Source organism: Bradyrhizobium sp. 6(2017) (assembly GCF_011058295.2).
Lineage (GTDB): Bacteria > Pseudomonadota > Alphaproteobacteria > Rhizobiales > Xanthobacteraceae > Bradyrhizobium > Bradyrhizobium septentrionale.
Map to the genome: position 1 here is coordinate 4,957,600 of NZ_CP049289.2, position 451,894 is coordinate 5,409,493.

444 protein-coding genes, 9 tRNA genes and 8 pseudogenes (2 of these 461 running past the window's edge) are annotated in these 451,894 nt (G+C 63.3%); 214 read left to right on the forward strand and 247 right to left on the reverse strand.

Translation table 11 applies throughout. The features are described from left to right. The 5 genes in view from yajC to G6P99_RS23075 are tightly spaced (at most 40 nt apart) and all read left to right on the forward strand, a layout consistent with a single transcriptional unit that may run on beyond the window. Positions 1-134 carry the 3' portion of a preprotein translocase subunit YajC gene (gene yajC, locus G6P99_RS23055; RefSeq protein ID WP_029082682.1) on the forward strand. It extends 223 nt beyond the left edge of the window, so 134 of the gene's 357 nt are visible here — the last part of the coding sequence; its start codon lies beyond the left edge, outside the window; it ends in the stop codon at positions 132-134. Between the two features lie 40 nt (positions 135-174). Then, on the forward strand, positions 175-1,770 hold the full coding sequence (gene secD, locus G6P99_RS23060; protein WP_029082681.1) for a protein translocase subunit SecD: 1,596 nt from the start codon (positions 175-177) through the stop codon (positions 1,768-1,770). Between the two features lie 10 nt (positions 1,771-1,780). Next, entirely contained in the window at positions 1,781-2,809 is a 1,029-nt protein-coding gene (gene secF, locus G6P99_RS23065) for a protein translocase subunit SecF (protein WP_029082680.1), read from the forward strand. Positions 2,810-2,815: 6 nt separating this feature from the next. Beyond that, complete coding sequence (locus G6P99_RS23070) at positions 2,816-3,199, forward strand: Mth938-like domain-containing protein (protein WP_029082679.1); 384 nt, start codon at positions 2,816-2,818, stop codon at positions 3,197-3,199. Further along, on the forward strand, positions 3,196-4,059 hold the full coding sequence (locus tag G6P99_RS23075) for a phytoene/squalene synthase family protein (RefSeq protein WP_029082678.1): 864 nt from the start codon (positions 3,196-3,198) through the stop codon (positions 4,057-4,059). The genes G6P99_RS23070 and G6P99_RS23075 overlap by 4 nt, the downstream gene beginning before the upstream one ends. A 44-nt stretch (positions 4,060-4,103) precedes the next feature. Here G6P99_RS23075 and G6P99_RS23080 read toward each other — a convergent pair whose 3' ends face one another. From G6P99_RS23080 to G6P99_RS23095, 4 genes are all read right to left on the reverse strand, one after another. Next, positions 4,104-4,322 (reverse strand): DUF1488 family protein, encoded by a 219-nt coding sequence (locus G6P99_RS23080; RefSeq protein ID WP_245284771.1) that lies wholly within the window; start codon positions 4,320-4,322, stop codon positions 4,104-4,106. Between the two features lie 240 nt (positions 4,323-4,562). Beyond that, positions 4,563-5,666, reverse strand: a complete 1,104-nt coding sequence (locus G6P99_RS23085) for a serine/threonine protein kinase (RefSeq protein WP_165123519.1) — start codon at positions 5,664-5,666, stop codon at positions 4,563-4,565. Between the two features lie 5 nt (positions 5,667-5,671). Then, on the reverse strand, positions 5,672-7,105 hold the full coding sequence (trmFO, locus tag G6P99_RS23090; protein WP_029082675.1) for a methylenetetrahydrofolate--tRNA-(uracil(54)-C(5))-methyltransferase (FADH(2)-oxidizing) TrmFO: 1,434 nt from the start codon (positions 7,103-7,105) through the stop codon (positions 5,672-5,674). A 110-nt stretch (positions 7,106-7,215) separates the two neighbouring features. Beyond that, positions 7,216-7,368, reverse strand: a complete 153-nt coding sequence (locus G6P99_RS23095; protein ID WP_016846063.1) for a DUF1127 domain-containing protein — start codon at positions 7,366-7,368, stop codon at positions 7,216-7,218. Between the two features lie 732 nt (positions 7,369-8,100). Here G6P99_RS23095 and G6P99_RS23100 point away from each other — a divergent pair. After that, a complete protein-coding gene (locus G6P99_RS23100; RefSeq protein WP_029082674.1) occupies positions 8,101-8,385 on the forward strand; it encodes a hypothetical protein in 285 nt (94 codons plus the stop codon). A 164-nt stretch (positions 8,386-8,549) separates the two neighbouring features. Here the strand turns inward: G6P99_RS23100 and G6P99_RS23105 are convergent, their stop codons facing one another. Together G6P99_RS23105 and G6P99_RS23110 are read right to left on the reverse strand one after the other, a co-directional pair. Beyond that, positions 8,550-9,365 carry a lytic murein transglycosylase gene (locus G6P99_RS23105; RefSeq protein WP_029082673.1) on the reverse strand — a complete coding sequence of 272 codons (816 nt, stop codon included), beginning with the start codon at positions 9,363-9,365 and terminating at the stop codon, positions 8,550-8,552. A gap of 229 nt (positions 9,366-9,594) precedes the next feature. Beyond that, on the reverse strand, positions 9,595-10,500 hold the full coding sequence (locus G6P99_RS23110; protein ID WP_029082672.1) for a DUF2189 domain-containing protein: 906 nt from the start codon (positions 10,498-10,500) through the stop codon (positions 9,595-9,597). Positions 10,501-10,789: 289 nt separating this feature from the next. On the opposite strand from G6P99_RS23110, the gene G6P99_RS23115 reads away from it, so the two are divergent. Further along, on the forward strand, positions 10,790-11,197 hold the full coding sequence (locus tag G6P99_RS23115) for a DUF3597 domain-containing protein (RefSeq protein WP_029082671.1): 408 nt from the start codon (positions 10,790-10,792) through the stop codon (positions 11,195-11,197). A gap of 102 nt (positions 11,198-11,299) precedes the next feature. Next, a complete protein-coding gene (locus G6P99_RS23120) occupies positions 11,300-12,091 on the forward strand; it encodes a fumarylacetoacetate hydrolase family protein (protein WP_029082670.1) in 792 nt (263 codons plus the stop codon). Positions 12,092-12,102: 11 nt separating this feature from the next. On the opposite strand, the gene G6P99_RS23125 is transcribed toward G6P99_RS23120, so the two are convergent. Next, positions 12,103-12,375 (reverse strand): GNAT family N-acetyltransferase, encoded by a 273-nt coding sequence (locus tag G6P99_RS23125; RefSeq protein WP_029082669.1) that lies wholly within the window; start codon positions 12,373-12,375, stop codon positions 12,103-12,105. A gap of 100 nt (positions 12,376-12,475) precedes the next feature. On the opposite strand from G6P99_RS23125, the gene G6P99_RS23130 reads away from it, so the two are divergent. From G6P99_RS23130 to G6P99_RS23145, 4 genes are all read left to right on the forward strand, one after another. Further along, entirely contained in the window at positions 12,476-13,420 is a 945-nt protein-coding gene (locus G6P99_RS23130) for a tetratricopeptide repeat protein (protein ID WP_029082668.1), read from the forward strand. 174 nt (positions 13,421-13,594) lie between these two features. Further along, complete coding sequence (locus G6P99_RS23135) at positions 13,595-13,996, forward strand: SPW repeat protein (RefSeq protein ID WP_029082667.1); 402 nt, start codon at positions 13,595-13,597, stop codon at positions 13,994-13,996. Between the two features lie 205 nt (positions 13,997-14,201). Next, complete coding sequence (locus G6P99_RS23140; protein ID WP_051346494.1) at positions 14,202-15,842, forward strand: acyl-CoA synthetase; 1,641 nt, start codon at positions 14,202-14,204, stop codon at positions 15,840-15,842. A 4-nt stretch (positions 15,843-15,846) separates the two neighbouring features. Then, positions 15,847-16,722 carry a PCC domain-containing protein gene (locus G6P99_RS23145; RefSeq protein WP_029082665.1) on the forward strand — a complete coding sequence of 292 codons (876 nt, stop codon included), beginning with the start codon at positions 15,847-15,849 and terminating at the stop codon, positions 16,720-16,722. 684 nt (positions 16,723-17,406) lie between these two features. Here G6P99_RS23145 and G6P99_RS23150 read toward each other — a convergent pair. Then, positions 17,407-17,658 carry a hypothetical protein gene (locus G6P99_RS23150; protein WP_029082664.1) on the reverse strand — a complete coding sequence of 84 codons (252 nt, stop codon included), beginning with the start codon at positions 17,656-17,658 and terminating at the stop codon, positions 17,407-17,409. Between the two features lie 522 nt (positions 17,659-18,180). Between G6P99_RS23150 and G6P99_RS47715 the strand changes: the two are divergent. The 5 genes and pseudogenes from G6P99_RS47715 to G6P99_RS23170 form a co-directional block, all read left to right on the forward strand. Then, a pseudogene (locus tag G6P99_RS47715) lies at positions 18,181-18,276 on the forward strand (AAA family ATPase); the annotation flags it as partial. 78 nt (positions 18,277-18,354) lie between these two features. After that, entirely contained in the window at positions 18,355-18,825 is a 471-nt protein-coding gene (locus tag G6P99_RS47720) for an AAA family ATPase (protein WP_414645600.1), read from the forward strand. 145 nt (positions 18,826-18,970) lie between these two features. Next, the gene (locus tag G6P99_RS23160) at positions 18,971-19,510 is read left to right on the forward strand and encodes an SRPBCC family protein (protein WP_029082662.1); all 540 of its coding nucleotides are present in this window, start codon (positions 18,971-18,973) and stop codon (positions 19,508-19,510) included. 2 nt (positions 19,511-19,512) lie between these two features. Next, on the forward strand, positions 19,513-20,448 hold the full coding sequence (locus tag G6P99_RS23165; protein ID WP_029082661.1) for a cytochrome D1 domain-containing protein: 936 nt from the start codon (positions 19,513-19,515) through the stop codon (positions 20,446-20,448). Between the two features lie 345 nt (positions 20,449-20,793). Continuing rightward, the gene (locus G6P99_RS23170) at positions 20,794-21,117 is read left to right on the forward strand and encodes a PRC-barrel domain-containing protein (protein WP_029082660.1); all 324 of its coding nucleotides are present in this window, start codon (positions 20,794-20,796) and stop codon (positions 21,115-21,117) included. Positions 21,118-21,237: 120 nt separating this feature from the next. Here the strand turns inward: G6P99_RS23170 and G6P99_RS23175 are convergent, their stop codons facing one another. The 4 genes from G6P99_RS23175 to G6P99_RS23190 all read right to left on the reverse strand — a co-directional run bounded on the left by G6P99_RS23175 (position 21,238) and on the right by G6P99_RS23190 (position 26,872). Then, positions 21,238-21,873, reverse strand: a complete 636-nt coding sequence (locus G6P99_RS23175; RefSeq protein ID WP_165123523.1) for a tetratricopeptide repeat protein — start codon at positions 21,871-21,873, stop codon at positions 21,238-21,240. Positions 21,874-21,923: 50 nt separating this feature from the next. Beyond that, positions 21,924-24,908: an excinuclease ABC subunit UvrA gene (gene uvrA / locus G6P99_RS23180; protein WP_165123525.1), complete on the reverse strand. Its 2,985-nt coding sequence runs from the start codon at positions 24,906-24,908 to the stop codon at positions 21,924-21,926. 255 nt (positions 24,909-25,163) lie between these two features. Next, positions 25,164-25,823 carry an outer membrane protein gene (locus tag G6P99_RS23185; protein WP_029082657.1) on the reverse strand — a complete coding sequence of 220 codons (660 nt, stop codon included), beginning with the start codon at positions 25,821-25,823 and terminating at the stop codon, positions 25,164-25,166. A gap of 305 nt (positions 25,824-26,128) precedes the next feature. Continuing rightward, the gene (locus G6P99_RS23190) at positions 26,129-26,872 is read right to left on the reverse strand and encodes an outer membrane protein (protein WP_029082656.1); all 744 of its coding nucleotides are present in this window, start codon (positions 26,870-26,872) and stop codon (positions 26,129-26,131) included. 454 nt (positions 26,873-27,326) lie between these two features. Here G6P99_RS23190 and G6P99_RS23195 point away from each other — a divergent pair, with 454 nt between their 5' ends. The 3 genes from G6P99_RS23195 (at position 27,327) to gyrA (ending at position 31,406) form a co-directional block, all read left to right on the forward strand. Further along, positions 27,327-27,812, forward strand: a complete 486-nt coding sequence (locus G6P99_RS23195; protein WP_029082655.1) for a single-stranded DNA-binding protein — start codon at positions 27,327-27,329, stop codon at positions 27,810-27,812. Positions 27,813-28,064: 252 nt separating this feature from the next. Beyond that, complete coding sequence (locus G6P99_RS23200) at positions 28,065-28,463, forward strand: DUF2306 domain-containing protein (protein WP_029082654.1); 399 nt, start codon at positions 28,065-28,067, stop codon at positions 28,461-28,463. Between the two features lie 213 nt (positions 28,464-28,676). Then, on the forward strand, positions 28,677-31,406 hold the full coding sequence (gyrA, locus tag G6P99_RS23205; RefSeq protein ID WP_029082653.1) for a DNA gyrase subunit A: 2,730 nt from the start codon (positions 28,677-28,679) through the stop codon (positions 31,404-31,406). A 407-nt stretch (positions 31,407-31,813) separates the two neighbouring features. On the opposite strand, the gene G6P99_RS23210 is transcribed toward gyrA, so the two are convergent. Next, positions 31,814-31,999, reverse strand: a complete 186-nt coding sequence (locus G6P99_RS23210) for a hypothetical protein (RefSeq protein WP_029082652.1) — start codon at positions 31,997-31,999, stop codon at positions 31,814-31,816. Positions 32,000-32,261: 262 nt separating this feature from the next. Here G6P99_RS23210 and G6P99_RS23215 point away from each other — a divergent pair, with 262 nt between their 5' ends. After that, positions 32,262-33,071, forward strand: coding sequence for a transglutaminase-like domain-containing protein (locus tag G6P99_RS23215; protein WP_029082651.1), 810 nt, complete (start codon positions 32,262-32,264; stop codon positions 33,069-33,071). Continuing rightward, positions 33,068-33,259, forward strand: a complete 192-nt coding sequence (locus G6P99_RS23220) for a hypothetical protein (protein ID WP_029082650.1) — start codon at positions 33,068-33,070, stop codon at positions 33,257-33,259. The genes G6P99_RS23215 and G6P99_RS23220 overlap by 4 nt, the downstream gene beginning before the upstream one ends. A gap of 30 nt (positions 33,260-33,289) precedes the next feature. On the opposite strand, the gene G6P99_RS23225 is transcribed toward G6P99_RS23220, so the two are convergent. The 3 genes from G6P99_RS23225 to G6P99_RS23235 form a co-directional block, all read right to left on the reverse strand. After that, on the reverse strand, positions 33,290-34,267 hold the full coding sequence (locus G6P99_RS23225) for a phosphotransferase family protein (protein WP_029082649.1): 978 nt from the start codon (positions 34,265-34,267) through the stop codon (positions 33,290-33,292). Positions 34,268-34,382: 115 nt separating this feature from the next. Beyond that, positions 34,383-36,281 carry a potassium transporter Kup gene (locus G6P99_RS23230; protein WP_051346498.1) on the reverse strand — a complete coding sequence of 633 codons (1,899 nt, stop codon included), beginning with the start codon at positions 36,279-36,281 and terminating at the stop codon, positions 34,383-34,385. A gap of 153 nt (positions 36,282-36,434) precedes the next feature. Next, positions 36,435-36,692 carry a hypothetical protein gene (locus G6P99_RS23235; RefSeq protein WP_029082647.1) on the reverse strand — a complete coding sequence of 86 codons (258 nt, stop codon included), beginning with the start codon at positions 36,690-36,692 and terminating at the stop codon, positions 36,435-36,437. Between the two features lie 268 nt (positions 36,693-36,960). On the opposite strand from G6P99_RS23235, the gene coaD reads away from it, so the two are divergent. The 5 genes from coaD (at position 36,961) to queA (ending at position 40,160) form a co-directional block, all read left to right on the forward strand. After that, complete coding sequence (gene coaD, locus G6P99_RS23240) at positions 36,961-37,458, forward strand: pantetheine-phosphate adenylyltransferase (protein WP_029082646.1); 498 nt, start codon at positions 36,961-36,963, stop codon at positions 37,456-37,458. Positions 37,459-37,505: 47 nt separating this feature from the next. After that, entirely contained in the window at positions 37,506-38,048 is a 543-nt protein-coding gene (locus G6P99_RS23245) for a peptidylprolyl isomerase (protein ID WP_029082645.1), read from the forward strand. Between the two features lie 6 nt (positions 38,049-38,054). Then, positions 38,055-38,495, forward strand: a complete 441-nt coding sequence (locus G6P99_RS23250; RefSeq protein ID WP_029082644.1) for a hypothetical protein — start codon at positions 38,055-38,057, stop codon at positions 38,493-38,495. After that, entirely contained in the window at positions 38,471-38,935 is a 465-nt protein-coding gene (locus tag G6P99_RS23255) for a peptidylprolyl isomerase (protein ID WP_029082643.1), read from the forward strand. Before G6P99_RS23250 ends, G6P99_RS23255 begins: the two co-directional genes overlap by 25 nt. A gap of 142 nt (positions 38,936-39,077) precedes the next feature. Further along, positions 39,078-40,160 (forward strand): tRNA preQ1(34) S-adenosylmethionine ribosyltransferase-isomerase QueA, encoded by a 1,083-nt coding sequence (queA, locus tag G6P99_RS23260; protein ID WP_165123527.1) that lies wholly within the window; start codon positions 39,078-39,080, stop codon positions 40,158-40,160. Between the two features lie 62 nt (positions 40,161-40,222). Here the strand turns inward: queA and G6P99_RS23265 are convergent, their stop codons facing one another. The 3 genes from G6P99_RS23265 to G6P99_RS23275 all read right to left on the reverse strand — a co-directional run bounded on the left by G6P99_RS23265 (position 40,223) and on the right by G6P99_RS23275 (position 44,100). Further along, entirely contained in the window at positions 40,223-41,554 is a 1,332-nt protein-coding gene (locus tag G6P99_RS23265) for a calcium-binding protein (RefSeq protein ID WP_165123529.1), read from the reverse strand. 447 nt (positions 41,555-42,001) lie between these two features. Next, positions 42,002-42,760, reverse strand: a complete 759-nt coding sequence (locus tag G6P99_RS23270) for an SDR family NAD(P)-dependent oxidoreductase (protein ID WP_029082641.1) — start codon at positions 42,758-42,760, stop codon at positions 42,002-42,004. A 77-nt stretch (positions 42,761-42,837) separates the two neighbouring features. Beyond that, positions 42,838-44,100, reverse strand: a complete 1,263-nt coding sequence (locus G6P99_RS23275; RefSeq protein WP_029082640.1) for an ROK family protein — start codon at positions 44,098-44,100, stop codon at positions 42,838-42,840. A 273-nt stretch (positions 44,101-44,373) separates the two neighbouring features. Between G6P99_RS23275 and G6P99_RS23280 the strand changes: the two genes are divergently transcribed. The 4 genes from G6P99_RS23280 (at position 44,374) to G6P99_RS23295 (ending at position 49,621) form a co-directional block, all read left to right on the forward strand. Continuing rightward, complete coding sequence (locus G6P99_RS23280; RefSeq protein ID WP_029082639.1) at positions 44,374-45,327, forward strand: sugar-binding protein; 954 nt, start codon at positions 44,374-44,376, stop codon at positions 45,325-45,327. A 64-nt stretch (positions 45,328-45,391) separates the two neighbouring features. Beyond that, entirely contained in the window at positions 45,392-46,918 is a 1,527-nt protein-coding gene (locus G6P99_RS23285; protein WP_029082638.1) for a sugar ABC transporter ATP-binding protein, read from the forward strand. Then, positions 46,915-47,976, forward strand: a complete 1,062-nt coding sequence (locus G6P99_RS23290; RefSeq protein WP_029082637.1) for an ABC transporter permease — start codon at positions 46,915-46,917, stop codon at positions 47,974-47,976. The genes G6P99_RS23285 and G6P99_RS23290 overlap by 4 nt, the downstream gene beginning before the upstream one ends. A 292-nt stretch (positions 47,977-48,268) precedes the next feature. After that, positions 48,269-49,621 (forward strand): carbohydrate porin, encoded by a 1,353-nt coding sequence (locus G6P99_RS23295; protein WP_029082636.1) that lies wholly within the window; start codon positions 48,269-48,271, stop codon positions 49,619-49,621. A 73-nt stretch (positions 49,622-49,694) separates the two neighbouring features. Here the strand turns inward: G6P99_RS23295 and G6P99_RS23300 are convergent, their stop codons facing one another. The 6 genes from G6P99_RS23300 to G6P99_RS23325 form a co-directional block, all read right to left on the reverse strand. After that, positions 49,695-50,207 carry a GNAT family N-acetyltransferase gene (locus G6P99_RS23300; protein WP_029082635.1) on the reverse strand — a complete coding sequence of 171 codons (513 nt, stop codon included), beginning with the start codon at positions 50,205-50,207 and terminating at the stop codon, positions 49,695-49,697. Positions 50,208-50,290: 83 nt separating this feature from the next. After that, a complete protein-coding gene (locus G6P99_RS23305) occupies positions 50,291-50,677 on the reverse strand; it encodes a tautomerase family protein (RefSeq protein ID WP_029082634.1) in 387 nt (128 codons plus the stop codon). A 73-nt stretch (positions 50,678-50,750) separates the two neighbouring features. Next, positions 50,751-51,788, reverse strand: coding sequence for an aspartate-semialdehyde dehydrogenase (locus G6P99_RS23310; RefSeq protein WP_165123531.1), 1,038 nt, complete (start codon positions 51,786-51,788; stop codon positions 50,751-50,753). A 333-nt stretch (positions 51,789-52,121) separates the two neighbouring features. Then, a complete protein-coding gene (locus G6P99_RS23315; RefSeq protein WP_245284770.1) occupies positions 52,122-52,724 on the reverse strand; it encodes a PepSY domain-containing protein in 603 nt (200 codons plus the stop codon). A 320-nt stretch (positions 52,725-53,044) separates the two neighbouring features. Beyond that, positions 53,045-53,809 carry a TetR/AcrR family transcriptional regulator gene (locus G6P99_RS23320; RefSeq protein WP_029082631.1) on the reverse strand — a complete coding sequence of 255 codons (765 nt, stop codon included), beginning with the start codon at positions 53,807-53,809 and terminating at the stop codon, positions 53,045-53,047. A 95-nt stretch (positions 53,810-53,904) separates the two neighbouring features. Then, positions 53,905-55,083, reverse strand: coding sequence for a patatin-like phospholipase family protein (locus G6P99_RS23325; protein ID WP_245284769.1), 1,179 nt, complete (start codon positions 55,081-55,083; stop codon positions 53,905-53,907). Positions 55,084-55,291: 208 nt separating this feature from the next. Here G6P99_RS23325 and tgt point away from each other — a divergent pair, with 208 nt between their 5' ends. Continuing rightward, positions 55,292-56,425, forward strand: a complete 1,134-nt coding sequence (gene tgt / locus G6P99_RS23330) for a tRNA guanosine(34) transglycosylase Tgt (RefSeq protein WP_029082629.1) — start codon at positions 55,292-55,294, stop codon at positions 56,423-56,425. Between the two features lie 9 nt (positions 56,426-56,434). Here the strand turns inward: tgt and G6P99_RS23335 are convergent, their stop codons facing one another. Next, the gene (locus tag G6P99_RS23335; RefSeq protein WP_029082628.1) at positions 56,435-56,650 is read right to left on the reverse strand and encodes a hypothetical protein; all 216 of its coding nucleotides are present in this window, start codon (positions 56,648-56,650) and stop codon (positions 56,435-56,437) included. A gap of 227 nt (positions 56,651-56,877) precedes the next feature. Here G6P99_RS23335 and cysK point away from each other — a divergent pair, with 227 nt between their 5' ends. Both cysK and G6P99_RS23345 read left to right on the forward strand, forming a co-directional pair. Then, a complete protein-coding gene (gene cysK, locus G6P99_RS23340) occupies positions 56,878-57,852 on the forward strand; it encodes a cysteine synthase A (RefSeq protein ID WP_029082627.1) in 975 nt (324 codons plus the stop codon). An 18-nt stretch (positions 57,853-57,870) separates the two neighbouring features. After that, positions 57,871-58,110 carry a BrnA antitoxin family protein gene (locus tag G6P99_RS23345; RefSeq protein ID WP_029082626.1) on the forward strand — a complete coding sequence of 80 codons (240 nt, stop codon included), beginning with the start codon at positions 57,871-57,873 and terminating at the stop codon, positions 58,108-58,110. A gap of 79 nt (positions 58,111-58,189) precedes the next feature. Here G6P99_RS23345 and G6P99_RS23350 read toward each other — a convergent pair whose 3' ends face one another. Then, positions 58,190-59,065: a DMT family transporter gene (locus tag G6P99_RS23350; protein WP_029082625.1), complete on the reverse strand. Its 876-nt coding sequence runs from the start codon at positions 59,063-59,065 to the stop codon at positions 58,190-58,192. 141 nt (positions 59,066-59,206) lie between these two features. Here G6P99_RS23350 and G6P99_RS23355 point away from each other — a divergent pair, with 141 nt between their 5' ends. Continuing rightward, positions 59,207-59,605 (forward strand): RidA family protein, encoded by a 399-nt coding sequence (locus G6P99_RS23355; RefSeq protein WP_029082624.1) that lies wholly within the window; start codon positions 59,207-59,209, stop codon positions 59,603-59,605. 93 nt (positions 59,606-59,698) lie between these two features. On the opposite strand, the gene G6P99_RS23360 is transcribed toward G6P99_RS23355, so the two are convergent. From G6P99_RS23360 to G6P99_RS23385, 6 genes are all read right to left on the reverse strand, one after another. Next, positions 59,699-60,076 carry a hypothetical protein gene (locus G6P99_RS23360; RefSeq protein WP_156928737.1) on the reverse strand — a complete coding sequence of 126 codons (378 nt, stop codon included), beginning with the start codon at positions 60,074-60,076 and terminating at the stop codon, positions 59,699-59,701. A gap of 121 nt (positions 60,077-60,197) precedes the next feature. Then, complete coding sequence (locus G6P99_RS23365) at positions 60,198-60,557, reverse strand: hypothetical protein (protein ID WP_084518554.1); 360 nt, start codon at positions 60,555-60,557, stop codon at positions 60,198-60,200. 194 nt (positions 60,558-60,751) lie between these two features. Then, positions 60,752-61,351, reverse strand: coding sequence for a formyltransferase family protein (locus G6P99_RS23370; protein WP_029082622.1), 600 nt, complete (start codon positions 61,349-61,351; stop codon positions 60,752-60,754). Between the two features lie 119 nt (positions 61,352-61,470). After that, complete coding sequence (locus G6P99_RS23375; protein ID WP_029082621.1) at positions 61,471-62,760, reverse strand: hemolysin family protein; 1,290 nt, start codon at positions 62,758-62,760, stop codon at positions 61,471-61,473. 210 nt (positions 62,761-62,970) lie between these two features. Next, on the reverse strand, positions 62,971-63,240 hold the full coding sequence (locus G6P99_RS23380; RefSeq protein ID WP_029082620.1) for a hypothetical protein: 270 nt from the start codon (positions 63,238-63,240) through the stop codon (positions 62,971-62,973). Between the two features lie 127 nt (positions 63,241-63,367). Next, the gene (locus tag G6P99_RS23385) at positions 63,368-63,571 is read right to left on the reverse strand and encodes a hypothetical protein (RefSeq protein WP_029082619.1); all 204 of its coding nucleotides are present in this window, start codon (positions 63,569-63,571) and stop codon (positions 63,368-63,370) included. 1,330 nt (positions 63,572-64,901) lie between these two features. Between G6P99_RS23385 and G6P99_RS23390 the strand changes: the two genes are divergently transcribed. After that, on the forward strand, positions 64,902-65,753 hold the full coding sequence (locus tag G6P99_RS23390) for a 3-hydroxybutyryl-CoA dehydrogenase (RefSeq protein ID WP_029082617.1): 852 nt from the start codon (positions 64,902-64,904) through the stop codon (positions 65,751-65,753). 235 nt (positions 65,754-65,988) lie between these two features. Here G6P99_RS23390 and G6P99_RS23395 read toward each other — a convergent pair whose 3' ends face one another. Next, a complete protein-coding gene (locus tag G6P99_RS23395; protein WP_029082616.1) occupies positions 65,989-66,192 on the reverse strand; it encodes a hypothetical protein in 204 nt (67 codons plus the stop codon). A gap of 149 nt (positions 66,193-66,341) precedes the next feature. Here G6P99_RS23395 and G6P99_RS23400 point away from each other — a divergent pair, with 149 nt between their 5' ends. From G6P99_RS23400 to G6P99_RS23410, 3 genes are all read left to right on the forward strand, one after another. Beyond that, positions 66,342-66,602 (forward strand): DUF3551 domain-containing protein, encoded by a 261-nt coding sequence (locus G6P99_RS23400; protein ID WP_035977372.1) that lies wholly within the window; start codon positions 66,342-66,344, stop codon positions 66,600-66,602. A gap of 94 nt (positions 66,603-66,696) precedes the next feature. Beyond that, entirely contained in the window at positions 66,697-66,861 is a 165-nt protein-coding gene (locus G6P99_RS23405; RefSeq protein ID WP_156928730.1) for a hypothetical protein, read from the forward strand. Between the two features lie 51 nt (positions 66,862-66,912). Then, positions 66,913-67,371, forward strand: coding sequence for a hypothetical protein (locus G6P99_RS23410; RefSeq protein ID WP_165123533.1), 459 nt, complete (start codon positions 66,913-66,915; stop codon positions 67,369-67,371). 37 nt (positions 67,372-67,408) lie between these two features. Here the strand turns inward: G6P99_RS23410 and G6P99_RS23415 are convergent, their stop codons facing one another. Then, positions 67,409-67,636, reverse strand: coding sequence for a hypothetical protein (locus G6P99_RS23415; RefSeq protein ID WP_165123535.1), 228 nt, complete (start codon positions 67,634-67,636; stop codon positions 67,409-67,411). A 270-nt stretch (positions 67,637-67,906) separates the two neighbouring features. On the opposite strand from G6P99_RS23415, the gene G6P99_RS23420 reads away from it, so the two are divergent. Then, positions 67,907-68,101, forward strand: a complete 195-nt coding sequence (locus G6P99_RS23420) for a hypothetical protein (protein ID WP_029082614.1) — start codon at positions 67,907-67,909, stop codon at positions 68,099-68,101. 72 nt (positions 68,102-68,173) lie between these two features. Here G6P99_RS23420 and G6P99_RS23425 read toward each other — a convergent pair whose 3' ends face one another. Both G6P99_RS23425 and G6P99_RS23430 read right to left on the reverse strand, forming a co-directional pair. After that, entirely contained in the window at positions 68,174-68,317 is a 144-nt protein-coding gene (locus tag G6P99_RS23425) for a hypothetical protein (protein ID WP_156928728.1), read from the reverse strand. After that, entirely contained in the window at positions 68,311-68,886 is a 576-nt protein-coding gene (locus G6P99_RS23430) for a class I SAM-dependent methyltransferase (protein WP_084518553.1), read from the reverse strand. The genes G6P99_RS23425 and G6P99_RS23430 overlap by 7 nt, the downstream gene beginning before the upstream one ends. Before the next feature lie 144 nt (positions 68,887-69,030). Here G6P99_RS23430 and G6P99_RS23435 point away from each other — a divergent pair. The 5 genes from G6P99_RS23435 (at position 69,031) to G6P99_RS23455 (ending at position 74,649) form a co-directional block, all read left to right on the forward strand. Then, a tRNA-Gln gene (locus G6P99_RS23435) sits at positions 69,031-69,108 on the forward strand. A gap of 4 nt (positions 69,109-69,112) precedes the next feature. Then, positions 69,113-69,189: transfer RNA gene (locus G6P99_RS23440), tRNA-Met, on the forward strand. A 5-nt stretch (positions 69,190-69,194) separates the two neighbouring features. Beyond that, positions 69,195-69,270: transfer RNA gene (locus G6P99_RS23445), tRNA-His, on the forward strand. A 169-nt stretch (positions 69,271-69,439) separates the two neighbouring features. Beyond that, a complete protein-coding gene (locus tag G6P99_RS23450; protein WP_029082613.1) occupies positions 69,440-69,682 on the forward strand; it encodes a hypothetical protein in 243 nt (80 codons plus the stop codon). Positions 69,683-70,719: 1,037 nt separating this feature from the next. Next, complete coding sequence (locus G6P99_RS23455) at positions 70,720-74,649, forward strand: beta strand repeat-containing protein (RefSeq protein WP_165123537.1); 3,930 nt, start codon at positions 70,720-70,722, stop codon at positions 74,647-74,649. A gap of 253 nt (positions 74,650-74,902) precedes the next feature. On the opposite strand, the gene G6P99_RS23460 is transcribed toward G6P99_RS23455, so the two are convergent. Further along, positions 74,903-75,412, reverse strand: a complete 510-nt coding sequence (locus G6P99_RS23460) for a nuclear transport factor 2 family protein (RefSeq protein ID WP_051346412.1) — start codon at positions 75,410-75,412, stop codon at positions 74,903-74,905. 479 nt (positions 75,413-75,891) lie between these two features. Here G6P99_RS23460 and G6P99_RS23465 point away from each other — a divergent pair, with 479 nt between their 5' ends. Further along, the gene (locus G6P99_RS23465) at positions 75,892-76,125 is read left to right on the forward strand and encodes a hypothetical protein (RefSeq protein ID WP_029081912.1); all 234 of its coding nucleotides are present in this window, start codon (positions 75,892-75,894) and stop codon (positions 76,123-76,125) included. Positions 76,126-76,157: 32 nt separating this feature from the next. Here the strand turns inward: G6P99_RS23465 and G6P99_RS23470 are convergent, their stop codons facing one another. Next, positions 76,158-76,430, reverse strand: coding sequence for a hypothetical protein (locus G6P99_RS23470; protein WP_029081911.1), 273 nt, complete (start codon positions 76,428-76,430; stop codon positions 76,158-76,160). A 255-nt stretch (positions 76,431-76,685) separates the two neighbouring features. Between G6P99_RS23470 and G6P99_RS23475 the strand changes: the two genes are divergently transcribed. Further along, entirely contained in the window at positions 76,686-77,093 is a 408-nt protein-coding gene (locus G6P99_RS23475; protein ID WP_245284716.1) for a hypothetical protein, read from the forward strand. Between the two features lie 519 nt (positions 77,094-77,612). Here G6P99_RS23475 and G6P99_RS23480 read toward each other — a convergent pair. Then, positions 77,613-77,700, reverse strand: a tRNA-OTHER gene (locus tag G6P99_RS23480). A gap of 533 nt (positions 77,701-78,233) precedes the next feature. Between G6P99_RS23480 and G6P99_RS23485 the strand changes: the two genes are divergently transcribed. After that, entirely contained in the window at positions 78,234-78,659 is a 426-nt protein-coding gene (locus G6P99_RS23485; protein ID WP_156928671.1) for a hypothetical protein, read from the forward strand. A 22-nt stretch (positions 78,660-78,681) separates the two neighbouring features. Here the strand turns inward: G6P99_RS23485 and G6P99_RS23490 are convergent, their stop codons facing one another. Next, complete coding sequence (locus G6P99_RS23490; protein ID WP_156928670.1) at positions 78,682-78,933, reverse strand: hypothetical protein; 252 nt, start codon at positions 78,931-78,933, stop codon at positions 78,682-78,684. An 18-nt stretch (positions 78,934-78,951) separates the two neighbouring features. Between G6P99_RS23490 and G6P99_RS23495 the strand changes: the two genes are divergently transcribed. Together G6P99_RS23495 and G6P99_RS23500 are read left to right on the forward strand one after the other, a co-directional pair. Continuing rightward, positions 78,952-79,125: a hypothetical protein gene (locus G6P99_RS23495; RefSeq protein ID WP_156928669.1), complete on the forward strand. Its 174-nt coding sequence runs from the start codon at positions 78,952-78,954 to the stop codon at positions 79,123-79,125. Positions 79,126-79,328: 203 nt separating this feature from the next. Further along, the gene (locus G6P99_RS23500) at positions 79,329-79,637 is read left to right on the forward strand and encodes a hypothetical protein (RefSeq protein ID WP_035977075.1); all 309 of its coding nucleotides are present in this window, start codon (positions 79,329-79,331) and stop codon (positions 79,635-79,637) included. 1,077 nt (positions 79,638-80,714) lie between these two features. On the opposite strand, the gene G6P99_RS23505 is transcribed toward G6P99_RS23500, so the two are convergent. Beyond that, positions 80,715-81,050 (reverse strand): hypothetical protein, encoded by a 336-nt coding sequence (locus G6P99_RS23505; RefSeq protein ID WP_156928668.1) that lies wholly within the window; start codon positions 81,048-81,050, stop codon positions 80,715-80,717. A gap of 360 nt (positions 81,051-81,410) precedes the next feature. Here G6P99_RS23505 and G6P99_RS23510 point away from each other — a divergent pair, with 360 nt between their 5' ends. Next, the gene (locus G6P99_RS23510) at positions 81,411-81,560 is read left to right on the forward strand and encodes a hypothetical protein (RefSeq protein WP_156928667.1); all 150 of its coding nucleotides are present in this window, start codon (positions 81,411-81,413) and stop codon (positions 81,558-81,560) included. A gap of 471 nt (positions 81,561-82,031) precedes the next feature. Here the strand turns inward: G6P99_RS23510 and G6P99_RS23515 are convergent, their stop codons facing one another. Further along, on the reverse strand, positions 82,032-82,250 hold the full coding sequence (locus G6P99_RS23515) for a hypothetical protein (RefSeq protein ID WP_029081906.1): 219 nt from the start codon (positions 82,248-82,250) through the stop codon (positions 82,032-82,034). Positions 82,251-82,339: 89 nt separating this feature from the next. After that, a complete protein-coding gene (locus G6P99_RS23520) occupies positions 82,340-82,522 on the reverse strand; it encodes a hypothetical protein (RefSeq protein WP_165123539.1) in 183 nt (60 codons plus the stop codon). A 758-nt stretch (positions 82,523-83,280) separates the two neighbouring features. Here G6P99_RS23520 and G6P99_RS23525 point away from each other — a divergent pair. From G6P99_RS23525 to G6P99_RS23590, 14 genes are all read left to right on the forward strand, one after another. Then, entirely contained in the window at positions 83,281-83,514 is a 234-nt protein-coding gene (locus G6P99_RS23525) for a hypothetical protein (RefSeq protein ID WP_029081904.1), read from the forward strand. A gap of 97 nt (positions 83,515-83,611) precedes the next feature. Then, positions 83,612-83,854, forward strand: a complete 243-nt coding sequence (locus tag G6P99_RS23530; RefSeq protein WP_029081903.1) for a hypothetical protein — start codon at positions 83,612-83,614, stop codon at positions 83,852-83,854. Positions 83,855-84,977: 1,123 nt separating this feature from the next. Then, positions 84,978-85,178: a hypothetical protein gene (locus tag G6P99_RS23535; protein ID WP_165123541.1), complete on the forward strand. Its 201-nt coding sequence runs from the start codon at positions 84,978-84,980 to the stop codon at positions 85,176-85,178. Then, positions 85,175-85,657, forward strand: a complete 483-nt coding sequence (locus G6P99_RS23540) for a hypothetical protein (protein ID WP_165123543.1) — start codon at positions 85,175-85,177, stop codon at positions 85,655-85,657. Before G6P99_RS23535 ends, G6P99_RS23540 begins: the two co-directional genes overlap by 4 nt. Beyond that, positions 85,657-86,835 carry a hypothetical protein gene (locus tag G6P99_RS23545; RefSeq protein ID WP_165123545.1) on the forward strand — a complete coding sequence of 393 codons (1,179 nt, stop codon included), beginning with the start codon at positions 85,657-85,659 and terminating at the stop codon, positions 86,833-86,835. Before G6P99_RS23540 ends, G6P99_RS23545 begins: the two co-directional genes overlap by 1 nt. A gap of 589 nt (positions 86,836-87,424) precedes the next feature. After that, complete coding sequence (locus G6P99_RS23550) at positions 87,425-88,012, forward strand: recombinase family protein (RefSeq protein WP_165123547.1); 588 nt, start codon at positions 87,425-87,427, stop codon at positions 88,010-88,012. A gap of 221 nt (positions 88,013-88,233) precedes the next feature. After that, positions 88,234-88,512: a type II toxin-antitoxin system Phd/YefM family antitoxin gene (locus tag G6P99_RS23555; protein ID WP_165123549.1), complete on the forward strand. Its 279-nt coding sequence runs from the start codon at positions 88,234-88,236 to the stop codon at positions 88,510-88,512. Continuing rightward, positions 88,509-88,775: a Txe/YoeB family addiction module toxin gene (locus G6P99_RS23560; protein WP_165123551.1), complete on the forward strand. Its 267-nt coding sequence runs from the start codon at positions 88,509-88,511 to the stop codon at positions 88,773-88,775. Before G6P99_RS23555 ends, G6P99_RS23560 begins: the two co-directional genes overlap by 4 nt. 136 nt (positions 88,776-88,911) lie before the next feature. Next, entirely contained in the window at positions 88,912-89,352 is a 441-nt protein-coding gene (locus G6P99_RS23565) for a hypothetical protein (RefSeq protein ID WP_165123553.1), read from the forward strand. Continuing rightward, positions 89,349-90,917, forward strand: coding sequence for a hypothetical protein (locus G6P99_RS23570; RefSeq protein ID WP_205751509.1), 1,569 nt, complete (start codon positions 89,349-89,351; stop codon positions 90,915-90,917). The genes G6P99_RS23565 and G6P99_RS23570 overlap by 4 nt, the downstream gene beginning before the upstream one ends. A 2-nt stretch (positions 90,918-90,919) precedes the next feature. After that, positions 90,920-91,276: a phage upper tail fiber protein gene (locus tag G6P99_RS23575; RefSeq protein WP_165123555.1), complete on the forward strand. Its 357-nt coding sequence runs from the start codon at positions 90,920-90,922 to the stop codon at positions 91,274-91,276. 6 nt (positions 91,277-91,282) lie between these two features. After that, positions 91,283-92,086 (forward strand): hypothetical protein, encoded by an 804-nt coding sequence (locus tag G6P99_RS23580; RefSeq protein ID WP_165123557.1) that lies wholly within the window; start codon positions 91,283-91,285, stop codon positions 92,084-92,086. Between the two features lie 15 nt (positions 92,087-92,101). Next, positions 92,102-95,083 carry a hypothetical protein gene (locus G6P99_RS23585; RefSeq protein ID WP_165123559.1) on the forward strand — a complete coding sequence of 994 codons (2,982 nt, stop codon included), beginning with the start codon at positions 92,102-92,104 and terminating at the stop codon, positions 95,081-95,083. Beyond that, positions 95,083-95,382, forward strand: coding sequence for a hypothetical protein (locus G6P99_RS23590; protein ID WP_334261595.1), 300 nt, complete (start codon positions 95,083-95,085; stop codon positions 95,380-95,382). The genes G6P99_RS23585 and G6P99_RS23590 overlap by 1 nt, the downstream gene beginning before the upstream one ends. Positions 95,383-95,391: 9 nt before the next feature. Here G6P99_RS23590 and G6P99_RS23595 read toward each other — a convergent pair whose 3' ends face one another. Both G6P99_RS23595 and G6P99_RS23600 read right to left on the reverse strand, forming a co-directional pair. Then, on the reverse strand, positions 95,392-95,700 hold the full coding sequence (locus G6P99_RS23595; protein ID WP_165123563.1) for a hypothetical protein: 309 nt from the start codon (positions 95,698-95,700) through the stop codon (positions 95,392-95,394). A gap of 23 nt (positions 95,701-95,723) precedes the next feature. Further along, positions 95,724-95,858 carry a hypothetical protein gene (locus tag G6P99_RS23600; RefSeq protein WP_256434666.1) on the reverse strand — a complete coding sequence of 45 codons (135 nt, stop codon included), beginning with the start codon at positions 95,856-95,858 and terminating at the stop codon, positions 95,724-95,726. Between the two features lie 198 nt (positions 95,859-96,056). Between G6P99_RS23600 and G6P99_RS23605 the strand changes: the two genes are divergently transcribed. Continuing rightward, positions 96,057-96,944 (forward strand): hypothetical protein, encoded by an 888-nt coding sequence (locus tag G6P99_RS23605; RefSeq protein ID WP_165123565.1) that lies wholly within the window; start codon positions 96,057-96,059, stop codon positions 96,942-96,944. A 266-nt stretch (positions 96,945-97,210) separates the two neighbouring features. Here the strand turns inward: G6P99_RS23605 and G6P99_RS23610 are convergent, their stop codons facing one another. Then, the gene (locus tag G6P99_RS23610) at positions 97,211-97,708 is read right to left on the reverse strand and encodes a hypothetical protein (protein WP_165123567.1); all 498 of its coding nucleotides are present in this window, start codon (positions 97,706-97,708) and stop codon (positions 97,211-97,213) included. 167 nt (positions 97,709-97,875) lie between these two features. Here G6P99_RS23610 and G6P99_RS23615 point away from each other — a divergent pair, with 167 nt between their 5' ends. From G6P99_RS23615 to G6P99_RS23630, 4 genes are all read left to right on the forward strand, one after another. Next, complete coding sequence (locus G6P99_RS23615; protein WP_165123569.1) at positions 97,876-98,301, forward strand: hypothetical protein; 426 nt, start codon at positions 97,876-97,878, stop codon at positions 98,299-98,301. A gap of 452 nt (positions 98,302-98,753) precedes the next feature. Beyond that, positions 98,754-98,915, forward strand: coding sequence for an Arc family DNA-binding protein (locus G6P99_RS23620; RefSeq protein WP_246709602.1), 162 nt, complete (start codon positions 98,754-98,756; stop codon positions 98,913-98,915). Position 98,916: 1 nt separating this feature from the next. Beyond that, positions 98,917-99,174, forward strand: a complete 258-nt coding sequence (locus G6P99_RS23625; protein ID WP_165123571.1) for a hypothetical protein — start codon at positions 98,917-98,919, stop codon at positions 99,172-99,174. A gap of 35 nt (positions 99,175-99,209) precedes the next feature. Beyond that, positions 99,210-100,385: a hypothetical protein gene (locus tag G6P99_RS23630; protein ID WP_165123573.1), complete on the forward strand. Its 1,176-nt coding sequence runs from the start codon at positions 99,210-99,212 to the stop codon at positions 100,383-100,385. A 56-nt stretch (positions 100,386-100,441) separates the two neighbouring features. Here the strand turns inward: G6P99_RS23630 and G6P99_RS23635 are convergent. The 3 genes from G6P99_RS23635 to G6P99_RS23645 form a co-directional block, all read right to left on the reverse strand. Next, a tRNA-Lys gene (locus G6P99_RS23635) sits at positions 100,442-100,517 on the reverse strand. 194 nt (positions 100,518-100,711) lie between these two features. Next, positions 100,712-103,588, reverse strand: a complete 2,877-nt coding sequence (locus G6P99_RS23640) for a glycosyltransferase (RefSeq protein ID WP_165123575.1) — start codon at positions 103,586-103,588, stop codon at positions 100,712-100,714. Between the two features lie 193 nt (positions 103,589-103,781). Then, a complete protein-coding gene (locus G6P99_RS23645; protein WP_029081901.1) occupies positions 103,782-104,393 on the reverse strand; it encodes a hypothetical protein in 612 nt (203 codons plus the stop codon). Between the two features lie 244 nt (positions 104,394-104,637). Between G6P99_RS23645 and G6P99_RS23650 the strand changes: the two genes are divergently transcribed. Further along, on the forward strand, positions 104,638-106,266 hold the full coding sequence (locus tag G6P99_RS23650) for a beta-1,6-glucan synthase (protein ID WP_029081900.1): 1,629 nt from the start codon (positions 104,638-104,640) through the stop codon (positions 106,264-106,266). On the opposite strand, the gene G6P99_RS23655 is transcribed toward G6P99_RS23650, so the two are convergent. Next, on the reverse strand, positions 106,226-106,606 hold the full coding sequence (locus G6P99_RS23655) for a hypothetical protein (RefSeq protein ID WP_029081899.1): 381 nt from the start codon (positions 106,604-106,606) through the stop codon (positions 106,226-106,228). The two genes, G6P99_RS23650 and G6P99_RS23655, sit on opposite strands and share 41 nt — an antisense overlap. Before the next feature lie 95 nt (positions 106,607-106,701). Next, on the reverse strand, positions 106,702-108,102 hold the full coding sequence (locus tag G6P99_RS23660) for a hypothetical protein (RefSeq protein WP_205751510.1): 1,401 nt from the start codon (positions 108,100-108,102) through the stop codon (positions 106,702-106,704). Positions 108,103-108,285: 183 nt separating this feature from the next. Here G6P99_RS23660 and glmU point away from each other — a divergent pair, with 183 nt between their 5' ends. Further along, entirely contained in the window at positions 108,286-109,644 is a 1,359-nt protein-coding gene (glmU, locus tag G6P99_RS23665) for a bifunctional UDP-N-acetylglucosamine diphosphorylase/glucosamine-1-phosphate N-acetyltransferase GlmU (RefSeq protein WP_029081897.1), read from the forward strand. A gap of 346 nt (positions 109,645-109,990) precedes the next feature. Here glmU and G6P99_RS23670 read toward each other — a convergent pair whose 3' ends face one another. After that, positions 109,991-111,979 (reverse strand): BTAD domain-containing putative transcriptional regulator, encoded by a 1,989-nt coding sequence (locus tag G6P99_RS23670; RefSeq protein WP_084518510.1) that lies wholly within the window; start codon positions 111,977-111,979, stop codon positions 109,991-109,993. A gap of 176 nt (positions 111,980-112,155) precedes the next feature. Between G6P99_RS23670 and G6P99_RS23675 the strand changes: the two genes are divergently transcribed. Continuing rightward, positions 112,156-113,043, forward strand: coding sequence for a haloalkane dehalogenase (locus G6P99_RS23675; protein WP_029081896.1), 888 nt, complete (start codon positions 112,156-112,158; stop codon positions 113,041-113,043). 54 nt (positions 113,044-113,097) lie between these two features. After that, entirely contained in the window at positions 113,098-114,507 is a 1,410-nt protein-coding gene (locus G6P99_RS23680) for an FAD-dependent oxidoreductase (RefSeq protein ID WP_029081895.1), read from the forward strand. An 80-nt stretch (positions 114,508-114,587) separates the two neighbouring features. On the opposite strand, the gene G6P99_RS23685 is transcribed toward G6P99_RS23680, so the two are convergent. From G6P99_RS23685 to G6P99_RS23695, 3 genes are all read right to left on the reverse strand, one after another. Beyond that, positions 114,588-116,171, reverse strand: coding sequence for a solute symporter family protein (locus tag G6P99_RS23685; RefSeq protein ID WP_029081894.1), 1,584 nt, complete (start codon positions 116,169-116,171; stop codon positions 114,588-114,590). A 13-nt stretch (positions 116,172-116,184) separates the two neighbouring features. After that, positions 116,185-116,475, reverse strand: coding sequence for a DUF485 domain-containing protein (locus G6P99_RS23690; protein WP_051346409.1), 291 nt, complete (start codon positions 116,473-116,475; stop codon positions 116,185-116,187). A 108-nt stretch (positions 116,476-116,583) separates the two neighbouring features. Continuing rightward, positions 116,584-117,504 (reverse strand): LysR family transcriptional regulator, encoded by a 921-nt coding sequence (locus G6P99_RS23695; protein WP_165123577.1) that lies wholly within the window; start codon positions 117,502-117,504, stop codon positions 116,584-116,586. A 160-nt stretch (positions 117,505-117,664) separates the two neighbouring features. Here G6P99_RS23695 and G6P99_RS23700 point away from each other — a divergent pair, with 160 nt between their 5' ends. Further along, entirely contained in the window at positions 117,665-118,747 is a 1,083-nt protein-coding gene (locus tag G6P99_RS23700; protein WP_029081891.1) for a carbon-nitrogen hydrolase family protein, read from the forward strand. A gap of 134 nt (positions 118,748-118,881) precedes the next feature. Continuing rightward, a complete protein-coding gene (locus G6P99_RS23705; RefSeq protein ID WP_029081890.1) occupies positions 118,882-119,676 on the forward strand; it encodes an adenylate/guanylate cyclase domain-containing protein in 795 nt (264 codons plus the stop codon). A 42-nt stretch (positions 119,677-119,718) separates the two neighbouring features. On the opposite strand, the gene G6P99_RS23710 is transcribed toward G6P99_RS23705, so the two are convergent. Beyond that, positions 119,719-120,834, reverse strand: coding sequence for an acyltransferase family protein (locus G6P99_RS23710; protein ID WP_084518508.1), 1,116 nt, complete (start codon positions 120,832-120,834; stop codon positions 119,719-119,721). Positions 120,835-121,163: 329 nt separating this feature from the next. Between G6P99_RS23710 and glmS the strand changes: the two genes are divergently transcribed. Together glmS and G6P99_RS23720 are read left to right on the forward strand one after the other, a co-directional pair. Then, positions 121,164-122,990 (forward strand): glutamine--fructose-6-phosphate transaminase (isomerizing), encoded by a 1,827-nt coding sequence (gene glmS / locus G6P99_RS23715; RefSeq protein WP_029081888.1) that lies wholly within the window; start codon positions 121,164-121,166, stop codon positions 122,988-122,990. A gap of 95 nt (positions 122,991-123,085) precedes the next feature. Then, positions 123,086-123,871: a DUF502 domain-containing protein gene (locus tag G6P99_RS23720; RefSeq protein ID WP_029081887.1), complete on the forward strand. Its 786-nt coding sequence runs from the start codon at positions 123,086-123,088 to the stop codon at positions 123,869-123,871. A gap of 36 nt (positions 123,872-123,907) precedes the next feature. On the opposite strand, the gene recG is transcribed toward G6P99_RS23720, so the two are convergent. Continuing rightward, positions 123,908-126,016 carry an ATP-dependent DNA helicase RecG gene (recG, locus tag G6P99_RS23725; protein ID WP_029081886.1) on the reverse strand — a complete coding sequence of 703 codons (2,109 nt, stop codon included), beginning with the start codon at positions 126,014-126,016 and terminating at the stop codon, positions 123,908-123,910. A gap of 216 nt (positions 126,017-126,232) precedes the next feature. On the opposite strand from recG, the gene G6P99_RS23730 reads away from it, so the two are divergent. From G6P99_RS23730 to G6P99_RS23745, 4 genes and pseudogenes are all read left to right on the forward strand, one after another. Next, positions 126,233-126,523: a succinate dehydrogenase assembly factor 2 gene (locus G6P99_RS23730; RefSeq protein WP_029081885.1), complete on the forward strand. Its 291-nt coding sequence runs from the start codon at positions 126,233-126,235 to the stop codon at positions 126,521-126,523. Continuing rightward, complete coding sequence (gene mfd, locus G6P99_RS23735) at positions 126,520-130,038, forward strand: transcription-repair coupling factor (protein WP_029081884.1); 3,519 nt, start codon at positions 126,520-126,522, stop codon at positions 130,036-130,038. Before G6P99_RS23730 ends, mfd begins: the two co-directional genes overlap by 4 nt. Positions 130,039-130,542: 504 nt before the next feature. Beyond that, positions 130,543-132,021: a sulfatase family protein gene (locus tag G6P99_RS23740; protein WP_029081883.1), complete on the forward strand. Its 1,479-nt coding sequence runs from the start codon at positions 130,543-130,545 to the stop codon at positions 132,019-132,021. A gap of 290 nt (positions 132,022-132,311) precedes the next feature. Then, positions 132,312-132,510: pseudogene (locus tag G6P99_RS23745) on the forward strand (hypothetical protein); the annotation flags it as partial. Here G6P99_RS23745 and G6P99_RS23750 read toward each other — a convergent pair. The 3 genes from G6P99_RS23750 to G6P99_RS23760 all read right to left on the reverse strand — a co-directional run bounded on the left by G6P99_RS23750 (position 132,463) and on the right by G6P99_RS23760 (position 137,121). Beyond that, a complete protein-coding gene (locus G6P99_RS23750) occupies positions 132,463-133,689 on the reverse strand; it encodes a GGDEF domain-containing protein (protein WP_165123579.1) in 1,227 nt (408 codons plus the stop codon). The pseudogene G6P99_RS23745 and the gene G6P99_RS23750 overlap by 48 nt on opposite strands. Before the next feature lie 105 nt (positions 133,690-133,794). Further along, positions 133,795-135,348, reverse strand: a complete 1,554-nt coding sequence (locus G6P99_RS23755; RefSeq protein ID WP_156928665.1) for an AMP-binding protein — start codon at positions 135,346-135,348, stop codon at positions 133,795-133,797. 36 nt (positions 135,349-135,384) lie between these two features. Beyond that, on the reverse strand, positions 135,385-137,121 hold the full coding sequence (locus G6P99_RS23760; protein WP_165128963.1) for an extracellular solute-binding protein: 1,737 nt from the start codon (positions 137,119-137,121) through the stop codon (positions 135,385-135,387). Positions 137,122-137,506: 385 nt separating this feature from the next. Between G6P99_RS23760 and G6P99_RS23765 the strand changes: the two genes are divergently transcribed. Then, positions 137,507-138,340: an invasion associated locus B family protein gene (locus G6P99_RS23765; protein WP_029081879.1), complete on the forward strand. Its 834-nt coding sequence runs from the start codon at positions 137,507-137,509 to the stop codon at positions 138,338-138,340. 371 nt (positions 138,341-138,711) lie between these two features. Next, entirely contained in the window at positions 138,712-139,986 is a 1,275-nt protein-coding gene (locus tag G6P99_RS23770; RefSeq protein ID WP_029081878.1) for an MFS transporter, read from the forward strand. 56 nt (positions 139,987-140,042) lie between these two features. Here G6P99_RS23770 and hspQ read toward each other — a convergent pair whose 3' ends face one another. Next, positions 140,043-140,375, reverse strand: a complete 333-nt coding sequence (gene hspQ / locus G6P99_RS23775) for a heat shock protein HspQ (RefSeq protein ID WP_024584048.1) — start codon at positions 140,373-140,375, stop codon at positions 140,043-140,045. A gap of 121 nt (positions 140,376-140,496) precedes the next feature. Here hspQ and G6P99_RS23780 point away from each other — a divergent pair, with 121 nt between their 5' ends. Beyond that, positions 140,497-141,450 carry an AEC family transporter gene (locus tag G6P99_RS23780; RefSeq protein ID WP_029081877.1) on the forward strand — a complete coding sequence of 318 codons (954 nt, stop codon included), beginning with the start codon at positions 140,497-140,499 and terminating at the stop codon, positions 141,448-141,450. 63 nt (positions 141,451-141,513) lie between these two features. Here the strand turns inward: G6P99_RS23780 and G6P99_RS23785 are convergent, their stop codons facing one another. Then, on the reverse strand, positions 141,514-142,698 hold the full coding sequence (locus G6P99_RS23785; protein WP_029081876.1) for a UbiH/UbiF family hydroxylase: 1,185 nt from the start codon (positions 142,696-142,698) through the stop codon (positions 141,514-141,516). A gap of 133 nt (positions 142,699-142,831) precedes the next feature. Here G6P99_RS23785 and pcsA point away from each other — a divergent pair, with 133 nt between their 5' ends. From pcsA to G6P99_RS23800, 3 genes are read left to right on the forward strand one after another with little or no spacing between them, the layout of a single operon-like run. Next, entirely contained in the window at positions 142,832-143,560 is a 729-nt protein-coding gene (pcsA, locus tag G6P99_RS23790; protein ID WP_029081875.1) for a phosphatidylcholine synthase, read from the forward strand. Continuing rightward, a complete protein-coding gene (locus G6P99_RS23795; protein WP_029081874.1) occupies positions 143,557-144,303 on the forward strand; it encodes a TerC family protein in 747 nt (248 codons plus the stop codon). Before pcsA ends, G6P99_RS23795 begins: the two co-directional genes overlap by 4 nt. Before the next feature lie 59 nt (positions 144,304-144,362). After that, a complete protein-coding gene (locus tag G6P99_RS23800; RefSeq protein ID WP_029081873.1) occupies positions 144,363-145,337 on the forward strand; it encodes a quinone oxidoreductase family protein in 975 nt (324 codons plus the stop codon). A gap of 101 nt (positions 145,338-145,438) precedes the next feature. Here G6P99_RS23800 and G6P99_RS23805 read toward each other — a convergent pair whose 3' ends face one another. The 3 genes from G6P99_RS23805 to rimO all read right to left on the reverse strand — a co-directional run bounded on the left by G6P99_RS23805 (position 145,439) and on the right by rimO (position 149,601). Beyond that, positions 145,439-146,635 (reverse strand): acetylornithine transaminase, encoded by a 1,197-nt coding sequence (locus tag G6P99_RS23805; protein ID WP_029081872.1) that lies wholly within the window; start codon positions 146,633-146,635, stop codon positions 145,439-145,441. A gap of 248 nt (positions 146,636-146,883) precedes the next feature. Then, positions 146,884-148,134, reverse strand: a complete 1,251-nt coding sequence (locus G6P99_RS23810; protein ID WP_029081871.1) for a tetratricopeptide repeat protein — start codon at positions 148,132-148,134, stop codon at positions 146,884-146,886. A gap of 141 nt (positions 148,135-148,275) precedes the next feature. Then, positions 148,276-149,601 carry a 30S ribosomal protein S12 methylthiotransferase RimO gene (gene rimO / locus G6P99_RS23815; RefSeq protein ID WP_029081870.1) on the reverse strand — a complete coding sequence of 442 codons (1,326 nt, stop codon included), beginning with the start codon at positions 149,599-149,601 and terminating at the stop codon, positions 148,276-148,278. A gap of 120 nt (positions 149,602-149,721) precedes the next feature. Between rimO and G6P99_RS23820 the strand changes: the two genes are divergently transcribed. The 3 genes from G6P99_RS23820 (at position 149,722) to G6P99_RS23830 (ending at position 151,949) form a co-directional block, all read left to right on the forward strand. Beyond that, entirely contained in the window at positions 149,722-150,312 is a 591-nt protein-coding gene (locus tag G6P99_RS23820) for an ANTAR domain-containing response regulator (protein ID WP_029081869.1), read from the forward strand. Continuing rightward, positions 150,309-151,466, forward strand: a complete 1,158-nt coding sequence (locus G6P99_RS23825) for a CmpA/NrtA family ABC transporter substrate-binding protein (protein ID WP_029081868.1) — start codon at positions 150,309-150,311, stop codon at positions 151,464-151,466. The genes G6P99_RS23820 and G6P99_RS23825 overlap by 4 nt, the downstream gene beginning before the upstream one ends. Before the next feature lie 330 nt (positions 151,467-151,796). Next, positions 151,797-151,949 (forward strand): hypothetical protein, encoded by a 153-nt coding sequence (locus G6P99_RS23830; protein WP_165123581.1) that lies wholly within the window; start codon positions 151,797-151,799, stop codon positions 151,947-151,949. Between the two features lie 74 nt (positions 151,950-152,023). Here the strand turns inward: G6P99_RS23830 and G6P99_RS23835 are convergent, their stop codons facing one another. The 4 genes from G6P99_RS23835 to pxpB form a co-directional block, all read right to left on the reverse strand. Beyond that, on the reverse strand, positions 152,024-152,452 hold the full coding sequence (locus G6P99_RS23835) for a hypothetical protein (RefSeq protein ID WP_029081867.1): 429 nt from the start codon (positions 152,450-152,452) through the stop codon (positions 152,024-152,026). A 151-nt stretch (positions 152,453-152,603) separates the two neighbouring features. Then, a complete protein-coding gene (locus G6P99_RS23840; protein WP_029081866.1) occupies positions 152,604-153,377 on the reverse strand; it encodes a LamB/YcsF family protein in 774 nt (257 codons plus the stop codon). 30 nt (positions 153,378-153,407) lie between these two features. Then, positions 153,408-154,442, reverse strand: a complete 1,035-nt coding sequence (locus G6P99_RS23845; protein WP_029081865.1) for a biotin-dependent carboxyltransferase family protein — start codon at positions 154,440-154,442, stop codon at positions 153,408-153,410. Beyond that, positions 154,439-155,170, reverse strand: a complete 732-nt coding sequence (gene pxpB, locus G6P99_RS23850; protein WP_029081864.1) for a 5-oxoprolinase subunit PxpB — start codon at positions 155,168-155,170, stop codon at positions 154,439-154,441. Before pxpB ends, G6P99_RS23845 begins: the two co-directional genes overlap by 4 nt. 212 nt (positions 155,171-155,382) lie before the next feature. On the opposite strand from pxpB, the gene G6P99_RS23855 reads away from it, so the two are divergent. After that, positions 155,383-156,081, forward strand: coding sequence for a ribonuclease activity regulator RraA (locus tag G6P99_RS23855; protein ID WP_029081863.1), 699 nt, complete (start codon positions 155,383-155,385; stop codon positions 156,079-156,081). A gap of 40 nt (positions 156,082-156,121) precedes the next feature. Beyond that, positions 156,122-156,526, forward strand: a complete 405-nt coding sequence (locus G6P99_RS23860; protein WP_029081862.1) for a (R)-mandelonitrile lyase — start codon at positions 156,122-156,124, stop codon at positions 156,524-156,526. A 69-nt stretch (positions 156,527-156,595) separates the two neighbouring features. Here the strand turns inward: G6P99_RS23860 and G6P99_RS23865 are convergent, their stop codons facing one another. Both G6P99_RS23865 and G6P99_RS23870 read right to left on the reverse strand, forming a co-directional pair. Continuing rightward, a complete protein-coding gene (locus G6P99_RS23865; RefSeq protein WP_029081861.1) occupies positions 156,596-157,441 on the reverse strand; it encodes a DUF2147 domain-containing protein in 846 nt (281 codons plus the stop codon). A gap of 187 nt (positions 157,442-157,628) precedes the next feature. Beyond that, a complete protein-coding gene (locus G6P99_RS23870) occupies positions 157,629-158,402 on the reverse strand; it encodes a transporter substrate-binding domain-containing protein (protein WP_029081860.1) in 774 nt (257 codons plus the stop codon). Positions 158,403-158,488: 86 nt separating this feature from the next. On the opposite strand from G6P99_RS23870, the gene G6P99_RS23875 reads away from it, so the two are divergent. Next, the gene (locus G6P99_RS23875; RefSeq protein ID WP_029081859.1) at positions 158,489-159,013 is read left to right on the forward strand and encodes a DUF1993 domain-containing protein; all 525 of its coding nucleotides are present in this window, start codon (positions 158,489-158,491) and stop codon (positions 159,011-159,013) included. Here G6P99_RS23875 and G6P99_RS23880 read toward each other — a convergent pair. The 7 genes from G6P99_RS23880 to G6P99_RS23910 form a co-directional block, all read right to left on the reverse strand. Continuing rightward, positions 159,010-159,660 (reverse strand): hypothetical protein, encoded by a 651-nt coding sequence (locus G6P99_RS23880; protein ID WP_051346407.1) that lies wholly within the window; start codon positions 159,658-159,660, stop codon positions 159,010-159,012. The two genes, G6P99_RS23875 and G6P99_RS23880, sit on opposite strands and share 4 nt — an antisense overlap. A 183-nt stretch (positions 159,661-159,843) precedes the next feature. Further along, positions 159,844-161,268, reverse strand: coding sequence for an amidase (locus tag G6P99_RS23885; RefSeq protein ID WP_029081858.1), 1,425 nt, complete (start codon positions 161,266-161,268; stop codon positions 159,844-159,846). 67 nt (positions 161,269-161,335) lie between these two features. Continuing rightward, positions 161,336-162,325 (reverse strand): hydroxyacid dehydrogenase, encoded by a 990-nt coding sequence (locus G6P99_RS23890; protein WP_029081857.1) that lies wholly within the window; start codon positions 162,323-162,325, stop codon positions 161,336-161,338. A gap of 29 nt (positions 162,326-162,354) precedes the next feature. Continuing rightward, the gene (locus G6P99_RS23895) at positions 162,355-163,455 is read right to left on the reverse strand and encodes an ABC transporter ATP-binding protein (RefSeq protein WP_165123583.1); all 1,101 of its coding nucleotides are present in this window, start codon (positions 163,453-163,455) and stop codon (positions 162,355-162,357) included. A gap of 20 nt (positions 163,456-163,475) precedes the next feature. Continuing rightward, positions 163,476-164,387 carry a carbohydrate ABC transporter permease gene (locus G6P99_RS23900; RefSeq protein ID WP_029081855.1) on the reverse strand — a complete coding sequence of 304 codons (912 nt, stop codon included), beginning with the start codon at positions 164,385-164,387 and terminating at the stop codon, positions 163,476-163,478. Beyond that, entirely contained in the window at positions 164,387-165,325 is a 939-nt protein-coding gene (locus G6P99_RS23905; RefSeq protein WP_029081854.1) for a carbohydrate ABC transporter permease, read from the reverse strand. The genes G6P99_RS23900 and G6P99_RS23905 overlap by 1 nt, the downstream gene beginning before the upstream one ends. A 116-nt stretch (positions 165,326-165,441) precedes the next feature. Next, positions 165,442-166,782, reverse strand: coding sequence for an ABC transporter substrate-binding protein (locus G6P99_RS23910; protein WP_029081853.1), 1,341 nt, complete (start codon positions 166,780-166,782; stop codon positions 165,442-165,444). Between the two features lie 453 nt (positions 166,783-167,235). Between G6P99_RS23910 and G6P99_RS23915 the strand changes: the two genes are divergently transcribed. Then, a complete protein-coding gene (locus tag G6P99_RS23915) occupies positions 167,236-167,994 on the forward strand; it encodes a Spy/CpxP family protein refolding chaperone (protein ID WP_029081852.1) in 759 nt (252 codons plus the stop codon). A gap of 258 nt (positions 167,995-168,252) precedes the next feature. On the opposite strand, the gene G6P99_RS23920 is transcribed toward G6P99_RS23915, so the two are convergent. From G6P99_RS23920 to G6P99_RS23930, 3 genes are read right to left on the reverse strand one after another with little or no spacing between them, the layout of a single operon-like run. Then, complete coding sequence (locus G6P99_RS23920; RefSeq protein ID WP_029081851.1) at positions 168,253-168,654, reverse strand: VOC family protein; 402 nt, start codon at positions 168,652-168,654, stop codon at positions 168,253-168,255. 24 nt (positions 168,655-168,678) lie between these two features. Beyond that, entirely contained in the window at positions 168,679-169,866 is a 1,188-nt protein-coding gene (locus G6P99_RS23925) for an acyl-CoA dehydrogenase family protein (RefSeq protein WP_051346404.1), read from the reverse strand. An 11-nt stretch (positions 169,867-169,877) separates the two neighbouring features. After that, the gene (locus tag G6P99_RS23930) at positions 169,878-171,284 is read right to left on the reverse strand and encodes an MFS transporter (protein WP_165123585.1); all 1,407 of its coding nucleotides are present in this window, start codon (positions 171,282-171,284) and stop codon (positions 169,878-169,880) included. Positions 171,285-171,550: 266 nt separating this feature from the next. On the opposite strand from G6P99_RS23930, the gene G6P99_RS23935 reads away from it, so the two are divergent. Together G6P99_RS23935 and G6P99_RS23940 are read left to right on the forward strand one after the other, a co-directional pair. Beyond that, positions 171,551-171,802 carry a PilZ domain-containing protein gene (locus tag G6P99_RS23935; RefSeq protein ID WP_029081849.1) on the forward strand — a complete coding sequence of 84 codons (252 nt, stop codon included), beginning with the start codon at positions 171,551-171,553 and terminating at the stop codon, positions 171,800-171,802. 78 nt (positions 171,803-171,880) lie between these two features. Continuing rightward, the gene (locus tag G6P99_RS23940) at positions 171,881-172,612 is read left to right on the forward strand and encodes an adenylate/guanylate cyclase domain-containing protein (RefSeq protein WP_035977103.1); all 732 of its coding nucleotides are present in this window, start codon (positions 171,881-171,883) and stop codon (positions 172,610-172,612) included. A 149-nt stretch (positions 172,613-172,761) separates the two neighbouring features. Here the strand turns inward: G6P99_RS23940 and G6P99_RS23945 are convergent, their stop codons facing one another. Further along, positions 172,762-174,831 carry an ATP-dependent helicase gene (locus tag G6P99_RS23945; protein ID WP_165123587.1) on the reverse strand — a complete coding sequence of 690 codons (2,070 nt, stop codon included), beginning with the start codon at positions 174,829-174,831 and terminating at the stop codon, positions 172,762-172,764. A 112-nt stretch (positions 174,832-174,943) separates the two neighbouring features. On the opposite strand from G6P99_RS23945, the gene G6P99_RS23950 reads away from it, so the two are divergent. Beyond that, positions 174,944-175,201 (forward strand): hypothetical protein, encoded by a 258-nt coding sequence (locus G6P99_RS23950; RefSeq protein ID WP_029081847.1) that lies wholly within the window; start codon positions 174,944-174,946, stop codon positions 175,199-175,201. A 173-nt stretch (positions 175,202-175,374) separates the two neighbouring features. On the opposite strand, the gene G6P99_RS23955 is transcribed toward G6P99_RS23950, so the two are convergent. Both G6P99_RS23955 and G6P99_RS23960 read right to left on the reverse strand, forming a co-directional pair. After that, positions 175,375-175,629, reverse strand: coding sequence for a hypothetical protein (locus G6P99_RS23955; RefSeq protein WP_029081846.1), 255 nt, complete (start codon positions 175,627-175,629; stop codon positions 175,375-175,377). A gap of 118 nt (positions 175,630-175,747) precedes the next feature. Continuing rightward, positions 175,748-175,948, reverse strand: coding sequence for a DUF3072 domain-containing protein (locus G6P99_RS23960; protein ID WP_035977071.1), 201 nt, complete (start codon positions 175,946-175,948; stop codon positions 175,748-175,750). Positions 175,949-176,009: 61 nt separating this feature from the next. Between G6P99_RS23960 and G6P99_RS23965 the strand changes: the two genes are divergently transcribed. Continuing rightward, complete coding sequence (locus G6P99_RS23965) at positions 176,010-176,138, forward strand: hypothetical protein (protein ID WP_256434667.1); 129 nt, start codon at positions 176,010-176,012, stop codon at positions 176,136-176,138. Positions 176,139-176,460: 322 nt separating this feature from the next. Further along, positions 176,461-176,679, forward strand: coding sequence for a hypothetical protein (locus G6P99_RS23970; RefSeq protein WP_029081845.1), 219 nt, complete (start codon positions 176,461-176,463; stop codon positions 176,677-176,679). A gap of 32 nt (positions 176,680-176,711) precedes the next feature. On the opposite strand, the gene G6P99_RS23975 is transcribed toward G6P99_RS23970, so the two are convergent. Further along, complete coding sequence (locus tag G6P99_RS23975) at positions 176,712-178,700, reverse strand: hybrid sensor histidine kinase/response regulator (protein ID WP_165123589.1); 1,989 nt, start codon at positions 178,698-178,700, stop codon at positions 176,712-176,714. Positions 178,701-178,984: 284 nt separating this feature from the next. On the opposite strand from G6P99_RS23975, the gene G6P99_RS23980 reads away from it, so the two are divergent. The 3 genes from G6P99_RS23980 (at position 178,985) to G6P99_RS23990 (ending at position 188,267) form a co-directional block, all read left to right on the forward strand. After that, on the forward strand, positions 178,985-185,275 hold the full coding sequence (locus G6P99_RS23980) for a HAMP domain-containing protein (protein WP_035977066.1): 6,291 nt from the start codon (positions 178,985-178,987) through the stop codon (positions 185,273-185,275). Positions 185,276-185,291: 16 nt separating this feature from the next. Then, the gene (locus G6P99_RS23985; RefSeq protein WP_035977064.1) at positions 185,292-186,785 is read left to right on the forward strand and encodes a sensor histidine kinase; all 1,494 of its coding nucleotides are present in this window, start codon (positions 185,292-185,294) and stop codon (positions 186,783-186,785) included. A 138-nt stretch (positions 186,786-186,923) separates the two neighbouring features. Beyond that, on the forward strand, positions 186,924-188,267 hold the full coding sequence (locus G6P99_RS23990; protein ID WP_029081842.1) for a PQQ-dependent sugar dehydrogenase: 1,344 nt from the start codon (positions 186,924-186,926) through the stop codon (positions 188,265-188,267). Between the two features lie 37 nt (positions 188,268-188,304). On the opposite strand, the gene G6P99_RS23995 is transcribed toward G6P99_RS23990, so the two are convergent. Further along, positions 188,305-188,562: a hypothetical protein gene (locus G6P99_RS23995; RefSeq protein WP_029081841.1), complete on the reverse strand. Its 258-nt coding sequence runs from the start codon at positions 188,560-188,562 to the stop codon at positions 188,305-188,307. A 99-nt stretch (positions 188,563-188,661) separates the two neighbouring features. Between G6P99_RS23995 and G6P99_RS24000 the strand changes: the two genes are divergently transcribed. After that, the gene (locus G6P99_RS24000; protein ID WP_371261183.1) at positions 188,662-188,856 is read left to right on the forward strand and encodes an aminoglycoside phosphotransferase family protein; all 195 of its coding nucleotides are present in this window, start codon (positions 188,662-188,664) and stop codon (positions 188,854-188,856) included. Positions 188,857-188,869: 13 nt separating this feature from the next. Here G6P99_RS24000 and G6P99_RS24005 read toward each other — a convergent pair whose 3' ends face one another. From G6P99_RS24005 to G6P99_RS24015, 3 genes are all read right to left on the reverse strand, one after another. Then, positions 188,870-189,034 (reverse strand): hypothetical protein, encoded by a 165-nt coding sequence (locus G6P99_RS24005; RefSeq protein ID WP_165123591.1) that lies wholly within the window; start codon positions 189,032-189,034, stop codon positions 188,870-188,872. 711 nt (positions 189,035-189,745) lie between these two features. Next, complete coding sequence (locus tag G6P99_RS24010; RefSeq protein WP_051346402.1) at positions 189,746-190,213, reverse strand: peptidoglycan-binding domain-containing protein; 468 nt, start codon at positions 190,211-190,213, stop codon at positions 189,746-189,748. Positions 190,214-190,563: 350 nt separating this feature from the next. After that, entirely contained in the window at positions 190,564-191,037 is a 474-nt protein-coding gene (locus G6P99_RS24015; protein ID WP_156928663.1) for a hypothetical protein, read from the reverse strand. 273 nt (positions 191,038-191,310) lie between these two features. Between G6P99_RS24015 and G6P99_RS24020 the strand changes: the two genes are divergently transcribed. The 4 genes from G6P99_RS24020 (at position 191,311) to G6P99_RS24035 (ending at position 195,066) form a co-directional block, all read left to right on the forward strand. Continuing rightward, positions 191,311-191,472 (forward strand): hypothetical protein, encoded by a 162-nt coding sequence (locus G6P99_RS24020; protein WP_334261630.1) that lies wholly within the window; start codon positions 191,311-191,313, stop codon positions 191,470-191,472. A gap of 145 nt (positions 191,473-191,617) precedes the next feature. After that, positions 191,618-191,914 carry a calcium-binding protein gene (locus G6P99_RS24025; RefSeq protein WP_029081837.1) on the forward strand — a complete coding sequence of 99 codons (297 nt, stop codon included), beginning with the start codon at positions 191,618-191,620 and terminating at the stop codon, positions 191,912-191,914. Between the two features lie 218 nt (positions 191,915-192,132). Further along, the gene (locus G6P99_RS24030; protein WP_165128965.1) at positions 192,133-192,765 is read left to right on the forward strand and encodes a calcium-binding protein; all 633 of its coding nucleotides are present in this window, start codon (positions 192,133-192,135) and stop codon (positions 192,763-192,765) included. A gap of 261 nt (positions 192,766-193,026) precedes the next feature. Then, positions 193,027-195,066 carry a hypothetical protein gene (locus tag G6P99_RS24035; protein WP_051346398.1) on the forward strand — a complete coding sequence of 680 codons (2,040 nt, stop codon included), beginning with the start codon at positions 193,027-193,029 and terminating at the stop codon, positions 195,064-195,066. 158 nt (positions 195,067-195,224) lie between these two features. Here the strand turns inward: G6P99_RS24035 and G6P99_RS24040 are convergent, their stop codons facing one another. The 5 genes from G6P99_RS24040 to G6P99_RS24060 form a co-directional block, all read right to left on the reverse strand. Continuing rightward, on the reverse strand, positions 195,225-195,674 hold the full coding sequence (locus G6P99_RS24040) for a BLUF domain-containing protein (RefSeq protein ID WP_165123595.1): 450 nt from the start codon (positions 195,672-195,674) through the stop codon (positions 195,225-195,227). Between the two features lie 360 nt (positions 195,675-196,034). Beyond that, a complete protein-coding gene (locus G6P99_RS24045) occupies positions 196,035-196,157 on the reverse strand; it encodes a hypothetical protein (protein ID WP_256375174.1) in 123 nt (40 codons plus the stop codon). 102 nt (positions 196,158-196,259) lie between these two features. Continuing rightward, on the reverse strand, positions 196,260-196,970 hold the full coding sequence (locus G6P99_RS24050) for a response regulator (RefSeq protein WP_029081835.1): 711 nt from the start codon (positions 196,968-196,970) through the stop codon (positions 196,260-196,262). Further along, positions 196,963-198,483 (reverse strand): DUF4118 domain-containing protein, encoded by a 1,521-nt coding sequence (locus tag G6P99_RS24055; protein ID WP_029081834.1) that lies wholly within the window; start codon positions 198,481-198,483, stop codon positions 196,963-196,965. The genes G6P99_RS24050 and G6P99_RS24055 overlap by 8 nt, the downstream gene beginning before the upstream one ends. 460 nt (positions 198,484-198,943) lie before the next feature. Next, positions 198,944-199,549: a hypothetical protein gene (locus tag G6P99_RS24060; RefSeq protein WP_165123597.1), complete on the reverse strand. Its 606-nt coding sequence runs from the start codon at positions 199,547-199,549 to the stop codon at positions 198,944-198,946. A 417-nt stretch (positions 199,550-199,966) separates the two neighbouring features. On the opposite strand from G6P99_RS24060, the gene G6P99_RS24065 reads away from it, so the two are divergent. From G6P99_RS24065 to G6P99_RS24105, 9 genes are all read left to right on the forward strand, one after another. Then, entirely contained in the window at positions 199,967-201,601 is a 1,635-nt protein-coding gene (locus tag G6P99_RS24065; RefSeq protein WP_084518506.1) for an outer membrane beta-barrel protein, read from the forward strand. A 64-nt stretch (positions 201,602-201,665) separates the two neighbouring features. Next, a complete protein-coding gene (locus G6P99_RS24070) occupies positions 201,666-202,409 on the forward strand; it encodes an outer membrane protein (protein WP_029081831.1) in 744 nt (247 codons plus the stop codon). 52 nt (positions 202,410-202,461) lie between these two features. Next, complete coding sequence (locus G6P99_RS24075; RefSeq protein ID WP_156928662.1) at positions 202,462-202,632, forward strand: hypothetical protein; 171 nt, start codon at positions 202,462-202,464, stop codon at positions 202,630-202,632. Positions 202,633-203,008: 376 nt separating this feature from the next. Next, positions 203,009-204,199, forward strand: coding sequence for an efflux RND transporter periplasmic adaptor subunit (locus G6P99_RS24080; protein WP_245284714.1), 1,191 nt, complete (start codon positions 203,009-203,011; stop codon positions 204,197-204,199). Positions 204,200-204,238: 39 nt separating this feature from the next. After that, on the forward strand, positions 204,239-207,397 hold the full coding sequence (locus G6P99_RS24085) for an efflux RND transporter permease subunit (protein WP_051346387.1): 3,159 nt from the start codon (positions 204,239-204,241) through the stop codon (positions 207,395-207,397). 12 nt (positions 207,398-207,409) lie between these two features. Next, positions 207,410-208,828, forward strand: a complete 1,419-nt coding sequence (locus tag G6P99_RS24090; RefSeq protein ID WP_035977061.1) for a TolC family outer membrane protein — start codon at positions 207,410-207,412, stop codon at positions 208,826-208,828. Positions 208,829-208,850: 22 nt separating this feature from the next. Continuing rightward, complete coding sequence (locus G6P99_RS24095; protein ID WP_029081826.1) at positions 208,851-209,105, forward strand: hypothetical protein; 255 nt, start codon at positions 208,851-208,853, stop codon at positions 209,103-209,105. A gap of 32 nt (positions 209,106-209,137) precedes the next feature. Further along, positions 209,138-209,899: an enoyl-CoA hydratase-related protein gene (locus G6P99_RS24100; protein WP_029081825.1), complete on the forward strand. Its 762-nt coding sequence runs from the start codon at positions 209,138-209,140 to the stop codon at positions 209,897-209,899. Positions 209,900-210,161: 262 nt separating this feature from the next. Beyond that, a complete protein-coding gene (locus G6P99_RS24105; protein WP_165123599.1) occupies positions 210,162-210,377 on the forward strand; it encodes a hypothetical protein in 216 nt (71 codons plus the stop codon). 277 nt (positions 210,378-210,654) lie between these two features. On the opposite strand, the gene G6P99_RS24110 is transcribed toward G6P99_RS24105, so the two are convergent. Beyond that, complete coding sequence (locus tag G6P99_RS24110) at positions 210,655-210,948, reverse strand: hypothetical protein (RefSeq protein ID WP_156928660.1); 294 nt, start codon at positions 210,946-210,948, stop codon at positions 210,655-210,657. A gap of 1,268 nt (positions 210,949-212,216) precedes the next feature. Here G6P99_RS24110 and G6P99_RS24115 point away from each other — a divergent pair. From G6P99_RS24115 to G6P99_RS24125, 3 genes are all read left to right on the forward strand, one after another. After that, the gene (locus tag G6P99_RS24115; protein WP_165123601.1) at positions 212,217-212,579 is read left to right on the forward strand and encodes a hypothetical protein; all 363 of its coding nucleotides are present in this window, start codon (positions 212,217-212,219) and stop codon (positions 212,577-212,579) included. A gap of 52 nt (positions 212,580-212,631) precedes the next feature. After that, entirely contained in the window at positions 212,632-213,003 is a 372-nt protein-coding gene (locus tag G6P99_RS24120; protein WP_156928659.1) for a hypothetical protein, read from the forward strand. A gap of 113 nt (positions 213,004-213,116) precedes the next feature. Next, complete coding sequence (locus G6P99_RS24125) at positions 213,117-213,296, forward strand: hypothetical protein (protein WP_035977060.1); 180 nt, start codon at positions 213,117-213,119, stop codon at positions 213,294-213,296. A 673-nt stretch (positions 213,297-213,969) separates the two neighbouring features. Here G6P99_RS24125 and G6P99_RS24130 read toward each other — a convergent pair. Next, complete coding sequence (locus G6P99_RS24130; protein ID WP_165123605.1) at positions 213,970-214,161, reverse strand: hypothetical protein; 192 nt, start codon at positions 214,159-214,161, stop codon at positions 213,970-213,972. 283 nt (positions 214,162-214,444) lie between these two features. After that, a complete protein-coding gene (locus tag G6P99_RS24135; RefSeq protein WP_165123607.1) occupies positions 214,445-214,663 on the reverse strand; it encodes a hypothetical protein in 219 nt (72 codons plus the stop codon). A gap of 691 nt (positions 214,664-215,354) precedes the next feature. Here G6P99_RS24135 and G6P99_RS24140 point away from each other — a divergent pair. Next, positions 215,355-216,038 carry a MarC family protein gene (locus G6P99_RS24140; protein ID WP_165123609.1) on the forward strand — a complete coding sequence of 228 codons (684 nt, stop codon included), beginning with the start codon at positions 215,355-215,357 and terminating at the stop codon, positions 216,036-216,038. Positions 216,039-216,189: 151 nt separating this feature from the next. Beyond that, entirely contained in the window at positions 216,190-216,861 is a 672-nt protein-coding gene (locus G6P99_RS24145; RefSeq protein WP_165123611.1) for a hypothetical protein, read from the forward strand. A 646-nt stretch (positions 216,862-217,507) separates the two neighbouring features. Here G6P99_RS24145 and G6P99_RS24150 read toward each other — a convergent pair. The 8 genes and pseudogenes from G6P99_RS24150 to G6P99_RS24185 all read right to left on the reverse strand — a co-directional run bounded on the left by G6P99_RS24150 (position 217,508) and on the right by G6P99_RS24185 (position 226,979). Beyond that, positions 217,508-220,834, reverse strand: a complete 3,327-nt coding sequence (locus tag G6P99_RS24150; protein WP_246709604.1) for an adenylate/guanylate cyclase domain-containing protein — start codon at positions 220,832-220,834, stop codon at positions 217,508-217,510. 596 nt (positions 220,835-221,430) lie between these two features. Then, a pseudogene (locus G6P99_RS24155) lies at positions 221,431-221,975 on the reverse strand (transposase); the annotation flags it as partial. Between the two features lie 55 nt (positions 221,976-222,030). Next, a complete protein-coding gene (locus tag G6P99_RS24160; RefSeq protein ID WP_165123617.1) occupies positions 222,031-222,195 on the reverse strand; it encodes a hypothetical protein in 165 nt (54 codons plus the stop codon). Between the two features lie 194 nt (positions 222,196-222,389). Further along, complete coding sequence (locus tag G6P99_RS24165) at positions 222,390-222,590, reverse strand: hypothetical protein (RefSeq protein ID WP_165123619.1); 201 nt, start codon at positions 222,588-222,590, stop codon at positions 222,390-222,392. A gap of 726 nt (positions 222,591-223,316) precedes the next feature. Then, positions 223,317-223,571 carry a hypothetical protein gene (locus tag G6P99_RS24170; RefSeq protein WP_165123621.1) on the reverse strand — a complete coding sequence of 85 codons (255 nt, stop codon included), beginning with the start codon at positions 223,569-223,571 and terminating at the stop codon, positions 223,317-223,319. Between the two features lie 269 nt (positions 223,572-223,840). Next, on the reverse strand, positions 223,841-224,098 hold the full coding sequence (locus G6P99_RS24175; RefSeq protein ID WP_165123623.1) for a hypothetical protein: 258 nt from the start codon (positions 224,096-224,098) through the stop codon (positions 223,841-223,843). Positions 224,099-225,363: 1,265 nt separating this feature from the next. Then, the gene (locus G6P99_RS24180) at positions 225,364-225,495 is read right to left on the reverse strand and encodes a hypothetical protein (RefSeq protein WP_256434668.1); all 132 of its coding nucleotides are present in this window, start codon (positions 225,493-225,495) and stop codon (positions 225,364-225,366) included. A 344-nt stretch (positions 225,496-225,839) separates the two neighbouring features. Then, positions 225,840-226,979: a calcium-binding protein gene (locus tag G6P99_RS24185; protein WP_165123625.1), complete on the reverse strand. Its 1,140-nt coding sequence runs from the start codon at positions 226,977-226,979 to the stop codon at positions 225,840-225,842. Between the two features lie 659 nt (positions 226,980-227,638). Here G6P99_RS24185 and G6P99_RS24190 point away from each other — a divergent pair. Both G6P99_RS24190 and G6P99_RS24195 read left to right on the forward strand, forming a co-directional pair. Continuing rightward, positions 227,639-227,818: a hypothetical protein gene (locus G6P99_RS24190; protein WP_165123627.1), complete on the forward strand. Its 180-nt coding sequence runs from the start codon at positions 227,639-227,641 to the stop codon at positions 227,816-227,818. Beyond that, positions 227,815-228,270 (forward strand): hypothetical protein, encoded by a 456-nt coding sequence (locus tag G6P99_RS24195; protein WP_165122988.1) that lies wholly within the window; start codon positions 227,815-227,817, stop codon positions 228,268-228,270. Before G6P99_RS24190 ends, G6P99_RS24195 begins: the two co-directional genes overlap by 4 nt. Positions 228,271-228,390: 120 nt before the next feature. On the opposite strand, the gene G6P99_RS24200 is transcribed toward G6P99_RS24195, so the two are convergent. Continuing rightward, positions 228,391-228,576 (reverse strand): hypothetical protein, encoded by a 186-nt coding sequence (locus G6P99_RS24200; RefSeq protein ID WP_165123629.1) that lies wholly within the window; start codon positions 228,574-228,576, stop codon positions 228,391-228,393. A gap of 527 nt (positions 228,577-229,103) precedes the next feature. Here G6P99_RS24200 and G6P99_RS24205 point away from each other — a divergent pair. After that, positions 229,104-229,307: a cold-shock protein gene (locus G6P99_RS24205; RefSeq protein WP_165123631.1), complete on the forward strand. Its 204-nt coding sequence runs from the start codon at positions 229,104-229,106 to the stop codon at positions 229,305-229,307. A 2,026-nt stretch (positions 229,308-231,333) separates the two neighbouring features. Here G6P99_RS24205 and G6P99_RS24210 read toward each other — a convergent pair. From G6P99_RS24210 to G6P99_RS24240, 7 genes are all read right to left on the reverse strand, one after another. Continuing rightward, on the reverse strand, positions 231,334-232,590 hold the full coding sequence (locus G6P99_RS24210) for an AAA family ATPase (protein WP_165123633.1): 1,257 nt from the start codon (positions 232,588-232,590) through the stop codon (positions 231,334-231,336). Then, positions 232,587-233,156, reverse strand: coding sequence for a hypothetical protein (locus tag G6P99_RS24215; RefSeq protein WP_165123635.1), 570 nt, complete (start codon positions 233,154-233,156; stop codon positions 232,587-232,589). The genes G6P99_RS24210 and G6P99_RS24215 overlap by 4 nt, the downstream gene beginning before the upstream one ends. A gap of 146 nt (positions 233,157-233,302) precedes the next feature. Continuing rightward, on the reverse strand, positions 233,303-233,488 hold the full coding sequence (locus tag G6P99_RS24220; protein WP_165123637.1) for a helix-turn-helix transcriptional regulator: 186 nt from the start codon (positions 233,486-233,488) through the stop codon (positions 233,303-233,305). 242 nt (positions 233,489-233,730) lie between these two features. Continuing rightward, the gene (locus tag G6P99_RS24225; protein ID WP_165123639.1) at positions 233,731-234,876 is read right to left on the reverse strand and encodes a tyrosine-type recombinase/integrase; all 1,146 of its coding nucleotides are present in this window, start codon (positions 234,874-234,876) and stop codon (positions 233,731-233,733) included. Positions 234,877-235,047: 171 nt separating this feature from the next. Beyond that, positions 235,048-235,137, reverse strand: a tRNA-Ser gene (locus G6P99_RS24230). Between the two features lie 149 nt (positions 235,138-235,286). Further along, complete coding sequence (locus tag G6P99_RS24235; RefSeq protein WP_156928655.1) at positions 235,287-235,457, reverse strand: hypothetical protein; 171 nt, start codon at positions 235,455-235,457, stop codon at positions 235,287-235,289. Positions 235,458-235,516: 59 nt separating this feature from the next. Then, entirely contained in the window at positions 235,517-235,780 is a 264-nt protein-coding gene (locus tag G6P99_RS24240; protein WP_156928654.1) for a hypothetical protein, read from the reverse strand. Positions 235,781-236,247: 467 nt separating this feature from the next. On the opposite strand from G6P99_RS24240, the gene G6P99_RS24245 reads away from it, so the two are divergent. Continuing rightward, on the forward strand, positions 236,248-236,424 hold the full coding sequence (locus tag G6P99_RS24245) for a hypothetical protein (RefSeq protein ID WP_165123641.1): 177 nt from the start codon (positions 236,248-236,250) through the stop codon (positions 236,422-236,424). Positions 236,425-236,601: 177 nt separating this feature from the next. Here G6P99_RS24245 and G6P99_RS24250 read toward each other — a convergent pair whose 3' ends face one another. Continuing rightward, positions 236,602-236,820, reverse strand: a complete 219-nt coding sequence (locus G6P99_RS24250; protein WP_245284713.1) for a hypothetical protein — start codon at positions 236,818-236,820, stop codon at positions 236,602-236,604. Between the two features lie 806 nt (positions 236,821-237,626). On the opposite strand from G6P99_RS24250, the gene G6P99_RS24255 reads away from it, so the two are divergent. Continuing rightward, entirely contained in the window at positions 237,627-238,058 is a 432-nt protein-coding gene (locus G6P99_RS24255) for a low molecular weight phosphatase family protein (RefSeq protein ID WP_165123643.1), read from the forward strand. Here the strand turns inward: G6P99_RS24255 and G6P99_RS24260 are convergent. Continuing rightward, on the reverse strand, positions 238,051-238,176 hold the full coding sequence (locus G6P99_RS24260) for a hypothetical protein (RefSeq protein ID WP_256375173.1): 126 nt from the start codon (positions 238,174-238,176) through the stop codon (positions 238,051-238,053). The two genes, G6P99_RS24255 and G6P99_RS24260, sit on opposite strands and share 8 nt — an antisense overlap. Next, complete coding sequence (locus G6P99_RS24265) at positions 238,173-238,409, reverse strand: NUDIX domain-containing protein (protein ID WP_156928652.1); 237 nt, start codon at positions 238,407-238,409, stop codon at positions 238,173-238,175. The genes G6P99_RS24260 and G6P99_RS24265 overlap by 4 nt, the downstream gene beginning before the upstream one ends. Before the next feature lie 717 nt (positions 238,410-239,126). On the opposite strand from G6P99_RS24265, the gene G6P99_RS24270 reads away from it, so the two are divergent. After that, positions 239,127-240,059 carry a septal ring lytic transglycosylase RlpA family protein gene (locus G6P99_RS24270; protein ID WP_084518501.1) on the forward strand — a complete coding sequence of 311 codons (933 nt, stop codon included), beginning with the start codon at positions 239,127-239,129 and terminating at the stop codon, positions 240,057-240,059. 33 nt (positions 240,060-240,092) lie between these two features. On the opposite strand, the gene G6P99_RS24275 is transcribed toward G6P99_RS24270, so the two are convergent. Continuing rightward, on the reverse strand, positions 240,093-241,028 hold the full coding sequence (locus tag G6P99_RS24275; RefSeq protein ID WP_165123645.1) for an alpha/beta fold hydrolase: 936 nt from the start codon (positions 241,026-241,028) through the stop codon (positions 240,093-240,095). Positions 241,029-241,189: 161 nt separating this feature from the next. Between G6P99_RS24275 and G6P99_RS24280 the strand changes: the two genes are divergently transcribed. From G6P99_RS24280 to G6P99_RS24315, 8 genes are all read left to right on the forward strand, one after another. After that, entirely contained in the window at positions 241,190-242,449 is a 1,260-nt protein-coding gene (locus G6P99_RS24280) for a D-alanyl-D-alanine carboxypeptidase family protein (protein ID WP_205751512.1), read from the forward strand. 1 nt (position 242,450) lies between these two features. Beyond that, a complete protein-coding gene (tmk, locus tag G6P99_RS24285; RefSeq protein WP_029081814.1) occupies positions 242,451-243,137 on the forward strand; it encodes a dTMP kinase in 687 nt (228 codons plus the stop codon). Further along, positions 243,134-244,174, forward strand: coding sequence for a DNA polymerase III subunit delta' (locus tag G6P99_RS24290; protein ID WP_029081813.1), 1,041 nt, complete (start codon positions 243,134-243,136; stop codon positions 244,172-244,174). Before tmk ends, G6P99_RS24290 begins: the two co-directional genes overlap by 4 nt. 72 nt (positions 244,175-244,246) lie before the next feature. Beyond that, on the forward strand, positions 244,247-246,214 hold the full coding sequence (gene metG, locus G6P99_RS24295) for a methionine--tRNA ligase (protein ID WP_084518513.1): 1,968 nt from the start codon (positions 244,247-244,249) through the stop codon (positions 246,212-246,214). A 14-nt stretch (positions 246,215-246,228) separates the two neighbouring features. Then, a complete protein-coding gene (locus G6P99_RS24300; RefSeq protein ID WP_165128969.1) occupies positions 246,229-247,023 on the forward strand; it encodes a TatD family hydrolase in 795 nt (264 codons plus the stop codon). Continuing rightward, the gene (locus tag G6P99_RS24305) at positions 247,020-247,826 is read left to right on the forward strand and encodes an MBL fold metallo-hydrolase (RefSeq protein WP_029081810.1); all 807 of its coding nucleotides are present in this window, start codon (positions 247,020-247,022) and stop codon (positions 247,824-247,826) included. The genes G6P99_RS24300 and G6P99_RS24305 overlap by 4 nt, the downstream gene beginning before the upstream one ends. Positions 247,827-248,078: 252 nt before the next feature. Next, positions 248,079-248,837: a nitroreductase family protein gene (locus G6P99_RS24310; protein ID WP_029081809.1), complete on the forward strand. Its 759-nt coding sequence runs from the start codon at positions 248,079-248,081 to the stop codon at positions 248,835-248,837. Next, a complete protein-coding gene (locus G6P99_RS24315; RefSeq protein WP_051346380.1) occupies positions 248,818-249,285 on the forward strand; it encodes a MarR family winged helix-turn-helix transcriptional regulator in 468 nt (155 codons plus the stop codon). Before G6P99_RS24310 ends, G6P99_RS24315 begins: the two co-directional genes overlap by 20 nt. A 10-nt stretch (positions 249,286-249,295) precedes the next feature. Here the strand turns inward: G6P99_RS24315 and G6P99_RS24320 are convergent, their stop codons facing one another. The 9 genes from G6P99_RS24320 to G6P99_RS24360 form a co-directional block, all read right to left on the reverse strand. Continuing rightward, positions 249,296-250,945 (reverse strand): acyl-CoA synthetase, encoded by a 1,650-nt coding sequence (locus G6P99_RS24320; RefSeq protein ID WP_165123647.1) that lies wholly within the window; start codon positions 250,943-250,945, stop codon positions 249,296-249,298. Between the two features lie 24 nt (positions 250,946-250,969). After that, positions 250,970-252,856, reverse strand: a complete 1,887-nt coding sequence (locus G6P99_RS24325; RefSeq protein WP_029081807.1) for a TRAP transporter large permease subunit — start codon at positions 252,854-252,856, stop codon at positions 250,970-250,972. A 22-nt stretch (positions 252,857-252,878) separates the two neighbouring features. Further along, entirely contained in the window at positions 252,879-253,898 is a 1,020-nt protein-coding gene (locus G6P99_RS24330) for a TRAP transporter substrate-binding protein (RefSeq protein ID WP_029081806.1), read from the reverse strand. Positions 253,899-254,326: 428 nt separating this feature from the next. Continuing rightward, on the reverse strand, positions 254,327-255,496 hold the full coding sequence (locus G6P99_RS24335; protein WP_051346378.1) for an acyl-CoA dehydrogenase family protein: 1,170 nt from the start codon (positions 255,494-255,496) through the stop codon (positions 254,327-254,329). A gap of 24 nt (positions 255,497-255,520) precedes the next feature. Next, entirely contained in the window at positions 255,521-257,488 is a 1,968-nt protein-coding gene (locus G6P99_RS24340) for a non-ribosomal peptide synthetase (protein WP_165123649.1), read from the reverse strand. A gap of 50 nt (positions 257,489-257,538) precedes the next feature. Further along, positions 257,539-258,525 (reverse strand): thioesterase domain-containing protein, encoded by a 987-nt coding sequence (locus G6P99_RS24345; RefSeq protein ID WP_029081803.1) that lies wholly within the window; start codon positions 258,523-258,525, stop codon positions 257,539-257,541. A gap of 57 nt (positions 258,526-258,582) precedes the next feature. Continuing rightward, positions 258,583-259,257 (reverse strand): 4'-phosphopantetheinyl transferase family protein, encoded by a 675-nt coding sequence (locus G6P99_RS24350; protein ID WP_246709608.1) that lies wholly within the window; start codon positions 259,255-259,257, stop codon positions 258,583-258,585. Between the two features lie 239 nt (positions 259,258-259,496). Beyond that, positions 259,497-260,597 carry a S1/P1 nuclease gene (locus tag G6P99_RS24355; protein ID WP_051346376.1) on the reverse strand — a complete coding sequence of 367 codons (1,101 nt, stop codon included), beginning with the start codon at positions 260,595-260,597 and terminating at the stop codon, positions 259,497-259,499. Positions 260,598-260,671: 74 nt separating this feature from the next. Next, positions 260,672-261,478, reverse strand: coding sequence for an enoyl-CoA hydratase/isomerase family protein (locus G6P99_RS24360; RefSeq protein ID WP_165123653.1), 807 nt, complete (start codon positions 261,476-261,478; stop codon positions 260,672-260,674). Between the two features lie 74 nt (positions 261,479-261,552). On the opposite strand from G6P99_RS24360, the gene nthA reads away from it, so the two are divergent. The 4 genes from nthA to G6P99_RS24380 all read left to right on the forward strand — a co-directional run bounded on the left by nthA (position 261,553) and on the right by G6P99_RS24380 (position 264,573). Next, entirely contained in the window at positions 261,553-262,185 is a 633-nt protein-coding gene (gene nthA / locus G6P99_RS24365; protein ID WP_029081800.1) for a nitrile hydratase subunit alpha, read from the forward strand. Next, entirely contained in the window at positions 262,182-262,841 is a 660-nt protein-coding gene (gene nthB, locus G6P99_RS24370; protein WP_029081799.1) for a nitrile hydratase subunit beta, read from the forward strand. Before nthA ends, nthB begins: the two co-directional genes overlap by 4 nt. Further along, the gene (locus G6P99_RS24375; protein ID WP_029081798.1) at positions 262,841-263,218 is read left to right on the forward strand and encodes a nitrile hydratase accessory protein; all 378 of its coding nucleotides are present in this window, start codon (positions 262,841-262,843) and stop codon (positions 263,216-263,218) included. The genes nthB and G6P99_RS24375 overlap by 1 nt, the downstream gene beginning before the upstream one ends. A 956-nt stretch (positions 263,219-264,174) precedes the next feature. Continuing rightward, positions 264,175-264,573, forward strand: a complete 399-nt coding sequence (locus G6P99_RS24380) for a RidA family protein (RefSeq protein ID WP_029084136.1) — start codon at positions 264,175-264,177, stop codon at positions 264,571-264,573. A 27-nt stretch (positions 264,574-264,600) separates the two neighbouring features. Here the strand turns inward: G6P99_RS24380 and queC are convergent, their stop codons facing one another. Next, on the reverse strand, positions 264,601-265,329 hold the full coding sequence (queC, locus tag G6P99_RS24385) for a 7-cyano-7-deazaguanine synthase QueC (RefSeq protein WP_029084137.1): 729 nt from the start codon (positions 265,327-265,329) through the stop codon (positions 264,601-264,603). A 128-nt stretch (positions 265,330-265,457) separates the two neighbouring features. Here queC and mazG point away from each other — a divergent pair, with 128 nt between their 5' ends. After that, the gene (gene mazG, locus G6P99_RS24390) at positions 265,458-266,273 is read left to right on the forward strand and encodes a nucleoside triphosphate pyrophosphohydrolase (RefSeq protein WP_029084138.1); all 816 of its coding nucleotides are present in this window, start codon (positions 265,458-265,460) and stop codon (positions 266,271-266,273) included. 32 nt (positions 266,274-266,305) lie between these two features. On the opposite strand, the gene G6P99_RS24395 is transcribed toward mazG, so the two are convergent. From G6P99_RS24395 to dusB, 9 genes are all read right to left on the reverse strand, one after another. After that, positions 266,306-267,343: an MBL fold metallo-hydrolase gene (locus G6P99_RS24395; protein ID WP_029084139.1), complete on the reverse strand. Its 1,038-nt coding sequence runs from the start codon at positions 267,341-267,343 to the stop codon at positions 266,306-266,308. 339 nt (positions 267,344-267,682) lie between these two features. After that, on the reverse strand, positions 267,683-269,053 hold the full coding sequence (gene mgtE / locus G6P99_RS24400) for a magnesium transporter (protein WP_165123655.1): 1,371 nt from the start codon (positions 269,051-269,053) through the stop codon (positions 267,683-267,685). 154 nt (positions 269,054-269,207) lie between these two features. Beyond that, positions 269,208-270,590 carry a GTPase HflX gene (gene hflX / locus G6P99_RS24405; RefSeq protein ID WP_029084141.1) on the reverse strand — a complete coding sequence of 461 codons (1,383 nt, stop codon included), beginning with the start codon at positions 270,588-270,590 and terminating at the stop codon, positions 269,208-269,210. Positions 270,591-270,601: 11 nt separating this feature from the next. Further along, entirely contained in the window at positions 270,602-270,850 is a 249-nt protein-coding gene (gene hfq / locus G6P99_RS24410; RefSeq protein WP_006020546.1) for an RNA chaperone Hfq, read from the reverse strand. 373 nt (positions 270,851-271,223) lie between these two features. Next, entirely contained in the window at positions 271,224-272,594 is a 1,371-nt protein-coding gene (locus tag G6P99_RS24415; protein WP_029084142.1) for a sigma-54-dependent transcriptional regulator, read from the reverse strand. A 17-nt stretch (positions 272,595-272,611) separates the two neighbouring features. Further along, a complete protein-coding gene (locus G6P99_RS24420; RefSeq protein ID WP_165123657.1) occupies positions 272,612-275,047 on the reverse strand; it encodes a sensor histidine kinase NtrY-like in 2,436 nt (811 codons plus the stop codon). A gap of 178 nt (positions 275,048-275,225) precedes the next feature. Next, a complete protein-coding gene (gene ntrC, locus G6P99_RS24425) occupies positions 275,226-276,668 on the reverse strand; it encodes a nitrogen regulation protein NR(I) (protein ID WP_029084144.1) in 1,443 nt (480 codons plus the stop codon). Positions 276,669-276,677: 9 nt separating this feature from the next. Further along, a complete protein-coding gene (locus G6P99_RS24430; RefSeq protein ID WP_029084145.1) occupies positions 276,678-277,853 on the reverse strand; it encodes a two-component system sensor histidine kinase NtrB in 1,176 nt (391 codons plus the stop codon). Further along, positions 277,850-278,851: a tRNA dihydrouridine synthase DusB gene (gene dusB / locus G6P99_RS24435; protein WP_165128971.1), complete on the reverse strand. Its 1,002-nt coding sequence runs from the start codon at positions 278,849-278,851 to the stop codon at positions 277,850-277,852. Before dusB ends, G6P99_RS24430 begins: the two co-directional genes overlap by 4 nt. Before the next feature lie 286 nt (positions 278,852-279,137). Between dusB and G6P99_RS24440 the strand changes: the two genes are divergently transcribed. From G6P99_RS24440 to G6P99_RS24450, 3 genes are all read left to right on the forward strand, one after another. After that, positions 279,138-280,334 (forward strand): bifunctional 2-C-methyl-D-erythritol 4-phosphate cytidylyltransferase/2-C-methyl-D-erythritol 2,4-cyclodiphosphate synthase, encoded by a 1,197-nt coding sequence (locus G6P99_RS24440; RefSeq protein ID WP_029084147.1) that lies wholly within the window; start codon positions 279,138-279,140, stop codon positions 280,332-280,334. Position 280,335: 1 nt separating this feature from the next. Further along, on the forward strand, positions 280,336-280,935 hold the full coding sequence (locus G6P99_RS24445) for a CinA family protein (protein WP_029084148.1): 600 nt from the start codon (positions 280,336-280,338) through the stop codon (positions 280,933-280,935). Positions 280,936-281,106: 171 nt separating this feature from the next. Next, positions 281,107-281,499, forward strand: coding sequence for a BA14K family protein (locus G6P99_RS24450; RefSeq protein WP_165123659.1), 393 nt, complete (start codon positions 281,107-281,109; stop codon positions 281,497-281,499). Between the two features lie 101 nt (positions 281,500-281,600). Here the strand turns inward: G6P99_RS24450 and G6P99_RS24455 are convergent, their stop codons facing one another. The 3 genes from G6P99_RS24455 to lipA form a co-directional block, all read right to left on the reverse strand. Continuing rightward, on the reverse strand, positions 281,601-282,068 hold the full coding sequence (locus G6P99_RS24455; RefSeq protein WP_029084150.1) for a type II toxin-antitoxin system RatA family toxin: 468 nt from the start codon (positions 282,066-282,068) through the stop codon (positions 281,601-281,603). Next, a complete protein-coding gene (locus tag G6P99_RS24460; protein ID WP_029084151.1) occupies positions 282,068-282,604 on the reverse strand; it encodes an AAA family ATPase in 537 nt (178 codons plus the stop codon). The genes G6P99_RS24455 and G6P99_RS24460 overlap by 1 nt, the downstream gene beginning before the upstream one ends. Positions 282,605-282,681: 77 nt before the next feature. Then, positions 282,682-283,641 carry a lipoyl synthase gene (lipA, locus tag G6P99_RS24465; RefSeq protein WP_165123661.1) on the reverse strand — a complete coding sequence of 320 codons (960 nt, stop codon included), beginning with the start codon at positions 283,639-283,641 and terminating at the stop codon, positions 282,682-282,684. 189 nt (positions 283,642-283,830) lie between these two features. Here lipA and G6P99_RS24470 point away from each other — a divergent pair, with 189 nt between their 5' ends. Then, positions 283,831-284,451 carry a DNA-3-methyladenine glycosylase gene (locus G6P99_RS24470; protein ID WP_029084153.1) on the forward strand — a complete coding sequence of 207 codons (621 nt, stop codon included), beginning with the start codon at positions 283,831-283,833 and terminating at the stop codon, positions 284,449-284,451. 3 nt (positions 284,452-284,454) lie between these two features. Here G6P99_RS24470 and G6P99_RS24475 read toward each other — a convergent pair whose 3' ends face one another. The 9 genes from G6P99_RS24475 to G6P99_RS24515 all read right to left on the reverse strand — a co-directional run bounded on the left by G6P99_RS24475 (position 284,455) and on the right by G6P99_RS24515 (position 293,038). Next, positions 284,455-284,841, reverse strand: a complete 387-nt coding sequence (locus G6P99_RS24475) for a VOC family protein (RefSeq protein WP_029084154.1) — start codon at positions 284,839-284,841, stop codon at positions 284,455-284,457. Between the two features lie 15 nt (positions 284,842-284,856). Continuing rightward, positions 284,857-287,724: a valine--tRNA ligase gene (locus tag G6P99_RS24480; protein WP_165123663.1), complete on the reverse strand. Its 2,868-nt coding sequence runs from the start codon at positions 287,722-287,724 to the stop codon at positions 284,857-284,859. A gap of 233 nt (positions 287,725-287,957) precedes the next feature. Beyond that, complete coding sequence (locus tag G6P99_RS24485) at positions 287,958-288,692, reverse strand: PopZ family protein (RefSeq protein WP_029084156.1); 735 nt, start codon at positions 288,690-288,692, stop codon at positions 287,958-287,960. Between the two features lie 334 nt (positions 288,693-289,026). Beyond that, complete coding sequence (locus G6P99_RS24490; protein WP_029084157.1) at positions 289,027-290,409, reverse strand: TolC family outer membrane protein; 1,383 nt, start codon at positions 290,407-290,409, stop codon at positions 289,027-289,029. Between the two features lie 213 nt (positions 290,410-290,622). Continuing rightward, complete coding sequence (locus tag G6P99_RS24495) at positions 290,623-291,288, reverse strand: protein-L-isoaspartate O-methyltransferase family protein (protein ID WP_165123665.1); 666 nt, start codon at positions 291,286-291,288, stop codon at positions 290,623-290,625. A gap of 122 nt (positions 291,289-291,410) precedes the next feature. Next, positions 291,411-291,590, reverse strand: a complete 180-nt coding sequence (locus G6P99_RS24500) for a hypothetical protein (RefSeq protein WP_029084159.1) — start codon at positions 291,588-291,590, stop codon at positions 291,411-291,413. A 133-nt stretch (positions 291,591-291,723) separates the two neighbouring features. After that, positions 291,724-291,798: transfer RNA gene (locus G6P99_RS24505), tRNA-Asn, on the reverse strand. 282 nt (positions 291,799-292,080) lie between these two features. After that, positions 292,081-292,449 carry a hypothetical protein gene (locus tag G6P99_RS24510; RefSeq protein ID WP_029084160.1) on the reverse strand — a complete coding sequence of 123 codons (369 nt, stop codon included), beginning with the start codon at positions 292,447-292,449 and terminating at the stop codon, positions 292,081-292,083. 103 nt (positions 292,450-292,552) lie between these two features. Beyond that, entirely contained in the window at positions 292,553-293,038 is a 486-nt protein-coding gene (locus tag G6P99_RS24515) for a DUF1772 domain-containing protein (protein WP_029084161.1), read from the reverse strand. Between the two features lie 83 nt (positions 293,039-293,121). Here G6P99_RS24515 and G6P99_RS24520 point away from each other — a divergent pair, with 83 nt between their 5' ends. From G6P99_RS24520 to G6P99_RS24530, 3 genes are all read left to right on the forward strand, one after another. Beyond that, positions 293,122-293,793 (forward strand): TetR/AcrR family transcriptional regulator, encoded by a 672-nt coding sequence (locus G6P99_RS24520; RefSeq protein ID WP_029084162.1) that lies wholly within the window; start codon positions 293,122-293,124, stop codon positions 293,791-293,793. A gap of 427 nt (positions 293,794-294,220) precedes the next feature. Continuing rightward, a complete protein-coding gene (locus tag G6P99_RS24525; protein WP_029084163.1) occupies positions 294,221-294,403 on the forward strand; it encodes a hypothetical protein in 183 nt (60 codons plus the stop codon). Between the two features lie 672 nt (positions 294,404-295,075). Then, positions 295,076-295,315 carry a type II toxin-antitoxin system HicB family antitoxin gene (locus G6P99_RS24530; RefSeq protein WP_165123667.1) on the forward strand — a complete coding sequence of 80 codons (240 nt, stop codon included), beginning with the start codon at positions 295,076-295,078 and terminating at the stop codon, positions 295,313-295,315. Positions 295,316-295,461: 146 nt separating this feature from the next. Here G6P99_RS24530 and G6P99_RS24535 read toward each other — a convergent pair whose 3' ends face one another. The 3 genes and pseudogenes from G6P99_RS24535 to G6P99_RS24545 form a co-directional block, all read right to left on the reverse strand. Continuing rightward, positions 295,462-296,310 carry a hypothetical protein gene (locus G6P99_RS24535; protein ID WP_165123669.1) on the reverse strand — a complete coding sequence of 283 codons (849 nt, stop codon included), beginning with the start codon at positions 296,308-296,310 and terminating at the stop codon, positions 295,462-295,464. 887 nt (positions 296,311-297,197) lie between these two features. Next, on the reverse strand, positions 297,198-297,956 hold the full coding sequence (locus tag G6P99_RS24540) for a DUF4760 domain-containing protein (RefSeq protein WP_165123671.1): 759 nt from the start codon (positions 297,954-297,956) through the stop codon (positions 297,198-297,200). Between the two features lie 767 nt (positions 297,957-298,723). Next, positions 298,724-299,020: pseudogene (locus tag G6P99_RS24545) on the reverse strand (helix-turn-helix domain-containing protein); the annotation flags it as partial. Positions 299,021-299,301: 281 nt separating this feature from the next. On the opposite strand from G6P99_RS24545, the gene G6P99_RS24550 reads away from it, so the two are divergent. The 4 genes from G6P99_RS24550 (at position 299,302) to G6P99_RS24565 (ending at position 302,052) form a co-directional block, all read left to right on the forward strand. Next, positions 299,302-299,553: a hypothetical protein gene (locus G6P99_RS24550; RefSeq protein WP_165123675.1), complete on the forward strand. Its 252-nt coding sequence runs from the start codon at positions 299,302-299,304 to the stop codon at positions 299,551-299,553. Further along, positions 299,540-300,079, forward strand: a complete 540-nt coding sequence (locus G6P99_RS24555) for a hypothetical protein (RefSeq protein ID WP_165123677.1) — start codon at positions 299,540-299,542, stop codon at positions 300,077-300,079. The genes G6P99_RS24550 and G6P99_RS24555 overlap by 14 nt, the downstream gene beginning before the upstream one ends. A 673-nt stretch (positions 300,080-300,752) precedes the next feature. Continuing rightward, the gene (locus G6P99_RS24560; RefSeq protein ID WP_165123679.1) at positions 300,753-301,475 is read left to right on the forward strand and encodes a DUF3800 domain-containing protein; all 723 of its coding nucleotides are present in this window, start codon (positions 300,753-300,755) and stop codon (positions 301,473-301,475) included. A 19-nt stretch (positions 301,476-301,494) separates the two neighbouring features. After that, entirely contained in the window at positions 301,495-302,052 is a 558-nt protein-coding gene (locus G6P99_RS24565) for a hypothetical protein (protein ID WP_165123681.1), read from the forward strand. Here the strand turns inward: G6P99_RS24565 and G6P99_RS24570 are convergent. The 11 genes from G6P99_RS24570 to G6P99_RS24620 all read right to left on the reverse strand — a co-directional run bounded on the left by G6P99_RS24570 (position 302,027) and on the right by G6P99_RS24620 (position 309,559). Then, on the reverse strand, positions 302,027-302,191 hold the full coding sequence (locus G6P99_RS24570) for a hypothetical protein (protein WP_165123683.1): 165 nt from the start codon (positions 302,189-302,191) through the stop codon (positions 302,027-302,029). The two genes, G6P99_RS24565 and G6P99_RS24570, sit on opposite strands and share 26 nt — an antisense overlap. 291 nt (positions 302,192-302,482) lie before the next feature. Further along, positions 302,483-304,234, reverse strand: a complete 1,752-nt coding sequence (locus tag G6P99_RS24575) for a terminase large subunit (protein ID WP_246709610.1) — start codon at positions 304,232-304,234, stop codon at positions 302,483-302,485. A 19-nt stretch (positions 304,235-304,253) separates the two neighbouring features. Next, complete coding sequence (locus G6P99_RS24580; protein ID WP_246709612.1) at positions 304,254-304,571, reverse strand: phage terminase small subunit P27 family; 318 nt, start codon at positions 304,569-304,571, stop codon at positions 304,254-304,256. A 708-nt stretch (positions 304,572-305,279) separates the two neighbouring features. Further along, complete coding sequence (locus tag G6P99_RS24585) at positions 305,280-305,525, reverse strand: cold-shock protein (protein ID WP_246709614.1); 246 nt, start codon at positions 305,523-305,525, stop codon at positions 305,280-305,282. Then, positions 305,497-305,727, reverse strand: a complete 231-nt coding sequence (locus G6P99_RS24590; protein ID WP_165123684.1) for a hypothetical protein — start codon at positions 305,725-305,727, stop codon at positions 305,497-305,499. The genes G6P99_RS24585 and G6P99_RS24590 overlap by 29 nt, the downstream gene beginning before the upstream one ends. Then, a complete protein-coding gene (locus G6P99_RS24595) occupies positions 305,727-305,978 on the reverse strand; it encodes a hypothetical protein (protein WP_165123686.1) in 252 nt (83 codons plus the stop codon). Before G6P99_RS24595 ends, G6P99_RS24590 begins: the two co-directional genes overlap by 1 nt. Continuing rightward, entirely contained in the window at positions 305,975-306,466 is a 492-nt protein-coding gene (locus G6P99_RS24600; RefSeq protein ID WP_165123688.1) for a hypothetical protein, read from the reverse strand. Before G6P99_RS24600 ends, G6P99_RS24595 begins: the two co-directional genes overlap by 4 nt. Positions 306,467-306,652: 186 nt before the next feature. After that, on the reverse strand, positions 306,653-307,174 hold the full coding sequence (locus G6P99_RS24605; protein ID WP_165123690.1) for a hypothetical protein: 522 nt from the start codon (positions 307,172-307,174) through the stop codon (positions 306,653-306,655). 5 nt (positions 307,175-307,179) lie between these two features. After that, positions 307,180-307,671, reverse strand: coding sequence for a hypothetical protein (locus tag G6P99_RS24610; protein WP_165123692.1), 492 nt, complete (start codon positions 307,669-307,671; stop codon positions 307,180-307,182). After that, positions 307,668-308,885, reverse strand: coding sequence for a virulence-associated E family protein (locus G6P99_RS24615; RefSeq protein ID WP_165123694.1), 1,218 nt, complete (start codon positions 308,883-308,885; stop codon positions 307,668-307,670). The genes G6P99_RS24610 and G6P99_RS24615 overlap by 4 nt, the downstream gene beginning before the upstream one ends. A gap of 443 nt (positions 308,886-309,328) precedes the next feature. Then, positions 309,329-309,559, reverse strand: coding sequence for a helix-turn-helix domain-containing protein (locus tag G6P99_RS24620; protein WP_165123696.1), 231 nt, complete (start codon positions 309,557-309,559; stop codon positions 309,329-309,331). A 200-nt stretch (positions 309,560-309,759) separates the two neighbouring features. Between G6P99_RS24620 and G6P99_RS24625 the strand changes: the two genes are divergently transcribed. Continuing rightward, complete coding sequence (locus G6P99_RS24625; RefSeq protein ID WP_334261646.1) at positions 309,760-310,251, forward strand: hypothetical protein; 492 nt, start codon at positions 309,760-309,762, stop codon at positions 310,249-310,251. A gap of 75 nt (positions 310,252-310,326) precedes the next feature. Further along, positions 310,327-311,481 (forward strand): tyrosine-type recombinase/integrase, encoded by a 1,155-nt coding sequence (locus G6P99_RS24630; protein ID WP_165123699.1) that lies wholly within the window; start codon positions 310,327-310,329, stop codon positions 311,479-311,481. Between the two features lie 76 nt (positions 311,482-311,557). Here G6P99_RS24630 and G6P99_RS24635 read toward each other — a convergent pair. From G6P99_RS24635 to G6P99_RS24660, 6 genes are all read right to left on the reverse strand, one after another. Next, positions 311,558-311,631: transfer RNA gene (locus G6P99_RS24635), tRNA-Cys, on the reverse strand. A gap of 52 nt (positions 311,632-311,683) precedes the next feature. Continuing rightward, positions 311,684-312,409, reverse strand: a complete 726-nt coding sequence (locus G6P99_RS24640; RefSeq protein ID WP_029083908.1) for a tRNA-uridine aminocarboxypropyltransferase — start codon at positions 312,407-312,409, stop codon at positions 311,684-311,686. Between the two features lie 37 nt (positions 312,410-312,446). Continuing rightward, positions 312,447-315,551, reverse strand: a complete 3,105-nt coding sequence (locus G6P99_RS24645; RefSeq protein WP_029083907.1) for an efflux RND transporter permease subunit — start codon at positions 315,549-315,551, stop codon at positions 312,447-312,449. Beyond that, positions 315,548-318,676, reverse strand: coding sequence for an efflux RND transporter permease subunit (locus G6P99_RS24650; RefSeq protein ID WP_029083906.1), 3,129 nt, complete (start codon positions 318,674-318,676; stop codon positions 315,548-315,550). Before G6P99_RS24650 ends, G6P99_RS24645 begins: the two co-directional genes overlap by 4 nt. Before the next feature lie 48 nt (positions 318,677-318,724). Further along, complete coding sequence (locus G6P99_RS24655; RefSeq protein WP_029083905.1) at positions 318,725-320,221, reverse strand: efflux RND transporter periplasmic adaptor subunit; 1,497 nt, start codon at positions 320,219-320,221, stop codon at positions 318,725-318,727. Next, a complete protein-coding gene (locus G6P99_RS24660; RefSeq protein WP_156928878.1) occupies positions 320,211-321,689 on the reverse strand; it encodes an efflux transporter outer membrane subunit in 1,479 nt (492 codons plus the stop codon). Before G6P99_RS24660 ends, G6P99_RS24655 begins: the two co-directional genes overlap by 11 nt. A gap of 203 nt (positions 321,690-321,892) precedes the next feature. Between G6P99_RS24660 and G6P99_RS24665 the strand changes: the two genes are divergently transcribed. After that, positions 321,893-322,090: a hypothetical protein gene (locus G6P99_RS24665; protein WP_156928870.1), complete on the forward strand. Its 198-nt coding sequence runs from the start codon at positions 321,893-321,895 to the stop codon at positions 322,088-322,090. Positions 322,091-322,295: 205 nt separating this feature from the next. Further along, positions 322,296-323,330 (forward strand): cysteine synthase A, encoded by a 1,035-nt coding sequence (locus tag G6P99_RS24670; protein ID WP_029083903.1) that lies wholly within the window; start codon positions 322,296-322,298, stop codon positions 323,328-323,330. Between the two features lie 98 nt (positions 323,331-323,428). Here the strand turns inward: G6P99_RS24670 and G6P99_RS24675 are convergent, their stop codons facing one another. Genes G6P99_RS24675 through G6P99_RS24690 form a run of 4 tightly spaced genes read right to left on the reverse strand, consistent with a single transcriptional unit; the run spans position 323,429 to position 327,945 of the window. Then, a complete protein-coding gene (locus G6P99_RS24675; protein ID WP_029083902.1) occupies positions 323,429-324,169 on the reverse strand; it encodes an amino acid ABC transporter ATP-binding protein in 741 nt (246 codons plus the stop codon). Between the two features lie 12 nt (positions 324,170-324,181). After that, positions 324,182-325,702: an amino acid ABC transporter permease gene (locus tag G6P99_RS24680; RefSeq protein ID WP_029083901.1), complete on the reverse strand. Its 1,521-nt coding sequence runs from the start codon at positions 325,700-325,702 to the stop codon at positions 324,182-324,184. Beyond that, the gene (locus tag G6P99_RS24685) at positions 325,699-326,904 is read right to left on the reverse strand and encodes an amino acid ABC transporter permease (RefSeq protein ID WP_029083900.1); all 1,206 of its coding nucleotides are present in this window, start codon (positions 326,902-326,904) and stop codon (positions 325,699-325,701) included. Before G6P99_RS24685 ends, G6P99_RS24680 begins: the two co-directional genes overlap by 4 nt. A 24-nt stretch (positions 326,905-326,928) precedes the next feature. Then, the gene (locus G6P99_RS24690) at positions 326,929-327,945 is read right to left on the reverse strand and encodes an amino acid ABC transporter substrate-binding protein (RefSeq protein WP_029083899.1); all 1,017 of its coding nucleotides are present in this window, start codon (positions 327,943-327,945) and stop codon (positions 326,929-326,931) included. Positions 327,946-328,269: 324 nt separating this feature from the next. Between G6P99_RS24690 and metC the strand changes: the two genes are divergently transcribed. The 5 genes from metC to G6P99_RS24715 all read left to right on the forward strand — a co-directional run bounded on the left by metC (position 328,270) and on the right by G6P99_RS24715 (position 334,081). Then, on the forward strand, positions 328,270-329,466 hold the full coding sequence (metC, locus tag G6P99_RS24695) for a cystathionine beta-lyase (RefSeq protein ID WP_029083898.1): 1,197 nt from the start codon (positions 328,270-328,272) through the stop codon (positions 329,464-329,466). A gap of 286 nt (positions 329,467-329,752) precedes the next feature. Then, entirely contained in the window at positions 329,753-330,556 is an 804-nt protein-coding gene (gene cpaB, locus G6P99_RS24700) for a Flp pilus assembly protein CpaB (protein ID WP_029083897.1), read from the forward strand. A 13-nt stretch (positions 330,557-330,569) separates the two neighbouring features. Next, complete coding sequence (locus G6P99_RS24705) at positions 330,570-332,039, forward strand: type II and III secretion system protein family protein (protein WP_029083896.1); 1,470 nt, start codon at positions 330,570-330,572, stop codon at positions 332,037-332,039. Between the two features lie 30 nt (positions 332,040-332,069). Then, a complete protein-coding gene (locus tag G6P99_RS24710) occupies positions 332,070-332,813 on the forward strand; it encodes a CpaD family pilus assembly protein (RefSeq protein WP_156928869.1) in 744 nt (247 codons plus the stop codon). Then, positions 332,810-334,081, forward strand: a complete 1,272-nt coding sequence (locus tag G6P99_RS24715; protein WP_165123701.1) for an AAA family ATPase — start codon at positions 332,810-332,812, stop codon at positions 334,079-334,081. The genes G6P99_RS24710 and G6P99_RS24715 overlap by 4 nt, the downstream gene beginning before the upstream one ends. A 42-nt stretch (positions 334,082-334,123) precedes the next feature. Here G6P99_RS24715 and G6P99_RS24720 read toward each other — a convergent pair whose 3' ends face one another. Both G6P99_RS24720 and G6P99_RS24725 read right to left on the reverse strand, forming a co-directional pair. Beyond that, positions 334,124-334,957: a tetratricopeptide repeat protein gene (locus G6P99_RS24720; protein ID WP_051346634.1), complete on the reverse strand. Its 834-nt coding sequence runs from the start codon at positions 334,955-334,957 to the stop codon at positions 334,124-334,126. Between the two features lie 141 nt (positions 334,958-335,098). Further along, positions 335,099-335,344 carry a PilZ domain-containing protein gene (locus G6P99_RS24725; RefSeq protein ID WP_029083893.1) on the reverse strand — a complete coding sequence of 82 codons (246 nt, stop codon included), beginning with the start codon at positions 335,342-335,344 and terminating at the stop codon, positions 335,099-335,101. 264 nt (positions 335,345-335,608) lie between these two features. Here G6P99_RS24725 and G6P99_RS24730 point away from each other — a divergent pair, with 264 nt between their 5' ends. Further along, positions 335,609-335,872: a hypothetical protein gene (locus G6P99_RS24730; RefSeq protein WP_029083892.1), complete on the forward strand. Its 264-nt coding sequence runs from the start codon at positions 335,609-335,611 to the stop codon at positions 335,870-335,872. A gap of 167 nt (positions 335,873-336,039) precedes the next feature. Then, a complete protein-coding gene (locus G6P99_RS24735) occupies positions 336,040-337,722 on the forward strand; it encodes a Na/Pi cotransporter family protein (RefSeq protein ID WP_029083891.1) in 1,683 nt (560 codons plus the stop codon). 45 nt (positions 337,723-337,767) lie between these two features. Here the strand turns inward: G6P99_RS24735 and G6P99_RS24740 are convergent, their stop codons facing one another. The 7 genes from G6P99_RS24740 to G6P99_RS24770 form a co-directional block, all read right to left on the reverse strand. After that, positions 337,768-339,579, reverse strand: a complete 1,812-nt coding sequence (locus G6P99_RS24740) for a M23 family metallopeptidase (RefSeq protein WP_029083890.1) — start codon at positions 339,577-339,579, stop codon at positions 337,768-337,770. 200 nt (positions 339,580-339,779) lie between these two features. Next, a complete protein-coding gene (locus G6P99_RS24745) occupies positions 339,780-340,118 on the reverse strand; it encodes a lipid-A-disaccharide synthase N-terminal domain-containing protein (RefSeq protein ID WP_029083889.1) in 339 nt (112 codons plus the stop codon). Beyond that, on the reverse strand, positions 340,118-340,897 hold the full coding sequence (locus tag G6P99_RS24750; RefSeq protein WP_035977822.1) for a glycosyltransferase family 2 protein: 780 nt from the start codon (positions 340,895-340,897) through the stop codon (positions 340,118-340,120). The genes G6P99_RS24745 and G6P99_RS24750 overlap by 1 nt, the downstream gene beginning before the upstream one ends. An 84-nt stretch (positions 340,898-340,981) precedes the next feature. Continuing rightward, entirely contained in the window at positions 340,982-341,827 is an 846-nt protein-coding gene (locus G6P99_RS24755; RefSeq protein ID WP_165123703.1) for a phosphatase PAP2 family protein, read from the reverse strand. 1 nt (position 341,828) lies between these two features. Then, entirely contained in the window at positions 341,829-343,574 is a 1,746-nt protein-coding gene (locus G6P99_RS24760; protein ID WP_029083886.1) for an ArnT family glycosyltransferase, read from the reverse strand. 82 nt (positions 343,575-343,656) lie between these two features. After that, on the reverse strand, positions 343,657-345,768 hold the full coding sequence (gene pbpC / locus G6P99_RS24765) for a penicillin-binding protein 1C (RefSeq protein WP_029083885.1): 2,112 nt from the start codon (positions 345,766-345,768) through the stop codon (positions 343,657-343,659). Positions 345,769-345,863: 95 nt separating this feature from the next. Further along, on the reverse strand, positions 345,864-351,083 hold the full coding sequence (locus G6P99_RS24770) for an alpha-2-macroglobulin family protein (protein ID WP_165123705.1): 5,220 nt from the start codon (positions 351,081-351,083) through the stop codon (positions 345,864-345,866). Positions 351,084-351,370: 287 nt separating this feature from the next. Here G6P99_RS24770 and G6P99_RS24775 point away from each other — a divergent pair. The 3 genes from G6P99_RS24775 (at position 351,371) to G6P99_RS24785 (ending at position 353,088) form a co-directional block, all read left to right on the forward strand. Next, positions 351,371-351,447: transfer RNA gene (locus tag G6P99_RS24775), tRNA-Arg, on the forward strand. 374 nt (positions 351,448-351,821) lie between these two features. Beyond that, positions 351,822-352,136 carry a helix-turn-helix transcriptional regulator gene (locus tag G6P99_RS24780; RefSeq protein ID WP_165123707.1) on the forward strand — a complete coding sequence of 105 codons (315 nt, stop codon included), beginning with the start codon at positions 351,822-351,824 and terminating at the stop codon, positions 352,134-352,136. A gap of 46 nt (positions 352,137-352,182) precedes the next feature. Next, the gene (locus G6P99_RS24785; RefSeq protein WP_165123709.1) at positions 352,183-353,088 is read left to right on the forward strand and encodes a hypothetical protein; all 906 of its coding nucleotides are present in this window, start codon (positions 352,183-352,185) and stop codon (positions 353,086-353,088) included. 180 nt (positions 353,089-353,268) lie between these two features. Here G6P99_RS24785 and G6P99_RS24790 read toward each other — a convergent pair whose 3' ends face one another. Beyond that, positions 353,269-353,802, reverse strand: a complete 534-nt coding sequence (locus G6P99_RS24790; protein ID WP_246709616.1) for a TetR/AcrR family transcriptional regulator — start codon at positions 353,800-353,802, stop codon at positions 353,269-353,271. Positions 353,803-354,029: 227 nt separating this feature from the next. Here G6P99_RS24790 and G6P99_RS24795 point away from each other — a divergent pair. Then, positions 354,030-354,222: pseudogene (locus G6P99_RS24795) on the forward strand (transposase); the annotation flags it as partial. A gap of 218 nt (positions 354,223-354,440) precedes the next feature. On the opposite strand, the gene G6P99_RS24800 reads toward G6P99_RS24795, so the two are convergent. Continuing rightward, entirely contained in the window at positions 354,441-356,027 is a 1,587-nt protein-coding gene (locus G6P99_RS24800; protein ID WP_165123713.1) for an alpha/beta hydrolase domain-containing protein, read from the reverse strand. Between the two features lie 137 nt (positions 356,028-356,164). Beyond that, positions 356,165-356,683, reverse strand: a complete 519-nt coding sequence (locus G6P99_RS24805) for a hypothetical protein (protein ID WP_165123715.1) — start codon at positions 356,681-356,683, stop codon at positions 356,165-356,167. A gap of 956 nt (positions 356,684-357,639) precedes the next feature. On the opposite strand from G6P99_RS24805, the gene G6P99_RS24810 reads away from it, so the two are divergent. The 5 genes from G6P99_RS24810 (at position 357,640) to G6P99_RS24830 (ending at position 361,350) form a co-directional block, all read left to right on the forward strand. Next, positions 357,640-358,473 carry a hypothetical protein gene (locus G6P99_RS24810; protein WP_029084878.1) on the forward strand — a complete coding sequence of 278 codons (834 nt, stop codon included), beginning with the start codon at positions 357,640-357,642 and terminating at the stop codon, positions 358,471-358,473. Positions 358,474-358,834: 361 nt separating this feature from the next. After that, positions 358,835-358,969 carry a hypothetical protein gene (locus G6P99_RS24815; protein ID WP_256375167.1) on the forward strand — a complete coding sequence of 45 codons (135 nt, stop codon included), beginning with the start codon at positions 358,835-358,837 and terminating at the stop codon, positions 358,967-358,969. Positions 358,970-359,046: 77 nt separating this feature from the next. Beyond that, positions 359,047-359,304 (forward strand): hypothetical protein, encoded by a 258-nt coding sequence (locus G6P99_RS24820; RefSeq protein WP_165123717.1) that lies wholly within the window; start codon positions 359,047-359,049, stop codon positions 359,302-359,304. A 158-nt stretch (positions 359,305-359,462) separates the two neighbouring features. Next, positions 359,463-359,918, forward strand: coding sequence for a DUF992 domain-containing protein (locus G6P99_RS24825; RefSeq protein WP_029080891.1), 456 nt, complete (start codon positions 359,463-359,465; stop codon positions 359,916-359,918). A gap of 1,135 nt (positions 359,919-361,053) precedes the next feature. Continuing rightward, entirely contained in the window at positions 361,054-361,350 is a 297-nt protein-coding gene (locus G6P99_RS24830) for a hypothetical protein (RefSeq protein ID WP_029080890.1), read from the forward strand. A gap of 25 nt (positions 361,351-361,375) precedes the next feature. Here G6P99_RS24830 and G6P99_RS24835 read toward each other — a convergent pair whose 3' ends face one another. The 3 genes and pseudogenes from G6P99_RS24835 to G6P99_RS24845 form a co-directional block, all read right to left on the reverse strand. Beyond that, positions 361,376-361,588, reverse strand: coding sequence for a hypothetical protein (locus G6P99_RS24835; RefSeq protein WP_029080889.1), 213 nt, complete (start codon positions 361,586-361,588; stop codon positions 361,376-361,378). A gap of 44 nt (positions 361,589-361,632) precedes the next feature. After that, complete coding sequence (locus G6P99_RS24840; protein WP_165123719.1) at positions 361,633-362,013, reverse strand: cupin domain-containing protein; 381 nt, start codon at positions 362,011-362,013, stop codon at positions 361,633-361,635. Positions 362,014-362,033: 20 nt separating this feature from the next. Beyond that, a pseudogene (locus tag G6P99_RS24845) lies at positions 362,034-362,449 on the reverse strand (SRPBCC family protein). Positions 362,450-362,712: 263 nt separating this feature from the next. Between G6P99_RS24845 and G6P99_RS24855 the strand changes: the two are divergent. Next, complete coding sequence (locus G6P99_RS24855) at positions 362,713-363,018, forward strand: hypothetical protein (RefSeq protein WP_021079283.1); 306 nt, start codon at positions 362,713-362,715, stop codon at positions 363,016-363,018. Between the two features lie 7 nt (positions 363,019-363,025). On the opposite strand, the gene G6P99_RS24860 is transcribed toward G6P99_RS24855, so the two are convergent. The 3 genes from G6P99_RS24860 to G6P99_RS24870 form a co-directional block, all read right to left on the reverse strand. Beyond that, a complete protein-coding gene (locus G6P99_RS24860; RefSeq protein ID WP_029080888.1) occupies positions 363,026-363,661 on the reverse strand; it encodes a 2-dehydro-3-deoxy-6-phosphogalactonate aldolase in 636 nt (211 codons plus the stop codon). Between the two features lie 12 nt (positions 363,662-363,673). Further along, on the reverse strand, positions 363,674-364,600 hold the full coding sequence (locus tag G6P99_RS24865) for a 2-dehydro-3-deoxygalactonokinase (protein ID WP_029080887.1): 927 nt from the start codon (positions 364,598-364,600) through the stop codon (positions 363,674-363,676). Between the two features lie 205 nt (positions 364,601-364,805). After that, positions 364,806-365,021: a hypothetical protein gene (locus tag G6P99_RS24870; protein WP_084518454.1), complete on the reverse strand. Its 216-nt coding sequence runs from the start codon at positions 365,019-365,021 to the stop codon at positions 364,806-364,808. Between the two features lie 198 nt (positions 365,022-365,219). On the opposite strand from G6P99_RS24870, the gene G6P99_RS24875 reads away from it, so the two are divergent. Further along, on the forward strand, positions 365,220-365,396 hold the full coding sequence (locus G6P99_RS24875) for a hypothetical protein (RefSeq protein WP_165123721.1): 177 nt from the start codon (positions 365,220-365,222) through the stop codon (positions 365,394-365,396). Between the two features lie 32 nt (positions 365,397-365,428). Here G6P99_RS24875 and G6P99_RS24880 read toward each other — a convergent pair whose 3' ends face one another. Both G6P99_RS24880 and G6P99_RS24885 read right to left on the reverse strand, forming a co-directional pair. After that, a complete protein-coding gene (locus G6P99_RS24880) occupies positions 365,429-365,695 on the reverse strand; it encodes a hypothetical protein (protein WP_198031158.1) in 267 nt (88 codons plus the stop codon). A 143-nt stretch (positions 365,696-365,838) separates the two neighbouring features. After that, positions 365,839-366,015 (reverse strand): hypothetical protein, encoded by a 177-nt coding sequence (locus tag G6P99_RS24885; protein WP_165123723.1) that lies wholly within the window; start codon positions 366,013-366,015, stop codon positions 365,839-365,841. Positions 366,016-366,203: 188 nt separating this feature from the next. Here G6P99_RS24885 and G6P99_RS24890 point away from each other — a divergent pair, with 188 nt between their 5' ends. Both G6P99_RS24890 and G6P99_RS24895 read left to right on the forward strand, forming a co-directional pair. Further along, entirely contained in the window at positions 366,204-366,425 is a 222-nt protein-coding gene (locus G6P99_RS24890; RefSeq protein WP_029080886.1) for a hypothetical protein, read from the forward strand. 205 nt (positions 366,426-366,630) lie between these two features. After that, on the forward strand, positions 366,631-366,987 hold the full coding sequence (locus G6P99_RS24895; RefSeq protein ID WP_029080885.1) for a DUF6481 family protein: 357 nt from the start codon (positions 366,631-366,633) through the stop codon (positions 366,985-366,987). A 56-nt stretch (positions 366,988-367,043) separates the two neighbouring features. Here the strand turns inward: G6P99_RS24895 and G6P99_RS24900 are convergent, their stop codons facing one another. Next, complete coding sequence (locus G6P99_RS24900; RefSeq protein WP_016842498.1) at positions 367,044-367,277, reverse strand: pentapeptide MXKDX repeat protein; 234 nt, start codon at positions 367,275-367,277, stop codon at positions 367,044-367,046. Positions 367,278-367,630: 353 nt separating this feature from the next. Between G6P99_RS24900 and dctP the strand changes: the two genes are divergently transcribed. From dctP to G6P99_RS24915, 3 genes are read left to right on the forward strand one after another with little or no spacing between them, the layout of a single operon-like run. Further along, positions 367,631-368,653: a TRAP transporter substrate-binding protein DctP gene (gene dctP / locus G6P99_RS24905; RefSeq protein WP_165123725.1), complete on the forward strand. Its 1,023-nt coding sequence runs from the start codon at positions 367,631-367,633 to the stop codon at positions 368,651-368,653. Continuing rightward, on the forward strand, positions 368,650-369,204 hold the full coding sequence (locus G6P99_RS24910) for a TRAP transporter small permease (protein ID WP_029080883.1): 555 nt from the start codon (positions 368,650-368,652) through the stop codon (positions 369,202-369,204). The genes dctP and G6P99_RS24910 overlap by 4 nt, the downstream gene beginning before the upstream one ends. Then, positions 369,201-370,559: a TRAP transporter large permease gene (locus G6P99_RS24915; RefSeq protein WP_029080882.1), complete on the forward strand. Its 1,359-nt coding sequence runs from the start codon at positions 369,201-369,203 to the stop codon at positions 370,557-370,559. The genes G6P99_RS24910 and G6P99_RS24915 overlap by 4 nt, the downstream gene beginning before the upstream one ends. 54 nt (positions 370,560-370,613) lie before the next feature. Here G6P99_RS24915 and G6P99_RS24920 read toward each other — a convergent pair whose 3' ends face one another. Together G6P99_RS24920 and G6P99_RS24925 are read right to left on the reverse strand one after the other, a co-directional pair. Next, the gene (locus G6P99_RS24920; RefSeq protein WP_156928572.1) at positions 370,614-370,763 is read right to left on the reverse strand and encodes a hypothetical protein; all 150 of its coding nucleotides are present in this window, start codon (positions 370,761-370,763) and stop codon (positions 370,614-370,616) included. Positions 370,764-370,851: 88 nt separating this feature from the next. Beyond that, a complete protein-coding gene (locus G6P99_RS24925; protein ID WP_029080881.1) occupies positions 370,852-371,700 on the reverse strand; it encodes an SMP-30/gluconolactonase/LRE family protein in 849 nt (282 codons plus the stop codon). 298 nt (positions 371,701-371,998) lie between these two features. Here G6P99_RS24925 and G6P99_RS24930 point away from each other — a divergent pair, with 298 nt between their 5' ends. Next, positions 371,999-374,200 carry a lytic transglycosylase domain-containing protein gene (locus tag G6P99_RS24930; RefSeq protein WP_029080880.1) on the forward strand — a complete coding sequence of 734 codons (2,202 nt, stop codon included), beginning with the start codon at positions 371,999-372,001 and terminating at the stop codon, positions 374,198-374,200. Between the two features lie 52 nt (positions 374,201-374,252). Here the strand turns inward: G6P99_RS24930 and G6P99_RS24935 are convergent, their stop codons facing one another. The 12 genes from G6P99_RS24935 to G6P99_RS24990 form a co-directional block, all read right to left on the reverse strand. Then, positions 374,253-374,801, reverse strand: a complete 549-nt coding sequence (locus G6P99_RS24935) for a GrpB family protein (protein ID WP_029080879.1) — start codon at positions 374,799-374,801, stop codon at positions 374,253-374,255. A 42-nt stretch (positions 374,802-374,843) separates the two neighbouring features. Then, positions 374,844-375,812: a tripartite tricarboxylate transporter substrate binding protein BugD gene (locus G6P99_RS24940; RefSeq protein WP_029080878.1), complete on the reverse strand. Its 969-nt coding sequence runs from the start codon at positions 375,810-375,812 to the stop codon at positions 374,844-374,846. A 78-nt stretch (positions 375,813-375,890) separates the two neighbouring features. Beyond that, entirely contained in the window at positions 375,891-377,132 is a 1,242-nt protein-coding gene (locus G6P99_RS24945; protein WP_029080877.1) for a threonine synthase, read from the reverse strand. A 185-nt stretch (positions 377,133-377,317) separates the two neighbouring features. Beyond that, positions 377,318-378,739: a dihydrolipoyl dehydrogenase gene (gene lpdA, locus G6P99_RS24950; protein WP_029080876.1), complete on the reverse strand. Its 1,422-nt coding sequence runs from the start codon at positions 378,737-378,739 to the stop codon at positions 377,318-377,320. Between the two features lie 17 nt (positions 378,740-378,756). Continuing rightward, positions 378,757-378,999 carry a hypothetical protein gene (locus tag G6P99_RS24955; RefSeq protein ID WP_029080875.1) on the reverse strand — a complete coding sequence of 81 codons (243 nt, stop codon included), beginning with the start codon at positions 378,997-378,999 and terminating at the stop codon, positions 378,757-378,759. Then, entirely contained in the window at positions 379,000-379,176 is a 177-nt protein-coding gene (locus G6P99_RS24960; RefSeq protein WP_165123727.1) for a hypothetical protein, read from the reverse strand. 12 nt (positions 379,177-379,188) lie between these two features. Continuing rightward, complete coding sequence (locus G6P99_RS24965) at positions 379,189-380,562, reverse strand: pyruvate dehydrogenase complex dihydrolipoamide acetyltransferase (RefSeq protein ID WP_029080874.1); 1,374 nt, start codon at positions 380,560-380,562, stop codon at positions 379,189-379,191. A 2-nt stretch (positions 380,563-380,564) separates the two neighbouring features. Further along, positions 380,565-380,870 (reverse strand): DUF5076 domain-containing protein, encoded by a 306-nt coding sequence (locus G6P99_RS24970; protein ID WP_029080873.1) that lies wholly within the window; start codon positions 380,868-380,870, stop codon positions 380,565-380,567. Positions 380,871-380,875: 5 nt separating this feature from the next. Further along, positions 380,876-382,273 carry a pyruvate dehydrogenase complex E1 component subunit beta gene (locus G6P99_RS24975; protein ID WP_029080872.1) on the reverse strand — a complete coding sequence of 466 codons (1,398 nt, stop codon included), beginning with the start codon at positions 382,271-382,273 and terminating at the stop codon, positions 380,876-380,878. A gap of 46 nt (positions 382,274-382,319) precedes the next feature. Then, on the reverse strand, positions 382,320-383,339 hold the full coding sequence (gene pdhA, locus G6P99_RS24980) for a pyruvate dehydrogenase (acetyl-transferring) E1 component subunit alpha (RefSeq protein ID WP_029080871.1): 1,020 nt from the start codon (positions 383,337-383,339) through the stop codon (positions 382,320-382,322). Between the two features lie 159 nt (positions 383,340-383,498). Beyond that, positions 383,499-383,816 (reverse strand): FtsB family cell division protein, encoded by a 318-nt coding sequence (locus G6P99_RS24985; protein ID WP_029080870.1) that lies wholly within the window; start codon positions 383,814-383,816, stop codon positions 383,499-383,501. Positions 383,817-383,862: 46 nt separating this feature from the next. Then, positions 383,863-384,414: an NADPH-dependent FMN reductase gene (locus tag G6P99_RS24990; protein ID WP_165123729.1), complete on the reverse strand. Its 552-nt coding sequence runs from the start codon at positions 384,412-384,414 to the stop codon at positions 383,863-383,865. Between the two features lie 256 nt (positions 384,415-384,670). On the opposite strand from G6P99_RS24990, the gene G6P99_RS24995 reads away from it, so the two are divergent. After that, positions 384,671-385,786, forward strand: coding sequence for a D-alanine--D-alanine ligase family protein (locus G6P99_RS24995; protein ID WP_029080868.1), 1,116 nt, complete (start codon positions 384,671-384,673; stop codon positions 385,784-385,786). An 11-nt stretch (positions 385,787-385,797) separates the two neighbouring features. Here the strand turns inward: G6P99_RS24995 and G6P99_RS25000 are convergent, their stop codons facing one another. Both G6P99_RS25000 and eno read right to left on the reverse strand, forming a co-directional pair. Beyond that, the gene (locus G6P99_RS25000; protein WP_029080867.1) at positions 385,798-386,937 is read right to left on the reverse strand and encodes a zinc-binding dehydrogenase; all 1,140 of its coding nucleotides are present in this window, start codon (positions 386,935-386,937) and stop codon (positions 385,798-385,800) included. A 48-nt stretch (positions 386,938-386,985) separates the two neighbouring features. Beyond that, entirely contained in the window at positions 386,986-388,269 is a 1,284-nt protein-coding gene (gene eno, locus G6P99_RS25005) for a phosphopyruvate hydratase (RefSeq protein WP_029080866.1), read from the reverse strand. A 121-nt stretch (positions 388,270-388,390) separates the two neighbouring features. Between eno and queF the strand changes: the two genes are divergently transcribed. After that, positions 388,391-388,867 carry a preQ(1) synthase gene (queF, locus tag G6P99_RS25010; protein WP_029080865.1) on the forward strand — a complete coding sequence of 159 codons (477 nt, stop codon included), beginning with the start codon at positions 388,391-388,393 and terminating at the stop codon, positions 388,865-388,867. Between the two features lie 113 nt (positions 388,868-388,980). Here queF and G6P99_RS25015 read toward each other — a convergent pair whose 3' ends face one another. From G6P99_RS25015 to kdsA, 5 genes are all read right to left on the reverse strand, one after another. Then, a complete protein-coding gene (locus tag G6P99_RS25015; protein WP_156928571.1) occupies positions 388,981-389,232 on the reverse strand; it encodes a hypothetical protein in 252 nt (83 codons plus the stop codon). Positions 389,233-389,549: 317 nt separating this feature from the next. After that, positions 389,550-390,743: an aspartate kinase gene (locus G6P99_RS25020; protein WP_029080864.1), complete on the reverse strand. Its 1,194-nt coding sequence runs from the start codon at positions 390,741-390,743 to the stop codon at positions 389,550-389,552. Between the two features lie 39 nt (positions 390,744-390,782). Then, a complete protein-coding gene (locus G6P99_RS25025; protein WP_035976789.1) occupies positions 390,783-392,027 on the reverse strand; it encodes a hypothetical protein in 1,245 nt (414 codons plus the stop codon). A 272-nt stretch (positions 392,028-392,299) separates the two neighbouring features. Continuing rightward, positions 392,300-393,508, reverse strand: a complete 1,209-nt coding sequence (locus G6P99_RS25030; RefSeq protein ID WP_029080863.1) for an MFS transporter — start codon at positions 393,506-393,508, stop codon at positions 392,300-392,302. A 15-nt stretch (positions 393,509-393,523) separates the two neighbouring features. Then, positions 393,524-394,381 (reverse strand): 3-deoxy-8-phosphooctulonate synthase, encoded by an 858-nt coding sequence (gene kdsA / locus G6P99_RS25035; RefSeq protein ID WP_029080862.1) that lies wholly within the window; start codon positions 394,379-394,381, stop codon positions 393,524-393,526. A 280-nt stretch (positions 394,382-394,661) separates the two neighbouring features. Here kdsA and G6P99_RS25040 point away from each other — a divergent pair, with 280 nt between their 5' ends. Next, positions 394,662-394,997: a PAAR domain-containing protein gene (locus tag G6P99_RS25040; RefSeq protein WP_029080861.1), complete on the forward strand. Its 336-nt coding sequence runs from the start codon at positions 394,662-394,664 to the stop codon at positions 394,995-394,997. Between the two features lie 60 nt (positions 394,998-395,057). Here G6P99_RS25040 and G6P99_RS25045 read toward each other — a convergent pair whose 3' ends face one another. Then, entirely contained in the window at positions 395,058-395,384 is a 327-nt protein-coding gene (locus G6P99_RS25045) for an NIPSNAP family protein (RefSeq protein ID WP_029080860.1), read from the reverse strand. 256 nt (positions 395,385-395,640) lie between these two features. On the opposite strand from G6P99_RS25045, the gene G6P99_RS25050 reads away from it, so the two are divergent. From G6P99_RS25050 to G6P99_RS25070, 5 genes are all read left to right on the forward strand, one after another. After that, positions 395,641-398,178 (forward strand): arylsulfatase, encoded by a 2,538-nt coding sequence (locus tag G6P99_RS25050; RefSeq protein WP_165123731.1) that lies wholly within the window; start codon positions 395,641-395,643, stop codon positions 398,176-398,178. Continuing rightward, a complete protein-coding gene (locus G6P99_RS25055) occupies positions 398,175-398,528 on the forward strand; it encodes a hypothetical protein (protein WP_029080858.1) in 354 nt (117 codons plus the stop codon). Before G6P99_RS25050 ends, G6P99_RS25055 begins: the two co-directional genes overlap by 4 nt. Before the next feature lie 445 nt (positions 398,529-398,973). Further along, the gene (locus G6P99_RS25060) at positions 398,974-399,648 is read left to right on the forward strand and encodes a response regulator transcription factor (protein ID WP_029080857.1); all 675 of its coding nucleotides are present in this window, start codon (positions 398,974-398,976) and stop codon (positions 399,646-399,648) included. Next, positions 399,645-401,024 carry a sensor histidine kinase gene (locus G6P99_RS25065; RefSeq protein ID WP_165123733.1) on the forward strand — a complete coding sequence of 460 codons (1,380 nt, stop codon included), beginning with the start codon at positions 399,645-399,647 and terminating at the stop codon, positions 401,022-401,024. The genes G6P99_RS25060 and G6P99_RS25065 overlap by 4 nt, the downstream gene beginning before the upstream one ends. 202 nt (positions 401,025-401,226) lie before the next feature. Next, complete coding sequence (locus G6P99_RS25070; protein ID WP_029080855.1) at positions 401,227-401,889, forward strand: class I SAM-dependent methyltransferase; 663 nt, start codon at positions 401,227-401,229, stop codon at positions 401,887-401,889. A gap of 26 nt (positions 401,890-401,915) precedes the next feature. Here the strand turns inward: G6P99_RS25070 and G6P99_RS25075 are convergent, their stop codons facing one another. Next, positions 401,916-403,547, reverse strand: a complete 1,632-nt coding sequence (locus tag G6P99_RS25075; protein WP_029080854.1) for a CTP synthase — start codon at positions 403,545-403,547, stop codon at positions 401,916-401,918. 167 nt (positions 403,548-403,714) lie between these two features. Beyond that, positions 403,715-404,104, reverse strand: a complete 390-nt coding sequence (gene secG / locus G6P99_RS25080; RefSeq protein ID WP_029080853.1) for a preprotein translocase subunit SecG — start codon at positions 404,102-404,104, stop codon at positions 403,715-403,717. A 204-nt stretch (positions 404,105-404,308) separates the two neighbouring features. Between secG and G6P99_RS25085 the strand changes: the two genes are divergently transcribed. Together G6P99_RS25085 and G6P99_RS25090 are read left to right on the forward strand one after the other, a co-directional pair. Beyond that, positions 404,309-404,875 (forward strand): helix-turn-helix domain-containing protein, encoded by a 567-nt coding sequence (locus G6P99_RS25085; RefSeq protein ID WP_029080852.1) that lies wholly within the window; start codon positions 404,309-404,311, stop codon positions 404,873-404,875. A 3-nt stretch (positions 404,876-404,878) separates the two neighbouring features. Next, positions 404,879-405,418 carry a GNAT family N-acetyltransferase gene (locus G6P99_RS25090; protein WP_029080851.1) on the forward strand — a complete coding sequence of 180 codons (540 nt, stop codon included), beginning with the start codon at positions 404,879-404,881 and terminating at the stop codon, positions 405,416-405,418. Positions 405,419-405,603: 185 nt separating this feature from the next. Here the strand turns inward: G6P99_RS25090 and tpiA are convergent, their stop codons facing one another. Further along, positions 405,604-406,356: a triose-phosphate isomerase gene (gene tpiA, locus G6P99_RS25095; protein WP_029080850.1), complete on the reverse strand. Its 753-nt coding sequence runs from the start codon at positions 406,354-406,356 to the stop codon at positions 405,604-405,606. A 316-nt stretch (positions 406,357-406,672) separates the two neighbouring features. On the opposite strand from tpiA, the gene G6P99_RS25100 reads away from it, so the two are divergent. From G6P99_RS25100 to moaC, 4 genes are all read left to right on the forward strand, one after another. Then, complete coding sequence (locus G6P99_RS25100; protein ID WP_165123735.1) at positions 406,673-408,574, forward strand: peptidylprolyl isomerase; 1,902 nt, start codon at positions 406,673-406,675, stop codon at positions 408,572-408,574. 112 nt (positions 408,575-408,686) lie between these two features. Then, positions 408,687-409,700, forward strand: coding sequence for an anthranilate phosphoribosyltransferase (gene trpD / locus G6P99_RS25105; RefSeq protein WP_029080848.1), 1,014 nt, complete (start codon positions 408,687-408,689; stop codon positions 409,698-409,700). 65 nt (positions 409,701-409,765) lie between these two features. Continuing rightward, on the forward strand, positions 409,766-410,587 hold the full coding sequence (gene trpC, locus G6P99_RS25110; RefSeq protein ID WP_029080847.1) for an indole-3-glycerol phosphate synthase TrpC: 822 nt from the start codon (positions 409,766-409,768) through the stop codon (positions 410,585-410,587). 4 nt (positions 410,588-410,591) lie between these two features. Continuing rightward, entirely contained in the window at positions 410,592-411,116 is a 525-nt protein-coding gene (gene moaC / locus G6P99_RS25115; RefSeq protein WP_029080846.1) for a cyclic pyranopterin monophosphate synthase MoaC, read from the forward strand. A gap of 17 nt (positions 411,117-411,133) precedes the next feature. On the opposite strand, the gene G6P99_RS25120 is transcribed toward moaC, so the two are convergent. Continuing rightward, complete coding sequence (locus G6P99_RS25120; RefSeq protein WP_029080845.1) at positions 411,134-411,298, reverse strand: Flp family type IVb pilin; 165 nt, start codon at positions 411,296-411,298, stop codon at positions 411,134-411,136. Between the two features lie 44 nt (positions 411,299-411,342). Next, positions 411,343-411,468, reverse strand: a complete 126-nt coding sequence (locus G6P99_RS25125) for a hypothetical protein (protein WP_256375166.1) — start codon at positions 411,466-411,468, stop codon at positions 411,343-411,345. Between the two features lie 141 nt (positions 411,469-411,609). On the opposite strand from G6P99_RS25125, the gene G6P99_RS25130 reads away from it, so the two are divergent. After that, complete coding sequence (locus G6P99_RS25130; RefSeq protein ID WP_165123737.1) at positions 411,610-414,342, forward strand: bifunctional diguanylate cyclase/phosphodiesterase; 2,733 nt, start codon at positions 411,610-411,612, stop codon at positions 414,340-414,342. 123 nt (positions 414,343-414,465) lie between these two features. On the opposite strand, the gene G6P99_RS25135 is transcribed toward G6P99_RS25130, so the two are convergent. Together G6P99_RS25135 and G6P99_RS25140 are read right to left on the reverse strand one after the other, a co-directional pair. Then, complete coding sequence (locus G6P99_RS25135) at positions 414,466-415,824, reverse strand: S41 family peptidase (RefSeq protein WP_035976772.1); 1,359 nt, start codon at positions 415,822-415,824, stop codon at positions 414,466-414,468. Positions 415,825-416,009: 185 nt separating this feature from the next. Next, on the reverse strand, positions 416,010-417,197 hold the full coding sequence (locus tag G6P99_RS25140) for an NADH:flavin oxidoreductase/NADH oxidase (protein ID WP_051346215.1): 1,188 nt from the start codon (positions 417,195-417,197) through the stop codon (positions 416,010-416,012). A 186-nt stretch (positions 417,198-417,383) separates the two neighbouring features. On the opposite strand from G6P99_RS25140, the gene G6P99_RS25145 reads away from it, so the two are divergent. Then, the gene (locus G6P99_RS25145; protein ID WP_165123739.1) at positions 417,384-418,466 is read left to right on the forward strand and encodes a rhomboid family intramembrane serine protease; all 1,083 of its coding nucleotides are present in this window, start codon (positions 417,384-417,386) and stop codon (positions 418,464-418,466) included. Positions 418,467-418,552: 86 nt separating this feature from the next. Here G6P99_RS25145 and G6P99_RS25150 read toward each other — a convergent pair whose 3' ends face one another. Both G6P99_RS25150 and G6P99_RS25155 read right to left on the reverse strand, forming a co-directional pair. Then, positions 418,553-418,702 carry a hypothetical protein gene (locus G6P99_RS25150; RefSeq protein ID WP_156928568.1) on the reverse strand — a complete coding sequence of 50 codons (150 nt, stop codon included), beginning with the start codon at positions 418,700-418,702 and terminating at the stop codon, positions 418,553-418,555. Between the two features lie 369 nt (positions 418,703-419,071). Next, positions 419,072-420,088: an ABC transporter substrate-binding protein gene (locus tag G6P99_RS25155; protein WP_029080843.1), complete on the reverse strand. Its 1,017-nt coding sequence runs from the start codon at positions 420,086-420,088 to the stop codon at positions 419,072-419,074. 286 nt (positions 420,089-420,374) lie between these two features. Here G6P99_RS25155 and G6P99_RS25160 point away from each other — a divergent pair, with 286 nt between their 5' ends. Continuing rightward, positions 420,375-421,598, forward strand: a complete 1,224-nt coding sequence (locus tag G6P99_RS25160; protein WP_029080842.1) for an ABC transporter substrate-binding protein — start codon at positions 420,375-420,377, stop codon at positions 421,596-421,598. A 45-nt stretch (positions 421,599-421,643) separates the two neighbouring features. Here the strand turns inward: G6P99_RS25160 and G6P99_RS25165 are convergent, their stop codons facing one another. After that, a complete protein-coding gene (locus tag G6P99_RS25165) occupies positions 421,644-422,555 on the reverse strand; it encodes an amino acid ABC transporter substrate-binding protein (RefSeq protein WP_029080841.1) in 912 nt (303 codons plus the stop codon). Between the two features lie 106 nt (positions 422,556-422,661). After that, a complete protein-coding gene (locus G6P99_RS25170; protein WP_029080840.1) occupies positions 422,662-423,588 on the reverse strand; it encodes a DUF3280 domain-containing protein in 927 nt (308 codons plus the stop codon). Positions 423,589-423,824: 236 nt separating this feature from the next. On the opposite strand from G6P99_RS25170, the gene G6P99_RS25175 reads away from it, so the two are divergent. Further along, positions 423,825-425,267 carry a sensor histidine kinase gene (locus G6P99_RS25175; protein WP_029080839.1) on the forward strand — a complete coding sequence of 481 codons (1,443 nt, stop codon included), beginning with the start codon at positions 423,825-423,827 and terminating at the stop codon, positions 425,265-425,267. Next, positions 425,264-425,926 carry a response regulator transcription factor gene (locus G6P99_RS25180; protein WP_029080838.1) on the forward strand — a complete coding sequence of 221 codons (663 nt, stop codon included), beginning with the start codon at positions 425,264-425,266 and terminating at the stop codon, positions 425,924-425,926. Before G6P99_RS25175 ends, G6P99_RS25180 begins: the two co-directional genes overlap by 4 nt. 14 nt (positions 425,927-425,940) lie before the next feature. Here the strand turns inward: G6P99_RS25180 and G6P99_RS25185 are convergent, their stop codons facing one another. The 3 genes from G6P99_RS25185 to G6P99_RS25195 are packed head-to-tail and all read right to left on the reverse strand — an operon-like array spanning position 425,941 to position 428,845. Beyond that, on the reverse strand, positions 425,941-427,113 hold the full coding sequence (locus G6P99_RS25185) for an MFS transporter (RefSeq protein ID WP_029080837.1): 1,173 nt from the start codon (positions 427,111-427,113) through the stop codon (positions 425,941-425,943). After that, entirely contained in the window at positions 427,113-428,480 is a 1,368-nt protein-coding gene (locus G6P99_RS25190; RefSeq protein ID WP_029080836.1) for an NAD(P)-binding domain-containing protein, read from the reverse strand. The genes G6P99_RS25185 and G6P99_RS25190 overlap by 1 nt, the downstream gene beginning before the upstream one ends. Before the next feature lie 47 nt (positions 428,481-428,527). Continuing rightward, positions 428,528-428,845 (reverse strand): ArsR/SmtB family transcription factor, encoded by a 318-nt coding sequence (locus G6P99_RS25195; RefSeq protein ID WP_029080835.1) that lies wholly within the window; start codon positions 428,843-428,845, stop codon positions 428,528-428,530. A 127-nt stretch (positions 428,846-428,972) separates the two neighbouring features. On the opposite strand from G6P99_RS25195, the gene G6P99_RS25200 reads away from it, so the two are divergent. From G6P99_RS25200 to G6P99_RS25215, 4 genes are read left to right on the forward strand one after another with little or no spacing between them, the layout of a single operon-like run. Next, positions 428,973-429,335 carry an ArsR/SmtB family transcription factor gene (locus tag G6P99_RS25200; protein ID WP_029080834.1) on the forward strand — a complete coding sequence of 121 codons (363 nt, stop codon included), beginning with the start codon at positions 428,973-428,975 and terminating at the stop codon, positions 429,333-429,335. A 57-nt stretch (positions 429,336-429,392) separates the two neighbouring features. Next, positions 429,393-430,094 carry an aquaporin gene (locus G6P99_RS25205; RefSeq protein ID WP_029080833.1) on the forward strand — a complete coding sequence of 234 codons (702 nt, stop codon included), beginning with the start codon at positions 429,393-429,395 and terminating at the stop codon, positions 430,092-430,094. Next, positions 430,091-430,492 carry an arsenate reductase (glutaredoxin) gene (gene arsC, locus G6P99_RS25210; protein ID WP_029080832.1) on the forward strand — a complete coding sequence of 134 codons (402 nt, stop codon included), beginning with the start codon at positions 430,091-430,093 and terminating at the stop codon, positions 430,490-430,492. The genes G6P99_RS25205 and arsC overlap by 4 nt, the downstream gene beginning before the upstream one ends. A gap of 28 nt (positions 430,493-430,520) precedes the next feature. Then, entirely contained in the window at positions 430,521-430,829 is a 309-nt protein-coding gene (locus G6P99_RS25215; protein WP_029080831.1) for a hypothetical protein, read from the forward strand. A 127-nt stretch (positions 430,830-430,956) separates the two neighbouring features. Here the strand turns inward: G6P99_RS25215 and G6P99_RS25220 are convergent, their stop codons facing one another. Genes G6P99_RS25220 through G6P99_RS25230 form a run of 3 tightly spaced genes read right to left on the reverse strand, consistent with a single transcriptional unit; the run spans position 430,957 to position 431,871 of the window. Then, positions 430,957-431,181, reverse strand: coding sequence for a GDCCVxC domain-containing (seleno)protein (locus tag G6P99_RS25220; RefSeq protein ID WP_029080830.1), 225 nt, complete (start codon positions 431,179-431,181; stop codon positions 430,957-430,959). 4 nt (positions 431,182-431,185) lie between these two features. Next, positions 431,186-431,470, reverse strand: a complete 285-nt coding sequence (locus G6P99_RS25225) for a cation transporter (protein ID WP_029080829.1) — start codon at positions 431,468-431,470, stop codon at positions 431,186-431,188. Between the two features lie 14 nt (positions 431,471-431,484). After that, a complete protein-coding gene (locus G6P99_RS25230; protein WP_165123741.1) occupies positions 431,485-431,871 on the reverse strand; it encodes a mercuric transporter MerT family protein in 387 nt (128 codons plus the stop codon). 48 nt (positions 431,872-431,919) lie between these two features. Here G6P99_RS25230 and G6P99_RS25235 point away from each other — a divergent pair, with 48 nt between their 5' ends. The 6 genes from G6P99_RS25235 to G6P99_RS25260 all read left to right on the forward strand — a co-directional run bounded on the left by G6P99_RS25235 (position 431,920) and on the right by G6P99_RS25260 (position 437,407). Continuing rightward, positions 431,920-432,369, forward strand: a complete 450-nt coding sequence (locus tag G6P99_RS25235; RefSeq protein ID WP_029080827.1) for a MerR family transcriptional regulator — start codon at positions 431,920-431,922, stop codon at positions 432,367-432,369. A gap of 1,075 nt (positions 432,370-433,444) precedes the next feature. Continuing rightward, the gene (locus tag G6P99_RS25240) at positions 433,445-434,071 is read left to right on the forward strand and encodes an HAD family hydrolase (RefSeq protein WP_029080826.1); all 627 of its coding nucleotides are present in this window, start codon (positions 433,445-433,447) and stop codon (positions 434,069-434,071) included. Positions 434,072-434,096: 25 nt separating this feature from the next. Further along, on the forward strand, positions 434,097-435,308 hold the full coding sequence (gene glp, locus G6P99_RS25245) for a gephyrin-like molybdotransferase Glp (RefSeq protein WP_165123743.1): 1,212 nt from the start codon (positions 434,097-434,099) through the stop codon (positions 435,306-435,308). Positions 435,309-435,540: 232 nt separating this feature from the next. Further along, the gene (gene lexA / locus G6P99_RS25250; RefSeq protein ID WP_029080824.1) at positions 435,541-436,245 is read left to right on the forward strand and encodes a transcriptional repressor LexA; all 705 of its coding nucleotides are present in this window, start codon (positions 435,541-435,543) and stop codon (positions 436,243-436,245) included. Positions 436,246-436,588: 343 nt separating this feature from the next. Further along, positions 436,589-437,017, forward strand: coding sequence for a hypothetical protein (locus G6P99_RS25255; RefSeq protein ID WP_029080823.1), 429 nt, complete (start codon positions 436,589-436,591; stop codon positions 437,015-437,017). Positions 437,018-437,179: 162 nt separating this feature from the next. After that, entirely contained in the window at positions 437,180-437,407 is a 228-nt protein-coding gene (locus G6P99_RS25260; RefSeq protein ID WP_029080822.1) for a hypothetical protein, read from the forward strand. On the opposite strand, the pseudogene G6P99_RS25265 reads toward G6P99_RS25260, so the two are convergent. The 5 genes and pseudogenes from G6P99_RS25265 to G6P99_RS25285 form a co-directional block, all read right to left on the reverse strand. Beyond that, positions 437,404-439,102: pseudogene (locus G6P99_RS25265) on the reverse strand (ComEC/Rec2 family competence protein); the annotation flags it as partial. The gene G6P99_RS25260 and the pseudogene G6P99_RS25265 overlap by 4 nt on opposite strands. Positions 439,103-441,277: 2,175 nt before the next feature. Continuing rightward, positions 441,278-441,479 (reverse strand): annotated as a pseudogene (locus tag G6P99_RS25270) (cold-shock protein). Between the two features lie 113 nt (positions 441,480-441,592). After that, positions 441,593-441,793 carry a hypothetical protein gene (locus tag G6P99_RS25275; RefSeq protein WP_165122990.1) on the reverse strand — a complete coding sequence of 67 codons (201 nt, stop codon included), beginning with the start codon at positions 441,791-441,793 and terminating at the stop codon, positions 441,593-441,595. Between the two features lie 131 nt (positions 441,794-441,924). Next, entirely contained in the window at positions 441,925-442,200 is a 276-nt protein-coding gene (locus tag G6P99_RS25280) for a hypothetical protein (RefSeq protein WP_165123745.1), read from the reverse strand. Next, on the reverse strand, positions 442,197-442,757 hold the full coding sequence (locus tag G6P99_RS25285; RefSeq protein ID WP_165123747.1) for a hypothetical protein: 561 nt from the start codon (positions 442,755-442,757) through the stop codon (positions 442,197-442,199). The genes G6P99_RS25280 and G6P99_RS25285 overlap by 4 nt, the downstream gene beginning before the upstream one ends. A 95-nt stretch (positions 442,758-442,852) precedes the next feature. Between G6P99_RS25285 and G6P99_RS25290 the strand changes: the two genes are divergently transcribed. The 4 genes from G6P99_RS25290 to G6P99_RS25305 all read left to right on the forward strand — a co-directional run bounded on the left by G6P99_RS25290 (position 442,853) and on the right by G6P99_RS25305 (position 445,096). After that, the gene (locus G6P99_RS25290) at positions 442,853-443,053 is read left to right on the forward strand and encodes a hypothetical protein (protein ID WP_165123749.1); all 201 of its coding nucleotides are present in this window, start codon (positions 442,853-442,855) and stop codon (positions 443,051-443,053) included. A gap of 7 nt (positions 443,054-443,060) precedes the next feature. Beyond that, entirely contained in the window at positions 443,061-443,390 is a 330-nt protein-coding gene (locus G6P99_RS25295; RefSeq protein ID WP_165123750.1) for a hypothetical protein, read from the forward strand. Positions 443,391-443,646: 256 nt separating this feature from the next. Then, complete coding sequence (locus tag G6P99_RS25300) at positions 443,647-444,708, forward strand: DUF6161 domain-containing protein (RefSeq protein WP_165123752.1); 1,062 nt, start codon at positions 443,647-443,649, stop codon at positions 444,706-444,708. Positions 444,709-444,739: 31 nt separating this feature from the next. After that, positions 444,740-445,096 (forward strand): hypothetical protein, encoded by a 357-nt coding sequence (locus tag G6P99_RS25305; protein ID WP_334261654.1) that lies wholly within the window; start codon positions 444,740-444,742, stop codon positions 445,094-445,096. Positions 445,097-445,241: 145 nt separating this feature from the next. Here the strand turns inward: G6P99_RS25305 and G6P99_RS25310 are convergent, their stop codons facing one another. Next, the gene (locus tag G6P99_RS25310; protein ID WP_165123754.1) at positions 445,242-445,403 is read right to left on the reverse strand and encodes a DUF2934 domain-containing protein; all 162 of its coding nucleotides are present in this window, start codon (positions 445,401-445,403) and stop codon (positions 445,242-445,244) included. 277 nt (positions 445,404-445,680) lie between these two features. Here G6P99_RS25310 and G6P99_RS25315 point away from each other — a divergent pair, with 277 nt between their 5' ends. Further along, positions 445,681-446,373: a hypothetical protein gene (locus tag G6P99_RS25315; protein ID WP_165123756.1), complete on the forward strand. Its 693-nt coding sequence runs from the start codon at positions 445,681-445,683 to the stop codon at positions 446,371-446,373. 224 nt (positions 446,374-446,597) lie between these two features. Here the strand turns inward: G6P99_RS25315 and G6P99_RS25320 are convergent, their stop codons facing one another. From G6P99_RS25320 to G6P99_RS25355, 8 genes are all read right to left on the reverse strand, one after another. Beyond that, positions 446,598-446,993, reverse strand: coding sequence for a response regulator (locus G6P99_RS25320; RefSeq protein ID WP_246709622.1), 396 nt, complete (start codon positions 446,991-446,993; stop codon positions 446,598-446,600). A 518-nt stretch (positions 446,994-447,511) separates the two neighbouring features. Then, on the reverse strand, positions 447,512-448,657 hold the full coding sequence (locus G6P99_RS25325; RefSeq protein ID WP_165123759.1) for a hypothetical protein: 1,146 nt from the start codon (positions 448,655-448,657) through the stop codon (positions 447,512-447,514). A gap of 294 nt (positions 448,658-448,951) precedes the next feature. After that, the gene (locus G6P99_RS25330; protein WP_165123764.1) at positions 448,952-449,218 is read right to left on the reverse strand and encodes a hypothetical protein; all 267 of its coding nucleotides are present in this window, start codon (positions 449,216-449,218) and stop codon (positions 448,952-448,954) included. Then, entirely contained in the window at positions 449,218-449,562 is a 345-nt protein-coding gene (locus G6P99_RS25335; protein WP_165123769.1) for a P27 family phage terminase small subunit, read from the reverse strand. The genes G6P99_RS25330 and G6P99_RS25335 overlap by 1 nt, the downstream gene beginning before the upstream one ends. Before the next feature lie 127 nt (positions 449,563-449,689). Further along, entirely contained in the window at positions 449,690-449,959 is a 270-nt protein-coding gene (locus tag G6P99_RS25340) for a hypothetical protein (RefSeq protein ID WP_165123774.1), read from the reverse strand. A 2-nt stretch (positions 449,960-449,961) separates the two neighbouring features. Next, entirely contained in the window at positions 449,962-451,041 is a 1,080-nt protein-coding gene (locus G6P99_RS25345) for a phage major capsid protein (RefSeq protein ID WP_165123779.1), read from the reverse strand. Continuing rightward, a complete protein-coding gene (locus G6P99_RS25350; RefSeq protein WP_334261655.1) occupies positions 451,041-451,640 on the reverse strand; it encodes a hypothetical protein in 600 nt (199 codons plus the stop codon). Before G6P99_RS25350 ends, G6P99_RS25345 begins: the two co-directional genes overlap by 1 nt. An 82-nt stretch (positions 451,641-451,722) precedes the next feature. Further along, positions 451,723-451,894: the final stretch of a hypothetical protein gene (locus G6P99_RS25355; protein WP_165123790.1), read on the reverse strand. Its footprint extends 254 nt past the window's final position; 172 of the gene's 426 nt are visible here — the last part of the coding sequence; the start codon falls outside the window, past its right edge; its stop codon occupies positions 451,723-451,725.

The following is a 451,894-nucleotide window of genomic DNA, read 5'->3' on the forward strand; positions in this document are numbered from 1 at the left end:
TCGACGACGACCAGATCGAGTTCGAGATTTCGGACGGCGTTCGCGTGCGGCAGATGCGCCAGATGATCTCGGGCGTGCGGACCAAGGGTGAGCCGGCGAAGGGCGACGCCAAGGACGAGGCGTCCGCGAGCTGATTGCCGCGGAGCCTTTTGCCGAATCTGACAGGTCAATTCGATGTTGTATTTCACGCGGTGGCGAGCGCTGGCGATCATCCTGACAGCGCTGGTGGTCTGCCTGTGCGCCGTGCCCAATTTCTTTCCCGAGGCGCAGGTCAAGACCTGGCCGGCCTGGGCGCAGCGGCGCCTCGTGCTTGGCCTCGACCTGCAGGGCGGCTCGTATCTCTTGCTCGAGGTCGACTCCAACTACGTGAAGAAGGAGAAGCTCGAACAGGTTCGTGACGATGTCCGGAAGGCGCTGCGTGACGCCAAGATCCTCTTCAGCGGGGGCGTGCAGGTCCGCAACGACGCTGTCGAAGTCCGGATCTCGAAGGAATCCGATGTTCCGGCGGCGTTGGCCAAACTTCGGGAAGTCGCGCAGCCGATCGGCGGCCTGCTCGGCTCCAGTGGCCAGCGCGATGTCGACGTGACCGATGCGGGGGGCGGCCTGATCCGCCTGACCCTGTCGCAGCCAGCGATGATCGAGCGGATGCGCAAGACCATCGAACAGTCGATTCAGATCGTTGAACGTCGCGTCAACGAGCTCGGGACCGTCGAACCCCTGATCCAGCGTCAGGGCACCGATCGTATCCTGGTGCAGGTGCCGGGCCTGCAGGATCCGACCCATCTGAAGGAGCTGCTCGGCAAGACCGCGAAGATGGAATTCCGCATGGTCGACACCACGGTGTCGGCCGATCAGGGCGTGGTGCCGCCGGATTCAGAGCGGCTCATGAGCGCATCGCCGCCGCCCGTTCCGTACATTGTGAAAAAGCAGGTGCTGGTTTCCGGAAGCGAGCTGTCCGATGCCCAACCCGGCTTTGACCAGCGTACGGGCGAGGCGATCGTCAGCTTCAAATTCAATACGTCGGGCGCCCGCAAATTCGCTCAGGCGACCGCCGAGAACGTCGGCCAGCCGTTTGCGATCGTGCTCGATGGCAAGGTGATCTCGGCGCCCGTGATTCGCGAGCCGATCACCGGCGGACAGGGCCAGATCTCCGGTAGCTTCACCGTGCAGTCGGCCAACGATCTGGCGATCCTGATGCGCGCCGGCGCGCTGCCGGCGCCGCTGACCGTGGTCGAGGAGCGCACCGTCGGTCCCGGCCTCGGGCAGGACTCGATCGAAAAGGGCGAGCTCGCGGCCTATGTCGGCTCGATCCTGGTCATCGTGTTCATGCTGCTGACCTATCGGCTGTTCGGGGTGTTCGCCAACATTGCCGTGGCCATCAACGTCGCCATGATCTTCGGGCTGCTGTCGCTGCTCAACGCCACGCTGACCTTGCCCGGCATCGCCGGCATCGTGCTGACCGTCGGCATCGCGGTCGACTCCAACGTGCTGATCTATGAGCGTATCCGCGAGGAATTGCGCGGCGGCCGCAACGCGATTTCGGCAATCGACGCCGGCTTCAAGCGGGCGCTGGCGACCATCCTCGACTCAAATATCACCACCTTCATCGCTGCCGCCGTGCTGTTCTACATCGGCACCGGACCGGTGCGCGGCTTTGCCGTGACGCTCGGTATCGGCATCATCACCACGGTGTTCACCGCCTTTACCCTGACGCGCCTGATCGTCGCCGGGTGGGTGCGGTGGAAGCGGCCGCAAACCGTGCCGATCTGAGAGGCCTGTTGTGACTCATATCGTTCTCATTGGCCTTGGCATCCTGATCGCCGTGCTGACCGTGGTCGCGGTGCTCGGCCTGCTGCCGTCGCTGCGTATCGTGCCCGACGATACGCATTTCGATTTCACGCGCTTCCGTCGCATCAGCTTCCCGATCTCGGCGCTGCTCTCGATCGTCGCGATCACGCTGTTCTTCACCCACGGCCTGAACTTCGGCATCGACTTCAAGGGCGGCACACTGCTGGAAGTGCGGGCCAAGTCCGGCACCGCCGACATCGCCGGGATGCGCACGACCTTGAACGGTCTTGGTCTCGGCGAGGTGCAGTTGCAGCAGTTCGGAGGTCCGGCCGAAGTCCTGATCCGCGTCGCCGAGCAGCCCGGCGGCGATAAGGCGCAACAGGATGCGGTGACGAAGGTGCGGGGCGCGCTCGGCGAATCCGTCGAATACCGGCGAGTCGAAGTGGTAGGACCGCGGGTCTCGGGCGAATTGCTGGCGTTCGGCATGCTCGGCCTGATGCTCGCGATCGTCGGCATCCTGATCTATCTCTGGTTCCGGTTCGAGTGGCAGTTCGCGCTCGGCGCCATGATCGCCAACGTCCACGATATCGTGCTGACGATCGGTTTCATGTCGATCACTCAGGTCGATTTCGATCTCACCAGTATCGCGGCGCTGCTGACAATTCTCGGTTATTCGCTCAACGATACCGTCGTCATCTACGATCGTATCCGCGAGATGCTGCGGCGTTACAAGAAGATGCCGATGCCGCAGCTTCTCAACGAATCGATCAACTCGACGCTGTCGCGCTCGATCATCACCCACGTCACCGTGACCCTGGCGCTGCTCGCGCTGCTGCTGTTCGGCGGCCAGGCGATTCACAGCTTCACCGCCGTGATGATGTTCGGCGTCGTGCTGGTCGGCACCTACACCTCGATCTTCATCGCGGCGCCGATCCTGATCTATCTCGGCGTTCACACCACGCGGGGCGAGGCGCAGGATGCGCCGGCCAAGAAGCCGGACGCGGCGGCAGCCAAGAAGTAGCCGGTCATGAGCAACTCCTCGGACGCTCCCCATCTTCCGAGGTCGGCGCCGATCGAGGCTTACGGCAAGGGCGGCTTCGCGTTCGCCGATATGTCGCACCGCGGCTCGCTGCTGTGCCTGCCTGACGCGATCTGGGCCTGGCCGGTGACCAGGCCGCAGGAGATCGACGAATATTCGCTGCAGAAGGTGTTCGCATCAGCCAATGCGATCGACACGCTGATCGTCGGCACCGGCACCGAGGTCTGGGTGCCGCCAAAGGGCCTGCGCGAGGCCCTGCGCGCGGTGCGGGTGGTGCTCGACCCGATGCAGACCGGCCCCGCGATCCGCACCTACAACATCATGCTGGGCGAGCGGCGCCGCGTCGCGGCGGCGCTGATCGCGGTGCCATGAGCGCCGCGGAGGCGCCAAAGGACGGCGCGGCCTTCTGCGCCGATCTGGTGCGCACCCATGACTTCGTGCGCTACGCGTCGACCCTGTTCATGCCGGGACCGGAACGCCGGGCGTTGCTTGCGCTCTACGCCTTCAACATCGAGGTCTCGCGCGTGCACGAGCAGGTCAGCCAGCCGCTGCCCGGCGAGATGCGGCTGCAATGGTGGACCGACATGCTGGCCGGGGCAGGGCATGGCGGTGTCGAAGGCAATCCTGTCGCAGCCGAACTGCTGCAGGCGATCCGCACTCACCGCCTGCCGGTCTCGCCGTTGTCGCAGCTGGTCGAGGAGCACCAGTTCGATCTCTACAACGACCCGATGCCGTCGCTGGCCGCGCTCGAGGGCTATCTTGACGCCACGGCGTCTGGGCTGTTCTCGGAGGCCACGCGCATCGTGGCGCGGCCATCGGAGGCGATCGATCACCTGGCCCGTCATGCCGGCCTTGCCCAGGGCATGGCGCAGGTCATCGCGGGTCTGGGCCGCGACGCCGCGCGGCAACAGCTGTTTCTGCCGCTACCGCTGCTTCAGCAGCACGGCAGCAGCAAGGAGGAGGTGTTTGCCGGCAAGCCGACGCCGAACATCCGTGCGGCGATCGATCAGCTCGCGGACGAGGCACAGGGCCATCTCAGGACCGCATTCGGGCTGCTCGCGGATGTGCCATCCGGCGTGCGGCCGATCTTTCTGCCGCTCGCTTATGTCAGGCGCGAACTGAACCGGGCGAGGAGGGCTGACAACGATCCGTTCCTGCCGCAACCGGTCTCACGCCTGCGCACGCTCTGGACGTTGTGGCGGGCTGCGCGCACCGAGGAATTCGGTCGCTAAGGCATCATCCCGAAAAGCGCGAAACGTTTGCGTGGAGATGATGCTCAACTCCGCTCTTTCGAGATGTGCTTGGTGAATATCCGGATCGTCGCGCCCTTGACCACCGGACCGCTGTCAAAGATGTCGGATGCGATCATCTCGATGGCGTCGCGCAGCGCAACGAATTGCGCCTGCCGGGCCAGGCTCGGTGTTCCGCGCGTGCCCGCCAGCTCGTCCATTGCGGCATCGCTGATCTGGCATTCAATTTCCTGATCGCCGTGCATCATGGTGAATCCGAACGCCAGGCGTTCGGAATTGTATCCCCCGATACGGCCACGGGTGAGTGGCATTAAGCTTGTCCCTTGAGCGCGCTAGCCTTCGCAAGATTGGCGTTTCGCGCTGCGTTTGTCGAGAGTGCGCGCGCTAAAGCGCGATGAGATCGGGTTGGATCGTCGTCGCGCTTTAGCTTGTTGTTTGAGCATGATCTTTTCGGAAAACCGCTTCGCACTTTTCCGGATCATGCTTTAACGCGCCGGCCGATCCATCTCGGCCACTTCAAAATTGAAGCGATCGCGCAGATTCTTGCGTTGCTCGAGGATGTCCTTGAGGAACTCGCGATCGGCGTCGCTGCGCATCATCGGCTCGATCAGGTCGATCTGGTTCATGGCGACGAGCTGCAGGATTTCGGTGCGCGGCTTGCCGGCCGCATCGCGCGGCAGCGCATGCACGATCTGGATGTGCTCGGGCGGCTTGACGCCCTTGGCTGCAGCAAGCTCGCTGCGCAGCGTCCTCTCCAGCGCGGACTGGTCGGCCTCGACGAACGCATAGAGTCCGACGCCGACGCGCCGGTCGGCAAAGGCAACGATCGCGGTGTCGCGCACATCCGGATTCCTGCGGATCAGATCGACCAGCACCGGGGCGTCGTTGACCAGCCGCCGGCCGCCGCCCTCGCGGTCGGTGAAATTGAAGATGCCGCGGGTCACAGCCTGATAGACCTTCTTGCCGGTCCTGAGCCAGATGCTGGCGACCGCCGACTTCTTGGCGAGCACCTTGCGCTCCTTCGGCGTCAACGCCTCCGGCGCGTAGCTGCGCTTGTGCTTCAAGAGATGCCGCAGATCCTCATAGGCCGCGATGCGGAACAGCCGGCTTCGGCTCTTGAAGCAGGCGGCGAGCTGGAAGTCGGTGAGGTAGGCGCGGCCGTCGCGGCCGACCAGCCAGTTCTGCTCCTTGGCGAGGTCGTTGTGGCAGATGCCGGCGCGATGCAGCTTGCGCAACGCCGCCTTGGCCGAGCGGAAATAGGCGACGTCGCCGTGCGGCTTCGCCAGATGCAGCGCCGCGCCGTCGATGAAGCCGCGCACCAGCGCGCGCTTGCCGGCCCACAGCAATTTGGGGCCGACATCGAGGTCGCGCGCCAGCGTCAGCGCGCGGCGCTCGCGCGAAAACAGATGCAGCGCGACAGCGAACGACCAGAACGGCACCTGGTCGAGCCGGCGCAGCACGCCGTCGACCTCGCCGTCGTCGGCGCGGAAGCGGCCGCGCTCGACGGTCGAGAACACATCGCGCTTGAGCAGGACACCCTGGCGCCATCGCGCCGACAGGGTCGCGTCGTCGTCTTTCGGCAAGCTCATGATGGTCAGGCCGCCGCTGCAATACGCAGGTGCTCTGCGATCCAATGGTCGAGGTCGACGAGCGCCCGCGCGCTGATCGCTTGCTTCTTGGCGACCGTCTTCTCGTTGCCGCGCAGTCGCGAGCCGTCCGGTTTCTTGGTCGGAGGACTGGCCAGCGGCGGGAACAGACCGAAATTGATGTTCATCGGCTGGAACGAGCGCGGGCCGGATTCGATGGTTTCGATATGGCCGCCGGTGATGTGGCCGAGCAACGCGCCGAGTGCGGTCGTGGCCGGCGGCGGCGTCAGCGCGGCGCCGCGCGTGTCGGCGGCGGCGCAGAGCCCGGCAATCAGGCCGACGCTGGCCGACTCGACATAGCCCTCGCAGCCCGTCATCTGCCCGGCGAAGCGCAGCCGCGGCTGCGCGCGCAGCCGCAATTGCCCGTCGAGCAGCTTTGGCGAATTGAGGAAGGTGTTGCGATGCAGGCCGCCGAGGCGGGCGAATTCCGCCTGCTCGAGGCCCGGGATGGTGCGGAACACACGCTGCTGCGCGCCGTGCTTCAGCTTGGTCTGGAAGCCGACGATGTTGTAGAGCGTGCCGAGCTTGTTGTCCTGCCGCAGCTGGACGATCGCATAGGGCTTGACCGTCGGATTGTGCGGATTGGTCAATCCAACCGGTTTCATCGGCCCGTGGCGCAGCGTTTCGTGACCGCGTTCGGCCATCACCTCGACCGGCAGGCAGCCGTCGAAATAGGGCGTGTTGGTCTCCCAATCCTTGAAGTCGACCTTCTCGCCATCGAGCAGCGCCGCGACGAAGGCGTCATACTGCTCCTTGGTCATCGGGCAGTTGATGTAGTCGGCGCCGGTGCCGCCGGGGCCGACCTTGTCGTAGCGCGACTGAAACCAGGCCACCGACATGTCGATGGAATCCCTGTGCACGATCGGCGCGATCGCATCGAAGAACGCGAGCGCGCTCTCGTCGGTCAGCTGCCTGATGGCGTCGGCGAGCGGCGCCGAGGTGAGGGGACCGGTGGCGACGATGACGTTGCTCCAGTCGGCCGGCGGCAGGCCGGCGACTTCCTCGCGGCTGATCTCGATCAGCGGATGTTCGTTCAGCGCCTTGGTGACGGCGGCGGAAAAGCCGTCGCGGTCGACCGCCAGCGCGCCGCCGGCGGGCACCTGGTTGGTATCGGCCGAGCGCATGATCAGCGAGCCCAGCCGCCGCATCTCGGCGTGCAGCAGCCCGACTGCGTTGTTGGCGGCATCGTCGGAGCGGAAGGAGTTCGAACAGACCAGTTCGGCGCAGCCTTCGGTCCGGTGCGCCTCGGTCATCCGGTGCGGGCGCATTTCATGCAGGACGGCGCGGATGCCGGCATTGGCGACCTGCCAGGCGGCTTCCGAGCCGGCGAGCCCCGCGCCCACGATGTGCACGGGTTGGGAAGAGGATTGATGCGGTGTCATCGCGCAGCGTTAGCGCGTTTTGATTCCATATGCATCTGAAACCGCGCCAAAAACGATAACGCCCGCTGCAGGAGCGGGCGTTATCCGTTCATCAGATGGCTTGCGGCCGATTAGCCGTTGTAGGTACCGGCGGCAACGCGCGGAATGTCCGAGCGGTCGAGGCCGATATCGGCCAGTTCGCGATCGCTGAGCTGGGACAGTTCGCTGACATTGCGCTGATAATCCCGGAAAGCCTGGATCATGCGGATGAGCGAGAGCAACATGGTAGTCTCCTAGTAGTTCCGATTCAGCTTTTCAACGCCTCACCGTTGAAGTGAATATAGATGATATGGTGCAGCGCGGTAGCTCCAATGGTGCGATGCAGCTAGGCTCAAAACGCATGGCGGAGGTAAGCTTCGATTAACCGTTCCGGGTATCGCGGGCCGCTCTCCGGACGGACGTTCCAAGGAATCTGCATCTCCCGGAGAAATATTCCTGAGATCAGTAGGTTAATAGAATTTCAGCGTGTCTAAAGACTTTGCTTACGTGGTAATTAAGGACCGTTCAATCAACTTCTGGCGCACCCATTAGAGACGGATCACTTCGATGTGTTCCATGCGTGATTCGCATGCAGAATCGTGACATAAGAATGATCATTAGTTCATTGTATCATCTCGATGGTGCTGAATGATTGCAGCGTCAATCGGTCGCATTGACCCGAGAGGTAGTTCGATCCTGTGTCTACCTCATATTTGGCTTTCGATCGGCATGTCGCGCAGATCGATTTGCTGATTATCGGAAGCGCACTTCGGTTGAAGTGAACAGCTGCGGCAAAGCTAATGCGGCGGCGCTTCCTTACGGACATGTAATCAAAACACTATGCAACGCATGCGCGATCCGCGCGCAACGCTCATCACATTTGGATCGCACGAAGTTCATTCTGAACGCTGCTGGGAACAGCGATAAATCGTTCTGCAGATTCCGCAATCACGCTGGTTTCTGTTCAAGAACAAAAGATGGAACATCTCATGATCAAGACATTGATCGCAGCAGCCACCGTAGCTGCCGTTGCTTACGCCGTCGCTCCCGCTCAGGCCGCACATCATCATCATGCGGGCCTCGGCTGCAGCGGTGACAACCTCGGCAAGACCGAAGCCGCTGTCGAAGCTATGGCCGACAACGAGGTCAAATTCGCGGCGGAGAAGGAAGTCTCGCTCGCCCAGGACGCGATGCTGAACAACAAGTGGGGCGCTTGCGGCGCGCACCTCAGCAAGGCTGCAGAAGCCAGCATGGCGAAGTAAGCTTTTGATCATGGCGATAAGGGCCGATTGCCTGGGGCGATCGGCCCTTTTTGATTCATCCGTGCAGCATCAGCGCTGATCGAACCAGCGCCGAAGTTCGGGCTTCTCGTCTTGGCTGTCGTTCCTGGCTCGCCGCTACGCAAGCCGGTACGAACTCCAAAGCGCTATGGCGCCTTGGCGAGTTGGGTCGCGAAGTAGCCGATCGTCCGAGCGTAAATCTCGCTCTTGTTCCACTGCTGGATCACCGCAAAATTCTCGCTGCCGGGCTCCCAGCCCTTGCCCTGCTTCCAGCCATGGCTCTTCAGGAAGTTCGCCGTCGACGCCAGCACGTCGGGCACGTTGCGCAGGAGATCGCGCTTGCCGTTGCCGTCGAAGTCGACCGCGAACTTGATGTAGGACGACGGCATGAATTGGGTCTGGCCGAGCTCGCCGGCCCAGGCGCCGCGCATCTCCTGCGGCGCAAGGTCGCCGCGCTCGACGATGCGCAACGCATCCATCAGCTCGGCCTTGAACATGTCGGAGCGGCGGCAATCATAGGCGAGCGTCGCCAGCGAACGCATGGTCGCAAACTTGCCGGTGTTGACGCCGAAATCGGTCTCCAGCCCCCAGATCGCGACCAGGATTTCACCCGGCACGCCATAGGCCTCCTCGATTCGCGACAACACCGAGCCGTAGCGCTTCATCATGTCGGAGCCGCGGTTGAGGCGCGGCGGCACCATGCGGCCGGAGAACTGCTCGAACGTCTGGCTGAACACCTGCTGCGAATGGTCGCGCGCCAGGATCGCCTTGTCCTGCGTGACGCCATTCAGCCCGGCCTGGATCGCGTTCTGCGAAATGCCCTTCGCCGCAGCCTCCTTCTTGAAATCGTCGAGCCAGGACTCGAACGTGCCCGTGCCACACGGGGCGGCGAGCGCGGACGCCGTCGAGGTCACGAGCCACGCCCCGATGGCGAGCGTGCGAAGGGAAAGGTGAGAGGTCATCAGGCAATTCACTCCGGAGTCTGCGATGTTATCGATTGGTCGCGGAATCCGGCGGTATGTTCGCGGCAACAGCGGCCAAAACAAGGCTCTTGATCGATCGATCTATCTCAGATGGCACTGCAATTGCCACGCCAATCTCACCCCATTTGACGGTCAGGACAACAAAACCGCCGGCCAAGCATCGGCCGACGGTTGCTTTGACGTTCACGAGTTCACGTTCGGCCAGCACTTACCCGCGATCGCTGCGCCGCCACGGGAACAGGTTGGCGGGGAAGTCCGCGGCCGGCTTGCGCTCGCGGGGCTCGGGAATCACCGGCCGCGCATTCGGATCCTTGACGATGACCTCGCGATAGAGATGCCAGGTGGCGTGACCAAGCAGCGGGATCACGACGGCAAGCCCGAGGAAGAACGGGATCGAGCCGAGCAGCAGCAGCACCGCGACGATCAGGCCCCAGGCGGCCATCGGCACCGGGTTCTGTGCCACGGCGCGCATCGACGTCACCATCGCTTCGCCGGCGGTTGCCTGGCGGTCCAGCATCATGGGGAAGGCGACCACGCTGATGCACAGCGCCACGAGCGCGAACAGGAAGCCGACACTGCAGCCGACCACGATCAGCCACCAGCCTTGCGGGGTGGTCAGCACGCGCGCGGCAAAATCGGGAATGTTGGCGGCGGTCTCATAGCCGAACACCGCCGTGTAGATCGCCTGGGCGGTCGCGATCCAGGTCACGAACAGCGCGAACAGCAGCGTTCCGACCCCGAGCATCGCGCCGAATGACGGCGACCGGAATACCTCCAGGGCATCCCATGCGGATGCTTCCCCGCCATCCTCGCGGCGGCGGCTCATCTCGTAAAGACCGATCGCGGCAAACGGGCCGAGCAGGGCAAAGCCCGCGGCCAGCGGAAACAGCAGGGGCAACACGGAATAACCGTGCACGGCGCGCGCCAGCACGAGGCCGAGCACCGGATAGATCAGACAAAGGATGATGGCGTGGCTTGGCACCGCCTTGAAGTCTTCCCAGCCGAGACGCAGCGCATGATGCAAATCGGACAGGCCGATGGTGCGGATGACAGGCGCAGATGCGGCGCCGCTCTGCGTCATCGATGTGACATTGCCTTGGTATTGACTGGCCATGGTCGTTGTCTCCCTCTGGACGGTCGCATTTTGCGCCCGGCGCGCGAGCACAAACGTACCGGCTCTCGAAACGATCACGATCAAGCCAGACGCGAAAGACAAAGCAGGGAACTGGCCGTGTCGCGAACTGTGCATTGAGGCTACTCCCAAACCGCGCCAAAAGCACTCACGCTTAAGTGAAATGTCGCATTGGCAGGCTATGGTGGGGGCGATACACTTTGTCGGCGACCTCGGTCAGGCGTCCCAGCGCCGTCTGGCCTTCACATCTCAACTCTCTTGGGAGCGAACGATGAGCATTTTCGGAAAAATCATGGGCGCGATCTTCGGCAGCAGCGCGAGTGCTGCGCCCGCCGGCGGCACCACCACAGCTCCCGCCGGTGGATCCGGCAGCACGTCGCCGTCTCCCGCCGCAGTGCCCGCCGGTGCGGCGCCCGCCCAGTCCGTTGACGTCGCCCCGATCCTCGACAAGGCGGTCGCCGCGAAGGGCGAGAAGCTCGAGTGGCGGACCTCGATCGTCGACCTGATGAAGGCGCTCGACATCGATTCCAGCCTGTCGGCCCGCAAGGAGCTCGCCAAGGAGCTCGGCTATTCCGGCGACACCAGCGATTCCGCCAGCATGAACATCTGGCTGCACAAGCAGGTGATGGGCAAGCTCGCCGCCAATGGCGGCAAGCTGCCTCCGGACATCAAGCACTGACGGGATCATCATCCCGCGCACGGCCAGGGCCAGCGCCAGCGCGGGCCCTTTTTTATGCGGCGGCGAACATCTATAGATCGGCCAACAACAAGGAGAACGCTCATGACTGATCTCGACCGCCGGACCATGCTTGCGACCGGCGCCTTCGCACTGGCAGGCGCCGCCGCGCAATCCGCGCCGGCCCATGCGCAGGCCGGACCGAAGGCGATATTTCCGGTCCCGGCGGTGACGATCCCGATCGTCGGCGAGGCCGAGGTGTTCCAGGTCCGCCGCATCTACTGCATCGGCCGCAACTATGCGGCGCACGCGATCGAGCGCGGCTCCGACCCGACCCGCGAGCCGCCGTTCTTCTTCCAGAAGCCGACCGACGCGATCCAGAATGTCGCCGTTGGTACCGTCGCCGATCATCCCTATCCCTCGCTGACCAAGAACTACCACCACGAGGTCGAGCTGGTCGCGGCGCTGAAATCCGGCGGCACTAACATCCAAGCCGACAGGGCGCTCGATCACGTCTATGGCTACGCGCTCGGGCTCGACATGACGCGGCGCGATCTGCAGAACGGCATGGCCGCGGAGAAGAAGCCGTGGGAGATCGGCAAGAGCTTTGACCACGCGGCGGTGCTCGGGCCGATCCATCCGGCTGATAAGACCGGCCACTTCACGCAAGGCGCGATCTCGCTCGCGATCAACGGTACGGTGCGGCAGAGCTCCGATCTGAAGAACATGATCTGGAGCGTAGCCGAGCAGATCGCAAAGCTGTCCGAGGCGTTCGAGCTGAAGGCCGGCGACATCATCTATTCCGGCACGCCGGAGAATGTCGGCCCGGTCGTCAAGGGCGACGTGCTGCTTTGCAAGCTCGAGGGCTTGCCGGACATGTCGATCAAGATCGTCTGACGGACAAGGCGCTAGCCCGCGAGATCCGCATATTCCGGATGCTTGCTGAGATAGTCCACCACGAAGCTGCAGCCGGCGATCACCTTGTGGCCGTCGGCGCGGATCAGCTCCAGCGCTCCCTTGACCAGCTCCGATGCGATGCCGCGGCCGCGCAGGGCGCGGGGCGTCTCGGTGTGGGTGATGATCACGGCCGAGGGCGTCTGCCGGTAGTTCGCAAAGGCGAGACCACCCTCGGTGTCGAGTTCGAAGCGCCTCTCGGCCTTGTTGTCGCGGACGGCAGCCATCGCAAAATCCCGGTTGATTCACAGGCCCTGATCTAAGCGCGTGAACCCACCGGTGCAAAGCCGCGACCAACCCGCAAATTGGCATTTGTGGATTGACGATATGCGCATTTTGGCCTGCCTGACCGCGGCATTGCTCGGCGCCGCCCTGACACTGCCAAATCCTCCGCAAGCCGCCGCCGGCGACGATCCGAACTGGCAGGCCTGCGTCGGCCTGACGACGGCACCTAGCGACCGTGTGACGGCCTGCAACGCCGTAATCGACGGCAAGACCGAGACCGGCAAGCGGCTGGCCGGGGCCTATTGCAACCGCGGCCACGGCCTGACCGAGAAGCGCGAGCTCGACGCCGCGCTCGCCGACCTCAACGAGGCGATCAAGCTCGATCCTGCCTACGCCTGCGCCTATTCCAATCGCGGCCGCGTCTACGCCTTCAAGCGCGATCTCGATCATGCGCTGGCCGACTACGACGAGGCGATCCGTATCGATCCGACCTTCGCGCTGGCCTACAATAATCGCGGCGACGCCTGGGCTACCAAGGGCGATCTCGACCGTGCGCTGGCCGATTTCAGCCTCACCATCAAATACAATCCGCAGCTCGCGACCGCCTATGGCAATCGGGGCTTTGCCTATTTCCGCAAGCGCGATGCGGCGCATGCGATCGCCGACTACACCGCCGAGATCAAGCTCGAGCCCAACGTGCTCGCCTATATCAACCGTGGCAACGTCTATCGCGACATCAATCAGCTCGACCGCGCCGCGGCCGACTATGGCGAGGCCGCGCGGATCGCGCCGACGGACGCGCGCGGCTGGCGCAACCGCGGCCTGATCCGCCTCTATCAGGACGACATCAAGGGCGGAATCGCCGATTACGACAAGGCGCTGCAATACGATCCGAATGACGCCTATTCCTGGAGCAACCGCGGGCTGGGCAAGATGCAGCTTGGCGACAAGAAGGGGGCCGCGGCCGATTTCCGCAAGGCGCTCGAACTGCGCCCGGATCTCAAGACCGCCCAGGAGGCGCTGGAGCGCCTCGGCGCGGCGCGGTGAGGTTCGACGCGGTCGGCCGGCGCTTCTGCGGCGTCGCACACAGCCCGCCAGGGCCTTGCGGGCCGATACGGTTCGATTAGGTTTGATATCAGACATACGCCCCTGAAGCGGCCGGATGGTCGACTGATATGGAGTGGCCGCTGACGTATGCCCCTTGTCGCAAGGAGGTTGGTCATGTCGAACAATCGTTTCTTCAACACACATCGCCCCTGGGAGGATTGGGTCGGCATGCTGCTCGGCGTGCTGATCATGGTCTCGCCCTGGTTTCCGATGCAGGTGAGCGGCGCCGTCGATATCGAGCGCAGCCATCTCGTCCTCAACAGCTTCATGGTCGGCATGCTGGTACTGGGCGTCTCCCAGCTCGAATATGTCGCACTGCATCGCTGGGAGGAGGTGGCGAGCATCCTGCTCGGCCTCTGGCTGATGATATCGCCGTTGGTCTTTGGCTACTCCGAAGACCAGGCGCTGCAGTTCTGGCACATCCTGCTCGGCGCGCTGGTCGCCGTGATCGGCGCGTTGCAGCTCTGGCAGGACTGGAACCTGAGCGAGCAGGAACTGGCCAGGCATCCGCAGTAGCGGTCCGGCCCAAGACCAACGGATTGACCGCCGCCGCGGTATCATGGCGCTGCGGCGGTCGGGCCTTGCCGAAGGCTGCGGCTTGGCGATAAACCGGACAGCACCATCCCCTTGCGGCGCTTGAAGACGCCCGGTTCTGACCGAGGAAATACCCGATGACCGTCCTGATCCTGCCCAGTCTGTTGTGCGTGTCGGCGGGGCAGCAATGAGCGGGGAGGCTTCGACCGCGCCGCGCGGCGGGATCGCGCGGGTGTCGCGCCGGGTGATGAACCTGGCCTACATCCTGACCCAGAACGCCCGCCGCCACGGCGATCGGCCCGGCTTCATCTGGAACGAGAAGGCCTGGTCGTGGCGCCATATCGACCAGAACGTCTCGGCGCTGGCGGCGGCGCTCGCCGCGCGCGGCATCGTCAAGGGCGACCGTATCCTGGTGCATTCCAGGAACTGCGACGAGATGTTCTGGTCGATGTTCGCGGCCTTCCGGCTCGGCGCGGTCTGGGTGCCGACCAATTTCCGCCTGATGCCGGACGAGGTCGCCTATCTGGCAGCAGCCTCGGGCGCCCAGGCGTTTCTGTGCCACAGCGATTTCCCCGAGCACGCCAAGGCGGCCACCAATCCCGCGCTCGAATTCGTCTGGCGGATCGGTGAGGAGGGCACGTTCGGCGAGGCGACGCTCGGCGACGTCATCGCCAAACACGCCGGCGCTGCGGTTGAGAACGTCGCGGTCGAGTACGACGACCCCTGCTGGTTCTTCTTCACCTCCGGCACCACCGGCCGCTCCAAGGCCGCGGTCTTGACCCATGGCCAGATGGCCTTCGTGATCACCAACCATCTCGCCGACCTGATGCCCGGCACCACCGAAGACGACGCCTCGCTGGTGGTGGCACCGCTGTCGCATGGCGCTGGCGTGCATCAGCTGGTGCAGACCGCGCGCGGCGTGCCGACCATCCTGCTGCCGTCGGAGAAGTTCGACATCGCGGAGGCGTTCCGCCTGATCGCCAAGCACCGTGTCAGCAACATGTTCACGGTGCCGACCATCCTGAAAATGATGGTCGAGCATCCCGCTGCCGACCAGCATGATCATTCCTCGCTGCGCTACATCATCTATGCCGGCGCGCCGATGTATCGCGAGGACCAGAAGGCGGCGCTGAGCAAGTTCGGCGGCGTGCTGGTGCAGTATTTCGGGCTCGGCGAGGTCACCGGCAATATCACCGTGCTGCCGCCGGGCCTGCATGATCCCGAGGACGGGCCGCATGCGCGGATCGGCACCTGCGGCTTCGAGCGCACCGGCATGCAGGTATCGATCCAGGGCGACGACGGAAGCGAGCTAAAGCCGCACGAGACCGGCGAGATCTGCGTGATCGGCCCCGGCGTGTTCGCCGGCTATTACGACAACCCCGAGGCCAACGCGAAGGCGTTTCGCGACGGCTGGTTCCGCACCGGCGATCTCGGCCACATCGACGAGGAGGGCTTTGTCTACATCACCGGCCGCGCCTCGGACATGTACATCTCCGGCGGCTCCAACATCTATCCGCGCGAGATCGAGGAGAAGCTGCTGACGCATCCCGCGGTCGGCGAGGTCGCGGTGCTCGGCGTGCCCGATCCGTTCTGGGGCGAGGTCGGCGTCGCCGTCTGTGTCGCGCGCGAGGGGACCGAGGCGGTCGCGGAGGCCGAGCTTGCCGCCTATCTCGCGCCAAAAGTGCCGCGCTACAAGATGCCGAAGCGCTTCTTCTTCTGGGAGGCGCTGCCGAAGTCCGGTTATGGCAAGGTGCCGAAGCGACTGATCCGCGACGAGCTCGAGGCGCGCGGGTTGCTCGAGGTGATTGCCAAATCGACGGGCGCTTGAGGCGATGCGCAGCATCGCCCAGCCCGGCGCTCCCATCCCCGAGCGCATCCAGTGGGTCGCCGCGCGCGGCCGCGCCTTTTCATTCGTGCTGGAAGCCGGCATTCCCTTGCTCGAGGCCGTGCGCCGCGGCTTTGCGGCGGAAGGATTTGCCGGCGGCGTGCTGAGCGCGAAGGCCGGCGCGCTCGGCCCGTTCGCCTATGTGATGCCGGCGCTGTCGAAGGACGGCGTCAACGCTGCGTTCTACAGCGACACGTTCCGTCCCGACGGCGTGACGCGGCTCAAGCTCGCGGCGCTGACCTTTGGCGAACGTGACGGCGCGCCGTTCTTTCACTGCCACGGATTGTGGACCGAGGCCGACGGCCGTTGCAACGGTGGCCACATGCTGCCGGAGGAGACCATCGTCGCCGAGCCGTTCGAGGTGAATGCGTTCGGGATCGACGGCGCGACGTTTCTGGCGGAGCCCGACAGCGAGACCAATTTCAAGCTGTTCGGTCCGGTCGCAACCGAGCCGCGCGGGGCGAAGGCGACGCGCCATGCCTACGCGTTGCGGCTGCGGCCGAACCAGGATTTTGCCTGCGCGCTGGAGGGCTTTTGCCGCCAGCACGGCATTTTGCGCGCGCGGGTGCATGGCGGTGTCGGCTCGACCATCGGCGCCATCTTCACCGACGGCCACAGCGTGGTGCCGTTCGCGACCGAGCTTGCGCTGACCGCAGGCGAGATCGCGCCTGATGCGGATGGCCGGCTGCACGCCGAGCTTGACATCGCGCTGGTCGACTATCTAGGCGGCATCGCCGAGGGACACCTGGTGCGCGGCGACAATCCGGTGCTGATGACGATGGAGCTGGCGCTCGAGGTGCTGGAAGAGACGGAGCGGCCGTAGGGGTGGGGTGAGCTTTCTCCCCACGGTCGTCCCGGCGAAGGCCGGGACCCATACTCCGCAGCAGTTGTTGGAGAGGGACTCGTCCTTCCAGCGTCGCGCAACAATAGTCATTCGGTTATGGGTCCCGGCTCCCGTGCGCAATTGCGCACTAGGCCGGGACGACATCGAATTTGTTGCGCGGTCTGCGAGTAGAACGTTGCTTCGGAAGCGAGGTCTATTGGAATGGCGTGGGGATATGGTTTCGCTTCCGAACCGCGGGGAGTTCGAAGCGCTGGCTGATTTCAATCCGGCTATCTGCAACGAAAGTCGCAAACGGCGTAACCCACTTGCGCGCCGTAGCGCGCTTGAAACGTAAGCCCGCGGCCGACTAGAATTGCGAGAAAGGGGGGCGTCCTGCGGTAGGAGGCTCGTCGATGACGCCACGTTTTGCTTTGATCGTTTTTTCAATTGTATTTGGCTTGGCCGTTACATTCGCCGCGATCACGACGTCCAGGCATATTACGGCTTCTCAGGCTGCCACCACCGCGCGCGCAACTTGATCGGAGAGGCCACGGGGCAAGCGCCGCCGCCTGGTCAACTCAGGCGACGACGCCCGTCTGAGGGCCTCAGGGCGAAGCCCGCGCTCAGCGTAGGCAGCTGTTATGAACGGTTCGTATACCGGCGGGCAATGCGACCGTGGTTCCCTTAGAACGAAGCGTATGCGTTTCGAAACGCAATCGCGCCGGCAATTGAGCGCGGCCGCGTGCGCACGGCATGGCCGTCGTTGCCGCTCTGTATGATCCACTGACCGTTCTGCTGGCCCACGATCTTGCCGACGTGGTGACGCCAAACCACGATCGTGCCGACCGAAGGGCCACCCGCATTGCTGCCGTATCGCGCCCAGGATCGTGCCAGATTGAACTGTGGACCCGGATCGCTACCGACCTGGGTGCGCATGAACCATCCGCACCACGCGGCTGGGCGGCCGGAATGTGCATGATGCCGATGACGGTGATGGCCGCGGGCTTCGGCGGCAGAAGAAGCAAGGGCCGAAAGCACGGCAACCGCAGTCAGAAGTTTACGCATTACAAAGTCCTTCTTGTTGTTGGTAGAGGATCCTTGGTGTGGGGAGGGGCGCAGCGATAATCTGCGATTGGTAGCGAAGGGACCGCATCGGTCCGGCGACGCTCGCGAGGCGGGAACATGGCCCGCTCAGGCCTTTAAGAAATGGGCTATGGCCAAAATATGGCCGGGGTTCCGCGCCCGGCGCGTGTCTGCCACCATATCGTTCCCGTTACGTTCTTGACGGTGCCTTGGCCATCTGAGACCTTGGTTGGCGCGGCCGCTGAGCGCTGGGAGGCAGGACGAATGGCCAGAGGACGAAACCGCCCGATCAACATGCCCGCGCCATACCTGCGGCGGGTCTGGCTCGACCCCGCGCGTATTCCCAACCGCAAGGCCTACCCGTTCGTGCTGCCGCTGCTGCGCGACGATTTCGAGCTGAGCTTCGACAAGGCTATTACCATCATCGTCGGCGAGAACGGCACCGGCAAGTCGACGCTGCTCGAGGGGATCGCCGTGCTGGCCGGCTATGACGACGCCGGCGGCGGCAAGGGCTACATGCCGGTCGATCACGGCAACGCGGTCGAGAAGATGGGCGGCTCGCTTGCGACCGCGCTCCGCGCGAGCTGGCTGCCGAAAATCACCAAAGGCTGGTTCTTCCGCGCCGAGAGCTTCTTCTCGGTCGCCAGATATCTCGACTCCGTCGCCAGTCCCTATGCCGACTTTCTATCGCATTCGCATGGCGAGGGCTTTCTGCGCTTCTTCGAGGAGCGTTGCCAGCGGCAAGGCATCTTCATCTTCGACGAGCCGGAATCCGCGCTGTCGCCGTCGCGCCAGATCGAATTCCTCAAGCTGCTGCACCGGATGAACGGCACCGGCCACTGCCAGGTGATCATGGCCACGCATTCGCCGGTCCTGATGGCCTATCCGAACGCCACGCTGTTGCGGCTCACCAAGTACGGGCTCGAGCCGGTGAACCTGAAGGACACGGATCACTACAAGGTCATGCGCGAATTCTGCGACGACCCGAAGGGGTTCGTCGACGCGGCGATCGCCGAGTGAGGGTGACAGGCAGGCTTGCCTCCCGGGGAAGAAGGAGCCCGCGACTTCGCTCTGGTGCTAGCAGGCGGTCCCCGATCCGGTCTAAACCTCGACCCATAAGCTTCGGCACGCGCTTGGCGGCAGACCGACAGATCAGGGAGACGACATGAGGAGAGCGATCGCGAAGGTTGGCGTCGTGGTGGCGGCGTTGGCCGTGCTAGGGGCCGCCTGGGCCCACGGGCCGACCCGGCAGAAGGTGCGGGAATCCATCGAGATCGACGCGCCGCAGGCCAAGGTGTGGGCGGTGATCGGCAATTTCCAGGACATGAGCTGGCTTCCCGGCGTCAGCAAAACCGAGGGCGAGAAGGGCAACGAGATCGGCGCCACGCGGCGGCTGACGCTTTCGCCCGGCGCCACCGTCGACGAGGAGCTCTACAAATACGAGCCCGAGATGATGAGCTATTCGTACCGGATCACGGCGGTCGACGTGAAGGTGCTGCCGGTCACCAATTATTCCTCGACGCTGTCGCTGTCGCCGGCGCCCGGCGGCAAGACGAAGCTGGAATGGACCGGCGCGTTTTACCGCGGCTTTCCGAACAACGACCCGCCGCCGGAACTGAGCGACGAAGCCGCGGTGAAGGCGGTGAGCGGGCTCTACCGCACCGGCCTTGAGGCGTTGAAGAAGAAGATCGAGAGCGGCAGCTGAGCATGCGGGCGATCGTTGTCGCGGCGCTGCTTGGCCTCGGCGCCGCCCATGCCGAGGAGGCGTTCGTCACCAACCAGCTCAGCGACGATCTCACGGTGGTCGATCTCGCGACGTCGAAACCGGTCGCGACCATCGCGATCGGCGGCAAGCCGGCCGGCGTCGCCGTCAGCAATGACGGCCGCTTCGCCTATGTGACGTGCCCCGACGCCAAGGCGCTGACCGTGGTCGACGCGTCAGCGCGCAAGGTGGTCGGCCGGGTCGATGTCGGCGGCGGGCCGCTCGGCATCGCGGTCGCGCCCGACGGGGCAACGGTCTATGTCGCCAACTGGTACGCCGCCGCGGTACGGGTGATCGATGCCAGGGAACAGCGGGTCGTCGCCAGCATCGCGGTCGGCGCATCGCCGTCTGGGCTCGCGGTGACGCCGGACAGGCGCTTGCTGCTCTCGGCGGACCGCGACGACGACAGCGTGTCTGTTATCGATACCTCGACGCGGGAGCGGAGAGGGATCGTGAAGGTCGGCACCCGTCCGTTCGGCGTCACCATCGATGCCGAGGGCAAGCGTGCCTATACCGCCAATGTCGGCTCCAACGACGTCTCCGTGATCGACATCGCCACCGCGCGTGAAATCGGCCGCGTCCATGTCGGCCTGCGCCCCTATGCCGTGGCGCTGGCGCAGGGCCGCGGTTTCGTCACCGACCAGTATGACGGCAAGGTCAGCGTGTTCGACCTCGCGACCTTGCAGCCGTTGAAGCGGATCAATGTCGGCGATTACCCCGAAGGCATCGAGGCGACGGCGGACGGCAAGCGGATCGTGGTCGCGAACTGGGAGAGCAACACGCTCAGCGTGATCGATGCCGCCGAGCTGAAGGTCGTGGGCGAGATCAAGGTCGGCGACGGGCCAAGGGCGTTTGGGGCGTTTCTCAGAAGGACGGAGTAGGGCGGTGCTGGCGGAGTAATGTACCGATAGCGCTGCGAATTCGGTGCCAGCCGTTTGGCCAATTCACCCAACACGCGTCATGCCCGGGCTTGTCCCGGGCATCCACGTCTTGGCTTCTGCAGCAAGTAAGACGTGGATGGCCGGGACGTAGGCGAGCGGAAGCGACGCCGTCCTTCGGACGGCTATGCCCGGCCATGACGGATGTGGGAACACCGGCGCAACGCTCCTTGATGCCACACGCGATACAGGGCGGGTTTGCCGCACCGCGGTAGACACGATCTCTGCACGCCCGGTGAGCGCCAATGCTATAATCTCGGCCGAACAAGGGAAGACAGGGAGGATGCCATGCATCATACCTTGGTGCCCAGCGACCGCGTCGAGCATGTCTGCGTGTTCGGACGCGACGGCACGAAGCTCGGATCGATCGAGCGGCTGATGCTCGACAAGGTGAGCGGAACAGTGGCCTACGCCGTGATCAAGACCGGCGGCGTGCTGAGTACCCACCACCACTTTCCCGTCAGATGGACCGCGCTGCGATTTGATCCCGAGCGGCAGGCCTTCGAGGCCGAGGTGACGCTGGAGGACCTGCGCACAGGGCCGTCCGAGTTGGACGGCGACGCGTTCGACTGGGGCGACCGCTACACGCACCCGAATTACTGGGCGGTGTAGCGAGAAGCTGAGGTTGTCCGAACGTCGTAGCCCGCATGAGCGAAGCGACATGCGGGATCAGCTGTCATCGTTGACAGCAGGTCCCCGGATATCGCTTCGCTCATCCGGGCTACTTGCTTGCTATACGATCGCGGCAAGTCGTTCCCTGATGTCGCGGTAACTTGACCCTATGACGCCGAGCTTCGGATGATACCGCAGTCCGGATACCTCTTTGTCCGCGGCAGCAAGAGCCGTGCGTGCGGCGTTCCTGGCCGAGTCGGTCAGTCCGCAAGCGCTCTGAATGAGGGCGCGGCTGCCGTAGAAGCGGAACGCAGTAACTGGAAACAATGGTGGTTGACTTCCGAACTCATCAAGTATCGCGAGGGCCGTCTCGTAGTAGTTCGAGAGTTCGTTTGTCGCGACGATCCACACAAAATCAAGCCATGCCCATGTCTGATTATTTGGCTTGATGCGCATCGTCTGGATCGCGCGTTCATAGTACGCGAGGGCGCCCTCAATGTCCCCCGACGCGGCAAGACAGTCGGCTTTTGCGGAGAGCGCTTGTACGAATCTGATCGAATCTGAGTAACGATCGATCACGTAGTCGAAAAGCTTTATCGCGCTGGCGTAGTATTGAGGACCTGTCTCCAATAGCGTGAAGCCTTGGATAAAGACATACTGCGGCCGATTTTGTTCTCGCGCTTTGCGCAAGCGGTGCCAAAATTCGGTCTGATCTTCTTGCGACCAAGATTGCCTTCGGAACCAGTCAACACCCATAAGACCAAGCCAGAAGTGTTTTGACGCCTTGGGACATCAGGGATCCCAATCTACTCCGCCGCCTCGCTCGCGCTGCTCTTCCTCGGCTTGCTGTTGGCCTTCTTCAGCACCGGCGCCAGGAATTTGCCGGTGTAGCTGCGCGGCGCCTTGACGATGTCCTCGGGCGGGCCCCAGGCGACGATCTCGCCGCCGCCGTCGCCGCCTTCGGGGCCGAGGTCGATCACCCAGTCGGCGGTCTTGATGACCTCGAGATTGTGCTCGATCACCACCACCGTGTTGCCTTGGGCGACCAGCTCGTGCAGCACCTCGAGCAGTTTTGCCACGTCGTGGAAGTGCAGGCCCGTCGTCGGCTCGTCCAGGATGTAGAGCGTGCGGCCGGTGGCGCGCTTTGACAGCTCCTTCGCCAGTTTGACGCGCTGGGCTTCGCCGCCTGAGAGCGTGGTGGCCTGCTGGCCGACATGGATGTAGTCGAGGCCGACGCGGTGCAGGGTCTGGAAGGTCTCGCGCACCCGCGGCACCGCCTTGAAGAATTCGGCGGCTTCCTCGACCGTCATGTCGAGCACGTCGGCGATGCTCTTGCCCTTGAACAGCACCTCCAGCGTCTCGCGGTTGTAGCGCTTGCCCTTGCAGGTGTCGCAGGTGACGTAGACGTCGGGCAGGAAGTGCATCTCGATCTTGATGACGCCGTCGCCCTGGCAGGCTTCGCAGCGGCCGCCCTTGACGTTGAAGGAGAAGCGCCCGGGCTCGTAGCCGCGCGCCTTCGCCTCCGGCAGGCCGGCGAACCATTCGCGGATCGGCGTGAAGGCGCCGGTATAGGTCGCGGGGTTCGAACGCGGCGTGCGGCCGATCGGCGACTGGTCGATGTCGATGATCTTGTCGATGTGCTCGAGGCCCTCGATGCGGTCGTGCGGTGCGGCGCCTTCGCTGGCGTTGTTCAGCTTGCGGGCGATCGCGCGGTACAGCGTATCGATCAGCAATGTCGACTTGCCGCCGCCGGAGACGCCGGTGACGCAGGTGAACAGGCCGAGCGGGATTTCGGCCGAGACGTTCTTCAGATTGTTGCCGCGGGCGTTGATCACCTTGATGGTGCGGCGGTGGTTCGGCGGCCGCCGGTCCGGGATCGCAACCGACAGCTCGCCGGTCAGATATTTGCCCGTCAGCGATTTCGGGTTGCGCATGATCTGGTCGGGCGTGCCTTCGGCCACGATGTGGCCGCCATGCATGCCGGCGCCGGGGCCGATGTCGAGCACGTAGTCGGCAAGCCGAATGGCGTCCTCGTCATGCTCGACCACGATCACGGTGTTGCCGAGGTCGCGGAGCCGCTTCAACGTGTCGAGCAGCCGGGCATTGTCGCGCTGGTGCAGGCCGATCGAGGGTTCGTCCAGTACATAGAGCACGCCTGTCAGCCCCGAACCGATCTGCGACGCCAGGCGGATGCGCTGGCTCTCGCCGCCCGACAGCGTGCCGGAGGAGCGCGACAGCGTCAGGTAATTCAGGCCGACGTCGAGCAGGAAGGTCAGGCGCTCGCGGATCTCCTTGAGAATACGCGCGGCGATTTCGTTCTGCTGCGCGTTCAGTGCCGCCGGCACCGTCTCGAACCATTCGCCGGCGCGCCTGACCGAGAGCTCCGAGATCTCGCCGATATGCTTGCCGCCGATCTTGACGCACAGCGCCTCGGGCTTCAGCCGATAGCCGTTGCAGCCGGCGCAGGGCACGTCGGAGAAATATTTGCCAAGCTCCTCGCGCGCCCACTCGCTCTCGGTCTCGCGGTAGCGGCGGTTGATGTTGGTGATGACGCCCTCGAACGGCTTCTTGGTGTCGTAGGAGCGGACGCCGTCCTCATAGGAGAACTTGATCTCGTCGTCGCCGGAGCCATGCAGCAGCGCGGCCTGCACCTTCTTGGGCAGGTCCTTCCACTTGGTGTCGAGCGTGAACTTGTAGTGCTTGCCGAGCGCGGTCAGGGTCTGGATGTAATAGGACGAGGAGGATTTCGCCCAGGGCGCGATCGCGCCCTTGCGCAAGGTCAGCTCCTTGTCGGGGATGACGAGGTCCTCGTCGATATGCTGCTCGACGCCAAGGCCGCCGCAGGCAGGACACGCGCCATAGGGGTTGTTGAAGGAAAAGAGTCTGGGTTCGATCTCGGGGATCGTGAAGCCCGAAACCGGACAGGCGAATTTTTCCGAGAACAGGATGCGTTCGGGGCCGCTCTTGTCGTGGATCTTTGCGGTCTTCTTCCTGTCCTCTTTCTTCTCGTCCTGCGCGGCCGCCGGCGCGTCGGCATATTCGATCACGGCGAGGCCCTCGGCGAGCTTCAGTGCTGTCTCGAAGCTCTCCGCGAGGCGCTGCGAAAGGTCGGGGCGCACCACGATGCGGTCGACCACGACGTCGATATCGTGCGGGAATTTCTTGTCGAGCGCCGGCGCCTCCGACAGCTCGTAGAAGGTGCCGTCGATCTTGACGCGCTGAAAACCCTTCTTGAGGTACTCGGCGAGCTCCTTCCTGTACTCGCCCTTGCGGCCGCGCACGACCGGCGCCAGCAGATAGAGGCGGGTGCCTTCCGGCAGCGCCAGCACGCGGTCGACCATCTGCGAGACGATCTGGCTTTCGATCGGCAGCCCCGTGGCTGGCGAATAGGGCACGCCGACGCGCGCCCACAACAGGCGCATGTAGTCGTAGATCTCGGTGACGGTGCCGACCGTGGAGCGCGGGTTCTTCGACGTGGTCTTCTGCTCGATCGAGATCGCAGGAGACAGGCCGTCGATCTGGTCGACGTCGGGCTTCTGCATCATCTCAAGGAATTGCCGCGCATAGGCCGACAGCGACTCGACGTAGCGTCGCTGGCCTTCGGCATAGATGGTGTCGAATGCGAGCGACGACTTGCCGGAGCCGGACAGGCCGGTGAACACCACCAGTCTGTCGCGCGGAATCTCGACGTCGATGTTCTTCAGATTGTGTTCGCGCGCGCCGCGGATCGTGATGGCGCGCGATGAGGAGCCGGCGTTCTGTTGGCGCTTCGCCTTGAGCACTTCATCCATTGCGACAATTCCGGGCGCATGATCGGGCGCCTTTTGGGCGCGCATCGCCGGTGCTGCCGGGACCTTGCGCCGATGGGTGAGAAGACTGGAACGTAGGAAGAACGGCGGCAGATTTCCAGTGCTGAGTCGTCTCCATCAACGGATAGTTTGCCCGATGGCAGCAGCCGTCAGCAGGGCTGGTTCCGGCAACGAAAAAGGCCGGCGTTAGGCGCCGGCCTTCCGTGTGAGGTCGTAGCGAAACGACCAGTCCCTGGCTCAGTACTTGGCGACGATCGGGCCGCCGAAGTGATAGTTCACGCCGAACTGGACGCTGTGCAGGTTGAGGTCGCCGGAGGGCACGCCGAAGTAGTTTTCGCTGCTCAGGCTGCGATACAGGTACTCGCCCTTGATCGACCACTGCGGCGCGATGAAGGCTTCGATGCCAGCGCCGACGGTCCAGCCGGAGTGGAAGTTGCTCTGCGAGGTAGTCAGGCCGAAGCCGCTAAGGATAATCTTGTTGTCGATCCAGGCATAGCCACCGGTGCCGTAGAACAGCACCTTGTCGACCGCGAAGCCGAGGCGGCCGCGCACGGTGCCGAGCGCGTCGATCTTGCTCGTCGCGGTGATGCCAAAGCCGGTGGCGGAGGCATTGACGTCAGCCCAGGCGCCGTCGGCCTCAAGGCCGTACACGATGTTGCTGGCCTGCCAGTTGTAGCCGATGGTGCCGCCACCGAAGCCGCCTTCCATCTTCGGATTGCCGGAATCCTCGCTGGCATAGCCACCGAAGCCGCCGATGTAGAAGCCGGTCCAGTTGTAGATCGCGGCCGGCGGCGGAGCCTTCACGTAGGGGGCGCGTGCAGCCATGTCGGCGGCCATCGCAGGTGCAAAAGTGCTCAGTGCGAGCATGCCGGCCGATGCCAGCAAAACATTCCTGATTTTCAAAGTCCGAGTCCCGTTTTCTTGCCCATTTTCTTGTCCCTCCAAACATTGGAGGGAGCGTCACGGGAATGTTGCGTGACGAGCAAAAGTTTCTACACAGAAATCGCGGAGGTTGTGTAACCGGGAAACCACAATGCACGGAAAACGAGCGCGCGAGGTGCGCACGTACCAATAGGAGAGCCGGCGCGAGGCTGGCTCCGGTCTCCGATGCTATGGACCGGGGCGTTCGGCCGTTCGATCGCGCAAACAAAAAGGCCGGCGCAACGCCGGCCTTTCGTCTGGATCAGATCCGCTGCGTGCGATCAGTAGCGCGGAACGACCGGGCCACCCCACTTGTAGTTCACGCGGACGGTGACGAAGTCGACGTCCTGGCGGTCGCGGATGGTGCTGAACAGCGCGCCATTCGGGGTGGTGAGGTTGTAGGTCTTGTCCTGCATGAACAGGTGGTCGTATTCGATACCAGCGGTCCAGTTCGGCGCGAAGCCGACTTCGATGCCGGCGCCGATGGTGCCACCCCAGCGGGTGTCGGTGGCGCGGCCGCCGAGCGCGCCGGTCGGCGTGAAGTAGGTGCTGAAGCGGTTGTCGGTCAGCGCTGCACCGCCCTTGGCGTAGAGCAGCACGTTGTTGACGGCGTAACCGATCTGGCCGGTGAACAGGCCGAACGCGTCGATCTTGCTCTGGTTGGTGAACAGGCCCGGGAAGATCGCGCTGCCGTTGCTGCCCTTCAGGTCAGCCCAGTCGCCCTGCGCTTCGAGGCCGAACACCCAGGTGCCCGCCTGCCAGCGATAGCCGATCTGACCACCGGCGACGCCGCCCGTCGCATCGTGGCAACCATCCGATCCGATGAAAGTGCCGCCCGGGAGCTGATCCCAGCAATTGTGGCTCGAACCCCAACCGCCGTTGGCGCCGATATAGAAGCCGCTCCAGTCATAGACGGCGGCGATCATCGGCGGCGCCTTGGTATAGGGGCGGGCAGCCAGATCGGCCGCCGCCGCCGGCGCGGCGAACGCAATCAGAGCAACGGTCGCGAGCAAAAACTTCTTCATCATCAATCCCCAGCTTCCCAAATCGGCTTCCAACTGGTCCCGAAGCACGATCTCAGACGCGAGCGCCCGCGCCATGGTTGGAATCTATACGCTGATTCAACCGGAAACGCCGTCTCCCAAATGCAACACTCGCGGAAGAAGTGCCGACCACGCAAGGTGCTGATTTTGTTGCAAGTTTTCTGAGTGATCACTGCGGGGCAACCGCTGATCCCGTGACCGGCGGCCACGCCAACGCCGTCGCCGGCTGCTACGGCAGGTTGTGGCGAACAAAACTGGAACGGTGACGGCGGCGATGCTATATCTCGATCTCAATAATCGTGGATAACCGCGCGACGGCAAAGGCGTCGGGCCGGCGCCGGCGTATAGGGTCATCCACGACGCCTGCAATGTAAGTGGCGAAGGTTGAGAGTGGCGGCCGATGTCCGGCGCCCGGTTTTTGAGTGGAGATGATGCGATGGCGGGAAGCGTGAACAAGGTGATCCTGGTTGGAAACCTCGGCAAGGATCCGGAAATCCGGCGGACGCAGGATGGCCGTCCGATCGCAAATCTGTCGATCGCCACCTCGGAAACCTGGCGCGACAAGGGCACCGGCGAGCGCAAGGAAAAGACCGAGTGGCACCGCGTCGTGATCTTCAACGAAGGTCTCTGCAAGGTCGCCGAGCAGTATCTGAAGAAGGGCGCCAAGGTGTACATCGAGGGTCAGTTGCAGACCCGCAAATGGACCGACCAGAGCGGCGTCGAGAAGTACTCGACCGAGGTCGTGCTGCAGGGCTTCAACTCCAACCTGACGATGCTCGACGGGCGCAGCGGCGGAGGCGGCAGCTTCTCCGATGATGGCGGCAGCGATTTCGGCTCGGCCGGACCGGTCAGCTCGGCGCCGCGCCGTGCAGTCGCCGCAGGCGGCCGCAACAGCGATATGGACGACGACATCCCGTTCTGACGAGATCGCGCCTCCCACATTCTGTCAGGCGTCGCCCTCGTGAAGATCATTTCCCGGGGCGGCGGTACGACGTGCGAGGGAAGTCCTTTGTGTGGACTATGAGGATAATCTCGTATCAATCTGATATTACGTGATTATCGGAAGATGCCTTTGCGGGTTCCCCGTGCTTTGACACAGGCTTATGTGAATGATATTTACATCGGCCTGCGGCGAGCGATGCCTGGCCGCGCGCATCACCCGAGGGCCGCCATCATGAGCCTCGCGCCATTGCTCGACGCTGCGCCTGCGATCCCGTTCCATGCCTTCGCGGCGATGGCCGCCTTCGTGCTCGGCTCGATTCAGCTCGCCGCACCGAAGGGCACGCTGCCGCACCGGACGCTCGGCTGGATCTGGGTGATCCTGATGCTGATCGTCGCAGGGAGCTCGTTCTGGATCCACCAGATCCGGCTGCTGGGCCCATGGAGCCCGATCCACCTGCTGTCGATCTTCTCGCTGGCGATGCTGGTGCTCGGCGTGACGGCCGCGCGAAGCCACAATGTCCGCCGCCACAAGTTCACGATGATCGGCATTTTCTTCGGCGCGCTGGTCATTGCCGGGCTGTTCACCTTCATGCCCGGGCGGATCATGCATGCCGTGATCTTCGGCCAGTAACTGAGCGAAAAAGGGCATTGCGAAGCCGGTTCCGCCTGGTCTTCGCGAGCTCGCATTTTGCTACGCAGAGCAGGCCCGCCAGGAACCTGCAATGTCGCCGGTAAGTGCATGAAAAAACGAAGGGAAAAACGGCTTGCCGGAGCCGCGTAAGGGTGGTTATCAGGCCCTCGATACGCTATATGATTCCCCAACAGAACTGACCGGATTTCCCCTTTGTCCGAACCCGAAGACGACAAGCCCGGCGAGCCGCCGGTGCCCTCAGATATTCGTCCCGTTTCCATTCTCGACGAGATGAAGAAGTCCTACCTCGATTACGCGATGAGCGTGATCGTGTCGCGTGCGCTGCCCGATGCGCGCGACGGGCTGAAGCCGGTGCACCGGCGCATTCTCTACTCGATGCATGAGCAGGGACACACACCGGACAAGAAGTACGTGAAATCGGCGCGCGTCGTCGGCGACGTGATCGGTAAGTATCATCCGCACGGCGACCAGTCGATTTACGATGCGATGGTCCGGATGGCGCAGGACTTCTCGCTGCGCGTGCCGCTGATCGACGGGCAGGGCAATTTCGGCTCGGTCGACGGCGATCCGCCTGCGGCCTATCGATATACCGAGGCCCGGCTGACGAAGGCGGCGCTCGCCGTTCTCGCCGACATCGACATGGACACCGTCGATTTCCAGCCGAACTACGACAATTCCGAGCGGGAGCCGTCAGTTCTGCCGGCCCGGTTCCCGAACCTTCTGGTCAACGGCGCCGGCGGCATCGCAGTCGGCATGGCGACCAACATCCCGCCGCACAATCTCGGCGAGGTCGTCGACGCCTGTGTGGCGCTGATCGACAACCCGGCGCTTTCGATCGACGAGCTCATCAACATCATTCCCGGACCGGATTTCCCAACCGGTGGCGTCATCCTGGGACGCCAGGGCATCCGCTCGGCCTATCACCTCGGCCGCGGCTCGATCGTGATGCGCGGCAAGGTGGCGATCGACACCATCCGCAAGGATCGTGAAGCGATCATCATCACCGAAATTCCCTATCAGGTGAACAAGGCGACGATGGTCGAGCGGATCGCCGACCTGGTGAAAGAGAAGAAGATCGAGGGCATTGGCGATCTGCGCGACGAGTCCGACCGCGACGGCTATCGCGTCGTCATCGAGCTGAAGCGCGAAGCGGTGCCCGATGTGGTGCTCAACCAGCTCTATCGGTTCACGCCGCTGCAGTCGAATTTCCCCGCCAACATGCTGGCGCTGGATTCCGGTCGTCCGCAGACGATGAATCTGAAGGACCTGCTCACCATCTTCGTCGCGTTCCGCGAGCAGGTAGTGACCCGGCGGACCAAATTCCTGCTCGGCAAGGCGCGCGACCGCGCCCACATCCTGGTCGGCCTTGCGATCGCGGTCGCCAATATCGATGAAATGATCCGCGTCATCAGAACCTCGCCCGATCCGAACACCGCGCGCGAGGCCCTGATGTCGCGCGACTGGCCGGCGCGCGATGTCGAAGCGATGATCACGCTGATCGACGATCCCCGGCATCGCATCAACGACGACGGCACGCTCCGGTTGTCGATGGAGCAGGCGAGGGCGATCCTCGACCTGCGGCTGCAGCGACTGACCGCGCTGGGGCGGGACGAGATCTCCGAAGAGCTCGACAAGCTCGCAGCCGAGATCGCCGACTATCTCGACATCCTGCGGTCGCGCGCCCGCGTTCAGGCGATCATCAAGACCGAACTGGCCGAGGTGAAGCAGCAGTTCGCAACCCCGCGCAAGACCGTGATCGTCGAGCAGGAAGACGAGGTCGAGGACGAGGACCTGATCCAGCGCGAGGACATGGTCGTGACGGTGTCGCACGCGGGCTACGTCAAGCGCGTGCCGCTGTCGACCTACCGGGCGCAGCGCCGCGGCGGCAAGGGCCGCGCCGGCATGCAGACCCGCGACGAGGATTTCGTCTCGCGCCTGTTCGTGGCGTCCACCCACACGCCGGTGCTGTTCTTCTCCTCGCGTGGCCAGGTCTACAAGGAGAAGGTCTGGCGGCTGCCGATGGCAGCGCCGAATGCGCGCGGCAAGGCGCTGATCAACATCCTGCCGCTGGAGCAGGGCGAGCGTATCACCACGATCATGCCGCTGCCGGAGGATGAATCCTCCTGGGGCAATCTGGACGTGATGTTCGCGACCACCAGCGGCACCGTTCGCCGCAACAAGCTGTCCGACTTCGTCGACGTCCGCCGCTCCGGCATCATCGCCATGAAGCTCGGGGAGGGCGAGGCAATCGTCGACGTGCAGATCTGCACCGAGCGTGACGACGTGCTGCTGACCGCCGCCGGCGGGCAGTGCATCCGTTTCCCGGTCACCGATGTGCGCGTCTTCACCGGCCGCACCTCGATGGGCGTGCGCGGCATTGCGCTGGCCGAGGCCGACAAGCTGATCTCGCTCGCGATCCTGCGCCATGTCGAAACCACTTCCGACGAGCGCTCGGCGTATCTGAAGATGCGCCGTGCGGTGGCCGGCGAGACCGCGGCCGAGGAGCCGGTCGAGGCGGAAGGTGAGGAGACGGCGAACGACGCGATCCAGCTGTCGCAGGAGCGCTATGCCGAGCTGTCGGCGGCCGAGCAGGTGGTGCTCACGGTCTCCGTCAACGGCTTCGGCAAGCGGACCTCGTCCTACGAGTACCGTACCACCGGCCGCGGCGGCAAAGGCATCGTCGCGATGAGCGTCAACAACCGCAACGGCAATTTGGTGGCGTCGTTTCCGGTCGAGGACGCCGACCAGATCATGCTGGTCACCGACAAGGGCCAGCTGATCCGCTGCCCGGTGGCCGACATCCGCGTCGCCGGCCGCTCGACCCAGGGTGTGATCGTGTTCGACACCGCGGAGGACGAGCACGTCGTCTCGGTCGAGCATATTCCGGAGGAGGAAAACGGCGCGAACGGGAACGGCGAGTAAGGCCGTTCCCGAACGTGGTTCGTTGCATGCGGCTCCAGGTCAGGCCCCGCCGCGGGTTGATTCATCCCTGATTGCCTGGGCGGGCCGGGCTGCGCCTGTGCGTCGCTTCGCCGAGCTTCGGCACTCGCTTCTCCGTTCGACGAAAGCGACCCGCTCAGGGCGTCTGGGAGGCAGATAGCATTGTAAACAGTACGCTATCGCCGTCTCTTTGCGCTGTTTCGCGGGACGTCGCGTAGCCGTGCACGAGCTCCAGGCCGCCTTCGGAAATATGCCATTTCCAGCGCGTTGGCTCGTTCTGCGCAATCACGGTAACCTCAAGGAGGCGAACGCGGCTTTGTTTGGCCATCTTGCCGATATGCGTCCTGGGCGGCCCGTTTGCCAGTGCGGCCAATTTGGTCGCGCAGGGGTTATCTCTTCTTCTTCGGCGGCGGCGGTGGCGGATCGATCTCGGCGATTTTGCGCAGGCAATCGGCTTCGGTGTCATGCGGGCCCGTCACGAATGTTCCGCTGACTTTTGTGGAATACCAGCCCGAAATCACGCCGAGGCGGACGGACTCTTCAGTCTTGACGTGACGAGGCGAGAGATTTTGCATCAAGGTCTTTCGGTGAGCGCGTTCCGAAACTGTGTCGAACGCGCGGAGGAGGCTTTCAACCATCCGACTCGAACATTCGTCGGGTTCGACTCGCGCCGGCAAGCCGCGCCAGTTCGGCAAGCGCCTCCGTTCCTGCGCGCTATCGCAGCAAATAGCCATCATTTTCTCGCGCGATGCGGGTATTTGTCCGATGAGGCAGATCGTGCCTTGTATTCGACCTCTTCGTAGCCATGTCGGTGGTACAAAGAGGGATGCATTTCGAATGAAGCTTCGCGTCGGATTCGAAATGCACTACGAGTTCCCGCAGCCGACGCCCATCATCATGGTGCTGGGCACGCATTTTACGCGCGCCTCCGACATCATCGTCCCCGACCACCTGACCACCACCCCCTCGGTGCCGATCACGCCGTATCGCGACGGATTCGGCAATTGGTGCAGCCGTATCGTTGCGCCGGCCGGTCCGATGCGGCTGGCGGCCGATGGCGTCGTGCGCGACAGCGGCGCGCCTGATCCGGTGTTTGCTTCGGCCGGCCAACACGCGGTCGAGGACCTGCCGTCGGACACGCTGGTCTATCTGCTTGGCAGCCGCTATTGCGAGACCGACCGGCTTTCGGAAATCGCATGGAAGTTGTTCGAGGGCACGCCGCCGGGCTGGCCGCGGGTCCAGGCCATTTGCGATTTCGTCCATCGCCACATCACTTTCGGCTACGAGCACGCCCGCGCCACCAAGACGGCGTGGGAGGCCTTCAACGAATGCAGGGGCGTGTGCCGCGACTACGCGCATCTCGCTATTGCCTTCTGCCGCTGCATGAACATTCCAGCGCGCTATTGCACCGGCTATCTCAGCGACATCGGCACCCCGCTGCCTTGGGCTGCAGGTGATTTCGCCGGCTGGTTCGAGGCCTATATCGGGGGGCGTTGGCATATGTTCGATCCGCGCAACAACGTGCCGAGGATCGGCCGGGTTCTGATCGCACAGGGACGGGATGCCTCCGACGTTCCGATCACGCAGACATTTGGGCCAAACACACTGGTTTCGTTCAAGGTCTGGACCGATGAGGCCGCGTCATGACGGATGATCCCCAAACCCTCAGTGCGGACGAGTTCGCCTCCCTGGTCGAGGTCGGCAAGGGCGAAGCGCAACGGGAGATTCCCCAGTTGCACTGGGAGCGCCTTGTTGGTCTCGGCTACGCAGTCAGACGGCTCGGTGAACTCGGCCTGACTGCATCCGGCATTCGTCGTCTCGCGGCGGGCGAATAGACGTTCAGGCCCTTCGGCGTCCGATTTGGGTCAATGAGCCAAGCCCTGACCGGTCGAATTCTCGAGTTCTCTGGTGAGGCCGGCCAGCGCGTCCGCCCGGCCGATCTGGGCGAACCAGCACCACAGCTCCAGCGTGCAGGCGAGCCGGTAGAGCGCGATCGTGGCCTCCCAGTCGGGGCGGTCGCGGGTGCCGTGCCCCGCGAGCAATCCGTCGCGCTTCGGCGCATCCTTCGGCATGAAGTAGTAGAGCGCCTTGGCGATATCCATCAGCGGATCACCGGCGGTGGCATTCTCGAAATCGACGATGCCTGAGAGTTGCGGTGCGCCTTCCGGCGTTACCAGCACGTTTCCGGCATGGAGATCGTAGTGGCACAGGCGGGGCCGGTCGGCGGCGTCGAGCAGGTCGCTGCGTGCAGCAATGCTGTCCCGGAGCCGCTCCGCGAGCGCCGGGTCGCCGCCGCGCGTGCAAAACTCCGTCAGCTTTCGCTCGAACTGGGCGGACATGTAGGCGCGGTTGGTCGGGTGCGGCGTCCAGACCCCATGCGGGCCGATATAGCCGAAGCTGTCGAGGGTGATGTCGTTGATGCGGCGGAGCGCTTCGCCCATGGCGGCGTAGATCGCAAACAGCTCCTGATCGGTCAGGGCCGGCTCGCGGCCGCCGAGCACGACGCCGTCGAGCTTCGTCATCAGCACGAAGCTGAGGTCGATCACCGAACGCGTGTCATCGGCGACGAGAATACGGGGAACGGGGATGTCGACCTTGTGCAACAGCCCGAGGACGTGGACCTCCTTCGCCATCTTCCATTGCAGCTGCGCGGGATAGACCTTGAGGATGCAGCTTGGTGCGTCCGCCAGCGCGATCTCGAGGATCGTGCTGATCTCGCCGCCGCGCAGTTCGATCACGTCGCGCACCGCTGCGCCCGGCGCGACGCGGCTGATAATGGCCTGCGCCTGGTCGATCGCAATCGCCAGCCGCGGCTTCAGCTGAAGGGGCGGATCGTCGGACATTCCCGGAGATCACTCGTAGCCCGGATGCAGCGAAGCGAAATCCGGGGGCTTGCGATACGGCCGTCACTTGTCCTGGATTGCGCTTCGCTGCATCCGGGCTACGCAGACGGCGAGATCAGATCTCGATCTCGGTGCCGAACTCCACGACCTGACCGGTCGGTACGCCGAAGAAAGCCGCCGTCCGCTCTGCATTGCGCTGCAGGAAGGCGAACAGCGATTCCCGCCACACCCACATGCCTGGAACGTCCTCACGCGGGATGATGGTCTCGCGGCCGATATAGTAGGTCACGTCGGAGAGATCGATACCGGGCAGCTTGCTCTGCTGGCAGGCGAGCTTGAGCCCCTCATAGATCGTCGGATACTGCATGAAGCCGTAATGCAGGATGATCCGCGTGATGCCCGGGACGATCTCGACCACCTCGGCGCGCTCCTCGTCGGAAATCCTCGGCCGCTCCTCGATCAGCACCGTGACCAGCAGCACGCGCTGGTGCAGCACGTGATTGTGCTTGACGAATTGGGTCAGCGCCAGCGGCACCCCGTTGGGGGCTGACGCCAGGAACACGGCGGTGCCGGGCAGGCGGGCGCTGCATTTGTTGACGGCGGTCTCGATCAGATCCTCTTCCGGCTGCCGCAGCTTGCCGCGTGCCTTCTCGACCAGCTTCACGCCGCTGCGCCAGGTCAGCATCAGGAACGCCACCGCGGCCGCGAGCAGAAGCGGGAACCAGCCGCCTTCGAACAGCTTGGTCGAGTTTGCCGCAAAGAAGATCGCGTCGATGATGAAGAAAAAGCCGTTCACCGCGATCACGATGATCGGCGAATAGCCCCACTGGATCGCGACCAAAGCGGCGAGCAGGGTGGTGATCGCCATCAGCAGCGACACCGCGATGCCGTAGGCGCCGGCCAGCGCGTCCGAGGTGCCGAAGGCCAGCACCGCGCCGAGCGTCCCGGCCGCGAGCAGCCAGTTCACCAGCGGCACGTAGATCTGGCCGATCGCATCGCTCGTGGTGTGCTCGATATGCATGCGCGGCAGGAAGCCGAGCTGGATCGACTGCTGGGTCAGCGAGAACACGCCGGAGATGATGGCCTGCGAGGCGATCACGGTGGCGATGGTCGCAAGCAGGACGAGCGGGTAATGCGCCCAGTCGGGCGAGAGCTGGAAGAACGGGTTGTCGATCGCGGTCGGGTCGGTGATCAACAGCCCGGCCTGGCCGAAATAATTCAGCACCAGCGCGGGTAGGCAGATGGCGAACCAGGCGAGCCGGATCGGAAAGCGGCCGAAATGCCCCATGTCGGCGTACATCGCCTCACCGCCGGTGACCGCGAGGAAGGCGGCGCCCAGGATGGCAAAGCTGACGTGAAAATCCTGATGGATCAGGAAATCGAATGCGTAGAACGGGCTCAGCGCAACCAGCACGCCGGGCGCCTTGACGATGCCGTGAATGCCCAGCACTGCGAGCACTCCGAACCAGAACAGCATCACCGGGCCGAAGATCTTGCCGATGAAACCCGTGCCCTGCTTCTGCATCATGAACAGGCCGATCAGGATGACGACGGTGACCGGCACCACGGCCGGCGCCAGCGACGGCGCGTCGACCTTCAGGCCCTCGATCGCCGACAGCACCGAGATGGCCGGCGTGATCGCGCCGTCGCCGTAGAGCAGGGCGGCGCCGATCAGGCCTACGACCAGAAGATGGGCGCGCCAGGTGCCGGGCGCCGCGTTGCGCGCCGACAGCAGCGCCAGTAGGGCGACGATGCCGCCTTCGCCGCGGTTGTCCGCGCGCAGGATCAGCATCGCATATTTAAGCGAGATGATGAGGATCAGCGCCCACAGGATCAGCGAGACCACGCCGAGCACCGCGCTCTCGGTGAGCGGTCCGCCATGGGTGGCGGCCTTGGCGGCTTCCTTGAGGGCGTATAGGGGGCTGGTTCCGATGTCGCCATAGACGACGCCCAAGGCACCGAGGGTGACGGCAATCGGGATCGGACTGCTCGGAGGGTGGCCAGAAGAAACGATCGCGGGCGTACTCGTCACGGCAATCCCCTGGTGGCTTGTGCCCGCCGGATCATCCGGACGGGCGCCTTAGACGATAGTCTGCGACGGGACGCCGCAAATTACCATTGGGATTTGTGTGACGGTCGGAAGTGACGCCCTTACGGTCAGAAGTGACTACGGCGTACGATCGGCGGTGACGAGGCGGGCTTCGCGAACCACAGTCTTGGTGCCGGCGGAGCGCAGGCAGGAGGCCTCGAAATTCGGCCAGGCCTGTTGCGAACAGTCCTTGCCGACCAGATGGATATCGAGACGATCGGCCTTGGCGAGCGGCTGCGGGGTGGAGGCTTCGACCTGCGGAGCAAAGCCCGGAAGAACGGTGAGCGCGGCGGCAGTGAACGCGGCAACGGCGATGGCGGAAAATGCCTTGATCATGACGGTCCCCATGTGAACGAGCCCCCCGGGCCCGTCGTTTCGTTGTGCAATCTCTACCGGCCGGACGTTTCCTGGTGTCTTCGCCACCGCGGGAAATGGTGTCGTCGAGGGCCGGTTTTGTTTCGTCCGCCAGCGGCCGACGAAACATTCACCCCTGTAGACGCTGGCATCCCAGAACTCGTTCACTGGACGAGCGGCAAAATGTTTTGTGGGTATCGATGGAACCAAGGCCGCTTGCCGGGGCGAGCGGGGCGGGTTAGGAGGGGCTATGCCCCGTATCGCGATCTATCCTGGTTCCTTCGATCCCGTGACCAACGGCCATCTGGATGTGGTGAAACAGGCCGTCTTCCTCTGCGATCGTCTGATCGTCGCCATCGGCGTCCATCCCGGCAAGAAGCCGCTGTTTTCGACCGAGGAGCGGCTGGCCATGGTCCATGAGGTGTTCGACCCGATCGCCCAAAAAGCCGGATGCGCCTTTGAGGCCTCCACCTACGACAACCTCACGGTCGCGGCGGCGCGGACGGCCGGGGCCGCGCTGATGATTCGCGGCCTGCGCGACGGCACCGATCTCGACTATGAGATGCAGCTGGCCGGCATGAACGAGGCGATGGCACCCGAGGTGCATACCGTGTTCGTTCCGGCGTCGGTCGCGGTCCGCCCGATCACCGCCACACTGGTGCGCCAAATCGCCCAGATGGGCGGCGACTTCTCTTCATTCGTGCCGTCATCAGTCGCCGCTAGCCTGAAGGCCAAGTTCGTCGGCTGACCCCGGCTGCCTGCCACATCCCGAACGTCCAGAGATCCGGAGTTTCCATGATCCGCATTCTTGCATTCGTCGCCGCGCTGCTTTGCGTCGTGCCCGCGGTCGCGCAACCGCTGCCCGCCGGTCTCGACAAGGCCAATGCGATCGTGATCGACACCACCAAGGGCCGCATCGTCATCAAGCTGAGGGCCGATCTCGCGCCGAAACACGCCGAACGGATCAAGCAGTTGGCGCGCGAGGGCTATTACAACAACGTGCCGTTCCACCGCGTGATCGACGGCTTTATGGCGCAGACCGGCGACGGCAAGAATTTCAACGGAACCGGCGGTTCAAAATATCCGAATCTTCCTGCTGAATTCTCTGACGTTCCCTACAAGCGCGGTATCGTCGGCATGGCGCGTACCAGCGATCCCAACTCGGCGAATTCGCAGTTCTTCATTATGTTTGCCGACGGCTCGAGCCTGAATGGGAAGTACACCGTGATCGGCGAGGTGGTCTCCGGCATGGACGTGGTCGACAAGCTCAAGCGCGGTGAACCGGTCCCTGATCCCGACAAGATGGTGAAGGTGCAGGTCGCATCCGACATCAAGTGATCCGCGATGGCGGCGCGCAGCAAACCACTTGCCTGGTTCGCCGCGCCGCTCGCGGTGTGGCTCGCGCTGACCGGGTCGGTGGCGGCCGAGCCGGAGCAACTCAATACGATCAAGGATGTGGTGCTGGCCATCCACCGCTGCTGGCGGCCGCCGCCGGCGGACAAGGCCGGCCCGCTCGACATCACCGTGATCGTCAGCTTCAACCGCGAGGGCGCGATCCTCGGACATCCGAGGATCAGCTATGAATCGCAGGAAGCGACCGACAATGACCGGATCGCGTACCGGGTCGCGGTGATGGAGGCGTTGCAACGCTGCACGCCGTTGCCATTTACCGAGAGTCTGGGCGGCGCGGTGGCTGGCCGTCCGTTCGCGATCCCGTTCAGGAACAAGAAATATCCACCCCGAAGCCAGGAGAAGCGAGCATGGCTGCTACCGAAAATACTCTGATCCTCGAAACCACCCAGGGCCCGGTCACCATCGAGATGCGCCCGGATCTCGCGCCGGGCCACGTTGCGCGGATCAAGGAGCTGGTGCGCGAGGGCTTTTACGACGGCATCGTGTTCCACCGCGTGATCGACGGCTTCATGGCGCAGACCGGCTGCCCGCAGGGCACCGGCACGGGCGGCTCGGGCAAGAAGCTGAAGGCCGAGTTCAACAAGGAGCCGCATGTCCGCGGCACCACCTCGATGGCGCGCGCCGCCAGCCCGGATTCCGGCGACAGCCAGTTCTTCATCTGCTTCGACGACGCCTCCTTCCTCAACGGCCAGTACACGGTCTGGGGCAAGGTCACCGAGGGCATGGAGAACGTCGACAAGATCAAGCGCGGCGAGCCGGTGAAGGATCCGGACAAGATCGTCAAGGCGCGCATGGCCGCCGACGCGGCTTGAGATGCAGGTGGTCATGCCCGGGCTTGACCCGGGCATCCATCGATCCTTGGAAGTTTGTTCGTAGACGATGGATTGCCGGGCATAGGCGAGCGGAAGCGACGCCGTCCTTCGAACGACTATGCCCGGCAATGACAGCTTGACCATGCGCACCGATCTCTTCGACTTCGAGCTCCCGCCCGACAGCATCGCGCTCCGCCCCGCGAGCCCGCGTGATGCCGCGCGGATGCTGGTGGTGCATCCCGACGGCGTGCTGCGCGACGCCACCATCGCCGACCTGCCGCATTGGCTGGAGCCGGGCGATCAGATCGTCGTCAACGACACCAGGGTGATCGCGGCCCAGCTCAAGGGCCGCCGCATCGGGCGCGAGACCGAGCCGAAGATCGAGGCGACGCTGATCAAGCGGCTTGACGGCTCGCGCTGGCAGGCGCTGGTGAAGCCGGCGAAGAAGCTCAGCTCCGGTGACACCATCCGCTTCGGCAATGAGGGCAAGGTCTGCCTGCTCGGCCATCTCGACGCGACGGTCGAGGCCAAGGGGCAGGAGGGCGAGGTGACGCTGTCATTCTCGTTCCATGGCCCCGCGCTCGACCAGGCCATTGCAGATGTCGGCGTCACGCCGCTGCCGCCCTACATCGCCTCCAGGCGCACGCCCGACGACCGGGACGTCAGCGACTACCAGACCATGTTCGCGGCCAATGAAGGCGCGGTCGCAGCGCCGACGGCGGGGCTGCACTTCACGCCGGCGCTGCAGGCCGCGTTACGCAATCGCGGCGTCGAGCTGCATCGGCTGACATTGCATGTCGGGGCAGGGACGTTCCTGCCGGTCAAGGTGGACGAAACCTCCGAGCACAAGATGCATGCCGAATGGGGCTGCATCACCGCCGAGACCGCCGCCGCGCTGAACGCCGCGCGCGCAAAAGGCGGCCGGATCGTCGCGATCGGCACCACGTCGCTGCGGCTTCTGGAAAGCGCCACCAATGCCGACGGCAGCATCCAGCCGTTTGCGGCGGAAACCTCGATCTTCATCACGCCGGGCTACCGCTTCCGCGCGGTTGATATCCTGCTGACAAATTTTCATTTGCCGCGCTCGACGCTGTTCATGCTGGTCTCGGCCTTCTCCGGCCTCGAGACGATGCAGCGCGCCTACGCGCAGGCGATCAGTGATGGCTACCGGTTCTATTCCTACGGCGATGCCTGCTTGTTGTTTCGCGACAAGCTGGGCCGGTGAATTGCCGGGATGAGCGAGGTCCGCCCATCCCAGCTTTGGCGTCCCGGAGAAGCCCTCCAGCGTCAGGTGAACTTGAACATACTGGCATCGAGTTGCGCGGGGCCGACGCCGATCAGCCAGGCCGCGTTGCCGGCGGCATCCGTGATGATGGTCGTGTTGATCCCCGGCGAGTAGAACGAGGCGGCCTGGACGTCGGCGAATGAGTGCAGCGAGGTCCCGGCAAAATTCAGCACATCATTGACGCCACCCACATTGAAGTCTTCGATCACCATGACCTCGGGAGCGGCATCTGATATCACGAAAGTATCCGAGCCGCCGCCGCCCCAAGCATAGTCAACGCCGCCGCCACCGTTGATGACATCGGCGCCGGCGCCCATCAGGAACACGTCGACGCCGCTGCCGCCGGTGACCGTATCTCCGCCGTTGGAGCCGTAGACATAGTTCTGGCCTGAACCGCCGTAGATGACGTTGCCGTCGGTCTCGCCCGAGGAGATGAAGATATTCAGGCCCGATCCGCCATACATAGTATCGACGCCGGCGCCGCCGTAGAAGTAATTCGTGCCGGCTCCGCCATAGAGATAATCCGCACCATCGCCGCCGTACATGACGTTGACGTCGCTGGCACCAGAGCCTCCCGCGCCGACCAGAACGTCGTTGCCCGATCCGCCGAACAGATAGTTGAATCCGCCGCCGCCGTAGATGGAATCATTGCCATCTTCCCCGAGCAGGACGTCGAGTCCGCTTCCGCCGACCAGCAAATCATCGCCGCTGCCGGCGTAGATGTAATTGTTGCCGTTCCCGCTATAGCCGGTGTCATTGCCGTTTCCGAGGACGAGCACGTCGTTGCCGGATCCTCCACTGACCAGGTCGTTGCCGTCGCCACCGTAAAGAAGATTGTTTCCGCTGCCGCCGTCGATGCTGTCGTTGCCGCTGCCGCCGAGAATGACGTCGTTGCCGGCTGCGCCCAAGAGAAAGTCACTCAGAGTAGAACCACTGACGCTGTCATTACCTGCAAAGAAAGCAGCGATCAGCGCGTCGACAGGAATATGAAGCGACGCTCCAGTCGGTATTCCTCCCGAGGTGTTGATCGTGTACCAGGCGGTGAAGTCGACCGCGACTGACGTATTCGTCACGGTGAAAACGGGCACTCCGTTGTGAAGCACTGAAATCCCGGTAACTGTCCCTGACGCAGGGATATTGATGATTACATAATTTGTATAGGTGAACCCGCTTCCACTCACGGTCACGGTGTAGCCAGTATCTGCCGTGTAAGTGAATCCGGACGGGCTTTGGTTCGAAAAGGCATTTAGCAGGTCAACCGGATTGGTCTGGTTGAACACGGCAAACAGGGTCGCGAAGCTGACGGATTCGGTATTGGCCGCAAATGTCGCCATTTGAAAACCTCTGATGCAATGCCTTGTCTGCCAACGCGGCTTCGTAAAACATCTGGTCCAAGGTCAACGACGGTTCAGTTCGGTGATTGGTGACAGAGCTGATTTAACGTCGAGCAGGACGAGGCCGCAGGTAGGCAAATAATTTCCGCAATCAGTTTGCAGCAAATCCAAAGCCGCGGGTGTGAACCAATTAACACGCGGAGGCGTGAACCCAGCAACCCCGTCTGAGGGAGTCAATTGGTGCTGGTGTGACGGTCGGCCAAATGCTTCGGAGGTTCGTGCGTTGTGAGGGCGGGCGCGATGCAACGGACAGAATCGAACCCGGGCAAACCCGAATTGGGTAAGGAGAGGTGTCGTTTTGTGCGCGCTCCCAGGCCGCGGTTTGTAGCGGTGCCAGGCGGAAGTGGATCGGTTGTGCGCGGTTGAATTGAGCGGCAGCGGCCGTGGTCAGACCCAGCCGCCGTCGACGATGTAGTTCTGGTTGGTGCAGGCGCCGCTGTCGTCGGCGGCGAAGAACAGCACGACGCGGGCGATGTCGTCAGGCACCAGCTTGCGCTTGAGGCATTGACGCTCCATCAGCTCGGTCACGCCTTCAGGGGTCAACCACATCTCCTGCTGACGCTGCGTCATGATCCATCCGGGCAGGATCGAATTGACCCGCACATTGTGCGGTCCGAGATCGCGAGCGAGCGCGCGGGTCAGGCCCTGAATCGCCGATTTGGCAGTGGTGTAGCAGGGCATGTTGCCCTGGCCGATCACCCAGCTCACCGAGCCGATGTTGACGATCGCACCGCCGCCTGCCTGTTTCATGTCAGGCGCGATCGCCTGGGCGCTGAAGAACTGATGCTTCAGGTTGACGGCGATCCGCTCGTCCCAGAATTCCGGCGTGACGTCCTCGATCGCGTGACGGTCGTCGCGCGCCGCGTTGTTGACCAGGATGGTGATCGGCCCGAGCACCTCGCGGATAGCGGCGACCGCGCGGCGCAGGGCGCCGATGTCGCGCAGATCGGCGTGGGCGAAGTGCACGCGGGCCTGCGCCGGCAGGCTGGACAGCAGCTGGTTCGAGGCCGCCTCATCGATGTCGATGAAGCCGACCCGCGCGCCCTGGGCGACGAATTGGCGGACGATGGCCTCGCCGATGCCGGAACCGCCGCCGGTCACCAATACGGTCCGGTCCTTGAGGCTTGGATAGATCGCGCCCTGCATTGGCATTCTCTCGATTTTGCGCCTGAACGGCGTCTGTTGCGTTGCTACGGTTCAAAAAGCACCGCAGCTTCCGATATTCACTCGGCGGCTTCCATCCGATTCCGGTCGACGACCCGCAGCGTCCGCCGCACCATGCCGTCGACAATGGCCGCGGATTCGCTCGGGCGCACATAGATCGCGGTGGACTTGAGCAGCCACGGCAGCACCGCCTGCTCGAGCCGCTCCTCATAGGCGTGGCGCATCATCTCGAAGGCCTGCAGGCCGGGGCCCGCCAGAATGACGTGATGCGGGCGCAGCACCGAGATCGTTGCGGCGACCGCCTCGGCGAGCGAACGGCCCGCCGCCTGGTATAGATGCTCGAGGCGGGGATCGCCGCCCTGTGCACGCTCGCGCAGCAGCGCCATCTGCGGCTCGGACGGTTGCTGCGACGCCGCCGGCGGCAGGTCGAGAAAGGTGCGCGCGTCGCGGTAGAGCGCGTAGTCCGCGAGATAGGCCTCGATGCAGCCGCGCTGGCCGCAGCGGCATTGCGGACCGTCCGGCGCCAGCTTGACATGGCCGATCTCGCTGCCGGCGTCGGCGCCAAAGCGGGCTTCACCGTCGACGACGACGCCCATGCCGACGCCGTGACCGACCACGATGGTGGCCGAAAGACCCTGCGCCAGTGCCGGCTCCGCGGCGGTCAGCGCCAGCGCAACGGCGACCGCATCGTTCGCCATCACCGGCTCGATACCGAACGCCTCGCGGATCGGCTTTGCCAGATCGATGTCGGTGACCGACAGCGCCGGGCTCCACAGATGCCGGCCGGTATCGGCGTTCACGATGCCCTGCAACCCGATCCCGATTCCGAGCAGCCGATGGCGCGGCGTGACGGTTGCATCGAGCATGGCATCGATCTGCGACACGACGAGCTGGCGCAACGCGCTGACATCGAGCGCGCGCGTCGGGAGCTCGAGCCGGGATTGCGCCACGGGGGAGCCTGAGAAATCCGCGATCAGCGTCTCGATCATGTTCATCCGCAGCGAGACCGCGACGACGCGCCCGAACTCCGGGTTCAGGGTCAGCAGCACCGCCGGCCGGCCGCGGCGCCGGCCGCTCAGCCCGTCCGCATCGTCTTCGTCGCTGTCGTCGGGCCAGGACACCGTCTCGGCCTCGCGCAGTACCTCTTCGGCGATCAGTTTCGAGGTGATGGCCGAAATGGCCGGGAAGCTCAGCCCCGTACTGCGTGCGAGTTCGACGCGCGGCAATGGCCCCAGGCGTCGCAGAACCTCGACGAGACGGCCGCGATTCGATCCGCGGGCAACGGCTGAAACGCGCTTCGAGGGCTCGGTCTGCTCAATCATATCGCCTCTTTAATTTGTATAGTGAAATTAATCAATGCGTGAGGTGCCGGTGTAATCGAAAAAGCACAGTCAGATGGCCACTTATCGGGCGATATTTGCTATTATCGTACCTTTTGCACTATTCAAGCTAGAGAAGAAGGGTGAAAACATCCTTGACTGCGTGTTTTTCCCTTTCTAGTTTATTCGTTACGTAAATAAAATAAGCGCAACAAGCGCGATGCGTGACGCCCCTCACACCGGGGGGATCAAGGGGAGGTACATATGAAAAGCCCAATGAAGAAATTGCTCCTGCCGCTGCTGGCGAGTGCCGCCGCGCTCGCGATGGCCGCAGGCGTGGCGCAGGCCGAGTCGAAAAAGACCATCGCACTGGTGACCAATGTGGCGGCCGACTTCTGGACCATTGCCGGCCGCGGGCTCGAGAAGGCGCAGAAGGAGCACCCGGACTACAACATCGAGCTGATCGTCACCAACGAAGGCACCGCGGCAGGCCAGCGGCGCGAGCTGGACGACCTCCTGGTGCGCGGCGTCGCCGGCATCTCGATCTCGGTCGATGATGCGCCGCACGCAACCGAACAACTCAACAAGGTTGCGGCCAAGACCGTGCTGATCACGACGGATAGCGACGCGCCGCAGAGCAATCGTGTCGCCTATATCGGCACCGACAACGTCGCGGCCGGGCGGCAGGCGGGCGAGGAGATCAAGAAGGCGCTGCCGAACGGCGGCAAGATCGCGCTGTTCGTCGGCACGATGGACGCCGACAACGCCCGCGAGCGCGTGCAGGGCATCAAGGAATCGATCGCCGGCACCAAGGTCGAGCTGGTCGACGTGTTCACCGACCAGGTGGATTTCGCCAAGGCCAAGGCGAACATGGAAAACGTGCTCGTCAAATATCCCGACATCGCGCTGCTGTCCGGCCTGTGGAGCTACGAGACGCCGCTGATCTACGACGCGGTCAAGGCCGCAGGCAAGGCCGGCAAGGTCAAGATCGTCGGCTTCGACGAGGACCAGCGCACCTTGCGGGGAGTTTCCGACGGCACGATCGAATCCACGGTCGTGCAGCAGCCCTACGAGTTCGGCTACCTCTCCGCGACCAACATCATCAAGACGCTGAACGGCGACAAATCCTGGATTCCGAAGGACAGCAAGCTGATCGTGCCGACCAAGGTGATCAGCAAGTCCAACGTCGCGGAATTCACCGCATCCCTGAAAGAACTGCTGAAGAAGTGACTTCAGTGTGTCTCACCGCCCGGCCGCCACTGGCTGCCGGGCGTCGTGCGGAAGGAAACGACGAATGGCGGAGACGCTGCTTGAACTCGCCGGCATCAGCAAGACCTATCCCGGTGTCAGGGCCCTCGACGATGTCAGCCTGCGCGTCTACCGCGGCGAGGTGCTGGGCCTGATCGGCGAGAACGGCGCCGGCAAATCGACGCTGATGCGCGTGCTGGGCGGCGTGATCGCGCCGAGCGAGGGCGTGATCCGGATCGGCGGCAACGACCATGCCCGGATGACGGTGAGCGAGGCGACGCGATGCGGCATCGCCTTCGTGCATCAGGAACTGAACCTGTTCGAGAATCTCGACGTCGCGGCCAACGTCTTCATCGGGCGCGAGAAGCTGACCGGCGGACCGCTCAAGCTGGTGGACAATTCGGAGATGCACGCCCGCGTGGCGCCGCTGCTCAAGCGGCTGGGCGCCGATTTCGCGCCGGACACGCTGGTCGACAGCCTGTCGATCGCAGAGCGGCAGATGGTGGAGATCGCCAAGGCGCTCTCGATGGACGCACGCGTGATCATCATGGACGAGCCGACCTCGAGCCTGACGATCTCGGAGACCGAACGGCTGCTGGGGGTGATTGCCGATCTGAAGGCGCACGGCATCTCGGTGATCTATATCTCGCACCGGCTGGGCGAGATCATGACCTGCGCCGACCGCGTCGCGGTGCTGCGCGACGGGCGCACGGTGGGTGAGCTGGCGCGTCATGAGCTCAGCCATGCCGCGATGATCCGGCTGATGATCGGCCGCGACCTGAACACGCTCTACACCCCGCCCAAGCAGCCGCCACAGCCGGGCGGCTGCGATATCAGCGGCGTTGTGACCAGCGCCTATCCCGACCAGGAGATCAATCTGTCGGTGCGGCGCGGCGAGATCCTCGGCCTGGCAGGGCTCGTGGGCGCCGGCCGCACCTCGCTCGCCCGAGCGGCGTTCGGCATCGACCCGCTGCTCGGCGGCGAGATCAGCATCGACAACACGCCGGTCGGTGTCAGGTCGCCGAAGGATGCGATCAGGCAGGGGATCTATCTGGTGCCGGAGGACCGCAAGAAATCCGGGCTGGTGCTGGAATTGCCGATCCGGGAGAACGTGACGCTCGCGAACCTGCGCAAATATGCGCGGATGTGGCTGGTCAGCAGCGCGGCCGAGCGCGAGGTCGCGCAACAGCAGGCGAGGAGCCTGTCGATCAAGGCGCCGAGCGTCGATATCGAGGCGGTGACGCTCTCCGGCGGCAACCAGCAGAAAGTCGTGCTGGGCAAGTGGCTGTCCATGCAGCCGCGCGTGATGTTCTTCGACGAGCCGACTCGGGGCATCGACGTCGGTGCCAAGAGCGAGATCTACGCGCTGATGCGCGACCTTGCCGACCAAGGCGTCGCGATCGTGATGATCTCCTCGGACATGGAGGAGGTGATCGGCGTCTCCGACCGGGTGGCGGTGATGCATGAAGGCGCCGTCAGCGGCGTGCTCGAGCGCGAGCAGTTCAGCGAATACAACGTGCTGCGGCTGGCGATCGGTCAAGCACTCGAAACCACGGAAGCCGCTGCGCCATGATGAAGAAAGAACTCGGACTGCTCATATTGCTGGCGGTGATCTCCGCGATCACGGGCGCGATCAATCCGGCCTTCCTCTCATGGGTGAACCTCTTGAACATGGCCAATCTGATCGGCCTGTTCGGCGTGTTCGCGCTGGGCGAGGGGCTCGTGATCATCACCGGCGGCATCGATCTTTCGCTCGGCTCGATGTTCGCGCTGCTTGGCGTCGTGTTCGTCGACCTGCTGACGACCTATCAGCTCGACTGGCCGCTGGCGCTGCTTCTGGTGCTACTGGGCGGGCTCGGGCTCGGCGGCATCCAGGGGTTCCTGATCACGCGGCTGAAGATGCAGCCCTTCATCGTGACGCTGTGCGGGCTGTTGATCTATCGCGGCGTCGCGCGCTACTACACCAGCGATTCGACGCGCGGCTTCGGCTACGGCGATGAAGCCAAGACACTAAGCGACATCGCCTCCGGCAACGTCGCTGGCATCCCGAACACCTTCATCCTCCTGATCATCCTCGCGCTGATCCTCGGCGTGCTGCTGCACCGCTCGGTCTACGGGCGCTGGCTGTACGCCGTGGGCAAGAACGAGGAAGCGGCGCGCTTCTCCGGCATCAGCACCAATATCGTGATTGCGACGGCATACATCATCAGCGGCGGGCTCGCCGGGATCTCCACTGTGCTGTTCGTGTTCTACACCAACTCGGTCTCGCCGAGCTCGTTCGGCAATTTCTACGAGCTCTATGCGATCGCGGCTGCCGTCCTCGGCGGGTGCAGCCTGCGCGGCGGCGAGGGATCGATCCTCGGCATCGTGCTGGGGACGGCGCTGCTGCAGGTGCTGCAGAACCTGGTGAACATCCTTGGCATCCCCAATTCGCTGAACTTCGCGGTGATGGGGACGGTCATTCTGCTCGGCGTGCTGGCGGATCAGCAATTGCAGGCGCGACGCCGGCGCAAGGTGGCGCTGGCCGGCCTCACCCGCAGCGCGCCGCGATCGAAGGAAAGCACAATTCTGCAAAGCGCGTCATCGCACGGCGCGGCTGTGTTGCCGACGAGTACGGGCGACCAGGCATGACAACTCGATAAGAAAAAACGCGACCGGACTCAGGAATATGGTCGCGGTTCCCTGAGTAGAGGAACAAGGGGAGGAGTTCGATGCGCAAGATTGATGAATCGCACGACGCTCGCGCGCAGCTACGCCGGCTCGCGGACAGACCCTAACGCAGTGTTGAGGCGTTTTAGTGCGCGCGTAATTGCTATCTAAAATTGAAAAATAGTAACGCTACAACAAGCGCGTTCCGGGCTGAAGGGCTTTGGGCGGGGACGCGACAGGAATCAGACAAGGCCCGGGACGGTGGGAGGAAAGAATGTTTCGTGGGCCTGTAAGCGTCGCACGCGCGTGCGGCGTCGGGATTGTTTTGTCATCGTTGTTGAGTGGCGGCGCACACGCGGCCGATCTCCTGACGAAAGCTCCGCCGCTGCCTTACGTTGATCCCGCCGATGATTTCTGGACACGGCCGTATTTGTTCGGGGATCTCGGCAGGACGAAGCTGAAGGAGCAGGGCATCTCGTTGGCCCTGACGCTGGGCGACGAGGCCGTGACCAACATATCGGGCGGCAACAAGAACACGGGGGCCAACGCCGGGCAGCTGTTCTTTCAGGCCAAGTTCGACATGGCGAAACTGGCCGGCATCCAGGGCGGCCTGGTCGGCCTCACGCTGGTCGACCGCTTCGGCCGCAATCTGAATGACGAGGCCGGCATTCCGGCCTTGCAGCTGACCAACGAAGTGTTCGGCCGCGGCAACATCCTGCGCCTGACCGAACTGTACTACTCGCAGAAGCTCTTCGATGATCGCCTCGAACTCAAGGGCGGCCGTCTTCCGGTCGGTTTCGATTTCTTCTTCGGCCTGTGCGAGTTCATCAACCTGACCTTCTGCGGCGGCCAGCCCGGCAACATCCAGGGCGGCTACATCTATAACTGGCCGGTGAGCCAATGGGCCGGTGTGGTCCACTACAACTTCGCCAAGGAATTCCAGCTCTCGGTCGGCGTTTACGACGCCAACCCGAACTATCTGACGACGTCGGATTCCGCGACCTACTTCCTGCCCGGTGTCCCCGGCTCGAGCCCGGCCTCCGGCGTGCTGGTGCCGGTCGAGTTGGTCTGGGCGCCGAGCGGTCCGTTGAGCGGGACCTGGCGGTTTGGCGGCTGGTATGACAGCGCATCGACGATCGATGGCGGCCTCCCGGGCATCATCGCGATCGTCCCGGGCACCAGCGGTGTCCCCGACCAGAATCTCGGCGATCAGCGCGGCCGCTACGGCGTCTATGAATCGATCCTGCAGCGGCTGACCGTTGAGGGTCCGAAGGCGCAGGGCTGGTACACGTTCCTCAATACGACCGTCGCCGATCACAGGACGTCGTATCAGGACTACCAGATCGCCTGGGGCTTCAGGCACACCGGAACGTTCGCCTCGCGTCCCGAGGACGAAGTCGGCTTCGCGGTGGGCACGACCCATGTGAACTCGGCGGCGCTCACCCTGAATGCCGGCGGCAACGAAGTGCCGATCGAAGCCTGGTACGGCTGGCAGGCGACCGGCTGGATGAACCTCAAATTCGACGCCCAGTATGTCATCCATCCCGGCGGACGCGGATACAACGCCGCCGGCGTGAAGACCGACAACGCCTGGGTTCTTGGTCTGCGCACCCTGGTCCACTTCTGATCCGGTGGCGGTCTGCCGGCATACCCGAGCGAGGCGAGCGATGCATAGCGCCTTCGTGCGCGCGATTGAGGGCTTACGTGCGAGGCTCGAGCCTCGCACAGAGATAGCGGACCGTTTTTGCGCCGCCGTCGATGGTGGTCCGGCCGACTTCCTCGAAGCCAAGCGAATGATGGAGTGCGTCTGATATCGGATTCGGCGGCTGGAGGTTGACCTCGCACACGACACGACGATGACCGCGATGCGCGGCCTGCCGGAAGACCTCGCGGTAGAGCTTGCGCGCCAGTCCGTGCCGCCGCCACGCCGCCCCAACGACGATTCGATCGACGTAGAGGAATTGGTCCATCCGGCCGCGGAACCAGCCGAAGTGAGTGCCGTCATAGTTGTCGCCGTGCTCGAACGCCAACAGCATCGCGGCGGCCGGCGGAACGAACAGCGCGATCGTTGCTGCATCGATCAATTGTTCGAACCTCGCGGCCGTGAGCAGGGACGTTTCACTGGCACTGGCGTTGTTCAGTCGCAACAACTCCTCGCGCCCGGAATGAGCATGCAGGTCTCTGATCTCGAACTGTTCGGATTGGGAATGCATGTCGGAAGGAGTCCGTCGGCAATGCATCGGAGTGGGTTACGGCTTCGCTCGACCCGCGCTGCGATGCAACTGGAGCATGGCTGTCAGACGTCGATCTTGAAGCCGAGGTCAATTTCGGACGCAGGCAAACCTCCGCGCAAGCCCCAATTGTCGGGTGGAATCTCGATCAGAATGGTCTTGATCTCATTCGCGGGCACTCCGAGGGCGGAGAGGTTCGCCACCACGGCGCTGTAGAGGGCTTTCTTGGCCTGCAGCGATCGTCCGGAAAACAGGAAAATCTCGATGCGTGTGTAGCGCTCCGATCGGCCCGCTGGAACGATCCGGGCGGCGTCATCGTAGAGGTCGAGCACGACATCGCGGTCGTAGTCAGGGATTTTCAGCGCCGCGAGCAGAGCGTCCTGGACGGCTCCAATCACCTGGGCCTCGATGCCGCGGGCCCAAATGCCGGTCGTGATCCGAGTGCTCGGCATGATACGTCCTGCTCTTGCTTGTCGGGTTGAGGGTGGGCGCGGCGCTGGCGCCTTGCCCACCCTCCATTATCGCTCACGCCATCGCGCGTTCGGGCAGCAGCTCGGCGATCTGCACCGCGTTCAGCGCGGTGCCCTTGAGCAGCTGATCGGCCGCGACGAACATCGAGATCGAGTGGCCGCTGGGGTCGCTGAGATCCTTGCGGATGCGGCCGACCAGCACGTCGTCCTGACCGGAGGCGTCGATCGGCATCGGGAAGTAGTTCTTGGCGCGATCGTCGACGATCTTGACGCCAGGCGCCTGCGCCATGATTGCGCGGACCTGGTCCTCGGTGATCGGCTTCTCGCATTCGAAGGTGATCGCCTCGCAATGCGCGCGCAGCACCGGCACCCGCACGCAGGTCACGCCGATCGCGATCTTGTCGTCCTCGAAGATCTTGCGGGTCTCCTTGATGACCTTGGTCTCTTCGTCGTTGTAGCCGGTCTCGGGGTCAACAGCCGTGTTGTGGTTGAACAGGTTGAAGGCGTAGGGGTGCGGCATCACCTTCGGCGTAAAGACCTGTCCGTTGAGACTGGCGCGGGTCGATTCGACGAGCTCCTCCATCGCAGCAGCACCGGCGCCGCTCGCGGCCTGATAGGTCGAGATGATCACGCGCTTGATGCGGTTCTTCTGGTGGATCGGCCACAGCGGCACCAGCGCTGTGATGGCGGCGCAGTTCGGGTTGGCGATAATGCCCTTGTGGTCGCGGATGCGGTTGGCGTTGATCTCGGGGATCACAAGCGGCACGTTCGTATCCATCCGGAACGCGGAGGAATTGTCGACCACGACCGCACCGGACTTCACCGCAAGCGGCGCGAACTTCTTCGAGATGCCGCTGCCGGCCGAGAACAGTGCGATGTCGACACCCTCGAAGGCGCGCTCGGTCAGCTCCTCGATCACGACCGGCTTGCCGCGGAAGGCGACGGTCTTGCCTGCCGAGCGGGCGCTCGCCAGCGCCTTCAGCTTGCCGACGCGGAAGCCGCGCTTGTCCATGGTGGAGATGAATTCGGCGCCGACTGCGCCGGTGACGCCGACAATCGCGACGACGGGATCGTTACTCACTTTGTCCTCCATTTGAGATGTGCTGCAGACAACAAAAAAGCCCCGGACCTTCATCAGGCGGGGCTTCGGGTAGAGATGATGCGGTTCGACCGACTACGCGCGCACGCCTCCCGAGGCCCCGGAGGGCTTGGTGGTTTTGGTGGTGCGTTTGGTCGCGGTGATCATGGTTCGGACTTATGCGGGAGAGATCGGCGCCCGTCAACGGCTTTTGGGCGAAAATCTGGCAAGGCCCGCCTAGAGCATTTTCGGTTCTGATTGAATCAGAACCGAAGCTCTAGCTTCTTGTTTTGACGGGTTTTCTTCACGCGAACCGGTGTCCACTTCGCTCGAAAACGCTCTGGGCCCTTACCGCCGGCGCGCGCCGGGCGGCTCGAGGATCACCTCTTTCAGATCGCTGCCAGCGAGCACCACGATCACGAAATTCAGCTTGCCGCGCTCGCGCATCAAGCCGCCGCTGATCGCCTTTCCCGAGGTCGAGCGTTCGGCGACGCGTACCGCATCCGACAGACGGTGCCGGAGCGCCCTGAGCACGACGAGGTTGCCGCGGTCCTCGGCGCCCAGCGACGTCAGCGGCGAGGCGGCCTCGCCACCCACCACTTCACCGGTCGCAGCGTCGATGGCGTGGTGCCAGATGCGGTCCTGCTGCATGGTCTTGACCCGGTAGACCGCGGGAAGCGATGCGCCGTCAAAGCTGATGTCGGCGGTGATCGCACCGGAGTGCAGCGCTTCCGCAATCGCCATCGCCTTGCGCAGCGAGATCTGTGCGGCCTGGAAGCTGTCGAGTTCGCGGCGAACCGCATGCACGTCGAGCGCGTTGTCATTGTCACGCGGGGTGAGGGCCGCGGCAGCCGAACTCGTGATCGCATGGGCCGGCGCCGCGAAGGGCAGGGCCAGCAGCGCGGTTGCAAGCAGCCGCGTTCCCAATGCCAAATACCTCAGTGCGCGCAATCGTCCTGTCCTCATCGTCGAACCTGTATCGAACTTTGCGCGTTGCCCGCGCTTGCAGCGGCCGCGCGGGCCGAGAAAGGTGCGGCCGACCCCGGTTAGTCAGGGGTCGGCCGCCGAACGTTCAGGACGGAGCGATGGCGGCTGCCCCGTCGTCACGGTCGAAATTACAAGTCGGCGTCAAAACCCTTGGGGGCTGATCTGGATTCTGCGCCTCGTTGCAACTAAACAATACGGTTTCGTTCTGTTTCGTTCAAGGCTACTCGCAATCAAGATTGCTCACGATAACGTGCGAGACGATAGAACGATCCTGCTGACTCCGCTTAGCGGGCCGGCCGGCGGCGGCCGCCCTTATCCGCCTCCTTGGCGGCCTCGCGCAGCCGATCCTGCGGCCCGACGGCGCCGGCAAGGAACAGCCGGATCGAGACCTCCATCCGCGTCTCGGCGGTCTTCATGTCGATCGGGATCCCGAAGGTTGCCATCCGATGGGTGTGGCCGACCACCATGTTGAGGAAGGTCTCGGCCGCGATCGTGGTGTCCTCGAGGTCGAGGGCGCCCTTGTCGACCAGGTGGTCGAAGAAATCCGCCGTCGTGGACACGGCTTTCGACCAGCCTTCGTCGACGGCAAGCTTGGCGACCTCGGGGAAGTTGATCGCCTGCGCGGTCAGGATCCGGCTGAAGGCGATGGAGTCCGCGCTGCAATTCAGCACCAATAACTGGCGCCCGAGCTCGGTCAGCCGCTCCTCGACCAAACCCTCGCAATTGCCGTCGCCCTGCGCTTCGGCTGCCGCGGCGGCGAGCGGGGCAAGCCAGCGGGCAATTTCGCGCCGGAGCACCGCGGCGAAAAGGCCGCGCTTGTCGCCATACTGTCCATAGACGGTGGGCTTGCTGACGCGGGCGGCCTCGGCCACCGCGTCGATCGACGTCGCATCGAAGCCGCGCTCGAGGAACAGGCGGGTGGCGACCTCGATCAGCCGCTGGTCGCGCTCGATCGCGGCATCGCGGGTCGGCCGGCCGCCGCGTGACTTGATCACGCCGCGTTTGGCCGGCTGTTTGGCGCCCTTGGCCTTGGTTGCCGTCAATCCCATTGCCCATTCATCTCGTTGTGCGTCGGACGGGTCTGTCCGGTCTATAACCCGCGCGGTACGGATTCGTCCATTCGGTGGTACCGGGGGCGGGCCGCTCATGGCGGCGTCGCGGTCCAGGCGTGCCCCGCGGCGGCCTTCTCGTATCCGTACTGATAGAGCGCGCGCATATAGGCCGTATCGAAGCCTTGCGTCTCCGGCGCCGGATAATCGCGCTCGATATAGGACAAATGGAAGCCGAGGCGGTTGCGCCGGGCGAAATCATAGGTCGAGAGGATCACGGAGCGGGTTTGCGCCTGTGTGATCGCCGAAATGCTGCGGGAGGCGACGTCGATCGTCGAGTTCGACACCAGCTCGAAGTTTCCCTCGAGCTTCTTGTTGACCAGCATGTAAATGTTCATCCGGCCATTGGCCGGCCAGCTGCGCTCCCGGAACAGGAGTGCGTCCGGCAGCGTCAGCACAGGTGCGGTGACGCCGCCATCGACATGCATCTCCTGGAAGCGTTTTCCCTGGCCCTCGGCATCGATCATGATCGGCGGAAACACCAGCGGGATGCTGGCGGAGGCGGCCATCACGTCGCGAAACAGCTGCAACGCCTCGGGCGTGCCGACGGCGGCGATCCGCCCCATGTCCCAGATCACCGTGCGCTGGGTGTCGAGATCGGTGGTGACGATCAGGAGCTTTCGGCCCTTGGCGTTTTCGCGCGCCACCTCACTCAGGATGTCCTGGCCGACGTAGCGCGCTACCAGCTCGCGCAGCCGCTTGTTGCCGAACAGGCCGGAGCCGAACAGCACCCGCATCAGGCTCGGGTCCTGTAGCAGGCTCTCCGCGATGCCTGAGGTGTAGACCTCCTTCAGCGTGTCATCGTAGCGGGGGCCGAGGAACGCAAAGGGCGCAATGAGTCCGCCGGTGCTGACGCCGGAGACGACCGAGAAGGCCGGGCGATTGCCTGCCGCGGTCCAGCCGTTGAGGACACCCACGCCGTAGGCGCCGTCGGCACCGCCGCCGGAGAGGGCGAGATAGGTCTTGATCGGGGCGACGTCGCTCTTGTCGAGCCGGAATCTGGACGCCGGCTCGTCGGCGTAGCGGCGCAGCCCGTCGAGATCGAGCACCCGCGAATTGACGGCGTCGGCCGCCGTGTAGGGCGTCCGCGGCAGCGAGCTGCAGGCCGCCAGCGCGAAAGCCAGGCCACACAGCAGAGCGGCATGCCGGATCGCGCCGGCAGCCGTCGTGCGAGGGCTGATGCCCCGAGGCCGGGCGCTAGGGATTGAGACCATCTCTGCCAATCACGTCTCTGCGTGGATTGCGGCGCGGCGGGGAAGTCCGCTGCCCCATTATCGACATAAAACGATACGGTTTCGTTTTGTTTAATGTGGCGGCCGGCCCGAAGCAAGTATCGATCCGGCTGCCGGCGTTCACGAAGTCGGGCGAGAGGCGTTATCCGACGGGTTGATCGGGCGTCAGTGACACGCAATAAGCAGCCGCATGAATCTTCCCAATCAATTCGAGCTCTTGGCAACCGACGGCGCTGCCCGCACCGGGCGCCTGACCACGCCGCATGGCCTGGTGCGGACGCCCGCATTCATGCCGGTCGGCACCGCCGGCGCGATGAAGGGCATGCATTGGCGCGAGGTGCGCGATGCCGGCGCCGATATCGTGCTCGGCAACACCTATCATCTGATGCTGCGGCCGGGCGCTGAGCGGATCGCCGGGCTTGGCGGTCTGCAGCGCTTCACTGGCTGGGGCGGTCCGATGCTGACGGATTCCGGCGGCTTCCAGGTCATGTCGCTCTCGGAGCTGCGCAAGGTGACCGAGAAGGCCGTGACCTTCCGCTCGCATATCGACGGCGCCAAGGTCGAGCTGTCGCCGGAGCGCTCGATCGAGGTGCAACTTCTGCTCGGCTCCGATATCGCGATGCAGATGGACGAATGCGTGCGGCTGCCCGCCGAGCGCGCCGACATCGAGCGGGCGATGCAGCTGTCGCTGCGCTGGGCCGAACGCTCCAAGCGCGCGTTCGAGGCGGCGCCGGACGGCTACATGCTGTTCGGCATCGTGCAGGGTGGCGATGTCCCTGATCTCAGGCACGTCAGCGCGCGCGGGCTCACCGATACCGGCTTTCACGGCTACGCGATCGGCGGGCTGGCGGTCGGCGAGCCGCAATCGGTGATGTTGTCGATGATCGAGGAGACCGCGCCGGCGCTGCCGGCCGATCGGCCGCGCTATCTGATGGGCGTCGGCACGCCGGAGGACATTCTCGAGGCGGTGGCGCGCGGCATCGACATGTTCGACTGTGTGATGCCGACACGGAACGGACGCCACGGCATGGCGTTCACCCGCTTCGGCCAGATCAACCTGCGCAACGCCCGGCACGTCGACGATCCGCGCCCGCTGGATGAAGAGAGCCCGTGGCCGGCGGCACGTAGCACTTCGCGCGCCTATCTGCACCATCTGGTGCGTGCGGGCGAAACACTTGGGGCAATGCTGCTGTCCGAAATCAACGTCGCCTATTACCAGGAGCTGATGCAGGGCATCCGTGACGCGATCGCAAACGGCACGTTCGAGGCCTTCAGAACGAAAACGCGCGCCGGTTGGGCGCGCGGGGACATCGCTCCGAGGTGAGCTGCGTGATCAGTTGCACACGATCGGTTTGACGGTGTGCTTGGTGACGAACCCGTAACCGCAAGTGTCGCAGGTCCAGAGATAGCTGATCAAATTGTCTTGGAGGTACGCGGACGCTTCTGCCGCGATCATGGAGTCCGCACACACCGGACAGGTCGGCAAATCGCTGCCGCGCGGATCGGGCCTGGACGCTGCGGTCGACAGAACTTCAGCGAGAGCTGGCATGTGACCTCCTTTGCGTTCGGAGCTGTACCTGACGAAAGTATATAGACGCACTTGTTTGACCTTGTCGCAACACAAATGCGTAGGTTTTACGTTATTTGCGCAGGTTCTCATTTTTGCGATGCAACGAATTTGTGCCTCGGCGGTTTCTCACTTGCGCGTCATGATGCGCTGCTTCTAATGAGAGAAGACCGCATATTCCCAGCATATCCCGCAACAGGAGCCGCTTGATGGACGCGCCGTCGACAACGAGTGCAGTGCAACCCGGACGCGGCCGCGTCTTCGATTCCATCGTCGATGCGATCGGCTCGACCCCGATCGTACGCCTGCGCAGATTGCCGCAGGCGGGTGGCGTCCACGCGACGATCCTCGCCAAGCTGGAATACTTCAATCCGGCGGCCAGCGTGAAGGACCGCATCGGCGCGGCGATGATCGTGGCGATGGAGAAGGCGGGCATCATCAACGCCGACACCGTGCTGATCGAGCCGACCTCGGGCAATACCGGCATTGCGCTCGCCTATGTCGCCGCATCGCGCGGCTATCGGCTGAAGCTCGTGATGCCGGAATCGATGTCGATCGAGCGGCGCCGGATGCTGGCCTTCCTCGGCGCCGAGATCGTGCTCACGCCGGCCGCGCAGGGCATGAAGGGCTCGATCGCTGCCGCGGAAGAACTGGTGCGCACGACGCCCAACGCGGTGATGCCGCAACAGTTCAAGAATCTCGCCAATCCTGAAATCCATCGCCGCACCACCGCCGAGGAGATCTGGAATGATACCGGCGGCAACATCGACTATTTCGTCGCCGGCGTCGGCACCGGCGGCACCATCACCGGGGTCGGGCAGGTGCTGAAGCCGCGCAAGCCGTCATTGCGGATCGTCGCGGTTGAGCCGGAAGAGAGCCCGGTGCTGTCGGGCGGTCAGCACACCCCGCACAAGATCCAGGGCATCGGCGCGGGCTTCATCCCTGACATCCTCGACCGCTCGGTGATCGACGAGATCGTCAAGGTCAACAGCGCGACCGCGATCGAGACCTCGCGCGCGCTGGCGCGCAACGAAGGAATCCCCGGCGGCATTTCCTCGGGGGCCGCGATCGCGGCCGCCTTGCAGATCGGCAAGCGGCCGGAGGCTGCGGGCAAGACCATCCTGGCGATTGTGCCGTCGTTCTCGGAGCGCTATCTCTCGACGGCGTTGTTTGAAGGAATTTGAGACACAGGAATCCAGGATATGGCCGATCAGCCGAGGCGACCGCGAACCCTGAACGATGCCCGCAGCGAGGCCGAGGCGGCGTTCAAGCGCGCCACCACCAAGGTCGCGGACGCGGTGCCAAAGACTGTCGCCGTCCCCGGCGTCCGCGAGCAGGTCACGCTGCGGATCGATCAGGACGTGCTGCAATATTTCCAGGAGGGCGGCCCCGGCTGGCAGGACCGCATCAACGCGGCGCTGCGCAAGGCCGCCGGGAAGTAGCGCACTTCCAAAACAAGCAAGCCCGGGATGATCCCCGGGCTTGTTGCTATGCGGCGACCTGCGCGGCGGGCCGCGAGTGTCACCGTGCGCGCGCCAGCGCCGCTGCGCCCGGCTTCAGGTTCAGGAGGTTGCCGGCCAGGATCATGGCCGCGCCGAGCACCGTGTAGGCATCGAGCTGCTCGGCGTAGATCAGCCAGCCGACGATCGCGGTCAGCGGCACGCGAATGAAATCCATCGGGATCACCACGGTTGCGTCGGCGTGGAGCAGGGCGCGCGCCATGCAGTAATGCGAGAACGTGCCGCAGAACGCGATCGCGACGAGCCAGCCCCAGGTCGAGAGCGGCGGCCAGATCCACACATAGAGCGCGGGCCCGATGCTCGCGAGCGATTGCACCACCAGCATCCAGAACAGGATCGCCAGCGTTTGTTCGGTCCGCGTCAACGACTTGACCACCACGACCGAGATCCCGAAGCCGACGGCCGCGGCGAGCGCGATCAGCTGGCCCGGATTGATCGCGCCGGTCGCCGGCCGCACGATGACGAACACGCCGACCAGGCCAAGCACGATCGCGACGATCTTCCAGGATGTCATCCGTTCGCCGAGAAAGCTCGCCGCGAGGATCGCGGTCCAGATCGGCATCGTGAACTCGATCGCGACCACCTGGCCGATCGGGATCAATGTCAGCGCATAGAACCAGCCGAGCTGCGCGCAGAAATGAACCAGGTTGCGCGCGATGTGGATGTGCACGCGTGCCGTCTTCACGATCGCGAATCCGCCGTTCATGTGGATCAGCGGATAGAGCATCACGAAGCCGAGCACGCCGCGAACCGCCATCAGCTGGAACACGTTGACCTCGCGCGTCGCCTCGCGGCCGGCCACCGCCACAATCAGCATGAGCGCGAGCCAACCGGACATCCACAGCGCTGCGCCGGTTTTTGAGGGTGTGCGATCCATGACGGGAAACGAGGTGAGGGGTACCCGGTATCGGCGAGCCGATACGAATTTGCAACGTGCAATTCTGCCGGCGTGGTGATGTGTCGACCATGTGATCTCTGCTAAGCAGGTCGGGAATAATCACATCAGGAGGATCTGCTCATGCGTGTCTTGCAACCGGCCGAATGGTCGAAACCCCGCGGCTTCTCGCACGGTGTCGCGTTCGACGCTCCGGGCAAATGGATCGTGCTGGCGGGGCAGACCGGCGGCGACGAAAAGGGCGACTACGTACCCGAGATGGCAGCCCAGGTCGGCACGGCGCTGAAGCGCATCGTCAAGCTGTTGAACGAAGCCGGCGCCGGTCCCGAGCACATCGTCCGCCTGACCTGGTACCTGACCAGCCGCATCGAATACGAGGCCGCGGGCACCGGCATCGGCGCGGCGTGGAAGGAGACGCTCGGGCGCAATTTCCCGCCCTCCACGCTGCTCTACATCGACGGGCTGGTCGATCTGCGCGCCAAGGTCGAGATCGAGGTCACGGCGTTCGTGCCGGCCGCCTAGCAACGCCGAGACGCGTGCGACGTCATTGTTGCGCGGCCAGCAAAAAGCCCTCGGGGGTGACCCGAGGGCTTTTCTCGTCGGCGGAGCGATCGATTACTTCGACAGCGTGATGCTGGCGCCGCGGAACTGGCTGTCGGGCCTGATGGTGACGGACTGCTTGTTGCCGGAGGTGCGCATCGAGATGTCGGCGTTGAAGCCGGGAGCGCTGGCAACGACCTGGAAGTTGCCGCCACCGCCGCGACCTCGCAGGTCGCCGCTGACATTGCGGCTGGTCTCGCTCCACGAGCCGCTGACGGCGCTGCCTTGCGCCTGCACGTCGGCAGCCAGGTTGAACTTGTAGGCGTCGCTGGCGCAGGTGAGGCTCATGGTCATGTTCGGGCCGCCGACACGGTAGGTCGCGCGGCAGCGAATCCGCTCGCTGGAGCCGTCGTCCAGCGTGACCGAGCCGCCGCCCGACCAGGTGCCCGCCATGCCGGCGAACGGGCTGGACTGGGCATGGCCCGCGGTGCTGGCCAATGCGGTCACGAAAAACGCGGCGGCTGCAAATGCTGGCCGCCGCGCGATGGCGAAGAACCTTGATACGCTGGTGATCTTACTGACGGGACGCTTCCCATCGGCCGCTGCACGGTACGCCAGCTGATGCCCCATTCCACTTCCCCGATCCGGAGTTGCCACTGAGTTGACCGTTCGCATATGCACCATTGATCGAGACTCGCACAAGTCCCCCACTGCCCACGGTGCCGGAGATCGCCGCACCCTGCGCCGAGATCTTTCCTTCGACGACATTCACCGTCGAACTGGACGACGGCTCGCAGCTGCCGGTCTTGGTGACGACTGTGACGCTCCAGAGGCCGTCATAGGGCTGCTGCGCGGACACGGGAGCAGCGGTGAGGGCGGCAGCCGAGGCGACCGAAGTGACCAAAATCAGGTCGCGAATGCGGATCGAACGCATGAATCAAATCCCTGTAATTTCGTGTGATGACGCGGCTTATCCTGTCACAATGTGTTCAAAATTTGCTGCGTCGCGAGAGGCCCCAAATGTTCCTGTGAACTCAAACACATCATGGTGAATCTGGTTCCGGATCAGGAACGAGAAATTTGCCTCCGCGCCTCACGGAATCAGGTATTTAAGTACCTTATTTCGGCTTAGTGTTTGGTACCGCTGAGGTTTGGCGCCTTGGTTGCAAACTGCTCATCCTGCGGCTTGGCCGGCAGCGAGCCGTTGACCTTGCCGTAGTCGATGACCTCGGCGAGCAGACGCAGACCGAGCGGCGCCAGCGCGCGCTCCCAAAGCTCGCGGGCGGTCTCGCCCTTTTTGACGAACACCCAGTCCTGCGCCGCGATTGCGCCCGCGTCCATGCGGTCGGCGAGGTGATAGATGCTGCCGCCGGCGATCGGATCGCCTTCCTTGATGGTCCACTCCACCGCAGCGATGCCGCGGTGTCGGGGCAGCAGCGATGGGTGGTACCCGACGCCGCCAAGCTTGGCCACGGCAAGCGCCTCCTTGCTGACGCGGGCGTGGCTGTGGGCGGTCACGATCAGGTCGGTGCCCGGGGCGATCTCGGCGGCCGTCACCAGCTTGGGGTCGGCCTGAACGACGACCTCGATGCCGGCCGCCCGAGCCGCTGCCGCAAGCCGGTCCTCGCCGTCATGGACGACCACCCTGACGAGCGTGACGTGATGCTCGCGCAGCATGTTCAGGGTCGTCACGCCGAAATGGCGGGAACCGACAAGGGTAATGCGCATGGGATGAATTCCGTGGGGGTTATTCTGGGTCTATTCGGGCTGCCGCTATGCCGATAGCACACCGCGGCGGCCTGTTTTGCTGTCCTGCCCGTTATCAACAAGCCGGCCGGGTGGCAATCTCAGGCCGCCGGCTGCTTGCTCACCAGAACCTTGTCGATGCGCCGGCCGTCGAGGTCGACGATCTCGAATTCCCAGCCCTGCGCCGTGGTTTTGGCTCCGACATCGGGGATCGCGCCGAATTCATGCAGCAGGAAGCCGGCCGCGGTCTGGTAGGGGCGCGGAGAGGGCAGCGCGATGCCGAGCAGTTCGCTGAATTCGAGCGCGGGCATCCAGCCCGAGATCAGATAGGAGCCGTCGTCGCGCCTGACATAAGCGGGCTCGGCCGGACCTTCCTCGGTATGGAAGGCGCCGACGATTGCCTCAAGGATATCGGCGCTGGTGACGACGCCCTGGAAGGTGCCGTACTCGTCGTGCACGAGGCCGATATGCACCGCGGAGTCGCGCAGGATCGCGACCACGTCGCGGGCGTCCACCGTTTCCGGGATGATCGGCGCGTCGCGCGTCAGCGCGCGGATGTCGGGCGCCTGGCCCGCGAGGTAGACGTCGAGCACGTCCTTGGCCTGCACGATGCCGAGCGCATGATCGCGGTTGCCGTCGAACACCACGCAGCGCGAGTGGCTGCTCTTCTGCAGCGTCGCGAGGATCTCCGCTGCGGGAGCGGCGAGGTCGATGAGGCTGACTTCGTGGCGCGGCGTCATCACGGCGCCGACCGGCAGATCGCCGAGCCGCATCACGCCGGCGATCATCTCCTTTTCGCCGGGCTCGAGCACGCCGGCGTTCTCGGCTTCCACCACCAGTGTCTTGATCTCGTCCTCGCTGACGCGGTCCTGCGCATCCTCGCGATGGCCGAGCAGCCAGAGCAACGCCTTGCCGGAGCGGTCGAGGAGCCACACCACCGGCAGCGACAGTTTTGCCATCACCGTCATGGCCGGCGCAGCCTTGACCGCGATCGACTCCGGATCGCGCAGCGCGATCTGCTTCGGCACCAGCTCGCCTATGATCAGCGAGGCATAGGTGATCGCGCCGACGACGATGCCGACACCGGCGGCGTCGGCGACGTTTGCCGGCAGTCCGAGCTCGAACAGCCATTGCGAGAGGCGCTGGCCGAGCGTTGCGCCCGAGAAGGCGCCCGACAGCACGCCGATCAGCGTGATGCCGATCTGCACGGTGGAGAGGAATCTTCCGGGATTGGAGGCCAGCGCAAGCGCACGGCGCGAACCGCTGACGCCGCGTTCAACCAGCGCCGCGAGGCGCGCCGGACGGGAGGAGACGATGGCGAGTTCCGACATTGCCAACAGACCGTTGACGACGATCAAGACCGCCACGATCGCAAGTTCCAGATATAACACGGGAGTCCCTGAGCTTGGGCGGCGTCGGCCGCTGCACGACGCCCTATATAGACATACCGGCGCGGCTTTGCTGTGCCCTGTCGGACGTCCCTGCACAAGCAGAGCGTGCGTATGGCGCGCATGCAGCAGGAGATCGCGGCATTTTGGCGCGCGGGCTGTTGTGGCGATCGGAGGCGCGGTTCGTGGATGCCCTCATCACGGCGTCAAACTCTAGGCGAGTATCCGCAGCTCCGGCTTGGCGAACTTTCTGGCAGGCGATGCAGGCTGTCTCGGCGCTCGTTCGGCAGCCTGTAACTGCGTGCGCAAATCGGCACTGCACTGCTTCATCTGGTTGCGCAATTCGCGGCGCGAGAAGGCGGTGAGCGAGGGGTCCGCAAGCTGCTGCCAGGCCTTGCGCAGCCATTCCTGCAGCTCGCGAATATTCCGATCCAGAATCTTCTGATCCAAAATCTTCTGATCCAAGACGTCGGGCTGGGTCATGCCGCCAAATCCCACGAAGTGATCAGTTGCAAAGTAACGCTGATTCGCGCCGTTTCACCTAACGGTATGTTGCGCGGGTGAGCTTGAGGCGGCGAGATCTGCACGGGCAGGCGTGCTGATATCCGCGTCAGCTGGCGTTGCCGGATCCTGTGCGCAGGAAATCCACCACGATAGGCAGCGCGAGGACGAGCGCTGCCAGCACCGAGAGATGACGCGTCTGCGCGGTGGAGAGGCCGAGATCGTATTGAGCAAGATAGGCAAGCATGATCGCTGCGTAGGCAGCAACGCAGACGGCCACAACGATACTCACGAAATCGGTCTTGCTCTGCATGGCGACACCGCGTTGTTGCCGACGCGGTGTAGCGCGGCTCAGCCTTGGCCAACTATGAGCCGGTTCACGGGCGCGGCGCACGCCGTGCCAACGAGCTCCGCGGATCGCTGCGGTCAACCGCCGGCAACGTTGCTCACGCGTACCGCAACAGGGAATCCGCGCCGTCGCGCGGGCGATGGAGAATTCTGGCGCGCTGTGGCGACCTGACCTGCCGCCAGCAGGCTTAGCGAGGAGCGTTACCTTGAACGTTGCCTTGGCTTCCACGCGGAAGCTTGACCGGGATGTGGGGCGACGTGCTCACCACACGCGGGCTTCCGTCGGAATGGGTCTGGCCGTTAAGCAACGTCTCGAGCAACAGAATGAATTTCTCGGCAAGCATGGGCGTAGCCCTCGTCGTCCAATTCCTGTAAGTCGCGGCGTCCTCTCGAAAATTCGATCAACAAAATGCGAGCCGCAGCCGTCTTGGCAATGCTGCGCCGCGAGCCCGTCCATGTGCAATCCGGGAGACTACCGGCGTCCGCCGGCTCAGGTCGCGCGCTGTTGCTGCGAGAAGGCGGGTCTGGATCCCTCGCAGCCAGCAACCGCGGGGCCATGAGCCAAACCCTCGAAGCGCCAAAGCGTCGTCAGCGATACCGTGCCACAGCGCTCGCAGCGAAGCGGTGTGTCGCCATGCAAATATCGTCCGCGCCTGAACAGTTGAGGCGACGCGATTTCCTTGCAACTCGGGCAAGCCAACGCCAGCTTGCTCGTCTTCCAGCGTCGAAATAATCGAAACACCGTACCCTCAGCGTTTCCGAGACGTCCGATGGCTGCAATTTAGCAATCGACACCCCTGCGTGGAAAGGTGCTGAACGTCACAGCTGCGGGTTTTGTAGCATCCGGCCCACGGGGCCTTTGCCGAGAATCGGGACGGAATGGTTGCCAAATCCCTACCGGCGGGCCACCCAGCGCGTGATCTCATCACACCGTTCCTTCAAGGATGTACGCTAGCGATAGCGACCATGGATCGGCAGCAAGATATTGATGAGGGTATCGTACCGGCGCTGCGCCGCAGCTACGGGCGGGTGGCCTGGTGGATTGTGCGACTCAATCGCGTGTTCGAGCCGTCGCGCGCCGCCGAGCCGTCACGGACCGAGGTGCCGTCGCGCGCGTCCGTCCCGCCACGGTGGCCGGTCCCGCCGCGCCCGGAATAGTCACCACCAGAATACCGGCGCCCCCTGTATCGGCCGCTCGGTCGGGCTGCTATGCATGCGCCATCCGCGGACTTACGGTCCGCCGTTTTTGACGATGCAGCCGCGCGGCGGCGCAAGCGACGGGAAGGACTGACACAATGATCGAGACGGTTGGCATCATCGGCGCCGGAACCATGGGCAACGGCATCGCGCAGATCTGCGCGGCGGCGGGGCTTGCTGTCACCATGGTGGATATCTCCGACGCGGCGGTGCAGCGCGGCCTGAAGACGGTCGGGACCAGCCTCGATCGCCTGGTCGCCAAGGAGAAGATGACAGCGGCCGATCGCGACGCGACGCTTGGGCGCATCAACGCGACCACCGACAAGTCGAAGCTTGCCGCCTGCGATCTCGTGATCGAAGCGGCGACCGAGAACGAGGAGCTGAAGATCAAGATCCTGAAGGATCTCTGCGCCGGGCTGAAGCCGAGCGCGCTGGTTGCGACCAACACCTCGTCGATCTCGATCACCCGCCTGGCGGCCTCCACCGATCGTCCTGATCGCTTCATCGGGATGCACTTCTTCAATCCGGTCCCGGTGATGGCGCTGCTCGAATTGATCCGGGGCTTGCAGACCTCCGATGACACCGTCGCCAAGGCCGAAGCCTTCGCCAAGCGCATCGGCAAGGTCGCGATCACGGCGAAGAACAGCCCGGGCTTTGCGGTCAACCGCATCCTGTGCCCGATGATCAACGAGGCGATCTTCGCGCTGCAGGAAGGCATTGCGACGGCCGAGGAGATCGATGCCGGCATGAAGCTCGGCTGCAACCATCCGATCGGCCCGCTCGCGCTTGCCGACCTGATCGGGCTCGACACCATGCTGTCGGTGATGGAGGTGTTTTACACCGGCTTCAACGACCCCAAATACCGGCCGGCGCCGCTGCTGAAGGAGATGGTCGATGCCGGCCATCTCGGCCGCAAGACCGGGCAGGGGTTCTACAGCTACAGCAAGTAAGGCTGCGCCGCGCGGCGAACACCGTAGTCATCCGGGATGGATCGCGCCTGTGACCTGACGTACACGCAGACCTCTGATCCGCCACGTGAGGCGGGGGACATCAGACACGAGGCCCGGGCTCCTAGGCACACCGGGCCTCGTGTTTTTTGTGGGGTCCTGAACTCAGTTCGCGGAGGCGACCGGCGTGATGCTGGTTTCTTCGGGATCGGCGCCGAACAGGCCGACGAGTTACTTTTTAATAGTCCGGCATCCTTTCCTTGAGCGTGGCGCGCGTGTAGGGCTCGTGCCCGGAATCCTTGCCGGCCAGGAAGATGCTAGCGGTCACCGCGAAGAACTCCAGCTGGTTCTTCAACGCGTAGGCCTCCTTGGCGAACAGCTCCTTTGACTTGGCCTGGCCGAGGAAGCTCTTGATGCCCTTGTTCTCATGGCCATTCGGCATCAGCCGGCCCTGTTCACGCTGAAAAGGGCCTTGAACCTTCCTTACAACTCTTGCTCACAGCTTCTTGAGGCGGCGACCGGAAACCTCGCACATCTCGCCGGCGTACCTACATCAGTAGCTGGGTGCCGATTGAGGAAGGAAGCAGGATCATGCGCAGGACGAATTGGGCAATTCTGGCGTTTGCGGCGCTCGGAACGAGCTGGATTGTCGGCTCCGCATCGCCGGCGGTCGCCGATCCCTATGATTATCCGTGGTGCATCCAGGGCAGGCAGGAGGGGTATCCCGGCTATTGCGGGTACCAGACCTACCAGCAATGCCAGGCGGCGGCGTCTGGCCGCAATGCCTATTGCGGCGTCAACCCGCGCGTTGCGTTCAGCCAGCAGCGGATGGCGCCGCGGGCGATCCGCTGAGCGGCCGTCGGCCGTGCGACCATCAGGCACGATGATTGCATTGCCAATAGTCAGACAGTTACCCCCTTGGAGGGCAGACCCTCTTGGAGAGCAAATGGGCGAGATCATCAGGTTTATCTCGAAGTCTGAACGGGAGCGCGCGCGTCTGATCCGCGAGGCCCGGGCGAACTACGAGCGCATCTTTCCATCGGCCGGTTCGACCGACGTGGAAGGCGCGGCGGACGAGGGCGACGCAGGCGGGGCCTCGTCGAAGTCGTAGCGTGCCGGTCTTGCACCCGAGGCTTGCACCCGAGAGACGGCTGACGCCGCAATGTGGAAACGAATCTGGCAGACTTGGACGATCGACAGGCCGGCCGCGTTTGGCGATTGGCTCTGGCAGGTTCTGGTCGTGGAGCTCGCTGCCTTGCTCGACCGGCTGACGCTGCGCAAGCTGATTGCGCTGATCCCGGTCGTCATCTTGATCGGCGCCTATTGGCATCGGATTCCGCTTCCTCCCGAGTTGATGCTGGTTGGCGATGTGCTGGCCTATATCGACATTTTCTCGATGATCTTCCTGATCGGCTTCTTCACGCGCGCGGCGACCGTGCTGGCCGTCGTCCGCCAGGCGATCGATTCTATCAACTGGATGCTGCGGCGTGTGCCGACGGCGCTGCGCAGGCTCGATATCCGTCACCGTCGCGCAAGCGACACCATCCGCCGCAAGCGGTCCACGCGCGCGAGCAACGACGAGGAGGACGCCGCTGTCATACCCGGTCTTGCCTGGGCCTAATCCGGGGCGACGTGCGGTGAAGACCGCGAGTGCTCCGCTATCGCGGCTGCCCGGCCTGCTCATCGCCGTCGTCAGCCAGCAGCCGGGCCGGGCTGCGCGCGGAGGCGCCGTCCTGGTTACGCCGGTGCGAACTGGAGAGATCGGTCGCGCCCTGCTGGGATCGATGAAATGCGAGACCCATCTGGAAGCTCCAGACACCGAACAGCACGGCACCTGCCACACAGGCGGCCACGAAGGCCCAATCGCGCTTCTTCATCTGCTTCAACAACGCCAAATCGATGCCGCGCCGGCCGCGGCCCGCTCCAGCGAAATCTCTCGCAACGATGCCTGCAAAGCAAGACTCCGGCAGTCTGAAACGATCAAACGCGCTTGCCGATGCTCACTCCAGCGCCGGTCACGGAGCGGTGATTATCAAATCATGCATCCAGAAACACTCGGACCAGCTAGTCCGGCCCCCGCAACAATCTTGCCAAACTTTCACTAGGTCGCGGGCGCAGTGAGTTCGACAATGCGGAACCTAATCGGACGAATCGCAATGACCGAACTTGAGGAGCTTCGATACTTCGAGCATCAGTGCCTGGAGATGGCGAAGCAATCCACGCTGCCGGACGCGCGTCGTGCGCTCCAGATCCTGGCGCGCAACTACGCCACCGCGGCCGAGGTCCTCGAACGGCGCGCACAATCTGCCAACACCGCGCTCGCGCAATTGTTTCGATGCCTGAGACTGTGACGAGGGGAGGCACCGGCATGGCCGGAGGTCGTGCGGATGATCCTGGTATCGGAGGTGACAGTCGCTGCGGTCCTACCTCCGCGCGGTCGCATAGAGATCAGTTCCGAACAGCCGGCCTTCGGTCTGAATTCGCCAGTCGCGCGGAATGAGGCCGACAATCGGATGATCCGGCACATTGGTGCGACGGATCGTGTGCTCCTTGAATGCGTTCAGCATGCGCGAGAATGCGGCCTTTGAGGCAAGCACGACTTCCGGCGCGATCCGTCCGTCAGGGGCGGCATCGAAGTCGGCCGGCCGTGCTTGTCGAGGGCGAGCGGCTCGTCACTCCCGGCGGCAACCGACCTGACATAGTGCAAGGTCTCGGCGGGGTGTTTCAGCCGGCGCAGATGGCTGGTCGCGCTGTAGACCATGATGATTGCCGTTCCGCCGGGGCGAAGGACCCGGTGCACCTCTGAAATCGCTTTTTTCAGGTCTCCGGTATGATGAAGACAGCCGATCGTCACGACGTGGTCGAAGTTGCCTTCAGGGAACGGAATATCGAGGGCTGAGCCCTGGATCGCTTGCCCCGGCAAGCCCGCCAGCGCAAGTCGATGGCGCAACCAGTTGACGGGACCGGCCGCAATGTCGAGGCCGGTCAATTGCGCGCCCGCGGCCGCAACGGCCTGCGACACCGAACCGTAACCAAGGCCGATCTCGAGAACGGACTTTCCCGCCAGTTGATCGAACGGGATGAAGCGCCGCAGATAGGGATAATACTGGAAAAACCATCGGTCGAAGTTGCCGATCGAAACCGCGTCGGAACCTTCATAACCATAGAGTTTCGCCGCCTTCGTCCCGCAGACGTGCTGCGACGCGCTCGGTCATCGATATTCGAACGAGCGTGAAGGCTTCTGGCATCGGTTCGAGTCCGGTAGGGAGCGCCATTTCACCGGCGCGTAGCCGAGTTCGCCAAGGCATCGGATTTTGACTCCGACATTCCGCAGGTTCGAGTCCTGCCGCACCGGCCATCTTCCCGATATAGCTCAGCGGTAGAACGGCGGCCTCATAAGTCGTGCCGGTCGGCGGTTCGATTCCGCCTGTCGGGACCAAGTTCTCCGCCTTCGTCTAGTGGTCAAGGCACTGGGTTGTGGACCCGGGGACGCTCGGTTCGATTCCGACAGGCGGGACCAATTCGCAACGCGCCGCAAGGAGAGACGTCGCCGTTGCACCGGCAAGCTTTCATTAACCCGACTCACACAAGGTTCGTTCCAGGCCGTCTGGATGGGCCGCTTGCAGAAGGCCGCCACGCGTAGCAGCGTGGCGGCTTTTTGCGTCTAACAGCGTTACAGGAGACGACCGATGGACTACGGCGCCTTCACCGACGCCAGCTTGAAGATGATGTATGAGGCCGTCCGCGGCGCGCTCGCGGCCGACGATGAGTTCGAGGCCTACGGCGAAGAGCCAAAATTCCGGGTCCGCTCGACGCCCGAGTGGAAACGGCATGCCGGCAGTCTTGAGGCCGAGATGCTAAAGCGCGGGCTGCTGGTCGATATCATCGACTGGACGGGCGGTCAGGGCGAGCTTCCGCTGACCGACGCCTGAAGTCAGGCCGCAGAAGGTGTGTCGCGCCCGCAACGCCCCAAGAGTTCCGTTGGGCGTTGGGGCTTTTCGGACTTCACTGTGTGGCAATTTCCCGATCTAATAATGGCGGACCTGAGGCGAATATTTTTACTACCAAGGCGTTCATTTTAGGTCAGGTTCAGGAGGCCGCTGTCCAGCGCCAGCGGCCTCTTCGTATTGCTTGAGTGATTGTGCTTCATTGATTGCAAAGAGATTGTCCGATGCCCCTGCAGGTGTGGACCGTTGTCGCATCGATCGGCTGGACCGCCGTCGTGGGCGCGATGCTGCTCTATATGATTTTGGGACCGAGCTGACGGGATCGAGACGTTCAAGTTTTGAGACGTTCAAGTCTTGGCGGCAGCCGATATGGCTGTCCGATTCAATTTGCAGAACAGCTGACGGGGCAGAGGCGGCCTCAATTCAGCTTCGTCCGATCGAGCAGCTCAGACTCAAGACAGACGGGAACAGGGACGATGATGGCGTAGCGCCGGCTGCCATCGATTGCCAGCCTGATCCGGCCGACGCTTGAGCGCCAGACGGGATCAACCGTGCCAACGAGCCGCGCGCAGCAGCGCGAGCGAATTCTCGTGATGCGGAGTTCTCACGTTCCAGGTTCCCGAGACGCGAACCCTGCGCCACTGACAAATTGCCGCACTCGGCGAGTTCCGCAGCATCGTCTCGTACTTAATGTCAAGCCTGTGGCCGGGGACTACCTCTAAATCTCCCGCCTAAATTGTCTTTTTCATTGTTCAATCAATCCCTGCATATTGAGTTGGGAGATTTTTCGTTGCCGCTCCAATCCGCCTTAACGGCCTCGATTGGATTTCCGTCACCTGATCAGTTCGACCCGCAACCTGAGCACAGCAGCTTTTCGCTGCTGTACGGCGTTCGCATTCGTGAGCGCTCGAGCGGTTCGTTCTGGTTCGGTGATTGGCACACCGGTTCTTCCGGTGACCTCAGAATTCTGCCGACTGCTCGCATTGCGCAGCCACTATTGATGACGGAAGGGGAATTTTACCATGGCAACATTTACAGGCACGTCAGGTCCAGACACCCTGACCGGAACACCCAACGGTTCGAACACAGATGACACGCTGCTGGGGCTCGACGGCAATGACACGCTGATCGGCGGCGATGGCGCCGACTCCCTTGATGGAGGCAACGGATTTGACTTTGCATCCTACAGCGACTCCGGCACCGGAGTTGTGGCAAGCCTGCTGCACCCGGGCAACAACACGGGCTTTGCGGCGGGGGACACCTACACTTCGATCGAAGGGCTGATCGGCAGCAACTTCAACGACACTCTTGAAGGCGACGGAACCGGCTCGTTCCTGCGGGGCGGACTGGGAGCTGACTCGATCCGCGGCGATTTAGGCCGCGACTACGCCGACTACGCGAATTCGGCCGCCGGAGTTACAGTCAATCTTGCAGACCCGACACAGAACACCGGAGAAGCGGCCGGCGACACATATTTCGACATCAGCAACCTCAGTGGGTCGGCGTTCGACGACACGCTGATCGGCGATGCCAACAGCAATTTCCTGCGTGGCGGCCTTGGCGCCGACTCCCTCGATGGCGGAGCAGGTTTCGACTACGCCGATTACGCCAATTCGTCGGCCGGCCTCGTCGTCGATCTCGCAGACCCGACACAGAACACCGGTGAAGCCGCCGGAGACACATTCACCTCGATTGAAGCCATCCAGGGAAGTGCCTTTAACGATACCCTGATCGGCGACGCAAACAGCAATAACTTGCGTGGCGGTGCCGGTGCCGACTCGCTTGATGGCGGCGGAGGCACTGACTACGCAGACTACGGCAACGCTGCAACGGCAGTCGTTGCAAATCTCGGAAATCCGGGCAGCAACACCGGCGATGCTGCTGGTGACAGCTATACCTCGATCGAAGGCATCATCGGCTCGGACTTCGGTGACACGCTGACGGGCGATGCAGGAAATAACAATCTGCGCGGCGGTCTCGGCGCCGACGCGTTGGACGGCGGAGCCGGTAACGACGTTGCGGAATATATCACATCCAGCACTGGCCTGCTTGTGAGCCTCGCAAATCCGGCCTTGAACACGGGCGAGGCGGCCGGAGACACGTACATCTCGATTGAGGGGCTGAGAGGGTCAGACTTCAACGATACCTTGATCGGTGATGCCGGGGACAACCTGCTGGACGGCGCAGGCGGGGCAGATTCGCTCGTCGGCGGCTTGGGCAATGACATCTATATTCTCAATGACCCCGGCGATGTCATTACCGAGAACCTGGGAGAGGGCACCGACACTGCGGTTGTCACAGGCAACTTCAACTACACGCTCGCTGCCAACGTCGAGAACCTTACGATAGAGACTTCTGCGAATGTTTCGGGCACCGGCAACGCGCTCGCAAATGTCATCACGGGCGGCACGGGCGACAATGTGTTGGACGGCGGGCTTGGTGCCGACACGATGGCCGGCGGCCTCGGCAACGACACCTATTTCGTCGACAATGCCGGCGACGTCGTGACCGAGAACCCCGGCGAGGGCACCGACACCGTTCACAGCACGATCGACTATACCCTGACCGCGAACGTCGAGAATCTGATCCTGGACGGCACCGGCAATCTCGCCGGCACCGGCAACGGGCTCGCGAATGTCATCACGGGCAATTCCGGCAACAACACGCTGGACGGCGGAATTGGCGCCGACACGATGGCCGGTGGGCTCGGCAACGACACCTACTTCGTCGACAATGCCGGCGATGTGGTGACCGAGAACAGCGGCGAAGGCACCGACACCGTTCACAGCACGATCGACTATACCCTGGGCGCCAACGTCGAGAACCTGATCCTGGACGGCTCGGGCAATCTCGCCGGCACCGGCAACGGGCTCGCGAATGTCATCACGGGCAACACGGGCAACAACACGCTGGACGGCGGGATCGGCGCCGACACGATGGCCGGCGGGCTCGGCAACGACACCTACTTCGTCGACAATGCCGGCGATGTGGTGACCGAAAACAGCGGCGAGGGCACCGACACCGTTCACAGCACGATCGACTATACCCTGGGCGCTAACGTCGAGAACCTGATTCTAGACGGTATCGGCAACCTCGCCGGCACCGGCAACGGGCTCGCAAACGTCATCACCGGCAATTCCGGCAACAACACGCTGGACGGCGGGATCGGCGCCGACACCATGGCCGGCGGGCTCGGCAACGACACCTATTTCGTCGACAATGCCGGCGATGTGGTGACCGAAAACCCCGGCGAGGGCACCGACACCGTTCACAGCACGATCGACTACGCCCTGACCGCCAACGTCGAGAACCTGATCCTGGACGGCACCGGCAATCTCGCCGGCACCGGCAACGGGCTCGCAAACGTCATCACCGGCAACACAGGCAACAACACGCTGGACGGCGGGATCGGCGCCGACACGATGGCCGGCGGGCTCGGCAACGACACCTACTTCGTCGACAATGCCGGCGATGTGGTGACCGAAAACAGCGGCGAGGGCACCGACACCGTTCACAGCACGATCGACTATACCCTGGGCGCTAACGTCGAGAACCTGATTCTAGACGGTATCGGCAATCTCGCCGGCACCGGCAACGCGCTCGCGAATGTCATCACGGGTAACGCGGGCAACAACACGCTGGACGGCGGGCTTGGCGCCGACACGATGGCCGGTGGGCTCGGCAACGACACCTACTTCGTCGACAATGCCGGCGATGTGGTGACCGAAAACCCCGGCGAGGGCATCGACACCGTTCACAGCACGATCGGCTATACCCTGGGCGCCAACGTCGAGAACCTGATCTTGGACGGCACCGGCAATCTCGCCGGCACCGGCAACGCTCTTGCAAACGTCATCACCGGCAACACAGGCAACAACACGCTGGACGGCGGGATCGGCGCCGACACGATGGCCGGCGGGCTCGGCAACGACACCTACTTCGTCGACAATGCCGGCGATGTGGTGACCGAAAACAGCGGCGAGGGCACCGACACCGTTCACACCACCATCACCTATGCCCTGACCGCCAACGTCGAGAATCTGATCCTGGACGGATCCGGTAATCTCACCGGCAGCGGCAACGCATTGAACAATGTTTTGACGGGCAATGCCGGCAACAATTCCCTCTACGGCAACGACGGCAATGATACCGCCTACGGAGGTGCCGGAGCTGACATCCTCGTTCTCGGCAACGGCAACGACTATGGCGATGCCGGCGACGGCAACGACTACATCTATGCGGGAGCTGGCAATGACGTTCTGATCGGCGGCGCCGGTCTCGACGTTCTGCTGGGAGAGGACGGCAATGACGTGGAGTATGGCGGTTCCGGCTTCAACTATCTGTTTGGCGGCGCCGGCACCGACACCTTGATCGGCTCGGGAGGGACTGCCGCGAGCGATGTCAACGTGATGTACGGCGAAGCCGGTGCCGACTACCTCTATGGCGGGCAAGGCACCAACTACTTCTACGGCGGCACCGGCGTCGATACGATGTTCGGCGGTTCGGGCTTGAACATCTTCATCTCGTCGGGCGAGACCGACGGCAACGTCATCTACGGCGGTTCTGGCCAGAACTATGTTTACGGCTCCAACGGCGGCGACACGGTGACCGGCGGCAGCGGCGTCGACGTGTTCCTGATGGGCACCGGAGCCGACAACATCACTGGCGGCGGCGGCGTTGACTATGCCTGGGGTGGCGGTGGGGCCGACACCTTCAATATCAGCGACACCAGCCAGGAGATCATGGTCATCCAGGACTTCAATACAGGCGGAGTGAATGACTTCGTCAACTTCGCGGGCACATCGCTGCATTCATTCGCCGATGTCCAGGCCCACGAGACCTACGTTGCCGGGATCAACACCACGATCATCACCGACGCCGCGGGCAGCGCGGTTTGGCTGATCGGCATCGCGCCGGGACAGCTGGACGCGAGCATGTTCAAGTTCAGCTGACCGACGCCGTGATCGCTTGAACTTGTCAGACCTACGAGAGAAGGCCGCCTGTCGAGGCGGCCTTCCTGTTTTCAAACGTCCAGCGCTGGGCCATGAATTCCCAGTCCAGATAGCGCGGCAAGGACCACGCCCATCAACTGTTGCTTCATTCACGCAAATTAAGAAGAGCCGGTGAGGTTCCTTTTAGCGCGAACTGCAACGCAGCGCGGCCGCCAATGTCGGGAATGCGGTAACGCAGAAACGAACTGACGCACTACCTTTGCGGCCAAACGATCTCGCCCAGATGCAAGATTGCGTATTCGCCAGGTGGTGAGTTCTTCACGTTGGAGAGCGCTTCATTCAGCGAGCCAAACGGGCTAAGCAAGTCTCGATAAATTCCGTCGATCCGTTCCAGGACAAAAAATGGAAACTCCTCGTCGATCGGTGTATCCAACCGCTTTTCTGATGGCATGGGCGGACGGCCCCACCGCATGAAGGCTATCTTGCCATCGGGGGCGAGCTTCAAGGTGGCCATCACCAGCTCGTCGCGAGCGATATAGGAAATTGAAGCCCCATCGCTTTCGGGCACCAAGTCGTGCACCTCGATCGAAGCGCCACAGTCTTTGAACCGTTCAGGCCAAAACGCCCTCAACGGCTCTTTCCCGACGACCGTCTCGGAAACACAACAGGTGCATTCAAGGATCGCTTCGTCCCCAAACAATGACATGAGAGTATCGAGGTCGCGCGAGCGGTAAGCATCCAGCCAATCAATAGCGGCGGCCATCGGGTCACAGGACATATTCCCCACCTAAATGCCGTTCTCTCCAGGTGATATTTAGAGCATTTCCAGGCCGGAGCCTATACGGAATAGCCATATTCTTTGGGAGGCAGCTCGTCGGCGGTCCTTGAGGAAAAGAGCGCAACCGGTTTTACTTGCTTCGAACGCAGGAGCAATCGCCCCATGTGCGCGCGATGCGCAGAGTTGGATAAGAAAATCGGGCACCTCACGGAGCTTGCCGGGCGCATCTCCGATCCGCTTACGTTGGACGACATCAGGGACTTGCTAGCCGAACTCCAGAGCGCGAAACGCGACATACATTCGGAGCCACCAAGAGAGTGAGGCTATCGTTCTGCAAGCCACCAGATGATTACCCCGGAGGGGGTGGCTGCGGGCCCGGGCAATTACGGGTGATGCTACAAAGCGCTTGCAGGAGTGCTGCGCAAAAAGCAAAAGGAAGGAATTTTAGAGATCGGCTTTTTTCAATGTCATTACAAAAGCAAAAGATCACCAAAGACCAGCTTCACGAATTGATCCTGGAACGGTTTGGATTGACCGCCTTCTTTCAAATCAGCGAGGACAAGCGGCTCGGGTTTCGGACAACTGTGGTCGCCGCGCCGCAGGATCTCTATGAATTACATGATCGGCTCGAGCGCATCTGCAGAGAGCTGCGCTCGAAATTTGAGTTGGTTGCCGAGTTGGAGCGAGACCGAACGTAGTTGTCTGAACAGCGGTTGTTGCAATGTGCATCTCATGATCGCTCTTTTATGAGACGTCGCTTGAGCGCGTCGAGACTGACCATGGTGATGGCCTCATCCAGGAGCTCGAGGCGCGCTTTGAAGATTGCAATGAGGCTGAGGTTGTCCTCTCGGCTGGAAACAAGAGGTCTGCGTGTAGCCGCGGTGTAGATAGACCGGAGGCCTTGAAGCGCCGCTAGGTTACCTTGGGTAATGTAGCCATCCACCAAGATGACGAAGGCAGGACTGTACTCGGTCGCCGCTTCGCCATTTCTGTCGTCGATCATTCCTCAAGGTCCCAATGATGCGCGCGCCCGCCCCGGTGCAATCGCATTCTCTCGACGTGCTTTCTTTAGATCAAGCGTTTTGGTCGTTTCATCGTGGCTCACCCGCAATGCGTCGCGTAGACGAGGGAAAGTGGAAAATACGAGCACTTGCCTACTATGCACTTTGTGCCAGGGGGCATGTCCCAAATTGACCTACCATCAGCGTTAGGTCGGGCCGCCGATTAGCGCTAGCGACCTACAATTGAGGACGGGGCCTTGTCAGTAAGCACCTCGGCCGCTTTAATGGAACGATTGTATTACGTTAATCATTTTAGTTTGGGTTTTCCGATGAACGCCATAGAGCAAATCATCGCTGGCTACGTGTCTTTGAAGAATCGCCGAGCGCTGGAAGAGATCAGAGACCATCGCAAGCGGCTGTTTGACGACCTTCAAACCAAGAGCGTTCCCGGTTTCCAGCCATCGGTCTTGAGCGGCATTCTTCGCGAGGAGATCGACCTCATCGAAGCGGCATTGGCTCGCTTCGATGATGATCGGGCAGTTTCCGCGAGCGACAGCCTAGAGCAGATCGAAACCAAGGCTACGGTTGGCGACGATGAACGCAGCCAACCTAACGATCCGGGACCGGTGGATGATCAGACCTTCGTCTCATCAGAGCATCAATGATAGCTACGCCGATCCTAGCGTCTCCTTGCTCCTCGCGGATATTCAGCGGATGGCACGCCGCGTGACGCTGGGCCTTCGATGCAACTTGTAAAAGTACGCCGCCGGGCGCGAAATGGTTTGTCCCGGCGGCGCCCTGTTATTTCCAGCGCTGGGGCCCTGAATTCCCAGTATCAATAGCCTAGCAGGACTTGCGCCAAACGACTGTTGCTTGGCTCACACAAACGTTTGGAAGAAGAGCCGGCGCCAGGGCCGCGCGCCAGCTCCTCCCGAAACGTGACCGTACTCTACGATCCCCATCGGTCCCGTCCCTCCGGAAAGCCTGCGCCGACCTGCTTGCTGATTTGCTAATGGCCTCGCTTGGCCAGCCAATTCAGACGGAGAATGGATATCGTTTTTCGGCGAGCCGGGCGGGGGTAATCTACCCATCACGATACCCAGCCAATTGCGGACCTGGTCCGGACACGAACACGAGCGACCATGTGTTGTGCAGCAAGTAGTTGACTTAGCTCATGATTTGGTAAGCGCGAGAGGGGCTCGAACCCTCGACCCCGTGACTAAAAGTCAAATCAGGCCGTTTCGGTGATGCGCGCGAGAACCCATTCGCGCTCAGCCAGGCGCTGCCGTGATCGCCTGGCTCAGCCGCCGCAGCTTCATGTTACGGCCGAGGGGATACAGGTCCTCATTCGGCGGGTCCCGGTGAGAGGACCCCGGCGGTAGCAGCTCCGCAAAGCGGATTTCCGACCGTCAGCGCCACGATTTCCAGTGTACCATCCTCACCGCATTAACTTGAATAGCTCTTCACTTCGCTCAGCCGCAGCTTGGTGCCGGCAGGCATGTGCTCGAGTAGCACGTGCCTGGTGTCGACAGCGATCCGGTCGCGTCGGGCTGTCCTGCTCGGCGTGATAGGCCTGCATATCCGCAGCGAATTGACGGGCGACCGCCGGCGGGATTTCAAGCGGTTTGCGCGTGATCGGCATTGGTTGAATTCTATATCTGGGCTCCGGTTGTGTGCGTAAGTTCACAGAAGCATCGCAGGCCGGGTGCTATGTATTTTCGTGAGGATTGTTGCAGTCGTTCATATTGCCGATTGGTGAGGCCGAACCGCGCCCCTTTAACTATTCAACCAGTGAGGAGGCGGTCATGTCCGCCGACACGAAAGCTGATGATTGGTTTATTGCCGCACACCATTTGAAGGTAAATTCGTCGACGGGCACCGCGTCGATATCGTTCAAGATTGGCAGCAGAAAAGCTAACATCGCTGCGCTTCTAGGTTGCGCCGGGCCAGTTTCTGGAGGCGGCGTTTCAGACACGGACTTCGCACTTGATACGCAATTTATGCGGAGCATTGGCGGCCCCTGGTCATTGAAAAACATTAAAGGGCATCGCGGTGATGTCTCGCAAAACGTGTCGTTTCTGCCCGATGAGTTGTCGGGCGTGGCATTCAATCCGAGCGGGAGTGTCATGTTCAACTTCGGAATACCAAACACGATTCCGATGACCTTTACGATCAGGGGCCAGTGGATGGTCAAAATGATCCTTAATCTTGGTACGACCTTCGTACTCTAACGGGACCGGTCCTGAGCTGGCTCTAGCCAAACACGCCCTTCGCGAAGTCGATCACTTCGCTCCAGTCCAGGCCTGTATCGACCCATCCGACCTTGCCGCAAGCGGTGCAGTTGAGGTGCGCCGAGATGTCGTACCAATCCCAATCCGGAAGATCGGCGAGCTTCAGCCGCGCATTGTGGTGACTGCAACCGACGCAGAACACCAGCACGGTTGCCGGTGAACAGCGCCAGGGACCGAAGGCACGCCGAGGCGTATCGCGAGATGGAGGGGCCATCTCTGTGACTGTTTGCGGATGGCTCAGATCACGGCAGGCCTGATGTCCGATACCGATGACGGGACCGGTCCCAAGCTGGTCTTTGCCGTCTTTCATCTAGTGGAGATGATCGAGGGCCTTCAGGAGCGATATATGGCGGACTTCGATGCGAACGCTTCGAAGGTGGAAGAGCCTTCGGCGGGGCGCACATAGAACGCCGTCGACGGTCGCGCCGGAAGGGCAACCGGCGAGGGCTCTAATCACGATCCGCCGGTGGTGACGCCGGCGGGTTTCGTTCAGCAACTCCGGCGAACACATGGTTCCGGGAACCGCGGCCGTAACGTGCGATTAACCGCGTCACGCGGGGACAGCCGGCGGACATAATTGGCCCGCAATGATTGAGGAAATGGCCAATCATGTTTGTTGTGTATTTTCGTCAGCGGCGAGTTGTCTTCGCCGCCGGGATGTTGCTGTTGGGCCTGTCGCTTTGCGGTTGTGCGACCTCCACCGGTTCATCGCTGATGGATGCCCGGGCCGAAATGCCCGCGGGCCCCAAATCAGGCACATATCTCCCGGTCGAAGATTTGCCGCCGCCGCGCAAAAATCCCGCCATGACGGCTGACGAACGATCGAAGCTTCAGGGTGAACTGATGGCCGCGCGCGAGCGCCAGGCGGCGACTGCCAAAGCCCAAGGCGGACCGATCACCGATCCCGTGAAGCCGTAGCCAGCGGCGATCCACGACCATCGGAGCGCTTGACGTCCGTTCGTTTGAGGCGGCCTGATGCGGTACGATGAAGAAGGCTCGCCAAGTTACCGCGTGCTCAGTCACACTTGCTCTCGTGGGGCTCTTTGTGACTAGTTGCGCCAGATCAGAGCGCGCCACTGCGCCTCTCACCGGCGAGCCGTGGGCGCGAAACCTCGGTGAGTTGCCTCCGCAGCGAACGTCCGCCGATGATGAAGTCTCGCGCGCGAAGGCGGACCTGACTGCGGCGCGAGAGAGAGCGCAGCGATAGGGCCGCAGGAAACGAGTGAGCTACGTCCCCGTGCATTCCTTTGAGGCGGACTTACTGTCGGCCCCTGCGCTCAGCGCGAGCATCGAAATAGATGATCACCGCTAGTGTGGCTCCTACAGCCAAGACGCCAACGCACCCGGTAATCAAGAATATCGCCACCATCGCGAGTTCAGTATTTCTACGGGCATCGGTGCGAGCAATTCACGAATAATTAGCGCCTGGAATACTGCCACGATGCGTCGGATTGCTTGGACGATGTGGCGACGACGGCACAGTTTTACCCGAACAATGGTGTTAATCCGCCAACCTATGAACTACGGCAGGAGCGCATCATGTCGGGATCCGATACTTGGAACGGAGTCGAGAGAGCGTCACCTCGTGTGCGCGATGAGCAGCGGGTTGACGGCTATCACCAGTTCGACGGGGGCTTCTCGCGGCCGACGCAGAGTTCAAAAACAGTGATTTTGGATCGAGACAATCCGCCCGTTCGTCATAGCCGTTCTGATCGCTGAAAATCGGGATCGGTCCACAGCTATACACAATCGGGAGCCGTTGCCGCGTCGTCGACGATAGTGCAAGCTCCAAGGGTGGATATTGGCGAAAGCCAGAACCCACCCCCGTCCGGAGAGCCATCTCGGTGGGGCATGGAGGGCCGGCGACGCAACCGCCGGCCTTCTGCTTTTCACCCCATTGTAGGCGACGGGCGCCCGCTTCATTTCCGCGCCGCGCGCGCTCGATTGCGGGCCGGTTTCAAACCAGGCAGGCGCGGCGGCCGTTCAAGACCACGCTCATCGCATCAACTCGAATAGTTCTTTCACCTCGCTCAGCCGCAGCTTGGTGCCGGCCGGCATGTGCTCGAGCAGCATGTGCCGTGTGCCGACCGCGATCCGGTCGCGTCGAATGTCGTCCTGCTCGGCGTGATAGGCCTGCATATCCGCAGCGAACTGGCGGCGACCTTTGGTGGGATCTCGATCGGCTTTCGGGTGATGGGCATACCGGGAAGATAGGTATCGGGGGGCCCGTTTGCCGAACCCAACGAAGCGGCCCCAACCTGGGGGCCGCCAACCCGAGCGATACGGGTTTTCCTCCAGCAGTCGGGGGGCGCCCTTGGCTGGAAGCTTCATATAGACGTTCGGTCGGTCCGATCGTTCCTTATCTACCCGGTTCATCCGGGAGAAAGTGGCAATTCTTGATGGCTGCGGGGAACGCTCCGGTTTCGCTGGGGCCTTTTTCTATGGGCTAAAACAGCGCAACGCCGCCAAGCTTAAAATGCACGCTGGCGGCGTTGATCTAGCCCCGGGAAGGATGCGCAAAATCCCCGACATGTGAGGAGTCTGCACAATGCGTGCCATGGTTCATGTCTCAGACGGATTACCCCCGCGGGGGTATGTCTGGGCGTCTTTATGCGAACAGGCCCGCGACTAAATTGAATTGCAGCACTATTGAAAGCGGCCAGCCAACTGAGGCGGCCGGAGGGGCTTCAAATGCAGACGAAGATCAAAGAGCATATCTGCCCGGCCTGCAATGGAACGGGCTTCCCGCCGGTTGAGCAGCCTGCTCGGGCGGGCCACAAAATCTATCCGGTTAAATGCAAGGCCTGCGACGGCAAGGGCAAAATCACAGAAGACGACTGAGACGGCCTTAGCCGTCCCAGGTTCGATTACCGGGGAGGCGGCTTGTGGGCACTTCATCCGAGAAGGAGCCAAGCCACGCTTGCGATCAGAGCCACAAAAGACAGCGCCGCTGTGCAGACAAAGGCGGCCTCGATGCCGTCAATAGGGTGGTGGTTCGTGTTCATCGGCGCGCTCCTAGATTGGAGCCCGTGGACCGGGGGACATGAGCCACTGGGTCAAATGAGCAGTGGTCTCGTTGTGCCGCGCCCTTCTCAGCAATACTTCCCGCTCTCGGCATGGGGGAAGCTTTCTAGCTCGCTGGCGTAGCTCGTTGGCTTCTTGGCCAAGACGGTCTTCAAGGGGGATAATTTGCGTAGCCCGCCGGCGTCGTCTTCGCTTCATGGCTCCTCTCTCCAAAGCTGACGTTGCCTGCCCAAAACGGAATCAATAAGCGCGAAAAAGCGAAAAGTTCCGCAGGGCGCCGGCCCAGCATCATCCAGATACCCCCTTGGCGAAGTCGATCACCTCGCCCCAGTCCAGGCGAGTGTCGACCCAGCCGACCTTGCCGCAGGCAGTGCACTTGAGGTGCGCCGAGATGTCGTGCCAATCCCAGCCGACGCAGAAGATCAGCACCGTTTTGAAGTCGCCGTTGCGATCGACCGGACCAGTCCAGTAGCGGAGGAATTGAGCGGGCTTGCGGCGCCAGGGCATGAACCGATGATCGCGCCGATCGCGTTCGGAGAGAAGCCGCTAGGAATCGGTCGCCTATGGGTGGCGATCACCAATGGTGGGTCAATCGTCTAGCGCGGTTGGTCCGGATTTTCTTGCCACGTCGTCGAGTGCTCAGAAATCCACTTGGCCGCGTCGTGCTCCGTAACAAAACCCTTGATGACTTCTGTTTCGCCATCGGGCCATAGAATATCGATCCTCCAGCCGGTGCCGGGATTCTTGCAAGCCATGAAAGCTGGTCGCTGCTCGATCATCGGGGGACTATGCGCCGACGGTGGCCGGCTACAAGCCAGTGATCCTGCCGCACTTCGCTTTCTGGCCCCGCAATCCTATTGGCGCTGAAATCCCGATCGACGCCGATCCTTTCAGTGATCGGGAGCTCCGGTAGTCATCCCTCGATAATGAGGCGACCCAGGAACGCATTGCAGGCCCGCTCGGCTTCAGCGAACGTGCTGAAGGGCGATCCGGACACTTGAGCCGCGGGCATATTCAGAAAGTCTGGGCGATATGACGCAACAAAACCGGGCTCTCCATGTAGGCCAGGTCCACTTCGGCTCTCGCTGCTGATAACGAATGAATAGTCGTCGCTGCTTGCGATCCAAATTTCCAGATCCTCAGCAGTATCCACGCGGCGAAAGTGCAGGGCCATTTCACCCTCCACCAGGCAGAGGTCCAGGCTTGGTCCTCCGCGGTCATCCAGATGACGCTTAACCTGCTTTTGTGCGGTTGGCCGCTTCAGCCTCCCGCGCCAGCCGCTCCGCCTTTAGGCGCTCTCGATTGTCGTGGAGTGCTTTTTGCGCTTTTGGTGCCCGTCGGCTTCGGTCGTTAGTCATTGTTGACCTCCCATTTGGGCTTAACCGGTCAACGCATAGATATGGCTTTCGATCCTGTCGGCTAGCGGGTGCGCGAACTTCTCGTCCGCTGCCGGCTGTTTTGCGGCATCGACGGGTGCTCCCTGGGGCTTGGCAGGGGACGCGGTTGAGGGCAGGCTGCGGGGGCAGGGAGAGCGGCCATGCCAGATTTCAGGATCATCGAGGGCAGCGGGCCCGACAAGGAAGAGCGCGAGAAGCAAGAGCGGGACGCTGAGGCGCAGCGCGCGCTAGAACGCGTGAAAAACGACGTTGAGCGGACTATCCGCGATGTCGCAGCAAACATGCTTCGCATCATCCGCGGCGCCGGCAAGCCATATGAGATTTTGATGCAGATGAAGTCGGTGATCGACGCCGCCCGGTTGCTGATTTGCTAACGGGCAGATCAAGTGCGCGTGAGATGTAAGGCCGTTCACATTTGAAAATCGCGAGTCGATCTAACGAACGGGCCAAACCCGGTGTCGGAGAATCGCGATGCCATTATTCAGCAGCGAAAACTGGTCGAGAACGGCCGCAGCTTCGGTGGCTGGAGTTCTCATCGTAGCAGTGCTTGCCTTTGCGGTCGTTGGCTATGTGGAGTGGTCGTCGGACGCCAATCTGGACCAGTTCATGGGCAGGACGACCGAGGCGGCTGCTGTTACGTTGCCGCTCAAGGGACGAACAGGTTGCGAGCAAAAGTCGCCTTCGGCGCTTTCTCTTCCGCTCGACGACGAGTGAACGCCGTCAGTTGTTTGTCGGCATTCACCCAATCGGGTGATGAGCATACGCTGGCAAGCTCCTAATGATGCGCTGTGCAAAGGTCGGAGGCTTCCAGGCATGAGGAGCGAGAAGATCGCGACAAAGGCCGTATTGGCTGCATCGGCTATCGCCGTTGCCGTTTGGGCAACCATGGGACCGCCGCAGCCAAGCTCAAATTCGCCCGTGCACGTCGCCAGTAGGCAATGACGGGATCGCGGTGGTGGCGGCCGCGATTTGGGACACAATCCTCGATGGATAGCGGCGGGCCGCATGTGCCCTGCGGGGTACCCCGTGAGACCTCGGCAGGAACGCTGCGACGTCGAGTACAATTCGGGCCGCCGGGATGTACCGGCGTTCTGCCGAAGCGAGGCGGCCTGCTCACTGGCGCCCGCGCCCCCAGCAGAGACGGAATGACGGCCCCGGCAATCCCCATGCTGGGGCCGTTTCGTGCCTGCACTTCGGAATGAACGAGCTGACCGCGTGCCCGGATCATCCAGATTAGCGGGACTGCTAGCGTTCAATTGCAGGGCGTCATGACCCACGCTCGGTCGTATCTCCGGAATCCGCATTGGGAGGTCTGAGGGGGCAACGCGACGGCCGGCTGCGCTCGTTCTTCCAGTACTTGCCGGCGAGCTTCAGCAAGACGATCTCGGATCGTTTGCTTGAGGTTTAATTTGAAGCCAACGATGACCGCGCAGAGGTCACGCCTGCTGCCCCCGCTGTGCCCCTGAACAAAATCTCGGTAGCTAATATTTCGAGTTAAGTATTTGATTTTATTGGTGAGCGCGGAGGGACTCGAACCCTCGACCCCATGATTAAAAGGCCGGCGACATAGCCGCCGTATCAATCTCCATTCCGACATGACCCCCCTTCGGCCCGGCATTGGACTGAAAGGAGAATTTGGCTTTGTCGGAATGCAATTGGTCTAGGATCAAGCACGTTGTCGAGCGAGACGACGGCTTATTCGATATCGTCCACGGCGACGTCGTCATCGGCCCGTTCCGGAGCCGTCTCGAGGCCGAGGCAATCGCTAGGGGCGGGGAGCCGGAGCGTAAGCCGGCATCTAAGCACAGGCGCTGGAAAATCATCCGGGAGGTGCGCCTTGAAGCATCCGCCTGACGCGCAAATGCGAAGGGCCGGCTCTGGCAAGCCGACCCCCAAGCGCAAATCCATCATCGATAGCACCGGCAACATACACGACGACGTCGCCACTCTGCAAGCCAGCCGTGTTGCCAGCCTGTACGTCGTCAGCTTTGAAGTGGCCGCGACAATTGCGCAGCTAGCTTGGGGGCTGGCGCGATGAGCGATTTCGATTGGGACAGCGCTGACGTTGTCATCCCGGAGCAGCCGCGAACGGCGATCTTTACGAACGACGACGGCCAGGTCGTGGTTCGGCAGCATTGCTGGCCCGACGACGACGTCGTGGTCGTTATCAGCCCGCCCCACGCGATCACGGTTGCCCTGGCAATCCTGCGAGCTGCCGGGCACGACGACATCGAGTTCATCCGCAACTGCGGTGCCGGTTTCGAGGACGTCGAGCTGCCGGAACTGCCGTCTCCTCGAAAGCGCCCTAACGTCGAAGAGATGAAAGCGGCCCGTCCCGACATCGACTGGGATAGGGCAACTGCCGATTTTGACGAGTTTGCCGCGAAGACGGCGCCCAAAGATCCTACCGCGGCCGAGCGGCAAAGGCGAAGGCGCGACAAGCTCCGTGACAGTCACGCCAAGAGCGTGACATCCGAGCGTGACACCGCACCCGTCGTTTACGGCGAGGTGGCGTGATGACTTCGCAGGTTAATGCTCGACACGCTGAGATCAGGCGGCGCTACGCCTGGCACGCTCAGCAGCGTCGGGAGAAGCCCGATCAGGCCCGCCTGATTACGCTGATCCGTCTGCGCGAGCTCGAGCGCATCTTCCAAAGCCGATATGGCCGCTTCCTGCCTGACGACGATGCCGGCATGGATGACCTGACTGTCGCAGCTCACCACGTGGCTTTCCTCCGCGGGGATGTCGCCACCCATATCGTGGCCTGGGCGCGGTCCTGGGCGCCGTGGTTGCCCCAGGACAAGGCAAAGCAACTGGCTGAGCGGGTAGCCGCCGAGCCCCGCAAGTTCACCGCTGACGCCCTTGCCTGGCGCCTGCGGCTGTCGATGGCCGAGCGGACCGCACTCAAGATCACCACGATCGGCGCCTTCGACGTGTCAAAGGCCGAACGGGAGGAAGAGCGGAAGCGGAAACGTCGGGAAGCCGAACGCGCCCGCCGAGCCAAAGCTCGATCCGGAGCGGCCCGAGGACGGCCCCGAAAAATGCGTGGCCAGCAGGTAGAAGATATATTGCTGGCCACGGATTTTCCGCCGGCCAGTGACACGGCGCGGGAAGTGTCCGAAGGCACCGCCGTTGTCGAGCATCCAATCAGAGAAAACAAATCAAACTCTCTCCCCGCGGCGCGAGCTTCATTAGTTGATTTGGAAGAAGCCCAACCGGCAATGCCACCCTCCGTCGCCACCCGCGCCGCGTCACCGGACATTGTTCCGCCGCCTTTTGATGCGATAAATCAAGCAGTTGAGCTGGTCAGAAAGCATCCGTCCATGCGGCTGCCGAAGGATCGGCAGGCCGTTCAACGCATGTTCGAACGATTCTGGCGCCGCTATGCGCCGGCCATAGTAGAGATTGCCGCTCGCATCTATGGCCACTTCGATCCAGGGCGCGACACTAGGTGGTGGACGACTGTATTCGGGGTGTTCCTGGATCGCGAGGCCGAGGCAATCGAGCGCTACCGAGAACGGCGTCGGGGGTGGGAGCGGAAGCGTGAGGACAGGGTCACCGTCGAAAGGTTCGTGTCCCCGGTTCGCGAGCTGACCAGGGACGAGATCTGGGCGCGGGAAGACCGACGGGAAGCACAGAGACGACGGCGGGCTGAACTGCTGAGCCGGTGCACCGGTCTGAGGGCTGCGTCATGAGTGACACGGCACCCAGCATCGTCCCGGACGACCCTGAAACGGCAACGGCATCTCGACGAAGGCAGCCACCACTACCAGCAGACAGTTGCCCGGTGTTGTTCAATTGGCACCAGGTCGGGCTCTACATGGGCTGTTCGGCTGACTCGGCACGTAGCCGGTATAACCGCAAGCAGCTAGGTAGCCTGAAGGTGAGCAAGCCAACCGGCTGGAATTGCATCATGGTTGTGAAGGCAGAGCTCGATGCTGCGCTACTCGATATAGCCGGCCGCTCACGAACACGCGCCCGTGATTAAAAAGATGCAATTGCATCTACTTTAGATTTGGACGAGGCGGCGCCTCAGTGCTTATTCCGCCAATTGGCGGATTTTCTCCCGGCGGCCGCGGTTGGCCGCGGGTCCGCAATGGACCCACGGGACGAGCGCCCAACTCTAGCAGGTGAAGGCCATACGGAAATCCCGGCCTAAATTGGCGAGCATCGGAGTCCCAAATCATTGGGCTTTTTGAATCGTCATCACACATACGTTATACACTTGTTTTCCGTATAGGCTCATGTATGATTCCACCTGTCACTGAGGCAGGGAAAACACCAATGAAGCGCGTCGGCATCTATCTTCGTGTTTCGACTGACAGCCAGACCACCTTGAACCAGCGCCTCGAGCTGGAGGCGGTTGCTGCGCGGTCCGGCTGGGAGATCGTCGGGGTCTACGAGGACGCTGGCATCAGTGGCGCCAAGGGCCGCGACAAGCGTCCTGGCTTCGATCGGCTGCTGAAGGATGCCACCGCCCGCAAGGTGGACATGATCGCCGCCTGGTCGGTGGACCGGCTCGGCCGCAGCCTGCAGGATCTGGTCGGCTTCCTCACTGAGCTGCAGGCGCTGCGCTGCGACCTGTACCTGCATCAGCAGGCACTCGACACCAGCACGCCGTCTGGCCGGGCCATGTTCCAGATGTTGGGCGTGTTCGCCGAGTTCGAGCGCGGCATGATCCGTGAGCGCGTCAACGCCGGCCTGGCAAGGGCGAGAGCTAAGGGCGTGAAGCTGGGCCGCCGTCCGGCCAAGCCTGCCATAGAAGCCCGCATACGCGCCCTGAAGGCCGAGGGAATGGGCATTCTGAAGATTGGCAAGACGCTCGGCATCGGCACCAGCGTGGTGCAGAGGGTTGTCGCCAGTCCTGCCTAACTTCTGATCAAAATGATCAGAAGTGTGCGGGTCCTGAACCGGGCCTGGGGGCCTCTGGGGAGCCGTGTACGCGGGGCTCATCACATGTTCGGGAGTATTATTTTACCCTGGAACGTCAACTTCGTGTTGACTGTTATCCCCCCAATGTACAAGTATCTGTACAACAGACCCCCCGGCGTGCAGGCACCTGCACGGACAATATAGGGGTTGGGAGATCCAACATGGCAATCGTTTCATACACGGAGCTGCGCAACAACCTGGCTTCCTTCATGGACGGCGTGTGCGACGGTCGTGCGCCGCTGTTCGTCACTCGCCAGAACGCTCGTACGGTAGTCCTCATCGCCGAGGATGAGTACGAGGGCCTTATGGAGACCGTCCACCTCCTGAAGAGCCCGGCCAACGCGGCTCGCCTTCTTCGTTCCATCAAGGAGGCGGACGAGGGGAAGCTCACTGAGCGCGAGCTGATCGAGCCGACAAAGGCGGCCTCCACAGCAGCATGAAAACTGCGTGGACTGAGGACGCTTGGCAGGATTACGTGCAGTGGCAAAAGGAAGATGAGAAAGTACTCGAGGCCATCAACGACCTGATCAAAGACATCAAGCGCGATCCATTTAGGGGGCTCGGGAAACCGGAGCCCCTTAAACATGCCCTGGCCGGATGGTGGTCGCGACGCATCACCGGAGAACATAGGCTGGTTTACCGTGTGTCCGGCTCTGGCGACGCCAAGCAGCTCGACATCGCTCAGTGTCGATACCACTACTGACCTACTCCCCCTCTAAATAATTCTGAACGTCATTTGCCCGTCGCTACACGCTAGCAACCGCCCAACACGATTTAGCCCCACTTGCTGACGTCGCCGCGCCGTTGCGCGCGCGCTGAGACGTCGGCATTTGTAGTGAATGCACGACAGTCACAACGCATTCACCAGCACGTCACAGCCAGCACCGCACAAGCGGGCGCCGGGCTCGGTCACCAATCGGTCAGTGGTGACAAACAAGCCTTGGGCGCTCCCTGGCATTGATAATCGGCTGCCTCAGGCCAGACGATTCCGCGACCTGTGCAAGCAGTTCGCCGAGGAGGCGGGCGGCACCAATAAGCTCAGCGAAGCCGAGAGGGCCCATGTTCGCCAAGCGGCCACGCTCATCCTTCGCGCGGAAGCCCTGCAAAACGCTCAGGTGCTCGGCGAACTGGTCGACGGTGACGAGGCAATCAGGCTCTCGAGCGAAATTCGGCGCCTGCTTGAGAAGCTCAAGTCCAAGGGCCGCAAGGTAGATGCGGAGCGCAGCGCTCCCGATCTGCGAAGTTATCTTGCGGCTAGGTCAGCGGGGCAGCCTGCTTGAACATAATTGAGGCGATCGACGACGAAGCGCTGTTCGCGCCCTGGTTTCCCGGCAAGACATGGAATCCCTGGCGGGTCATCCTGAAGGGCGCGTTCGGCTTGCCGATGTCGGCCGAAGAGGCCGCATTCTTTCGCAGCGTCGCCGATCGAGATCCCCCAACCGAGCAAGTCAGCGAGCTATGGATTATTGCCGGCCGCCGCGCTGGCAAGGATTCCGTTGCCTCCGTGATCGCTTCTCACGCCGCGGCGCTGTTTGAAGATCAGGGCCAGCTAAGACCAGGTGAACGAGCCCTGGTCATGTGTCTCGCGAACGATCGAGATCAAGCGAAGATCGTTTTGAACTATTGCCGCTCTTTCTTCACCGACATCCCCTTGTTGGGCGGGATGGTGGAACGCGAGACCGCGTACGGGTTCGAGCTCAACAACAAGATCGACATCGCGGTGTCGACCAATAACTTTCGGGCTGTTCGTGGCCGGCCCGTGCTGTGCGCGATCTTGGACGAAATCGCGTTCTGGCGTGACGACACCAGCGCAACGCCCGACACCGAGACGTATAACGCCATTCGGCCCGGAACCGCGACCATGCCGGGTGCAATGATCATTGGGATCAGCAGCCCGTATCGAAAAAGCGGTCTGCTTTATCGAAAATATCGTGACCATTACGGCAAGCCCGGCAAGGTGCTCGTCGTCAGGGCGCCTACCGAGTTGCTCAACCCGACCATCGACCCGCAGATCATCGCCGATGCCTTGGCTGAAGATCCGGCCGCGGCGCGCGCAGAATGGCTGGCTGAGTTTCGTGATGACATCGCGGCCTTTGTCACCCAGGAGGCAATTGACGCGTGCGTGTCACCGGGCGTGGTTGAACGCTCGCGCGTTCATGGCGTGACCTATCGCGCCTTCTGTGATCCGTCCGGTGGTGCGAGCGACAGCATGACGCTCGCCATAGGACACAGCCAGCTCGCTCCCGATCGCAAGACATACGTCGCAATCCTAGACTGTCTCCGGGAAATTCACGCCCCGTTCTCGCCCGATGCGGCGGTGCTGGAGTTCGCCACCGTGCTCAAGAGCTATGGCATCCGCTCGGTGCGGGGTGACCGATATGCGGCCGAGTGGGTCCGCGACGCCTTCAGGAAAGTTGGGATCGATTATCGGCCCGCCGATCTGGCGAAGAGTGAAATCTACCGCGACTTCCTGCCTCGCCTCAACAGCGGTGAGGTCGATCTGCTCGATAGTCGCCGGCTCACAAGCCAACTGTTGAGCCTCGAACGACGAACCGCCCGCGGTGGACGAGATAGCATCGACCATCCACCGGGCGGCAAGGACGACCTGGCAAACGCCGCTGCTGGTTGCCTGGTCTATCTGACTTCTGCTCGGCATCAGCCGGCGACTGCATATACCGGCACTTTCACAATGGTCTCTGAGCAGCCGCGAGGCTATGCGGCTTTCCCGCCTGAAGTGCTCGCAGCACAGGGCATTTTCCATCCTCAGGATCGCCAGAAGTGGATCGATGCCGGCGTCTACAAGCCGCCGGAAACTCAATCGCAATCCCCATCGAAGGAAGCATAAAGATGACAACGCTCGCCGCGGTGAATAGCACAACCGTTAGCTTGCCCGCGCTGCAAGCATTGACGGTTACGACTACCGGCGCGGGCGTCATTACCAGACTGAGCGATCAGCCCGGCGGCGCCGAGACTTATCCACCGGCTGCGTTGACGTCATCAGCCGCTAGGGTAATCGGCCCGTTTGCAACCACGACCCGGCATCGGATTGGGTGCATCGCGGGTCAAGTGTCTTGGGACGTGGCACCGTGCGACTTTCCGAGCGTCTCGCCCGGCGACATTGAGCGCATCGTGAAGCTCTCACAGGCCGACTACGACGCGCTGTCAACGCCCGATGAATCAACTCTCTATTTGATCGTAGGTTAAACCCTCATGTCTTATGCCAAACGTAACGCCAACATCCTGAGCCGCCTCGATCGCCACGCCGACCATGCATCAGCGGCCTCACTTCGCAAGGCGGCTGAGAAGTGCCTTGAAATCTCCGAGCGCTTCGCGAAGGAGCGGGCCGATATTGAGAAGAACAACCACCTGACGCCCGATGGTAGGAAAGCCCAGCTGCTTGAAAGCCTGAAGACCAGGCATGCGCGGGATCTGCGCGACGCGCGCAAACCGCTGGACGATGCCGCAAAGACCATCGAGTCACTGCGCGCAAAGATCAAGCCGGCGGCAATCGACCGCGGCGATATCGTCGGCGCCCTGGAGCGGATGGAGATTCGCACCTTCGTATTCAACTCGACGAATGCCGAGAAGATGAAATTGTTGCTCGAGGACGCGGACCCGATGATTCTCGATGCGGTCCTAAGCGCGCCGCGGGCGCTGAGCGGTGTCCCCGCTGAGTACTACGACCGCGCCAAGGCGGCTCGCGAGGAACAACTACATGGTCCGGTTATGCGCGAGATTGCGTCGGCTCAGGAGGTTCTGTCGGAGGCGCGCAATGCTGCCGCCATCGCCCGTTCAGATCTGATGGGCACCATCGAAATGGACCAGCGGCAGTTCGATAAGATCATGCACCCCATTGAGAACCGCACCGCGGCCCCCTGGTTGCTGAAACAGGGCGACCGTGTGGTGGTCGTTGCACCGGGCGAGTCAACCTACAAGGAAGCGACTGAAGACCAGCTTCGTGATGGGAAGTTCTACGGCTCGATGCAGGAATACCAACAGGACCGCGCGGCCTAACGAAAGCAAAATACGATGAGCGACGAAACTGTGGCATCGCTTGGCTTCGCGGTCAATTCAGATCCCGCGAAGCAGGCTGCTGATGTCCTAAACAACCAACTTGTCCCGGCGGCACAGAACGCCGGCAAGGCGGCTGATGGACTAAACCAGAGCCTCGATAAGACTGCGCCTGTCGTCGGTAAACTGGATGCCGTCGCCAAGCAGCTCGGCGTCACGGTCGACCAACTGAAGGCCGGCATTGCCGGAGCTAAAGATGGTGTTGTCAATTTAAAAACGGGCCTTGATGGCCTCGGTACCAGCACCCAAAAGACCGGCGATATGTTCGCCGATATGGCGAAAAGTATTGCGAATGCAAATCAGCAGTTCGTAAAAACCGGGTCTGAAACCCAAGCCATGGGCTCGGCGATCAACGCCGCTATCGGCAAGAGCGTCGTTTCATTCTCTGATATGACCAAGGGCGTTGCGACGGCCAATGGCGCCATCGCGGCGATGCCTGCAGTGCTTGACAAGGCTGCCGCGGCTCATGGCGGCCTTTCCGGGCAATCACAGGCCTTGGCGCACTCAGTTCGATCTCTGGGCGAGCAGTTCGCTTCCGGCCAGATATCGATGATGTCCTTTACGCAGCAGCTTGGCCATTTGAGCTACGCCATGTCTGGCGAGGGCGGCATTACGGGTGCAATCGGCGGCCTGGCGCGGATGATTGGCCCCGGCGGCCTTATCGTCGGCGGCGTGGTCGCAACAACGGCAGCCATCCTTGGCCTTCAGCACGCCATGGCATCGGCAGCGCTGGAAGTTCAAGCGACAAAAGACAGATTCGAAGCCCTTGGCGGCGTCAAACTTGGTGATGATTATTCCGCGAGCCTCGAGAAGCTGAGAAAGACGCTCGGCGTCACGCGGGAGGATCTCCAGCCAACGTATGAAGCCATGCTCAAGCTGGTGGACCTTCACGCCAATGATGGCGTTAGCGCGAGCATCGCCCCGTGGTCCAAATATTTGGACGCGGCCAAGTTCAGCGCGGATAAGCTCACGGATTCGATTGCTGCTGTATTCCAGGGGCTGAGGTTGGGCGGTCTTAGGACGTCGGATGCGGTCGCCGGGGTTGGAAAGTTCTTCGACGACCTCATCAAGAAGCAGGAACTGACCGGCGCCTCATTGCGCCAATTGCAGGATATCTCTCCGCAGTTCGCCAAGGCGCTCGCAAAAGCACTCACAGACGGCAGGCAGTCGGCCAGCGAGCTGGCTGCGGCGCTGGATACCGTTCCGATCCCGATTCAGCAGGTCATCGGTGTTCTGCCCGGCCTGAAGCAAAGTTCGGATGCGGCATTCAAGAGCCTGCAGGACAACCCGCGGACCGCTGGCGAGGCGATCGACAGGCTTGGTATAAGCCTTGCCAATCTCGCTCGCGGCAACGAAGCCGCGGCACAGGGCCAGGCGCAGGCCAGCATCTTTACGGTAATGCTCACTCAGATCGACCACGCCGTGGTTGGGCTGACGCAACTCAACGCGACGGGGACAGAGCAGCTAAGGCAATTCAACGAATCTGCAATTCAGTATCTTGGCCTCAGAGAAGCCACATCGGCACTCGGCAGCAGTTTGGCACAGGCCGACGCTGATATCGCCCGCTTTGCGCAGAACGCAAATGCTTCATTTGCCAGCATCGTCCAGAGCTATGGCGCCGCGCTGACAGCGATCGGCCAGGTGGCGGCGGCGGTGGCGAACGGCTCTGCACTCAGTGGTGGCGGCGGGAATGCATCGGGCCTGTCAGGCGGCGGCAATCCCTATAACACCGACCCGCTCGGGAATGTAAACGGCGGCAATGGTGGACTGCCTCACTTCGCATCCGGTACCGACAATGCCCCCGGCGGCCCCGCGCTCATCAACGAGAAGGGCGGCGAGATCGTCAACCTGCCGAGCGGTTCGCAGGTCATCCCGCACGATCTCTCGATGCAGATGGTCAACAACCTGTCGCCGGGAGCTCCGCCAACCAGCGGCATTCCAGCGGCATCCTTGCTGGGCGGCGGTGTATCCGGCGCTCCGATCCTCGGGGATAGCGCGCATCAGACCGACATCCTTACCTCGCGCCTGAATGCATCACTGAAAGACCAGACATCGGCGCTAAAGGATAGTACCGCTGCCGGTGCGACGCGCATTGTCGATGCCATCAACTCCTGCTGCGGCCAGCTCGTCACCGCGATAAACACGGTCGACGGCGATATCAAGAATATCCAGTTGTCGGCGGCCAACAGCAATGTCTCGTCCGGGGGATCGAGCTTTTCTTCTGGGACAGCGGCGTCCGGCGGCTTGGGGACATACGGCAATTCTAACGCGCCTTATTGGCAGCAGCCCAATTACACTTCGATGCTTCCCGGAGTCGTCAGGGGCGGCGGCCTCGGAAATCAGTCGGATGGGCTATTCGGATCTCCGTATAAGACGAACGATTTCAACTCGCCGCTCAGTGCGCCAGGTCCGTACATTTCCGCTGGTAACGGGTACGCCGGCTCGCTTTCTGGATCGAGCAGCGCTGGATATACATCGGCTGGATCGGGTAGCAGCGGCAGTACAGCCGGTGGGCCAGGATACGACAGTGATTACAATTTGCGGCCAGCAACACAGCAAGAGCGTAATGTTATCGAGGCGCAGACAAATGCTTGGCGCGATAGCCAGAAATACTCGGGCGGAATTATTAGCCCGAGCAGCATCAGCGACTATGGAGCCTTTGCCACTGGCGGCAAGTTCATAGTTGGCGGCGACGGCGGGACCGATACGACAAACGCGCTGCTGCATTTGACGCGTGGCGAAACGGTCGAGATCAAGCCGGCTGGCGTTGTTGCCGACAGCGTCAGCGTGCCATCGGTCGCGTCTAGTGCTGCGCCGAGTGCTGCCCCTGCCCAAGCCGCTGCGCCGGTCACAAACAAATACGTCACGATCTACGTGCAACAGGGCGTCCAGGCCGACACCTTCATCAAGTCACGCGCTCAGATCGCTCGGGCCGCATGATGTCAGAGACCGACGCCGAATATTTCGAAGCTCGGCTGATCGCGCTTGAGCTTCTGTTCCGCGGGTTTCTGTCAGGCTCCGTGGAAAACTCCAGAGATCCGATCGGCGAAATTGATCGGATGGAGGAAGAATTCCGGTCCAGCATTGCCTGGACCAGGTTCGGGGATGAAGATGAGCGGGCGGAACGCATCCGGGCAAATGTCGTCGCGATGATCCAAACGAACTTCGATGCAGTACGCGCTCGCGCGCTGCGTCGGATTGAAATCGAGTGCGCGGAGGCCGGCGGAGCGAGGAATTAGTTCCGCGCGTTATTGTTCGCGGGCTGGGCTCTCGAGTTTCCGCGTCAGTTCGCGGAGATCGTCCTCGTCCATTCCCGCCTCAGCCATAGCGTCCCTGATGGATTCCCTAATCATGTCGGGGAAAAAGGCGGCCATGACGGAAACGTACCTAATTGGGTCTCGATCGGAGAGTTCTTTGATTGCCTCCGAGATAGCTTTCTGTCCACCCGTTTGAGCGAGGTGCTTCAGCTTGTTGATCTCGGCCCAATCTGCGTCGGTGAGATGTGAGCTATCGACCACCTCGAGCCCTTCCTCATCGTCGCTTGGCTCCGTAGCCATGGTCAGGCGCCTCCCGTTGCGCCTTAATTGGTGCCCATCGAGCGCATGGCATTGTCGGTCATCTGCTGCCGATAGGCCGCGCGCTCTTTGAAGCGGGCTTTCGCGAACATCGCTATCGCGAGAAGTACGAGAAAAGCCACAGTGCCGATGGTTGCCATCGTCGTCTAGCTCCCGGTGATCCTCTTCTGGGATTCTGAATCAACCGGAGCGTGTCCACAAGAGGAAAATTCGACCCCGGGCAGTGATTTTACGGTGGAGAACACCGATTGAGCGTCACCCTTGCTGCCCAAATATTCTGAGCGACTCAGCCCTTTTGCACGTCAGGCGCAATTCCGTGCTTGTGACGGAGCGAAACTATGTGGCGTTCGCCGAAGGGAGTTGTTCAGAAGAAGGGACTGACCGACGAAAAGGCTGCACGCATGCTTGAAGGCTTTCGCGCGGGCGGCAGCTCATTGCGGCCTCACCATGTAAGCTCGACAAAATTTAAGGCCTATTGCGACGCTCACCCAACCTACGCAGCTGAAGTCATTCCGCTGCTCGCGGCGAACAGAAAGGCTGCTGACAAGCGTAAAGGCGCGGGCCGAAGCGAGCGGCAGACTTGCAAGCGTGGCCACTCGCTAGTTGACGCATACATTCACGTCAGCCCCGAGGGATGGGTGATGAGAAATTGCCGAACATGTCACCAATTAAGGATCAACAATATTAAGCCGCTGGACCCTGCGAAACTGTTGCAGGTCAAAACCATGCTTCTGGCAAAGAAGTCAGTTGCCGAGATAATAGGGCAGCATCTCCGCGGCAAGAAGCGGCCGGTGATCGTCAATTCCACGCTGTTCTACAACGCTCGCAAGGCTGATCCTTCATTCGATCGGTTTGTTAAGCAGCAGATCGCGGAAAGCAACAGCCGTGCTCAGAAACTGCGCTGGTCGATTCTGCGAGCGCGCGAGGCAACGCAGCAGCAGCGTGACGAGGCGAACGACTATCACGCAATACGAGCGATGATCCCCCGGGCGATTCCTGACCCCGATGAGATTGTGAGCCGCATCTTCGAAGAGATATTATCTGGAAATCTGGCTCGCGCGGATGTGGCAAAGCGAGTGCAGTTTTACGTCAAAGAGCGGGAGCGCCTGTTCCCTACGAAATACCGCAAGTTCGGTGACAGTCTGTTGCTCTCACTGGATGAGCAGCTATTCGACGATGGAGCGGCAACCAGGCTCGACACCGTAAGCAGGGGTCTGTGGGACTAGGTCCGACTCGGGCTCACGCGAAAGCCGCCCCAGAGGGGCTTGGCAAATCGCGAGATCAGTGGTGTTGTGTCCGTGGGCCTGAGAACCCGGACCAGAGCTATAGCCGCACATCCTTGGTCAGGATGCTCCCGATTGGCGTCGGGGGTGACGGGCTGAATGAACCTTTTCCGATCTGGAATAAGGTTCGACGGACGCGCTTGGCGGCGCGGCGCCGATCATGGCCATATTGGCCGGGGTTGGGCGTGCTGTCCAGAGGGGGAAACCCCTTAAAAGCGTCCTAGCTCGTCGCTCTGGCGAGTTCTCAGACCCCGGCTGCTGCGGCTGACCCGCGGCGACGGCCCTGAGAAGCCGAAACCACAGAGCAAACCACCATGCAAACCACCGTAGAAAGGCCAGCGGACTCCGCTGGTGAGCTTTACTTTAAGACCGACGTTTCCCCCGAACAGATCTTCCAGGCCATAGGGCGCCTCCGCAAAGAGGCCCGGGACGAGATAGACCGGCTCATCCGGTTTTTGGACGATAGCGACGATCATATGGAGCGGGAGCCGGACGACGATGAGCCGTCTCTCGGCACCCAGGAAGCATTCCCAGGCCAAGGCCGTGGCGGTGGTGGCGACGATCGCGAGCCCGACCTCGGCACGTTCGATCGAATGATCAACCAAGAGGAGGCCAGCCGCCAGCGCCTCGGCGAGGAACAGGTCGAAATCGACGCTGAGCTGGACCAGGCCGACCACGAGCCTAGCCTTGGCAGCGTCGAGCGTCATGGGTCCGGTCTCGGATGGGGGCCGGGCTCAAATCCGACCGGTGACCAGACGCGCTGGGCGTCAGGCGGCACCGGCGACCTTGAGGACGAATGCGTTACCGGGATCGCCGATCATGACGGCCTGCTCGAGCAGGTTGGGTCTGAGGACTGGCGGCGCGGAGGTATGGCATGAAGTCCGTAACCCGAAGGGGAGGCCTGTGCCTGATGGTTGGTGCCGCAGCCGCCTCAACGCTGTTGGCCTCGGACGCTGCTGAAGATCCGGCTCTGGCAGCCATTGCCAAGCATCGCAAGGCTTCAGCAGACCATCTGGCGTCAATCTACGCGGTCGACGACACCGACCCCGGCACCGGCGCGCGTTACGACGCTGAAGGTCTCAACGAGGCCTGCTGTCACGCTGCGTGGGATGCTGCCTGGGACTTGGCGTCAACGATACCCACGACGCTCGCCGGCATCGTCGCTATCCTCCAATACGCGAACGAGCTCGAGGATGCTGGCGAGGAATGGCCCGACACTGACCGCATCGGCCGCGACGGCTGGCACTATCGCCTGCGACAAACAATGGCCGCTGCAGCCGTCAACATAGCGGCGGTATGAACTCGATCCCCAGCCGCCGTTGACGAGAGTTGACCAGCCCGCCGGTTCACGCCCGGCGGGCTTAGTTGTTTTGCTTCGAGACCGGCGCGCTCGAAGCCTGTTCGGCCTCTGTCATGTCACGAGTGGTCATCGATTGACGGAGCTCCATTATCGGTTTGTCAACGGAGGATGCCATCCCGACTGGCGGTCGTTTCAAAGCCAATACAATGGCTTAGAAAAGCCGTATCTCGATAAACGTGGATAACCGCGCGACGGCAAGGGCAGCACAGACGAGAACTGATACTGATTAAACAGGAAATTGGTTTCAGCATATTCGCCCCTCAACCGCTCATTGTGGTGAACAAAAATGGAACCGATACCTTTGTAGTGGTAAATTGATTTGGCTTTGCGGCGCGAGTGTTCGGCCTCTCTGGCGACACTGCGGAGGTTCAAAAATTCAACAGGAGTTCGTCATGCCTATGGTGAAAGCTGCCGACCGCGCCGAGATGGTAGTCCGCATTCCGCGCGAGACGAAGGCTTGGCTCGAGCGTAAGGCCTCGGAAAACCTGCGCTCTCAAAACAGTGAAATCATCATCGCTCTGCGTCGGCAGATGGAAGCGGAGGCTGCTGACTAACATGGCGCGCGACGTTGCAATCCCGCTTGGATCTTGGCCGCTCGAGATGACGGCCGAGTATGCAGCGGGTTATTGCGGCGAGCCCAGTGTTCAGGCCTTCCTCAAGAAAGTGCCAGGCATTTACTCCGAGCCCGTGCGCTCTAAGGGCTGTCTGCCGAAGTGGCATCGCCTGAAACTCGACCGCGACATCGCGCGCAGGCATGGCATTCAGGCCGATGCCCCGCGGCTAGTCGAAGATGCGGCGGGATTGATCGCATGATGCCGAGACGGAAGCCGGTTGGCTGGCCAGAACTGATGACTGCAAAACGCCTCGTTAGCGGGGCTATTGCATATTACTGGTCACCACCCACACGTGCGCGAAAAGCTGGCTGTCCGGTCGTTCCCGAGGCTCTCGGGACAGACTATGGCGCAGCCAAGCAGCGCTGTGATGACATTCTTAATCCGCACTACCATTCATGGTTGACGAAGGGCGAGGGTCAGTCGGGGGATGCCGAAAGTGCGCTCCGCGGCACGTTTGACTGGATGGTCGCCGTCTACAAATCTTCGCCGAAGTACAAGAAACTGTCGGACGAATCCCGCTCGAGCTATGACCGCATGTTGCAGATGGTATCGGGTTTGCCGCTGAAAGATGGTCGCCGTGTTGGCTCATTGATGTTGGCGTCGATCACACCAGGGGCCGCTGACAAGCTCCACGAGCGAATGAAGGTGCATCCGAAGGGCGGCCAGCGAAACAGAACGGCCTTGCTTGCCATGAGGGTTTGCCAAAGGGCCTGGAACGTGGCGCTGCGGTCTGAACCGAAGGAAGTGCCCTCGCAAAACCCGTTCCAGAAAATGGATCTGGAGTACAAGGCGACGCCGACGCGATTGTTTGGCCACTCCGATCTGCAAAAGTTCGTTGCGGCCGCAGACATCGTGGGCGAGCGCTCGATCGGTACTGCTGCCATGATCGCCTTCTTCTGGCTGCAACGGGAAATCGACATCCTTGGCCGGCTATCTTGGTCCCACTACCGCCCAGCGGATAATCCTCAGATAGCCCGGATCGTCCATCACAAGACGGGTGAGGTGGTCGACCTGCCGCTTTACGACACGGACGGTTCGTCGCTCTGGCCGGAGCTCGTGGCTCGTCTGGACGGCGCTGAGCGTCACGGAACACTAATCGTAACTCGAGACGCCGAAGACCGTTGGCGCAAGACGCGACTTCCTTGGAAGAAGCGCCACTTTCTCCGGCGCGTCGCCGAGATCAGAGCTGCGGCCGGGATCGACCCCGCCATCAAATTTATGGGCCTCCGTCATGGCGGAAATACCGAGGGCGCCGACGCCTGCCTGACGGATGCGCAGATGCGTGCCCTAAGCGGCCACAGGACCACGGCAGCGCTACTTCGGTACGCTCAAACCTCGATTGAACAGCGGCGCGTAGGTGCGCGGCTTAGACGAAACGCCAGAACGAAAGGTGGGCAAACGTCGGAATGAGCGGGTGACGCGATGTCGGAATGACATCGTGTGAGCCGGCTAAGTGATTGATTTTATGGTGAGCGCGGAGGGACTCGAACCCTCGACCCCATGATTAAAAGTCACGTGCTCTACCGCCTGAGCTACGCGCTCACTCACCTGAACATCGGATCCGGACGTCAGCAGGGTAACCCGCAGGTTAGCCCGCACTTGGGATCTTGCTCCAGCCCGCGCTGTGTAGGGGGCAGGGCCCATCGGGTCAATAGCCGAGGGGCGGTCAATTGTGCATCGATCCGCTGGATTTGCTGTTCCCCCACCTGTGGTTAGGGCCGTTTCTTGAAGTCGGCTCAGCCGTCGTGGCGGATTTCCGATCCGACCGGCTGCGACGGGGCGGCGACCGAAGGCAGGCTGACCGGGCGCAACCCGATCAGTTCCGCCGTCCGGATCGCGCTGTTGCACCAGAACGAGAACTCGTTGATCCGCGAATTCTCCAGGATCGCGATGGAAACCGCGGCAAGGAACGGCAGGCTTTGCAGCACCAGCACGCCGGCGAAGATATAGATCTCGCGCACCTGCTTGTAGCCGTTGGTGACGACAAGCACGATGGCGCCGACCAAGAGCAGCACGCCGATCACGGCTTCCCAGAACGCCTGGAACTCGATCGACATCCGCGACAGGCCGCCCTTGGAGGTGCGGGCGAAGGCGAGATGCTCGGTGATCAGGCCCTGCGCCACCGCGCGCGACACCGTCCACTGCACGCTCATCGCCGCGATCATGGCGCCCAGCATCTGGGCGGCCTTGATGTTCACCCGCAGCCGGTAGAGCGCCACGAAGTGCACCAGCGAGACGATGAAGGAGGCGATGATCGGCAAGGTCAGGATCTTGTCGGGGATCGCGATGTCGGCGAAAGCGACGATCGGCACCCAGATCAGATTGAGGATCGCGACCACCACGCCGAGGCTCTCGGCGCCGAGCCAGTTGAGCCAGCCGAGCGAGAATTCGCGGCGCTGGTCGGGCGTCAGCCGGCTGGCGCCGGGCAGGAAGCGCCGCCAGTGCTTCTTGACGATCTGGAAGCCGCCATAGGCCCAGCGGTGGCGCTGCTTCTTGAAGGCCTCGTAGGTGTCGGGCAGCAGGCCTTCGCCGTAGCGCACATTGGTGTAGTGCGTGAGCCAGCCCTGCTGCTGGATCGAGAGGCCGAGATCGGTGTCCTCGCAGATCGTGTCGCTGGACCAGCCGCCGGCCTTGTCCATCGCGGCGCGGCGGATCAGGCACATCGTGCCGTGCACGATGATGGCGTTGAACTCGTTGCGCTGGACCATGCCGATGTCGAAGAAGCCGGCATATTCGCCGTTCATGATGTAGTGCATCAGCGAGCGGTCGCCGTCGCGATGCTCCTGCGGCGCCTGCACCAGGCCGACGCGCGGATCGGCGAAGGCCGGCACGAGATCCTTCAGCCAGTCCGGATGCACGACGTAGTCGGCATCAATGATGCCGATGATCTCGGCATCAACGGCAGTCCGCTCCATCGCGATGCGCAGCGCGCCGGCCTTGAAGCCCTGCACCTTCTCGGCATTGATGAACTTGAAGCGCTCGCCGAGCAGCCGGCAGTGATCCTGGATCGGCCGCCAGAAGTCGGGATCGGGCGTGTTGTTGATGATGCAGACGCACTCGAAATTCGGATAGTCGAGCCGCGACACCGCATCGAGCGTCTGCTTCAGCATCTCGACCGGTTCGAAATAGGCCGGGATGTGGATCGAGACTTTCGGGAACGTCACGCTCTCGCCGACCGTGGCGGGCGCAAGCGGTTCGCTCTTGCCGATCAACCGGCGCGGGCCGCGACCGAATGCCACCGCAGCGATCTCCTCGATTCGCGCCATCGCGATCAAGACCAGCGGAACCAGCAGCACCAGGCCAAGGCTGAGCGCAAAGGCCGAGCCCCAGACGAAGTAGTGCGTGGTCCAGTAAGAGAACACGGTCGCAACCCACGCGCCGACGCCGTTGGCAGCGGCCGACAGCAGCAGCGCCTGCATCACGGTCGGCTGGTCCAGCCGCAGGATCGGCAGCGACATGAACAGCCCGACAAGGACGGCGACCAGCGCGATCTTCCAGTAGTTCAGATCGGTGACCGGGCCGGTCCAGGAAAACTTCGCCTCGCGGTCGGCGTTGAGGATGCCCCAGTACGGACCGACGCCGCCTTCGTTGAATTTCCAGGGCTGATCGATGGCTTCGACGATGTTGTAGTCCATGCCGATGGCTTCGGCCCGCGCGACGAAGTTGCGCAGTACGGTGGCCTGCTGGAATGGACCGGGCTCGGCGCTGCGCAGATTGTAGCCCTGGCTCGGCCAGCCGAATTCGGCGATCAGGATGCGCTTGCCGGGAAACGAGTCGCGCAGCAAATTGTAGCGGTCGACCGCCTGGTCCACCGCCTGCTTGTCGGTGAAGTTTTCCCAGTAGGGCAGCACGTGCGCGGCGATGAAGTCAGCCGAATTGGCGAGCTGCGGATGATCGCGCCAGATGTTCCAGATTTCGCCGGTCGTGACGGGAACGTTGACCGATTTCTTGACCGCCTGGATCACCCTGATCAGCCGGTGCACGTTGTTCTCGGCAATTGCCCATTGCTTCGCCTCGGCGCGCTTGTCCTCGGGCTGGGCTTCCACATCGTGGAGGCGTGCGTCCTCCTCGCGCTGAATGCGCGGGGCGTCGTCGCGAAGGAAGCGAGCAAAATCCTCGCGATAGCGCTCGGCCTCGTCAGGGCTCGGGTCGTCCGCCTTGGGCAATGGTCCGAGGTTCTCGATCGGGACCTGCTCGCCGCGGAACACAGTTTCGTTGCCGACGACGATGCCGATGACATTGCTGTTGCGCTTGGCGAGATTGATCGCACTGAACAGCTCGCGGCTGTTGCGGTTGGCGTCCTTGTCGATCCACGCGCCGACCGTGACCTTCATGCCGAACTCGGCGGCGACCGGCGGCACCAACTCATTGCCTTCAGTCGACGAATAGAGACGGACCGCCTTTGTGAGCGTGGAGAGCTTTCTTAGGTCGGTGCGCACCTTCTCGGTGTCGGCGGCGACATCCGCGACGGTGTGGCCTGGCTCGAACGGGGCGTAGGACAGGCTCGGCAGCGTGCCACGGAAATCGGGCGCCGACTGCTTCTCCTGGAAGAGACCCCACAGGGCGGCGTGGGCGGCGGTGACAAGCAACAGGACGGCGACGACGGCGCGCATCGCGGTTAAACCATACGGGGCCTGAGAGTGAGGACGAAGCGAACCCGTCCCCTGGGTTCGACCAACACGGCGGCGGAGGCAAAGATATCTCCGCCATCCGATTTAACAACTGGTGTGCCGCGATGGCGTTTTAAGGGCGCAAGCCGTTCCAGCCGCGAAAAAAATCGCGGCCGGACCCGATCGCGGAATCCGGCTATTTCGATGCCGGCGCCGGTGACGCCGACGGGGTCGGCGCGGGCGAGGGCGAGGCGGCCGGCGCAGGCGCAGCGTTGCCAGCGGTCGCTGGTGCCGGGGTGGGCGCGGCGGCCGCAGCCGCGGCCTGCGGCTGGGCGCCCGGATTGATCCAGCAGGCGTGGATCCGGCCGTCGAGGCTGCCGCGCACCTTGTCGTCGATCTGGGCGCCGAACCGGGTCAGGCAGCGGAACGCAGCCTGGACGTGGCCGCCGGGGCAGCCGAACCGGTCATAGAGGTCGAGATGGCGGAAGGCGGTGTCGAGGTCGTCGTTCCACATCAGACGGACCACGCGGCGGCCGAGCCAGACGCATTCCGGGTTGCCGGCCGGACCGTTGATGGCCTGCTGGGCCTCGACGAATTCCTCGACCTTGCGCTGGTTGGCTTCCTTCGCTGCATTGGCAGCGGCGTCCGGATTTCCGGACTGCTGTTTGGCCTGATCCGGCGGATTTGGCGTGCCTGACTGGGCGAAAGCGCCGCCGGCTCCGGTCAGGAGCGCAAGGCTTGCCACAAGGCCCGTTACGGCAAGGTGGCGCAAAGCAGTGTTCTTCAACTCAAGCAGCCGTCGACGCATGCATTCCCCGATACGTTCCTGCCCCCGCGGGATCATCCTAACGGCTCGCGTGATGCCGTCCAAATAGGGCTCCAGCGCGGCAGAGACTCTGGCGGAATCCCATGACTGGAATTTGGTATTTTGTCCAGCAAACTCACAACTTTATCGCACCAGCGCAAAACTGTCGCAGGACAACCATGGTATTGACCTAATCCTACTCTTGGCAGATGGGCTGTGACCGGCTAATTCGACGGTCCCCCGGAGGATGGAACCGATTTCGCTTCGTACGCCGCTGGCGCTTCTCCTGATCTCGCTCGCCGTGATTGCAGCCGTGTGGTGGTGGCTCGCCACGCCGATCACGCTCGCGCGCGCGCCGATCGATCCTGCCGCGAAGCTGCAATGCGTGTCCTACACGCCGTTCCGCGGCGCCCAGACGCCGCTGGATCCGACCACGCAAATTCCGGTCGAGCAGATCGAGCAGGACCTCGCCGATCTCGCCAAGGTCACCGATTGCGTGCGCACCTATTCGATCGAGAACGGCCTAGACCAGGTCCCCGGCGTTGCGGCCAAGGTCGGGCTGAAGGTGATGCAGGGCATCTGGCTCGGCAGCAATCGCTTCAAGAACCTGCAGCAGATCGCGATCGCGGTGCGGCTGTCCAAGGAATATCCGGGCGTCGTCAGCGCGCTGATCGTCGGCAACGAAGTGCTGCTGCGCGGCGAGATGACGGCCGCCGATCTCGCCGGCAACATCCGCGCGGTGAAGGCCGCGGCCGGCAATGTCCCTGTCACCTATGCCGACGTCTGGGAATACTGGCTGAAGAATCGCGAGATCTATGAGGCGGTCGATTTCGTCACGATTCACATCCTGCCGTATTGGGAGGACATCCCGATCAAGGCCAAATACGCCGCAGCCCATGTCGACGACATCCGCAAGCGGATGGCGGTGACGTTCCCGGGCAAGGAGATCCTGATCGGCGAGACCGGCTGGCCGAGCACGGGGCGGATGCGGGAGGGCGCCTTGCCGTCGCGCACCAACCAGGCGCGGGTAGTGTCCGAGATCCTCGATCTCGCCAAGCGCGAGGGGTTTCGGGTCAATTTGATCGAGGCCTACGACCAGCCCTGGAAGCGCAGGCTCGAGGGCACCGTCGGCGGCTATTGGGGCTTGTTCGATTCGATCAAGCGGCAGGTGAAGTATCCGCCGGGCGTTGCGATCAGCAACTATCCCGCCTGGAAGCTGCAGATGGCGGGCGGCATGGCGCTGTCCGTCGCGACCTTCCTGGTGGCCTGGCTGACGCTGCGCCGTAGGCCCTGGACGCCACGGCCATCGGCCTGGTTCGCGGTCGCGATTTCGGCGACGACGGCGGGGACGCTGCTCGGGATCGCCGGCGACAAGATGTATTATGAGAGCTACGGCGCCGGCGGCTGGCTGCATTGGGGCGTGCTGCTCGCGGCCGCGATCGCCTCGCCCTTGCTGACGGCGCATGCGCTGATCGCCGGGCGCTCGCTGCCGACCTTCCTGGAACTGGTCGGGCCGCGCGACTATCGCGGCAAGGGCTTGATCGGCGCGTTGCTGGCGATCGTGCTGGCGGTGACCACCGTGATCGCGGCCGAGACCGCGCTCGGCTTCACCTTCGATCCGCGCTATCGCGATTTCCCATATGCTTCGCTGACCATGGCCGTGGTGCCGTTCGCGCTGCTGACCATGCTCAATCGCCCGAAGGAGGGCGTCCGGCCGATCGCAGAATCGGTGTTCGCCGGCCTGCTGGCGATCGCAGCCGCCTACATGATCTTCAACGAGGGCACCATCAACTGGCAGTCGGACTGGACCTGCGTGATGTACCTGCTGCTGGCGGCTACGCTGTGGCGGGCGCGGGCCGCGCAAAACCCAGGATAAACAGTCCGATCGCGAGCCCCGACAGCACGACATTGTAGAGCACGATGCCGAGCCCGGCGGCGATCAGCCCGACGGTCAGCAGCACGATCGACGGCCGCGTCAGGTTCAGCACCGCAATCACCAGCGCGGTGATGCCGAACACCGAATTCTTGAACAGCACGGTCGACAGCGCGCGCGCCTTGCAGAGCATGTTCTGCGTGCCGGCGTCGCAGGCCAGCGCAACGGGTGAGAATTCGATCGCCAGATAGCGCACATACAGCGCGTAACCGACGGTGAGGAAGCCGATGACCAGCAGGAACTGGACCTGATAGGGCGAGAGGCGGAACGGAGGTTTTGTCATCGCGGCACTATGGTCGGGAACGGGGTCGGGGACAAGGCTCGGTCAAAGCAGCGAAATCGGTTGAGAATTTGGCCGTAATCCCTTGCCGGACATAATTATTGGCTGTTTCGCCGGAACATGGAGGAGATCGTCGTCGGCTCCGGCTTCTTGTCCTCGGCGACGGGCTGCGGAGGTGGCGCGGCAGTGCGCCTCGGCGCCATCCGCCGATGCGTCGGCACGGGCTTGCTGCCGGCGGGCGGCTCGTTCAGGGCGAGCCGCTGGCCGTCATAGATCGCCGTCTCGCAGGTCCGCTGGATCAGGCTGAGGCCTGCGCAAATCTTGGCGGCGGTGCCGGCGTCGTTCAGCGGTCCGGCCACCAGGCGCAGCTGCATGCCGAGCCCGTTGCTGCCTTCCTTGATCACGATGATCGGCCGCAGCGCGGCCAGCGGCGCGTTGGCCTTGGACTTCAAGAGACCACGCCACAGCGCGCGTAGCCCGTTGACCGAATTCGCGGTGCCGAGATCGACGCCGAATTCGGTGCGCTGGATCTGCGCCTTCGGCGCGCCGGCATCGTCTTCGTCGGAGTCCGGATCGGGCGTGATGACCAGCGGCGGCATCGGTGCTGCGGTCACGTCGTTGGCGGTCGGAGGCTTGACGGCCTCGGTGGCCTTTTTCGCCGCAGGCTCAAGCGATGCCACGAGCGGCTTGTCCGCGACCGGCGTGGCCGGGGGCACAGACGCAACCGCTTTTGCATCCTCGGCGCTGGCAGCCGCGGCCGCCGTCATCGGGCTCGCAATCGATGCTGCAAAGCCGGAGCCCGGTTGCGAAGAGGCCGGCTGCGAATTCTCCGCGGCCGGCGGCTTCTCGGACACGGCCTGCGGCTTGGTCGCGGGAGCAGGTTTCTTGTCGGCCACCGCGGGCTTCTCGGCCGCAGCAACTGGCTTCTCGACCGGTCCAACCGGCTTGCTGTCGGTTGAAGCAGCCGTCTTGCCTGATATCGCCGACTTGTCCGGCGCGGCTGGCGGCGTGGTTGCGACCGCGGCGACGGCCGGCACGGGCGCCGGAACGGCGGGCGCTGAATTGGCGGGAGCGGGTTGCGTGGGGGCCGCCGCTGCAGAACTCGACGATGCCGGTGTCGTGGCTTGCTTGGCGATCGTGCCGGTCACGGAGTCGAGGCCTTGTTCCAGGCTGGTGATGCGTGAATAGAGCCGGTCGCGGTCGCCGTTGAGCGTATCGATCGCGGACGCCAGCCGGCGCGTCTCGCTGTGGCTCTCTTTCGCCAGCGTCTGCAATTGCTGGGCCTGGCGTGTGATGTCCGACGCCGCGACCTGATCGCGCTTCAGCGTCAGCGCCGACTGGTTGGCCATCACGGCGACGACCACGGCGCCGACCGCGGCGACGCCCCACGAGCCGAGTCGCCACAGCATGCGGCGATCGAAAGCTTCCTCCTCGGCCAAAAAGCCGGTGGTGCTCTCGGTGTCGAAATCCGCCGCCAGATTGTCGCGATCTTTGGCCAAAGCCCGCTTGGCCCTCCTCAAGGCCCGCCGAATCACGAGGTAAAGATTAACAGGAAATGGACCGGGAACTTGATTCTGAGCAGCGGCGGGGGCGAGACGGTTTCTTCTGCCGGGGAAAACAATTAAAGACGGCCTCCAAGTAAGCTTTGCGCAGCGAACTGCGCGGGAGATCGAGGATTGCGAATGACTGCGCGAACCAGCCTGACTGTGGTGCTTGCGGCCGGTGAGGGCACGCGAATGCGATCGTCGCTGCCGAAGGTGCTGCACCCGGTGGCCGGCCAGGCGCTGCTGTCGCATGTGCTCAATGCCGCCGCCGGCGGCGAGGGATCGCAGCTTGCGGTCGTGATCGGCCCGGACCACGAGGCAGTCGCCGCCGAGGTGCGCCGGGTGCGTCCCGACGCGCAGACCTTCGTGCAGCGCGAACGGCTCGGCACGGCGCATGCGGTGCTGGCCGCGCGCGAGGCGATCGCCCGCGGCGCCGACGATCTGCTGGTCGCGTTCGGCGACACGCCGCTGATCTCGGCCGAGACCTTTGCGCAGATGCGCGCGCCGCTGCGCGACGGCGCCGCGCTCGCGGTGCTCGGCTTCCGCGCCGCCGACCCGACCGGCTATGGCCGGCTGGTGGTCGAGGACGGCAGACTGGCCGCGATCCGCGAGCAGGCCGACGCCAGCCCCGAGGAGCGCAAGATCACACTGTGCAACGCCGGCGTGATGGCGTTCGGCGGCAAGACCGCGCTCGCGATCATCGAGAAGATCGGCAACGCCAATGCCAAGGGCGAATATTATCTGACCGATGCCGTCGGCATTGTCAGGGAACTGGGACTGGAGGCCGTCGTGATCGAAACCAGCGAAGACGAAGTGCGCGGCATCAACACCAAGGCGCAGCTCGCGGAGGCCGAGGCCGTGATGCAGGCGCGGCTGCGCAAGCAGGCGCTCGAGGCCGGCGTGACCCTGATCGCGCCGGAGACGGTCTATCTCGCGGCCGACACCAAATTCGGCAAGGACGTCACGATCGAGCCGTTCGTGGTGATCGGCCCCGGCGTTTCGATCGACGACGGCGCAGTGATCCATTCCTTCTCGCACATCGTCGAGGCCAGCATCGGCAAGAAGGTGTCGGTCGGTCCCTATGCGCGGCTGCGGCCCGGCACCTCGCTCGGCGACGGCGCGCGGATCGGCAATTTCGTCGAGACCAAGGCCGCCACGCTGGAGGCCGGCGTCAAGGTCAACCATCTCTCCTATGTCGGCGACGCCCATGTCGGCGCCAATTCCAACCTCGGCGCCGGCACCATCACCTGCAACTATGACGGCTTCCTCAAGCACAAGACGCTGATCGGCGAGGGCGCCTTCGTCGGCACCAATACGTCGCTGGTCGCGCCTGTGACGATCGGCAAGGGCGCCTATATCGGCTCGGGCTCGGTCATCACGAAAGACGTCCCCGACGACGCGATGTCGATTGAGCGTAGTGAACAATCCATCCGCGAAGGCGGCGCCGCGCGCTATCGCGCGGCCAAGATGAAGGCGAAGGCTGCGAAGGGGAAGTGAGGCAGTCGCGTCGCTGGCATACGCCTGCCTGACGATGTCGTTGCGACGCATCCCAATCCGAGGCGTCATCACCCGCGCATGCGGGTGATCCAGTATTCCAGAGACGGCCCGTTGTTGAGCCGAGAGGCCGCGGCGTACTGGATCGCCCGGTCAAGCCGGGGCGACGACAGATGTGGATGAGAATGCAGCTTCGCGTTCATTGCGCGACTTTGTCCGCATACTCCACCGTCGTCCCGGCCAATGCCGGGACCCATAACCACAGGGTTGTGTTGTTGGAAACAGGCTGTTGCCCCAGCGTCACCCAACAAAGCATTTCGATCCGATGCTAAAAGTCGACATCAATATCCTAGCATTCCGGGATTTGCAGTAACTTCGCGGCTTTCTGGTAGATACCTGTCAGATCGTCCAGCATATGAAGTGCCTCTTTGAATAGCTTAAAATTATAATCCGGGCGCAATGCGCTGATGCGTCGACGTGCGGCTTGGGCTTCCTCGACTCGTCCAGCGGCGGCGAGCGTCAGCGCCGACACGGCATGCGCGTGAACATGATCGCCGGCATGCTCGCCAACAAGCTTGGCAAAATCGGCAGCTTCCTCGATTTTACCCAGTCGGAGCAACGCGAACGTCCGCACCCGATGGGTACCGAACATCATCGGATCAAGCGGGCTGAGATGAGATGCGATATCGGCTGCGTCTATTGCGCGCGCAGGGTCCCCGGTCTGAGCTTGTACGAATGCAAGCGTGTAGTGAGCAAAGGCATAATTGGGACTCAAGCGAACGGATTGATTGAGCTCGCCGAGAGCGCCGTCATGCGCGTGCTGAAGCCATAGAGCACGACCGATGGCGCAATGGGCTGCCGGGTCGTTGGGGTCCGACATCAATGCCTGTTCGGCTGTCTCAAAGGCCAACGAAATTTCACGCTCGGGTTGGCTCACATGCAGATGGAACGCATTCTGGAAATGCGTGAAGGACAGCCCGGCATAGCTTCGAGAGAAAGTTGGATCGAGACTGATCGCCCTCTTGAAGAAATGCTGTGCCTCACGATTGCTGTCGGTCGTAAAGCGGTACATGCATGCGAGGCCACGATGATACGCCTGCCAGGCATCAAGGGAGGCTGGCGGCATGAGCAGCGCACGGTTCCGCTCAATGACATGAATTTCGGCATCAAGGCCCGTTATGATGCGCGCGGCCAGCAACGGAGGTACGGAAAAGGAATCAACGGCGTTGCAACTGAATTCGTCGACCCAGAAGATGCGATCGCTCCTGGGGTCGATCAGTTCCACTGTGACGAGATATTTCTTGCCGTCACGTCGTAAGTGGCCTGACGCGACATATTGCGCATTAACCAGGGTAGCAGCTGCCGTGGGCGTTTGATTCCGCAACGAAAGGGCGGTGCCGCGAGCAATCACGCTGATACTTCGCAATTTGGCAATGCCGAAAATGATGTCGCTGGTGACGCTGTCAGCATCCGCAACGTCTCCCGGCGCGGCCGTAAAGGGTAGCAACAGGAGTGTTGGCCCGCCTGTATCATGCCTCGGTCGGGCAGGCGGAATGCCGGAATGCGCGACGCCCACCAAACTCACGCTGATGGGCTTCGAAATTGACTGTTGTGCCGTGGCAAAGGCGGCTTTCAGCGACGACGGGTCGATGCCTTCGGTCTGAAAGCGAGTAACCGACGCATCGATCTGATGCTCGGCTTCCGCGTAAAGCCCTCGACCAAGCAGAGCGCGAACGAGTTCGATATGAACCGCTTCGTCGAACGGCGCAATGTCGAGGCACTCGCGCAGGACTTCGATACGGTCTTCGCTCTCCGGCGGCAGGAGCGAGCTTAGTCGTTCGAGTAGTTGCTGCCGCAATTGACCAAAACGGTGCCGTTGGCCCGCCAGCCAGTTTTCGAACGAGGGGGCCCTTTCGACGGAAAGACCCTCGAGAAAGTCACCCCGGAACAGATTCAGGAGCGCCCGAAGGTCGCTCGGCGACCCGCAGGTCAAAGTCTTCTGGGTGCGGCGCGCGACCAGGAGTGCGTCGATCTCGAGTGCGCTGGTTTCGATGCAGACCTGCTTGCGGTCGGCAACAAGTCGCATCGTTGTTGGCCCGTCGACCAATGGTCGCAGCTTGGACAGGCACCAGCGCAGTTCGCCTCGTGGGTCGTCGGCGACGTCCCAAAGGAACTCGCACAGTTTTTCGCGGGAAACCGGCCGTGCCGCCATCGCGAGATAGGCAAGCAGAGCGCGGACCTTGCGCGATGGCGGCTGCGCCACCGGGCTTCCATTCTGGATGACCTGCAACGGTCCCAGAAAAAGCAGGCGGTCCGCGGACAGGCTCGCCATTTCCATGATCGCTCCAACGCTCGCACCAACGATAGCCGCTTACAGCAGGAGATCTTGGACACCGTGTGATCACTCGGACGTTAGCACACGCCGAGTTCCATGCGGAAGAAAAACATCCAGCGCAACCAGCAACTTAACGAGAAGGCTCTGTCGTCGCCGATTCTGCGTCAGGAGAAACAATCATGATATCTGCAGCATTTCCCTACAAAAAACAGCGGCGCCAGATCCTTGGCCTTGAGATGGCGTATGTGGAGGTTGGAAACGGCGACCCCATCGTGCTGCTGCACGGCAATCCAACCTCGTCGTACTTGTGGCGCAACGTGCTGCCGCACCTGGAGCCGTTAGGCCGCTGCATCGTCCCCGATCTGATCGGCATGGGCGACTCCGACAAGCTGCCTGACAGTGGGCCTGGCTCCTATCGGTTCGTCGAGCACCGCCGCTACCTCGACGCTCTGCTCGAGGCGCTGAATGTGCGCGAGCGCGTGACCTTGGTCATCCACGACTGGGGATCGGCCCTCGGCTTCGACTGGGCCAACCGCCACCGCGATGCCGTGAGGGGTATCGCATACATGGAAGCGATCGTGGGGCGGCAGTATTGGGACCACTGGGACAAATTCGGAATGCGGCCCGTCTTGCAGGGACTGCGTTCCGAGGCCGGCGAACAGATGGTCCTGCAAGATAATTTCTTCATCGAGAAGGTCTTGCCCGGAGCCATCCTGCGCAAGCTCTCGGACGAGGAGATGGCGGAGTACCGCCGGCCGTTCGCCGAGCCCGGCGAGGATCGGCGGCCGACGCTGACGTGGCCTCGGCAAATCCCGATCGAAGGCGATCCCGCCGACGTCACTGCGATTGTGGACGCCTATGCGAACTGGCTGAAGACCAGCCGCGTGCCGAAGCTGTTCCTGAAGGCCGAGCCCGGCGGAATCCTGGCTGACGGCAAGGTTCTTGAACTCGCCCAAAGCTTCCCGGCGCAGACCGAGGTGACGGTCAAGGGAGTCCATTTCGTCCAGGAAGATTCGCCAAACGAAATCGGGCAGGCCGTCGCTGGCTGGTTAAAGACACTGGTCTGATGGGTCGTCCAGACCGCAATACGGGGCGCGTGCGAGTGCATCAGGAAAGAAGATATGATTCAAGCAGAGCAATTTGAGGTTCTCGTCCTGGGCAGCGGGGCCGGTGGCAAGCTTATCGCATGGCACATGGCGCAATCGGGACGGCGAACCGCCGTTGTGGAGCGACGCTGGATCGGCGGCTCCTGTCCCAACATCGCCTGTATGCCGACCAAAAACCAAATCTCCAGCGCAACTACAGCGCACGTCGCGCGGCATGGCGCGCGACACGGTACAATAAGTGGGGCGGTCGCTGTCGATATGGCGCTGGTTCGTCGACGCAAGCGCGAGATGGTGGAACGCCAGGTTGCGAAACACCTTCGAATCTACCAGGAAAGCGGTGCCGAACTGATCATGGGAAGCGGCCGTTTTGTAGCGCCGATGACCCTTGAGGTGAAACTCAACGACGGCGGAACGCGAGTGCTAGCGGCCGACAAAATATTCCTCAATGTTGGAACGCATGCAGCGGTTCCGAATGTGCCTGGCCTGGAGGCGGCTCGTCCACTCACGCATATCGAGGCGCTGGAACTGGATTATGTCCCGAAGCACCTGATCGTGATCGGCGGCGGCTATTCCGGCCTTGAATTGGCACAGGCTTTTCGCCGCTTTGGCAGCGCCGTGACCGTCGTCGAGTCCGGTCCTCGCCTGATGGCGCGTGAGGATGTCGACGTCTCGGATGAGATACGGCGCGTTCTCGGCGACGAAGGTATCCAGGTTCTCGCCGGAGCCCAGTTGCTGCAAGTCGGCGGACGATCGGGAGACAAGGTTACGCTTTCCCTGCGCACCCCGTCAGGTGAGCAACAAATTGATGGCAGCGATATTCTGGTCGCGGCTGGGCGCATTCCGAACACCGCCGGAATTGGTCTGAAGGAGGCCGGCGTTGAACTGGACGGGCGTGGTTACGTCAGCGTCAACGGCAGACTGGAGACAAGTGCGCCGGATGTATGGGCAGTCGGAGAATGCGCCGGCAGTCCGCAGTTCACGCACATATCCGAAGACGATTTTCGTATCATCCGTGACAATCTCGCGGGAGGACATCGCACTACGGGCGACCGGCTGGTTCCGTATTGCATGTTCACCGATCCCCCGCTCGCCCGGGTAGGGCTCAGCGAAGGTGAAGCCAAACGCCAAGGCGTGCTCGCTCGCGTCGCAACGCTGCCGATGGATTCCGTACTTGGGGCGCAAGCTACCGATCAAAGGCAGGGCTTTATGAAAGTTGTTGTCGGCAACAACGACGATCGGATCCTCGGATTCACGATGATTGGGACCTCGGCCGGTGAAGTCATGGCTGCGGTCCAAACGGCAATGTTGGCGGGCCTTGCCTATTCAAGTCTTGCCGACGCAGATTTTGCCCACCCGACGATGGCCGAAGGGCTAAGCTCATTGTTTTCGAGCGTGCCGCCTCGTAGCGTGCCGGAGACCAAATGATGGCCGGCCGGCATCGCCGCTCCCTGTCGCGAACTCGACTCCAGTCTTGCACGCGCTGCGTTTCGGGCTAGCGACGCGGTTCAGGCGGCGCTCTTCGCCTGGCGCGGCGCGTCGGTGTTCGGCTGGACCGGTCCGAACAGGATGCGCCGCTGCATCTCGTCGAAAGCGAGATTTGCGTTCTTCTCCCGCGTGACCAGCGAGAGCAGGATCGCGACCGCAAACGACAGCGGCATGCTGATAATCGCAGGATTGCGCAGCGATACGAACCACCATTCATGCTGGATCTCGGTCAATGGCTTGCCGAGAATGTCGACCTGGATGGTCGGCGACAGATAGATCAGCACCAGGGAGCTCAGCGTGCCGACGAGGATGCTCGCAACGGCTGCAGGCGTCGTGAAGCGGCGCCAGGTGATGGCGAGTACGAGCGAGGGGAAATTCGCGGCGCAGGCGATCGAGAACGCAAGCCCCGCCATGAAGGCGACGTTCTGGCCTTCGAACGCAACGCCAAGAATGATGGCGAGGATGGAAATCAAAACGGTTGCGACGCGCGCGACCTTGAGCTGCTCGGCCTCTGAAGCGGTACCGTCCCGGATCACATTGGTCCAGACGTCGTGGCAGAGCGTTGCGACGCCCGACAGCGTCAACCCCGCGACGACGGCGAGCATCGTCGCGAAGGCGACCGCGCAGATGAAGCCGAAGAACGCATTGCCGCCGACGGTGAGCGCGAGCAGGGGCGCTGCCATGTTGCCGCCGCCTCCGGCCTTTGCCACCGCCTCGGGGCCGACCAGCACCATGGCGCCGAAGCCGATGATGAAGACCATGAGATGAAATACGCCGATCAGGCCGGTTGCATAGAGGATCGACAACCGCGCGGCCTTGGAATCCTTCACCGTATAGGCCCGCATCAGCACATGCGGCATCGCGGCGGTCCCGAACATCAGGCCGAGCCCGAGCGAGATGGCATCCCATTGGCCGGAGATCACCTTCGATCCCGGCTGCAGAACCTTGGTGCCGTATTTCTCGGACGCCGCGGCGAACAGCTTCAGCGGGTTCATGTCGAAATGGGTCAAGACGAGGAAGGCGAGCAGGATGCCGCCGCCCATCAGCAACGCAGCCTTGACCACCTGCACCCAGGTGGTCGCCAACATCCCGCCGAACAGCACATAGACCAGCATCACGCTGCCGACGATGACGACCGACCAGGTGTAGGGCAGGCCGAACAGCAGTTTGATCAGCGATCCTGTAGCGACCATTTGGGCGATCAGGTAGAACAGGATGACGGCAAGTGTACCGACGGCGCCGGCGAGGCGCACCGGGCGCTGGCGCAGGCGATAGGCCACGACGTCGGCGAAGGTGAACCGGCCGACGTTGCGCAACGGTTCGACGATCAGGAACAGAATGATCGGCCAGCCGACCAGCCAGCCGATCGAATAGATCATGCCGTCGAAGCCGTTTGAGGTGACGATGCCGGCAATTCCGAGCAAGGCGGCAGCGCTCAGGAAGTCACCCGCGAGTGCCCAGCCATTCTGCCACGGCGTGACCTGACCACCGGCGGCAAAGAAGTGCTCGGTGGTGCGCGTGCGTCGTGCGGCCCAATAGGTGATCGCCAACGTCAATGCCATGAAGGCGAAGAAGAACCCGATCGAAAGCGCGCTGCTGCCCATTTTCTCTGCTCCTTTAGCGAAGGTTGCGGATGCCGGCGTCGAACACCCGGTTCGCCCACAGCACGTAGACCAGGCAGAGCGCGAAGGACGAGATGATGACGAGCGGGCCCAGCACAATGCAGAGCGACAGGCCGGGCATCAGGATGGTGCCGAGCAGCGGTTTGTCGAACGCGAAAAGCCCCATGAAGCCGAAATAGATCACCATCATCGCGACGCTGAGAACGAGCGCGACCGTCAGCCGCTTCTTGGCCAAGGCGCCGACGCTCAACGCCGGATCGACATTGCCTGATGTAACCACCTTCATATTTGGCCCCTCAAAACTTCAGCGCGCCCTGGCTGGCGCCAATCGGAGGAGCTTCAGTCGGGCTCCGACGGAAGGGAATTATGGATTTTTGCAATCCGCCGTGCGCTGCTACGGCACGGCATCGGCCAGCGAGACCTGCATGTCGGGGTCCTGCTTCAGGGTATTTTTCAGAAACGCGCGGACGGCGCGGATGCGCGGGGCAAATTGCAGGTCGCTGTGGACATTGAGCCAGACCTCCCGAACGGTGCCGGCGAGGGCGGGCAGCACGGGTATGAGGTCGGGCCGGTCGTTTGTGGCAAAGCTCGGGAGCATCACGATGCCGAGGCCGCCCGCCGCAGCGTTCATCTGCGCGATCATGCTGTTGGAGTGGAAGGCGATTTTCGGCTCTTCGATGACGTCGGCGAGCCAGCGCACTGAATCGACCTGGACCAGGTCCTCGATGTAGGAGACGAACCAATGATCCCCGAGGTTGCGAAGGCTTGCAGGCGTGCCGTGATTGTCGAGATAGTCCTGGCTCGCGAATAGCCCGAGCCGAAACTTGCCGATGCGCTCCGAGATCAGGCCCGGACCGGGTGGCCGGAAGAAGGACACGAACAGATCGGCTTCGCGCTTATGGACGTAGACCGTCTGGGCTGATGTGACGAGTTCGACGGTGAGGTGCGGCGTGGTGCGACGCAGCTTGGCAAAGCGTTGCGCAAGGTAGAGCGAGGCGATCCCCTCCATGGTGGCGAGCCGCACGTTCCCGACGAGCTCCTGGGTGTCGCCGGCGCTGGCCTCCTCGCGAATGGCGATCACCGCGCTCTCGACCCGCTCGGCGTGACGCAGCAACCGCTCGCCGATTTCGTTGAGCTTGAGACCGGTGCGGTGGCGTTCGAACACCGCAACCCCGAGGGAAGCTTCCATCTGGGCGATGCGCCGGCTGACGGTGGAATGGTCCAGCCGCAGCCGCTTTGCTGTCTGGCTCAAATTTCCGGCGCGGGCGGCGCAGAGAAAGACCCGCAAATCGTCCCAGTTGATCGTATCGAACATGACCTGCCTCCCGATTGCGGACCTTGTCAGCAAAGCAATTCCCGTTCCAACGCCCGGCGGCTCCGATCCTTCGCAACCGACCTTGCGACAATTCCGATGCACGCCGGGAAGGCAGGGATGATACCGCTTCGCTCTCCGATCCTAGCCGGGATTTTTCGACATGCTCCCTCGTTTCAAGGCTGCCGCCGTCCACGCTGCGCCCATCTTCCTCGACAGCCGGGCGACCACCGAAAAGGCGATCGCCATCATTCGCGAGGCGGCCAGGGCCGGCGCCGAGCTGATTGCGTTTCCAGAAACCTATATTCCCGCCTTTCCGGTCTGGGCCGCGCTGTGGCCTCCGATCGACAATCACGATCTGTTCGTGCGCATGGCGGAGCAATCCGTGCTGGCGGACGGACCGGAAGTGGCGCAGCTTTGCGCCGAGGCGCGCGCCCTCGGCGTCACCGTCTCGATCGGCATCAGCGAGCGCTCGGCCGTCAGCGTCGGGGGGCTGTGGAACTCGAATCTGTTGATCGGGGAGACCGGTGAAATTCTGGTCCACCACCGCAAGCTGGTTCCGACCTTCTATGAGAAGCTGGTGTGGTCGTCGGGGGATGGTGCGGGCCTTAAGGTCGCGGAGACGCGGCAGGGCCGGATCGGCGGGTTGATCTGTGGCGAGAACACCAATCCATTGGCCCGCTTCGCGCTGATGGCGCAGGGCGAACAGGTGCACATCTCGAGCTGGCCGCCGATGTGGCCCACCAGGCGCCCGGCAAGCGGCGGCAATTTCGACAACGTCGCCGCCAACCGCATCCGGGCCAGCGCCCACTGCTTCGAAGCCAAAGTCTTCGGGATCGTGACCGCAGGCTACATGGACGACGCAATGCGTGCCTTCCTCGTTGAACGCGATCGAAGCATCGCCGACGTGATCGACCGGACGCCGCGTGCGGCGAGCTTCTTCGTCGATCCGACGGGTAACGTGTTTGGCGATCAATTGCAGGACCAGGAGGGGATCGCCTACGCAGAGATCGATCTCAATCGTTGCGTCGAGCCGAAACAGTTTCACGACGTGGTCGGTTACTACAACCGCTTCGACATCTTCGACGTGACGATCGACCGCAGCCGGCTCACCCCGGCGCGATTTCGCGACGAAGAACAGCCGATAGCGGAAGCGCAAGACGAGGCAATTCCATCCGTCGATGCCGATGCCGTGTCGAATGGGCAGCGGCGCGAGCTCAATCGCAGTCGCGCGTTTGGTTCCTGACGGCGGTTCGAGCGAATGGGCGATCGTAGGCGGCTTGGGTAGCCGCAAGCGCGTCCTGTTGCCAATACGGGGATGTATGATTACGCTTTACCCCAGGTTGGCACCCCAGCGCTCATTCGATCGGCCGGACGCTCATGCCCAAATTCCTCCGCATCGGAGTCCATCAGTCGAACGTGTCCGGATACACGTCAAAGGCATGGTGCATTCGACGGGTTGGTTCGACGGTCTTCCTGAAGTGGGGCGCCGTGGAGGTTCAGGGCGCTGGAGTCGGGCGCAAGGTCTACTGGACGTTTCCACCGCAGGAAAAAACTATTCGCTGCCGCACCGTGCAGCGTGCCCAGGACTACACGAAGGCCGCAGTCGCACGGCGGCGCAGCCATCGCTATGAGCCACTGACCGGAAACATTGCGAACCGGCGTCGAACCGCCGATCGAAGCCCGGAGCTCAAACAGGCGCTCGCCACCATCCTCTTTGTCGATATCGTCCGATCCACCGAAAAGGCCGCGCGGCTCGGCGATTCGCGCTGGGCGCAGGTGATGAATCACTATTACGCCGCCGTCCGCAGGGAGTTGAAAGCCTTGCGCGGCAAGGAAGTCGTGACGACCGGGGACGGCGTGCTGGCGACGTTCGTCGCGCCGGCCGCCGGGATCCGTTGCGCGACGGCGATCGTTGAGGCCGTGCGCACGCTGGGGCTTGAGATCAGGGTCGGACTGCACGCGGGCGAATACAAGGTGAGCGGGGCGGAGGTGATCGGTCTCGCATTCCACATCGGCGCGCGCGTCGCCGCCAAAGCCCGCGCCGGCGAAGTGCTGGTCTCGAGCGCGGTCAAGGACCTGATGCCGGAGTCAGCAATCCGCTTCAAGGATCGCGGCGCGCACCAGCTCAAGGGCGTGCCGGAGCGATGGCGGCTCTATCAGGTCGAACATTAGGCTTCAGTGTTTCGCGCTCGATTCCCGGGCGCCAACGACGAATTATCTGACGGGGTGCGCCAGACTTTCCAATTCGTCCGCGCGCTTGCCGTCGTCCGACGTCGAAGCTTCGCGGGCCGACCGGATTTTGAAACGCATGGCCGGCTGCTCGATGGCGAGCCAGGTCGCGGCTGCCGCGACGGCCGTCGTCACGATCAAGACGGCTGCGGCCGGGAAGCCTTGCCATCCGAAGGCGTGCAAGATCATCACGACGGGCACATGATGCAAATAGATGCCGTACGATACGTCATTGCCCGCGAGGAGTTTCGACAGATCGGTCCAGGTAAAGGCTGCGGAAATGACGCAGCAGGCAAGAAGGATTGTCAACGTGGTCGATTGGAGCGTCGGCGGGTGATAGAACACGATGCCGTTCTGATCGCCGACAAGGATAACCATCTCGGCATAGAGCAGGGCCCACAGGACGAACTTGCCACGGAACAGCCGATCAATTCGGGTCCAGAGCAGCGAAAATATCGCGCCTATGCCGAAAAACCAGAAATAGAACAGAGGGTTTGCAACTCGCGTGCTGTCATCCGTCGCCGTGACGGTGGCCAAATGGTGCGAATAGACGGTCACGGCGAGAACGACGGCCAGCGAAGCCCAGCGGCGGCGCATGATCGGGGGCGGAAAGATCGCGAGGACGATCAGGTAGAACCCGAGTTCGAGCTCGATGGTCCACAGCGCCGCCGTCGGCAGGAATGGCAGCGCGTCGTTCCAGGCGAAGGGGTACGGCGCCACAAGCCAACTGGCGAGGGAGTCAGAGCCCGTGGCGAGGATGACCGTCCAGTATCGAAGAAAATCCTGGCTGAGAATCGAACCGATCGGCAATGCGCCGAACGCAACGAGCAGAGCGAGAATGATTGCGAGATTGAGCCATTGCGCCGGATAGATGCGCAGGCAACGATTGCGGAGGTATGCGAGGACGTCTCCATCATTGCGAAAGAAGGTGCCGGTGATGAGGAAACCGCTGGCGATGAAGAAGATTGGCACGCCGGAGGTGTAGGCGACCAGCAGGGGCAGCGGCTTGGGCCAGGGAACCCTGAGATAGGCCGCATGCTGAAGCAATACGTTGAAGGCTGCTAACAGCCTCAGAACGTCGAAATTGCTCCTGTAGTTCACTTCGCCCTCGACCGGAGGAGAGGCACGCTTGGCGTGCGGCGCGAAGTGTGATTGATTGCGTTTGGTTGTTTCGCGCTGTGGCTACGGTTGCCGTCGAAGACTATCGCACCCTTAACGTGTGCCCCTCAAAGTCCACGCACCCGGCTCACGCGATGTGACTTTGCGCCGGCATGGTTAGCCCCGATTAACCAGCCTTTTGCATCAACCTTGCCGTTTAAGACTGTCGCAATCGGCAATAATTATTGAGTATCTTGCGGCCGGCGATTCCCGTTAAGGGACCGTGTCGCCGCTTTGGCAAATTTTCGGCGATTTTGGGGATAGTGAACCGCATGTGCGGCATCGTCGGCATTCTTGGACGCGCTCCGGTCGCGGAGCAATTGGTGGATTCGCTCAAGCGCTTGGAGTATCGCGGCTATGATTCCGCCGGTGTCGCCACGCTGGAGAATGGCAGCCTGGCGCGGCGCCGCGCCGAGGGCAAGCTGAAGAATCTGGAGACCCGGCTGGAGGCCAAGCCGCTCGGCGGCCACACCGGCATCGGCCACACCCGTTGGGCCACCCACGGCAGGCCGACCGAGAATAACGCGCATCCGCACGCCACCGAGCGCGTCGCCGTGGTGCATAACGGCATCATCGAGAATTTCCGCGAGCTGCGCGAAGGCCTCGAGGCCAAGGGCGCGGCGTTCTCGACCGAGACCGACACCGAGGTCGTGGTGCATCTGGTCGACAATCTGCTCAAGGGCGGCGTCAAGCCGATCGAGGCGGTGAGGGCGGTGCTGTCGCAGCTGCGCGGTGCGTTCGCACTCGGCTTCATCTTCGCCGGCGAGGACGATCTGATGATCGGCGCCCGCAACGGGCCGCCGCTCGCGATCGGCCATGGCGACGGCGAGATGTATCTCGGGTCGGACGCGATCGCGCTCGGGCCGTTCACCGACACGATCAGCTATCTCGAGGACGGCGACTGGGTGGTGCTGAACCGCAAGGGCGCCACGATCTACGACAAGGACAACGCCATCGTCCACCGCGAGGCGATCAAGCACCAGACCGCGACCGCCTTGGTCGACAAGGCGAACTATCGCCACTTCATGGCGAAGGAGATCCACGAGCAGCCCGAAGTGGTCGGGCACACGCTCGCCCGTTACGTCGACATGGCGACCGAACGCGTCACCATGCCGGTCAAGCTGCCGTTCGATTTCAAGGATATCCAGCGCATCTCGATCACGGCCTGCGGCACCGCGAGCTATGCCGGCTTTGTCGCAAAATACTGGCTGGAAAAGCTCGCGCGGCTACCGGTCGAGCTCGATGTCGCGTCCGAATTCCGTTACCGCGAGGCGCCGCTGCGCAAGGGCGATCTTGCGATCTTCATCTCGCAGTCCGGCGAGACCGCCGACACGCTGGCGGCGCTGCGCTATGCCAAGTCGCAGGGCGCGCACACGCTGTCGGTCGTCAACGTGCCGACCTCGACGATCGCGCGCGAGAGCGAGACTGTGCTGCAGACGCTGGCCGGTCCCGAGATCGGCGTCGCCTCGACCAAGGCCTTCACCTGCCAGCTGATGGTGCTGGCCTCGCTCGCGGTCGCCGCCGGCAAGGCGCGCGGCGAGCTGTCCGATGCCGACGAGGCCAAGCTGGTGCATGGCCTGGTCGAGATCCCGCGCCTGATGTCGGAAGCGCTCACCACCGAAGTGCAGATCGAGAAGCTGGCGCGCGAGATCTCGAAGTCGCGCGACGTGCTCTATCTCGGCCGCGGCACCAGCTATCCGCTGGCGCTGGAAGGCGCGCTGAAGCTGAAGGAAATCTCCTACATCCATGCCGAAGGCTACGCCGCCGGCGAGCTCAAGCACGGGCCGATCGCGCTGATCGACGAGCACATGCCGGTGGTGGTGATCGCGCCCTACGACAAGGTGTTCGAGAAGACCGTCTCCAACATGCAGGAGGTCGCCGCCCGCGGCGGCAAGATCATCCTGATGACCGACGCCAAGGGCGCGGCGGAGGCCACCATCCAGTCGCTGGTGACGATCGTGATGCCGGACATGGGGGCGACCTTCGCGCCGATCGTCTATGCCGTTCCGGTGCAGCTATTGGCCTATCATACCGCCGTGGTGATGGGCACCGACGTCGATCAGCCCCGGAATCTGGCCAAATCGGTCACGGTCGAATAGCCGCAAGCCGCGGCTTCACGTGGCCCTTCAAAAATGCGTCAGAATGGCTTAGCTGGGTGTTGGACTACGGCCGCTTCGACGACCTAGGAACCGCAATGACTTCCAACAAAGTGCCTCCCCCCGCGCCAGGTGACCTGCCCCCCGACGCTCCCCGAGGGCTGATGGCGCGGTTTCGCAACTATTTCCTGACCGGCCTGGTGGTGGCCGGGCCGATCGCGATCACCTTCTATCTGACCTGGTGGTTCGTGAACTGGGTCGACAATCTGGTCCGGCCGTTCGTGCCGACGGCCTACCGGCCGGAAACCTACCTGCCGTTCGGGCTGCCCGGTTCCGGCCTGATCGTCGCCGTCATCGCGCTGACGCTGCTGGGCTTCCTCACCGCCAATCTGATCGGGCGAACCCTGGTCGATCTGGGCGAGCGGCTGCTCGGGCGGATTCCGGCGGTGCGGGCGATCTATCGCGGCCTGAAGCAAGTGTTCGAGACGCTGTTCTCCGGCAACGGCTCGAGCTTCCGCCGCGTCGGCCTGGTCGAGTTTCCGTCGCCCGGGATGTGGTCGATCGTGCTGATCTCGCAGGCGCCGAACGCCGAGCTCGCGACCAGCCTGCCCGGCGAGGAGGAGCATATTTCGGTGTTTTTGCCGTGCGCGCCGAACCCGACCACCGGGTTCTTCTTCTACGTGCCGAAGAGCAAGATCATCGAAATCGAGATGAGCACCGAGGACGCCGCGACGCTGATCATGTCGTGCGGCGTGGTGCAGCCCGGCGGCGCCAACGATCAGAAGCGCGCCGCGGCGCTCGCCGGCATGGCCAATGCCGCGCGCATCGCCAACCAGGCCTCGCTGCAGCCCGCCACACAGCCCGCGCCGGCGAAGGTGGAGTAGGACCCCTCCGCTCTTTCGACGTCATTGCGAGGAGCTTCATCCCGCGCCGATCAGCGGCACGGTCTCGTCGCGTTCGTAGAGATAGAGCAGGGCGCGCAGCGCCTCGCCGCGCTCGCCCTTCAGCTTCGGATTGTCCTTCATGATCCGCAGCGCCTCGTCGCGGGCCTGGGTGATCAGCTGGCCGTGCACCTCGGAGCGCGCAATGCGGTAGCCGGGCAGGCCGCTCTGGCGGATCCCGAGCACGTCGCCTTCGCCGCGCAGCTTCAGATCCTCCTCGGCGATCCGGAATCCGTCGGTGGTCTCGCGGATCACTTTCAGCCGCGCCTTCGACATCTCGCCGAGCGGCTCCTTGTAGAGCAACAGGCAGGTCGAGGCCTCCGAGCCGCGGCCGATGCGGCCGCGCAGCTGATGCAGTTGCGCCAGACCAAAACGCTCGGCGTTCTCGATCACCATGATGGTCGCGGCCGGCACGTCGACGCCGACCTCGACGACGGTCGTTGCGACCAGGAGGCCGATCTCGTGCGCGGCGAATTGCGCCATCACGCGATCCTTCTCGGTGCCCTTCATCTGGCCGTGCACGAGGCCGACGCGATCGCCGAACCGCTTTTGCAAGCTCTCGAACCGCTCGGTCGCGTTGGTGAGGTGCTCGGTACCTTCGGCCTCCGATTCATCGACCAGCGGGCAGATCCAGTAGACCAGCTTGCCCGCATCGAGCGCGCGGCCGACGCCGTCCATCACATCCTCGATCCGGCTCATCGGCACCGCGCGGGTGTCGATCGGCTGGCGTCCGGCCGGCTTTTCGCGCAGCTCCGAGACGTCCATGTCGCCAAAATATGTCAGCACCAGCGTGCGCGGGATCGGGGTCGCGCTCAGCACCAGCACGTCGACGGCCTCGCCCTTGGAGGTCAGCGCAAGCCGCTCGCGCACGCCAAAACGATGCTGCTCGTCGACCACGGCGAGCGCCAGCGCCTTGTAGATCACATCGTCCTGGATCAGCGCATGCGTGCCGACCAGGAGATCGATCTCGCCGGCCTCCAGCCGCTCTAGGAGCTCGCGGCGCTCCTTGCCTTTCTCGCGGCCGGTGAGGATCGCAACCCGCATGCCGGCGCGTTCGGCGAGCGGCGCGATGGTCTTGATGTGCTGGCGCGCCAGAATTTCGGTCGGCGCCATCAGCGCGGCCTGCTTGCCGGCTTCCGCGACCGCTGCGGCGGCAAGCAGCGCCACCACGGTCTTGCCGGAACCGACATCGCCCTGCACGAGCCGCAACATCCGCACCGGCTGTTGCAGGTCTGCGATGATCGCGGCCACCGCCTCCTGCTGCGATTTGGTCAGCGCATAGGGCAGGGCATCGATGATCTTCTTGCGCAGATGGCCGTCGCCGGCATTGCGGACGCCGGCGGGACGGCGCAACGTCGCGCGGATCAGCGCCAGCGCGAGCTGACCGGCGAGCAGTTCGTCGAAGGCGAGCCGCGACCAGAACGGGCCGTCGGGCAGGATGTCGGTCAGCTCGACCGGAACATGGACGCGGGTCAGCGCCTCCCGGATCGGCGGGAAGTTGCAGCGGCGCAGCACTTCGGGGCTGATCCATTCCGGCAGATCCGGCAGCTTGGTCAGCGCCTGCGCGATGGCGCGGCGGAGCGAGCCGATCGCAAGCCCCTCGGTCAGCGGATAGACGGGGTCGATACCAGACAGTTTTGCAAAGCCGGCTTCATCGACCACGCGATCGGGATGCACGATCTGCGGGATGCCGTCATACATCGCCAGCGTGCCGGAGACGTAGCGCTTCTCGCCGACCGGCAGCAGCTTCTCGACATAGCCGGGCTGGGCGCGGAAGAAGGTCAGGACGACGTCGCCGGTGTCGTCGCTGGCATAGACGAGGTAGGGCGCGCGCGAATTGCGCGGCGGCGGCGGGCGATGGCGGTCGACGGTGACCTCCAGCGTCACCATGGTTCCGACCGCGGCGTCGCGGATCTTCGGCCGGGCGCGGCGATCGATCACGCTCGCCGGCAGATGCAGCAGGAGATCGACCAGCCGCGGCGTCTCGCTGCGGTCGAGCAGATAACGCAGCAGCTTGTCCTGCTTCGGGCCGACCCCTTGCAGGGTCGTGACCTGGGCAAACAGCGGATTGAGCAGGCTGGGGCGCATCGGTGTCCTTTACACACGACTCACGTCATGCGCGGGCTTGACCCGCGCATCCATCTTCACAAGAGGATGGATTGCCGGGTCAAGCCCGGGCAATGACGGCATGCGCCATAAGCACCCCAAAGAGCCGCTAAAGAGGGCTGACATCGGCCATCGCCGTCGCTATATCAGGGCCCGCCCGGCACGTCCGGGCTTTTGGCGTTCGATGGATTTTGGGACATGACGGGATCGACACGATCAAGCAACGGGCTCGATGATCGCCGCAAGCGGCTTTTGTTTCGCTGCTGGCATCGCGGCACCCGGGAGATGGACCTGATCCTCGGCCGCTTTGCCGACGCGACCATTGCCGATCTGTCCGATCAGGAGCTCGGCGAGCTCGAGCACCTGATCGAGGTGCCGGATCCCGACCTCTATGCGGCGCTGACCGGCGACAAGGTGCTGCCGGTCGAATACGCGACCGCGCTGTTTGCCCGCATCAAGGCGTTCCGGGTGGCGGATCACGGCGCATGAAACAGCCGATGAAATCTCCGGCCGCGATGCTCGCGCCTGGCCGGGTGCTGACCATCGCCAATGTCGCCGAGGGCGCCGAGGGGCTCGTCATCTCGGATCTGGCGCGCGCCATCGCCGCGCAACCGAAGCGGCCGGCGGTCAGCCTCGCCGTGGTGTGCCGCGACGGCGCGCGGATGCAACAGCTCGCCCGCGCGCTGGAATTCTTCGCGCCCGACATCGCCGTGATGCAGGTTCCGGCCTGGGACTGCCAGCCCTATGACCGCGTCTCGCCGCATTCCGGCATTCTGGCGCAACGTCTGACTGCGCTGGCAAAACTGTCGCGGCTGGTGGGCAGCGACAAGCCGCTGATCGTGCTGACCACCGTGAACGCGGCTGTGCAGCGGGTGCCGGCGCGCGGGCTGGTCGCAGCCCAAGCGCTGTCGGTCGCGCCCGGCAATGTGGTGCCGATGGATTCGGTCGTGGCCTGGCTCGAGCACAATGGCTACACCCGCTCGTCCACGGTGCGCGAACCCGGCGAATACGCCGTGCGCGGCGGCATCCTCGATTTGTTTCCGGCCGGCCTCGACCAGCCTGTTCGATTCGACTTCTTCGGCGACAGCCTGGAATCGATCCGCACCTTCGATGCCGAGACCCAGCGCACGCTGCTCGACATGCGCGGGCTCGACCTCGTGCCGGTCTCGGAATTCCAGCTCACCACCGAAACCATCCGCCGCTTCCGCATGGGCTATGTCGCGGCGTTCGGGGCGCCGGAGCGCGACGATCAGCTCTATGAAGCGGTCTCGGAAGGACGCCGCCATCCCGGCATGGAGCACTGGCTGCCCCTGTTCCAGGAGCGGATGGACACGCTGTTCGACTATCTCGACGGCGCCGCAATCGCGATCGAGCCGCAGGCCGAGGACGCCGCGCGCGAGCGCTTCACGCAAATCGCCGACTATTACGAGGCGCGGCGCGAGGCGCTGGAGCATCCGGGCAGCGGCGCGATCTACAAGCCGCTGCCGCCGGACCAGCTCTATCTGACCGAGGCCGAATGGACAAAACTGCTCGGTGACGCGCCGCTGGCGCGGCTGACGCCGTTCGCGGTGCCCGAAGGCTCGCCCGACATGTTCGACGCCGGCGCGCGGCAGGGCCGCAATTTCGCGCCGGAGCGCACCGACGGCAACGTCAACGTGTTCGAAGCCGTGGTCGGTCACATCGGCGCGTTGCAGTCGCAGCGCAAGAAGGTCATCGTCGCGCTGTGGAGCGAAGGCTCGCGCGACCGCATGGGCGCGATGCTGCGCGACCACAAGCTGCTCAACACCACCAGCGTCAACACCTGGCGGGTCGTGCAGGCGACGCCGCGCAACGAGACCATGCTGGCCGTGGTCGGCATGGAGTCCGGCTTCGAGACCGATGAATTCGCCGTCATCAGCGAGCAGGACATTCTCGGCGACCGTCTGGTGCGGCCGCGCAAGGCGAGCCGCAAGCTCGACAATTTCATCTCGGAGGTGACGAGCCTGGCGACCGGCGATCTCGTCGTGCATGTCGAGCACGGCATCGGCCGCTTCGTCGGGCTGCAGACGCTGGAGGTCTCCGGCGCGCCGCATGACTGTCTCGAGCTGCACTATGCGGCGGAGACAAAGCTGTTCCTGCCGGTCGAGAACATCGAGCTGCTGTCGCGCTACGGCTCCGACAGCGCCAATGTCGAGCTTGATCGCCTCGGCGGCGGCGGCTGGCAGGCGCGCAAGGCGAAGCTGAAGAACCGCATCCGCGAGATCGCGGGCGAATTGATCAAGATCGCCGCTGAGCGCCAGCTGCACGAGGCGCCGAAATTCCCGCTGCAGCCGCATGTTTATGACGAGTTCTGCGCGCGCTTCCCATACGAAGAGACCGAGGATCAGTTAGGGGCCATCACCTCGACCCTGAAGGACCTCGAGATCGGCCGTCCGATGGACCGGCTGATCTGCGGCGACGTCGGTTTCGGCAAGACCGAGGTGGCATTGCGCGCGGCATTCGCCGTGGCGCTGGAGGGCAAGCAGGTTGCGGTCGTGGTGCCGACCACGCTGTTGGCGCGCCAGCACTCGCGCACCTTCACCGAGCGTTTCCGCGGCTTCCCGGTCAACATCGCGCAGGCGTCGCGGCTGGTGTCGACCAAGGAGTTGAACCAGGTCAAGAAGGGGCTCACCGACGGCCAGGTCGACATCGTGGTCGGCACCCACGCGCTGCTCGGCAAGGCCATCAAGTTCAAGGATCTGGGTCTTCTGATCGTCGACGAGGAGCAGCATTTCGGCGTCAGCCACAAGGAGCGGCTGAAGCAGCTGCGCGCCCAGGTGCACGTGCTGACGCTGTCGGCGACCCCGATCCCGCGCACCCTTCAATTGGCTTTGACGGGCGTGCGCGAGCTCTCGATCATTGCCTCGCCGCCGGTCGATCGCCTGGCGGTGCGAACCTTCGTCGCGCCGCACGATCCGTTGATGATTCGCGAGGCGCTGCTGCGCGAGCGTTATCGCGGCGGCCAGGCGTTCTATGTCGTGCCGCGGATCGAGGACCTCGCCGGCGTCAAGGATTTCCTCGACAAGAACGTGCCGGAGATGAAGGTCGCGGTCGCCCACGGCCAGATGCCGCCGACCGTGATTGAGGACATCATGTCGGCGTTCTACGACGGCAAATACGACGTCCTGCTCTCGACCACGATCGTCGAGTCCGGTCTCGATATTCCGAACGCCAACACGCTGATCGTGCACCGCGCCGACATGTTCGGCCTGGCCCAGCTCTACCAGCTGCGCGGCCGCGTCGGCCGCTCCAAGCTGCGCGCCTATGCGCTGTTCACCTTGCCGGCGCAGCAGAAGATCACGGCGCAGGCCGAGCGTCGGCTCAAGGTGCTGCAGTCGCTTGAGACGTTGGGCGCCGGCTTCCAGCTCGCCTCGCACGACCTCGACATCCGCGGCGCCGGCAATTTGCTGGGCGAGGAGCAATCCGGCCACATCAAGGAAGTCGGCTTCGAGCTGTACCAGTCGATGCTGGAGGAAGCGATCGTCAACCTCAAGGCCGGCGTCGCCGAGCCCGCCGCCGACCGCTGGTCGCCGCAGATCACGATCGGCATGCCGGTCCTGATCCCCGAGGACTATGTCAACGATCTCAGCGTGCGGCTCTCGCTCTATCGCCGGCTCGCCGATCTCGAGACCGACGAGGAGATCGACAATTTCGCCGCCGAGATGCGCGATCGCTTCGGCGTGCTGCCCGACGAGGTCCGCTATCTCTTCAAGGTCGCGGCGATCAAGGCCTATTGCCGCAGGGCCAATGTCGGGAAGGTCGACGCCGGCCCGAAGGGCGCGGTGATCGCGTTCCGCGACAACAGCTTTGCGCATCCGGAGCGGCTGGTGTCGTTCATCCGTCAGCACGGCCAGGCCGCCAAGGTGCGGCCCGACATGAAGGTGGTGTTCTTCCAGGAATGGGATACGCCGGAAGAGCGGCTCGCCGGCACCACCGAGATCCTGCGCCAACTCGCCAATCTCGCGGAGAGCAAGAAGGCGGCGTAGGCCACGACCAATCCGCGTCACTGCCGAGCGAAGCGCGCCAAGACCGGACGCAGAAGTGAACTGAACAGCAGACGCAGGCAACATGGTGGACGACGCGAAGGTTCGAGCTCGCTAGTGCCATTGCGGTGCGGGACTTTCGCTGTCAGCCGATGACCGCTGGGCAAGGCTCTCGCCTAGAAGCAAACCGTTTGCAGCTAGGCCGTGAATCCAGGGCCTGCCAAGGCGGACGGCTTGCCAAGGTCCGCTGTGCACCCTTAGCGACCAAATTCTGCAGGGCAGCTAAATGACGCAATGGGCCAAACTCGGAGATGAGCCGAGCCCGGCACTCGCGTCGAATGATTTAGTCGACCGACCGGGCTTTGAGTTCATCTTCTCCGAGGCGGCTAATCGTCGCTCTGCGACTGCCGATTGTGCATGCTTGCCCCACACAATTGCGCGTAGTGTGCGGACGTTCCGGAAGCGATGCCCTTGCGCATATTTTGACGGTCAGAGGAGATCTCACCCATGGTGCAGAGCGGGATTTCCCGTCGTCGATTTGTTCAAACAACTGCCGCTAGTTCGTTGGCGCTCGCTGGAATAGGCCGCGGTCGTCCCGCGAGCGCTCAATCGACAAAGCCGAACATCGTCTTCATCCTGGCGGATGACCTCGGCTACGCGGATTTGAGCTGCTACGGTCAGCGAGATTATACGACACCGAACATAGATCGGCTTGCAACCGAGGGATTGAAATTCACGCAAGCGTACTCCAATTCGCCTGACTGCTCTTCGACGCGCACGGCGTTGATCACGGGGCGCTATCAAGCTCGCTTGCCGCTTGGGCTCGAAGAGCCCCTTACTCCTTTAACTCCCAAAGAAATCGGCCTGGCGCCAAACCATCCCACCTTGCCGTCACTACTGAAGAAGGCGGGATATGGCACGACGCTAGTCGGAAAATGGCACCTTGGCGATCTGCCGGATTTCAGTCCGCTGAAGAGCGGCTATGACCAGTTCTTCGGGATACTCGGCTGCTGCGCCGATTATTTCAATCATGGAGCGGAGGCTTCCCGAGCCTACGTGTTACCGATCCCCGGACTTGCGCATCAACTCTACGAGCAGGAAGTGCCGGTTGAGCGTCACGGTTACATGACGAATCTACTCGGCGATCGAGCCGTGCAAACTGTTGAAGGCTACGCCAAGTCAAAAGAGCCGTTTCTGCTGAGTCTGCATTTCACCGCGCCGCATTGGCCATGGGAAGGGCCGGATGACGAGGCAGAGTCGAAGCGGATCAGGAACATTCTTGACCGCGACGGCGGCTCGCAGAAGACCTACGCCGCGATGGTGCAAAGTCTGGACACCAATATAGGCCGTGTGCTGCAGGCGCTCGAAGCGAGCGGTCTATCTAGCAACACCATTGTCATCCTCACCAGCGACAACGGCGGTGAACGTTTCTCTAACGTTTGGCCATTCTCCGGCATGAAACATGAACTCCTCGAAGGTGGCATTCGCGTTCCGGCCATTGTGCGCTGGCCCGGCCGGATCCTGCCCGGAGTGGTGTGCGAACAGGTCATGATAACGATGGACTGGATGCCGACCTTGCTTGCTGCCGTCGGCACGTCGCCGGACGCGGCTTATCCATCCGACGGTGAGGACCTCGGACAAGTTTTGATTGGCAGCGCGGGGCCGCATCCCCGGAAGTTGTGTTGGCGCTATAAGGCGGGATCGCAGCGCGCCATCCGCGACGGCGACCGGAAATATCTGCGGATAGCGGGAAACGAGTTTCTCTTCGATGTGGTGAGAGACCCGCGTGAGCGGGCCAATCTCAAGGACCGGGAGAAAGACGTCTTCGAACGGCTGAAAGGTGACTGGGAGGGGTGGAACGCAACGATGCTACCAGAACGGTCGCGGCCGGCGTCTTTTACCCACACTGGCAACTTCGTTGCTGACCACTATGGCGTCACTAACCCGGTGCCAACGCCTCCTCCGACAAGTGCCCCCACGAAGTAATCAATGATTTGGAAGATCTGCGCGGCCGTCGCGCCGACCGCACGATGGTCGATCTCCGCCTGGAAATGCGATGTCCGTTTCGGGTCATTCGCGACCGAGTCGAGGCAGTAGCGAATCCGGTCATGTCCGCCGTTCTGCGAAAGCGGAAGTAAATTCAAAGCATTAGTCTAGCGACACGCCATGGGCGTTACGGGCGCGCCGCGAGACGTGATTCAATCCCTGAAGCTGGAGCCTCGAATCATATGCTACAAACTCAGCGATTGCGGATGGACCACCATTAAACCGATGCTCGCCGAACAAGTCGCATCGAACGGTTCTTCAACCAGATTAAGCAATGTCGGCATGTTGCGGACCCGACACGACAAGCGCGCCGCCAACTATCTGGCGTACATCAAGCTCGCATCAATCCGCGTTTGGCTGCGCGCTAATGAAGTCCTCGCTCTACGACGCCGCCCGCTCCGGCGTCCCGAACAGACGCCCGAGCAGTGACATCGCGGAATCGGTCGGCAACAGCGTTGCGACGCTGACATCCGGCTCGGATCTGACGTCGCGGCGGCCGTTCTGGGTGTGACGCATCACGCTCGCCAGCCGCCGCGTGATCGCCTGCGCGTTGCGCAGATCGGTGCCGGCGAACGCCACCACGATCGAGCGGTCGTCATGCACCGCGCCGAAATCGGTCTGACGCATCAGCCGGCTGATGATCCGCGCGCCGTCGAGTTGCGCGCGGGGCTGCGCGTTGTCGAAGGTGAACCGCGCCACCGAAAGCGCTCCGCCGCGGTCGGCGGTCTGGTAGACGGCGGTCGCAAAATCGCGCTCGAACGCGGCCTTGGTGAGCAGGCCGGTGCGGGCGTCGATCAGGCCCTTGGCGTCGATCGCGCGCAGCATGCGGCCGAGCCGCGCCTCGAAGGCGTGCTGCCGGATCATCGGCAACACCATGTCGGCGACGCGCGTCGGCCCGGCCGTGACGATCTCGAGATTAGGCAGTTCGTAGCGCGGCGTAAGCTCGGCCGAGGCGACGATCACAGGCAGCGGACGAAAGCGGACGTCCTCGGTCAAGACAGTCAGGAAGGCATCCATCACGCGCGGTGTAAAGCCTTCGGCCAGCACGATGCCATCGATATCGCGGTTGCTGAGATGCTTGGCGGCGGCCTCAATGCTGAGCGCCCCGACCACGCCGGCGCGTTCGCCGAGCGCAACCGACAGCGTCGGATATGCGCCGCCGCGGCCGATCAACAGCGCAGTGGCTTCCCCGACCGGATCGATATCCGTGAGTGCGACCGGGGTCGGCGGAACCAGGCGGCGCATCACCGTCGCATGCAGCGCGCGTACGCGCAGGCTGGCGTTGAGCCGGGCGGTCAGGCGATCCGGCAGGCCCGGCTTCTGGAAGAATGCGATCGCGGTGTCGGGCAGGGTGGTCGCGGGATCGACCGCGATCAGCGGCAGATAAGGCGCGCGGGCGGCGGCGCGCCTGGCGAGGCCGGACAGGGTGACGAAATCGACGCCCTCGGCGGCCGCGATGATCGCTGCCGGCTTGACCTGCTCGATGGCCCGTTCGGCGTCGCTCCAGTCGGTGACCACGACCGGGAACAGCTTGGTCTCATCGAGGACCGCGGCAAACGGCGGCCTGGCTGCCGCCGATACGATCAGGACCGGACCTTGTTGGGACATTCGAACGCTCGAAACCAATGCAGAGTTCAGCAACGGCTTCGATGCTAGTTCGCATGGCTTAATGCGGCGTCAACACAATGATAAGACTAACGCAATGATAAGATTTTAACCCAGTCCAGCGCCGCCGCGGTCGCGAAATGCCTCGACCATCAAGGGGTTAAGGCCAAGTTCTGCGAGCGCGTCGCGGGCTCGTGCATTGTCCTGCGCACGTCCTGCGAGCCGGTGGCCGCTGAGGCGGTCGGGCAGCGCCGTCAGCAGCGCGCCCTGGCCGAGGCGGCGCGACCATTCCTGCAGCTCCTGCGCAAGGAAGCGGTAGCCGCCGACCGTCATCACCCCCGACGGCGGGGCAGTGATGTTGATGGCGCCGGTCACGCGATCGACCCGCGCGGCATATTCCGTATCGACATAATCGCGCGGCGGCGGCGCGATCAGGGTGTCGCCCGGCGGAGGCGGCGGCGCATAGGCCGCGACCGGCACCATCGGGCCGCGCAGGCCGAGCGTGCCCTTCGGCGTCAGCAGGATCTCGCCGGCGATCGATGCGCCGGGAGCTTCACGCGGCGCGCTGTGCGGACCGGGCTTGATCTGGGCCGGCGAGCCGTCCTCGGCGGTGCGGCGGGCGCCGAACAGCCCGGCCTCGCCGAACAGGTAGACGTCGGTCATGGTCACGCGCCGCGAGGTCCAGTGCGCGCTGGAGGCAACCTGTTCCGGCGTGCGCCAGAGCCCGATCACGTTGCGCAGGGTGGGCAGGCGCTCCGACAAGCCGCGCTCGTCGAGCCGCAGCGCGAGTTGCGCAGGCGCGATCAGCGTGTCGCAGCCGTGGTCGTTGAACTGGGTCTCGAACGCCTCATCGTCGAACGGGTGATGCAGCACGAGCGTGCCGCCCGACACGAGCCAGGCCACCAGCGACGAGCAGACGCCGGCAAACGACATCGGCGCAAACGCCGACATGATGGTGGCGCCCTGCGCCAGGTCGCTCTCCAGCGACATCGCGAGCCCGCCGGCGATCAGGCCGAAATGGGCGCGCGGCACCGGACGAGGGCCTTCGCTGGTGACGTCGAAGGAGATCAGCGCCGGCTTGCGGCCATCCTGGAGCATCGGCCGCGAGGTCCGGGAGTCCTGCAGGATCGCCTGATCGAGCGACGCCATGCCTTCGGGCAGATCGGTGCCGAAGCCGCAGACATGGCGGATCGAGAAGGCCTCCGCCGCGGCGTTCATCGCGATGTCGGCATAGGAGACGCCGTCGATCCTGCCGCAGGTGACGATTGCCCGCGCCGCGGTGCGGTTGAGAGCGGATATCAGCTCGGCCTGCCGCCACAACAGCGGCAGCGGCACCACCACGAGGCCGACCCGATAGGCGGCCAGCACCGTCAGGGCGAACTCGACCGTGGAAGGCATCTGGACTGCGATCACGGTGTTGGCCGGCAATCCGTTCTCGACGAAGTGGGCTGCGATCGCCGAGATCGCGCGGTCGGCCTGGGCATAGGTCAGGCGCTTGCGGGTCTGTCCGGTGATGCGCTGCTTGTTGAGCGGGTCGACCAGCGCCAACGCGTCGGGCTGCCGCGCCAAGGTGCGCTTGAACAGGGTATCGAGCGTTGGCGAGGTGATCGACTGGTTCACGGGTTCAACGTCGGTTGCATCGCTTCGATCGGACCAGGTCATGCCGCGTCGGGTGGTATCGCATCACGTCACGTGACATCACTTGGGTTGCGCGCTGGGCCTCTCCCACCAGGTCTCCGGCAGGTAGCCGGTCAACGCCGTGGTCGAAGGCCGTTCTATCCGATTCCAGCGCGCGATCCATTGCTCTCCCGAGTTAAATAGGGGGATAGCGTAGAAGCCCGACATCAAGGCCCGGTCCAGCGCACGCACCGCCGAGACGAAGGCCGGCTGCTCCCGCGCCGCCAGCAGCGCCTCGATCATGGCGTCGATCGCCGGATCCTTGACGCCCATGTAGTTTCTCGTGCCCGGCACGTCGGCGGCCTGGCTGCCCCAGTAGAACCACTGCTCGTTGCCCGGCGACAGCGACTGGTCCCAGCGGATGGGGATCATGTCGAAATCGTAGGCGACCCTGCGCTGCTCGAACTGCACGGCGTCGACCACCCGCACCGCGGCGTCGATGCCGGCGCGCTTGAGGTCGCGCTGGTAGGCGAGGGCGATCCGCTCGTGCTCGCGGGTCGTGACCAGGATCTCGATCTGGAGCGGCGTCCCGGTCGAGCGCTGCTTCAACACCGTGCCGTCGAGCGCGTAGCCCGCGTCGGATAGCAGCGCGAGCGCATTGCGGAGAACATTGCGGTCGCGTCCTGAACCGTCCGTGACCGGCAGGCGGTAGCGGCCATCGAGGATGTCAGGCTGGATATGCGACGCATACGGCTTCAGGAGCTCGCGCTCGCGCGCGTCGGCGGGGCGCTCATAGGCTGACAATTCCGATCCGGCAAAGTAGCCGCCCGCGCGCGAATAGAGCTCGAAATAATAGTTGCGATTGACCCATTCGAAGTCGAACAGCAGCGCCAGGGCCTGACGCACTCTGGCGTCGGCAAATTTCGGCCGCCGGCTGTTGAACACCAGATATTCGGATGGCCGCGGCGTACCGATCTTGATGGTATCGCGGAGCACTTCGCCCTTCTTCACCGCCGGGAAGTCGTAGCCGTCGTGCCAGCGCAGCGGTTCGGGCTCGGTGCGGAAGTCATAGAGGCCGCGCTTGAACGCCTCGAACTGGCTGTTGGCGTCGCGGTAGTAATCGAGCCGGATCTCGTCGAAATTCCACATGCCGCGGTTGACCGGCAGCTCGCGCCCCCAATAGTCGGGATTGCGGGTGAAGGTCACGCCGGCGCCGGGCCTGACCGCCGTCACGCGGTAGGGGCCGGAGCCGATCGGCGGCGCGAATGTCGTCTCCTCAAATTTGGCGACGTCGGTGGCATGGCGCGGCAGGATCGGCATCAGGCCGAGGATCAGCGGCAATTCGCGATCCGAGACGCCGCCGAAATCGAATCGCACCGTGAGCGGGTCGAGCACTTCCGCCTTTGCGACTTTCGAGTAATACTGGTGATGCAGCGGACGGCCGTGATCGCGGAGCAGCGTCAGCGAGAACACCACATCGTCGGCGGTGACCGGTTGCCCGTCCGAGAAGCGCGCGCGCGAATCGATATGGAAGGTGACGTAGCTCCTGTTGTCGTCGGTCTCGACGCTGCGGGCGAGCAGGCCGTACAGGGTGAACGGCTCGTCATTGTTCCGCACCATCAGGCTTTCGTAGACGTAGCCGCGCTCATAGGCGTAGCCCCGGAGCTGCTGCACAGCGAGACCCCTGACGATCAGCGGGTTGAGGCTGTCGAAGGTGCCGTCCCGGGGGCTCAGCACCAGCCGGCCGCCCTTGGGGGCGTCGGGATTGGCATAGGGCAGATGGGTGAAGTCCGGCGGCAGCGCCGGGGCGCCATGCATCGCGATCGCGTGGCTCTCGGCGGCTGGCGCAGGGGCAAGCCCGGTCGTCAGGAATGCCAGGACGAAAGCCGAGGCGAGCCAGAGTGCGGCCGACGGGGCGTGCCCCACACGCCCGGGAACGCGTCTGTGAGGCGCCGGTTTTGATTCGCGAAACGTCACGCCCCAAGGTTTATCACAGGCTGCTGAAACCCGCCGTGACAAGCGCGCAAATGCGGTTGTCGGCATTGATCTTTCCGTGCGCCGCTGTATTGAAGGCGTGCAATTGGATGGGCGGGAACGCCAGTCACGTATCCGCCTCAATTGACTAGGAGACAGCCGCCCAAACGGCTATGTGTCGGCGCCTGCAGCGGTTTCGGGCGCTGCCGTTCAGAAAGGGTTTTCCGCAATGAATTTCCGTATCTTGGCCGCCCCGGTCCGGCCGCATGGGCGAATTGTCGCCCTGATGGCGGCGACGGCTCTGTCTGCAGCGCTCCTGGTTCCTGCCGCTCAGGCCCAGCAGCCCGCAGCGCCGGCGCCCGCGCCTACGGCACCGAAGGCAGCGCCCAAGGCGGCACCAAAGGCAGCTCCGAAGGCTCCGGCAGCCCAGGCGCCGGCCCAGGCACCGGCCGCTGGCCAGCCGCCCGCTGTGGCCGCCCAGCAGCCGCCCCAGGACCAGCAGATCCAGCTGATCTACGCGCCCTGGACCAAGTTCTGCCTGAAGGGCCAGGAAGCCAACGCCAAGCAGGTGTGCTTCACCGGCAAGGACGGCCGCATCGAGTCCGGCCAGCCCGTGATCGCCGCCGTGATCATCGAGCCGGAAGGCGAGCCGAAGAAGATCCTGCGCGTCACGCTGCCGCTCGGCATGCAGCTCGTTCACGGGACCCGCATCATCGTCGACGGCAACCCGCCGCAGCAGGCGCCCTATGTGATCTGCTTCCAGAACGGCTGCATGTCCGACTATGAAGCAACGCCCGAGCTGATCGCCAACATGAAAAAGGGCCAGAACCTCGTGGTCCAGGCGATCAATTCGAACGGCGCGCCGCTGACGCTGCCGCTGCCGCTCAACACCGAATTCGCCAAGGCCTATGACGGCCCGCCGACCGATCCGAAGGTGTTCGAGGAAAACTCGAAGAAGCTGCAGGAAGAGTTGCAGAAGCGTGCCGAAGAGCAGCGCAAGAAGCTGGAAGGTGCGGGCGGTGGCGGCGCGACGCCGGCTCCGGCCAACCCGGCTTCCAAGTAAAAATACTGTCAAGCGTTCAAAACAACGCGAGACCAGCAAAAGGCGCCCGGAAGGGCGCCTTTTTTGTCATGCGATACCGACTGGCTGATGGCAGCCTGCGGCGCTGGTTGTCGTGCACATCGTGTGCGATGTTCGTTGCAGGCACTTCGATTGCGCCGAGCTGCGAGCGCGCATCGTTGGTGTCTTGTCCGGACAATTCCGGCGTCGAAGCACAATCATAAATCCGATACGGGAGGCCAGACGAAAGCGCGGACAGCGCGCCTTCGACGCGCGAGCACGCGCGTGAGGTTCCGCGAACCCTGGCTGCCTGCGGACAAGTGATGACGCGAGACGATCGGACATCCGTCGTTCGCAGTCATGGAAGTCGCTCAATGTCCCACCAAGTCAACACGCAGCGGCGCGAGCCGGTCTCCCGGCCTTCGCAGCAGCCAACCGGCCGTGCTGCGGCGGATGCTGGTGTCCGCGTCAACCAGGACAATGTCCCGAGCGCATTTCATCCCGGCATCGTCCATCTCGCGCTGGCGATGGGCGGGTTCGCGATCGGCATCGCCGAATTCGCGACCATGAGCCTGCTGCCGTTCTTCGCACATGATCTGCACATCAGCGAACCCCAAGCCGGTCACGCGATCAGCGCCTATGCGCTCGGCGTCGTCGTGGGTGCGCCCGTCATCGCGGTGCTGTCGGCGCGCATGAGCCGGCGGACGCTGCTGATAGCGCTGATGGGCTTCTTCGCGCTGATGAACGGCCTCTCGGGGCTCGCGCCCGACTACCACACGATGCTGGCGCTGCGCTTCCTCGCCGGGCTGCCGCATGGCGCCTATTTCGGGATCGCCATGCTGGTCGCGGCATCGCTGGTCCCGACGGACAAGCGCACGGCGGCCGTCGGCCGCGTGCTGCTCGGCCTCACCATTGCGACGACGATCGGCGTTCCGCTCGCCAACGGGGTCGGGCAGGCGATCGGCTGGCGCTGGGCATTCGCGATCGTTGCCGGTCTCGCGCTGCTCACCGCGATCCTGGTCCTGATCTTCGCCCCACGCGACGCCGCCAACGGCAACGCAAGCCCGCTGCGCGAACTCTCGGCGCTGGGGCGCAAGCATGTCTGGCTGACGCTTGGGATCGGCGCGATTGGTTTCGGGGGGCTGTTCTCGGTCTACACCTATCTGGCATCGACCATGCTGGCGGTGACGCACACATCGCCCGCGCTGGTCCCGGTCACGCTGTGCGTGTTCGGCGCCGGCCTCACCGCCGGCAACATCATCGTGCCGCGCTTCGCCGACCGCGCGCTGATGGCCACGGCCGGCGGGCTCCTGCTGTGGTCGGCGGCGACGCTGGCGCTGTATCCGCTGGCGGCAGGCAATTTCTGGACGCTGAGCGCCGACGTGTTCCTGATCGGACTGGGCGGCGCGCTTGCGACTGTGCTGCAGACCCGGCTGATGGATGTCGCAGGCGAGGCGCAGAGCCTCGCTGCGGCGCTCAACCATTCCGCCTTCAACGTCGCCAACGCGCTGGGGCCGTGGCTCGGCGGAATGGCGGTTGCCGCCGGCTATGGCTGGACGTCGACCGGCCTCGTCGGCGCGGGACTGGCGCTGGCGGGCTTTGCGGTCTGGGCGATCGCGGTAGCGCTGGCCAGGCGGGAAGCGGTATGAGGATGCGAGACATGGCCGCGCGCAAGCTGCGGCATTCGCCGGACGGAAAGCGGGCGTCAGTTCAGCGACGGATTGCGCGGACGGTAGCCGCCCGACTTGTCCTTCACGAAGATCTCAGCCACCTGCGAATGCCGGATCGGCTCGCCGGAATCGTCGGGCAAGAGGTTCTGCTCGGACACATAGGCGACGTACTCGGTCTCCGAGTTCTCCGCGAGCAGGTGGTAGAACGGCTGGTCCTTGTGGGGACGCATATCCTCGGGGATCGACAGCCACCATTCCTCGGTGTTGTTGAACTCCGGGTCGATATCAAAAATCACGCCCCGGAAGGAGAACACCCGGTGACGGACGATCTGCCCGATCTGAAACTTGGCGGTGCGCGCTTTGATCATGGTTCGTCGATAGACCAACATTGTGGCCGATGCTAGGGGCATGGCGGCGAATTAACCCGGGGTTTACCGATTCCAGCCCTGCAAAAACGACCCAGAATCTGGCCGAGAAACTACTTTCAGAATGATCGATATCCTCAATCTGGCGCTGCCGTATTTCGGCTTGATCTTCATCGGTTACGCGTGCGGCAAAGCCAAGGGTTTGCCCGAGAGCGGGCTCGCCTGGATGAATTTCTTCCTGCTTTACGTTTCGTTGCCAGCGCTGCTGTTCGGGATCATGTCCAAGACCCCGTTCGCGGAGCTGAACAACCCGCCATTCCTGATCGCCACCACGCTCGGAACCGTGACCGCGTTCTTCCTGGCGATGGTCGCAGGCAAGCTGATCGGAGGGCTCTCGCTGCGCGAGGCGACGCTCGCGGGCCTGTCGGGCGCTTACGGCAATATCGGCTATATGGGCCCTGGCCTCGCGCTCGCCGTGCTCGGCACCAAGGCGGCGGCGCCGACCGCGCTGATCTTCTGCTGCGACAGCATCTTCCTGTTCTCGATCGTGCCGCTCCTGATCGAGCTCACCGACCGCGACCATCCCTCGCTGCTGCACGCCTTCGGCGTGGTGCTGCGGCAGATCGTGCAGAACCCGCTGATCATGTCGGCCGTGTTCGGAGCGCTGGTCGCCGCATTCCATATTCCGCTGCCAGTCGCGCTCGACCGGACCATCCAGTTCCTGGAAAACGCCGCGGCACCAACGGCGCTGTTCGTGCTTGGCATCACCGTGGCGCTGCGGCCGTTCGAGCGGGTGCCGTGGGAGGTGCCCGGCGTGGTTGCGATCAAGCTCCTGATCCACCCCTTGCTGGCATTCGGGCTGATGCTGCTGTTCGGCCCGTTCGCGCAGCCCTGGGCTGCGACCGCGGTGCTGATGGCCTCGCTGCCGCCGGCGCTCAATGTCTTTGTGATCGCACGGCAGAACGACACCTGGATCGAGCCGGCGTCGGTCGCGGTCTTGATCGGCACCTTCGCCTCGGTGGTCACGCTGACCAGCGTGATGTGGTTCATCCAGAGCGGACGGCTGGTGTTTCCTTAAGACTCTTGTTTGACGCGTTTTCTTAACGCGAACCGGTAGCCACTTCGCTTGAAAACGCTTTGGTCAGCGCCGCCATGACGGCGCGAGGCCTTCGCGCATCGCGAGCCGTCGCAGCGGACCGAATGCGCCGATCAGATGCAGGCCGGCAGCGCGGGCCGTCTGCACACCGAGGAAATCGCTCAGCAGCGACCGGTTGGCGATGTCGATCGCCCAGATCCGGCTGGCGACGTCAGGGCGCCGCGCCGCCTGATAGCGCGACAGCACATTTGGCGCGCCGGGATCTTCGCCCCGCGCGATCGCCTGACCGGTGATCTCGGCGATATCGGCGGCGTCGCGCAGTCCCATATTGAGACCCTGCGCGCCGATCGGCGGCAGCACATGCGCAGATTCCCCGACCAGCGCAACACGGTCTTTGGCAAATTGCCGGGGCCGTTCAATGGCGAGCGGAAACACGTGTCGGCCGGGCTGGACCTCGACGCGGCCGAGGATCGAATGCGACTGCCGCTCGGCCGCATCGGACAATTCGCTGTCGCCGAGCGCCATCAGCCGTTCGGCCTCCCTGGGCGCCGAGACCCAGACCACGCTGCTCCTGTTGCCGGCAAGCGGCACAAACACGCAGGGGCCGTGCTCGGTGTGAAACTCGGTCGAGATGTTCCGGTGCGGCCGACTATGGGTGATGTTGAAGGTGAGGGCGGATTGTCCGAGCTCGCGGCTGACCACCTCGATGCCGGCGGCCTCGCGGGACAATGAATTGCGCCCGTCGGCGCCGACCACGAGCCGGGCCCGAAGCGCCTGACCCTGCCGCGTCACCACGGCGACCGCGCCACCATCCGGCTGCACCGAGGCGGCCTCGTCGTCGAACCGCGTCAGCGCGGCCATCTCGCTGGCGCGGTCCTCGAGCGCTGCGACCAGCGAGCGATTGTCGATGTTGAAGCCGAACTGCTCGCGGCCGATCTCCTCGGAGGTGAAGCGCACCTCGGGCGCGCGGATCAGCCGGCCGGTGTCGTCGACGAGGCGCATGGTCTTGAGCGCCGCCGCCTTGTCGCTGCAGCGCCGCCAGACGTCGAGCCGGTCCAGGATCTCGGTCGAGGCGCCGAGCAGCGCGGTGGTCCGGTTGTCGGCATAGGGCACGCGGCGGGCCAGGAGCGCGGTCCGCGCGCCGGTATCCGCCAAGGCGATCGCGGCCGTCAATCCGGCCGGACCGCCGCCTATTACGATAACGTCATAATCCTGCGTGCTGTCGGTCATATCAGGACAATTGACATGGTTGGCCCGATTTTCAAGCCATCGGTAACCACCAAAAGTTTCCAACGGTTTGCGCGGCGGAACGCCGCAAGACTGCATATGCAAAGCGGGCCGATTCCTGATAGCACTTCGGCCGATGGACCACACCAGCGAGGGGGATGCGTTGCGAGAGCGGATGCGGACCGCCGCATTCTCCGTTCATATTTTCACGGCGCTCGGCGCCGGGGTCGCGCTGTTGGCGATGCTGGAAGCCGTGCGCGAGCACTGGGCCAACATGTTCGCCTGGCTCGGGATCGCGCTGATCATCGACGGGATCGACGGCCCGCTGGCGCGCCGGTTCGACGTGGTGCGGCTGCAGCCGAACTGGTCGGGAGAGGTGCTCGACCTGGTGGTTGATTTCGTCACCTATGTGTTCGTGCCGGCCTACGCGATCACCGCGAGCGGCCTGCTGCTGCCGCTGGCCGCGCCGATCCTCGGCATCGGCATCGTGGTGTCGAGCGCGCTGTATTTCGCCGACCGCCGCATGAAGGCCGACGATAACCATTTCCGTGGCTTCCCGGCGCTGTGGAATGCGGCGGCGTTCTATCTGTTCCTGCTGCATTTGCCGCCGGTGCTGTCGACGATCGTGGTCGCGGCGCTGATCGCGCTGACCTTTGCCCCGTTCCATGTGCTGCACCCGCTCCGCGTGGTGCGGCTGCGCTGGCTGACGCTGTGGCTGCTCGGCGCCTGGGCGCTGCTCGGCGCGTACACGCTCGCCAACGATTTCGTGGTCGGAGCCCCGATCACCTTCGGTCTCTGCGCCATTGCCGTCTACATCGTCGGCAGCGATACCGTGATCCGCCGGATGAAAGCCTTCAGAGCATGATGCAATTGATCACCAGCCCGGAAGCCTGGGCTGCGCTGTTGACCTTGACTGCGCTCGAGATCGTGCTCGGCATCGACAACGTCATCTTCCTGTCGGTGATCGTGTCGCGGATCCCGCCCGCGCAGGCCAAGCGCGCGCGGCAGATCGGCCTGATCCTGGCGCTGGTGTTCCGCATCCTGCTGCTCAGCATCCTGGTCTGGCTGATCGGGCTGACGCAGCCGGTGATCACCATCAAGGACGTCGCGCTGTCGTGGCGCGATATCATCCTGATCGGCGGCGGCCTGTTCCTGATCGCCAAGGCGACCCACGAGATCCATGGCGAGGTCGAGGCGCGCGAGGCGGAGGCCGACGACAAGCCGAGCGCCAGCGCGTTCTTCTGGGTGATCGTGCAGATCATCATCATCGACCTGGTGTTCTCGCTGGATTCGATCATCACCGCGATCGGCATGGCGCAGGATATCGAGATCATGATCGCGGCGGTCGTGATCGCCTGCGCCATCATGTACATCTCGTCCGGGCCGGTGGCGCGGTTCGTCGCGCAGCACCCGACCACCAAGATGCTGGCGCTGGCGTTCCTGGTGCTGATCGGCGTGGCGCTGGTGGCCGACGGCTTCCAATTCCACATTCCTCGCGGCTACATCTATTTCGCGATCGTATTCTCGGTCGCGGTCGAGATGTTCAACGTGCTGGCCAAGCGCAACCGCAGGAAGGCGGCGCGCCAGGGTTCCGGGCCGCTTGGTTGACAAGCCGGCGCCGATGGCATTCGCTCGCGTGACGCTGATATCTGAGGGGAGCGACCGACATGACCAAGGCTGTGCGCGTGCACAAGGTGGGGGGCCCGGAAGTCCTGACCTATGAGGACGTCGAGGTCGGCCCGCCGGGGACGGGCGAAGTCCGGATCCGCCAGCACGCGGTCGGGCTGAACTTCATCGACGTCTATTTCCGCACCGGCCTCTACAAGGCGCCGGGCCTGCCGTTCATCGCCGGCAACGAGGCCGCGGGCGAGGTTTTGGCGGTCGGCCCCGGGGTGACCAATTTCCATGTCGGCGACCGCGTCGCCTATTACTACAACCTCGGCGGCTATGCCTCCGAGCGCGTCATCCCGGCGGACAAGCTCGTCAAGCTGCCCGACCACATTACGTACGAGCAGGGCGCCGTGCTGATGCTCAAGGGGCTCACGGTCTGGTATCTGCTGCACAAGACCTTCAAGGTCGAGCAGGGCCATCGGGTGCTGATCCACGCCGCGGCCGGCGGCATCGGCCTGCTGGCCTGCCAGTGGGCGCACGCGCTCGGCGCCAATGTTATCGGTACCGTCGGCTCCAAGGCGAAGGCCGACATCGCGCTCGCCAATGGCTGTGACCACGTCATCCTCTACAACGAGGAAAATTTCGTCGAACGCGTCAAGCAGATCAGCCGCGGCGAGCTCTGCGACGTCGTCTATGACGGCGTCGGCAAGACCACCTTCCCGGGATCGCTGGCCTGCCTCAGGCCGCGCGGCCTGTTCGTCTCGTTCGGCAATGCCTCCGGTCCGGTGCCGCCGTTCGCGCTCGCGGAGCTCAACAACCACGGCTCGCTGTTCGCGACGCGGCCCAAGCTCAACGATTATGTCGGCACCCGCAAGGAACTGCTCGAAGGCGCCGACACGCTGTTCGCGGCCGTCATCAACGGCAAGCTGCACGTGCCGATCAATCACGCCTATGCGCTGAAGGATGCCGCGAAGGCGCATATCGAGCTGGAGAGCCGGGCGACCACGGGCGCGGCGATCCTGCGGCCGTAGTTTTCGTCATTGCGAGCGTAGCGAAGCAATCCATGTCTCCACTCGGGGATATATGGATTGCTTCGTCGCTTCGCTCCTCGCAATGACGAGCGTAGTGGCTGTTAAGCCACCCGTCGTGCCGCGCCCACCTTCGTCAGCACCGTATCCAGGCAGTCGGTCATCGCAAGAATCTCCTCCCGCGTGACGTTGAGCGCCGGCATGAAGCGCAGCGTGTCCGGCTGCGGCGAGTTGATCAGCACGCTGGCGGCAAACGCCTCGGCGACGACGGCCGCGCCGATCGGCATCTTGAGATCGAGCGCGAGCAGGAGGCCACGGCCCCTGATGTCGCCGAGCCCGTGCCGCGCCGACAGCCGCTGCAATTCGCGCTCGAGCAGCAGGCCGGCGTCAACAACCGATTTCAGGAAATCGGGCTGGCCGACCTGATCGAGCACGACAAGGCCGGCGGCGCACATCAGCGGATTGCCGTTGAAGGTGCCGCCCTGATCGCCATGATCGAAACACGAGGCATGCTCGGTCGCGAGCAGCGCCGCCAGCGGCACGCCGCCGCCGATGCCCTTGCCGAGCGTCATGATGTCAGGCGTGATCCCGGCATGCTCGTAACCGAACAGCTTTCCGGTCCGGCCCATGCCGGTCTGGATCTCGTCGACGATCAACAGCAGCCCGCGCTGCTGGGTGAGCGCCCGCAAATCCCTGAGAAACTGATCCGTCGCGGGCCACACGCCGGCTTCGCCCTGGATCGGTTCGAGCATGACCGCAACCGTGGACGACGTGATCAGCTGCCGCACCGACTCGATGTCGTTCAGCTTGGCTTTGCGGAAACCCGAGACCTTCGGCTCGAACAGCGGCTCGAACGCCTTCTTGCCCGAGGCCGACATGGTCGCGAGCGTGCGGCCGTGGAAGCCGCCCTCGAAGGTGATGATCTCGTGCGCGCCGTTCTTGTACTTGGCACCGTATTTGCGCGCGAGCTTGATTGCGCCTTCATTGGCCTCGGCGCCGGAATTGGCGAAGAACACCTGGTCGAAGCAGCTCTTGTCGACCAGCATCTTCGCCAGCTTCAGGCTCTGCTCGTTGTAGAACGCCGGGCTCGGCGTCAGCAGCCGCCTGGCCTGCGCGGCGAGCGCATCGGCAACGATGGTCGGCGAGTGGCCGAGGGGATTCACCGCCCAGCCCTGCACGAAATCGAGAAAGCGGTTGCGGTTGTGGTCCCACAAATACGAGCCGGCGCCGCGCACGAACACGACTTCAGGGCGGGCGGTGATTTCCATCAGCGCGTCGAACGGATGCGTGGCGTTGGTCATGTCGATCTCCTCTGGGGTCGGTGTGGGGATTAAGGGCAGGCCGAAAAGCGAGAAGGCCGCGCTTTGGGGGCGCGGCCTTCTCGAAAACCTTGGCTGATCTAGCTAATCAGCGCTGGCGTCGGACATGGCGCAGCCCATCATCGTCGCGGGTGCGACGACGGCGGATGGCCTGGCGGTGGGTCCGGTTCAGCTTCATGGCGCAGGGCCATACAGCGGGAGGGCAGGCGATGTCAAGCGCCGACAGCGCGTCACTCGACGCCGTAGGGCGCGAATTCCCTGGCGATCTTGGCTTGAATTGCCTGGGCGGCCGCGATGTCGGCCTGTGCCGCGTCGGCGTCGCCCTTCTTGCGCCGTGCGACGCCGCGGCCATAGAGAGAGCTCGGCAGTTTCGGGTTGATCTTCAGCGCCGCATCGAAATCGGCGATCGCGGCGTCAAGCTCGCCGAGCTTCATGCGGCAGATTCCTCGGCTGTCGAGCGTGTAGGGATCGTCCGGCTTCCATTGCAGCGACTGCTCGCAATCCGCGAGCGCCTGCTGCGCCTGGCCCAGGATCACGCGCGTCAGGCAACGCGCGTTGAGTGCTGCCGCGTATTTCGCATTGAACTTGATCGCGTTGCTGAAATCGTCGAATGCGCGCGGGTAATCCTGCCGTCCAAGATGCAAATTGCCACGCGCGTAATAGTCGCGGTAGCCGGCCGGATCGAGCCGCAGCGATTGATCGAGATCGGCCAGTGCCCGATCGATATCGCCACGATCGCGAAACAGCCGGGCGCGGTTGCCGTAAGCCGGCGCATAGCGGGGATCGAGCCGGAGCGACGTGTCGTAGTCGGCCAGCGCGTGTTCGAGATCGTCGCGGCCGCGATAGGCATTGCCGCGATTGAAATAGGCGAGCGCGAATTTCGGATCGAGACGGATGGCGCGATCATAGTCGGCCAGCGCGCGGTCCGGTTGTTTGGCGTCGATGTAGGAGTTGCCGCGATTGTTGTAGTACCAGGCATCCTTCGGGCTGAGGCTGATTGCTTCGTTGTAGTCGGCGATGGCGAGATCAGGTTCGCCACGGTCGCTGTGGGCGATGCCGCGGTTGTAGTATGCGATCGCATCCCTGGGATCGAGCGCGATGGCCCGATCGAGATCGGCGATCGCCGCAGCGACATCGCCCTTGCGGCGATAAGCCTCGCCGCGGTTGGCCAGCCCCTTCGCGCGCATCGGCTCGTACTTGATCACGTCCGTGAAGTCGGCGATCGCGCGGTCGAGATCGTTGCTTTCGAGAAAGGCGCCGCCGCGGTTGAGGGAGGCGCCGGCGCGCTGCTTCTCCCGCAACTTGCGCAGGGCGAGGAGGAAGCTGCAGCCCCCGATGCGCTGTGCGGGATCTTTGTTGCCGAAGCACCAGGCCTGTGCGGTGGCTTCGGATGATGGCTGAGGCTCGGCGAGAGCAGCCGTGGCGGCGAGCCCCGGCGCCAGCCAGATCAGGACGGCGGCCGCCAGTCGGCCGCGTACCAACAGTCGCTTCCATGATCGCCGCAAGACCAGGCTCCGTACGACCGAATGGCCGCCACTGCTTTGTGAGCCCAGGCTGCCGCCGGGTTCACTCGAACGGGCGATGCCCGGCACCCGTGGAGGTCTTGAAGGAATGGCCTGGAGCTAGAATCCGGCGACGCTGCCGTGCAGGTCGTACTGGTCAGAGCGCTCGATCTTCGCGGTGACGATCTCGCCAACCTTGAGCGGCCGGCGGCTGGTGAGATAGACCGCGCCGTCGATCTCGGGCGCATCGGCCCTTGACCGGCCCTTGGCCACGGTCGGGCCGACCTCGTCGATGATCACCTGCTGGCGGGTGCCGACCTTGCGCTTCAGGCGCCGGGCCGAAATCTTCTGCTGCCGCGCCATCAGCGCATTCCAGCGCTCCTGCTTGACCTCGTCGGGCACGGCATTGCCGATCGCGTTCGATGTGGCACCGGCCACCGGCTCGTATTTGAAGCAGCCGAGGCGGTCGATTCCGGCCTCATCGAGCCAGTCGAGCAGATAGGCGAAATCGGCATCGGTCTCGCCGGGGAAGCCGACGATGAAGGTCGAGCGCAGCGTCAGCTCGGGGCACTGCTCACGCCATTTCTGGATCCGCGCCAGCGTCTTCTCCTGCGCGGCCGGCCGCTTCATGGCGCGCAGCACGTCGGGGCTCGCATGCTGGAAGGGGATGTCGAGATAGGGCAGCACCTTGCCCTCGGTCATCAGGCCGATGACCTCGTCGACATGCGGGTAGGGGTAGACATATTGCAGCCGCACCCAGGCGCCGAGCTCGCCAAGCTCTTTTGCGAGGTCGAAGAACTTGGCGCGGACGCTGCGATCCTGCCAGGGGCTCTCGGCGTATTTCAGGTCGACGCCATAGGCCGAGGTGTCCTGCGAGATGACGAGCAATTCCTTGACGCCGGCCTTCACCAGCCGCTCGGCCTCGCGCAGCACGTCATTGGCCGGCCGCGACACCAAATCGCCGCGCAGCTTCGGGATGATGCAGAAGCTGCAACGGTTGTTGCAGCCTTCGGAAATCTTCAAGTACGCGTAGTGCCGGGGCGTCAGTTTGACGCCCTGCGGCGGCACCAGGTCGAGGTGCGGATTGTGCGCCGGCGGCAGCGCGCGGTGCACGGCGTCCAGCACGCTCTCATATTGCTGCGGCCCCGTGATCGAGAGCACGCCGGGATAGGCGCTCTCGATCTGCTCCGGCTCGGCGCCCATGCAGCCGGTGACGATGACCTTGCCGTTCTCGGCCATGGCCTCGCCGATCGCGGCCAGCGATTCCTGCTTAGCGCTGTCGAGGAAGCCGCAGGTATTGACGATGACGATGTCGGCGCCGTCATGCTTGCGCGCGAGCTCATAGCCTTCCGCGCGCAGCCGGGTGATGATGCGCTCGGAATCGACCAGCGCCTTGGGGCACCCCAAGGACACAAAGCTCACTTTCGGCGCGGCCGCCTCTTGCATATCTACCCAAATCTGCCTGATTGATGGGCAGGAGCTAGTCCCAATTGCCGAGAATTACAACCCTTTCCAGGGGCTTCCGGCATGTTATGGATGGCTTTGCCGGGTCCTTAAGAGTCGTCGATGAGCGCTGAGTCGTCTCCCAAGATCGTCATAGTCGACGAGAGCCCGATCCGCGCAGCCATCCTTGAGGAGGGGCTGCGGGAGGCCGGCTATACCGACGTCGTCCATATCAGCGAGATGCAGAGCCTGCTCTCGCGGATCTACGCGCTCGACCCCGACATCATTGTCATCGACCTTGAGAACCCCAGCCGCGACGTGCTGGAACAGATGTTCCAGGTCAGCCGGGCCGTGCGCCGGCCGATCGCGATGTTCGTCGACCAGAGTGACGCCGCCTCGATCCAGGCGTCGGTGGAGGCGGGCGTCTCGGCCTATATCGTCGACGGCCTCAAAAAAGAACGCATGAAGCCGATCCTCGATCTCTGCGTCTCCCGCTTCAATGCCTTCTCCAAGCTGCAGGACGAGCTCGACCGGACCAAGCATGCGCTGGAGGAGCGCAAGGTGATCGACCGCGCCAAGGGCATCCTGATGAAGGTGAAGGGGCTGACCGAGGAGGAGGCCTATGTGCTGATGCGCTCGACCGCGATGCGCGAGAAGAAGAAGATCGGGGAGATCGCGCAATCGATCCTGACGGCGTCGGAGCTGCTGAAATGACCACACCCTTGCGCATCGGATTCATTCCGCTGGTGGACGCTGCCGCGCTGATCGTAGCTGTCGACAAGGGTTTTGCCGCGGCGGAAGGCCTCGACGTCACGCTGGTGCGCGAAGTGTCGTGGTCGAACGTCCGCGACAAGCTCAACATCGGCCTGTTCGACGCAGCCCATCTGCTGGCGCCGGTGGCGATCGCCTCGAGTCTCGGGCTTGGCCACGTCAAGGTGCCGATCGCGGCGCCGTTCAATCTCGGGCTCAACGGCAACGCCATCACGGTATCGCCGGCGCTGCATGCAGCACTGATGGAAGAGATCGACGGCGACCACTTCGACCCGATGGCGACCTCGCAGGCGCTTGCCCGTGTGGTGGCGAAGCGGCGGAAGAGCGGGGCGGAGCCGTTGACCTTCGGCATGACCTTCCCGTTCTCGACCCACAATTATCAGCTGCGGTTCTGGATGGCGGCCGGTGGTGTCGATCCGGACGAGGACGTCCAGCTCGTGGTGCTGCCGCCGCCCTATATGGTGGACAGTCTCGCCAACGGCCATGTCGATGCGTTCTGCGTCGGCGCGCCCTGGAATTCGGTCGCGGTCGATCTCGGCATCGGCCATATCCTGCACTTCGTCTCCGACATCCTGCTCAGTGCGGTCGAGAAGGTGCTGGCGGTCCGCCAGGCCTGGTCGGAGAAGCATCCCGACGCCGTGGCGTCGCTGGTGCGCGCGCATCTGCGCGCCGCGGAATTCATCGAGCGGCCCGAGAACCGATCCGAGGTGGCGCGTATCCTCGCCCAGCCGGAGCGGATCGGCGTCGACGCCAGCGTCATCCAGCGCACGTTCGATGGCCGGCTGAAGATCGCGCCTGATGGCACCATGCGCGAGAGCAACCGCTACCTCCTGGTCGGGCGCGAAGCGGCTGCGCGGCCGGACCCGGGGCAGGCGGCATGGCTCTACGCCCAGATGGTTCGCTGGGGCCAGACGCCATATCGGCCGGAGGCGCTGAAGTCCGCCATGGCCGTGTTCAGGCCCGACCTCTTTGACGCCGCGTCCGGCCGCCCGACAGGAGCCCCCAACTTGATCGGCGCGTTCGCCGGTCCACCGTTCGATCCGAGCGACGTTCCGGGCCACCTGGCGGCGTTCAAGATCGGGCGCTGGAAGCCCTGAGCGCGACGCAACGGCGGCTCCGCCGGGACGCGCGGCCGGTACTTTTGTTGCTGGGCAAGGATGAGCAACAGACGCGGCAGCGGCTCAGCTATCCACCTCCGGCTACTTTGCATGGGGTTGTTTTCGAGATTTTCGGTTATTGCGGGACTGGCGCTGGTTCCCAACGCCTCGAATTGCAACGAATAAGATTCTCGGGGGAAACCACGAGGAAGAATATTCCACTCGGAACCCAGTTCCCCGAGGTGGCGGCATCGCTATTTTCGCCGCCCGCTTGAATCCCGGAGCGAACGCTATTCCATATGCCCGAGAATGGGGCGTTGGAGATCGACCATGCGCGAGCTATCGGCGGAAGCCCGCCTGCACTTTTACGCGCGACAAGTTTCAAGGAAGTCCGGAAGCGGAATTCATACCGCGGCGCTCTACAGCGCCTTTGCGGTGATCGCGGCCATCGTGTTCGGCACGCTGTCCGTCCATCCGTTCTGACGTCTTCAGAAAATTCAAAAGCCGCCGTCTGATGTCCTCAGGCGGCGGCTTTGTGTTGGCGGGATGCTGATCGTTCAGTATCCGGAGCCGTATCCATATCCGTAACCGTAACCGTAACCGCCGCCACCGCCGCAGGTGTTGCAGGTCGGCTGCACCGGCGCGTAGTAGGAATAGCCCGGCGACACCATCTGGGTGCGCTCCTGGGTGGCGTATTGCGGCGCGATGCGCTCATAGGCGACGCCCCCCGGCGCGACCATCACCGTCCTTGGTACCATCACGGTCCGATACTGCGCCGGCGTGCGATGCGCGATCACGCGGCCCGGCGCCACCATCACGGTTTCCTGCACCGTGCGATATTGCGGCGGCACGCTCTGCACCTGATAGCAGGTCGTGCAGGGTTGGGGCGGCGGCGTGTAGCAGCTGGAGCAGCCGGCGGATGCTGCGCTGGTGAAGGCGGCCGTGGCAACCGCGGCAACTGCGAGGGAGAGGCTGGTGCGGAACATGCTTTCGTACCCAATTTTCCTGAGAGGACAATCAAAGGCTCGGAAGCTGCACCTAACAATCAAACGGCAAGTTTGGGTTTAAGAAGACTCTTAACGGAATCTAAAAGGGCCGGCGCGACGGCCGGCCCTTGTCAGTCGATGCGATGGTGGCTCAGTGCGCGGTCTTGAAGGGCGCTACCGTGATGCCGGCCTTGCTCAGCGCCTCGCGCAGGCCGCGCGCGATCTCGACGGCGCCATGCGTGTCACCATGGATGCAGACGGTATCGGTCTGCATCTTGATCACCTTGCCGGTGACCGACACCACTGCGCCATCCTGCACCATCCGCACCACGCGCTCGGCGATCGCCTTGGGATCGTGCAGCACCGCGCCGGGCTTCTTGCGCGACACCAGATTGCCGTCGTCCTCATAGGCGCGGTCGGCGAACACCTCATGCGCCATCCTGAGATTGGCGGCTTCGCCGGCGCGCACCAGCTTCGAGTTCGCCAGCACCACGAAGATGAGATTGGGGTCGACCGCCTTGATCGCATTGGCGATCGCCCGTGCGGTCATGTCGTCCTCGCAGGCAACGTTGGAAATCGCGCCGTGCGCCTTCACATGGGTGACCTTGTGGCCGGCCGCGGTCGCGATCGCCTGCAAGGCGCCGATCTGGTAGGCGATCAGGTTCTCGATCTCCGAGGAACTCAGTCCCGGCATCGGGCGGCGGCCGAAGCCGTGCAGATCGCGATAGCCGGGATGGGCGCCGACGCTGACGCCGCGCGCCTTCGCCAGCTCGACCGTCTTGCGCATGATGTCGGCATCGCCGGCATGGAAGCCGCAGGCGACGTTGACCGAGGTCGCAAGCTCGATCATCGCGGCATCATTGCCCATTTCCCAGGGCCCAAAACTTTCGCCGAGATCGCAATTGAGGTCGATGGTTGAGGTCATGACGATCGATCCGTTGTTGTTGGTTTGATTCTACGGGACGGCGACCTGCCAGGTCGCGGCGTCGATGGCGCTGACCGCCTGGCCCGCGACGTTAGCATCTCTCAGCGCCTCGATGTTGAGGCCAAAGTCCTCAATGCCGCGGAGCCGGTCGGGCAGGGACCGCAGCAGCTGATGGAACTTGATCGCCTCGGCCTGCGCTTCGGCCATTGTCACCGCCTTGAAGCGGAACGGCCGGCCAGCGGAGATTTGCGCGAAGCGGCCGAAATCGGCCGAGATCACGGTCGCGATCTTCGGATAGCCGCCGCTGGTGCCGCGGTCCGGCATCAGCACGATCGGCTGCCCGTTGCCGGGCACCTGAATGCTGCCGTTCACGGTGCCGTCGGAAACGATGTTGTGGCCGTCGAGGTGTTTTATCACCGGGCCTTCGAGGCGGTAGCCCATCCGGTCGCTGGTGGCCGAGATCTTCCACTCGCTGTCGGTGAACAGCTTCTTGTTTTCTTCGGCGAACTCGTCGTCCTGCGGGCCGAACACGATGCGGATCGGCGCATCGGTGGCGGCCGGCAATTCGATGCGGCGCTCGGGTGCACTGCTGGCGGCCTGCGTCTTCAGTTCGTCGCCGCTCTGCAGCGGCCGCGGATACGGGCTGCCGAGCCCGGCGCGGGCGTTGACGGCGAGGCTGCCGAACATCGGCTCACCCTCGATGCCGTGCTCGATCGCGAGATAGCTGAACGAGCCGCCGCGTGCGAACCCGAGATTGAGCGTCTCGCCCTCGGCGAGGGTGGCCGTACTGTCGAAGGCAACCGCGCGGCCGCCGATATCGGCATTGCGCGGCGCGCCGGCGAGCCCGACGCGCACGGCGCCGCCACGCGCGGTCAAGGCCGCGCCGAACGGGCCGATCTCGATTGCGGCGGCGAGCTGGTCATTGCCGACCAGCGTGTTGGCGGCAGCGAGCGAAAGCCGGTCCATCGCGCCGCTCGGTGTCAGGCCGTAGCGCTGCGAGCCCGGACGCCCGCCGTCCTGCACCGAGCTTGCCGGGCCAATCGAGCTGACGACGAGTTTGCTCATGGCGTCACCAGTTCTGCGACGAACTCGCCGGCCTCGGCGGCGCGATCCTGTTCGGCAAAGGTCTTGGCATCGACCGCCGCGAAGGTGATGGCATCGCCCGGCTCCAGCAGGAAGGTCGGATCGCGATGCAATTGATAGGTGCGCACGGGGGTGCGGCCGAGCAGGTGCCAGCCGCTCGGGCCAGCCAGGCACTGCACGCCGGTCTGGATGCCGCCGATCGAGATGGTGCCGGCCGGGGTCAGCAGCCGCGGGTCCTTGCGCCGGGGCATGTGCAGGAATTTCTCCAGCCCGCTGAGATAGGACCAGCCGGGCGTGAAGCCGATCATGGCGACGCGATAGTCGCCGGCGACATGGCGGGCCACGATCTCATCCGGCGTGGTCTTTAGCGCCTTCGCCACATCCTCGAGATCGATGCCGTGCTCGCCGCCATAGGTGACCGGGATGCGCCAGCGTCGCGTTCCGGTTTCGCTCGGCGGCGCCTTGGCGGCGCGCGCGAGCAGTTGCTCGCCGAGCACATCGAAGGTGATCTGCACGGGATCGTAATGCACCAGCAGCGAGCGGTAGGTCGGCACGGTTTCGGTGATGCCTGTGATCGGCTCGGCTGCGATCAGGCGGTCGAGCGCGAGCACGCGCCGGTTGGCGGCGTCGTCGATGGTGCGGCTGAATTCCACCGTGATGGCGCTGTCGCCACTCGGCAAAAGGCGGGGAGGAGCTAGCGTTTCGGCCATTGGATCAAACGGACTCGTTGGCTATCAAGCTAGCGTGTTTTGCAGCGAAACGGAATTCGTCTCGTGCAAAAAGATACAGCAACTTCAATAAATTAATCGGCATGCCAGCGATAAATGCAGATGATCGCAGCATTTTCGCGCAGCCCTTGACGCAACGCCTTTGCCCGGCAACATGCGCCGGTCTCTTCCTCCCATCGGAGCAACCTTTCCAGATGTCACTGTCCGCCGAAGCGATCGCGACGCTGTCGCACGTGTCCACCGCCACCATCACCACCGTCCTGCTCAAGAAGGGCCTGCGCAACATCTGGATGCGCGGCACCAAGCCGCTGAAGCCGGGACAGAAGCGGCTGGTCGGACCCGCCTTCACGCTGCGCTTCGTGCCGGCCCGCGAGGATCTGGCGACGCCGGAATCCTGGTCGTCGCCGATCTCGACCCGCACCGCGATCGAGGCGATGCCGGCGGGCTGCATTGCCGTGATCGATGCCATGGGCATCACCGACGCCGGCGTTTTCGGAGACATCCTCTGCGCGCGCATGGTCAAGCGCGGGGTGACGGCGCTGATCACCGACGGCGTGGTGCGCGACGTCGAGGGCGTGCTCGGCACCGGCCTGCCGGTGTGGTGCGACGGCTACGCCGCGCCACCGTCGGTCGCAGGCCTGACCTTCGTCGGCTGGGGTGAACCGATCGCCTGTGGCGGCGTTGCCGTGTTTCCGAACGACGTGGTGGTGGCCGACCAGGACGGCGCCGTGCTGATCCCGCAAGCCTTCCTCGATCATGTACTGGCCGAAGGGCCGGAGCAGGAGCGGATGGAAGCCTGGATCGTCAACGAGGTGAACAACGGCGCGCAGCTGCCGGGCCTGTATCCGATGAACGCCGAGACCAAGGCGCGCTACGCCGCAAGCAAGAAATAACGTCAAGCAAGAAATAACTTCAAGAGAGGGAGGTAACCCCATGGATATCCACGTTTCCGGCTCGCGGCCGACCCGCCGCGCGCCGAAGGAGAACTTCACCGGCAGCGTGCTGCAGGACCCGATAAACATGGCACCCGCACCGGCGCGCCTGAACGCATCGCGCGTGTCGTTTGAGCCCGGCGCCCGCACGGCCTGGCACACCCATCCGCTCGGACAAACGCTCTACGTGATATCAGGCATCGGCCGGGTGCAGGCCAAGGGCGGCCCGATCAGGGAAATCCGCCCCGGCGACGTCGTCTGGATTCCGCCGAACGAGAAGCACTGGCATGGCGCGTCCCCCGGCAACAGCATGACCCACATTGCCATGCAGGAGGCGCTCGACGGCGTGTTTTCGACCTGGATGGAGCACGTCACCGACGAGGAGTACAACGGCAAGCTCGGCTGATACGTCGCAGCCAGCCAAGAGAAAAGCCCCGCTCATGAAGCGGGGCTTTTGCTTTTCCAATGGAGGCGATCAATTCACCCGCGTCCAGGTCTGGCCGCCGCAGAACATGCCGCCGAACGCGCAACCCTGGACGCGCAGTGTATCGGAGCTCTTCAACGCGATCGTGGAATCGTAGGTGCTGCCGCTGTTGGGGTCGAAGATGCGGCCGCTCCACTTGTCCTTGCCGGGCTTCATGTTGATCAGAATCTGTTCGCCGTTAGCGTTCGACTTCTTGTCGACGGCGTAGCCGCAGAGATTGGCGCCGCATTGCTCGATGCGGACCTTTCCTTCCTTCTCTTCGGTCAGCCAGACGCCGAGCGGTGAATTGGCGGTCAGCACGGGATTCGCTGCCGACCTGGGCGCCGCGGCCGGAGGTTGCGCGACGGCGCCGACCGTAGACGCCGCGGCGGGCCTTGCCGCCGGCGCAACGCTTTGCTGCACAACTGGCGGAGCGGGTGGCGGCGGGGGCGTGGTCGCTGCCGCAGCCGGAGGCGGCGTGGCCGCGACGCTTGTCTTGGCTGGCTCCGTAGCTGTCGCTGGCGTGGGCGCCGCCGGGGCAGTTGCCTGATCAACGGCAGGCGGGGCGGGCGCTGCAGCCGCAGGCGGCGCGCCGGGCGCGGGCTGGGGATTTGTCGTGGGAGCTATCTTGGCGTCAGTCTTGGCTTCCGTCGGAGCCGGCTTGCGCTTCTGCCCGGTGTCCTCGCCCTTGGTGCGCTTGGTGCGGCGGGGGGTATTGTCGTAGACGCCGGGAATCGAAACCGTTCCGCGATCCGGATCGATCCGGATGGTACGGCCGTCATAGTCGAAGGTGTATTGCGCCTGCGCTGCCGCCGTGCCCGCCAACAAAAGCGTGGCGATCGCGAGAAGCTTCCTCATCTCGACCTCCAGTGCAGGGAATTATTCCCAAGGCTACGTGGCGACCCGCTCCGTTGAACGTGCCCCAATCACGGTCAAAACATGAGTCGTGTCCTCGGGACTTTGGTTCAAGTCACTGGATTGCGGCCTGGTTTCAGGCCGAGCGCGTCAACTTTGTGGGCGCTCAAACAGGCGCGTTTGCCGCAAGCTACTCGAACCACGCAGCATAGATTTTCGCGTAGCTGCCATCCTCGCGCGCGATATGGAGCCACTGGTCGACGAACGCTTTCAAGGCGACGTCGCGCTGTATCCAGTAGGCCTTCTCCGCGAAGTCGAACGGCTTGTCGGGGTGCACGGCGCAGAGCACGCCGGGATGCAGCTTCTGCTGATAGCGCGTCTCGGACGCATCGGTCATCATCAGGTCGGCGTCGCCCGTGGCGATCTCGTCGAAGATTTTTGTATTGTCGTTGAAGACGCGGATCTCGGCGGTCTTCACATTGGCGCGGGCAAAGCGCTCATTGGTGCCGCCGGGATTGACGATGACGCGGGTGCCCGGCTTGTCGATCTCGGCGATCGTCTCGAACTTGTCCTTGTCCGCGCAGCGCGCGATCGGGGTCTTACCCTCGCGCATGATCGGGGTCGAGAACAGGCCCTTCTTCTGCCGGTCGAAAGTGATGGAGACGCCGCCCATCGCGATGTCGAAACTGTCGGCCTCGAAATCCTTCATCATCTGCGGCCACGATGTCGGCACGAACTCGACCTTGACGCCGAGCGCCTTGCCGAGCGACTGCGCCATGTCGACGTCGAAACCGCGGAACGTCTTCGTTTCCTTGTCGAGCGCGGTGAAGGGCAGGTAGTCGCCGGTCATGCCGACGCGCAAGGTGCCGCGCTTGACGATCTCGTCGAGCCGCGACGGCGCCTGCTGCGCATGCGCGGCAGACAGGAGCAAAGCGAGAGCGAGGCCGGCCAGCGCGCGAAACATCTGATGTCTCCGTCAATTCCCATGACATGTCGCTGCGGAGCATTTAGACCAGATGGGACGATCGAGCCAGCAAAGCGGGCGCAAAAGTGACCATCTCGCTCCATGAAGCGTCCGTCGGTGTCTATGTGCCGTATCTGCGCAATCTTTCCGCGCTGCTCGATCGCGCGGAGGCCCACGCCAGGGCTCGCAACATCGATCCTGACGTGCTGCTGGCGACGCGGCTTTCGCCTGATATGTACAGCCTTCGCCAGCCGGTCGGAGAGGCGAACCGGCATGTCGTCCTGAGCTGCGCGTTGCTGGCGGGCTGCGCGCCGCCGGCCTTCGCCGAGGCGGAGCCCGACATCGCCGAGCTGAAAGCACGCATTGCGGCCACGATCGATTTTGCGCGGAGCCTGCCGCAGGCGACGATCGACGCCGCTGGCGACAAGGACGTGGTCTTCACATTCCGGAGCGGCGCGACCAGGCCCTTCACCGGCAAATCCCTGATTCTGACCTTCAGCGTTCCGCAGTTCTTCTTCCACGTCGCAACGGCCTACGACATCCTGCGCCATGCCGGCGTCAATCTTGCGAAGAAGGACTTTCTGGGACCACCAAGGCCGCCGCAGGGCTAGCCCTCGTTGCTGTCCTTGCTCGCCCGAAGCGTGGTCGCGCTACGGCTGATCATCTCGTGCTTGAAGTGCTCGAAGCGCCGCCGCGCTTCGGCCTCGCGTTCGTCGACAAACTTGATCGCGGCGTCGCCGTCCATCGGGCCGTTGACGTGAGGGCTCGATCCTTCGCCGACGGTCTCGTCGACATAGTAGCGGCCGTCATCCTCGCGCACCGTCCAGCGGAAGCGCAGCGCGGCCATCGGGCCTGGGCCCGACTTGGAATAGCCGTTGGCCTCGATCGGTCGCGGTGGTTGGTCGGGCTCCGGCTTGCTCGGCTCCGGTTCGACTGACTCTGCTTCGACTGACTTCGGTTCGATTGACTCCGGTTCGACCGGCTCGGGCTGCTCGATCGGCGGCGGCTCGACGGGCGCGACCTCGACGGACACGGCTTCGATGGAGACGACCACGGATTCGATGGAGACGACTCCGACGGACGATGGCAAGGGCGGTGGCATCGCCACGGAGACCGGCGGCTCCTCGACGGCCTCGGCTGCCTTGTCCGCAGTCTTGTCGGACGACTTGTCGGCCGATTTGGCCGTCTCGGGAGGCGTCGTCGTTTGATCGAGAATACTCGCGATTGCGGCGAGCGCATTGTCGGTCGGGTCGCTCACGGTTCGGTCTCCTAGGCAGGACGCCGGCGGAATCGTGCCGGCGCCCTTCCTATCTACCTGATCGGACTACCCTTTGTCAGCCTGGAGCTTCGGCTCTGATTGAATCAGAGCCGAAGCTCCAGGTTTCTTTATCGGACGCGTTTTCTTGACGCGAACCGGGAGCCACTTCGCTCGAAAACGCTATTAGGCCGAGACCGGCGGGCGGCGGTCCTTCCAGGGGCGGACCTGTTCGAGCTGGCTGGCCAGCCGGAACAGCAGACCTTCCTGGCCGAGCTTGGCCGCGAACATCATGCCGAGCGGCAATCCGGCCTTGTTCCAGGCCAGCGGCACCGACATCGCCGGTTGCCCGGACATATTGAACATCGAGGTGCCAGGCATGTAGCGGCGCAGCACCGGTGCGATGTGGGTCAGATCCTCGGACATCGTGTTCAGCTCGCCAAGGCGGAGCGGCGGCGCGCACAGTGTCGGGCTGAGGAAGATGTCGCAGCCTTCGAAGAAGGTCGCGAGGGCGCGCGAGATCTGGAATGCCGCAAGCTGCGCGGCGACGTAGTCGACCGGTGTCAGCTTGACCGAATTCTCCGCGCTCGCCAGCGTCAGGCGCTCGACGTCATCGGAGGTCAGCTTGCGCCCAACGCGCTGCTCGAGCAGGCGGATCGTCAGCGCCGTGTTGCCGCCGACGATCGTCGTCATGGTCACTGCCGGATCGGCCGCAAGCGGCGGCGCGCGCTCCTCGACATGATGGCCGAGGCCCGCCAGCAGCTTGGCAATGTCGCGGACCGCCGCGGCGATCTCGGAATCGATGGCGTCGCCATAGGGCGACTTGCCGGTGAAGCTGATGCGCAAATGGCCGGGATCGCGGCCGACCTCCTGGGAGAACGGCCGCTCCGGCGCCGGCGCGACGTAGAGGCTCGACGGCTCCGGGCCATGGATCGCATCCATCATCACCGCGCTGTCGCGGACGCTGATGCTGAGCACATGACCAACGGAAAAGCCGCCCCAGCCTTCGCCGCGGTCGGGACCACACGGGTTGCGGGCGCGCGTCGGCTTCACGCCGAACACGCCGGAGGCCGAAGCGGGGATCCGGATCGACCCGCCGCCATCGCTGGCGTGTGCGACGGGCAGGATGCGTGCCGCGACCGCAGCCCCCGCGCCGCCGGACGATCCGCCGGAGGAATGGTCGAGATTCCAGGGATTGCGGGTCGGGCCGAACAGGCGGGATTCCGTCGTCGGCATCAGGCCGAACTCGGGGCTCGCGCTCTTGCCGAAGATCGTGAGGCCGGCATCGAGGAAGCGCTGGGCCAGCGTGCCGTTGTGATCGGCGACGAAATCTTTCAACAGGCTCGCGCCCGACGTGGTGCGCGTGCCCTCGAGCAGGTCGAGGTCCTTGAGCAGGAACGGCACGCCGGTGAAGGGACCGTCAGGCAATCCCTTGGCAATCTGGCGTTCGGCGTAGTCGTAATGCTTGACGACGACCGCGTTGATCTTCGGATCGACGGCGGCTGTGCGCGCGATCGCCTCGTCGAGCAGCTCCTTCGCCGTCACGTCCTTGTTGCGGACGAGCTCGGCCAGACCGACTGCATCGTAGTTGCCGAATTCCTTGAAGGCCATGTGGGTGCTCCGCATCGCCGGGCCGATCGCAAGGATCGGCCGCGGCGCAAAGAGGAAGGCTGAGCGCTCAGCCGAGGACGTCCTGGTTGATCACATTCTGGCGCAGCGGATTGCCGTCCAGCACGCTCAGGATATTGCGCGCGGTCTGCTCGCTCATGCGATCGACGGCCTCGACGGTGACACCCGCAACATGCGGCGCCATGATCACGTTGGGCAAAGCGTGCAGCGGCTGACCAACCGGCGGCGGCTCGACCTCGAACACGTCGAGGCCCGCGCCGGCGATCTTGCCCGATACCAGCGCGTCGTGCAGCGCCGTCTCATCGACGATGCCGCCGCGGGCGGTGTTGATGAGATAGGCGGTCGGCTTCATCAGCCTGATCCGCGCCGCGTTGAACATGCCGACGGTCTCGGGCGATTTAGGGCAGTGGATCGTGACGAAATCCGCCTGCGGCAATGCCGCCTCTAAGCTCGGCACCGCCTCGCAACCGGCCGCCGTGATCTCGCTGGCGGGCTTGTAGGGATCATAGACCAGCACGTTCATTTCCATCGCAAGGCAGCGCTTGGCGGTGCGGGTGCCGATGCGGCCGAAGCCCACGATCAGCGCCGTCTTGCCGTAGAGATCGAACGGCAGCACGCCGAGCCGGCTCGCCCAGGTACCGTCCTTGACCATCGCGTGCATTTCGTTCGCGCGCTTGGCCAGCGTCAGCATCATGAACAATGCCTGCTCGGCGACGGAGGGCGAGTTCGCGGTGCCTGCGACCATCAGCGGCACCTTGCGGCGGGACAGCGCCGGCACGTCGACGGCGTCGTAACCGACGCCGATCCGGGTCACCACCATCATGCCCTTGGAGGCTTCCAGCTCTGCCTCGCCGAACCGGGTGGCGCCGAGCGCCACGCCATGGACCGGCGCATGCTGCTCCAGCATGGACTGGAAGTCCTTGGCCGAGATCAGGTTGGGAAATTCGATCAGTTCGACGTCGTCCCGCTCGTTGAGGAGCACCCGTGCCCCCGGTGACAAAGTCTGGGTGATGAAAATCTTCTTCTTGTTGGTGGCCATTTCCTGCCCTTGAGGTTTCTTGTACGCCGTCAAAGGACGACGCCGGTCACCTCATTTAGCAAATGCATATTGTTGAGGTCCACAGCCAATCGGAGCGGGCTGCCATCTTGCGCGCCGGCATTGGGATTGACCCGGCCGCAGAGCTGGGAGCCCTCGAGCGTGAAATAGACCAGCGTCTCCATCCCCATCGGCTCGGTGACGTCGAGCACCGCAACGAACGGCTCGATACCGGGCTCGGCATGCGGGCGGGCCTCCATGACATGCTCGGGCCGGAGGCCCAGCAACAACTTGTCGGTGCGGGAAAGCGCCTGGTAGCGGGCGGCGCGCGCCGGCGGCAGCGGGAAGGTGAGGCGATCGGTCAGCCGCACGTTGAGCTTACCGCCGACATCCTCGAGCCGGCACGGCACGAAGTTCATCGCGGGCGAGCCGATGAAGCTGGCGACGAACTTGGTCGCCGGCTTGTGATAGAGCTCGTTGGGCGTGCCGATCTGCTCGATCCTGCCGTGGTTCATCACCACCACGCGGTCGGCCAGCGTCATCGCCTCGACCTGGTCATGGGTCACGTAGACGGTCGTGGTGCGGACCTTCTGGTGCACCTTCTTGATCTCGATCCGCATCTGCACGCGCAGCTTGGCGTCGAGGTTGGACAGCGGCTCGTCGAACAGGAATACCTTCGGGTTGCGCACGATGGCGCGTCCCATCGCGACCCGCTGGCGCTGGCCGCCGGAGAGCTGCTTGGGCTTGCGGTCGATCAGGTCGGTGATGTCGAGCATGCGGGCGGCTTCGGTGACCCGGCTCTTGATCTCGGCCTTGGGATAGTGCTTCAGCCGCAGCCCGAACGACATGTTCTCGGCGACCGTCATGTGCGGGTACAGCGCGTAGTTCTGGAACACCATCGCAATGTCGCGGTCCTTCGGCGGCACGTCGTTGACCACATCGCCGCCGATCATGATGTCGCCGTCGGAGATATCCTCGAGGCCGGCGATCATCCGCAAGGTCGTCGACTTGCCACAGCCGCTTGGGCCCACCAGCACCACGAACTCATGGTCGGCGATATCGAGGTCGATGCCGCGCACCGCCTCGACCTCGTCGTAACGCTTCACCACCTTACGCAAACTGACGTCAGCCATGAGTCCTACCTTTGTCGCGTTCAACCCTTTGTCGCACCGGCGGTCAGGCCGGCAATGTAGTAGTCCATCAGGAAGGCGTAGATGATCAGCGGCGGCGCAGCGCCGAGCAGGGCGCCGGTCATGATCTGTCCCCAGTTGAAGACGTCGCCCTTGATCAGGGTCGTGATGATGCCGACCGGCAGCACCAGCTGATCGGTCGAGGTCGTGAACACCAGCGGATAGAGGAACTGGGCCCACGACACGGTGAAGGCAAAGATCGTCGCCGCGATCAGGCCGGGCAGGGCGACCGGGATGAAGATCCGCGTCAACGTCTGGAACCAGCTCGCGCCGTCGATGATCGCGGCCTCGTCGAGCTCCTTCGGGATCGAGGCGAAATAGCCGATCATGATCCAGGTGCAGAACGGCACCGTCAGCGTCGGATAGATGAACAGCAGGACGTACCAGCGATTGATGAGCTGGATGCCGGTCCAGTCGCCGATCACCGCGAACATCTTGAACAGGGGGATGAACAGCAGGCTGTCCGGAATAAGATAGGTCAGGAACACTCCGGTCGCGAGCGTCGCCGAGCCCCAGAACTTCATCCGCGCCAGCGCAAAGGCCGCCGGCACGCTGATCAGCATCGTGATGGTGACCACGATGATCGAGACCCACGCCGAATTCCAGAAGAAGCGGAGGAACTGGTTCGAGGTCAGCAACTCAGCGTAGTTGGAGAGCGTCGGATGATATACCCACCACGGGTTGGTCGCCGCGGAAATCTCCGCACTGCTCTTCAGCGAGGTGATCAGCATGTAGAGCGGCGGCACCAGCGAGAAGATCGCAAACAGCGTGAGAAAGAAATAGGACCAGCGCAGCGCCCAGGTCCGATCGCGGCTCATGCTGCCGTATTTGACCTTGCGGGTCGGTCCGGACTTGTCGATCGTCATCGTGCTCATCAGGATTCGTTCCCGCGTTTGGTGATGTCGCGCAGGATGAAGATCGCCGCGACCGCGAGGATCGGCACCATGAACAGCGAGACGCTGGCGCCGAGCGGAATGTCACTGCCCTCGATGCCGACGCGGAACGCCCAGGTCGCAAAGATGTGGGTGTGGTCGAGCGGCCCGCCGGCGGTCAGGATGCGCACGATGTCGAAATTGGCGAAGGTCACGATCAGCGAGAACAGCGTCGTGATCGCAATGATGTTGCGCATCATCGGCAAGGTCACATACCAGATGCGCTGCCACCAATTGGCGCCGTCGATCGCGGCCGCCTCATAGAGCTGCTCGGGCACCGATTTCAGCGCCGCCAGATACATGATCATGAAGAACGGCGCACCGTACCAGACGTTGACCAGGATCACCGAGAAACGGGCCCACATGGCGTCGCCGGTCCACGGGATCGGCCCGATGCCGAAGAACGAGAGCGTGTAGTTGAAGGCGCTGTAGGACGGATCGAACAGCCACAGCCAGGCCAGCGTGCTCATGGCCGGCGGGATCACCCATGGCACCAGCAGCATGCCGCGCCATTTGCGCTGCTTGTTGGCCGGCACGTTGTGCACGAAATGCGCGACGATGAAGCCGATCAGCGCTTTGAAGACCACTGCCGAGATCGCGAAAATGCAGGACTGCTTGACCACCAGCCAGAAGGTCTCGCGCTTGAACAGGAACTCGAAGTTGCCAAGGCCGACGAACTTGGTCATCGCCTTGTTCAGCGTCGCCAGATGCAGCGAGTAGATGGCCGGATAGATCACCAGCACGCCGATCAGGAGGATCAACGGCAGCGCCATCAGGAACGCGGACATCGATTTGCGCCGCAGCGCATTGCGTAGACCGGTGCGCCGTCGCCCGCTCGGAGCTGCGGCTGTGCGGTTGGATTGGAATGCGACGTCAACCATAACGCAGGTCCCTCGCGCGGGTTGGTTGCACGGCTCGCCGGTTCGGCGGTCGGGATGTGAAGACGAGACCTCGCGCGGCCGGCACTACGGGCGGTCGCGCGAAAGCTCGCTTGTCGTCAGCTTCGCATGAAGCCTTCACACTCGCCCTCGGCCCAGGCGAGCGTCTTTTCCATGCTTTCACCCTGGTAGTAGCGCAGGCACATCTTGGTCAGGGTGGCCTGGAAGTAGATCTGCTGCGCGACCTTGGGCGGCGCAGGCGAGGCCGCCATCGACAGCGTCTGGTGTTTGAAGGGGTTCGGGTAGTGGTAGAGCGTGCCCTTGGGCGGCCCTACCTCTTCCCAGATCTTCAACGTCGTGAGCTTTTCGTAGGCCGGCAGGTCGTAGCCGCCGCTCGCGACCACCATCTTCTCGATCGATGCCGGTTGCGACAGATGGGACAGCAGGCTCTTGGCCGCTTCCTTGTTCTTCGAGAACGACCAGATCGACCAGAAGAACGGCAGATAGGGCGCGAAGCGTCCCTTGGGTCCGGCCGGGAAGCCGTGGGTCCAGCATTGCTCCGCGACTTGCGGGGCATCGCGCTTGGCGACCGCCCACGCGCTCGGCGGGTTCATGATCATCGCGCCCTTGCCAGCGACCAACCACTTGTTGTTGGAGGCATCGTCCCATGCGGAGACGTCGGGCGGCAGGAAAGCGAGCAGCTTCTTGTAGAACTCGAGCGATTGGCGCACCGCATCGGTCTTGACGGTGAGGTTCCCCTTGGCGTCGACCAGCTGCGCGCCGAACGAGTTGAAGATCGCGCCGGCGGTGTCGACATTGTCGCTGGTTTCGCCGAGACCGATGCCGAACGGGAAGCCGGCCTTGTGGCAGGCCTCGGCCGCCTTGAGGAACGTATCGAGGGTCCAGTTGTCCGCCTTCGGCGGGCTTCCGGCCGGGTACATTTCCTGGACGTCGATGTTGGCGTGCTTCTTCATCAGATCGATGCGCGAGCAGGGGCCCTTGATCTGGCTGCCGACGCTGGCGGGAACACCGAGCCATTTGCCGTCGGCCTGGCCGAGATATTTCACCGTGCCGTTGACGTCGCCGTTCAGCTTGATGAGCGGGTCCATGATGTCGTTGACCGGCTCGAGCAGCTCGGCATTGGCCTGTGGCCACCAGGTCGGCATCTGGAAGATATCGTGACCGGATTTCGCCTGCGCCTCGGCGGCGATGGTGACGATGTTCTTGTTGCCCTGGCTGGTGATGTAGTCGATCTGGACCTCGACCTTTTCCTTGGCGGCCCATTCATTGACCAGCTCGGTGGAGGCACTGTTCGCGCCCGGCACCCAGTGATCCCAGAAGCCCATCGAGAGCTTGCCGGCTGCGTAGGCGCCACGCACGTAGGGGGCTGTAATGAGCGCCGCCGATGACAGCGCTGTCGCTGCAACGAATTCTCGGCGCGAAAGCTTCTTCCGTGACATGGCATTCCCTCCCTGGTAGCCAACGGACAAAAGACTTTTTGAATCCCGATGTTCTTTTTTGTGCGTCGCGTTCGCGCGACATCGCGGGATTTCGTTGCACCAATCAGAACAGAATTGCCGGCCGCTGTCGAGAAACGTAATGCCTGTGCCACGTAGAACTAACGTTGTGGTCAAATCGCGGGCAGTGTCGTCAGCCTCACTGCAATTTCCGGCGGTTTGCTGCACGCCTTGCGATCATGTTGCGACGCACGCACGAGTTGCCACTGATACATTCACGGACGGTGCGCCGTTGCGCCGCAGGCTTCCGGTCAAGCCTGATCGAGCCGTGTTCCGTCATGTTGATGCCCCGCGCGAGCAATAGACTTGCCGAAGCTGGAAACGATAAAGTCCGGATTCGTCGAACCTACCCCCGCGTCAGTTCTGCAATCCACCATCGATCACGGAGACCCGATCATGCTCAACCCGGTAGCGAAGCTGCGAGCGCAATGGCGATTGTGCGCCGCGGTTGGGGCCGCCACCGTCATGCTGCTTGCAGTGCCTCGTATCGGCGATGCGCAGATCGTGCAGGGCGTCGAGAAGGGCGCGCGCGAGGGCAACAAGGCCGCCGGACCGGTTGGCGGCGTTCTGGGCGGTGCGATCGGCGGCGTCGTCGGGGTGGTGACCGGCGTGACCGGGGTGTTCACCGGCAACAATGCCAACAACCCCAGCCCCAATGCTGGCGGCGGCAAGAATGCACAGGCTCCGGCCCCCAGTGACAAGCAGGGCGCCAAGGGCACCAAATCGGCCAAGGCCGCCGCCAAGGACAAGGGCGCGAAACAGCAGACGGCCGTGCTAACCCAGGATGGGGCGCCGCAGCTCACGGCTGAGCAGATGGTCGCCAACAGCGACGCCAACATCGAGCGGATCAAGACGGAGCTGAATCTAACGCCGGAGCAGGAGAAACACTGGTCCGGTTTCAACAGCGCGATGCACTATCTCGGCCACAACGGCGCCGACCGCCTCAACCTGCGCATTGCGCGCGCACAACGCGATCCGCCTGACGACATCATCGAGCAGATGCGCAATGAGGCCCAGTTCCTCAACGACCGCGCGGTCGATCAGCGCAGCGTCGCCGACGCCGCGGAGCCGCTCTTTGCGAGCCTCGACGACAAGCAGAAACAGATCTTCATCAGCGAAATGGTCCGCCTCAGCCACGAACGCGGGCTCGACTAAAGATCCATCGTCGGCGAAGTGGGGACGAATAGCCGGGCCACCAAGCCCTGGGGTAGGTTAAAGGCGCAGCACCCGGCTATTCTGCCGCAGCGGCGCGGCTCGGTTAATTCGTCATTCAATGTTGAAGAAAAACGGACCGGATCGCGCCCGAGTGATGGCCGAGTCAGGGCCTTGTCGGGAACCGCTTGCGCGACATGAAAATTGGCCGACGCACGCGCCGGCCAATTGTTGAGCAGGGGTGATCCGGCGAAGGCCGGTTCAGCTCTTCAGGAAGTTCAGTTCCACCCCGACGCCGTCGGGATCGTAGAGGAAAATCTGAGTGTCGCCGGTGCGCGGCACGATCTGCTCGCGGAACGTGACGTTCCTCGACTGCAGGCGCTTGCGCACGGCTTCGACGTCGGTGGCGGCAAAGGCGATATGGTCGAGGCGGCCGGTGTCCTCATATTTCTTCTCGGTGCCGCGCACCACGATGCCGTCGCGCGGCTTGCGGGTGCCCATTAAATGGACGGTAGCCTGGCCGCCCGAATAGAGCCAGTAGCCGGGGAAATCGAGCGGCGGCCGGTCGCCGTTCTCGAGCCCGAGCACGTCGCAATAGAACTGCTTGGTGCGCTCGAGATCCTGCGGCTCTATGGTGTAATGCTGTAGTCCGCCCAATGGCATGGTTCTTCTCCTTGAGAAATCGGGTTAAACGAAGCTGAGGTCGGCATCGACGCCGAGCATCCAGGCGCCGACGGTCTCGAAATGGCTGAACCGGCCCTGTAATTGCTGGGTCACGGTGTGGATGTCGCGGAAGCGCCGCTCCAGCGGATGGCCGTCGAAGATCGCGGTGGCGCCGGCGGCATTGTAGGCGAAGTCGACCGCCTCCCGCGCCTTGTGGATGGCATGTGTGGCCGCCATCCGGATCGTCATGCGCTGCGCGACCGTGATGCTGTTGCCGGCAACCAGGTCCTTCCAGATGTCGGCCATCGATTGCAGCAGGAACGCGCGGGCGGCGCGCAGATTGACCTCGGCCTGTGCGAGGCCGGATTGCACGACCGCGTTGTCCCGCAACGTCTTCTTCATGCCGCGCGGCACCTTGTTGCGAGCGACGTCGACGAAATTGTCCAGCGCGCTGCGGGCAATGCCGCAGGCGACCCCGGCAAAGCCGATCTGGTAGCAGGTGTGGTTGCTCATCCGGTAGAGCGGGCCGTGCTCGCGGCATTCGCGGTCGAACTCACGGGTGATCGAATGGTCCGAACGGACGAAGAGATCGTTGAGCGCGAACTGGTCGCTGGCGGTGCCGCGCAGCCCGACCGTGTTCCAGATGTCGGTCCATTCGACGTCTTCGGTGCGCACCAGCATGGTGCGTTCGACCTGCTCGCCATTGGCGTCGCGGCGCGGCGAGTCGTCCGCGGTGTAAACCGGGCAGTGGGCGCCGAGCCAGGTGGCATGCCGCCCGCCGGAGGCAAACGACCAGACCCCGGTGACGCGGTAGCCGCCTTCGCACTCGATCGCCCTGACCTTCGGGCCGGGACCCCAGGCGAGCACCGCGCGTGGGTCGGCAAACACCTCCTGCGCAACCGGCAGGTCGAGATAGGCGGCCGACATCGCGCAGCCGCCGGCCTGGCTCAGGCACCACGCCGTCGAGGCATCGCCTTTGGCGATGGTCTCAATGACATGGAAGAAGGTGACGGGATCGGTCTCGATCCCGTTGGTCGACCGCGGCAGCAGCAGGCGGAACAGCCGCGCCTCATGCAGCCGGTCGAGCAGGTCGGGCGGCAGGCGGCGCGTCATCTCGATATCGTTGGAGGCGGCCGCGACCGCTTCCCTGATCGCCTCGGCGAGCGCGATCACGTCGCGATCGCCCGCAAGATCGGCAGAAGTCACGCTCATCTTCGTCTCCCTCAGGCGCGCCGGATCGTTGCGGACGCCGCGACGTCAGCCGTCGCGTTGAGCTCCTTGTCGATCTGCTCGATCGACTTGCCCCGGGTCTCGAGCCCGAAGAACAGATAGACGGCGCCCGCCATCAGGAACCAGCAGCCGAGATAAACGAAGGCGGTCGGGATCTGGGTTAGCGGCACGTCCGGCTTGAGATAGTTGTTCGAGCCGACGATCAGGGCAAGCCCGACCGGCCCGATGATCTTGCCGATGCCGCCGAAGCCATAGGCCGAACCCATGCCCGTGGTGCGCAGATGCGACGGCCAGACCTCGGCCGCATAGGGTCCGACGATCGCAAAGCCGCCGTCGGCGAAGAAGAAGGCGGCAGCGAGCAGCAGCCAGAACGCCGACATCCCGAACAGCGTCACGTCGTAGTGATAGCCGGCAATGATCGTCAGCGCCCCGGCCCCCAAGCCGAGCAGGCCGCCGGCGACGCGCCGTCCCAGCAGTTCCGAGAACCAGGAGAACGAGATGCGGCCGAGGAAACCGGTGACGCTGAGCAGGATCATCATCTTGGCGGCCTCCTGCGGCGTCACCTTCAGGAGCAGCACGAACAGCGCGGGCGCCCAGAGTGTGATGCCGTAGACGCCGGTCTGCGCGCCGGCATTGCCGAGCCAGGAGACGATCAGGCTGCGCGGATATTTGAACAGGTCGAACCAGCTCGTCTTGACGATCGGACCGGCGTCGGCTGCGCTCGGCAATGGCAGCTCCGACGGCGACATCTGCAGGGCCCAGGCCAGCGATTTGCGGGCTTCGTCATAGCGTCCCTGTCGGCACAGCCAGCGCGGCGATTCCGGAACCCAGAGCCGGACCAGCAGCACCAGGACCGCCGGCAGCACGCCGATCGCAAACAACAGCCGCCACTGGTCGGTGCCCATGATCGCTCCCAGCACCGCGCCGAGGCCGACGCCGAGCGGGATCACGCAGGTCACGAGCCCGCCGACCCAGCCGCGCTTGTGCGAAGGCATGAACTCCTGCACCAGCGGCAGGTCGACACAATAGAGACCGCCGACGCCGACACCGACGAAGAAGCGCAGGATTGCGAGATAGACCCAGCCATTGTCGGGTGTGAAATAGAGCAGGCCGGTCGCGATCGAGAAGTTCAGAACGGTGCCGATGAAGACGATGCGGCGGCCGATCCGGTCGGCGAGCCAGCCCCAGAGATAGGCGCCGATGATGGCGCCGATGCCGGAACTCATCAGCACGGTGGCCGACTGGCCAAAGGTGAGTTTCCACGGTCCGATCAGGAACGCGAGCACAAAGCCGATCAGAAAGTAGTCGAAGAATTCCAGCGCATCGCCGATGATGGCCGCCGCAAGGATCTTGATCTGGTTGCCGGTCAGAGTCGTCCGGCGATCGAGAATCTCGAACATGGCGCGTTTTCCCCATGGCGCCTGTTCATTGTTATCAGGAGCGTGCGTCGCGCCAGCGCTTCGCCCATAAGGTGAGGCTATCCTCGCGCCATCGCGAACGACAAGCCCGCGCTGACGCGGGGCTCATCTGCACTGACGCGATAAGCAATTCGGCCTACCGCTGCGCACAAATCGTGGTGCGAAAGCCCGATCCGGCCTGTCGGAGCCGTTGACTTCGGCAATGCCGATCGCCCACGCTTGTGTGAAGGAAATTGGGGGGAGGCTGGGTGGACGAAAAGCGCAGGCATCCGCGAACCGAGGTCAATGAACCCGGCTACGTCTCATCGGGCGGTTCGGTCATGCATTGCACGATCGTGAACATTTCGCCGGAGGGAGCCGCGATCGAGGTCGAGAATCCGGCCTTCGTCCCGCATCGCTTCCGCCTGGTGATGGCCAAGGACGCCTCTGTTGTCTACGAGTGCCAGGTGGTCTGGAGCAAGAAGACGCGGATCGGACTGAGCTTCGTGACGCCGACCTGAGCGCGGTGCGCTGCAAATCCCGGCCCCGACGTCCTGGATCGCCCGGGTTTCGTTGCTGGAACAACTGGTGGTGTGCCGATGACTCCGGAACCTGCAACGATCTGCCTCGGCTGCTGGCAAAACCTGCATATGCCGATTCCGCTGCGCGGCCCGTTGTCGGCGCCGTTCCGCCTGTTTGGCGTCAAGCCGAGCCGCATGAACCCGAACACCTGCACGCTCTGCGAGATGGCCTTCTCGAAGATCATGAAGGCGCGCGCCGTGACCATCGACGCCACCATCCTGTTCGCCGATCTGCGCGGCTACACCACGCTGACGCAGACCATCGCGCCGGACGGACTGACATCGCTGCTGGATGCGTTCTACGATGACTGCGCCGCAGCGATCTGGCGCTATGACGGCATTCTCAACAAGACGATCGGCGATGCCGTGTTCGCGATCTTCAATTTTCCGGTGCGGCGGGACGACCATGCGGTGCAGGCCTTGCTGGCCGCGCGCGACATCCAGCGCCGCTTCCAGGAAAGGCACGACGCGCTGGTGCGGACGATCGGCGCCGGCGACATCGAGATCGGCATCGGAATCGGGATGGACAGCGGGGACACCAATTTCGGTGAATTCGGCCAGACCCATCGCGACCTGACGGCGGTCGGCACCGTCGTGAACCGCGCCGCGCGCGCCCAGGCGGCGGCGAAATCCGGCGAGATCCTGGTCACGACGGCGGTGCGGGAACGAACCGGCGACATGATCACGGCAACCGGTTCCGATTACGCGCTGAAGGGCTTCGACCAGCCCGTCAGATTGTTTCCTGCGTGAATTGACGCGGCGCAAAAAAAACGACGGCTCCAGCGCGAAACTCCGCGCCGAAGCCGTCGGGGATGGTCGCTTGCCGATTACGAACGCGGCTTCAACGCGAGGCCGGCGGCTTCGTTCCAGGCCGTCTGAAAAATCTTTCGCAACCGGCGTCAGCGCCACATGCCGCGCATCCGGGCTCCGATGTCGATCGGCGGCGCGCGGCTGGCGGACGCGGTCTGCGCGGCGGCGGCGCGCGGCCAGGTGGTCCGCTCGAACATCGGCAGCAGCCGTTCCGGGATGAAACGGGTGCGCGAGGCGTACATGTGGCGGTCGCCCTTGGCAGCCTGGCCGTGGACGAAAAAGCGCTGCGGCACCAACAGGTGCAGATCGTCCTTGGCGCGGGTCATGGCGACATAGAGCAGGCGGCGCTCCTCCTCGAGTTCCGCCGATGTGCCGGCGCCGAGATCGGAGGGCATGCAGCCATCGACGACATTGAGCACGTAGACCGACTTCCATTCCTGCCCCTTGGCGGAGTGGATCGTCGACAGGATCAGGTAATCCTCGTCGAGCAGCGGCACGCCGGCCTGGTCGCTGGTTGCGTCCGGCGGATCGAGTGTGAGTTCGGTGAGGAAGCGTTCGCGTGACGGATAGCCGGCGGCGATCTGCTCTAGCTGGATGAGGTCGGCGCGGCGGACCTCGCTGTCCTCGTGGATGCGGTCGAGATGCGGCTCGTACCAGTGGCGCGCGCGTTCGATGTCAACAGGCCATTCCGAATAGCGGAGGTTCTCGATGGCCTCGACGAACAGCCGCCAGTCGGCACCGGCGCGGGGCGGGGCGGGCAGTGCTGCGAGCGCTGCGATCGGATCGGCGGCCTCGGCCATGCGGTCGAGCACGCGCTGCGCCGAGGCCGGCCCGACGCCGGGCAACAGATGCAGGATCCGAAAGCCAGCGACCCGGTCGCGCGGATTGGCGGTGAAGCGCAGCAGCGCCAGCATGTCCTTGACATGCGCTGCGTCGAGGAATTTGAGGCCGCCGAATTTCACGAACGGAATATTGCGGCGGGTCAGCTCGACCTCCAGCGGTCCGCTATGCGAGGAGGTACGGAACAACACCGCCTGGTGCTTGAGCAGCGCGCCTTCTTCGCGGTTGGCCAGCACCTGCTCGACGATGTAGCGCGCCTGATCGGCCTCGTCGCGGATCGTGACGAGCAGCGGCTTGCGGGTCGAGGTGCGGTCGGTCCACAGGTTCTTGGTGAAGCGTTCCTTGGCGAGCGAGATCACGCCATTGGCGGCCGACAGGATCGGCTGCGTCGAGCGATAGTTGCGGTCGAGCGTGACGATCTCGGCAGCCGGGCTGAACTGCGACGGGAAGTCGAGGATGTTGCGCACGGTGGCGGCACGGAACGAATAGATCGACTGCGCATCGTCGCCAACCACGGTGAGCCCGTGCCCCCCAGGCTTGAGCGCAAGCAGGATGGAGGACTGCAGGCGGTTGGTGTCCTGATATTCGTCGACCATCACATGGTCGAAGCGGCCGCCGATCTCCTCGGCCAGCGCCGTGTCCGTCACCATCTGCGCCCAATAGAGCAGGAGGTCATCGTAATCGAGCACGTTCTGCCGTTGCTTGGCTTCGACATAGGCCGCGAACAACTGCTTCAATTCGCTGGCCCAGCCTGCGCACCAGGGGAAGAACTGACCGAGCACGGTCTCGATCGGCATCTCTGCGTTCAAGCAGCGCGAATAGATCGCAAGGCAGGTACCCTTGGTGGGAAACCGGCCTTCGGTGCGGGAGAAACCGAGGTCGTGGCGGACCAGGTTCATCAAATCGGCGGAGTCCTCACGATCATGGATCGTGAAGGCCGGCTCGAGGGCGATGCGTTCGGCGAATTCCCGCAGCAGCCGCGCGCCGATGCCGTGGAACGTGCCGGCCCAGCTTAGCGCATCGGTCATGATGGAGGCGCGATCGCCGAGCACGCGCCGAGCGATGCGCTCGACGCGGCCGGCCATCTCTGAGGCGGCGCGCCGCGAAAAGGTCATCAGCAGGATGCGGCGGGGATCGGCGCCCGCGACGATCAGATGCGCGACGCGATGGGCGAGCGTGTTGGTCTTGCCGGAGCCCGCGCCCGCGATCACCAGCAGCGGGGCGCCGACGATGCAATCCTTGCCGACCCCGTGCTCGACCGCACGGCGCTGCTCGGAATTGAGCGCATCGAGATAGGCTGTGTTGGCAAGTTCAGGCACGAATCACCCCCACAAAACGCTAACAGACATTGCGATTCAGTGGAGCCGATGCACCGGGGCGGATGCAGAGAAATTAGATTGACATTAACGCGGCGCGGCGCACAACCGCGCCATGGGTGACGTATCCAAATCCGACACGCCGCTGAAGGCGACGTTCAAGGTGCGGCTGAACGGCGAGACGGTGACGCTTGCGACCGTCGGTCAGGCCTACCGCTTCATCAGCAATCTCAGCGCCGTCGAATGGATGGAATTCCGCTCGCTGCATGACGAGGCTTTGGTTGCGCTGGAGAGGGCGGCCGGGAACGCCATGCTGACGGTGCAAGCAACCAACGCGTTGCGGACGCTGTTCGTCCGCGCAAAATTGCTTTGAAAGAAAATGGGCCGCCTTGGCCTTCCTTTGGCCTTCCGAGGCGGCCCTAGATTAGCGGCCGTAGCGCAATCCGCATCCGGCCGTCGCGTGTACCGCCGTTACCTTGTTTGCGGCCATAACGAACAGCGACTTACGAGACCACCGCCGATTCGGCTGTAGCCGCCGCACCACAATCAGGGGCCGACGTCGTCGACGAGGCGGTCATACACCAGGGCGGACCGCAGGTTCATGGTCGCGATCTTCAGATAGCCCGGTTCGCGCATGGCGTTGTTGAACATCATGATCGCCGTCTTCCAGTAACCCCGCTCGCGCTGATCGATATTCAGCGTCGACAAATAGTCCGCGGCGTCGCCGACGGTCGCGAGCGTTCGCCCGTTTTTCAGCGCGATCGGGAACGCTAGTGGCGATCGCTTCTCCAGCTCCAGCACGTAAGGCTCCCCCAAGCAAAGCAGCGATAAAGACAAAGCAGCAACGACAGAAACAGAACTAGCTGCGCCGCTATATCAAAGCCTTAAGGGGGTGTCCGGCCCGGTCGGGATGGGCAGCTCAGAAAGAGTCCGCCAGCGCGATCTCGGCCCTGAGGGCATCGATGCGCCGTTCGGCTTCCTCGGACGTCAGGTCGCGCGCGTACTGGTTCGGCTGATACGCCTCCTCGGCAAGGTTCCTCAGCCGCAGCGCCTGGGCACGGGTCATCAGCCCGCCAAGGCGCTCCGCAACCCCGCCAAACCTTACCGCTGCCATGCTCATTGCCTACCTCGTTTGCTGGATCGTGACTTGACAGTATGTTCTATTTTTGTTCTAACAAGCCATGGACAACAAGATCAATGAAATTCGTCGGAGGATCAGCACCTTGCGGGCTGAAATGACCCTGATCGAGGCGTCGATCCGGGATCAGATCACCGCGACCTCGATTGCAGCGAGGCGTCATGCCGGCTGATGGCGATGCGGGCCGAAGTGGCTGAGCTCATTGGTCGATGGAAAGCCTCCGGCGGCGGCGACCGCCTCCCGACAGTGCGGGAGCGGCTGAGCCGAAGCTTTGCGGACCGCCCTGTTGCGACCAGTCAAGCCGACCCCCGTCAACTCGAAGAAGGGCACGCCCAAGCCGGCCCACAGCAACGCGAAGGTTTGATCGACCTGCCCGAGCTGGAGGGCGCGCCTCAGACCGGCTTGAGCCCAAATCTGGTTTCGAGGCGGGAACCGGAGCCACGGATGGGCATTTTCTTGTGGTGAGAGCCAATTCCATAGCATCGTCCAGCGCCATGATCGCCGATCCGACCGCGCCACCGCGGGCATCGATGAATGACGATCGCAGCCCGTTGCTGACGCTGATTTCCTGTATCAGCTGCATCAGGACGATGCGGCTTGAGAGCAGCCACCCGGGCACCGAGGGCAGGGATATTCTCCAGTACCGCTGCGAGCAGTGCAGCCGCATCGAGCGGGTGCAATTGGTGCGGCGAAGCTGGCCGGCAGAACGCTAGCCCTTGGTTTTTTGAGCTATTGGATTTTCGAACTAGGAGTGCGCTTTTGCCTTTGGTCTGAGCGCAACGTCCCGCGCGGCGGAATCGAACTCCTCCACAGCGCCTGCGGACGGGTTGCCCATGACGCCGCCCGAGCCTTGTCCGGTCAGTTTCGAGAGTTCGCGGCTGAGATCATGGATGCGGTACGGCTTGCGCAGGACGGGAAAGTCGGACCTCACGTCGCGTGCACTCTTGCTGTAACCGGTCGTCAGCAGGATCGGCAGCTCGGGCTTCCTGTCCCGGATCGCGCGCGCCAGCTTCAGCCCATCCATCCTGCCGGGCATCACGATGTCGCTGAACACCACATCGACCCCGTTGGCGTCGATTTCCGATAGGGCAGCTTCTGCGTTCGACGCCCAGCGCACGGTGTAGCCGAGCTGTTCGAGGAGGCCCGTGCTCGCATCGGCGACAGCGGGATTGTCCTCGATCAGCAGGACGATTGCGGAGCCGCGCACGCTGTGGTCCGCGGTCGTACGCTTTGCGGCAGCGGTCCCGCGGGGCAGGTAGATGCTGACCGTCGTGCCCTTGCCGAGCGTGCTTGCGATCTCGACCCGGCCGTCGGCCTGGTGCGCAAAACCGTGGACCTGGGACAGTCCGAGGCCGGTCCCTTTGCCGACCGGCTTGGTGGTGAAGAACGGGTCGAAGACCTTGCTCAGCACGTCCCCGGGAATGCCTTCGCCGGTATCGGCCACGCTGACGGCGACCTCGACGGTCTCGGGTACGTTGCGGGCCGAAACGGTCAGCGTACCGCCATTAGCCATCGCGTCCCGTGCATTGACCACAAGGTTGATCAGCGCGGTCTCAAACTCGTTCGGGTCGACGAACACCGTCCAGAGATCCGCCTGGATCTCCATGTTCAGCTTGATCGCGCCGCCGAGCGCGCTGCTCAGGACCTCGCGCACCGCGGCGATCCTGTCGGCGACGTCGACGGTCTGCGGATTGACGCTCTGACGGCGCGCGAAGGTGAGCAGCTGGCTGGTCAGGGAGGCGGCACGCTCGGAGGCGGTGTCGATCGCGCTGAGCGCGAGCTGGCCGCGCTCGCTCGTCACCTCGCGCTTGATCCGGTGCAGATTGCCCGAAATGATCATCAGCAGGTTGTTGAAATCGTGCGCGACGCCGCCGGTCAATTGACCGAGCGCATCCATCTTCTGCGACTCCGCCAGCTGGCGCTGCACCAGTTCGAGCTTCTGTTGCGCCTCACGCCGCTCGGAAATGTCCCGTGTGATCTTGGCAAAGCCGACCAGGCTGCCGTCGCTGTCGCGGATCGGATCGATCACGACGCTGGCCCAGAAGAACGAGCCGTCCTTGCGGACCCGCCAGCCATCCTCCTCGTAGTGCCCGGTGTCTTCCGCGATCTTGAGCGCGCGGGCCGGCTTGCCCGCCGCCTGGTCGGCCGGCGTATAGAACCGCGAGAAGCTCTTGCCGATGATCTCGTCTGGCGAATAGCCCTTGATGCGCTCGCCGCCGGCGTTCCAGTTGGCGACGATGCCGGCCGGCGTCAGCATGTACAGGGCGTAGTCGGTGACGTTGCTCACCAGCAGGCGGAACTGGCTTTCGCTGGCATCGAGATCCGCGCGCGCTTGCTGCCGCTCGGTGATGTCGCGGGTGACCATGGCGTAGCCGACCAGCTTGCGCTTCTCGTAAATCGGGTCGATGACGACAGAGGCGTGGAATTGCGATCCGTCCTTGCGAACGCACCAGCCCTCCGCCGCGGCATGCTTTTCCGTCCGCGCCATCTGCAGGGCCTTGGCGGGAAGGCCGCATGCGCGATCCTCAGCGGGATAGAGGACCGAGAAGTGCTTGCCGAGGATGGCTTTGGCCGAATAGCCCGTGATGCGCGCGGCGCCCTTATTCCAGTTGGTCACCCGTCCATCGGGAGCGAGCATGCAGATCGCGTAGTCGATCACGCCTCCGGCTAACAGCCGAACGTCGCGCTCGCTGTCGAAAATGCCGCGCTTGAGTCGATCCGATTTCTTAACCATCACAAATCCTGCCATCGGCCGGAACGTTTCGGAGAGGCGAATGTTCCAATGCGATCACATGCGACCGTGAGGACCAGGCAATACGAACGGCTTACGCCGCTTTGCGAAGAAGTTCCAATCCGCGTTGGAACTTTAGGTTCCATTAGCGATTAAGCTACTCGCTTTGCGTCACAAATGGCGGTTTTGGCGTTTTCCCGCTTGAATTGAACACGGGCAGTCATTCTTATGGTCACACTGGCTTTTCCGAGTCTCTCGACAGGGGGCCAGCGCGTAGGGGAAATTCCATGACCGATCTCGGTTCGCCGCCTCGTCCCCGTGCCGATACCCGCCGCGCCCAATCATCCAACGGAAGCCTCGATTCCTCGCACGACCTGCTGCAATCCCTGCAGGCGATGCGCGGCGGCGACTTCTCGGTTCGGATGCGTGGCGACTATCTCGGGATCGACGGCAAGATCGCCGACGCCTTCAACGAAATCGCCGCGGCGAACGAGCGCATGGCGCAGCAATTGGCGCGCGTCGGACAGGTCGTGGGCCGCGAGGGGCAGACCCGCCAGCGCGTCAATTTCGGCCTCGCCAGCGGCGCCTGGGCCGATATGGAAAGCTCGGTCAATACGCTGATCGACGATCTCTTGTGGCCGACCCGCGAGGTCACGCGGGCGGTCGCCGCGGTGGCGCAGGGCGACCTGCTGCAGACCGTGCAGCTCGACGTCGAGGGCAGGCCGCTGCGCGGCGAATTCCTGCAGTCGGCGAACATCGTCAACACGATGATCAAGCAACTCTCGGTATTCACCTCGGAGGTCACGCGCGTGGCCCGCGAAGTCGGCACCGAGGGCAAGCTCGGCGGCCAGGCCCAGGTGCCGGAAGTGACCGGCGTCTGGAAGGACCTGACCGAGAGCGTCAACTCGATGGCCAACAATTTGACCGGCCAGGTCCGCAACATCGCCGAGGTGACGATCGCGGTCGCCAATGGCGACCTGTCCAAGAAGATCACGGTCGACGTCCGCGGCGAGATCCTGCAGCTGAAGGAAGCCATCAACACGATGGTCGATCAGCTCCGCTCGTTTGCCTCGGAAGTGACGCGCGTGGCGCGCGAGGTCGGCACCGACGGCAAGCTCGGCGGCCAGGCCATCGTGCCCGGCGTCGCCGGCACCTGGAAGGATTTGACCGACTCGGTGAACGCGATGTGCGGCAACCTGACCGCCCAGGTCCGCAACATCGCCAACGTGACCACGGCGGTGGCGCGCGGCGACCTGTCACGCAAGATCACGGTCGACGTCAGCGGCGAGATCCTCGAGCTGAAGGACACCATCAACACGATGGTGGACCAGCTCAACTCGTTCGCCTCGGAAGTGACGCGCGTGGCGCGCGAGGTCGGCACCGAAGGCAAGCTCGGCGGCCAGGCGCAGGTGCCCGGCGTCGCCGGCACCTGGAAGGACCTGACCGACAACGTCAACTTCATGGCGTCGAACCTGACCGCGCAGGTCCGCAACATCGCCGACGTCGCGACCGCGATCGCCGGCGGCGACCTGTCGAAGAAGATCACGGTGAACGTGTCGGGCGAGATCCTTCAGCTGAAGGAAACCCTCAACACAATGGTCGACCAGCTCAACGCCTTCGCGTCGGAAGTGACGCGCGTGGCGCGCGAGGTCGGTACCGAAGGCAAGCTCGGCGGCCAGGCCAACGTGCTCGGCGTCGCCGGCACCTGGAAGGACCTGACCGACAACGTCAACTTCATGGCGTCGAACTTGACCGCGCAGGTACGCAACATCGCCGGCGTCACCACCGCGGTCGCCAATGGCGACCTGTCGAAGAAGATCACGGTGGACGTGCGCGGCGAAATCCTCGAGCTGAAGGACACCATCAACACGATGGTGGACCAGCTCAACGCCTTCGCCGGCGAAGTGACGCGCGTGGCGCGCGAGGTCGGCACCGAAGGCAAGCTCGGCGGCCAGGCCGAGGTGCGCGGCGTTGCTGGCACCTGGAAGGATCTGACCGACAGTGTCAACTCGATGGCCTCGAACCTGACCGCGCAGGTCCGCAACATCGCGGAGGTTGCGACCGCGGTCGCGAAGGGCGACCTGTCTAAGAAGATCACGGTGAACGTGTCGGGCGAAATCCTTCAGCTGAAGGAAACGCTCAACACCATGGTCGACCAGCTCAACGCCTTCGCCGGCGAAGTGACGCGCGTGGCGCGCGAGGTCGGCACTGACGGCAAGCTCGGCGGCCAGGCCGAAGTGCCCGGCGTCGCCGGCACCTGGAAGGATCTGACCGACAGCGTCAACTCGATGGCCGGTAACCTCACGGCACAGGTCCGCAACATCGCCGAGGTCGCGACCGCGATCGCCGGCGGCGACCTGTCGCGCAAGATCACGGTCGACGTGCGCGGCGAGATTCTTCAGCTGAAGGAAACGCTGAACACGATGGTCGACCAGCTCAACCGCTTCGCGGGCGAGGTGACGCGCGTGGCGCGCGAGGTCGGCACCGACGGCAGCCTTGGCGGCCAGGCCAACGTGCCCGGCGTCGCCGGTACCTGGAAGGATCTGACCGACAGCGTCAACTCGATGGCCGGCAATCTCACGGCGCAAGTCCGCAACATCGCGGAAGTGACGACCGCCGTGGCGCGCGGCGACCTGTCACGCAAGATCACGGTCGACGTGAAGGGCGAAATCCTCGAGCTGAAGAACACCATCAACACGATGGTCGACCAGCTCAACGCCTTCGCCGGCGAAGTGACGCGCGTGGCGCGCGAAGTCGGCACCGAGGGCAAGCTCGGCGGCCAGGCTGAAGTGCCCGGCGTCGCCGGCACCTGGAAGGACCTGACCGACAACGTCAACTTCATGGCGTCGAACCTGACCGCGCAGGTCCGCAACATCGCCGAGGTCGCGACCGCGATTGCCGGCGGCGACCTGTCGAAGAAGATCACGGTGGACGTGCGCGGCGAGATCCTGCTGCTCAAGGACACCCTGAACACGATGGTCGAGCAGCTGCGCTCCTTCGCCGCCGAAGTGACGCGCGTGGCGCGCGAGGTCGGCACCGAGGGACGGCTGGGCGGCCAGGCCGTGGTGCCCGGCGTCGGCGGCACCTGGAAGGACCTCACCGACAACGTCAACCTGCTGGCCGCGAACCTGACCACGCAGGTCCGCAACATCGCCGAGGTGACCACCGCTGTGGCGCGCGGCGACCTGTCGCGCAAGATCACGGTCGACGTGAAGGGCGAGATCCTCGAGCTGAAGAACACCATCAACACGATGGTCGACCAGCTCAACGCCTTCGCCGGCGAGGTGACACGCGTGGCGCGCGAAGTCGGCACCGAGGGCAAGCTCGGCGGCCAGGCCGAGGTGCGCGGCGTCGCCGGCACCTGGAAGGATCTCACCGACACCGTCAACGTCATGGCGGCGAACCTGACCGAGCAGGTGCGCGGCATCGTCAAGGTGGTGACCGCGGTCGCCAACGGCGACCTGAAGCAGAACCTGACGGTGAAGTCGAAGGGCGAGGTGGCCGCGCTCGCCGACACCATCAACAACATGACCGAGACGCTCGCGACCTTCGCCGAGCAGGTCACCAGCGTGGCGCGCGAGGTCGGCGTCGAGGGACGGCTCGGCGGTCAGGCCAACGTGCCCGGCACCGCCGGCACCTGGAAGGATCTGACCGGCAACGTCAACCTGCTGGCGGCGAACCTGACCTCCCAGGTGCGCGCGATCGCGGAAGTAGCGACCGCCGTGACCAAGGGCGACTTGACGCGCTCGATCCAGGTCGACGTACGCGGCGAGGTCGCCGAGCTCAAGGACAACATCAACACGATGATCGGCAACCTCCGTCTCACCACGGAGCGCAACACCGAGCAGGACTGGCTGAAGACCAATCTGGCGCGCTTCACCAACATGCTGCAGGGCCAGCGCGATCTTGCGACCGTCGGCCGTCTGCTGCTGACGGAGCTGGCGCCGCTGATCAACGCGCATATGGGCGTGATCTACCAGGTCGACAATCCCGAGAATGCGCAGCTGCGGCTGTTGTCGGCCTATGCCAGCGACAGCAGCAACCCGCATCCGCAAATCGTCCAGTTCGGCGAGGGATTGATCGGTCAGTGCGCGCTCGACAAGCGGCAGCGCTTTGTCTCCGATATTCCCGGCGATGCGGTGCCGATCAATTCGGCGTTGATGCGGGTCATGCCGAAGAACCTCGTCGTGTTCCCGGTGCTGTTCGAGAACCAGGTCAAGGCGGTGATCGAGCTGTCCTCGATCTCCTCGTTCACGACGTCGCAGATCACCTTCCTCGAACAGCTCACCGACAGCATCGGCATCGTGCTCAACAGCATCGAGGCGACGATGCAGACCGAGGCGCTGCTCAAGCAGTCGCAACAGCTCGCCGGCGAGCTGCAGACCCAGCAGAAGGAATTGCAGCAGACCAACGATCAGCTCGAGCAGAAGGCCCAGCAGCTCGCCGAGCGCAACGTCGACGTCGAGCGCAAGAACCAGGAAATCGAGCAGGCGCGGCGCGCGCTGGAAGAGAAGGCGACCGAGCTGTCGCTGACCTCGAAGTACAAGTCCGAATTCCTCGCCAACATGTCGCACGAGCTGCGGACGCCGCTGAACTCGATCCTGATCCTTGGCCAGCAACTCACCGAGAATCCAGACGGCAATCTGACCGGCAAGCAGGTCGAGTTCGCCCGCACCATTCATGGTGCCGGCACCGACCTGTTGAACCTGATCAGCGACATCCTCGATCTCTCCAAGATCGAGTCCGGCACGGTGACAGTCGATGCCGAGGAAATTCTGACGTCGAGCCTGCTTGAGACGGTAGGACGGCCGTTCCGGCACGAGGCGGAGAACCGGCATCTCGCCTTCAGCATCGATGTCGACGCCAATCTTGCGCGCAGCATGGTCACCGACTCCAAGCGGCTGCAGCAGGTGCTGAAGAACCTGCTCTCGAACGCGTTCAAGTTCACCGCGGAGGGCGGTGTCAGCCTGACGGTGTCGGCCGCGCTCGGCGGCTGGAGCGCCGAGCATCCGATCCTCAACGCGGCGCCCGCCGTCGTTGCGTTCGAGGTGTCGGATACCGGCATCGGCATTCCCCAGGAGAAGCAGAAGCTGATCTTCGAGGCGTTCCAGCAGGCCGACGCCGGCACCAGCCGCAAATATGGCGGCACCGGTCTTGGCCTTGCCATCAGCCGCGAGCTGGCGGGCCTGCTTGGCGGCGAGATCCATCTGCGCAGCGCACCAGGCAAGGGCTCGACCTTCACGCTCTATCTGCCGCTCAAATATGCCGGACCGTCGGCCGGGCTGCGCCCGCAGGCTCAGCCGCTACAGATGCCGCACACCACGGCACCGTCGCTGCAGGCAGCGGGCACGCAGGAGCGTGTGATCGAGCAGCTTCCGGATGACCGGCTCAATCTCGAGCCCGGCGACACCATCCTTTTGATCGTCGAGGACGATCCGCATTACGCGCGCGTCCTGATCGATCTGGCGCGCGACAAGGGCTTCAAGGTTCTGGTCGCAGCCCGCGGCGCCGAGGCGCTCGATCTCGCCAAGCAGTTCCAGCCGAGCGCGGTCTCGCTCGACGTCTTCCTGCCGGACATGCTGGGCTGGACCGTGCTGAGCCAGCTCAAGCACAATCCACTGACCCGTCACATTCCGGTCCAGATCATTACGCTCGACGAGGACCGGCAACACGCGCTGGCCCGCGGCGCCTTCTCCTTCGTCAACAAGCCGACCACGACCGAAGGCGTCAGCGCAGCGCTGTCGCAGATCAAGGAATACGCGAGACCCCGCCGCAAGCGCCTGCTGATCGTGGAGGATAATGCGGCGGAACAGCTCAGCATCACCGAGCTGCTCGGGCACGAGGATATCGAGATCGTGACCAGCGGCACCGGGGCAGGGGCGCTCTCGACGCTGCGCGAAAATCCGTGCGACTGCGTCGTGCTCGATCTACGGCTGCCCGACATGAGCGGTTTCGAGGTGCTGGATCAGATCCGCCAGGACGAAATGCTCTCCAATATTCCCGTTGTCGTGTTTACGGGCCGGGAACTTTCGGCCGAGGAAGACGCGGAACTGCACACGATGGCGCGCAGCATCGTCGTCAAGGGTGTGGAATCGCCGGAACGGCTGCTCGATGAAACGTCACTGTTCCTGCACCGTGTGATCACGGAATTGCCCGTCGAAAAACAGAGAATGCTGGAGAAGCTCAACAGTTCCGATGAGGATCTGATTGGCAAGACGGCGCTGCTGGTCGACGACGACGCCCGCAACATCTTCGCGCTGTCGAGCGTGCTGGAACGGCGCGGTATGAAGGTGTTGACCGCGACAACGGGTCATGAGGCGATCTCGCTGGTCGAATCCAACCCGAAGATCGCGATCGTGCTGATGGACATCATGATGCCGCAGATGGACGGTTACCAGACCATCGGCGCTATCAGGCAAAATCCCGCCTTTTTGCGGTTGCCGATCATTGCGCTGACCGCGAAGGCGATGAAGGGCGACCGCGAGAAATGCCTGGAGGCAGGCGCGTCCGACTATCTGGCGAAACCCGTCAACACCGAGCAACTGCTGCTGGCGATCCGCATGTGGCTGCACCGCTGATCGGCGATCGAATATGATGGACCATGAAAAGGTAAACATCCTTCTGGTCGATGACCAGCCGGCCAAGCTGCTGGCTTATGAGGTGATCCTGAAGGAGCTCGGCGAAACGCTTGTCGCCGCATCGTCGGGCCGCGAAGCGCTCGAATTCCTGCTCAAGAACGAAGTCGCGGTCATCCTGGTCGACGTCTGCATGCCCGAGCTCGACGGCTTCGAGCTCGCAGCGATGATCCGCGAGCATCCGCGTTTCCAGAAGACCGCGATGATCTTCATCTCGGCGATCCAGGTCAGCGATATCGACCGGCTGCGCGGCTACGAGATGGGCGCGGTCGATTACGTGCCGGTGCCCGTCGTGCCCGAGGTGCTGCGGGCGAAGATCCGCGTGTTCGCCGAGCTCTACCGCAAGACCCGCCAGCTCGAACGCCTCAATTCCGAGCTCGAGGACCGTGTGCGCGCGCGCACCGCCGAGCTCGAGCAGTCGACCACGCGGCTGGTCGAAAGCGAGGCGCGCCGCAGCATGGCGATTGCCGCCGGCAAGATGGGCTCGTGGGACTGGGATTGGGTCAACGGCGACTGGATGTGGGACGAGGGGCAATACAAGATCTTCGGCGTTGACCCGAAATCCTTCGCGCTGACCTCCGACAATATCCAGGCGCTGTTTCACCCCGACGATGTCGAAGAACTACGGCAAGCCTGGGCCGGGTTCGGTGACGGGCAGACGTCGTATGAAGCCGAATTCCGCGTCATGCGGCCGGACGGCGAGGTGCGCTGGTGTGTCGGCACGGCTGCGGCGACCAGCGACAGGAATGGCAGGGTGGTGCGGGTCAGCGGCGTCACCGTCGACATCACCGATCGCAAGAAGGCCGAGGAACGGCAGACCCTCCTGACCCGCGAGGTCGACCATCGCGCCAAGAACGCCCTCGCGCTGGCGCAATCGATCGTGCGGCTGACGCGCGCGCAGAACGTCACCGCCTATGTGCGGGCGGTCGAGGGCCGCATCACGGCGCTGGCGCGCGTCCATACTGTGTTGTCGCTGTCGAGCTGGCAGGGCGCCGAAGTCCGCCGGCTAGTGACCGAGGAGATCGCGCCCTATTCCGAGGCCGGGCAGATCCAGATCGCCGGCGGCGAGGTGCAGTTGCAGCCCGCGACCGCACAGACGCTGGCGTTGGCGCTGCATGAGCTCGTCACCAACTCCGCGAAATACGGCAGCCTGTCGGTGTTGTCGGGCCGGCTCGCGATCACCTGGGAAGTGCACGACGAGACGCTGATCCTGGCTTGGGTGGAATCCGGCGGGCCGCTGGTGACCAAACCGAAGCAGAAAGGTTTCGGCACGCGAAGCGTGATCGCCAGCATCGAGACCCAGCTCGGCGGACGGGCCGACTTCGACTGGCGCGCCGAAGGCCTAATATGCCGGCTCACGGTTCCTCTCAAGCCGCCGCTTGGAGAGACGCCGGCGTTTCGCGAGCCGTCGGCAGCCGAGCGCAAGCCTGTGGTCATTTCCAGAGCCGTGTAGCGCAACTCGCGAAGCGCGCGTCGATTGATGTGACGACGTCTCCCCAACGGACATTGATGCGACGACATTGTGAACGCGGCCGGCGGTCGAATTGCGCTATGAGCAGCACGACTGACAGGGACATCGCGCGAGGAGCTTATGCGTAAGGCCAATCTTGCCGGCGTCAGCGTTGCCGCCGTTATCCTCGCAGCCATCAGCATCACGCGATCGGGCGCCGAACCCGTGCTCAGAGGTGCCGAGGCCTTTGGCGACTGGCAGCGCGACAAGCCCGGCACGGTGCGCCTGATCACACCGCAGGACCTGCCCAGGCCGGGCGCAACGGCCTCCAGCAGCAATTCGTCGCGCGTCGTGCAGCGACCCACCTCGGCGGTGCTGCAGGTGCCGGGAGGGTTCAAGATCGAGTTGTTTGCAAGCGGGCTGAACGGGCCGCGGATCATCCGGACTGCGCCCAATGGCGATATCTTTGTCGTGGAGACCAGCTCCGGCCGCATTCGTATCCTGCGCGGCGCCGACGGCGCCACCAAGCCTGCGACCAATGACGTCTACGCAACCGGATTGAACCGGCCGTTTGGCATCGCGTTCTTTCCAAGCGGCGACAATCCGCAATGGCTCTATGTCGCCAATACCGACAGCGTCGTGCGCTTTGCCTACCGCAACGGTGACCTCAAGGCGTCGGGAAAGCCCGAGACCATCGTCGCAAATCTTCCGCACGGCTACGACCATTTCACGCGCGACATCGTGTTCACGCCCGACGACAAGCGGATGCTGGTATCGGTCGGCTCTGCCGGCAACGCAGGCGAGGGTCTTGGCCGGCCTCCGGATGGCATCGAGGCCTGGAGCCGCGACCACGCACTTGGCGCGGCCTGGGGGGCCGAGACCGACCGCGCCGCGGTGCTCGCCTTTGATCCTAACGGCAAGAACCAGAAGCTGTTCGCCACGGGAATCCGCAACTGCGTGGGCCTCGCTATCCAGCCCGGAAGCGGCACGCCGTGGTGCTCGACCAACGAGCGCGACGGCCGCGGCGATAACCTCGTTCCCGACTATGTAACGCGGGTCCGCGAGGGCGCGTTCTATGGCTGGCCGTGGTACTACATCGGCGCCAATGAAGACCCGGCGCATGCCGGCGCGCGACCCGACCTCAAGGACAAGGTGACGGTGCCCGACGTCCTGCTGCAGGCCCACTCGGCCTCGCTCGGCTTGACCTTCTACACCGGCAGCAGCTTTCCGCCTGAATATCGCGGCGATGCCTTTGCGGCCGAACACGGTTCGTGGAATCGGTCGAAGCGTACCGGCTACAAGGTCATCCGCATCAGGCTGAAGGACGGGGTGCCGACCGGCGAGTACGAGGATTTCGTCACAGGCTTTGTCATCGGCGACAATCAGGTCTGGGGCCGACCGGTCGGGGTGACCGTGGCGCGTGACGGCGCGCTGCTGGTCTCGGAAGACGGCAACGGCACGATCTGGCGCGTTAGCCACGAATAGCGGTTCGATAGTCAGTCAGCCGCTGCGGCACCGGCAGCTATCCCAGTCCATCCTTGAGGCCGTATTCCTCGTAGATGGTCAGCGGATCGGTATCCGGAAACAACCGGCACTTGGCCTGCGCAAGATGCAGCGTGACGGCGCCGGCTTCACATCTCGAGGTCAGGATTTTCCGGACATCCTCCATATGCGCGCGCGGCTGATGTTTCGACGGCAGCTGCTCGAGCGCGACCAGCGCCGTGGCCAGGGCCTCCGTGACCACCCAATCGTCGTGTCCGGTAATTCCCTTTCGCGGCATCACCACACCCTCCGTAGCACCGGCTGCGACATTGTAGCGCGAGATGGGTGGGGGCTGTCATCAGCCAACATGGGCAGGCGGCGGGGGAACCGGTTCGAGTTGGGCCTGCGCTTTGCGCGGCGTCTCGACATCGTCGTGGAGGCCGCACGGCTCGATCGCCGGCGCCTGCTGTCATGGATCGTCGCCTGGACCGGCTTGTCGGCGGCCTGGTTTCTCGGTGACGGCGATCCGTTGGCCGAGATCGACCTTGCGATCGCACCGCTTGCCGCCGCCGAACTCGACCGAACAGGCTAGCGTTTGTGGAAGCTTACGCGGCCATCGCGGCGGTGGTCAGTGAAACACTGAGAATCCGCCACTTCGAGGTGTCGAAGAAGTAGGCGGCCTTGATGTGCGCGGAGGCTGAATCAGGGGCCTGAATCACCGTGTGGAATTTCCGCGTCCCATCACTCAGCGAAATCCGGAATGTCTGCATTGGTCATACCTCCACGCGCGGATGCTGCGGCAAGGAGGGTTAATATCCGGTTGCCATTGACGGAGCGTGCGCATCGCGCTCGCTTCCTACGCGGTTGCTTTCCTAAGTCGACGCCGATGTCGGGCATTGCCGCTTCAAGGATGCCCCCGAGGCTGTCGCGAGGCGGATCGCGGAGTTCATCCGCGAGACATGATCGCGCGTGTGCTAGGCCGAGGGCAGGCTCGCGATTTCGCTGAGGCGACTTTCAGCTTCGCCAAGTCTGGCTCGCGATCGCGGCAACTGAGAGCACAACGGGAAGGGACGGCCGTAGGTCACGTGACGTCACCGGCCGTCAGAACGGCAGCCGCCGCGAAACCGATCTCGACGCCCGCAAATCTGAGGTGATGAGACAGTCGCGTGGAACATGAGATGGTCGTCTGATGGAAAGAGAGTGGCTTCATTGCCGAACAATACAGCGACGACATTGAAATTCCTGGCACCGTCGGAGCAGCTAGCCGCAAATGGTCGCCGTTTCAACGGCTCTATGGCCGAACGAATTTCGTAAAATGCCGGGCGCCAACAGGATGACGAAGAGAGCGCTATGATCTCCATGTGTGTGCGCAAGGCGCACACACATGGATCGGATCGGCCTTAAGCGATCCCGCTATCTTTGCAAAAGCTGCATGATATGGAGCATCGCGAGGAGGCCGAGCCGAGGTTTCGCATGCTTGATCAACTCCAGAGTGCGGTCCACGTCTTCGGACCGACGATGCCGTCGACCTTCAAGGGGTTACCATCGAAATCAACACCGAATCCCTGGAACGCTTTCACCGCGGCCTCAGTGAGCGGGCCGAAATCGCCGTCAACGGGCCCAGGATCAAGATTGGGGTCCGAGAAGGATTTGAGTATATCCTGCAGGAGTCTCACGCCACTACCCTTCGAGCCCTTCTTGACCGTGTCGGGCGTTAGCCTGTGCCAAGTTTGCTGACCCACGATGCCGTCAATGACCAGGGGAAATGAGAAGGCGTTGAAATGCCCCACGGAGCGATCATTCTGATAACTCCTGACGGCAAAGTCGGTCACATGACCAAAGATGCCGTCGTCTGTTCCGACGGCGAGGTAATATCTTTCGATCAAGGCTTTCTGTGCCTTCTTAACCGCATCACCTTTCGAGCCTAACTTGATGATAGGATCGGCCATAGCAATCACTCCATTGGTTACAGGTGCAATGATTGGTATTTTAGCCAACTTAAGCGCGTATAATACGCGTCTACTATCTTAGCGTGGGGACGAACGATCTACAACCTTCAGCTAACGGGCCGATCGCAAGCACGTGGTGGTGTGCCGAATCTAGACGCCGGTTTGTGGGTGAGGGAAGAAATGGCGAGCTCTGATCCAACAAGACAGTCTCCTGCCCAAACGGTCTGCTGCCCATGTTGGCACCTGCGCACATCGAGAGGCGACGCACGAGTGCGGACGGCTTCAGATGTGCGAAGTGCGCCGCCGCCTATCGGCTAGTTGTGGCGAACGGAGACGTAAACTAGACGACCCTAAGAATTCACGACCTGGCTGGAAGCACAGCCATATGTCTCTCGCAACCGTTGAAGCAGCACGCCCTCCGTTTGGCGCTGTTCGAATTCATCACCTGCAAGCCACTCATCAATCGTTCGCACGCGCCCGAACTGAGCACGGAAGCCCGACTCATGCTCCCAAATGGTGCCCCACATAGAGATCGTGCCGATTGCAAGAGCTACTGCACTTCGCTGGTCGGCGGACGGAAGCAGCGGAGGCGACCGCCACATCCTGGCGAGCTCTCTTCGTGCTGATGCGCTCGCAAGGAAGCTATTGACCAAGTCCTTGGTCTTGAGCGCAAACACACCGGCATGACCGCCACGGCTCAAATTGCCACCGGACATCGGTTCTTCAGGGTGCCAATGGCGCCAGCTGTGGGGGCCAAACAGGTTCCCGCCCCAAGAGACAACCCAATACCGGTGGCCTACAATCTCGCCGACAGCAAAGCTCATGCAGGTTCCTTTTCTGGAACTTTCGTCGGGGCCGCAGGGACACCCGGCGGTTCAGGGTTGATCACGGGCTCATTCAAAGGGACGACTTCATGTCGCCGAAGAGGTTCACCGATATCGGGTTCCATCGCTATTGCCTACTTGTTCCGCTAATGCGGAAAAAGTTGTCAAACTGGGTTGGTTCTTAAAAATTACTCCGCAAATCTCGTGCCAAATATGTTGTATTAAATGGTAACGATTTGAGGCGATAGGTCAAGCAGTGACGCCATCCGCGGCATGCCGGTGCTTGCGATCTGGGGCGAAGCCGATGGCACGTTGCACGCCGAACAATTCCTGCCGCCGTTTTCCGCGATCTTCCCCGCGGCGCGGGTCCAGCCTCTCGCGGGCGTCGGGTATTGCTGCTTCGACCTGATCGTGGAGTTCATCCGGCAGACCTGACAGCACGTCGATCAACGAGGGCACGGAGTTCCACGAGAGCACGGACGACAACTCCGGAGCCCGGTTGTGCCTCGGACGACACTCGCGTCGAGGCCATCTCGCTGCTAACCTTTCGGCATTACTTTCAGCTCCGGAAGGAGATTTTGTGACCACCTACATTGGAACGCTCGGCGACGACAACCACACGGCCGCTGCTGGTGAGGACGTCCTTTACGGTCTGGACGGCAACGATACGCTCGCCGCGACGATGACCGGGAGCGTTGTCTATGGCGGCAATGGCAACGACAGTCTCAGTTCGAGTTCTTTTCATAACGACACTGTCTATGGTGGCGAAGGCAATGACACGCTTTCCGGCTACGACGCCACCTTAACGGGAGATGGCGGCGACGACTCGATCCAGGCGTCGGGGGCATCGCCTACGGTGGCGAAGGCAATGATATAATCTCAACGGGCTGGGATGGTTTTTTCGACACGGGTCGCGCTTATGGCGGCCTCGGTAACGACACCATCACTGGACACGGCTCCGCGATCGACGGCGGTGGCGGCGACGACACGATCGGTGACGGGCCCATCGGCCTAAGCGGCCTCATTGTCATCCAGGGTGGCGACGGAAACGACGCGATCATCATCAGCGGGTCTGGGTCATCCAACGAAACCGTGATGGCCTACGGAGGACAGGGCAACGACAGCATCTACGGCGGACAATCTGCGGACATCCTCATCGGTGATCAGGGCGTCGACCTCCTCGAAGGCAATGCGGGCAACGATTATCTCTACATGCCTTCCGGCGGCGGCACCGCCTATGGCGGCGACGGCAACGACGTCGCCGTCGGCTCCAACGCCTACGACGTTCTGATTGGCGATGCCGGCGACGATACCGCCTACGGCTACGAAGGTAACGACTACCTCTACGGCGGGGCCGGCAACGACGTGATGTATGGCGGCGACGGCACAGATGTGCTGTTGGGCGGCGCCGGAAACGACTATTTCGATGGCGGCGCCGGCGTGAATTACTATTTCGGCGGAAACGGCGGCGGTCCGGGCACCGGCGTGGGCAACGACACCTTCGTTGTCACCGACGTTCCCGGGGTGCAGGTCGTGCAGGACTGGACGCCGGGCTTGGACGTCGTGCAATTGAACGGCTCCGGCTTCGCGTCCTTCGCCGACGTGCTCTCGCACTCATATCAGAACGGCGCTTACTTCGTGGTCCAGATTGATGCCGACACCGCGATCTGGCTGAACGGTGCAACGGCAGCTACGGTCACGGCGGCGAACTTCAACATCGTGAGCTAGCGGACCGCTGATCGATCACGCCAACAACAGGATCACGTTGCATCTGGCCGAGAGCTCACCGGCGCGTTGGCGTTGTGCCGGCCGGCGCCTCCTGCTGCGCTGATACTCGCCGGCGACCACCGGACATCGGCGACGACCCGGCCATCATTCGGAGCAGTGCGATCCGGCCCTGGCTTTTCTCCCCAGCCGCCGGGATCGCGCTTGCGAAGCAGGGGGCCCGATGAAATAGTACGCATTTTAAGGTTGCATTCGGGGGTATTTATGACGGTTGTCAGCGACTTCACCGCAATTTTGTCCGGCAACTCATGGTGGGGCAATTCGGTTTCGGGAGCGTCGCTTCCTGGCAGGCCTGCATTCGTCAGCTTTTCGTTCGACACAACCATTTCGGCGGCCGAGCTTGCTTCGTCAGATACCCAGGCCTTCAAGAACAGCCTTCGACCCTTTACCGAGGACGAGAAGGCCGTCGCGCGGGCGGCGTTGCAACAATGGGCGGCCGCAAGCGGTCTGGTTTTTCTCGAGGTGCCCGCAGGTCTCGGCGATATCCGATTCACGACGGCAGATTTCTCTACCGACCCCAAATACGCCATTTACAGCGGATTTGGGTATTACCCGAACGTATCGATCAACTACGACTACGACAATCAAATCGGCGGCGACGTGTTCGTCCAGTATGGCCGCGTCGCTATCGGGCTAATGCTGCATGAAATCGGACACGCGATCGGCTTCAAGCATCCGTTTGATGGCGATCCGACGCTGACGCCGAGTCTCGACGATAAATCCCAGACGGTGATGAGCTATACCGGTACGCAACCGACGCACCTCGGACCGCTGGACCTTCAAGCGGTTGCATACCTGTACAATGGACCAGGCACCGGCGGATCCCAGGATTCAGCCTGGCAATGGACCGGCTACGCCACACTCATTCAGGTCGGGACGGGCGGTAACGACATCTTTCGCGGCTTCAATACGGGTGACGTTATCTCGGGAGCCGCTGGCGACGACGTTGCCATGCTCAACGACGGCAACGATCAGATGTTCGGTGGCCTCGGCAACGACAGCATCCACGGTGATGCGGGCAACGACCTGCTGTCGGGCGACGACGGCAACGATACTCTGTTCGGCGATGCCGGGAATGACGCATTGCGGGGCGGGGCGGGAGCCGACGTGCTCTACGGAGGCGACGGCCTCGATGTGATCGACGCCGGATCGGGCAACGATGTCGTCTATGGCGGTGCAGGTGACGACACACTCACGGGCGGCGACGGAAACGATGTCCTCCAGGGCGACGCCGGCACCGACTTTTTCAATTTCTCCGCGCCCCGGGCGGCCTACAGCATTTCGATCTATGGTGGCACCACCGTGGTCGTCGATGGCGTCGACGGCACGGATACGGTCTACAGCGGGGAGTATCTGAATTTCGCTGACGGCAATTATGCCGTCGGCGGCCTGGTGGCCAACACGCTGTTTTCCCCGGTCGATCCCTCGGGGCCGGCAACGAACGACCTTCTCTACGGCGGCGCGGGCAACGACACCCTGGCAGGCGGGGCTGGAGCTGACGTTCTGGTCGGGCTGGCCGGCAACGACACGGCTTACGGCGGCACCAGCAACGACTACTTCTATGGCGGCGACGGCAACGACGTGTTCTCCGGCGGCGCCGGGGTCGACGTCCTTGTGGCCGGCAACGGCAATGACGTCGCCTATGGTGGCGACGATCAGGACTACCTCTATGGCGGCGCCGGTAACGATGTTCTGGTTGGCGGCGGCGGCGTCGACGTGCTGCTTGGCGAAACCGGCGACGACTACCTATACGGCGGAGACGGTGGTGACTATTTCTACGGTGACGTCGGCAACGACACCGGCTTCGGCGGAGGCGGCAACAACATCTTCGTGATGGCGGCAGGCAACGACGTCGCGACCGGTGAAGATGGTCAGGACTATTTTTACATGGGAGACGGCGACGACATCATGTACGGCGGCGCCGGCGTTGACGTCCTGCTCGGCGAGGCCGGAAACGACACATTCGATGGAGGCGCCGGAACTGACTACCTGTTCCTTGGCCCCGGCGGGAATGACAAGGTGCTGTTCAATGCGAATTCGGGCGTCGATGTCGTGAATGACTTCGAGGTCGCAAACGACCTGATCGCGCTTCAAGGAACGATGCTGACGAGCTTTGATCAAGTGCTCGCCGCTACGACGGACTACGGTTCGTTCTCCATTGTTACGGCCGACGCGAACACGGCCATTTGGCTGATCGGCGTGAACAAGAGCCAGCTCCTGGCAACGGACTTTACGTTCTCCTAGGGCGTTTTCGAGCGAAGTGGCTACCGGTTCGCGTGAAGAAAACGCGTCAAAACAAGAATCTGGAGCCTCGTTCCGATTCCATCGGAACAGGGAAAATGCCTCTACAGGGGCGGAATGCGGAAGCGCGTCATGCGCGCGCTCTCGCAGCGACAACCCGTCTAAGGGCCATCGATCTCCTGCTGTCTGACCAGATCTGTCATCAAGACGAGCAATTCACGGCCGAAACGATCGCCATCGATCGCCGATGGGTTGGCAAGCAGACCTTCCATCTTGTGGGTCCAATCCGGGCCGGCAGAGAAGCCGGCATAGGCCATCGACCAATCCGGGAAGCGCCGCGGTGTCGAAGGCCTGAAGGTCAGAAGGGTGATGTCCCGGTGCCTGACATCGCATTCGATCGCGTTGAAGATTTCCTCGACAGCAGCCCGCTCACCTTCGAGGACCTGGCAAAAATAACCCTCGCTGAAGAGCAGTGCGCCGGTCACGCCGAGCCTGGCATTCTTCGAGCGCGACTGCGCGAGTATGCTGCGAATGATCTCGCTCGCGGAACTGTCGCGCACATTGCTGTTGCTGCGACTGACATAGATTAACTCATGCTCGGATTGCGACATCGATAGGTGCCTCCGGAGGATTCGCGGCTCACATGAAAAGCGGCTGCGTCACGCCGGCGCACCGTACGGAAATCTGAAACAGTCGATCTTGATGGAAACCAACCGCTGACTTTTTGGCTGTTAGCGCGTTTCAACACCAAAATGGATTCCGGGGAACCACGGGGGAGTGGCGGAAGGGGGGGCCGGTCAACCGATTTGACATCGCAGTTCTTTTTGTCACAGCTGGATCAAAATCCACGGTCCCGGCTACGGACGCGCAACTGGCACCACGTGATTCGATGAGAATTTAGCCGCCCCAAGCCTTTCAACGTGTGCAACGCGCGCGCTGACGCAAAGCATCGCACTTCAGCCGCAAGGGGACTAGACGCGATCCCGTGTCGCCCAGACGAACAGCACAAACGCGACGACCACGCCCACCACGATCAACATCCAGTTCTGGCCTTCGAACCCAAGGATGTGGAATGGCTGTATTAGAAATTGCACCGGACGCCCCTTTTTAGGGCACAGTACGGTCTTTTAAGCCGGAAATATACTATTTGTGTATTTCTGTTCGAGCGAACGATCCTGCCTGTATTACTATGCCGCTCAATTCACCTCGGTCTCCAACCGGTTCTCGAGTCGATAGCCAACCCCCGATTCGGTGACCAGCAGGCGCGGCTGGTTGGGATCGGTCTCGATCTTCTGGCGCAGCTTGCGTACCAGGATACGCAGGTACTGAATGTTGTCCCGCTGATTGCCCGTCCATATCTCCTTAAGCAACTGGTCGTGCGTGACCACCAGACCGACATGCGTCGCAAGTACGTGAAGCAGCCGGTACTCCTTACGCGTCAGTTTGATTCTGGCAGTATTGAGCTCGACGGTCCGGCTAACGAGATCGACGGAGAGCGGCCCGACCACAACGACGGGATTCTCCGTCGCGCTCTTGAAGTAGCGGCGCAAGGCGGCGTCACTGCGCGCAAGCAGTTCAGCCATGCCGAACGGCTTGACGACGTAGTCGTCCGCGCCTGCCTGCAGCAGGCGGACCTTTTCAGTTTCGTCGGCTTCGACGGAGAGTACGATCACCGGGACGTTTGACCACGAGCGCAGCCGTTCCAGCGTTTCGCTGCCGTGCAGGTCGGGCAGAGCCAGGTCGAGGATCACGAGGTCGGGCGCGTTGAATGTCGCGATCTTCAGCCCCTCGGCGGCGTTCTCGGCCTCGGCCACGGAGAAGCCGTGGATCTCGAAGCCCGCACGCAGGAAGCGCCGGATCTTGGGCTCGTCGTCGATCAGCAGGACGAGATTCCGAGAATTACTCATCGTCGTAGGTCGCCAGTTCCCGGTCCGAGGTCTGCAACGCCGGTAGCAAGATCGATGCCGTCGTCCCTAGACCCTGGCCGCGACTCATCAATTCAACGCTACCGCCATGCGCCCTGATGAAGGTCGATGCGATCCAGAAGCCGAGTCCCGAGCCGGGGACGCTTGTCTGATGGCGTGGGCTTCGGAACGACTTGCGGCCGAGCTGGAGCTGCTCGTCGGGCGTGACGCCGATCCCCTGGTCGATGATCGACATCACGACGCGCCCGGAGGCATGCCGGGTCTGCACGGAAATTGTCGACCCGGACGGAGAGTATTTGGCGGCGTTTTCCAGCAGCTGGCCGCAGGCCTCCTCGATCAGACCGGTATCGACATTGAGCAGCGGGAGGTCGTCGTCGAATCCGATCTCGATCCGGTGCGCCGCCAGCCGCCGCGCACGGGTCTTGAGTGCGGCGTTGACGATGTCGCTTGGGTCGGACCATTCGAGACGGGGCGTCAGCCCGCCGGCCGTCACGCGCGTTGCGTTCAGCAGATTGCGGATGTAGCCGTCGAGCCGGGCGACCTCGTCGGTGACAGCTTCGACCAGCGAGCCGAGCCGATCGTCGGTAGCGACGGCCGGCATCGCGCTCATGACGCTGACCGATCCCTGAATGGCGGCAAGCGGCGAGCACAGCTCGTGCGAGAGCGTGCCGTGGAAGGCGTCCCGCAACAGTTCGGCCTGCAGATGCAGCCGGGCATCGTCCATCGCCTTGCCGATATCGAGCCGCTGCAGCGTCAGCGAGACCTCCTCGAGCACCGCCTCGATCCTTGCGGTTCGGCTTCCGATCGCATCGCGCGGGCTGCGCCCGACATTGATGGCGATGACGCCGTGCACCACCGTGTTCGAGCCGATGGCGCGCAGCAGCCAGACATCCTGTGTCGGCTCATCGACGATATTGCCCGCCGTCTTGGTGGCGGTGGCCGTCATGGCCGCGACAGCTTCCTGGACCGCGGGCGGGGTGAGCCCCGACTCCGGCAAGGATTCGAAATGCCCGTCGGAAGATGCGACGAACAGTGCCGCGCGCTGACCGAGCGTGTTCGATAAATAGTGGCTGATAGCGTCGATCAGATCGGAGATGGTGAAACAGGCGGCGAGTCGCTTCGAGAGTTCATAGAGGTGCTGGATTTCCCGCTCGCGACGCCGCAGCCGCTCGGTCTCCTGGCGCAGGCGCGATGCCAAATTGCTGCTTGCCAGTGCGACGACGAGGAAGACGAGGAGGTCGATGGCTTCCTGCGGATTGTCGACCCGAAGGCTGTAAAGCGGGGCGAAAAAAAAGAAATCCGCCGCGGCGATCGCCATCAGCGACGCCAGCGTGCCCGACCAGACGCCCCACCGGGTCGCCGCAAAGATGACCGGGATCAGATAGGCGATCGGGACCAGATTTGCCGCAACCGGCCCCTCCAGCACGAACATGACTGCCGTGACCGCGCCGATCAATCCGGTCGACCAGAGCAGAGGCAGGAAATCCCGCCGCATCACCGACGATGGTCGTTCATCGGATTTCGATACGAATGGTAGCCCGGCTTCGCCCGGGCGCGCGCTAACGTCTGCGAGCCGTTGAAGCAGGGGCAGGGAATCAATCAAGGATTTCGCCTTCGTAGAGAAAGACACCGGAAGATCCTCGCAATGGCCTTCCCGGCCAGCACGAAATCCACCCCGGCAACATCCGACAGAAACGTGGGGGCGAGGGCGTTGCGCCGTCAAAACGGCCGGGGCCCGCACACAATATCCAACGCTTGACTGTCGGTTGCTGCCCCGATGTCGCTAACTACCCAGCGATCGGAGCATCCTCCGGAACGAGGTAGAAAAGCTATGCTGTTCGAGGGCGCAGGAAATATAAAAGTAATAGCCGCGGCCCGGCGTTCGTGGCCGGCCGCGGCGGATTGGACGGGGGCACCCCCTGGCACGGTGGCGACAACGGCGCGAGGCGGCGGCTTCAACGCTGGTGAAGCAGGGGCGAGGCATCATCCGACTTCTGGAGTATCGCGTTGACATAGCTGAGGGCCAACCGCTCCCCCGCAAGCTCCGGCTTCGACGCCTGGTACAGGCCGGCCTCGCCGGTCTGGCTGGCCCGGGGCGGCGTCAATTTGCTGATCGCCGCCGAGCTGATGTATTTCGGCGGATAGAGATAGAAGTCCATCAGCGGGGTCAGCGAGCAACCTGACTGCCGCTTCAGGATTGCGAGGGCCCGCGCACCGGCGTCGGGATAGAGCGCACTCCAGCCGGCAAAACTGCTCGCCAATATCTCCAGCGCCAGGATCGCGGTCGCGATTTCGACAAAGCCCTGGTTGGATTTCTTGGCGCTTCGGGTGGTCGAAGCCTTCCGCAGCCATTGCCGGAATTCGCGATGCCGTTCGATGAACGGCCCGAGCCGCGCTCGCCACAGCATGTCGGGCAGGCAGGCGTAGCCATGAACGTCGTGATAGCTCTCGATCAGATTGCGGCACTGCGCCGTGAGATTGGCCGGCAGAAAGCCAAGATCGACGTCGTTGACCTCGTCGGCGAGAGCGACGTCGTTCGCACCATTCGTAACGTTCGCCACGACGCGGAGCGCTCCATTGCACTCGATGCGAAAGATTCGCTCGATGCCGGGAGATTAGCCACGGGGCGCGTATATCTTCGATCTCCATTCAGGGCGATCTGCATAGCAATAAAATAGCGCACGGATCGGATGCGGACCGAGCTATGGCGGAAATGACACAGAGTTCTGGAAATCTATCGCAATGCAACCAGCGAATGTCACAAAACAGCAAGATATTCGCCGAGTTCTTGAGCAAGCGCGCGAGCAACTGATGTTTCTGCGAGCAAACGACGCGACGAGAAGTGTTTCGGATATTTTATCTTAATGAAAGCGCGGGGAGACCCGTATCGCCTTTTTCTCAGCGCCCTACGAATGATTACGCAGACGTTACACGCGACAGCGTTCCAAGCGTCGGTAGCAATATCTTGGGGCAAAATCATGAAGAGACTCTTTTTGGCGGGCGTATCGTTGACGGCGGTGAGCCTGTTCAACGCGGCTCATGCAGCCGACGCCAATCCGCCGTTGTTGAAGGCGCCGGCCTCCACGTGCGATCCCTACAAGAATTACTCCTGCCTCGACAGCTATCTCGGCAGCGACTTCTTTACGCGGTTCGTCAACTATTACCGGCTGGAATGGGGCCACGATGCCGCGCCGTCGGATCCGAAGGCGCCGCCGTCCCGCCGCGCCTACTGGCCGACGACGCCGCAGAGCACGCCGCCGATGCCGTTCGCAGACTGGCCGTATGGTGGCTCGACGAACATCGGCGACACCCGGCCAAGCTCGGTCGACAGCCCCCTGATGGCGGCGCTCGGCAACACGCCCGCAGGTCAGTGGATGAACGATGCGCACATCCAGGTCTATGGCTGGGTCAATGCCGGCGGCAACCTCAGCAACAACACGGTCAAGGGCGGCAATTCGCCGGCGGCTTATGACTACAACCCGAACACGGTCCAGCTCGACCAGGCGGTGGTCTACATCGAACGCCTGCCGGACACCGTCCAGAAGGATCATGTCGACTGGGGCTTCCGTCTCGCGCCGATCTACGGCGAGAACTATCGCTACACGACCGCCTATGGTCTCTGGAGCAATCAGCTTCTGAACCAGAACAAGAACTACGGCTACGACCTGCCGATGGCCTACGGCGAGGTGTTCGTTCCGCAGGTGCTGGAAGGCCTGATGTTCCGCTTCGGCCGATACATCTCCATTCCCGACATCGAGGCGCAGCTCGCGCCCAACAACTACATGTATACGCACTCGATGACGTATACGTTCGACAACTATACGAACACCGGCATCAACACGACGCTCGCGGTGACCAAGAACTGGATGCTCCAGCTCGGTCTCACCGTCGGCACCGAGGCAATGCCGTGGCACGTCGGCCAGAAGATCGACAACCCGGCGCCGAATCCGCTGTTTCCGTACAGCACGATGCTGAAGGATCCCGGCGCGCAGCCCAGCGTCAGCGTGGGTGTCCGCTATACGACCGACAGCGGCAATGACGGCGTCTATGTCGTCGCCAACGGCATCAACAACGGCACCTGGGGTTACAATAACCTGCAGTGGTACGGCCTGACCTACTATCACAAGTTCAACGACCAGTGGCACATCTCGTTCGAGACCTACAACGAGCACCAGAACAATGTGCTGAATGCGAATAATCCAGCGGCATTGGCGTCCTTCCTCGCGGGAGGCACTCCGTTCTCGCCGCAGGTGATGCCCTTTAATTCGCCGTTCCTCGCACAGTGCAGCAATGCTGCGGTGTTCTCCTGCACGGCCTCGGTCCAGACCTTCCTGACCTACATCAGCTACAAGCCGACGCCGCTCGACAACATCTCGTATCGCCTCGAATGGTTCGACGACCAGCAGGGGCAGCGGACGGGCGTCAAGACCCGCTATGTCGAGACCGGCATCGGCTGGCAGCACTGGTTCTCGCCGCAGATCGAGATCCGGCCCGAAGTTTCCTACTACAGGGCACTCGACGCGGCGGCGTTCAACGGCAACTCGAATCTCGGAATTGCGCCCAACAAGAAGGACGCTCTGATCGGTTCGGCAGACATCATCATTCACTTCTGATCCAGAGGCGACGCCACGTCGACCAGATCGCGTGGCGTCCCCATCAGAAACTAGGGGATTAACAATGAAGCACGTTTTCTTCACCACCGCAGCGCTCGGAGCGCTGTTGCTTGCCTCGCCGGCGATGAGCGCAGACCTGCCGCTCTATACCAAGGCGCCGGCGATCGCTGCACCGGCATACGACTGGTCCGGCTTCTATGTCGGCGTGTTCGGCGGCGGGGGCTTCGGCAATCACAACCTCAACAATGCACTCGGACCGGCGGGCGCAGCCAACTACACCATCAACTATTCCTCGAACGGTGGAATTGCCGGTGGCGAGATCGGCTACAATGTGCAGAGCGGAAGCATCGTGGTCGGCGTGGAAGCCGACGGCTTCTGGTCCGGGATCAAGGGCAGCGACGCCTCGCAGTTCAATGCCGGAACGCTGCCGATCGGCTCCATGGATGCGACCAGTCTCCGCGACGGCTTCACCGTCCGCGCCCGCGGCGGTATCGCGGTCGACCGGTTGCTGCTGTTCTTCACCGGCGGCTGGGCCTATGGCGAATTCCAGCACACCAACACCGATCCGGTCTTCGGCATCGATCAGTTCAACGCGAACAGGAGTGGTCTGACGGCGGGCGGCGGCATTGCCTATGCGCTCACCAACAACCTGATCGGCAAGTTCGAGTACCGCTACTACGACTTCGGTCGGTACGACCGTGCAGCGCCGGCCAACGGCCAGCTCCCGTATACCGTCGACAACACGCTTTCCGTCGTGACGCTGGGCCTCGACTACAAGTTCGGCGGTCCCGTGGTTGCGAAGTACTGATCGGCGACGCGACGTGACGCCGCTGCAGACCGCAGCCGGAAGGGAGGACGGGGTGATGAGCTCGACACTGAAACGCGTGGTGTTGCGTGTCGTCGCGGTCGCGGGCCTGTGCGCCGCGGCCGCCGGCTGCGCCAGCGATGTGGCGGTGCCTGCGGGGGACGGCTCGGTCCCCCACATGCGCTATTACGGCGGCCCGAAATCGCCGATGTGGCCAGGCCAGTAGAGATCCGATGCGTGCGCGTCGCTTTCATGCAGCAGGACGTTCCGGCACCAGGCTGATGGTTCATCTTGGCGTACTGCTGTTGATTGGCTCCTGCGGCGATGCATCGGCGAAATCGACCCGTCGGCATTGGCACGCCCGCAGGCCGCATTCGCAGACGATGCTCGTAGCCTGGTCTCCGGCGCCGACGCAGCGACCGCTTCGGCTTGGACCGATGCGGTATTACGGCGGTCCGAAGTCGCCGATGTGGCGCGCGCCGGCCGAGAATTGACGGTGGAAAATCGCCGGGTTGGCCCGATGGACGGGCGTGGCACACGCGTAATCGCGGGGGTGCGGCTTTGAGATGATGATGATTGCGAACTGGACTAGGCGGTCTGCCATGCTGCTCGGCGCGGTTGCGCTGGGAGCTGCAGGATTGTTTGGCGCAAGCCGGATGTTGGTTCCGCATGCCAAATCGACCGAGACGTCGAGCCAGGCGAGAGCCAAATTGCCGCGCTATGTGCCCACCGCCGCCGAATGGGCGACGCTGTCGATCGAGCCGGTATCGGACCATGTCTTCCGCGCCGAGCACATCACCGAGGGCAAGATCGCGGTCAACGATGAGAGTTCGACCCCAGTGTTCTCGCCCTATGCCGGTCGCGTCACCAAGCTGCTGGTCAAGCCGAGCGATACGGTCGAGCGCGGCCAGGCCCTGTTCGTCGTCGAAGCTACCGACAGCGTCCAGGCGCTGAACGATTTCGTTGCGACGCTCAGCACGCTCAACACGGCGCGTTCGAAGCTCAAGCTGGCCGAGATCGTGGAGAAGCGGGCCAACGATCTCTATGCCGGCAAGGCCGTCCCGCTGAAGGATTGGCAGCAGGCGCAGGCCGATCTGACCGGCGCGCAGAACGACCTGCGTTCGGCCGAGACCGCGCTGGAAGCGACGCACAACCGGCTGCGGATCCTTGGCCGCTCCGAAGACCAGATCGCGACGTTCGAGCAGACCCGGCAGATCAGCGCCGACACGCCGATCTATTCGCCGATCGGCGGCACCGTCGTGCAGCGCAAGGTCGGTCCCGGCCAGTTCATCAGCACCGGTGCCAGCGATCCGGTGTTCGTGATCGGCGATCTCTCGACTGTCTGGCTGACTGCGTTCGTTCGCGAGAGCGAGGCCGCTGACGTCGCCGTCGGGCAGGAGATCACCTTCTCGGTCCTGGCACTGCCCGGCAAGCAGTTCAAGGCCAGGCTCGATTATGTCGCGGCGGCGATCGATCCCGCGACACGCCGGCTCCTGGTGCGCGCCACCCTCGACAACAAGGACGGCCAGCTCAAGCCCGAGATGTTCGCCAGTGTCACGATCTACAGCGGGGGCGGCCGCCCTTCGATCGGCGTACCCAGGCAGGCGTTGATCTATGAAGGCGAACACGTGCGCCTGTGGGTCGCGCGCGAAGACAAGTCGATCGAGCTGCGCGAGATCGAGCCGGGTCTCGTCAACGGAAACCTGGTCGAGGTCCGCGGCAATCTGAAGACGGGCGAGCAGGTCGTGACCCGCGGCAGCCTGTTCATCGATCGGGCGGCGTCAGGCAGCTGATCCAGTCATCCGTCCTTGTAAAAATGAAGATCTGATCGAATGGATCGCATCGTAGCTTTCGCAGTCAGCCGCCGCTATCTGATGGTGGGCCTGTTTGCCGCCGTCCTGATCGGCGGACTGGTTGCGTTCCAGCAACTGAACATCGAGGCCTATCCCGATCCGACCCCGCCGATGGTCGATATCGTCACGCAAAGCCCCGGCCTGTCGGCCGAGGAGATCGAGCGCTACATCACGATCCCGCTGGAGGCCCAGGTCGCGGGCCTCAGGAATCTGAAGGTGATCCGGACGATCTCGCTCTATGGCCTGTCGGACGTGAAGCTGCAGTTCTCGTTCGATTACACCTATGACCAGGCCCAGCAGCAGGTGCTGAACCGGCTGTCCCAGCTGGCGCCGCTGCTCAACAACGCCCAGCCGCAAATCTCGCCGCTCAGCCCGATCGGCGAGATCTACCGCTACCGTCTGGTCGGGCCGCCGAACTATTCGGTGCTCGACCTGAAGACATTGCAGGACTGGGTGCTGCAGCGCCGCTTTCGCACCGTGCCAGGTGTGATCGACGTGACCGGCTGGGGCGGCAAGACCAAGACCTACGAGCTCCAGGTCGATTTCAACAAGCTCGTCGCCAACGGCCTGACGCTGCCGCAGTTGCTGCAGGCCGTCAGCAATGCCAATGTCAACGTCGGCGGCAACACCGTCGACATCGGGCCGCAGTCCGCGGTGGTGCGCGGCGTCGGCCTGATCCGCTCGATCGACGGGCTCGCCAGCACCATGGTATCCGGCAGCGGCAGCACGCCCGTCCTCGTCAGGGACGTCGCGACCGTCACGGTCGGCGAGCAGCCGCGGCTCGGCATCGCCGGCCAGAACGAAGCCGACGACATCGTTCAGGGCATCGTGCTGATGCGCCGCGGCGAGCAGAGCTCGCCGACGATCTCCCGGGTCGAGCAGCTGGTCAGCCAGATCAACAATTCGTCGATCCTGCCGCCGGGCGTGCGGATCGAGCGCATCTATGATCGCAAGGACCTGATCGAGACCACCACGCATACCGTGCTGGAGAACATGGTGGTCGGCATCGCGCTGATCGTGTTCCTGCAATGGGTGTTTCTCGGCGATCTGCGCAGCGCATTCATCGTCGGCGCGACGATACCGTTCGCGCTGTTCTTCGCGGTCGGCATCCTGGTGCTGCGGGGCGAATCGGCCAATCTGCTGTCGGTCGGCGCGATCGACTTCGGCCTGATCGTCGACGCCACGGTCATCATGGTGGAGGCGATCTTCCGGCGGTTGTCGCACACGGTGCGGCTGTCCGCGCAGGAGCAGGCGACGATCTCCGCGAGCACGATCGCGGACATGAAGCATCATGCGATCCTGACCGCGTCCGCCGACGTGTCACGCTCGATCTTTTTCGCCGCAGCCATCATCATCGCGGCGTTCCTGCCGCTGTTCACGCTGAGCGGCGTCGAAGGCAACATCTTCGGCCCGATGGCGCGTACCTATGCCTATGCGCTGGCCGGCGGCCTGCTTGCGACCTTCACGGTGACGCCGGCGCTCAGCGCGATCATCCTGCCGGCGCATGTCGAGGAGACCGAAACGTTCGTGATGCGTTTGCTGCATCGGCTTTACATGCCGGTCCTCGCCCGCTCGCTGGCGCATCGCCGGGTGGTGTTGGTGGCGGGAGCCGGCCTGATCCTGATGACCGCACTCGCGGTCCGGCTGCTCGGGCTCGAATTCCTGCCGAAGCTCGAGGAGGGCAATCTGTGGATCCGTGCGACCTTGCCGCCGACGATTTCGCTGCAGGAGGGCAATGCCTATGTCAACGAGATGCGCAAGCTGATCGCGCAGCGGCCGGAGGTCGAGTCGGTGGTCTCGCAGCATGGCCGCCCCGATGACGGCACCGACGCCGCGGGCTTCTTCAACGCCGAGTTCTTCGCGCCGCTGAAGCCGGCCAAGGAGTGGCCGGAGCGTGAGGGCAAGGACGAACTGACCGCCAAGCTGCTCGCCGACCTGCAGGAGCGCTTTCCCGGCGTCGAGTTCAACTTCTCGCAATACCTCCAGGACAACGTCTCGGAGGCGGTGTCGGGCGTCAAGGGCGAGAACTCGATCAAGCTGTACGGCAACGATCTGCAGGCGCTGACCGACACCGCCAACAAGATCAAGTCGGTGCTGTCGACGGTACAGGGCGTCACCGATCTTGCGGTGTTCACCTCGCTCGGCCAGCCCACCGTGCAGATCGACATCGATCGGGCACGGGCGGCTCGCTACGGGCTGTCGCCGGGCGACATCAACACCACGATCAGGACCGCGATCGGCGGCGATAGCGCCGGCGACCTCTACGAGCCCGGCAGCGACCGCCACTTTCCGATCATCGTCCGCCTGGCGCCGCAATACCGGCGCAGCGCGGAGGCGATCCAGAACCTGCGCATTGGCGCCCAGGGCCCCAACGGCATCACCCAGGTGCCGCTCAGCGAGGTCGCGACCGTCAAACTGGTGTCGGGTGCGGCCTATATCTACCGCGAGCAGCAGGAGCGATATCTGCCGATCAAGTTCTCGGTCCGCGAGCGCGATCTCGGCAGTGCGATCCAGGAGGCGCAGGACAAGGTCGCGGCGCAGGTTCAATTGCCGCCGGGCTCGCATGTCGAATGGGTCGGCGAGTTCGGCAATCTGCAGGATGCGATCAAGCGCCTCTCCATCGTGGTGCCGATCAGCCTCGCGCTGATCGCGATGCTGATCTGGTTCAATTTCGGCTCGCTGATCGATACCGCGCTCACCATGAGCGTGATTCCGATGGCCGTGTTCGGTGGGATTCTCGGGCTGCTGCTGACCGGAATCCCGTTCAGCGTCTCGGCGGCGATCGGATTCATCGCGCTGTTCGGCATCTCGGTGATGGACGGCATCATCATTCTCTCGCAGTACAACCAGCTGATCGACGAGGGCATGGAGCGCGGCGCGGCGATCCTGCGCACCGGCGAGCTGCAGCTCCGTCCGGTGCTGATGACCTGTGTCGTCGCGGGGATCGGCCTGCTGCCGGCGGCGCTGTCGTCGGGAATCGGATCCCAGGTGCAAAAGCCGCTGGCGATCGTCGTGGTCGCCGGCATGTCGCTGGCGCCGCTCGTGATCCTGATCACCTTGCCGGCGCTGATCTCGATGTTCTCGCGGCGAACCCGGCCGGGTCTCGCGCCGACGCGCCAGCTTGCGCCGGCGGAATGATGGACCGGAACGATGCGTGACCGAGTGAGGCGTCAAAGCGGTTCGGGGCAGGGGGGGCGACGGCCTCGCAGGGCGATCATCGCGCTCGCCGTATTGGTGGCGCAGGCCGCGCCGTCGTCGGCCGAGACGCTGACCGAGGCGCTGGTGCAGGCCTACCAATCCAGCCTGCAGCTCAATGCGGAGCGCGCGCGTCAGCGCGGCACCGATGAGAACGTGCCGCAGGCGCTGGCCGGTTATCGGCCGCAGATCATGGGCAGCCTCAGCGCCGGCCTGCAGGCGGTGCGTAATACGCTGCCCGACAATACCATCCAGAGCGCCACGCTGCGGCCATGGACGATCGGCGTGACCGTGAGCCAGGTGCTGTTCAACGGCTTCAAGACCGCGAACAGCGTCAGGGTAGCCGAATTTCAGGTGCTGTCCGGGCGCGAGGCGTTGCGCAACACCGGGCAGGGCGTGCTGCTCGACGCGGTCACCGCCTTCATGAACGTGCTCGCCAACCAGGCGCTGCTCGAGGCGCAGCGCACCAATGTCGCGGTGCTGCGCGAGATCCAGGCCACGACCATCCGACGGCTTAGCGCCGGCGACGTCACGCCGACCGATACCGCGCAGGCCGAAGCGCGGCTGAACCGCGGGCTGGCCGATCTGAACGCCGCGGACGTGACGCTGGCCATCAGCAAGGCGACCTATGCGCAGGTGATCGGCCGGCCGCCGTCCCAGCTTGCCGCGGCCACCCCAGTCGATCGGCTGTCGCCGGTCTCGATGGCGGCGGCGGTCGAGACCGCCAATCACGAACATCCCGCGGTGCTCGGCGCCGGCTACGACGTCGACGTCGCCCAGACCACGATCAAGGTGGCCGAGAGCACGTTGCTGCCGACCGTGGCGGTCCAGGCGAGTGCCAGCCGGTCCCTGCAATCGGATTCGACGCTCAGCACGTCCGCCACGGACCAGGCCTCGGTGCTCGGTCAGATCAACGTGCCGATCTATGACGGCGGCACGGCGGCGTCGCAGACCCGGCAGGCCAAGGAAGTTACCTCGCAGAGCCGCCTGGTGCTTGAGCAGGTGCGCAACCAGTCACGCACCGCCGTGGTCAGCGCCTGGGTGTCCAATGAAGGCACCAAGGTGGCGCTGTCGGCCGCAGAGTCGGAGGTGCATGCGGCCGATGTTGCGCTGCAAGGCGTCAAACGCGAAGCGCAGGGCGGCCAGCGCACGACGATCGACGTGCTCAATGCGCAGCAGGACCTGACCAACGCCCGCTCGCGTCAGATCCTGGCGCAGCGCGATCGGGTCATCGCGTCCTACACGCTGCTCAGCGCAGTCGGACGGCTCGACGTCCATAACCTTGGGCTCAACACGCCCGACTACCTGCCCGAGGTTCACTACCACCAGGTTCGCGACGCCTGGCATGGCGTCCGCACTCCGTCGGGACAATAGGGATCAATCAGGAGATCGCGTCATGGATCAAGTCGCTGCTCTCAGGCTCTTCACCATCACGATGGCGTTGGCGGCGCTGCTGGTCGCTCCGGCTTTGTCGCAACAATTTCATTCCAAGCCGCCGGGATCGGGCTATCCTGTCGAGAACAAGCCCAAGGTTGACGAAAAGGCCTACAAGGCGGCGCTCGATCGCATCCCCGTTCCCGACAAGGCCTACGATCCCTGGGGCGGCGCGCACGCGGCGGAGGCGCCGCGCAGCGGCAGGAAGCCGAACTGAGCCTCTGATGTCGCAAGGGAGCCCGGCCGACCATGAGCGAACATGTCATCGTCAACGACGAGGAGATGGTGCGCATCATCACGATGCGGCGCCCGGAGAAGAAGAACACGCTGACCCAGGACATGTATCTGGCGATGAGCGATGCGATCGAGACCGCGCAGCGCGATCCGGCGATCCGATGCCTGATCCTGACCGGGCGGTCCGGTGTGTTCACAGCCGGCAACGATATCGGCGACTATCTGCAGGCCGCGACGGCGACGCACGAGATCGCCCGGCCGCGCAACTCGGTGATCTTCCTGCAGTCGCTCGTCCACAACGCAAAGCCGATCATCGCCGCCGTTGACGGCATTGCGATCGGCATCGGCACGACGATGGTGTTCCATTGCGACTATGTCGTCGCCAGCACCACGGCGAGCTTCTCGTCGCCGTTCATCCAGTATGGCCTGGTCCCGGAAGGCGCCACCAGCCTTCTCGTTCCCAGCATGGTTGGGCACCAGCGTGCCTTCGCAATGCTGGTGCTCGGACGGGCGATGAGCGCTGCCGACGGCCGCGAGGCGGGATTCGTCAACCAGATCGTTCCTCCCGGACATGCCGTCGTCGAGGCGAAGAAGGTCGCGCGCGAAATCTGCGCTTTGCCGGCGGAAGCGGTCGCGATGTCGCGAAAGCTGCTCAGGCTGCCGACCGAGGATCTGGTCCGCCGGATCGGTGAGGAGGATCGCAAGTTCGGCGAACGCATGCGCTCACCGGAGGCGATCGCGGCCTTCCAGCGGTTCTTCGCGCGCAAGAAGAGCTGAGCCGCTCCTCGCCGTCGGCACGAACGTGCCATCGCTTTGCCCGCTCGTGATCCGCGTTGCACCGCAGCGCGCCGGCAACATCGATTGCTCTTTTTCTTGATCGACACGGCCGACTGTCTAAATTGTCGGCATCTGCTGATTATTGTTGCGATCGGTCCGGATTGAGATCAGCATCGCCTCATTGCCAACAAGACGCCGAGCAGAGGCGCCAATCGGAAACGCCTGCGCCTGTTCGGTTGAATTCGAACCCATGGAGGGTGCGATGCTGAAATCTCTTGCCACCCTGATCGGTGCCGTTGCCGTTACGGCGCTGCTCGCTCCAGCCGCCTGGGCCGGCGCTTCCGCAAGCGCGCCATCGAAATACACCCGGGTCATGCAGCCGGCGGCGAGCACGCATTTCGTTCGCCAGGCGAAGCGGATCAATGCCCCGGACACTGACGTCTCGGCATCGGCAAGGACTGCACCGTTCCACCGCTGAAGCCAGACACCGAGATCGCCTTTGGTGCAGCAGGCGATCTCAGCCGTGGGTGGAGGCGGCGGGACCGATACTCAGGTGGTTCAATTCAAAGCCCCCCGCGAGATCGTATCGATTACGCCCCTTGGAAAGGTAGCAGATAGCGGCGGCCAGATCGCCCCGTTGATCCCGTTGCACAACGACAACGGGCGCAGGAAGAGGCCGCGGCCGCCGGCGGGGCGAGGAATTAAGCAAGATCGCCTCAGCAATCTCATGAAACGAAATGAAAGAATCGCGCGTGCTATGACTTGAGGGTCATCGGGGGACGCTCCCCCGACAACATAGGAACTGGCCCCGGCTTCTTGCTGGGGCCATTTTTTGTCCGAACCCGAGCCAGCTCAACAAGTTTGAAATCGTGCGCGCTGTTGTCAACGCGCTTCTTCTCGCGCTTCAGCTCCAAACGATCGACGCGCTCATCCATCAGTCGATTCAATTCCCTATCCTGTTGCGTATCCCTTCTATAGAGGGCGCCATGCAGGCCATAGGCGACCAGGATCAGGACGAACGAGATGACCAATAGATAGGTCCAGTTCATAGGGGTCTCCCTTGACGCCTCCATCATGACAGCAAAGGCAATGACTGTCCGTCAGTCGGAGCTTCGTGCCTTGGAGCTATGCAGGTCGACTAGAAACGAGATCGCTGGTCTCTAGAAAAAATTATGCGGTCAAACGATCTCGAGGATGCGCAGAAAGCGTAAGCCCTACGCGCTCTCCAACGTGAAGAGCGCCGCATCGAGCGAAGCGAACGGGCTGATCATAGTAAAATCCGTCAATGCGTTCAAATGATCAGTGCTCGCGCGGTCAGTTGCGTAGCGCACCCTGAGGAAGAAGTGGCAGCTGTTTCTGGGAGTAAGTTGCAATCATTGTCGGGAAAAACAGGCAATAGATGCAGCTCGGAGATCACCGAAAGTGTGTCGCGTTCGCAACGTCACAACAGATCCAATTGTGGATAGACCTCTCCCTACTTCACGGCGTTGCGAATTCATCGTCTAATCATGACGGACCTTCGGCGGCGATTTTATTTCCAAGATGTTCATTTTTGATCGGGTCCAAGAGGCCGCTGTCAGCGGCCAGCGGCCTCTTCATTTCTATTTTGATTGCAATGAAATTGTCCGACGCCAAGCGGCGTCAAATTCATGCTGTATAGTCATGGAGACAAAAATGATTGAAGGACTCAAACCTTACGTAGCATTCGGAGTCGATCCTGCTGGCGTCGCACGCGCAACGTATGAACTTCGTTGCAGTGACGACGAAGAGGCGAAGCGTCGGGCTAAGGATTATTTGGACGCACGAAATCATCGAGTTGTGGATCGACTACAAGAGGATCGCTCGTCTGAAGCGTGGGTAAGCTCGAGGTGTGCCGGCCGAGTTGTTTCCGACCAAGATCGCATCAACTCGAAAACTTGAAGTAAGTCGGCGAGCCGGAGCTTTGTGCCCTTCGGCAAGTGCCGCAGGAGCAGATGCCGGGTATTGGCCGCCGGATCCCGTCGCGCTTGATCGGATCGGGCTCGGCGTGGAAGGCTCGCATATCGGCAGCGAACCACCTGGCGACTTCCGGCGGGATCTCGATCGGCTTTCGCTTGATGGACATATAATCCAATAGCGAGCGGATAGGGGGAAGGCCGGGCCCTGGCGCAAAGGTGGTAGCGCGCCGCAGCAATCGCGGTTCGTGGTGGATGGAAATCAGAAAAGGGGCGCAATGTAACGTCGTGGGCGGAGTTTGGCCGCTACAGCCTTCGAAGCCGCGTCAGCCCCAGCTCAATCCCCTTCGAGCTGGGGCACGCCGGACGGGGAGGACGATCTTATGAAGGCAGCACTCTTGGGATTATTGCTCGTTAGCCAGCCGCCCGTACAAATATCAGACGGTGTTCCCAACTTCGATATCAAGGCGCTTTGCGCGGATGTTTCCGCTGACGATAAAGCGTCGGGACTTCCCCAGGATGCGAGTAAGTGCGTGAGTGACGAGACGGATGCGCGGCAACAGCTAAACTCGATCTGGCTAACAGTCCCGGCAGGACCGCGTGAAAGTTGCGAACTCTTGGCGGGGTCAGGGCAAGTACAAAGCTATGTCGAACTCCTCATTTGCCTGAAAATGAATGACTGGGATTCGCCATCGACGGTGCCCCCGCAAAGGCGCAAGCAGGATTCAAAAACGCCAGGTAATTAAGGATTTCCGGGCCCCATCCGCAAAGTGCCCAAACGCGTCGAGGAGTTTTTGCGTGCGAGTCATACGAAATGGATTTCTATCGCTTCTGGCCTTAGGAGCGTTGACCCTGGAAGGTCACGCGCAAACTCTCGTCGCAGCATTGGAGTGCGATTTTCCGCTCGCTTCAACTGACGATTGGAGCGTGGCCGCGTCGACCCTGCAATACTACATCGATACAGCAGGAGGTTGGAGAGTGAACCAAGATTCCTTCTCCTTCGATGGCCCGATAAAAATTACTATCGGTGGAAAGGATACCGCAGCTTCGCTTTCGATCACTATTTCCCGACAGTCAGGCAAAGCTACCAAAACCCTGTCGTCGGAAGGGAAATCCCTTACAGTCAGCGGGGAATGCAAAAAAATGGAATCCTCCGGACGTAAATTCTAAGCGCCTCGAGTCGTTAGCGAGCTTTCAGCCACCGAGTGGTTGCCTCATCGATAGTTGGTGGGAGGTCGGTTCTGACATATGGCAGTTGATGGTCGCGCACGCGTGCGTTGAGAGTGTCTGAGCTGCAAATCCTGAACATGCCGGCCAAGACGCTGGAGGGCTTAAGGGCGAAGATCCGGTGTGCCGAGGCATGGTCGGGCGGAAAGATCGACAGCATCGATGGTTGCGCCGAAGAGATGGCGCTCTCGATCATCGAGGGGATCGAGAACATGGCCGCGGCCGGCACCAGTTAGATGCGCGAAACTACGCCGCCGGGCTCGAAATACGTTGTCCCGGCGGCGTCATTGTTTTCCAGCGCTGGGCCCTGAATTCCCAGTGCCGTCAATTTAGCAGGTACGTGGGCAAATGACTGTTGCAGTGCATACACAGACTTTGAGAAAGAGGAGCCGGCAGGCGGGACAGCGCGCCAGCTCCTCCGAAACGGTGACCGCAAGGCGTTCCGAAATCGGTCCCTTCCTCCGGGAAGCCTGCGCCGACCTGCTTGCTGATTTGCTAACGGCTTCGGTTGGTCAGATGGAGAATAGATATCGTTTTCCGGCGAGGCTCGGCGGGCCCGCCCCGCGGGGATCGCTCTCGTTGTGCAGTCATTTGTGCGCTAGAAGCGCAACATCAATTATTGTTCAGTATTTTCAATTTGATATGACGGAAGGGGTGTCAACCGAAGGGAGCTGAAAAAGCTCCGGAATTTTGAATTTTCGAGTTTGACCCCACGGATCAGTCCACGCCAAGCAGACGGCTACCTCCGTCGGACGAGGTATCGTGACCGTGAGAATGTTCAGTGGTGTAGGGACAGCTCTTGCCTGGCGGGCTAGGTTCAAGAGTGCGTAATGCGTTTGGACATTGCGAATGCTCCGCTCTATGAGCGCAACAACGTTGCGGGGATGTGGGGCGCCTAGCGCATGGCCCTCACTGCTGACGGCAACCTTGCGGGGCTCGCTTCGGCACGAGCTCGGCAATTGGGCCGTGGTCTAGGCCGAGATCGCGGCGGATGCGGCCGTCCAGGAGGAATGGGATCTCGCGACCGAGATCCGGCGAGCTGATCCGCTGGTCCAGCACATGATCGCGGTCGTCGGCCTCTCCGACGAGCAGGTCGACCAACTGCTGATACGCGCTAACGCCCTGGTCTGACCGACACCACTGGACCATCAGAAGACAAATACCGAGCGGCCACGCGTCTTTCCTAAGTCCGTCTCTCCAAGTCTATTGATTTCGGATCGGTGACCAGGAGCTGGAACAAGGCCCGGTCTCCCGCGTACTTCGCCGCTCGTCGGTTCTTTTCTCGTCCGGCTAGTAATATCTTGCCGGACGGGTCGCGAACGTCCCATTCCCAGCCGCGTCTATGGCGGTCAGTCAAGACGACTTCCAACATTGTCGGGACCGCCTAGGCCGTGGTTGGCGACGGTCGTCGCGAGACGTTCACGGCGCCCAGCTTCAGAGGAAATATTGACCTCGAGAGCATTTCTATCGCGGTCTGCTCCTCCGAAAGGCGCCTTTCCAGGTATTGACGCTCAAGGGTTGAGAGCTGGGTTTCGAGCAATCTGCGGTACCGATAGATGTTGTTGCGATGGCTCCGCAACAGCGCAAAATCTTCCTCGGTCATCGTCGTCATCCTCTGACGGTCGCTTAATTATCCTTAAGAATTCGAGGGCCTTGCCCGGTCGAAAACTTAGATCACAAACGTCGACTGTCAAGATGTTGGATGGCCGGATAGGGCGGATGAAAGCGCTCTAAAGCAGGGCGTTAAGGCCTCATCACTCGGCAAGCTGATCCTCTGATTCAGCACATGATTGCGAAGTCGGCCTCACCGACGCGCAGGTCGACTAACTCCTCTTTAACGCCAACGCCCGGGTCTGACCGGCCGCGCTCCCTCGCTCCATCACAAAAAGGACTATCACGATGACCAACGCAGCGGTTTCTGCGAGCGCTATCGTATGCATGGGATCTCGCGTGCAGCCTTCGATCTGATCGTCGCCGCCGAGGCGCGAACCTGGCCCGACACGCACTAACCAACGTGATGTCGTGACGAAGCCCCGGGTCCGCCGTGATCTAGATCAAGGTGCAAGCAAGCGTGTACGCTTCCTATCGACCGAAGTTTTCTTGGTTGGATCAGTTGCAGAGATCCGGAACCGCGGTCGATTCGACAGGTCATTTCCCGCGCGCAAAGGCCGCCGCCGATGAGCCCCTTGTTTGACTTGGATCAAGATGGCTCGACTAGCCCGGTGTCGTGTGTCTCGACCGAACGCCGGTGGTCATCTCCGGTGGGCAATTGATCGGGCGGTGGTCACAGCGGCATGACGGATCTTCTGGCATCGCGATGGATCGGCGATTTCCTGTTCGGCTTTGGTGCGCTCTTCTCCATAATCAATCCTTATGGCTTGGCCTTCATCTTCCTCGACAGGACGATGGGACTGTCGGAGGCGGAGCGCGCAAGGATCGCTCTGCGCGTCGCCGCGTATGCATTCTGCGTTCTGCTGACATCGCTGTTTCTCGGCACCCGGATCCTCAACTTCTTCGGCATCACTATGCCGGCGCTGCGCATCGCGGGGGGCCTAGTGGTTGCTGCAACCGGATGGTCGATGCTTCATGCTCCGCCCGCCGCAGTCGGGGTTCATGCGACGTCGACGGTCGGCTTTGCGGCCGTCCAGAGGATGGCTTTCTTTCCGCTGACCATCCCGTTGACGACCGGACCGGGGACGATTGCGACGGCGATCGCCATCGGGACTGCCCGACCAGCAGACCTGGACGGTCGTTTTTCGTCGTACGTCGTCTCGTTCGTCATCGCATCCGTCGTGACGGCAGCAATCTACCATGCGTATCGCAAGTCGAGTGCGATGGCGCGATTATTCGGCGAAGAAGGGACCAGCGTGGTGACACGGCTGTCTGCGTTCCTCCTGCTTTGCATCGGCGTGCAGATCATCGTCATCGGTGTCACGGAGGTCGCGCGATCGATCGCCGGCGTCGGGCTGACCATCTGATCTCCCGTCGATCGATCCCGGTCGAGGGCGGTGGCCGCGCGGTTGACCTAGGTCAAGCGTCACGGCTGGTCCTCCGATCATGCTGCGGGCGTCAATGGCTTAACGTCAATTAGGGTGACACGTGCCTGGTCAGGATAGCCGCTGGATTGGCATGGCTCGAATCGTGGGAGCGGCCAAAGCCGGATTTGGCGCCGCGATGCTGCTGTCAACCAGCTGTCTCGCGATGGATATCGTGCGTGTGCCCAATCGCACGGGAGATGTCTTGAAGCTGAGCGGCGACATCCGGCCCGGCGATTTTGTCCGTTTTCGTGGGTTTGTAGGCGCTGAGAGGCGCGTGCGTGGTGTCGATCTCGACTCAGGCGGCGGCTCTCTCGATGAGGGCTTCCAGATTGCGATGCTTGCCTATCGACGGCAGCTCACAACCTACGTTTCCGGAGAATGCGACTCAGCCTGCGCATTCATCTTTCTGACCAGCAGAAAACGTTACGTGTCGCCGGACGCCAGGATTGGCGTTCATTCCGTCTCCAATGTGCACGGCAACGAAGACAACGGGACCATTCGCGACACGATTAAGCTGGCGCGATTGATGGCCAAGCACGGGATTTCTCCCTCGGCGATCGGCAAGATGGTGACGACCCCTCCGGGAAAGATGTCTTACTTGAACAAGAACGATCTCGCGGCGCTCAAGGTCATCGTGCGCAATCCCTTCGATCGCATTCTCCGCACCTCAGCGACGCAAGCGGGGAAAGGCACTTCGACGTGTGGCACCGTGTCGAAAGAGGACGGTCCGGTGTTGACTGGCAGCGGCGGAAAGAAAAGCTAGGGGGCGACGCGCAGGCAACTGGAAACACTCATAGAGTCCCTCGTTAGAAGGCAGGCGGACAGGTAGTCGACGCCGGTATCTGCACCTCCCGAGGAGCCGATCATTCGCCTGCGAGAAATGAGTAAGGTAGCAAAGCTTGTGCCGGCGCAAGTGTGAAACTGCGTTTGCGCCGAAGAGGCTGCCAACCAAGGCGGCCTCCTGTGTATCTCAACAGCCTGCAGCGGATGGATCACGCGGACCCAATGGTTGCGGCTGAGCCTCGCCGAAGCGGTAATCCCGCCGGTCGCCCAAGCGCTCCCTCGTGGAACACGTCGTGGATAAAAAACACGGGTCATGGACTTCATAAGTGGGATCAATAACGCTCAGTGGAAAGTACATCCGCCAAACCCGGGGAGGGCGAATGTCGGCATTCCGACCGCCTCGCTGTCGACTTCCGCTAGGGTTCATCTTGACTGCGTTTGCCTTATTCGGAAGTGCCGCGCTGGCGATCGAAAGTCCGGTATCGGAGGTCAAGCGGACGTTACGGTTGCGCGTTCCGACTTCCGAGCTTGACCCTGACCGGACATCGTTGAAAAAACGTGCGGTTCTAAACCACCTGCGCCTGCGGCGACCAGCAGCTATCCCGCCACGCAAGAGGTGAACTGCATCAGGCCAGCCGGTCGCGCAGCGCCTTAGCGTCCCGCAGGACTGGCGTGTCGAAGCCTTCCGTGAACCAGCCATACACCAGCGCGAGGAGGTCGTGAGCTTCCGTGCACTTGCCTTGATCGCGCCACAGGCGGGCGAGGCTGGTCGCCGCGCGCAACCCAAACGTCTTCGCGCTCTGGCGCTCCGCCACAGCGAGCGCCCGATGATAATTCTGCTCCGCAGCGACTTGGTCGCCTCGCGCATTCATCATATCGCCTCGAATTCGATGCAGCTCGACCTCACCGGACCGCTCGTGGGTCGTCTCGATGAGCTGCGCAGCCTCGACGAGGCAATTCTGTCCCTCCTGCAGATCCCCGACCTTGGCGTGAGCCTCGGCGAGAAAGCAGAGCGCGCGCGGCGTGTGCACGACGGCTCCGGCACCACGAAGCACCGAGAGCCCCCTCGCGAGCATCGCGAGGCCATCCTGCGCCTGTCCAAGTGTTGTCAATGAGCGACCATGCTGGAGAAGTCCGAGGCCCAACCAGAGCGGAAAACCGTGCTCGTCCGAGAGAGCGACCAGCTCTTCTGCGTGCCGCCGTGCGTCATGCGGCAAGCCGGCGGCCGCCTCCACCGCACACACCTTGCTCAACACAAAGGCCACCGTAAACGGATGGTCGAGCCCGCGGGCTTCCGACAACGCCTCGCTCACGCGCGCGCGTCCCTGATCGATGTGGCCCAGAAGCGCCAATGTCAACGCCAAGTGACCCAGGCTCGCTGCGTACGGATCGGCCACCGCTATGGCGGCGCAAATCGCGCGAGCGGCCGGATCTCTCAGGCCATCACACAGATCGAGAAGGGCGCGCGCTGTCACAAACTCCCCGCGAAAGTAGCAACTGGCGCCGTGGATATAGTGACCCAGCAGCAGAGCGACCTGATCTTTTCTAATCTCGCCAAATTTCTCCATCTGCTCGGCAAGGGACACCGCCAGTTCGTGCTCGGACCGAACCATATGGAAACCCCATTGGGAATAGAGCAGCGGGACGAGACGATCCGGCCGATCGAACCGCTCAGCGAGCGCTCGCGCCCTGACAAGGGTATCGCCCACCACCGGCGCCGAATAGCCCCGAGCTGCCATCAGCGCCCGCCCCAGGGCAATTTGCAGGTCGAGTTCGTGCTGCACGGGCCGGGAGTTCTCAGGCATGTTCGCCAGCAATTCCAGGCCCTTCTGCAACTGCGCCACCGCTTCCGTCATCGCCGACCGGGCGACCGCTTGCTGGCCGGACTTGAGCCGGTAGCTTACCGCCTTCTCGTTGAAACCGGCCTCGGCACAATGATGGGCCATGAGTTGTGGCTGAGCGGCCACGATTTCAGGGAACTGACTCTCCATCACCGTTGAAATGCGGGCATGGATCTGCTGGCGTCGACCGCGCAACAGCGTGCTATAGACTGCGTCCTGCACCAGCGCGTGCTTGAAGGTGTACTCTGCATCGGGTGGGGTGCCCCGCTGGAAGACCAATTCGGCGCCTACGAGCTGGGCCAGGGCCCCCTCCACCTGGTGCTGCGGCACAGCCGCGACGGCATTGATCAGCTCATGCGAGAACGACCGCCCGAGGGCCGCACCGATCTGCGCAACCTCGCGCACGGGTGCCAAGCGATCGAGCCGTGCCAGGAGCGAGGCTTGGAGCGAGGTAGGGATGGCAAGCCGAAGCACGGGCCCCCTCGCATCAAAGCGGTCGCCGGCGTCGGTCAGCATGCCGCTCTCGATCACCGCCTTGGTCAATTCCTCGATGAACAGCGGTACGCCATCGGTCCGATCGATGATATGTTCGGCGACCTCCTGGGGCAACGCTTTGCCGCCGGTCACCCGCATGACCATTTCGGCGCGCTGTCGACGCGGCAGACGACCGAGGCTGATCTGCGTCACGTGCGAGCGCCCCATCCAGGCCGGCGCGAACTCTGGCCGGAAGGTTATGACCAGCAAGGCCCGGAGGGTGGCCACCCGGTCGACCATGAGTTCCAACAGGTCGAGCGAAGTGGGGTCGATCCAGTGCACATCCTCGAACACCATCAGTACGGGCCGACGCGCCGCCAGTCCCTCGAGCTGGGCCAAGAGGGCCCGAAGCGTATTCTCCTTGCGCTTCTGTGGTGTGAGGCTGAGTGGCGGATAGCGATTGCCGATCGGCACGGACAGCAGGTCCGCGATCAGAGGGACGGCCTCGCTGAGGTCAACGTTTGCCTCCGCAAGCAACGCCTCGAGCTTGTCCAACCGCCGCTGGTCCGTATCGTCACGCCGGAATCCCGCTGCCCGCTCGAGCTGTGAGATGGTCGGGAAAAGCGCGCTGTCCTGATGGTGCGGCGAGCAGAAACGGCGCAAGCGGATGTGTGGATCATCGCTCAGCCGCTCCACCGCGGTCTCGGCGAGGCGCGATTTGCCGATGCCGGGCTCACCCGATATCAGCACGACCGAGCCATCGCCGCGTTTTATCTGCTGCCAGCGGCACATCAGCAGTTCGATCTCCTCATCGCGGCCAAGCAGTGGCGTTCTGCCTACGCGCAAGGCCTCGAAGCGGCTATCGACCGCGCTCGCGCCCATGACTCGCCAGACCGGCACTGGGTCGCTGAATCCTCTGATGGACGCGGTCCCGAGAGCGAGATACTCGAAGAGTCCTTCGACGAGGCGGCGGGTGCTGCCGTCGATGACCACCGTGTCCGGCTCGGCCAGCGCCTGAAGCCGCGAGGCCAGATTGGGGGTCTCACCGACCACCTCATGCCGTTGGGACGCGCCATCCCCGATGAGATCGCCGACGATCACCAACCCGGTGGCAATGCCAACTCGCACTTGCAATCTTGCCCCCGGACCGACATCGAGTCCTGCCACGGCCGCGACCAATGCCAGCCCGGCGCATACCGCGCGCTCAGCATCGTCCTCATCCGCCCGCGGATAGCCGAAATATGCGAGCACGCCGTCGCCCATGTATCTGGCAACGAACCCGCCAAATTTCTCGATCTGCTCGGCGCAGCAGCGATGGTACGCGCCCATGATTTCCTGCAAGTCCTCAGGGTCGAGCCTTGTCGAGAGCGCTGTTGAACCAACAAGATCAGCGAACATCAGCGTGAGATGACGTCTCTCGGCCGCGGTCCGATAAGCTGGCGTGGGTATCGGTCCGGCCTCATCGAATTCCGCAATCGCGCGCAATATCTTCCTGCGATGGCCGAGCGATACACCGATTTTTTCGAGGTCATGGTCGGTCAGATCGCGCAGAACGCTTGGATCAATGTCGTTCTCGGCAAAGCGCTGCGCGTATTGCCCAAGCCCAAGCTTCTCGAGCCACTCCGCAATCTGCTGCATTGGCTCCACCGACATCTGGTTGACGGCCGGTCGAATTTTAGACCACAGCGAAGAAACGTTATCCCGATGTTTCCGGAATAGCACGCCTTGTTTACAGCAGTTCGCCTGCGTGGGCCTTCGATTATTGCCCAAGGTGGTGCGTCAGTAGCTACCAAGAAGCGCATGACATGTTGAGAACAACTGTACGCGCCTGATTTCGGCAGCAAGCACCGTTGCGCGAACAGACCAATGTGACCGGTACCGATAACCAATTGAGCGGGTCCATGAGCCGGCGACAAGGATTGCGTGACGTCCGGTTCTGGCCCTTTTCGGACCTCATCGCACGGTCTGCGGATGTCTGCTCACTGGGGACCAGCGGACTCGGCGGAGTTACTCGCCGGCTCTTAGTTTCCGATCCGAAACACGATCCGCCGTTCCGCAGGTAAGGTCGGTCGCCGGGGCCACCTGGCCAGTCCCGCGTCACTCGAGATGGTCAATCAATCCGACCGCACACCCGAACCGCCGGTAAGGCAAGCGAGAACTGCGCAACGTCGGGAAAAAGCGGCAATATTTTGAGCTGGCACTTTTTGCAGATATCAGAGACGTTTGTGGGGCGATCAATTTCTTACAGGAACGAAGCGCGTTCGGCGGCACTTTTTGCATATCCGGCGCCGTCCTAGGCGGTGCGGGATGATGACCAAAGTGCACACTTGGCGCCGGCCAACGCCGGAGATCCGGTTCACCTGATCCCCATTGGAGACGCGGCGGTTGTCCTCTCGCCATGAGGACTCTTGGGCATATCTGAGGAGATAGGCTCCTGCGATATGGTGGTGGATACCGATCTCGGCACGGCGCAGGCGGGAGAAGTATTCCTCAGCCATGTTAGTGCACGCGCCATCGAGGCTGTATGCCTCCTGATGGTTGATTCTCTTGACCTCGAAACGCTCATGTAGGTTGTCCCATGAGGCCGCTTCATCGGCGTGCACCACTGTCCACTTCGCGATGCGAGCGCGAATGAATGAAGCAGCTTGGCTTTCCGAATTGAATACTGCCGGGACGGAATTGCCGTCACGTTCCCGGACTATCACGACAACTTTGCGCTTGCGTTCTGGTTCCTAGCGAAACGGCAGTCGATACGGTCAGCCTTCATATTGGCGGGCTTCGCACCAGCTCAACTCACCGCATGAGCTTAAACAGCTCAAGGACGTCAGCAAGCCTCAGCTTTGCGCCTTTTGGCATGTGCTGCAGGAGCCGGTGCCGGTGTTAGCGGCGATCTCGTCACGTTTGAGCGGATCGCGCTCGGCGTGGAAGGCCTGCATATCATCCGCGAACTGGCGGGAGACCTCGGGTGGGATTTCGAGCGGCTTTCTGGTGATGGGCATGGGCTAATGTAACGCACAACAATGCCGCCAGTCCCAGATGCGATGAGGCCGCCAACTGAGGCGGCCTTCGACTATCTCTGGCTGCTCCGTTTCCGATTCGCTTCTGGCACCTTCAACCCCTCACTAGGGCAAGACGCACCGAGCAGCGGCCTTCAGCGAAAACTGAAGGGGACGCTGCCTGGGCGATCTTCGAGCTAGCCCTTCGTTACGATCGCAGCAGGAGCTTTTCCAACCGGGTACTTTCCGACCGGGGACTTGCCAACCGGATATTTGCCAATTGGCATCTTGCCAACCGGAGCCTGTTCGGCGACCGGCTGCGGACGAGGGAGGTCGGCCGCACTGGCCGCAGCCACGAAACCGAAAGTCGCAACTCCAACAACCAGAAACTTCAACATCGTGATCTCCGAGATGGTTAGCTGAGCACGAACAGCCTTTACCCTCTAACGGCTACAGGGCAATTGTCGCTGTATCAAAGCTGATGCTCGTGCGGTCGTTTCTTTGCCGGATGTGACAAAAACGGCACGCAGCGATTACTTTGCGTGGTGCTGGATATGGACGACGGGCGAGACCGACCTCGTACAGTCGGCTCAGAACAGTCTCGGTTACAGGAACGAAGCGCGTTCGGTGGCACTTGTTGCATATCCGGTGCCGTCCTAGGCGGTGCGGGATGATGACCAAAGTGCACACTTGGCCCCGGCGTGTTCCCCCTCGCTGGGGCCGTTTCTTTGCTAGATTAAAGCCATCCACTGCGCAGGAACGATTCCGGTTCGGGAAAATTAGGCAATTGGCGGCAGCGCGGCCCCATTGCCCCCAAAGCGCTTTCGCCATCAAGTCCCAGCGCCGCCTTCCCCGGGGCGCTGGGACTTATTCTTTAGAGGCTACACATTGCTCGAACATGCGGCGTTCCGGCTTTGCCGTCGAGTGCTTTGTTGACAGAGCGGCTCGCCAACCTTCAATGCATCAACTTGAACAATTCGAGGATGTCTGCCAGTCGCAGTTTCGTGCTCTTCGGCATATGCTGCAGCAGCCGGTGCCGGGTATTCGCCGCGATCTCGTCTCGCTTGATCGGGTCGCGCTGGGAGTGGAAGGCCCGCATATCGGCAGCGAACTGGCGCGCGACCTCAGGCGGGATCTCGAGGGGCTTCCGGGTGAGAGCCATGCCAGAAAGATAAGCGCCGGAGCAACCAATTGCGAATCTGCCCGAGCGGCCATTTACGAGCAACCGGCGCGCCGCTGAACTGGGACGAGTTGCGAACGCTGACATTGCTGAAGCCCGCCGCCCGCAACTCCTCCGCCACCGCTTCGGCTTCTTCAGCCGTCTTGCAGATCTTGAAAATTTGACGCCCTTCGAGTCGACCAGCTGCCGCGTACAGCATGACGTGCCTCCACCCCCTTCAAGAGATTCTGAGGCTCGCAGCGCGCTCGGTGATTCGGCAAGCCAGAAATGCGATGCAGCCAAAGAGGCGGCCTCGGTGCGTAGCAATCCGTGCGCTGAGTGAGAGGTTTTGCCCGTACTTTCCCGGATTTTGCTGCAAATGCGAAGGGCGCTAGTACTCTCAGTACCGGGGCTAGATTTCATCAAGATCAGTATTGCAGATTTCCGGGTAAGGGGCCGTCTCGCGACACGGCCCCTTTTCATTTCACGTCACAGGTTATTCCCAGCCTGCAGGATTTTCACGTAAGTCCCGCTTTCGTGGATCTCTAGCCAGTCCTGCGCCAAGGCGTATTTGAGACCAGCGCCGTATTCGGCCGGCGCACCTTTGTCCTGATACAAGAAGGGGCCATTGATCTTCTCGATATAGATGCGGCCGTCCTGAACGGGTTCGAACGCTCGAGCGTGCTCCATGAGTCTGAGAGCGGCCTTCTCGGGATTAGCGTAGGGACGATCTGCGGTGAGTTTCATCAGCGGGGAATCACGATTTCCATCCGGCACTGAATGGCATCGCGTGGTCGGTCATGTCATGCCAATTCGGAACGATGTGCACAGCGCCGACCGTGCCGCATGCCGTGCACACTAAACGCCAGCTGACGTGTGACCTCGGTTGATCCTGCGGCAGCGCATCCAGGCGTACATCCACCATCCGATCGCGGCCGCCGTGGCACCGAATGTTGCAGCTGACGTGGCCGTCAGCGAGCCATTCCGCTGGGCTACCGGGCGGGAAGGAGCGGCCGGACCATTTTGTGTAGCGGCGTGGGGGCATCGGCGAATAATCGCGCCGATTGCGCGCGGAGAGAAGCCGCTAGCAATCGCGGTGATGACGGCTTGCTCACCAAGAGATTGGTCAAGGCGTGGAATTAAAGGCTGTCACGCGGCGGCGTCGACGGTCGCGATTACACTGCGCATGTCGCAGGCTAGCCGGCGATAGTGCGCTCCCAGTCGCAAGTAGAGTTCCCGCTTGCTTCCATCCGCCTCCCGGCTAGCGATCACGTCGCACTCCGTGGCGAGACTCTCAAATCTTTCCAGCTTGGCCAGCAAAGGAGTCATGGGCGGATTTCCTCTGAACGCTTACTGAGAGAGGAGCGATGTTCCTGGGATGATGGCTCACCTGAATAACATGGCAACGCCAACGATGACGACGGGGAGCAATCCCAGTACGACAAAGCCCGCGCGGACAAGGATTTCACTCATGGAAAACGCCCTAAACTGAAGGGCGCTTAACATAAGATAAGCATGGAACGGGGGCCTAGTGCAGCTTGTGCCAGCGGCCAAAGGCTTGCCGAATTCCGCTAGTCATTCATCCAGTCACATGAAAACGACAAGCAGGCCGAGCGCGGCAAGCACGATTGAAGCGTATCCCGCGATGGTGGCCCAGTCCCGTGTCATGCCGGGAAGGCTGAATCCGGCGTCGTTCTGACCTTTTGATCTGGATCAAGAGTGCGCGCTGAGGATGTTTGGCCGTCAAGCCAAACGGATGGAAGCCCAGAGCATCTGGCGGGCTACTTTTCAATCGGCGCGGAAGCGGAAGGCGTCGTAAGCGTGGGCACCCAAGATCGCGGCGCTCAGGCATAGCAGCACAACGATTGCGGCTTCCAACATGACACCTTACCCCCGATCAATTCGGGGAGTGGTATCGGCCCATTGTTTCAGGCCGGTTTCGTGCACGGTCGAAAGCGAGCATCCACCTGTCTATCGTGTGGAAAAGAGCAGTGTTGGGCCCAGTGTGTTGCCTAATTGCCCATGGAGCGCAGAGCGTTTTCGGTCATTTGCTGGCGATAGGCCGCGCGCTCTTTGAAGCGCGCTCTCGCGAACATTGCCACGCCGAGAAGTACGAGAAAAGCCACAGTACCGATGGTTGCCATCGTCGTCTCGCTCCCGGTGATCGTCTTCTGGGATTCTGAATCAACCGGAGGCTGCTATCAAGGACAAAGTTACCTATCAGTCGTCCCGTGGGGCAGTCCCAATCTGGCAGATCAGCGAGCCTAAGCCGGCCGTTGTGATGGTCGCACGCGACACAAAACACGCGTTGCGGTCGACGGGACCGGACCAATAGCGGAGATGACGAGCGGGCTTGTGGCGCCAAGGCATGCCCGATTGATTCCGCAGCTGCGGAGTGCATGCAAATTATCAAGACGTTGGGGCAAGGAACAGAGACGAGCTACTGCGCGTCGTGGGTGTGCAGGCCCCCTAGCAATCGGCGTTGAATTCAACTCACAATGCTGAAATTTGACGCCGTGACCGTGGCTGCGCTCGCACCGTTCAGCCAGACCGCAGTGTCGCTGTCGACCTGGACGACGAAGTAAGCGCCGTTCTGATAGGAGTGCGACAGCACATCGGCGAACGAGCTGAAGCCGGTTCCATTCAACGCCACGACATCCGTGGCCGCGTTGAAGTCCTGAACCACTTCGACGCCCGGCACGTCAATGGAGACGAACGTGTTGCTGCCGCCGCCGCCGAAGTAGTAGTTCACGCCGCTGCCGCCGTCGAAGTAGTCGCTTCCCACGCCGCCGATCAGAACGTCGACACCATCGCCGCCATACATGGTATTGTTGCCTGTGCCGCCGTAGAGGTAGTCGTTGCCCTCGTATCCGAACAAAACGTCATCACCCGCGTCGCCGCTGAAGACGTCAGCCGCCGCAGAACCGACGCCGACATCGTTGCCGTCTCCGCCGTAAGCGGAGCCTCCGCTCGACGCCATGTAAAGATAATCGTTGCCACCGTTACCTTCGAGGAGATCAAAGCCTTGATCTCCGATCAGGATGTCCGCGTTCCCGCCGCCATAAATGCTGTCGTTGCCTTGGCCGCCGTAGATCGATAACAGATTGACGAATGCGCCGGAGCCTGAAGAAACCACGATAAAATCGTTGCCATCGCCGCCCGGGATAATATTCTCCCCCAAGCCACCGCTGTAGGTATCCCAGATTTCGTCGTCACCGCTGCCTCCGTCCACGATAGAACCTTGGCTATGAATAGTATCGTTTCCTACGCCACCGTAGGCTGTGCCGAGATTAAAGAAGCCGTCCCAGCCTGCCGAAACGATGTCGTTGCCTTCGCCGCCGTATGCGATACTTCCCCCACCGGTGATTGAATCGTCGCCCGCGCCTCCGCTCATGTTGGAGTCGTAACCTGAAAGCGTATCGTTTCCTTCGTCACCATAGAGTGCCCCTCCGCCGGGGCTCACAAAACCGGAAAAGGAGAGAACGTCGTTTCCGTTGCCACCATATACGACGCTGTCCCGAACTGCTGACGAGGCGAGGGTATCGTTTCCGTCCAGCCCATAGAGTGCGTCTTCTCCAGAGGCCGACGTGTGGCTGTCATCTCCGAGAGTGCCAACATATGTTGTCATCGCAAACCTCATGTTGATTAGACGCGGAATTGTTTTCTGACCGGAACGATCGAAGCGCAAAGATGCCGGCAAGGAAATGCAAGAATGGACGGCGATACACGCGCGCTAACAGGGAAATTCAATCGGAAGGTGTGCCAAGGCGCAAGCCTCCAAAAATGGATGGATTTTTAAGCAAATCAGTGGGGAATGTCCGTGGGCTTGATAACCCGGACCTGAGCTATAGCCGCACCATGCCTGGTCAGCATGCTTCCCGACCAGCGGAGTCCGCTGGTGCGTTGTATTTCAGAACTGACCTTTCCCCGAGCAGATCTTCCAGGCCATAGGGCGCCTCAGGCGCGAAGCCCGGGACGAGATCGACGGGCTAGTCCGGTTTCTCGACAAGACCGACGACTACGTCTCCCGCGAGTTCGAGGACGATGGCGAGGATGAGCCATCCCTCGGCTTCCAAGAGGCGTTTCCAGGCCAAGACCGAGGCCGGGGGGCGGCGGAGAAGATCGCGAGTTAGATCTCGGCACCTTCGACCGCATGACCGACAGCGGCATTCTTCGCGGCAGCGGCTCGGCGCGGAGCGGGTCGAAGTGGATGCTGAGCTAGACCGCGCTGACCACGAGCCCAGCTTGGGGGCAACGGAAACCCATCCAATAGCACCCGCGCGGATAGTGATCGGCCACAAGGGGCCGGGCGCCTCAGCCACTCAATACAGCGACTCCTACGCGAACCAGGAACACTGGGCTTCGTCCCCCACCGAAGACCGCGAGCAGGACGACGACAACGGCATAGGTGACCAGGACGGCTTGCTCGAGCAGGTCGGCGGTTTGATCGGCGGGGGCATGGCATGAGACACGTCACCCGAAGGCTTGGCCTGCAGATCATCGCGGGTGCTGCTGCAGCGGCTCCCGCTTCGGCCGCAACTCCAGCGTTGGCTAATCCCGATGCCGAACTGATTGAGCTAGGGCGCCAGTTTGTCGAAATATCGCGGCTCCGTGATGCGGCCAGCGAGGAGACTCTCCGGCTTTACGAGATCGGTGCTGACGATACGGCGGCGGAAGAAGCGTTTGAGGATGCCATGGATCAACTGCGAACGATCTTCGCTCGCATGATCGCGATGCGCCCCACGACTATCGAGGGCATGCGGGCGATAGCCTCAGCAGTGCTTCACTTCGAATGGGACGGCGCCAACGTCGAGTTCACCGAAGGCTGCGTTGGAGACGCGGCGATCGACGTGCTGATTGCCGGCCTGCTCGATAAGCCGCTTCCGGACCTGCCCGACTGGGCTGCCGCTTGGATCTAACCCGACCCAAGAAAAGACGCCGCCGGTCTCAAAAATATACGCCCGGCGGCGTTTTCTTCCTGAACTGGGACACTGAAATCCCCAGCACGGTCTTAATTGCAGCGCCTATGCCAGCGTGGCTCAGGCCGGCGGAAGTTGACGGCAAGTGGTTAAGACGAAGCCGGTCTTGCTGCATTGCCACTCGCTGCCCAGCGCGTTGATTGAGACAGAATGGGGAGCGGCCATTGCCAGCAAAACGACGACACAGGACAGCGAGATTGCGGTTGCCGCGAAACGTGCCTTGCGCATCCACACTGAATTCATCATGGCCGTCGCTCCCTTCTGGTGCTGGATGACAGGCTGCGCGCGGTTTGTTTCGCGCTCGCTTCGCGACCGCCGAAATGGTGTTTCGTTCACGCGGAGGTGTTGGGAAGACACCGCGGGCATACCCTCGAAACTACGCCGCCGGGCTCGAAATACATTGTCCCAGCGGCGTTCTGTTCTTCCAGCGTTGGGCCTGAAATCCCTAGTGCTGAAACGTTAGCAAAGATCCACGACAGTTCAGTGTTGCTTGGTTCACACAAATTAAGAAAGAGGAGCCGGCGGGCAGGGCAGCGCGCCGGCTCCTCCGAAACGGTGACCGTAAGACGTTCCCCAAACCGGCCCCGTCCCTCGGGGAAGCCTGCGCTTGGTTTGCTAACGGACTCACTTGGCCAGCCCAATCGACTGAAAAATCGACATCGTTTTTCGGCGAGCGACCCAGGTCGCCGATTCATGCTCGGCCGGTTTTCCTTGCTGCCGGCTGGGCTATCGACCTAGGCTGCAATCCTCTGTTTCCAAAGAGGAGAGCGGGCGTGGCTACAGGTACCGTTAAGTGGTTCAATCCGGCCAAGGGATTTGGGTTCATCCAACCCGACAGCGGCGGCAAAGACGTCTTCGTGCACATTTCAGCCGTTGAGAAAGCGGGACTGAGCAGCCTCAATGAGGGTGCAAAAGTGAGCTACGAAGAGCGGGAAAATCGCGGCAAGACATCCGCCGAAAACCTGAGGGTGGGCTGACGCCACTGGCCGGACACAAGTGGCAATGCTGGGAGTCATACATGCGGCTCCCGCGAGTGGTTGGTCCCCCTACCGGGAGTTTGAAGCGGCGACCCTGGCGCTCTCCGCGTCGGGGTCGCAGCCACAAGTGGACCGTTCCATTATCGCCTACGGGCCTAGCCCGAGACCGCGCCGTGAGCACGCTGCATTAGACGGCTGACAGCAACAACGAGATCTGGTCGACCAAGCACCTCGACAAGCCGATCTAAAATCATTCGCTCGTTGGAGCGCGGCCGAGGTTCTAGGTATTCTTCGAGTATTTCTTGAGCGGCGCTTACTGCTTGGAGAGCGATATCTTCGTCCGACATCTTTTGGACTCCGAGTAAACTTTTCGCTTAATCATCGTAAAGTCATACGGTTCCTAATCCGTGAACAGATTCGACATCGGTTTTCGGCGGCATGGTTTTGGGAGACGGGATTAACCCCTAAGGCCTTTGGCTGTGCACCTAAGGCGCAGGGAACGAATGGCTTTTCGGGAATAGACTAGATGCTCTCGGCTCTTGTACTCCCAACCCTGGGCCGGGAGTTAGAATGGCGACCTCGGCGGGGCCGTCCCCGTCGGGGTCGTTCTAATTTTGGGGGTTGAATAGTGGGTTATGGCTCGTGTCATAATTAAAAGTAAACAAGATCAATATCTTGTGTGTTTTATGATCGGCTGATGCCGTTACCCGGACCGCAGCGACCGGGCCCTGCCGACCTACCGGAGAGCGCCTCACGGGCGCCGTCAATTACTTTGGGGCGGCAGCCCTTCGCCCGGGCTACAGCGCCTTTATTCAAGCCTCGACCCACCGGCGCTTGAGCGCCGGGAAACTTCTATTTGCCTCTCGCGATGTTTCCCAATCGCTTCCCAACTCTAAAATCCGGGAAGCAAAAACAATGAGAAACTAACGGTAACGTGCTGTTCTTGCTTGGTGAGCGCGGAGGGACTCGAACCCTCGACCCCATGGTTAAAAGAAATGGGCAATGGGAGCCAAGCGAGTGAGGCCCCGCGCGAGGGTCAAGATGGCCGGGAGTTCGAAACCCGCGCCGTGGTGCTGCCTGGCGACGAAGAAAAGACGGCGGTCTTCGATCGCGCCGGTGCTGCGCACCGAGGAGAGGCGTGGCTTCCAAACGACTTCAACGGGGCGTGGCTGGGATGGTCTCGACCAGGTGCATGACCCGAACAATCCAAGCCTTCATTGAGAAAGCGCGCGAAATCGAAGCGGATGAAGAGCACTCGTCTGCGGACAAATTGATGAGGCGGATGGCAAGACAATGCCGGGGCGAAAGAAGCAGAAATCAAAGACCTAGCTCGGCCTCGACGAGATTCGCCGACAGTCTTCATGGCCTCGCATAGCGGTATTCCCGCGGGTCGCACTCTCTCGTGGAACACGTCGTGGATGAAAAACACGGATCGTGGAATTCATAAGTGGGATCAGTAACGCTCGGCGGAAAGTGTATCCGCCGATGGCGTCCATCGGCTCTTCCAGAGCGGTGGTTGTATAGCGTCTGGGGCCGACGAAGCGAGCCGGGTATCCGTTAGAACCACGGTGCACGTGTGCTTAACACTTCGCTTTCTCGGCCACTTGGTACCTTGATCGTTCGTGGCGCGGCGGCGAGCAGACGATAGTAAGCTTCTCGCTAACCTTTTGCCACGGCGGAATTCTGCCAGTTCGATTTAGTGTTGACCTCCGCGCGCGCGTACTGCGGGCTTTCATCACTATCGGTCTTCCCCCACACAACCTCGTTACTTCAACTATCCGTTGACAAGTTGCGACAAGCGGTGCGCGCCGATCGTCCTTTTGGTTCGATTCCCATGGTGATCGTTTCATCGTTTCACCCCCTAGGATCAGGATGAAACGAAACGGTATGCGGAGGGGAGTAAACTCCCCCCGCCGCGTCGTACTGGCGATTTGAAAACGTTTCGCGTGAAACGATTGATTTGTTTGGCAAATTGCCGTTCCCGGTTCACGACCGTTTCGCGTTTGCAACGACACGACTTTAGCCCCTATTTCGACGGCAATTGAAAAGAGGGTGCAACGGCCAGCGAAACGGTTGAATTCAGCCGATTTAGCGATTTCTGACCATCCGCTGTGATGACCAATTGTTCGGAGAGAGGGTCGCGCAACAGAAGCGTGCCTTTGATCAACTTGGTGATGATCCGGTTCACCTTCGACTTGATCGTGGCCGGCGCCCCGTTCCAACCTGTGCCGGTGGCGATGTCGGTGAGCGACTTTCCGGGATTGGCGTCAATGAACCGGAGCACCTTTATATCGTCGCTGACGGCCTTCTCTTCGCGCCTCGCCACTTCACCGTAGGAAATCAATTCGCAAATGACGGTAGGCATGTGGCGGCCCTTGCTGTTGAGCAACCGCGGGTGATCCGTGATCGTCTTCAAGGCGAAATGCAGCGCGGGGAATTCGGGACCACGGAACTTGCCCACCGATGACGCCACAACCGCCCCATCAGCGTTTTTGACTGCGCCAATGTTGCCATCGACTTCATTCAAGAATGCACCACCACCGCGCGGAACCATTTCGTTAATATCCTTGGCATTCTTTGTCGGATGGCAGAGCACCAGGACGGTCGGATTGCCTGGTAAATGTCGCAGCGAGCGCAGCGCCCGCGCATGATTGCCGGCCTGCACGTTGTCGTTGTCGTTATCACCTTCGAAGAACGCCGCAGCGGTATCGACCACGATCAGGGCCAGCTTGACACGAGCCGCGACGATCTCCCGCTCGATCCGCCCCCTTGTCTTCGAAAGGTGCATGGCGCCAAAAATGAAGATGACGTCGGTTTGCTTCGGATCGATTCCCATCTCCCGCGTCAACCCGAACCAACGCATTTTCACGTCTTCCGGATTTTCCCCGGCCAGATACAGCACCTTTCCGCGCTCTACTTCGAGATTGCCAAGCGGCCGGCCGATCGCAACGTGCGCGGCTTTGCGAAGACCCATTACGGTCTTGCCTGTGCCGGTTTGCGCCGTGAGCGAGTAGCAGAAGCCGCGCTGCAAGATGCCGTCGATCAGATAATCGGTTACAACGAAGTCGTCGCCGAACGTCTGGGGCATCTGCAGGAAGCCGCCCGGTGGTGTCGGAAAATCATTCTCGGCTTCCTCGTTACCGGTTGTCGGTCCCGGCACCGGGTTGGCGGGCTTCGTCCGCGCGGCTTTCTTTGTCCGCTCTGCCATAAATTCCGCCAAGGCTACCATGCCTTGATCGCAAAGCTTGGTCGCTTCTGCCACGGTCTTATCGTGGTTACTCATGCGAGGTGATTTCCCATGTTCGAAATTTCAAGCTCCGCATCGCACAGTTTTTGGTCTGACTCGGAGAGTTGCACTTCCGACAAATCCGCCATGGGAATTGGCGAAATGCCCGCGGCGAACATGGCGGTGTAGAATGCATTTTGCCGCTCATAGATATGCGCTCGCGTCCTGGCCCGTTCGGCTGCTTCGGCCTTTTCGCGTTCGCGCTTCGACAAGCGGTCGTCACGCTGCGCTGGAGTTGTCCGTTGCCAAATGGCCAAGTCGGCTTCTGCCTCTTGCAGCGTCGCGAGCACATCGGTCAGATATCTTGAAAGGTGGTATGCCGATACAACGCGGTTGAGATGATCGATTTCATTTTCGATCACGCGCGGCGGGCACCAACCTTCGGACAGCGCAAAGCTAAGAACACCAAGCCGCTTCTGGATTGGCACAAGGTTGCGCTCGCCGTCGTCTCTAGCGTCCGCGAGCCGTTGCACTACTTCGGCAGTGAAGTCGTCGCCGTTGTGTTCGGGAAATGTGGGTTCGATGAATTGATGCCGGGTGTACGGCGGTGGTGTCATTTTCATTGGTGGGCTTTCTCCGCGAGCGTGCGGCTACAAGAACCCCCCAACTAAGGAGCTTAAAAATGGGGTTGTTTGAAGTATAAAGGAACGGTTTCCAACCGACCTTAGACGTCAAACAGCCCCAACCCTTTGGTCGGGGTTATTTCGTTTTAGGTGGCGCGTGCGGTCTTGGCTTCTTGCCCGGTCACCCACGCATCGTTCGCGGCTTCCGAGATGCGAGTGCAGCGGCCAGCCTTGAAGATTTTCGGAGCCTCGCCTTGCGATGCAAGCTTGTAGAAAAAGGCGCGCGAGAGATCGTGCATCTCGCACCACTGATCGATAGAATAGGATCGCATTGGAATACTCCTCCAGTTCCCATGCGTTTGCGCACGCACGAAGCGGCGCAAATCGCGGTTACGTTTTGGGGTTTTGGAGACGGTTGACGCTTACAATTGTCGTCTCAGGCCGCGGGCGGATAACCCCGCGCAATCACCTCGAGTCCATGTAAACACAAGTGTACTGAATGAGGAGTTAAGAACATTTGCGCTGCGCCGTCATGCAATCTCGCGTGTCAACAGATATTTGCACTCACGCGTCGCTACGCTGTAAACGGATATGCACTCATGCAGTAGTCGGCCCACTCGTTCATGAGAGCGCGGCGCTTTGCGAGCGCCGTTGAGCGGCGATAGGCGACTTCCGTTTCATCACCGACAGCATGCGCCAGCGCCATTTCCGCAATCTCGCGCGGAAACGTCGTGCAGTCGCCGGCCCAATCTCGGAACGTCGATCTCATGCCGTGCGTCGTAGCCGGCGAGTTGGTGTGGCGAGCGATACAATTGGATAGCGTCACATCGCTGACGGGGCGGATTGGTAGCTGCGCAAGGGCTATGGCAGTGAGAGGCACCTTGTGTTCTTTGCCGGCCTTCATGCGAAGAGCGGGGATCGTCCACAGGTCGCCTTTCACTTCGGCGCCAGGGTCCATCTCGCATGCTTCATTGAAGCGACAGGCGGTCAGGATAATCAAACGAAGCATGCGCGCAGCGTCCGATGTATCGCTCGCCAGCGACATCATGAAGCGCGGGATTTCTTCGTAGGGCAGGGCCGGGTGATGCTGCACGTCGGACTTACGGCGTCGCGCCAAGAACTGATCCAGATGGCCGCGCCACAGCGCAGGATTTTCGCCAGTCCGTAACCCTTCGGCCTTTGCACCATTCAAGATCGCCTCAATGCGTCCGCGGACCCGCCGCGCCGTTTCTTTCTTCTCACTCCATATCGGGTCGAGCACTTTGCGGACGGCTGCGGTATCGACGTCACTGACGCGCAATTGCCCAATGTGCCGATAGGCATAGTCACGCAGCGAATTCGACCATTGCTGCCGATGCTTTTCGTTTTTCCAGCCGGCCTCTTTGCTTGCGATGTATTGTTTCGCATAGGCCTCGAAGGTGATCGTGCCAGTGGCTTTCGCCTTCGCCTTGGCGCGCTCGGCCAGGCGATGCTCAATCGGGTCGATGCTGTTCCGGATCAGGGCGCGTGCCGCGCCGGCCGCCTCACGTGCCTGTGCCAATCCCACGTCGCGCATGGGACCAAGACCCATAAATCGCTCTTTGCCAGTGACTGGCGACGTGAACCGGAAGACCCAACTTGCGTTGCCGTTCTTGTCGACGTCGAGCCGTAGCCCGTCGCCATCAGCCAACTTGTCGCCCGGCTTCGCATGCTTCACGTGTGCTGCCGTCAAAATGCCCATCTGCCTATCTCCGAAAGTGTCCGCCTAAACCCACGTCTCACCCCACGTTGGAAACGTGGATTCCGGTTGACACGCGTAGATATTGGGCGGCACGAAAATGAATATTTTCGTTACGGCACAATGGCTTAGGTGTCAGGGATGGACGAGCATAGACACTGATGGATTAGCAGGTGGCGGAAGGGGTGGGATTCGAACCCACGGTACCCTTGCGGGCACGCCGGTTTTCAAGACCGGTGCCTTAAACCACTCGGCCACCCTTCCAAACCTTGAAATAGTTAGGCTTTTTGTCGGCGTCGGCAGCACAGATCTTGAACTGTGCTACCAGCTTGCTACCAACGGTCGTCGCTTTCTATGCAGCAAGTGCTCAAACGTCAACGCGCTGTACCCCGCGCGCGTACAGGGGGGGTGGGCTAATCTTCCTTCTTTGGGCGCTCCAGGTCCAGCCGCTCGATGCGCTCATCGATCAGCCGGTTCAGCTTCTCATCCTTCCGTGTATCCCTCCTGTAGAGGCTACCATGCAGGCCAAAGGCAACGAGGGGCAGGACAACAGCAAGGACCAGGAGATAGTAGAACCAGTCCATCTCGGGCAGCTTCTCTGCACGGCCAATTGGGAGAGAGTAGGCCAATCTGCGGTGAATTTTCACGGCTTTCCGATGTCGAGCTCAAGATAGCTTTGATGAAGGCTGACCGGCGTTTTCATGCCGTCAAAGAGCACGCGAACAGCTAATTTGCTTGCCTTGCCCGCGCCCACGACCGATCCGGTCGTATAGAGGGCTCTCTTCATTCGACTAGCGCCGAGTTCGCTCAGGTGGACCCGATCGCCGATTTGAAAAATTGGCTGTTCGGTTGGCAAATGATTGAAGCCGCGCAATTGAAAAACCTCGATCCGGAATTCCCTCTCCATCTTGTTTGGTGAGGTGGGCGGGACCGTCGCTCCGTGGCCCGGAGCGGCGATCCCTTATCGCGCGATGGTCGGGGTGTGGTGTGGATGTCGGCCAATCCGCACGACTAGGGATACAGTAAATCTGCAAATGCTCGTGGCAATTGCCATTCTGAACTAGCCCCAACCAGCGGCGCGATAGTCTGGCCCGTGGCGCAAAGGTGGTAGCGCGCTGCAGCAACCGCGAATCCTGATGGATGAAATTGGAAAGAGTCGTAACGTCATGGCCGGAGGTTGGCCGCTTCAGCCTCCGGTGTCGCCGTTAGCCCCAGCTCACCCCCTGAGCTGGGGCTCGCCGCATCACTGCTTCTCGAATTTTCTCCTCGAATATTCGGATCGTATCCAGGCTCGTTGGGATCGGTGATCGCAATTTCAATTGGGAACTATCCGCCCCCCGAATGATTAACCGAGTTAATCTTGGAGACTCGAGAATGTCGGATGAAGACATCGCTCTGCAGGCCGTAAGCGCCGCCCAGGAAATTCTTAAAGAGTATCTCGAACCTCGGCCGCGCACCAATGAACGGCTGATCCTTGACCGACTGGTTGAGGTACTTGAACAGCCCAGTCTTATCGTTGCAGTAAATCGGATGCAGCACGGCTATCGCTGAGCGTGCAGTCTGTGAGTGAGTTGGGCTGCGCGAGCGCTAGCCAATCTCTGGCCAACGCAAGCCATGCGATGCGATCGTCGGCATGCCGCGCTTCCGAAGCGCGCCTTTCACAATGCGCGGCCAACTCGTGTAAACGAGCCAGATCGTCGCGTAGAACGGGGCCAGCGTAGCGCGGCATCATGGTACGCGCTCTGGATTGGATCGGGATACCTGCGCAACGAGGGATTCCGTCAGCGTTTGCTTGACGTATTCGGCCTGCTCCTTCGTTAGCTTCTCGGCGAATGGGCCGTCTTTTTTGAGTTGCGCTGGCCCCTTGAGTTCCCGATCATAAACCATCCAGTCAGCGCTTCCCCTCCGAACCAGGAACCTGGCTTGTTGATGTGCTGTGTAATGCAACGATACCTCCCAAATGGCGGTCCGCCGGTCCTAAGAATACACACCAGGTGACCGCTTATTCCCGAACCGGGACACTGAAATTCCCGGCAGCCAATCATTTGCACAGTTCATGCCACTCCAATGCGGTTAGCTTGACCACCCCAGTCACAATCTTGGCGGTTGGAAAGTCGGGTTAAACGACGTCTTGCGCAAGAAACAGCCCCGTGCGCCAGTTGTCGCAGATTGTGACCCGCACCAGGGAGCGCATTAAACGCGCGAAACCGGCGCAGCGCACATCGCTGCGCGCCGGGTCAAGTCGATGCTGCGCCCTAGCGCGCGCAAGGTGTTCGGGAACTGAGCGACCTGTCGGTCGGAATAACCCATAGGCGAAGATCAGCCAACGCGGTATTCATGTTTCAGACGGAAACATGAGGGGCCGACACATCCATCTTCAATGGGTGTGGATGGCGTCGTAGACGTGGGCGCTAAAGATAGCCGCGCTCAAAAGCAGCAGCCCGATGACTGTGGCTTCGATCATGACACTTCCCCTTATCTTTTGCCGACGGTTTACAGACCAAATGTTTCAGGCCGGTTTCGCGGGCCGGTCAAAATGGTTTCACGGGAAGACCTGATGTCTGGGAATAGGCTGGGTGCTGCGGCCGACTGCGCGCCGTGGGGATGGACAGAATGTGCCCAAGTGCAGCCGAAATGGCCGGCATGCTGGCGAACGCCATTCTGCCGGCGTCACCGAACCCGGGCTGCGGCTCATTGCGACATGCACGCAACGGCGTTGACCGCGCGCGCCTAGCTTGGCCATCATGATGTTTATGAAGCGAGTCCTCTTCCTTTGCACCGGCAACTACTATCGCAGTCGATACGCCGAGGAGCTGTTCAATCACCTTGCGAGTGGCGAACGCCTGGCGTGGCGCGCATTTTCCAGAGGCGCGGCCGAACGCGGATCGCCCGACAATGTCGGGCCGATATCAGGCTTTGCCGACGAGCGTCTCCGCGCAACGGGCATCATACCGGCGGGCGCGGCGCGCTATCCGCAGCCATGTTCACTGGCTGACTTTGGCGATGCGGACCTGGTGATCGCGCTCAAGGAGGCGGAGCATCGTCCGCTCATTGAGCGCCGGTTCCCCGAGGCTGCCGGCAGGGTGACCTATTGGCATGTCGACGATATCGACTTTGCGCTTCCCTCGGTTGCGCTGGCCATGATCGATGACCGCGTCCGCGAACTGGTTTCAGCCCTCAGGTAATCGGTTTCCGTTTCAGGAAGATCGCCAGCGCATACTCCGCGGGGGCCGCCAGCGTACCGCTGAGACGTTCGAGCTCGTCGATGGCGACGATCGCAAGGCGGCCTTCGGTGACGGTCAACCTCTCGGCGGGCACGTCCCGCGCGAGAAACACCTCACCGCGAAGGCTGCGGTCTGGCGTTGAATAATCCGGTCCGGAATACCGGCCGATGAGCTCAAAACGCTCGAGCCGATCTCCTCGTGGACTTCGCGTACCACGCATTCCAGGAAGGTCTCGGTGCCTTCCCGGCGTCCGCCGAAAAGGCTGATCTTTCCCGGATCGGAGATGTAGGGAAGGTCGTCGCGCCGCTGCATCAGAAGGCGGCCATCCGTGCTGATGAGGAGGGCGGATGTTCCCTCTCTTACTCCTCCGCCCGCGGCGTCCAATGGGTCAGCCGAAAGCGAAGGCCAGCAGGCTCGAGCACAGCAGCACAAGGCTTGCTGCGGTCAGGGTCAGAAACCCGTCGGAGACCAAATCGTGATTACGCATGATACACCTGCCTTGATGTGATGCTCATCCGAATTGATTAAAGCTTTCCGAACATTCGCTCCAGGAAAGGGTGACGCGTCTTTCCGCCGTCCAACGGACCGTCAGGCCCGGTACCGATAGCCTTCCACGGCATGCGCCAAGAAGATCACCGCACTCACCAAGCCCATCACCGCTGTAACCGTCTCGATCATCGCAAACTTCCTTTGCGCCCCACGCCCGGGAGAAAACGATTGCAGCCTTGCACAGTCAAAAAGATTCAATTGTTGGAATCGAAGATGCGCCCCAACTGATGATTTGCTGCAACAGTGTGTCTGATCGCGGGACAGGCGAGGGCGCTTTGGACGGCGCAGGCTCCGTAGAACAACTGAGGAGGCGCAACAGGCAATTTACCAAGGTGCCATAGCCTCGCGGCTCACCGCATTTCCGCCGTGTTCCGGTTGCGATATTGTCGAGCGCTGGTGCGGAGGTGGGCCGCATCGTGACGAAAACGATCCCGACGCCTCGGAGTAGGCGAGGGTCCGGCAGAATGGTACTTGGGGCAGATGGGGACTAGACGGCCAGATTCGATGATCCGGACGGCGCGCGGCGCCGTTGCGGTGGCGACGTGCCTCGTCCTCGCCAATTGCGCCTCCTCGAACCAGTTCGCGAGCCGCGTCGATCCCAAATACGGCGTGTCGTCGAGCCCGCGCGTCGTCGCGCTCGGCGATCCCGTGCCGAAGGGTGGCGGCACCTACCGCGTGGGCAAGCCCTATGTCGTGGCCGGCCGCACCTATGTGCCGGAGGAGAACGAGAACTACCGCGCCGAGGGCATGGCGTCCTGGTATGGCGACGATTTCCATGGCCGCCTGACCGCCAATGGCGAGGTGTTCGACATGGGCTCGCTCACAGCCGCCCATCCGACCTTGCCGATGCCGAGCTACGCGCGCGTCACCAATCTGAGCAACGGCAAATCGCTCGTCGTTCGCGTCAATGACCGCGGGCCGTACCACGGCAACCGCCTCATAGACGTCTCGAACAAAGCCGCCGAACTACTTGAATTCAAAGGCAATGGCGTCGCCCTCGTCCGCGTCGAATATGTCGGCCGGGCGCCGCTCGAAGGGTCCGACGACCGCCAGCTGATGGCGACCTTGCGGACCGGTACGCCGGCGCCGTCACCGTCCATGGTGCGGGTCGCCTCGGCCCGGCCGTTCGTGCCGGAAATGACCTCCGCGGCAGGCCGTATCCGCGGCGATGTCCCGGTGCCAGAGGGACGGCCGTACAGCCTCGGCAACACCCAGGCCGACTATGCCTCGGTGAACGCCACCTCCGAAATGTCGGCCTCGAGCCGGTCGCATCGCCGCGCCCTGAACAATCCGCGCGAGGTCTCCTACGAGGGTGACGCGCGCTATGCCGCGACCCCAAGCCCGGCGGCAGCCTATGTGCCGATCGACGCGCGCGGACCGGCCGAAGTCCTGAGCGGACGCGGGCTCTACTGAATCAAGCTCTTGTGAATCAAGCTTTTGGCCTGATCATTTCAGAAACGCGATCAGCGCCGAATTGACCTCGTCAGGGCGCTCCTGCTGGATCCAGTGGCCGGCGCCCTCGATGATCAGCTTCTGCCGCAGGTTCGGCAGCGCGCGCTCCATGTCGGCAACCCGCTTGGCGCCGATCAGCCCGGTAATCACCGAATCATTCGAGCCGGCGATGAACAGCGACGGCTGATGGATCTGCGCATCCTGCCAGGGCGCGGTCAGCTCCCAGTTGCGGTCGAGATTGCGGTACCAGTTGAGGCCACCGCGGAAGCCGGACTGCCGGTAGGCCTCGGCGAACTCGGCGATGTCGGCCTCGGTTAGCCAGGCCGGCAGCGGCATTCCGGTCGGCAGCTTGCCGAGAAAGCCCTTGGCCTCATCGACGAACATCGAGCTCGGATCGGAGACACCGCGCCCCAGCACCAGCCGCATGGTGTGGGCGATGTCGCGCTCGAACTCGGCCTCCGCCACGCCGGGCGGCTGGAAATACTGCCAATAGAAATTGGTGACGCCGCTCTCGCGCAGCGTCTCGAGCGGACGACCACGCCCGCGGAACGGCGGCGGCACGCTGAGGCCGGCGACCTTGGTGAAGATATCCGGCCGGAACAGGGCCGCGTGCCAGGCCACCGGCGCACCCCAGTCGTGGCCGACGATCATCGCGTGCTTCTCGCCGAGCGCGGCCACCAGCGCGACCATGTCGCCGACGGTATCGAAGATCGCGTAGGCGCCAATGTCAGCCGGTGCACTGGTGCGGCCGAAGCCGCGCATGTCAGGGGCTGCGACCCGAAAGCCGGCCGCGGCGAGCGCTGCGATCTGGTGCCGCCATGAGTAGGACAGTTCCGGCCAGCCATGACAGAGCACGACCAGCGGGCCTTGCCCGGCCTCGCGCACGAACATGTCGATGCCGTTGGCGGAGATGGTGCGGGAGGGTGACATCGCGTTTCCGCCTTGTTTGCCGGTTCTGGTGTCGTGAGCTGGTTCGAAGGATATGGGTGTTCGGTACAGCCGGCAATCCGACCGGCGGTGCACAAGCGCAGAAACCTCAGTTGTTTGCGATACTTCCACCTGTTAGAACGCAGCCTTTCAGGACATCGCCGATGGCAACCCTAACCGCAGTTCCCAGCACGTCCCTAGCTCGCGCCGGGCGCGGCTGGCGTGGGCTGGTCGCGGCTCTGGTTGCGCTGGCGATCGGCTGCGGCGGGGTCGTCTACGCCGCCAACAACAGCGTCCAGGGCGCCAAGAAGGACGAGGGCGGGTTCGACGGCGATGCGCCGACCGCGATCCTGGTCGAGGCCTCCTCGGGCAGCGTGCTGTTCGAGAAGAACGCCGACGAGCTGCGCGCGCCCTCCAGCATGATGAAGCTGATGACGGCCGAGGTGGTGTTCGACGCCATCAGGAAAGGCGACATCAAGCTCACTGACGAGTACCGGATCAGCGAAAATGCCTGGCGGCGGGGTGGCGCGCCGTCGGGGACCTCGACGATGTTCGCGGCAATCAACAGCAAGGTCTCGGTCGACGATCTCCTGCACGGCGCGATCATCCCGAGCGGCAACGACGCCTGCATCGCGCTCGCCGAAGGCATCGCCGGCAACGAGCATACATTCGCGACCGACTTCATGACCAAGCGCGCCCGCGAGCTCGGCATGACGAAGTCGACCTTCGGCAATTCCAACGGGCTGCCCGATCCCGCCAACAAGATGACGGTGCGGGAACTCGCGCTGCTGGCGCGGCACATCATCCTGACCTACCCGGACAGGTACAAGCTGTTTGGCGAGAAGGAATTCACCTGGAACAAGATCCGCCAGCAGAACCGCAATCCGCTGCTCAACGCCTTGCCCGGCGCCGACGGATTGAAGACCGGCTACACCAAGGAAGGCGGCTACGGCATGGTCGGCTCGGCCGTGCAGAACGACACAAGGCTGATCGTCGTGGTCAATGGTCTTGAGGATTCCGAAGACCGCGCGACCGAAGCCAAGAAGATGCTGGAATGGGGGTTCCGCAGCTTCGAGACCCGGGTCCTGATCGCGGCCAATCAGCCGGTCGGCTACGCCCGAGTGTTCGGCGGCGAGAGCCGCTCGGTCAAGCTCGTCAGCCCCGATCCGATCAAGGTGATGGTCTCGAAGAACGGCAACGACAAGCTGCTGGCGCGTGTCGTCTATAACGGCCCCGTGAAGGCGCCAGTCGCAGCCGGCCAGAAGATCGGCGTCGTCCGGGTCTGGCGCGGCGGCAATGTCGCGATGGAGACGCCGGTGTTCGCGGCGGAGGCCGTCGGCACCGGATCGACGATGCGCCGCGCGCTCGACGGCGCCCAGGAGCTCGTCATCGGCATGTTCCGCGCCGGCGTCGAGAAGCTCTGACATGACGGAAGCAGCAGCCGAACGGCCGAGCTTGCGCGGTCGCTTCATCACCTTTGAGGGCGGCGAGGGGTCGGGCAAATCCACCCAGATCCGCAAGCTCGCCGAACGCCTCGATGCCGCCAAGCTGCGCGCGATCGTGACTCGCGAGCCCGGTGGCTCGCCGGGAGCGGAGATCATCCGCCATCTCGTCCTGTCGGGGATGGGCAAGCTGCTCGGGCCGGACGCCGAGACGCTGCTGTTTGCCGCCGCCCGCGACGATCATGTCCGCACTGTGATCCTGCCGGCGCTCAATCAGGGCATCTGGGTATTGTGCGATCGCTTCTTCGATTCCACGCGCGCCTATCAGGGCCAGCTCGGGCAGGTGCTGCCCGGCCTCGTCAACGCCATGCAGCGCGTCACCATCGGCGATCTCAAGCCTGACCTGACCTTCATCCTCGACGTGCCGGTCGAGGTCGGGCTGCAACGCGCCGCCGCGCGCCGCGGCGATGCGACGGCCGATCGCTTCGAGGCCGAGGGAATCAAGTTCCATCAGGATTTGCGCGAGGCGTACCAAAGGATCGCGGCTGAAGACCCGCAGCGCTGCGTTCTGATCGATGCCACGGCCGACCCTGATACGGTCGCGGCCAGGATATGGGCCGCGCTGCGCGAACATTTGCGCGCGACGTTCACGGCGGACAGTCCCGCATGAGCGCGCGCAAGGTCGAACAGGAGATTGCGGCGCGGCATCCGCGCGAAACGCCCGATCTGTTCGGGCATCGCGAGGCGGAGACCGCCTTGCTCGATGCCTATCGCAGCGGACGAATTCCGCATGCCTGGCTGATCGGCGGCGCGCAAGGCATCGGCAAGGCGACGCTGGCCTATCGCATGGCGCGGTTCGTGCTTGCATTCCGCAATCCGAAGTCATCCCAGGTTCAGGCGGCGCCGACGTTGCGGGTCGATCCCGCCGATCCGGTGGCGCGCCAGATCACCGCCGGTGCGCATGGCGGGCTGCTGGTGCTGGAGCGGGGCCTCAATGACCGCGGCGTGATGCGAACCGTGATCACGGTCGACGAGACACGGGAGACGATCCCATTCTTCGGCTCGACCGCCGCAGTCGATGGCTGGCGTGTCTGCATCGTCGACACCGTCGACGAGCTCAATCCCAACGCCGCGAACGCGCTGCTGAAGATCCTCGAGGAGCCGCCGCAGCAGTCGCTGTTCCTCCTGGTCAGCCACGCGCCGTCCCGGGTGCTGCCGACCATCCTGTCCCGCTGCCGCAAATTGCTGCTGCGGCCGCTGGAGACGGGCGACGTGGTGCGCGCGGCCTCGGCCGCAACCGACATGGCAGCCGACGATCCTGCGCTGGCTGAAGCCGCGGCAGCCTCCGAGGGCAGCGTCGGGCGGGCGCGGGCGCTGCTCGGCGGCGACGCGCTCAAGCTGCAGCAGCGCACGGCTGCGCTGCTCGCGACGCTGCCGAGCGTCGATCCGCGCGAGCTGCATGCGCTTGGCGATGCACTCGGTACCAGCGACCGCGTCGCGCTCGCCGCTTTCATCGACAGCATCGATCGCTGGATGAGCGAGCGTATGCGCAGTGGCGATGTCAATGCCAATCTGCCGCGCCTTGCACGGCTGGCGGAGGTATGGGAAAAGATCGTCCGCGCCGCACGCGATACCGAAGCCTACAATCTGGAGCGCAAGCCGCTGGTTTTCTCGGTGTTTTCGATGCTCGCGGAAGCGACCCGATAGGCGCCCCGTCTGAAGACACACCTGTCTGACAACACTCCCGACAATCTCGTTCGATCTGCAAAGGATTCCGTGGTGGCGACCGCTAAGAAGAAATCGTCGAAGAAGGCCAAGAAGACGAAGAAGGCATCGCCAGTTCGTGGGTCGAAGAAGAAGGCCGCAGCGAAGTCGCGTGCCGCCAAGAAGGGTGGGCGCGTCACCAAGAAGGTGAAGAAGGCGGTCAAGGCCAAGACGGGAGCCAAGAAGCCGGCGACGAAGAAAGCCGCTAAAAGGACCGTCAAGAAGGCCGCGAAAAAGACAACCAAGAAGGCTGCCGCGAAGGCCACCAAGGCTCCGCCAAAAAAGGCAGCCGCGGCGGCCGTGGCACCGGCTGCAAACAAGCCAGTTCCTCCGAAGCCCCCGGCTGCCGAGAAGGCCCCGAAAGCGGCAACGGTTCGCGCGCCGAAGCAACCCAAACCGGCTGCGGCTCCGGCGCCTGCATCCGTCTCGGCGCCCGCCGCGGACCGCGGCAACGCTTTCTACATCACGACCGCGATCGCCTATCCGAACGGCCAGCCGCATATCGGCCACGCCTATGAGGCGATCGCGACTGACGCACTGGCACGCTTCCAGCGGCTCGACGGCAAGGATGTATTCTTCCTGACCGGCACCGACGAGCACGGACAGAAGATGATCCAGACCGCGCAGGGCGAGGGGATGACCCCGTACGATCTCGCGACCCGCAACGCCGCGCGCTTCAAGGAAATGGACGAGCGGCTCAATGTCTCGTTCGACCGTTTCATCCGCACATCTGAACCTGCTCACCACAAGTCGGTGCAGGAAATCTGGCGCCGCATGCAGGACAATGGCGACATCTATATCGACGCCTATGCCGGCTGGTATTCGGTGCGCGACGAGGCCTATTACGCCGAGGATGAGACCACTGTCGGTGAGGACAACGTCCGCCGCGGCCCGCAGGGCACGCCGGTCGAATGGGTCGAGGAGAAGAGCTACTTCTTCAAGCTCTCGGCCTACCAGGACAAGCTCTTGCACCTTTATGAGAGCCAGCCCGATTTCATCGGCCCGGATTCCCGTCGTAACGAAGTGATGAGCTTCGTGCGGGGCGGGCTGAAGGACCTCTCGATCTCGCGCACCACCTTCGACTGGGGCGTCAAGGTCCCCAACGATCCCGAGCACGTCATGTACGTCTGGGTCGACGCGCTGACCAACTACATCACCGGCGTCGGCTACCCCGACGAGAGCGACAAGCGCTGGCGCTACTGGCCGGCCGACGTGCACATCATCGGCAAGGACATCATCCGCTTCCACGCGGTGTACTGGCCGGCCTTCCTGATGTCGGCCGGCATCCCGTTGCAGAAGCGGGTCTATGCGCACGGCTTCCTGTTCAACAGGGGCGAGAAGATGTCGAAGTCGGTCGGCAACGTGGTCGATCCCTTCAATCTGGCAAACCAGTACGGCGTCGACCAGGTGCGCTACTTCTTCCTGCGTGAGGTGCCGTTCGGCCAGGACGGCAACTACAACCACGAGGCCATCGTCGCGCGCATCAATGCCGACCTCGCTAACGATTTCGGCAATCTGGCGCAGCGCTCGTTGTCGATGATCGCAAAGCAGCTCGGCGGCGTGCTGCCGGAGCCCGGCGAGTTCAGCCACAACGACAAGGCGATGCTGGCGCAGGCCGACGCCATGCTGGAGACGTCGCGGACCGCGATGGCGACGCAGCAGATCCATCAATGGCTCAACACGGTCTGGGCCGTGGTCGCCGAGGCCAATCGCTACTTTGCCGGCGAGGCGCCGTGGGCGCTGGCGAAGACCGATCCTGCGCGCCAGAAGACGGTGCTCTATGTCACCGCCGAAGTCGTGCGGCAGATCGCGATCATGGCGCAGGCCGTGATGCCCGAATCCTGCGCCAAGATGCTCGACAGCCTCGGCATCCCCGCGGATGCGCGTAGCTTTGCCGCGATCGCCGAGCGGATCAGGCCGGGTACGGTTCTGCCGGCGCCGGTCGGCGTGTTCCCGCGCTACGTGGAACCGACGACCGAGTGAGCGGTTCGAAATTCATGCTGGTCGACAGTCACTGCCATCTCGATTTCCCTGACTTCGCCGACGATCTCGACGGGATCGTCGGACGCGCCGAGGCCGCCGGCATCGGCCGCATCGTCACGATCTCGACCCGGGTCAAGCGGCTCGGCGGCCTGCTTGCGATCACGGAGCGCTTTCCCGACGTCTACTGCTCGGTGGGCACCCATCCGCATCACGCCGATGAGGAAGACGGCATTCCGGCCAGCGACCTGATCGAGCTGACCAAGCATCCGAAGGTCGTCGCGCTCGGCGAGGCGGGGCTCGACTATTTCTATGAGCATGGTTCGCGCGAGGCGCAGGCGCGCGGCTTCCGCGCCCACATCGCCGCGGCGCGCGAAACCGGCCTGCCGCTCGTCATCCATACAAGGGAGGCCGACGAGGATTGCGGCCGTATCCTTGAGGAGGAGGTCGCGAAGGGCCCGTTCAAGGCCGTGCTGCACTGCTACACCGGTGGCCGCGAGCTCGCGATGAAGGCGATCGCGCTCGGGCTGTCGATCTCGTTCACGGGCATCCTGACCTTCAAGAAGTCGGACACCCTGCGCGCGCTGGCGGCCGAGTTGCCGGCCGACCGCATCATGGTCGAGACCGACGCGCCGTATCTTGCGCCCGGAAAATTCCGCGGCAAGCGCAACGAGCCGTCCTATGTCGTCGAGGTCGCCAAGGTGCTCGCGGAAACCCGCGGCGTCTCGCTTGAGGAGATCTCGCGGCAGACCACCGAAAACTTCTTCCGGCTGTTCTCCAAGGTGCCGGCGCCGCCGAAGGTTGCCGCATGACGCTGACACTGACCATCCTGGGCTGCGGCTCATCCGCCGGCGTGCCGCGCCCGGCGCTCGGCTGGGGCGCCTGCGATCCGAACAATCCCAAGAATCGTCGCCGCCGCTGCTCGATCATGGCCGAACGCACCATGGAGCACGGCACCACGCGTGTCGTGATCGATACCTCGCCCGATCTGCGCGAGCAGCTGATCGACGGCAATGTCGAGCACATCGACGCGGTGTTCCTGACGCATGAGCATGCCGACCAGACCCACGGCATCGACGATTTGCGCTCGGTGGTGCTGCATCAGCGCCGCCGCATCCCGGTCTACTTCAACCAGTCGACCGCCAAGGACATCATGGCGCGGTTCTCCTATTGCTTCATCTCGCCGGAAGGCAGCGACTATCCGCCGATCCTGACGCGGCATTCGATCGAACACGGCGAGAGCCATACGGTGCAGGGGAAGGGCGGCCCGCTGAAGCTCGAGGCCTTCCTGGTGCAGCACGGCCGAATCCCGGCGCTCGGCTACCGCATTGGCGACGCCGCCTACACGCCCGATCTGCACGACATCCCTAAGGAGAGCTGGCCGGCGCTTGAGGGTCTCGACCTCTGGATCGTCGACGCCTTGCGCTATGCACCTCATCCGAGCCATTTCAGCTTGGCCGATGCCTTGTCATGGATCGAGCGCTTCAAGCCGAAGCAGGCCGTCCTCACCAACCTGCATTCCGACCTCGATTACGAGGTGCTGCGGCAGAGCCTGCCGGCGGGCGTGATCCCGGCCTATGACGGCATGCGCCTGACGCTCGATCGGGCGGGCTGAAAACCTCGACAATCCCAGGCTAGAGCATCGGTTCTGTTGAATCAGAACCGATGCTCTAGCTTCTTGTTTTGACGCGTTTTCTTCACGCGAACCGGCGTCCACTTTCGCTCGAAAACGCTCTAGCCGGACGTCGCGCGTTGACCAAGGTCACGCGCGCTTCCGCTCGAGTTGATCGCACGACCTCGCAGCCGGGTATTGACCTCTTGCGCATTTTCGATATCGTTATGATCATAACAATATCGGGAGGCTCCCATGCCGGAAGCTCTGGCTGTGCAGGACTACACCGACCGCACGCGCTATGACGCCCTGATGGACGTCGTGAGGAACCGCCTGACGACGCGAGCCTTCGATTCCAGCTACGTGATGCCGCCAGAGCATTACGACATGATCCTGGAGGCGGCGCGGCACGCGCCTTCGGGCGCCAATGCCCAGCCCTGGCACTTCATCGTGGTCACGGACCAGGACCTGAAGAACCAGATCACGGAGTATTTCCGCGAGGAGCAGGTGGCGCGCGCCCGGCTCAAGATGAAGTTTCCAACGCCTGACTATCGCGGCCTCGCGTCGGCTCCGGGCTTCATCGTGGTCGCCAGCGACTTCCGCTGGGTGAAGGCGTTTCCCGTGCTCAACGACGGCTCCGAGCTCGACATGATGTACAAGGAGAATGCCGAGCGCATCCTGCTGCAGAGCGTGGCGGCTGCGACGATGTCGGCACACCTCGCGGCAGCGGCGCTCGGCTATAACGTCTGGTGGGTGACCGCGATCGGGCAGGAGAAGGCCCAGCAGGCGATGAAGCCGCTGCTCGGCATCCCCGAAGAATTGTCCGTGCTCGACATCATGTGCTTCGGCCCGCCGGCCAAGCCGCCCTACAAGCGCTGGAAGAAGAGCCTCGCGGACATCAGCAACCGGAACCGGTTCGATGCTTCCCATTTCATGACCGAAGCTGAGATCGACGAATGGGTTTCAACCACGCGTCACAAGGTGATGTACCGGGATGCAGCGAACGTCGACTAAAGCAGCGGCGCCGGTCCGCCGCCTCGCGTCGGACTACAGGCTCGAGGATCAGGTCGGCTTCCTGCTGCGCCGGGCCTATCAGCGCGCCTCGTCCAACCTTGTCGAGCGGATCGGGTCCTACGACCTGACGGCACCGCAATATGCGACGCTGGCCCGGCTTTACGAGCGCGGGGCGCTGTCGCAGAACCTGCTCGGCCGGCTCGTCGCGATGGAGCCGGCGAATATCCGCGACGTCGTGCTGCGGCTGAAGAAGCGCCGCCTCGTCGCAACGCGGCGCGACCCGACCGACAAGCGGCTGATCCTGATCGATCTGACCGTGGCTGGCGTCGCGCTGGTCGAGCAGTTGATTCCGATCGAGCTCGAGTGCACCGCGATGACGTTGGCGCCGCTGAAAGCGGGCCAGAAGGCTTTGCTGTACGAACTGCTCGGCCGTCTCACCGAGGATTGAGCGCGGCCGCTCAGGCCGAGATCGCCTTCGCGGAGCCGACCGCGTTGCGCAGCAGGAATTTCTGGATCTTGCCGGTCGAGGTCTTCGGGATCACGCCGAACACGACTGACTTCGGCGTCTTGAAGCCCGACATGTGCTCGCGGCAATAGGCGATGATCTCGGCCTCGGTCGCCTTGGCGCCGTCCTTCAGCTCGATGAAGGCGCAGGGCACTTCGCCCCATTTCGGGTCGGGCTTGGCGACAACGGCCGCGAACAGCACGGCCGGGTGCTTGTAGAGGACGTCCTCGACCTCGACCGAGGAGACGTTCTCGCCGCCGGAGATGATGATGTCCTTGGAGCGATCCTTGATGATGACGTAGCCGTGCTCGTCGAGCACGCCGAGATCGCCGGTGTGAAACCAGCCGCCGGCGAAGGCTTCCTGCGTCGCCTTCTCGTTCTTCAGGTAGCCCTTCATCACGATGTTGCCGCGGAACATGACTTCGCCGATGGTCTCGCCGTCGCGCGGCACCTCGCGCATGGTCTCGGGATCGAGCACCGTGACGCCTTCCTGCAGCGGATAGGACACGCCCTGGCGCCGCTTCAGCTGCGCGCGCGCATCAGCCGACAATTCGTCCCAGCCCGGCTGCTCGGCGCAGACGGAGGCGGGGCCATAGACTTCGGTGAGACCGTAAACATGAGTGAGCTTGATGCCGATGCGCTCGGCGCCTTCGAGCACTGCAACCGGCGGCGCCGCGCCCGCGATCAGGCCGACGACCGGCTTAGCCTTGCCGCACGTGGGCGCACCCGGCGCGTTGATCAGCGTGTTGTAGACGATCGGCGCACCGCACATGTGGGTGACGCCGTGCTCCGGGATCAGTTCGAAGATCTTAGCCGGATCGACCTTGCGCAGGCAGACATTGACGCCGGCGGTCGCCGCGATCGTCCAGGGGAAGCACCAGCCGTTGCAGTGGAACATCGGCAGCGTCCAGAGATAGACCGGATGCTGGCCGAGATTGCCGGCAAGGATATTGCTGACGGCGTTGAGATAGGCCCCGCGGTAATGGGTGACGACGCCCTTCGGATTGCCCGTCGTGCCCGACGTATAGCTCAGCGCGATCGCATCCCATTCGTCGGCCGGCGGCCGCTCCACGAACGCGGGATCGCCTGAGGCGACCGCCGCCTCATACTCGATCTCGCCGATCCGCTTGCCGCCGGGGAACGCGGCGTCATCAACGTCGATCACGAACGGCTTCGGGCCCTTCATCAGGGTCAAGGCTTCCGCGATCACGCCGGAGAATTCGGGATCGACCAGGATGATCTTTGCGCTGCCATGGTCGAGCTGGAACGCGATCGACGCCGCGTCGAGGCGGATGTTGAGCGCGTTCAGCACCGCGCCGGTCATCGGCACCGCGAAATGCAGCTCGTTCATCGCCGGGATGTTCGGCAGCATCGCCGCAACCGTGTCGCCATGGCCGATGCCGTGGCCCGCGAGATAGGATGCAAAGCGCTTGCAGCGCTCGTAGGTCTCTTTCCAGGTGAAGCTGCGGCCCTCATAGACCGCGCTGACATGGTCGGGATAGACCGCGGCCGAGCGCGCCAGGAAGCTCAGCGGCGTCAGCGGCACGTAGTTGGCAGGCGTCTTGTCCAACCCGATCGTGTACTGGTTTTGAGCTGCACTCATGGCTCTATCCCGTCCGCAAGGTGCTTAGAGGAAACCGATCGATATCCAGGGGAAGACGGCGACGATGATCAGGCCGATCAACAGCGCCAGCATGTAGCCCCAGATCGGCCGGATACCCTCGGCCGGATCGACGCGCCCGATGGCGCAGGCGGCATAATAGCCGACGCCGAACGGCGGCGCGAACAATCCGATGCCCATCGCCAGGATGATGACCATGGCGTAGTGCACCTCGTGGACGCCGACCTGGCGCGCGATCGGAAACAGCAGCGGTCCGAACAGCACGATCGCCGGAATACCCTCAAGCACGCTGCCGAGGATCACGAAGGCCAGGATCGAGACCGCGATGAAGGTCGCCGAACCGCCGGGCAGCCCGGCCATCGACGCCGCCAGCGCCCGCGAGAAGCCGGACTGGGTCAGGCCCCAGGCCATGCCGGTCGCGGTGCCGATGATGAAGAGGATCGCGCCCGACAGGCAGGCCGTGTCGATCAGCATCGGCAACAGCCGCCGCCAGTTGAACTTGCGGTAGATCAGAAGGCCGATGGCGAAGGCGTAGACGATGCCGATGGTCGAGACTTCGGTCGCGGTCGCGATGCCTTCGACCACGGCGTAACGGATCACGAAGGGCAGGGCCAATGCAGGCAGGGCGAACACCAGCGCCTTGCCGATCTCGCTGCCGGTGGCGCGCTGGACGTGGCTGAGGTCCTCGCCGCGGTAGCGCCACCACACAAGCCCGGACAGCGTGATTGCCAGCACCACGCCCGGCAGCAGGCCGCCGGTGAACAGCGCCGAGATCGAGACGCCGGTGACCGAGCCGATCGTGATCAGCACCAGGCTCGGCGGAATGGTTTCGGTCTGCGCGCCGGTGGCCGCGAGCAGGGCGACCAGATCGCCCGGCTTGGCGCCGCGCTCCTTCATTTCCGGGAACAGCACGGGTGCGACGGCTGCCATGTCGGCGGCCTTCGATCCGGAGATGCCCGAGACCAGGTACATCGCGCCGACCAGCACGTAATGCAGGCCGCCGCGGACATGGCCGAGCAGGCTCGCCAGGAACGCCACCATCGCGCGCGCCATGCCGGTCATCTCGATCAGGAGGCCGAGGAAGACGAACAGCGGCACCGACAGCAGGATCAGGTGGCTCATGCCCTCGTCCATCCGGCCGACCAGTACCATCAGCGGCGTCCGCGTGGTCAGCGCCAGATAGCCGAAGATCGCCATGCCGAAGGCAAAGCCGATCGGCACGCCGGCGAACACGCAGAAGCCGACCACGCCGACGAAGAAGATGATCAGGTTGAGGTTGCCGAGCGGCCGCAGCATCGGCTGCGCCAGCCAGAACACCCCGATCAACGCCGCCACAGTGAGCGCGGCCAGCAGAAAGGTCTTGAACTCGCCGACCCGCGCCAGCCGCAGCAGCGCGAACAGCGCCATCAGGCAGGTGCCGACCGGCAGCGCTGCGGCGCGCCAGGTGTTGGAGATCTGCAGCGCCGGCGTCGTGATGAAGCTTTCCTCGTAGGCGTATTCATAGGCCGGCCGCACGATCAGGATCAGGAAGGCAAGCGCGGCGCAGGTCGCGACCACGTCCAGATAGGCCCACAGCCGCGGTCCGGCGCTCGCGACCAGCGCCGTCATCCGCATGTGCTCGCCGCGGCGGAACGCCACCGCCGAGCCCAGCATGGCAAGCCACAGGAACAGGATCGACGCCAGCTCGTCCGACCAGATCAGCGGCGCATGGAGCACGTAGCGCGCCACCACGCCCGCGAACAGGATGACGACCTCGGCGACCACAAGGATCGCCGCCGGGACTTCGACCAGAAACCCGAGGGCGGCCTCGATGGAACCGAGAACGGAGCGGCGGCGAGGGGGCTCCGACGCCGCCTCGCCGCCCACGGCCGGCGTCATCTCGACATGAGCCATGGCAAGCCTCCCGCTTGATCGCTCAGGACAGTTTGCCGACCGACTTCTCGAGCAGGTCCCAGGCCTTGTCGCCGTACTTGCCCTTCCACTCGGCGTAGAAGCCGGCGGCGCGCAGCTTGTCGCGGAACGGCCCGACCTCGGGCTGGTTGAACACGAGCCCCTTGCCCGCGAGCTCCTGCTTCACGGTGGCGTTGAGCTTCTCGGTGTCCTCGCGCTCCTTGACCGCCGCCGCATTGACGTTCTTGGCGACGATGCTCTTGATATCGTCAGGCAGCGCCGCCCAGGCGCGACGGTTCATCAGGAACCAGAAGCCGTCCCACATGTGGTTGGTCAGCGAGCAATACTTCTGCACCTCGTACAGCTTCGCCGCCGAGATCAGCGCCAACGGGTTCTCCTGACCCTCGACGATCTTGGTCTGCAACGCCGAATAGACCTCGCTGAAATTGATCGAGGCGGGCGACGCATCGAACGCCTTGAACATCGAGGTCCACAGCGGCGACACCGGCACGCGGATTTTGAAGCCCTTGAGATCATCAGGACCGTTGATCGCCTTGGTCGACGACGTGGTTTGGCGAAAGCCGTTGTCCCAGATCTTGTCCATGACCTCGAGGCCGGCCTTGTTGATCTCGCCGCGCACATAGGCGCCGAGGTCGCCGTCCATCGCCTTCCAGACCGTGGGATAGTCCGGGAACGCGAAGCCGATGCCGTTGATCGAGGCCGCCGGCACCAGGGTTGCCAGGATCAGGCCGGACAGCGTGAAGAACTCGACGCCGCCGGAGCGCACCTGGCTCAGCATGTCGGTATCGGAACCGAGCTGGCTGTTCGGGAACACCTGCAGGTCGAACCGGCCGTTGGTCTCGGTCTTGATCGCCGCGGCCATCTCCCGGGCGCGCGCCACGAACGGATGCGACTCCGGCAGGTTGTTGGCGAACTTGTAAGAGAACTCGGCCGACTGGGCGCGCGCGACATGGGGCGCGCCAATCCCGCCCAGGACGGCGGAAGCGGCGGAGACCTTCAGCAGCGTGCGTCGTGAAAAGCTCATTGGTTTCTCCCAAGAGAGGCTTGTTGTTGTTCTGAGATGCCATCCTATACGAACCTGATGCCGCGGGGTCACCAGCGATCTCTGCACAGCTGGGGCTTATTGCAGCGTCCGTACGCCGCGGCAATATCGGCTTTCAGACGAGACGCGCGGACGTCGATCGCCGCGGCCTGGGAGCAAGCCCAACGGATCGTCGGATGGGCCTCGGGACGGCGCTAACTTGCGGACTGGTGCGAAGATTTCCCACTAAATATCTGATCTAATTGTAGATATAAATATTCCATAATATACCTTATGCGAATTACGGATATGGGCGTTTGCACCGAGGCTGAAGCCGAACAGCGCCTGACCATGGCATTGGCCGTTTGACGAAGAGCCGCGGCCGGACGCCCTCCGCGACCTCTCCCGATCGCCTCACTGCCACACGAGGTTCACGACGTCGACGCGATCACCTCGAGCATCACCTCCGTCGCGCCGCCGGCAATCGGCAGGATGCGCGCGTCACGCGCGATGCGCTCGATCGGGCTCTCGCGCATGACGCCCATAGCGCCGTGGAACTGCACGCAGGCATACGCGACCTCGTTGACGAGTTCGGCGCAGATGGCCTTCAGCATCGAGATCTCGCGCAGGCAATCGTCGTCGGCCGCCATACGCCAGGCGGTGGCATAGAGAAACGCGCGGTTTGCCTCCACCTTCGCGGAGAGTATCGCCAGACGTTGGCGGATCGCCTGCATGTCCCACAGGACGCCGCCGAAGGCGCGGCGGGTCTTCACATAGGTGAGGGTCATGTCGATCGCCGCCTCGGCCATCCCGATCGCCATGGCGGAGAGGACCAGGCGCTCGTTCTGGAAGTTGCGCATGATGGAATAGAAGCCCTGCCCCTCCGCGCCGAGCACGTTCTCGGCGGGGATCCGGCAACCGTCGAAGACGAGTTCCGCGGTATCGGAGGAGCGCCAGCCCTGCTTGTCCAGCACGCGTCCGACGCTGAAGCCCGGCGTGCCTTTCTCGACCAGGAACATCGTGATCCCGTTGCCTCCTGCCGCGGGATTGGTCTTGGCGGCGACGCAGTAGAGATCGGCGTGGACGCCGTTCGTGATGTAGAGTTTGGTGCCGTTGAGGACGTAGGAGTCACCCTCCCGCACCGCGCGCGTGCGGATGGCCTTCACGTCCGAGCCGGCATCCGGCTCCGTGATAGCGACCGCGGTGATCACCTCGCCGCTGACAATGCCCGGCATCCAGCGGATCCGCTGGGCTTTGGTCCCGTCGTGAAAGACATATACCGACGCCATGTCGGCCTGGACCAGCATCGCGTCGGCAACGCCGCCATAGGTCGAGCGCCCGAGTTCCTCGGCGAAGACCGTTGACGCGACCGCGTCCATCTCGGCACCGCCATATTCGGCCGGGTAACGGATGCCGAAGAAGCCGAGTTCGCCCATGCGGCGCAGGACCGGACGGGGAATGAACCCCTCCTCTTCCCAGCGATCCGCACAAGGCTTGATCTCCTCCTCGACGAACCGGCGGACCTGATCCCGCAACAGCTCATACTCCGCCGCCATCCAAGGCAGTCCCGGTCCTTGCGGGGGCACCCAAGCTTTGTCCATCGTGTTCGTCCGCTCTGCTAGCAGCTAGAGTTCGATTTCCTCCCTCGGCCCTGCCGAGGGTGCAGCGGCTTCGGAATCGGCCACCCAGCGCATTCCGTCGATCACTTCCGCAAGCTCGGCCAGTGTCGGGCGCTCGAACAGGTTGCGCAGCTGCACGTCGACGCCGAAGGTCTTTCGCATGCGCGCCACCGTCCGGACCACCAGCAGCGACTCGCCGCCCAGATCGAAGAAGTTGTCGTGGCGTCCGATCGACCTGACCTTCAGGAGATCGCACCACAGCGCGGCCAGCGTCTTCTCGGTCTCTGTCGAGGGAGCGACGAATTCCTGCGCTGGCTGGATGTTTTCCGCCGTCGGCTCGGGAAGCGAGGCGCGGTCGACCTTGCCGTTGGGCGTAAGCGGCATCCGTTCGAGACGAACATAATGCGTCGGAATCATCGCCTCCAACAGCTCTTCGGCGAGGTGGGCGCGCAGATCCGCCACCGTCAGAGGTTTCGACGAGACATAGTAGGCCGCAAGTCGTGCGATGCCGCCTTCGGCCGCTGACGGTTCGATGACAGCGACGGCGCATTCCTGCACCTGCGGGTGCTTGAGAAGCCGCGCTTCGATCTCGCCCAGCTCGATACGCGCGCCGCCGACCTTCACCTGATGATCGGCGCGGCCGAGAAATTCCAGTCGCCCTTCCGGGCTCCAGCGGGCGAGATCGCCCGTCTTGTAGAGGCGCAGCTTCGAATATCCGTCTCGAGGATCGATGGCGGTACGGAAGCGCTCGTCGGTCAGGTCAGGGCGATTGAAATAACCTCTCGCGAGACCGTCGCCGGCAATGAACATCTCGCCGATGATGCCGGTGCCGGTGGGCTGATAGGTTTCGCTGAGGACGTAGATTCCCGCGTTGGCGGCCGGCACGCCGATCGGCACCGATGCGGATTGATCGCGCTCGATGTCGAAACGGTGAATCATGCAGCCCACCGTGGCTTCGGTTGGTCCGTACTCGTTGTAGATCTCGACCGGATGTGGGATGGCTTTCGTGATGTCGCGAGCCAACTCGGTCTTGAAGTCCTCGCCGCCCACGATGAACTTGCGAAGTCTTGTGGTCTCGAGATCGCGGTCGCGGATCATCGCGAGATGCGCCGGCGTCAGCTTCATGATGTCGACCGCATTGTCGTCGACCACCTTGAGCGCGACCATGTTCTGCACGCCGGGATCGCCAAGATAGACCACGATGCGGCCACCGGTGATGAGTGGCGTGAAGAGCGTTGTGACGGTCAGGTCGAAAGCGAGCGATGAGAACAGAGGCCAGGCGAGGCGTTCGCCGGCGCTGTACACCTGAGCACCCCACCAGATGTAGTTCACCAGGCTGCGGTGCGCGATCTCGACGCCCTTGGGGGTGCCGGTCGAGCCGGAGGTGAAGATGATATAGGCGGTACCGTCCGGCGTGGCAGCGGACGGCCGGGCTGAGTCCGGCTGATTCAAAATCGAACCGAAATCGGCGTCGAGCACAAAAATATCGGCGAGATCGGGGGAAATGACGGATTGCAGGCGCGCTTGCGTGATTGCCACCGGCGCCCGCCCGTCGGTGCCGTTGGAGATGTCCTTCAGGATTGTTGCGATGCGCCCCTTCGGCGTCGCCGCATCCACCGGCACATAGGCTGCGCCGGACTTCAGCACGCCCAGGATCGCGACAACGACCTCAATGGAGTGTTCCATGAACACAACGGCAATCCGGCCCGGCCCCACGCCGGTCGAGCTCAAATGCGCGGCAATCTGATTGGAGCGTTGGTCGAGCTGCCGGTAGGTCAGCGCTACATCGCCGAAGCGGATCGCTTCAGCGTCAGGGCTGCGCGTCACCTGGTCCCGAAAGAGATCGATGATCGTCCGGTCTGACGGGTAGTGCGCCGCCGTGGCGTTGTACTCGACAACCAGCGCCTGATGATCGGCATCCTTCGGCAGGGGAAGCGCTACGCCCTCCTCCACAATGGGCAGGACTTCATTCATGACTACGCTCCAATCGGGCAAATCAAATAATCAAATCACACGTCAATCGTTCAAATCTTGGCCTGGCGATAAAGCTCTGCGATGGCTGGCGCTTCAGGGTCCTCGAGCATGGAGGCTGCGTGACAGCCCTCGGGCCCAAAATAAAATTCGGCATGAGGCACCACGCGAAGCCATCGGCGCGGTCCTGCGCCCGATCGCAGCCAGGCCTTGTTCGGAAGGAATATGCAGACCCGACCCGAATACGGAGTGGGATCGTACCGCTGAAAAGCCGCGAGCGCCGTCGATTTGAGCCGAGCTCTGCTCGCCAGCACCGGATCTGTCGCGACCGGTTGTTTGCTTCCGAGGGCGCGGAAACGCTCGCGAACGCGGCTGCCGAAATATCGCAGACGAGCGCTCAATGTCGGCAGCTTTGCCATCTCTCGCAGCAACGCTTCGGCTGTTTCCCTGGCTGAGAAATACAGCCAACGCGGCAGTTCCTGATAGGTGGTGGGATGAAGCGGGCCAAACAGCGCAATGCATGGCACCTCTGCGCCGCGGCGTCCTAGGATCTTCGCCAGTTCGAAAGCCGTTGGAGCGCCGGAGCAATAACCGGCGATGATGTACGGACCGGTCGGCTGATATTCGACCATCTGGCGGGCGAAGTCCTCGGCGATATCTTCGACGCGGTCCATCGGCTCGCTCTGCCCATCGTAGCCGGTCGGTTGGAGTGCGTAGAATGGTTGATCGCCGCCCAGGTGCTTCGACAGGTCCGAGAATGTGAAGGGGGCGCCGACATGCCCGGGCACGGCGTAGATCGGCGTGCGTGTTCCGCGCGACTGCAGCGGAATGATTGCAGGCTGCTGCGTGGCCGCTGCCGTGGCCATGTTCAGGAACGCGATGATCTCGCCCTTCCGGTCCTGCAGCTGCCCGCGAAGCTCCGCCGTCAGTGCGCCAGCCGGGGCGTTGCAGCGCAGCCGGTCGCCTTCCACCCAGACCTTGATGTCCTTGACCGCCAGGTCTGCGAGAAGCTCCGAAAACTGCATCAAGTGCGCTGACATAGGGCCGTCCTGAATGAACTCCCGTGCAGTCCAATGGACTTCGCTGAGACACTTCGTTTAGTGCGTCGTGACATCGCGCGAACGCCAGTTCCGGATGACCACGCTCCCGATATACCCCCTTCGAGGTACGAATCTTCGAACAAGCCAATCCTTTTCATCCCAGGAAATGGGCTGTCCCAGGCCGCACCCCAACGCCTTGGAGACAGCTTCCAGCCGGGTCCAACGCCGGAAGAAACCTTCCAGGCGGTCTTCCGGACCAAGGGCGATGTAGGACCCATAATCGGCGGCGGAAAAGCAGAGCGCTGCGATCTCGTCCGCTTCGGGCACTGGAAGCACTGCCTCGACGTCCACCCCGACCTCTTGTGTGGTCGAGAGGGCGATGACCCCCACATCTCCGGAACGCGACGTGCTGAAGCGCAAATCGCAGGCGGGCATGCGGTGCGAGAGCTGAGGTTTGCCCAGTGGTCCATATTCGAACTCGACGTCGGACGGCGAGAGTCCCAGTCTGGAAGCGAGGACCCGGCGCAGCTGGCCGCGGGCCACAACAAAGCGGCGGCGGTCCCGCTCCAGCCTCAACCCCGCGGCGCGCCGACGCTCCTCGTCGTTGAGGCAAACGCCTGTCGCGCGAACGACATCCGGCTCCGCATCGAGCGCGAAGGCCAGAACCTCCAGGCCATCACTCACGAGAACCGGCATGATGATCCCGGCTCGCAGCTCGACAGCCTTGTCCAAATAGCGCGGAGTCCGCACTGCTGGCTCCCTGCCCGCGCCGGAAGCTTGGCCAAAGTCGAGCTCAGGGCAGCAGTCAGACGTCATACCTGCATTCCGATCGCAGAAGCGCTCATGCGCACAAGTCTATCGCATCCGACGAACAGCAGCGCCGTTCGCGCGGATTTCCTCGATTAAGCAATCGCATAGGCGCGAAAGCAAGGAGCGCCGGTGGCTATTCGGATGTATGGTTGGGCTACCCCTCACGGCCATATTGCATTCAGCAGCTCGGCCAATCTCGCTCCGCCCCTGGCGAGTTGCCGGCGCTTGATCGCGTCGGCGGCCTGCAGATAGGCCATGTGGCTGTCGAAATTGACGATCCATTTGGACTGCACCGGCGGCGACGTCGGGCCGAAGCTCAGGCCCTTGAACGCGTGATGCGCGACCAGCAGCGTGTCGGTCGCCCAGGCCGCCGGCCAACCGTCCGGCGTACCCGGGCTCGCCGGGGCCGCCTTCGCCGCGTCGATCAGTTCACCCGTCGCGGCATCGCCGAGGTCGGTCGGGATGTCGTCCCATTCATGGTGCAGGTTGATGGTCTGGAACGGGACCGCGACGCCATCCTGGATCGCATTGCCGCCGATCGTATCGGTCCCGGGATCGACCTGGTGACTAACGTCCGGGTCGACCGGCTGGCCGTTGGGATCGAGATAGACCGAGCCGACATGCAGCGGCTGGTGCAGGTCGCCGATCAGATGCGCGAGCAGCAGCAGCGCCTCCTTCTTGTCCTTGATCGAGAACGGGAACGGCGGCGGGATCGGCTTGTCCTGAAGTACTGCGATGGCGGCGCTGATCGCCGCGACCAGATCGTGCGGATTGGTCCCCTGCAAGCTGCGGTCGAAGGCGCTGCGCTGGATCGCGACATCGACGAAATGGAAGGTGTTGTGACAACCGCGCTCGAAGCCGTCGGGCTTGTAGGAACAGGTCGACCAGTTGCGGGCGACATAATCCACCATGCGCGCCCTCTCCCGCGCCGAGTTGAACGGCGTGCAGGGCACCTCGTAGTCGAGATGTTCGGGGTCGACCTCGTAATGAAACCGGCCGTCGTCGTGCCGGGCGACGCTCTTCACGCAATCCAGCCAGGGTCCGGACTTGCGCAGGTCGATGCCATGCGTATCGCCCTCGTTGAGGAGTTGCTGGACCTTCGCCTTCGCGGCGGGCTTGAGCAATTGGTCGGCGATCGCACCGACGACGCGATGGCCCTCATAGCCCCAGGCCGACGCCGCGGTCGGATAAAGCGCAATGGCGCCAAGCCAGCCCAACAAGGCGCCCAGGAACCAGCCCGACGCAACGATCGTTCTCGACATCGCGCGACCTCGCAATTGTGCCAAACTTCCTGTGGTTGTCCGATACTGGCGCAACAATCGTACGACAATGCGCGTCAGCGTCCCCTGAAGCGGGGCGTCCGCCGTCCAAGGAACGCCGCGACGCCCTCCTTGTGATCTTCGGTCAGGCTCGCCAGCGCGAACTGGTCGAGATCCATGTGGCTGGCGAGATCGTCGAGCGCATGCGCCAGCCGGTTGACCGTCAGCTTGGTCATCGCCACCGAAATCGGCGGCTGGGCGGCGACCTTGGCCGCGAGCGCCATCGCAGCGTCATAGGATTTGCCGGGATCGGTCACCTGCTCCACCAGGCCCCATTCATAGGCCTGGTCGGCCGAGATGCGGTCGTCGGCCAGGATCACCGCCTGCTTGGTGCGCGCCGGGCCCATCAGATGCAGCATGCGCGGCACGCTCTGCCAGCTCATGTTCATGCCGAGCGCAATCTCCGGCACGCGCAGATGCGCATCGCGCGCCATGACGCGGAAATCCAGCGCGACCGCGAGCGCCACGCCGCCGCCGACGCAGAAGCCCTCGATCGCGCCGATCGTGACCTGCTCCATGTCCTGCCAGGCGCGCGTCAGCCTCGGCCCGAGCTTGAGGTGACGGCGCAGCGTGCCCATGTCCATGGTCTGGCGCGAACGTCCCTCGGCGTCTTTCAGGTCGAAGCCGGCGCTGAACGATTTGGCGCCGCCGGTCAGCACGACCACCGAGGTTCCGCCATCGTCCTCGAAACTGCGTGCGGCATCGGTCAGCTGCCGCAGCGCTTCCGGAGACAGCGCGTTGATACCGTCGCCGCGGTCGAACCGCACCACAGCGATGCGGCCCTCCGGTCCGAGGCCCTTCTCGATCGTTACATAGTCAACCACGCATACCTCCCTGCTCGCATTGTTGTGTACTGCTTGCCTCGACATAGCACGGCCGTTTCGCCTATTCTGTGGGCATGAGCGAACATGATCACCACCACCACCACGATCACGACCATTCCGACCTGTCGGAGACCGAACTGCGCGTCCGCGCGCTGGAATCGATCCTGACCGAGAAGGGCTATGTCGAGCCCGCCGCGCTCGATGCCATTGTGCAGGCCTATGAGACGAGGATTGGCCCGCATAACGGCGCCCGGGTCGTCGCCAAGGCCTGGACCGATCCCGCCTTCAAGAAGGCGCTGCTCGAGGACGCCACCAAGGCGGTCGGCACCCTCGGCCATGTCAGCCGGGTCGGCGACCATCTGGTCGCGATCGAGAACACGCCTGGCCGTCACAACATGGTCGTCTGCACGCTCTGCTCCTGTTACCCTTGGGAAATGCTCGGGCTGCCGCCGGTCTGGTACAAGGCCTCGCCGTATCGTTCTCGCGCGGTCAAGGATCCGCGCGGCGTGCTCGCCGATTTCGGCGTCAGCCTGCCGAAGGACATCGAGATCCGGGTGTGGGATTCGACCGCGGAGACGCGCTTCCTGGTGCTGCCGATGCGGCCCGACGGCACCGAGGGCTGGAGCGAACAACAGCTCGCCGAACTCGTGACGAGGGATTCCATGATCGGCACGGGATTCCCGAAAACGCCGGGAGCCCCGTCGTGAACGGCGTCCACGACATGGGCGGCATGGACGGGTTCGGCAAGGTCGAGCCCGAGCCGAACGAGCCGATGTTCCATGAGGAATGGGAGTCGCGGGTACTCGCGATGGTCCGCGCGATGGGCGCCGCCGGCGCCTTCAACATCGACGCATCGCGGTTCTATCGCGAGACCCTGCCCCCCCAGGTCTATCTTTCGAGCTCCTATTACAGGAAATGGCTGCTCGGGCTCGAGGCCCTGCTGCTCGACAAGGGCTTCATCTCGCAGGACGACGTCGCCGCCGGACATTCCGTCGCGCCGGCGAAGCCGCTCAAGCACGGCAAGTTCTCGATGGCCGATGTCGAGCGCATCATGGTGCGCGGCAAGTTCGGCCGCGCGGCACCGGCAGCTGCGAAGTTCAAGGCCGGCGATCGGGTGCGGGCCAAGAACATCCATCCCGCCACCCACACGCGGCTGCCGCGCTATGTGCGCGGTCATGTCGGGGTGATCGAACGCGATCATGGCTGTCACGTGTTTCCCGATACGGTTGCGAACGATGCCGGCGAGCATCCGCAATGGCTGTACACCGTCGTGTTCGATGGACGCGAGCTGTGGGGAGCTGACTCCGATCCGACCCTCAAGGTGTCGATCGACGCGTTCGAGCCGTATCTGGAGGCGGTGTGATGGATGCGACCGCCGCAGCCCGCGCCACCAGCGCCGTATCCAGCATTCCCCGCGACCAGGACGGTCCGGTGTTCCGCGCGCCCTGGGAAGCCCAGGCGTTTGCGATGGCGTTGAGCCTGCATGACCGCGGCGTGTTCACATGGAGCGAATGGGCCGCGGCGCTCGCCGATCAGATCAAGCGGGCGCAGGCCGCCGGCGATCCCGACACCGGGGAGACCTATTACCAGCATTGGCTGGCGACGCTCGAACACCTCGTCGCCGCCAAGGGCGTCACGACACCAGAGACCCTGCACCGCTACCGCGACGCCTGGGACCGCGCCGCCGACCGCACCCCGCACGGCAAGCCGATCGCGCTGACGCCGGCGGATTTTGAGTAGCGGCGTACTCGCCTCGTTGTCATTTGCACGCTCAAACAGCTTGCTCGATGTCATCACCCGCGCATGCGGGTGATCCAGTATTCCAGAGACGTCGGTGCTTGAGCCGAGAGGCCGCGGCGTACTGGATCTCCCGGTCCAGCCGGGCGATGACAATGCGGGTGCCTCACACACGATCGTCGTCCTGGCCTAGTGCGCAATTGCGCACGGGAGCCAGGACCCATAGCCACCGCATTTGATGATGAACGGGATCGTGGCCCCAGCGTCGTGCGACAATCGAAATTCGGGGTAATGGGTCCTGGCTTTCGCCAGGACGACACCGAATATGTGGCGCTAGCTTGAGACATACATCCGCATCCTCGCGACATGATCCGCCCGAGCTTTGCTCTTCGTTCCGCCCTCCTCGATCAGAGGGCGCAGGGAAAGCCGGGTGCCGATCGCACCCATGGGCCCCGTGCAAAGGTAGAAAGCACGGGGGTAGGACCACAGGTGTAACCGGAGCAATCCGGCTTTCCCTGCGCGATGGGTTACGGCTTATTTCGTGCTCTCCCCGGCGAGACTGGGCTTGCTTGTCACCGCCGCCGCATCACGCCTTCGCATGTTGCGACGAGACACCGGCCGCTAGGGCGTCAGGACCACACGACTTCACCGTCCGCTTCGCGTGCTCTCGTCAGTTCCACGCTCGGCGTCCACCGCATCCCACACCTCGTTCGTGACGACCGCGAAGCGCCCCTCGATCGGGTGAGACGGGCGAACCATACACTAAGTTGCCATTCCGATAAACCGAATTATTTCTTCGAGTGTCACTTGACAGGTTTTTGCTGAGTTGCCCGTCGGGTCGTTTTGTCGCGGCAACGTTACGACCTACCGGTTCGGTGGCCGACCCGGCACGACGAAGACCAGCTTCCGAAGCCGCGAATTGGTCGCTATATCCGAGTGCCCAGATGCGAGGCAGAGCGATGAAATCACGCGTTCAGACGTTTACGCCGCCGAACACGCCCACTCCGATCGGGCCGTATCATCACGTTGCCAAGGTTGGAGACCAGATCTGGATCGGAGGAACCGCCGGAGTCGATCCTGCAACCGGCGCCTTGGCGGGACCGGACGTCGGTGCTCAGACGCGGCAGATCCTGAAATCGTTCGCCGTGATGCTCGGGGCGGCGGGTTCCGACCTGGACCATGTGACTCACGTCAACATCTTCCTTCGTGAGATGTCCGACTTTGACGCGATGAATTCGGCCTATGTCGAGATGATGGGAGATCACCGGCCCGCGCGCACAGTGATCGCGGTTCGCGAGCTGCCCAAGCCCGGCGTCTTGCTCACGATGAATCTCACCGCGGTGACCAGGCTGCCGTGATCTGACCGAGCGTACGACCTCGGCAACTCAGTGATTGGCGGGATTGCCGTGCGCCACATATTCCCGCCAGCCCTTGGCCCGCAGGCTGCACGCCGGACATTCGCCGCAGCCATAGCCCCAATCGTGCTGCGTGCCGCGTTCGCCGAGATAGCAGGTGTGCGAGTGCTCGCGGATCAGGTCGACCAGCCCTGCCCCGCCGAGTTCGTGCGCGAGCCGCCAGGTGGCGGCCTTGTCGAGCCACATCAGCGGCGTGTGCAGCTCGAAATCCCTGGCCATGCCGAGATTGAGCGCGGACTGCAGCGCCTTGATGGTCTCGTCGCGGCAATCCGGATAGCCGGAATAGTCGGTCTCGCACATGCCGCCAATGATGTGGCGGATGCCGCGCCGGTAGGCCAGCGCCGCAGCGAAGGTGAGGAACACGAGGTTGCGGCCGGGCACGAAGGTGTTCGGCAGCCCGTCCGCGCCCATCTCGATCGCGACGTCGCGGGTCAGCGCGGTGTCGGAAATCTCCGACAGCGTCGGGATATCAAGCGTATGGCTGTCGCCGAGCTTTGCCGCCCAGTCCGGCCGCATCTGCCTGACCCCGGCCAGCAGGCGGTCGCGGCAGTCGAGCTCGATCGCATGGCGCTGGCCGTAGGAGAAGCCGAGCATTTCGACGCGCGCAAAGCGCGACAAGGCCCAGGCCAGACAGGTGGTGGAATCCTGGCCGCCGGAAAACAGCACCAGCGCGGTGTCGGAATTGTTCTGATTGGTCATGGAACGCGATTTAGCACCTGATGATGCCGCGGCCAATCCGTGGACAGCGCCGTGTTTCCGGCGTGTTTTGCTGGGATCGGCAGAGCCGATTTGGCATAAAGCCATACCCCCTCAGAGTGCGGTGCCCGATGACCCCTTCCCGCGACATTTCCCGGCTGATCGAGATCATGGCTGCGCTACGCACGCCGGTGACGGGGTGCCCCTGGGACCTCGAGCAGGATTTCGAAACGATCGCGCCCTACACGATCGAGGAGGCCTACGAGGTCGCGGATGCGATCACCCGCGGCGATTTCGACGATTTGCGCGATGAGCTCGGCGACCTGCTGCTTCAGGTGGTCTATCACGCGCGGATGGCGGAAGAGCAGAACGCCTTCGCGTTCGGCGACGTGGTCGAGGCAATCACCAGGAAGATGATCCGCCGCCATCCGCATGTCTTTGCCGACAAGGACGGCAACATCCAGCCGGCCGGCGTCAAGAGCGCCTGGGAGCGCATCAAGTCCGAGGAGAAGGCCGAGCGCGCGGCGCGGCGGCCGCCGGAGGAGACTGCGCACACGTCGCTGCTCGCCAGTGTCAAGGCCGGCCTCCCTGCCCTGACGCGGGCGATGGAATTGCAGCGCAAGGCATCCACCGTCGGCTTCGACTGGAACGACCCGCGCGCCGTGCTCGCCAAGATCCGCGAGGAAGCCGACGAGATCGAGGCCGCACTCGACGGCAAGGACAAGGAGGAGCTCGCAGCGGAGACCGGCGATCTGATGTTCGCCGTCGTCAACCTCGCCCGCCACGTCGACGCCGATCCGGAAACGGCGCTGCGGGCGACCAACGCCAAGTTCGAGCGGCGGTTTGCCTATATCGAGAAGGCGCTGGCGGCGAAGGGACGCTCACTCGATGGCGCGACGCTGGAAGAGATGGATGCGCTGTGGAATGAGGCGAAACGCGCGACGTAGATTTTCTCCCCTCGCGCGCCTCGAAACTCCGCCTAGAGATCAGCTCCGGCTCGTCGGGCTTGCGCGCGCATGACACCGAATGGATCATTCCGGGCGGCCAGCTTGCGGTAGACCCTGAGGTCGTCGGGTGTCATTCCCTCGCCGCGCTTCATGTTCGAACTTCCTTCGGCACCGATTGGAATTGAGGTGCCGGCGCCGGCATAAATGTATCTGTCGCCAAATGCCTTCTTCAGGGCGGCAAAGGTCGGCTCGCCGGTGCAGTGTCCGGGGGCGATGCTTTGGACCTTGAAACGGTCCTGCAGCGCGGTCGTCACCTTCGTGATCACCTCGTCGGGTGCGGCGACCAGATGGAATCCGCCGGCGATCAACCGAATCCTGGGATTGATTGCTGCCGCGGCCTCGACGATCCGCTCGATTCCAGGGTGCGAGCAGCCGACGACGAGCACGATGCCATCGGCAGTATTCACCGCCATGGACAGCTCCTTGAGCTCCTTCGTTCCCGGCAGATCGGAAATCAGAGCAATGAGCGTAATGCCAGGTGCGATTTCGGTCGTTTGGTCTATCAACTCGAAGTTGGCGTCCGCCCAGGCAGCGCCGAATTTCATGATCTCAGGCGGCTTGCCGTCGTAGTATCGCATCTCCGGCGGCAACGACTCGTCCTTGCGGTAGAAGCTCGACGGCACTGACGAGCCGTAGATGCCAAATGCTTCCTTGGGCGCATAAATCTTGACCTTCGGATTGACGCTCAGGACATGGCTCAGGCCCGCCATGTGATCGGAGTGCCGGTGCGACAACACCACGAAATCAAGGCTGGTGAGGTCCACACCCTTCGCCTTTACATTGGCAGCGAAAATCTTCGCGTTGTCGCCGGTATCGAACAGGATGCGCTTTCCGCCAATTTCCACGAGGGCGGAGAAGCCCCAATCCTTTGTCATCGTGGCGTCCTTACCGAACGCATCGTACAGGATGGTGATCCGAGCCACAGGCTCGGCCGCATGCGTTGCAGTGCCGATCAATGCAGCAAGACCTGCGAGAACGACTGCGAAAAGGAAACTTGATTTGAGATTCATGGAAGTTCCCCCTGTTCAAACGCAACGATTGAGGAATTCCTGACAGGCAACCAGTCGGTACCGAGCTGGACTGAGATCTGCCGAGTTCAGAGACCAGCCTTCCAATGAATTATGCTCTCGACTTTGCAATATCTCGCAGATGGCCGAGCTTATGGAAATCCTCCCGCTGTACGCCGGGAGCCGCAAGCCAAATATTTTCGGCGTTGACCGTGAACCTTTTGCTTGGTTCGCGAGACCACGCGCCCTTCACGAACAATTCGGACGTCGGCATGTTTTGGAGGCGTTTTAGGCTCCATCGCCGGCCGTTTCGCTGCTGCACCTCGTGGCGGCGGACACGCCCTACAACAGCGTCCCGCGCAGGATGACCGCCGCCACGCCAAAATAGATCACGAGGCCGGTGACGTCGACCAGTGTCGCGACGAACGGCGCTGATGCGCTGGCGGGGTCAAAACCGATGCGCTTGAGGATGAACGGCAGCATCGATCCGCACAGCGACCCGAAGGTGACGATGCCGACCAGCGCCGTGCCCACGGTCGCGGCCACCAGGACCCAATGCGGGCCGTAGTCGAAGATGCCGAGCGTCTGCCACAGCGTGATCCGCACGATGCCGATCACACCGAGAATGGCGCCGAGCGTGAGCCCGGTCGGCAGCTCGCGCAGCGCGACCCGCCACCAGTCCCGCAAACGCAGCTCGTGCAGCGCTAGCGAGCGGATCAACAGCGAGGTCGCCTGCGATCCGGAATTGCCGCCCGAGCTCATGATCAGCGGGATGAACAGCGTCAGCACGATGGCTTTCTCGAGCTCGGTCTGGAAGGTCTGCATCGCGCTGGCGGTAAGCATTTCCGACAGGAACAGTGCGCACAGCCAGCCGCCGCGCTTCTTGATCATCTCGAGGAAGCTGATCCGCAAATATGGCTCGTCGAGCGCTTCCATGCCGCCGAACTTCTGGGCGTCCTCGGTCGATTCCTCGACAATGGCGTCAATGACGTCGTCGACCGTGACGATGCCGAGGATATGGCCGGGACCATCGACCACTGCGACCGCCAACAGATCGTAACGTGAGATCAGCCGGGCCGCCTCCATGCGGTCGGCCTCCGGCGAGATCATCAGCGGCTTGCGCGCCGGCGCCGCGGTCAGGACGCTGGCGTGCGGATCGCCCGAGATCAGGCGGCGCAGCGGCACGGCCTGGATCAGGGTCTTCTTGACCGGATCGGTCACGAAGATCGAGTAGACGGTTTCGCGGGTGCGCTCGACCATCCGGATGTGATGCAGGACCTCGGCGATGGTCCAGCTCGAAGGCACGCTGACGAATTCGGTCGTCATGATGCTGCCGGCGCTGCGCTCGGGATAGGCCAGCAGGCCAGAGATGACGTTGCGGGTGTCCGGATTGAGTCCGTTCAGCAGTGTGGTGCGCAGCGGCTCCACCAGCTCCTTGAAGATGTCGGCAGCGCGGTCGTCCGAGACGCCTGACAGCAGCGCTACCGCGGTGTCCTGTGGCAGCTCGGCCAGGATCTCGCAGGTGCTGTCGAGCCCGGGCAGGTCGAGCACCTCGATTGCCTTCTCGGGCGGCAGCGATTGCAGCAGCTTCGCGGCATCCGCCGGCTCTCGGGCATTGAGGGCATCGACGATCTCGGGCGCCCGCACATGGGCAAGATCACCGTTCTGGCCGGCGAGCGTCTCTTTGGTGATGGTTTCGCTGGTGTCCTGCATCGATCGGCCTCGGCTTTGCGTCCTGCAGCGCAATGAACCAAGGCGGCGCGGATTTCAAACAGAAAGTGCGACGGCGCGTCGCAGGCGCGCCGGAGTGAGGCCGCGTCACGGTGCCGTCATATTTCAGATGATGGCGGGGGCCCGGATTGGCGGCTTACGCCTCGTGGGGGATCGCGGCGAACCGGCTCACCACAATGTCGCGCTTGGTCTCGTCGACCCGCACCGTCATGTCAAAGCGCTCGCCATTGAGCTCCTTGTTCAGGACCTCGGCATTGCGGTGCAGCCAGCTGATGCCGGCGCCGTCGGAGGCGTCGATCGAAAGCTGCAGCGTCGCGCGCTTGGCCGCGAGGCGGTCCTCGATGGCCGTCAGCAGCGCATCGATGCCCTCGCCCGTCACGGCGGAGACGAGGAAGCACGGCCGTTCCGGCGGACGGCGCGCGGCGATGTTGCGCAAATTGTCCCGCTCCTCGGGATCGAAGCGGTCGATCTTGTTCCAGACCTCGATGATGCGCTGGCCGCCATCGGCGTCGGGATCGATCCCAAGCTGACGCAGCACGCCCTCGACGTCGCGCTCCTGCGCTTCGGCGTCCTCGTGCGAGATGTCGCGGACATGCAGGATGATGTCGGCCTCCAGCACCTCCTCCAGCGTGGCGCGGAACGCGGCCACGAGCTGTGTCGGCAGATTGGAGATGAAGCCGACCGTGTCCGACAGCATCGCCTTGCCGCCGTGCGGCAGGTTGAGCGCGCGCAGCGTCGGGTCGAGCGTCGCAAACAGCATGTCGGCGGCCTGCACGTCAGCCCGCGTCAGGCGGTTGAACAGCGTCGACTTGCCGGCATTGGTGTAGCCGACCAGCGCCACCACGCGGTACGGCACGCGCTGGCGGCCGGCGCGATGCAGCCGCCGCGTCGCCTGCACCTTCTTCAGCTCGTTCTCCAGCCGCGTGATGCGGTCGCCGATCAGGCGACGGTCGGCCTCGATCTGGGTTTCGCCGGGACCGCCCATGAAGCCGAAGCCGCCGCGCTGGCGCTCGAGATGGGTCCAGGAGCGCACCAGACGGCTACGCTGGTAGTTGAGATGGGCGAGCTCGACCTGCAGCGCGCCTTCCTTGGTCTTGGCGCGGCGGCCAAAGATTTCCAGGATCAGGCCGGTGCGGTCGAGCACCTTGGTGCTCCAGGCCTTCTCGAGGTTGCGCTGCTGGATCGGCGACAGCGCGCAATCCATCACCACGAGCTCGACCTTGTCGCTGGCGACGAGGCCGTTGATCTCCTCGACCTTGCCCTTGCCGAGATAGGTCGCGGGCCGGATCTGGCTGATCGGCGCGACGACGGATTCCACCACGGTGAGGTCGATCGCGCCGGCGAGGCCGGCGGCTTCCTCGATCCGCGCTTCGTAGTCGCGGACAGAGAAATCCGTTTGCGCATCGCCGTCGCCACGGCGCATGCGCAGGTACGGGCCGATGACGATCACCCGCCCGGTGCTAACGTCCCCCGCCGACCGCGGACGGTCGGCGCCCCCTTCACGATTGAAGGGTTCCAATCAGTTCACTCTCAAGCCGGTGCGTCCTCGCCACCCTCGAACAGCTGAATCGGAGCGCCGGGCATGATGGTCGAGATCGCATGCTTGTAGACCAGCTGCGAGTGACCGTCGCGCCGCAGCAGCAAACAGAAATTGTCGAACCAGGTGACAATGCCCTGCAGCTTTACTCCGTTGACCAGAAAGATCGTCAGTGGCGTTTTTGTCTTACGAACGTGATTAAGGAAGGTGTCTTGTAGATTTTGTGCGCGGTCTGCCGCCATTGTTTTTGTCCCGCAAGCTTGTGCTTCTTTTTATTGAACCGGTTGCTGCTCTCTGACGGAGCCTCCTCCGGCTGCCCACCTGCCCTGAGATCCCCCTCCGGCAGGCATAGCAGGTAGGATTAGAGGCTACGCGCGGTTTTTAGGCAAGCCAGTTCGCGCAGCAGTCGGTAGGAACACGGTGGCAATTCTAAGAAAGTGCAGGGAAAGAGACGAATATTCTCGTGGGGAGTGGATAAATCCCCGGTTGCAGCGGCCCCGTTCTCGCCTCGCCCATCATCCCGCCTCGACCCCGAGGGCCGGGCACCGCTCCGGCGGGTGACCGCCGGGGTTTTGCTTCAAGCTGCCGGCCAATTGCCGGCCGGGCGCGCCGGGGTCAGCCGACCCCGAGCGCCTTCAGCTTGCGATGCAGCGCCGAGCGCTCCATGCCAACGAACTCCGCGGTGCGCGAAATGTTGCCGGAGAAGCGGCTGATCTGGGCGATCAGATAGTCGCGCTCGAACACCTCGCGGGCCTCGCGCAGCGGCAGGCCCATGATGTGCTCGCCATTGTTGGAGGTCGGCATCGCCGGCACCATCGAGCCGACGTCCTGCGGCAGCATGTCGGCGGTGATGATCGCCTCCGGCCCGCCGCCGGCCAGGATCATCACGCGCTCGACGTTGTTGCGGAGCTGGCGGACGTTGCCCGGCCAGACATGCGACTGCAGCACCGCCATCGCGTCCTGCCCGATCTGCCGCTTCGGCAGGCCTGTCGCGGCGGAGATCTGGTCCATGAAATAGTCGATCAGCTCGGGGATGTCCTCGCGGCGTTCCGACAGCGGCGGCACGCGGATCGGCACCACCGAGAGGCGATGGTAGAGATCCTCGCGGAAACGGCCCGCGGCGATCTCCTCCTCCAGATTGCGCGCGGTCGAGGAGATGATGCGAACGTCGACATGTACCTTGCTGGTGCCGCCCTGCCGCTGGAAGGTCTGATCGACCAGCACGCGCAGGATCTTGTTCTGGGTCTCGCGCGGCATGTCCGCGATCTCGTCGATGAACAGCGTGCCGCCATGCGCTTCCTCGAGCGCGCCGGCCTTGCGCTGCTGCTCGCCGTTCGATCCCTCGAAGCCGAATAGCTCGATCTCCATCCGCTCCGGCGTGATCGCGGCCGCATTGATCACCACGAACGGCCCCTCGGCCCGGCCGGAGGCATGGTGCAGCGTGCGCGCGGCGAGCTCCTTGCCGGCGCCGGAGGGACCGACGATCAGGATACGGCTGTTGGCCTTGGCGGCGCGGTCGATGGTCTGGCGAAGCTGGTTCATGCAGGCGGAGCGGCCGGTCAGGACGCTGGCCGCCGGAGCCAGCTGCTTGAGCTCCTTGACCTCGCGCTTGAGCCGCGAGGTCTCGAGCGCCCGGGTCGCGACCAGGATCAGCCGGTCCGACTTGAACGGCTTCTCGATGAAGTCATAGGCGCCGCGCTTGATCGCGGCGACGGCGGTTTCGATGTTGCCGTGGCCGGAGATCATCACGACCGGCAGGTCGGCATTGTCCTTCTTGATCTGCTCGAGCAGCTGCAGGCCGTCGAGCTTGGAGCCCTGCAGCCAGATGTCGAGGAAGACCAGGTTCGGGCGGCGGTTGGCGATCTCGGCAAGCGCCGAATCGCTGTCGCGCGCGGTGCGCGTGGAAAACCCCTCATCGTCCAGAATACCCGCAACGAGGTCGCGAATGTCTGCTTCGTCGTCGACAATCAGAATGTCACTGGCCATGGGTTACACCTGTCTTGTCAGTCGCCCGTCGCGGCTTTGATTTTTGGCTGTTGCGCATTTGGTTCTTGGATTGGCTGTTCGATCGGCTTTTGGATTTTTGCTTCATTGTTGGTCGCCTCTGCCGGGCCGCTGGTCGGCTCTTGCGGCGGATTTTTTTCACTGGGGTCGGTCGATTCCGGTTTGACGTCCGGACTTTGTTCCCTGTTCTCGGGCTTCGTCTCGGGCTTGGCCGCCTGGCCCGTGACGGCAAAGCGCAGCCGCATCCAGGCGCCGCGCTGGCCCTCGCGGAAGTCTGAGGCGTCCTTGAGCTCGATCCGCCCGCCATGGTCCTCCAGGACGCGGCCGACGATCGCAAGCCCGAGGCCGGTGCCCTTCGCCCGGGTCGTGACATAGGGCTCGAGCAGGCGCGCACGGGCGACCTTGGGCAGGCCGATGCCGTTGTCGATGACGTCGATCAGGATGTCGTCGTTCTCCTGCTGCGCCACGACGTCGATCCGGCCCTTGCCGAGCTCCTCTCGTGGCACCTGCTCGATCGCCTCGGTGGCGTTCTTGATGATGTTGGTCAGCGCCTGCGAGATCAGGCGGCGATCGAACTGCGCGGGCAGCGGTGATTGCTTGATGTCGGCCTCGATGTCGAGATCGGGATGGGCGACCTTCATCAGGAACACGGCCTGGCGCACCACGTCGGCGACGTCCTCGCCTTCCATCACCGGCTTCGGCATCCGCGCAAAGCGCGAGAATTCGTCGACCATGCGCCTGATGTCGTCGACCTGGCGCACGATCGTGTCGGTGCACTGCTCGAAGATCGACTTGTCCTTCGGCTCGGTGATGGTCTTGCCGAACTTGCGCCGGATGCGCTCGGCGGAGAGCTGGATCGGGGTCAGCGGGTTCTTGATCTCGTGGGCGATGCGGCGGGCGACGTCGCCCCAGGCCGAGGTGCGCTGCGCCGACACCAGCTCGGTGATGTCGTCGAGCGTGATGACGTAGCTGTCGCGCGACTGGCTGGTCTGCTCGGCGGATATCCGCACCGACAGATTGCGCTCATGGCCGTCGCGATTGATCGTGACCTGCCCCTGCACCAGCCGCTGGGTGCCCTCGCGCGCGGTCTTCATCATCTCGTCGAGCTCGGCCAGCACGTCCGACAGCGGATGATCGAGTGTCTCGGACTCGGCGTGCCCGATCAGCTTCTCGGCCGAGCGGTTGAGGATGCCGACGCTGCCGGAGGCGTCGACGCCGATGATGCCGGCGCTGGCCGAGGACAGCACGGCCTCGATGAAGCGGCGGCGGCTGTCGATGGTTTCGCTGGCATTGACCAGTTCGTCGCGCTGGGTGCGCAGCTCCTGCGTCATGTTGTTGAAGGTCTGGCCGAGCTTGGCGAGATCGCCCTCGGATTTGGACACCGGCACCTGCACGTGCAGGTCGCCGGTCGAGACCTGGTTCGCCGCACTCATGATGTTGCGGATCGGCTCAACCAGTCCGTTGGCGAAATTCAATCCGATCAGCACCGAGGCCATCAAGATGGTCAGCGCGATCACCGCGAACATCAGCGCGAAGTTAACCTGGATGCCGAGCCGGCGCGATTCGATCTCGGCGTATTCCGCGACACTTGCCTGGGTCTGCTTGAGTTGAGCAACCACGGCTGGATCGAGCAGACGGGCGACATAGAGGAAGGTGTCGTCGAGGCCCTTGAGACGGACTACGGAGGCGACGTAGCTCTCCGGGAATACCGAGATTTCGGGGTCGGTATCGCTGACCTTGCTCAGGAAATCCGGCGGCGGCAGCGCATAGTTCAGGCTCACCCCGGTCTCGGCGCTCTCCAGGATCTTGCCGTCCTTGTCCATCATCACCGCGACCGGCAGGTTGCGTGAGGCCGCGGCTGCCGTCAGGAACTCGCGAAACGACAGCCGGTCCTGATCATAGAGCGGCGTCATGCGCGCGCGAGAGATGTCGCTGGCCATCCCCAGGATGTCGCCACGAATAAGCTGGGCGTGCTCCTGCATATAGGCGCTGGCAATGGTCAGCGAGTTTTGGATCACCTGTTTCGTGGGGCCCGAAAACAGCCGATCGAGGCCGCGGTCGAGCGTCAGATTGGCGACGATGGCGACCAGGACCGCCGGCAGCACCGCGATGATCGAGAACAGGCCGACGACTTGCACATGAAGCCGCGCCGCCGCCCTGCCCCGCCGCCGGGCCTGGAGCACCTTCCAGACCTCGCGCGAAATGATCCCGATCAGCAGCAGGATCGAAGCCGCGTTGATCAGCAGGAACGAGTAGACGATCTCCTTGGTGGCATCGATCGGCGTCATGCCGGTCAGCACCACGAAGGTCAGCAGCGCCGAGAACAGTGCCGTAACCGCCGCGAACGGCGCCAGCCACCTCCGCAAGGGAAAACCCTTGGGCTCGGCCGCCGGGGACGCGTCTAACGTAGTAGCGGTGGTCTCTGCGCTGGTCATACCGGCAATTGAGCTGAAGGCCTTCGCCCGCGGGAATTGCGAACTGATGCAATCATATCACAATGTTGCCGAATTGCGACATTTCCGCGGCGCAAACCGCGGTGCGGCGCCGTGTCCTCAACACCTTTTGTGACTACTCAGTAAAGGCGGCGGGAGCAGCGCCCCGCCGCCGTCAGCCCTAGCCGCCGCTGCGGTAGACCTGGATATCGAGGTCGCGGATCTTCTTGCGCAGCGTGTTGCGGTTCAAGCCGAGCAGATCGGCGGCCCGGATCTGGTTGCCGCGGGTCGCCGCCAGCGCCGCGGTCAGCAGCGGAATCTCGATCTCCTTGAGGATGCGATGGTAGAGGCCCGGCGGCGGCACGCCGTTCGGGAAGCCGGAGAAATGCGAGGACAGATAGGCCTCAACCGCGCCGCCGAGATTGTCGACGCCGACGGTTGCCGTGCTGCCCGAGGTGACCGCCGGCGGCGCCAGCTCGCCGTCGATCACGGAGGCGGTGATGACGTCCTGTGGATAGAGCGCGGCAAGCCGGCGGGCGAGGTTTTCCAGCTCGCGGACGTTGCCCGGCCAGCGGTGCTGCTTGAGCCGCTCCAGCGCCTGGGTGTCGAGCTTCTTCGGCGGCAGGCCGTCCTTCTCGGCGAGCGAGAAGAAGTGCCGGATCAGGTCCGGCAGGTCCTCGATGCGTTCGCGCAGCGGCGGCAGCCGCAGCGGCACCACGTTGAGGCGGAAGAACAGATCTTCGCGGAACAGCCCCTGCTGGATCAGGATGCGCAAATCCTTGTTCGAGGCGGCGACGATGCGGACGTCGGTCTTGATCGGGGTGCGGCCGCCGACGGTGGTGTATTCGCCCTGCTGCAGCACGCGGAGCAGACGGGTCTGCGCCTCCATCGGCATGTCGCCGATCTCGTCGAGGAACAGCGTGCCGCCCTCGGCCTGCTCGAAGCGGCCGGAGGCGCGGGTGTTGGCGCCGGTGAACGCGCCGCGCTCGTGGCCGAACAATTCGGACTCGATGAGGTCGCGCGGGATCGCCGCCATGTTGACCGCGACGAACGGGCCGTTGCGGCGCCTTCCGTAGTCGTGCAGCGCGCGGGCGACCAGCTCCTTGCCGGTGCCGGATTCACCCGAGATCATCACGGTGAGGTCGGTCTGCATCAGCCGCGCCAGCACGCGGTAGATTTCCTGCATCGCCGGCGAACGGCCGACCAGCGGGATCGAGTCGAACTCGCCGTCATCGGCGGGGCTTGAGACCCGCTCCTTCGGTTCGGCCAGCGCGCGGCCGACGATGGTGATCAGCTCCTTCAGGTCGAACGGCTTTGGCAGATATTCGTAGGCGCCCCGCTCGGAGGCGCGGATCGCGGTCATGAAGGTGTTCTGCGCGCTCATCACGATGACCGGCAGGTTCGGCCGCATCTTCTTGATCCGCGGCAGCAGATCGAACGCATTCTCGTCGGGCATCACCACGTCGGTGATGACGAGATCACCCTCGCCCTGGCTGACCCAGCGCCACAGCGTGGCGGCGTTGCCGGTCAGGCGCACCTCATAGCCGGCGCGCGACAGCGCCTGGTTCAGGACGGTCCGGATGGCGGTGTCGTCGTCAGCGACAAGTATGCTACCTGCGGGCATTGTTGTTCCTCATCGTGCGTCCTGAGAGGCAGGCGACGGCGTACCCGGAACGTCATCGCGGTTGCTTTGGTCGTGGTGCTTGGCGGCGCTGTACATCGGCATCAGCACGCGGAAAGTGGTTTTGCGCGGCTGCGACTCGCATTCGATGATGCCGCCGTGATCGCCGACGATCTTGGCGACCAGCGCGAGGCCGAGCCCGCTGCCGGTCTGCTTGGTGGTGACGAAGGGATCGAACAGGTTCGGCAGCAAATCTTCCGGCACGCCCGAGCCGTTGTCCTTGACGCAGAATTCGAGCGGCAGCGAGACCCGCGATTTCTTGCCGGGCACCGACAGCCGCACGCCCGGCCGGAACGCCGTGGTGAGCTGGATTTCCGCATCGGTGCCGAGATCGGCGACCGCTTCGGCGGCATTCTTCACCAGATTGAGGAACACCTGGATCAGCTGGTCCTGGTTGGCCAGCACCGGCGGCAGCGACGGATCGTAATCCTCGATGAAACGGACGTTGCGGGCAAAGCCTGACTGCGCCAGCCGCTTCACATGGTCGAGCACGGAATGGATGTTGACCGGACCGCGCGCCACCGGGCGGTCGTCGCCGAACACTTCCATGCGGTCGACCAGCGTGACGATGCGGTCGGCCTCGTCGCAGATCAACCGCGTCAGCAGCCGGTCCTCTGAGGAGGCCTGCTGCTCCAGGAGCTGCGCGGCGCCGCGGATGCCCGACAGCGGGTTCTTGATCTCATGGGCGAGCATCGCCGCCAGCGCGATCACCGAGCGCGCCGCGCTGCGATGGGTGAGCTGGCGGTCCATCTTGTCGGCGATGGTGCGCTCCTGCAGCATCACCACGATATGCCCGGGTCGCTCGGTCAGCGGCGCGACATGCAGGTCGACCTGGCGATCGCCGCCGATCCGCGGCGTGCCGAGATCGACCTTGTACTCGTTGACCGGCGAGCCGTTGGTCCGCACCTGCTCGATCAGCGCGAGCAGCGGGCTGCCGAACGGCACCAGTTCCTTCAGCGACTGCCGGCGCAGGAACTGCGTCGATATCTCGAAGAAGGATTCGGCGGCGATGTTGGCGTCGACGATGCGTCCATCGGGTGCGATCAGCAGCACCGGATTGGGCAGCGCATTGAGGATGGCCTCGCCATCGGTGGGCACGGGCCGGCGAAATTCCATGGCTGACGTCATGCGGCAGCACTCCAAGCAAAATCGTCGTAGGCTTGCTCGAGCGAGCGATGCACGCTGGACGGCTCCTCCGAGGTCAGGATGGCCTGCCGCCAGGTCTTCAAGGTTGCCGCGGGCGCGCAGCTGTAAGCCGCCGCGGTCTCGAGCGCCCAGCCGAGATGCTTGCGCGCATGCCTGAGGCCGACACGCAGGCCGTAATGGCTGCAGACCTCGTCATAGAGCGCGCGGATATGCTTGAGCTGCTCCGCGAGCGACGGCGCGCCCTCAGGGATCCCGCCCTCAAGCCGGCGGCCGATCTGGCCCGGCAGCCAGGGCTGGCCTTGCGCGCCGCGGCCGATCATGACGGCGTCGGCGCCCGACTTCTCCAGCGCGCCGACGGCCTTGTCGAACGAGGTGATGTCGCCGTTGACCACGACCGGGATCGTGATGGCATCCTTGACCGCGCGCACGGCATTCCAGTTCGCCTCGCCCTTGTAGAACTGGCAGCGGGTGCGACCGTGCACGGTAATCATCTGCACGCCCGATGCCTCGGCGCGGCGCGCCAGTTCGGGCGCATTGAGCGAGCGATCGTCCCAGCCAAGCCGCATCTTCAGCGTCACCGGCACCTTGACGGCCGCGATCGTCGCGTCGATCAGCGTGACCGCGTGGTCCAGGTCGCGCATCAGGGCCGAGCCGGACTGGCCGCCGGTCACGTGACGCGCCGGGCAGCCCATGTTGATGTCGATGATGTCGGCACCGGCGCCTTCGGCAATCCGCGCGCCCTCCGCCATCCAGTGGGTCTCGCAACCCGCAAGCTGGACCACATGCGGACCGATTCCGGCTGCCTCGCAGCGCAGCTTCGAGATCGGCTTGCCGTTCACCAGATCGTCGCTTGCCGTCATCTCCGAGACCACTAGGCCGGCGCCGAGGCGGGCGGCGAGTCGCCGAAAGGGCGCGTCGGTGATGCCGGACATGGGCGCGAGGAGAACCCGGTTGGCGACAGCAATGTCGCCTATCTTCAATGGGTTACGAGCAGTACTTTGTACACCGGTCACAGCCGTCTCGTCGTTCTGTCAGCCACGTCATTGCAGCCGACGCTGTTCATTTTGCGCACAATTCTTGTGCAGTCAAGGCTCATGCCTACGGTTTAGACAGTTCTACCACCAGCGCAAGTGCACCGCAACAAAATCTGCTTTTCCCACAGTCATCGGCAAACGCTCTGTTTTTGCGCAGCGGTCATGCTAAGGGCTGTCCGCGGCCATCCCGCCGCCCTCTCCACATCCCCGATTCGTCTGTCATTGGTTCAAAATGCCGAAGTCTGAGCGTACCGCAGCCATCCTTGTCGCAGCCGGCCGTGGACTGCGCGCCGGCGCCGGCGGGCCGAAGCAATACCGGACGATCGGCGGCCAGACGGTGATCTACCGCGCCATGGAGGCGTTCTCCGGACATCCGGACGTGCTCGCGGTGCAGCCGGTGGTCAATCCTGACGACGCCGCGCTGTTTCGCGAAGCGGTGATCGGCCTGCGCCATCAGCCGCCGACGCCGGGCGGTGCGACCCGTCAGGCCTCCGTCCATGCCGGGCTCGAGGCGCTCGCAAGCGAGAAGCCCGACATCGTGCTGATCCACGATGCCGCGCGCCCCTTCGTCACCGCAGCCGTCATCTCGCGCGCGATCGCTGCAGCCGGCCGGACCGGCGCCGCGATCCCGGTGATTCCCGTCACCGACACGATCAAGCTCACCGGCGATACCGGCGATGTTGAGGCGACGCCGGAGCGCGCGCGCCTGCGCATCGCGCAGACGCCGCAGGCATTTCGCTTCGACGTCATCCTGGAGGCGCATCGTCGCGCTGCGCGCGAAGGTCGCAGCGATTTCACCGACGATGCGGCGCTTGCCGAATGGGCGGGATTGACGGTTGCGACGTTTGAAGGTGATCCTGCCAACATGAAACTCACCACACCCGAAGACTTCGTGCGCGAGGAAGCGCGGCTCGCCAGCCAGCTCGGCGACATCAGAACCGGCACCGGCTACGACGTGCACGCCTTTGGCGACGGCGACCATGTGATGATCTGCGGCGTGCGCGTGCCGCACACCAGAGGATTCCTGGCCCATTCCGACGGCGACGTCGGACTGCACGCGCTGGTCGACGCGATCCTCGGCGCACTGGCCGACGGCGACATCGGCTCGCATTTCCCGCCGAGCGACGCCAAGTGGAAGGGCGCCTCCTCCGACCAGTTCTTGAAATATGTGGTCGAGCGCGTCACGGCGCGCGGCGGGCGGATCGCCAATCTCGAGGTGACGCTGATCTGCGAGCGGCCGAAGATCGGCCCGCTGCGCGACACCATGCGGGCGAAGATCGCGGAGATTTCCGGCGTCCATATCTCGCGCGTGGCGGTCAAGGCGACCACCAGTGAACGGCTCGGCTTCACCGGCCGCGAGGAAGGCATCGCGGCGACCGCGAGCGCCACGATCCGCCTGCCCTGGAACGAAAACGGCTGGAGTGCCTGACATGGGCGGCAGCGACGCTCGTGCCCTCTCCCGCTCGCTGCTCGACCTGTGCCGGATGCGCAAGCTGACCATCGCGACCGCCGAATCCTGCACTGGCGGCCTGGTCGCGGGCGCCCTCACCGACATTCCCGGCTCTTCCGACGTCATCGATCGCGGCTTCGTCACCTATTCGAACGAGGCCAAGCGGGTCATGCTCGGCGTCAAGGCGGCAACGCTCGAGACATTCGGCGCGGTCAGCAAGGAAACCGCGACCGCGATGGCGATCGGCGCGCTGGAAAAGGCCGGCGTCGACCTCGCGGTCTCGATCACCGGCATTGCCGGTCCCGGCGGCGCGACACCGGGCAAGCCTGTGGGCCTGGTGCATTTCGCCGTCGCCGCGCGCGACGGCCGCATCCTTCATCGTGAGCAGCGGTTCGGCGCAATCGGCCGCAGCACCGTCCGCCAGCGCTCGGTCGTCGAAGCGCTGCGCATGCTGATGGAGCTGGCACGGCCGCCGCAGGCCGCCAAGCCGCGCCGCGAGACCGCGAGCCGGCTGCGGCCGAGAGTGGCCCGTTCGCCGCGCAGCCACGCCGCGAAACGCCGCCGGCCGCCGCGCGGATAAGCCCTACGAGAGTCGAGTCCCGCGAACGGCCGCTTCACACTACCTTGTGTCAACTGCGGCCCAGTGACGCCATCTCAGGTGGAACTATGACGTCGCCTCGCCCTTTTCTGTTGTTCCAACTCTGCTGTTTCAATTGTTCTTCGAGCAGCAAAATCCCACAACAAGGAGAAAATGATGAAGTTGGGAACTTTGGTCGTGGCCGCAATCACCACTGGCGCCATGACGTTGTCGACTGTCGCCCCCTCGTTCGCCGCTCCGCTCGCGCCTGCGCGGTTGCAGGACCAGCCCACCTCCGTCGAGCATGTGCAGTACCGTCACTGGCATGGCGGCGGCCCGCGTTACGGTTATCGCGGTGGATACCGCGGCGGATACCGGCATGGTGGCGGCGGAAACGGCGCAGCGATCATCGGCGGGCTTGCCGCCGGCGCGATCATCGGTGGCGCAATCGCCGCGAGCCAGGCCAAGGCCAACAACGACGCCTATTGCTCCCAGCGTTTCCGCTCCTACGACCCCGCTTCGGGCACCTACATCGCATCCGGCGGCGTGCGTCGCTCCTGCCCGTAAGGACGGCGCGCACCATACGCATCATCCGTCATGCCCGGCCTTGTGCCGGGCATTTGCGTTCCGGGGAAGCCACAATTTGAGCCGCGGACGAAACGGGTTCGCTATGTCGACAGCTGAGGCTTGCCGTAAACCTGGTCCGCGCGCTTCTCGAACGCAGCGGAAAATCGTCCAAACGCGGCGTCGAACATCGTGCCCATCAGCATCGCCAGCATCCGGCTCTTGAACTCGTAATTCAGGAAGAAGCCGACATCGCATTCGGTCTCCGACTTCGGCTCGAAGCTCCAGCGATTCTCCAGATTGCTGAACGGGCCGCGCAGATACTCGACCAGGATCTTCAGATTGGGCCGGTCGAGCGTCACCCTGCTGGTGAAGGTTTCCCGCACCAGCTTGAAGGAGACCGTCATGTCGGCCACCACGATTTCGGTGCCGTCGTCCTTGGGCGTGCGCTGGCGGATCTTGAGCGACTGGCACAACGGCACGAATTCCGGATAGCGCTCGACGTCGGCGACCAGATCGAACATTTGAGGTGCGGTGTGGCGGACCCGCCGCTTGCTTGAGAATCGAGGCATCAGTGGATACTCGCACGGTTTTGCTTGCGTGCGAGGTCGCCGAGGTAGGCGTCGGCTTGCGCCCGGCGCGTAAAGCAGACGAAGGATTGATCGGGACGCAAGCCTTCGAAGAATTCGATCAGGACGGGCCGCTGCTGCCGGCGGTAGGTCCAGACATAGCGGAAGAATTCGAGATCGATCTTTTCGGGACAGCCTTCCGCCATCTCGGGCCTGACCTTGCCATAGCTCTTCGCGATCCGCATCAGGATGCCGACCATGCAGGTCGACCGTGGCAGGTCGAACCAGATCACCGTATCGGCGAGTTGCCGACGCAACTCGCCTGCGCTCTTGGTGTAGTTGCCGTCCATGATCCAGCGCGGCTGCTGGGTCACCTCGGTCATGCGACGCCCGAATTCCTCCCGGTTGGACGCCACCCAGCCGGGTTTCCAGAACAGCGCGTCGATCGACACAGTCGGAATGCCCGTCATCTCGGACAGCCGCCGCGCAAAGGTCGACTTGCCGGATCCCGACGATCCCATCACCAGAACGCGTTGCATTGGTTCAGTCCGCAGCTCAATCAAGCAATAGAGCGCGGTGATGCCGGTTCACCGCACGTGTTCACCGCACCTGGCATCTAGCGGCCGCGGGCCGTGCGCGCCGCCTGCAATTTCGCAAAATCCTCGCCGGCATGATGCGACGAGCGCGTCAGCGGGCTCGCCGACACCATCAGGAAACCCTTGGTATAGGCGACGCTTTCATAGCCCGCGAATTCGTCCGGCGTCACGTAGCGCATCACGGCGTGATGCTTGCGCGTCGGCTGCAGGTACTGGCCGATGGTCAGGAAATCGACCTCGGCCGAGCGCAGATCGTCCATCACCTGCAGCACCTCGTGCCGCTCCTCGCCGAGCCCGACCATGATGCCCGACTTGGTGAAGATGGTCGGGTCCATCTCCTTGACCCGCTGCAGCAGCCGGATGGAGTGGAAATAGCGGGCGCCGGGACGGACCGTCAGGTAACGCGACGGCACGGTTTCCAGATTGTGGTTGAAGACGTCGGGCTTGGCTGCGACGACGCGCTCGAGCGCGCCGTCTTTGCGCAGGAAATCCGGCGTCAGGATCTCGATCGTGGTCGTCGGGCAGCGCGCGCGGATGGCGCGGATCGTCTCTGCAAAATGCGCGGCGCCGCCGTCGGCGAGATCGTCGCGATCGACCGAGGTGATCACGACATGGGCCAGGCCGAGCTTGGCGGTCGCCTCGGCGACGTATTCCGGTTCATGGGCCTCGAGCGCGCCGGGCATGCCGGTTTTGACGTTGCAGAACGCGCAGGCGCGCGTGCAGGTATCGCCCATGATCATGAAGGTGGCGTGCTTCTTGTCCCAGCACTCACCGATATTGGGGCAGCCGGCCTCCTCGCACACCGTGACGAGGCCGTTCTCCTTCACGATCTTGCGGGTGTCGGCATAGCCGCGCGTGTTCGGCGCGCGGACCCGGATCCAGTCCGGCTTCGGCGGCGACACGGCATCCGGCCGGTTCACCTTTTCGGGGTGCCGCGGGCGGACGGGCGTGGTGGAGATGGTGTCGACGATGGTGACCATAGGTGCCTGCAAGTCGCGAGAGCATGATCCGGAAAAGTGGCGACCGGTTTTCCGACCAGATCATGCTCCCAACCAGAGGGCTTAGCTAATCGGTGTTGGCGCGGCTCGCAACCCGCGCGCGGACCCTAGCAGACCAGCCGATATATTGGCAGTCTTGGCGGCCCGTTCCATGCCGATTCCCACCTCAAAATGGCTCAAAAACCGCGATCGACAAAACCCCGATCGACCCCTGCGACCGCGCCGCGCCTCGGCAAGGCGCTGAAGCGCTCCTTCTTCGATCGCAGCGTCCACGAAGTCGCGCCCGACCTGATCGGCACGACCTTCCTGGTCGACGGCGTCGGCGGCATCATCACCGAGGTCGAGGCCTACCATCACACCGAACCGGCAGCCCATTCGTTCAACGGGCCGACCCCGCGCAACCAGGTGATGTTCGGCCCGCCGGGCTTCTCCTACGTCTACCGCTCCTACGGCATCCATTGGTGCGTCAACTTCGTCTGCGAGCAACCAGGCTCGGCCAGCGCCGTGCTGATCCGCGCGCTCGAGCCGACCCACGGACTGGCCACGATGCGACGGCGGCGCGGAGCGGAGGACGAACGCGCATTGTGTTCGGGACCCGGCAAGCTCTGCGAGGCGCTCGGCATCACCATCGCGCACAGTGAATTGCCGCTGGACCGTCCGCCGATCGCGCTCCACGCGCGCCTAGAGGCACCCGACATCGTCGCAGGCGTGCGGATCGGCATCACAAAAGCCGTAGACCTGCCCTGGCGTTATGGGCTGAAGGGATCAAAATTCCTCAGCAAGCGGTTCTGAGAGTTACACCGCGTGATGGCAGACGGCCTCGATCCGGTTGCCGTCGGGATCGCGCAGGAAGGCTGCATAGTATGAGGTGTGATAGTCGCGCAGGCCGGGCGCGCCGTCGTCGGTGCCGCCGGCGGCGATGCCGGCATCCCAGAACGCATCGACCTGGGTGCGCCATTTCGCCTTGAAGCACCAGTGGCGGCCCAACGCATCCTCCGGTCTCGCGCCCTTGCGGATCGAGAGATAGACGCGGTCCGGATAGGCCGGCCGCGCCCGCTCGCCGTAGCCGAGCCAGTCGTCGCGGCGCCCGACCTTGACCACGTCGAGCACCTTCATGATGGCGTCGTAGAAGCGTTCGGCCGCGGCGATATCGGAAACCGTGATGGAGACGTGGTCGAGCATCGCCGCTTCCGTCCGCTATGTCGCCTTCTTCAGCCGCTCGATCGCCTCGAGGATCTTGGCGCGGCGCTCCAGGGCGCCCTCGCGCTTCTCCTTCTCTTCCTCGACCAACTCTTCCGGCGCGTTGGCGACGAACTTCTCGTTGGCAAGCTTGGCGTCGACCCGCTTGATGTCGGCGTCGGCCTTGCCGAGCTCCTTCTCCAGCCGGGTGCGTTCGGCCGCGAGATCGATCACGCCCTTCAGCGGCAGCGCGACGACCTCACCGCGCACGAGAAGCTGCACCGCGCCTTCCGGCGCCGCGTCGGCGAAGGAAATGTCCGACAACCGCGCCAGGCGCTTGATGGTGTCGTTCCAGCGCTGCGCGCGATCCCGCGTCTCCTCGGAGGCGCCCGCGATCACCAGCGGCGTCAGGGTCGACGGCGGGATGTTCATTTCCGCCTTCACCGAACGCATCGCGGTGACGAGATCGACCACCCAGCCGATCTCGGCTTCGGCTCCGGGATCGCTGAACTCGTCCGCATCGAGTGCGGCAATCACTGGCGGAATGATCGGATCGACAACCGGACCGGCGGTTGCGATCGCCACCAGCTGCTCGCCGGTCACGCCCGATTTGCGCGGCCAGGACGCCAGCACCAGCAGGCCGTCGCGCTTGGCCGTCACGGCCCACAGCTCTTCGGTGATGAAGGGCATGAACGGATGCAGCAGCTTGAGGATCTCGTCGCGCGTCCAAGCGATCATGGCGCGGGTCTCGGCCTTGGCCGCGCCCTCCTCGCCCATCAGCACCGGCTTTGCGAGCTCGAGATACCAGTCGCAGAACACGTTCCAGACGAAGCGGTAGATCGCGCCGGCGGCATCGTTGAAGCGATGATCTTCGATCGTCTCGGTCACCTCGCGGGTGACGCGCGAGGTTTCATGCGCGATCCAGCGGTTCAGCGTTTCCTTGACGCCCTTCGGATCGAAACCGTCCAGCTTCACGCATTCGTTCATCTCGGCGAAGCGGCAGGCGTTCCATAACTTGGTCGCGAAGTTGCGGTTGGTCTCGACCAGATGCGGCGACAGGCGGATGTCGTGGCCCTGCGCCGCCTCGCGGGTCAGCGCGAAGCGCAGCGCGTCGGCGCCGAATTCGTCGATCACGCCGAGCGGATCGATGACGTTGCCCTTCGACTTCGACATCTTGGCGCCCTTCTCGTCGCGGACGAGACGGTGGATGTAGACGGTCGAGAACGGCGCCTGCTTCATGAAGTGGAGGCCCATCATCATCATGCGGGCGACCCAGAAGAAGATGATGTCGAAGCCGGTGACTAGCGTGTTGGTCGGGTAGTAGCGCGCGACCTCCGGCGTGTCGTCGGGCCAGCCCAGCGTCGAGAACGGCCACAGCGCCGACGAAAACCAGGTGTCGAGCACGTCCTCGTCACGCGTGATGAAGCCCTCGCGCTTGGCGGGGTCAGTGGCCATGTCGTGGCCCTGCTCCGGCGTGATGACCTCCTGCTCGACGTAATAGCCGAGCGCGTTGCCGACCGCCTCTTCCTCGGTCTCGGCGACGAACACCTTGCCGTCGGGCCCGTACCAGGCGGGAATCTGATGGCCCCACCAGAGCTGGCGCGAGATGCACCAGGGCTGGATGTTCTCCATCCACTCGAAATAGGTCTTTTCCCAGTTCTTCGGCACGAAAGTGGTTTCGCCCGAACGCACCGCCGCCATCGCCGGCTGCGCCAGCGTGTGGGCGTCGACGTACCACTGGTCGGTCAGATAGGGCTCGATCACGACGCCGGAGCGGTCGCCATGCGGCACCATGTGGATGTTGGGCTCGATCCGCTCGAGGAAGCCGAACTCCTCCAACCGCGTCACGATCTTCTTGCGCGCGGCGAAGCGCTCGATGCCGTGAAACTCCGCGGCGAACTCGGCGGCGCCTTCCGGCAGGCCGCGCAGATAGTCCTCGTTGTCGACCAGGCTGAGACCGCCTTCCTGGTCGAGCACGCTGATCTGCGGCAGGCCGTGGCGCTTGCCGATCTCGAAGTCGTTGAAATCGTGCGCCGGCGTCACCTTGACCGCGCCGGAGCCCTTCTCCGGATCGGAATAGTCGTCGGCGACGATCGGAATTTTGCGCCCGACCAGCGGCAGGATCACGTGCTGGCCGACCAGATCGGTGTAGCGCTCGTCGTCCGGATGCACCGCGACCGCCGTGTCGCCCAGCATCGTCTCGGGACGCGTCGTCGCGACCACGATGAAGGATTTCGGATCGTCCGGGCTGAAGCTGCGGCCCTCGATCGGATAGCGCAGGTACCAGAGATGGCCCCTGACCTCGACCTGCTGCACTTCCAGATCGGAGATCGCGGTGAGCAGCTTCGGGTCCCAGTTGACCAGACGCTTGTCCTTGTAGATCAGCCCTTCGCGGTGCAGCTCGACGAACACCTTGACGACGGCGCGCGACAGGCCCTCGTCCATGGTGAAGCGTTCGCGCGACCAGTCGCAGGACGCGCCGAGGCGCTTGAGCTGGTTGACGATGGTGCCGCCGCTCTCGGCCTTCCACTGCCAGACCCGCTCGAGGAATTTGGCGCGGCCCATGTCGCGGCGGCCCGGCTCCTGCCGTTCCATCAGCTGGCGCTCGACCACCATCTGGGTGGCGATGCCGGCGTGGTCGGTGCCGGGCTGCCACAGCACGTCACGGCCGCGCATCCGCTCGAAGCGGCACAGGATGTCCTGCAGCGTGTTGTTGAGCGCGTGCCCCATGTGCAGCGAGCCGGTCACGTTCGGCGGCGGGATCACGATGGTGAAGGGCGCGGCGTCCTTGCGCTCAGGCCGGCCGGCCTTGAACGCACCGCTGTCCTCCCAGATCTGGGCCATGCGGTGCTCGATATCGGCGGGCTGGTAGTTTTTCTCGATCATGACAATGCGCTGTGGACCATGGGAAAGGTTAGAAAGCCGCCGGAGCGCACCAAGTCAACCGGACCGGCACGTCAAAACTGCGTTGAGAGCGTTTTCGAGCGAAGTGGATAGCACTTCGCGTGAAGAAAACGCGTCAAAGCAGGGATCTAGAGTTTCGGTTCTGATCTTATCAGAAGCGAAACTCTGGGGCATTTGGGGGCTGAATGAGGGCTGCCAAGCCCCTGCGGCAGGAGTTACCGCCCGCGGGATACCCGCTCGATCTCGGCCTTGACGATCCGCTCGACCAGCCCCGGCAGATTGTCGTCCAGCCAGGACTTCAGCATCGGCCGCAGCATCTCCTTGACGAGATCCTCCAGTGTCCGGGCATTGTTGCTCAGCACGGTGTTGGCCAGCGAGTTGAAGGCGGATTCGACCGCCCGCATCGTGGTTCCCGAGATGATCTGCTGCATCGGCGCGGTTTCGATCGCCGGCGGCTCGCGGACAGGTTCTCGCGCTGGTTCCGGAGCCGGCGCCCGGGTCCGGGCTTCCGTGAACTCGACATCGTCCTGTGGCTCGACCTTGCGGAACGAGGGCGCGGGCGCCGGGTCCGGCAGCGCCATGTCGTCGGTGAGCTCGAACACATCGGCTTCGGGCTGCGATGGTCTGATCTCGGCTGCGGGCGTCGCCTCGTCGAGGCTGGCCAACAGCGAATCGATATCGTCCTGGCTGTTGCTGGCCGCAGCAGGCGCAGGCGGCGGTGCTTTCGGCGCGGGCGCGGCGGCCTTCGCGGCCGGGGGCGGTGCGGGCGGCGGGCTCTTGATCACGGGCTTGGCTGCTGGTGGTGCCGGCTCGACCTTCGGCGGCGGTGCAGCGGCAGCTGCCGGCTTGTCGGCAGCTGCCGGCTTCGCCTCGTCGTCGGCAATGATGCGACGGATCGACGCCAGGATCTCCTCCATCGAGGGTTCTTGGACCTTCGCAGGTTGCGTCATCTCCGACTCCACATCGAAACGATTTTACATCAAGCCCGAGAGGATTCGCCGGTTCCGATGATGCGTGCGGAGAATTTCATTGCTCCCGCCCGACTTGTCCCCAGATCAACCCCGCCCGAGGCTTTGTGCAAGCTTCGTGTCGTCCGATGCAGCGTGATCACAGGTGGCGTCGCACCTGTCATCACGCTGCGCCAGCTCGCCGCGAATCGCCTTGCTGCCCGACAAAACGGTATGTCAGGGCAAATATCGATTGCAAGCAGACGCGCCAGTTCGTGGTCCTGATTAACTCAGAACCACAAACATGGCGCGACAAGCGAAGATGACCTGAAGGTGTTTAGCGGCCGTCGGGCGTGCGCACGCCGGCCCAATTGTCACGAACCTGCTGATAATGCACGCTCGGATCGTAGACGCTGGTCGGCAGGCCCATCACCTGCGGCGACAGACGACCGATGAAGTTCAGCACGTTGTAAGACGCGACGACGCGATCGTGCTGCGCTGTAACGAGCGAATTGCGGGCGTTGACGAGCGCCTGCTGTGCGTTGAGCACGTCGAGCGTGGTGCGCTGGCCGGCCTTGGCCTCTTCACGGACGCCGTTCAGCGCGATCTCGGACGCGGACACCTGAGCCTGCGCCGATGCCACCTGCGATTTGCCGGCGACTAGCTGGCCCCATGCGGTGACCACGTTGGCGCGCGCCTGATCCCGCGTTTGTTCCAGAACCTGGCGCTGCTGCGCCAGCGATTCCTTGGACTGCCGGATCAGCGAGTATTCGGCGCCGCCCTGGTAGATCGGCAGCGACACTTGAACCCCCGCCGAGGCATTGAAGAGGCGGTACACGGTCAACTGCGTTTCATAGCCCTGGCTGACCGACAACTGCAGCCCAACTGTTGGCAGCAGCGCGCCCTCGGCAACCTTGGTCTGCAGGTAATTGATGTCGACGCCGTACATCGCGGAGGTGACGTTCGGGTTTTGGGTCAGGCCGAGCTCGACAGCAGCCGAGAGCGTCGCTGGCAGGAACCGGTCGACCGGCGAGCCTGGTGCGAGATTCTGCGGCTCGGTGCCGATGATGCGGCGATAGTTCGACCGCGTCGTCGTCAGGTTGGATTCCGCGGTGAGCTGCTGGGTCTTGCCGGCCGCGAGCTGGGCCTCGGATTGTGCAACGTCGGTCCGCGTCACTTCGCCGACGTTGAAGCGGTCCTGGGTCTGCTTCAGCGTCTGTTCCAGCACGCGCGTATTGCTGCGCTGGACTTCGACGATGGCGGAGTCGCGGAGATAGTCCATGTAGATGGTGGCCGCGCTCAAGAGCACGGTCTGTTCGAGCGCACGCAAAGCTTCACGCGCCGACGAAACCTGGCTTTCGGCAGCGCGCACCCTCGGCGCGTTCTGCGCGTTGTACAGCGACTGGCTGGCGGTGATGCCAACGGTCCGCTGCCTGCTAACGCCGGATAGAGCCGCGGACCCCGGCGTAATTTGCTCATCGGTGTATTGTCCGCCGGCCGTCGCGGTCAGCGCGACCTTCGGGCGGTAACCCGAGAGCGCTTGCGGAACGTTTTCGTCAGTCGAGCGCACCAACGCACGTTGTGCGTTGAGCTGGGGATTGTTCTGGTAGGACCGCACCAGCGCGGACTCGATCGTTTCGGCGAGCGCGGGCACAGGGCCCATCTCCGCCAACAGAAGGACGGCAGTCGCAGCCGCGGTGATAACCTTCACCCCTCGCATCCCCGGTAATCCAATCATTTAGTCGCCGTCTCCCCACGCACGTCAGTCCGGCGGTCGCTTCAGTCGAAGTGAGTCCGGCCTCACCTTAGTCCGCAGCTAAGGCCAACGGAACCACCCAGCAACGGATCACGGTCGAAACTCTTCACATGGGGCAAACGGGCCACACTTCTGATTCGGAACGGGATTTTATCAGCCACTGCGCCGCGGTAGCGGTCAGAAGACGAAGGCGGGAAGCCGCTCGAATCCAGGCAAAACGGGGGCCGAGGCGTCGAACAGCTCGCGATGTCCGAAATCGCCATGGGAATGAGTCACCATGGTGGCCCGCGGCGGCGGCGTCAGGCCGAACACCCCGACCAGCCGGCCCCCCTCCTTGAGCTGGCCAAACAGGCCGGCCGGAATGATCTCGGTCGCGCCATTGAGGACGATGACGTCGAACGGCGCGCCAGCGGCATCGCCGTCGGCGGCCGCTGCGGTCTTGACCGTCACATTCTGGATACCGAGCTGGGCGACCGCTGCGGTCGCTTTTGCGGCCAGCGCCGGATCGCTCTCGGTCGCGCTGACCTCGGCCGCGAAGCGCGCCACGATGGCGGCGGCGTACCCGGTTGCGCAGCCGACCACCAGGACGCGGTCGGAGGCCTTGATCTCGGCGGCCTGCAGCATCCTGGCGAGCAGCGCCGGCGTGATCAGGCAGCGCTTGGTCGCGCCGCCCTCGGCCACGTCGAGATCGAGGTCGAGATAGGCCAGGGCCTGCTTGCTGGCCGGCACGAACACCTCGCGGGGCACCGTCAGCATGGCTTCGAGAATGCGATCATCGGTCACGTCGCTCGGACGCACCTGACCATCGACCATGTACTGGCGCGCGGTCGAAAAACCGGTCATTGGCTGGACCCTGCAAGGCGCGGCATTGCCGCTGGAGAAGCTAGAACAGGGCCATCTTTTGAAACAAGCTCCGCCAAAACGCAACACGCCGTTGGCGTGCAAAATGCGCTCCGCTGTGCCGTCTATTCGATCGTGACGGCAAGCCGGCCGATCAGGCGGGCCACTTCATCTAGATGCTCGGAATCATGCTCCTCGACAGCTTTCGCGAGCCGGCGGACGCACTCATCGTCGCTGATGTCAGGGGCATCATTCGGAACGAGCGTCGGCTGCGGCATCGACAGGTCGATCAGGTTAATGGACATCGAAATCACCTCTCAAGACCCGGCGAGAGGAAGTGTCGACCGCTATTGAGTCGATTTGACGACGTTTCTTCTCTGTCCGCAGCGGGCCACGGGCTTGTGATCGACAATAACGGCTAGTTGATGGGGCCAAAACTGGCTCCCCGGGCTGGATTCGAACCAGCGACCATTCGATTAACAGTCGAATGCTCTACCGCTGAGCTACCGAGGAATAGGCGAACATATGTTCGCGCGCGGGCAGCGTATAACAAAGCCTTTCGGCATTGCAAAGAACCAAATGGGGGACCCGGTGAAACTTTAGCGGAGACGGTAAACCGCTGACGTACAAGGGTTTGCTCCCATCCCGGCGCGAAATATGCCTGGCCCGCCCGCCGCGGCCGCCCATGCTGCAGGGGCCAGGAAACAACGCCGGCGCGGCGATCGCGCCGCGCCCTTGATTCTGCCTTCGGATTCTTGTCTTGGATCCCGTCTTTGGCACCACCCGCCCCCGACATCACTCCGCGATGAACGAGGTCGTCTTGGTGCCGGGGTCGTAGCGTAGCCTGAGGACGTTCAGCTTGCAGAGGTTGACGTTCTTCCACAGCACCGACTCGTCGTAATTGGCCCAATCGACCTTGATGTTCCAGACGCAGCCTTCGTCGTCGTTGCCGAACTCGACATAGGCGGTGTCCTGGTTCTTCAGCGTGGCCTCGAGCTCGTTCTCCCATTCGTCGAGGCCGTCGTCGGGCCCGTTGAAGCCGAGAAACTTGATGGCATATCCGGTCTCGTTGACCACGGAGACGTTGCGGTTATCGGCGGCCCGCGCGGGTGTCGCGACCAGCGCCAGTCCCATCACAAGCAATGCCGGCAAAATAGACTTCATCGAAATCCTCCTGGCAGTCGGCCGCACATCGGCGTGCGGCGTAACCTCCTTAGCGACCCTGCCGCACGAGTACAAATCGTGCACAAAATGCGAAGAGCTGGGTTTAGCGCGCGGCGATCGCGACGATGAACAGCGCGGTCGCGGCAATCGAGGCCACCGTTCGCGCGTGGTTCCACAAGGTCCAATCGGTCAGATAGCGCGCCCAGACCGGTGCCGCCGCCGCGCTCACGGGGGCCGTCGCCGCAAGCTGGTCGTTCAGCGGCACATTGAAGACAACAGTGACGACGAACATGCCGACGACATAGATGACGCCGCCGCAGATCATCGCAATCGCGCCCGGCTCCTGCCATCGTAGGGCGCCGAGCACGACCAGCGCGGCGCAGGACAGCGTGGTGCCGAAGAAGACCGGCATGAACAGAGAGCGGACGATGTCGACATTGATCGCGTTCATCGCCGATATCCCGGCGGCCTGGTCGATACGGCCGAGCGCGGTCATGACGAACGCGGAAAAGGCGAAATAGAGCCCGGCGAGCAGGCCGCAGCCGAGCGCGGAAAACCACAGCAAGCCCGAGGTCAGGACATGGCGCATCGTTCCAGCTACAAATGCGAGGGATACTGAAATGCGATAAACTCTCGTATTAGAAGCGTCAACCCCGATTGCGGAGGAGAAGGATGGCGAGACGAAAGGCCGCGCCCCCGGCAGCGGCAAGGGCCGCGCCCGCGGGAGAGGCTCCCCTGCCCGCGCTGGCGCGGCTTGCCCCGACCCAGCAGCGCAGCCGCGAGCGCTTCGAGCGCATCCTCGCCTGCGCGACCGAGATCTTGGCGGAAAAGGGCAGCGAGGCGTTCCGCATGAGCGACATCGTCGAACGCAGCGGCGTCGCATTCGGCTCGCTCTACCAATATTTCCCCGACAGGGCCGCGATCATCGGCACGCTGGCTGAACGGCATAACGTTGTCGGGCGCGATTGCGTCCGGCGCGATCTGGCCAGTGTGACGGCCGCGCGCGACCTGCACCCGGCGCTGTGCCGGATCGTCGACAGCTACTATGAGATGTTCATGCGCGAGCCTGTCATGCGCGACATCTGGCAGGCGACGCAAGCTGACCGCGCCCTGCAAGAACTCGATGCGGACGACATGGCCGTGCTCTCCGGACTGCTGTCCGATGCGGTCAGACGGGTTGCGCCAGGCATGCCGGCCGCCACCCTCACCACATTATCAGGGCTGACCATGACGCTGATTGCCGCCGCCGTGCGTCACGCAATCACGCTGCCGCCGAAGAAGGCCCGCCAGGTGCTGACGCAGTTCAAGACCATGCTGCCGCAGAACCTTGCCAGGCTGCCGTGACCACAATCGCACAGAGGTCGGGAATTTCGTCTGTGCAGAGGCGATAGACAGGGGGTCTACACGATTTAAGCCGTTCGAGACCCTGCCCGCGGCGCCCAACACTGTCCCGCCGGCGAACCATGCCGAGGATCGATGCTGCATGCGAATGGCGACTATCCTGCGATCCTTGTCTCACTGTCACGGCTTCCTAAAATTGCTGCGACATTTGACGGCTATGAATATCGCCGGGAATTCCGGGAAGAGTTTTTCGCAAGATGTGATTTGTCTCACACGAGGCGCGGCCATGCCGACCTAGGTTCCCCACGGGGTCAGGGATTCATTAACCAAAGCGGGCGCCATCGTTCTTTTCATAAAATTCGAACGATTCGCTCAATCCGGACCGAAGACAGTTTTGCGACCATGGCGCTCTCGAACCTCGGAGAGCGCGATGAGCGACGTCGAATTTGATCTGCTGCTGGACGCCGTGCGAACGGCGATCGCGCCCATTGCTCAGGAGGATTTCGTGGCCCAGCCTTCGCCCCGCATTCAGCCGCCGCCGCGCGCTGCCAATGACAACCAAGCGCCGTGGCCGCTGATTCCGTTTCCTGAAGGTTGGTACGCCGCAAGCTGATGCGGCTTCTCATGTGTTGGCTGCAAGCCATTGATGAGATGAGTGGAGGCCACGACCGGAATTGAACCGGTGTACACGGTTTTGCAGTTCTACTTGTGCCCTGCCCTACAATATCAAGCTGTACCGAAGCGGCCTATTCTGTTGACGTTTTGAGCCGCTAGCGCTGACCAGCGTCACCTCTAATATTGTCTAGTACTAGCGGGTCCGGTGGCAATTCCGGTGGCAAATCCCGAAAACCTCCGCAACGTTGAGGTCGCGCAGACGGAACGGACCCCGACAGTGCCAGGCCGGGGTCACCATTCTGCTCCCGGCGCGGTGAGTACGCGTTCCTATAACTCGGGTACGGTCCAGTGCAAAGTGAACCATTGGCGCTAGCCTAGCGCTCAGGTAGCATTAAGCTCCCGATTCCCGCCAGAAATGCCACTTCCCAATGGCCGCAGACCTCATGGACCAGATGAAGCGGAACCCTCAGGGGGACTGGACGATTAAGGATGTGGAAAGGGTTTGCACCGAGCATGGCGTGTCGTGCAACCCGCCCACGGGTGGCGGTACTCACTATAAGGTATCACACCCGCGCATTGATCACATTCAGACGATTCCCTTTAAAAGGCCCATCAAACCTGTATATATACGTCGGTTGGTGAGGTTCCTCGAAGTGGTCAGGAGGATCAAGTGAGCAACTCAACTGAGTACGCCATCACGATCCGACCGCTTTCCGCCATGGACGGAGGCGGCTTTATCGCCTTGGTTCCCGATCTGCCGGGATGTATGTCGGATGGTGAAACACCCCAAGAAGCTCTAGCGAACGCTCAGGACGCCATTGCTTGCTGGATCGAAGCTGCCCACGAAATGGGACGGCCGATTCCCGATCCCACGCCAGAAGAGCCGGTTCAAATGCTGAGGTTTGGCTGATCCGCCAAAAAGGAAGCCCGCCAAAATGGCGGGCTTTGTTTTATCCCCGATTAGATCAAGCAGCCGCCCCAGTTTCAGGAACAAACGCCGCCGGGCGTATATTTTTGAGACCGGCGGCGTCTTTTCGTTGGGACTGCTGTTCCGATCTAAGTGACCATGGTACCCGGCGCCGCCGCGAACTGCTCGCGCAACTCCTCACTCGGCTCGCCCCCGACGAGTTCGAATAGAAGATCACGGGCCTTTTTGATCTCCCATTCGGCCTTGTCGTCGGTCTTCAGCCATTCGTGCGGCATTATGCAATGCAAGAGAACCGAAACCTTTGCGCGCCGGCCAGCGGCCGTTTGAGCATTGATCGACTCCATCTCCACTATAATGGCGTCCACCCGATCCCAGTGCGGCTGGGCGAGGTTAACGAGACGATTGTAATCCTTGAACTCGGTCATCTGCGTTACGCGCTTGCAGTGGTCGTCATCCGCAAGGAGCCCCTCTTCGGCGCGGAGCCGGATCAGCTCGTCGCGACAAATGTTGTCGAGCCGATTGATTTCGTCGTGGTTAGCGTGCGCCAGTTCGAACTCGCGGAATATCTCCTCCTCCAGCGCAAGCAGCCCAGCATCCGTCGCCTCGTTTGCGCGCTTGGAGTGCTTCGCTAGGCCGCAAATCATTCCTACGGGATTTCCATCGTGCGCCCAGTCAAGACTTTGGCCGTGCGATCTGAAGAACTCTAGCGGCCCCTCATAGTACGCGGCCGTGTCCTCGTCTTCATCCTTGAATGCGGGGCCGTGAACCCGCCGTCGGAAATATTCCAGGGTGAGCGCGGCTTGGTCCTCATCGATTTTCCAACCCTCGCGGACGTAGCGTGTGCGGAGAAGATCCACAATTTGCTCGACGCGGGCCAAGATCGCTTCGTTGTCGGTCAGCTGGGGTTGAGACCCCGAGGCGATTGCAGCGGCCGGCGCGGCGGCGGCGACCGCGGCGGACGAGACGAACATATTCATTGGGAGCCTCCTGCTCACAGTGGGTGCCCCTGCCCGCCCTGTAGAAGTCGACTCCTTGGCGTTCGGTTCGCCCTTATTGCCGATCGGCTGGCATGCGCCAGACTGGCTGGCTGGAATCAGAGACCGCGGGGACAATTCAACGGCGCCGTGGGCGCCAATGCCCTCCTCCAGAATTGCGGACGAGCTTGTGGGTGGCGTGCTATACACGCGGTCAGACTTGGCCATTTCGATTAGCTCCTGATGGTCGGGTTAGAGCCGAGTCCGGAAGCATCACCTTCCGCTCGGCTCTTTTTTAGTGTACAACCTAAATTATGAAGAAGTCAATAAATGTTGCACCTAAAAAGCGACGCGGGCGCCCGGGAACGGGCAAGAACCCGCATATCGCTGCGAGAATGCCCGTAGAACTAATTGCTCAAGTTGAGGCTTGGGCAACAGCGAACAATGCTACGCGCTCCGAAGCATTCAGAACTCTGGTCGAGATCGGGCTGAAGGCGAAGAAGTAGGCGGATATGATCAAGACCGCGACGGGGTGGCTGGAATTACCGCACTGGCTCATTCTCGCAGGAGCCGTGCTGGTAGTCGTCGGCCTCATTGGCCTTGTGATCAGCCGCCGACACCAGGCGAAGGGCCAGGACGAACCTGCCACGGAGCAGAGTCTCGAGCCAAGCCCCCAGTTGCCAACTCTGCCGGATCTTCCTGGCTCACGGCCAGCCGTTGTGGTCCGAAGACTCGAGCGCTAAGCGTGACGCGGCCCCTCGGGCAAAAACTGCGACTCGAGGGGCCGTCCGCTTCGAACGGGCAGGTAAGCCGGATTGCCAGGCTGGCTTTGCAGCGTGGCAACCGTGACGATTTGCGGCTGCAGCAGGACAAGAAATGATCCCGCAGCATCAATCGACGAATCTCGTTTTGAATTTCTGTTCAACCAGCTCGCGAAAGTTGATGTGGGTGCGTGGGCTTCCACGATTAGGCGCATCCCTGATTACAGGCAGGAGATGGTTGTACCAGTTCACAAAGATGCCTCGGAGGCTGAGTTCTATCATCGCGCCGTCTAGGTCCTCAGTCTTTACGCCGATGCTTATGAACTCAAAATAATTGAGTACGTAGACCATCGAATCCATGGTGGACGTAGCGCCATTAGAGAACGATGCTTGATTTGCGTGCTCCTTCTTGAGTTGCTCCAAGTCGCCATCTTTGACTGGCGTCCCCAATGGGAATTTGGAAAAGATATTTAATCTGTGCTTTTGGTACTCAGCGCTATTTCGAAGCTGAATGAGTACGCTCATCGTATGGGCCTTGCGCTGGTTCTTTATGTTGTTGTGGTTGGTATAGAGCCAGCCAATGCTCGCAAGATATGCCGATACCACAACGGCGATGCCGGACTCTGAATTTGTATACGGTAGGATAAGAGGCAGTGCCAAAGTCGCAAAAATAATGCTTACCCAAAAAATCTCCCTGCTGTTGAGCCGATCTTTTTTGTAACGGCGCGCCACAAATGCGCTGGCAATTAGGAGGATTGGGACGAAGCTGATCGAAAGCCAATCGCGCTGTGTGAAGTCGCTCACCTTGTGCATGAATTCTGCGCTGAAGGTGTGCTCGAGAAAGAACAAGAAATAGACCGCTAATAGCGCGGCAACCACGTACTGCATGGCAAACCCCCAAAACGAAAAAAAGAGGACCACTTTAGGTGGTCCTCTTTTCGAATTGCAAGGCTACAGAGATACTAGCTAGCCGAGACCTTCACCATCCAATTTGCGCATTGCCAGCTCCTCCAGTTCCAATTCAATGACCTTCCGCGATTCCGATTAACGGTTTTCGAAGGCTACCGTTCCTAAGCTGAGGCCACCGTACTTAGTAGTCGGGTTCCGGTCAATCCGGTTCATGCTGGGTAGTTAATGGGGCCTGCCCTCCCGTTCAAGCCATTAGAAGCATTACATTTTCGATACTTCCAGCCACTTTTCGTGAAATCACGCCTTTGGGGGGGCGCGGATGGGTGACCTTTCTAATCAATCGAGCTTCAAGCCCCACCTAGCCGGGCTGGCCTCGCCAACCCGCTCCACGCCTTTCCCCTCATGGTTCTGGAGGTTGTGCTGGATGCCCAGCGCGGCGTGGCGGGGTCTTTCCCATTTGCCGCGACCATCAAAAAAAACGGCCCCAGAGCGGTACGAAACCGGGGCCGTTGGAGTATTTGTGTATCTAAACATTTCCAGCTGACATCAGGCTTACGTCATCTCGAAAACCTTCGTTCACCCACGGTGAAACCCCAGATTGCGCTCGGCTATAGGGCGGCCGCATTGGCCCCGGGGCATGGCTATTCGTTCTCGACCCGATGATCGAGGCCAATGGGATTGCTTCCTGGGTAAATCATCCGCAATTATGGGACGTCTACAGTCAACGGGCGCCGGCGGCACGGGGCGTGGACGAACTCCCACATCGTGCGGTAATCGACCTTCAGGCCACGCTCAGCGAGTTCGGCCACCAGCCCGCGCACGGTAAAATCGTTTCGGCACCGTTGCATCAGCCATTCGCGGTGCGGCCCCGCAATCTTCTTTGGCCGATAGCCCCCGATCTGGTCTGGCTTGACGCTACCGGTCTCGTGGAAGCGCTGTACCCAGTTGATCGCCGTGCTGATGCCCACCCCAAATTGAGCCGCTGCCTGATGCCGCGACAGGCCACCTTTGATGACAGCTCTCACCACCCGCTCCAAAGCCATCCGCCGGCTGGTTGAGCTGGGGCTGAAGAAAACGAAGGCGTAGTTCTCGTCATGCAGATCCCCGCCTACGTTTCCATTGGATTATCGACCACATTTGGCTAAAGTTAGATTGCACTCTCCCTAAGGTTGCGACAGAAAAAAGCTGAGGAACTCGGCGTATAACCTGCTGATTCTTAAAACAAAATTCGCCCACCTTGAGAGGAACAAATCCCCCTGATGTTGGTTGTAGTTCAAATATCTGTTGACATCTGTCAACGCGCGCGTACATTGCCGTGCGTGTGATGGCAAATAGATCAGCTCATCCCAACAAGGAAATCGAAGCCGTGGTTTCCGAGGCAGAAACAGAAGGCTGGGGTTGGCGAAAGGTCAATGGCCACGCTTGGGGCCAGCTTCTTTGCGCTCACCATGACCGGGACGGCTGCCGAATTTCTATTTGGTCGACGCCTAAAAATCCAGAAAATCACGCCAAACAGATCCGCCGCGTGATCGATCGATGCCCGCACAAAGAGGAGGTCAACGATGAAGACGTTTGAATTTAGCATCATCGCATCCGGCCTTGATCCAAATGTCGATGGCTTCGAGGATCATTTCTACAGCGCCGGCTGCGATGACGCGCTGATCGCCTTTCAAAAGGGCCACATCATTCTGGATTTTGCCCGAGAGGCGAATTCGATCGCTGAAGCTATCGCGTCTGCAGTCGAGAACGTGTGCGCTGCTGGCGCAAGAGTCGACAGGATCGAACCCGACCCGCTCGTCAACTTGACCGACATCGCCGCGCGCACACAATTGACACGCGCGGCGATCTCAAATTATGCCAAGGGCTCAAGGGGGAAGGACTTCCCTTCACCGGTCGCACGCGTCACTTCGGATGCCCCGTTGTACGATTGGGCCGAGGTTGCCAATTGGATGGCACTCAACAAGAAAATACCCGTCGAGGCCGCAGTCTCCGCGAGCGTGTTCCAGGAAGCCAATAATGCTATCCAGGCCGGCGAAATTCATTTGGCCGATCGCTTGAAGAAGCGCGAGCAAGACGAAACGGTTGCGTTGGAGGCCGCCTAACTTTTGGCAGGCCCGAAGGATGCTCGGCGTCCTCGGCGTGCTGATGGTCGCGAAGCCGCGGATCGAAATTTCGGTGTCATCCGGCGAATTTGCCCGTCCGCTAGTGGAAAGTCGAGGGGCCTGGTCAGTAGTCCCGTGCCTAACGACCGCGTCGAGTTTGAAGGCGGTCTGGATCCGGCTTTCGCATGTCCGTAACCTGCGATAGGTTACGGCCTAGCGGCGGCCGAATCCGGACCGGGCACTTCTCAAGCCTTGCACCCCGGAGGCGATACCCGCCGCCCCACGCTGGGGGCGTTGATTGGGGGGATCCCTGTCAACCACCCGCCCGGACGGATGTCTGGGCACCCAGAAGAGACGTGGGACTACCGGAAGCGGTACGTAACGCGGAAGGTAGGCCGGTGCGAGCACATGAACGGCGGCTCTACACCGTTCCGATGGCGGCCAACTCCTCAACCCAATGGGTCGAGGCGCGCCCGACCCGGAGGGCCGGCTGATGAAAAAGCCACCATACCGAGTCGATGTTCGCGTGACGGTGAATGTCGCTGCTTGCCTCTGGGCAATCGCGGCGATCATCCACTGCTTCAAGTGAGCATGGCGGGAGGCTTCGGCCTCCCGTTTCCATGTGTACATCGAGAGCCACCTGCGGATCAGTTGTACGCCAAGGGGTACCACCGTGCTTCGGGCCTATTTTGACGAGACCGGCATTCATGCCAACTCCCCGGTAACATTTATCGCCGGATTCATCGGAACTGCAGACCAATGGGCCGCGGTGGAAGGGCAATGGCTGGCGGAGATGGGGCCCGACGTTTTTCATTACAAATTCATGAGGAGTCAAACTGAGCGCATCGAGAGGCTAGCGCACATCGTGGCTTCGTCCGGGCTACTCGCGTTAGGCGCCGGCTTTTCCGGAAACTGGGAAAGGGCAATTTCTCACAGAGATTGGCGGAACAGAGTATCCGATCCATATCATCTCTGCTTCGAAATCTGTACCGAGCATATGGAGAGGCTCAGCGATATTGAATGGCAGAGCCAGCAAGTCGAAGTCACGTTTTCTGATCAACAGGATTATGCGAAGCGCGCGCAGTATATATGGCGGGCGCACAAAGCTAGCGGCTTCTGGAAAAAGATAGCGAGCCTGGCCTATGGAGACCCGAAAACTACCTGGCAGCTCCAAGTTGCCGATATGATCGCCTATGAAGTCTTCCAATGTATGAAGACCGGCGACGAAGGGTCGGCATGGGAACACTGGCCTCTTTGCAGGGCGCTCCTAGATCACGGCGGGGATTTTCTTGGTGTGTATCATACTGAGAAAACATTCATTGAAATGATGGAGAACGTCGACAAGAAAGGGCGCGCGCCCCTAAAAGCGGAACGACCGACGCGCCGGGAAAAGTGATGCAATAGGCGCGTTTGACATGGAAAAATTTCACATTGCCCTGACCGACGATGAAGCGGCCCTCTTGTCGCAAATTGACCTGCGCGACCAGTTGCCGCCCGGGACTGACGGGCACGCTGTCTACCAAAGTAATCGAAAGCCAATCATAGCGCTGCTCACTTCGTTGACGGAGCGTAACGCTATTCCTGAGCACAGGATCCGGTATTTCACTGACCCTGATTACAAGCAGGGCCGTATCAAAGGTTCTCGTAAGGAGCTATTCGAACGCAACGGCAATGATGGAGCCGAGATATACGAGCATCCAAACTTCAAGCAGTACCTTCGATACTTCCTCTTCGGACCCGAGCTACCGGACCGCGCCATAGTGGAGTTCGAAGAGGAAATCGGTGATCCAAAATGGGTTAGTGGCAGCGATGCCATTGCCCTGGCCAAAAAGGCCGTCAAGATCGCGCGCGCCTATCAAATACAGAAACACGAGGCCGCAGACAACTTCTTTAAACTCGCGCTCGATATGGGGATCAACTTTTCGCAGGCCGATCAGATGCAGGGGATCATCCGCCGGTCGTCTCTGAAATGATGCCCTCCATTTGATCCATCTTCAACAGGTCGATCATTGTGAGACAGTGTCGCGCGTAGTCGGGATCGACAAACTGATAGCGCGCATATGTCCGCTGATATGCTTTGATCGCCTCTTCAAGGTCGAACTCCTTCTCCACCCTCAGTTCGCCCTTCCACCCTGAGGGTGGATCAAGTATGCGGAATAATTCGAGCGACTGATCCTCTCATTCGGCGATTGACCGTGCACTTTGCACCACTCGACGAAGTCGTCCGGATTCAAGGCCACCTTCACGACGCTAGCTCCGCTTCTCTCCGCTTGATCTGCTAACCGGTTAGTGTTGACCAGCCACAGATCATAAGGGACCAACGCAGGATCCAGTGCCCGCCATCTCGGCCAGTCTTCCTTGCTTAGCCAAGCTACTGCGACGTTCGGCATGTCCGTTCCTTCCTTACATGAAAAACAGCTGGTACTTTTTGGGCTTCTTCTCTCCGCCGCTGCATGTCGCGATGCCGATCGACATTGCAAGGCTGACAGCTCCGTCAATGCGATTGGTCGCTTTATCCTTAGCGAACATGCGGTGTCCGGTTCGGTTTGATTCATAAATCACCCCGGCCAGACACATTGTTTGGGCCGGGTTCTTCTCGATAACGATCCGCTCCTCAATAATTGCGGCTTCCAGTTTGTTGATGCTGTCCGGCATCCAAAGATAGATCTCTTCAGCGCCAGTCTCGGCTTTCCCCCTGGTCTCCGAGATAATGCGCTTCTGAAAGCCCTGCGGATGCACAACGCACGGAAGCGAAAGCCCGCGGTCGGTCATTTGCTCTCGTAGATTTTCGAGCCCGTACTGATCACAGCCAATCGAAACCGGCTGGTACGTAGCGCAGATCTTACCGAGCGCGTCTGCGACCCAGCCGTAACCGATGCGCCGGCCAGGCACCGCCTCCATGAATTTTTTCTCGATCCAGAGCGGATACGGAGCGCGATCAGCTTTGGCGCGTTCCTGGAGGGTATCCTTCGGAGTCCAAAACCAAGTGCGAGACGCAAAACGCCACTTGTCGACCGTCTTGTCGAGCAACCAGGTCAGCGTGAACGCTGTTAAGTCGTTCGCCCGGGAGAGATCGAGGCCGCCGAAACATGGATATCCGCGCTCCGTCAGAGCATCTGCGTCGACCTCACCGAAAACTAGCTCGAGCGCGCCGCGCGAAAAGGCGGCTGTCACGCTGTCCGTCCACTCACAGAAATGAAGGCGCCGAACCATTGCCTCTTTGGACGGCATTCCTTTGGCTTCGTTGACCTGCTCGCGGATAAATTGCGGCTGAATGGTGACACCCAGAGTGGGGTTTGCCTTAGGCCAGCACGCCTCATCTTCGAACGGGTCGTCGCCCTCGTCCAGCGCACAGACATAAGCGAACCACGCGTCGTTTTCTGCCTCTCCGTGCGCGACGCGGATCGAATACTCATGCTCCGAGAAGCACACCGATTTCCGGTCAAAACCCGAGTTCGTGATCTCGAAGATTAGCGCGTCCTGATTGCCCTTGGTGCCGGCTCTCAGCATTTCGATAACTTCATTATTGGGGTGTTCGTGGATCTCGTCCACCAATGCACAGAAGGGGCGGATCCCACTTTTGCCGCGCTTGTCACTGCTGATGGGTTTGTAGAATGAAGATCGGGCAGTATCGGTTAACTGCCACACGGGATTCACGCCGGATGGGAGCAGCCGTTTATGGAGCTGCGGCGAGCGCTGCCACATCGCGACAGCATCGCGGAAGAGAATAGCCGCCTGATCTTTGTCGGTTGCGGCGCTGTAGATCTCGGCACGCAGCTTACCAAGTGCGGTTAGCATGTAGTGTCCGACGCCTGCAGCCAGCGGCGACTTGCCAGATCCTTTCCCCGCCTCGACATAGGCGCGCCGGAAACGCCGTAGACCATCCGAACGCTTCCAACCGAACAGCGAGCCGACGATGAAAGTTTGCCAGGGCTGGAGGACAAACGGCACGGCGCGACTGGTCACCGCGCCGTCGTCAGCCGTGTCCTCGATCTCCACCGTAAGGATGTCCCTGAAGTATCCTACGACCCGCTTGACGGCGGCGGGATCCCACACCAAGCCACGCGCTTCCGCCATCTCCAGGTCCTGCAAGTGGCGCTTGCAGGCCGCGCGGACATGAGGCCCGGCTACGACCTTGCCGGCGATGACGGCCATCGCGTAGGCGGTCGCGGGATCAGGCCTCGAAGTAGGAGGCCGCCGGATCTTCTTCGGTTTGTCCATCTGCTTTAACTCTCGCTCTGGCACTTGGCGTCATGCCAAATTCTGCCAGCCATGCACGAATGCGCCGATCAGCGTCGTTTCGCTGCGCGACTGCGGGATGCACACGGTGCATAGTGTCCCCGCCGGCCGTTTCCGTGGTGTAATAGTCGCTACCGATCGACTTAAGCTCCGCTCGAGCAGCAAGGAAGTCCGCATAGGCTTCGCAAAGCATTTCCAGCGCGACGCCGTCGGCCTCCGTGAGCACCCCCATGCGGTCCAGAAGCCCAGTCACGTAACCCCATGTCTCACGGGCTTTGTCGCTGAGGTGCAGCGGCGCAGACGGCCGCGAACGCCTCGCTTTCGGCTCCTTCGAGTTCAGCGGGCGCTTACCTGGATTGCCTTTTACCAGTTTTAAGTGTGTCGGAGCTGGCCTTCTACCTTTCACCCACAAAAGTCCTTCCAGTTTCGCGGCCGTGCGTATAAGTGCCCCCGTGCGATGCCGGGTCCCGTCGCTCTAGAATTGCTACCTACCCCCCGAGGGGTGTGCACGCGGCCGCTGTTCGCTGGATGTAGTGGGTCGAGCGGAAAGCCGTCTTCACCAACCGCACTGCTATAGCCACGCAGCTCCGCGCGCTGCTTCGCTGAGTTGTGGTGGGGCGCGCATAAAGATTGAAGCTTTCCGTTCCAGAACAGAGCGGCGTCGCCGTTGTGCCGCTCGACATGGTCGGCGACAGTCGCGCGCACACGCTCTCCTGCCTCTAGGCACATGCGGCAATACGGCTCGGCGCGAAGCTGCGCAATTCGAATAGCCCGCCAACGCGCGGTCCAATACCAGCGTTGCCATGGCCGCGCCTGGTTTGCAGTGCTCATTGGTTAGCTTTCCATGGAAGAACGTAGGGAAGCTGATTTTCAGGGACGAGACCGAGCAAGGTTCTGGTGCCCTGCTCAGTCTCGGCCGGCGCCGGTACGTCCGCGGTCGCCAATTCGTTGACGTTTGCCATCAGGCCAACCTGATCGCGTCGGCCCGCTCGCGACCATTGCGTTCGTCGATCACGAGGTCGAATGCCACGGTCGGCCCGGATTCCGGTCGGAACACCGCCGACAGATGCTTAATATGCGCGAACGCATCCGGGCCGCCGTCATCGCGCTTGATGAACCCGAAACCGCGATCGGAATCCCACATTTTGATTTTGCCGGTGTACATATTCGGGGCTCTATTATTGAAGCTTGGCACCGGCTCGCTCATCTGCAATCGCGCCAATTCTTCGGCCGATTCGAATGAGTGCGTCGTGGCGCCAACGTTCTAGTGTGGTCGCATAGGCCAACATCTCACTCCGAAACCGTTCGCCGTTGATGTTAATGCCAGCGTCGCACATCTGTACGGCATACGCGCTCAGGGCCGCATCGCGATGCCGGCAGAGTTCGTCATTCGCCTCGTTGATCGTCATCAGTGGATACGCTCCGCTACCAACGTAGTCTCTTGCAGCAAGCGTTCCGGGTCGAACGGCGCGCCGGCCGGCAGGTCGAAGCAAGCGCATGCCGCGTCCAATTCCTCCGCTGTGTCCACGTAAATCATGACGCTCTCGAAATCCTCACACAGGACGAAGTCGACGCGAGATACGTGGCTAGACTCGCCGCGCTTCGATCGCTGCAAGAGTTCGCGCCGAATGCGCGCTTCTGCATCAGCGATTCTTGTCATCGCGTTGCATCCTTTCCGTCTCGCCCGGCCTTTACGACAAGGCGCCAAACACCGTCACCCGATCCCGGGCGAACTCCCTTCGAGTCGGTCATAGCGAACCACATCGCACCGCGATCACTGCAAAAAGTATGACGCTTGAATTCCTTCTGTGACTCCCAAGTGCCCGCCCAGGGCACGAGTGGACGCTCGTTCAGCTCGACCATCTTCTGCTCAACCTGACATAGGCGATCGACCAGAGGGGTGACCGCCTTGACGACGTAATCGCGGATCACGGGAGCGATCGCGTCCATCGTCGTCTCGATCTCCTGCAACCGTTGATCGCTAATCCCGGATTGCGCGATGAATTGCCGCTTCTGCGCCTCCGTTGGATTCTTGATTTCGGCGACCTGTTCCGCGGTCAGGAGCGCGCCATCGATAAGGTATTTTCGGGTCATCGCGTTACTTCCCAAGCTTCCGGATATCGGGCGCGTGACCGTATCGACGCTCATAATCGACCTCGATCCTGGCTAGATGGCGAGCTCTGGCGTCCATCGAGCGAAATTCGCCGACACGGGCAAGGTCCAGATCGCGCGCTAATTCTCGCCGCAAGTTGCGGATGCGAAATAGATCTTGAATCTCGGGCGAAATCCGAGCGACGCGAACTTTCTGTTTCGACAGTCTGACCACGGGCGGCATCAACGTTTCTCCATTTCCGGCGAAGCCGCCGAGATGATCGATTTTGCGATGGTGCTCATGCCGGAAAGTAGCGGCTCTGGCAGCCGCACGGCGTCGACGCCGGCTTCTTTGAGGCAAATTCCGGTTGCATTGATGGCAGCGATTGCCGCGGTCAATTGCGCGATGCTCGAAACAGCCTGCTCGGCGGCGGCCTTGCGAACTGGGACCAACGCAGCGCGCACTGCCTCCGCATTGGAGGCCGTGCATGCCTTGATCCGTCCGCGCACTTCCGCCGCCGCACGGTCGAGCATTGCGGCCTCGGCATTGAGACAATCCAATCTAGCCTGGGCTGCTCGCCGATCTTCCAGCGAGTTAAGTTTCCGCCACGACTGATGGGTGCCGCTTGCTATGCCCTGGTCGGCGGCGATTTTCGAGCACAGATCGGCCTGCGCCGTTTCGATTTCGCGCAGCTCAGTCTCTGCTGCCGCCATCTCGGGCGGCATAACTGCCCGCGCCATTGCTTTGATCTGGTCTGATGTCATGCGGATCAATCTACGCCATTTCGTTTTTCGGGCGCGTGTGCTGTCACGCACTCGTCACCAAACAACCGGTTGGCCAGAATGAATCTCGACGCTGCGGCGCTGATCGCTTCGCGGTCCTCCGTGTCCCATTCACCGAGGTAGCCGCGATCTTGCAGAAAATCCGCCGTTGTCCGCGGGACAGTGACCCAGATCCGGATCAAGCCCAATTTTTTGCGCAGCCGGGACTCTTGCGAATGGCGAGCATGCCTTCGTTTTTTTTTGCCGACCTGGTCGGCGCTAATGCTTGGCGTGACCGAGGTTTTCTCGCTGCCTGTCACCACGTCACCACTGCAACCGGTTACAGTCCGCAGGTCTAAACCTCTATCGCGCGTATATAGATCTTTAGCTTTTTTACTGGTGACAGTGGTTACAGTGGTGGCAACCATTGCAGTAGGCGCATTTTCGGTGTCACCGGTTCGTTCGGCGTAACCGGTTTTGAGTGGTGGCGAAGAGTTCATTCCGCCGCCCGCTTGTATCGCCAAGACTGCTTGCCACCAGTGCGTACTTGGACCCGGCACCATCCATGCGCCTTAAGGCAACGGGCAACACGGTTCTGCTCGATCTGCCCCCAGCGCGACCGTTCGATACAAACTGCATCGGCTAGCACCTCGGCGATAGAGACGCTGGTGCGCGTCTCGACGTATCCGACGATGACGTCCCACCAAGGATCGTCTATCAGTCGGTCACGTTGCTCACGCTGAGCTTGCTCGACAACCTCACGCTTGATGAACCACCAGGGCGCACCGCCCTTGTGCAGCCTGTAAGCCTCAGCCCAGAGTTGGTCTCTGTCTCGCTCCAGTCCAGCTAGATCAACTCGGTTGACCTTTACGGGCCAGAAGCGACGGTTTCCCGAATCGTCCTTTAAATACGTGTCGTTATTGGTGGTGCCGATAAAGCAGCAGCTCCGAGGCATTTCGAGAACACGGGTGCCATATGGTGGACGAAAGCGATCCGTGGTGCGCGAGACCCACGCCTTTACGCGGCCGACCTCAGCGCGGGAATACGCATCGAGCTCGGCGATCTCAAAGCCCCATACGCCGACCAATTGCATCGCTGAGTCTTTCGACCCGAGGTCTCCGATTTCGTCGCAGAAGAAATCACCGAATAGGGTCTTAAGCGCTCGAGATTTGCCAATCCCTTGAGGGCCCTCCCAAATTGGGACGTGGTCGTGCTTACAGCCCGGATTAAGCACCCTCGCGACGGCACCGATCATCATGCTGCTGCCGACGTTCGCTACATAGGGATCATCGGCCGCGCCCAAATATGTTGTAAGCATAGTTCGCAGCCGATGTTTGCCGTCCCAATCGATGCTCTCTAGGTATTCCCTGACAGGATGCCCAACCCTGTCCCGGGCGACGAGTTCAACGGCTTGGGCAGTGGTCGCTGGCTTGATAGCTATGCCTGCTCTTTGGATGTATTCCGTGGCCAGCAGGTCGTCGTGTGCCGACCATGGACGCGGCCGAAAGGATTGTGGGTCAAACTGCCATGGCGGAGCCGAAACCAACATTGTTCTGCCAGCAAACTCATCATACGCGAGCATGAAGCGTAGCTCCGGAGCCTCTCGGAGCATCATGCTGGCGTTAGCTAGACTGGCGTGTGGTGTACCGCTCGAATAACGCTGGAGCTCTTTGGTCCAGTCCGGCGCCGCCGGTAGGCTGACAACATTGCTCATGCCCGTGACTCACCGAAATGAAGATGGGCAATCGTTGCCGCCGTATTTGGAGGCAGAAAGAACCGTCTGGCTAAGCGACGCTGTTGAATTTCTTCAGTCGGTATGGCAATCTCTTCGGGCTTTGCGAGCGCTTTAGAAATTGCGAGAGGGTTGCCCTGGCCGGCAACCCTTTCTGCGTTAGGAAGCAAGCTTCACCTCCCCTTGAACGAATTCACCGAGAACGCGGGCAGCTGCTGCCGCGCAATCCTCCTGTGCGATCGGGGTCGACGTAAACGCGATGTCACCGCCACCCGAAACATGGGAGACCCGAAAGACCGTTTCCCCAGTGCACCGATCGGATAGCGAGCGCACGGTCACGACGCCGCGAAGTTGGCGAATGTCGGCCGCGTAGATCGGATTGCGTCGGAGCGCCGACCCGCGCGATCTCGCGCTGCGCCCCATCATCACGCCACCTCCTCGATACCCAGCAACTTACGGAGGGGCGCCGTCGGAATGAGGATCATCTTGCCCTGACGGAAGCAGGTGATTTCACCCGCCCTGCAGGCGTCATAGACGCTATTCCGTGCTCCGAATGCGCCCGTAGCAACGAGGTCGTCGGGCCGGACCACCGCATTTTTCGTCAGCAGATGTTCGATCGTATCGCGCTGCGAAGCCTTATCGTTCGGAGTTGCCATATCTCGCTCTTGATATGCGGCGGGGTTGAAAATGGACGCTTGCTGCCGCTACGTCCCAAATAGCTGTTGACGATAGCGCCCGCTACATATAAGTATCAAATTAGATATGGTTGTGTATCATTTTTCAAAAGGCGCAATTCATGGCTCGTGGCGGTAAACGACCAGGCTCAGGGCGAAAAGCGGAAGGTGACCGCGTCGCCATGCTTGTAAGGATTGACCGCGATCTCGAAGCGAGGATCAAACAAGCTTGCAATGGTAAGTCGATGTCCAAAACCGCGGAGCGCCTGCTGCGCTCGGCGCTTAACGATATTGAGAATGGTGACGATGCCGCCAATAACGCGCTGGGGTTTATCGTGGCGCAAGCAGCAAACGCGGCGGGATGGAACGATCGAACCTGGCGCAATGACGCGTCCACGACGCGAGCCCTTAAGCTTGCAATCCCCGCCATCATCGACTTGCTGGCCCCGACGCCTGAAGAAAGTTCTGGTGAGGAGCATCATCCGCTATTCCGCTCTGCAGATGAGCACGCGCGTCAAATCTTCTTTTGGATAGTCAATCGCCTCAAGGAGCGCGGAGATGAATACGGATCCGACTGGCCAGCCGGCCACCCGCTCCGCAATTTTCCTCGAGCCGCTGATGCCCTGAATTTTACAGATCTTGTGGCCACCGCGACGCGAAAGGTGGTGCCGTGAAACCGGCCTGCGAACTAAGTTTGAGGCAGCTATCGAGCGCGTCATTCCGCGCGCCTTTGAGAAAGCGAGAGGGCAATGACCGGACACGTCAGACGCCGCGGCGGATCCTCGTGGGAAATTAAGTTTGAGCTCGGCGCCGATCCGCTCACGGGCAAGCGTCGCATTCGATATGTGGCGTTCAAGGGGACCAAGCGCGCGGCTGAGCTCGAGCTTGCTCGCTTAGTCGCTCAAAATGCCGCGGGGGAAGGCGTCGACCCATCAAAATCGACGGTGGCAGAATTTATCGAGAGATGGGAGCGCGACTGGGCAACTGCCAATGTTGGACCGAAGACGCTTGAGAGATATCGCCAGCTATTGCGGTTATACGTCAGGCCGCGCATCGGCGCGGTTCGCATTCAAAAGCTACGCGCGGTTCACCTGAATGAGCTTTATTCCACCCTACTGCGCTCAGGCGGCCAGGACGGCGCTGCTCTTTCGGCTCGCTCGGTCGGACATGTTCACCGCGTTCTGCATCGTGCGCTTGGTCACGCCGCTACCTGGGGCGTCGTGTCGCAAAATGTTGCCTCCCTCGTTGCGCCACCGCCGGTACCTGACGAGGAGATCAAGATCCTTACAGAGGACCAGATCGGCGCGATTCTGCGTCACCTTGAAGGCCGCACGCTTCGCCCGATCGTGTCATTTCTTCTCGGAACCGGGGCGCGTCGTGGCGAGGCACTGGCTATTCGCTGGGGAGATGTGAACTTTCAAAAGAACGTAGTGCGGATCGAACGGTCGCTGGAGCAGACGAAGGGATCCCTCAGGGTCAAGTCGCCCAAGACAAAGAACGGCAGGCGCAGCGTGACAGTTTCCCCGTGGTTGGCGGCTGAGCTGCGCTCCCATAGGGCCCGGCAGGATGAGCGCCGGCTGGCTCTTGGAATGGGCCGCGCGCCTGATGACAGCCCAGTGTTTGCCGGATGGAACGGTGAGTTCCGGTCCCCTAGCCGGCTAAGCCAGGATTTTGCGGCAGCCATGGACGCGCTAAACATCGATTGCACCCTGCATGGTCTCCGCCATACCCACGTCTCGCAGCTGATAGCGGCCGGGCTCGACGTTCTGACGATTAGCCGGCGAATCGGGCACGCCTCCCCAGCGATCACGTTGAACGTTTACAGCCACATGTTCTCGAACACGGACACGCGCGCTGCCGACATTATGGAAGCAACGTTCGCCAAGATTCGCGGCACAGAGTGAGAACAGATTTGCTACCCTACCGGTGGCAATCCGGTGGCAATGAATTTTTGGCTATAGGCTAAGCATTTGAAATTGTTGGAGGCCACGACCGGAATTGAACCGGTGTACACGGTTTTGCAGACCGTTGCGTCACCACTCCGCCACGTGGCCCCACGCGGCGCTTCATATACGCCCTCTCTCAGATAGGCAACCAAGCTGGAAGCTAGCGTCGGCGCTTGCGGAAATCCCGTTTCTTCGGTTTTGGGGCCAATTCCGGCATTTCCGCCTGTACTTCGTGGAATTTTGCCAGCATCCGCTCGAAACTACCTGACAACGTTGCGGCAATATCCGGCCGCTTCTCCAGCCCCGCCAGCAGAAGCGCGGCCGCCTCGATGGTCGCAAGGCCGTCGCGCCGCGGTTCCCGGCGCAGCTGGCCGTAGCGCGAGGGCCGTTTCGGTCCGAGAATCACCCGCTGGCACTTCAACATCCAGGCATTGCGCCACCACAGCGCCTTGGCCTGGCTCCAGGTGCCGTCAAGCAGCACGATGCCCTCGATGTCCGACAGGACGGCGCGCTGATGCGGCTCAAGCTCGCCCTTGCGGTTGATCGCGACGATCTCGGCATCGGTATCGAGATCCTCGACCTTGGCCGACCCGAGATACAGCACGGCCCAGCGCGACGGATCGGCTACCGGCCGACCGAGCGCCTTTGACAGGCTCGGCCAGGACAGCCCGATCCGGACCACGGCGTTCTTGAAATGCCGCGCCGTCAGCCGGGCGGTACCGAGCGCCCTGTCCTGCTCCTGCGGATGCTGCAGGATCAATAGCTGGATGCGGCTTTCGATCGGCGTGACGCTGTCGCAGATGCAGAGCGGCATCGGCTTGCCGCAATGCGGGCAATCCGGGATCTCGGCGGCAATCTCGGTCTTTGCTTCGGTCGGTTCGGACATCGCTTCGCTATACGCGCGCGGAGCCGTTCAGTTCAACCTATTCCGCCGGCGCGTGCACGCCCGACGGCGCCGGGCGCCGGCGCAGGCGGTCGATCAGGAGATAGATCACGGGCGTGGTGTAGAGGGTCAGGATCTGCGACACGAACAGGCCGCCGATGATGGTGATGCCGAGCGGCCGGCGCAGCTCGGTGCCCGGACCGGTCGCAATGACAAGCGGAATGCCGGCGAACAGCGCCGCCATCGTCGTCATCAGGATGGGGCGGAACCGCGCCCGGCAGGCCTCGAAGATCGCATCCCGCGACGACAGGCCCTGATGCCGCTCGGCCTCGAGCGCGAAGTCGACCATCATGATGCCGTTCTTCTTGACGATGCCGATCAACAGGATGATGCCGACGAAGGCGATCACCGTCAGCGGCGTGTTGGTCACCTGCAGCGCCAGCAAGGCACCGAGGCCAGCCGACGGCAAGGTCGAGATGATCGTGATCGGATGGGCCAGGCTCTCATAGAGCACGCCGAGCACGATATACATCGCGACCAGCGCGCCAAGAATCAAAAGCGGCTGTCGCCCGCTGGTCTTGTTGAAGTCGCCGGCATTGCCGTCAAAGCTGCCGCGGATGCCTTCCGGCATATGCAGCTCGTTGACCGCCCGCTGGATATTGGTGGTCGCGACCTCCAGCGGCACGTCCGGCAGCAGGTTGAACGACACCGTGGTCGAGGGGAAGCCGCCGGAGTGAAACACCGCGAGTGCCGACAGACCACGCTCGTAGTGCACCAGCGCCGACAGTGGCACCTGCACGTCATTGGCGCCGGCGACATAGATGCGATCGAGGTTCGACGGGTCGCTCTGGAATCTCGGATCGATCTCGAGCACCACCATGTACTGGTTGCGCTGGGTGTAGATGTACGAGATCTGCCGCTGCGAGAAGGCGTTGTTGAGCGCGTTGTCGATGTCCTGCACGCGGACGCCGAGGCTGGAAGCGGTCTTGCGGTCGATCACGAGGTTGAGCTGCAGGCCGCCTGGATCGCGGTCGGAGGAGACGTCGGTGATGCTCTCCACCGTCTCCATACGCTTGGCGACGATCGGCGCCCATTTCTGCAACAAATCGAGATCGGTCGAGGCGAGCGTGTACTGGTAGTCGGAATCGCTCTGCCGGCCGCCGGTGCGGATATCCTGGGCGGCGAACATGAACAGGCGGATGCCCGGCACCATGAACAAATTGCGGCGCAGCCGGTCGATCACCTGCGTGGTCGAAAGCCCGCCTCGCTCCTCCGGCGGCTTCAGGCTGATGAACATCGTGCCGCGGTTGGAGGTGGCGCCGCCCGGGCCGCCGCCGGAGCCGACCGACGAGCCGATGCCGGCGACTGCGGGATCGGCCATCACGATGTCGGCGAGCCGCTGTTGCAGCAAGAGCATCGCCTGGAACGAGATATCCGCTGAGGCCCGCGTCGAGCCGATGACAAAGCCGCTGTCGTCGGTCGGGAAATAAGCCTTCGGTGTCTTGACGTAGAGCACCACCGTCAGCGCGACAGTGGCGGTGAACACCACCATCGTCAGCCAGGGGTATCCGAGCACACTCCGCAGCGTCCGGGCATAGAACGCCACGACCCGGGACAGCGTGCCTTCGATGGCGCGGTCGTACCAGGTGGCGTGATCCGAGGTCGCCTCCTTGATGTAGTGCGCGCAGATCATCGGCGTGACCGTCAGCGACACCACGGTCGAGACCGCGATCGCAAACACCAGCGTCAGCGAGAATTCCCGCAGCAGCCGGCCGACAATCCCGTCCATGAAGATCAGCGGCGTGAAGGCCGCGACCAGCGACAGCGAGATCGACAGCACCGTGAAGCCGATCTGCTTGGCGCCCTCGACCGCGGCCGGATACGGCGCCATGCCCTGCTCGAGATTGCGGTACATGTTCTCGATCATGACGATGGCGTCGTCGACCACGAAGCCGACCGAGATCGCGAGCGCCATCAGCGACAGATTGTCGATCGAAAATCCGGCGAGCCACATCCCGGCGCAGGTGCCGGCCAGCGCCAGCGGAACCGAGACGCCGGCGGCGATCGTCGGCACCAGGCGGCGCAGGAACACGAACACCACGACCATCACGAGCACGATAGTCGCCAGCAGTGTGAACTGCATGTCCTCGACGCTGGCGCGGATGGTTCCGGTGCGGTCGACCAGCGTCGAGATCTCGACCCCGGCCGGGATCCATTGCTTCAGTTCCGGCAGCAGCTTGCGAACATTGTCGACGGTGTCGATGACGTTGGCGTCACCCTGCTTGGTGATCTGGATCAGCACGGCCGGCTGCTTGTTGAACCAGGCGATCGAGCGCGAGTTGCGGACGGAGTCCTCGACCTCGGCGACATCAGAGAGGCGGACGAAATTGCCGTTCGAGCTCTTGATGACGATGTCGCGGAATTCGGCCGCGGTGCGCATCTGCTTGTTGATCGACAGCGTCTCGCTCAGCCGGTCGCCATTGAAGATACCGACGGGGCCGAGTGGATTGGCATTGATGATCGCGAGCCGGACGTCGTCGGTCGCGATCCCGGCGTTGGCCAGCGACACCGGATTGAGCGCGATGCGCACCGCCGGCTGGTCGGCGCCGCTGACCGTCACCTCGCCGACCCCCGGCACCTGCGAGATGCGCTGCGCCAGTACGGTATCGGCGACGTCGTACATCGCGCTGGTCGAGATCGTCTGCGAGGTCAGTGCCAGCACGAACACCGGCGCCGCGGCCGGATTGGCCTTGCGGAATTTCGGCAGCGACGGCAGGTCGCTCGGCAGATCGGCGAGCGAGGCGTTGATCGCGGCCTGCACGTCGCGCGCGGCGCGGTCGATGTTGCGGCCGATCGAGAACTGCACCTGGATGCTGGTGGTGCCGAGCGAGCTGGTCGAGGTGATCTGGTCGACGCCCGAGATGGTGCCGAGCTTGCGCTCCAGCGGCGCGGCGACGGTCGCGGCCATCACCGACGGATCGGCCCCGGGCCTCGACGCCGACACCCGGATGGTCGGGAAGTCGACATTCGGCACCGACGACACCGGCAGGAACTGGTAGGCGACGATCCCGACCAAAAACAGCCCGATCGCAAGCAGCGTGGTGCCCACCGGCCTGCGAATGAAGGGCTCGGAGATCGAGATCACTGCATGCCCTCGGTGGCGCCCGCGATCGGCGGCCCGCTGGGACCAGCCTCCGGCACGGCCCGCTCGATCCGGCGGTTGAGCCGGTCGAGCGCGAGATAGATCACCGGCGTGGTGTAGAGCGTCAGCAGCTGGCTCAGCAACAGGCCGCCGATGATCGAGATGCCGAGCGGAAAGCGCAGCTCGGCGCCGGTGCCGCTCTCGATCGCAAGCGGCAGCGCGCCGAACAGCGCCGCCAGCGTCGTCATCATGATCGGGCGGAAGCGCAGCAGGCAGGCCTGCACGATGGCGTCATAGGACGACATGCCCTTGTGACGCTCGGCCTCGAGCGCGAAGTCGATCATCATGATCGCGTTCTTCTTGACGATGCCCATCAACAGGATGATGCCGATCAGGCCGATCACCGAGAGGTCCTGCCCGCACAGCATCAGGGCGAGGATGGCGCCGACGCCGGCCGAGGGCAGCGTCGACAGGATGGTGATCGGGTGGATGTAGCTCTCGTAGAGCACCCCGAGCACGATGTAGATCGTGATGATCGCGGCCAGGATCAGCCAGGGCTGGCCGGCAAGCGAGCGGGCGAATTCGGCGGCGTCGCCGGAATAGATGCCGACGATGCTGCCGGGCATCCCGATCCGGGTCTCGATCGCCTTCACCGCCTCGACCGCGTCGCCGAGCGCCTCGCCCGGCGCAAGGTTGAAGCTGAGCGAGACCGACGGGAATTGCGCCTGGTGCGAGATCGCGAGCGGCGCCGTGGTGCGGATCAGGGTTGCCACCGCCGACAGGGGCACCTGCGCGCCGGCGGCGCCGGGCAGATAGAGCTTGTCGAGGATCGACGGGTCGCGCTGGTACATCGGCAGCGCCTCGAGCACCACGCGGTACTGGTTGGCCTGGCCGTAGATCGTCGAGATCTGCCGCTGCGCGAAGGCATCGTTCAGCGTGTCGGTGACGCCCTGCAGATTGACGCCGAGCTGGCCGGCGCGCTGGCGATTGACGTCGAGCGCCGCGCGCAAGCCGCCCTCCTGCGCCTCCGACGAGACGTCGCGGAAGATCGGGTCGCGCCGCATCTCGGCCACCAGTTTCTGCGCCCATTGCGAGACTTCGGCGGCATCCGTCGCGGTCAGAGTGTACTGGTATTGCGAGCGGCTCGATTGCGTCGAGATCTGCACGTCCTGCACCGGCTGGAAGTAGACGGTCATGCCGGGCACCGTCGCGACCCTCTGCTTGAGGCGCTCGATCACCTTGACGACGCCATCCCGCCGCTCGTCGAGCGGCTTCAGCGTCATCACCAGCCGGCCGACATTGGTGGTCGGATTGACCGAGCCCGAGCCGATCACCGAGACCACGCCGACCACATCAGGATCGGCCTTGATGAGGTCGGAGACCGCGGTCTGCCGCCGCTGCATCTCGGCAAACGAGACGTCGGGCCCCGCCTCGGTCACCGCCGTGATCGAGGAGGTGTCCTGCAGCGGCAGGAAACCCTTCGGCGCCAGCACATACATGATCAGGGTCAGCGCGATCGTCGCGAACGTCACCAGCAATGTCGCGCGCTGGCGCTGCAGCACCCAGAGCAGCGTGCGATGGTAGAACTCCACCATCCGGTCGATGAAGCGGCTGACTGCGGCGAGGCCCGGGACCGCCATCTCCTCATGAATGTTCTTGAGCAGCCGCGAGCACATCATCGGCGTCAGCGTCAGCGAGACGATCGCCGAGGTCACGACAGCGATCGTCAAGGTCAGCGCGAATTCGCGGAACATGCGACCGACCAGGCCGGACATGAACAGCAGCGGGATGAACACCGCGATCAGCGACACCGTCAGCGAGATCACGGTGAAGCCGATCTCGCTGGCGCCCTTCAGCGAGGCCTCCATCACGGTCTCGCCGTTTTCCATGTGGCGGACGATGTTCTCGATCATCACGATGGCGTCGTCGACCACGAAGCCGGTTCCGATGGTCAGCGCCATCAGCGACAGATTGTCGAGGCTGAAGCCTGCGAAATACATGACGCCGAAGCTCGTGATCAGCGACAGCGGCAGCGCGACGCCGGCGATCAGGGTCGCGCGCAGCGACCGCAGGAACAACAGCACCACCAGCGTTACCAGCACCACGCTCAGGATCAGCGTGAACTGCACGTCGTGGACCGAGGCGCGGATCGTCACGGTGCGGTCGGAGACGATGGTCAGCTTGACGCCGGCCGGGACCGACCGCTGCAGCCGCGGGATCTCGGCGCGGATCTGCTTGACGACGTCGATAACGTTGGCGCCCGGCTGGCGCTGGATGTCGATGATGACGGCCGGCGTGCCCTGGTACCAGCCGCCGGTGCGGTCGTTCTCCAGCCCGTCGACGATCTGGGCGACGTCGCCGATCGTGACCGGCGAGCCGTTGCGATAGGCGATGATGATCGGCCGGTAGGCGTCGGCAGCCGCGATCTGGTCGTTGGCGGCGATGGTGTAGGATTGCTGCGCGCCGTCGAGCGATCCCTTCGGCCCCGACACGTTGGCGCCGGCGATTGCGTTGCGCAGATCCTCCATCGCGATGCCGTAGGCCGCCAGCCGGGCCAGATCGGCCTGCACGCGCACCGCCGGCTTCAGGCCGCCGAGGATCGAGACCCTGCCCACGCCGGAAATCTGGCTCAGCCGTTGCCCGAGGATGGTGTCAGCGAGATCACTCATCGCCCGCAGCGAGGTCGTCTCCGAGGTCAGCGCCAAGGTCATGACCGGCGCATCCGCCGGGTTCACCTTGGCGTAAACAGGCGGATACGGCAGCGTCTTCGGCAGGATGCCGGCGGCGGCATTGATCGCGGCCTGGACGTCCTGGGTGGCGCCGTCGATGTCGCGGTTGAGATCGAATTGCAGCGAGATCTGGCTGACGCCGAACGAGCTCGTCGAGTTCATCGACGACAGCGACGGAATCTGGCCGAGCTGCCGCTCCAGCGGCGCCGTGATCAGCGAGGCCACCACGTCGGGGCTCGCGCCGGGCAATTGCGTCGACACCTGCACGGTCGGGAAGTCGACCTGCGGCAGCGCGGAGACCGGCAGCGCCCAGTAGCCGAGCGCGCCGCCGATCATCAGCGCGATGCCGAGCAGCGAGGTGGCGATCGGCCGGCGGATGAACGGTTCGGAGACGCTCATGGTTGCGTACTCGCTGTAAGGTCGGACATTACGAGGTCAGGATGCCGGTCATGGCTGCGCCTTCGGTGCGCCGCCCGACTGTTCGCCCCCTGCTGCCGGCGCAGGCGCCGGTCCGGCCTGCCCCTTCTGATCGCCTTCGCCGTGCTCGTGCCGGCCGCGATGCTCGCCGTTCTTGCCTTGCCAGTCCTTCTTGCCGTCCTTGCCCTGATCCTTGCCCGGAGCTTCGCCTTGCGCTCCGCCTCCCTGCGTGCCGCCTTGCGCTCCACCTTGGCCGCCGCGCTTGCCGTCAGGATTGCGGCTGCGCTTGCGCGGCGCGAGATCGGCGGTCGGCGCCGCGTCATCCTTGCCGACCACGACCTTCGCGCCATCGGCGAGATTGGCAAACCCCGTCGTCACGACGCGGTCCGATGTGGTCAGGCCGTTCGCGATGACCGCTTCATGCTCGTTCTGCTGGGTGACCGTGACCGGCTTGGCGGTGACAATGTCGCCCTCGCCGATCACGTAACTGAACGTGCCGGCAGGACCGCGCTGCACCGCCGAGGTCGGCACCACGATGGCCTGCGGCAGCGTCTCGACCTTGAGACGCACATTGACGAACTGGCCGGGCCACAGCTGGTAGCTGGCGTTGGGGAATTCGGCCTTCAGCTTCAGCGTGCCGGTGGTCGGATCGACCTGGTTGTCGATGCCGGTCAGCTTGCCGGTGTCGATCACGGTGACGCCGTCATTGCCGAACACGTCGACCGCAAGCTGGCCCTTCGCCGCGGCGGCGTTCACCCGCATGATCTGCTGCTGCGGCAGGCTGAACCACACCGCGATCGGCTGCAGCTGGGTCAGGATCACGAGCCCGATGGTGTCGGAGGCGTGGATGATGTTGCCCTGGTCGACCTGGCGCAGGCCGGCGCGGCCGGAGATCGGCGCGACGATCTTGGTGTAGCCCAGCGTCGCGCCCGTATTGTCGATCGCGGCCTGGTCGGCCTTGATCAGCGCTTCCTGCTGCGCCACCAGCGCGCGCTGCGTGTCGGCCTGCTGCTTGGAGCCGGCATTGCTGGCGGCGAGCTGTTCATAGCGCGCGAGGTCGAGCTTCTGGTTGGCATGCAGGGCTACGTCCTGTGCCTTCTTGGCGACGGCCTGGTCGTACTGCGCCTGATAGATCGCGGGATCGATCTCGCCCAGCACGTCGTCCTTCTTGACGTCCTGGCCCTCGACGAAATTCACCTTGAGCAGCTTGCCGTCGACCTGCGAGCGCACCGTGACCGTGTTCAGCGCCTTCACCGAGCCGACGCCGTCGAGATAGACCGGCACGTCCTGCACATGCGGCGTCGCCGCAAGCACCGGCACCGGCAAATCGGGCCGCCCGTTGGCGCCGCGCCCGCCGCCACCGTTTTGCTTGGGCTGGAAGGCGAGCCAGCCGAGATAGCCGAGCCCGCCCAGGATCACAAGCGTGATGAGCAGCGACACCATGCGCCCGAGCAGGCGCGAGAGGAGGCCCCGCTTGCGCGGCGCCGTCCTTTTCTCATCGTCCGTCGAGTCGGGCTTAAAGAGCATCGACCGGTCTTTCCATCTTCGGTTCCCAGCCGCCCCCCAATGCCTGGTACAGACTCACGATCGCCAATAGCCGGGCCAGCTGGGCCTGGGAATAAGCATCTTCCGCCTGAAACAGAGTCAGCTGCGTGTTTAGCACAGTTACGATGTCGGCAGTGCCGGCCTTGAGCTGCTGCTCGGCGAGGTCGAAGGCGCGCCGCGAAGACGACAGCACGTCGCGCTGCAGCTGCAACCGCCGCGTGGTCTCGCGTATGGCAACCAGCGCATTGTCGACGTCGGTGAACGACTGAACCACCGTCTTGCGATAGGTTTGCAGCAGCTCGTCCTGCTTGGCCTGGGTGTACTCGAAATTGCCGAGGATCCGGCCGCCATCGAAGATCGGCTGGGTCATGCCGCCGACCAGGTTGAAGAACGCCGCATGCGGTTGGAATAGCGAGACCAGCGCCTGGCTCTGATAGCCACCCTGCCCGGTCAGCTGGATGCTTGGAAAGAACTGCGCCCGCGCGCTGCCGACATTGGCGGTGGCGGATGCGAGTTGCGCCTCCTGCCTGCGGATGTCGGGACGCTGGGTCAGCAATTCCGACGGCAATCCCGGCGTGACGCGCGGAATCCCGACTGCGTTGAGCGAGCCGCCGATGACGCGCACGCTTTCCGGCGGCCGCGACACCAGCACCGCGAGCGCGTTGATGCTCTGGTCGAGCGTCTGCCGCAGTGGCGGCACCAGCGCGCGCTGGTTGGCGAGCACAGTTTCCTGCTGCGCGACGTCGAGGTCGGAACCGGTGCCGGCCTTGAAGCGCTCCTTGATCGCGTTGAGGATGCGCTCGGCGCTGGCGATGTTGCGCTGTGCCGTGCGCAGCCGGTCCTGGCTGGCGAGCACCGTGAAATAGGCGTTGGCGACGCTCGCCAGCGTGGTCAGCGCCACCACCTCGCGGTCGAACCGGTTGGCGACGGCGGTCTCCTCCGCCGCTTGCGCGGCGTCGCGGTTCTGGCCCCAGAAGTCGAGCTGGTAGCTGGCGCTCAGCGAGGCGCTATAATTCACCACCTCGCGCCCGCCATTGGTGAGGCCACTGGCGCTGGAGCCGGAGGTGCGGGAGTAGGTTTCCGATCCGTTGAGATTGAGGGTCGGCAAAAGCGCCGCGCCGGCCTGCCGCGCCAGCGCGTCGGCCTGGCGGAATCGCGCGACTGCCGCGGCGATGTCGAGATTGACGGTCTGCGCCTCCTCCATCAGCTGTGTCAGCTCCTTGGAGCGGAAGCCGCGCCACCAGTCGAGCGTCGGCAGCGCGTCCCCTGGCCGGCCGAGGCGCGCGGCCTTGTAGCCCTGCGGGACGTCGAGCGCCGGATCGGGGATGTCCTGGGTCAGGATGCAGCCGGCCGAGCCCGCAACCAGGCCAAGCGCGAGGAGCGACCGGGTCGCGAGCCGTCGCGCGCGGACGGCGAGGCCAAACCGGCCTCCAGGCACCGTGACGGACATGGACTGGGTCACACCCGTTCTCCGCCGCAGCCAGCCTTCGCCCGCGGCGCACGAATGGCGCGTTCAGCGATGATCTGGGTGACGTTCACGGGTCATGCTTCCAATGGTACCTGACTGTCCCATCCTACCCTTGGGACGATGGGGCGCACAGCCCCGTCACGATCGCGCGACGTCGCATGGCAGGCGATTCGGGGCCACCCCGAATGCCGACTTTCCTCTATTTTTATGGCATTTCCGCACATTTCGGAGCCGTGCCGGAAGTCACGATTCTTACAAAGATTTCATGGGGATTTCTCAGCCCTGTTGCGCCGAATCCGCAAGGATGTGCCGGAGCAACGCCGATCTCGCAGTATCGCGCCCCGCGCCGTCGGGTTTTGATCGGATCTGCCGTGCGCAACTGACGCAAAACCGCGGATCGCAGGACGATTCTGCTGGGCGTCCCGACCGCCGCAAAACGCCGTTCTCCCGATGCCCGTGATATCCGCGCCCGCGCGGCAAAGCGTGTTGGGCCCGCCATTTGCCGCAGTGCAAAAGCCCTTCCCTTTTTCGATCAGCACACTAGGTTCGCGGCAAGCAAGACACAGACCGGCAAAGAAATTCCCCGACATGGTATTCAACAAAGACGTCATCGAAGCGATCGGCAACACGCCGCTCATCAAGCTGAAGCGCGCATCCGAACTGACCGGCTGCACCATTCTGGGCAAGGCCGAGTTCATGAACCCCGGCCAGTCGGTGAAGGACCGCGCCGGCAAATGGATGATCCTGGAAGCCGAGAAGCGCGGCACGCTGAAACCGGGCGGCCTGGTGGTCGAGTCGACCGCGGGCAATACCGGCATCGGCCTTGCGGTCGTGGCGAGTGCGCGCGGCTATCGCACGCTGATCGTCATTCCGGAGACGCAGAGCCAGGAAAAGAAGGACATGCTGCGGCTGTGCGGCGCCGAGCTCGTCGAGGCGCCGGCGCTGCCGTTCTCCAACCCGAACAACTACCAGCATCTGGGCAGGCGTCTCGCCGAACAGCTTCGCAAGACCGAACCGAACGGCGTGCTGTTCGCCGACCAGTGGAACAACCTCGACAATCCCAAGGCGCATTACGACTCGACCGGACCGGAAATCTGGCAGCAGACCGACGGCAAGGTGGATGGCTTCGTCTGCTCGGTCGGCACCGGCGGCACGCTCGCTGGCATCAGCCGCTACCTGAAGGAAAAGAACCCGGCCATCGTCACCGCCTGTGCCGATCCGCACGGCTTCGGGATGTACGAACTGTTCAAGAATGGACAGGTCAAATCGACGCCGGGCGACTCGATCACGGAAGGCATCGGGCTCGGACGCGTCACGCCTGTGGTCGAGACGGCGAACGTCGACACCGCATTCCTGATCTCCGACGAGGAAGCCGTGACCATCATCTACGAGTTGCTGGAGCACGAAGGCCTGTGCCTCGGCGGCTCGACCGGCATCAACATCGCCGGCGCGATCCAGCTCGCCAAGCAGCTCGGCCCGGGCAAGACCATCGTCACCATTCTCTGCGACTCCGGCAACCGCTATCAGTCCAAACTGTTCAACCCGGCCTTCATGCGTTCGAAGAATCTGCCGGTCCCGGAATGGCTGGAAAAGCGCAGCAAGATCGAGCTGCCGCTTGTGTAGCAGGCGACGTCATTCCCGGGCGGTCCGCAGGACCGAACCCGGAATCTCGAGATTCCGGGGGCGATGCGTAAGCATCGAACCCGGAATGACCGAAACAATCACCGCAAGATTTGGCTCAAGAACAGCTTCGACCGCGCGTGCTGCGGGTTGGCGAAGAACTCCTGCGGCGTGTTCGACTCGATGATCTGGCCGGCGTCCATGAACACGACGCGGTTGGCCACCTCCCGGGCAAAGCCCATCTCGTGGGTCACGACCAGCATGGTCATGCCCTCCCTGGCGAGATCGACCATGGTGTCGAGCACCTCCTTGACCATCTCCGGGTCGAGCGCCGAGGTCGGCTCGTCGAACAGCATCACCTTCGGGTTCATGGTCAGCGCGCGGGCGATCGCGACGCGCTGCTGCTGACCGCCGGACATCTGGCCGGGAAACTTGTTGGCCTGGTGCGGAATCTTGACCCGCTCGAGGAACTTCATCGCGGCCGCCTCGGCATCCTTCTTCGGGATGTTGCGCACCCAGATCGGCGCCAGCGTGCAATTGTCGAGCACGGTGAGATGCGGAAACAGGTTGAAGCTCTGGAACACCATGCCGACTTCGCGGCGAACCTCGTCGACGCGGCGCAGGTTCGGGCCGAGCTCGATGCCGTCGACCACGATCTCGCCCTCCTGGAATTCCTCCAGCGCGTTGATGCAGCGGATCAGCGTCGACTTGCCCGAGCCGGACGGGCCGCAGATCACGATGCGCTCGCCCTTGCCGACCTCGAGGTTGATGTCACGCAACACGTGGAAGTCGCCGTACCATTTGTTGAGCGTGGAAATGTTGACGATCGGGGTTGTGGACATGGTGACCCTTGTTCAGTGGCGGCGGTGGGCGTTGAGCCGATTTTCGACGGACAGCGAGTAGCGCGACATTCCAAAGCAGAACACGAAGTAGATGAGGCCGGCGAAGGCGAAGCCGGTGAATGCGGTCGTCGGCGTGGTCCAGACCGGATCGGCGAACGACGCCCGCAATGAGCCCAACAGATCGAACAGCGCGACGATCGATACCAGCGAGGTATCCTTGAACAGCCCGATGAAGGTGTTGACGATGCCGGGGATCACGTAGCGCAGCGCCTGCGGCAACACGATCAGCGAGGTCGTCTTCCACCACGACAGGCCGAGCGCGGAGGCGGCTTCCGGCTGCCCACGCGGCACGGCCGCCAGGCCGCCCCTGATCACCTCGGCCAGATAGGCGCCGGTGAACAGCGCGACCCCGATCAGCGCGCGCATCAGGCCGTCGACGGCGAAATTGCCCGGCACAAACAGCGGCAGCATGTAGGTCGCGAAGAACAGCACCGTGATCAGCGGCACGCCGCGCCAGAATTCGATGAAGGTGATCGAGAAGATCCGGATCAGCGGAATGCTCGACCGACGGCCGAGCGCCAGCGCGATTCCGATCGGCATCGAGGCGACGATGCCGGTGATGGCAATCACCAGCGTCACCAGAAGGCCACCCCACAGCCGCGTATCGACGATCGGAAGGCCGCCGCGGTCGAGCCCCATCAGCTTGATCACGACAGCGATCCCGGCGAACGTCACGAGGCTGCCAATTAGCGCCCGGCGGCCGGTCCGCATGCCACCTCCGAGAACGAACAGAACGGCGGAGACGATCACGGCGGTGACGAGAAAGTCGACCCAGACCGGTTGCGACGAGGCCTGCATCTGGTCGCGCAGCCAGCTCAGCGGATAGATCAACCAATGGATCAGCAAGCCGATCAGGACGATCAGCTTGCCGAGCACCCAGAACAACGGGGCGATCGCCGAGGTCTTGCTGAGATTGACCAGGAGCAGCCCGGCGCCGCCAATGCTCTCGTCGAACAGCTGCAACAGGCCGGCCGTCCAGCTCACGCCGAATCCGGCGATGCCGCCACCATGCAGCAGGAACAATGCCACCGCCGGAAAGGCGAAGAAGAACAGGCCGGAGTTCACCCCCTTGGCCGGCAGTCGCGGAACGAGCAGAGGCAGCAGCAGTAGTGCGGCGAGCAGGAAGGTCAGATTGACGCGCCAGCGCTGGGCTTCCGGATAGAAGCCATAGATCAGCTGCGCCAGCTTGGCCTGGATATAGGGCCAGCAGGCGCCGACCACGTGTCCGGCGTTCTCAGTGAGGCACGCGGTGCGGTCCTTGCCGGTCCAGACCGCGTCGACCAGCAGGAACCTGAACGCCGGGATAACCGTGTACCAGACCAGCAACAATCCGAGGATCGTGAGCAGGATATTGCCTGGCGAGCTCAGCAGCCGCGAACGCAGCAAGCCGATGAAGCCGGTGGTCTTTGCCGGCGCGGGGCGCTCGGGGACCAGATCCTGCCGGACAAAGGACGACGCGGCCATATCCGTCATGTCGCCAGGCTCCGGTTGATGCGCCAGCCGTAGATGCTCATGATGGTGCTCGTCGTCAGCGAAAGCAGCAGATAGACGCCCATCGTCATGGCGATGATCTCGATCGCCTGCCCGGTCTGACTCACCGCCGTGCCGGCGAACACCGACACCAGATCCGGATAGCCGATGGCGACCGCGAGCGACGAATTCTTGGTGAGGTTCAGGTACTGGCTGGTCAGCGGCGGCACGATGACGCGCATCGCCTGCGGCACCACGATCAGCCGCAACGTCGTACTGCGGCTCAGGCCGAGCGAGGAGCCCGCCTCCATCTGTCCCTTGTGCACCGACAGGATGCCGGCGCGGACGATCTCGGCGATGAAGGCCGCCGTGTAGGTCGACAGCGCCACCGTGAGCGCGACGAATTCTGGGATGATCCGCGCCCCGCCAGCAAAGTTGAAGCCTTTCAGTTGCGGCAGTTCGAAGGTGACCGGCCTGCCGAAGATCAGCATCGCGATCAGCGGCAGGCCGACGAGACAACCCGCGACATAGGGTCCGACCCGGATCATCTGCCCGCGTTGGAACAAAGCGCGCGTCGCATAGTGCCGCAAGCCCAGCGCCGCAATGATGCCGACCGCGAGTGCAGCCAGGAACGGATCCAGCCCCGGTTCGCTGACCGGTCGCGGCACGATCAGGCCGCGGTTGTTGAGAAAGAACGCACTGAAGACCGAGATGCTCTGCCGCGGCGCCGGCAGCGCGGCGAGCACCGCGAGATACCAGAACAGGATCTGGAACAGGAGCGGCAAGTTTCGGATGATCTCGACATAGATGCCGCCGATGCGCGACAGCAGCCAGTTCGGCGACAACCGGCAGAGTGCCACGATGAAGCCGATCACGGTTGCGAAGACAATGCCGATCACCGAGACCAGGATCGTGTTCAACAGGCCGACGAAGAACACGCGCCAATAGGTGTCGGCATTTGTGTAGGCGATCAGGCTCTGACTGACGTCAAAGCCCGCATTGTAGTTGAGGAAGCCGAAACCCGACGCAATGTGCTGGGTCTCCAGGTTCAAGCGTGCATTCGCCACGATCTCATAGGCGATCCAGGCCAGGATCGCGGCGAAGCCGATCTGGGCGGCCAACCCGTTCCAGCCGGCCTTGCCGCCAAGCGTACGCTTCAGCCTGAGGGCAAATTGCAGCGGTGGTTTTCGGGGCGCGATGCTCATCGCGGCAGCCGTTGGCTGGGCCGATCAGCGGATCGGCGGCGCGTACTGGATCCCGCCCTTGTTCCAGAGATTGTTGACGCCGCGGGCGATGCCGAGCGGCGAGCCGGTGCCGACATTGCGCTCGAAGGTTTCGCCGTAATTGCCGACCGCCTTGACGATGCGCACGACCCAGTCCTTGGTGAGGCCGAGCTGTTCGCCGAGATTGCCGTCGGTGCCGAGCACCCGCTTCATTTCCGGCTTGTCGGATTTCAGCATCGCGTCGACGTTTTTCTGGGTGATGCCGAGTTCCTCGGCATTGATCATCGCAAACAGCGTCCACTTCACGATGTCGAACCACTGGTCGTCGCCGTGACGCACCATCGGCCCCAGCGGCTCCTTGGAAATGATCTCCGGAAGTACGATGTGATCGGCGGCATTCGCGAGCTTCAGGCGGCTGGCATAGAGCCCGGAGGCGTCGTCGGTGAAGACGTCGCAGCGTCCGGATTCATATGCCTTGACGGCCTCGTCGATGGTGCCGAAAGCGATCACCTCGTACTTCATGTTGTTGCCCTTGAAGAAGTCGGCGAGATTCTGCTCGGTCGTGGTGCCGGTCTGCACGCAGACAGAGGCGCTGTTCAGCTCGAGCGCCGAATTGACCTTGAGCGACTTCTTCACCATGAAGCCCTGCCCGTCATAATAGGTCACGCCGGTGAAATTGGCGCCCAGCGAGGTATCGCGCGACACCGTCCAGGTGGTGTTGCGCGACAGCACGTCGATCTCGCCGGATTGCAGCGCCGTGAAGCGGTCCTTGGCCGACAGCGGCACGAACTTGACCTTGCTCGGATCGTCGAAGATTTCGGCCGCAATGGCCCGGCAGACGTCGACATCGATCCCGGTCCAGTTGCCCTTGTCGTCGGGCGATGAAAAACCAGGCAGACCCTGGCTGACGCCGCAGGACAATTGACCGCGGTCCTTGACCGTCTTGAGGGTTTGCGCCGAGGCCGCCTGGACCGACAGGGCGGCGGCAGCGGCTAGGATGACAGCCAGGGATACGCGTTTCATGGGCAGGGCCTTTCAGGGTCGTCCGTTGGACGTTTGCTTTGTGATCGCCTCGCGTTCACGGGCCATCCCAATGATCCCTTGCAGCAAAAGATGCCTGATCTGACCGGCAGTTTTGGCGCCCAAACCGGTCAGGCAACGGATCGTAGGTCGCGGCAGGCCCCTCAACGTGCGGCGACTGGTAGTTGCGCCGCATCACATAGCGACTGACGAGCCGGGTCAAGGGGTTGACGCATGTCTTCTGCGTCCTGTTAGTAACACCTCCCGGCGTAGCCCTGTCCTCCCGACGCGTTACGACCTCGGCAAAAAGTCTAATGGCAGCGATCCATGACCTCCTCCGACGGCTCCAAGCCCTCCCATCCGCAACATGCCGCAACCCGCCTCGTCACGGCCGGCCGCGACAGCAAGGCCCAAAAGGGCTTCGTCAACCCGCCGGTCTTTCACGGTTCGACCGTGCTCTACCCGACTGCTGAAGACCTCCACGCCCATCGCGCCGAATTTACCTATGGCCGCCACGGCAGCCCAACGACGCGGGCTCTGCAGGACGTGCTGATCGCACTGGAAGGCCCGCAATGCGCCGGCGTCGGCCTCGCCCCGTCGGGACTGTCCGCCATCAGCACCACGCTGCTCGCCGTGCTGAAGGCCGGCGATCATCTGCTGGTGTGCGACAACGCCTATCGGCCGACCCGCAATTTCTGCGACAATATGCTCAAGCGCTACGGCATCGAGACCAGCTATTTCGATCCGCTGATCGGCGCCGGCATCGAGACGCTGTTCAAGCCGAGCACCCGCGCCGTGCTGGTCGAGGCACCCGGCTCGCAAACCTTCGAGATGCCCGATGTGCGCGCGATAGCGGCCGTCGCGCACGCCCGCGGCGCGCTCGTGATCGACGACAACACCTGGGCGACGGCGCTCTATCACCGCTCGCTCGAACAGGGCGTCGACATCAGCATGCAGGCCGGCACCAAATATGTCGGCGGCCATTCCGACATCATGTTCGGCACCATCGCGGCCAATGCGAAGGCCTGGCCGCTGGTGCAGGAGGCGATCCGGCTGCTCGGCGTCTGCGCCGGACCTGACGACGTCTATCTCGCGCTGCGCGGTGTCCGCACGCTCTCGGTGCGGCTTGCGCAGCACCACCGCTCCGGGCTCGAGATGGCGCGCTGGCTTGCGGCGCGGCCCGAGGTCGAGCGCGTGCTGCACCCTGCCCTCGAGACCGATCCGGGGCACGCGATCTGGAAGCGCGACTTCACCGGCGCCTCCGGCCTGTTCAGCATCGTGCTCAAGCCTGTGCCGCAGAGCGCGGTCGACGCGATGCTCAATTCGCTGACGCTGTTCGGCATGGGCTTTTCCTGGGGCGGCTTCGAGAGCCTCGCGATCCCGTTCGACTGCAGCGACTATCGCACCGCGACCAAATGGTCGCCGGGCGGGCCGGCACTGCGGCTGCACATCGGGCTGGAAAATCTCGACGACCTCAAGTCGGATCTCGATCGCGGATTTGCGGCGTTGAAGGCCGCGCTCTGATCCTGACGCGCGCCTCGCGCGTTAGACGATATTTAACCACGACCGACCGGCCGTGACGCCGCGCTGCGACCGACGACGCGCGCGTTGAGCCCGCTCGATCTCCGGGATTCTGCGGAGAAGTGACGGCGCCGATAACTCGCCGTTCACCATCCCCACCAATCCCTTAATTGTCCGGACCTTCAATCAAGTTCCCTTATACTTTTGCGGCCGTAGTGATGCTCACGGGAAGGGCTGTCGGTGCCGCAAGGACGTGACTGCCCGGCGTTAAGGGCATTCAGACAATCGCATGAAGACGGCACGCATCGTGGTCCTCGGCATCGCCGGCGTCGCAGGCCTCGCGGCCATGTACCTCGCAAGCATTGGCGATCGCAAACCGGCACCGCCGCCACCGCCGGTGGCGCAGTTGCCGACCGTCGAGGTGCTGGTGGCGAAGTCCGACATCGGCCTCGGTCAGTCGCTCAAGGCCGAAGACGTGCAGTGGCAGCGCTGGCCGGCTGAAACCGCGAGCAGCGCGTTCCTGCGCCATGACACCAATGCCGACGCCATGACCGAAGTGATCGGCTCGATCGCGCGCGCCCCCTTCATAGTCGGCGAACCGATCCGCGAGCAAAAGCTGGTCAAGGCCAATGGCAGCGGCTTCATGGCCGCGATCCTGCCCTCCGGCATGCGCGCGATCTCCACGGAAATCTCGCCGGAAACCGGCGCCGGCGGCTTCATCCTGCCGAACGACCGCGTCGATGTGATCCTGTCGCGACGCGACAAGAATCCCGATCAGCAGCAAGGCGCCCGCGATATCGTTACCACCGAAATCCTACTGTCCAACGTCCGCGTGCTGGCGATCGACCAGGCGCCGAAGGAGAAGGACGGCAACAACTCCCTCGTCGGCAAGACCGTGACCCTCGAGCTCAAGCCCGAACAGGCCGAGACGCTCGCGCGTGCGCGGCAAACCGGCACGCTGGCGCTCGCGCTGCGCAGCATCGCCGACGTCAACGAGACGATCGATCAGACCAACGACCATGCCCCGAAGCGGGGCGAGAGCATCAAGGTGGTGCGCTTCGGCGTCCCGAGCTCTCAGACGACACAGAAGTGATGGGGGCTTCGACATGACATCGGGTGCAAGACAACTGGCAACGCCGACCACGCTGGTCCGTTCGCTGTCATTCTCGGCGGTGACCGCGCTGATGCTGATCCCTGCCCTCGCCATCGCGGCCGATCCCGACAAGAACGCGGATGTCGCGGTGACGAGCAGCATTGCCGCCAAGACGCGCTTCGTCTCGCTCGGCGTCGGCAAGTCTGTCGTGGTCGACCTGCCGCGCGAGGCCAAGGACGTCCTGGTCGCCGATCCCAAGATCGCCAACGCCGTGATCCGCTCGGCGCAGCGCGCCTACATCATCGGCGCGGCGGTCGGCCAGACCAACGTGGTGTTCTTCGACGCCGACGGCAACCAGGTCGCCTCCTACGACATCGCGATCAAGCGCGACCTCAACGGCATGCGCGCGGCGCTGAAGCAGATGCTGCCGGGCGTCCAGATCGAGGGCGTCGGAGAAAGCGTGGTGCTGAGCGGCACGGTTGCGAGCCCGGTCGAAGCGCAGCAGGCGGGCGAGATCGCCGCGAAGCTGGTCGGCAGCGCCGACAAGGTCGTCAACTCCATCGTGGTGCGCGGCCGTGACCAGGTGATGCTCAAGGTCACCGTCGCCGAAGTGCGCCGCGACGTCGTCAAGCAGCTCGGTGTCGATCTCAGCGCCAACATGAACTACGGCACCGCCGCGGTGGTCTTCAACAACGCCAACGCCTTCACCGCCAACAATGGACCGCTCGCCCCGGGCAACGTGCTGACCGGAGCGGCCCTGAACAAGCTCGGCGTGCCGACGGTCACCGCGACGCTGCGCGCGATGGAGAGCGCGGGCGTGGTCAAGACGCTGGCCGAGCCCAACCTCACCGCGATCTCGGGCGAGTCGGCGACCTTTATTTCAGGCGGCGAGTTTCCGATTCCGACCGGCGTCACCTGCCAGACCACGACGTCGGGCACGATCGGCAATTGCGTCCAGACCGTCAGCTTCAAGAAGTTCGGCATCTCGCTCAACTTCACTCCGGTGGTGCTGTCCGAAGGACGCATCAGCCTGAAGGTGATGACCGAGGTCTCCGAAGTCTCGATGGACAACGCGCTGACCGGCGGCCAGGGCGGCACGACGATTCCCTCGATCAAGACCCGCCGCGCCGACACCACCCTGGAAGTGCCCTCCGGCGGCTCGATCGCGATGGCTGGATTGATCCAGGAACAGACCAAGCAGGCCGTCAACGGAATGCCCGGGGTCGATCAGATCCCGGTCCTCGGCCAGCTGTTCAGGAGCCAGGACTTCGTCAACAACGAGACCGAACTCATGGTCATCGTGACTCCCTATGTGGTGCGTGCCGTCGCGCAGAAGGAATTGTCCCGTCCGGATGACGGCTTTGCCCCGGCGTCCGACGCGCAGTCGGCGCTGCTGGCGCGGGTCAATCGCATCTACGGCGTTGCCGCACGTGCCGAACCGATCGGCGCCACGCCGGTCAATTTCGGCTTCATCATCGACTGAGGCGGGAACCTAATGGGGTTGGGGGATCGAATGATGACACGCAACACACGGAACGGTCGGGCCAGAACGCTGCCGCTGTTCGGCGCCCTTCTCGTCAGCGCGATCGCGCTTGGCGGCTGCAATCTGACCGGCGATAATATGGCCACCGGAACGGTCCCCGACGACTACCGGCAACGGCACCCGATCGCGGTCACCGAGGGCGAGCAGTCGATCGTGGTCTTCGTGGGCCGGGCCCGCGGCAATCTCACCGAAACCCAACGCGACGACGTGATGGGGCTGGCCCGCACCTGGCGCCGCGAAGGCACCGGCGCGATTGCGATCGACGTGCCGGCCGACACCCCGAACTCGCGCTCGGCGCAGGCGGTGTACCAGGAGATCCGCGGATTGCTCGCGTCGATGGGCGTGCCCGCCCACGCCATCACCAGGCGCGCCTATCGCGTGGACGATCCGCGCGCGCTTGCCACCATTCGCCTCAGCTATCCGAAGATGGCCGCAGTCGCCGGCCCCTGCGGATTGTGGCCGGCCGACCTCGGTCCCTCGATCTACAATCCCGCCTACAACGAGAACAAGCAGTACGACAATTTCGGCTGCGCCACGCAGCGCAACCTCGCCGCGATGGTCGCCAATCCGTCCGACCTCGAACAGCCCAGGACCGAGACCGCAGCCTACACGCCGCGCCGTTCGATCGCGTTCGAGAAATATCGCAAGGGCGAAACGACCGCGACCACCTATCCCGAAGCCGAGAAAGCCAAGCTGAGCGACGCCGCGAAATGACAGCCGAACAACAAGACGAGCCGCAGCACGGCAACGACTACATCGCGCCGGCGCCGCGGATTTCCGTGCAGGCCTTCTGCGCCAGCGTCGCGACCGCCACCACCGCGCGCGCCGCTGCCGACGACCGGCGGCTCGCCAAGGCCCACCTCTCCGTCCATATGGGCGGCATTGCCGCGGCGATCGACACCTATCACAAGGCGCCGACGCCCAACGTCATCATGCTGGAAACCGAGCCGGACAGCGATTTCCTCGCCGGTCTCGACGAGCTTTCCACGGTCTGCGATCCCGGCACCCGCGTCGTCGTGCTCGGCATGCCCGGTGAGGCTGCGCCGTATCGCGAACTGGTGCGGCGCGGCGTCAACGATTACGTCATCGGCCCGGTCAAGGTGCTCGATATCGTGCGCTCGATCTGCAGCCTGTTCTCGTCCTCCGAAGCGGTTTCCGTCGGCCGCCTGATTGCGGTCGCGGGCGCCAAGGGCGGCGTCGGCGCCTCGACCATCGCCCACAATGTCGCCTGGACCATCGCGCGCGACCTCGGGCTGGATTCGGTCGTCATCGATCTCGACCTCGCCTTCGGCACCGCCGGCCTCGACTACAACCAGGATCCGGTGCAAGGCATCGCCAACGCAGTGTACGCCCCCGAGCGGCCGGACAGCGCCTTCATGGAGCGCCTGCTTTCGAAGTGCGGCGATCATCTCAGCCTGCTGGCGGCGCCTGCCACGCTCGATCAGGTCTACGATTTTGGTGCCGAAGCGTTCGATGCCATCTTCGATACGATGCGGATGACCACATCCTGCATCGTGCTCGACGTTCCGCATCAATGGACCGCCTGGACCAAACGCGTGCTGGTCGGCGCCGACGATATCCTGATCGTGGCCGAGCCCGACCTCGCCAACATGCGCAACACCAAGAACATGATGAACCTGCTGAAGACCGCGCGGCCCAACGACCGGCCGCCGCTCTACTGCCTGAACCAGGTCGGCATGTCGAAGCGTCCAGAGATCGAGGTCAAGGACTTCGCCAAGACGATCGACAGCCAGCCGATCGCAGCGATCCCGTTCGACTGCAGGCTGTTCGGCGAAGCCGCCAATAATGGTCAGATGATCGCGGAAGTCTCCGCGCGTCATCGCACCACGAGGACCTTCCTGCAGATCGCCCATCGCCTGACCGGCCGCGCCGACCTTGCGGAAGCCCGCGAGTCGTTCCTGTCGCCGATCCTCAGGAAGCTGCAGCCGCGCCGTAACGACGGCCGCCGGGCCGCGGGCTAGCATTGCTGATCCCAGGTTTCGCTATCTCAGGTATCGTTCGACCTAGTCGCGACGGATGGTCGCGACCGGAATCTTGTCCGTATCGGTCCGGCCCACGTCCCTGCGCGCCAACAGCCGCTTCAGCGCGGCGACATTGGCCGAGCCCTCTTCCGGCGCCAAATCGGCCTTCATGATGGTCTCGGCCTCGGACTGGCGGCCCTGCAGACCGATCACGACGGCAAGGTTGGTTCGCACCCGCATGTCGCCTGGCGCGCGCTCCCGGGCGCGGCGCAGGGTCTCCTCGGCCTTCGGCAGATCCTTCGACAGCAGATAGGACAGGCCGAGATTGGAGAGCACCGACGGATCGTCGGGCACGATCTTGAGCGCACTCGCGTAGTACTGGCGGGCCTCGTCGTGGCGATCGAGCTGATCGAGCACGGCGCCTTGCGCCGACAGGATGCGCCAGTCCGGGTCTTCCGGGGTGTGTGCGCGCCCGAGCACGTCGAATGCCTGCTGGAAATTGCCGTTGTCGGCGAGCGCACGGCCGTAGCCTGCGAGCAGCGCCTTGTTGCTCGGCTGCGCCAGGACCGCCTGCTCCATGACCGCGACCGCCTGCGCCCGCTGGCCGGTGGCGCGCAGCGCCCGGGCGTATTTCAGAGCGGCGTCGGTGTCTTTCGGGTTGGCGCGGACGCGCTCGTGGTAGGTCGCGATGTCGCGCCGGGGATCGGCGGGAGCCGGCGTGGCCTCCGCGGTGTCGCCCAATGACCCCGTGATGTCGGACGGACCCGAAGTCTGACAGGCGGACAGCCCGACCAGCAGGACCAGCAGGACCACGGCGGATACCGGACCAGCGAGACGGCGTGCGCGGCCTTTCGGTCGGGATAGTTTCTCAGACATCAAATGAGACTCGGAACAGCGAAGGTTCCGGGATGCTCACAGCTTAACCCTAAGTTCCGGTTAAGGATGCCATCATGTCGCCGCCATGCCTGCCCGCGAGGCGGCACGGGCCGCTTCGCGGGTCGCAGGCGTAGTGGCCGATCAGTCGACGAACTGGGCGCCGAATTCGTGTCCGATCTGCCAAGCCAGACGACACTGACGCGGACTGCCGGTCGACAGGATGATGGTGAATTCCGGCGGGATCTCGAGATATTCGGCGATCACCTTGACACCTCCGGCGGAGATATCGGTGATCATGCAGTCGCGTGGCAGCGACCCCGTGCCCAACTGAATTTTGGCGACGCTCCGGCACGCGCGGCGTTCGCTCTTGCGGCGATTCATGAACATACTGATCCCCAAGCCCTCGGCTGGATAGTTTCTCGTTCCTACCGTCATAACGAGGAAAGATTGGGAACTGCCTAGCGGAACCAATCGCAATTGAGCGGTCGTGTTCGAGAATCATTTACCGGGGGCGCGGCCTGGCCCCGGTGTGCCGCCAGCATGGTTTGACCGCGGCACACTCCCAAAATTAACAATTTCCTAGTCGCATTGCCGGGCGTGCTCGCCCTGGAATAGCATTTGCTGTTCCCGACAATTGGGAGGCAAACAGACATGAAAGCCTTGTCACTGCTCGTCGCAGCCGTCCTGTCAGCGGCTCCTGCGTATGCCGGACCCCCGCAACGCGCCAACAACATGACGATCACTGCGGACACCCGCATCGGATGCAACGGCACGACCGGGTGGGGCGGCACGGCGGTGCCATGCAGGAACTACTACAACTTCGCCAACGTCAACGATTGCCATTCGAAGCTGCTCAACCTCGGTTGGGATAACAACGCCCTCGCCTGGTACTGCACCAATCTGGGCCTGAAGTAGCCCGTCGGCACCCCACAGATCGATCGAGGCCGCTTCGGTTGGCGGCCTCTTTCATGACGGCCCCTCCCCGTCATCAGGTTCCAACGGGAACAAAAAGGGGTTGATATCAGGTCATTTGACTATAGCGTGCGCCCCTTCGACTCGAATTTTCCGGGATATCAGGAAGTATGGGAAGCCTAGTTCTGCTCGATCTGATGGGGGGCGTCGCGCTCCTGCTGTGGGGCCTGCACATGGTCCACAGCGGGATTCTGCGGGCTTTCGGGCCGGATTTGCGGCTGTTGCTGGCGAGAGCGCTGAACAACCGGTTCAGCGCCCTTGGCGCCGGCCTTGGCCTGACCGCCCTGCTGCAGAGCTCAACCGCCACCGCCCTGATCACCAGTTCCTTCGCCGCCGAGGAAATCGTCAGCCTGGTGCCGGCGCTCGCGATCATGCTCGGCGCCAATATCGGCACCACGCTGATCGTGCAGGTGCTGTCGTTCAATGTTGCCGCTGTTGCGCCGGTGCTGTTCATCACCGGCCTGGTCGCTTTCCGCAGCGGGCCGCGCTCCCGGATCAAGGATATCGGCCGCGTCTCGATCGGCCTCGGCCTGATGCTGCTGGCGCTGCACATCCTGCTCGATACGATGGCGCCGGCCGAGAATGCACCGAGCGTGCGCGTGTTCCTGGGCGCGATCACCGGCGATCCCGTGCTCTGCATCTTCATCGGCGCGGTCGTCACCTGGCTGGTCCATTCCAGCGTCGCCAGCGTGCTGCTGGTGATGTCGCTGGCCTATTCCCAGTTCATCTCGCCCTATGCCGCGTTTGCGCTCGTGCTCGGCGCCAATCTCGGCAGCGCCATCAATCCGTTGATGGAGGGCGCGCGGCGCGACAATCCGGCGAGCTACCGCCTGCCGGTTGGCAACCTCGTCAATCGCGTTGTCGGCATCCTGCTGGTGGCACCGTTCCTGCGCCCGATCACCGAGTATATTCATGCTTGGCAGCCCGATCTCGCCAAGGCGACCGCGCTGTTCCACATTGCCTTCAACGTTGCGACCGCGCTGCTGTTCATCGGCGTGCTCGACCACATGGCGCGGCTGCTCGAACGTCTGTTGCCGAAGCGGGCGCAGGAGACCGATCCCTCACAGCCACGCTATCTCGACGAGAGCGCGCTGGAGACGCCGTCGCTCGCGCTGGCCGATGCCGCGCGCGAGGTGCTGCATATGGGCGACCACACCGAGGCCATGCTGCGCAAAGTGATGGCGGCGATGATGACCAACGATCGCGCCCTGGTCGACCAGGTGTCGAAGATGGACAACACCGTCGACCGGCTCAACGAGGCGATCAAGCTTTACGTCACGAAACTCACCCGCGGCAGCCTGGACGAGCGCGAAGGCCAGCGCGCCATGGAGATCGTGTCCTTTGCGATCAATCTCGAGCATATCGGCGACATCATCGACAAGAATCTGAGCGAGCTCGCGACCAAGAAGATCAAGCACCGCCTGCAATTCTCCGCCGAGGGCGCCGAGGAATTGTCGGCGTTCCACAAGCGCACGATCGACTCGCTGCGGATCGCGTTCGGCGTGTTCATGTCGGGCGACGCCAACGAGGCGCGCAAGCTGCTCAGCGAGAAGGCGGCGCTGCGCGCGGCCGAACTGACCGCCGTCGAGCGGCATCTGGTGCGCCTGCGCGAAGGCCGGCCCGAGACCATCGAGACCACGTCGCTGCATCTCGACGTGCTGCGCGATCTTCGCCGCATCCATTCGCATATCTGCTCGGTCGCCTACCCCGTGCTCGACGCCGCCGGCGAGACCGCCGCCGATCGCGAGAACGCGGTGGATACGGCCGAACTTCCGGCACCCGGGCGGCTCTGATCAAGCGAAGGCGCGCCGGAGCAGCACGGCGCGCTGCGATCTCCGCTACGTCGGCGGCCGGTGTTCGGAGCCGGGATGCCGCTGTGGAAACGCGGAGGCGGCAGCGAGCTGGTCGATGCTGTCGCGTTGGCGATCGAACACGCCAAGGAGATCGCCTTGCAGCAGCCGGCCGCCTGACAATCTCATCCGAAGCGGATCGACGTTACGGCCGTTGATCCGCACCTCATAATAGAGATGCGGTCCGGTCGAGAGCCCGGTCGATCCGACATAGGCAATCGTCTCGCCTTGGCGAACCCGGTCGCCGATCTTCAGCCCGGGCGGGAAGCTCGCAACGTGGGCATAGGTCGTCTCATAGCCGCGATCGTGCAGCACGCGAATAAATTTCCCATACCCGCGTTCGTACCCTTCGGTCTCGACGACGCCGGCGCCCGCGGCCGCAATGGGCGAACCATAGGGCGCGGCATAGTCGACGCCCTCATGGAAGCGGCGGTCGCCCAGGATCGGATGAGTACGCCAGCCAAAACCGTCACCGAGGCGCCCGCTCACGACCGGCTTGCGCAACAGGAATCTGGTGATGGACTGGCCAGCCTCATCGTAGAAATCGGAGCTGCCGTCGTCCGGCGCCGTGAAGCGGTAGTAGCGGTGCGTCTGCCCGCCCGCGGTCAGGTCAATGAAGACCAGCTCCGGTTGGCCAATTTCGTTGGGGGCATACATGATCTCAGCCACATCGGCGTCGCCGAGCGGCTCATCAAGGTCGAAATCGCGGCCACACAGGCGCATTAGCTCGGCAACGATGCCCTCATCGACGTGATTGGAGCGCGCAAGCGCGTTGAGACCATCACGTAGCGTTTCACCGGGGACGGAATGCGTGTCGATCGACTCACGCAGTAAGCTCTCGCTCCCGAGGGGGATATCCGGCTGTTCCGGCACGATCGCCTGGTACTGGCCGCTATCGGCGCGACCGACGGCGGACACACTGGCGTCCGTCCGTTCGATCGACACTTTCGCGACATGGCCAAGTGCCGAACCGGCCTCTCCGTCTTGTTCGACGATCGTGATTTTCTCGCCACCGGACAGCGTCTCCTGGCCGCCGGCCGATGGGAAAGCGGCAAGGATCGCCGGCGCGTCCGCAGCAGCCGCAGTTAACGCCCGCAGAATGGCAGACAGCGTGTCACCGCTTCTGGCGATAATGACATGTCGATGGTGACGAGACGACGAAGGAGATTTGGGAAGGCTGGTGACGTTGATCGCCTCACCTGTCGGCGAAGGCGGACGCGGCGCGTCTTCATCGTCTGCATAGGCGCTGGTGCCGCCCGGCAGCCCAACGCGTGATGGACCTGCTCGCATGATCGATGGCAACTCCGGCAGCAGCGCGCGTTGCGAGCTCACTCGCTGATCGTCCTTACCGTCTCCCGGTGCTTCGCGACGATGGTCCTGTTGTGGTTCGGGATCGATCTCCGCGAGTCGCGCTGACACGCGGGTAAATCGACGGACCGAACCGGCATCGCTCAGCTGCTCGATCTTGAGCGCACCGGAACTGCCTTGCGAGCCGGGCCTCCGATCCAGACGGTCGCCGCGCCGCGCCTCGTCAACCACCTGCCCTGTGAAGCGCGGAAGTGAAACGACCGGCGATACTGCGAATCGCAAGTGATCTCCGAATGCTCCGCGAAGCGCGCCAACCAGGAGCGCGACAGCAGCGGCGCCAATCAGAACCGTCCCCGCCATCCAGCGGAGACTGACCGCGCGCCGGTCCGGCGGCTCGCCCTCGACCGTCAGCGGCGGCTCGTCAAGCGATGGGATATTGCGGGCGCTCGATCGATGACTACCCGCTTTGGTCGCTTCGCCACGGCCGGTCATCAACGCCCCTCATCCCCTCGGCGCACGGTCTCGGGATGCCCCACGCCCGCGGCAAGCCGTAGATGCCATACGCCTTGGGGCGATTGTTTGGCCTTCGTTCAGGGTGCGGTCCAATTAATGCGGAGCCGGGCCGATGCTGCATCCGCCGAGACTCGGGAGGAGGCTCAGCATACCGCTCGCCGCGCTGACAAGCGCAGGGATCAGCGCTCAAGCGTCCTCGACGCGGCGCCCCGGCTTTTCACGATCAGCATGATGTTGCGGATGTAGATCAGCGTGGCGAGGCCCTGCCCGATGATGATGACGGGTTCGCGCTTGGCGAGCCCGTAGATCAGCGTCATCAGACCGCCGCCCATCGAGAAGAACCAGAACGCCATCGGCACCACGCTCTGGCCGGCGCGCTCGCTGGAAATCCACTGCACCAGGAAGCGCGCCGTGAACAGCAATTGCGCGACGAGGCCAAACGCCAGCCAGAAGTCGAACTTGGCGACGAACACGTCGTAGAAATAGGCGCTCAGCGCCTGGCCGTACTGAATCAGCATCACTTCACCTTGGTCACGATCGGCACTTCCGCGACGCCCGTCACCTCGGTGACATCAGGCACTTCGGTGACGACCGGTGTCGGCTTCTTGCGGCGGATCAGCCACCACACGCCGGCGAGATCCATGATCCCGATCCAGAGCCGGTCGAAGAATCCGTAATTCGAGACGCCGGAATGGCGCGGGCGGTCGACGACGTCGACATAGGCAATCGTGAGCCCCTCGCGGCGGACCAGCGCCGGCAGGAAACGATGCAGCCCGTCGAAATAGGGCATTGCCAGGAACACCTCGCGTGGAAACGCCTTCAGTCCGCAGCCGGTGTCGCGGGTGCCGTCACGCAGGATAACGCTGCGCACGTTATTGGCGATGCGCGATTGTAGTTTCTTGAAGCCGGTATCCTTGCGCCCGACGCGCTGGCCTGCGGCAAGCCCGACGCGGCCATTGCCGCTCGCGATTGCCGCGATCAGGTCCGGCAGGAAAGCGGGGTCGTTCTGGCCGTCGCCATCGAGCGTCGCCACGATCGCACCGCGCGCGGCACGAACGCCGCTGCGCACGGCGGCCGACTGGCCCGACGAGACGGCGTGGCGGAGCTGCCGCAGATTGGGCCGCTGCGCCATGATCGCGCTCAGCCGTTCGCCGGTGGCATCGGTCGAGCCGTCATTGACGTAGAGGATCTCGTAGGCCCAGCGCCCGTCGAGCGCGGCCGCGATCTCGGCGATCAGCGGCGCGATATTGTCCGCCTCGTTGCGCACAGGCACGACGATGGAAACGGCGACCGGCATCTGGTCGGGAGCAGGCAAATCGGCACTCGTGGTTGGTGTTATCGGCGATGGAACCAGCCCGATCCGGCCGTCGGGCGACCGCTTTTATGGGGCGAAGGCGCTCCTCGCAACCCTTTTGAGGCGCCCTTCCGAGGGCCCGGACAGTGCCACAACGGTGCCATCGTGATGAATGGCGAAACCAAGGCGGCGGGCAGCGAACCAGTAGCGCACGGTCATCGCGCCGATCACGCCAACCAGCGCGCCGGCCACCACGTCGCTCGGATGATGGGCCAGCAGCACCAGCCGGGTCGCGGCGATGATCAGCGCATAGACCAGCATCGCAACCCTCGCACCGGGCCACACCGCCGACACGGCAAAGGCGAGCGCGAATGCAGTGATCGAATGTCCCGACGGAAAGCTCGAATAGGCCTCTGTGCCGGCGAAGTGCTGGAAGTTGAAGGCATTGGCCTTGCCGCCGACAAACGGCCGCCCGCGGCCGACGATCCACTTGATCACTTCCCCGAGCACCACCGACAGCACGACGGACAGGAACAAATATTGCAGCCTCGTTCCAAGGCCGAGCAGGGTCGCGCGCGGCACGCCGCGCAGCGCCGGCGCTGCCAATGCGACCACAACCAGCAGCAGGCCGAGCGTGCACAGCACATATTCGTCCTTGCCGAAATCAGTCAGGATTCGCACCCACCAGAGGCCCGGCGTGCCGCGCGGGGGCATCGCGCTGATTTCGGCGACGTCCAACACGTACATCAGCGTGATGATGGCAGCGCCGACGATGACGACGAGCAGGAGCACGTGGCGCGCGGAACGCCGCGCCGCCTCGGCCCGGCGCGAATGCGACGGTGCACGCACGAGCTGGGCAAGCGACAGCCAGACCAGCGTCAGCAATCGTCCGAAATAGTTGGCGGATTCCAGGGTGGCTGGCGGCGGGGGCATGTCACTCCGTCCCTTCGGAGCGGAAGATCGCGATCGAGACCGCCTTGCCCTGCGAGATGTTGTAGCCTTCGACGCGCACCGGCGCGTTGTACCGCAGACCGATCGCCTCGGCGCGCTGCACGAAGGACCGCTCCGAGCGCTGTTCGACCAAGGCGAAGCGGCAGGAGCCCTGCCCCAGGAAATCGGCAGCGCCCGATCCGTCGGTGAGCAGTGTCGAGGTGTCGGTCATGAACACCAGACTCGGCTCGTGGAAGCCTGCGGCCGCCGCCTTCGGACCGACGCAGGTGACGTTGCGCAAGGCGCGTGCGACCTCCTGGCTCGGAAACACGGTGGTGAGCCGCGGCAGCACCACACCATAGGTGCCGGCCGCCATCAGCGCCGCGGCGATCACCGCATTGAGCAGCGAGCGCTCGGCGCGGCTGTCCTCGAACATCCACCAGGCGATCAGGCCGAACACCATCGCGACGGCGAACAGGGGCCAGGCCGGAAACACCGGCTGATGGATCGCCTTGATGGCGCCGACGATCACCAGCACCGAGGCGCAGGCGGGGATCGCGAACCACCAGGCGGCGCCGCGCAGCAGCCACGAGGAGCGCGACAGCACGCGCCGCTCCAGCGCGCCCACGGTCAGGATCGCGATCGCCGGATAAAGCGGCAGCACGTAATGCGGCAGTTTCGTCAGCACGGCCTCGAACACGATCCAGGACGGGATCAACCAGGCCAGCAGGAATTGCGCGCCGGGCTCGCGCCGCGCGCGCCAGATCGCCGGCGCCGCCATGCCGGCGAGCGGCGCGCCGGGCCAGAACGTGATCCAGAACAGCAGCAGATAGACCCCGGGCGGCGCGCCGTGGGACTCCTGCGCGCCAAGCTTGCTCAGCATGTCGCCGCCGACCGAGTCGGCAAAGAAGGTCTCACCGGCGCGCAGGAAGATCAAAACGAACCACGGCAGCACCAGCACCAGGGTCCACATCAGGCCCCAGACCGGGCGCATGCGCCAGAACCACGCCGCCGATCGATCGAGTATAGCGAGTGCGGCCATCGCGAGGCCGACGAACATCAGGATCAGCGGCCCCTTGAGCAGGATGCCGACCGCCAGCGCCGTCCAGAAGATCGCAGGCGGCCCCCATGACGGACGCGCCGGATCCTCGCCGCGCTGCCAGGACAGATAGACCCGCGCCATCGCCCCCATCGCGGCGGTGACTGTCAGGAGCAGCATCGCATCGGTCTTGGCAAGCCGTGCCTCGACCCCGAGCAGCACGCAACTTGCCATCATCAAGGCGGCGAGCGCCGCCCCCTGTCGCGTCACGAAGGCGAGTGCCGTCCAATAGGTCAGCAGCACCGCGCCGATCGCACCGATCAGGGACGGCAGGCGATAGACCCAGATGCGGACCTGAGCGCGCGGCACCCCGAGCGCGGAAATCGTCTTCAGTGCCGCCGCCTGCATCCAGTAGATGCCGACCGGTTTCTTGTAACGGACGTCGTCCTGGAAGCGGATATCGACGAAATCGCCGCTCTCGACCATCTGCTTGGTCGCCTGGGCAAAGCGCACCTCGTCGCGGTCGATCGGCGGGATGGTGAAGAGGCCCGGCAGGAACAACACCAGGCAGGTCAGCGTCAGGAACAGGATCGAACGCCATTGGCTGGCCGTTGCGCACTCGAACGCCATGAACAGCCTGCGGCTCGAATGCGCAGGTTTTACAGACTGTTGCCCTGCTCCGAAGCGCCGGGGTTGGAGGCTATCCACCATGGGTTTCGCATACGATGAAACCGCAGCGCAAACAACCGTCCAGTTCCGCTTTCCCTCGCGATCATTGCACGCGGATCACACATCATTGCACGCGGATTACAACGGTATCTGCTGCCCCCGTGGCGTCGATCACCGTGAGCCGCGCGAAGCCCGGTCCGGGCGGGTCAATCAGGCGCTGGCGCCGGCTGTCGATGTCCCCGGCTGAGACACCATTCACGAGCACGGTCAGCGGCAACACACCGCCGGCGACCTTGACCGGCATCGGCGCATTACCGCCGCTTTCGGAGCGATCGACGTCGATGCGCGAGCCGTTCAGCGGAAACTGGATGTGCGGCGCCTGGTCATTGCCGCTGCGGATCAGTTCACCGAGCGGCCGGAACCGGCGCAGCGGCGGCGGTAGTTTTGCGTTGGAGGCGACCAGCACGCCGCGTGGCGGCTTCGGCAACGCCGCCGGGATCTTGCCGGTGCGCGCAAAGGCATCGAACAGGATCGGCGCGGCCGCGGTGCGGCCGACCAGGCCCGGCACCGGCGCGCCGTCCGGACGGCCGACCCAGACACCGATCGTGATGCGGCCGTCGAAGCCGACCGACCAGGCGTCGCGATAGCCGTAGCTGGTGCCGGTCTTGAACGCGATCCGGTTGTGCACGCCATTCTCCGGCGGCGGCGTGCCGAGCAGGACATTGCCGACCTGCCAGGCCGCAGCCTGGTCCATCAGCCGCATCGTGTCACGGCTATCGCTCGCCTGCATGATCTCGCGCAGCGGTTTCGTCGCGCCGAGCCGCGCCAGGCCAGAGTAGAGCTGGGCGAGATCCTGAAGCGTGATGCCGACGCCGCCGAGCCCCATCGCCAAGCCCGGCGCCTCGTCCTTCGGCAGCACGAGGCTGGTGCCGGCCTGCTTCAGCCGCGACGACAGCCGGCTCGCGCCGACCCGGTCGAGCAGCGCGATCGCCGGCACGTTCAGCGACAATTGCAGCGCCTTGCGGATCGGCACCGTGCCCTGGAACGTCATGTCGAAATTCTCCGGCGCGTAGGAGCCGAAGCGGACCGGCCGGTCCTCGATCAGGCTGTCGGGATGGACAAAACCATCCTCGAAGGCGAGGCCATAAATGAAGGGCTTCAAGGTCGAGCCCGGCGAGCGCACCGCGCGCGTCATGTCGACCTGCCCGGCCCGCCGCTCGTCGAAATAATCCGCCGAGCCGACGCGCGCGAGCACGTCGCCCGTTTCATTGTCGACCACGATGATCGCGACCGAGACGTCAGGCCCCTGCGCGATGGCGCGGTCGCGCGCCAGCGCCTCCAGGTTTCGTTGCAGCGTGGCGTCCAGCGTCAGTTTGATGACGGGCGTATCCTTCATCGTCGCGATCGCCTGATCGGACGAATGCGGCGCCAGGATCGGGATCTGCTTGCGCATCTTCGGCACTGCCGTCGCCGTGGCCTGCGCGGCATCCTCCTTCGACACCACGCCATCCTCGACCATGCGGGCGAGCACGCGGTCGCGCGCGGCATGCGCAGCTTCGGGGAAACGGTCGAGCCGCCGCCGCTCCGGCGATTGCGGCAGCGCCACCAGCAGCGCAGCTTCCGCAAGCGAGAGGCGCTTCGGCTCCTTGCCGAAATAGGCGATCGAGGCGGCGCGCACGCCCTCGAGATTGCCGCCGAACGGCGCCAGCGCGAGATAGAGATCGAGGATCTGGCCCTTCGAGAGCTGTCGCTCCAGTTCAACCGCGCGCACCATCTGCCGCAGTTTTGCGTAGACCGAGCGCTGGTGCCGCGGCTCGATCAGCCGCGCCAGCTGCATCGTGATGGTCGAGCCGCCGGAAACGATATGACCGCGGGTGAGAAGCTGGAATCCGGCGCGCGACAGCGCCAGCGGATCGACGCCGTGGTGCTCGTAGAAGCGCTTGTCCTCATAGGCGAACAACAGCTTCAGATAAGTCGGATCGACCGACGTCTTCGCGTCGACCGGCAGCCGCCAGCGCCCGTCCGCCATCGCATAGGCACGGAGCAGTTTTCCATTTCGATCGACGACCGTGGTCGAGACCTGCTGCGCCTGCGTGAGCGGCAGCGGCCCGAGCGAGACGACCCAGGCGGCGAAGGCACCGGTGATCGCGATGAGCACGACGGCCATCGCGGCAAAGAGGCGTAGGGGCCACCTCTCACCGCGCTTGTCATGCCCGGGCTTGACCCGGGCATCCACTTCTTCCTCACACGCCGCAGACGTGGATCCCCGGGTCAAGCCCGGGGATGACGAGGAGAGTGCTGGACGCGCGTCTTCGCTCATTCCGCGATCACTCATTTCGCCGGCTTGACCTCAACCGCGCCGGTGCCGCTGCGGCCGTAGCGCGAGGGATTGTACATGTCCTCGACATAGGCCTGCGGCAGCACATATTTGCCCGGCGACACCGCGCGTACCACATAGGCGACCGTGAACACCGACTTGTCGTTGGCGCCCCGGTCGATCGCCGCGGTGAAGCGGTCATCGCGGAACTCGGTGTTCTTCGGCTCGACGCCGTCCTCGATCCACTCGAGCGTGCTGGAATCGCCTGATGACACCAGATTCGGATTGTCGATCTCGAGCCCGGCCGGCAGATAATCGGCCACCATGATGTGGCCGAACTCCGGCTTGGCTTCCGTCACCTTCAGGACAACTGCGAAGCGGTCGTTCTGTTTCGCCTTGGTGACGTCGGCCGGCTTGCCGTCGAGCGTGTAGTAGGCACGTTCGATCTTGAAGCCGTTGGAAGCCGCCGGCTCCGGCGTGACCGGCGAGCCCGACACCGAGACCACTGCCTGCACGGGCGCGTCGCCGGTGTTGGTGATCCGGAGCGGCTGGCCCGTCATCTCCTCGGCCTTGTAGCTCCGATAGACCGCGGTCTTGACCGGCTGGCCATTGATGTCGAGCGCCAGCGTTTCCTTGGCGAGCGCGCGCGCCGCCAGCACCATCCACGCATTCTCCTGCGTCGAGGTGTAGGGCGAGAGCCCGCGCGCAGCTTCGACCCGCAGCACGGCCTGGGTCAGCGTGGTGCGCGGCGCATTGCCCTCGCCCGCAAGCGAGACCAGCGCAGCCGCATCGCGCAGCGCCGAGCCGTAGTCGACCCGGCCGAACTCGATCACGGGTTTGCGGTTCAGCGCATCAAGCGCCGCGCCATAGACCCGCTCGGCCCTCGCCTTGTCGCCGACCAGCGCCAGCGCCGCGGCCAGCTGCGCCTTGGAGATCGGCGTCGCCAGGTTGTTGAGCTTGGTATCGGCGAGATAGCGCAGATCACCGATCGGCGCCGCGCCGTTGCGCGCGAGCACGTAGAGGCCGTAGGCCAGATCGCGGCCACCGTCCTTCTCCGGCTCGTTGGCATTGACCACCGAGTTCCTGACGCGGTCGAGCGCGTTCTTGAACAGCACGTCCGGCACCGCAAAGCCCTTTTCGCGGGCCCGGGTCAGGAAGTCGGTGACGTAGGCGTCGAGCCAGGCGTCGTCGCCGCCCGCCGACCACAGGCCGAACGAGCCGTTGGAGCCCTGTCGCGCCAGGAGACGCTCGATCGCGTCGCGGATGCGCTGGTCGACCGCGGTGTCCATCGCAAGATGGGCGCCGGCGGCGAGATCGTTGACATAGAGCAGCGGCAGCGCGCGGCTCGTGATCTGCTCGGAGCAGCCATAGGGGTAGCGGTCGAGCGCCTTCAGGATGCTGGCAGCATCGAGCGCGGTAGACAGGCTCGCCGAGATCGAGACGCTGCCGGTACCCGGGACGAGATCGGAGAACATGTCCGAGGTCAGCGTCAGGCTCTCGCCCTTCGCCAGCGTGCGGATCGAGCGACGCGCCAGCACCTGGGTCGCCGGCTTGACGTCAAGCGCATAGTGACGCACCAGCGTCAGCCCGTTCGGCCCCGAAATGTCGACGTCGAAATCGGCACGTCCGGCGCCGCCGGCCTCCAGGCCAAGCGACAGCGATGAGCGCTGCTTGGCGGCGAGCTTCACCTTCGTGGTCGGATTGCCCGAGGCCTTGATCGGGCCGCTCGCCTTGACGCTGATCGCGTAGTCGCCGGCGGCGCCTTCGACATTGTCGATATCCATGCTGATGGTGCCCTTGTCACCGGTCAGCAGGAAGCGTGGCAAGGTCGCGGTCAGCACCACGGGATCGCGTACGATCACATCAACATTGGCGCGGCCGAGTTTGGTAGCGCTCCACGCCACCGCCATCACCCGCGCCGTGCCGGCGAATTCGGGGATGTCGAAGCTCACTTCGGCAGTCCCATCAGGGCCGACCGTGACGATGCCGGAATAGAGCGCCAACGGCTTCTGCGTCGGCGGCGAGCCCTGCAGCTCGGCACCGGCGGCGTCGCCGCCGCTGCGGATCTGGCCGCGGGTGCCCTGCATGCCGTCGATCAGCTGGCCATAGAGGTCGCGGATCTCGGCGGTCAGACGGCGCTGGCCGAGATAGTAAGCGTCCGGCGCCGGCGGCTTGTAATTGGTCAAATTGAGAATACCGACGTCGACCGCAGCCAGCACCACCTTGGCGTCCTCGCCGGGATTGAGCCCGCCGAGCTTGACCGGGATCTTCAACGTCGAGCCCGGCCGCACCAATGCCGGCGGCGACAGCTCGACGGCAAGCGTGCGCGTCTTCTTGTCGATGCCGAACCACTTCAGCCCGATCGCGCGGCCCGGCATGCGCCCGGCGGCGGCATCGAGCGGACGGCGCAGCGTCGTCATCACATAGGCGCCGGTGCCCCAGTCCTTGCCGACCGGGAGCTTGACCTGCTGGGTGCCCTCCTTGACGTCGACGCTTTGGGTCGTCAGCAGGCGGTCGCCGAGCACATAGACGGTGAGCTTGCCGGCGGTGCGTGCGTTGACCGACACCGTCATGGTGTCGCCGGATTGATATTCCGGCCTGTCGATCGAGGTTTCGAGCAGGTCGGGCGTGTCGGCGCTGCCGTCGGAATACCAGCCGACGTCGAACTGCACCGAGGTCACGGGACCGTCGGCGTCGGTCGATTTCACGTCGAGCCGGTAGCGGCCGGGCTGCGGCTGGAAGCTCAGGCGCATCGGCTTGTCGGCCGCGAGGTTGACGTCGCCATCGGCAACGCGGCGGGTCGATTTGACCGGCTCATAGTTCCAGGACGAGTTCTGCCGGTACCACTGGTAGCGCGACTCCAGCTTCAACAGCTCGTAGCGCAGCCCGTTGCGCGGCAGCTGCTTGCCGTCGGGCGCAAGGAACACGACGTCGAACTCGGCCTTGTCGCCTTCGGCCACGCTCTTGTCGCCGAACATCGGCTTGACGCCGATCAGCGATGCCACTGGGGCCACCGGCAGCACGATCTTGCGCTCGACCGACCGGCCGCCGGTCTCCGCCATGCGGATGTAGATCTGGGCCTCCTGCGGCCGGGTCGAGGTCGGCACCTTCTCGAGCTTCACCGGGAAGGTGGCGGCGCCATTGGCATCGGCCTCCGGCAGGTCCTCGATCGGGGTCCGCTCGTTGCTCGCGGTCTGCTCGTCGTCGACGCCGAACTGGTAGCCGGCATAGCCGGGCCGGCCGGCCGCCGCGGGCGCCACCAGCATGTCGCCCTCGAGCTGCAGGCCCGAGGCCGGCGCGCCATAGAGGAAATGGCCCGAGACCTGAAGTTCCACTGGAACTTCAGCTTTGATCATCTTCTCCTTGCTGGTCAGATCGAATTCGACCCGCTCGGGGATGTAATCCTCGACCATGAAGGTGGTCTCGCCGACCGAGGAGCCCTTGGGATCGGTGAAGACGCGGGCCCGCCAGGTGCCGGTCGGCACCGCCGAGTTCAGCGCCACTGCCAGCATCCGACCACCGGCGCCCTGGTCGGGCAGCACGGTACGGCGGAATTCCACGCCGTCGGGGCGCTCGATCACCATGGTCAGCGGTGTCCCGGTGAGGGCGTTGCCCTGCCCGTCGCGCAGCAGCGCGGTCAGGTAGACGGTCTCGTTGGAGCGGTAGACGCCGCGCTCGGCGTAGACGAAGGCGTCCGCGCCGGCCGGGATCGCCCGCCCCGCGACGCCGCGGTCGGTCAGGTCGAAGGCGTTGGTCTTCAGGCTCAGGAAGGCGTAGTCGGCCTTCTCGCCCGTCACCGTGAGCAGCGCCGGCGACAGCCCGCCTTCACCGCGAGCCAGCCCCTGCTCGAACAGCACATGGCCGGCCGCATCGGTCTTGCGGGTGGCGAGAATCTCGTTGTTGCGGGCGACCAGCTTCACTTCGGCATTGGCGACCGGCTCGGTCGAGGCCAGCGAGTTGACGAAGACGTGGATACCGTCATTGCCGGAGAAGGCCGACAGGCCCATGTCCGAGACGATGAACCATTGCGTCGCCAGCGTGCCGTCGTCGTCGGTGCCCGGCCCCTTGGCCGCGGCGGTCATGACATAGACGCCCGGCTGCAGGTCGCCGAGCGCCTGGTCGACCGGAAACGCCGTGACGACGTCCTGGTTCAGCGTGGTGGCGGTCGCAAGCTCGCCGGACCAGACCTTGACGCCGCGCTGGTCGCCGAGATCGGAGAGCTGGTAGCGGCTCAGCGTGCTCTGGAAGTCGCTGTCGATCACTGTGTTGATCAGGTTGCGGTCGCCGATCCGGAAGACGTCGACCGTGACCGCCGGCGTGTTGACGCTGACCAGCGGGATACCGCGCTGCCCGGTCCGCGGCAGCACATAGGCCCGCCCCGTGAACCGCACGAACGGCTTGCGGTCGCGGACATAGATGTTGAACTCGGCGGATTTCGGCAGCGTCTCCTTGACGGTCGACGGCAGGCCGGCGCGCAGATTGATGTTGTAGCGCTCGCCGTGCTTCAGCCCGTCGACGCAGAGCTGCTGGCCCTCCGCCGACAGCGCCGGCTTGTCGGTGCCGGCCAGTGCGAGGTAAGGCGCGAAGTCGACGCGCTTGGCCAGTTCCTCGGAGAACTGGAAGCAGGCCCGCGGCGAGGCCGCGTCGGAATCGACGGTATAGTCGAGCAGCCGGAAGCCGTGCTCGTCGCGCATCTTCTCATACTGGCCGCGGACATCGGCCACCTCGCGCAGGTCGAGCGACATCCGCAACGCATCAAGCGCCGGGCGCCACAGCTTGCGCTCGGCCAGCGCCTTGCCGAGCACGGCCAGCGCGTCGGCCTCCTCGCCGGCATTGCCGGCCCGCTGATAGGCGATGTAGGCGGCCGTGGAGGCGCGCTCCATCAGGAAGGTCTGTTCGCTCGAGCTGGCGGAGCGGATCTGGAACACGGTCCTGGCGAGCCGCAGCCAGTTGGCGCCGTCCTCCGGCGTGGTGGCGGCGATCTGGCCGAGGATCTGCAGCCCACCGCGGAAATCATTGCGCTTGAAGGCTGAGTCCGCATCGGTGCGCAGGGTCGCTGCCGATTTGTTGACGGCGCCGGCCTCGCTCTTGATCTGGGCCTCCAGCTTGATCGCGGAATCGGCGAGATCGTCGCGCTTGAAGGCCTTGTCCGCGGCCTGGGCGCTCATTTGGGCGCTCACCAGGCCAAGCACCAGCGCGGTGCAGACTGCGGCGGCACGAACCAATCCGATCATGATGGAGCTCCTGAACGCCCCGCGGTCGAGCGCCGCGTTGGGGCCAAAAATGCGCGAAAAGGTGACGGAGTGAAGGCGCTGATATGAACGGACGAAAACGTCGCAGGTCGCATTGCCGACTTCCTTTGACCAGCCCCGGCGGCAGCTCATGCCGGCTCGGCGGACTGGACAGGCCAACGCAGGGCGGGGACCCCTGCTCCGCTTTGTCGTCCGCCCCCAGAAATCGGTTCGGACGGACTTGGCGGGAAAGCGGATTTTTCATATTGCGGGTGCTACAAGGCGGCCACGGTCCCGTAGCTCAACTGGATAGAGTAGCGGATTTCTACTCCGCGGGTTGCAGGTTCGAATCCTGCCGGGATCGCCAGTAGAATTTAAGAAACCCCTGCAAACATTGGCTTTCTTTTACTCGAAGAAATTTCACCTCACCAATTTCGTGCCGCTGCAAGGGGATTTTAGGGCACCTAAGGGGATGAGATTCCCGGAAAAATCCCCGGAGTAATCGCAGCGCAAGACGAACACCGCCCACAGACCCCCAAAGTGATTCGTCAATCCCCTTTTTGACCCATTCATAGGCTCACGGATTCTTCGTCCGCGGGTTGAACATGCCAAAGTGCTTTTGTAACAGAGACTTACACGGGAGCAGCCTCACGTAGAACGACGCGTACAAGCTGCCTAGAGTTGTCTCCGATACACAGACCGTGGAGCGAATTGCTGGGAGCAAAGTGAAAGGTGCGTAACATGCCTGCGCGACACCAAACTGAGCTTCAGAAATTGGCAGCTCGTCTCAAGGCAACGCGCGAGTCGATGGGGCTCAGCCAGGCGAAGTTTTCTACACTCGTGGACGTTTCATCGCAGGCATGGAACAATTACGAAACGGGCTTCCGCCGGATTTCACTCGACCAAGCGATCAAGGTTTGCGACGCCACAGGTGTATCGCTCGATTGGATCTACCGTGGCGTGCTGGCTGGCGTTCGCCATGAGCTTGCTATGGCGATACAGCAACTCAAGGCACTTGAGCAGAGCAACAAAGGCGACAAAGGACGGTGGGACTGACCGTGTGGACCAATAGCGGGACAGATTTGTATTTCGCGGAGGAAAAATGACAGACGAGACGGCTCCGTCCGATCAGACTGGTGAACCGGCTTCCATAGCGTTTGCGGAGTTCCTCGAAGGTGTCCCCCCAGGTCAACGCCGTTCGATAGCCGATATCGGCAGAGTAAGGGTCTTCTCAAACGGCTTTCACCTGGAACTGTCCACCCCCGACATTCACATTCACTGCACCAATCCGCAGTGCAATGGGCCGCGATTTTTCAGACGCGAGAAGGATTACGTTCTGAGGGCGGCTGACACGGACCTTTTTGTGTCATACGTTTGTTCAAACTGCCAATCCCGAACGAAGACGTTTGCACTAAACATCCTCCTCGAGGGACCAACTGCGGAAGGCGCACGTGCGTTCAAATTGGGCGAGTCTCCAGCCTTCGGTCCCCCAACGCCCACTCGACTGCTGAAGTTGTTGGAAGATCAACGCGAGAACTTCCTATCCGGTCGACGATGCGAAAATCAGGGCCTGGGTATCGGCGCATTTGCCTATTATCGTCGCGTGGTTGAGCACCAAAAGGGGCGGATCATCGATGAGATCACAAGGGTCGCAGAGAAATTGGCGCTGCCTTCCAAGACGCTAGAATTGTTCATCGCGGCCAAGGCAGAAACACAATTTTCGCGATCTGTCGAACTCGTTAAGGAAGCGATGCCCCCATCCTTGCTAATCCAAGGGCATCATAATCCACTCACGCTGCTTCATTCGGCTCTGAGCAAGGGCCTACACGCGAACTCCGACGAGGCTTGCTTGGATCTCGCGCGGAGCATTCGCATAGTACTTGCAGAGCTGGCTGAGAGGCTGACTGTCGCGCTTAAGAACGATGCAGAACTTAGCGCCGCAGTGTCGCGCTTGCTGCAACCAGACGTGCCGGACAAATCACCGGAGGAGGACAAAGACTCACGCTAACCCCCTGAAATTGCGATCAAATATTCATTGCACAGCAATGCTTTCTACTCCGCGGGTTGCAGGTTCGAATCCTGCCGGGATCGCCAAAGAAAACGGGCGAAAATTCCTTTTAAATCAAAAGGATTTACCCCGCACAGCGAAACGAGTGTTTGCTATTGAACGACCCAATGACAAAAAGGCTCATTTACTGAGGAGCTTGAAAAAACCTTTCGAGAAGGAGTGAAGCGGCTCGGAACGGCGCTCGAGTTTGGCGCGCAGGACCGCGCCCTCCCAGCCGATCCAGAAGAATTCGGCAAGCCAATCGCAATCGTGGCTGGAAGAGATCGCACCCATGGTTTGAGCAGACCTCAAGCACTTGGCCGTGCGCTGCTGCCAGTCGATGAACACAGCGAATAGTTGCTGACGAAACGATTGTGGAAGTGCGCCCATCTCCTGGCCAAGATTGCCGACCAAACAGCCGCGCGTATAACGGAAGCGCTTCATGGCAAACGCAGCATCGTCGGTAAAACCCCTAAGCCTCTCCAGCGGGGGGTGTTGCTCGTTCAGGAAGAAGCTGTCGAGCTTCCGCGAAAAATAGGCAGCGTAGCTGTCGATCAGTTCCGCTCCAAATGCTTCCTTGCTCGGAAAGTAGTGGTAGAACGAACCCTTTGGCACGTCGACGCTACGCAAGACTTCCTCGATTCCCGTCGCAGAATAGCCCTTCTCCGTCAGCATTACGACACCTGCACGGACTAGCGCGTCACGAGTCGCACTATAGCCCGCAAATTCTTTGGGCGGGCGCCCACGACGGCGGAGAGGCAACGTCTTGCTCATAAAAAGTCTAATAGACCGGTCGTCTAGGAGAGGCAAGCGCCAGGTGACGGGGCCTGCTTGGATTGACCTGCTCCCCTGAAACGCCCCGGTTTTAAGTTAGGGTTCTGTTCTCCAGTGAAGAGACGACGATGCGTAAGAGCAGGTTCACGGAAGAGCAGATCATCAAGGTGCTGAAGGAGCATGCTGCCGGTCGTCCGCAGGTGATCTGTGTCGGAGCACGGCATCAGTCATGCGACTTTCTGCAAGCGGCGATCGCGCTATGGCGGGATCGAGATCTCCGACGTTCGCGAGCTAAAGGGCCTTGAAGAGAAAAACCGCAAGCGCTGGGCTGGGTCGGTTGTCCGCTAAAGGAGCATAATGAGCTATAATCAGGCCAGGCTTGGGGTTCAGCCCAGTCCGAGGCATTTTTCAAACATCGACCAGCGTGACTGGGAGATCTGTTTTAGCCCCGGAAACGGACATCTTCGCCCGCTCAGGTTCGAAAGTGCCACTAACAATCGTCATACTCGTCGAGATAGCGCACGTGATCCGGGCGTCCCTCAGCGTGGAGCGTCATTCGCAGGGGCGGGCGCGAACAGTTTGCTCGACGCGGCTTCCTGAACGATCACCGCCGCATCTTCCGGCAGCACGAAGCCTCGCGTCACGAGGTCCAGCGCGGCGATCCGGATCCGGTTCACATAATCGTCGCGGCCGTGGTAGCGCTCCTCGATCGACGGGCGGGCGTCGCCCGTGCGTTCCCGTTCGGCTTTCGTCGCTGCGAACGGGGAGAAGGTCCCAATCAGCATGCAGGTGAATGTCTGCGGCTGGTTCTGTCCGCCATTGGTGCCGGTCGGCACCGCGACATCCGGCAGCCGCACTCCGCCGAGCGCGTTGCCGTCCTGATCGCGCTTCGGCACTTGTATTACTGCGGCGGAAAGCCGAGTCGGGGCGCGCAGCGCAGGTGGCTCGCGGCCCGCGGCTTCAAGCGGCATCAGTTCGCTAGCGGGCGGCTTGGTGCCGCGGCTCACCCAGGCATCAAGGTGCAGCAGGAGGGCCCGGGACAGCGGCGCCCAATCGAGGCGGCCCGGCGTCAGTGTGCAGGCCGGTGCCTTGGGGGCGGGTATATGCGGGCCGCCCGCGATATCGTACATCCGCGCATTGGCGGGCAGTGGCTGATCCGCGGTTCCGGACGCGCCCGTGCGGCCAAGCGAAGCGCGCAGCGAATAGTAGTCCGTGGTGGAGCTGACGAGTATCATCTTCGGAGGAACCTCGCCGCGCGCCTCAACCTTAGCCGTGATCTCGCCGATCGTGAGAGGTCCGTCATTCACGCCGGGAAAATCCGGATTGTCGAATGTGGGAGCTCCCTCGGCGCTCGACATTGGTCCAAGGCCCGTCTGAAGGATCGGAAGAAGGCCGGCGGCCGAGACGAACACATGCATGCCGTCGAAGACGCGCCGGTTGCCCATCATGTTGAAGCCGTTCAGGAGAAAGGTCTTCAGGAATCGTCCATCCTGGGACCTGCCGCTCGCGAGCACGCGGTTGATCGCTCCCGTGAGCGGGTTGGGCGTTCCACCCTTGTCGGAGGCAGCATGCGCGAGGAAATCCGCGGCGTCGCGGACGATCGCAAAGCCCACTCCCTCGACGAAGCGTGTCTTGCCGTCGGCGTCGGCGAACGAAGGCAGGTCCGCGCCCTGTCCAAGCTCCCAAAAAACCTCCGCAACCGCGAAACCGTGGTCCTGGAGAAAGCCCGTGCCCTGCTCCAGCGTGCCCGGGAGGAACCGCACATCGCGTGGCGAGTTGTAGATCGCCTCGGCCCAGACTTGCCCGCGGTTGGGTACGTCCACCAGCAATGCGCCGTTTCCCCCGCGGGGAGCCGCCGGCATCATGAGAATGATCTTCGCGGCGTAGTCGACGCGCCCGCGTTCATTGCGCGGCGCCTTGTCGATTCCCGGAATGGCCTCTTGCGGCGATAGGTCGCCGTGGATGCGACCTTGCCAAATCACGTACTCGCCTACACGAAACGTGCCGTACGGTTGTTTCGACGTGAATTCGATTTTGGTGATTTCCGCAGTTGCAGATCGCGTCACAGCGATGAGGCCGAGCAGGCAGAGCAGAAACGACACGATGGGCCTGTTCAGGTGCAACATTGGAATCCTCCCGGCTTGATCGCCACGACGTTTTTGGTGTTGCGGTGCCCAGATATCATCACTGGGGAGACATCATGGAAACGGACATAATGGACCGGCAATTTCTCACCGGTCCATCGCCTGTGGCGCAGACCTTCTCACTCCATCCAATAGTCGATGTCGGTCTGATTGGCATTGACGCCGGCCTTCGGCTCGGACGGCCCATGGCTACTGATGATGCCACGAATCCTGGCGAGGCTGCCTGTGCCTCCCGTAATGACGCCCGACGTCATGTTTGTAAGCTTGCCGTCTCCACTGCTTTGGGCGACCAGAGATGTCCTGACGAAAAACTTCTCCCCATTCTCAAGTATCCAGACGTTGTAGATGAGGGCCGGACCATTGTTGTCGACGTAGTCCGACATGCCGCGCGTCCACTGCTCTTTCAACTTCGACCCGTTGATGACGGGGGCATCGCCCCCATAGATCCGCCGGATTTCGAAGAGCCGAGCTTGATGTCCCGGAATATCGCCAACATCGATGACATGTTGTTGGGTGTATGTCGTCTGAGTTGCCGGGGTATTATAGCTGACATGTTGCTTTTGTTGGGCCATGGCAACCGGAGCGGTCAGAGCCATTGCGAGAGCGATCGTCATTCCAAGCGCTATCTTGCGAACCATACGTGACCTCTCATGGAAACCAGCCAACCGCGAAGGAGTCGGCGGACGTTGTTTATTGAAGATGTCTCGATCAATCCGTCAGCGCTCGGCAGCGACCGAACTCCGCCAAAGCCGATATCACCGCATTTTACCGAGACCATTAAATTAGACCGATCGTCTAATACTTGGCTGCGAGCGATTTCGCTAATCACTCTTTATTGACGACGCTTTGTCGGGACACGTTTCCTGCCGCGAAGGCAGTCTCGATGCCCGACGTCAACGACGAAGGCGAGCGCCACGCGCGGATCAGATATCAGGACGTCTACGGCACCTGACCTGCGGACGCGCGAGCTGCAGCGAGAGCGACGCGCGCCGCGAGCGTGACCGGGCATGGGCGGCAGCGCGCCAGGCGCGGCAGCTCAATGCCGATTGCGAGGAGGAGATCGCGCGGCGGCACGGCGCCCGATCCCCGGAAAAATCACCGGACCGCACGGACGATGCGCGCTAACGATTTGAGGTGTCGCGACAATCGCCGCGGCGCCCGGTTTGTTTCTACTCCGCGGGTTGCAGGTTCGAATCCTGCCGGGATCGCCAGCCATTTCAATGCGATCCGCTCATGGCATCGACCCTGCAATTTGGGCTGTGCTGGAAATTTCAGCGTCCTAGGTCCGTAAGAACTCCGCCGGGCGTGTACTCGTAGTACTCTCATCGGCGGTCGAGACACCAATCGGCCCACGTCTCATCACGATTTTCCTCCGGACATGAACACAGTTCCACCTCGGTGCTGCGCTTAAAATCGCGGGGACAGCTCAGGAGGGGCGAGCGTATAAAGGATAGATGATGTGATGCGCAGGCTGCATGCTCATCCTTGGGAAGCTTAGGCTGCAATACCCACCTGCGTCCCGTTGAATGTTAGCTCGCCGAAGGGCGGATCCGCTCTCAAGGCGGGTGCCATTGCATTTGATACGGAGCACCAAATGGATTCCACGCTGAACGACAAGGTCGCGGAAGGGCGGCTCACGAGCTTGGAGCAGCAGCTCTTGAACCTCGCGCGCGAAGCGGGAGTCAGTCCTTCTGGCCCACCGATCGGCGTGAAGCCGCTTCGCGCGCCGCTGGCAGCGATTCATCGATTGGCGGATTGGCGACTCCTGGCTTTTGTCGGTTCTGTGTTGGCAGCGTCCATCGGTGGCGCCGTTTGGTGGTGGGTGTCCTCCGCCGATACGGCGATGATGCCCCCCTCAAAATCCACACCTCCGACACAAGCCGCGCCGAAAGACGTTGCGCCGACTGCCGTCGCACCTTCTTCCGACTTGGCGCAGCAGCTCCAACCGATGGCGCGCGATCTTGCTGCCCTAAGGCAGGTGGTTGAACAGCTTCAGGTGAGGCAAGAACAATTGGTCCGCGACAATGAAAACGTAGCGAGCCAACTCAAGGCGAGCCAGGCGGAAACGGCACGCAACAACAATATCATCGACCAGATAAAGGCGAACCAGCTTCAGATGGCGCGCGAAAGCGAAACAGTCACCGAGCGGCTCAACGCGAGCCAGGAACAACTGGCCCGTGTGATCGCCAACGCTTCCGAGCCAAAGGTGGTGGTGCCTGAAGAACCAAGGGTGATGCCTGAAGAGCCAGGGGTGATGCCCGAAGGGGCAAAGGTGAGCCCCGAACAGCCAAGGGCAATCCCCGAAGTACCGATGCCGCGTCCGCGGCGATCGACCAATGTTGCCCAGACGCACAAGCCGGCGCCACCTCCGGCGCGGCCGCGAACCAACAAACCGCAACCATCGGCATTTCCATGGTCAGTGCGCTAGAACCATGACGATTGCAGACGAGCATGATGCAGTCCCGGTGCAGGCCAGGCTTGTCGGCGCCTGAACGAGACGCCCGTAGTGCATGGGCGATCCAGTATTTGATTTTGCTGAATGTCAGAAATGTTTCTGTTCGCGGGTTGCCAGGTTCGAATTCTGCCGAGATCGCCACCCCACTCCCCCGATGAAACCATTTTCCAGAAGCCGCGAAGCCGGCCGGAAACAAAGGCGGCCTAGCCTCCTAGCATTGGACCAGAGGGGATTCGGTCATGTGGGATTTCATCAACGAATTGTATCGGGATTTTTGCCTGTCGCGCCTGCAGGAGATGCGGAAGCTCGAGCATCACGGCTGATCGGGCGGCGTATGGACAACGATCAGCCGCTGGCCGGCGCCATTCTGACGGCGATGGTGATTGCCGCGGTCGTGTGGGCAACACTTGGACCTCAGCCAGTGCACGAGAAGGTCAGTCACGAACACCACGCGATCGCCGGACGCTAGAGCCCGTATGACTACGGATCGCTCGAACCTTGGCCCCGGCCTTGCAGACATAACCCTACTGGGATTGCGGGCCCAGATTGAAACAGGGCGCCGCCGGGACAAGGCATTTCGAGCCCGGCGGCGTATTTTCTCGGGACGCGCGCATTGTCGGTGATCCGAACGGCGTGGCGGCACGCCACGGCCGATCCCTGCCCTTCGCTCTTTGCTCTTTTCAGCTGCCGCGCGCTGACTTGCTCGCGCACTCATCCGGATCATCGCTGACGCCACACCACCGGCACGAACAAGAGATCGTGGTCAGCATCGTCGACGAGCCGCTAGGCAATGAACGGTCATAATGACTTCGCCCCGCATGCCGCGTCAGATCGGGACGCGCAACGAAGGTCAGTTGGCAGCCGTACCGCTAACGACGCGTTCTAAGGCTCTCTTAACCACAAGCGCATGACGCGCGCGGGGCGATGGCGCGATTGCGCACCCATTCGCGTTGTACAGCACCATGCGTAGAACGGGTCATCTGATCGTCCTCGCCGCCTGTGGCGCGGCCATCCTCGCTGCGCCGATCCGAACCGCCGATGCACAAGAGGTGCAGGTCGGAACGCTTGCGTGCCGGGGTGGCCCTGACACCGGGTTCATCGTGGGCCCGATCACCAATCTCGATTGCGTATTGCACGTCGATAGCGCGCCGGACAGTCGCTTCGTTGTGGCCATCAGGAATCTCGGCGTGTTTATCGGCGATCAGGACGTCGCATTGACCTGGAAGGTGATGGGACCAGTGCCGTGGCTCGGGAGCGACGATCTCGCCGGTGGCTACACCCACCCCAGCGGCGCCGGCGTCAATGTGCTGGCCGGCGGCACCAATTCCCCTGTTACGCTGACTCCGTCGAACGAGCACAATGGGGCGGCCCAGCCAGTGAGGATCGAGAGCCTGGAGATACGGCCGATGGATCACTGATCACCGAGCGCGCGACCGCCAAAATGCACAACGCCGTCCGCTTGAAATATATGCGGACGGCGTTGGCCCTAGCCCCAGGAAGGTGATGCAAAATCCTGACGGCGCCAACTATGTACAATTTGTGCCAAAGGCGCATGTCCCAAATTGGCTATCACGGGACGCCCGAATTGGAACTCGTTGCCCGGGAATGCGGCAATTGCGCCTATGTGCGGTCCCCGCGCGCGATGCCGCGGCTTCGGCGCGTCCGTTCATGTGAGAGGCTTCACAACGGTATCGCAGACCGGGTGCTACACTGCAGGAATTCTTGCAGACATTTTTTCTGACCAGTTTCATGGCGAGACTTTTGACGGTTGCGGCAATCGCGCTTGCTGTTCTGGCGATGGTGCGTGGCCAGCCGAACACATTTGTTCCACTACCGACGAAGCCGATGCCGGCCGTTCTCATTCCGTGATGTCATGGGCCATATCGAACAGGCAATGTGTCTCATGCTGCTCTGTGGGTGCCTGAGTTCTTGTCCCGGATGGGCCTTCTACGAGATCGAGCTGTGGCGATATCGGCAGCGTGACGAGCTGACCTCGTGCGTAACGCAATGAAGTTCGTCGTACCGCAGCCTGGAGAACGCAGATCGCGTTTGAGCCGCGGCAAAATTCCGCGCGCAAAAAGCACAACGCCGCCCGCTTGAAATAAATGCGGACGGCGTTGGCCCTAGCCCCAGGAAGGTGGTGCAACATCCTGACACTCCATGTCTGCATGTCGGCCGCCAACGAGCATGGCCCAAATGGGCTATTTGAAGAAACAGAAACGAAGGTAGGTTAACTGCGGGGTGCCGGTGACGGTGCCCCACGACCAAAGTGTCAACTTGGCCTCAGCGTGGCCCACGCGCTGGGGCCTTTCTTTTTTGATGGTCACGGCCCGTCCGAAACCGCATTCGGTTCTTATCATTCAGCGCACGCAATTCTTCCGTAGTTCTCCGTGCGTGAACAAAGTTCCGATCGCGCTCGAGAGGCATGCTCGGTGCGTCGCCGGTTCCAATTCTCACTGTGATCGCTCGCGCCGCTTCGCGATTTCTTAATCGGCAATTGCTTCCTCTGGGAGATTGCGAGCGCCCGCGCTGTTCATCGATATTGGAATTGTCATGGAAGATTCCGTCCAGGTCCGTTGCACACGCTGCAAGAACGTTTTTCGCGATCGCGCGAGGCGACTGCAGAACGGTTACACGCGCCAGTGCCCGAGCTGCGAGATCGTCCTGTTCTTTGATGAGGACTCGCCCGATTCAAACATCCAGCGAGCGATGCGATTGGCGCGGCGCGCACGAAAGGAACTGCGTGAAAGCGAGGGCGGGAATCCGAGAAAGGCTGCAGCCGCTCCGCGGCAATATAGCGGCCGCTCGGTATCGAACGCCCGGGGCATCGAAGAAGAGGACGGCGATTGAGCCGCCGCCACTGGTGGCAGTTCGACTAACCGCCCAGGCCGACACCGGACGAAGCATTGTCAAGCCATTGGCGGGTCGACTCATCACTCCAGCCGGGAACCGCGAAGCGCGCCCGCGGCGTCACGTCCACGGACGAGCGAGCGGTTGCGGGTTGGCGTGCGTGGGAATGGCGCTTTGTTGCGGCGGTCGCCGAAGCGAACATGATGATCAACAGGCCAAGTGCCAAAACAATGCGCATCGCATTTGCTCCTGACGATCATCACGACCACGCCGAGAGTACGATCACCTCGTCCGTTTGCTCGGCGCGGCGACCGCGCCTGGCGGGCGTTCGGCCTCCGGCACCAGCCCATCGGTGATGAAACGGTCGGAGGCGTGGATGTCGACCTGCAGGAGGCGTCCCGGCCCGGGATTTTCGAACGTGTGGGCCGCATTCGGCGGCGCCACCACAACCGATCCGGCGGAGGCCTCGACGTCCCTGCCCTCGATCGTGAACCGCGCGCGTCCCTCGAGCACGACGAAGGTTTCAGCATACGGGTGCCGATGCAACGCCGGCCCCGGTCCGGGCGGCATATCGACGACGATCACCGAACTGTCGGATCCGCTGATCCGCCCCTCGATCTCGCTGGCAGATCCGAGCTGCCAGACCTTTAGCGCGTCGATCATGCCGTTCTCCAATCGCCGGATCAGGACCGTCGCTTGGCTTCGACGTAGCGCTTGAAATTGTCGAGGATGGCCTGCCAGCCGCCGCGCTGCTGCTCGACCGAATGGGTGTCCTCGCTGTCGAAGGAGACCTGCACCTTGACGCCGCCGGCCTCGGGCGTGAACCCGATCTGGGCGGTACGATCGCCGAACGAATATTCGAGCAGCCGGGGTGCCTCGACCCTGGTGTGTAGGTGCCGGCGAAATCGAACCCCATACTGCCGTCCTTGGCTTCCATCCGCGACGAGAAGGCGCCGCCGGCGCGCAGGTCGACGGTCGCGGCGGTGGTGTGCCAATCGTCGGAGGCCGCGTTCCACTGCTTGATGTCGTCGGGCGTGGTGTAGGCACGCCAGACATCCGCGATCTCCGCGGCAACGGTTGTTTCGACGGCAATCTTCATGTGCGTTCCTTCGTCCGTGTCACGTTGAGCCGATGCGCCCCGCGCGTCCGGCGGCGGCGCTGGACCGCGGACACTCTACTAGGGCCACTCGCAGCGATCCACAAAGGCGCCCTCAGGACCAGATCGTCGCACCTGCGCGGACCGCCGTGAACATGAGGAGACCGGGCACGCCATTCAACGAACCAAATGGTGCGCGGCCGGCACAAGAATTTCGTCAGGAATGACCGTGTAAGGAAGGCGATCCAACGCCCGGAGAGGACGCCATGCGGAACCTGAACACTGTCCTGAGCAAGCTCAACGACCGCCTGCTGCGGCTCGAAGGCGAGTTGTTCGTGCTGCGATCGATCGCCCGGGCCGCCCTTACCGCCGGCGACGAGTCCGCCGTCCGCACCCGCAAACTGCTCGAAGGCGCCAGGCTTGCACTATCGGACGAGGCCGAACGTCCGCTGGACGCGGCAACCGAGAAATACGTCGCCGCAGCGATCGCCATGGTCGAGGAACTGCTCGAAAATCCCCGCGAGGCAGCGCCGCTGTTCCGCGTGATCGACGGCGGCAAGCGGGACGATTAGCACACGCCTAGCCCGCGGCTTGTACGGCCGCATGATACGCCTCGATCGTCACCTTTGCTCTGACGGCGACATCCGCGGCCGTCATGCCCGGCTTGTAAAGGCTGCTGCCGAGGCCGAAGGCGCGGACCCCCGCCTTCACATATTCAACGAAATTCTGATCCGAGACGCCGCCGACCGCCGCGATCATCAGACCCGGCGGCAGCACGGCGCGGATCGCGGCAATGCCGGAGGCGCCGAGCACGCTGGCCGGGAAGAATTTCAGGCCCGAGGCGCCCGTGCGTGCCGCGAGCAGCGCTTCGGTCGGCGAGAACACGCCGGGCATCGTGACCATCGCGTGGTCCCGGGCCCGCCGCAACACATCGACATCGACATTCGGCGACACCATGAGGCGGCCGCCGGCGTCGTGCAGGCGATCGACGTCTGCGGTGGTGAGCACCGTGCCGGCACCGATCAGGACATCGGCCGGCGCCCGCTTCACCGCGATCTCGATCGAACGGAACGGCTCGGGCGAGTTCAGCGGAATCTCGATCGCGGCCATGCCTGCCTCGAGCAGCGCGCTCACAATACCCAGGACCTCGTCCGGCTTGACGCCGCGCAGGATCGCAACCAGCGGACGCTTCATCGGCGGAAACGGAATGCTCATGGCTGATCCCCTTCACTTCTTCCAGATCGCCGCCGCTGCGCCAGCGAGCCCGCGGCGAACCGCCTCCTCCGCGTCCACGATGTTGACCGGAATCGAAAGGCGTTCGAGCGCGATTTGATAGAGCTGCTGCAGGCGGCCTGATGCAATCAGCGTGACCGGCGTTGCCGGTTCCCGTTCCGCAAGCCCCGCCGCGAGCTCAACCCCGATCAACGTGCCCGAGATCGTCTCGCGCGCCGCCTGGGCGCTGCCGCCAAACAGCAGTTGCCGGGATCGCACGCGAAACAGCAGATTGGCGGATAGCGCCGGCGCCGCGAACGCCTCCGCGACGGCCGAGCGGAACGCATCGCCGTCAACCGCCTCCGCGGCGCCCGCAACGGCGTGTGACAGGATGGTGTCGCGTGCGATCGCGCTGAACAACTCGCCGGTCATGAAGGTCCCAAAGCGTTCGACCGTCCCGCCACGCAGGCGCACCCATTTGGAATGGGTTCCCGGCATGCAAACCAAGGCCTCGCCCGGCGCGTCGAGACCGAGCGCACCGAGCAGCTGGGTCTCTTCGCCGCGCATCACGTCGGGGATTTTGGCATCGCGCTGCGCGATCCCTGGCAATATGCGGATGTCGCGCGCCTGACCGCCGACCACGACCGCATGTGTGAGGACGTCGGAGAGATGCGCCGGCGTGTCGATATAGCCGGCCTCGACCCAGCCCTGCCGCGCACCCGCCATGCCGCAGATCACGACCGGCAAATCGGCCGCCACGCCGAGCGCGTCGAGATGGGATTGCAGCACGGACGCAAAGCCGGTCTTAGAGCCGTTCTTGGCGGCTGCGGTCATGCCCTCGTCGCTGCGGCGCTCGCCGAGCGCCTGGCCCACCGCGTCGATCAGCCAGAGGCGGAAGCTGCTGGTGCCCCAATCGACCGCGACATAGCAAGGCCCGCTCATCGAGCTCTGTTCCAAGCTTTCAGGTTCCGGCGCGACAACGCCGCTGCCCGGACCCGATAACGGCGTTCATCGCGCGGCGCAAGGTGCGCTGCGCGCCAGCAAATGGCGCAGGCCGTGATCGACCGGGCCGCCGACGCCATCAACGTCGCAGCACGCGCAAGCACGCCCGTCAGCCCCGGCTCGCATCAGTGAAGACGCGGATCGACTACCGCGCGCCCTTCAGCGTACAGGAGGTCGTGCAGGTCGTTACATTGCCGCGGTCACATTTGATGCAGACGTTAACGCACTGATCCATGACCTTGGGATTGTACTGACTATAAAGATTGGCCGCACAGCTGTTGGTCGATCCCGTGACCTCCGGGTCGGACCAGCAAGCGGACAGTAAAAGTGCTGCGGCACTGAAAATGGCGACCTTGCGCATAAGGCCTCCTGCCACGCCTAAACCCCCAGTAACCTTGATGGGTTAGGTTAAATTCGGGTTTCAATTGCGACCTTATTCGGAAGCAGTATTGCTTATCCACCGGACATTTCCCCAAGGTCCGGGCCCACACCGGCAAGGCCGCCAGGCGACCCCGCCTGGCGGCTTTGTTGCCAAGCAATGCACAAGGATAGCAGCAAGATGGCCCGAAAGCCGCGCTGGTCGTTCAAGGAGGACCGACGACTGATGGAACTGGCGCGCTCCTCGAAGTCGTTGGAAGAGGTCGTGAAGGCGACCGGCCGTTCGCCGGAGCGAATCAAGAAGATGGCGATGCGCCTCGGCCTGTCGATCAAGCCGCGCAGCACCGCCAAGAAGTAACTGACCAGCCGCCGCAGGGGTGGCCCGGCCAATTACGGTTCCGGACAATCGTCCTTCGCCCGCACCGGAATCGCCTCCCGCACCGGGATCGCCTTCACCTCAGCATCCGCCTCGGTCGCACGGGTGCACGTGGTCAGCACGAAGGCCACCCGGTTGCACTGCCATTCCGGCCCAAGCCCCGCGCTGGACACCGGCTCGGGCGACGCCAGCGTCAGCAATAGATACGCGACCAAAACGCCACCCGCCGCGCCTGCGGCAGCCAGCGCCGCGCCCTTTCCGGACCACAGCTTCGACATCATGGCCTTGGTTCCCGCCGATCCCTGGGGATAGATGACACTGCCCACCTGTCCACCTGTGACTGGAATCACAATCAGGACCAAACAGTTCAGGCTGAGTCTTTACGCTGGATGTGGGGTCGATATTGCACTGCCGCAAGACAGGGTCAGCGTGCGGGCTCGATCACATTACAGTTGGTCCGGCCCGACATCAGGCAGTCCTGCAGCTTGCTTGCCGCGGTGAGCTCATGCGCGAGCCACAGACCGACTCCGAGCATGACCACTGCGACCAGCAGTCCGATCAGCGCGCCACGGCGGCTGCCACCGTCTTCGGATTCGCTCATGCTCGCTTCGGTTCCAGATTGCGCTCGTCTCGCATCATGACCGTTTGCACGGTGGCGTGCGATCAATTCTGCAACAGTCGCACAATGAAATGCGCGGTCGCAGCTCGCGGCGCTGTAATTCCGTTGCGGGCTTCCGCGACTCGCGAAAAACTGCTCGCTGAAGTGGAGCGCGTGTGCGGGGCGTGCCGGTGAGCGAACAACAAGCGACCTACGACTATCAGCGTTACAGGCAGCTGCTCTCGGAAGCTGTCGACGAGACCAGCCGGCTACGGCTGATCACCCTCCTGATCACGGAAAAGGCCCGCGACAGGCTGGAAGCCCAGCGCGCCTCGGACCGCAACGCGATGACCGCCGAGACGGTCGCCAGGGTTCTGGGCAACGGGCGGCGCGAGCAGTTCCAGCGCGGCTAGAGTTTTCGGCAGCTTCGGTGACCAACCACTCACCACGCCGGCATCGGACGCGTGCGAACACCGCGATCGGTCATTTGCTGTCCGCTCATATCTCCTTTGCTCCACAGCCCTCCGTTCACCACTGGCCTTTTCGTCGCCGTTCACTTATTGAAACGCCGAACCAACCCCATCCATCACCCGAATAGAAAGCAGCAAGGCTTCGTCTATGAGTGGCTTCAAGGAACCAGGTTTTTTCGACCGCCAGAAAGCGGCCCTACAGGCGCGGCAAGACCTCCTCAACAAGTTTCGCTCCCAGCCGGGTGCTGACGATCCGGCCGTGAAGGCGCGTGCCGAAGAGCGCGCGGCGATCGCCGACCGCCGCGCCAAGGCCAAGGAAGCCCGTGAAATCGAGAAGGCTGAGCAGAAGCGCCGCGAGGAAGAGGCCGCCGCAGCCGAGGCCGCGCGGATCGCACGGGAAAGGGAAGAGGAAACCGCAAAACTGGCCGCGCTCGAGGCCGATCAGAAGGCCAAGCGCGACGCCCGCTACGCGGCACGCAAGGAGCGCGGCAAGAAGAAGCGCTAAGGCGTAACCAGGCCCGCCACCATGGCGGGCCTGCGAATGATGAGCGGTGGCGGCGGTCAGTTCTTCTTCATGCCGTCGTCTTTCTTCATCATCGCGCCGCCGTCCTTCTTCATGGCGTCGTCCTTCTTCATCATGCCACCATCCTTCTTCATGGCATCCTTGGACATCGTGTCTTCCTTCTTCATCGCGTCGTCCTTGCCCATCTTGTCCTGAGCGAAGGCGGCCGGCGCCAGCGCCAGGCTGAACGAGAGCAGCGCGGCGGAAAGGCCGAGGCGGGTCTTGGTGGTCATGTTGATGATCCCTTGTGTGGTCGAATGTGAGCGCGACGACTTGCCGCTGTCTACTCGACGCACTTGCGCCGGCCGTTGTTACCTTCAATAACAAATTCTTGAAGCATCGCGGCGCGGACGCCCGACGGTTCGTCACGTGAGGGTTGGAGTCGCGACGCCGGCGCACAGTGTGCGCCGCAACAACGCCAGGACTTGCGATCAGGACTTGCGACCAGGACTTGCGGCCACATGTCGGCTCGCACTATCAGGGCGCCTCGAACTATCAGACTAGAGAATGTTCAGGTGAAGACCGGCTAAGCTGAAGCGCCGCGCCGGCCTAACAGCCACTCAAGAAGCTTTCAGGGGAAGAAACCATGCTCACACGTCGCCACGTCCTCGCTTCCGCCCTCGCCGCACCCGCCATCCTGCGGATGGGCATCGGGACCGCGCATGCCGCCACCACCCTGAAGATCTCGCACCAGTTCCCCGGCGGCACGATCGACAAGGGCGACTTCCGCGACCGGCTGTGCCGGATGTTCGCAGCCGAGATCGCCAAGCGTTCGGGCGGCGACCTCGCCGCCGAGATCTATCCGAACTCGTCGCTGATCAAGACCAACGCGCAGTTCTCGGCGATGCGCAAGGGCGCGCTCGACCTCAGCCTCTATCCGATGCCCTACGCCGGCGGCGAATTGCCGGAGACCAATATCGGCCTGATGCCGGGCCTGGTCACGACCTACGACCAGGGCCTGCGCTGGAAGAAGGAGCCGGTCGGCAAGGCATTGAGCGACTTCCTCGCCGACAAGGGCATTCTTTTGATCTCCTGGGTCTGGCAGGCCGGCGGCGTCGCCAGCCGCTCCAAGTCGATTGTGGCCCCCGAAGACGCCAAGAGCCTGAAGGTGCGCGGCGGCTCGCGCGAGATGGACATGGTGCTGCAGACCGCCGGCGCCGCCGTGCTGTCGGTGCCGTCCAACGAGCTCTACGCCGCGATGCAGACCGGCGCCTGCGATGCCGGCATTACCTCCTCCACCAGCCTGATCTCGTTCCGCCTCGAGGAGGTAGCGAAGTCGCTGACCTCCGGCGCCGGCGCCTCCTACTGGTTCATGCTGGAGCCGCTGATGATGTCGAAGGCGATCTTCGACAAGCTGCCGAAGAACCAGCAGGACATCATCCTCACGGTCGGCGCCGAGCTCGAGGCGTTCGGCCGCAAGGGTGCGCAGGACGACGACGTCGAGGTCACCAAGGTCTACGAGAAGGCCGGCGCCAAGGTGAGCGCGCTCGATGCCGCCATTGTCGGCAAGTGGCGCGACATCGCGCGCGATACCGCCTGGAAGGACTACGGCGCCAAGACGGCGACGGCCGCCAACCTGCTCAAGCTCGCAAGCGACGTCTCCGCATGATCCATGGTCCGGTCGCGGATCAGGACGAAAGCGCAAGCCTGGCCGCGGGCAACACGCTCGTGGCGATACTCGAGCGCGCGCTGTCCGTCTGTAACAACATCATCGTGGCGTTCGCCGCGCTCGCCTTGATCGCGGCCTGCGCGATCCTGAGCTACAGCGTACTCGGCCGCGCCGTGTTTCACATGGCAAACTACTGGCAGGACGAGGCTGCCGTGTTCCTGCTGGTCGGCGCCACCTTCATGACCTCGGCCTATGTGCAGAGCCAGCGCGGCCATGTCAGCATCGAGGCGTTCGTCGGCCTGCTCTCGCCGCGGGCCAACAGCATCCGGCTGTGGCTGGTCGACGTCGCGAGCTTCGCGTTCTGCGCCTTCTTCGCCTGGAAGTCCTGGACCCTGGCGCACGAGGCCTATGTCGACGGCCAGGTGTCCAACTCGATGTGGTCGCCGCCGCTCGCCATTCCCTATGTGCTGATGGCACTGGGCATGACGCTGCTCTGCGTCCAGATCCTCTTGCAAATCATCCTTCCGTTGACCGGTGGCGCGCGCCGATGACCGTGTTTGGTATTGGCATCTCCTACGGACTAGCCACTCTGTTTGCGATGTTCTCCGGCATGCCGATCGCGTTCGCGCTCGGCGCGGTCGCCGTCGTGTTCATGGCGATCTTCATGCCGGCGGCCTCGCTCGATACGGTGACGCAGAACGTCTACGAGGAGATGGCCTCGATCACGCTGCTGTCGATCCCGCTGTTCATCCTGAAGGGCGCGGCGATCGGCAAATCGCGCGCCGGCCAGGATCTCTATTCGGCGCTGCATGCCTGGCTGCACCGCGTGCCCGGCGGCCTCGGCGTCGCCAACGTGTTCGCCTGCGCGCTGTTCGCGGCGATGGCCGGCTCCTCGCCCGCGACCTGCTCGGCGATCGGCTCGGCCGGCATCCCAGAGATGCGCAAGCGCGGCTATTCCGGCGGCTTTGCCGCCGGAATCATTGCCGCCGGCGGCACGCTCGGCATCCTGCTGCCGCCGTCGATCACGATGATCCTGTTCGCCGTCGCCGCCGAGAAATCGCTGGGGCGGCTGTTCCTCGCCGGCATCGGCCCCGGACTGCTGCTCGTGACGCTGTTCGGCGTCTATGCCGTGTATCGCTTCCGCAAGGAATACGCGATGGCGCGCGCCGTCTATGACGCGACCGGCAAGGACGCCGCGATCCTGCAGCACGAAGAATTCACCATGGCCGAGCGCTTCAGCGCACTGCCGCGCGTGATCCCGTTCGTGCTGCTGTTGACCGGCGTCATGATCGCGCTCTATGGCGGCTACGCCACGCCGTCGGAAACCGCCGGCCTCGGCGGGCTCTTGGCGCTGGCGCTGATCGCGGTGATCTACAGCGTGTGGAAGCCGAGCGACCTGTCGCCGATCCTGAAATCGACCATCCGCGAATCCACCATGCTGATGCTGATCATCGGCATGTCGCTGCTCTATTCCTACGTGATGAGCTATCTGCACATCTCGCAGTCAGCGGCGGAGGCGATCGTCGCGATGCACCTGCCGCGCTGGGAGCTGCTGTTTGCGATCCTCGTGATGGTGATCGTGCTTGGCTTCTTCCTGCCGCCGGTCTCGATCATCCTGATGACCGCGCCGATCATCCTGCCGCCGCTTCGTGCGGCCAATTTCGACATCATCTGGTTCGGCGTCGTCATGACGATCGTGATGGAGATGGGCCTGATCCACCCGCCGGTCGGCCTCAACATCTTCGTCATCCGCAACGTCGCGCCGGACATTCCGCTAAGCGAAGTGATCTGGGGCACGCTGCCGTTCGTGCTGCTGATGATGTTCGCGGTGCTGCTGCTCTGCTTCTTCCCGGAGATCTCGACCTGGCTGCCAAATCTGGTGATGGGGCCGGACGGCGGGCGCTAGTTAGAGCGAAGCGGATGCCGGCTCGCGTGGGGCAAACGCGTCAAGACAAGCGCCTCAGGCCGCCGCCTGCTCGCTTGCCGTTTCCCTTGCCGCCAGGGCCTTCTCGATCCGGCGGACCAGCAACGCCGTCGGACGCCCCTCCCGCTGCAGCCGGCGGAGCTCGTTCCAGAGCCTGATGATGTCCCGGTCTCTCTCGGCGTCCATGCTGGCTCCTCCCGGAGCGCATCAATATGAACGAAACAAGAACATAATTCAAGGCCAAAGCGAACCGTCTTGCCGAACGGGGAGCGGCTCAGGGATAGCCGTCACCTGGCGTATCGACCTCGACCACATCGATGCGCGACACCGATTTGCCTTTGCGCAGCTCCTCGTAGGACGTCTCCGCGCTCAGGCAGAACAGCGTCCGGCGATCGGCGCCGCCGAGCGCACAGGCAAGCGCGCGGCGGCCGGCGACGCCGATACGCTCACGCTCCACACCATCGCGATCGATCCGGACAAAGGCATCTTCCGTGAACGATGCGACCCAGACCGCGCCGTCGCGATCAAGGCAGATGCCGTCGGGATCGTTGATGCGGCCGAGCCGCCCGCGCAAATGCAGGCTACCGTCCGCCACGATGTCGTAGTCGGCGAGGCAGGCGCCATCCATTTCGGCGACGACGAGCCGGCGGTGGTCGGAGGAAACCGCAATGCCGTTGGGAAAGCGCAAGCCGTCCGCGACGACGCGGGCGCTGCCATCAGGCATCACGAGGATGATCCGGCCGACAGCGCCGCGGCCCTCTGGTGGCGGCAGGTTGAAGCCGAGATCACCGACATAGGCGCGCCCCTGCCCGTCGATGATCATGTCGTCGATCGTGCCGGTCGCGACCTCGGAGAGGTCGGCATAGAGCGACAGCGCCCCATCGCTCAACCGCAGCAGCCGCTTTTTGAACATCGTCAGCACGACAATGTCGCCATCGGGCAGCACGCCGAGACCACACGGCGTGTCGTCGGCCACCGCGGCATGCTCCTGCAGCTCGCCCGACGGGCTGATGCTGAGCAGCGTCCGTGCCATGCAGTCGACGAACCAGAGCCGCCCGCGATGCCAGCGCGGGCCCTCGAAATAGCGGCCGCCGTCATGGATGGTGGTGAGGCGAGCGGTCATGACCGACCGGCCAGTAATGACTGTTCAATCAGTGACATCGGTCCCCCTCGCGACGCGCTCGGCCGCGAGGATACAACCCAGGAGGGATAGGTCAAAGCGTGTGGCGGCCGCGCCTCACTGCCCGAGAGAACCCCGGTTCCCGCGGGTTCCACACGTCACATTCCATATTTCGCCGTGTTTTCCCTGTTGAGTTGCAGCAGCGTTAACACTCGAGAATCGAGGGTAGTGGTAATTTGCGGCCGTTGTGCCGCGTACGACGCGTTCCGTTTGTGCCTGATGCTTTCAGGGGGGCCAGGGAATGAACCGTTGCCTACGTCCGCTGGCGTGCTTCGCCACCGCCGCCGCGCTTGCGCTGCTTCCGGTCCAGGCGACCGCCAAGCCGCATCACCAGCACCAGGCCAAGAGCGGCCACGCCGACAAGAAGGCGCACGGGGCCAAATCCGCACGCGAGAGCACCTCCGGCAAGCGCCGGCATGCCAGGCACGGCGTCGACAAACGCAAATCGGCCAAAGCAAAATCGAGCACCAAAACTGAGACCTCGAAGGTTTCAGAGCCCGAGAAACCCGCTGGGCCGCAATTGTCCGGCGATCTCGCCACTATCAGGGACGCGATCGTCGCTGCACGCAGGGGCAAGACCAGCGAGGCGACCGATATCCAGGCGAAGATCACCGACCCGGTCGGGCGGAAGCTCGTCGAGTGGTATCTGCTGCGCCACTCCGAGTCGAACGCGCCTTACAGCCGCTATGCGGCGTTCGTCACCACCAACCCGGACTGGCCAAGCGTCACGCTGCTGCGCCGCCGAGCCGAGGCACGGATCTGGCAGGAGCGCAGCGATCCGGCCACGGTGCACGGCTTCACCCTCGATCAGCCAATCAGTGCCAAGGGCAAGTTTGCGCTCGCCCGCACCCTGCTCGCCGAAGGCGACCGCGACGGCGCCACCAAGCTGGTGCGCGAGGCCTGGCGCACGGAGGATTTGTCCGACCGCACCGAGAGCGACGCCTATGACGCATTCAAGGACCTGTTGACGCGCGACGATCATCGCGCGCGCATGGACAAGCGGATCGGCGCCAAGGACCTCGCCGCCGCCAGGCGCGCGGCGCAGCGGCTCGGCAGCGACGAGCTGGCGATCGTGAAGGCCTGCGGCGCGGTTCGCGGACAATCCAGCAAGGCAGAGGACACACTCAACGACGTGCCGGCGGATGCCCGCAGCGACCTCGGCTACACGCTGTGCCGGATCCAGTGGCTGCTCGCGAAGAACAGGATCGACGATGCGGCGCGCGTGGCGATTGCAGCCGCCCCCGACACGATGGCGCAGCAGGACACCGACCAATGGTGGCGCGAGCGCCGCATCCTCTCCCGCAAGCTGCTCGACCAGGGCCAATACCAGACGGCCTATGACGTGATCCGCCCGGCGGCGGCGCCGGACAACCCCTATTACCGCTCCGACATGCACTTCATGCGCGGCTGGATCGCGCTGCGTTATCTCAACGACGCCAAGACCGCCGCGGCGCATTTCGCGCGGATCGACGAGGGCCAGACCAATCCGACCGTGCTGGCGCGCGCCGCCTATTGGCGCGGCCGCGCCGCCGAGGCACTCGGCAACACCGCGGCAATGCGGGCCGACTACCAGGCCGCGGCGCGTTACCCGACCGCCTATTACGGTCAGCTCGCACTGGCCAAGCTCGGCCGAGACGGCGTCGAGCTGCGCGCGCCCTCGCCTGCAGCGAGCGCCGGCAGCACCGCCGCCGACGAGCGGGTCCGCGCCGCCGACATGCTCTATGCGATCGGCGAGCCCGACATCGTGCTCTATTTCGCCGCCGACCTCGCCGAGGAAAGCACAGATGTCGGCATGCTCGAGGCGCTCGGCGAGCTCACCGGCCGCCGCAACGATGCCCGCGCCATGCTGCAGATCGGCAAGATCGCGCTCGGCCGCGGCTTTGCCTTCGACCATTACGCCTTCCCGGTCATCGGCATTCCCAAGCACACCCCGATCGCCCCCGATATCGGGCGCAGCATGACCTACTCGATCGCGCGCACCGAAAGCGCATTCGACCAGCGCGACAAGTCGCCGGCCAACGCTGTCGGCCTGATGCAGGTGACGCCGGAGGCCGGCCGCGACACCGCAAAGCGTTTCGGCGTCAGCTATGACTGGAGCAGGATGGTCTCCGATCCCGTCTACAACACCCAGATGGGTGCGGCCGAATTGAGCGCGCTGCTGTCGGAATATCGCAACTGCCACATCATGACGTTTGCCGGCTACAACGCCGGCCGCGGCCGCGTCCGCGACTGGGTCAAGGCCTATGGCGACCCGCGCGATCCCAACGTCGATCCAGTCGACTGGGTCGAGCGGATTCCGATCTCGGAGACGCGCAATTACGTGCAGCGCGTGATGGAGAATTTCGCGGTCTATCGTGTGCGCTTCGATGACGCCGGCACGGCGATGGCGAAGAACGGCGAGCACGTCGTGACGCAGGAGAGCAACGCGGCACCGGCGCAGTAAGCGCCGCCGTCACGGCAGGCCAGCGGTCGCGCGACTGTGCGCGATCGAGGGATCACCGGCCTCGCTCGGCGCCCCAGGCCAGCGCCCGGGCGGTGGTCGCTTCAACGAACGCGCTCTTGCCGTTGCGATACGCGGCGATGTCGTCCCTGGACGTGCAGGCGAGTTCGCGCTTGACGTCCGCGTAGGCGCGCGCGGCCTCGGGATGGGCGCGGAGATAATCGCGAAACAAAATCAGTTGCTGCCAACGGGGGTGGGACAGCGGCATCACGTGGACATGGTGGGTCCAGGGCCCGGGCGGTCCCTTGCGGAAGAACAGCTCGCCCGGCAGCCATGACTCGTACTGCGGCATATAGATGTAACCGAGCGTGGCCATCGGCTCGACATAGCGATGTTGCACGTCGTCAAAATTTGGCACACCAACCAGCAGGTCGATGATCGGTTTGGACGGCAACCCCGGCACCGCCGTGCTGCCGATATGCTCGACCGCGAGCGCAAGACCTCCGAGCGCAGCCTCGATCCTCGCGCGCTCCTGATCGAACAACGCCGGCCAGTTAGGATCATAGGCGGAGACAACGATCGCCCCTGCGCCGTATTTCTCCATGAGCTGTCCTTATCGTATGCGTGCCTGAATCGCCGACGGTGCTCAATCCACCTTCACATTGGCGGCCTTGATCATCGGCCACCATTTTGCGATTTCGGCCTTCTGCCAGGTGCCGAGCGCCTCCGGTGTGAGCTGATCCTTCGGCGGCATCTGCAGGCCGAGATTCTCGAGCTGCTTCTGCACGGCGGGGTCGGCCAATGCCTCGACCGCGGCGGCGTTGAGCTTGGCCACGATCTCCTTCGGCGTGCCCTTCGGCACCCAGAGGCCGGACCACAGCGTCATGTGGAAGCCCGGCAGGCCAGCCTCATCGACGGTCGGCACGTCGGGCGCATTGGCGACCCGCTTGGAATCGGTGACCGCATAGGCGCGGATATTGCCGGCGCGGACCTGGTTGATCGAGTTCGATGTCTGGTCGACGATGATGTCGATCTGGCCGGCGACGAGGTCGTTCAGCGCCGGCCCGGTGCCGCGATACGGCACGTATTGCAGCTTGATGCCGGAGACGTTCTCGAAATAGAGCCCGGCGATATGGCTGCCGCTGCCGGCGCCGGCGGTGCCCGCGGTCGGCGGCGCCGGCCGCGACTTCAGCCACTCCAGCAATTCCTTCAGCGACTTCGCCGGCACGGCGTTCTTGCTGACGATGATCATCGGATTGCTCGGCAGCAGCACCACGGGCTCGAGGTCAGCGACGAGGTCGTAGCCGAGCTTGTAGATCGCGCCGTTCGCGACATGAGTGCCGAGATGGCCGAACGAGACGGTGTAGCCGTCGGGCGCCGCGCGCACCGCGCGGCCGACGCCGATCGAGCCGCCCGCTCCGGTCACGTTCTCGATCAGCAGCACCTCGCCGAGCGACTGCTTCATGCGCTCGCCGAGGATGCGCGCCATCGCATCCGACGGACCGCCGGCGGCGAACGGCACCACGATGGTGATCGGATGCGCCGGATAGGTTTCCGCGAAACTGGCCCCCGTGAACGCCAACATCGCCAACACGGCCAGAACCAGCTTCCGCATCATGCTCTCCCTCAATCTTCTTTGTTCTATCATTTTTGAAGGGCCACCTTTCGACAAGATGGCCCTTCGGATGAGGCGTCAGAACTGCGCGAAGTCGATCGGCTTGTGCCGGTCCAGCGTGCGGGTGACCGGCGGTAGCGGGTATTTCAGGCCGCTGGCGCAATTGAACAGCATCACGCGGTCGCTCTTCGAGACACGGCCGTCGGCGAGGCTCTGCGTGTAGGCGGCATAGGTCGCGGCGCCCTCGGGGCACAGCAACAGCCCCTCCTCGCGCGCGACCTCGTTCAGCGCAGCGGTGATCTTGTCGTCATCGACGGCGATCGCAAATCCCTTGCTGTCACGCACCGCGCGCAAAATGAGGAAGTCGCCGATCGCCTGCGGCACGCGGATGCCGGAAGCGATGGTATGAGCGTCCTCCCAGCGCGCCGCATGCTCGGTGCCCGCCTCATAGGCCCGCACCATCGGCGCGCAGCCGGAGGCCTGCACCGCGACCATGCGCGGGCGCTTTGATCCGATGAAGCCGATCTTCTCGAGCTCGTCGAACGCCTTCCACATCCCGATCAGGCCGGTGCCGCCGCCGGTCGGATAGAAGATCACGTCGGGCACGTCCCAGCCGAGCTGCTCGGCGAGCTCGAGGCCCATCGTCTTCTTGCCCTCGATCCGGTACGGCTCCTTCAAGGTCGAGGTATCGAACCAGCCGACCTTGGCTTTCCCCTCGCCGACGATCTTGCCGCAATCGTCGATATAACCGTTGACGCGATAGACCGTCGCACCCTGCAGCTCGATCTCGCTGACATTGACCTCCGGCGTATCCGCCGGGCAGAAGATCGTGGTCTTGATGCCGCAGGAGGTGGCGTAGGCGGCCAGCGCCGCGCCGGCATTGCCGTTGGTCGGCATGGCCATGTGCTTGATACCGAGCGCCTTGCCCATCGACACCGCCATCACGAGGCCGCGCGCCTTGAACGAGCCGGTCGGCAGCCGCCCCTCATCCTTGACGATGATCTCGCCGCCGCCAAGCTTGGCAGAAAGCCTCGGCAACCGGATCAGCGGCGTCGTGACTTCGCCGAGGCTGACGATGTCCTTGCATTGGCGCACCGGCAGCAGCTCGCGATAGCGCCACAAATCGGCCGGACGCCCGGCCAGCGCGTCTTTCGTCAGCGCCTTCTTCACGCCGGCCAGATCGTAGCGCACCAGCAGCGGCTTGCCGGCCTTGGACAGGTTGTGCACCTGGTCGGCCGGATAGTGATCGCCCTCCATCGCGCATTCGAGGTGGGTGACGAAGGTCGGACGTTCGATGGTGAGGTTGTCGTTGTCTTTCACTGGATCTCCTCTTTCTTGTTCTTTGTGAATTCTTCACTGCCGGACCCGTCACCCTGAGGAGGCCGCGAAGCGGCCGTCTCGAAGGGCGACAGGCCCCGCCGCTCGATCCGGGCCGTGCATCCTTCGAGGCTCGCTGCGCTCGCACCTCAGGATGACGGGAGTTCCATCTGCGACGCGTCCGCTTGTTAGATATTCAGCACGCGCCCGTAGGCGTCGAGCACCGCTTCCTTCATCATTTCCGACAGGGTCGGATGCGGGAACACAGTGTGCATCAATTCCTCTTCCGTGGTCTCCAGATTCATCGCCACGACATAGCCCTGGATCAGCTCGGTGACTTCGGCGCCGATCATGTGCGCGCCGAGCAGCTGGCCGGTCTTCTTGTCGAACACCACCTTGACGAGGCCCTGGTCCTCGCCGAGCGCGATCGCCTTGCCATTGCCGACGAACGGGAAGCGGCCGACGCGGATCTCGCGGCCGCCTTCCTTGGCCTTGGCTTCGGTCAGGCCGACCGAAGCGACCTGCGGGTTGCAGTAGGTGCAGCCCGGAATCATCAGCTTGTCCATCGGGTGCGGATGCAGGCCCTTGATCGCCTCGATGCAGATCACGCCCTCATGCTCGGCCTTGTGCGCGAGCATCGGCGGTCCCGCGACGTCGCCGATCGCGTAGATGCCGGGGATGTTGGTCTTGCCGAGACCGTCGATCACGATACAGCCGCGGTCGGTTTTGACGCCGAGCTTCTCCAGCCCGAGATTCTCGATATTGCCGACCACGCCGACCGCCGAGATCACGCGCTCGAATTCCTTGGCCTGCGGCGGGCCCTTGCCGTCGTCGATGGTCGCGACCACGCTGTCGGCCTTCTTCTCGAGTTTTGTCACCTTGGTCGAAGACATGATCTTGATGCCCATCTTCTCGAAGCGCTTGCGCGCGAGGCCCGCGATCTCGGCATCCTCGACGGGGAGGATCTGCGGCAGCACCTCGACCACGGTGACGTCGGCGCCCATGGTGTGGAAGAACGAGGCGAATTCGATGCCGATCGCGCCCGAGCCGACCACCAAAAGCGACTTCGGCATCCGCTCCGGCACCATTGCCTCGAAATAGGTCCAGATCAGCTTCTTGTCGGGCTCGAGCCCCGGCAGCACACGCGGCCGCGCGCCGGTCGCGATGATGATGTGCTTGGCCTGATAGCTGCCCTCGCCGCTCGTGCCCTTCGGCGCCTCGACCGCCGACTTCTTCACCGTGATCTTGCCGGGCGCATCGATCGTCGCATCGCCCCAGATTACCGTGACCTTGTTCTTCTTCATCAGGAAGCCGACGCCGTCGTTGAGGCGCTTCGAGACGCCGCGGGAGCGCTGCACCACCGCCTTCGGATCGAACGAGACATTGTCTGCCGACAGCCCGTAATCCTTGGCGTGCTGCATGTAGTGGTAGATCTCGGCCGAGCGCAGCAGCGCCTTGGTCGGGATGCAGCCCCAGTTCAGGCAGATGCCGCCGAGATAGGATTTCTCCACGATCGCGGTCTTGAAGCCGAGTTGCGCGGCGCGGATCGCGGTCACGTAGCCGCCGGGGCCGGAGCCGATGATGATGACGTCGAAAGATGTGTCGGCCATGGCGGCTCCCGTTCAACTCAACCTGTGGCGCCGCGGGCGCGGCTTCTTGCGATCAATGTCCTGACCAGCCATTCGAGCCCGACCACCACGGCCATGATGACCAGGGCCGTCAGCACGATGGGCTGGGCGATGTTCCGCGCCAGCTGTTCGCCGGCGAAGAACGCAGAGTGCAGCAAATCCAGCCCGACCGGATTGAGCACCAGCGCGGCGGACAACAGCAGCGAGATCCAGGGCCAGCGCGTGCGAACCGTGCCGGCCATTCATCTGTACTCCTGCCATACCGCGCCGAGCACAACGGACCACACCAGCGCCAGCACGCCGATGCCGATCATCATGATCCGAAACTGGATCGTCGATATCAGGTCGCGGTTGACCGCGACGAGCAACGCGACGGCGATGGCGGCGAGCAGGACGTACGGACCTGACATCACGTACATGGCTGATGCCCGTTACACCATCATCATCACGGGATTCTCGATCAGCTGCTTGAAGGCGCCGATCAGCTCGGCGCCGAGCGCGCCGTCGATGGCGCGGTGATCGCACGACAGGGTCACGCTCATCATGTGCGCGATCTCGATCTTGCCACCGCGCACCACCGGACGCTCCTCTGAGGTGCCGACCGCGAGGATCGAGGCGTGCGGCGGGTTGATCACCGCGGTGAAGTGGTTGATGCCGTACATGCCGAGGTTGGACACCGCGGTGGTGCCACCCTGATATTCTTCCGGCTTCAGCTTGCGGGCGCGGGCGCGCGCGGCAAAATCCTTCATCTCGTTGGAGATGGTCGAGAGCGTCTTGGTCTCGGCCTTGCGGATGATCGGCGTGATCAGGCCGCCCGGCATCGCCACCGCAACGCCGACGTCGGAATACTTGTGCTTGACCATGCCTCCTTCGGTCCAGCTGACGTTGCAGTTCGGAATCTTCTGCAGCGCGACCGCCATCGCCTTGATGACGAAGTCGTTGACCGAGATCTTGTAGAGCGGCTTCTTCTCCTTGTCCTTCGGTGCTGACGCGTTGATCTCCTCGCGCGCGGCGAGCAGCTTGCCGATGTCGCAGTCGATGGTGAGGTAGAAGTGCGGGACGTTCTGCACCGAGGCGGTCAGACGCTGCGCAATGGTGCGGCGCATGCCGTCATGCGGCACGATTTCGTAGGAGCCCGGCTCGAACAGCGCGAGGATCTGCTTGTCGGACATCGACGGTGCGATGCTCGGCCCTGCGGCGGCGGGCGCGGCCGCCGGCGCCTTCAGGCCCTTGCCGGACTTGGCCTCGTCGACGTCGCGCGCGATGACGCGGCCGTGCGGGCCGGTGCCGGTGATGCGCCCGAGATCGATGCCGGCTTCTTTTGCCAACCGGCGCGCCAGGGGCGACGAGAAGATGCGGGCGTGACCGTTGGCCTGCGCGGCCGGTGCGGCGGGCTGAGGCGCCGCTGCCGGCTGCGGTGCGGACGCAGCCGCCGGTGCGGGAGCCGCGGCAGGCGCGGCAGTTGCCGCAGGCGCGGGCTGGGCGGCGGGCTTCGGCGCCTCGGCAGGCTTGGCCGCCGGGGCCGCGCCACCGCCGGCGCTGGCGGCCGCCTTCACGTCCTCGCCGTCGCCGGCCATCACCGCGATGACGTCGTTGACCGGCACGTCCTGCGTGCCCTCGGGCACCAGGATCCTGGCGATCGTGCCTTCATCGACCGCCTCGACTTCCATCGTCGCCTTGTCGGTCTCGATCTCCGCGATCACGTCGCCGGACTTGACCTTGTCGCCCTCTTTCTTGAGCCACTTGGCGAGATTGCCCTTTTCCATCGTCGGCGACAGCGCGGGCATGAGAATATTGATCGGCATTGTCAGTGACCTTGTTGCGACCGCGGTTTGGTTTGGCCCATGTCGGTCGGCCGGGCGATTTCGGCTTCGAACATCTCGACGATGCGCGCGAGCGCCTCGTCCTCGGTGTATTCGCTCTCGCGCGCATAGGCGCGTGCGGCGTGGCGGGCGATGTCGACGAGCATCAGCCCCCACATGTCCGGCTCCTCGAAGGCGCGCTGGAACGCGATCGACAGGCCGCCGTCGACGACAAAGGCGCGCAGCACCTCGATGGCGTCCTCGCGGCCCATCACGTCAGGCGGCAGCGGCTGCTCCTTGGGACCGGCCATCGGCGTTACCGGTAGGACACGGCCTTGGCGGCCGCGACCACCTCGGCGACGGACGGCAGAGCGAGCTTTTCCAGGTTGTGGGCATAGGGCATCGGCACGTCCTTGCCGGAGACCCGCGCCACCGGCGCGTCGAGATAGTCGAACGCGTGCTCCATGATGCGCGCCGCGACCTCGGAGCCGACGCCGCTCTGCTGCCAGCCCTCCTCCACCGTGACCGCGCGACCGGTCTTCTTCACCGAATTGATGATCGTGTCGGTGTCCATCGGACGGATAGTGCGGAGATCGACGACCTCGGCCTCGATGCCTTCCTTGGCGAGTTCATCGGCGGCCTTCAGCGCATAGGACATGCCCATCGCCCAGGAGACGATGGTGACGTCCTTGCCGGCGCGCGCAATCCGCGCCTTGCCGATCGGCAGCACGAAATCGTCGAGCTTCGGCACCTCGCCGGTGTGGCCGTACAGCATCTCGTTCTCGAGGAAGATCACCGGATTGGGATCGCGGATCGCGGCCTTGAGCAGGCCCTTGTAGTCGGCTGCCGAATACGGCGCGATCACCTTCAGACCCGGGATCTGCGAGTACCAGGCGGCGTAGTCCTGGCTGTGCTGGGCGGCGACGCGCGCGGCGGCGCCGTTCGGACCGCGGAACACGATCGAGCAGCCCATCTGGCCGCCGGACATATAGAGCGTCTTGGCGGCGGAGTTGATGATCTGGTCGATCGCCTGCATCGCGAAATTCCAGGTCATGAATTCGACGATCGGCTTCAGGCCCGCCATCGCCGCGCCGACGCCGATGCCGGCAAAGCCGTGCTCGGTGATCGGGGTGTCGATCACGCGCCGGGCGCCGAACTCCTGCAGCAGGCCCTGCGTCACCTTGTAGGCGCCCTGATACTCCGCGACCTCCTCGCCCATGATGAAGACGTCGCCGTCGCGCCGCATCTCCTCGGCCATCGCATCGCGCAGCGCCTCGCGGATGGTCTGCGTGACCATCTCGGTGCCTGCGGGAATTTCCGGATCGGGCAGCGCCTCGCTGACCGGCGCGGCCGGCGCCTTCGCCGCGGGCTGCGGCGCTTCCGCCCTGGCTTCGGCAGCAGGCGTCGCCTCCGCGGCCTTCGGCTGCGGCGCGGGAGCTGCGGGCACCTTGGCGAGGTCGGCGGCGCTTTCGCCGTCGGCCAGGATGGTGGCGATCGGCGTGTTCACCGCGACGTCGGCGGTGCCTTCCGGAATCAGGATTTTGCCGAGCGTGCCCTCGTCGGTTGCCTCGACCTCCATCGTCGCCTTGTCGGTCTCGATCTCGGCGATGACGTCACCGGACTTGATGGTCTCGCCTTCCTTTTTCAGCCATTTGGCGAGGTTGCCCTTCTCCATGGTGGGCGACAGCGCAGGCATCAGCACTTGAATGGGCATATCGGCTCCCGAAATCGGTCTTGAAATTTAGTCTGCGCGGATGAGGTCAGCGGTAGATGTCGGTGTAGAGCTCGGACGGATCGGGCTCCGGATCGTGCTGCGCGAAGTCGGCGGCTTCGTTGACGATCTCGCGCACCTCGGCGTCGATCGCCTTCAAGTCCTGCTCGCTGACGCCGGCGGCCAGCAAGCGAGTGCGCACCTGCTCGATCGGGTCCTGATCGTGACGGACCTTCTCGACCTCCTCACGGGTGCGGTACTTCGCCGGATCGGACATCGAGTGGCCGCGGTAGCGGTAGGTCTGCATCTCCAAAATCATCGGACCATTGCCGCCGCGACACCAGGCCGTGGCCTCATCGGCGGCGGCCTTCACCGCGCGCACGTCCATGCCGTCGACCTGCTTGCCGGGAATGTTGAAGGAAGCGCCGCGCTTGGAGAAGTCCTGCTGCGCCGATGCGCGCGACACCGCGGTGCCCATCGCATAGCGATTGTTCTCGATGACATAGATCACCGGCAGCTTCCACAGCTCCGCCATGTTGAAGCTTTCATAGACCTGGCCCTGGTTGGCCGCGCCGTCGCCGAAATAGGTCACGCTGACGGCATCGTTGCCGCGATAGCGGTTCGCGAACGCCAAGCCGGTGCCGAGCGACACCTGCGCGCCGACGATGCCGTGACCGCCGTAGAAATTCTTCTCCTTGCTGAACATGTGCATGGAGCCGCCCTTGCCGCGGGAATAGCCGCCGCGGCGTCCGGTCAATTCAGCCATCACGCCCCTGGCTTCCATGTCGCAAGCCAGCATGTGGCCATGGTCCCGGTAGCCGGTGATGACCTCGTCGCCCGGCTTCAGCGCCATCTGCATGCCGACCACAACGGCTTCCTGACCGATATAGAGATGGCAGAAGCCGCCGATCGCACCCATGCCGTAAAGCTGACCGGCCTTCTCCTCGAAGCGCCGGATCAGGAGCATGTCCCGCAGCGCCTTGAGCTCCTGCTCCCTGGTGAATTCGGGCGGCGAGCCAGCCTTCTCCTGCCCTGATTCTTTTGCGACGCTTTTCTTGGGTGCGGCCATGGCAATTCCGGGTGAGAGAAGTCGAAGAACCCTCTCTAACCCAACTCAAATCGCCTTGGAAGGATTGCGTTCGCCGGATGGAATTTTGCTATGCCGCACTGCAACGCAGCGCGACATTTTTGTGATAGCGCGCGGGTGTTTTTGAAATTTGAGAACGCGTCAGTTCGACTTGTTGATCCGAACCAGATCACGCGGATTTGCGTAGTCGAGCTGGAAGCGCGCACGCTCGTCCAGCATATCGGGATCGACCCGGTCCGAGCGCAACAGCGACACCCGCTGCTCGCCCTCGGCCCGCTCCTTCTTCAGTCGCGCCAGCTCCGAGGTCAGCGCGATGATTTCCTGGTCGAGCTCCTGCCGCGCGTTCAGGCCGTATTTGCCGGTGTAGGCGTTGACGCCGAAATAGCCGACCATCAGCGCTGCCAGCGTGTAGAGGGCAAGGCCGGACAGAATCGATTTGAGGCGCGTGCGGGAAACCATGGCCGCGACGATGCGGCCATGGCGGTTAATGGAATGCTAAATTTGATTAGCCGTTCTGCTTCTCGACGAAGGCTGCGAAGGCGACGAGGTACTGCTGCAACACCGTCTTGAGCGCGTCCTTGGTCAGCTCGCCCTGGTCGTCGAAGGCATCGCCGACGCCGTTGAGGTAGGTTTCCGGCTGGCCGAGGATCGGGCCGGAAATGCCCGGCAGGATGTTCTGCAGGTGCTTCGCCGCGCTGACGCCGCCGAGCGGGCCCGGCGAGTTGGAGATGATGCCGGTCGGCTTGCCCTGGAATGAGCTCTTGCCATAGGGCCGCGATGCGACGTCGATGGCGTTCTTCAGCACGCCCGGGACCGAGCGGTTGTATTCAGGGGTCACGAACAGCACGCCGTTCGACTTCTGCAGCTTTTCGCGGAAGGCCAGCCAGTCCGCCGGCGGCGCCGCCTCGAGGTCCTGGTTGAAGAAGGAAATGCCCTCGAGGGTCGTCACGTCGAGCTTCAGCGAGGCCGGCGCGAGCTTGGCCAGCGCATTGGCGATCTTGAGCGAGAAGCTCTGCTTGCGGATGCTGCCGACGATGGTGACGATGTTATAGGCCATAGCTAATCCCCTGGGGTGCACGTGAAACCGGATTGGTGGTCCTCACCTACCGGTGCGGCGAGAAAGATGCAAGTGCATGAAACGCCCAATTCTGGAAACGCAGCGTTTGCAAAACTGACCTGAACACCGGGACCTCGCCCATCCAGGCGGCCCTGAAACGCCGGTCTGGAGCATGTGTAGCAAATTGTCGACATCTTCGTCCGAGCATACTGCCGCGGGTTCCTGCATCACCTGCCTACCGCCGAGAGGCTGAACAATGCCAGAGCGCAAGACACGGGTCGCAATCCTGTTCGGTGGCCGTTCCGCCGAGCACGACGTCTCGCGGGCGTCGGCAGCGAACGTGCTTCGCTCGCTCGACCCGGATCGCTATGACGCCACGGCGATCGGCATCACCCGCGATGGCCGCTGGATTGTCGCCGATGCGGGAAACGGCGCCGGCGCAGGTGGCGGCGCGTTGACTATTCCGGACCATGGACCGCAACTCGCGCTGTTGCCGGGCGGACAGGGCCGCGTCGTGGTGCTTCAGGGACAGGCGGCGGGGCCTGCGGAATTGCCGGCCTTCGATGTCGTCTTCCCGGTCCTGCATGGCCCGAACGGCGAGGATGGCACGGTGCAGGGCGCGCTGGAATTATCCGACGTCGCCTATGTCGGCTCGCGCGTGATGGGCTCGGCGGCCGGAATGGACAAGGACGTCGCCAAGCGCCTGATGCGCGAGGCGGGATTGCCGATCGTCCCCTTTGTCGCGATGTCGGCCGCGGCTCCCATCAGCTACGAAGATGCGGTCCGCGCGCTGGGGTCGCGGGAGGTCTTCGTCAAGCCCGCCAACATGGGATCATCGGTCGGCGTGTCGAAGGCGCGCACCGCGGAGGAGTTCGAGGCGGGCTGCAGCTTGGCATTGCGCTTCGACACGAAGATCCTGATCGAGCGCTGTGTCGCGCCGATCCGGGAGGTCGAATGCTCCGTGCTCGAGGATGCCGAGGGCCGCATCCGTGCCTCCCAGCTCGGCGAGATCGTTCCGTCCGACAAGCACGGCTTCTACTCCTACGACGCGAAGTATCTCGATGCCGATGGCGCGCTGCTTCAGGTGCCGGCCAAAGTGCCGGCTGCCGTCGCCGAAACCATCAGGGAGCTCGCGATCAAGACGTTCGGCGTGCTCGGCTGCGAAGGCATGGCGCGGATCGACTTCTTCCTCCACGGCGAGCAGGCATTCGTGAACGAGGCAAACACCCTGCCCGGCTTCACCAACATCAGCATGTATCCGCGGCTGTGGGAGGCCAGCGGCCTGCCGCAATCCGAGCTGATGGATGTTCTGATCGGCCACGCCCTGGAGCGCCACAAGCGCTCCAGGAAGCTGGCATTCGAGCGCGAATAGACGCCGCTGCGTTACGCACCCTTGTTCGGATTGATCAGGAATTTCTCGCCGGTCGCGCGCTTGCCATAGACCGCGATGTTGTCGAGCTGCAAGGTCTCCTGCAGTGAGACCACCTTGGTGTAGTGGCTGGCGAAAGTGGTCTTCAGCTCCGCCACCACGCGCTGGCGCAGCTTGTTGCCGGCCTCCGGACCGATCTTCATCAGGAACGGGAATAGCAGCCAGCCGCCGACGCCCCAGGCCATGCCGAAGCCCCGCGGCAGCTCGATCGGACGGGTATCGAGGCCGCCATAGACGTAGACCTGCTTGTGCACATTCGAACCGTAGCGGCTGTAGGCCTTGGCGGTCTTGTTGATCGCGGTCTCCATCGCGATAAGGATATCGCCCGCCAGCTTGCCGCCGCCGATCGCATCGAAGGCGATCGTCGCGCCGGTCTCGACCAGCGCGTTGGTGAGCTTATCCATAAAATCGGGCGCACTGGAATCGACGACATGCTTGGCGCCGATCCTGTGCAGGATCTCGGCCTGCTCCCTGTTGCGCACGATGTTGACGAGGCCGATGCCGTCCTTGAGGCAGATCTTGTTGAGCATCTGGCCGAGATTGGATGCGGCGGCCGTGTGCACCAGTGCCTTGTGTCCCTCGCGCCGCATCGTCTCGGTCATGCCGAGCGCTGTCAGCGGATTGACGAAGCAGGACGCGCCTTCCGCCGGCGTGATGCCGTCGGGCAGCGGCAGGCATTCGTTGACGCGCAGCGTGCGGTACTGCGCATACATCGCGCCGCCGATCATCGCGACCGTGCGGCCCATGAGCGCTTTCGCCGCGTCCGACGAGCCGGTCCTGATCACGACGCCGGCACCTTCATTGCCGACCGGCATCGACTCGTCGAGCCGTGCGGCGAGGCCAGACAGCGCCGCTTCCGGCACGCGCGCGGTCACGACAGGCAATTCCCTGCTGCCGGAGGCCTTGGCGGCCGCCATGTCGGCCGGGCCGATCAGGAGCCCGAGGTCGGACGGATTGATCGGGGCCGCCTCGACCCGGACCACGACCTCGTCGGGGCCGGGCTCGGGGGTCGGGACATTGACCAGCGATATCTCGAGTTCGCCATTCTTCTTGAGCAGCGAACGCAGCTGCAGACCGCTCTTGCCGTCACTCATCCCGGCCTCCCTTTTTTGCGTTTGTTAGATCCCGATCAAGTTGGGGCGCTAGGCCAGCGCCTTCAAGGCCGCCCTGCCGGCGTATTTCGCCTGGGTGCCGAGCTGCTGCTCGATCCGCAGTAGCTGGTTGTACTTGGCGGTACGGTCGGAGCGCGCCAACGAGCCGGTTTTGATCTGCCCGCAATTGGTCGCGACCGCGAGGTCGGCGATCGTGGAGTCCTCAGTCTCGCCGGAGCGGTGCGACATCACGGCGGTGTACCCGGCCTTGTAGGCCATCTCGATCGCCGCAAGCGTCTCGGTCAGGGTGCCGATCTGGTTGACCTTGACCAGGATCGAATTGCCGCGGCCATTCTTGATGCCGTCGGCAAGCCGCGTCACGTTGGTGACGAACAGGTCGTCGCCGACCAGCTGGCACGTCTTGCCGATCGCATCCGTCAGTTCCTTCCAGCCGTCCATGTCGTCTTCCGACATGCCGTCCTCGATGGTGACGATCGGATAGCGGCTGACGAGATCGGCGAGATATTTCACCTGCTCCGAACGCGAGCGGGTCTTGTTCTCGCCGCCATAGACGTAGGACCCTTCCTTGAAGAATTCGGTGGAGGCGCAGTCGAGGCCGAGCAGGACGTCGCCGCCGGCCTTGTAGCCGGCCTTGCCGATTGCGTTCATGATGAACTCGAGCGCGGCGTCGGCCGACGGCAGGTTCGGCGCAAAACCACCCTCGTCGCCGACATTGGTGTTGTGGCCGGCCTTCTTCAGTTCGCCGCGCAGCGTGTGGAAGATTTCCGAACCGCAACGCAGCGCTTCGGCAAACGACGTGGCGCCGACCGGCAGGATCATGAATTCCTGGAAGTCGATCGGATTGTCGGCATGCACACCGCCATTGATGATGTTCATCATCGGCACCGGCAGCGTCCGCGCCGAGGTGCCGCCGACGTAACGATACAGCGGCATGTCGAAGGACTCGGCGGCCGCCTTGGCGCAGGCGAGCGAAACGCCGAGGATGGCATTGGCCCCAAGCCGGCTCTTGTTCGGCGTGCCGTCGAGATCGATCATGATCTGGTCGATCGCGACTTGCTCCTCGGCGGCCTGGTCGCTAAGTGCCTCGAAGATCTCGCCGTTGATGGCGGCAACCGCCTTCTCGACGCCCTTGCCGAGATAGCGCGACTTGTCGCCGTCGCGCAGTTCCACCGCCTCGTGGGCGCCGGTGGAGGCGCCTGACGGCACCGCCGCGCGACCGATCGACCCGTCCTCCAGCACCACATCGACCTCGACCGTGGGATTACCGCGGCTATCCAGGATTTCGCGGCCGATGATGTCGACGATGTCAGTCATGAGAACCTCTTGTGGCAGTGAGGGGGGCGGATGGCGGTGCTTCTAGCGCAATGCATCGAGGGGGAAAAGGCCGGGTGACGGGGGCGCCATCATTGGCTAAGAGGACGCCACGGAGACCCGAATGGCGAAGAAATCCAGCAAATCAACGACCTCCCCCGGCCTGCAACTCGGCCGTGCGGTGGAATGGCCCGACGCGCCGGAAAAGGCTCAGCTCGACCGCGTGCCCAATCCGCAGGCCGGTACCGATTATCTGGTGCGCTTCACGGTGCCGGAATTCACCTCTATCTGCCCGGTGACGGGACAGCCGGATTTCGCCCATCTGGTGATCGACTATGTGCCGGGCCACTGGCTGCTGGAATCCAAATCGCTGAAGCTGTTTGCGGCGAGTTTCCGCAACCATGGCGCATTCCATGAGGACTGCACTGTCATGATCGGCCGACGGATATCAGACGAGATCAAGCCGAAATGGCTGCGCATCGGCGGCTACTGGTATCCGCGCGGCGGCATCCCGATCGACGTGTTCTTCCAGACCGGCCGGCTGCCCAAGGGCATCTGGGTTCCCGATCAGGGCGTCGCGCCCTATCGCGGGCGAGGCTAGGTCGGGCACACGTTAATTTCGGCACCCCTGCCTGCCCTTGGAAAGGCGACGAGAATGCATGTCGGTCTTGGGCCGGAAGCGGACCTCTCCGCATCATCCGCATCTGATCGAGGTCAGGCGTCGCTGTCGTGGTCGGATACATCGCCGCCGCTGGTCTTAGGCCTGGAAATCGGCGGGATGCAGCTACCGAAGCGCGGATCGAGCGGATCGTAACGCGACCTCGTTCTCGCGACGATATACAGCACCGCCAGCGCGAACGAACCGAGCAGCAGCACGATCCACGCAGGTGGCCGACTTGCGATCAAAAGCACCGTTGCTCCGACCAGTATCAGCGCGACAGTGCCCAAAGACAGCTTTGAAGCCATGACCGGCTCCGCAGTAAGCTCGAGGACGGGACATTACTGTTGAAATCGATACATTTGTCAGAGACCGACTGCGACACTCCAGCGCAGCTATCCGCACGCACGATCGACCAGGTGACTTCGGTCGTTCGCGCACAGGGACGTCACGAACCTCGCGCTCCCAAGCCGCATCCCGCAATCGCAATGATGACGCGGTGGATGTCGGCTTCGGATCAAACGCCGTCGCTCGCGAGCTGACGCTATTGAGTACAGGTCCTGGAGATCGCCATGGCTCGACGTCCTCGCCTCGTCCGGCGTCAACGCCCCTCACCAAATTTCAACTAGATCAGCGAATGCAAAGCCTTGACCGCAGCATCTCGGCTCTCCACCGGAACAAAGAAACTTACGGAATGCGACGACAAAACATACTTGTCGGCGATAATCCCGTGATGTTGCAGAATCTGAATCGCCTTATATGGCAGGTCTGACGAAATGCCGCCGAAGCAAGTGAGGCTCACCGAGCTCAGCGTCTCGCGCTGCTTGCGCAAGTCTTTGCTGCTTTCCAGCGTGCGAAGCAAGGTGTCGAGTGTCTCCGAATCGCAAGTCATCATGATGCGGGTTTTTCCGGCGGTGAAAGCCGAGGCGAGGAGTTGCGGCCAAGGCAAGCCATTCTGCTTGAGATGCTGCGCGAACTTCTCAAAGCCTTGATTGAGGTCCGCCGAATCGATCTCGACATGCTCAATGCGAGCCATCGAATTGACGGCCAAGACTTTTCCGTTCTCCATGTCCGCAACCTCCTGCATCACTTGCGTGCTGTGCCGAGCGCCGCCCCACTTTCTCAAGACCAAAGGGACATTTTGGCTGTGGGCCAGCTCCACGCTGCGAAAATGCAAGACCTTGGCGCCCCAGAAACACATTTCGGATAACGATGCGAAATCCAGCTGACGCAAGGGTTTTGCATCCGAGACGATGCGCGGATCAGCCGAGCAAACTCCGTCGACCTCCTTGATAATTTCACAGCACTCCGCTTTGAGCGCCGCAGCCATGGCGACCGCGGTGGTATCGCTGCCGCCCCGGCCCAGCGTCGTGATTTCTTTGGTCACCGGATTCACGCCCTGAAAGCCTGCCAAAACCACGATGCGTCCGCGATCGAGCTCTTCGATCACGCGAACGGGCCGCACATCCAGAATGCGTGCGGAGGAATGGGATTCGTCGGTCATCACTCCGGCTTGACTGCCGGTAAAGCTGATCGCCGGCACGCCGAGATCAGACAGCGCCATGCTCATCAAGGACATGCTGATGCGCTCGCCGGTGGTCAATAACATATCGAGTTCCCGGCGATTGGGATGCGGGCTGACCTGATAGGCCATCCTGACGAGTTCGTCGGTGGTCTTGCCCATCGCTGAAACGATCGCCACGACACGATGACCACGGCCATGCAAATCGGCGACACTGCTCGCGACTGCGCGGATTTTTGCCGGTGTTTCGAGACAGGCGCCGCCGTATTTTTGCACGATGATGGGATTGCTACGCATTCTTGCCCGCGTCGTGTTGAAAGGCGCAGCTGAACCGGATCAGATCGTTCTCCCCTTCGACACTTTGGCGGTTTTTCGTTGTTTCGCTACGACCCGCAGAGCGACCCGGTTACGCTTCTTGACATCCGCTGCCGCTTGTTGAGCTTTCGTCCCGCCGCGACGGGCGGTGTATTCCTTGCCGTCTATCGGTGCGACATGCGGCGGATCTCGATCGAGATAGGGTCGCCCGATGCCAAAATCCGATCCGCGCGCATCGATCCATTTCCAAAGGGCCTCAGTGGAAACCCAACGCTGCGCCCGTGTCGCGCCGTTGACGCTGACGACATCGGCGGCAAGCCCGTGGCCATAGCCGCCGCGGAAGCTCCCTCCATGGTATGACTTGTCGCTCGCCGCCTTCAGGCCGCTCGCGATCGATTGACGGTAATCATCGCGGAACGCGCTGGTTATGCCGGGCGACAGCCCGGCCTGCTCAGCCGCGTAAAGCGCATGAAAGAGCTTGAGCTTGAAGCTCCGATCCATTCCTCCAATCACGTAGTCGATCATCGGCATGCCCATTCTTTCCGCAGCCTTCGGATCCTTCCACGTGAAATCGTTATCGACGCGCCTGGTGAAGGTCCTGGTGACAGTCACCGTCTTGCGCTTCCTCTTGACCGTCACCTTCCGCCGCTCTTGCACACTGATGGTGTCTTCCTTGGGCGTCCGCTCGTAGAGCGCCCAAAGGTACCGGTCGATGCAGACATCAACGACGAGGCATTCATCGAAAATTTCGAGGCGGCTCGTGGCCTCCTTGGTGTCGCTCGACACTGGAGGCGCGCTCGCTGTCGCCGCCTGCACCGGCGATGTTTCGACCGGCAGCATCTGCGACGAATCCGGCAACGCAGCCACGACAACTGATTTTGGCTCGCTCGAGATCGCCGCCGCATCAGGGGCCGTCGCTGGCATCGATTCGACCGCCATCGCCCCTTCGGCGCTGGCGACAGCGACGGCGTTGCCCATGACGGCTGCCTGCGGCGTGTCCGTCGTGGCGGAGGCCGATCCCGTCACCGGTTCAGCAGCCATCCCCACGTCGGCGTTCAAGTTGGCGACCTTGCCGATTGCGGTTGCCTGTGGCGTATCAACCAGTTCGGCGTCGGCGGTGAGAGATGGTGCGCGGCTGCCCTCGATCGACATTGCCGCGGTGTTCTCGATGCCGACAGAGCCAGCAAGCCAGGCAAAGAGCCAACCTGCGAGAATAACCGTCCCGCACAACTCCGGCGTCACCGTCGCAATTCGCCGCGGGTCCATCATCCCGTAGCCTCCAAACGGCTCGATCCGAGCCCTGCTGCACAGCCAAGCACGCGACAGCATCGATCATTCGGATCAAAATGAAGCCGCGCAATGGCGGAAACCATTGGCCCTGCGCTTTCCAAAAAAGTGTTGCTCGAACGCAACGCACGGCCGCTACGAACCTGTTGTGCATTCTCCGAGGTAAGCGTGTTCAGCCATCGCGCCGACGTCGGGTTGCGCCGCGTTGTCCCAAAAACTGACGTTTATGAGTACATGACCAAAGGGATCGCTTAGGGCTCGACGTCAAGCCGAGCATCGGCATCGGCCGGTCGCCGCTGCTTCAGGAATCTTGCGCAGATGAAGCCGAGCACGACCATCACGGCGGCGGCCGAGACCAGCGTCGCAGTCTTGCCGGCGTGTTGCAGGCCGAAGCCATAGGCGATCGGGCCGACGGTCTGGCCCATGAAGAAGAAGAACGAGTGCAACGACAGCGCGGTGGCGCGCGCCTCGACCGACAATTCGCTCGCAAACACCTGCAGGCAGCCGTGGATCATGTAGAAGCCGAGGCCCATCACCAAGAGGCTCGCCATCTGCAGCTTCCAGTGCAGCCCGAAGGCCGCGCCGGCCAGTTGCATGGCGACTAGCGTCGCGCCTGCGATCATCATGCCCCTCACGCCGAGCCACGGCAGCATGCGCGACACCGTCAGCGTGTAGAGCAATCCGCCGATGGCGAATCCCGCGATCACGATGCCGGCGATCGACAGCGAGGTCTCACCGAGCTCGAACAGGAACGCGGCGACGAAGGGAAACAGCCCGAGCACGCAGCAGCCTTCGATGAAGACAGCCGAATAGCAGATGCGCGCGTTCGGATTGGTGAAGATGGTGCGATAGCCGTGGCGCAGCGCCTTCAGGCTGGTGCGCGGCGGACGGTTCAGCTCAGCACCGCGGAAGCCGGCCGCGACCGCGAGCGCGACGATGATCACGAGACCGCCGAGCACCGCGAGCACGCCGCGCCAGCCGAGCAGATCGCCGATCAGGCCGGAGGCCGTGGCGCCGAGCAGATTGCCGGTCATCGAGCCCGCCAGCGTTCGCCCGATCGCGAGCTGCCGCTTGTCCGGACCGACCAGATCGCTGGTCAAGGACAGCGCCACCGGAAACACACCGCCCGAACCGATGCCGGCAAGGATGCGGGTCACGAATAGCATCGGGAACGAGGTCGAGAACGCGCCGAGGATGTTGGCGATGCCGAGCAGCCCGAGGCAGATCGTCATCAGCCGCGCCTTGCCGAACAGATCGGCGGCGGCGCCGATCGCCGGCTGGACCGCGGCAAAGGTGAAGGCGAACACCGCGGCAAAGCTCGCCGCAGTCGCGATGCTGACACCGAAATCCTCCGCGACATGCGGCAGCACCGGATCGAGCGCACGCACCGACAGGCTCGCCGCGAACGTCGCCAGCGTGATGACATTGAGGGCCGGCGGCATGCCGCTGGTTGCGGTCATGTCGTTGTCCGCCGGTCAGGCAGCCGTCTTGGCGAGCGCGTCGAACTGCATCAGCCGCTTGACGAGGGATTCGAATTCGCGGAGCGGCACCATGTTGGGGCCGTCGGACGGCGCGTGATCCGGATCGGGATGGGTCTCGATGAACACGCCGGCGATGCCGACCGCGACCGCGGCGCGCGCCAGCACCGGGACGAATTCGCGCTCGCCGCCCGACGAGGCGCCTTTGCCGCCCGGCTGCTGCACCGAATGGGTGGCGTCGAAGATGACCGGCGCACCGGTCGTGCGCGCCAGGATCGGCAGCGCGCGCATATCTGACACCAGCGTGTTGTAACCGAACGACGCGCCGCGCTCGGTGACCAGCACCTTGGCGTTGCCGGCGCCGGTGATCTTGCTGACCACATTCGTCATGTCCCACGGCGCCAGGAACTGGCCCTTCTTGACGTTGACGACCTTGCCGGTCGCGGCCGCCGCCAGCAAGAGATCGGTCTGCCGGCACAGGAAGGCCGGGATCTGCAGCACATCGACCGCCTGCGCCACGTCGGCACACTGGTCAGGTTCATGCACGTCGGTCAGCACTGGCAACCCGAGCGAGGACCGAATCTCGGCGAAGATCGGCAGCGCCTGCTTCAGCCCGATGCCGCGCTGGGCCGACGCGCTGGTGCGGTTCGCCTTGTCGAACGAGGTCTTGTACACCAGACCGATCTTGAGCCTGATAGCGATCTCCTTCAGCGCCGACGCCACCTCAAGCGCGTGTGCACGGCTCTCGAGCTGGCAGGGACCTGCGATGATGGAAATGGGCAAGGCGTTGCCGAACTTGGCTGATCCGACGGCAACGATCGGCGCGGCGGCGGGCGCGGAAACCTGATTGGTCAAAATGCTGCATCCTTTTGGCGGCGACCATGCAATCCCGCGCCGGATGGATCAAGCCATCCAGCACGATGAGGGGGTTGCGCTGACGCCGTGGGTGCGCCGTGCTATCACAATCCTGCCCCAGCCGCCCCTTCTAGAGTGTTTTCGAGCGAAGTGGGTACCGGTTCACGTGAAGAAAACGCGTCAAAACAACAAATCCAGAGCCCGTTCCGATTCAATCGAAGGGGAAAAGGCTCTAGACTGGGCCGGAATAGATTCCCAAGGGGAACGACGAGAGGACGACATGCGCATTTCGCTGATGATCGGAGCCGTGGCCGCCCTGTCGGCGACGTCGGGCCTTTCGCACGGTCAGGCCAGCAGCCAGCCCGGGGTCGTCACCAGCGGCGCCGCAGGCGTCACCATCAACGGCAAGCCGGCGGCGCGCAGCGGCGACACCACCAGCAACGGCGGCCCGCTGGTCGAAGGCGTGCCCAACGTCCTGATCAACGGCAAGCCGGCGGTCGTGATCGGCGACCGCACGCATTGCGGCGGCAAGACCACCTCGGGCAGCCACGGCGTTTTCATCAACGGCAAGCCGATGGTCCGCGAAGGCGACCAGACCTCGGGCTGCGCGGACTAGGCGTCCCGCGGTCAGGCGCGACGAGATGTCGTCATCACGCCCCTCACCCCCGCACTGGCCTCATTTGACCGCCGAAAACGACGTCGGCACCAGCAGCTGGTTGACGATGTTGAGAACGATCTGGCCGTCCTCCTCGGTCTTGGCGCGCGCGGTGATCCATTCCGGATCGCTCTGGAACGCGGTCCACTTCTTCTCGCGCTCGGCGAGCGATTCCCATGCGAGCAGATAGGTCAGTTCCTGGTTGGATTCCCCGACCAGCGTCGTGAAGAAGCCGGCCTGCTTGATGCCGTGCTTCTCCCACAGCTTCAGCGTGATGGTCTCAAAGCGCTTGAGCAGCGCCGGCAGCCGGCCCGGCAGGCAGCGATAGACGCGGGTCTCGTAGATCATTGGCGGTCCTCCCAGATTTGTTGTGCGGGGGGTTATAGCCAGCCGGTTCCGGGCTGTCTTGAGGGGGTGACAACATGGCAGCGTTGCCGACCCCAATCGATGACCGCCTTTGCCCCCCAACGAGCATCAACCGTGGCCTTTTTGTCCAAGCCAGTGGTTTGACCTAGCTCAAAGTCGGTCCGCTCAATGCGATTATTCTATCGAACACGCGACCTGTTGTTTTGCAAAGGCCAGCTTCCAACCGGAGGTTTCCGCCATGAAAATCAGTCATCGCATCTTTGCGAGCGTTAGTCTTCTCGCACTCAGTTGTACCTCGGCACTGGCTCAACAGATCACCGGTGTCCCGGGTACGCCCGGCGCCACCACTACGATCACTGGACAACAACTTCCGCCGCCCGACCCGAAATTCGGTGGCGTGATCAGGGAAAAGGCCTCGGAATCTACTGCGTGGTGGGCGCCGCGCGTCGTGCCGCCGAAGGGCGCGCCCAATGTCCTGCTCATCATGACGGACGACCAGGGCTTCGGTGCACCGAGCACCTTTGGCGGCGTCATTCCTACGCCCGCGATGGACCGCATCGCCGCGCAGGGGCTGCGCTACACCAATTTTCATTCTACCTCGCTCTGCTCACCGACGCGGGCGGCGATCATCACCGGCCGCAATCACCATTCGGTCGGCTTCGGCGTGGTCGGCGAAATATCGACGGGATTCCCGGGTTACGACTCCATCATCCCGATCGAGAAGGGCACCGTCGGCACCATCCTGAAGGCGAACGGGTACGCCACCTCGTGGTTCGGCAAGGACCACAACACACCTTCGTTCCAGTCGAGTCAGGCAGGGCCTTTCAATCAATGGCCCAACGGCATGGGATTCGAGTATTTTTACGGTTTTGTCGGCGGCGACGCCAGCCAGTGGCAGCCGAACCTGTTTCGCAACACGACGGCCATCTATCCCTTCCAGGGCAATCCTAGCTGGAACCTGGAGACCGCCATGGCCGACGAGGCCATCCAACACATGAAGCAACTCAAGGAGATTGCGCCCGGCAAGCCGTTCTTTGTCTATTACGTTCCCGGCGCCACCCATGCCCCACATCATCCCACGCCGGAGTGGATCAAGAAGATCAGCGATATGCACTTGTTCGATGATGGATGGATCAAGGTGCGCGAGAAGATCTTCGCTAACCAGAAGCGCCTGGGCATCATGCCCGAAAACGCCAAGCTGACGCCGTGGCCGAAAGAATTGCCGCAGTGGGACTCACTCGGTTTGCTGGAGAAGAAGCTCTTCATCAGGCAAGCCGATGTCTACGGCGCTTACCTCGCTTACGCCGACAATGAGATCGGCCGGGTCATCCAGGCGGTAGAAGACCTCGGAGAGCTTGACAACACCTTGATCATTTACATCGGCGGTGACAACGGCGCGAGCGCCGAAGGCATGATCAACGGTACTCCCAACGAGTTCACGACCTTCAATGGCGTCCCGGTGCCGGTAAAGGCTCAGTACCTCTGGTACCCGTTTTGGGGCTCGGACAAGACCTTCCCGCATTTTGCCGCACCTTGGGCGTGGGCGATGGACACCCCGTTCAAATGGGTCAAGCAAGTGCCGTCACATTTCGGCGGGACTGCCCAAGGCGTCGTGATGTCCTGGCCTGGCCATATCAACGATGTGGGAGGCATCCGCCGCCAGTTCCATCACGTCATCGACATCGCCCCGACCATCCTCGAGGCAACCGGCATTTCGCAGCCCGATTCAATCGACGGCGTCAAGCAGAGCCCCATGGAAGGGGTGAGTATGGCGTACACATGGGACAAGGCGAATGCCAATGCCAAGTCGACGCACACGACCCAATATTTCGAGATGCTCGGCAATCGCTCGATTTATAGCGACGGCTGGATTGCGTGCACGACGCCGATCACGCTTCCCTGGGAACTGAGCAGCGCGCCCCCGCCGGATGTGATCACGGGATACAAGTGGGAACTCTATAACGTCCAGGAAGACCCGACTCAATTCAATGACCTTGCCGCGCAGATGCCGGAAAAGGTCAAGGAAATGCAGGTCCTCTTCGATGTCGAGGCGAAGAAGTACAACGTGCTGCCGCTCGACAACACGACCCTCCTGCGATGGAATACACCGCGACCGAGCCTTACGGCAGGGCAAACGACCTTCAATTATTCGGGTGAGTTGACCGGCGTGCCGGCCAGCGCGGCGCCGAGCATCCTCAACAAGTCCTACACGATCACTGCCGAATTCGAGATTCCGAAGGGCGGCGCGGAAGGCATGATCGTTACCGAAGGCGGACGCTTCGGCGGCTACGGGCTTTTCCTGAGCAAGGGTATTGCGGGCATCCGCGGGGGCAAACCGGTCTTCATCTACAACCTGCTCAACCTCAAGCGCACGATCTGGTCCGGGTCCGAATTGGGCGCGGGCAAGCACACCATCGTCTTCGACTTCAAGTCTGATGGTCCGGGCCTTGGCAAGGGGGGCACAGGCATACTCTCGGTGGACGGCAAGGAAGTAGACCGGAAATCCATCGAACACGGCACGCCGATCACGTTTCCGGAGGACGAGACATTCGACATCGGCCAGGACACCCGCACCGGAGTGGCGATGATCGAGTATCGCTACGATCCACCGTTCAAGTTCACCGGCAAGATCAACAAGCTGAGGTTCAAGCTCGAACCGGAAACCAAGGCCGTAACTGAGCCGAGGGCAGAATTGGCGCCAATGGCAGCGCCGGAACCGGATCCGATTGAAGCACCGAAGGGCACCATGCAAGGAGCCAGTGGCGGAAAGCGATGAAAAGGGCGTTGACCTTCGCGGCCATCGGCGAGGCCGCTACGGGGTTGTCGTTGCTGATCGTTCCCTCATTCGTCGGGCAGTTGTTGCTGGGCGAGCAAATTACCGGCGTCGGAGTGCCCGTAGCACGCGTGGCTGGCATCGCTCTGATTGCCTTGGGGATCGCCTGCTGGCCTGGTCCGCCGCTTATCGGCATGCTGAGCTACAGCGTGTTGTGCACGCTGTATCTGGCCTACCTGGGTTTCGCAGGTAGTTTGACCGGTGTCCTTCTGTGGCCAGTGGTTGTTCTACACGTGATCCTGACTGCGCTCCTCATACGTGACGTCACGCGACCGCGACGCGACTTGCGCTAAGGGGCGATGAGGACCAGTCTTGCGAGCCATCAACGTTGGCCACGCCTGCGAAGTAATCGAAAGAGGTCGCCGATTGCTGCGGTGCATGAGTCCGGTTGTGGCCCCATTGCTGAAATCGCCGTCAAAGCGGACGCATAGCGGAAATGAACAGTTCCAATTCGGCCGGATAAGCTGTTTGATACATCTCGCGCCGTAGAACCTCAAATTTCCGGCTGCTTTTCGCGTATTTGCTGACAACATGGCCCCCTGCTCGCGGCAGGCGGACCATTTCCGCAATGTTGTTGCAATGTTACTCGGCCAAAGCATGATCCGGAAAAGTGCGAAGCGGCTTTCCCTCGCGACAAACGCGAAGCGTTTGCGTGGAGATCATGCTCAACAAGAGGCTAAAGCGCGATGACCTCATCGTGCTTTAGCACCGACCGTTCCGGTGCAGGACTGAGAGGACATGCGGATACTGCTGGTTGAAGACGAGACCGAAATGGCGGCCGCGCTGTCGCAGGCGCTGAAGGGCTATGACATGGTGGTCGACCATGTGCCGAACCTTGCCGAGGCCGAGGAGGCGATTTGCGCCGAGGTGCATGGCGCAGTGCTGCTCGACCGCCAGCTGCCGGACGGCGACGGCCTGACGCTGATCCCGAAGCTGCGCGCCAAGGCCGACGGCGTCCCGATCATCGTGCTGACCGCGCGCGGCGACCTCGCCGACCGCATCACCGGCCTCGACAGCGGCGCCGACGACTATCTGGCCAAGCCGTTTGCCGTCGAGGAGCTGCTGGCGCGGCTGCGCGCCGTGCTGCGCCGTCCCGCCGGGCTGCAGCTCGAGATCATCAGGGCCGGACGCGTGGCGTTCGACTGCGCCCATCGCGAGGCCAGCGTCGACGGCCACCCGCTCGAGCTGCCGCGACGCGAGCTGCTGGTGCTGGAGACGCTGCTGCGCCGCATGGGCCGCACCGTGCTGCGCGCGACGCTGGAGGAAGCGGTCTACAATTTCGAGGACGAGATCCAGTCGAACGCACTCGATGCCCATGTCTCGCGCCTCAGGCGCAAGCTCGCCGACAGCGGCGCCGGTGTCGAGATCCACAGCATCCGCGGCGTCGGCTATCTGCTGAAGCAGGTATCATGAGCGAAGCGGCGGATCACTATTGCCTGCGTTCGAAGTTGAGCTGGCGGCTGGTGACGCTGCAGGCCACGTTGTTGATTGCCATCATCGCACTGGTGGTCGGCGCGCTGTGGGCCTGCGGCCTGCCCGTCATCGAGCGCGACGAGGACCGCGTGGTGGACGTCGTGCAATGGGCGCTCGGGCGCGACGCTAACGGCAGACTGGTGCTGCGTCCGACCGCGGAGCTGAAGCAGCTGCGCGAGGAAGCGCCCGACCTCTGGTTCTTGGTGCGCGACCGCCAGGGCGAAACGCTCTCCGAGGCCAAGGTCCCGGACGAGTTCAGCAAGATCGGCGGGGCGCTCGACCATATCAGCCAGGCGCGGCTCGGCTGGCAGATGTTCGAGGACGATCCGCGCAAGCCGCCGGCGCGCATGAAGCGCGTCAACACCGATGCCGGCAATGTGCAGATCATCACCGCGACGCAGGGACGGATGACCGGCGCCAAGGCGCTGTTCGCGGCCTCCCTCACCTTCCTCGTCGTCACCGTGCCCGGCTTGCTGCTGATGGCCGCCGCGACCTTCGTGGCCACGCCGATGGTGATCAAGCGCGCCCTCTCGGGCCTCGACACCGCCGCCGACGAGGCACGCCGGATCGATTTCCGCCAGCGCGGCAGCCGGCTGTCGGCGGACCATTTGCCGCTCGAGGTCGCGCCGCTGGTGACCGCCGTCAACGATGCGCTGAAGCGGCTCGACGACGGCTATTCGCGCCACCAGCGCTTCGTCGCGGACGCGGCACATGAATTGCGCACGCCGATCGCGATCCTCAACACGCGGCTGGAATCGCTGCCGCCGGGGCCTGAGAAAACCCGCCTGCTCGAGGACTCCGCGCGTCTTGCGACGCTCGCCGAGCAACTGCTCGACATCCAGCGCTTCGACCAGTGTCGCAATCCGTTCGTCCGCGTTGATCTCGTCGCCGCCGCGCGCAACGTAGCAGCCGACCTCGCGCCGCTCGCGATTGCGGCCGGCTATGAACTGTCGCTCGATACTGCAACCGATCGGGTCGAAACGTTTGGCGACCGCGCTGCGCTGGAGCGCGCGCTGACCAATCTGGTACAGAACGCCATCCAGCATGGCGGCCGCCGCGGCACCATCACGATCCATGTCGGCAGCGCCGCGACCATCGACGTATCAGATGAAGGCGACGGCATTCCCTGGGACCAGCGCACGCGGATCTTCGATCCGTTCTACCGGCTTGCGCCGCTCGACCGCGGCGCCGGTCTCGGGCTCAACATGGTGCGCGAGATCGCAAGGCTGCACGGCGGTCACGTCTCCGTGCTTGACGGACCGAAAGGCGGCGCGTGCTTCCGCATGACATTACCGCCGGCTCCGTTCGCGTCGTGACACCAGAGCGTTTTCGAGCAAAGTGGGTACCGGTTCGCGTGAAGAAAAACGCGTCAAGATAAGAATCTAGAGCCCCGTTCCGATTCAATCGGAACGGGGCTCTGGCAACATCGCGCAATGTTGTCGCAATGCAGACCCCGTAAACAAGACAACACGCTTCGCAACTGAACAGAAGCGTGATGTCACTTTGCTGGGAATCCTAATGTCACATGATCTCATCTCTTTCTTCACGGCGTGGATGGCGGCCCCCGGCCGCGTCGGCGCCATCGCGCCGTCGGGTGCCGCGCTCGCCGAACTGATCACGCGCGACATCAGCGCCAACAGCGGTCCGATTCTGGAGCTCGGTCCGGGCACGGGCGCCTTCACCTATCAGCTGTTGAAGCGCGGCGTGCGCCAGCAGGATCTCACGCTGATCGAATACGGCTCGGATTTCATGCGGCTGTTGCAGCTGCGTTTTCCTGGCGCGCGCGTGCTGTGGATGGACGCGGCGCGGCTGGCCTCGGAACGGCTCTACCACGGCGCGCCGGTCGGCGCCGTGGTCAGCGGACTGCCGCTGCTCAACATGTCGCCGCGCAAGGTGATCTCGATCGTCGGCGGCGCGTTCAGCTACATGCGTCCCGGCGGCGCGTTCTATCAATTCACCTACGGGATGCGCTGCCCGGTGCCGCGGCCGATCCTCGACCGGCTCGGCGTGCGCGCCACGCTGGTTGATCGCGCCATCCTCAACGTGCCGCCCGCCGCGGTGTACCGGCTGACGCGACGACCGCAATACAGACTGATCACGCGCGACGCCGCGCCGGCGGCCGATGCAGGCGTTTCACCGATCACCAAGCAGCGCCGGACGAGCGAGGCCACCCCTGCCTGAGCGCCGCGGTCACGGCCTGCGCCGGCTTAGACCAGCCGGCTCTGCTTCGCCGCCGCCTCGATGAAGGACGCGAACAGCGGGTGCGGCTCGAACGGCCGCGACTTCAGCTCGGGGTGGAACTGGACGCCGATGAACCAGGGATGGTCCTCGTACTCGACGATCTCCGGCAGCACGCCGTCGGGCGACATGCCGGAGAACCGCAGCCCGTGCTGCTCGAGGCGATCCTTGTAGGCGGTGTTGACCTCGTAGCGATGACGGTGCCGCTCGGATATCTCGGTCGCGCCGCCATAGACCTGCGAGACGCGGCTGCCGCGGTTCAGCGCCGCGGGAAAGGCGCCTAGCCGCATGGTGCCGCCGAGGTCGCCGCTCTGCGAGCGCTTCTCGAGCTCATTGCCGCGCAGCCATTCGGTCATCAAGCCGACCAGCGGCTCCTTGGTCGGGCCGAACTCGGTCGAGTTGGCCTCCTCAATGCCGACCAGATTGCGCGCCGCCTCGATCACGGCCATCTGCATGCCGAAGCAGATGCCGAAATACGGCACGTTACGCTCACGCGCGAACTGTGCCGCGCGGATCTTGCCTTCGGCGCCGCGCTGGCCGAAGCCGCCGGGCACCAGGATGCCGTTGACGTGCTCGAGGAACGGCGCCGGATCCTCGTTCTCGAACACCTCGCTCTCGATCCAGTCGAGATTGACCTTCACCTTGTTGGCGATGCCGCCATGGGAGAGCGCCTCGATCAGCGATTTGTAGGCGTCCTTCATGCCGGTGTACTTGCCGACGATCGCGATCGTCACCGCGCCTTCCGGATTGCGGACGCGCTCGTTGATGACGTTCCAGCTCTGCAGCGCCGGCGGAATCTTCGCGGTGATGCCGAACGCGGCCAGCACCTCGTCGTCGAGGCCGGCGGCGTGATAGGCCTCCGGCACCGCGTAGATGTTGTCGACGTCGCGCGCCTCGATCACGGCGCTTTCGCGCACGTTGCAGAACAGGCCGAGCTTGCGGCGCTCTTCCTTGGGGATTTCGCGGTCGGTGCGGCACAGCAGGATGTCGGGCTGGATGCCGATCGAGCGCAGCTCCTTCACCGAATGCTGCGTCGGCTTTGTCTTGAGTTCACCGGCACTTGGAATGTACGGCAAAAGCGTCAGGTGAATGTAGACGGCATGATCCCGCGGCAGCTCGTTCTTGAGCTGGCGGATTGCCTCGAAGAACGGCAGGCCTTCGATGTCGCCCACGGTGCCGCCGATCTCCACCAGCACGAAATCGTACTCGTCATTGCCCGACAGCACGAATTCCTTGATCGCGTTGGTGACGTGCGGGACCACCTGGATGGTGGCGCCGAGATAATCGCCCCGGCGTTCCTTGGAGATGATGTCCTGATAGATGCGCCCGGTCGTGATGTTGTCCGCCTTGGTGGCGGGACGACCGGTGAAGCGTTCGTAATGGCCGAGATCGAGATCGGTCTCGGCGCCGTCGTCGGTCACGAACACTTCGCCGTGCTGATACGGCGACATCGTTCCGGGATCGAGGTTGAGATAGGGGTCGAGTTTGCGAAGGCGGACTTTGTAGCCCCGGGCCTGCAGCAAAGCGCCGAGCGCTGCTGATGCCAGACCCTTTCCGAGCGAGGAGACCACGCCGCCGGTGATGAATATGTACCGCGCCATGGGACCTTACCTTTAATCCGACTCCAGCGATTCGCAAAACGAATCGGCCATTCCCGGCAAACAAATCACCGGGCTGTGGGTTGCGTTAAATTGAAAGCGATTTCAGAGCACTAATGGGGATTTCTGATGCAGGATACCAGCGCTGTATCCTGCATGGCCACCCTGCTTTATTGCGACCGTGGCGCCTGCGGGCCGCTCGGGGCCGGCTGGCCCTGCTGCTCGTCGGCCTTCTTCAGCGAATCGAGGACACCGCCGGAGGTCGGCGCAGTGATCGGCGTGCCGCTGGCCGGCTGGGTCTGCGCCGGTGCGCCGGTGCCGATGATCGAACTCGGCTTGCGGTCGTAGCCCGCGTACCAGGACAGGAACAGGCTGGTGAGGAAGAAGCCGGCCGCGAGGATCGCGGTGGTCCGCGACAACAGATTTGCGGTGCCACGGCTCGACATGAAGCCGGCGCCGCCGCCCATGCCGAGGCCGCCGCCTTCGGATTTCTGTAACAGCACCGCGCCGATCATGACGGCAACGATCATGAGATGAATAATGATAACGACAGTCTGCATCGCAAGCCTTCCGTCATAAGCCGCCAAGCGGCCAGACAAACGGCGCTATCGGCTTTGCGGGTTTTCGTGAAGTCGCGCCCTGTTACACGATTGCACCGGGCATTGTCACCCCCGAGATAGTCGCAATGGCGATGATCGCAAGCGGTGCGGATTGCGCTCGGCGGAGCCTTGATCGGAACCGAATGATTCCACTATAATAGACAAATGGATACTTTGGTAGACGATCTAAGCCAGCGCCTGGCGCAGCGCATCCGGCTCGAACGCGACGGCCGGGGCTGGTCACTTGCCGACCTCGCCGAACGCTCCGGCGTCTCGAAGGCGACGATCAGCAAGATCGAGCGCGCCGAAGTCAGCCCCACCGCCGTCGTGCTGGTGCGCCTTGCCTCGGCCTTCGACCTCACGCTGGCCGGGTTGATGCTGCGCGCCGAGGGCCAGGGCGAACGGCTGTCGCGCGGCGCCATGCAGCCGGTCTGGCGCGATCCGGAAACCGGCTATCTGCGCCGTCAGGTGTTCAGCCGCCCCGATCATCCGGTCGAGCTGGTGCGGGTCGAGCTGCCGCCCAAGCAGTCCATCACCCTTCCCGCCTCGTCCTACGCCCATATCCGCCAGCTGGTCTGGGTCCTGAACGGCAGCCTTGTCATCACCGAAAGCGGCACGCGCCATGTGCTCGCTGCCGGCGATTGCCTCGGCTTCGGCCCGCCGGCGGAGACCACCTTCGGCAACGAAACCAACGCCTCCTGCACCTATGTGGTCGCCCTCGCCCGGAGCTGATGCATGTCACCCTTTGCCATCAAGCCGCTTCAGGATGCGCCGGAGATTCGCAGCGCACTCTGCGCGCTGTTGATCGAGACCGTCGCAAGCGGCGGCTCGGTCAGCTTCATGCATCCGCTGTCGCCGGGTGACGCCGACGCATTCTGGCAGGACTCGCTCGGTGCAGCCGCGCGCGGCGAGCGAATCGCGCTCGGCGCGTTCGACGGCGGTGATTTGATTGGCACCGTGATGCTGCTGTTGAGGCTGCCGCCGAACCAGCCGCACCGCGCCGAGATCGCCAAGATGATGACGCGCCTCACCCACCGCCATCGCGGCGTCGCCACCGCACTGCTGCGCGCCGCCGAGCAGCTTGCGATCGACCGCGGACGCACGCTGCTGGTGCTCGACACCGCCGTCGATGACGGCGCCGCGCCGCTCTACGAGAAGCAGGGATTTCAGCTCAGCGGCATCATCCCGGACTACGCGCTGAAGCCGCATGGCGGCCTCACCGGCACGATGATCTACTGGAAGCGGATCGGCGCCGCGGCCGGCCAGATTACGTAGCGTAGCAAGATGCCGATGGCTCCCGACTTCGCAACACTGCCAATCCCGTCATCCTGAGGAGCGCGCTCTTGCGCGCGTCTCGAAGGATGCACGGCCACCAGCCGGGCCGTCGATCCTTCGAGACGGCCGCGTTGCGGCCTCCTCAGGATGACGGTGTAAAAGCTCGGCGTGGATGGGCAGCTGGACTAACACCCCGCGGCGATCGCGAGGAAGTCCGAGGCCTTCAGGCTGGCGCCGCCGACCAGTGCGCCGTTGACATTGGCGACCGCCATCAGTTCGGCCGCGTTCGACGGCTTCACCGAGCCGCCATAGAGAATCCTGATCTTGTTTCCCTCGGCCTTGAAGCGATCGGTGAGCTGACCACGGATAAACCTGTGAACTTCCTCGACATCCCTAGCGGTCGGGGTCAGGCCGGTGCCGATCGCCCAGACCGGCTCATAGGCCACCACAAGATTGGCCGCGGTCGAACCGTCGGGCAGCGAACCCGCAAGCTGGGTGCCGCAGACATCCAGCGTCTTACCGGCGTCGCGCTGCTCGCGCGTCTCGCCGATGCAGACGATCGCGGTCAGGTGGGCGCGCCAGACCGCCTCCGCCTTCTGCCGAATCAACGCGTCGGTCTCGCTATGGTCGGCGCGCCGCTCGGAGTGGCCGACGATGATGGCGACCGCGCCGAGATCCCCAAACATTTCCGCGGAGAGATCGCCGGTGTGGGCGCCCGACGCCTTCGGATGGCAATCCTGGGCGCCGACGGCGACCTTCGAGCCGCGCGCCTTGTCGGCAAAGGCCCCGACCAGCGTCGCCGGCGGACAGACCAAGAGATCGGCCTTCCCGGCGACATCGCCGGCGCCGGCCAGCATCGCGTCGAACTCGACAGAGGAGGATTTCAGGCCGTTCATTTTCCAGTTGCCGGCGATCAGCGGCCGGATGGCGTCGGTCATGTCGGATTTCCCATCGTTCAAGCGTACCCTTGCGCTATCAGAGCCGGGCGGCGACTTCCAGATACCGCCCTCGCCCATCCCGTGCGGCGTCCAGAGCGCTTTCGAGCGAAGTGGCCACCGGTTCGCGTGAAGAAAACGCGTCAAAACAGGACTCTACCCGCTTCAATCCGCCCGCGCGGGCGAGGTTGCGGGGGGACACGAGCCACTTTATAAGCATTTTCAATTCGGTGACGCCCTGCTGCCGGACAAAAGGTCCCGACTTTTTGCTCCCACTTGGGCACGACCCGGTTCCCCACCTGCAAAACAAGTTGGACCCATGCTTCGAGGAATGCGGAAAGCCTCATCAAACTGGCTCGGCAAGACGATTATGGCCGTTGTGATGGGCGTTTTGATCGTCAGTTTCGGAATTTGGGGCATTGCCGACATTTTCAAGGGGTTTGGCCAGTCGACCTTCGCCAAGGTCGGCGGGACCGAGATTTCGGCCGAGCAGTTCCGCCAGATCTATACCGACCGGTTGCAGCAGCTTGGCCGCCAGTTCGGCCGTCCGTTGACGCCTGACCAGGCGCGCGCCTTCGGCATTGACCGCCAGGTGCTGCAGCAGACGCTCGCCGAGGCCGCGATGGACGAGGAAGCGCGCCGGATGGGTCTCAACGTGTCCGACGCCGAGGTGCTGCGCCAGATCTACAATGATCCGAACTTCAAGGGTCTCAACAATCAGTTCGACCCGCAGCGCTTCCAGGCCGTGATCCGCAACTACGGCTATACCGAGGGCCGCTACATCGCCGAGCAGCGCCGCGTCGGGCTGCGGCGGCAGATCGCCGGCACCATCTCGTCCGGGATGGAGCCGCCGAAATCGCTGGTCGAGGCGCTGACCCGCTTCCAGAACGAGCAGCGCTCGATCGACTACATCACGCTCGGCGCCGCGCAAGCCGGCACCATCGACCCGCCCTCGCCCGAGGCGCTCGCCGCCTATTTCGAGGACCACAAGGTCCAGTTCCGCGCGCCCGAATACCGCAAGATCTCCTTCGTCGCGATCACGCCCGAGGAAATCGGCAAGTGGGAGACGGTGTCGGACGAGGACGCCAGGAAGATCTTCGACGAGCGCAAGGATCGGCTCAGCACGCCGGAGAAGCGCGAAGTCTCGCAGATCGTGTTTCCGGACGCCGGCGAGGCGCAGGCCGCGCGCGGCCGGATCGCGTCGGGCACCTCGTTCGACGACATCGCCAAGGAGCGCAACCTCAATCCGGCCGACGTCAATCTCGGGCTGGTCGCGAAGTCGGCGATCCTCGATCCGGCCGTCGGCGATGCCGCCTTCGCGCTTCCCTCAGGCGACGTCAGCCAGCCGGTCCAGGGTCGCTTCGGCGTGGCGCTGGTCAAGGTCGGCAAGATCGAGCCCGGCGTGACCCCGAGCTATGAGAGCCTCGCGCAACAGGTCAAGAACGAGATCGCCTCCGAGCGCGCCCGCAGCAAGGTCGCCGAGCTGCGCGACAAGATGGAAGACGAGCGCGGCGGCGGCTCCAGCGTCATCGACGCGGCGCAGAAGCTGAAATTGACCCCCGTCACCATCGACGCGATCGATCGCTCGGGGCGTCTGCCGAACGGCCAGCTCGCGACCAACATTCCGCGCGGCCTCGACGTGGTGTCGCAGGCCTTCAACAGCGACGTCGGCGTCGACAACGACCCGATCCAGTTCAACAACGGCTATGTCTGGTACGACGTGCTGGGCATCACGCCGTCGCGTGAGCGCAGCCTCGACGAGGTCCGCGACCAGGTCGAGGCGAAGTGGCGCGAGGACCAGATCTCCGCCAAGCTGCGCGCCAAGGCGACCGAGATCGTCCAAAAGCTCGACGGCGGCGCCAAGCTCGCCGACGAGGCCGCTTCTGCCGGCGTCAAGGTCGAGACCGCTGCGAACTTCAACCGCGAGGCCTCGCTGCCAGCCGTGCCGGCCGGCGTGATTGCGGCGGCGTTCCGCACCGCCAAGGACGGCGACGGACAGACCTCGACCGCCGGCGGCAGCCAGTGGGTCGTGTTCCGCGTCACCAACGTGACCGTGCCGCCGGTCGACTTCACGTCCGATGCGGCCAAGCAGCTCACCGAGGCGCTGCGGCGCTCGCTGAGCGACGAGCAGGTCGCGCAATACGTCACCAAGATCGAGTCCGATATCGGCGTAACCATCAACGAGGCAGCCTTCGCACAGGTGACAGGCGCAAATAATTGAGCATGATCTAGGCCGCAGACGCTTTCCACGTTTGTCGCAGCGACAGCCGGTTCTCCGCGCCACCACGCGACGCGCGGAGATCAAGCTCCAACAACAGACCCTGAGCCAGCGAATGGACGACCTGAAATCGATCATCGGAAAAGTCGCCACCGGCGCCACGCTGACGCGTGAAGAAGCGGCGTCTGCGTTCGACAGCATGATGTCGGGCGAAGCCACGCCCTCGCAGATGGGCGGGCTGTTGATGGCGCTGCGGGTGCGCGGCGAGACCGTCGACGAGATCACCGGCGCCGTCAGCGCGATGCGCGGCAAGATGCTGCCGGTCAAGGCGCCGGTGGAGGCCGTCGACATCGTCGGCACCGGCGGCGACGGCTCCGGCTCGGTCAACGTTTCGACCTGCGCCGCCTTCATCGTGGCCGGCGCCGGCGTGCCCGTCGCCAAGCACGGCAACCGCGCGCTGTCGTCGCGCTCGGGCTCGGCCGACGTGCTGGCCTCGCTCGGGGTCAAGATCGATCTGACACCGGAGCGCGTCGGACGCTGCATCTCTGAAGCCGGCATTGGCTTCATGTTCGCGCCCGCACATCATCCGGCGATGAAGAATGTCGGTCCGACCCGGGTCGAGCTCGCCACCCGCACCATCTTCAACCTGCTCGGGCCGCTGTCGAACCCGGCCGGCGTCAAGCGGCAGATGGTCGGCGTGTTCTCGCGGCAATGGGTGCAGCCGCTGGCGCAGGTGCTGAAGAACCTCGGCTCGGACAAGGTCTGGGTGGTGCACGGCTCCGACGGCCTCGACGAGATCACCCTCACCGGCCCGACCTTCGTTGCAACGCTGGAGAACGGCGAGATCAGGACATCGGAAGTGACGCCGGAAGACGCCGGACTCGGCCGTGTCGGCGGCGAGGCGCTGAAGGGCGGCGATGCCGATGCCAATGCGATTGCGCTGTCGAGCGTGCTCCAGGGCAAGCCGAGCGCCTATCGCGACGTCGCCCTGCTCAACGCCGCCGCCGCGCTGATCGTGGCCGGCCGCGCCAAGGACCTCAAGGAAGGCGTCGCGATCGGCGCGCAGTCGCTCGACAGCGGCGCGGCCGCGGCGCGGCTCAAGCATCTGGTCGCGGTTTCCAACGGCTGAGCATGATCCGAAAAAGTGGGAACCGGTTTTTCGAATCAGATCATGCGCAAGTAAGGCGGTAAGCGATGTCCGACATCCTGACCAAGATCGAGGCCTACAAGCGCGAGGAGATCGTCGCCGCGAAGCGCGCGCATTCGCTCGCTGAGGTCGAGGCGCAGGCGAAATCGGCCTCAGCCCCGCGCGGCTTCGTCCGCGCGCTGAAGGACAAGCACGCAAACGGCGACTACGCATTGATCGCGGAAGTGAAGAAGGCCTCGCCCTCGAAGGGGCTGATCCGGGCCGACTTCGATCCGCCGGTGCTCGCGAAGGCCTATGAGGCCGGCGGCGCGGCCTGCCTGTCGGTGCTGACGGACGCGCCGTCGTTCCAGGGCCATCTCGACTTCATGGTCGCGGCCCGCGCGGCGACCAATCTGCCGGTGCTGCGCAAGGATTTCATGTTCGACACCTACCAGGTGGCGGAAGCGCGCGCCCATGGCGCCGACTGCATCCTGATCATCATGGCCGCGCTCGACGATGCCGCGGCCAAGGACATCGAGGATGCCGCGCTCGGCTACGGCATGGACGTGCTGGTCGAGATCCACGACCGCACCGAGCTCGACCGGGCCCTGAAACTCCGCTCGCCGATGATCGGCGTCAACAACCGCAATCTGCGCACCTTCGAGACCACGCTTGCGACCAGCGAGGCGCTGGCGCCGTTGATCCCGCGCGACCGCCTGATGGTCGGCGAGAGCGGCATCTTCACGCCTGAGGATCTGGCCCGCCTCGAGCGCGTCGGGATGTCGACCTTTCTGGTCGGCGAGAGCCTGATGCGCCAGCAGGACGTCACCGCGGCCACCCGCGCATTGCTGACGCGGCAGCCCGCATCGCGCGCCACCGGTACGCGCTGACGCGATGGCGCGGAAGAGCAAGGCCACAAAAGCCGAGCCGTCCGGGTCCGGCACCGCCCTCACCCATATCGATGCCAAGGGCGATGCGCGCATGGTCGACGTCTCGGCCAAGCCCGCCACTGAGCGGACTGCCGTCGCCGAGGGCCGCGTGCTGATGAGCAAGGCCACGCTCGCGCTGATCGAGCAAGGCCAGGCCAAGAAGGGCGACGTGCTGGCGACCGCGCGGATCGCCGGCATCATGGCGGCGAAGCGGACCTCGGAACTGATCCCGCTCTGCCACCCGCTGGCGCTGACCAAAGTCACGATCGATATCGCAACCGATGCCAAGCTGCCCGGCTGCATCGTCCGCGCCAGCGTCAAGGTGACCGGGCCGACCGGCGTCGAGATGGAGGCGCTGACCGCGGTTTCGGTCGCGTGCCTGACGATCTACGACATGGTCAAGGCGGTCGACCGTGGCATCCGCATCGAAGGCATTCATCTGATCGAGAAGATCGGCGGCAAGTCCGGGCACTATCGCGCCGGCGACTGAGCTAGCGGTGCGCTCGATTACTTCAGTGAGCCGCTGATCGAATTGAAGGTGCCCGACAGTTTTGTGCCGACGCCCTTCACCGCGGCAATGATGGCGATCGCAATGCCGGTTGCGATCAAGCCGTATTCGATCGCGGTGGCTCCGGTCTCGTCGGCGCAAAAATTCTGTACAAGCTTCTTCACGATGACACCCCTCACGCACTGAACTTCGCGGAACGACACGCAAACTACGTGCCGACGGTCAGTTTGAGCATCGTCATGGAGTTAGATGGTAAACAGATGATTACATCGGTCTCGCACGCGGCAAGAGATTCCGCGCTGCGCGTGTTGACCGGCAAAATCTGCAGTTCCATCTCGGGAACCGGCGCCCTGACAGCAACCATTCGTTAACCAACCTCGCTAACCGCAACTCCATCTCGTTTCGATACGACTTTCGCGGGCCGGAGGTGCACAGACCTACCTCCGGGTGAAACGCCTGGAAGCGATAGCGTCAGATGAATCCAAACGGTAGCGCCTCGTTCAACGTCGCCTCGGTGATCGGCCGCGGTCCGATCCGCTGGCTGATCCTCGGCGGCGCCGTGCTGATGGCCGCGATCGCGATCGGCGCGACCCTGATGGCCGAGAATTTCCGCGAGCGCGCTTTGCACAACAGCGAGCGCGAGCTCGAGAACACGGTGCTGCTGCTGGCGCGGCATTTCGACCAGCAGCTCGACGATCTCGAGGTGGTCCAGCGCGACCTGATCGCGTTCATGCGCGACAACGGGATCGCGACGCCGGAGAACTACCGGCGGCGGATGTCGGCCGCCGACATCCATGCGATGCTCAAGTCCAAGATGGACGCGCTGTCCAATGTCGGCAGCCTCAACGTGTTCGATGCCGACGGCGTGCTGATCAACAGCTCGGGCGCCTGGCCGCTGCCGCAGGCCAGCATTGCCGATCGCAGCTACTTCCAGATCTTCAAGTCGAGCCCCTACTCGCCCGACATGCAGGTCGCACCGGTGATTAGCCGCATCAGCGGGCTGTGGACGACCGTCATCGTCCGCAAGGTCACCGGGCCGCGTGGCGAGTTCCTCGGCGTGGTCGGCCGCGGCATCGAGCCGGCGACCTTCGAAAAATTCTTCTCCACGGTGGCGCTCGGCGAAGGTTCGGCGATCTCGATGCACCATCGCGACGGCACGCTGCTGGCGCGCTACCCCCATGTCGAGGAGCTGATCGGGAAGAATCTCCGCACCGGGCCGGTCAACCAGCAGCGGGTGTTCGAGCTGCCGCAGAGCACCACGCGGTTGGCCAGTCCGGTCGACGGCAAGGACCGCCTGGTATCGTCGCGGGCGCTGACCAAATTCCCGATCGTCGTCGTCGCGACCACCACGACGGAAGCGGCGCTCGCCAACTGGCGCGAGCAGATCGCCATCCTGATCGCGGTGACCAGCATTTCCGTGCTGGCGATCGCGATCCTGCTGACGCTGGTGGTGCGCAAGCTCGTGCAGCAGCATCGCGCCCAGCAGCAGCGCCTGACGCTGGAAAAACTCCGGCTCGACACCGCCGTCAACAACATGACGCAGGGGCTGCTGCTGTTCGACGCCGCGCAGCGCCTGGTGATCTGCAACAAGCGCTATGTCGAGATGTACGGGCTGTCGGCCGACATCATCAAGCCCGGCTGCAGCTTCCGCGACGTCATCGTGCATCGCCACCAGACCGGCTCGTTCCAGGGCGACGTCGAACGCTACGTCAACATCGTGCTGCGCGACGTCGCTGTCCGCAACACCATGGTGATCACGACGCCCGACGGGCGCTCGATCCAGGTCGTCAACGAGCCGCTGGCCGACGGCGGCTGGCTTGCGACCCACGAGGACGTCACCGAGCGCCGCCGCGCCGAGGAGCGCATCACACATCTTGCCCACTACGATGCTCTCACCGACCTGCCGAACCGCGCGCTGTTCCACGAGGAGATCAAGCGCGAGCTGCCGCATGTCGCGCCCGACAGCCAGCTGGCGGTGCTCTATATCGACATCGACGAATTCAAGGGCGTCAATGACTCGCTCGGCCACATGGTCGGCGACGAACTGTTGAAGTCCGTTGCACGGACCCTGAGCGGCGTGATCGGCGACGGCGATTTCGTCGCCCGGCTCGGTGGCGACGAATTCGCGATCGTGCAGACCGGGGTGAAGAACGAGATCGAGGTCACAGACCTCGTCGCGCGCATCTACGAGGCGATCCGCTTGCCCTATCAATGCCTCGGCCACCAGGTCACCACCGACGCCAGCATCGGCATCGCGCTGGCGCCGAAGGACGGCACCGATGTCGATCAGATCCTGAAAAACGCCGACCTCGCGATGTATGCGGCGAAGTCGGCCGGCCGCCGCGTCTCGCGCTTCTTCGAGCCGGCGATGGATGCCGACGCCCGCGCCCGCCGCGAGCTCGAGATGGAATTGCGCCAGACCATCGCCGCGGGCCACGGGCTCGAAGTGCATTACCAGCCTTGCGTCGACCTGCGCAGCAACGAGATCACCGGCTGCGAGGCGCTGGTGCGCTGGCGCCATCCGCAGCGCGGCATGATCTCGCCGGCCGACTTCGTGCCGGTCGCGGAAGAGACCGGCCTGATCAACCAGCTCGGCGAATGGGTTTTGTTGACGGCCTGCAAGGAGGCCGTCAACTGGCCCGATCATGTCAGGCTCGCGGTCAACGTCTCGCCGGTGCAATTCCGCAGCGGTACGCTGGCGCTCAAGGTGATCGCGGCGCTCGCGGCGTCGGGGCTGTCAGCGGGCCGGCTGGAGCTCGAGATCACCGAGGCCGTGCTGATCCGCGACGACGAGACCGCGCTGGCGGCGCTGCACCAGCTCCGCGCCATCGGGATCCGGATCGCGCTCGACGATTTCGGCACCGGCTATTCGTCGCTGAGCTACCTGAAGCGCTTCCCGTTCGACAAGATCAAGATCGACCGCTGCTTCGTCACCGACATCGCCGATCCGCAAGGCTCGGCCGGCATCGTCGAGGCCGTCGTCAACATCGCCGCCGAGCGCAGCATGACCACGACCGCGGAAGGCGTCGAGACCGCGCAGCAGCAGCAATTGCTGCGTGAGCTCGGCTGCTCGGAAATGCAGGGCTATCTGTTCAGCCCGCCGAAGCCGGCGGCGCAAATTCGCGAGCTATTGGCCGGGCACCGCCAGGGTCCTGCCGCGGGCGCTGGCCAAACAGGCAGGCGCCGGCCGATCGTTCGCACGGCCTGAGTTTCGGAAGCACTGAACTACCCATGACTCGTCATGCCCGGGCTTGACCCAGGCATCCATCACATCAAGAAGGCGTGGATGGCCGGGTCAAGCCCGGCCATGACGTGAGGAAACGTCAGCGGCCTAGTTCGGCACCGGCCGCTTCTGCGTGGCCTTGGTGTCGGCGTTCTTGGCGTCGGCGTTCACGGTGACGCCGCGCAGCTGATTGAAGGCCGCGGCCAGCGCCTTGTCGTTCTTTTCGTCCGGCGGCACGTAGGATTGCGAGCCGGTCTGCTCGGCGCCCTCAGCTGCAAGATGACCGCGCATCTTGGCCTCGCTCATGATCTCGGAGCGGGTCTTGAACTCGTCGGGCACGTCCTGCAGCACCTCGATGTCGGGCTTAATGCCCAGCGCCTGGATCGAATGACCCGACGGCGTGAAGTAGCGCGCCGTGGTCAGGGCCAGCGCACCGTTGCCGGTGCCGAGCGGAATGATCGTCTGCACCGAGCCCTTGCCGAACGAGCGGGTGCCGATCAGGGTCGCGCGCTTGTGGTCGTGCAGCGCGCCGGCGACGATCTCGGAGGCCGAGGCCGAGCCGCCGTTGATCAGGACGACGAGCGGCTTGCCCTTGGTCATGTCGCCGCCATGCGCGGTGAAGCGCTGGGTCTCTTCCGGATTGCGGCCGCGGGTCGAGACCACCTCGCCCCGCTGCATCAGGGTCGAGGTCACCGACACCGCCTGGTCGAGCAGGCCGCCCGGATTGTTGCGGAGGTCGACGACATAGCCGGCGAGCTTGTCCTGCGGAACCTGCTTCTGGATCTCGGCGATCGCCTTGCGCAGGCCCTCGGTGGTCTGCTCATTGAACGAGGTGATCCTGATGTAACCGATGTCGCCGCCCTCGACGTGATACTTCACCGGGCGGACGCGGATGATCTCTCTGACGATCGAGACCTCGATCGGCTTGTCGGCGTCCTTGCGGATGATCTTCAGCCGGATCGAGCTGTTGGGCGCGCCCTTCATCTTGTTGACGGCCTGGTCGAGCGTCATGCCCTGGATCTGGTCATCGTCGATCGTGGTGATGACGTCGCCCGACATGATACCGGCGCGCGAGGCCGGCGTGTCGTCGATCGGCGCCACCACCTTGACGAAACCGTCCTCCATCGTGACCTCGATGCCGAGCCCGCCGAACTCGCCATGCGTGGTCTCCTGCATCTCCGACCAGCCCTTCTCGTTCATGTAGCGGGAGTGCGGATCGAGCGAGGAGATCATGCCGTTGATCGCCCCTTCGACGAGCTTGGAGTCCTCGGGCTTCTCGACGTAGTCGCTCTTGATCTTCTCGAACACCTCGCCGAACAGATTGAGCTGCGAATAGGTATTGGTGTTGTCCGAATGCGCGGCGGCATTGGCGGCGGCGAACAGATGCGCCCCCTGCGGCGAGGCCACGAGCAGGGTGAGACACGCACCCGCAACCGTCCCGAGGAAGAAGCCAACATGTTTGCGCATTATCCGCGATCCTTTTTCGCTACCGGCAGGCAACGTTCCGCAACGTTCGCCTGCCCCACCCCGACGGGGGCACCACACAACGGCTTTTTGGTCGGATCAAGGCCGCCTTGTCACCAGACCATTACGGTCCTGTCACGCTGCCTTGGTCAGCTCCAAATCAGCACTTAATCACCCCAAAGCCGGCCTCAAGTCAGCTCACGGTCGGCCTCTGGCCCAGCCTCCCGCAACCCGTTCTGCCAGGTCGACGGCTGGGTACCGAATCCGCGCTTGGCCCGCGTGCCCAACCAATAGCCAAACTGCGGAGGAACATTGCGAAATGGCCCTTCAACCCCGAGTTTTAGCGCGGCGTCCATCGGCCAGTTGGGGTTATTGAGGATTTCCCGGCCGACCGCGATCAAATCTGCTTGTTTGTCACGCAGAATCTGCTCGGCCTGGTCACCATGAATGATCAGGCCGACCGCCATGGTCATGATATCGGCATGCCCGCGGACATATTCCGACAGCGGCACCTGGTAGTTGTACTTGATCTCCTTGCCGAGAATCGGTGCCATCTCGCTGATTCCGCCCGACGAGCAGTCGATCACGTCGACGCCCCCGGCTTTCAGAATCGTCGCCAGCCGCGCGCTCTGCTCCGGCCCCCAGCCGGCATTGTCCTCGACCGACAGCCGCACGAACAACGGTTTGTGATCCGGCCAGTGCGCGCGCACGGCCTCCGTCACCTCGATCAGGAAGCGCATCCGGTTGGATTCCGAGCCGCCATAGTGATCGCTGCGCTTGTTGGAACGCTCGGAGAGGAATTCATGCACGAGATAGCCATGGGCGCCGTGCAGTTCCACCACCTCGAAACCGGCCTCATGCGCGCGCCGCGCCGCCTGCCCCCAGGCTGCGACGAGATCCTTCACCTCATGCGTTTCCAGCGCCCGCGGCACCGGCCAACGCTCGCTATGGGCAATCGCGCTCGGCGCCACTGGCGTCCAGGCGTCCCAATCCTCGATCTCGGCGGTGCGCTCCAGCGGGCGATCCCCCTCCCAAGGGCGGCTCGCACGCGCCTTGCGGCCGGAATGGCCGAGCTGGATGCCGGCGACCGCGTTCTGCTGCTTGATGAAGCGTGCGAGGCGGCTGAGCGGCGCGATGAACTTGTCGTCCCAGATGCCGAGATCGCCGATCGTCCCGCAGCCGCGCCGCTCGACCTTGGTCGATTCGACGATCACGAGACCCGCGCCGCCGGCGGCGAACTTCCCGGCGTTCATCAGATGCCAGTCGGTCGGAAAGCCCTTCTCGGCGGAATATTGGTGCATCGGCGGCACCACGATGCGGTTCTTCAGCGTGACGCCGCGGATGGTGATCGGCGAAAACAGCAGCGTGTCCGACATGGCTTCCTCATCTGGCGTCGTTACCCGGCGCGCCGGGCCGATATTTTGGCCGATCTTGTATTTGGCGCCGACGATATGCGCACCGCGCAATAGCCGATAGGGGTGCGACGCGCGCCAAGCACGCGGGAGTAGCAATTTGAAAGCCGCTTCGCTACGCTGTGGAACCCACCGCTCCTGGCTGTCATCATGGCCACCTACCGCGCAAATCCCGGCTTCTTCGAAATCCCTCACGCGGCGGTCTACGCGCTGATGACGGTGACCGTTCTGGCGTCGGGGTTTTGCTTTGTCCAAGCCGGCGGCGCAGCGGCGCCGGCTGAGTTGCTGTTCCGTTATGGTGGGATGTACTCGACCGCGCTGGCACGGCACGATTACTGGCGGCTGTTCGCCTACGGTTTCCTGCACGTCAACTTCATCCACCTCGCCACCAACATGCTGTGTCTCGTGCTGTGGGGCGGGCATCTCGAGCGGCGGGTTGGGCCGGCCTACTTCGTCATCATCTATTTCTGCGCGATGGTGTTCGGCGCCATCGTCGGCAATGCAACCCACGCCACGCCCTATCTGACGGTCGGCGCATCAGGCGCCACCTCGGGCATTCTGGGCGCGCTGCTGTCTTGTGGATCCTCGGCAAGCTCGATGTCCGCTTCGACTTCTTCGCCATCGCTGAACATCGCGTTCGCGATCAGCAATTCGCGGATCGACTGGGGCGTGCATCTCGGCGGGTTCGCGGCGGGCCTGATCAGCTGCGCGCTGCTCGACCTTGTCGAGAAACTCAACGGCTACGTGCTGCGCTGCCGATTTCCGGAGGCCGTGAAGGTCAATCTCGCGCTGCTCGCCGGCGTGACCGGGCTCTGGTTGTGGGCCGGTCAGGCGCAGACCCTGGTGGCACCGGCATGGATCGTCGCCGCAGGCTTTGTCGTCGTATGTTGCGCCGTGATCAAGCTGGTTGATCTCGCGCTGTCGATCAGGAAAGGCCTCGCCGCCGTCATCATCGCGCTCGCCGGTGCCAACGCGGCCTGCGTGGCACTCGGCGGCTGGGCGCTGGCAGCAACGTCGGCCTGTGTTGCGCGCCGATCAAGCGGGCCCGGGCCGTTCGAGAATCTGCTCAATGCATTCTGCGGCAATCCCCTGCTCGTGACCGCGCTGGTCGCGGTCGTCGCCGTCACGCTGACGCTGCTGCTCTGCTCAAAGGACATCTACCGCGGGATCGAGGACGTCGGCTTCGTCGGCAGTTCGCTACGCGCCGAGCGCAACCGCCGTCACGGGCTGTGAACCGCGAGCAGCCACGCTGGCCAGGCAGGCCGTCAACCGAAGCGGGGCCGGCTTGAAAAATGCTGGTGATCGGAGCCGTTCTGATCCTATTGAGCGGGTTTCCGGTTCGCGGACACGTCCGTCGGGCAGTTGGCCCCGCATTCAATCGGCTTCTTCTGATCGGCAACCCGCCACACGAGCAGCGCGACCAGGACAATGATGGTGACGGTGAGCTTGGCCAATGCGTCGTGATTCAATTTCAGCTCCGCAGAACAATCGGCATAGCTAAGACAATCAGTTGCATGCGAAATCGGGAGGTGTTGGAGGCCGGCGTCGTCGACCAGTCCTGACCTCGAGTCGGGTTGGTCGACGTCATCATGATACAGTCTTGGTGCGGCCCGCAACCTTTTCAGTCTGCATGGCAGCACGGCACAGCCGGCCGCGGTCGTGCTGCAACACCACCTCCAAAAGCTGCAGCCGTCACGCTGGGGTCGCAAATGACTGGAGTTCCACGCGAAGTGGAATCGGTCGGCGGAGAGCACAGCGCTCGGCGGGAACCCGCACGCCGGTGACGCGGCGGCTGCCCGCTTGCCGCCTCGCCCATATGGGCTATGTCGTTGCGGCGATCAGGACCTCGCAAGCCTGGCCGCGCCGGCGGCGATCGCCTCGTTGAAGCTCGTGTCCCAGAATTGTCCAACCTCCGCGCGCGCGTCGAGCACGCCGAGCTTGAGGAAGGTGTCGGCGACCTTCTGATGCGTCACCGGCACATCAGGCGACACGCCGGCGAGCGAGAAGTCGTCGCTCCGGCGGGCGAACTGGTCGAGGATGTCCTGCAGTGGCAGATGGGTCTCCGCCACCTGCGCCGCCGCATAGACGGGAAAGTTCTTGTTGGCGAACGCATAGGCGCGCTGGATGCGCAGCAGGAAATCGGTCACGGCGGCGTGGCGCAGCGGATCGTCGACCGCCTTCGGATTGGCGTAGATCGGGAAATTGCCGGAGAGATAGCCGACGCCGGTCTTGAGCAGGCGCGCGCCCTGCTTGGCGATGGCGAGCTGCCCGTTATAGCCGTAGATCGCCCAGGCATCGAGCTTGCCGGACGCGAACGCCGTGTACCCATCCGACGGCGTCAGGTTGATAGCCTCGATATCGCCGAAGGAAAGCCCGGCTTCCTCGAGCTGCTTGGCGAGGAAGTAATGCGCCGTTGTCGCGCGCACGTAGCCGACGCGCTTTCCCTTGAGGTCGGCAATGGAATGGATCGGCGCGTCCTTTGCCGCGACCGTGACCTGGATGTTGAGATCCTCATGGGTGACGGCGATGAAGCGCGCCTTGGCGTTCTGGCGCGCGGCGAACATCGCGGGAATCTCGCTGCCCGATCCGATATCGAGCGCATCGCCGTTCAGTGCCTCGATGTGGAGCACGCCGTTGTTGAGCTCCTTCCACTCGATCCTGTACGGCGTCTTGTCCTCGCCCGCCGCCTGCAGCAGCGGACGCCAGCCGCCCTTGTAATACGCAACCCGCAGCGTCACGCCGCCGAGATCGAGACCCCGGCCCGCCCCGCTTTCCGCGCGAGAGGTGCTCGCAATCAGACTTCCGGCGAGCACGCCGAGCGCGGAACGTCGAGGTAGAGAAAATGGCGTGGTCACCGGCGTGGGCTCCTGATCAGCAATTGCAACGTTGCAAGCTTAGGAGAAAACCGGCCGAAGTATATGAGACGCTATTTCGTTTTTCGCATCGGCTGCAAAAGACCATTCCAAGGATTGCGGTCCCTGCGCGGCAAACTGCTTTTCGGCGCCGCAAAACCTGACCCGGATCAGCGAAAGTGATATCCGCCGCCGCCCTGTCCGTGCCATCTTGTTGATCTAGGTCAATGGGCAGGTGCGGAAGGAACCGAATCTAGGAATCGGTGGCTGCCTCGCGCGAGCTCTTCCCATGGGTATCTTGATCCGAACTCTGCTGGCCGGCGCCGTCGCGCTGGTGTCGCTCGGCGCCATCACGCAGCAACTGCGCGACCAGGGCGTTTCCGACACCGAAATCCGGATCGGCAATGTGATGCCCTATAGCGGCACGCTGGAAATTTTCGGCCAGATCGGCAAGGCGGAAGCCGCCTATTTCGACATCGTCAACGAACGCGGCGGAATCGGCGGCCGCAAGATCCGCTTCATGTCCTATGACGATCTGTCCGATCCTTCCAACGCCATGGACCTCACGCGCATTCTCGTCGAGACCGACAATGTGCTCCTGATGTTCGGTTCGTTCGGAACGCCGGGGAACCTGGCCGTGCGGAAGTACCTCAACGAACGGCAGGTCCCGCAACTCTTCGTTGCCTCCGGCGACCAGCAGCTGAGCGATCCGTCGGTCTATCCGTGGACCATGGGCTGGCAGCCCTCCTACCGCGAGGAGGGTCGCATCTACGCCAATTACATCCAGGCGTTTTATCCCGGGAAGAAGATCGTGGCGCTCTGGCAGAACGACCAATTCGGGCGGGATCTGTTCAAGGGGTTGGAGCAAGGACTGGGTGATGTCGCCCATAACATCAGGGTCGACATCGCCTATGATGTCGACGATCAGCATCTCGACGGCCACGTATCGGTCCTGAAGCGATCGGGGGCCGAGATCTTCGTGTTTGCCGGGGTGCCGGAGAATGCCGCCAAGGTGATCCGGGCCGCGGCCGAACACGGCTGGCGGCCAGTGTTCATCGTCAACCAGATGGCGGCATCGATTGAGACGGTGCTCAAGCCGGCCGGCACGGAGAACGCGACCGGCGTCATCACCGCCGCCTTCCTGAAGGATGCGAGCGATCCGGCCTGGAAGGAGGAGCTCGGCAGCGGCGCCTGGCGCAGCTTCATTGAGAAGTACACGAAAGCCGGCGGCAAGGATGACGCTGCCGCCGTCTATGGCTATGCCGCCGCCGAAACGCTGGTCCAGGTGCTCACCCAATGCGGCAACGACCTGTCGCGGGAAAACGTCATGAAGCAGGCCGCCACGCTCAGGGATTATCAGGCGTCCGCGTTGCTCCCCGGCATCAAGATCAACACCGGTCAATCCGACTTCCGGCCCGTCAAGCAGTTGCGTTTGTTTCAGTTCGATGGCCGCAGCTGGCAGTCGATCGGCGATGTGCTCGATACAGCGTTCGTCGACCCAGGCAAGAAATAACGACGCGGATTTTTCCAATCCGCTCGCGCGACCCGCAGGCCCGAGCTACTTCGCGACCTCATAAACGTCGGGATCGAAACTCGAGCTCGGATGGGCGAACGCATTGCGCAGCGCCGGCGAGATCGGGACGTTGTAGTTGATGCCGTTCGGCGGGGTCGGCTGCTCCAGCCACCTCTTGTACATGACCTCGATCTCCGGGCTCGCGTAGAGCTCCGCCGTCGCGCGGTCGGCCAGCGCCTTGAACGGCGCGTCCTCCCGGCGCAGCATGATCCCGAACGGCTCGGCCTTCGAGAAAGCCTCCTCGCTGATCATGTAGAGCGCCGGCTGCTTCGACCGCGCGATCGCCACGGCGAGCTGGACGTCGTCGAGCGCGTAGGCCTGGGCGCGATCGGTCTCCAGCATCAAGAACGCTTCGGCCTGATCCTTGGCCGGCAGAACGGTGATGCCGAGCTTGCGCTCGGTATTGACCTTGATGAGCTGGGTGAGGTTCACCGAGCCTGCAACGGCGGTGACCGACTTGCCCTTGAGGTCGTCGATCGTGTTGATGCCTGCCGATTTCTTGGCGGCAAAGCGCGTCGCGCTCAGGAAGTGCGAGTTGGTGAAGGTCACCTGCTTCTGGCGCTCCGCGCTGTTGGTGGTCGCCGAACAGTGCAGGTCGATCGTGCCGTTGACCATCAAGGGAATACGGTTCGACGAGGTCACCGGGAGATAGTCGACCGCGATGTCCGAGATGCCGAGCTCCTTCTTCACGGCATCGACGATCTTGAGGCAGATATCGAGCGCAAAGCCGATCGGCCGCTGATTGTCGTCGAGATAGCTGAAGGGAACGGAGGCTTCCTGAAAGCCGAGCGTGACCTTCCTGGTCTCCTTGATCTTCTGCAGCGTGCCCGACAGCTCTTCGGCGGCCACGGGGCTCGCGGCGAACGTGAGAGCGAAAAGGACGGCGGGCAAACGCATCGGCGGCTCCTGTGCGGGGATAGGTGGCGGTGATAGCCCACGCACAGGCCCGGAGATAGATGACGATGTGTCTAGCAGCTATTGCGCTTTGCGATGGTCCGACTGACTAGCGCTGCGCCCCGCCCTCGAGCAGGCGGTCGCCGACCAGACGGACCGCGCCGCGGGTCCAGGAATAATCGGCGCCCATCCGCAGGCCGCTGTCGCCGCGCGAGACGACCGCGCCGCTGCGGGCGTCGCGCAGCTGGAAGCCGACCGTGTATTCGGTCCGGCTGACCCGCCTGATCACGCCGATCAGCGCTTGATCCGCGCCGAGCTTCTGCGCAATCGCGGCCTCGCAGCCGTCGCAGTCGCGCAGCACACGCGCCTTGACGGGCTCTGCGGTCGCGCCGCCGGTATCGACCAGGCGGTAGCGGCCCGACTGCGCCAGCCGGTCACGCACACCCCTGGTCACATCGGCCAGATAGGCTGCATCGGAGCCGGCAAGGCCGGACGCCGGTGCCGCGGTGGTGTCCTCGAGCTCGAACTCGAACACCGCAAGCCCGATAGGCGCAGCAGTGGCGGCCTGTGCCGGCGGCAGCGCGGCCGCAAGGGCGCCACGCACCTCGCGCGACAAGAACATCGCCGCGTGGTCCCATGCCTCGTCATTGTCGCCACGAAACGTGTAGAGCCTTTCGTACAGCACACGGGTCGCGCCGGCATCGATGACGGCGACCTTGGCCCATTGCACCAGCGTGCTCGTCTTCTGCACGCCGCCGATAACCTTGATCCGCGCCTCGTCCGCGGGCGAAACCAGGCGATAGCGGGGCTCCGCGGCGACATCGGCGCGCAGCCTCCGCATCAACGCATCCAGCCGCCGCTGGTGCGCAGCGGTCTGGTCGATCACCTCGCCCGAGGTGTCGACGTAGCTGAAATCGTCGATGCTGACGCTGAGCGGGGACGCCGCCGCTGCGCCGGTCTCGGCGCGCAGAGGACAGCTTCCGGCGAGCAGGCCGATCAGGGCAAGGGCGTGCAAAGCGAGACGGGACTGGCGCATGTATCCGGGCCTTTCGGGTGCTGGTGCGGCGGGTCGGTCGCAGCCTAGGCCGGCTGGCCTCTGCGCCGCAGCGGAGCGGCTCCCGGCCGGTGCCGGGAAAATTTCACGACGATGGTCCGCAGCCAGAGAACACCCAAGCCAGCGCTTCTCGACGCTCCCGTTCTGCCGTTTAATGTGCGTGACGGCCCGGCCCGCCACCGGGCGCCGAGGGCCGTCTGCGACACGAGGATGCGCCGATGTGGATTTGGTCCGGAAGCGATCTGAAGCTGCGCCTGACGTTGCGCGTGGCCGCCGTGTCGACGCTGTGCTTTGCCGCCATCTCAGGCTACTTCCTGATCGACGCCGACCGCGCGGCGCGCGCCAGGATCGCTGCCGTTGCCGATGTCGCCGCCAGGACTCTGGAGCTGCAGCAGAGCAAGATCCAGTGGCTGAACAATCCGCGCGCCGAATTTCCCGATCTCGACAGCATTGCCGCAACGGTCATGACGCCGGGGCTCTGCCTGGCATTTCGCGGCCAAAGCGGCGAGATCAGCCAGCGCTTCTGCGGCGGCGCGCAGACCGACACGGCGGCGCCGCCGCTGGCCTTTGCGGCGCTCTATCGCCGCCTGTTCGATCCCGGCCGCGAGGCCGTGCGCCCGGTGATGTCGCGCGGCAACGCGATCGGCGAGGCTGTGGCCTGGGTCGATCCGGCGGTGCCGACCGCCGAAGCCTGGCACGATGCCGGCCGGCTGATGGCGGCCTTCATGATCGCGCTGCCGCTGCTCTGCGCCCTGGTCTATGCGGCGCTGTCGCGCGCACTGCGTCCGACGCTATTGATCCGCGACGGGCTGGAGCGGATCGCCGCGGGCGACCTCGCCGCGCGGCTGCCGCCGTTCGATCTCGCCGAACTGTCGGCGATCGGCGACGTCTTCAACCAGCTCGCCGAGCGCCTCGCCACCGCACTCTCCGACCGCAACGCGCTGACGCAACAACTGATCCTGGTGCAGGACGAGGAGCGCCGGCATCTCGCGCGCGAGCTGCATGACGAGTTCGGGCAGTCGCTGGCCGCCATCCGCGCGCTGGCCGCCTCGGCGCGCCAGACCGCTGCCCAGGATTGCCCAGCCCTGCTCGCCGAATGCGACGGCATTGCGCGGACCGCGACCGACATGATGGAGACATTGCGCGGCGCCCTCTTCAGGTTGCGGCCGCCCGATGTCGACGAACTCGGACTTGCGGCGAGCCTGGAAGGCCTGATCGCTGGCTGGAACGGCCGCAGCCGGGGGCAACCGCGGTTCGAGATCGCCATATCGGGATCGTTCGAGCGCCTTCCCTCCTCCGTCAGCGCCAATCTCTACCGCATCGTCCAGGAGGCGCTCACCAACGCGGCCAAGCACGCCGGCGCCACGCGCGTGATGCTGCGGCTTCAGATGCGCGAGGCGGCGCCTAGCGACGACAGTGAAATCACGCTCGCGATCGACGATGATGGCCGGCCCGGCGATCCCCAAGGGAATCCCCAAGTCGATCTCAAAGGCGATCCTCAGTTCAAGTCCGGCTTGGGCCTGCTCGGCATGCGCGAGCGGGTCGCCGCGCTCGGTGGGCGGCTGAGCTTCGAGGCCGGACAGCCCAACGGCTCTGCACTCCGCGTCATCGTTCCCGTCGTTGCCAGCCGGGAGGCCGCACCCGTGGAGCGCGCGGCATGAGCAATCCGGTGCGAACCATCATGCTGGTCGACGACCACGCCGTCGTTCGCGAGGGCTACCGGTCGATGCTGCAGAAGCAGCCGGGCCTCTCCGTCGTCGCCGAAGCCTCCGACGGCGTCGAGGCCTACCGCCTCTACAAGGAGACCGAACCCGACCTCGTGATCATGGACCTGTCGATGCCCGGCATCGGCGGCATCGAGGCGATCCGGCGCCTCAGGCAGTGGGACAAGCGCGCAAAGATCCTGGTGTTCACCATGCACCAGAACGCGGCCTTTGCCGTGCAGGCAATCCGCGCCGGCGCCAGCGGCTATGTCACCAAGACCAGCCCGCCGGAGACGCTGGTGCACGCCGTGATGGACGCGCTGTCGGGCAAGATCGCGATCAGCCCGGATATCGACCACGAGCTCGCGCTCAGCCACCTCGCCGGCGAGACCGCAGCCGCCGACCTGCTGACCGCGCGCGAATTCGAGGTGATGCGCATGCTGCTCGCGGAAAAGACCACGGACGAGATCGCCGCGGCGCTGCACGTCAGCCCCAAGACGGTCGCCAACCTGCATTCCCTGATCAAGGACAAGCTCGGCGTCGGCACCGATATCGAGCTGGTCCGCCTCGCGCTGCGGCAAGGCATCCTGACGCAGATCGATCTGGCCGAACGCTGAGCCCGCGGCGGCGGTCACTCCGCGGGTGCGGATGCACGTGCCGAAGATGTGCGCGGCAGCATGGCCAGGGCGATCAGCGCCGACAGGCTGAGCCCTGCCGACACCACGACCACCGCCCGTCCCATCGGCTCGATCAAGAGCCCAAACGCCAGCGGAGCCAGCGCCTGGCAGATGCGGGACGGTGCCCCGATCAATCCGAGCCGGTAGGCATAGTTCTCCGATCCGAAGATCGCGAGCGGCAGCGTTCCCCGCGCAATCGTCAGAATGCCGTTGCCGGCGCCGTGCAGCAGCGCGAACGCGGCGGCAGCACCGCCGCCGAAGATGCCGATCACGCAGGCCCCGATCGGATGGGTGATGCAGGCCAGCCGCGTCGAGAGCAGCGGATGGAATCGGCTGAGCAGGCTCGCCTCGAGAATGCGCGCACCTACCTGCGCCGGACCGATCATCATCCCGGCGAATACGGCCTGCGCCGGCGTCGCTCCGAAGGTTTCCACGATCCGCGGCAGATGCGCCGCCATCGCCGACGTCACCGTCCAGGCGGCGGCGAATGCGAAAGAAAGCACCACCATGGTCCGGTCGATCGGAATATGCGGTTTTACGGGCGTGCCCTGCGAAGATACCGCACGTAGCGTGCGCGGCAGCAGCAGATTGAGCGGCAGTCCGATGACGAGATGCGCAATCGCCCAGGCAAAGCAGGTCTCCCGCCAGCCGATCGTGGCGAGGCCAAGCGAGCTCAGCGGCCAGCCAACCGTGCTGGCGAATCCGGCAATCAGCGTAATGCCCGTGATCGAGGCACGCGCATCGCTGCCATAGATGCGTCCGAGCGTGCCGAACGCTGCATCGTAGAGCCCGAGCCCCATGCCGATGCCGAGCAGCAGCCACGCCGCCGACATCGTCCACACCGACCCGGACGCGCCGAGCAGAGCGAGCCCGGCAGCGAGGACAACGTTCGAGGCGCAGAGCACCTGCCGCCCACCGACGCGATCGATCTGCCGGCCGACCCGCGGGCCGAGCAACCCGGAGATGACCAGAGATGCGGAGAACGCCGCAAAGAACCAGTTGCTGGAAATCCCGAGGTCGTGCGCGATCGGATCGGCGAGGATCGCGGGCAGATAGTAGCTCGACCCCCAGGCCAGTGTCTGGGCCGTGCCAAGCGCGGCAATGATGGTCAGTCGGCTGCGGTCCATCAGGAGCAGCCACAACCGGCGCGACCCGCCGCCTTGGCGGCTACGTCATCCGCGCAGCAAGCGTCGGCTTGAACAGGAGCCGGACCGCCGCAGCAGCTGCCCCCAGCGCCAGCGCCTTCGACACCCCCGCGCGTACAGACGCCGGTCTCGGGCAGTTCCAGCTCCACGCGTTCGGCCGCTTCGCGATCTCCCGCGATATCGGCGGCGATCGAGCGCACCTGTTCGTAGCCCGTGATCATCAGAAAGGTCGGCGCGCGGCCGTAACTCTTGATGCCGGCGAGATAGAGGCCGGGATCGTCCTGAACCAGTTCGCGCGCGCCATGCGGCCGCACCGTTCCGCAGGAGTGCTCGTTCGGATCGATCAGGGGCGCCAACGCCATCGGCGCTTCGATTGCCGGATCGAGGCGCAGACGGACCTCGCCGAGGAACGACAGGTCGGGACGAAATCCGGTGGCGACGATCAATTCGTCAACAACGATGCTGCGTCCGCAACAGGCCGCGGATGTCGCGATCCGGAGCCGGCCATCCAAGCTGCCGATCGCGGCGACCGGAAAGCCCGCCTCGACCTGAACACGGCCCGAGGAAACCAGCGAAGCAAAGTGCGCGCCCAATTCGCCCCGGGCGGCCAATTTGTCATTCGCGCCGCCACCAAAGGCCTTTGCAGGGTTAGTGCCGCGAAGCAGCCAGATCGGACGCGTGTCCGGCTCCTGCTCCGCCAGCGTCGTCAGATCGGTCAGCGTGCCGATCGCGGAATGCCCGGCCCCCAGCACGGCAACCGCCCTGCCCGCATATCGGTACCGGTCCGTGCCGAGCACGTCAGGCATTCCGTAGGTGATATTCCCTTGGGCCTCGCGCTCCCCGATCGCGGCAAGCCCGTTTGCACCGGCCGGGTTCGGCGACGCCCAGGTGCCGGAGCTGTCGATCACGGCGTCGGCGCGCAGCGTCTCCGGACCTCTGCCATTCTGATAGCGAATTTCGAACGGCGCCTTTTCGCGGTCCTTCGTCTTGGCCTTGTCAAAGCCGGCGCGCGACACCGCGGTGACACGGCTCGACGTCCGGATCACGTCCTTGAGCGGCGTCCGGGTCGCGAGCGGAATGAGATACTGATCGAGCAGTTCGCCGCCGGTCGGGTACACCTTGGGATCGGGCCGATTCCAGCCGACGTCGGCAAGCAGCCGCGCGGCGGCTTGATCCACATTGTATTCCCAGGGCGAGAACAGCTGAACATGCTGCCATTGCCGAACCGCATGGCCGGCCTCGGCTCCCGCCTCCAGCACCACCGGCGTCATGCCGCGCTCCATCACATGCGCCGCCGCCGCAAGGCCGACCGGACCCGCTCCGATGATCGCGACCGTCTTTGCTGGCATCTGCTCATCCCGTCTTTCTGGAATTATCGAATGACCCGACAAAAAAATCAGGCCGCCGTCTGCGCCGCGTTGCATTGCGATTCCTCGACGCAACACTCCGCCACGAGGAAATCCACCAAGGCTTGCATCGTGGCGTATTCGGCATGGCAGACCAGCGTGGTCCCCTCGCGCAGTTGCGAGATCAGGCCAACGGAGACCAGTGCCTTGACGTGATGCGACAGCGTCGACGCCGGAATCTTCAGCCGCTCCTGCAGGCGCCCCACCGGCATGCCGGCATGTCCAGCGCGGACAAGGGCTCGGTAAATCTTGAGCCGGGTCGGATTGCCCAGCGCTTCCAGGCGTGCAGCTGCGTCGTCGATCTTCATCCGCAAAACATGCGTCCTCGCCCGACCTCCGTCAATCGATATTTCTAGAATATTCGAAATATATGATGCAGCCGCTTGAGGCGAATCCCGCTTGACCTCCATGTGATATTTCCATAAATCTGGATATATGGAAACTGAAGAAGCAGTACTGGCTCTCGCCGCACTTTCGCAACCGACCCGGCTGGAGGCGTTTCGGGCGCTCGTCAAACACGAGCCCGAGGGACTCGCGGCCGGCGACCTCGCCCGCCTGCTGGAGGTGCCGCAAAACACCCTGTCGGCGCATTTGTCGATCCTCACCCGCGCACGCCTGGTCACCTCCGAAAGGCGAAGCCGATCGATCGTCTATCGCGCCAACCTCGACGAGTTTCGCAACGTCGCGGTGTTCCTGCTCCGCGATTGCTGTGACGGACGGCCGGAGATTTGCGCGCCGGTCGTCGAGAGCTTGCAGCCATGCTGCCCACCGCAGCGAAAGGAGCGGACGCGTGGCTGAGCAAGGCGCGATCGATTTCGCCGGCCGGGCAATTCATCCAGAGCCCAGGGCCGGCTGATGGACACGTTCGACCTTCCCCGGCGCCTTGCCGCCGAAGCGCTCGGCACCGGCATTCTCGTTGCGACCGTGGTCGGATCCGGCATCATGGCCGAAACTCTGACCAAGGATGTCGCTCTTGCGCTTCTCTGCAACACGTTGCCGACCGGGGCGATCCTCGTCGTCCTGATCACCGTGCTCGGTCCGATTTCCGGTGCCCATTTCAACCCGGCCGTTACGCTCGTCTTTACCGGCCGGCGCGAGTTGCCGGTGAACGAGGCCGTGCTCTACATCGCAGCGCAGATCGCAGGCGGCGCCGTCGGCACGATGGCGGCGCATCTGATGTTCGCTCATCCCTTGATCGACGTGTCGATGAAGGTCCGGACCGGCGGACCGCAGTGGTTTGCGGAAGCCGTGGCCGCCTTCGGCCTGGTCGCCACCATTCTGGCCGGTATCCGTTTTCAGCGCGCGGCCGTTCCCTGGCTGGTCGGGCTCTACATCACGGCCGCCTACTGGTTCACGGCATCGACGTCGTTCGCCAATCCCGCCGTTGCGATCGCACGCTCCCTCACCAACACGTTCGCCGGTATTCGCCCCATCGACCTTCCCGGGTTCATTCTCGCCGAGCTCTGCGGCGCGATGGCCGGCATGTTACTGATGAACTGGCTGCTCGGACGTCCCAAACTGTCCGGCCCCGTTGCCATTGCGGAGACACGACCATGACCGTCACGATCTATCACAACCCGGATTGCGGCACCTCGCGCAACACGCTCGCGATGATCCGCCAGAGTGGCACCGAGCCCGTCGTCATTGAATATCTCAAGACGCCGCCGGCGCGCGAAACACTCAAGGAGCTGATTGCCGCGATGGGAATCTCCGTGCGCGCCCTGCTGCGCGAAAAGGGAACGCCTCACAAGGAGTTCGGCCTGGACGATCCGAAATGGACGGACGACGAACTGCTCGATGTCATGCTGGCGCATCCCATTCTCATCAACCGGCCGATCGTGGTGACGTCGAAGGGTGTGCGGTTGTGCCGGCCGTCCGAGGCCGTCATCGATCTTCTGGACTCGCCGGTTGGACGGTTCGTGAAGGAAGACGGCGAAGTGGTCGCGGCGCGATGAAGTGACGATGCGGCCAATGGAGCGACCGATGCTTTGGACCGCGACCAACCTCTACATCCAGATCGTTGCCGGATTCATTGGCGCTCATCTCGTCGCCGCGGTGGTGCGCGACCACGCATTCGGGTTCTGGGGCCACAGCGCCGCGGGCCTGATCGCTGGTGCGCTGGGAGGTTACTTTCTGCAAAGCTATGCAGCGACCGTGGTGATGGGCAATGGCGCTCTCAACGAGTTGCGACCTGCCGACAACTTCTTCCTCCAGGCCGCTACGGGCGTCACGCTGGGCGGCATGGGTATGCTGGCCATCGGGATGCTGACGCACCGGCCCAAGAGCGATTGATCGGCTCTCATTCGACGAGCAGCCTCACGTGTGAAGCGGCGTGGCCGACACGGACGGACTTGACGCTGGTGTGCACACTGCCAAGCCAGTTGCTCGAGGTTTGGATCGGCGCGCTGGTCATCGCCTGTCACGCGCAGCAGGAGGCGGTACCCGGTTCGCCGGCACGCACGGCTTGAATGGGCGGACACGGCACCGAGCCGTAGGAACAGAACACGCAACAATCGCCCGACTTGGGCTTTAGCTTTGTGCCGCAGCCGGTGCATTCATAGAAGAACTGACAGGCGTCGGTCGGCATGATCTCCGTTTTCGCAACGGCGCAGTGCGGACAGGTGATCGTTGATTCAAGAAGCATCGGATCAGCCCTTGGGTGCGGACGGATAACCTGCCTTGGTGGTCGCCGTTGTGAGTTGGTTCACATCGGCTTTCGCATCATCATAAACAACCGTTGCGGTCTTGTCCTTGTAGGACACCGCAACCTTGGCAACGCCGGGAACGGCTTCAAGGCTTCCCTTGACGATGGATGGGCAGGCCGCGCAATCCATATTGTTCACGGCCAGGACAATCGTCTTGTCTGCGGCCATCACTGCCGGCGAAGCGATGATGCCGACGGCAAAAGCCGCGACGGCGACAAGCTTGTTCATGGGAAATTCTCCAGTCATGAGTCAAGAAAGAGAGGTGCGATGAAGTCGAGGCCGAGCGCGGCGACGACAAGGATCGTTGCGAGGATGAGGCTGGTTTTGACGATGCGGTTCGGCAGCGGGCGCGCGCAGGCCTCGCCATCGGCGCAGGCGCGCGTTGAGGATCGGCAGACCAGCCAATAGCCGTGCCCGAGGCACACGAGCGTGGCGGCGATGAAGTACGGCTGATAGGCGGCCAGCCGGGTGAAGTTCCCGATCCAGGCCCCGCTGACCCCGAGGCCAAACAGCGCAAGTGGCAGGATGCAGCAAGACGACGCCGCAAGCGCGCCAAGCAGGCCGCCCGCCGCGATTAGCCTTTGTCGCTGCCGATTGTCGGCAATGTGATCCGCCTGATTGCTCATCATGCGCTAAACCATGCATCCTGTAGTGACTACAGGATCAAGGGCTATTTCATGCGCGCCATCACGTCTTCGGGAGTCGGAAACATCTCGATCGGCGAGCTATCCGAGCTCAGCGGCGTGAACATCGAGACCATCCGCTATTATGAGCGGATCAAAATGCTGCCCGCGCGGTTCCGAACGGCGAGCGGTCGACGGGTCTACGGACCGGCCGAAAGACGGACATTGGTCTTCATCCGGCGATCCCGCGACCTCGGGTTCACACTTGAGGAGATTCGCGCCTTGCTGGCTCTGGGAGGGCCAGGACGCGCTCCGTGCGCCGACGTGCACAAGATCGCGAGCGCACATCTGGCGAACGTTCGTAAAAAACTCTCTGACCTCGTCAAGCTTGAATCCATCCTGGCGGAAACGGTTGCGCAATGCTCCGACGGCGCCACCCCCGACTGTCCGGTGCTTGATATTCTGGATGCCGGCCGGCCGACTAGCCAAATATCCGATGTCTGACGCACCGGTTGGACGCTCGTGAAGGAGGACGGTGGTCGAGGTGCGGTAGGCGACCTGGGGTCCCACGGCAGCCCAATTGCGAGGGGTCTTCACGGACTGCATCAGTGCTTCCAGGACAAGCCGAAAGTTCCTCGGAGGGAGCCGGAACGGACACGAACCCACGTTAGTTGAACAGAATGATTTTCGAAGATGGACCGTCATCACCGTGACCCGGAAAACCTTGCAGGCACGCTCCGAGCAAGCGCTCGTCGTCATCATTCTCAGCACCGGCGCGCTGATCGCCTATTTCGGCCTGGCGCTTTCGAGGATGTGAGAGGCTGGCTCCGAGGGTGCCTTGATGCGCCAAAGCCGGTGCCGCCCTGCCACTGAGTTGCCCGACGGCGCAAGCCCCTCGCGCAAAAATCTTTCTGTTTATCGGCACGCCCAACTCAGTGTATGAATCTCCCCGTCTCACCCGATCGAGGGGCGCTGCGCATCGTCACGGGTGTTGCGGTGAGATGCGGTGGACGCCGAGCGTGTGACTGACGAGAGCACGCGAAGCGGACGGGGAAGTCGTGTGGTCCTGACGCCCTAGCGGCCGGTGTCCCCAAGCAAAGCGCGAAAGCGTTTTGCGAAGGCGGTGACAAAAAAGCCCAGTCTCGCCGGGGAGAGCACGAAATAATCCGTAAGCCATCGCGCAGGGAAAGCCGGATTGCTCCGGTTACACCTGTGGTCCTACCCCCGAGCTTTCTACCTTTGCTCGGGGCCCATGGGTGCGATCGGCACCCGGCTTTCCCTGCGCCCTCTTCAAGGAGAGGGCGGAACGAGAAGCAAGGCTCGGACAAATCATGTCGCGAGAATGCGGGCGCATGCCCCACAGACCGTGCCACACATTCACCGTCGTCCCGGCGAAAGCCGGGACCCATAACCACAAAAGAATATTGTTGAGCGTCGCTGGAACGACGAGTCCCGTTCACTACAATTGCTGCGGCGTATGGGTCCCGGCCTTCGCCGGGACGACAGGGAAGTCGCATGCCTGCCGCACAAATCGGGGAGATTGCCGCCTGCCCGCAATTTTCGTACATGGTTTCACGCAATGACCTCGCAACTCTCTCCCACTTCCGTCGACGTGCTGCTGTTCGATATCGGCCGCGTCGTGCTCGATATCAGCCTCGACAAGGCGATGACGCACTGGGCACAGCATGCCGGTTGCGCGCCGGCCGACCTCGCCGGCCGTTTCGTCGTCGACGACAGTTACAAGCATCACGAGATCGGCCGGATCGACGACGCGACGTTCTTTACCAGCCTGCGCCGGTCACTCGGCGTCGAGCTCACCGACGCGCAATTCCTCGAGGGCTGGAATTCGATCTTCACCGGCGAGATGCCAGGCATCGCCCCCTTGCTCGCGGCCGCCGCCAGGCGAATGCCGCTCTACGCCTTCTCCAACACCAACCCGGCCCATGTCGCGCATTTCTCGGTCGCCTATGCCGAGTTGCTCAGCCACTTCCGGACCGTGTTCCTGTCCTCGAACATCGGCCTTCGGAAACCCGACGCCGCGGCCTACGATCATGTGATAGAAGCGATCGGCGTGCCGGCGTCGCGGATCCTGTTCTTCGACGATCTGGCTGCCAATATCGAAGGTGCGCGGGCGCGCGGCCTTCAAGCCATCCACGTGACATCGACGGATGACGTGGCAAGGGCGCTGACCGCACTTGGTATTTGACCATTTGCCTTGAGGAGTTTTGCGCGTGGCCCTGATGCCGGTTGCCGATGCCCTGTCCGCCGTTCTTGCCGGCGCCGAACCGCTGCCGGAGGAGATGGTCGCGCTCGATGCCGCCTACCACCGCACGCTGGCGCACGACCTCGCGGCGCGCCGCACCCAGCCGCCGGAGCCGATGTCGGCCATGGACGGCTACGCGGTGCGCGCCGCCGATGCGGCTCATCTCAAGGCCCGTCTCAAGGTGATCGGCGAAGTCGCCGCCGGCCGGCCGTTCGAGCGGACGCTCAGTGCCGGCGAAGCGGTGCGGATCTTCACCGGCGGCGTCATCCCCCATGGCGCCGACGCCGTCATCATCCAGGAAGACACCCGGCTCGACGGCGACCACATCTCGATCACGGAGGCTGCGAGCCCAGGACGGCACATCCGCCCGGCCGGCGTCGACTTCCGTGAGGGCAACCTGCTGCTGAACCGTGGCAGCCGCCTCTCCGACCGCGCGCTTTCGCTGGCGGCCGCCATGAACTATCCGGAACTCGCGGTGCGCCGCCGCCCGAAGGTCGCGGTGCTCGCCACCGGCGACGAGCTGGTGATGCCGGGCTCAAGGCCCGGCCCTGGCCAGATCGTCTATTCCAACGGCTATGCGCTGCGGGCACTGGCGCGCGCCGAAGGCGCCGAGACCGTCGATCTCGGGGTTGCCGCCGACACGGTGGCAGCGACCACCGCCGGCATCCGCCGGGCGCGCGAGACCGGCGCCGACATCCTGATCACCACCGGCGGCGCCTCGGTCGGCGACCACGATCTGGTCAAGCAGTCGCTGGAGGCCGAGGGCGTCGCGATGGCGTTCTGGCGGATCGCGATGCGGCCCGGCAAGCCGATGATGCACGGCCGGCTCGGGGCCATGCGGGTGATCGGCCTGCCCGGCAATCCGGTATCGTCCTATGTCTGCGCCTTCCTGTTTCTGGTGCCGTTGATTCGGGCTTTGAGCGGCCGGAACACGATCCATCATGTCCGCACGACCGCCCTGCTCGGCCGCGACCTCGCCGCCAACGACCAGCGCGAGGACTATCTGCGCGCGCGTCTCGAGGAGCGCGAGGACGGCGCGCCGATCGCGACTCCGGTGATGCAGCAGGATTCTTCGCTGCTCGGGAATCTCGCTGCGGCACGGGCACTTCTGGTGCGTCCGCCGTTCGCCCCCGCCGCCGCCAAGGGCAGTGAATGCGAGATCCTGATGCTGCCTGAGTGAGGTTTTCGCGGGCTAGCCGATTGCGCGCCGCCTGATGCGTTCACCGGAAATTAAGTGGTTGCGGAACACATATCGAACATATAGTGTCCGTTCATGATTTGTTTCGAGTGCTGGTGTCTACAATCGGGAAGCCGCCAGGGAGCATTGCGCTCCCGAGATCAGGCCCCGTCTGAAGGCCCCAACTGAAGAGTCTCGGAATCGAACGACGCTACCAACCGGGGGAATACTCGAGATGCTCACGCGCAAACAGTACGAACTTCTGCGTTTCATCAATGAACGTCTGAAAGAGGCCGGCGTGCCGCCCTCCTTCGACGAGATGAAGGATGCGCTCGACCTGCGCTCGAAGTCCGGTATCCACCGCCTGATCACTGCGCTGGAGGAGCGCGGCTTCATCCGCCGCCTGCCCAACCGCGCCCGCGCCATCGAGGTCATCAAGCTGCCCGAGCTGTCGGCCGGCGGCGGCAACGGCCGCCGTGGCTTCACGCCAAGCGTCATCGAGGGCACCCTCGGCAAGCGCAGCAGCACGCCGCCGATCGCCGAGGACGACGGCAACCGTCCGGTCGCCGTCCCGGTGATGGGCCGGATCGCGGCCGGTACGCCGATCGAGGCGCTGCAGACCCGCAGCCACACCATCAGCGTGCCGCCCGACATGCTCGGCTCCGGCGAGCATTATGCGCTTGAGGTACGCGGCGACTCGATGGTCGACGCCGGCATCCTCGACGGCGATATGGCGCTGATCCAGCGCAACGACGTCGCCAACACCGGCGACATCGTGGTGGCGCTGATCGACGAGGAGGAAGCCACCCTGAAGCGCTTCCGCCGCCGCGGTGCATCGATCGCGCTCGAGCCGGCCAACACTGCCTATGAAGTGCGCATCCTGCCGCCGAACCGGGTCCGCATCCAGGGCAAGCTGATCGGGCTGTATCGCAAATACTGACGGCGGCGGAGCATGATCCGGAAAAGTGCGAAGCGGTTTTCCGAAAAGACCATGCTCGAACAGACATATGGAGCGGGATGACGATTTGAAGAAAAAGTCGTCCCGATCCAGGAACGAGCAACAGATCGGATCGTTCCTTGGAAGATAGCGCAGCGTGCGGACCAGCTTGGATGCGCCCCGATACCTCTCGCGCAGTGTAGCGCGTTTGTGATTGAGGCGTTCGACGGCCAGTCGTACAATCGCCCAGAAACGAGCAGACACTCGTTTGCTATCGTCCACTCTGGTAGAGGCCTGCGCCTCAGGGAGAGGCACGGGTCGCTACCTCGAAAAGAGGAGCCATCCGATGTGTGACTATAGTCTGCACGCCGTGGCATCGCGCCCCGCCATTGTCGGAGAGACGCTGATCACCACGACTTTCCGCGGCACGTCGACCCGCGGCTTTGCTTCGGAGAACGATCCCACTGTCGCGGTCTGCATGCTGCCGGGCACCGAGCTCGCTTTCGCCGAGAACGTTCGCTACGACAGCCGCTGGATCTGGACCAAGACGATGAATTTCCGCGTCGGCGTGTTCAACGAAGTCGAGCCCGACGTGCCCGATCGCCATCATGATGCGGTCGAATTCCCCGACGGCAGCCATGTTCTGGTAACCCAGCTCGTCGAGGGACAGCGCGTCAGCGTGCTGCAGTTGCCGGCACTGCATCCGCAGGTCGAGCACAAGCCGAAGGTTGTGGAGCGGCGCCCCTCCGCATTCGCGTCGCTGTTTTTGGGTTGAGCGCATCGTCGCCGCGGAATGAGCCATTCGGCGGCGGATGACCTTAAGCGATTTCGAGCGACCCCGGATTTCCGCTTCCGGGGCGCATGAGGAGATTTGCATCGGCGAGCGCCTTGGCGCATCATCGCGTACGGAAGACGTGCACTCACGGAAACCTGCGCAGTGGTCGACAAGGTCACATGGCAAAAGGCTGGACGCGTCACCGAGCCGGGCCGCTACTTGTTCCGGTTCGGCTGGCTGACAGTGACGGCCGATGATCTCAAGGTCTGGGAGCAGTTTCCCGAGGCCGTCTTCACCCTCGTCAAGAAGCCCGACGCCGGCCCCGATTCCGACGAGTACCATCTCGGCCTGTTCGAGCTGCCGACCGGCACCTCGCCCGGCAACGGCTAATCATCCCCCTGCAGGTCGGTCTCGGCCGGTGTCGCATCGACTGCGGGCCGCGGCGCGGCGGCGGGTGTACGGAGGACCGTCTCGCTCTCGCCGTCACCGGGAACCGCCGGCGACCACGGCCGGTCGATCCCGCCGGGCTTCACCGCATCGATGGCGTAGCCGTCCCTGTTTCGCCGTAGCACCAGCGCACCGTGGCGCCGCAGCCGCTCGGCATCGATCACCGAGGCCGCGCAGCCCTGCGGCGCCGGCCGCGCGGTGACGATCAGCGCCGCCCGCTCGCAATCGTCGGCCAGCGCCTCCGGCCGCATCGCCAGTGCGACGAAGGCACCGCCCGGACCCTGGGTCGCGCAGCCGCCCGGATCGCAGGAGACGCCCTCGCCGAGCGACGCATCGGCGGCGGTCCGCGCATCGGCATCCGCCGCCAGCCATTCCTTGACCAGGAAGGCATCCTTCGCGCTATGCATCAGATGCAGCCGCCCGTCGCCGCCGCGTACCGCGACGTTCCGGCCGTCGGCGGAAATCAGGACGTCAGGCAGCGGCACCCTCACCGCCCAGACTGTGGCCACTACCAGCAGCACCGCGCCGGACCAGCGCAGCGGCGTGCGCAGCAGTCCGAGCAGGATGATGCCCGCGCTTGCGACGATCAGCGGCCCGATGCCGAACGCCGCCATCCGCCCCACCGCGCCAGGCAGCGCGGCGACCCATTGCGTCACCAAAATCATCCAGTCGATGCCAAAGCCCATGATCGCCCAGAACACGCCATCAAAGCCGAACGGCATGGCGAGGAGGCCGAGCAGGCCCGCCGGCATCACGATCGCCGACACCACCGGCATCGCCGCGAGGTTGGCGAGCAGCCCGTAAGGCGTCACGCGATGGAAATGGAACGCGGCGTAGGGGGTCGTCGCCAGCCCCGCCACCAGCGAGGCCAGCATCAGCATCGTGAGCTCGCGCCCCCCCCCACAGCGCGACCCGCGCGGTCGCCGAATGGTCGGGCGAGGCCAACAGGTTCGGCAGCCCGATCTGCACCAGCGCCACCAGCCCGAGCGTTGCGGCAAACGACATCTGGAAGCTCGGATGCACCAGCGCCTCCGGCGCGATCACGAGCACGATCAGCGCCGCCACCGCCAGGGTGCGAAAGGTGATCGCGCGGCGGTCGACCATCACCGCGATCAGCACCACCGCCGTCATGAGGAACGATCGCTGCGTCGCGACCTCGGCTCCCGACAGCAGAAGATAGAACGCCGCGGCGACGAGCGCGGCCGCGGCCGCCCATTTCTTGATCGGATGTGCCGCCGTGAGCATTGGGAACAGCGCGAGCAGCGCGCGCACCGCGAAGAACACCACGCCCGCGACCACGGCCATGTGGTAGCCGGAGATCGACAGCACGTGGCCGAGCCCCGAGATGAACATCGCATCATTGACCGGCGTCGAGATCGCGTCGCGCCGGCCGGTCAGCAGCGCGGTCGCGATCGCGCGCTGGTCGCCGTCGAGCGTGGTGCGGATGCGCGCATCGATGGCGTCGCGCAGGCCTTGCATGAAGGCGGCATAGCGCAGCGCCAAGCCGCCGGCCGCCGACGGTTCCCTGGTCTTGACTGCGCCCATCACGAAGCCGGAGGCGCCGATGCCCTGGAAATACAGGTCGCGGCCGAAATCATAGGAGCCCGGACGCTGCGGCCCGAGCGGCGGCATCAGCCGCTAGCGATGATGATAAGCAATTGATATTGCTAGATTAAAATTGAGTTAGACGGTTTGATCCACAACTCAACCCACAAAACAACGACGACCCCGGCGGGGGCGCCAGGCCGGGGTCGCCATTCTCACTCCCGGCGGGGTTGGGGGAGCTCACAACCGGGAGCAAACAAACTACGCCCGATATCGCCACTCGTTCCTGTGCCCTTTGGCGCACTAGCCGGCTCCATAGGGATACTTCGTGTGGTGCGCACCAGAGGTAGTGCTGTCCTAAATCGGACACTCGCAAAGCGGAACTGGGACACCTTCCGGTTGTTAATTGCCTGAGCAGTAGATCCCTTATCGGAGGGCGAGTTCAGATGTGGCTGCATCATATTCGGATGGACGGGGTGGAGATTGCCTTCGCCGGGACTATGGCTGTGTCGTTCATCGCGCTTCTTGCCAGCATCGCGTGGCTATTGATGGGATGACCTAGGAGGGAAACTAGGGACACTGTTGCACGCAGGCTATTGCGGGAGGATCAGAGGGGGCACAGCATCGAAGCTGCCGACCTCCAAGAGATAAATCGGCGGATCAAGTAACGGCCCCAGCACCGGCCCCCCAGGCCCCAGAGGTGCTGGGGCCGCTTCCATTTGGAACATGGGCGGGACGGCTACAGTTATCGCAGGTTCGGTGCCGGCCAGCGGTACCGGACGATGAACCAATCGCGCTAACTCGGCCTCAGCTTGTATCCCTCGCTGGGGCCGCTTCCTTGGGTACTCGCGACGGGGAACTGTCGCCTCGGGTTCGCAAAGAGACCTGGAGCTGGTGCGCCTTCATTGTGATCGCCACCGGACGGCCCAATTGCTCGGCGATTTTGGCAGCGGGTAATTTGCCCGCCATAGCTTTTAACTTTTCTATATCTTCGGTGGTCCAGGAGCGAGCAGGTTTCGACATCTTTCCACCCTCAAAAGTTGGCCAATCTCTTAGGCAGTAAAAACAGGAAAGGTTCCTAGGCGGCCGCCTCGAACCGTTAGCAAATGAGCAACCTGATTGGCGCACGCTTTCCTCGGGACGGGACCGTTGGGGACTTGCACGGTCACGTTTCGGAGGAGCTGGCGCGCCGCCCCGCCTGCCGGCTCCTCTTTCTTCAAATTTGTGTATGGCCTGCAAAATGAGACGACCCCGGCAGGGGGCACCAGCCGGGGTCGCCTACTGACTCCCGGCGGGGGCTTGGGGAACCTGAAAACCGGGAGCCAAACAAACTACGCCCGACATCGCCACGCGTTCCTATGCCCGAACGAGATTGGGGAGACCGCTCGGGGAATTGCGCGTGAGCAATCCCCCGACGATTAAATAGCAACTTGTGCATCGCACTAACGTTTGATCGAGCTTGGGAAATATTCAGGGCCCAGGTTTTGGAATGAACGCCGCCGGGACGCGTATTTCGAGCCCGGCGGCGTTGCTTTTTCGGATCAGCCCCGCCCTGGAACTTGCCCATCTTTGTGCAGTTATCGGTCGGTGCCTCGGAAGGATTTGGCTATGATTCGCCTCCTGTCGATTCTCACCTTTAGCGCGCTCTGCATCCTTCCGGATCGAGCATCCGCTGATCAGGTGAAGCCGCGTGAAAATCTGGCATCCGAGATCAGTTCTCGCCAACGGTGCGCGTGTGGCGCGACCCGCATTATTCATCACAGGCGGTATCGAACCGCGTACTTAATTGGCTATGACGTTCTGCCGTATCGCTACGGCTCGACATTCGTTTGGGAACCGCCGTATCGATATTACAGGCGCTAGCAACCTCGAAGAAAAACCCGCCGGGTGTGAACCGGCGGAGCCTATGTCAACCGCTTGCACAATGAGAACGACCCCGGCAAGGGCGCCAGGCCGGGGTCGCCATTCTCACTCCCGGCGGGGTTCCAAACCAATGAAAATGGCACCCGTTTGGATCCTTTAGAGCGCGGGGCCGTTGATGCCCCATCGAGGGGGCTGAACCCGGAGGTGGGTTATGTGCGACGTTCCTCGGGATATTCAAAGAAAGTTCGAGCGACGGTGGGCCGCCAGATTTGCGCGGCCAATGGAATCGCGCCGGCCCGAAAGGCATCAATCTCAAAAGCCGAGCCAACCGGTCGCCGCTTCCCTGAAGGCGCAGAGAAAAACCGGCCGAATTGAACCGACGGGCTTGAGTACGACTACGGTGCGTTAGCCCACTCTCAGATTTTCCGCGGACGTTTTGCCCCGGTTTTCCCTCTTCGTAACTCACCTTGGCACCCTCGTTGAGGCTGCTCAGACCGGCCTTTTCTACGGCCGAGATGTGCACGAATACGTCCTTGCCGCCGTTGTCGGGCTGGATGAATCCAAATCCCTTAACTGGATTGAACCATTTCAAAGTGCCTGTCGCCACGTCGCTCTCTCCCTTTGATTGAAGCAATGACGGGCAACCTAGGGGGAGTGCGTCACGCCGCAAGGAAAAACCCGCCGGCGTGAACCGGCGGGCGCTCCTCGGATTCCTCGAGGCTAGATACTGTTGAGCGCGGCGACGGCGGTCTTGAGAGCTGCCATATGCCATTCGACTTCCGGGCAAATCTCGTCATCGATAACATATTGGATCAACGCCGCAGCGCCGGCTGCCGTTGTAGGCTTCATCCGGGAAAGGCGTCCCGCACATTCGTCCTCGGCCTCTGTTGCCCGGTCCAGTTTCTCACACTTCACCGCCATCCCGGCGCGCTCATCCCACGCTTTCCCTGCGGCCAGCTTTGCTTGCCAGCGGGCCCTAGCGTCGAGATACTCCTGTTCGATAATTGCCGGATCGATCTCTGCCTCGCGCAGCAGCTGGTCGCGCCGGTTGTCTATTTCAGACCCGCCGATGTGATAATCACGCCAATGGATAAGCGCGACAGGGCGCCGACCGTGCTCATCTCCGGCTTCATCTCAGCGCGGTCCCACTCATCATAAAGTTCGCAGCGAAGCGTCTGAAGCCTCCTGTGATCCTCAATCAGCGCGAAGATTGGATCGACGACGCCGGCCAGCGAGGCGTCTGCGGCTTTGACTGATCCGGTGAGTGTTGAGGCGGCGGCTGCACCCGCCAGCACGCGTAGACCTACCCTTCGCGTTACCGGTTTCATGCCATGCCTCCCATCTGCCAATCGTTCGTTCCGGCCTGCTCGTGCAAGCCATCATGATCGCCGATGCCGGACTCAGCGGGATCCCGCTCTAGATCGCGGCGCCCGCCCGCGGCCCATAACTCCTGGCTTTGGTAGTGATCGAGACCGCCCAGGCTGGGCTCGTGGTCGGCAAGATCATGCTCTGCGTCGACTTCGAGTCGTTCTTCGCCAAGATGGTTTTGCCGGTTGGACAGACGCTGATCAGTCATCCGGTCAAAGCTTCCAAGATCCGGTTCGCGATCGTCGCCGCCACCGCCGCGGCCTTGGCCTGGAAATGCCTCCTGCAGGCCGAGGGATGGCTCGGCGTCGCCATCGTCCTCGAGCTCGCGAGAGATGTAGTCGTCGGTCCGGTCTAGGAACTGGAGGAGTCTGTCGACCTCCTCTCTGGCTTCGCGCCGGAGGCGCCCTATCGCGACGAACAGATCTTCGGGGGAAACATCGGTCTTGAAGTAGAGCGCACCAGCGGACGCCGCAGCGCTAGGCATAGCTGTGCTATTCTCAGAATCAACCTGAGCCATGAAACACCTCATAGTTTGGGCCAGGCCTGTCGCGGTGTTCCTAGCACCTCGGCAGGCCGCTTGGTTTTCAAGCAGATTTAGGGTATGACCTAAATATGAAATCGTCAACAAAAAAGGTCACACCTAAAAAACGAGGCCGTCCGGCGACGGGTAAGGATCCCCTTGTCAGCACCCGCATGCCACCGACATTGATCGCGGCTGTCGAGGCGTGGGCCTCACAGCAAGATGACGATCCTGGACGCTCCGAAGCCATCCGCCGGCTGGTCGAGATCGGGCTAAAGGCGAAGGGAAAGTAGAAAAGGGATGGATTGGCTTGCCATCCTGCTACTTGCTTATTTGATGCGCGGCGGATCGCGGCTTCTCACCGACTTTAGGGCTGAGCCGCAGGATCAGCCGAGCTATGTGAACGGGTCTATTAGCATGACCGCGGTTGCCGCTCTTTTATGGTGGTGGAGGAAGCGACCATTGCAGATCGTGGTCGGTCTCATCTGGGTCTTTGCCATCTTCGGGATGCTATATTGGTTGCTCGGTTTCGCGATCACCTCGCCCGTCATTCGTCTGGCGATCTTGTCTATCCCGGTGATTCACACCTATGTGGCCGCGCTTTTAAGCCGCCCAAACCGTCAAGCCTAACCAGGATCGAACGGTGGAGGAATTTTAGTATCTGGTTATTACGTCCTTGCTGAACAGCGGATCACCGAATGACCGCACGGGGTGGCGGCGGCGATGGACCTGCGACCGCGCGTGCGGCCCGCGGCGACGTCGTGTTCTCCACCGAAAAATCACGGATTCTGTACAATCCGAGAGTGCGCTTCCCTGCGCGCATAGGTTGCGGTAGGTTCGTGACCAAATCTGAGAGAATAAAGCTCGAAGAGCTGGTGGGGGCAGGATGGAAAGCTGGAGCGTTATAATCCCTAGCCAGGGAGTAAGCATTGTCGGCAGCAAAGACGACATAGTGAAATTTTTGAACGCAGAAATCGCCTATTTCAGCAAGCTTTTAATCAGTGGCCAGCAGATTACTCTCGGTGGGCAAGGTTTTGGAAACCTGCGGTTAAGCGAGCCCGCAGTGGAAGCGCTGACGTCGATTGTGCGTGACGTCCAAGCTAACAAAAAAGAATCCCTCGAAGAATACGTGCAAGACGCACGCGCCAGACAAGTGCTCATCGGCGCAAGCGCGGTAGGCCGCCGAGTAGAACAGATAAAGGCATCGAGCGAGGCAGGCGCCGCAATTCTCGCGGCGATTTACTGCACAAAATGGATGCATGCGTCTCATCCAGCGGGGCGCGACATAATTCACGTCTTCCGAGCGGTCGCATTCGCAAATCCCGCGAACTTCGCATTTGACGATCTCTTGTCGGCCTCAGATGCTGCCGCCAAAGCAGCTGAAGCCAGCAAAAAGAGCGATGCTGCCGCGCAAGCTCTCAATCAATTCATTGATGACAAGAGGGCTCTTATTGGAGAGCTCGAAGATCTGTATCGAAACAAGCTGACAATAGAAGAGCCAGCACGATCATGGCAAACCATTGCAGTCAAGAAAACACGCATATGGCGATTGTGGCTTGCGATATTCGCTCTGATGACTGTTGCTCCGATATTTGCTGCGTTGGAGTACTGGAGCGTTGTCTCCGACGCCATCGGCAAGCTAACCGGGGCGTCCAATGGCGGCTTCTCCATTTCGGGGCTTGCCGCAATCTCAGTGCCGGCGCTGCTTTACGCTTGGTTGCTAAAGAACATCAGCCGCGTGTTCATTCAAAATCTCAACCTCGCTGACGACGCGGACCACCGGCGCTCCTTGGCGCTCACCTATATGGGTCTGCTTCAGAACGAAAAGCAGCCAGCAACGGATCAAGACAGGGCAATCATTCTTAACGCCCTTTTCCGTCCAATTCCCCCTCAGACGGGCGACGAAGGCCCACCGGCCGGACTTCTCGATCTGATTCAGAAAAAATGACGCGGCCCCGTGACGAGCCTTGGCGACGACCTTGCCGGACGACACGACCAAGGCGAATTCGGTGCGACAAACTGTCAATATCACGAGGAACATTCGGCACCTCGCGGCATTTTCCAGGATCGAACAAACTGGAGGCTACGAGATGAAATACGTGTTGGCTGTTGCCGCTGTTGTCGCCCTTGGCACCCCCGCTTTCGCTGATGAAGTTGGTGTCCATGTCGGACCCGTGGGTGCCGGCGTAACCACTGGTGAATCCCACGTCGATCGGGACCGCGACCGCGACCGCACCACCGTGATCAAGGAGCGCGAGCCCGCCGATCGCACGACTGTCATCAAGAGGGAGCATAACGAACCGCGCGAAAAGACTATCATCAAAGAGCGCGATTGATTTGCAGGGCCCCCGCATCGGCGGGGGCCTTTTCCATTCTATTAGCAGCGATGCCGCTCCGTACCGATTTGACTGGGGGCGATGGTCCGATTTGGCGACGAGACGCGTCCCTGAGAAAGCTGCTCGCAGGCTCGTGAGCCCCCACTTAAAGGTTATCAGGGGTCCGGAGCGGAGAAGACTTATCTTCATTCCGCAATTCTTGTTCGGCCAACTCCCAAAATTCCTTGTCGCGGCCTTCAGGTTGCCCCGCCTTTTCCCAGAGCTCCTGGGCGCGGGCCCGGATCTGTTCTTCAGTCGGTTCTGCCATGTGTACTCTCCCTAGAGCAATTCAACCGCGCGCTTCAGGAAATAGTTCCCTCTAGTTTCGAGGACTGCGCGCAACCGGAAAAAAGCGACCCGGCTCTGGTGACGCTCGTCCGGTGTTCTCCACCGAAACTGCGCCGAACCAGGACGTTAGCTGACCTTTTAACGCGGAACGAAGAACGGCCGGCCGCAATGCGGCCTTTTGGCGCGCCTTGAAAACCACCTCATGGCCACATGCGACTTACGCTAGGTAAATGGGGCTGGCTTCGGAGAAGCTTACGATGCCCGATCAAACTCACAGTCCGAACGCAAGCATTCTTGCCACCCTCAGGTCTGCTGAGGCGCAAAGGATCAACTTCCATTTGGGACCGTGGCATATCGACGGCGCTGCTTTTGAGCGCATCGCCAGAGCTATAGAGGTTGGGGATATCAAGATACGAGTTGAACCTCTGCCCCAAGACGTTGAGGCCCGATACGATGATTTCAACGATTATGTCGTGGTACCGCCGGCCTTCTTCGCAGGGACGGTAGGTGACAGGGCTGCCATTATCCACGAGTGCGTCCATGCCATCGTCGACTTGCAGAATAGCAAGGGACAATTTGAATCGTCCAACGAGGCCGCGGCGTTTCTGGCATCGTTCCTGTTTCGCCTCAATAGCGGCGAGGCCATCCCACCCGCCACGGGGGGTAATGCCAACGTTAGACTCGTGACAACCGCTGAAGGGATCGCGCGCAATTTGCAAAAGCAGCCCGGGGCAGCGGTACCAACCAGGGACTTATCCGATCTACGGTGGAGTATCGCCACGCACCCTCATTATAGAACCAAAGGCGTGACCTACATTTCACCGAATTCCTCCGATGGTCTGTTTAGGCTGAAGATGCGAAGGAAGAGCGAAAATACCGATCCCAACCGCCGCGGACAAACGGATTTGAACTACACAAAGAACCTGCCACCAGGGTCGCGGTTGGCATGACGCAAATTGAGAGTGCGGTCTTGACCCATCGGCAGTAACCGGGGCGGCAGATTGACCGATCCCTAGCGGCTTCACCCCGCGCGGGATCGGCGCGATCATGGGCAGAACCTACGGAGGCGTCGGTTTTGGTGCGGTCGCCGCCTCGGCCGTCAAACCCCCATGCCCTGGCGCCGCAAGCCCGCTCACTTCCTCCGTTACTCGACCGGACCCGTCGATCGCACGCCCTACCCTTGCGACAGCGGGATCTGGTTCAGAAGTTGAGAAATCGCCGTCACGATTTGCGCAAGCGCGAAAGGCTTTAGCAAGAGGACGCTGTTCGGCACGCCATGTGAGGGCCACTCGTCGGCACCCTCTCCGGTCATGTAAACCACTGGCATTTGCGGATTAAGCTCTCTTGCGCGCCTGGCAACATCCCAACCGTTGAGAGTACCAGGCAAATGAATGTCAGTGATGAGGGCTCGGTATTCTTGCACGCGCTCCTCGAGGAGGGCAATCGCTTTCTCCCCAGATGAAATAGCTTCTGTTTTGAAACCGCCGTCGGCCAAGGCTTCCTGGACCAGATCTTGAATAAGAGCGTCATCCTCAACCACGAGGATCACCAATATCGGTTGCTCTAGCACGCCCGCATCCTCCTGCCGCGCCAACGCGACAGTGGCTAAGTTACAAAGTGAACACTTGTTCCTGGATCTAGGGGTGTGGCGGCATCGTGCTGTACTGTGATGTCGCCGTCAGTATGATTATGGCAGCGTTCCGTCCTTGGTTTAGCGCGCACGGAGGCGCATATTGGCGGGATGACAGAAACACATGTAATTTTCCAAGCGGAGGCGTCCAAAGACGGGTGGCGGATCGTTTGCCACTGCCCTGATGGAAAGACCGATTTCGTGACTGGATTCTTAAATGAACAATCCACCGTAAATTGGCTCAAAACCGAGCACTGCGCCCATTGGCTCAAGGTAAGGGGCTATCTCCCGTGAGCGACCCTAGGGACCTTATTCGGCCATGACAGAGTCGAACGTCACGGGAGCAGATTCTGAAGCGTGCCCGGGAGATCCATAATGCCCTGTGGCCCTTCCAAGGGATGAGCTGCCTCACACACCCAGATGGCGTTGGATTGCGTGACCACTGCCGCTCCTCCTTTTCAACCACATATGACGCCGGAGAAGGATCCTCCGCCGCCAGCGTTGCCCCCACCGACTCTAAGGCCGAGGAAGAACCTGTCGAGCGATGAGTTCTGCGCGCTGAACGCACCGGTGCTGCGGCTTACCGCGTATCCGTTGTCACCGCCGGGCACCGACGCCTGATGGGCGACATTTGCGAACGTCATGTAGTTCATCGACACATTGCTGCCGGACGTCGGCTTGATCGCGACGGCATACGGCACGCCGGGCGTCAGCTCCCACCCAAAGCCGGTGGTGAAGGCCAAGTTGTAGGTTTCGACGCCGGTGCCAGCAACGGTGTTCGCATCGACCGAGCCGGATGCGCGAGCAACCGGCGTGCCAAGCGGGTCTTCGTACAACACATAATCGAAGTCGCCCGAGACGTTTCCGTACATCACTACGCCATACGCCTTGCAGGCATATGGCACCTGGACGATGTTCGCATACTCTTTTGGCGTCGAAGTATTGTTCCACGACTTGCTGCTACCGGAAGAAATCAAATAAGTGCCCAACAAGGCGCCTCGCACACCGTCGTGGGCGCGAAGCTCGAAATTCGGAGTCAGTTGCTGCCCGACGAACGACGAGCCGTTGTACGTGCAAACATTGGGTATCCCGTTCGAAAATCCAGCATTCGGCATCGACCTAACCAAGAGCGCGTCGGAGCCTGCTCGCGCGGTTAGTTGCAAAAATATCGCAATGCGCTCTGCTTGAGCTATGGTCCTGGTTCCGGTGGTCGGTACAACATCGTTCCACGCGAGCTGCGTCAGCCCGCTTCCACCAGTGATGACCGCCGCAACATCAGGCGTGATCACGCCTGAGGAGTTTACCGGACGCCCCGTGGGACCATTGCTGGTGTCCAACGAAGCGATCCCGACCTTTAAGGTCGAACCGCCGTTCGCCCAGGTCCCCGAGCCTAACTGAAAGCCGATCAGCGATGATCCGCTGGTGTCGATCGTATGTGACCCATGATCGTCCCACCACATGTCGCCAATCGCAACATAGGCCGCATTAGCGGCGCCGAGATTGTTCTCGCTGATCGAGGCATTGCCGAGGGGAGTTGCTGCCAACTGATTGACCGGCATTCCGATCAGGTTGAACTGCGGGCTATTGAATTCAGCAATAGTCATCTCGGAACCCTTTTGGCGTGGGGTAGAAAGGTTTCGTCGTGCTCTGAGCAAGCTTTCGCTAAACTGCAGCGACTTGCGCGATTGATTTCTTCTCGGATTTCTAGTGCCGCTCGGCGGGTCTGCGTCCACAATAGACCGTCGCTGTAGCTCGGCCCCGTTAGATCCTCGTCAAGGGGCGAAGCGTGCCAGGGAGGCAACCCCAACGCTCGCCGGAGCGCGTACTCATCGCCGGCCTCAAAGGCTGCGAATACCTCCGGCGAAAGTGTGATCGTGCGACGCTTCGAGACCCTTCGTTTAACGGGCATAGCGCGTCTCCCAAGGCCGACCGAACTTCTCGAGCGCCCAGCACACCTTGTCTGCCGGTTCAGCGCGGAGATATTCCGCTCCCAGGCGACGCCATGCGTCCTCGGCCAGCGGATGTCCCTCACCTGTGGCCGACAATCCAATGTCCTCGAGATCATCGAAGAAATCGAAGCCGACATCGAACATTTCGGACCATGCCCGCAGTTCGTCCGCGGGCGATAGAGATCGTTGCTTCGGTACTCGGCGTTTCACTGGCATCACACACCTCGCCGATTCGACGCGAGCGCGGGCGGTCGGCGGCCCGATGCCGGAGGCTCGGTATCGAGATCAAGCTCGCGAACAAGCCGGGAGAAGCCGATACGGCTATCCCGCTCGATCGCCACGGCCGGATGCGGACGCACACCGCCCTCGCGGCCTTCAACGACCAAACCGTCGCGCAACAGCAACTCTCGAGCCTGCTGAAGCCTATCCCAAGCCTCACAGGCGGCCTGTAAAAGGCGCAGATGGTGGGGTTCAAGCGCATAATCTCTGACGACAGAACGCCACCAAACGCGGGTTGGCTCGGCCAAATGTGCTGGTGGTTTAGGGGTTTTGGCTTTCATTTCAGTTTTTCATCGCTTCGATTGGCCGAGTTTTTGAACGGGGGCAGCGCCATCGCGCGTTTTTGGGCGAAACCGGTTCTAAAGGGGTGGGCCGTAGAGCCTTAACCCTCCCTCCCCCTCACCAGCTTCAGTGGCGGGTCTGGCTGGATGGTCGGATGCGCCGGCTCTGTTCGGCCTTGAGCTCGCTGACGATCGCCTCGAGCTCGTCTACCGACACGCGATAGCCCAGACGCTCCACGCGCTCGATCTTCTCGGCGAGCTTGAGGCTGACTTTGACGTCGCCAGGGCGACTGGCACGCACGCCTGTCTTGATCTCCTTAAGCTCCAGTTCGCGCCGTCGAGCGGCGAACTTGGTGGCCAGACGCTGTCGGCGTTCCTGAATTGAATTGCTGCTCATGATTATGCCCCAACGAGTCCGACGATCGGTCCGGCAGTGGTGTTGTCGCCGAGGTCGTGGTTGACGATGTCGACGCGTTCCGTGCCGCGCCATGCGATCTGGTCCTGGGTGATAAACGTCTGATCGGAGCGCGCGACGGTGACGCCGCGACGTTCGCCGAGAGTGGCGGCCTGCGAGAGATCGCCGAAACAAAGCATTACTTGGCCGGTCAATGAGCCTGTGGACTGCGGCAGCGCCTGCGTAATCTGGACGGGCCAGCCCATGAAGTGAGGCACCATGCGACCGTTCAGTTCCTGCATGACAATGCCGCCAGCCGACGCGGCCAGACGGCAGAAGACCAGAGCAAAGCCCATGTTGGAGGCGAACCAACGAGCGTTAGCCAGCGCATAGCTCGGCGCGGTCCCGATCAGCTTGGCCAGGTCGGTTGTGTCGACCGTGGCGAACGTGCTGTGTGAGCCAGCGGTTACCTTGCCGGCATTGTGGCTGCCGTCGAGCAGCAGATTTGTGATGCCGCGGATGCCTGAATAGGCTGACGTGCCGTCGCCGTTGAACCCGCAATCATCCTCCTTAGAGGCGAACGCGTACGCAATCTCGGAGACGAACCATTCGCCCCAGTCAATTGCTCCGTCCTCATCGAGCTCGCTCGAGCTGCGCGACAGCGTCGCTAGCTTTTTAGGTGCCAACCCGACAGTGTCCCACGTCCCTCCGCTTTCCGTGATGGTGGTGGCCTCGGCCATAAAGTAAGCGGTGAGGCCACCGGTCCGGCGAGGGATGGACGAATAGTCCGAACTCAGCGGCACGACCTGCGCGGCAGCCCGATAGGCGCCGCGCAGTTCGCGTAGAGCAATGATGGTAGCCACGAGCTCGTTCGGCACCAGGAAGCCGCCAACAGAGTTTTGGCTCTCGCCGTGAGCCTTCTCGATAGGCAAGCCGCTCGCCTTGGCCCAGGCCGCCGCTTTCTGGTTCCCGTTGATGGCGAGAAACCATGCACCAGCGCGAAAGGCCGCTTCCTGCGTTTTGTGTGCGACGAGCCGGCCGCTACGGAGATGGCCCTGCGGCCCAAAGATGCGACGATCGGACACTAGGCAAGTTCCTTCTTTGTGATGACACCGGCTGCCACGCAGGCGTCCAGGTATCGACGCAGACCAGCGGCACTTGCCGAAGGCTGCGAGGTGATGCCGAACAGTTTTGCGGTATGGCCGTCGAGCGGATGAGCGACGGCGGCGCCGCACTCCATGAGAGTGGCGCGGAATTCCTCGATCTGGTCATTCAGGCGCATAAGCTTGATCAGCGTCAGGGCGCGCTCGCGGTGCTTCGCCTTGATCTCCGCGTCATGCGTCGCCAGGATCTCGCGGCCGAGATCGGCGCTGGCCAGCGCTGCGTCTTGCTCGGCTTGCTCGACGGCAAGCTTCAGCACCTCTTGGCGGCGGCGCTCCTGTTCGTAACGGATCGCCGGATGGTCTGCGGAGACCGCGGCGGGCTTGTATGAGGCGCCGTTGACGAGGGACCGCGCTTCCTGCTTCAGGCGATCGTGAGGCTCTGTAGTTGCCGGACGAATTCCCGATTTTTCCAGATCCACGATCCGTGCCGAAGTCTCCCGCAGCTCAGACCTGAGCGAGAGTAGCTTCGCATTGATCGCGGCAACGGCAGATTGAAGCGGCGTTTGTGTCGATGTCTTCATAATCATGATCGAAACCTAGAGCCGGACCATGCGCCGGTCACCGAAGTTGGCCACGCGAACGCGTTCACTTGGCCAAAAATCGTCATTTGCTGCACCAACGCCGGACGGAACGCGCGCTCGGAAGATTGCCGTTCGTGCGCTGGGCGATCTGGAAAAGTGCCTCGTCCCCGCCGGCTGGTGCCTGTCCTGTCGCTTGGAAATTCAGCAGATCAGCTGGCCAGCGCTCCGCCAGGTAAGGCTTTAGAGCTTTCAGG

Coding starts and splice junctions, on each gene's coding strand:
- G6P99_RS23425 (WP_156928728.1), bottom strand. CDS start 68,317: ATGCTGAACGCATTCAAGGAGCACACGATCCGTCGCACCAATGTGCCG.
- G6P99_RS24640 (WP_029083908.1), bottom strand. CDS start 312,409: ATGTCCGAACCGACCGAAGCAAAGACCGAGATTGCCGCCGAGATCCCG.
- G6P99_RS24620 (WP_165123696.1), bottom strand. CDS start 309,559: ATGGCAACTCCGAACGATAAGGCTTCGCAGCGCGATACGATCGAACAT.
- G6P99_RS24430 (WP_029084145.1), bottom strand. CDS start 277,853: ATGACGTCAGCCATGGAATTTCGCCGGCCCGTGCCCACCGATGGCGAG.
- G6P99_RS23920 (WP_029081851.1), bottom strand. CDS start 168,654: ATGCCATTGGGCGGACTACAGCATTACACCATAGAGCCGCAGGATCTC.
- G6P99_RS23125 (WP_029082669.1), bottom strand. CDS start 12,375: ATGGCTGCCGTCCGCGACAACAAGGCCGAGAGGCGCTTCGAACTCGAC.
- G6P99_RS24520 (WP_029084162.1), top strand. CDS start 293,122: ATGGCGAGACGAAAGGCCGCGCCCCCGGCAGCGGCAAGGGCCGCGCCC.
- G6P99_RS25180 (WP_029080838.1), top strand. CDS start 425,264: ATGAGCAATCCGGTGCGAACCATCATGCTGGTCGACGACCACGCCGTC.
- G6P99_RS23210 (WP_029082652.1), bottom strand. CDS start 31,999: ATGCAAAATCTCTCGCCTCGTCACGTCAAGACTGAAGAGTCCGTCCGC.
- rimO (WP_029081870.1), bottom strand. CDS start 149,601: ATGCAAGAGGCGGCCGCGCCGAAAGTGAGCTTTGTGTCCTTGGGGTGC.
- G6P99_RS23115 (WP_029082671.1), top strand. CDS start 10,790: ATGAGCATTTTCGGAAAAATCATGGGCGCGATCTTCGGCAGCAGCGCG.
- G6P99_RS23350 (WP_029082625.1), bottom strand. CDS start 59,065: ATGGATCGCACACCCTCAAAAACCGGCGCAGCGCTGTGGATGTCCGGT.
- G6P99_RS24740 (WP_029083890.1), bottom strand. CDS start 339,579: ATGACCGGCCGTGGCGAAGCGACCAAAGCGGGTAGTCATCGATCGAGC.
- tpiA (WP_029080850.1), bottom strand. CDS start 406,356: ATGACCGACGCCATCCGGCCGCTGATCGCCGGCAACTGGAAAATGAAC.
- G6P99_RS24440 (WP_029084147.1), top strand. CDS start 279,138: ATGCCGAAGTCTGAGCGTACCGCAGCCATCCTTGTCGCAGCCGGCCGT.
- G6P99_RS23355 (WP_029082624.1), top strand. CDS start 59,207: ATGCGTGTCTTGCAACCGGCCGAATGGTCGAAACCCCGCGGCTTCTCG.
- G6P99_RS24340 (WP_165123649.1), bottom strand. CDS start 257,488: ATGAATGAAGTCCTGCCCATTGTGGAGGAGGGCGTAGCGCTTCCCCTG.
- G6P99_RS23420 (WP_029082614.1), top strand. CDS start 67,907: ATGACCGAACTTGAGGAGCTTCGATACTTCGAGCATCAGTGCCTGGAG.
- G6P99_RS23555 (WP_165123549.1), top strand. CDS start 88,234: ATGGCAATCGTTTCATACACGGAGCTGCGCAACAACCTGGCTTCCTTC.
- G6P99_RS23755 (WP_156928665.1), bottom strand. CDS start 135,348: ATGACCTGGTCCGATCGAAGCGATGCAACCGACGTTGAACCCGTGAAC.
- G6P99_RS25000 (WP_029080867.1), bottom strand. CDS start 386,937: ATGAGTGACGGCAAGAGCGGTCTGCAGCTGCGTTCGCTGCTCAAGAAG.
- G6P99_RS25205 (WP_029080833.1), top strand. CDS start 429,393: ATGGACACGTTCGACCTTCCCCGGCGCCTTGCCGCCGAAGCGCTCGGC.
- mfd (WP_029081884.1), top strand. CDS start 126,520: ATGAAACAGCCGATGAAATCTCCGGCCGCGATGCTCGCGCCTGGCCGG.
- G6P99_RS24625 (WP_334261646.1), top strand. CDS start 309,760: ATGCTTGTAAGGATTGACCGCGATCTCGAAGCGAGGATCAAACAAGCT.
- G6P99_RS24780 (WP_165123707.1), top strand. CDS start 351,822: ATGCCTGCGCGACACCAAACTGAGCTTCAGAAATTGGCAGCTCGTCTC.
- G6P99_RS24770 (WP_165123705.1), bottom strand. CDS start 351,083: ATGATCGGATTGGTTCGTGCCGCCGCAGTCTGCACCGCGCTGGTGCTT.
- G6P99_RS24005 (WP_165123591.1), bottom strand. CDS start 189,034: ATGCAGACATTCCGGATTTCGCTGAGTGATGGGACGCGGAAATTCCAC.
- G6P99_RS25255 (WP_029080823.1), top strand. CDS start 436,589: ATGTGTGACTATAGTCTGCACGCCGTGGCATCGCGCCCCGCCATTGTC.
- G6P99_RS24715 (WP_165123701.1), top strand. CDS start 332,810: ATGACAGCCGAACAACAAGACGAGCCGCAGCACGGCAACGACTACATC.
- G6P99_RS23470 (WP_029081911.1), bottom strand. CDS start 76,430: ATGATCGACGACAGAAATGGCGAAGCGGCGACCGAGTACAGTCCTGCC.
- G6P99_RS24395 (WP_029084139.1), bottom strand. CDS start 267,343: ATGAATCTCAAATCAAGTTTCCTTTTCGCAGTCGTTCTCGCAGGTCTT.
- G6P99_RS25350 (WP_334261655.1), bottom strand. CDS start 451,640: ATGAAGACATCGACACAAACGCCGCTTCAATCTGCCGTTGCCGCGATC.
- G6P99_RS23505 (WP_156928668.1), bottom strand. CDS start 81,050: ATGAAGCTTCCAGCCAAGGGCGCCCCCCGACTGCTGGAGGAAAACCCG.
- G6P99_RS24485 (WP_029084156.1), bottom strand. CDS start 288,692: ATGACGCAACCTGCGAAGGTCCAAGAACCCTCGATGGAGGAGATCCTG.
- G6P99_RS24510 (WP_029084160.1), bottom strand. CDS start 292,449: ATGAAGTCTATTTTGCCGGCATTGCTTGTGATGGGACTGGCGCTGGTC.
- G6P99_RS23825 (WP_029081868.1), top strand. CDS start 150,309: ATGACCACACCCTTGCGCATCGGATTCATTCCGCTGGTGGACGCTGCC.
- G6P99_RS23455 (WP_165123537.1), top strand. CDS start 70,720: ATGGCAACATTTACAGGCACGTCAGGTCCAGACACCCTGACCGGAACA.
- G6P99_RS23460 (WP_051346412.1), bottom strand. CDS start 75,412: ATGGCCGCCGCTATTGATTGGCTGGATGCTTACCGCTCGCGCGACCTC.
- G6P99_RS23095 (WP_016846063.1), bottom strand. CDS start 7,368: ATGTTGCTCTCGCTCATCCGCATGATCCAGGCTTTCCGGGATTATCAG.
- G6P99_RS23860 (WP_029081862.1), top strand. CDS start 156,122: ATGGATATCCACGTTTCCGGCTCGCGGCCGACCCGCCGCGCGCCGAAG.
- G6P99_RS24495 (WP_165123665.1), bottom strand. CDS start 291,288: ATGACCGGTTTTTCGACCGCGCGCCAGTACATGGTCGATGGTCAGGTG.
- G6P99_RS23345 (WP_029082626.1), top strand. CDS start 57,871: ATGGCCGATCAGCCGAGGCGACCGCGAACCCTGAACGATGCCCGCAGC.
- pxpB (WP_029081864.1), bottom strand. CDS start 155,170: ATGGCCGAAACGCTAGCTCCTCCCCGCCTTTTGCCGAGTGGCGACAGC.
- G6P99_RS24085 (WP_051346387.1), top strand. CDS start 204,239: ATGGATCGCATCGTAGCTTTCGCAGTCAGCCGCCGCTATCTGATGGTG.
- G6P99_RS25185 (WP_029080837.1), bottom strand. CDS start 427,113: ATGGACCGCAGCCGACTGACCATCATTGCCGCGCTTGGCACGGCCCAG.
- G6P99_RS24170 (WP_165123621.1), bottom strand. CDS start 223,571: ATGCTGTACGCGGCAGCTGGTCGACTCGAAGGGCGTCAAATTTTCAAG.
- G6P99_RS25165 (WP_029080841.1), bottom strand. CDS start 422,555: ATGCGTTTGCCCGCCGTCCTTTTCGCTCTCACGTTCGCCGCGAGCCCC.
- G6P99_RS24315 (WP_051346380.1), top strand. CDS start 248,818: ATGCAGCGAACGTCGACTAAAGCAGCGGCGCCGGTCCGCCGCCTCGCG.
- G6P99_RS24215 (WP_165123635.1), bottom strand. CDS start 233,156: ATGAAAATGACACCACCGCCGTACACCCGGCATCAATTCATCGAACCC.
- G6P99_RS23175 (WP_165123523.1), bottom strand. CDS start 21,873: ATGGGTGTTGACTGGTTCCGAAGGCAATCTTGGTCGCAAGAAGATCAG.
- G6P99_RS23370 (WP_029082622.1), bottom strand. CDS start 61,351: ATGCGCATTACCCTTGTCGGTTCCCGCCATTTCGGCGTGACGACCCTG.
- G6P99_RS23200 (WP_029082654.1), top strand. CDS start 28,065: ATGAGCCTCGCGCCATTGCTCGACGCTGCGCCTGCGATCCCGTTCCAT.
- G6P99_RS25225 (WP_029080829.1), bottom strand. CDS start 431,470: ATGAACAAGCTTGTCGCCGTCGCGGCTTTTGCCGTCGGCATCATCGCT.
- G6P99_RS25135 (WP_035976772.1), bottom strand. CDS start 415,824: ATGCGCAAACATGTTGGCTTCTTCCTCGGGACGGTTGCGGGTGCGTGT.
- G6P99_RS25060 (WP_029080857.1), top strand. CDS start 398,974: ATGCGGATACTGCTGGTTGAAGACGAGACCGAAATGGCGGCCGCGCTG.
- G6P99_RS23900 (WP_029081855.1), bottom strand. CDS start 164,387: ATGAGCACGATGACGATCGACAAGTCCGGACCGACCCGCAAGGTCAAA.
- G6P99_RS23915 (WP_029081852.1), top strand. CDS start 167,236: ATGCTCAACCCGGTAGCGAAGCTGCGAGCGCAATGGCGATTGTGCGCC.
- G6P99_RS24725 (WP_029083893.1), bottom strand. CDS start 335,344: ATGTTCATGAATCGCCGCAAGAGCGAACGCCGCGCGTGCCGGAGCGTC.
- G6P99_RS24325 (WP_029081807.1), bottom strand. CDS start 252,856: ATGGCTCATGTCGAGATGACGCCGGCCGTGGGCGGCGAGGCGGCGTCG.
- G6P99_RS24885 (WP_165123723.1), bottom strand. CDS start 366,015: ATGAGCGAATCCGAAGACGGTGGCAGCCGCCGTGGCGCGCTGATCGGA.
- G6P99_RS23680 (WP_029081895.1), top strand. CDS start 113,098: ATGATTCAAGCAGAGCAATTTGAGGTTCTCGTCCTGGGCAGCGGGGCC.
- G6P99_RS24730 (WP_029083892.1), top strand. CDS start 335,609: ATGAAAGCCTTGTCACTGCTCGTCGCAGCCGTCCTGTCAGCGGCTCCT.
- G6P99_RS24290 (WP_029081813.1), top strand. CDS start 243,134: ATGAGCGCGCGCAAGGTCGAACAGGAGATTGCGGCGCGGCATCCGCGC.
- G6P99_RS24380 (WP_029084136.1), top strand. CDS start 264,175: ATGAAATCACGCGTTCAGACGTTTACGCCGCCGAACACGCCCACTCCG.
- dctP (WP_165123725.1), top strand. CDS start 367,631: ATGCTCACACGTCGCCACGTCCTCGCTTCCGCCCTCGCCGCACCCGCC.
- G6P99_RS23695 (WP_165123577.1), bottom strand. CDS start 117,504: ATGTTCGATACGATCAACTGGGACGATTTGCGGGTCTTTCTCTGCGCC.
- G6P99_RS23530 (WP_029081903.1), top strand. CDS start 83,612: ATGCCATTATTCAGCAGCGAAAACTGGTCGAGAACGGCCGCAGCTTCG.
- G6P99_RS24345 (WP_029081803.1), bottom strand. CDS start 258,525: ATGTCAGCGCACTTGATGCAGTTTTCGGAGCTTCTCGCAGACCTGGCG.
- G6P99_RS25125 (WP_256375166.1), bottom strand. CDS start 411,468: ATGGAACTGCAGATTTTGCCGGTCAACACGCGCAGCGCGGAATCTCTT.
- G6P99_RS23450 (WP_029082613.1), top strand. CDS start 69,440: ATGGACTACGGCGCCTTCACCGACGCCAGCTTGAAGATGATGTATGAG.
- G6P99_RS23685 (WP_029081894.1), bottom strand. CDS start 116,171: ATGGGCAGCAGCGCGCTTTCGATCGGGTTCTTCTTCGCCTTCATGGCA.
- G6P99_RS24970 (WP_029080873.1), bottom strand. CDS start 380,870: ATGGCCGGTCCCAAGGAGCAGCCGCTGCCGCCTGACGTGATGGGCCGC.
- G6P99_RS24355 (WP_051346376.1), bottom strand. CDS start 260,597: ATGTCGAGAACGATCGTTGCGTCGGGCTGGTTCCTGGGCGCCTTGTTG.
- G6P99_RS25140 (WP_051346215.1), bottom strand. CDS start 417,197: ATGTCGGACACGCTGCTGTTTTCGCCGATCACCATCCGCGGCGTCACG.
- G6P99_RS24750 (WP_035977822.1), bottom strand. CDS start 340,897: ATGCCGGTCGCCGTTTCCATCGTCGTGCCTGTGCGCAACGAGGCGGAC.
- G6P99_RS24865 (WP_029080887.1), bottom strand. CDS start 364,600: ATGAGCGGGCCTTGCTATGTCGCGGTCGATTGGGGCACCAGCAGCTTC.
- G6P99_RS23250 (WP_029082644.1), top strand. CDS start 38,055: ATGGCGGCGCGCAGCAAACCACTTGCCTGGTTCGCCGCGCCGCTCGCG.
- G6P99_RS23620 (WP_246709602.1), top strand. CDS start 98,754: ATGCCTATGGTGAAAGCTGCCGACCGCGCCGAGATGGTAGTCCGCATT.
- G6P99_RS24830 (WP_029080890.1), top strand. CDS start 361,054: ATGGAAGATTCCGTCCAGGTCCGTTGCACACGCTGCAAGAACGTTTTT.
- G6P99_RS23970 (WP_029081845.1), top strand. CDS start 176,461: ATGATCGCCGATCCGACCGCGCCACCGCGGGCATCGATGAATGACGAT.
- G6P99_RS24575 (WP_246709610.1), bottom strand. CDS start 304,234: ATGGCCGTCATCGCCGGCAAGGTCGTAGCCGGGCCTCATGTCCGCGCG.
- G6P99_RS23165 (WP_029082661.1), top strand. CDS start 19,513: ATGCGGGCGATCGTTGTCGCGGCGCTGCTTGGCCTCGGCGCCGCCCAT.
- G6P99_RS23245 (WP_029082645.1), top strand. CDS start 37,506: ATGATCCGCATTCTTGCATTCGTCGCCGCGCTGCTTTGCGTCGTGCCC.
- G6P99_RS23070 (WP_029082679.1), top strand. CDS start 2,816: ATGAGCAACTCCTCGGACGCTCCCCATCTTCCGAGGTCGGCGCCGATC.
- G6P99_RS23170 (WP_029082660.1), top strand. CDS start 20,794: ATGCATCATACCTTGGTGCCCAGCGACCGCGTCGAGCATGTCTGCGTG.
- G6P99_RS23765 (WP_029081879.1), top strand. CDS start 137,507: ATGAATTTCCGTATCTTGGCCGCCCCGGTCCGGCCGCATGGGCGAATT.
- G6P99_RS24095 (WP_029081826.1), top strand. CDS start 208,851: ATGGATCAAGTCGCTGCTCTCAGGCTCTTCACCATCACGATGGCGTTG.
- G6P99_RS23310 (WP_165123531.1), bottom strand. CDS start 51,788: ATGGAGGACAAAGTGAGTAACGATCCCGTCGTCGCGATTGTCGGCGTC.
- G6P99_RS47720 (WP_414645600.1), top strand. CDS start 18,355: ATGGGCGGCTCGCTTGCGACCGCGCTCCGCGCGAGCTGGCTGCCGAAA.
- G6P99_RS23625 (WP_165123571.1), top strand. CDS start 98,917: ATGGCGCGCGACGTTGCAATCCCGCTTGGATCTTGGCCGCTCGAGATG.
- G6P99_RS24900 (WP_016842498.1), bottom strand. CDS start 367,277: ATGACCACCAAGACCCGCCTCGGCCTTTCCGCCGCGCTGCTCTCGTTC.
- lipA (WP_165123661.1), bottom strand. CDS start 283,641: ATGGTCACCATCGTCGACACCATCTCCACCACGCCCGTCCGCCCGCGG.
- G6P99_RS24975 (WP_029080872.1), bottom strand. CDS start 382,273: ATGCCCATTCAAGTGCTGATGCCTGCGCTGTCGCCCACCATGGAGAAG.
- G6P99_RS23590 (WP_334261595.1), top strand. CDS start 95,083: ATGTCAGAGACCGACGCCGAATATTTCGAAGCTCGGCTGATCGCGCTT.
- G6P99_RS23965 (WP_256434667.1), top strand. CDS start 176,010: ATGGACAACAAGATCAATGAAATTCGTCGGAGGATCAGCACCTTGCGG.
- G6P99_RS24720 (WP_051346634.1), bottom strand. CDS start 334,957: ATGTCTGAGAAACTATCCCGACCGAAAGGCCGCGCACGCCGTCTCGCT.
- G6P99_RS24855 (WP_021079283.1), top strand. CDS start 362,713: ATGCGGAACCTGAACACTGTCCTGAGCAAGCTCAACGACCGCCTGCTG.
- G6P99_RS24445 (WP_029084148.1), top strand. CDS start 280,336: ATGGGCGGCAGCGACGCTCGTGCCCTCTCCCGCTCGCTGCTCGACCTG.
- G6P99_RS23705 (WP_029081890.1), top strand. CDS start 118,882: ATGCCCAAATTCCTCCGCATCGGAGTCCATCAGTCGAACGTGTCCGGA.
- G6P99_RS25030 (WP_029080863.1), bottom strand. CDS start 393,508: ATGACCGCAACCAGCGGCATGCCGCCGGCCCTCAATGTCATCACGCTG.
- G6P99_RS25215 (WP_029080831.1), top strand. CDS start 430,521: ATGCTTTGGACCGCGACCAACCTCTACATCCAGATCGTTGCCGGATTC.
- G6P99_RS25145 (WP_165123739.1), top strand. CDS start 417,384: ATGGCCACCTACCGCGCAAATCCCGGCTTCTTCGAAATCCCTCACGCG.
- queA (WP_165123527.1), top strand. CDS start 39,078: ATGCGCACCGATCTCTTCGACTTCGAGCTCCCGCCCGACAGCATCGCG.
- nthA (WP_029081800.1), top strand. CDS start 261,553: ATGAGCGAACATGATCACCACCACCACCACGATCACGACCATTCCGAC.
- G6P99_RS24020 (WP_334261630.1), top strand. CDS start 191,311: ATGCCGGTGCTTGCGATCTGGGGCGAAGCCGATGGCACGTTGCACGCC.
- G6P99_RS24540 (WP_165123671.1), bottom strand. CDS start 297,956: ATGCAGTACGTGGTTGCCGCGCTATTAGCGGTCTATTTCTTGTTCTTT.
- cpaB (WP_029083897.1), top strand. CDS start 329,753: ATGAAGACGGCACGCATCGTGGTCCTCGGCATCGCCGGCGTCGCAGGC.
- G6P99_RS24240 (WP_156928654.1), bottom strand. CDS start 235,780: ATGGAGAGGGAATTCCGGATCGAGGTTTTTCAATTGCGCGGCTTCAAT.
- G6P99_RS24655 (WP_029083905.1), bottom strand. CDS start 320,221: ATGCTCTTTAAGCCCGACTCGACGGACGATGAGAAAAGGACGGCGCCG.
- tgt (WP_029082629.1), top strand. CDS start 55,292: ATGAATCTTCCCAATCAATTCGAGCTCTTGGCAACCGACGGCGCTGCC.
- G6P99_RS24015 (WP_156928663.1), bottom strand. CDS start 191,037: ATGAGCTTTGCTGTCGGCGAGATTGTAGGCCACCGGTATTGGGTTGTC.
- G6P99_RS24960 (WP_165123727.1), bottom strand. CDS start 379,176: ATGTACGTGATGTCAGGTCCGTACGTCCTGCTCGCCGCCATCGCCGTC.
- lexA (WP_029080824.1), top strand. CDS start 435,541: ATGCTCACGCGCAAACAGTACGAACTTCTGCGTTTCATCAATGAACGT.
- secD (WP_029082681.1), top strand. CDS start 175: ATGTTGTATTTCACGCGGTGGCGAGCGCTGGCGATCATCCTGACAGCG.
- G6P99_RS23075 (WP_029082678.1), top strand. CDS start 3,196: ATGAGCGCCGCGGAGGCGCCAAAGGACGGCGCGGCCTTCTGCGCCGAT.
- G6P99_RS24220 (WP_165123637.1), bottom strand. CDS start 233,488: ATGCGATCCTATTCTATCGATCAGTGGTGCGAGATGCACGATCTCTCG.
- G6P99_RS24965 (WP_029080874.1), bottom strand. CDS start 380,562: ATGCCGATCAATATTCTCATGCCCGCGCTGTCGCCGACGATGGAAAAG.
- mazG (WP_029084138.1), top strand. CDS start 265,458: ATGACCCCTTCCCGCGACATTTCCCGGCTGATCGAGATCATGGCTGCG.
- G6P99_RS25130 (WP_165123737.1), top strand. CDS start 411,610: ATGAATCCAAACGGTAGCGCCTCGTTCAACGTCGCCTCGGTGATCGGC.
- G6P99_RS23220 (WP_029082650.1), top strand. CDS start 33,068: ATGACGGATGATCCCCAAACCCTCAGTGCGGACGAGTTCGCCTCCCTG.
- G6P99_RS24245 (WP_165123641.1), top strand. CDS start 236,248: ATGTCGGATGAAGACATCGCTCTGCAGGCCGTAAGCGCCGCCCAGGAA.
- pcsA (WP_029081875.1), top strand. CDS start 142,832: ATGGACCACACCAGCGAGGGGGATGCGTTGCGAGAGCGGATGCGGACC.
- G6P99_RS23885 (WP_029081858.1), bottom strand. CDS start 161,268: ATGGCCTTCAAGGAATTCGGCAACTACGATGCAGTCGGTCTGGCCGAG.
- G6P99_RS25090 (WP_029080851.1), top strand. CDS start 404,879: ATGTCACCCTTTGCCATCAAGCCGCTTCAGGATGCGCCGGAGATTCGC.
- G6P99_RS25070 (WP_029080855.1), top strand. CDS start 401,227: ATGTCACATGATCTCATCTCTTTCTTCACGGCGTGGATGGCGGCCCCC.
- G6P99_RS23395 (WP_029082616.1), bottom strand. CDS start 66,192: ATGCCGAATGGCCATGAGAACAAGGGCATCAAGAGCTTCCTCGGCCAG.
- G6P99_RS24090 (WP_035977061.1), top strand. CDS start 207,410: ATGCGTGACCGAGTGAGGCGTCAAAGCGGTTCGGGGCAGGGGGGGCGA.
- G6P99_RS25275 (WP_165122990.1), bottom strand. CDS start 441,793: ATGGCGGTGAAGTGTGAGAAACTGGACCGGGCAACAGAGGCCGAGGAC.
- G6P99_RS24815 (WP_256375167.1), top strand. CDS start 358,835: ATGGACAACGATCAGCCGCTGGCCGGCGCCATTCTGACGGCGATGGTG.
- G6P99_RS23105 (WP_029082673.1), bottom strand. CDS start 9,365: ATGACCTCTCACCTTTCCCTTCGCACGCTCGCCATCGGGGCGTGGCTC.
- G6P99_RS23820 (WP_029081869.1), top strand. CDS start 149,722: ATGAGCGCTGAGTCGTCTCCCAAGATCGTCATAGTCGACGAGAGCCCG.
- G6P99_RS24735 (WP_029083891.1), top strand. CDS start 336,040: ATGGGAAGCCTAGTTCTGCTCGATCTGATGGGGGGCGTCGCGCTCCTG.
- G6P99_RS24030 (WP_165128965.1), top strand. CDS start 192,133: ATGGCCTACGGAGGACAGGGCAACGACAGCATCTACGGCGGACAATCT.
- G6P99_RS25335 (WP_165123769.1), bottom strand. CDS start 449,562: ATGAAAGCCAAAACCCCTAAACCACCAGCACATTTGGCCGAGCCAACC.
- G6P99_RS23140 (WP_051346494.1), top strand. CDS start 14,202: ATGAGCGGGGAGGCTTCGACCGCGCCGCGCGGCGGGATCGCGCGGGTG.
- G6P99_RS25330 (WP_165123764.1), bottom strand. CDS start 449,218: ATGCCAGTGAAACGCCGAGTACCGAAGCAACGATCTCTATCGCCCGCG.
- G6P99_RS25310 (WP_165123754.1), bottom strand. CDS start 445,403: ATGGCAGAACCGACTGAAGAACAGATCCGGGCCCGCGCCCAGGAGCTC.
- G6P99_RS25315 (WP_165123756.1), top strand. CDS start 445,681: ATGCCCGATCAAACTCACAGTCCGAACGCAAGCATTCTTGCCACCCTC.
- G6P99_RS24675 (WP_029083902.1), bottom strand. CDS start 324,169: ATGTCCACAACCCCGATCGTCAACATTTCCACGCTCAACAAATGGTAC.
- G6P99_RS24330 (WP_029081806.1), bottom strand. CDS start 253,898: ATGAGCTTTTCACGACGCACGCTGCTGAAGGTCTCCGCCGCTTCCGCC.
- G6P99_RS24320 (WP_165123647.1), bottom strand. CDS start 250,945: ATGAGTGCAGCTCAAAACCAGTACACGATCGGGTTGGACAAGACGCCT.
- queF (WP_029080865.1), top strand. CDS start 388,391: ATGGCGAAGAAATCCAGCAAATCAACGACCTCCCCCGGCCTGCAACTC.
- G6P99_RS24175 (WP_165123623.1), bottom strand. CDS start 224,098: ATGAAACTCACCGCAGATCGTCCCTACGCTAATCCCGAGAAGGCCGCT.
- G6P99_RS23585 (WP_165123559.1), top strand. CDS start 92,102: ATGAGCGACGAAACTGTGGCATCGCTTGGCTTCGCGGTCAATTCAGAT.
- G6P99_RS24610 (WP_165123692.1), bottom strand. CDS start 307,671: ATGAACTCTTCGCCACCACTCAAAACCGGTTACGCCGAACGAACCGGT.
- G6P99_RS24690 (WP_029083899.1), bottom strand. CDS start 327,945: ATGAAACGCGTATCCCTGGCTGTCATCCTAGCCGCTGCCGCCGCCCTG.
- G6P99_RS23500 (WP_035977075.1), top strand. CDS start 79,329: ATGTTTGTTGTGTATTTTCGTCAGCGGCGAGTTGTCTTCGCCGCCGGG.
- pdhA (WP_029080871.1), bottom strand. CDS start 383,339: ATGGCCGCACCCAAGAAAAGCGTCGCAAAAGAATCAGGGCAGGAGAAG.
- G6P99_RS23785 (WP_029081876.1), bottom strand. CDS start 142,698: ATGACCGACAGCACGCAGGATTATGACGTTATCGTAATAGGCGGCGGT.
- G6P99_RS24605 (WP_165123690.1), bottom strand. CDS start 307,174: ATGACATCAGACCAGATCAAAGCAATGGCGCGGGCAGTTATGCCGCCC.
- G6P99_RS23940 (WP_035977103.1), top strand. CDS start 171,881: ATGACTCCGGAACCTGCAACGATCTGCCTCGGCTGCTGGCAAAACCTG.
- G6P99_RS23990 (WP_029081842.1), top strand. CDS start 186,924: ATGCGTAAGGCCAATCTTGCCGGCGTCAGCGTTGCCGCCGTTATCCTC.
- G6P99_RS23655 (WP_029081899.1), bottom strand. CDS start 106,606: ATGACAAAACCTCCGTTCCGCCTCTCGCCCTATCAGGTCCAGTTCCTG.
- G6P99_RS24925 (WP_029080881.1), bottom strand. CDS start 371,700: ATGACCGCTCGCCTCACCACCATCCATGACGGCGGCCGCTATTTCGAG.
- G6P99_RS23995 (WP_029081841.1), bottom strand. CDS start 188,562: ATGCCGCGAAAGGGAATTACCGGACACGACGATTGGGTGGTCACGGAG.
- G6P99_RS23580 (WP_165123557.1), top strand. CDS start 91,283: ATGTCTTATGCCAAACGTAACGCCAACATCCTGAGCCGCCTCGATCGC.
- G6P99_RS25025 (WP_035976789.1), bottom strand. CDS start 392,027: ATGGACCCGCGGCGAATTGCGACGGTGACGCCGGAGTTGTGCGGGACG.
- G6P99_RS23110 (WP_029082672.1), bottom strand. CDS start 10,500: ATGGCCAGTCAATACCAAGGCAATGTCACATCGATGACGCAGAGCGGC.
- G6P99_RS24450 (WP_165123659.1), top strand. CDS start 281,107: ATGATGAAGTTGGGAACTTTGGTCGTGGCCGCAATCACCACTGGCGCC.
- G6P99_RS24910 (WP_029080883.1), top strand. CDS start 368,650: ATGATCCATGGTCCGGTCGCGGATCAGGACGAAAGCGCAAGCCTGGCC.
- G6P99_RS23150 (WP_029082664.1), bottom strand. CDS start 17,658: ATGCGCACCCAGGTCGGTAGCGATCCGGGTCCACAGTTCAATCTGGCA.
- G6P99_RS24475 (WP_029084154.1), bottom strand. CDS start 284,841: ATGCTCGACCACGTCTCCATCACGGTTTCCGATATCGCCGCGGCCGAA.
- G6P99_RS25220 (WP_029080830.1), bottom strand. CDS start 431,181: ATGCTTCTTGAATCAACGATCACCTGTCCGCACTGCGCCGTTGCGAAA.
- G6P99_RS23160 (WP_029082662.1), top strand. CDS start 18,971: ATGAGGAGAGCGATCGCGAAGGTTGGCGTCGTGGTGGCGGCGTTGGCC.
- G6P99_RS24935 (WP_029080879.1), bottom strand. CDS start 374,801: ATGGAGAAATACGGCGCAGGGGCGATCGTTGTCTCCGCCTATGATCCT.
- G6P99_RS23645 (WP_029081901.1), bottom strand. CDS start 104,393: ATGCGTCGACGGCTGCTTGAGTTGAAGAACACTGCTTTGCGCCACCTT.
- G6P99_RS23385 (WP_029082619.1), bottom strand. CDS start 63,571: ATGCAGAGCAAGACCGATTTCGTGAGTATCGTTGTGGCCGTCTGCGTT.
- G6P99_RS23400 (WP_035977372.1), top strand. CDS start 66,342: ATGCGCAGGACGAATTGGGCAATTCTGGCGTTTGCGGCGCTCGGAACG.
- G6P99_RS24680 (WP_029083901.1), bottom strand. CDS start 325,702: ATGACGGATATGGCCGCGTCGTCCTTTGTCCGGCAGGATCTGGTCCCC.
- G6P99_RS24470 (WP_029084153.1), top strand. CDS start 283,831: ATGGCTCAAAAACCGCGATCGACAAAACCCCGATCGACCCCTGCGACC.
- G6P99_RS23080 (WP_245284771.1), bottom strand. CDS start 4,322: ATGCACGGCGATCAGGAAATTGAATGCCAGATCAGCGATGCCGCAATG.
- G6P99_RS24235 (WP_156928655.1), bottom strand. CDS start 235,457: ATGGACTGGTTCTACTATCTCCTGGTCCTTGCTGTTGTCCTGCCCCTC.
- G6P99_RS24710 (WP_156928869.1), top strand. CDS start 332,070: ATGATGACACGCAACACACGGAACGGTCGGGCCAGAACGCTGCCGCTG.
- G6P99_RS23595 (WP_165123563.1), bottom strand. CDS start 95,700: ATGGCTACGGAGCCAAGCGACGATGAGGAAGGGCTCGAGGTGGTCGAT.
- G6P99_RS24180 (WP_256434668.1), bottom strand. CDS start 225,495: ATGGCAACCATCGGTACTGTGGCTTTTCTCGTACTTCTCGGCGTGGCA.
- G6P99_RS25045 (WP_029080860.1), bottom strand. CDS start 395,384: ATGATCTACGAGACCCGCGTCTATCGCTGCCTGCCGGGCCGGCTGCCG.
- G6P99_RS23495 (WP_156928669.1), top strand. CDS start 78,952: ATGGCTCAGATCACGGCAGGCCTGATGTCCGATACCGATGACGGGACC.
- G6P99_RS24595 (WP_165123686.1), bottom strand. CDS start 305,978: ATGACAAGAATCGCTGATGCAGAAGCGCGCATTCGGCGCGAACTCTTG.
- G6P99_RS23975 (WP_165123589.1), bottom strand. CDS start 178,700: ATGGTTAAGAAATCGGATCGACTCAAGCGCGGCATTTTCGACAGCGAG.
- G6P99_RS23405 (WP_156928730.1), top strand. CDS start 66,697: ATGGGCGAGATCATCAGGTTTATCTCGAAGTCTGAACGGGAGCGCGCG.
- G6P99_RS24790 (WP_246709616.1), bottom strand. CDS start 353,802: ATGCTGACGGAGAAGGGCTATTCTGCGACGGGAATCGAGGAAGTCTTG.
- secG (WP_029080853.1), bottom strand. CDS start 404,104: ATGCAGACTGTCGTTATCATTATTCATCTCATGATCGTTGCCGTCATG.
- trpD (WP_029080848.1), top strand. CDS start 408,687: ATGGACGACCTGAAATCGATCATCGGAAAAGTCGCCACCGGCGCCACG.
- G6P99_RS23365 (WP_084518554.1), bottom strand. CDS start 60,557: ATGCGTTCGATCCGCATTCGCGACCTGATTTTGGTCACTTCGGTCGCC.
- trpC (WP_029080847.1), top strand. CDS start 409,766: ATGTCCGACATCCTGACCAAGATCGAGGCCTACAAGCGCGAGGAGATC.
- G6P99_RS25290 (WP_165123749.1), top strand. CDS start 442,853: ATGAAATCGTCAACAAAAAAGGTCACACCTAAAAAACGAGGCCGTCCG.
- G6P99_RS23190 (WP_029082656.1), bottom strand. CDS start 26,872: ATGAAGAAGTTTTTGCTCGCGACCGTTGCTCTGATTGCGTTCGCCGCG.
- arsC (WP_029080832.1), top strand. CDS start 430,091: ATGACCGTCACGATCTATCACAACCCGGATTGCGGCACCTCGCGCAAC.
- G6P99_RS25340 (WP_165123774.1), bottom strand. CDS start 449,959: ATGAGCAGCAATTCAATTCAGGAACGCCGACAGCGTCTGGCCACCAAG.
- G6P99_RS24875 (WP_165123721.1), top strand. CDS start 365,220: ATGGCCCGAAAGCCGCGCTGGTCGTTCAAGGAGGACCGACGACTGATG.
- G6P99_RS24705 (WP_029083896.1), top strand. CDS start 330,570: ATGACATCGGGTGCAAGACAACTGGCAACGCCGACCACGCTGGTCCGT.
- G6P99_RS23510 (WP_156928667.1), top strand. CDS start 81,411: ATGCAGACGAAGATCAAAGAGCATATCTGCCCGGCCTGCAATGGAACG.
- G6P99_RS23980 (WP_035977066.1), top strand. CDS start 178,985: ATGACCGATCTCGGTTCGCCGCCTCGTCCCCGTGCCGATACCCGCCGC.
- G6P99_RS23730 (WP_029081885.1), top strand. CDS start 126,233: ATGACGGGATCGACACGATCAAGCAACGGGCTCGATGATCGCCGCAAG.
- G6P99_RS23540 (WP_165123543.1), top strand. CDS start 85,175: ATGAGCGATTTCGATTGGGACAGCGCTGACGTTGTCATCCCGGAGCAG.
- G6P99_RS24280 (WP_205751512.1), top strand. CDS start 241,190: ATGGCAACCCTAACCGCAGTTCCCAGCACGTCCCTAGCTCGCGCCGGG.
- mgtE (WP_165123655.1), bottom strand. CDS start 269,053: ATGCAGGACACCAGCGAAACCATCACCAAAGAGACGCTCGCCGGCCAG.
- G6P99_RS24415 (WP_029084142.1), bottom strand. CDS start 272,594: ATGGCCAGTGACATTCTGATTGTCGACGACGAAGCAGACATTCGCGAC.
- G6P99_RS24080 (WP_245284714.1), top strand. CDS start 203,009: ATGCTGCTCGGCGCGGTTGCGCTGGGAGCTGCAGGATTGTTTGGCGCA.
- G6P99_RS24460 (WP_029084151.1), bottom strand. CDS start 282,604: ATGCAACGCGTTCTGGTGATGGGATCGTCGGGATCCGGCAAGTCGACC.
- G6P99_RS23295 (WP_029082636.1), top strand. CDS start 48,269: ATGTTTCGTGGGCCTGTAAGCGTCGCACGCGCGTGCGGCGTCGGGATT.
- G6P99_RS25230 (WP_165123741.1), bottom strand. CDS start 431,871: ATGATGAGCAATCAGGCGGATCACATTGCCGACAATCGGCAGCGACAA.
- G6P99_RS24010 (WP_051346402.1), bottom strand. CDS start 190,213: ATGGCCGATCCTATCATCAAGTTAGGCTCGAAAGGTGATGCGGTTAAG.
- G6P99_RS23855 (WP_029081863.1), top strand. CDS start 155,383: ATGTCACTGTCCGCCGAAGCGATCGCGACGCTGTCGCACGTGTCCACC.
- G6P99_RS24500 (WP_029084159.1), bottom strand. CDS start 291,590: ATGTCCATTAACCTGATCGACCTGTCGATGCCGCAGCCGACGCTCGTT.
- G6P99_RS23760 (WP_165128963.1), bottom strand. CDS start 137,121: ATGCATGGCGCCCCGGCGCTGCCGCCGGACTTCACCCATCTGCCCTAT.
- G6P99_RS23100 (WP_029082674.1), top strand. CDS start 8,101: ATGGAACATCTCATGATCAAGACATTGATCGCAGCAGCCACCGTAGCT.
- G6P99_RS24660 (WP_156928878.1), bottom strand. CDS start 321,689: ATGTCCGTCACGGTGCCTGGAGGCCGGTTTGGCCTCGCCGTCCGCGCG.
- G6P99_RS24200 (WP_165123629.1), bottom strand. CDS start 228,576: ATGATGAATTCAGTGTGGATGCGCAAGGCACGTTTCGCGGCAACCGCA.
- G6P99_RS25175 (WP_029080839.1), top strand. CDS start 423,825: ATGTGGATTTGGTCCGGAAGCGATCTGAAGCTGCGCCTGACGTTGCGC.
- G6P99_RS24930 (WP_029080880.1), top strand. CDS start 371,999: ATGAACCGTTGCCTACGTCCGCTGGCGTGCTTCGCCACCGCCGCCGCG.
- G6P99_RS23410 (WP_165123533.1), top strand. CDS start 66,913: ATGTGGAAACGAATCTGGCAGACTTGGACGATCGACAGGCCGGCCGCG.
- G6P99_RS24110 (WP_156928660.1), bottom strand. CDS start 210,948: ATGAACTGGACCTATCTATTGGTCATCTCGTTCGTCCTGATCCTGGTC.
- G6P99_RS23380 (WP_029082620.1), bottom strand. CDS start 63,240: ATGACCCAGCCCGACGTCTTGGATCAGAAGATTTTGGATCAGAAGATT.
- G6P99_RS23845 (WP_029081865.1), bottom strand. CDS start 154,442: ATGAGCAAACTCGTCGTCAGCTCGATTGGCCCGGCAAGCTCGGTGCAG.
- G6P99_RS23960 (WP_035977071.1), bottom strand. CDS start 175,948: ATGAGCATGGCAGCGGTAAGGTTTGGCGGGGTTGCGGAGCGCCTTGGC.
- G6P99_RS25020 (WP_029080864.1), bottom strand. CDS start 390,743: ATGCGTAGCAATCCCATCATCGTGCAAAAATACGGCGGCGCCTGTCTC.
- G6P99_RS24300 (WP_165128969.1), top strand. CDS start 246,229: ATGCTGGTCGACAGTCACTGCCATCTCGATTTCCCTGACTTCGCCGAC.
- G6P99_RS24265 (WP_156928652.1), bottom strand. CDS start 238,409: ATGCAGCGGCGCGACGACCTTCCCTACATCTCCGATCCGGGAAAGATC.
- G6P99_RS25195 (WP_029080835.1), bottom strand. CDS start 428,845: ATGAAGATCGACGACGCAGCTGCACGCCTGGAAGCGCTGGGCAATCCG.
- G6P99_RS24185 (WP_165123625.1), bottom strand. CDS start 226,979: ATGACAACATATGTTGGCACTCTCGGAGATGACAGCCACACGTCGGCC.
- G6P99_RS24195 (WP_165122988.1), top strand. CDS start 227,815: ATGAGACACGTCACCCGAAGGCTTGGCCTGCAGATCATCGCGGGTGCT.
- G6P99_RS23925 (WP_051346404.1), bottom strand. CDS start 169,866: ATGAGCGTGACTTCTGCCGATCTTGCGGGCGATCGCGACGTGATCGCG.
- G6P99_RS23650 (WP_029081900.1), top strand. CDS start 104,638: ATGGAACCGATTTCGCTTCGTACGCCGCTGGCGCTTCTCCTGATCTCG.
- G6P99_RS23830 (WP_165123581.1), top strand. CDS start 151,797: ATGCGCGAGCTATCGGCGGAAGCCCGCCTGCACTTTTACGCGCGACAA.
- G6P99_RS25170 (WP_029080840.1), bottom strand. CDS start 423,588: ATGCGCCAGTCCCGTCTCGCTTTGCACGCCCTTGCCCTGATCGGCCTG.
- G6P99_RS23545 (WP_165123545.1), top strand. CDS start 85,657: ATGACTTCGCAGGTTAATGCTCGACACGCTGAGATCAGGCGGCGCTAC.
- G6P99_RS24035 (WP_051346398.1), top strand. CDS start 193,027: ATGACGGTTGTCAGCGACTTCACCGCAATTTTGTCCGGCAACTCATGG.
- G6P99_RS23465 (WP_029081912.1), top strand. CDS start 75,892: ATGTCATTACAAAAGCAAAAGATCACCAAAGACCAGCTTCACGAATTG.
- G6P99_RS24455 (WP_029084150.1), bottom strand. CDS start 282,068: ATGCCTCGATTCTCAAGCAAGCGGCGGGTCCGCCACACCGCACCTCAA.
- G6P99_RS25040 (WP_029080861.1), top strand. CDS start 394,662: ATGCGCATTTCGCTGATGATCGGAGCCGTGGCCGCCCTGTCGGCGACG.
- G6P99_RS24065 (WP_084518506.1), top strand. CDS start 199,967: ATGAAGAGACTCTTTTTGGCGGGCGTATCGTTGACGGCGGTGAGCCTG.
- G6P99_RS24915 (WP_029080882.1), top strand. CDS start 369,201: ATGACCGTGTTTGGTATTGGCATCTCCTACGGACTAGCCACTCTGTTT.
- G6P99_RS24995 (WP_029080868.1), top strand. CDS start 384,671: ATGCCAGAGCGCAAGACACGGGTCGCAATCCTGTTCGGTGGCCGTTCC.
- G6P99_RS24940 (WP_029080878.1), bottom strand. CDS start 375,812: ATGCGGAAGCTGGTTCTGGCCGTGTTGGCGATGTTGGCGTTCACGGGG.
- G6P99_RS25325 (WP_165123759.1), bottom strand. CDS start 448,657: ATGACTATTGCTGAATTCAATAGCCCGCAGTTCAACCTGATCGGAATG.
- G6P99_RS23305 (WP_029082634.1), bottom strand. CDS start 50,677: ATGCCGAGCACTCGGATCACGACCGGCATTTGGGCCCGCGGCATCGAG.
- G6P99_RS25085 (WP_029080852.1), top strand. CDS start 404,309: ATGGATACTTTGGTAGACGATCTAAGCCAGCGCCTGGCGCAGCGCATC.
- G6P99_RS23575 (WP_165123555.1), top strand. CDS start 90,920: ATGACAACGCTCGCCGCGGTGAATAGCACAACCGTTAGCTTGCCCGCG.
- G6P99_RS24985 (WP_029080870.1), bottom strand. CDS start 383,816: ATGGTTTCCCGCACGCGCCTCAAATCGATTCTGTCCGGCCTTGCCCTC.
- G6P99_RS24585 (WP_246709614.1), bottom strand. CDS start 305,525: ATGAGCGAGCCGGTGCCAAGCTTCAATAATAGAGCCCCGAATATGTAC.
- G6P99_RS23780 (WP_029081877.1), top strand. CDS start 140,497: ATGATCGATATCCTCAATCTGGCGCTGCCGTATTTCGGCTTGATCTTC.
- G6P99_RS24670 (WP_029083903.1), top strand. CDS start 322,296: ATGGTATTCAACAAAGACGTCATCGAAGCGATCGGCAACACGCCGCTC.
- G6P99_RS24135 (WP_165123607.1), bottom strand. CDS start 214,663: ATGACCGAGGAAGATTTTGCGCTGTTGCGGAGCCATCGCAACAACATC.
- G6P99_RS23275 (WP_029082640.1), bottom strand. CDS start 44,100: ATGATTGAGCAGACCGAGCCCTCGAAGCGCGTTTCAGCCGTTGCCCGC.
- G6P99_RS23840 (WP_029081866.1), bottom strand. CDS start 153,377: ATGACCTCAACCATCGACCTCAATTGCGATCTCGGCGAAAGTTTTGGG.
- G6P99_RS24055 (WP_029081834.1), bottom strand. CDS start 198,483: ATGCGGCGGGATTTCCTGCCTCTGCTCTGGTCGACCGGATTGATCGGC.
- G6P99_RS23910 (WP_029081853.1), bottom strand. CDS start 166,782: ATGTCACGGAAGAAGCTTTCGCGCCGAGAATTCGTTGCAGCGACAGCG.
- G6P99_RS23325 (WP_245284769.1), bottom strand. CDS start 55,083: ATGGTCTCAATCCCTAGCGCCCGGCCTCGGGGCATCAGCCCTCGCACG.
- G6P99_RS23490 (WP_156928670.1), bottom strand. CDS start 78,933: ATGGCCCCTCCATCTCGCGATACGCCTCGGCGTGCCTTCGGTCCCTGG.
- G6P99_RS24685 (WP_029083900.1), bottom strand. CDS start 326,904: ATGAGCATCGCGCCCCGAAAACCACCGCTGCAATTTGCCCTCAGGCTG.
- G6P99_RS24535 (WP_165123669.1), bottom strand. CDS start 296,310: ATGAATATGTTCGTCTCGTCCGCCGCGGTCGCCGCCGCCGCGCCGGCC.
- G6P99_RS24745 (WP_029083889.1), bottom strand. CDS start 340,118: ATGCTGATTCAGTACGGCCAGGCGCTGAGCGCCTATTTCTACGACGTG.
- G6P99_RS24665 (WP_156928870.1), top strand. CDS start 321,893: ATGCCGACTTTCCTCTATTTTTATGGCATTTCCGCACATTTCGGAGCC.
- G6P99_RS24870 (WP_084518454.1), bottom strand. CDS start 365,021: ATGCGCAAGGTCGCCATTTTCAGTGCCGCAGCACTTTTACTGTCCGCT.
- G6P99_RS23225 (WP_029082649.1), bottom strand. CDS start 34,267: ATGTCCGACGATCCGCCCCTTCAGCTGAAGCCGCGGCTGGCGATTGCG.
- G6P99_RS23270 (WP_029082641.1), bottom strand. CDS start 42,760: ATGCAGGGCGCGATCTATCCAAGCCTCAAGGACCGGACCGTATTGGTG.
- G6P99_RS23770 (WP_029081878.1), top strand. CDS start 138,712: ATGTCCCACCAAGTCAACACGCAGCGGCGCGAGCCGGTCTCCCGGCCT.
- G6P99_RS23085 (WP_165123519.1), bottom strand. CDS start 5,666: ATGAGCTTGCCGAAAGACGACGACGCGACCCTGTCGGCGCGATGGCGC.
- G6P99_RS23700 (WP_029081891.1), top strand. CDS start 117,665: ATGCTCCCTCGTTTCAAGGCTGCCGCCGTCCACGCTGCGCCCATCTTC.
- G6P99_RS24785 (WP_165123709.1), top strand. CDS start 352,183: ATGACAGACGAGACGGCTCCGTCCGATCAGACTGGTGAACCGGCTTCC.
- G6P99_RS23560 (WP_165123551.1), top strand. CDS start 88,509: ATGAAAACTGCGTGGACTGAGGACGCTTGGCAGGATTACGTGCAGTGG.
- uvrA (WP_165123525.1), bottom strand. CDS start 24,908: ATGGATGAAGTGCTCAAGGCGAAGCGCCAACAGAACGCCGGCTCCTCA.
- G6P99_RS23630 (WP_165123573.1), top strand. CDS start 99,210: ATGACTGCAAAACGCCTCGTTAGCGGGGCTATTGCATATTACTGGTCA.
- G6P99_RS24140 (WP_165123609.1), top strand. CDS start 215,355: ATGACGGATCTTCTGGCATCGCGATGGATCGGCGATTTCCTGTTCGGC.
- G6P99_RS23950 (WP_029081847.1), top strand. CDS start 174,944: ATGGGTGACGTATCCAAATCCGACACGCCGCTGAAGGCGACGTTCAAG.
- G6P99_RS24840 (WP_165123719.1), bottom strand. CDS start 362,013: ATGATCGACGCGCTAAAGGTCTGGCAGCTCGGATCTGCCAGCGAGATC.
- G6P99_RS24310 (WP_029081809.1), top strand. CDS start 248,079: ATGCCGGAAGCTCTGGCTGTGCAGGACTACACCGACCGCACGCGCTAT.
- G6P99_RS23195 (WP_029082655.1), top strand. CDS start 27,327: ATGGCGGGAAGCGTGAACAAGGTGATCCTGGTTGGAAACCTCGGCAAG.
- G6P99_RS25285 (WP_165123747.1), bottom strand. CDS start 442,757: ATGGCTCAGGTTGATTCTGAGAATAGCACAGCTATGCCTAGCGCTGCG.
- G6P99_RS24525 (WP_029084163.1), top strand. CDS start 294,221: ATGAGCGACGTCGAATTTGATCTGCTGCTGGACGCCGTGCGAACGGCG.
- G6P99_RS23795 (WP_029081874.1), top strand. CDS start 143,557: ATGATGCAATTGATCACCAGCCCGGAAGCCTGGGCTGCGCTGTTGACC.
- G6P99_RS23930 (WP_165123585.1), bottom strand. CDS start 171,284: ATGTTCGAGATTCTCGATCGCCGGACGACTCTGACCGGCAACCAGATC.
- G6P99_RS25100 (WP_165123735.1), top strand. CDS start 406,673: ATGCTTCGAGGAATGCGGAAAGCCTCATCAAACTGGCTCGGCAAGACG.
- G6P99_RS24150 (WP_246709604.1), bottom strand. CDS start 220,834: ATGCAGCAGATTGCGGAGTGGCTCGAGAAGCTTGGGCTTGGGCAATAC.
- hspQ (WP_024584048.1), bottom strand. CDS start 140,375: ATGATCAAAGCGCGCACCGCCAAGTTTCAGATCGGGCAGATCGTCCGT.
- G6P99_RS24920 (WP_156928572.1), bottom strand. CDS start 370,763: ATGGACGCCGAGAGAGACCGGGACATCATCAGGCTCTGGAACGAGCTC.
- cysK (WP_029082627.1), top strand. CDS start 56,878: ATGGACGCGCCGTCGACAACGAGTGCAGTGCAACCCGGACGCGGCCGC.
- G6P99_RS25015 (WP_156928571.1), bottom strand. CDS start 389,232: ATGGCTTCAAAGCTGTCTTTGGGCACTGTCGCGCTGATACTGGTCGGA.
- G6P99_RS24805 (WP_165123715.1), bottom strand. CDS start 356,683: ATGGTTCGCAAGATAGCGCTTGGAATGACGATCGCTCTCGCAATGGCT.
- G6P99_RS25065 (WP_165123733.1), top strand. CDS start 399,645: ATGAGCGAAGCGGCGGATCACTATTGCCTGCGTTCGAAGTTGAGCTGG.
- G6P99_RS25300 (WP_165123752.1), top strand. CDS start 443,647: ATGGAAAGCTGGAGCGTTATAATCCCTAGCCAGGGAGTAAGCATTGTC.
- G6P99_RS25190 (WP_029080836.1), bottom strand. CDS start 428,480: ATGCCAGCAAAGACGGTCGCGATCATCGGAGCGGGTCCGGTCGGCCTT.
- G6P99_RS24480 (WP_165123663.1), bottom strand. CDS start 287,724: ATGATCGAGAAAAACTACCAGCCCGCCGATATCGAGCACCGCATGGCC.
- glmU (WP_029081897.1), top strand. CDS start 108,286: ATGACTGCGCGAACCAGCCTGACTGTGGTGCTTGCGGCCGGTGAGGGC.
- G6P99_RS25235 (WP_029080827.1), top strand. CDS start 431,920: ATGCGCGCCATCACGTCTTCGGGAGTCGGAAACATCTCGATCGGCGAG.
- G6P99_RS24165 (WP_165123619.1), bottom strand. CDS start 222,590: ATGTTGAAGTTTCTGGTTGTTGGAGTTGCGACTTTCGGTTTCGTGGCT.
- G6P99_RS25075 (WP_029080854.1), bottom strand. CDS start 403,547: ATGGCGCGGTACATATTCATCACCGGCGGCGTGGTCTCCTCGCTCGGA.
- moaC (WP_029080846.1), top strand. CDS start 410,592: ATGGCGCGGAAGAGCAAGGCCACAAAAGCCGAGCCGTCCGGGTCCGGC.
- G6P99_RS23485 (WP_156928671.1), top strand. CDS start 78,234: ATGTCCGCCGACACGAAAGCTGATGATTGGTTTATTGCCGCACACCAT.
- G6P99_RS24335 (WP_051346378.1), bottom strand. CDS start 255,496: ATGGACAAAGCTTGGGTGCCCCCGCAAGGACCGGGACTGCCTTGGATG.
- G6P99_RS23135 (WP_029082667.1), top strand. CDS start 13,595: ATGTCGAACAATCGTTTCTTCAACACACATCGCCCCTGGGAGGATTGG.
- G6P99_RS24210 (WP_165123633.1), bottom strand. CDS start 232,590: ATGAGTAACCACGATAAGACCGTGGCAGAAGCGACCAAGCTTTGCGAT.
- G6P99_RS23390 (WP_029082617.1), top strand. CDS start 64,902: ATGATCGAGACGGTTGGCATCATCGGCGCCGGAACCATGGGCAACGGC.
- G6P99_RS25200 (WP_029080834.1), top strand. CDS start 428,973: ATGGAAACTGAAGAAGCAGTACTGGCTCTCGCCGCACTTTCGCAACCG.
- tmk (WP_029081814.1), top strand. CDS start 242,451: ATGACGGAAGCAGCAGCCGAACGGCCGAGCTTGCGCGGTCGCTTCATC.
- G6P99_RS24040 (WP_165123595.1), bottom strand. CDS start 195,674: ATGTCGCAATCCGAGCATGAGTTAATCTATGTCAGTCGCAGCAACAGC.
- G6P99_RS24275 (WP_165123645.1), bottom strand. CDS start 241,028: ATGTCACCCTCCCGCACCATCTCCGCCAACGGCATCGACATGTTCGTG.
- G6P99_RS23130 (WP_029082668.1), top strand. CDS start 12,476: ATGCGCATTTTGGCCTGCCTGACCGCGGCATTGCTCGGCGCCGCCCTG.
- G6P99_RS25160 (WP_029080842.1), top strand. CDS start 420,375: ATGGGTATCTTGATCCGAACTCTGCTGGCCGGCGCCGTCGCGCTGGTG.
- G6P99_RS25240 (WP_029080826.1), top strand. CDS start 433,445: ATGACCTCGCAACTCTCTCCCACTTCCGTCGACGTGCTGCTGTTCGAT.
- G6P99_RS23520 (WP_165123539.1), bottom strand. CDS start 82,522: ATGATCGAGCAGCGACCAGCTTTCATGGCTTGCAAGAATCCCGGCACC.
- G6P99_RS25050 (WP_165123731.1), top strand. CDS start 395,641: ATGAAAATCAGTCATCGCATCTTTGCGAGCGTTAGTCTTCTCGCACTC.
- G6P99_RS23865 (WP_029081861.1), bottom strand. CDS start 157,441: ATGAGGAAGCTTCTCGCGATCGCCACGCTTTTGTTGGCGGGCACGGCG.
- ntrC (WP_029084144.1), bottom strand. CDS start 276,668: ATGCCCGCAGGTAGCATACTTGTCGCTGACGACGACACCGCCATCCGG.
- G6P99_RS23335 (WP_029082628.1), bottom strand. CDS start 56,650: ATGCCAGCTCTCGCTGAAGTTCTGTCGACCGCAGCGTCCAGGCCCGAT.
- G6P99_RS23670 (WP_084518510.1), bottom strand. CDS start 111,979: ATGGAAATGGCGAGCCTGTCCGCGGACCGCCTGCTTTTTCTGGGACCG.
- G6P99_RS23525 (WP_029081904.1), top strand. CDS start 83,281: ATGCCAGATTTCAGGATCATCGAGGGCAGCGGGCCCGACAAGGAAGAG.
- queC (WP_029084137.1), bottom strand. CDS start 265,329: ATGACCAATCAGAACAATTCCGACACCGCGCTGGTGCTGTTTTCCGGC.
- G6P99_RS23300 (WP_029082635.1), bottom strand. CDS start 50,207: ATGCATTCCCAATCCGAACAGTTCGAGATCAGAGACCTGCATGCTCAT.
- G6P99_RS24105 (WP_165123599.1), top strand. CDS start 210,162: ATGCTGAAATCTCTTGCCACCCTGATCGGTGCCGTTGCCGTTACGGCG.
- G6P99_RS24600 (WP_165123688.1), bottom strand. CDS start 306,466: ATGAGCGTCGATACGGTCACGCGCCCGATATCCGGAAGCTTGGGAAGT.
- G6P99_RS24565 (WP_165123681.1), top strand. CDS start 301,495: ATGGAAAAATTTCACATTGCCCTGACCGACGATGAAGCGGCCCTCTTG.
- G6P99_RS24860 (WP_029080888.1), bottom strand. CDS start 363,661: ATGAGCATTCCGTTTCCGCCGATGAAGCGTCCGCTGGTTGCGATCCTG.
- G6P99_RS23565 (WP_165123553.1), top strand. CDS start 88,912: ATGCACGACAGTCACAACGCATTCACCAGCACGTCACAGCCAGCACCG.
- G6P99_RS24800 (WP_165123713.1), bottom strand. CDS start 356,027: ATGTTGCACCTGAACAGGCCCATCGTGTCGTTTCTGCTCTGCCTGCTC.
- G6P99_RS24760 (WP_029083886.1), bottom strand. CDS start 343,574: ATGGTGGATAGCCTCCAACCCCGGCGCTTCGGAGCAGGGCAACAGTCT.
- hfq (WP_006020546.1), bottom strand. CDS start 270,850: ATGGCGGCAGACCGCGCACAAAATCTACAAGACACCTTCCTTAATCAC.
- G6P99_RS24550 (WP_165123675.1), top strand. CDS start 299,302: ATGGCAAATAGATCAGCTCATCCCAACAAGGAAATCGAAGCCGTGGTT.
- G6P99_RS23800 (WP_029081873.1), top strand. CDS start 144,363: ATGACCAAGGCTGTGCGCGTGCACAAGGTGGGGGGCCCGGAAGTCCTG.
- G6P99_RS23805 (WP_029081872.1), bottom strand. CDS start 146,635: ATGACCAACGCCACGCATCCGTTCGACGCGCTGATGGAAATCACCGCC.
- G6P99_RS24375 (WP_029081798.1), top strand. CDS start 262,841: ATGGATGCGACCGCCGCAGCCCGCGCCACCAGCGCCGTATCCAGCATT.
- G6P99_RS24880 (WP_198031158.1), bottom strand. CDS start 365,695: ATGATGTCGAAGCTGTGGTCCGGAAAGGGCGCGGCGCTGGCTGCCGCA.
- G6P99_RS24990 (WP_165123729.1), bottom strand. CDS start 384,414: ATGGCCTATAACATCGTCACCATCGTCGGCAGCATCCGCAAGCAGAGC.
- G6P99_RS24955 (WP_029080875.1), bottom strand. CDS start 378,999: ATGGCCGGCACGGTTCGCACGCGCTGGCCCTGGATCTCGCTGCTGTTG.
- G6P99_RS23290 (WP_029082637.1), top strand. CDS start 46,915: ATGATGAAGAAAGAACTCGGACTGCTCATATTGCTGGCGGTGATCTCC.
- G6P99_RS24630 (WP_165123699.1), top strand. CDS start 310,327: ATGACCGGACACGTCAGACGCCGCGGCGGATCCTCGTGGGAAATTAAG.
- G6P99_RS24835 (WP_029080889.1), bottom strand. CDS start 361,588: ATGCGCATTGTTTTGGCACTTGGCCTGTTGATCATCATGTTCGCTTCG.
- G6P99_RS23905 (WP_029081854.1), bottom strand. CDS start 165,325: ATGGTTGACGTCGCATTCCAATCCAACCGCACAGCCGCAGCTCCGAGC.
- G6P99_RS24590 (WP_165123684.1), bottom strand. CDS start 305,727: ATGACGATCAACGAGGCGAATGACGAACTCTGCCGGCATCGCGATGCG.
- G6P99_RS23120 (WP_029082670.1), top strand. CDS start 11,300: ATGACTGATCTCGACCGCCGGACCATGCTTGCGACCGGCGCCTTCGCA.
- G6P99_RS23550 (WP_165123547.1), top strand. CDS start 87,425: ATGAAGCGCGTCGGCATCTATCTTCGTGTTTCGACTGACAGCCAGACC.
- G6P99_RS23515 (WP_029081906.1), bottom strand. CDS start 82,250: ATGCCCTGGCGCCGCAAGCCCGCTCAATTCCTCCGCTACTGGACTGGT.
- G6P99_RS24270 (WP_084518501.1), top strand. CDS start 239,127: ATGGGGACTAGACGGCCAGATTCGATGATCCGGACGGCGCGCGGCGCC.
- G6P99_RS23280 (WP_029082639.1), top strand. CDS start 44,374: ATGAAGAAATTGCTCCTGCCGCTGCTGGCGAGTGCCGCCGCGCTCGCG.
- G6P99_RS24050 (WP_029081835.1), bottom strand. CDS start 196,970: ATGAGTAATTCTCGGAATCTCGTCCTGCTGATCGACGACGAGCCCAAG.
- metC (WP_029083898.1), top strand. CDS start 328,270: ATGACCTCCTCCGACGGCTCCAAGCCCTCCCATCCGCAACATGCCGCA.
- G6P99_RS25055 (WP_029080858.1), top strand. CDS start 398,175: ATGAAAAGGGCGTTGACCTTCGCGGCCATCGGCGAGGCCGCTACGGGG.
- G6P99_RS23895 (WP_165123583.1), bottom strand. CDS start 163,455: ATGGCTGACGTCAGTTTGCGTAAGGTGGTGAAGCGTTACGACGAGGTC.
- G6P99_RS24070 (WP_029081831.1), top strand. CDS start 201,666: ATGAAGCACGTTTTCTTCACCACCGCAGCGCTCGGAGCGCTGTTGCTT.
- G6P99_RS24515 (WP_029084161.1), bottom strand. CDS start 293,038: ATGCGCCATGTCCTGACCTCGGGCTTGCTGTGGTTTTCCGCGCTCGGC.
- trmFO (WP_029082675.1), bottom strand. CDS start 7,105: ATGACACCGCATCAATCCTCTTCCCAACCCGTGCACATCGTGGGCGCG.
- G6P99_RS24145 (WP_165123611.1), top strand. CDS start 216,190: ATGGCTCGAATCGTGGGAGCGGCCAAAGCCGGATTTGGCGCCGCGATG.
- G6P99_RS24810 (WP_029084878.1), top strand. CDS start 357,640: ATGGATTCCACGCTGAACGACAAGGTCGCGGAAGGGCGGCTCACGAGC.
- G6P99_RS24555 (WP_165123677.1), top strand. CDS start 299,540: ATGAAGACGTTTGAATTTAGCATCATCGCATCCGGCCTTGATCCAAAT.
- G6P99_RS24490 (WP_029084157.1), bottom strand. CDS start 290,409: ATGCGAGGGGTGAAGGTTATCACCGCGGCTGCGACTGCCGTCCTTCTG.
- G6P99_RS23610 (WP_165123567.1), bottom strand. CDS start 97,708: ATGACGCTCGACGCTGCCAAGGCTAGGCTCGTGGTCGGCCTGGTCCAG.
- G6P99_RS24160 (WP_165123617.1), bottom strand. CDS start 222,195: ATGCCCATCACCAGAAAGCCGCTCGAAATCCCACCCGAGGTCTCCCGC.
- G6P99_RS23605 (WP_165123565.1), top strand. CDS start 96,057: ATGTGGCGTTCGCCGAAGGGAGTTGTTCAGAAGAAGGGACTGACCGAC.
- G6P99_RS23265 (WP_165123529.1), bottom strand. CDS start 41,554: ATGGCGACATTTGCGGCCAATACCGAATCCGTCAGCTTCGCGACCCTG.
- G6P99_RS25295 (WP_165123750.1), top strand. CDS start 443,061: ATGGATTGGCTTGCCATCCTGCTACTTGCTTATTTGATGCGCGGCGGA.
- eno (WP_029080866.1), bottom strand. CDS start 388,269: ATGACTGACATCGTCGACATCATCGGCCGCGAAATCCTGGATAGCCGC.
- coaD (WP_029082646.1), top strand. CDS start 36,961: ATGCCCCGTATCGCGATCTATCCTGGTTCCTTCGATCCCGTGACCAAC.
- G6P99_RS24650 (WP_029083906.1), bottom strand. CDS start 318,676: ATGAGCGTCTCCGAACCGTTCATCCGCCGGCCGATCGCCACCTCGCTG.
- recG (WP_029081886.1), bottom strand. CDS start 126,016: ATGCGCCCCAGCCTGCTCAATCCGCTGTTTGCCCAGGTCACGACCCTG.
- G6P99_RS23675 (WP_029081896.1), top strand. CDS start 112,156: ATGATATCTGCAGCATTTCCCTACAAAAAACAGCGGCGCCAGATCCTT.
- G6P99_RS24615 (WP_165123694.1), bottom strand. CDS start 308,885: ATGAGCAATGTTGTCAGCCTACCGGCGGCGCCGGACTGGACCAAAGAG.
- G6P99_RS23215 (WP_029082651.1), top strand. CDS start 32,262: ATGAAGCTTCGCGTCGGATTCGAAATGCACTACGAGTTCCCGCAGCCG.
- G6P99_RS23360 (WP_156928737.1), bottom strand. CDS start 60,076: ATGGCGGGCACCTGGTCGGGCGGCGGCTCGGTCACGCTGGACGACGGC.
- G6P99_RS23835 (WP_029081867.1), bottom strand. CDS start 152,452: ATGTTCCGCACCAGCCTCTCCCTCGCAGTTGCCGCGGTTGCCACGGCC.
- G6P99_RS23740 (WP_029081883.1), top strand. CDS start 130,543: ATGGTGCAGAGCGGGATTTCCCGTCGTCGATTTGTTCAAACAACTGCC.
- G6P99_RS24115 (WP_165123601.1), top strand. CDS start 212,217: ATGAAGGCAGCACTCTTGGGATTATTGCTCGTTAGCCAGCCGCCCGTA.
- glmS (WP_029081888.1), top strand. CDS start 121,164: ATGTGCGGCATCGTCGGCATTCTTGGACGCGCTCCGGTCGCGGAGCAA.
- G6P99_RS24755 (WP_165123703.1), bottom strand. CDS start 341,827: ATGCCCCCGCCGCCAGCCACCCTGGAATCCGCCAACTATTTCGGACGA.
- G6P99_RS23890 (WP_029081857.1), bottom strand. CDS start 162,325: ATGGCCACCAACAAGAAGAAGATTTTCATCACCCAGACTTTGTCACCG.
- G6P99_RS23235 (WP_029082647.1), bottom strand. CDS start 36,692: ATGATCAAGGCATTTTCCGCCATCGCCGTTGCCGCGTTCACTGCCGCC.
- G6P99_RS23985 (WP_035977064.1), top strand. CDS start 185,292: ATGGACCATGAAAAGGTAAACATCCTTCTGGTCGATGACCAGCCGGCC.
- G6P99_RS23750 (WP_165123579.1), bottom strand. CDS start 133,689: ATGTCCCAACAAGGTCCGGTCCTGATCGTATCGGCGGCAGCCAGGCCG.
- G6P99_RS23145 (WP_029082665.1), top strand. CDS start 15,847: ATGCGCAGCATCGCCCAGCCCGGCGCTCCCATCCCCGAGCGCATCCAG.
- G6P99_RS24255 (WP_165123643.1), top strand. CDS start 237,627: ATGAAGCGAGTCCTCTTCCTTTGCACCGGCAACTACTATCGCAGTCGA.
- G6P99_RS24825 (WP_029080891.1), top strand. CDS start 359,463: ATGCGTAGAACGGGTCATCTGATCGTCCTCGCCGCCTGTGGCGCGGCC.
- G6P99_RS24895 (WP_029080885.1), top strand. CDS start 366,631: ATGAGTGGCTTCAAGGAACCAGGTTTTTTCGACCGCCAGAAAGCGGCC.
- G6P99_RS24305 (WP_029081810.1), top strand. CDS start 247,020: ATGACGCTGACACTGACCATCCTGGGCTGCGGCTCATCCGCCGGCGTG.
- G6P99_RS23320 (WP_029082631.1), bottom strand. CDS start 53,809: ATGGGATTGACGGCAACCAAGGCCAAGGGCGCCAAACAGCCGGCCAAA.
- G6P99_RS23600 (WP_256434666.1), bottom strand. CDS start 95,858: ATGGCAACCATCGGCACTGTGGCTTTTCTCGTACTTCTCGCGATAGCG.
- G6P99_RS23255 (WP_029082643.1), top strand. CDS start 38,471: ATGGCTGCTACCGAAAATACTCTGATCCTCGAAACCACCCAGGGCCCG.
- lpdA (WP_029080876.1), bottom strand. CDS start 378,739: ATGGCCGACACATCTTTCGACGTCATCATCATCGGCTCCGGCCCCGGC.
- G6P99_RS23720 (WP_029081887.1), top strand. CDS start 123,086: ATGACTTCCAACAAAGTGCCTCCCCCCGCGCCAGGTGACCTGCCCCCC.
- G6P99_RS23615 (WP_165123569.1), top strand. CDS start 97,876: ATGAAGTCCGTAACCCGAAGGGGAGGCCTGTGCCTGATGGTTGGTGCC.
- G6P99_RS24225 (WP_165123639.1), bottom strand. CDS start 234,876: ATGGGCATTTTGACGGCAGCACACGTGAAGCATGCGAAGCCGGGCGAC.
- G6P99_RS24100 (WP_029081825.1), top strand. CDS start 209,138: ATGAGCGAACATGTCATCGTCAACGACGAGGAGATGGTGCGCATCATC.
- G6P99_RS23640 (WP_165123575.1), bottom strand. CDS start 103,588: ATGCGCGCCGTCGTCGCCGTCCTGTTGCTTGTCACCGCCGCCCACGCC.
- G6P99_RS23870 (WP_029081860.1), bottom strand. CDS start 158,402: ATGTTTCGCGCGCTGGCCGGCCTCGCTCTCGCTTTGCTCCTGTCTGCC.
- G6P99_RS23690 (WP_051346409.1), bottom strand. CDS start 116,475: ATGAAGGTGGTTACATCAGGCAATGTCGATCCGGCGTTGAGCGTCGGC.
- G6P99_RS24420 (WP_165123657.1), bottom strand. CDS start 275,047: ATGACCAGCGCAGAGACCACCGCTACTACGTTAGACGCGTCCCCGGCG.
- G6P99_RS23285 (WP_029082638.1), top strand. CDS start 45,392: ATGGCGGAGACGCTGCTTGAACTCGCCGGCATCAGCAAGACCTATCCC.
- G6P99_RS25280 (WP_165123745.1), bottom strand. CDS start 442,200: ATGAAACCGGTAACGCGAAGGGTAGGTCTACGCGTGCTGGCGGGTGCA.